This is a genomic window from Phreatobacter aquiterrae (assembly GCF_053471285.1).
This window is the reverse complement of record NZ_JBJPHW010000001.1, coordinates 1-450070: the sequence shown is the minus strand read 5'-3', so window position 1 is coordinate 450070 and position 450070 is coordinate 1. Positions and strand designations below refer to the sequence as shown.

The window sequence follows — 450070 nt, the reverse complement described above, 5'->3', positions numbered from 1 at the left end:
TGCATGCCGCCATCGACGACGAGAAAGCGCTGGCCGCGCGACACCTTGGCCGCCAGCACGGATGACAGATAGACGCCGGCCGGGCCGACCAGATAGCGACCGGGCTCGACGAGGACATGGGCGCCGCGGATCAGCGGATCGGCTCGCTGCGCCGCGATCAGCGGACCGAGACCCGCGCTGACAGCGCCGAGGTCCAGCATCCGGTCGCCGGGGAAATAGGGAATGCCGAGGCCGCCGCCGAGATCGATGGTGCGGAGAGGCTGCCCGAGCCGCGCCGCGACCCGGCTTGCGACGACGAGGCCATGCCGCCACTGGCCGAGGAGCACCTCGGCGTCGAGGATCTGCGTTCCCGCGAAGAGATGAACGCCGGTCAGGTCCAGGTGCGGGGAGGCCGCGATGCGGTCGACGATGGCGTCGATGTCTTCCTCATCGAAGCCGAAGGGCGCGGCCTTGCCGCCCATGCGCATCGCGCCGCCCTGCGCCTCCGCCACCGGATTGACGCGCAGCGCCACCGCGACGCGGTGGGCGAGCGCCGCGCCGATGGCCTCGACATGGCCGATCTCCTCGAGGCTCTCGAGGTGGATCTCGCCGATGCCGCCAGCAATGACCTGCTCGAGTTCGCCCCGGCGCTTGCCGGGACCGGCGAAGAGGATGCGCGCGGGATCGGCGCCGGCGGCGAGTGCCGCGCGAAACTCGCCGAGAGAGGCGATCTCCAGCCCCGCGCCCTCGTCGTGGAGAACACGCACGACAGCCGGGTTGGGATTGGCCTTGATGGAGTAGTGAATGGTCGCGAAGCCCTCGAGCGCGGCCGCGAGGTCCCGGTAGGACCGACGGATGATGGCCGCGTCATAGGCGAAGAGAGGCGTACCGAACCGCTCGGCAAGGCTACGGGCCGTCAGTCCGCCGATCAGCAGGTCGTCCTTCGACTGGCCGAAGTTCTGCATGACGAGGCTCGATGCGAGCGGCGGAGCCGTCTCAGTGACCATCGGAGCGCTCGCGCACCAGGCCGACATAGTCGACCTTGCCATTGGGGGTGACGGGCAGGCGGTCAACGAGTTCGATGGCGCGCGGCACCATGTAGGCGGGCAGCTGGTCGGCGGCCGCCTGCAGCACGACGGCCACGTCCACCTCGCCGGAGGCGACGCCCACCGCATGCACCTTCTGCCCGGCAAAGGCGTCCGGCAGGCCGATGACGGCCACATGCTGGAAGGCGCCGACCGCCATCAGGCATTCCTCCACCTCGGTGGGGCTGATGCGATGGCCGGAGGATTTGATCATCGCATCGTTGCGGGCGACGAAATAGAGGAAGCCGTCCTCGTCCTCCGTGACGAGATCGCCCGAATAGCAGACGATCTCACCGCCCTCGGTCGCCGGGCGGAATGGATGGGGCTTGAGGACTTCCGCCGTCGCGTCAGGGCGGTTCCAGTAGCCGAGCGAGACGGTCGGCCCGCGATGGACGAGGATGCCGGGCTCGCCCGGCCTGGCGCGACGGCCCTCGGCCGTCACCACCAGCATCTCGCATTCGGGAATGGCCTTGCCGATGGAGGTCGGCCGGCGGTCGACCTCCTCCGGTGGCAGAAAGGTAGAGCGGAACGCCTCCGTCAGCCCGTACATCAGGAAGATCTGCGTCGTGGGCAGCTTCTCGCGCAGTTTCGCCACGGTTTCCGACGGCACGGCGCCGCCGGAATTGGTGATGTAGCGCAGGGACGGCAGCGGGGTCCTGGCGAGCAGCGGCGTCGCCCGGGTGAGGATGGCCCAGATGGTCGGGACGCCGGCGAGGCCGGTGATCCCGTGGGCCTCGATGGCCCTCACGATGTCGGCGCCGAACTGGAACGTCAGCAGCACGATGCGGGCGCCCTGCTCGACCGCCGTCAGGAGCTGGTTGAGCCCGTAGTCGAAACTGAACGGCAACAGCGACAGGATGCGGTCCTGCGCCGTGATGTCGAGATAGGTGCGCACGATGCGCGTGCCGGCGAGGAGGTTGCGATGGCTGAGCATCACGCCCTTCGGCCGGCCGGTGGATCCCGAGGTGTAGAGGATGGCGGCGAGATCCTCGCCAATGCCGGCGGACGGCGGAAGCGGTCGCTCCGGCCCACCGGTGGCAAAATCCGGCGCGTCGACCACCACGACACGGATGCCATCCAGGCCAGCGAAGGCCTCCTCCAGCACAGTCGCCAGGGCGCCCGAGGTCAGGACGATGCGGGCGCCGCAGTCCTCGACGATGTGGCGGACCTGTGCCGGCTTCAGCATGGCATTGACCGGCACGAAGACGCCGCCCGCGCGCGCGACACCGAAGATCGACCAGCACTCCTCCAGGCTCTTCGGCAGGAAGATGGCGACGCGGTCGCCGCGCTCCAGCCCCTCCGCCAGGCAGCGCGCGGCGCAGGCGCGCGCCGCCGCGGCCAGTTCGCCATAGGTTGCCGAGCGATCCCCGTCCACGACAGCGATGCGGTCGGCGCGGGAGGCTGCCGCCTGATCGAGGAGATGGTGGAGAAGGAAGGGCGACGGCGTCACGCGCGGGAGCGCTCCACGAAGCTCACCAACTGGCCGAAGGTCTCGAAATTGGCCGGGTCGAAATCCTCGTCCGACAGTTCCACCCCGAAGCGCTCGGAGAGGAAGCTGACGAGGTCGAGAATGCCGAGGGAATCGATCGCCCCGCTGGCGAGCAGGGCCGTACCGGCGGTGATGCTCTTTCCCGCCAGCAGGGGGAACCGGTCCTTCAGGAAGCCTGCGATGTCGTCGGCAACTCCGGTGGTCTCAACCGTCACGTGTCATTCTCCCGCTTGCTTCGGCGACCGGCATTATCAGATGCGAAGAAAAACAAATTCCGAATAGGCGTGATCAACCTCCGCGGTCACGGCATCACCGCGCACGAAAGTCGGTCGGGACCGCTGCGAGAACCATCCACCGAAGACGGCTTCGTCGCGTTTCGCCGGCAGTTCGAGGCAGATGGCGCCATTTCGCAGGAGAAACCGCGCAATGGGACCGAGATTGCGGTGAACTGCCGCAACGTCCGTCGCATAGATCAGCCTCGCTGTCGGCAGGCCCTTGCGACGCGCGGTGGAAAAGACCAGCGGCTGATCGGCCCCCTCGGCCCGCAGAAAACAGACGAGGCAGCCGAAAGTGAGATGGTCGTCCAGCAGCCGGCGCGCGTCGGCCCCGATGTCCGCGGCATCGACGCCGGCGATGGCGCCGCCCGCGCCTGGACGGAGCGCGGCAAGCGGCAGCGGAATGATCAGCCCGCCGTCGTGGCGGCGAACGAAGCCGAAACGCTCCATCATCGCCGTCACCGGCGGGCTCGGCGTCAGGTCGGTGAAGGTGCTGGACGGCTCGGCGAGAACCTGTTGCAGCATGCGGGGGGCGAGAAGGCGGTACCGGTCGTCGACGTACCAGCTGGACAGGTTGACCACCGTCCGCGCGGCGTCGCCACCGCGACGGCTACGCATGGTGAGGATGACCCCGACCGGCTCACCCTTGACCCAAAGTAACTGGCCGACGGGTCCGAGATCCTGGGCGATGTGAAACTGTGACTGGCGCAGCAGCCCCTCTTTCCAGAAGTCGCGCGTGCGCATGGGAAAGCCGCGCGCCAGCAGCGCGTAGGCATCCTCCATCGTGTCATGCGCGATTGGCTGCAACATGAGCGTCAGTCTAGCCAGGTCCGCGCAAGACGGAACAACATTATAAACACATCCTTAATCCGGATGATTAGGACGCTTTAATACACGGCGAGCGCTGTAACGCCTCGCCGATCTACTTGCCGCCACCCGAGCGCGGCCGCAGCCGATTCCGCCTTGTAGAAACCACGCGTTACAGAGTCTTTAGCGGGCGAGGCGGACCGTTGCGACAGATTGCCCCGTCACCGACCGGGATCGCGTCCGGGGCCACAGGAGACTCGCCGGAACATGGCCGTGGGGACGGGGTCGCGCTCGGCGCCGGTCAGGTCCGTAAGGCTGGCGGGATCGTACCAGAGCCTGGAGCCCAGGTCGGGCACGAAGATGAGGTCCGGCGCCGGCCGCCCTATGCGCGGCGGCTCCTCGACCCTGCGCAAGGCGCGGGTGAAGGCGTTGAAGACCAGCAGCGGCGAACCTTCGGGCTAGGGCAGCGGTTGGTAGCGGTAGCCGGGCGTGCGGCCCGGATGGGCGACCGGCTCGAGGCTGATGCGCCCGTAGCCCTGGCTCTGGTGAAAAACGGAAGAGATAGTCGCGCTGCGGCGTGGTCACCTGGAAGACGAGATCGGAGGCGGCGGTCGCCTCATCGACCGCACCGCGGAACAGAGCCGTCACCTGCGGGGTGCCGATCAGGACGTAGCGCGCCCCGTTGGCGCGGCAGGATGCCTGACGCTGCTGCGCCTCGGCGGGGGCCATGCCCTGTAGGGCCGCGATCAGGCCGAGGATGACGGGGAGACGGAACGGGATGCGGCTCATCGGGGGATACACTCTGCTGGAATCGGTCGCATAACGTACAGGAACTACGCACCGGACAAGCAACGGCAGGGGCTGGTCTGGTCAATTCCCAGCGCATGACGACGGTCACATCGGACAGAATGTTGGTCGCCTGTTATCCCCGCCTGATCATGCTGCACCGCAAAGTAAACGCCTGCCGCATTGCGATATAAATCCATTTAAATTTGCAGCGCAGCACGGGCTTTTGCAATTGTCCGGCCGCTGATCTTTCTGACATACTCCTTCCTGGACCCGGGCCACACCGGGCAGCGCCACAGAGCGCATCACTGCTCAAGGGAGGATTTCGAGATGGATGTCACAGGGAAACTGGAGCGCAGGCAGGTCCTTCTCGGCCTCGGCGCAGCGTCGGCGGCCGCTCTCGTCGCCAGCCCGAGCGTGCTCCGCGCCCAGGCGCCGGTCACGCTGAACGGCGCCGTGCAGTTCAACGACGACCATGCCTTCACCAAGGCCCTCGTCCGCTTCGAGGAGCGCGTGAAGGCGCTCTACGGCAAGCCGGTCAACTTCAACCTTCACAAGAATTCCTCTCTCGGCCTCGAGAAGCAGTATTTCGAATACATGGCCCAGGGCCGCGCCGTGGACTACGCCATTGTCTCGCCGGCGCACATGTCGACCTTTGCCCGCTCGGCGCCCTTCATCGACGCCCCCTTCGTCTTCCGCGACGTCGCCCACATGGGCACCGTTGTGAAGGCGAACATGCTGAAGCCCATCGAGGACGAGGTGGAGCGACGCGCCGGCGTGCGCCTGATCGGCCATGCGGGCGGCGGCACGCGCAACATCTTCGCCAACAAGCCGATCAAGAACCTCGCCGAGATGCGCGGCCTCAAGGTGCGCGTGCAGGGTGCGCCGATCTGGTCGCGCACCTTCGCCGCGGTCGGGATGTCACCCACCGTCATCGCCTACAACGAGGTCTACAACGCCATCCAGAACGGCGTGATTCAGGCCGGCGAGAACGAGGCTGCGGGCGTCGAGGCGATGAAGTTCTACGAGGTCGCGCCGAACCTCATCATGACGCAGCACGCGGTCTCGATCCGGCCGATCTGCTTCTCGATGAAGACCATGGCCACCCTGCCGAAGGATCTGCAGGACGCCATCATCAGTGCCGGCGCCGAGGCCGGTGAGTACGGCCGCCAGGTCGAATCCAGCGAGGACGGCGCCAAGCTCGAGACCCTGGAGAAGGCCGGACGCCTGAAGCGCATCACCTTCGAGGAGCGCGACGCCATGAAGAAGCTGACCGACCCGGTCATGGCCGCCTATGCCAAGGAGGTCGGTGCGGAGGCGATCTTCGGTCAGGTCAGCGGCGCCTGATCCAGCCCTGATCGCGGCCCGGGCAGACTGCGCGGGCTGCACTCCCGCATGGTGGCGTCGCCGCCCCCGAATCCATTGCGAAAGCGTGCCATGACCCTGTCCGACAGTCCTGCCGGCGGCGAGGTGCCCAGCCTCTGGCGGCGGTTCACGGCGGCCTATGCGAGCCTGTTGTCGCATCTCGTCGTCGCATCCGTCGCGATCCTCATCATCCCGGTCAGCCTGCAGATTTTCTCGCGCCACACGGCGCTGATCCCCAGCTACATCTGGACCGAGGAGATGGCCCGCTTCCTGTTCATCTGGACGATCTCGATCGGCGCCATGATCGGGGTCAGGGAATCGACCCATTTCGAGGTCGACGTGATGCCGGAACTGCCGCCGCGCGGCGAGGCTGTCGCGCGGCTCACCGGGCGCATCGGCATCCTGGTGATTGCCTTCGTCTTCCTGTTCGCCGGCATCAAGTTCACGGAATTCGCCTGGTTCCGCACCTCGGAACTCGCGGAACTGCCGCTCTGGCTGATCCACCTGCCCTGGCCGCTGATGGGGCTGACCTGGATCATCTTCCTCGGCGAGCAGATGCTCGACGACATCCTGATCATCGCGGGCCGCAAGGCGCCGCCGCAGAAGGCCTCGCTGGCCGATATCGACGCAGGAACGCTCAACCTATGACGGGAGCTACGCTGACCGCCGGCCAGGCGGCCCTCATCCTGTTCGGGTCCTTCTTCGGGCTCCTCGCCCTGCGCGTGCCGGTCGCCTTCGCGCTCGGCCTCGCCTGCCTGCCGATCCTCGCCATCGAGCCGAGGCTCGACACCGTGTCGCTGATGTCGGAGAGCTTCAACGCCTTCAACTCGTTCATCCTGCTGGCGGTGCCGTTCTTCCTGCTCACCGCCAACCTGATGAACATCGGTGGTATCACCGAGCGCCTGCTCAAGCTCTCGCGCACCATGGTCGGCCACTGGCCCGGCGGCCTCGCGCAGATCAACGTGGTGCTGTCGCTGTTCTTCGCCGGCATCTCGGGCTCGTCCACCGCCGACGCGGCCAGCCAGTCGAAGATCTTCATCGAGGCGCAGCGACGCGCGGGCTATGACGACTCGTTCTCCGTCGCCATCACCGCCGTCTCGGCCGTGCTTGCCGTGATCGTCCCGCCATCGATCCTGATGATCGTCTGGGGCGGCATCCTCACCACCTCCATCGGCGCCCTGTTCCTCGCCGGCATCATCCCCGGCATCCTCATCGCCGGTGCGCAGATGGCCACCGTCCACATCTATTCGGTGAGGCGTGGCTACCCGACCTATCCGCGCGAAACGTGGCGCGCCCTCCTGTGCGCCTGCGCCCATTCGATTCTGGCGCTGATGACGCCGGGCATCATCATCGGCGGCAAGATCTTCGGCTGGTTCACCGCGACGGAATCGGCCGCCATCGCCGTGCTCTATGCCGGTGTTCTCTCCTTCATCGTCTATCGCGAGATGGACATGAAGGGGCTCTACGGCGCCCTGCTCGATACCGGCCGGCTGACCGGCGTCATCCTGTTCTGCGTCGGCACGGCGAGTTGCTTCGGCTGGCTCCTCGCCTACTACAAGATCCCCGAGGCGATCCTCACCGGCGTCTCGGCCTGGGAGATGGGCTTCATCGCCACCGGCTTCTTCATCGCCGCCGTCTTCCTGCTCGTCGGCTGCTTCCTCGACGCCATTCCGGCCATCATCATCTGCGGGCCGATCCTGCAACCGCTGGCCAAGGCCGTGGAGATGGATCCGGTCCATTTCGCCATGGTCGGTATCGTCTCGCTCGCCTTCGGGCTGGTCACGCCACCCTACGGGCTCTGTCTCATGATCGCCTGTGCGGTGGCCGGCATCCGCATGCGCGCGGCGATCAAGGACACGCTGATCATGCTGATCCCGCTGTTTATGGTGCTGGCGCTGGTCATCGTCTGGCCGAAGGTGACGCTGTTCCTGCCGAGCCTGGTGTCACCGGAATTTCTGAACTGACGGGCCGTCCCTACGGCCGGCAATCACGGGAGTGCATCATGGATTTCACCGGCAAGGTGGCGCTGGTCACCGGCGGCGCATCGGGCATCGGCGAGGCGGCGACGCGCGCCTTCGCGAAGGCCGGCGCGAAAGTCGCCTTCACCTACATTTCCAGCGGCGCCGAAGCGAACGCGCTGGAGGAGGAGATCAGGAAGGCCGGCGGCCAGGCGCTCGCCATCAAGGCGGACCTGACGAAGCACGACGAGACGGATGCGGCCTTCGCCGCCGTCCTGCGTGCCTTCGGCACGCTGGACGTGGTCTTCACCAATGCCGGCGGCATCCTGAAGCGGGTCGGCACGGCCGAGTCGACGCTCGACCTGTGGCAACGCACCTTCGACCTCAACGTCATGTCGACCTACCTGACCTGCCAGGCGGCGGCGAAGATCATGGGCGAGAAGAAGTCGGGCGCCATCGTCACCATGTCCTCGCTCGCCGCCATGGACGGCGGCGGGCCGGGCGCCCTGCACTACGCCTCGTCGAAGGGCGCCATCGTCACCTATACCCGGGCGCTGGCGAAGGAACTCGGGCCGCTCGGAATCCGTGTCAACGGCGTCGCGCCGGGGCTGATCGCCACGCGCTTCCACGTGCAGTTCAACACGCCGGAGGGCCGCCGGTCGGCCGTCGAGGGAACCCCGCTGAAGCGCGAGGGCACGGCCGAGGACGTCGCCAACCTCGTGCTCTTCCTCGCCTCCGACAAGGCCTCGTTCATCACCGGGGAGACGGTGCAGATCAACGGCGGACGCGGGCTGTATTGAAGGCTGGAATCGACAGCCATCGGGCCGATTCTTCCTGCACCAATGAATTGCGTCCTTCGAGGCTCGCCGAGGCTCGCACCTCAGGATGAGGAGGGGTGTGAATGGCACCTCGGTTGAATGAGGCTCATCGGACGAGCGCGATCCGACTCTGATGCCCGACGCCACCCGCCCTCATCCTGAGGTGCGAGCCGCCGTCAGGATGCAGGCGCATCTTGACGGCGGCTCGCCTCGAAGGACGCACTTGCGATTGTGCAGGGCGGCCGTTGCGGTGTGGGAAGGCGGCCATTCAGATCGTCACGCCGCCGTCGACCACCAGGCACTGTCCCGTCATGTAGGACGACGCCTTCGAGCCGAGATAGACGGCAGCACCGGCGATCTCGTCGGGGTCGCCGATGCGGCGCAGCGGCGTCTCGCGCTCGCGCTCCTCGCGGGCCGCCTTGTCCTCCCACAGCGCCTTGGCGAAATCGGTCTTGATCAGGCCGGGGGCGATGCAGTTCACGCGCACGTTGTGACGCCCGTATTCGTGGGCGAGGTTGCGGGCGAGTTGCATGTCGGCGGCCTTGGAAATGCAGTAGGCGCCGATCACCTCCGAGCCGCGCAGGCCGCCGATGGAGGAGACGATGATGACCGAGCCGTCCTTCCGCCCGATCATCTCCGGCACAACCATCGAGATCAGCCAGTTGTTGGCGACGATGTTGTTGGTGAGGATCTTGCCGAAGGCATCGTCCGAGATGCCCGCCATCGGCCCGTAATAGGGGTTGGAGGCGGCGTTGCAGACCAGCACGTCGATGCGGCCGAGCTGGGCCCGCGTCTCGTCGACGAGGCGCTGGAGATCGTCCTTCGAGGAGATGTTGGCGGGCACGACGATGGCCGTTCCCGCGCCGTGCTTCGCGTTGATGGCGCTCGCCACCTCCTCGCAGGGGCCCGCCTTGCGCGAGGAGATGACGACCTTCGCACCATGCTCGGCCATGCGCTCGGCGATCGCCCGGCCGATGCCGCGCGAGGAGCCGGTGATGACGGCGACCTTGCCCGTCATGTCGAAGAGATTCATGGGGTTTCCTCCGGGACGGGCTTGCGGCACCGGCGGCGGGCGGCCGGAACGTGGCCGCCCGTCACCGATTGCCGATTGCCCTCAGTGGTTCGTGTACTTGCCCATCTCCATCCGCGCGATGGAGCGGTTGTGCACCTCGTCCGGACCGTCGGCGAGGCGCAGCGTGCGGATGTGGGCATAGGACTTGGCGAGACCGAAGTCGGTGGTCACGCCGCCGCCGCCATGGGCCTGGATGGCGTCGTCGATGACCTTGAGGGCGATGCGGGGGGCCGCCACCTTGATCATGGCGATCTCAAGCTTGGCGACCTTGTTGCCGACCTTGTCCATCATGTCCGCCGCCTTGAGGCAGAGGAGGCGCGTCATCTCGATGTCGATGCGGGCCTCGGCGATGCGCTGCTCCCACACCGACTGTTCGGAGACGCGCTTGCCGAAGGCGACGCGCGACTGCAGGCGCTTGATCATCTTCTCCAGCGCCACCTCGGCGACGCCGATGGTGCGCATGCAGTGATGGATGCGGCCAGGTCCCAGGCGCCCCTGGGCGATCTCGAAGCCGCGGCCCTCGCCGAGGATCAGGTTCTCGGCGGGAACGCGGACGTTCTCCAGCAGCACCTCGGAATGGCCGTGCGGCGCATCGTCGAAGCCGAAGACCGGCAGATGGCGCAGCACCTTCACGCCGGGAGCGTCGAGCGGCACGAGGATCTGCGACTGCTGCAGGTGCCGGGCCGCGCCCGTGTCGGTCTTGCCCATGACGATGGCGATCTTGCAGCGCGGATCACCGACGCCGGAGGACCACCACTTGCGGCCGTTGACGACATAGTGGTCGCCGTCGCGGCGGATCGAGGTCTCGATGTTGGTGGCGTCCGAGGAGGCCACAGCCGGCTCGGTCATCAGGAAGGCCGAGCGGATCTGGCCGGCCATGAGCGGACGAAGCCAGGTCTCCTTCTGGTACTTCGAGCCGTAGCGGTGCAGCACCTCCATGTTGCCGGTGTCCGGTGCCGAGCAGTTGAACACCTCGGAACCGAAGCCGACCCGGCCCATCTGCTCGGAGCACATGGCGTATTCAAGGTTGGTCAGGCCGGCGCCGTGGAACTCGTCGTCGTCATGCTCGGCGGAGGGCGGCAGGAAGAGGTTCCACAGGCCCTCCGCCTTCGCCTTGGCCTTCAGTTCCTCCAGGACGGGGACGACCTGCCAGCGGTTGGCGCCGAAGCCCTCCATCTGGGCGTCGTAGGTCGGCATCGCCGGATAGACATGGGCGTTCATGAAGGCGATCACGCGGTCGCGCCAGTGACGCTGGCGTTCGGACATCGAGAAATCCATGGACTTCCTCTCCTTGCTTGGGTGTTTCGATCAGGCTTGGGGTTTGACGAGGCTGCGCTCGACCAGCGCGATGAACTCGGTGCGGATACGGACGAGATCGACGCCCTCGGGGTCGAGCACCCACTGGGCCATGATGCCGCGCAGGGCCGCCGACAGGATCAGGGCCTGCGTGCGCGCATCGATGTCCGGCCGGATGTCCCCGGCCTCGATCGAGCTGCGGATCAGGCGGCCGAAATCGGTGGCCGATTCCCGGTTGAAGGCGGCGACCGCCTCGGCAAGGGCCGGCTTGTGGGCCGCGCCCATCAGCACCGCGATATAGGCGCGCATCTTGACCATGCCGACCGCCGGACGCCCGAACGAGGCGTCGATCGTGGCCATGAGGGTGGCGAGACCGGTCGTGCCGCGCTGACGCTCCCGGCGCAGCAGATTGAACTCGTCGTGGATGGCCTCGGCCATGGCGGCGAGCAACTCGTCCTTGGATCTGAAATAGTGGCCGGCGAGGCCGCGGCTGTAGCCGGCGCGCTCTCCCGCTTCGGCGAGCGTCAGCCCGTCGACGCCCTTCTCCGCGACGATGTCGGCGGCAGCCGCCAGCACCCGGCTCTCCGCCTCGGCGCGGCGCTCCGCCTGGGTCCGTCTGCGGCGGATGGCGACGGGTTCAGCGGAGGCCTGTGCCTCCCCCTCCACCCGCGCGGCCCTCCGCGATACGGCGCCCATCCCTGTCATCCCCATGTCATCTTATTTGCTTGCTAGCAAACAAATAACAAATCCTTGCCCTGGTCAATACGGACGTCACCGGAATGGCCGGATGGGGGATGGAAGGTGATGCGCCTCAGCCGAAGCGGCGCGGCCTCAGGCCGGCATGGAACCAGGTGATCATCGAATAGATGTCATAGACCGGCAGGCCGACGGCCTCGCGCAGCGCCGCCGCATAGGGCGGCATGTTGGTGCATTCCAGCACGATGGCGCCGACCTCCGGGTGGCGGGCGACGAGGTCGCGCCCCGCCGCGACGATGTCCGCCTCGGCAAGCGCAATGTCCATGTCGGTCTTCTCCGCCTTGATCAGCACGCGGAAGAACTCGCGACCATTCTCCGTGCCGACGACCGGCACGTCGCGCGGCACGCCGGCGGCGTCGAGATGGGCGTCGGTGAGCGACCCCCGGCTGACCGTGATCACCCCGACGCGCTGGCCGGGCGGCAGGGTCGCCTGGACCCAGGGCACCTGCATCAGCGATGAGGTTGCGACCGGGACGTTGACGGCCTCGGCCAGTTCGCGCTGGAACAGCGAGAGGAAGCCGCAATTGGTGGTGATGGCTTCGGCGCCAAGATCGACGAGGTCGCGGGCGGCGGCGATAAAGTCCGGCAGCAGGCCGCGCGCGCCCTGCAGCACGACGCGCTCGGGATCGGCGCCGCGCACCACCCGAAACAGCACGGGGAACGGCCAGGTCGTGCCGTTGCCCATGTCGCCGGGGATGCGGGGAAAGCGCGCCTCCAGCATGAGGATGCCGAGCGGCGCGCCATAGATGGCCTTGCCACCGGCTGCGATGCGCGGAGCCGTCACAGCGCGTCGAAGCGAATGGGGTGGGCGCCCTTCAGAAGGACGAGGCGGCCGAGCGGATGGACGTTCTCCATGCCCTCGATGATGGTCAGGAAGTGGTTGCCTGCAAGCTGGCCCGCCTTGGAGGCGAAGCAGACCGGGCCATAGGCCATGAGGATCTCGGTCTCGGACACGCCGCCGGGATAGAGGATGATCTGGCCGGGCGCCGGGTAGCTGGTGGCGTTCTCGTAGTCGACACCGAAGTTCAGGTCGCCCAGCGGCATCCAGACGCCCTCGCCGCTCCAGCGCACATGGATGATCTCCGAGATGAAGGGCAGCGCCTTCTCAAAGGCGGCGCAGGTCTTCGGCGCGACCTCGGTCTCGAGCTTCGCGACGAAGGTGTAGGGGCCGGCGGTGATCTTGATCTTCTTCATGGGACGCTCCGAAAGGAGTTGGGAAAGTGCATGGGAGCCGGCAGCGAGGCAAGCGCCAAAGCGCGCCCCCGCGACTGGTCGGCGCGCCGCAAATCCCGCACACTCCGTCCCGAGCCGCGCGCCAGACGCGGCGCGTGGGCGAAACGGGGAACTGGGCATGGCGCGCATCCGCATCGGCATCATCGGGCTCGGCAATGCGGTGGAGCCGCATGCGAAGAGCCTCCTCGATCTTGCCGACCGGGTCGAGGTGGTCGTCGTCGCCTCGCGCACGGAGGATCGCCTGCGCGCCTTCGCACAGCGCTTCGCCTTCCCGATGACCACCGATGTCGAGGGAGTGCTGGCCACGCGCGACATCGATGCGGTGTGGATCCTGACCCCGCCGAACTCGCATCTCGAACTGGTCCGGCAGGCCGCCGAAGGCCGCAAGCACGTCCTGCTGGAAAAGCCGCTCGACATCACGCTGGAGCGCGCCGGCGCCATCGTCGACACGATGCGTCAGGCCGACCTGACGCTCGCCGTGACGCTGCAGCACCACTTCCGGCCGGCGGCGGTGAGGCTGAAGGCGGCGATGCAGGGCGGCGAACTCGGCGACATCGGCGCCGCCACCTGCACGGTGCCGTGGTGGCGGCCGCAAGCCTATTACGACCAGCCCGGCCGCTGCACGCTCGCCCGCGACGGCGGCGGCGTGCTGATCACCCAGGCCATCCACACGCTCGACCTGTTCCGTTCGCTGGTCGGCGAGATCACGGTGACCGCCGCCACGGCGGCAACGACGGCCGTCCACCGCATGGAGACCGAGGATTTCGCCGCCGCGCTGATCCGCCTCGGCAACGGCGCACCCGGCGTCATCCAGGCCACCACGGCCGCCTATCCGGGCGGCGAGGAGCGCATCGAGATCATGGGGACGCTCGGCACCGCCTGGCTCGCCGGCGGCAACCTCCGGGTGGCCTTTATCGACGGCCGCGAGGAGGCGGTGCGCCACGAGGGCGCCACCGGCGGCGGCGCCAATGTCATGGACTTTCCCCACGACTGGCACCGGGCGCTGATCACCGACTTCCTCGACGCGATCAAGGAAGGGCGGGACCCCGTCGTCTCAGGCGACGAGGCCCTGAAGAGCCAGGAGCTGATCGGCGAGATTCTCGACAAGGCGGGCTGGCGGACGGCGTAAGGCGGCGGCAGGTGCGGTCCGCCGCCCGGCCGGTCCTCACAGGTCCCTGAACCCCTTGCCTTCCGCGACGAGCCTTTCCAGCAGGGCCGAGGGCCTGAAGTCGGCGCCGTGGCGGCCCTCGAACTCCTTCATGACGCGCAGCACTTCGGCAAGGCCCACCGTATCGCCGTAGAACATGGGGCCGCCGCGATAGACCGGCCAGCCGTAACCGTTGATCCAGACGATATCGATGTCGGAGGCGCGGATGGCCTTGCCCTCCTCGAGGATCTTCGCGCCCTCGTTGATCATCGGATAGATGCAGCGCTGCAGGATCTCCTCGTCGGAAATCTCCCGCCTGTTGATGCCCTTCTTCGCGGCGAGATCGAGGATGATCTTCTCGGTGACGGGCGAGGGCTTCGCCACCCGGTTCTCGTCGTAGTCGTAGAAGCCGGCGCCAGTCTTCTGGCCGCGGCGGTCCATCTCGCACAGGATCTCGCGCGGCGTCTCGCCCTTCGAGGTCTCGCGCGACCAGCCGATGTCGAGGCCGGCGAGGTCGCTCATGGCAAAGGGGCCCATGGGCAGGCCGAAGTCGTAGAGGACGCGGTCGACATCCCAGGGCATGGCGCCCTCGAGGATCAGCTTGTTCGCCTCGCGCTGGCGCTGGGCCAGCATGCGGTTGCCGACGAAGCCGTGGCAGACCCCCACGAGGACGCCCACCTTGCCGATCTTCTTGGCGAGCCCCATGGCCGTGGCGATGACGTCCGTCGCGGTCTTGTCGCCGCGCACCACCTCGAGGAGGCGCATGACATTGGCGGGCGAGAAGAAGTGCATGCCGATGACGTCCTCCGGCCGCGTCGTCATCGCGGCGATCTGGTTGACGTCGAGATAGGAGGTGTTGGTGGCGAGGATGGCGCCCTTCTTCGCGATGGCGTCGAGCTTGCCGAAGACCTCCTTCTTGATCTCCATGTTCTCGAACACCGCCTCGATGATGAGGTCGCAGTCGGCGAGCGCCGTGAGGTCGAGCGAGGGCGTGAAGCGGCCCATGCGCGTCTCGACGTCGGCCATCGACAGGCGGCCGCGCTTCGCCGTGTTCTCGTAGTTCTTGCGGATGACGGACAGGCCGCGGTCGAGCGCCTCCTGCTTCGTCTCGACGATGGTGACGGGGATGCCGACATTGACGAAGTTCATGGCGATGCCGCCGCCCATGGTGCCGGCGCCGATGATGCCGACCGTCTCGATCCGGCGCGTCGGCGTGGTCTCGGGCACGTCGGGGATCTTGGCGGCCTGTCGCTCGGCGAAGAAGACGTAGCGCTGGGCGATGGACTGGGTGCCGACCATCAGCCGCATGATGGTGTCGCGCTCGAACTTCAGGCCCTCGTCGAAGGGCATGGTCACGGCCGCCTCGATGCACTGGATGCAGGCCTCCGGCGCCTCGAAGCCGCGGAACCTGCGCGCATTGGCCTTGCGGAAGGCGGCGAAGACGGCCGGATCGGCGGAGAGCTTGTCGGTCCGGTCACGGACCTTCTTCAGCGGGGCTGCCTCGGCGATCAGCTTCCCGGCGAAGGCGATGGCATCAGCCCGGAGCGAGCCGTCGCCCACCACCGCATCGACGAGGCCGTGAGACGCCGCCTCGGACGCCTTCATCGGCTCGCCGAAAGCGATGACCTCCAGCGCGCGCTCGACGCCGACGAGGCGCGGCAGGCGCTGGGTGCCGCCGGCGCCGGGCACGAGGCCGAGCTTGACCTCGGGAAGGCCGAGCCTCGCCGAGGGCACCGCAACGCGATAGTGGCAGGAGAGCGCCAGTTCGAGACCGCCTCCGAGCGCCGTACCGTGGATGGCGGCGACGACGGGCTTCGGCGAGGCTTCGAGGATGGCGTTCACCTCGCCGAGGGGTACGCCCTTCGGCGGCTTGCCGAACTCGGTGATGTCGGCGCCGGCGATGAAGGTGCGGCCGGCGCAATGAATGACGATGGCCTTCACGGCGGAATCGCCCCCCGCCTTCTGCACGGCTTCGGCGATGCCGGTGCGCACGTTGGCGGAGAGCGCGTTGACCGGCGGAGAATTGACGGTGACGACGGCGACGGCGCCCTCGGTTGCGAGATCGACGACTTCGTTGATGGCGGTCACGGGCAACTCCTGGAAAGGCTGAGAGGCTGGACGGTCAGCGCGGGCGCTGGCCGGCGAAGGGCAGGGTGGAGGACAGGCCGCCATCGACCGGGAAGGCCTGGCCGTTGACGTAGCTCGCCTCGTCGCTGGCGAGGAAGGCCGCCATGGCGGCGATCTCCTCGGGCTGGCCGGGGCGATTGAGCGGGTTGAGCTGGCCGAGCTTGCCCTCGCTGCCGCGCTTGCGGGCATGGTCGAAGATCGGAACCGTCATGCCGGTCTCGATGAGGCCGGGGCAGACCGCGTTGACCCGCACGCCGGTGCCGTAGAAGGCGTTGGCGGCCGTCTGCACGAGGCTGATGACGCCGGCCTTGGAGGCCGAGTAGGGTGCGCCGCCGGCATTGGCCTTCAGGCCCGCCACCGAGGCGGTGCAGACGATGGAGCCTCCTCCCTGCGCGATCATCAGCGGGGCGACCTCGCGGATGGCGAGGAAGGGGCCGATCAGGTTGACGCGCAGGATCTCCTGCCAAGTGTCGACCGTCAGGTCGAAGAAGGGCGTCAGGCCGCCTGATATCCCGGCATTGGCGTGGATGGCGTCGATGCCGCCGAACTCGGAGACGGTGCGGGCGACGTAGGCCTTCACGTCGGCCTCGCGGCCGGCATCCGCCGCCATGGCGACGGCGGTCGCGCCGGTCGCCCGGATCTCCTTGGCCACGGCCTCGACTGCCTCGGCGCTGCGATCGACGAGGAATACCGACGCGCCCTCGCGCGCAAAGAGGCGGGCGCTCGCCCGCCCGATACCGCTGGCCGCGCCCGTGACGATGGTGCGCTTGCCGGTGAGCCTGCCCATGCGGTCCTCCCGAGACCTTCTTGTTGGCGGCCCCGTTTACGGGGTCCGGTCCTGAGCCTCCCAGGCCCCCAGCACCGTCCGCATGGCGGTGACGAGAGCGAGCGGCTGGTCGATCAGCACGTGATGCTGCGCCTCGGGGATCTCGAGGAAGATCGTCCCTTTCGGCGCCCGCTGGCGAACGTAGGTCTTCACCTCGTCGGGGAACAGCACCGAATCCGAGCCCCAGGTGATGGCGAGACGGCAGGTCGCGGCGGCGAGGTCCTCGGCCGGCTCGCGCCGTTTCATGCGCGACCACATGAAGGGATCGAAGCGCCAGGTCCAGCCGCTGGCGCCGTCCGCCTTCTTCACCTCGCGCAGCGAATGGCGGGCGATGTTGTCGACGACATAGAGGTTCTCGGCGGTCTGGGCCGGCATCAGCCGGAAGCGGGCCAGCGCCTGCTCGAAGCTGTCGTAGATCACCGTGTCGCGCGGTTCGCGCGATGGCGGGCGGCCGAAGTCGCGCTTCGCCCGCAATTCCTTCGACATGAAGGGTGAGTCGATGGTCATCAGGCCGCCGATGCGCTCGCCATGGGTCGCGGCGAAGGCCATGCCGGGAAAGCTGCCGAAGGAATGCGACACGACGACCGGCTTGACCGGTCCCTCGTCGAGCCCCGTCGCCCCAAGGGTCGAGAGCATCTCCCCCATCAGGTCGTCCATGGTGTAGGCGGGACGCCAGTCCGAGCCGCCCATGCCCGACCACGAGGAGGCCACCACGCGGTGGCTGGCAGCGAAGAACGGCGCGAGGTGGCTCCACCAGTCGGCATGAGCCGAACCGCCATGCAGCAGCAGGAGGCCCGGTTTGCCGCGCTCGCCCCAGGCGAGCGTCTCGATGGTGACGCCGGCACCCTGGTGGGAGGAACGCTCGGGCTCCATCGCCAGCGCATCGACGAACCATTGCGGCGCCGGCGGCTTTGCCCCGGCGAAGGGGACCAGTGGGGCGGGGATCGGCTCACTGGCCATGCATCTGTCCCGGTGATTGACGTTTGCGGCAAGCATTCACCCCGCACCCCGCCGTCGCAATAGGCCGAACGGCAGGCGCGGGGTTCATGTGGCGGACGATGCGTCAGCCCGCCTTCTTCAGGTGGCCGAACATGATGGCGCGGGCCTCCTCGTCCATCTTCGCCTTGAAGGTGAAGCGGTCCTTCAGGGCGACAGCGCGAGCCGCGGCCGGGCGGGCCGCGATGGCGTCGTGGAGACGCCTGACGTTCGGATAGCGCGACCAGGCCTCGTCGCCGAGGACGAAGGGCACCATGCGCACCCATCCCCACAGCGCCATGTCGACGATGGAATAGGCGCCGCCCACCATCCAGTCGCGACCGGCAAGGTGCTGCTCGACCACCTTCAGGTGGCGGTCGGCCTCGTACTGGTAGCGGTCGTGGGCATAGGGGACCGGCTCCGGCACGAAATGCTTGAAGTGGACGGCCTGGCCGAAATAGGGGCCGATGCCGGTCGCCACGAACATGAGCCAGGACAGGAGTTCGCCCCGTGCCTTCGCGTCAGAGGCGGGCGGCAGGAACTGGCCGGTCTTCTCGGCGAGATAGAGCAGGATGGCGTTCGAATCGAAGACCACCGCATCGCCATCGACGATGGCCGGCACCTTGCCGTTGGGGTTGATGGCGAGATAGTCCGGCGCGAACTGCGCGCCGGTGCGGGTGTCGACTGGGACAGGCTCGTAGGCGAGCCCGCTCTCCTCGAGGAAGAGCGCGATCTTGGTCGGATTGGGCGAGCCGTTGAAATAGAAGCGGATCATCGGGGGACCTTTCGGGGGGTGGGGTACGGCTCAGCCGGCGGACATGGTGAGCGGCGGGCCGATGTCGTCCGGGATCGGACAGACATAGGGCGTCGTCTTCGTGCGCCGGGCAAGGTCAGCCTTGGCGGCCTCCATGAGCGCCGGATTGGTGAGAACCGCGGCACCCGTCGCCGCCATGGCCTTGGCGACCTGCACCATGGCCTTGTGGGCGGCGGGCATCTTGCCCTGCGCCACCACCTGCCAGGTGTGGAACGGCGTGCCGACCGCCACCGTCGGCGCATGGGCCTGCACGGTGGGAACGACCCAGCTGACGTCGCCGACATCGGTCGAGCCGATCAGCGGGTTGCGCTTGGCGTCGAGCGGCACGGTGAAATCGGCCAGCGGCCTGTCCTCCGGCTCGAGGCCGATGGTGCGATAGACGCTCGCGATGTCCTGCGGGGTGAGGGTCGCCTGGATCTTGCGCGCAAACTCCTTGTCGGCATCGTCGAAATGCGGCGGGCCGAGCTCCTCCATGATGCCCTGCAGGGCCTGTTCCAAAGGCGTGTTGCCGACGATGTTGGAGACGGCGGAGATGATCTTCATCTCCATCTTCGTCTCGGTCATCAGGGCGGCGCCCTCGGCGATCTTGTTCACGCGCGCGACGAGCTCGAGCATGCCCGGCAGGTCGCGGGCGCGGATCGAGTAGCGCACCCGCGCATGGGCCTGCACGACGTTCGGCGCGATCCCGCCGGTGTCGAGCAGCGCGTAATGGACGCGCGCGTCCGAGGGCATGTGCTCGCGCATGTAGTTGACGCCGACATTCATCAGTTCGACCGCGTCGAGGGCGGAGCGGCCAAGATGCGGCGAGGCGGCGGCGTGCGAGGCCTTGCCGGTGAAGATGAAGTCGGCGCGGGTGTTGGCGAGCGACAGCGGCGGGGAGACCTCCCACCAGCTTCCCGGGTGCCAGGTGATGGCGACGTCGGCGTCCTCGAAGGCGCCGGCGCGCACCATGAAGGCCTTGGCGGCGCCGCCCTCTTCCGCCGGGCAGCCGTAGTAGCGAACGCGGCCGGGCAGGCCGTTCTCGGCGAGCCAGTTCTTCATGGCGGTGGCGGCGAGCAGCGCCGCGGAGCCGAGCAGGTTGTGGCCGCAGCCATGGCCGTGGCCACCGGTCTCGACCGGTCGATGCTCGGCGACGCCGGCCTCCTGGCTGAGGCCGGGGAGCGCGTCATATTCGCCGAGGAAGCAGATGACCGGACCGCCCTCGCCCGCCTCGCCCATGACGGCGGTGGGGATGCCGGCGACGGCCTCCGTGACGCGGAAGCCCTCGGCCTTCAACTGGGCCGTATGCTCGACGCAGGAGCGCGCCTCGGTGTAGCAGACTTCGGGCATGCCCCAGACGCGGTCGGAGAGTTCGATGAGGCGGCCTGATGCCGCGTCCACCTGCCGCCACAGGTCGCTTCGGTTGTCCATGATGCCCTCGGGGTCGAAAAGGAAGGGCGCATATCACTGCCGCGCCGCAGCGAAGTCCAGCGCGCCTGTGCATGGGTGGGGCGTTTCCAGGGGCGGGCTGCGGGCTGGGAGCGGCGCGTCCCTGCACGACCGAAGTGCGTCCTTCGAGGCTGGCCACCGGACGATGCTGACGCATCGCCGGGGCTCGCACCTCAGGATGAGGAGGATTGGAGATCTGCTTCTGCGCCCGTCTGGCACTGCGGGCGGCCTTGTCGCAACCGCGGTGCAAACCCTGCCCTCCTCATCCTGAGGTGCGAGGGCCCCGGCCCGAGCCTCGAAGGACGCACTTGGCTGGTGCAGGGCTCCTCCCTCAATCCGCGAATCGCGGCGGGCGCTTCTCCATGTTGGCGGTCACCGCCTCGATCTGGTTGGCCGAACCGAGGATTGCCTGCTGCTCCACCGATTCCATCATCAGCCCCTCGGCCGGGCTGATGACATTCGCGGCGTTGAGCAGCCGCTTGGCGGCGCGGATGGCGTCCGGGTTCTTCGCGGCGATCTCCCGCGCGACGGCGAGGGCCGCGGCGCGCGGATCGGTCTCGATGCGGGTGACGAGGCCGAGGCCCAGCGCCTCCGTGCCGCTCACGACCCGGCCGGTATAGGTCAGGTCGCGCACGACATCGTCGCGGCAGAGGTGGCGAAGGAGCTGCGTTCCGGCGACATCCGGCACGAGGCCCCATTTGATCTCCATGATGGAGAGTTTCGCATCCGCCTTGGCGAAACGCATGTCGGCGCCGAGCGCCACCTGCAGGCCGCCGCCATAGGCAACGCCGTGGACGGCGCAGATCACCGGCACGGCAAGCTCGCGCCAGCACCAGGCGGAGGCCTGCGGCCGGTTGGCGATGCCGTGGGTGCGGGCGGTGAGGTCGCGGAGGCTTGCGTCGCCGCCCGCCTGCATGGCCTGGAAGGAGGCGAAGTCGAGCCCGGCGCAGAAGGCGCGTCCCTCGCCGGACAGCACGGCGGCGCGCACGCCCTTCGTATCGCGGACGAAGGCCGCAGCCTCGATCAGCGCGTCGAACATGGCATGGTCGAGCGCGTTCATCTTGTCGGGCCGGTCGAGGCGGATGTCGGCGACGCCATCCTCGATGGTCACGGCGATGCGGTCGCGGATGCGGGTGGCGGTCATGGTCTGTCTCCCTCGGGACATTGTGGGAGAGGCCGGTGACGGGTTGAAGCCGGCCGTTCGGGAGGGAAGAGCCTGCCGCGGTTATGCTCTCTGGATGGATGCGATGTCGCCTTGTACCGCCGAGGTGCGTCCTTCGAGGCTTGGGCTCAGGCCCTCGCGCCTCAGGATGAGGAGGATTGTGATTTGCATCCGCGACGATGAACCTCGACCGTCGGGTGACATCGGAAGCTGATGCAGGTCATCCCACCTCCTCATCCTGAGGTGCGAGCCCAGGGCGATGCGTCAGCATCGTCCGTCGGCGAGCCTCGAAGGACGCACTGGCGCAATGCAGGGCTTCAGCCCTTCAGAACGTCGGCCAGAGCCGACGCCAGATCACCTCGCAGCTCGACCCGCACCTGCTCCAGTCCGAGCCAGCGGGCCATGAGCCGGAGCTCGGCGGCCAGTGGCTCGACGACGCGGGACGCCGACGCCCCCTCCTCTAGGTGGGCGGCCTGAACCACCAGCGTCGACCTTGCGCGGTCGGCCTTGAGGTCGACCCGCGCCACCAGCGTGTCGCCGAGCAGGAAGGGCAGCACGTAGTAGCCGTGGGTGCGCTTGTCGGCAGGCGTGTAGGTCTCGAGGCGGATGCGGGCGCCGAACAGGCCCTCGGTGCGTTCGCGCTGCCAGACCAGCGGATCGAAGGGCGCGAGCAGGGCGCGGGCCTCGACCCGGCGGGGGATGCGCGCGTCCTTCGCCAGATAGGCCGGATGGCGGAAGCCCTCGACGGTGACGGGAACGAGATCGCTGCTCTCGACCAGTTCGGCGACAGCCCGCCGCGTCCCGGCGACGCCGAGGCGGTAGTAGTCGCGCAGGCATCGTTCCGTGGCGACGCCGAGCGCCACCGAGGAGAGCCTGACGAGTTCCCGGTGGGCGCTCGCCTCGTCCGGCGTCGGCGCCTCGACGATGGCGCGCGGCAGGATACGCTCGGTCAGGTCATAGACCCGCTCGAAGGCGCTGCGCCGGGTCGCCGTGGTGACGATGCCGGCCCAGAACAGCCACTCGATGGCGCGCTTGCCCTCCGACCAGCCCCACCAGCCCCCCTCGCCCTTGTGGTCGTGGGAGAGTTCTCCCGCCGCCTTGGGCCCCTCGGCCTCGATCTCGCGGCGGACCTCCTCGATGAGGGCGGCCCGCTCGCGGCCGAAGGTGGCCAGGCCGGTGTAGACGCCCTCGCCGCGGCGGGCGCGCTCCATCCGCCAGCGCAGCAGCGGCTGCAGCGCCACCGGCAGGTAGGAAGCCTCGTGCCCCCAGTATTCGAACAGCGACCGCCGCCGGCCGGCATAAGCGAGCGCGTCGATGTCGGCGGTGTCGTAGGGGCCGAGGCGCGAGAAGCCCGGCAGGGTGTGGGCTCTGGCGATGACATTGACCGAATCGATCTGGATGACGCCGAGACTCTCCGCCATGCGCTTCAGGTGCCGCCTCTCCCCGGCATGGCTCTCGCGGCGGTGAAGTCCGGACAGGTCGAAGCCCTGCGCGGCGATGGCGATGCGGCGGGCCTGTTTCAGGGAGAGGCTGTCAGGGCGAGGAGGCATGGCGTGACACTGGGGAAGACTGCTTCCGGCATAGGGAGGGGATAGATTGCCGGCCACCCGAAAACTGGCAGCAATTTCTTTCGCGGGCAAAGCCAGCCTGCGCCTCGTTTCGCCCCCTCGCGTGGCTGCCATGCTGACAGAATCCGGCGGGCAACTTGTCCCGGGATGGCGGGGTGGGGTTAATCTCGCCGCCTCGTGATCCAAATCCGCCGAGGAGGCCGCCATGACCCGGAGCCAGCCCATGACGAAACGCCCCCTCGGCCGCACCGGCCTCACCATCGCCCCGCTCGTCTTCGGCGGCAATGTCTTCGGCTGGACGGCGGACGAGGCCATGTCCTTCGGGCTGCTCGACCGCTTCGTCGATGCCGGCTTCGACGCGGTCGACACCGCCGATGTCTATTCCGCCTGGGCACCGGGCCATTCCGGCGGCGAGAGCGAGACCATCATCGGCAAGTGGATGAAGGCGCGCGGCACGCGCTCGAAGATCACCCTGATCACCAAGGTCGGCTCGCCCATGGGCGAGGGCAAGAAGGGCCTCTCGGCGCGCTATATCCCCGAGGCTGTGGAAGCCTCGCTGAGGCGCCTGCAGACCGACGTGATCGATCTCTACCTGTCGCACTGGCCGGACCCGGAGACGCCCTACGAGGAGACGCTCAGTGCCTACGAGAAGCTGGTGAAGGCGGGCAAGGTGCGCGCCATCGGCTGCTCGAACCTCGACGCCGACCAGCTCAAGGCCTCGCTGGAGGCGGCGGGGGCGCACAAGCTGCCGCGCTACGAGGTGCTGCAGCCGGAATACAACCTGCATGACCGGGCGAAATTCGAGGGGCCGCTGGCCGATCTCTGCCTCGCCGAGGATATCGGCGTCATCACCTACTTCTCGCTGGCCAAGGGCTTCCTCTCGGGCAAGTACCGCTCGGAGGCGGATCTGGGGAAGAGCCCGCGCGGCGAGCGCGGCGTCAGGCCTTACCTGACCGAGCGCGGTTTCCGCATCCTCAAGGTCCTGGACGCGGTGTCGGCAGCGCACGGCGCGAAGCCGGCGGAGGTGGCGGTCGCCTGGCTCATGCACAAGAAGGCCGTCACCGCGCCGATCGCCAGCGCCACGACGCTGGAGCAGATGGAGAGCCTCATCCGCTCCGCCTCGGTCAGCCTCAGCGCCGAGGACATGGCGGCGCTCGACGCCGCAGGCGCCTGAACGAGGGGTCGTGACAGCCGGACGGGCGGAATGACAAAAACGCGGCACCCTGATACCGTGATCAAGTGTAGCTGCACCTGAACTGTTTCCGGATGTTGTCCGCACTATTGTCTTCGCACCAATGACGGTGCAGAAGACTGCCGTTGCATCATCTGGTTGAGAGCGGGTTCGCGGGGCCGGTCTCGATGCCAGGCACATCCCCCCACCGGTCCCCTGTCCGCGGCGAGAGCGTCCATGTTCGCCGATCACTGCAACTGCCCGGCCGCGTCATGATGCGACGTATCATGCAAGGCGCGCTCTGCATCGGCGCCGTCGCGGCAGGGACCGGGACGGCGCATGCCGAATGGCGCGTGCGCGAGTTGCAGGAATCGTCCGGGTCCGGGCCGGCGATCGAGATGTCCTACCGCAGCTCCGGCGAGCGGCTGACCATGCTGTGCAGCGCCGGCGCGGCCTTCGTCTCCTTTGCGCCGGGCTACCGGCTTCCGGAGGTTCCGGGCGGCACGTTCGACGGTCACTACAGCGTCGACAATGGACCGCTGAAACCCATCCGCTGGCGCGTAACGCAGTTCTCGGCCTTCGTGACGGCCCGCTTCGCCGAACTGTTCCTCGCCGATATCGCAGGCGCGGCGCAGGTCTTCATCAAGTTTCCGGCCGTCGAACAGACCTATGACGTGACGCCTCTGTCGCAGCACGCCAGGCAATTGAGGTCCATCTGCCGCCTCGGCGGCTGAGGACGGAGGCGGCCGCGCCCGCGTCCCGGTTCACCGAAACCACTTCCGGATCATTCACCACTTCCAAACGTCGCGGACGCGTCGGGCTTCCCTTAGGGGATTGTTCAACGCGCACGGGGTATCGAGTTGTTTCACGATCCGAAGCCAACCGAGCGACGTTCCCCATGCCCCTCGCCCGCCTTCGCGAAGCCTTCACCGCCTTCTTGTCCCGTGCCCGCCGCGACACGTCCGGCGTCGTCGCCGTGCTCTTCGCCATCAGCGCGGTGCCGCTGCTGATCGGGATCGGCGCGGGCGTCGACTATTCGCGCCTGTCCTCTGCCAGGACCGCGGCCCAGTCGGCGGCCGATGCCGCGGCGCTGGCGGCAGCCTCTTCGCGCATCGAGTCCGAACCGAGCATGAAGCTGGTGGCGGACAGCTATGCCACGGCCAATCTGCGCGGCTCCAACGCCGACGGCTCGCGGATCACGGAATTCGCCTACCAGTCCGGCAAGCGCGAGGTGACGCTCGCCATCACCGGCGCCGTGCCCACCACATTCATGAGCATCGCCGGCATCCACACCCTGCCCTACCGGGCGGAGGCGAGGGCCATTCGCGGCCTCAACGGCACGACCGAACTGGTGCTGGTGCTCGACAACACCTGGTCCATGGTCGGCGACAAGCTGGTCGCGCTGAAGCAGTCGGCGGAAGACCTCGTCGTCGCCCTGCGCCAGGACCCCAACGCCGACGTGAAGATCGGCGTCGTGCCCTATGCCGACTACGTCAATGTCGGCACGGCCAATCGCAACGCCACCTGGCTGTCGGTGCCCGCCGACTACAGCGTCACCAGCCAAAAGACCTGCGTCACCAAGACGACGAAATCCGTCTGCACCAAAGGCGCCGCCAAGACCTGCACCCGTGTCGTCGACGGCCGCTCCGAGACCTATGACTGCACGCCTTCGACCTGCGTGGATCAGACGGTCGCGCCCTACGAATCCTGCTCGGGCGGCGGCACGACCCACTATCGCTGGTATGGCTGCGTCGGCTCGCGCACCTCGGGCTCGCTGCGGCTGAACGACACCCAGCCCTCGACGCCCTATCCGGGCTACCTCGCCACAAGCCAGAACTGCCTCAATCCGATCGTGCCGCTGACCGCGAGCCAGTCGACGGTCGTCTCTGCCATTCGCAACATGATCGTCAATGTCGGCAGCTACAAGCCGTCCACCTACATTCCCAGCGGCCTGATCTGGGGCGTCAACGTCCTGTCGCCGTCCGCGCCCTTCTCGGAGGGCGCCGCCTACGACGCCGGCAACCGCCGCCCGCGCAAGGTCATGGTGCTGATGACGGACGGCGCCAACACGCTGCGCTTCAACACCGCCGACGGTCGCCACCTCGCCCCCAACGGCAATGCGACGAACCAGGCGAACCAGCTTGCCCAGACCTATTCCGACATGAACGCGATCTGCACCTACGCCAAGCAGCAGCAGATCGAGATCTTCACGGTCGCCTTCGACATCACCGACCCCGTCGCCATGTCGGCCATGCGCAACTGCGCCACCTCGCCCGGCCATGCCTTCGACGCCAAGGACCGCCAGTCCTTGGCCGATGCGTTCAAGAACATCGCGTTGTCGCTGACCAACGTGCGCATCACGCGGTAGGCGCCGCGGCACACATCCGCCGGATACGAAAACGGGGCCCGCTTCAAGAAAGCCGGACCCCGTTCTTCGATGTGTCGCCGGCAGACGCCGGCCCCTATCGGCTCAGGCCGCCTTGATCGTCTCGAAGAAGCGGCCGATCTGCTCGCGCAGGTTGCGGGCCTGATCGGAGAGGTTGGTCGCCGCGTCGAGCATGGTCGACGAGGTCGCCCCGGTGTCGGCGGCGGCGTCGCTGACACCGGAGATGTTGCTCGAGACCTCCTGCGTGCCGCGCGCCGCCTCCTGGATGTTGCGGGCGATCTCCTCGATGGCGGCCTGCTGCTGGGCAAGCGAGTCGGAGATGCTGGTGGTGATCGAGTTGATCTCCTCGATGGTCGATCCGATCCCGGTGATGGACACCACCGACTGCTGCGTCGCGGCCTGCACGGCGGCAATCTGCTGGCTGATCTCGTCGGTCGCCTTCGCGGTCTGGCCGGCGAGGCTCTTCACCTCGCTCGCCACCACGGCGAAACCCTTGCCCGCCTCGCCGGCGCGCGCCGCCTCGATGGTGGCGTTGAGCGCCAGGAGGTTGGTCTGGCCGGCGATGTTGGCGATCAGGCTGACCACCTCGCCGATCTTGTGCGCCGTCTCGGCGAGGCCATCCATGGTCACCTTGGACTGACGCGCCTGGTTGACCGCCTGGGTCGCCACCGTGGTCTGCTGATCCACCTGCCGGCCGATCTCGCGGACCGCGGTCGACAGTTCCTCCGAGGCGGCGGCGACGGTCTGGACGTTGGAGGCGGACTGCTCGGAGGCCGCCGCCACGGCCGTCGCCTGCCGGGTGGTCTCCTCGGCATTGGCGGCAAGCCCGTTCGCCGTGGCGCTGAGCGTGTGCGATGAGCCGTCCAGCGCCTTCAGGGCGACGGTGACCTCCCCGTTGAAGTCGGTGATGGCCTCCTGCATCTTGGCCTGGCGGCGCTGGCGGTCGGCCAGAAGCGCATCCTGATAGACCGATATGGCCAGGTCCATGTCGGCCAAGACGGCGGTGTTCAGGGCGACCAGTATCCGCGACAGCTTGCCCGGCTTCCACTTGTAGGCGGCGATGGCGATGTCGGTGAGCTGGCACAGCACGAAGCTGTAGCCGCCGATGTACCAGCGGGGCTCGAGGCCGATCTTGTTGTGAACCAGCCCGATAGTCCTGACGCCGTCCATGTAGGCGGGGTCGAATGTGCCGGCGAACAGCTTGGCCCAGTGGCCGCCCTGTGCCGCCTTCAGCCGCGGGATGTTGCTGCCGACCAGGGCGGCAAGCTTCGGCTCGCTGGTGACGTGGCGATAGAAGCCATCGAGGATCGTCGGCAGCTTCGGCTCGACGATGGCCCAGAGTTCGCGCAGCAATTGCCCGGTCTCTTCATCGATGCGCATGAAACGCATGCGCGTTTCACGGTCACTCGACATGTCAGGCGGAAAGGTTCCCGGAGCGTTGTTCATGCCGTTTCTCCAACTATTCGCATTCAAGCGAACAATTTGACATCGTTTTCGCGATCGGGGGAGGTCGCAATTGCCATTGGGATCGGCTGCTCTTCAGTTGATCCACTGATTCTGTAAAATGCTCCCTGCACAATTAACAAGCAATTAATGGTAATTGGCCTCGCCGTTACACTTTCCGCCAACACGAATACTATGTTCGATAGCGCGCATAAGTTGAAACCGCGTCGGCGCAGGCTTGCCTGTCGAGCGGGCGACCGGCGTTCCGGCGGCGCGGCCCACCGGCTCGAGACAGGCCGCGCGAACCGCGATAGGAACCCAGAGGGTCGGGCGGCCAGCCGGTTGATGCCGATCAAGTGCAATCTGCGCAGCGATTCCCACATTCGCCGGCGTGTCGCGCATGGCAGCCCCGCAGACGGAGGATTTCAATGAGTTGTCGCAGTGCCTCGGTCAGCCAGGGATCTCCCTGTGCCGAAGGCGGGGAGCAGACCGCGCCCGACCGGCCCCGACTGGGGACTACGGCGGACCGGCCGGCGCAGCCGGCTCCCCTGTCGGCCTATGACCTGATCGGCGGCGCGGACGGCATCCGGCGCCTGACGCGCCGCTTCTACGCGCTGATGGACAGCCTGCCGGAGGCGGCGGCCTGCCGTGCCGTGCATCCGCCGAGCCTGGAGCGCGCCGAGCAGCGGCTGTTCGAATATCTGTCCGGCTGGCTCGGCGGGCCGCCGCTGTTCGTCGAGCGTCACGGTGCGCCGATGCTCCGCCGCCGGCACTTCTCCGCCCGCATCAGCACGCCGGAGGTCGAGGGCTGGCTGTTGTGCTTCCTCAGGGCCTGGGACGACACCGTCGAAGATCGCGCGCTCGGCGAGGCCGTTCTGCCGCAGGTCGAGGCCCTCGCGCACCACATGCGCAACGCCTGAGGGTCCGCCTGCTAGTCCACGCGCCCGACCATCGCCTGGATATCATGGCAAGGCTCCATCCGCGCGCGGGCTCGCCGCCGGGCTGGGCCGTGTCAGGCTCAGCGGGATCAGTCCTCCCGATCCCGGTCGAAGAGCCGGCTCGTATCAAGCCGGAGGCCGACCGTGTCGCCCCGCGCGAACCTCTCCGCAAGAGCGACCTCCACGTCAAGGGCGGGCAGCGCGCGGTCGAGCAGGACATCCAGCCTGCGGCTGGCACCGGCGCGGGTGACACCCGTCACGGTGCCCGTGAGGCCGGTGGCGCCGGACCTGTCCACGGCCGCGTCCTGCGGCCGCACGAACAGCCAGGCCGGTCCATCTCTGCGGCCGGCGGGAGCAGGACCGATCACGGCGGAAGCCGCGCGGACGAGACCGCCCTCGACGACCACCGGCAGGCGCGTGGCGTTGCCAACAAAGCCGGCGACAAAGGCCGTAGCGGGCGTATCGAGAATCTCATCCGGAGAGCCGACCTGCTCGATCCGGCCACGGTTGAGGATGGCGACACGGTCGGCGAGTTCGAGCGCCTCGTCCTGGTCGTGGGTGACGAAGATCGTCGTGTGCCCGGTCCTGTCGTGAATCTCGCGCAGCCAGCGTCGGAGGTCCTTGCGCACCTGCGCGTCGAGGGCGCCGAAGGGCTCGTCGAGAAGCAGCACGCGCGGCTCCACGGCCAGAGCACGCGCCAGGGCGACGCGCTGGCGCTGGCCGCCGGAGAGCTGGCCGGGGAAGCGGCGGCCAAAGTCCGGCAACTGAACCAGATCGAGCAGTTCCTGCACCCGCCGGCGGATCTCCTGCCGCGGCGGACGCTGCGCGCGAGGCCGCACGGTCAGGCCATAGGCGATGTTGTCGGCTACCGTCATGTGCCGGAACAGAGCGTATTGCTGGAAGACGAAGCCGACCTGGCGGTCCTGGACGCTGAGGGATGTCGCATCCTCCGCTCCGAACAGGACCTGCCCGGCCGAAATCGGCTCAAGGCCGGCGATCACGCGCAAGAGCGTCGTCTTGCCCGAGCCCGACGGACCGAGCAGGGCGATCAGTTCGCCCGGCCGGATCTCGAGGTCGATGCCGTCGAGGGCGCGCGTGCCGGTGAAGTGCTTCGCGACGCCGCGAACGCCAATCCCGGTCCTGCCCTGTTGTTCAATGCCGGTGATGCCCTGCAAGCGAGTCGCCGTATTGCCATTCAATAAGAGACTTGCCGAGGAGTGTGACGAGAGCAAGGAGGGCGAGGAGGGAGGCGACGGCGAAGGCGCCAACGAAATTGTACTCATTGTAGAGAATCTCCACGTGGAGCGGCATGGTGTTGGTCTGGCCGCGGATATGGCCGGAGACGACGGCGACGGCGCCGAACTCGCCCATGGCCCGGGCGTTGCACAGCAGGACGCCGTAAAGCAGCGCCCAGCGCACATTCGGCAGGGTGACGGTCAGGAAGGCGCGCAGGCCCGAGGCGCCGAGCGTCAGGGCCGCCTCCTCCTCGCTCGTTCCCTGCTCCTGCATCAGCGGAATGAGCTCCCGCGCGATGAAGGGCAGGGTCACGAAGGTGGTCGCCAGGACGATGCCCGGCAGCGCGAAAATGATCTTGATGTCGTTGGTGTCGAGCCAGGGACCGAACAGACCCTGGGCGCCGAAGAGCAGCACGAAGACGAGACCGGAGACCACCGGCGAGACCGAGAAGGGCAGGTCGATGAAGGTGATCAGCAGGCTCTTGCCGGGAAACTCGAATTTGGCGATGGCCCAGGCCGCGGCGACCCCGAAGACGAGATTGAGCGGCACCGTGATGGCGGCGACGGTCAGGGTCAGCCAGATGGCGGAATAGGTCGCCTCGTCGGCGAAGACCTCGTGCAGCGCGCCAAACCCCTTGCGCAGCGCCTCCGTGAAGACCGCGCCGAGCGGCAGCAGCACGATCAGGGCCATGTAGCCGACCGCAACGAGGATGAGGACCCATTGCACCCAGCGCGGCTCGCCGGTGGAGGCAGGGCGACTGCTGCCCGGAACGTCAGACATCACCAAGCCTCCTCCGGCTCCACGCCTGGATCAGGTTGATGACCAGGAGGCTGAGGAAGGAAATGGCGAGCATGATGGTCGCGATGGCGGTTGCCCCCGTGTAGTTGAACTCCTCGAGCTGAACGATGATCAGCAGAGGGGCGATCTCCGAGATGAAGGGCATGTTGCCCGCGATGAAGATGACGGAGCCGTATTCGCCGACAGCGCGGGCGAAGGCGAGCGCGAAGCCGGTGAGGATCGCGGGCACGAGAGTCGGCAGGATCACCCGCACGATGGTCTGGAGCCGGTTGGCGCCGAGTGTCGCGGAGGCCTCCTCCACCTCCTTGTCGAGGTCGAGGAGAACCGGCTGCACGGTGCGCACGACGAAGGGCAGGCCGATGAAGACCAGCGCGACGAAGATGCCGTAGGGGGTGAAGGCGACCTTCAGTCCGAACAGGTGGTCAAGGACCGACCCCACCCAGCCATTGGTCGCGTAGATCGCTGCCAGCGCGATGCCGGCAACCGCCGTCGGCAGGGCGAAGGGCAGATCGACGATGGCATCGAGAACGGCACGGCCAGGGAACCGGTAGCGCGTCAGCACCCAGGCGATGACGACGCCGAAGACGGCGTTCAGCAGCGCCGCCGCGAGCGACAGGTAGAAGCTGGTCTCGAGCGCGGCCCTGACGCGTGGCGTGGTGGCGATGTCCCACAGCCCGGAAAGGCCGACCCCGGACGCGCGCCAGACCAGCACGGCGAGCGGAATCAGGACGATCAGCGAGAGATAGGCCAGAGTGAAACCGAGCGTCAGGCCGAAGCCGGGCAAGGCGCTCGCTTTCGCTCTCGGAAGAGCCCAGGCCGGGAAAGCGAGAGCCGTCATCGGCTCGCAGCCCCGGGGCGGTGGATCTGGTCGAACACGCCGCCGTCGGAGAAGTGGACCGTCTGGGCCTTTGCCCAGCCCCCGAAGACGCCGTCGATGGTGACGAGCTTGATCTGCGGGAAGCGCGCAAGATCCGCTGCGTCGGCGTGTTCCGGCCGGTTCGGGCGATAAAAGTTGCGCGCGATGATCTTCTGGGCCTCGGGAGTGTAGAGGAACTCGAGATAGGCCTGGGCGACGGCGCGCGTGCCGCGCTTGTCGACGACCTGATCGACGATGGTGACCGGCGGCTCCGCCAGGATCGACAACGTTGGAAACACGATCTCGAACTTGTCCTCGCCGAATTCCTTGCGGGCGAGATGAGCCTCGTTCTCCCACGAGATGAACACGTCGCCGACATTGCGCTGGGCAAAGGTGGTCAGCGAGCCGCGGGCCCCGGTGTCGAGCACGGAGACGTTGCGGTAGATCGCCTCGACGAAGCGCTTGGCGGCCTCCTCGTTGTTGTTGGTGCGGGCCAGTTCGTAGGCCCAGGCGGCCAGATAGTTCCAGCGCGCGCCGCCCGACGTCTTCGGGTTCGGCGTCACCACGCCGACGCCGGGTTTGGCTAGGTCCGACCAATCCTTGACGCCCTTCGGGTTGCCCTTGCGGACGATGAACACGATGGTCGAGGTGTAGGGCGAGGAATTGTTCGGCAACCGGGTCTGCCAGTTGGCCGGCAGCTTCCGGGAGTGCTGGGCAATGGCGTCGATGTCGCCGGCCAGGGCCAGTGTCACCACATCCGCGTCGAGGCCGTCGATGACGGAGCGCGCCTGCCGGCCGGAACCGCCATGCGAGGTCCGGATCGTGACCTGCTGGCCCGTCTTCTCGCGCCAATGGCGGACGAAGGCCTCGTTGATGACGCGGTAGAGTTCGCGGGTGGGGTCATAGGACACGTTGACGAGGGTCACGGGCGCCGGAGCCTGCGCCGTGGCAGGACCGCCCGGCAGGGCGGAGGTGCCGATGCCGGCCGCCAGACCGAGGCCCGTTGCAAGGATGGAGCGCCGCGAGGGGGCGTCAAAATGGCTCGACATTGTCGTCTCCCGATGTCGGTGAATGCGCCACAGACGATGCCAACACAGCCCGTCAATCAACCGCAATTCGCATCAAGACGAGAAAAAAGACACTGCTTCCCCGCCAGAGAACCGGGCGCAAACAACAATTCCTTCTCTTGTCGGGCCGAGAGGAGAATTCGCTCCGGCAGCACAGAGACGCAGCGCCCGTCGCCGGCCCGATGAACCTACCACAGTTCAGGCGCTGTCATCGCGTCTCCCGCCGTGCGGCGGATGCCTCCGCCCGCACAGCGGCAATGCGCGATGCGCCGCAGAGAATAGTCACCTCCCGGGCAACCCCGTTCGGAGATGCAAATCCTCTTTCCTGAGCGGACCACCGAAGCTGGTTCTTATTTTCTCGGAAAGTCACTTAACCCGTTGTCATATCGAACTATTCTGACGTAGTTCGACATCCCCCGGCCGCTCGGCGGAGCTTTTCATGGCGCCTGGAAAACAGAAAATTCTCCTCCCCGCGATCCTGCTGGCCAACGACCTGAAGGACGGCGACGTCGTCTTTCGGTCGGGCGCAGGCTGGTCGCGCGATCCCGCGGAGGCGCTGGTGGCAGAGGATGAGCCGGCCGCCCTCGCGCTCGAGGATGTCGCGGCGACGGCTCTCGCGCGCGGCGAGGTCGTCGATGCCTATCTGGTCGATGTCACGCTGCGCGACGACGGCCTGCCGGTGCCGAACCATTTCCGCGAGCGCTTCAAGATCTCGGGCCCGTCCATCCGCCCCGACCTCGGCAAGCAGGCCGACTACCCCCATCTGCGCCGGAGCTAGCCATGTATCGGTATGACGAGTTCGACGAGGCCTTCGTGCGGGAGCGCGTGGCGCAGTTCCGCGCCCAGGTCGAACGCCGCCTCGACGGATCTCTCACGGAAGACGAGTTCAAGCCGCTCAGGCTGAAGAACGGCGTCTATCTGCAGCTCCACGCCTATATGCTGCGCATCGCCATCCCCTATGGCACGCTGTCCTCGAAGCAGTTGCGGCAACTGGCGCTGATCGGCGAGCGCTATGACCGTGGCTATGGCCATTTCACCACGCGCCAGAACCTGCAGTTCAACTGGCCGCGCCTGCGTGACATCCCCGACATCCTCGACCTGCTCGCCGATGTCGGCATGCACTGCATCCAGACCTCCGGCAACTGCATCCGCAACACGACCGCCGACCATTTTGCCGGCGCCGCCGCCGACGAGGTGGAGGACCCGCGGCCGACGGCGGAACTGATCCGCCAGTGGTCGACCATGCATCCCGAGTTCGACTACCTGCCGCGCAAGTTCAAGATCGCGGTGACGGGCGCCGAGCACGACCGCGCGGCGATCCGCGCCCACGACATCGGCCTCCAGGTGCGCCGCCATCCCGAGACCGGGGAGGTCGGCTACCGCGTCATCGTCGGCGGGGGCCTCGGCCGCACGCCGATGATCGGCAAGGTGGTGCGCGACTTCCTGCCGAAGCCGCACCTGCTCGCCTATCTCCAGTCGCTGATGCGCGTCTACAATCTTGAGGGTCGGCGCGACAACAAGTACAAGGCGAGGGTCAAGATTCTCGTCCACGAGATCGGCATCGAGGCGTTCCGAGCCCGCGTCGAGGCCGAGTTCGCCGCCGTCGATCCGGACGCGATCGGCGCCGACCGGCACGAGGTCGAGCGGATCGAGGCCTATTTCGCCCCGCCGGCCTTCGGGACGCTGCCCGCCGTCAGCCGTCGCCACCTTGCCGACCGCGCCCGCAGCCGCGCCTTCGGCCTGTGGGCCGGGACCAATGTCTTCCCGCATCGCCAGCCCGGCCATGCGGCAGTGACGGTGTCGCTGAAGCCCATCGGCGGCGTGCCGGGCGATGCCACCAGCGAGCAGATGCGCGCGGTGGCCGACCTCGCCGACGCCCACTCCTTCGGCGAGATCCGCGTCAGTCATCAGCAGAACCTGATCCTGCCCCATGTCCGGCAGGACGCGCTTTTCACGCTCTGGCAGGGGCTGGCCGAAGCGGGTCTTGCGGAAGCCAATGCCGGCCTGATCACCGACATCATCGCCTGCCCCGGCCTCGACTACTGCGCGCTGGCGACGGCGCGCTCCATCCCCGTCGCGCAGGCGATCTCGAACCGCTTCGCCTCCGCCGAGCGGCAGCGCGACATCGGCGAGCTGAACATCAAGATCTCCGGCTGCATCAATGCCTGCGGCCACCATCACGTCGGCCATATCGGCATTCTCGGCCTCGAGAAGAGCGGGCAGGAGAGCTACCAGATCACGCTGGGGGGCGACGCGACCGAGCACGCCGCGATCGGCCAGCTCCTCGGCCCCGGCATTCCGGCCTCCGAGATTCCCGACGCCATCGAGCGCCTCGTCGCCGTCTATCTCGACCATCGCCGCGACGGTGAGAGCTTCAGCCAGGCAGTGCGACGCCTTGGCATCGAGCCGTTCAAGACCCGCTTCCTCGACGTCCGCCAGAACGAGACCGCCGATGCCGCTGCTTGACGTCAAAGGCCTCCGGCCAGACCCCTATGTCCGCATCGCAGCCGGCGAGCTGTCGGACGCGGAGCATGTTCTCGTCGGCCTCGACGACCTTCCCGCGGCGCTCGCGGCGCGCTCCAGTGCCCAGCAGATCGGCCTGGAGATCGCCAACACGGCGCGGCTTCCCGACATCCGTCTCCACCTCGGCCAGCTCGATCTTGTCGCCATCGCCTTTCCCGCCTTCAATGACGGTCGGGCCTTCAGCCTTGCCAGGCAAGTGCGCGAAGCCGGCTTTTTGGGGGCGGTGCGGGCCGTCGGACCGGTGATCGCCGACCAGTTCACCCATCTGGTCGCCTGCGGTTTCGATGAGGTGGAGGTGCCGGAGGCGCTCGCCGCCCGCCAGCCGGCGGAGCAGTGGCAGGCCATGCTCGCCTCCTACAGCGCCACCTATCAGCGCGGCTACGGCGCGGGCGCCAGCATCCTCGACCGCCGGCGCGGGGCGCGCGGCCCAACGGCGGGACCCTCGTCATGATCGCCGGGGCCGACGACCTGTTCCACGACATCGATCCGGGCGATCCGGGTCGCACGCTCACCGCGCTGCGCCGTCGCGTGGACGGGCGGATCGTGCTCACGACGAGCTTCGGCATCGAGGACCAGGTTCTCACCCACATCATCGCGACCCGGCACCTCGACATCGAGATCGCGACGCTCGACACCGGACGCCTGTTCCCTGAGACCCATGATGTCTGGGCGCGGACCGAGGAGCGCTACGGCCTGCGCATTCGCGCCGTCCATCCGCAGGCCGGGGCGCTTGAGGATCTCGTCGCGCGCCAGGGCGTCAACGGGTTTTATGCCAGCGTCGACAACCGCAAGGCCTGCTGCGACGTGCGCAAGGTGGCGCCGCTCGGCCGCCTGCTCCACGGCGCCGCAGCCTGGGTGACAGGCCTGCGGGCCGATCAGTCGGGCACGCGCGCCGAGGTGGCGCTGAGCGCCTGGGACGGCGGGCAGGGGCTGATCAAGGTCAATCCCCTCGCGCAGTGGACGCGCGCCGATGTCGCCGCCTTCGCCGCGGATCACGACGTGCCGGTCAACGCGCTGCACGCTGACGGTTTCCTGTCCATCGGCTGCGCTCCCTGCACCCGCGCCGTGGCGCCGGGAGAGCCGGAGCGCGCCGGACGCTGGTGGTGGGAGGCGGAGGCGAAGAAGGAATGCGGCCTGCACCTGACGCCGGACGGGCGGCTGGCGCCCGCTGCGGCGTCGGTCAGCGCCACGCCGGCCCATGAGGTTGTCGCATGAGTACACAGTCCCATCTCGACCGCCTCGAAGCCGAGGCGATCGGCATCATCCGCGAGACGGTCGCCACCTGCGAGCGGCCGGTCCTGCTCTACTCGATCGGCAAGGATTCCTCCGTCCTGCTGCATCTGGCGCGCAAGGCCTTCCATCCTGGCCGGTTGCCCTTCCCGCTTCTGCATGTCGACACGTTGTGGGAATTCCAGGAGATGGGCCGTTTCCGCGACGATCTGGCCCGCCGCCTGAACCTCGACCTCATCGTCCATGTCAACCGCGAAGGGGTCGCCGCCGGCGTCAACCCGATCGATTCGGGCTCGCGCATCCATACCGACGTCATGAAGACGGTGGCGCTGAAGCAGGCCCTCGATGCCGGCCGCCACGACGCCGCTTTCGGCGGGGCGCGGCGCGACGAGGAGAAGAGCCGCGCCAAGGAGCGGTTGTTCTCCCTGCGCAGCCGCGACCATCGCTGGGACCCGAAGAGCCAGCGGCCGGAGCCATGGAGCCTGTTCAACACCCTGAAGCGGCAGGGCGAGAGCTTCCGGGTCTTTCCGCTCTCCAACTGGACCGAGTTCGACGTCTGGGCCTACATCGACCGCGAGAACATTCCCGTGGTGCCGCTCTATTTCGCCGCCGAGCGGCCAGTCGTCTGGCGCGATGGCACCTGGATCATGCGCGACGACGAGCGCATGCCGCTGCTGGCCGGCGAGGTCATCCAGAAGCGGATGGTGCGTTTCCGCACCCTCGGCTGCTACCCGCTGACCGGCGCGATGGAGAGCACCGCGACCACCGTCCCCGAGATCATCGCCGAGATGCGCGCGTCGCGGACCTCCGAACGGCAGGGCCGCCTCATCGATTTCGACAGCGCCGGTTCCATGGAACAGAAGAAGCAGGAGGGCTATTTCTGATGTCCGCCCTCCCCCTGCCGGATCAGGCCGCAACCCCCGCCGCCGCCAACGACGCTGCGCCGGCCACCCGCTCGCTGCTCCGCTTCATCACCTGCGGCTCGGTCGATGACGGCAAGTCGACCCTTCTCGGACGCCTGCTCTACGAATCCGGCGTCATCCCCGATGATGTCGTGGCCACGCTCAAGGCGGACAGCGAGCGTATGGGCCGCGCCGACCGCGGCCTCGACTATTCGCTGCTGCTCGACGGCCTGCAGGCCGAGCGCGAGCAGGGCATCACCATCGACGTGGCCTACCGCTACTTCTCCACGCCGCGCCGCGCCTTCATCGTCGCGGACACGCCCGGCCACGAGCAGTACACGCGCAATATGGCGACGGGGGCCTCCACCGCCGACCTCGCGATCATCCTGATCGACGCCTCCAAGGGTGTCCTGCCGCAGACGCGGCGGCACGCCCTGATCGCCTCCTTCGTCGGGGTGACGCACCTCGTCGTGGCGATCAACAAGATCGACCTGATCGGGTTCGACCAGGCACGGATCCGGTCCATCGAGGCGAACTTCCGCACGGCAATCGCCGGACTGGGATTTGCCACCGTGACGGTAATTCCGCTGTCGGCGCGCGATGGCGCCAACGTTGCGGCGCTGTCGCCGCAGACGCCCTGGTACGAGGGGCCGACCCTGCTCGGCTGGCTGGAGGGCGTCACACTCGACACCGAGGCGACCGCGGACAGTTTCGTCATGCCGGTGCAGTGGGTGAACCGGCCCGATGCGACCTTCCGCGGGTTTTCGGGGACGATAGCCGCCGGCGCGGTCGAACCGGGCCTCGAGATCGAGGTTATGCCGTCGCGCCGCCGCGCCCGCGTCGCCTCCATCGTCACGTTCGACGGCGACCTGCCGCAGGCCGGCCCGGGCCAGGCCGTGACCATCGTGGTCGACCGCGAGATCGACGTGTCACGGGGCGACGTGCTGGTGACGCACCGGCCTGACCGGCGCCATGCCGTCGGCGTCCGGCTGCAGACCGTGGCGCAGGTCCTGGTGACGGGATCCGCCGACATCCGCGCCGGCAGCGGCTTCCTCATCCGCGTCGGCACCGCGAGCGCCAATGCCACGGTCGAGGAGGTGGTTCACGGCATCGACATCGACACCTACGCAGAGGAAGAGCGGCCGGTGCTCCGCACCAACGACCTCGCCCTGGTGCGGCTGCGCTTCGACCGGCCGCTGGTGACGGCGCCCTATGACGGCCTGCCGGCACTCGGGGCCTTCATCCTCATCGACAAGGTCACCCATGAAACCGCGGCCATGGGCACCATCGTTCCCGATGACCGGCAGCCCTCCCGCCCGCGCCTCTCGGTCGTCAGCCCGGGGGTGGATGCCATGCTGTCGCGCAGCCTTGGCACGGAGTGGAAGCGGGAGATCGTCCCGGCAACGACCTGGCGGCTGGGCAGCGCCCTGCTGTTCGGGGTCGTGGTTGGCGTTCTGACAGGCAATGCCGGCTATGCAGCGGCGGCCACCGCGGCCGACGCGCTGGCAAGGCCGCTGCTCCGGCTGGCCCATCGCAGCATCTGGGGCCGCTGGCGTCAAAGCGGCCGCGAGGCACCCTTCGTCGAGAATGGAGGCGGCATATGAGCACCGACGACAGGCACTGGGCCGTGCGGCATGCCGACACGATCTTCAAGATCGTCTTGCTGGCCCTGGCCGGGCTGTGGATGGTCATGCCGGCTCCGGCAGAGCCCCGGAAGCCGCGGGCCGACCTCGTCTCGGCGGTCGTCAGGACGGCGCCGTGACCGCCCCGGTCGCACCCCGCCGGACGAAGCCGTCGCGCATCGGCGCCATTGCGACGCTGCCCCTGTTCCACAAGCTGCAGGGCCGGCGCGTGGTGCTGGCGGGCGACAGCGAGGGCGCGACCTGGAAGGCGGAGCTCCTGGCCGCGACCGGCGCAGACCTGCATGTCTTCGCACCCCGTGCCCCCGGCCGGTTCCACGACCTCGTGGCGGCCGAAGGCGGCTCGGTCAGCCTGCATGAGCGGGCCTGGCTTCCCGACGACCTCGCGGGCGCCGCCCTCGCGGTCGCCGACGTCGAGAGCGATGCGGAGGCCGCCGCCTTCGTGGCCGCGGGCCACGCGGCCGGCGCGGTGGTGAATGTGGTCGACCGGCCGGCCTTCTGCGACGCCCAGTTCGGCGCGCTGGTGAACCGCTCGCCGCTGCTCGTCGCCATCTCGACCGATGGCGCCGCCCCCGTCTTCGGCCAGGCGATCCGCGCCCGCATCGAGGCCCTCCTGCCGCGCGGCCTGCAGAGCTGGGCGCGCGCCGCGCGCGACTGGCGCCCGCAGGTGCAGGCGCGCGAGGCGAGCTTCGCGGTGCGGCGCGCCTTCTGGCAGCGCTTCACCGACAGGGCTCTCGCCCAGCCGGAGCGGGCGCCGTCGGAGACCGACCGCGAGGCGCTGATCGCCGAACTCGACAGGCTCGAGGCCGCCCCGCGGCGGGGGCGCGTGCTGCTCGTCGGCGCCGGCCCCGGCGATCCGGACCTCCTGACGCTGAAGGCGCTCCGGGCGCTGCAATCAGCCGACGTCATCCTCTACGACAACCTCGTCGCCCCCGAGGTGCTCGAACTCGCCCGCCGGGAGGCGCGACGCGTCGCCGTCGGCAAGATCGGCCACGGCCCGTCGGTGGGCCAGGAGGACATCACCGACCTCGTGGTGTCGCTCGCGCGGGAGGGACAGACGGTCGTCCGACTGAAGAGCGGCGATCCCGCCATCTTCGGGCGCGCCAACGAGGAGATCGCCGCCTGCAAGGCCGCCGGCATCGCCGTGACCATCGTTCCCGGCATCACCGCCGCCCAGGGCGCCGCAGCCTCCCTCGGCCTGTCGCTCACGGATCGCGATGTCGCCCAGCGCCTGCAGTTCGTCACCGGCCACAGCCGGGACGGACGGCTGCCCGACACCATCTGCTGGAGCGCCGTCGCCGACCCCGCCGTGACGACCGTGATCTACATGCCGCGCGGCACGCTGGCGCAGTTCGTCGCAAGGGCCATCGCGGCCGGCCTCGCCCCGTCGACCGCGGCGCTGGCCATCGCCTCGGCGACGCGGGAGGACGAGGCGCACGTCGCCTCCGCTGTCTCCGACCTTCCCGGCCGCCTCGACGGCCTGCCGGCCGCGGCGCCCGTCCTCGTCCTGATCGGCGAAGCCGTGCGTGGACAGATCCCTTGTGGGGCCAAGGAACTGCTGCGGAAGATGGCGCTCACGGCCTAGTGTGTCGCGTGCCCACGACGACTGGCCACCCGTGCCGCGATCCCCGGAGCATTGCCGACCGATCCTGCCCTTCGAGGCTGGCGGTTGTTCGCCGCGCCCGCGACCTGCTACCGCAATTCCGACATGTCGGCCTGGCAAGCTATCGATGAGCGCCGTTGACGGCGCTGGTGACCGGCGGCGCGCCTGTCAACAGCCGCCCGGTGATGAACTTCGCGGTTGCTTCGGGCGTTACATCACGACGCACACTGCAATTTTTGATTGCGCAAGCGACAGGGTCACACCATTGGCTATTGCCATGCAGAAGTCGCCGCAGATCGCAGAGATCCAGGCTGTTCGCGCGTTTGCGGCAGCGTTGGTCGCATGGGCTCATATCCACCATGAATTCCTGGAGCGGGCGGTCGGATGGCCCTGGCCGCTCGGCGCCTTCGGCGTCGACCTGTTCTTCGTGATCTCCGGCTTCATCATGGTTCACGTGGGGACCCCGCTGTTTCAGGTGCGCGGCGCGTCGGCGAATTTCTTCCTGAAGCGGCTTGCGAGGATCGGGCCGATCTATTGGGCCTGCACGATCATCTTCGTCCTGTACATTCTCGAGTCGCAACCATTCTCGCAGGCCAATGTGTCGTGGCCGAACATCATCGGCTCCCTGCTGTTCCTGCCCATTGCGCGGCCGTCAGGGGATGTGCTGCCGACATTCTCGGTCGGCTGGACGCTCAATTACGAGATGTTCTTCTATCTCCTCTTCTCGCTCGGCCTGCTTGTCCGGCGGCGCGTGGCGCTCATCCTGATTGCTGTCGGGCTCATCGCTCTCGTACACCTCGGCAAGATCTATTCCGGCCAGTGGCACTCGTCGGTCAGGTTCCTGGCCCACCCGATCGTCGTCGAGTTCGCGTTCGGCATGGGCCTGGCGGTGATTTACCAAAGAGGCTGGCGCATCAGCCGGTGGGTGGCGATCGCCCTCGTCCTCCTGGCCCTCGCCTACCTCGTCTCGCTCCATTTCGCGGTCTGGGCTGTCGTCAAGGGGCGAGGCTATACCTTTGGCGTCGCCGCGACGCTCGTCATTGCCGCGGCGGTGCTGCACGACTGGAACCTGCAGGGTCGGGGCAGACGGATCGCCGTCATCCTTGGCGATTCGTCCTATGCCCTCTATCTCATCCATCCCCTGACCATGCTCGCGGTGAGGGAAACGTCCGGCCGGATTTGGGCGCATTACCATATCGTCCTGCCGGTCAATACGTGGCCTCTCGCCCTGGCGCTGTTCGTCGGAACGATCCTTCTCGCGGTTGTCATCCACCGGCGGCTCGAGCGACCCCTGACGGCACGGCTCTACAGGCATATCGACAGGCGGTTTCCGGTCGGCCCGCGGCCGCTTCCGAGGCCTGACGAGCAGATCGTCAAGCCGGGCGATGTACTCCTGCGGCAGGGATGGGAACCGCCCCGGAGCTGAGGTCAGGCCTGAGCCTCACCGGGGCCGCGAGGCGCGCCGCAACACTCCGCCATGGACGCCGCCCGAGTGCTCCTGCCGGACCACAAAAGAACAAAACCCGCCGCACCTCACCGAAAGGCGCGGCGCCGAAGGCGAACACGCCTTCATCTTCAATGCTTTGGAAAAGTGATGGTGCCCGGGGACGAAGCCAAAAAGCCCCGTGGCAATAAGCCTTTGCGTCAGGTGGGACGCAAAGGCGAGCCCTTGTGAAACCAGCATTTTCCGGACGCATCGTCCCACCGAAATTTCGCCTATCTGAATTCGGCTCACCTGTTGGGAACCGCACCACACTCGCATTCGAGGTGCGTTCATGACGGACGAGATTGATCGGCTTAAGGACATCGCAGCGCGGGTTGAGGCTGGCCCCAATCTCGCGGCAGACGCCTTCGATGCGGCGATGGCCGCGCCGCTCCCGGAGCACGACCCGGACGCGTGGCACGGCACTCTGGACGACGCCGCCCTCGCGGAGGTCGAGAGGGCGCGCTTCGCCGCCATGGTCGAGGAGAAGGCCGCCCGCCACAACGGCGTGGCCTTCACTCTCTATCGCGACATAGACCCCGCGCCCCGCAAAATCTGGATGGTCGAGGACATGCTCGGCGCGAACGAGCTGTCGGTCTTCTACGGCGCTCCCGGTTGCGGCAAGTCGGTCTTGGTCGGCGATGCCGCCTGCCACGTCGCGGCCGGCCTGGACTGGCACGGCCGCCGGACGCAACGCGGCGCGGTCCTCTACGTGGCCGCCGAGCGCGGCGGCCTGGTCAAGCGCCGCATGGCGGCATGGCGAAAGCACCACGGCCTTGGCGATCTTCCGCTCGCGGTCGCAACCGGCTTCTTCGACCTCTGCATGGCCGATACCGATACGGAGAAGCTGACCCGGACATGCCGGACATTGGCGGACATTTGTGGCTGTCCGGTTGTCTGGATCATCGTCGACACCGTCGCCCAGGTGCTTGCCGGCGGAGACGAGAATTCCGGTCGCGACATGGGCGCGCTGGTCTCTCATCTCGCCAAGCTGCAGCAGGCCACAGGCGCACATGTCAGCGTCATCCACCACGTCCCACACGCGGAACAGCAGCGAATGCGGGGCCATGGCGCCCTTCTCGGTGCGGCAGACACCGCCATCCGCGTCGAGCACGACCCGGACAAGCCCTGCCGCATTGCCAAGGTCGAGAAGGCGAACGACGGCCCCGATGACGCAGCCGTCGCCTTCACGCTCGGCAGCGTGACACTGACGACCGACCCCGAGAGCGGGAAGGACACCACTGCCCCCATCGTTCTGCCTGCCGAAGTGGCGAACAGTGGGCGAACAAGCCGGCATGTTCGGATGTCTGACAGCGTCGCCCTCGCCTGGCGGTTGCTTCAAGACCTCGCCGCGGAAGGTGGGAGGTCGCATCCCGGCCTCTCCGGTATCCCCTACAACGTCCATCCGATCTTGATCGAAGAATGGCGAACCCTCTGTTATCGCTCACATATCAGCGGCAGCGAGGAGACGGACGCACAGCGCATGGCCTTCCGAAGGGCAATGGAGAAGCTGAAGGCGCAGCGCTTCATCGGCTCCCTTGACGAATGGGTGTGGATCGCATGACCGAACAGCGCCGAACATCCTTTGAACAACAGGACTTGTTTACGGCCGGGCGAACCGAGACGGGCCGAACAAGCCGAACATCGAATAGGGGGTGTCCCCCTTTAGGGGGACCCCCTGGATGTTCGGTTGTTCGCCCGGATGCCCCGAACAGGTTCGACGTGTTGGAACTGGCGAGGCGGGTGGCGCGGCTGACGGTCAGCCACCGCGACCCCGAGAGCTTCTACGTCGAGAGGTCGGAAATCGCGGCCGAACTGCGCAAAATCAGCGGGTCCTTCCCTGAGAAAACTATGCGGGCGGCAAAGGCGCGGGAGTTCACTAGATGACCCCCTTTAAGGACCTAAATTCGGGAGTTGAGGAAGCGAGCGATATGCGGCAACCGCATAGCTTGTTCGGCCTTCTGCCTCCGGGACCGCCGGACGAGACCGCCTCGAAGAAGGGCTTCGCCGAGTTGATCGGCGTGTCGCCCGGCCGGGTCTCGCAGCTCATCGCTTCCGGCCTCCCGGTGCTCCCGAACGGCCGGATCAACATCCGCGCCGGCAAGGACTGGGTCCGGGCGAACATCGACCGCAACCGCCGTCGTTCGCTTCTCGACGAAGATCCGGGCATGCCGCGCTCAGCCCGCCATGATCGCGAGGTGGCGGACGCCGAGCTCGCTCGCCTGAAGGCCGACCGTCTCGCCGGCCGGCTCATCGACCGCGAGGCGACCGTCCGATGGGCCGAGGGCCGCGCCCGGGCCGAGCGGGACGCGTGGATCGGCTGGGTCAACCGCACCGCGCCGGAGATCGCCGCCGCCGGCCAGGACCTCGCGGCTGTCACCGCCGCCCTCGACAAGGCCGTCCGCGAGCACCTGGCGAGCCTCGCCGAGACCCGCATCGGAGACCTCGCCCATGACTGACGCCACCGACCTCCTGGACGCCGCCTGGCGCCGAGGCCTCGCCCCCGAGCCGCAGATCACCGTGTCCGAATGGGCCGACCGTCACCGCCTCCTGCCGCAGACCAATGCCGAGCCCGGCCGCTGGCGAACCGACCGCGTCCCCTACCTCCGCCAGATCATGGACGACCTCTCGACCGCCTCGCCCGTCGAGCGGGTGGTCCTGATGAAGGGCGCCCAGACGGGCGGCACCGAAGCCGGCCTCAACGCCATCGGCTACTGGATCGCCCATGCGCCCGGCATGATCCTCGCCGTCTGGCCGTCAATCGACATGGTCCGCCGCAACAGCCGCACCCGAATCGAGCCGCTGATCGACGGAACGCCGATCCTCCGGGAAAAGATCGCCCCGGCCAGGGCGAAGGACCCCGGCAACACCGTCTCGCTGAAGGAGTTCCCAGGCGGCGCCCTGGTCATGACCGGCGCCAATTCGGCCACGGGCCTCCGCTCGCTCCCGGCCCGTTACCTGGTGCTGGACGAGGTCGACGCCTTCCCGGCCGATGCCGGCGGCGAAGGCGACCCCGTTGCCCTCGCTGTGCAGCGCACCGTGACGTTCCGCGGCCGCCGGAAAATCTTCATGATCTCGACCCCGACCGAGGCCGGAATCTCCCGGATCGAGAAGGCCTATGCCGAGAGCGACCGCCGCCGCTACCACGTCCCCTGCCCCCATTGCGGGACGTTCCAGCCCCTCACCTGGTCCGGCGTCAAATGGCCGGAGGGCGAGCCCGCCGCGGCCTATTACGCCTGCTGCGAGTGCGGCGGGATTGTCGAGGAACAGGACAAGCCGGCCCTTCTCGCGGCCGGCGAGTGGCGCGCATCGGCCGAGGGCGACGGCCGCACCGCCGGCTATCACCTTTCGGCCCTCTACTCGCCCTTCGAGACGTGGGCGGAGATCGCGACGGACTTCCTCGCCGCCCGCCGGGACCCGGTCCGGTTGAAAGCCTGGACGAACCTAAAGCTCGGCGACCCCTACGAGGACCGGGACAGCGAGGCTGTCGACCCGACCGGGATCATGGCCCGCCTCGAGGAGTGGGGCGATCAGCTCCCGGCGGACGTCGCGGTCGTCACGGCCGGCGTCGACGTGCAGGGCGACCGGCTCGAATTGGAGATCGCCGGATGGGGCGGCGGCGAGGAGAGCTGGTCGATCGAATACACGGTCCTGTTCGGCGACCCGGCGAAGCCCGAGGTCTGGGAAGCCCTGGACGCCGAGCTGACCCGAACCTTCGATCATCCCCAGGTCGGCCGCATGCCGATCCGCGCGGTCGCGATCGACACTGGCGGCCATCACACCCAGACGGTCTATCGCTACGCCAGGGACCGCGCGGGGCGCCGTGTGTGGCCCATCAAGGGCATGGGTGGTGCGGGTGTCCCCGTCTGGCCGAAACGGCCGCCACGGGGCGCCGCAGCCGGCAAGATCGGCCGGCCCTATGTCGTGGGGGTGGACGCGGCCAAGGAGATCGTCACCGCCCGCCTGCGGCTCGCCGAGCCCGGCCCCGGCTTCTGCCATTTCCCGGTCGGCCGCGACCTCGACTATTTCCGCCAGCTTGCATCGGAGCGGATCGTCCGCACCTGGCGCCGCGGCGTCGCCATCCGCGAGTGGCGCAAGGACCCGGGCGTCCGGAACGAAGCGCTCGACTGCCGGGTCTACGCCTATGCCGCGCTGCAGGGTCTGGTGGCAGTTGGCTTCCGGATGCAGGTGGAGGCGGAGAAGATTCGCGCCATCCCGCCGCGTGAACCGGAAGAACCGGCGGCGCCGGCCAAGCCGCGCGTCATCCGCTCGGCCTGGATGGATGGGTGATCACCGTAAGCTGGCGAGCTGTTGAACCATGGTCTCGAAAGTCGTGGTGAGGAATAAGAACAGCCCCATCGAAACCAATAGACTGATGATCGTATTGACGACACGCCGCCACTTCGCCGTCTCGGAGAATACTAAAACCCGCAAGAAGAAAGCCGCATTGAAAAAGAACCAAAGTAGAAGAATGTACAGAACCCCACCTATCGCAAGCGCAAGGTAATTCCCCGTTTTCAAATACACATAATAAATGGCTGCGACCGCAATAATCCAGCTAACAACCTTAAATATATGGTCTAATATCTTGAAAATTACCTCAAGACGATCCCCTGAAAGGAGCCCTGACGATCGCTCGAAGTACTTCGCAACTCTCTCGTTGACCTCCCAGCTCATTTCGCCTCCCGCTGGTCAGGGCTTTATGGGTTTGCGGATCCCGGTCGATCGCGTAGCAACGACGCCCAACGCCCGCGGGGCCTGAGACCTCCGGACGGCAGGAACGCCCAGGTGGCCCCGCTCTCGCAGCCATTCGGTAAGAATCTTTTCAACCAAGGACGACACCGAGCGCATGTCTGCCCTCGCCGCCGCTTCGGCTGCCGCCTTGACCTCGGGAGGAAGGCGCACAGAGACAGGCAGTGATTTCGGGTTGCTGGAAGGTGGCCGGCCCATTTTGCACATTAAATGTAGTTGACGAATGTTGTGACTACAAATAATGTCATAACTGCATCGGGCCGGCAAGGTGTTTGCACCACCTCACCAGCCCTGACCTCGACCATGGAGCTTACCCATGCCCAAGGCTGTTTCAGCCCATAGCACGCGTCGTCGCGTGCTGGCGACCGCTGCCGCGCTCGCTATCGCCGCGCCTCCCCAGGTCGCAGTCGCCTGTTCCTTCCGATTCGATCCGGCCCTCTCTCTCCTGGCGGCCTACCGCCAAGGGACGGCGGCCTACAATCGCGCCCCTGAACCTGCAACCGGAGAAGCGTGCGTCGCCCTGATCGAGGAGACATTCGGCCCGGCCTGGCGGCAGATGAACGAGGACTTTCCGACCCCGACGACAGCGGAAGGCGCTGCCGCCGCGCTTCGGCTTCTCGTGGACGAGGCACAAGATTTCGGACTTGAAGCTCTGGAAATCCAGATCGCATCCGCGGTCCTGCGCTGGATCGAGGGAGGCGCCGCATGAGCCACGCTCTCGCCACTGCCGCCGTCCCGTTTCAGGCACAGACCCTTCGCGCCCAGATCGAAGACGCCATCGAAGCGTTGATCGCCCAGCTCGACGCCCTCGACGGCGATCCGGACATGGAACCAGACGATTTTGTCGAGGATGACGACCCGGATAGCGCGGTCGACGACAGCCCCTGCGACGACGATCCCGACCGCGAGCCGGACTTCGGGGCCTTCGAAGGCCGCGACAATCAGGAATCATGGTCGGACAGCGTAAGGCATCCGACGAATTTGGCCGCAAGCCTCTGATTGGGCGTGCAAAAGCGCCGCGCAAAGTTATGTTTGACAAACATAACAGGCCTTGGCATTATTCTGTTTAACAAACGGAACTGATATGCTGCGGCACCTGAAACTCGACAGCACGGTCGAACACCTTGCCACCCGAACATACTCGGCAGGCGAGGTCATTCACGCCTGTGACATCACCGGGGACATGCTGACGAACTACATTTCGAAGTCTGGGATCGAGCTGTGCTCTCCCGCGCCTGGCCGTGGCCGCAGCCGCCAGTTCTGCTTGATCGACGTGTATCTGATCGCGCTCCTGTCGCGGCTCGGTGCGATCACGCGGAACGTCAAGTGGACGGCCCAAGCCCTGAACTGGCTTACGTCGCCCTGCCGGTCCCTCCTTGCAACCGACATTCAGGCCGCCGAGCCGCTGTTCTGGACGAGGGCCTTTCCTGAGAGCGCGGGAACCTACATCGCGCTGGCTGACCAGCTCGACATCGAAATGAACGGGCCGCTTCGGATCATCACCGCCGAGAAGGCCGCCGCACTCGTTCAGGCGTCCTTCGGATCGTATCTCAACCTGACGATTACCTTGGGGCAGGTCGATAAGCGTCTGACCGATTTCATCAATGGAGGCGGTCGGTGATCAGCATCCCTCGGTTCCTTCGCAACCTGATGCCCCGCGGCCGCTCCTACGACGGTGCCGCCGGCGGTCGCCGCGGTCGTGGTGTCGGCGAAATGCCGGTGCCGCGGAGCAGCATGACCGCCGGACGCGACCGCCTCGCCTCCCGCGCCCGCTACCTCGCCGGCAACAATGCCCTTGCGGCCTCCGCCGTCGCGGCATGGGCATCCGCCCTGGTCGGGACCGGCATCAAGCCGCAGAGCGCGCATCCGGACGAGAAGGTCCGCGAGGCCCTGAACCTTCTCTGGGAGGTGTGGGGCAGCAAAGCGGACGCGGACGGCCACCTCGACATCTACGGCCTTCAGCACCTCGCCATCCGCCAGGTCGTCATGAGCGGCGACGTCTTCGCCGTGAAGATCATCACGGATGACCGCCACCCACTCCGCATCAGGCTCATGGAAGCCGAGCAGGTCGACCCGGCCCTGCATCGCGAGCTTGGTGGCGGCGCCCGCATCGTCTCTGGTGTCGAGTTCGACGCCGAAGGCCGCAGGGTGGCCTATCACACGTTCCGCGACCGGCCAGGCGCCCCGCTGGTCACAGCCTTCGACATGATCCGAATTCCCGCCGAGGACATGGTTCACATGTTCCGGCCGCTGATCCCCGGCCAGCCCCGCGGCATTTCGTGGTTCACCCCTGTTCTGATGCGCCTCGCGGACCTCGATCAGGCGCATGATGCCCAGCTCATGAAGCAGAAGATCGCCGCGATGCTCGCCGGCTTCGTCGTCGACCCCAACGGCGATGCCAGCGGTTTCGAGGGCGATCGCAAGGGCGCCGGCGTCCTCGAAGGTGGCCTTGAGCCGGGAACCATGAAGTTCCTCGACCCCGGCCAGGATGTTCGATTCAGCGAGCCGGCAACGGTCGGCGCCGATGGGATCGACTTCCTGAAACTCACCGCCCGCGAGATCGCCGCAGGCCTCGAATTGCCGGAATATGTCCTGACGGGAGACCTCTCGGGCGCCAACTATTCAAGCCTCCGGGCCGGCCTGGTCGAGTTCCGCCGCCGGGTCGAGTTCCTGCAACACACCGTCATCGTCCAGCAGTTTTGCCAGCCGATCTGGGAACGCTTCGTCGAGACTGCGGTGCTCGCCGGGCATGTCCCGGCAACCGGCTATGACGACGATCCTGAGGCCTTCGCGGCCGTGAAGTGGATCACCCCCCGATTCGATTGGGTGGACCCCGAAAAGGACATCAAGGCGGAGACCGCCGCCATCGGCACCGGACTGATGAGCCCCCGCGAGGCCGCCGCTTCCCGCGGCTACGACCTCGAAACGCTCTACCGCGAGATATCCGAGGACCGTGCCCTCGCCGCCCGCTACGGCCTCACCTTCACCACCGAAACCGCGAGGACCACGCCTTGACCATCCTCAGCGTCATTACCCGCCGCGCCCCGACTTCGCCGACGACCTGGAACCCGGAAACCCGCACCTTCGAGGTCGTGTTCTCGACCGGCTCGGGCGTCGAGCGGCGGGACGCCCGCGGCGCTTATGTCGAGCGCCTCGATATCAATCAGGATTGGCCTGAGCAGGTCCCCCTGCTCGACGGCCATAGGCGAGAGAGCCTGGACAATGTCCTCGGGTCAGTTGTTCAACTTAGAACGGTTGGTGTGGAAGCCCGCGCGACCGTCCGGCTCTCTCGCCACTCTCCCCTTGCTGACCGCCTCGCGGCCGAACTGTCAGACGGCGCCAACTTCGGCGTGAGCGTCGGATACACGGTTGAGGCCTGGACCGAGGGCAACGATCCCGACACCGGCCGCCGCATGAAGACGGCAACCCGATGGACCCCCGTTGAGGTCTCCATCGTCCCCATTCCCGCCGACCGCTCTGCCTCAATCAGAGGAAGCACGATGCCCACCACGACCGACCCGGCCGCCGCGCAGGACACCCCTGCCGCCGACCAGACCCGCGCGGCCACCATGACCGTGTCGGGCACCTTCGAGGGCCGTATGGCACCCGCCGAAGAAGCGAATGATCCCCCGGCGGATGAAGCTCCGCCGGCCACCGAAGGCGACCAGCGCGCCGCCCGCCTTGCCGCGTTGCGGACGCGCTCGGCGCCGCTGCGCACCGTGCGATCCACCACCTCTGTGGTGACTGATCACAACGATCCCGAGGTTCGGGTCCGGGCGATGGGCGAAGCCCTCTACACCCGCGTCAACCCCCGGCATCAGCCTTCCGAGCACGCCAGGGGTTTCATCGGACTGACGATCCCCGAGATCGCCCGGGACCTCCTGCGGACCCGGTCGATCTCCACGACCGGCCTTTCGACGGCCGGCGTCATCGAACGCGCGCTGCACTCGACCTCCGATTTCCCGATCATTCTCGGGGACACGGTCGGCCGCACGCTTCGCGAGGCCTATGGCGCCGCGCCCTCCGGCGTCCGCCAGCTCGGCCGGGCGACGACCGCGCGGGACTTCCGGGCCAAGCACCGGATCATGCTCTCGGCCGCGCCGACCCTCGAGAAGGTCAACGAGGCCGGCGAGTTCAAGTCCGGCTCGATGGGCGAGAGCAAGGAGAGCTACAAGATCGACACCTTCGGCCGGATCATTGGGATCACCCGACAGGCCCTGGTGAACGACGATCTCGGCGCCTTCACCGACCTGTCTCGCCGCATGGGCCAGGCCGCCGCCGCCTTCGAGGCTGACTTCCTGGTCAACCTCATTCGCGAGGGCAGCGGAGCCGGTCCCCTGATGGCGGACGCCAAGCGGCTGTTCCACACCGACCACGGGAACCTGGCCGCCAGCGGCGGTGCGATCGGCGAGACGACACTCTCGGCGGCCCGCCTCGCCATGCGTCGCCAGACTGGCCTGAAGGGGGAGCTGATCTCGGTCACGCCCCGCTATCTGGTCGTCAGCCCGGAGAACGAGACCACCGCCGAGAAGATCGTCTCGACGATCCAGGCAGCGACGGTGGACGACGTGAACGTCTTCACCAAGCTGGTCGTCGTCGTCGAGCCGCGCTTCACCGGCAACGCCTGGTACCTGGTCGCCGACCCTTCGGAGATCGACGGCCTGGAATACGCCTATCTCGAAGGCGAGCCCGGCCCCCAGATCACCACCCAGGCCGGCTTCGATGTCGATGGGGTCCGCATCCGCGTCCGACTCGACTTCGGCGCCGGCTTCGTCGAGCACCGCGGCTGGTACCGCAACCCGGGCGCCTGATCATGACGACGCTGGCCACTCTCGAAACCCGCCTCACGAAGCTCCGGGACATCCGGGCATCCGGCGTCCTCTCGGCCGAGGTCGACGGTCAGAAGACCGTCTTCCGGTCGGACGCCGAGCTGGCAGCGGCTATCGCCGATGTCGAGCGGCAGATCGCGGTCGCCGGGAGTGGCCGCGTCACCACCCTCCGCTTCACGACCTCCAAGGGATACTGATCATGAAGAACTTCGTTCAGGCCGGTGACATGATCACCGCCACCGCCCCTGCCGGCGGCATCCTCTCCGGCGCTGGCCTCCTCGCCGGCTCCCTGTTCGGCGTCGCCGCCACCTCCCAAGCCGAAGGCGGCGCGGTCGAGATCGCCACGAATGGCGTCTTCGACCTGCCGAAGGCATCAGCCGATACTTTCGCGTTCGGGGCCAAGGCCTATTGGGACGCGACGGCCAAGAACTGCACCTCCGCCGACGAAGGCAATTCCCTCATCGGCGTCGCGGTCGAGGCCGCCGGCAACGGTGCCACAACGCTCCGTGTTCGCCTGAACGGCGCCGCGATCTAGGCATGCCAGTGGGGCGGCAGCCTCCGCGAGGGCGCCGCGGCCCGTCCAACAACGGAAAGCACTCCTCCCCGCCGCCCCATGGCATGGACCCAGGGGGTCAAGGAGAGCAAGGCCGCAACTTTTTCGCTGGTGACAGGATGCAGAAGACACGCCGCATCGATCTTCTCCCCGCTTCGCTCCCGCCCATCGCCGTGCGGCGCGAACACGCGGCGGCCGTGATCGATGTCTCGCCCAAAAAGTTCGACGAACTGGTCAAGGACGGCCGGATGCCGCCCGCCCGCAAGATCGACGGCCGCCGGGTGTGGATCATCGACGAGATTCGCGCCCGCGCGCTCGACCTTCCCACCGCAGACGATCCCGCCGACGCGAACCCCTTCGACGATCTCTGAGCCATGGCGAAGCGCAATCCCCCACACCTCAGCAGCGACATGGACCGCCACGGCAACCGCCGCTGGTACGTCCGCCGTCCCGGCCGCCGCAAGGTCCGGCTTCGCCATGAGTACGGGACCGATGCGTTCTGGCAGGCCTATCGCGACGCGCTGGCCGGCAAGCTATCACCACGCCCCGAAGAGCCCCAACGCCTTCCGAAGCCCCAGCGCGGATCGCTTCGCTGGCTGATTGCGAGCTATCTGGAGAGCGGCGAGTTCAAGACGCTGAACCCGAGCACGCGCCGCGTCCGACGCCGCATTCTGGAACGCCTGGCGCAGATGAAGGATGGCGCCGGCCGCGAGATTGGCGGCCACCCCTACACCAAGCTCGAAACCCGCCATGTGCGGAAAATCCGCGACCGGAACGCCGACCGCCCCGAGGCCGCGAACGGCTTCGTCAAGGCCGTCCGCCAGCTCTATGCATGGGCTATCGACGCCGACCTCTCGCAGGCCAATCCGGGCCGCGACGTGAAGTATCTCGCCGGCTCACCCGAGGGCATCCGGCCCTGGACGCCAGAGGATGTCGCCAAGTTCGTCGAGACCCATCCGCGCGGCAGTAAGGCCTATCTCGCGCTTGAACTGATGCTCACCCTGACGGTCCGTCGCTCGGACGTAATGCGTCTCGGGCCGAAGCACGTCAGGGACGGCGCAATCCATTTCACCGAAGCGAAGAACGCTGGCCGCAAGCCGAAGCATCACGTGATTCCCGTCCCGCCTCACCTGGTCGAGACGATCGCCGCGACACCCCACGACGACGCGGCATTCTTGACGACCGACTTCGGTAAGCCTTTCGCCAGCGCGGCGGCCTTCGGCAACAAGATGCGCGATTGGTGCGATGCCGCCGGCCTGCCCCAGTGCTCGTCTCATGGCCTCCGCAAGCTCGGCGCGGCTGTTCTGGCGGAGAGCGGCGCGAGCAATCGCGAGATCATGGCGATCACAGGTCACGAGACCTCAAAGGAGGTCGATCGCTACACCAAGAGCGCGCGGAAACGAGTGCTCGCGGCGAGCGCGATCAGCAAGCAGATTGTCCCACTGCCGAGCGATGCTGTTCAAGGTGAGACAAAACAGGGGTCTAAACCCTTGAAATATCTCAAAGATGCAGGGTGCTTGGTGCCCGGGGACGGAGTCGAACCGCCGACACTGCGATTTTCAGTCGCATGCTCTACCAGCTGAGCTACCCGGGCGACCGCTAGGCATGACCATCCGATGACGATCACGCTGCAGTGCGCGGCGGCTTATAGATGCTCGCTCCGGCACTGTCCACCCTCAAGCTGCCGAATGATCCACAGGCGCGGCAGCGCGACGCGGCACGGCGGCGGGGCGCCCGCGCCGGCGCCTCGCCCACCCACGGCAGCGTGGTCGCGGACGAGCCCCGCAACAGCGTGTTCTCACCCCCAAGAAAAAGCCCCGATGGCGGGGCCATCGGGGCAGGTGGAGGTCATGCGGGATGCACGGCGGACAAGATGATCAGCGCAGGACGACGACGCGGGTGCCGACGCGGACGCGGTTGTAGAGGTCGATGACATCGTCGTTCAGCATGCGGATGCAGCCGGAGGACACGGCCTGGCCGATCGTGTGCGGCTCATTGGAGCCGTGGATGCGGTAGAGCGAGGAGCCGAGATAGAGGGCCCGGGCGCCGAGGGGATTGTCCGGGCCGCCGGCCATGTAGCGCGGCAGATCGGGACGGCGCTGGAGCATCTGCACCGGGGGACGCCAGTCCGGCCATTCCTGCTTGCGGGTGATCGTCTGCGCGCCGCCCCACTCGAAGCCGGGGCGGCCGACGCCGATGCCGTAGCGCACCGCCTGGCCGCCGCCGAGCACGTAGTAGAGACGCCGCTCCACTGTGTTCACCACCACGGTGCCGGGCGCATGGGCGCCGCTATAGGCGACGATCTCGCGCGGGATGGCAGGCGCCTGCGCAGACGGGGTGGAATGCGGCCGCGAGATCAGCGGCTGGCGGGTGTCAGGGTCCAGCATCACAGTCTGGAAGAACGGATTGGCGGAGGCCGGGACGAGGGCCGCCATGGACAGGGCGGCGGCGAGGACGAAGCGGCGGTTCATGGCGGGATCTCCGGGGGCGGCTGACTGGTCGGGACGGACGTTCAGCGGGTCTGGTCGAGGGCGACGGTGCGGATCTGGCGCAGGTGCTGGCCGGAAGCCGAGCTCTGGCAGTCGCGCGGAATGTGCGGCCAGGCATGACGGGCGCAGTCGGCACGATCACTCGGGACGGCGGCAGCCTGGCGCGGGGCGCCGTCGAGGCGGTTGCGGAAGGCATCGAAGGCCCGGTGGGCGTGATCGATGTCGGCGCTCGAATAGCTGACCGAGAGCGACGGCGTGGAGACGGCAGCGCGGCCATCGGGTGCCATGACCAGAGCCAGGGCGAGACCGAAGCCCGCCACCGTGCCAAGAGCCAGAAACTTCGACATCCGGTTCATCGCTGCATCCCCCGTTTCAGGCCCGTCGCGGGCCGGTCTCCCCTCTGTGTCGCGGTGTCCAACGAAAAGGTTCAGTCGTTGGTTCCCTCGTCTCATCGGGTTGAAGGCACAGTAGGGGGAGGGATTTTCCTGGCAGTGTCTCGGGAGGGGGTGCCTCGTTTCAATCGCGCCCGGACTGTTTCAAGCCTTGCCCGGCCGTGTCGGCGGTGCCCTTGAATCATTTCACCGCAGCACGGTTTGTTTCCACGCAGCGGTTTACGGCGTCAGCGGCCGTCGCCGTCCGGCATGAACATGTAGCCGGCCCCGCGCACGGTCTTGATGAAGGTCGGGGCATCTGGATCGGGCTCGATCTTGCGGCGGATGCGGGTGATCCTGACGTCGATGGCCCGGTCGAAGGCGTCCGGATCGCGAGCGCCGGCGAGATCGAGCAGCCGGTCGCGCGACAGCACGCGGCGCGGGTTCTCCGCGAAGGCCTTGAGCAGGCTGAACTCGGAAGCCGTCAGCGCATGTTCAGCCCCGCTCTCGTCACGCAGGAGATGGGCGCCGAGGTCGAGCGTCTTGGTGCCGAAGCGGATGGTCTCGCGCTGGCCGCCAGGGCCGGCGGGTCGGCCGGCCGGCACGCTGCGGCGCAGGACCGACCGGATGCGGGCCAGCAGCTCGCGCAATTCGCAGGGCTTGGCGAGATAGTCGTCGGCGCCGAGATCGAGGCCGGTGATGCGGTCGTCGGGGCTGGCCGTCGCCGTCAGCATGATGACGGGAAGCGGCAGGCGCTGCTTCAGGTCGCGGACGACGGAGAGCCCGTCCTCCTCCGGCATGTTGAGATCGAGCACGACGAGGGCCGGCCGCTCGACCTCGAGCGCGCGGCGCAGAGCCGCCGCCCCGTCGCAGAGGGTGACGCGGAAGCCGTGCATGGTCAGGTAGTCGCCGACCATCTCGCGTGCGGCAGCCTCGTCGTCGACCACCATGATGAGCTGGCCGGTGCTCATGACGCGCCGCGCTGCAGGGTCGGCGGCAGGGTGATGGCGAAGGTGGTGCCCTTGCCCGCTCCGTTGCCGCTCGCGGTGATGCGGCCGCCGTGGAGCTCGACGATGCGCCGGCAGATGAAGAGGCCGAGCCCGGTCGAGCTCTCGCCGCCCGTGGGCTTGGCCGACAGCCGCTGGAAGCGCCCGAACAGGCGCTGTTCGTCCTCCGGCGTCAGCCCGGGGCCGGTATCGCTGACGGTGATGCGGTGACCGGCCTCGCTCGATGTCAGCGAGACGATGATCCGACCGCCGGGCGGCGAATATTTGATCGCGTTGGAGACGAGGTTGTCGATCGCCTCGCGCAGCCTGTCCGGGTCGGCGCGGCCAGGCAGCGTGTCGGGGCCGCTATAGACCAGCATCTGCCCCTTGCGCTCGGCCATCGGGGCGTTGGCGTCAATGACGACGCCGACGATGGCGGCGGTGTCGATGTCGGCCGGGCGCAGCACGATGTCCTCGGCGTCCAGCATGGCGTCGTTGATCAGTTCGTCCACCATCGACGTCATCCGCGCGACGGACGAGCGGATCTGCTCGATCTGGCCGCGGGCGCGCTCGATGTTGGGCGGCTGGAGATTGAGAAGCTCGTTCATCATCTCGGAACGGCCGAGGATGACGCCGAGCGGGTTCTTGAGGTCGTGGGCGACCGTGCCGAGCACCTCGGCCTTGTGATCGTTGGTGCGCTTCAGGCGCTGCCATTGCGCCGTGAGGCGGTCGTTGGCCACGGTCAGCTGGCGGGTGCGTTCGGCGACGCGCTGCTCCAGCGTCTCGTTGGCGGCCTGCAACTGCTCGTAGAGGAAGACATTGTCGAAAGCGGTGGACAGGCGGCCGCTGAAGACCGCGACAAGGGTCTGGTCGGTCTCCGACAGCGGACGGTCGGCGGTCAGGGCCACGACGATCTCGCGGCCGCTCGAGGTCTTCAGGTAGAGCGCCGTCTCATGGCCGTCGAAGGCGTGGCGCCGCCGCTCGAAGGCGCGGCGCACCAGGCGGTCCATGGCCGGGTCGATGGCGCCGCCCTCCGCCGCCACAGAGGCATGGACACCCGATCCGGCGAGGACGGAGAAGCCGTCGCCGCGGTTGTCGCGCAGCACGAGGATGCCCTCGCAGGCCGGCTGGACCAGGCCAGCGATCTGCGTCAGCACGCCGGCCGCCAGCTTCCGCATCGATTTCAGGTCGAACAGTTCGGAGGCGGCCTCGACGATCAGCTCGAGGCCGCGGCGCGTCTCGACGAGGCGCATGAGCTGCTGGTGGCTGCGGATGGCGGCGGTGAGCGAGGTGAACAGCTTGTCGCCGGTCAGCTCGGTCTTCGCCTTGTAGTCATTGATGTCGTAGTCGACGATCACCTGCCGCTCCGGCGCCTGGCCGGGCTGGCCGGTGCGCAGGATGATGCGGACGGTGTCGTTCTTCAGCTCCTTGCGGATGTACTCGACGAGATCGAGGCCGGCGTCGTCGCTCTCCATCACCACGTCGAGCAGCACCACGGCCATGTCGGGGTGGGCTGCGAGCAGCGTGCGCCCCTCGGCGGCCGAGAAGGCCGAATAGAGGTCGAGGCGCTGGCCGGCGAGCTCATAGTCCGACAGGGCGTATTTCGTGCCCGAGTGGACGGCCGCGTCATCGTCGATGATGGCCACCTTCCATCGCGCGCCGTCGATCCGGGCGGCGACCGGTTCGTCGTCGAGAATCGGGACCAGGTCGTCGTCGACCCTCTCCCCCTGCATCTCGTTCATCGGTTCGGCCATCACGCTGCTTCCTGCCGCTCGCCGGGATCCCGCGGGGCGGTCAGCGGCAGGACGATGCGAAAGGTGGTGCCGACGCCGGGCGTCGACGACAGCCAGATACGCCCGCCGAGCCGGCGTGTCACGATGTTGAAGACGATGTTCAGCCCGAGCCCCGTTCCACCCTCCCCGCGCTTCGTCGTGAAGAAGGGATCATAGGCCTGGCGCTGCACGTCGGAACTCATGCCGATGCCGTCGTCGCGGAAGGTCATCAGCACCTGGTCGCCCTCCTGCACCGCCTCGATGCCGAAGGTGCCGCTGCGGCCGTCGGGGAAGGCATGGGTCAGGGCGTTGATGAAGAGGTTGGTCACCACCTGGCCGTAGGGGCCGGGATAGCTGTCGAGCACGATGCCGGGCGGAACCGTGACCTCCAGCTTGACGGGCGCGCGGCGCAGCGTCGGCCGGAGGCTGGCGACGATCTGGTCGGTCGCCTCGGCGAGGTCGAAGCTGCGCCGGTCGGCATGGCTGCGGTCGACGGCGACCTGTTTGAAGGCCTGGATCATCTCGCCGGCACGCTGCAGGTTGAGCGAGAGCTGGCTCGCCGCCTCGCGGCTGCCCTGGACGAATTCGGCAAGACGGGAACGCCTGAGCTCGCCCCTTTCGACATCGCCGGCGAACTCGTCGATGCGGCGCGACAGCGTCGAGGCGACCGTCAGCGAGATGCCGATGGGGTTGTTGACCTCGTGGGCGACGCCGGCAACGAGGCCGCCGAGGGCCGCGAGCTTCTCGGCCTCCACCAGGCTCTGCTGTGTCTCGCGCAGGTGGTCGAGCGCCGTCTCGGCCCTGTCCTTCGCCGCCACCAGATCATGCTCGGCCCGCTGTTTCTCGATGGCGTTCTGGCGGAACACCTCGACCGCCCGTGCCATGCGGCCGATGTCGTCGGTCGCCGTCAGGCCTGAGGGCGGACGTTCGAGATCGCCTGCGACGATGGCGTTCATGCTGCCGGCGAGGTCGTCCAGCGGCACGCGGATGGAGCGGGCGATCAGCGTCCAGATAACGGCGACGATGGCGAGGAAGATGCCGGCGATGCCGACCGCCTGGACGAAGACGATCCTGAGCGTCTGGTCGAGCCGCTGCTGGGCCGCGTCCTCCTTGGCGCGGACCCGCTCGGCCACCTCCTGGATGACGGTCGCCATGACGGCCTGGTTGCCGTCGATCTCCACCTGCAGCAGACGGTTCTGCATGCCGAGAACCTGGATCATGCGGCCGAAGCCTGCCCTGAGCGCCGTCGTGCGGTCGGAGAGGGCCTGGAGGGCGGCGCGCTGAAACTCGGTCTGCGCGAGATCGACCATGACGGGCGCCGTCGCCTGGATGACCTCGATGGAGCGCGAGGCCTCGCGCTGCGCCTGCACCGACTGGGTCAGGTAATAGTCGTTGATCGCGACGAGAAAGATGGAGAAGGCCTCGCGCGACTTGCCGAGCGAGGGCGCCACCAGCGCGGAGCGGTCGGCCATGGACGTCTCGACCACGGCATAAAGTTGGGACAGTTCGCTCGCCGGCTTGCGGATCTCGTTCTCGTAGATGGAGGAGATGGTCTCGCGCACGCTGCGCAACTCGTCGAAGCCGAGCATGAAGCGCTCGGTGACGCTGGTGACCGAGCGGGCCGGGTTCTGCAGCGCCAGGTCGATCTCCTGCTCGATGGCGAGCTTGGCGAGGAGCGCCTTGCGGCGCTGCTCGATCTCGCTCAGCACGGCCTCGTTGGGGAGGGCGAAATAGCGATGAATCAGCGTCTGGAGCCGTCCGGCATCGTTCTCGATTGAAGCGAGCAGGCGGTCGATGCGGCGGGCTTCCTGCAGGTCGCCCCAGGCGGAGCGGATGGCGCGCGCCCCCGAGCCGATGAGCAGCATCAGGAGGGTGATGAAGGCGAGGTTGAGGATGACGACGGTGGCGATACGCCAGCGCACCGGGATGCGGCGGAACTGCTCGGACGCCCAGTCGAGCCGGCCCCGGATGGTCCGGATGGCCGGACGCACCACGACCCTGCGTGCGGTCACCACATCCATCAGCGGGCCTGTCGGATGCGCTCGACGAGAGCGGCGAGATCGGGCGCGGAGGCGAAGCGCTCGAAGATCGGCCGCACCGCCGCCTCGAAGGGCTGGCGATCCTCCAGCGTTACGACGGTGACACCGGCCGCCTCTGCGTCGCGCCGCGAGGTCTGCTCAAGCTTCAGCCATTGCTCGCGCATCGCCATGGCGGATTCACGCGCGGCCTGCCGGAAGATCGCCCTGTCCTCGGGGGACAGGTCGTCCCAGCACTTCTTCGAGACCACGAGAACCTCCGGGCTCATCGTGTGCTCCGTCAGCGTGATGTGCTGCGCCGCCTTGAAATGGTCGGTGGTGACGAAGGAGGGCCAGTTGTTCTCGGCGCCGTGAATGAGCCCGGTGACCAGCCCGACATTCACCTGGCCATAGGGCAGAGCCACGGGGTCGGCCCCCAGCGCCCGCATCATCTCGACCATCATGTCCGACTGCTGGACGCGGATGCGCAGCCCCTTGAGGTCCTCGATCCGGCGGATGGGCCGGACCGAGTTGTAGATGGACCGCGCGCCGGAATCATAAAAGGCAAGGCCGACGAGGCCGTAACGCTCGAAGCTGGCGAGGATGTCCTCGCCCACCGGCCCGTCGAGCACCGCATGCAGATGCGTGACCGAACTGAACAGGAACGGCAGGGCGAGGATGTTCGCCTCCGGAATGAAGCTCGCCAGCGGCGCGACATTGGTGCGGTTGATGTCGATGGCGCCGATGCGCGTCTGCTCGATGGTCTCCTTCTCCTCGCCGAGCTGGCGGGAGTGGAAGATGCGGAGACGGTGACGCCCGCCGGACCGTTCCGTAATGAGCCGGCCCATGAACTCCAGCGCCTTGACGGTCGGATAGTCGGCGGGCTGCGTGTCGGCGACGCGGAACTCGCGCGCCACGGCGGGACCGGCAGGCCCGGCGGGTACGAGAGCAAGCGCCAGGACGCAGGCCATCGCACCGCTCCGCCAGGATGACAGGGACCCGTTCATTGCCTGACCTTCGCAACAGCGTGCCGACCCGGCACCCATCATGGACGAACCATGCCACAGGTCGCGCGTCCTTTGCCATGGCCGCGGCCGGTGCGCGTCTGAACAGCCGACAATTGTTTCATTCGCGTGTCGCGCGGTCGACAGACCCCCAAGAGGCGCAGCGCGGCGATGACATCAGCCCGAAACGCCGCCAGCCGATGGTCCGGCACCATCGAGGGCGCTGCCGGCAACGGCAAGCGCCCCAACCGCCGTCAGCAAATGCTGGAGACTTCCGCATGACCTTCCGCCGTGTCGCCGCCACCCTCGCGCTGACCGTCGGCCTTCACGCCCTCGCCGCGGGAGCGGCGCGGGCCCAGGAGGACATCGGCATCCCCGAATGCGACCGCTTCATCACCAGCTACGAGGCCTGCGTCACCACCAAGGTGCCCGCCACGCATCGCGTGACCTTCGCGCAGCAGGTGGCCCAACTCCGCATCACCTGGCGCTCGCTGGCCCAGGACCCGCAGACCCGCCAGCAGCTCGAAACCATCTGCCGCACGCAGGGCGAGCAGATGCGGCGCGGCCTTGAGCCGTTCGGCTGCGCCTTCTAGCGCACGCAGGCCGCCAGAATGCGGCGGCGGATGTCGGCGATGCCGTCGAGCTGGTAGGTGCCCTCGAAGCGCCAGCGCCGCGATCCCTCCAGCCGGACCGACAGGGTTCCGGTGGCCGGCAATTGCTGCAGGAACTCCCTGACATTGCCCGGATAGAGCGCCTGGTGGCGGTCGCGCGTGCCCTCCCAGATGTCGCCCGGCGCAAGCCGGTCGTTGATCCGCACGGTGGCGAAGACGTTGGTCGTGTTCATGACCGGGATCTCGCGGCCGACCCCCAGCACCGCACGGCCCTCGCGGCAGGCGACCTGAAGGATGATGCCCTCCTCGCCCCAGGGCTCGACCGGCCGCTGCTCGGCGATAATCTCGCGGCCGGCCGGCGTCGACGTGGCCTTGACCTCCCAGCGCCCGACGACGGCGGCGCCATCGGCCTCAGGCGTGGCGAGCGAGGCCGCCAGACCGTCGAAACAGGCCAGGCGCTCGGCGACGCCCGTCTCCCCGGCGCAGCGCCGCAGCGCATCCGCCAGCGCCACTTCGCTCGCCGGGGCGGCAAGCGGAGCGGCGATCAGCAGCAGGAGGGTGAGACTGAGGACTGGTGAGGCACGGTTCATCACGGGAAAATGGGGCGTCGGCGCCCCCGCGGCAACCCGCCAGGAGGTCGCAGAGCCGCCGGCCCGGCAAAAAATCGCTGCATTGCGCCGCCCGGAGCAGATCAGGCCTGCGCGACGAGCCTCCCGCCGCGGCCGCAGCACCCCATATTCATGACCGGACCGCCAGACGAGGACAGGCCATGGGCGAGACATTCCGCGACGACGAGGCGGCCGGGCGATTCGTGCTCGACGTCGCCGGCCGGCAGGCCTTCGCGATCTACCGCCGGGAGGGCGATACCCTCGTCATCGACCATGTGGAGGCCGAGCCGGCCCTGCGCGGCACCGGCGCGGCCGGCCGCCTGATGGAGAAGGTCGTGTCCATCGCCGAGGCCGAAACGCGGCGCATCGTGCCACGCTGCGGCTATGCGGCGAGCTGGCTCAGGCGGCACGCCGGCTGATCGGCCGGTTCAGCCCGCCATCTTGCCGGGGTTCATGATGCCCTGCGGGTCCACGGCGCGCTTCAGCGAGGCCATCAGCGCCATGGCGGCGTCGCCGTGCTCGGCGGCGAGATATTTCATCTTGCCCTGCCCGACGCCGTGCTCGCCGGTGCAGGTGCCCTCCATCGCCAGCGCCCGCTCGACGATGCGGCCCATGAAGGCCTTGCACCGCTCGACGCTGTCCGGGTCGCTCTCGTCCATCAGCGGCAGGACGTGGAAATTGCCGTCGCCGACATGGCCGACGATGGGAGCGATGAGCCCGTGCTCCTCGATGTCCTTCTTCGTTGCCTCGATGCACTCGGCGAGGCGCGAGATCGGCACGCAGACGTCGGAGGACTGGCCCTTCCAGCCGGGCCGGAGCGCCAGCGCCGCCCAGTAGGCGTCGTGGCGGGCCTGCCAGAGGCGCGAGCGGTCCTCGGCCTTGGCCGCCCACTGGAAATCGCCGGCGCCGTAGTCGTCGGCAATCGCCCGGAAGCGCTCGACCTGCTCGGCGACGCCCGCATCGGTGCCGTGGAACTCCAGCAGCAGCAGCGGTTTCTCCGGCAGGCCGAGCTTCGAATAGGCATTGACGGCGCCGACCTGCACCTCGTCGAGGAGTTCGATGCGCGCCATGGGAATGCCGCTCTGGATGGCGGCGATGGTGGCGTCGGCGGCGTCCTTCACCGTCGGGAAGGAGCAGGTGGCGGCCGAGATCGCCTCCGGGATGCCGTGCAGCTTCAGGGTGATGCGGGTGATGATGCCGAGGGTTCCCTCGGACCCGACGAAGAGGCGGGTGAGGTCGTAGCCGGCCGAGGTCTTGCGGGCGCGGCGGGCTGTCTCGATGATCTCGCCGTTCGGCAGCACCACCTGCAGCGCCAGGACGTTGTCCTTCATCGTTCCGTAGCGCACCGCATTGGTGCCGGAGGCGCGGGTCGCCGCCATGCCGCCGATCGAGGCGTCCGCGCCGGGATCGATGGGGAAGAACAGCCCCATGTCGCGCAGATACTCGTTGAGCTGCTTGCGGGTGACGCCCGGCTCCACCACCACGTCGAGGTCCTCCGCATGGACGGCGACGATGGACTTCATCAGCGAGGTGTCGACCGAGATGCCGCCGAACGGGGCGTTGACGTGGCCTTCCAGGGAGGAGCCGGTGCCGAAGGGAATGACCGGCACGTCATGGGCCGCGGCGATTTTCATCACCTGAACGCAGTCGTCGGCGCTCTCGGCGAAGACGACGACGTCCGGCGGCTGGTTCTCGATCCAGGTGAGGGTGTGGGCGTGCTGCTGCCGCACGGCCTGCGAGGTCACCGCGCGGTTGCCGAAGCGCGCCTGCAATTCGCCGATGACGGCATCGAGCGTTGCGCGGTCGGGGCGGGTGCGGGTGGCGGGCATGGCAGATCCTGGCATCGCTGTCCGGCGGCGGCGCACCGGAGATGGGACGCGGAGATTAGGCCCGCCGACGCGGAAGGCAATCCGTCCACAGGCGCGATCGGCCGCAGCGCAGCCCCCTCCCCCGCCCGACCCGATTGCCGGCCCCTGAGCCATTCGCTAATCGGAGATCATGACCACGTTCGACCTCTGCCCCGACACGGGCCTTGCGATCACCCCGCCGATGGCCGTCCGGCCGGAGATGATCGACTACAACGGCCATGTGAACGTCGCCTTCTACGTCAAGCTGTTCGACGAGGGGCTGGACGTGCTGTTCGAGAAGATCGGCCTGTCGGAGACCTACATCCGCACGCGCAACATGAGCTTCTTCGCGCTGGAGGCCCATGTGCGCTACCTGCGCGAGGTGCATCTCGGCGATGAGGTGCAGATGCGCCTGCGGGTCCTCGACCTCGACCCCAAGCGCATCCACTACTGGATGGAGCTGGTGCACGCGAAGGAGCGCTGGCTGTCGGCCACCATGGAATCGATCTCGATCCACATGGACATGGCGACGCGCAGGCCGGCGCCGTTCCCCGACGACATCATGGCGCGGCTGGAGGCCTGGTACGCCACGACCGCCGACCGGCCGCGACCGGAGGGCGTCGGTCAGGTCATCGGCATCCGGCGCAAGGCGGGCTGAGGCGGGCGCCTCAGCGGGCGAAGGGCAGGGTGTAGGAGCCGCCGAGAGTCGTCAGGATGCCGGCGCGGCGCAGTTCGTCGGCCGAGACCACGGTGGCGGCCTCGCGCGCCATGCGCTGGGCGCGGCGACGGGTGATTTCGTTGAACAGACGGGCGATGGAAGCGAAGAACATGGCGCCCTCCCTCAGGGCATGGGTGCGGATGGTCGAAGCGACGCCGACGGCCGACCCTGCCTGAGGCAGGACCGGCCCTGTCGGAGGACTTCAGGGATGACGACCCGTCAGATGGTCGACATCATGGAGCGGGTGCGACGAACCATCTGGTCGCGCGTCATGCCGTGACGAGCGAGTTCCTCGTCCGACAGATGGGCCAGATAGCCGTTCACATAGGTGGCGGCGCGCAGTTCCTGGGCCTCGATGATGGCATCGTAGATGGAACGCCAGAAGCCGGGCTTGCCCGAAGCCTGTTCGGCCGGGGCGGCGGATGCGATCTTGTCGAGCGCAATGGTAGCCATGGTGGTCTCTCCTCTGAAAGAGTGGACGACCTCGAGGCTTCCTCCCTTTCGACTTCCCTATTTTGTTGCGTCGCAGCAAAATGAGTAGATTGTGCAATGCACAATCTGCCCTGCATTTTCTGCATGCCTTGTCGAAACTGTCCGTTAACGGGCTGGATTCGCAACGTTATTTCACAAAATCGAACCACTCGTCCTCGGTCATTACCGTGACCCCGAACTCCCGCGCCTTGTCGAGCTTGGAGCCCGCTCCGGGACCGGCCACGACGTAGTCGGTCTTCTTCGAAACGGAGCCCGCGACCTTCGCCCCGAGGCGCTCGGCCATGGCCTTGGCCTCGTCGCGCGTCATCTTCTCAAGCGCGCCGGTGAAGACCACGGTCTTGCCGGCGACGGGCGTATCGGACTTCGGCTTCTCGGCCTCCTGCACGGTCAGTTCGGCCACGAGGCGCTCGACCATGGCGCGGTTGCGTGGCTCGGCGAAATAGGCCGCCAAGGCGTCGATTACGGCGTCGCCGATCTGGTCGAGCGAATCGAGTTCGGCGCGGGTCTCCGCGTCGCCCTCGGCGAGGCGCACCGCGGCGTCGTGGAAGGCCTGCCAGGTGCCATAGGCGCGGGCGAGGACGCGGGCCGTCGTCTCGCCGACATGGCGGATGCCGAGCGCGGCGATGAGGCGGTCCAGCGGCACGGTGCGGCTCGCCTCGATGGCATCGAACAGGTTCTTCGCCGAGAGGGCGCCGAAGCCCTCCTTGTCCTTCAGCTTCTTCAGGTTCGCCGCATCGCGCCGGGCGAGGGTGAAGATGTCGGCCGGCTCGCGGATCGGCAGATCCGGGTCCTCAAAGAAGAAGGGCAGCCGCTCGGCCCCCAGCCCCTCGATGTCGAGGACGCGGCGCGAGACGACGTGGCGCAGCCGCTCCACCGCCTGTGCCGGACAGGCGAAGCCGCCGGTGCAGCGCCTGACAGCCTCGCCCTCCTCCCGCAGCGCCGGGCTGCCGCAGGCCGGGCAGGTCGCCGGGAAGCCATAGGGCTTCGCATCCGCCGGGCGCTTGTCGATGACGACGTCGAGCACCTGCGGGATGACGTCGCCGGCGCGCTGGACGACGACGGTGTCGCCGACGCGGATGTCGTGCTCGCGGAAGCGGGTGCCGTCGGTGCCGATGCCCCTGATGTAGTCCTCGTTGTGCAGCGTGGCGTTGGAGACGACGACGCCCCCGACGGTCACCGGTCGCAGCTTGGCGACGGGGGTCAGCGCGCCGGTACGCCCCACCTGGGTGTCGATGGCGTCGAGGAGGGTGGTCGCCTTCTCCGCCGCGAACTTGTGGGCGATGGCCCAGCGCGGCGAGCGCGAGACGAAGCCGAGGCGGGCCTGCAGGTCGAGGCTGTCGACCTTGTAGACGACACCGTCGATGTCATAACCGAGCGTGGCGCGCCTCTCGCCGATCATCCGGTAATGGGCGAGGAGGTCCTCGGCGCTGTCGCAGACGACGGTGAGCGGGTTGGTGGGGAAGCCGAGGTCGCGGAACCAGTCGACCATGCCAGACTGGGTGTCGCGCGGCCGGGCGGGGGCGATCTCGCCCCAGGAATAGGCGAAGAAGCGCAGGGGCCTCTGGCGGGTGATCTCCGGGTCGAGCTGGCGCAGCGAGCCGGCGGCAGCGTTGCGCGGATTGGCGAAGGGCGGCAGCCCCCTCTCCTCCTGCCGGGCGTTGATGCGGCGGAAGTCCTCGTGGCTGAGATAGACCTCGCCACGCACCTCCAGCACGTCGGGCGCGCCGGTGATGCGGTGCGGGATCTCGCCGATGGTGCGGATGTTGGCGGTGACGTCCTCGCCGACGGCGCCGTCACCGCGTGTCGCGGCCACCGCGAGCCGGCCGTCCACATAGCGCAGCGAGCAGGAGAGGCCATCGATCTTCGGCTCGGCGGTCATGGCCACCGGCGCATCCGCGGGAAGGCCGAGGAAGCGGCGCACGCGGCCGACAAAGTCGATGACCTCCTCGTCGGCGAAAGCGTTCGACAGCGACAGCATGGGCACGGCATGGGTGACCTTGCCGAATTTCGAGGCCGGCGCCGCGCCGACCTTCTCCGACAGGCTGTCGGTGGTCCTCAGCGCAGGGAAGGCCGCCTCCAGCGCCTCGTAGCGACGGCGCAGCGCGTCGTAGTCGGCATCGGTGAGGGTCGGCGCGTCGTCCTGGTAATATTGCCGGTCGGCCTCGGAAATGGCCTCGGCGAGGCGCTCGTGTTCGAGCCGGGCCGCATCGGCGGTCAGGGCCTCGACGGGCGTGTTGTGGGCGGGGGCTTTCGACATTCACTCACTCGGCCGGATCGGAACGCAGGCGGGCGCGGGGTCCCTCATGCCCGACGCGGGGCCGGGCATCCAGACCCGCATGCGGCCATGCGCCGGAACGAACGATAATGGCGTGGATCGCGGCGGCAAGAGCCGCTGCTGACAGGCCGCGGCCGCAGCCGCCTACTCGACCACGCCGAGAATCATGCCGCGGGACGCCGCCTCGCGGATGACCGCCTCCGTCGAGGGCCACCACATGGAGACGATCCCCGTCATGCCGTGGCGGCGCAGCGCAACCGGAGACGCGGTCCATTCCTCGGCGAGAGACCTGACGCCCGAGCGCGGGTCGCGCCGGTAGGGCGGGTCATAGGTGATAGAGCCGTCGACGCCGATCTCGCGGAAGAAAGCGCGGGTCAGCGCGAGCAGTTCGCGCTCCTCGCCATCGCCGAACAGGCCGCCGAAGGCGCCGGGCGCGATGCCGCCGTGAAAGACCACAAGGCCGTTCGGCGCCACGACCTTGGTGCGCGCGGCAGGGAAGAGGAAGTTGGCGCAGGAGGAGATGCAGTGGCTTTTCACCACGAGGAGAAGGCCGCGGGCGCGGACGGCGCGGGCGAGGCGCACCGCCGCCGTCACCTCGCCGCCGTCGGAGGTGACGACCATGGCGCTGAGGCTGCGATCGGCAAGCAGCGCCTCCGCGCGCGCGCCGCTGTCGCGGTCGATGTCGCCGCTGAAGCAGAGGGTGGCGCCGGAGATGCGGATGCCGGGTCCGGAGGGGGCCTCGCAGGCACTGAGAGCCTCCGTGGCGGCAGCCGGCTGGGCGTGCGCGGGGATGGCGGACAAGACGGCGAGAAGCGTGGTGGAGACCGCCGCGGCACGCGTCGCCCTGTGCCAGAGGCCGACGTGATGGGCGGCGAACAGGCGCCGGCAGAACGGGGATGCGGTGCTGATCATGTGCCTGACACCACCCACCAATGCAGGCATTCCGATGACCGAGGCGCCCCTCACCCGACCGTCAGGAGCTTCTCGGCGGCGGCGCGGGCCTCGTCAGTGATGGTCTCGCCGGCCAGCATGCGGGCGAGTTCCTCGCGCCGAAGATCGAAGCCGAGCGGTTTCACGCGCGTGGCGGCGCTCTGGCCGGTCGTCTCCTTGGCGATGAGGTAGTGGCGCGTCGCCTTCGCCGCGACCTGCGGCGCGTGGGTGACCGAGAGCACCTGCACCTTCGCACCGAGCCGTGCCAGGCGCTGGCCGATGGCGTCCGCCACGGCGCCGCCGACACCTGTGTCGATTTCGTCGAAGACGAGGGTCGGCGCCGAGCCCTGGTCGGCCAGCACCACCTTCAGGGCCAGCATGAAGCGCGACAGCTCGCCGCCCGAGGCGACCTTCATCATCGGGCCGGGCCGTGTCCCCGGATTGGTCTGAACCCAGAACTCGGCGCGGTCGATGCCTTCCGCGCCCGAACCGTCGGTGGCCAGTTCCGTCATGAAGCGGGCCCGGTCGAGCTTGAGCGGCCCGAGTTCGGCATTGACGGCGGCATCAAGCCTCGCCGCCGCCGCCTTGCGCTTCGCCGACAGGTTCGCCGCGGCCTTGCCATAGGCGGCCTCGGCCGCGGCCGCGGCCTTCTCCAGCGCCACCAGCCGGTCCTCACCCGCATCGAGCGCCGAGACGTCCGCGAGATAGCGCGCGGCGAGATCGGCGAGACCCTCCACCGGCACGGCATATTTGCGCGAGGCGGCGCGCAGCGCGAAAAGCCGTTCCTCGATGCGCTCCAGCTCGCGCGGATCGAACTCGGAGGCGCGCTGGGCGGTCTCCACCGCAGCGCGGGCGTCCTCGATGCGGTCGAGCGCCTCGCCGAAGGCCTTGACGATGGGCTCGACGAGGGCGGGCGCCTGCGCGGCGCGGCGCTCAAGCCTGCGCCACGCCGCGGCAAGCGAGGGGACGGCGGAGCCAGGTCCTGCCAGCACGTCCATGGCGTCAGCGAGGTCGGAGGCGATCTTTTCCGAGGTCATCATCGCCTGACGACGCGCCGCGAGATCGGTTTCCTCGCCGGCTTCGGGACGGAGCTTCGTCAACTCCTCGACGGCGTGGCGCAGGAAGTCCCCGTCGGCGCGGGCCTTGGCGAGGCGGGCCTGCGCCTCCTCGACCGCCTTGCGCGCATCGCGCCAGCCCTTCCAGGCGGCGTGCACCGCCTCCACATCCGCGCCGAGGCCGCCATAGGCGTCGACGACGGCGCGATGGGTGTCCGGCTCGATCAGCGCCCGGTCGGCATGCTGGCCGTGAATCTCGACGAGCGCGCCGCCGATGGCGCGCAGCACCTGCACGCTCACCGCCTGGTCGTTGACGAAGGCGCGGGTGCGGCCGTCGGCCAGCTGCACGCGCCTGAGAATCATGTCGCCCTCGGTGTCGAGGTCGGCCTCGGCGGCGATACGGCGGGACGGATGGGCAAGCGGCACGTCGAAGACCGCCGTCACCTGTCCCTGGTCCTGGCCGTGGCGGACCAGAGCCGCGTCGCCGCGAGCGCCGAGCGCCAGCGAGGTGGCGTCGAGGAGAATGGACTTGCCGGCGCCGGTCTCACCCGTCAGCACGGACAGACCCTCGGCGAAGGTCAGATCGAGCCGGTCGATCAGGACGATGTCGCGGATCGAAAGCTGGACGAGCATGGACGGTTCGCGTTTTCCCGACAGCGAGGTGGCAGGGACGCCGGGGGATTCGGCAGCGCCCACGCCTGCAACGGCTTATCGCGAACGGACGAGGAACGGAAGGGTCAGCCGGTGACGCGCCGGAAGGCGCGGCTGATCCAGGATCCGGTATCCTCGCGCGGCGTCAGGCCCTGGCCCTGGACCAGCGCGTAGCTATCCTTGTACCACTGGCTGTCCGGGAAGTTGTGGCCGAGGACGGCGGCCGCCGTCTGCGCCTCGTTGACGATGCCGAGCGCCATGTAGCACTCGACGAGACGGGCGAGCGCCTCCTCGACGTGACGGGTCGTCTGGAACTGCGAGATCACGGTCCGGTAGCGGTTGATGGCGCCGGCGAACTGGCGGCGGTCGAGATAGTACTTGGCGACGGTCATCTCGCGGCCGGCGAGTTGGTCGCGGGCGACCTCGATCTTGCGGCGGGCGGCAATGGCATATTCCGACTGCGGCCACTTGCGGGTGACCTCCTCGAGGACGACGAGGGCGCGCTCGGTGCGGGTCTGGTCGCGCTGCACGTCGGGGATCTGGTCGTACTGGGCCGCGCCCATCAGGTACTGGGCATAGGCCGCATCGTTCGAGCCGGGATGCAGTTGGAGATAGCGGCGCGCCTGGTTGATCGTCTCTTCGTAGTCCTGCGACTCGTAATAGGAATAGGCGGCCATGACGAGCGCCCGCTTGGCCCATTCCGTATAGGGATGGGTGCGGTCGATCTCCATGAACTTCAGGGCCGCGCGGCGCCAGTCACGGCGGTTCTGCAGCGCGATGCCCTCGTTGTAGAGCTTCTCGGCCGGCTCGTCGGGAAGGTTGGCGGAATCGGTGTTGCCGCCGAACAGATTGCCGAACGAGGGTGCGTTGGCGCAGGCCCCGAGCGGCAGGGCGGCGGCGACCATCGCCGCCAGCAGCACGGTGCGACGCGGCGGACGACTCGAGAGGGCCTGATCCGAAGGCTGCCCATCCACGGGATGCTTCTGCACGGTCACGAACCTTCCCACTCGACGTTATGACTCTGAACCCCGGGGCCTTAAGCCTTCGGGGACCGGAACGGCTCATAACCGAATTTGCACGGTGGGGCTATCGCCCCGGCGCCACGTTCTGAAGCGGAGTTGAGGCCCAATTGGGGCAAGGGCTCAGTTGGCGTCCGGCCCGTAGGCGGGGACCGCGACGCCGAGATCGGCATGGCCACGCTCGCGGCGATGCGCCTGCTCGACGATCGTATAGGCGGAGGGATCGGAGAAAAGGGCGTCGAGCAGCTTCACGTTCATGCGATGGCCACCGCGATAGGAACGGAAGCGGCCGATGAGTGGTGCGCCGGCGAGGGAGAGGTCACCGACGGCGTCGAGCAGTTTGTGACGCACGAACTCGTCGCGGAAGCGGAGGCCTTCCGGATTGAGGATGCGGTCGTCGCCGACCACGATCGTGTTCTCGAGCGAGGCGCCGAGCGCCTTGTTGACGGCCCACAGCTTCGTCACGTCCTGCATGAAGCCGAAGGTGCGGGCGCGGGCGACGTCGCGGCGGAAGGCGCCGGCATCGAGATCCATGCCATAGACCTGTCGGCCGATCAGGGCATTGTCGAAGTCGATCTCCACCTCGAGGCGCAAGCCGCGATCATGGGGATGGAGTTCGACCACGCCGCGCTCGGTCTCGATCACCACGGGTTTCAGGACCTTCACGACCTTGCGGTTGCAGTCGAGGGCCTCAAGGCCGACCTGATCGATGGCGGCGACGAAAGGAGCGGCCGAACCGTCGAGGATCGGCATTTCGGGACCGTCCACCTCGACGAGGCAGTTATCCACACCGAGACCGGACAGGGCGGCCATCAGGTGCTCGACGGTGGCGACGCCGCCACGCTCGGGACGGCCGAGGACGGTGGACAGGTCGGCGGAGGACACGTTGCGAAAGACGGCCGGAATTTCGGCCTCGTCCTGGTCGGAGCGCAGGAAGGAGATGCCGGAGCCGGCCTCGGCAGGATGGAGCGTCACCGATACGGACGCCCCGGTGTGGACACCGATACCGTCGAGCTGGACCGCGTCGCGAATCGTCGTCTGCCTGGCAGTCTTCATTTCCGACCGTCTCTGTCGCCCGCCGTCGAAGCCGCCAGGACTTCGTGGGATCGGACGACCCCCATTTCATGACCCCACGAGCCGGCGCCGGATTTCAGTGGTTCGATCCGGAAATGCTGCAGTGAAGCGAATCACCACGCATCGACATCCATGCTCGTCGGGCCGGGACCATAGACAGGGCTCGCGAGAGGGCCAAGTCACGGTTTATGTCCGAGTGTTACCAAAATTCGGACGCATTCTGGCAAACGCGTTAAGAGGATAAAAACGTCGGCTTAACAAAAACTTACCCGGGTGGTTCACACCCGGGTAAATTGAACCGCTGCAAGATTTCGTAACAATCTGGCCGGAGGGTTCCGGTGGCCTCAATTCGCCTGGCGGCGGAGGAAGGCCGGGATGTCCAGATGGTCCTCGTCGGCACGCTGCTGTTGCGCTGCGGGACGACCGTGGATGTCGAGACCGGCCGGCTCGCGACGCATCTGCGGCGCCGGAGCGGCGGGCATGCGCGGCGCCTGGGCGACCGGACGGGCCGGCTGCAGCGGCGGGGCGGCACGCGGCGCGGGGGCCGGCGCGTCGGACATCTCCGGCTTGCGGGTGAAGCCGATGGACTGGAGCTTCTCCATCAGCGAGGTGCGCTTCTTCTCGACCGGGTTCTCGGCCGGACGATGGGCGGCCGGCTCGACGCGGAGCTGATCGCGCACCATGCGCGGCAGCTCGTCGGTCGTCGGCATGCGCACCGGACGCATCGGCTTCTCGGCCGCCGGCGGGATGAAGTCGCGGGCGGGAGCGGGTTCGTCGCGCGGCGGCAGCAGCGGCTGGTCGAGTTCGACCGGCGCCTCGCGGAACAGGGCCGGCCGTGCGGCCACCGGCTGCAGGACGACTTCGCTCTCGGTGACGACCGGGGCGGGCGCCTCGGCGGCCGGCAGCTCATAGACCTGCGGCTCGGCCTCGACCGGAGCCTCGGCGACAGGGGCCGGCGCGGCGACCGGCGCTGCCGACGGCTGCAGCTGCGCCATGCGCTGGGCGCTCTGGCGCAGCTTCGCCGTCATCTCGGCGATGGTCTGGGTGTTGGCGGCCTGCGCCGACAGGTCGATGCCGGTGGCGACCACGGAGACGCGGATCGTGCCGTCGAGGGCGTTGTCGAAGGTGGCGCCGAGGATGATGTTGGCTTCCGGATCGACCTCCTCGCGGATGCGGGTTGCAGCCTCGTCCACCTCGAACAGGGTGAGGTCGTTGCCGCCGGTGATCGAGATGAGGAGGCCCTTGGCGCCCTTCATCGAGGTCTCGTCGAGCAGCGGATTGGCGATCGCGGCCTCCGCGGCGGTGATGGCGCGGCGCTCGCCGGTGGCCTCGCCCGTTCCCATCATCGCCTTGCCCATGTCGCGCATGACGGCGCGGACGTCGGCGAAGTCGAGGTTGATCAGGCCTTCCTTGACCATCAGGTCGGTGATGCAGGCGACGCCCGAATAGAGCACCTGGTCCGCCATGGCGAAGGCGTCGGTGAAGGTGGTCTTCTCGTTGGCGACCCTGAACAGGTTCTGGTTCGGGATGACGATGAGCGTGTCCACCGACTTCTGCAGCTCGATGATGCCGGCGTCGGCCGTCTTCATGCGGCGCACGCCCTCGAAGTGGAAGGGCTTGGTGACGACGCCGACGGTGAGGATGCCGAGCTCGCGGGCGATGCGGGCGATGACCGGGGCAGCGCCCGTGCCGGTGCCGCCGCCCATGCCGGCGGTGATGAAGGCCATGTGCGAACCGGCGAGCTGGTCGCGGATCTCGTCGATGACCTCCTCGGCCGCCGCCGCGCCCACTTCCGGATGCGAGCCGGCGCCGAGACCGGAGGTCACGGCGAGGCCCATCTGGATGATGCGCTCGGCCTTGGCCGAGGACAGCGCCTGGGCGTCGGTGTTGGCGACGACGAAGTCACAGCCCTGAAGGCCGCCCTCGATCATGTTGTTGACGGCGTTGCCGCCCGCGCCGCCGACTCCGAACACGGTGATCCGGGGCTTCAACTCCCGGATGTCGGGCATCTTCAGGTTGATGGTCATCATGAGCCTCGTTCGAATCACTCACGCGACTGCCACGTCGCTTATCTTACTCGGGTTGCGTTGCCGATGGCGGCCGGCGCTGCATCTCTCCGTCAGGGCCGAAGGGGCGGCCCGGACGCATGCTCTCAGAAACTGTCCCTGATCCACCGGCCGACCCGGGAGAAGTAGCCGTCCGTTCCGGTAGCGGCGAGAAAGCGCCGCTGCGGCTCGAAATGCTCTGCTCCCGCAATCTGCGGATAGACCGAAAGGCCGACGGCAGCGGCGAAGGGCGGACCCTTGGCGCTGTCGGGAAGTGAGGTGACGCCGACCGGCCGGGCGACCCGGACCTGACGGCCGAAGACCTGGGCGGCGAGATCGGCAAGGCCGGGCAGTTGCGCGCCGCCGCCGGTCAGCACCAGCCGGCGGCCGACCTCGGCCGCCGAGCCGGCGGCGACCAGGCGGTCGCGGACCATCTCGAGGATCTCGTCGACGCGCGGCCGGATGATCCGGATGATCTGGGCGCGCGAGACGGAATTGGGCAGGTCGCGGTCATCCTCGGAGATCGAGGGCACGTTGACGATGTCGCGCTCGTCCGACTTGGCGGCGAAGCAGGCGCCGTTCAGCACCTTGATGCGCTCGGCGTCGGAAAGGCGCGTCGACAGGCCGCGGGCCAGATCCATGGTGACGTGGTGCGAGCCGACGGCCACGGCGTCGGCGTGGACGAAGTGCCCGCCGGCGAAGACCGAGAGCGTCGTGGTGCCGGCGCCCATGTCGAGGCAGACGGTGCCGAGTTCGGCCTCGTCGTCGGTGAGCACGGCGAGGCCCGAGGCGAAGGGGGCGGCGACGAGGGCCTCGATGGTCAGATGGCAGCGCTCGATGCAGAGCATGAGATTGCGGGCGGTCGCGGCGTCGCAGGTGACGACATGCATGTCGACGCCGAGCGATGAGCCGAGCATCCCGCGCGGGTCCCTGATGCCGCGCGTGTCGTCGAGGCGGAAGCCGATCGGCATGGAGTGCAGCACGGCCCTGCCCTGGCGCACCGAATGGTCGGAGGCGGCCTGCAGCACGCGGTGCAGGTCGTGCTCCTCGACGCGCGGCGAGGCGCAGGTGACGCGGGCCTCGTACTGCTCCGAGCCGAGGCGGCCAGCCGAGACCGTGACGATGACGCGGTCGACCTGGACCTCGGCCATGCGCTCGGCGGCGTCCACCGCCTGGCGGATCGCGGCCTCGGCCTTGGCCATGTCGGCGATGGCGCCGGCCTTCATGCCGCGGGCGCGGGTATGGCCGATGCCGAGGATCTCGGCCTTGTGGGTGCGGTTCGGCAGGATGTCCGAGCCCTCGCGGGGGCGCAGCCGGACGATCATGCAGACGATCTTCGACGTGCCGATGTCGAGCACGCACATGATCGCCGACCGCTTCGGCGACAGCGGACGCATCTTCGGGGTCAGGCCGTGACGGAAGGGGGCCGTCATGTGCGCTGTCCCTGCAGGGCGCGGCGACGGGCGCGCTCGCGATCCCGCTCGCGCAGGGCCGCCTCGTGGGCCTTCATGGCGTCGTCGGACAGGCGCACCGTGACGCGGTCCGGCACGCGCATGTCGATCATCGTGACGTCGCGGCTGAGCAGGCGGCGCTCGCCGTCGAGGCGGGCGAGATCGACCATGGCGCGGTCGAGATCGGCGTCCGGCAGGCGTACATCGATGCCGTTCTTCAGCACCAGCGTCCAGCGCCGCTCGGCGACGAGTACGGCCGCGCGCACCGATTTCGACACCTCGGGATGGTCGCTCAGCAGGCCGACGATCTCGCGGGCGCGCTCCTCGGCGCCCTTGCCGACGATCAGCGGCAGGTGCTGGAAGCGCGCATCGATGTGGTCGACGATGACCTTTCCGTCGGCGGCGATGACCTGGATGCGGCCGTCGCGCTGCCACAGGGCGAAGGGCTCGCGCTCGACGACCGAGATCATGATCTGGTCGGGATAGAGCTTCTGCACGGTGGCGTCGGCGATCCAGGAATTGGCCTTCAGGCGCTCGCGGGCCTGATCGGCGTCGAAGAACAGCACCGAGGATTCGGGATGGATGCCGGCGACCTCAAGAACCTGGGCGTGGCTCATCTGGTGGTTTCCGGTCAGGCGGACGCCCCCGACCTGAAGACCGGCCGCATTGGCCCCGTAGTCGCCGACGGCGATCAGCGCGCCGTTGATCGCCGGCCAGTGGTCGCCGCGATGGGCGCCGTAGAGGCCGGTGGCGGCGAAGAGGACGAGGGTCGCGGCCATGCCGGCGCGGCGCGGCAGGCGCAGGTTGGCGATCCGGGTGGACAGGCGGCGCAGCCGCAACCGCGCCGCGCTCGGCCGGGAATAGATCTCGGACGCGGTTTCCCGGCGCGACGGGGCGGCGGAGGACCGCAGCCTGTCGCTGGCCTGGGCGAGCGCATCCGCCCCGGCTCCGGCGAGCCTGGCGGTCAGCGATCGAGAGAAGCGTCCAACACCATCCATTCGACCAGCTCGGCGAACGTAATACCTTCGTGAGCGGCCATGTCGGGGACGAGCGAAGTCCCGGTCATCCCGGGCTGCGTGTTGACTTCCAGGCAGACGAGCGCCCCGGTTCCCCCGGGCGTATCGTCGTAGCGGAAGTCCGCACGGCTGACCCCTTTACAGCCGAGCGCCTGATGCGCTGCGAGGGACAGTCTTTGGACCTCAGAGTAAATATTTGGTTTAAGCGGCGCCGGAATCAGATGCTGCGACCCCCCCGGCGCATATTTCGCCTCGTAGTCGTAGAAGGTTCCGGCAAAGGTGATCTCGATGACGCCGAGGGCGCGGTCGCCCATTACCGCGCAGGTCAGTTCACGCCCGGCGATGAAGGGCTCGACGAGCACCGATTCGCCCAGCGCCCACTCGGTCGAATGCAGCTCCTGCGGCGGATGCTCGTGCTCCTTCGTGACGATGAAGACGCCGAGCGAGGAGCCGTCGGTATTGGGCTTGATGACATAGGGCCGCGGCAGCAGATGCTCGCGCGCCGCCTCGCGCCGCGGCACGATCATCCCCCCCGGCACCGGCACGCCGGCCGCCGCCATGATCGTCTTGGCCATGGCCTTGTCCATGGCGACCGCCGAGGCCATCACGCCGGAATGGGTGTAGGGAATCTGCATCACCTCGAGGATGCCGGCGAGCGTCCCGTCCTCCCCTGGCCGGCCGTGGGTGACATTGAGCGCCACGTCCGGCTTCAGCTCAGCGAGCCTCAGCGCGATGTCGCGGCCGACGTCGATGCGCGTCACCCGGTAGCCACGGCCCTCCAGCGCATCGGCGCAGGCCGTGCCCGATGCCAGCGACACCTCGCGTTCGGCGGACCAGCCCCCATAGAGGACGGCGACGTGGGGTTTGGTCATGGCAAAACCTTCAGGATGGGTCAGAGATTCCTGGCGCCGTCGTCATCAGCGTCAGCGGTTGGATCCGCGAAGGCGGCGTTCGTGTCCTCATCCGCCGGGCGTACGAGATCGTCGAGACCGATGCAAAGCACGCGGGCGATGCGGGCCATGGTCTCCAGCGTGCCCTCGCGGCTGCCCGTCTCGATCTGGCTGAGGTAGGAGGGACTGATGAGCGCCGCCTCGGCGAGGTCCTTGACGGAGAGGCCACGGTGGTCGCGCCAGACCCGCACCGGGTGCTCTTCGCCCAAAAGGCGCCGGGCGATATCCGCGGGAACCATCTCATCCTCGCCGGATGCGAGCCGGCGCTTCGCCTCGTCATAGGCAGCGATGTCGGCTAGGTCCTCGGCGGCCTCGACGAGACGCTCGTACTCGTCCTGCGGCAGGAGAACGAGGTTCTCGCCGCCCGGGGTGGTGATGCGCTTGGCGAGGGTCATGACGCTCTCCTCAGGGCTCGTAGACACTGCCGCGCGGGCCGATGGCGAGAATGTCCAGAACGTCGCCTTCGTCGTCGAAGATGACCCGCCAGTCGCCGACACGCAGCCGGAAGCCCGGACGCCCCTGCAGTCGTTTCACCTGTGGCGCCAACTGCTCGGGGAAGGCGGCCAGCTGGTCGATCTTTTCCATGATCCGTCTCGCCTCGTTGGCCGGCATTCGACGGAGCACGCGAAGCGCGCCCTTTCGATATGCCACTTTTCTCGTCATGACTCCATTGCTTTCTGCAACGGAACCCCCACCCGCTTGATTTCCCACTGCAGCTCGACGCTGCTCGTCTCCTTCACCCGCCGCCGCACCTCCTCGCCCAGCGCCTCGATGTCGGCGGCGGTGGCGGTGCCGGTGTTGATGAGGAAATTGCAGTGCATCTCCGACACCTGCGCGCCGCCGAGCCGGAGGCCGCGACAGCCGGCGGCATCGATCAGCTTCCAGGCGGAGTGTCCCGGCGGGTTCTTGAAGGTGGAGCCGCCGGTCTTCTCGCGGATCGGCTGTACCGTCTCGCGGTGGTGCTGCACGGCCTCCATCCGCTCGCGGATGACGGCCGGGTCGGTGGGCGTGCCCCTGAACAGGGCGCGGGTGAAGATCACCGGGCGGCTGACGTCGGACCTGCGGTAGGTGAAATTCATCTGCGCGTTGGTGAAGGTCAAAATCTCACCCTCCCGGGACACGGCGCGCGCCTCGACCAGCACGTCCTTCGTCTCGCCGCCATTGGCGCCAGCGTTCATGATGAGCGCGCCGCCGATGGTGCCGGGAATGCCGTAGTAGAACTCAAGGCCGCCGAGACCAGCGGCCGCCGCCGCCTCGGCGACGCGCTTGTCGGGGGCCACGGCGCCGGCGGTGATCCGGGTGTCCTCCACCGTCACCTCGCCAAAGCCGCGCGGCTTCAGGCGCACGACGACGCCGGCCACGCCGCCGTCGCGGACGATCAGGTTGGAGCCGACGCCGACCGGCATGACCTGGATGTCAGGCGGGAGCTTCGACAGGACATTAGCGAGGTCGGCCTCGTCCTCGGGCGTGAAAAGCACCTGCGCCGTCCCGCCGACACGGAACCAGGTGAGCGGCGCCATCGGCTCGTTGGCGGAAAGGCGGCCGCGCAGGTCGGGGGCGAGGCTGCGGATGAGCGGCGTGATGTCGTCAAACATGGGCCGCCTCCCTGGGTGGGGTGTGGACGAGCAAGCCGGCAGCCACCCGCCTCACTCCCGCGCCAGCTTGTCCAGCTCGCCCGGCAGGGCATAGGCCCATTGCGTGATGTTGCCGGCGCCGAGGCAGATGACGTAGTCGCCGGGCTTCGCCAGCCCCGCCACGATGCCAGCCAGCTGGTGCGGGCCTTCGAGGGCGATGACCGACTTGTGGCCGCGCATCTTCAGTCCGGTGACGAGGTCGTCGCGCGAGGCTCCGGGGATCGGCTGCTCGCCGGCGGCATAGACATCGGCGACGATCACCGTGTCGGCGTCGTTGAAGCAGGTGCAGAACTCGTTGAACAGCGAGGCGAGCCGCGTGTAGCGGTGCGGCTGGACGATGGCGATCACCTGCTTGTCGGTCGAGGCGCGCGCTGCCTTGAGCACGGCGGCGATCTCGACGGGGTGGTGGCCGTAGTCGTCGAAGATGGTGGCGCCGTTCCATTCGCCGGTCTTGGTGAAGCGCCGCTTGACGCCGCCGAAGCCGGCCAGCGCCTTGCGAATCTGCGGGCCGGCCATGCCGAGCTCGCGCGCCACCGCGATGGCGGCGGTGGCGTTCAGCGCATTGTGGCGGCCGGGCATCGGCAGGACGAGATCGTCGATCTCCTCGAGCAGCGCCCCGGCGCGGTCGCGGAACTGCACCTTGAACCGGCACTGGCCGCCGGTGAGGTCGACATCCATCAGGCGCACGTCGGCCTGCGGGTTCTCGCCATAGGTGATGACGCGACGGTCGGCGATGGAGCCGACCATGTCCTGCACCACCGGATGGTCGATGCACATCACACCGAAGCCGTAGAAGGGCAGGTTCTCGATGAAGGAGCGGAAGGCCGTCTTCACCGCGTCGAAATTGCCGTAGTGGTCGAGGTGCTCGGGGTCGATGTTGGTGACGATGGCGACGTCGGCCGGCAGCTTCAGGAAGGAGCCGTCGCTCTCGTCGGCCTCCACCACCATCCAGTTGCCGGCGCCGAGGCGGGCATTGGTGCCGAGCGCGTTGATGATGCCGCCGTTGACGATGGTCGGGTCGAAGCCGCCGGCGTCGAGCAGCGTCGAGACCATCGAGGTCGTCGTCGTCTTGCCATGGGTGCCGGCGATGGCGACGCAGGACTTCAGCCGCATCAGTTCGGCCAGCATCTCGGCGCGGCGGACGACGGGAATGCGCCGCTCGCGGGCGGCGACGAGCTCGGGATTGTCGCGCTTGATGGCGGTGGAGACCACCACCACCTCCGCCGCACCGAGGTTCTCCGCGGCATGGCCGATGGAAATGGTCGCGCCGCGATCCTTCAGCCGCTTGATCGTGTAGCCCTCGGCCGCATCCGACCCCTGCACCTTGTAGCCGAGGTTGAGCAGCACCTCGGCGATGCCGGACATGCCGATGCCGCCGATGCCGATGAAATGGATGGGTCCGATGTCGCGGGGCAGTTTCATGGGTGTTCTTCTAGCGGATTCGGCGGGACGCGGTCAGAAGCGTGAGAATTGGGGCTGCATGAAGGTCGTGGGGCGCCGTCAGGACAGCCCCGCCGTCTTCATTACGAGATCGGCCAGGCGGTCGGCGGCATCCGCGCGCCCCTGTGCCCGGGCGGCGGCGGCTGCCGCGGCGAGCGGGGCCGGATCAACGAGAAGGCGGGTCAGCTCGCCGGCGAGCCAGTCCGGCGTGAAGTCGGCCTGCTTCACGACCGTCGACGCGCCCGCGGCGGCCAGCGTCGCGGCGTTCATCAGTTGGTCCTGGTCGAGCGCATGCGGCAGCGGCACGAGGATGGAGGGCCGGCCGATGACGGAGAGCTCGGCCACGGTGGAGGCCCCGGAGCGGGCGATGACGAGGTGGGCGCCGGCGAGGCGCGCCGGCAGGTCGACGAAGAAGGGCGCGACCTCGGCGGCGACGCCGAGACGGGCATAGGTGGCCTCGACGGCCGCCTGGTCCTCGGCCCGCGCCTGCTGGACGAGGTGCAGGCGCGCGCGCAGGGCGGCGTCCACCTGTTCGAGGGCGGGCGGGACGATCTCGCTCATCACGCGCGCCCCCTGGCTGCCGCCGAAGACGCAGAGGCGGAACGGGCCGCCCGCCACGGGCGCGTCGTAGGGCGTCGCCGCGGCCTCGATGACCATGGGCCGCACGGGATTGCCGGTGAAGCTCGCCTTCTTCGCCAGCACGGGGTCGCCGTCGCGAACGCCGGGGAAGGAGGTTGCGATGGCGGTGACGCGGGCGGAGAGCTGACGGTTGGCGCGGCCCATCACGGCGTTCTGGTCGTGGATGACGGTGGGCACGCCGAGCTGGGTGGCCGCGAACATCGGCGGCAGCGTCGGGTAGCCGCCGAAGCCGATGACGGCGGCGGGCTTCAGCACGCGGATGATCTTGCGGGCATGCAGGTAGCCGCGCCCCAGCGTGAAGGCCGTCTTCGCCAGCGCCAGCGGGTTCCGCGCGCCGATGGTGGCCGATTCGACGATGTGGGTGGCGCGGGCCGGAAAGGCGCGGCCGTACTTCTCCGCCCGCTCGTCGGTGACGAGATCGACGAGGCAGCCGCGGGCGGCCAGCGCCACCGACAGGGCTTCGGCCGGGAACAGGTGGCCGCCGGTGCCGCCGGCGCAGACGAGGATCAGCGGCTGGCCCATGTCAGACCCGGCTCGCCTGATAGTGGCTGAGTTCGGCCATGGTCTCGGCCCGCGGACGCCGCCGGGTCAGCGCGATGAGCATGCCCATGCCGAAGGCGAGCGCGATGAGCGAGGAGCCGCCATAGGAGACGAAGGGCAGGGTCATGCCCTTGGGCGGAATGAGGTGCAGGTTGACCATCAGGTTGATGCAGCTCTGCAGGCCGAACAACATGGCGAGGCCCGCCACCGCGAAGCGGCAGAACGGGTCCTCGTCCTTGTGTGCGTGGTTCAGCGAGCGCAGCACCACGAAGGCGAAGAGGGCGATGATGACGAGGCAGAGGATGGCGCCGAACTCCTCGGCCGCCACGGCGAAGATGAAGTCGGTGTGGCTGTCCGGGATGATGCGCTTCACCGTGCCCTCGCCCGGGCCCTTGCCGAACCAGCCGCCCTGCTGGAAGGCGTCTATGGCGACATCCACCTGGAAGGTGTCTGAGGTTCCGGGCTCGAGGAACTTGTCGATGCGCCGGCGCACGTGCGGGAAGGTGAAATAGGCGCCGGCGATGCCGGCCGCGCCGACGCCGGCCAGGCCGAAGACCCAGAGCCAGCGCATCCCGGCCATGAAGAACAGCGCCGCCCAGACGGCGGTGACGAGCGAGGTCTGCCCGACGTCGGGCTGCAGGATCAGCGGCGTCACGGTGGCGCCGAGCAGCAGCATGGCAAGGAGGTTGGCCGGCATTTCCGGGCGCTTGGCGCTTTCCGCGAAGAGCCAGGCGGCGAGCACTACGAAGGCGGGCTTGAGGAATTCCGAGGGCTGCAGGCCGATCCCGGCGAAGTTCAGCCAGCGCCGCGCGCCCTTGATCTCCGCGCCGATGAACAGCGTCGCCACGACCAGAACCAGCGAGCCGATGAAGGCGACGAAGGCGAGGCGGCGGATCCAGTAGGGCGACAGGAAGGAGGTGGCGATGAGGACGATGGTCGCCGGGATCAGGAAGAACACCTGCCGGTTGACGAAGTGGAAGGTGTCGAGACCGATGCGGTGCGCGACCGCAGGCGACGCCGCGAGCGACAGCACGATGCCGGCGAGCATCAGCCCAAACAGGGCGGAGAGCAGCAGCCGGTCGACGGTCCACCACCATTCGCCGAAGGCCGTGCGTTCAGCCCTGGAGATCATGCGCCGTCCCCGTCACACGTGAATGCGCCCGCCGATGCGGGCTTTCAGGAAATCTAAAGGGCGCCGCTCAACGTTTCGTTAACCGCGTGGGGGTGGCTGTGCCTTTGCCCGTGACTGGAACCGCTGACAACAATGGCCGCGCCGGCCCGCGGTGCGCGGTGCGCGGTGCGCGGGATGATGCAGGCCGCACCAGTCCCTCACACCCTCTCGACACCCGGCATGGCCAGCACGAGGTCGCGGAAGGCCTTGCCGCGCACCTCGAAGTTCGGGAACTGATCATAGCTGGCGCAGGCGGGCGAGAGCAGGACCACGGGATCAGCCGCGCCGTCCGCCGCCGCATCAGCGGCCGCCATGGCGACCGCCTTGTCGAGGGTGCCGGCGACCACATGAGGATGGCTGCCGAGGGTCACGGCGAAATCCCCGGCCGACTTGCCGACCAGATAGGTCTTGCGGATGCGCGGGAAGAAACGGGCGAGAGGGGCGATGCCACCCTCCTTCGCCGTCCCGCCGGCGATCCAGTAGATGTCGGAAAAGGCGGCGAGCGCCTTCTCGGCAGAATCGGCGTTGGTGGCCTTGGAATCATTGACGAAGAGAACGCTGCCGATGCGCCCCACCTGCTCCATGCGGTGGGCGAGGCCCGGGAAGGTCAGCATGGCGCGGACGATCTCGGCATGGGTGAGGCCGAGGGCCTCGCAGGCGGCATAGGCGGCCATGGCGTTCTGGGCGTTGTGGGTGCCGCGCAGGGCGCCGGCCGAGCCGATGGAGAAGCGCGCGACGACAGCGCCGGCCTTCGTGCGGACGACGTCGGCGCCTTCGAGGCACAGGCCGTCGGCGACCGGATTGCGGATCGAGATGCGCACCACCTGATGTCCCGCCCGCTCGGCGCGGTCGGCCATGGACTGGCTGTGGCGGTCGTCGATGCCGAGGATGGCGGTGCCGCCCGGCTGCACGCCGGCGATGAGGCGCTCCTTGACCCCGGCATAGAGGTCGAGCGTGCCATGCCGGTCGAGATGGTCGGGCGTGATGTTCAGGCAGATGCCGACCAGCGGGTCGATGGACGGCGTCAGGTCGATCTGGAAGGACGAGCACTCGACGACGTGGCAGCGCCCGACCGCGGGGGCCGCGAGCGACAGGATCGCCGTGCCGATATTGCCGCCCATCTGCGGATCGCGGCCGGCGGCGGCAAGGATGTGGGTGATCAGCGCCGTCGTCGTCGACTTGCCGTTTGTGCCGGTGATGGCGACGAAAGGCGAGCGTGGCACGGTCGCCCGCCGCTCGCGGCAGAAGAGCTCGATGTCGCCGAGCACCTCGACGCCGTTGGCGCGGGCGAGGCCGACGCTCCAGTGCGGCGCGGGATGGGTCAACGGCACGCCGGGCGCGAGCACCAGCGCGGCGACGCCCGACCAGTCGATCTGGCGCAGGTCCGCCGTCTCGTGGCCGGCAGCGGCCGCCTTGTCGACGGAGGCGGGATTGTCGTCCCAGGCGATGACGCGGGCGCCGCCAGCCCTCAGCGCCTCGCAGGTGGCAAGGCCCGAACCGCCGAGGCCGAAGACGGCGACGGAGGCGCCGCGGAAGGTGGTGACCGGGGTCATCTCAGCGCAGCTTCAGCGTTGACAGGCCCGCGAGCGCCAGCACGAAGGCGATGATCCAGAAGCGGACGACCACCTGCGGCTCCGACCAGCCCTTCTTCTCGAAATGGTGGTGGATCGGCGCCATGCGGAAGACGCGCTTGCCGGTCAGCTTGAAGGAGACGACCTGGACGATGACCGAGACCGCCTCCAGCACGAAGAGGCCGCCGACCACCAGCAGCACGATCTCGTGCTTCACCGCCACCGCAATGGTGCCGATCAGGCCGCCGAGCGCCAGCGAACCGGTGTCGCCCATGAAGATGTGGGCCGGCGGCGCGTTGAACCACAGGAAGCCGAGGCCGGCGCCGATCAGCGCGCCGATGATGACGATGATCTCGCCCGTGCCCGGCACGTGGGTGATCTGCAGGTAGTTGGCGAAGAAGGCGTTGCCCGACAGGTAGGCGATCACGCCGAAGGTGCCGGCGGCGATCATCACCGGCACGATGGCGAGGCCGTCGAGCCCGTCGGTGAGGTTCACCGCATTGCCGGAGCCGACGATGACGAAGGCGCCGAACAGGATCATCAGGTAGCCGATGTTGATCGACAGGTCCTTGATGAAGGGAAAGAAGATCGAGGTGTTGAGCGGCTCGCGGGTGACCATCATCACCGCGGTGACGGCGAGACCGGCGATGAGGAATTCCAGCGCAAGGCGGGCCTTGCTGGAGAAACCGGCGTGGGTCTGCTTCGTCACTTTGAGGTAGTCGTCGTAGAAGCCGATGGCGCCGAAGCCGAGCAGCACGAACAGCAGAATCCAGACATAGGGGCTGCGCAGGTTCGCCCAGAGCAGCGTCGCCACCAGGAGGCCGGAGAGGATCATCAGGCCGCCCATGGTGGGCGTGCCCTTCTTGGCCATGTGCGATTCGGGGCCGTCGGCGCGGATCGGCTGGCCCTTGCCCTGTTTCAGGCGCAGGAGCTGGATCAGGCCCGGACCGAACAGGAAGACGAAGATCAGCGCCGTGAAGATCGCGCCGCCGGTGCGGAACGTGATGTAGCGGAAGACGTTGAGCGGCGAGAAGACACCGGAAAATTCGGCAAGGAAGGCGAACATCGTTGTTGTCGTCTTTCGGTCCCTGGCAGCCCCGGCGGACCGAATCACCGTCGCCGCGCGCTTTCTTGTCTGTCTCGATATGCCTGCGGCGGCGGCGGGCGCAAAGTCCGCACGTCGGATGAGCGGAACGCCGGCCTCAGGCGACGCCCTGCTGGTCCTCGGCGGGAACCGCCGGGAAACTCGCCTTCAGCGTCTCCACGAGAGGCGCCATGCTGCTGCCGCGCGAGCCCTTGACCATGGCGACGTCGCCCGCCTTCAGCGCGCGGATCACCATCGGCTCAAGCTCGGCCGCGGTGGCGGCATAGGCGCCGCGGCGATGCGGTGGCAAGGCCTTCCAGAGATTGTCCATCAGCGGCCCCGAGCAGAAAACGAGGTCGATGCCGGCCTTGTCGACCGGTTCGGCAACGGCGGCATGCAGCGCCGGCCCCTCGGCGCCGAGTTCCAGCATGTCGCCAAGCACGGCGATGCGGCGGCCCTCGGGCCCCTTCGGCGTCGATCCGAGCACCGCCAGCGCCGCCCGCAGCGACACCGGATTGGCGTTGTAGCTCTCGTCGAGCAGGGTGAACGATCCCGACGGCAACCGCCGCTGCGAGCGCTCGCCGCGGCCGGCCACGGCCTTCGTTTCGCCGAGAGCCAGCGCCGCGACCGCAAGGTCGGCCCCGGCGAGCTTGGCTGCCGCCAGCACGGCCAGCGAGTTGATGGCGAGATGTCGGCCCGGCGAGCCGATCTTGTAGGTCACGTCGATGCCCATGATCCGCGCCGAGACGGTGGAGCAATCGGGCGCCAGAACGACGCGCAGCAGGCGGACGTCCGCCTCCTCGTGCTCGCCGAAGGAGATGATGGTCTCGATCCCCGCGGCGCGGGCGGCGCGCGCGAGGCGCTCGTAGAAGCGGTTGTCGCGGGGCAGCACGGCAGCGCCGCCATGCTCGACGCCGACGAAGATTTCCGCCTTGGCATCGGCGACGGCCTCGATGGAACCGAGGTTCTCGATATGGACGGCCTCGACATTGGTGATGATGGCGATGTCCGGCCTCACCATGCGGCTCAGCGGGGTGATCTCGCCGGCATGGTTCATGCCGATCTCGAAGACGCCGAACTGGCTCGATGCCGGCATGCGGGTGAGCGTCAGCGGCACGCCGATATGGTTGTTGAAGCTCTTCGGCGGCGCGTGCGTGCGGCCCTCGCGCGCCAGCACCTGGGCGAGCGTCTCCTTGGTCGAGGTCTTGCCGATGGAGCCGGTGACGGCGAGGATCTTCGCGGCGGTCCGGGCGCGGGCGACGGCGCCTGCCTTTTCCAGCGCCTTCAGCGGGTCGGCGACGACGATGTAGGCGCCGGCGGGCGCGGCCTGGGCCCAGTCCTGCGAGACGACCGCCACAGCGGCGCCCTTGTCGAGGGCGGCCTGGACGAAGGCGTGGCCGTCATGGGCATGGCCCTTGATGGCGACGTAGGCCTCGCCGGGCTGCAGCGTGCGGGAGTCGATGGAAATATCCGTGACGGTCGGTGCCGGCGTGCCGACGAGGCTGCCGCCCATGGCGCGCGCCAGTGCTTCGGTGGTCCAGAGAGGCGGCTGGCTCATGCGGCAGTCCCTTTCGAGGCAGGTTCGGACGGAAGGGTCGAGAAGGCGCGGATCGCCGCCATGGCGACCTCGTGATCGGAGAAGGGCAGCGTCGTTGCGCCGACGATCTGGCCGGTCTCGTGGCCCTTGCCGGCGATCACCAGCAGATCGCCCGCCTCAAGATCCCGCACGGCGGCGCGGATCGCCTCGGCCCGGTCGCCGATCTCTTCGGCGCCAGGAGCGGCCGCCATGATCTGCGCCCTGATGGCGGTCGGGTCCTCGGAGCGCGGATTGTCGTCGGTGACGATGACCCGGTCGGCCTTCTCCACCGCGATGCGGCCCATCATCGGCCGCTTGCCGGGGTCGCGGTCGCCGCCGCAACCGACGACGACGACAAGCCTTCCGGAAGCGAAGGGCCGGGCAGCGTCGAGCACGGTCTCGAGCGCACCGGGCTTGTGGGCGTAGTCGACGACGACGGGCGCGCCGTCCTTGGCGCCGACGAACTCGAGACGGCCCTTCGCGCCCTCGAGCGTCTCGAGCGCGGCAAAGGCGCGCTCCGGCGCCACCCCGCAGCCGATGGCGAGGCCCGCCGCGACGAGCGCGTTATCGACCTGAAAGCGGCCGAGCAGCGGAATGCGGATGTCGTGCGTGCGACCGAAGGCGGCGAGGCTGACACGCTGGGCCGCGCCGTCGATGGCTTCCGACAGGATGGCGATGGTCTCAGCCCCCGGTGCGATGTCCCGGCCGATGACGATCAGGCGCTGCCCCCGCGCTTTCGCCGCGGCGATGAAGGGCTCCCCCTCCTCGCCCGCCATGACGACGGCCGTCCCGTCGGCGGGCAGCAGATCGGTGAAGAGGCGCAGCTTGGCGGCGCGATAGGCCTCGACCGTGTGGTGATAGTCCAGATGGTCGCGCGACAGGTTGGTGAAGCCGGCCGCCCGGATGCGCACGCCGTCGAGCCGGTGTTGATCGAGCCCGTGGGACGAAGCCTCGAACGCGACGTGGGTGACGCCCTCGCCGGCCAGCGTATCGAGGGTCTGGTGAAGGGTCACGGGATCGGGCGTCGTCAGGCCGCCATAGACCTCGCCGGAGGGCCGGACCACGCCGACCGTGCCGATGGAGGCGGCCTGATGACCCTCGCGCGCGAAGATCTGCCGCACGAAGGCGGCGACCGATGTCTTGCCGGAGGTTCCGGTGACGGCGGCGATGGTGCCGGGCTGGCGGGGATGGAAACGGCTCGCTGCGAGCGCGAGAGATCGCCGCGCGTTGGCGACGATCACGACAGGCACGCCCGCGACATCCGGCGGGGCAGCCGGGCTGTCGGTGACGATGGCGGCGGCACCGGCCTTCGCCGCGGCCCCCGCATAGGCCATGCCGTCGGTCTTCTCGCCCTTCATCGCGAAGAAGACGGTGCCCGGCCCGACCGCGCGACTGTCGGCGGTCAGGCCGGTGACGGCGACGCTGCCAAGGAGGGGCGGCGTCTCGTCGGCGAGGAGAGCTGACAGGTGCATGGCGGCTTTCGCGGGTTTCGGATGGGCGACATCAGCGGCAGGCACTGTGGCGGTCGTGGGGCAGCCGCAGGACCGTCAGCGGCCGGGCATGCGATAGCCGGTCTGGATCGCCTGCATCGCCGGCGGCATGTCGAAGCGCGGCTGCAGGCCCAGAAGCGGCGCGGAGCGGGCGATGACGCGGCTGGCGGTGGGGGCGGCGTTGAAGCCGGCGGTGGCGAGGCCGTGGGTCTCCGGGATGCCGCGCGGCTCGTCCAGCATCACCAAGAGGAGGTAGCGCGGCTGGTCGGCCGGAAAGATGGCCATGAAGGAGTTGAGCTGCTTGTCCTTCGAATAGCGCCCGCCGATGACCTTCTCCGAGGTGCCGGTCTTGCCGCCGACATAGAAGCCGTCGACCTCGGCCCGGCGGCCGGAGCCGCGTTCGGAGTTGAGGCGCATCAGAAAGCGCATGGCGGCGGAGGTCTCCGGGCGGATGACCTGCCGGGTGACGGCCTGGGCCTCCTCCGGCGTGCGGCGCAGAAAGGTTGGCTGGATCAGGCGGCCGCCGTTGATCAGCGCCGCCGTGCCCATGACCGCCTGCAGCGGTGCGACCGACAGGCCGTGGCCGAAGGAGACGGTCGCCGCCGTGATGTCGGGCCAGCGCCGCGGAACGAGCGGCGCGGTCGACGGGCCGATCTCGGTGACGACCCTGTCGAACTGGCCGAGCCGGCGCAGGAAGCCGCGCTGGTGCTCGGCCCCGAGGGTCAGCGCCATGCGGCTGGTGCCGATGTTGGAGGAATAGGTGAAGACCTCGGGCAGGGTCAGCACGCGCCGCTGGGCGTGGAAGTCCTTCACCTGATGGCGGCCGACGGCCATGGGAAAGCGGGCGTCGAGCGTCGAGTTGATGGTGAAGCGGCCCGAATCCAGCGCCATGGCGGTGGTCAGCGACTTCATCACCGAACCCATCTCGTAGACGCCCGTGGTGATGCGGTTGGCGCGGTCGAAGCCGGCGGCGGTCGCGGGCCGGTTGGGGTCGTAGTCGGGGATCGAGGCGAGCGCGAGGACCTCGCCGGTGTTGACGTCAATGATGACGCCGGCCGCCGCCTTGGCGCGGAATTTCTGGTGCGCCTGGACGAGTTCGTCGCGCAGGACATGCTGCACGCGCAGGTCAATCGAGAGCCGCACGGCCGCCTGGTTGCGGTCGGTCACGAGGCCGGCACGGTGCAGTTCGGCAAGGCCCTGATTGTCGATGTAGCGCTCGATGCCGCCGAGGCCCTGGTTGTCGACATTGACCATGCCGAGAACGTGGGAGAGCGTCGACCCGTTCGGATAGGAACGCTTGGCCTCGCGCAAGAAGCCGACGCCGGGAATGCCGAGGCGGTGGATCTGGTCGCGCTGGACCGGCGTGATCTCGCGGCGCAGCCAGACGAAGCCCTTGCCGGAGCGCAGGCGCTCGCGCACCTCGCGGGCGTCGAGATCCGGCAGCACGGCGGTGAGCAGTTCGGTCGCCTCGTCGACGTCGAAGCTGGCCGCCAGCTTCTTCGGCTCGGCATAGAGCGAGATCGTCCTGACGTCGGTCGCCAGCACCTCGCCGTTGCGGTCGAGGATGTCCGGACGGGCGGCGGATACGGCCTCGGCGCTGCGCACGCCGGACTGGGCCGACCGGTCGTAGCGCACCACGTAGAGGACGAGGCTGACGGCGATAATCGAATAGAGGACGCCGAAGCCGAGCATAGCGAGGCGCACGCGGGAGCGCGCCTTGCGCAGGCGCGCCTCCTGCGGACCGGCGAGGATCCAGGCCATGAAATGGCGCGCGCGCATGAAGATGGAGGGGCGGGCGGACATCAGCGGCCTCCCGTGGGGCGACGCGGCGGCAACGGGGCGCCGGGCACCGAACCGGTCGTTGCGGGGTCGCCGCCGCCCGTATCCATGGCTTCCAGCATCGATCCGATGGGATCGGGGTCGACGAAGGGCTTGTCCGGCAGGTTTGCGAGATCGTGGAGCTGGTTGATGGCGAGCGGCCTCAGACGCAGGTGCTTCTCGGCCAGCGCCTGCAGACGGTCGGGGCTGTTGAGCTGCGCCCACTGAGCCTTGAGCTCGGCAATGGATTCGCGCTCGCGGGCGATCTCGAGGCGCAGCTTCGCCGCCTGCTCGGCGTGACGCGTCGCCTCGTACTTGACCTTGTAGACGATGGCCGCCGCGACGATCAGCGCAGCCACGACGACGAGGTTGAGGATGCGCATCATGGGCGGGTCCTCGCAGGCGCATCCGTCCGCTCGGCGGCGCGCAGCTTGGCCGAACGGGCGCGCGGATTGGCGGCGCTTTCGGCACCGGACGCCGCCACCGCCTTGCGATGGACGAGGATGAATGTCGGGTCGGGAGCCCGGCTCGCCGGCGCATGGCGCGAGCCGCCGGCGGTCTTGCCGGAGCGGTCGGCCATGAACTGCTTGACGATGCGGTCCTCCAGCGAATGGAAGGTGACGACGACGAGGCGTCCGCCGGGCCTGAGAATGCGTTCGGCGGCATCGAGCGCGGTCTCGAGTTCGCCGAGCTCGTCGTTCACGGCGATGCGCAGCGCCTGGAAGGTGCGGGTCGCCGGATGGATGTCGCCGGGCTTGGAGCGCACGACGCGGGCGACGATGTCGGCGAGGCGCCGGGTGGTGACGATCGGCTCGACCGCCCGCTCGCGCACGATGGCCTTGGCGATCGGGCGCGACAGGCGCTCCTCGCCATAGGTGTAGATGAGGTTGGCGAGCGCCGTCTCCTCAAGCCACGCCACGAGGTCGGCGGCGCTCTGGCCCTCGCGCGCCATGCGCATGTCGAGTGGGCCGTCGAAGCGGAAGGAGAAGCCGCGCTCGGCCTCGTCGAGTTGCATGGAGGAAACGCCGATGTCGAGGACGACGCCGTCGACGGCCTCGTGCCCGAGGCTGCGGGCGACCGCGTCGAGATTGGCGAAGCGGTCGTGGGCGAGCATCAGACGGCCCTCGGAGGCGGCGACCAGCGCCTCTCCCCCGGCGATGGCGGTGGGGTCGCGGTCGATGCCGATGACGTGCGTGGCAGCGGCATCGAGAATGGCGCGGGTATAGCCGCCGGCGCCGAAGGTGCCGTCGATGATGACCTGTCCGTCGCGGGGCGAGAGGGCGGTCATGACCTCGGCCAGCAGCACGGGAACGTGCCGGGCCGCCTCGCCCGCGCCTCCCCTGCCAACCGGTTCCGTCATGCCAAGTCTCCCGCGTGCCGCTCCGACGAGGCGAGGCCGGCGGGCAAACGCGCAGTTGCCTGACGCACGGCGCGCGCGGTCGGCGCGCGTCGGAGACGTCGGGGTGGGCTGCTCGCTGCGGACCGGCATGGCATCACGGGCGTCGGTGACGATCACGCTCCGCCGGGCCTGTCCGCGGGCCTCGCGTCGTCAACGCCTCATTAACGCGGGCGGCCGTTAAGAAACGGTTTCCGTCAAGGATTTGGTGACCATGCCGGCGCGTCACCTGCGATGGTCAGGCAGCCGGCTTCGGCTGCACGCCGTCGAATGTCGAGCGGATGGCGCGGGCGAGGGCGACATAGGCCCAGCCCTGGAAGATCAGCTCGATGGCGAGGAAGGTGCCAAGCACCCATGTCGCGGCCTGCGGCAACTGCACGAAGATGTAGAGGCCGAGGACCAGCGACAGCACGCCGGAGGCGAGAACCCAGACCCAGACGGAGAGCGGGCGCATCTGGAAGGCCATGACGATTCGCAGCATCCCGACCGCCACCAGCATGGCCGCGGCGAGAAGGGTGAGCGCGATGACCGCCTGCAGCGGGTTGTAGAAGATCAGCGCCCCGGTGAGGGCGTAGAGCACGCCGACGGCGAGCATGGCGACCCGGCTCTTCCAGCCCTCGCGGCGGAAGGCGTCGACCAGCAGCACGCCGCCGCCGATCAGCATCATGGCGCCGAAGGACAGGGCGTTGACCACGGAAAACAGGCTGGCGGCGACGATCCCGAACAGGCCGAGCGCGATGAGGGCGATCCCCGCGCCCATCAGCCAGCCCCAGTTGCGCCGCAGCGGCACGAGGTGGGAGCCGAGGGACTGGCCGTGGCGGCCGGGGTCGGCGGGCGTCTGAGAGGTGTCGCTCATGGTGGGGACCTCCGGTGGAGCAGGGCAACAATGCGCCGCGCAGACGCGAGTTCCAAGGTCTGTCGCAGGAGATGTCGCATGGCAGATCCACGCTACCTGCGCGGCAGGACCGGGAAATCGAAGACGCGCTCCGGAAACGGCTCGCGGATGAGCTGGAAGTGCCACCACTCGCGGGAATAGCCTCGGAAGCCGTGGCGCTGCATGACCTGCGCGAGGAGCGCACGGTTGGCGACCGCCTCCCGGCCGACGCGCGGGTCTCGGACATGGGAGCGGGTGTCAAAGCAGTCATAGGCGGTGCCAAGGTCGACCGCGCCGTCGTCGATGCGCGTGCCGTAGGGGGCGGTGCAGGCGCCCTGCCCGCCGGTGGCGCGGCCCGAGAGTCGCGCAAGGCCGAGATCGACGGTGGAGCCGCGCGAATGGGTGGAGCGCGGCGCGAGATAGCCAAGGCGGGGAAGGTCGCGCTTGTCGAGCGCGGGATAATAGATGGCGCGCATGCGCTGGTCGGAGGTGTCGCGCGTCCAGGCCATGAAGTCGGCGACGGCGCGCTGCGGCCGGTAGCAGTCCCAGACGAGAAGGGTCAGGCCGCGGCGGGCGACATCCGCCTGCACACGCGCCAGCGCCTCGGCGGCAGGTCGCGTCAGGATGCATTCGGCGGCCAGATAGCCTGCCACCGGACGGCCGAGGAAGTTGCGCGATCCGGCATAGCGAATGTCCTGGCGGATGGTCGGGGCGACATCGGCGAGGTGGACGAAGCCGTCCGGCAGGCCGGTCTGCGCACGCGCCGGCAGCGCCAGGAAGGCCAGCAGGGCGAGGCTGAGGATGCGCATGGCGGTCACTCCGGTGCACGGACTGAAGCACCGCGCGGCGGCGGCGTCGAGGCGGCTCAATCCTCCGGCGCTTCCGTGGCGAGCGAGCGGCCGACATCGCCGACGATCAGGCGCAGCGCCTTGATCGCGCCGTTGACGTCCTCGACCCCGCGCAGGTGGTGGAAGGCGGTCGCCTCCCGCGCCGTGATCCCGGCCGCGCCATGGCCGATCTCGATGTCCCCCGCCCCGCCCGGCCGCGTCTCCGGCTCCGCATAGCCGATGGCGTCGGGCGCGATCTCGATGCTGTTGGCCGGATGGGCGAGATCGATGGTGAGCAGTCGCTGGTCGGTGACGACATGGAAGACGCGCCGCGCATCGCGGCTCTCGCGTACAGCGCGGAAGTAGAACAGCACGCCGATGCCGAGGAAGATGCTGCCGAAGCCGACATAGTACCAGGCGACGGCCAGTCCGGAGGCGATGGCCACGGTCAGGGCCCCGGCCTGCCAGAGCCCGGTGATGCCCAGCCAGACATAGGCCAGATTGAAACTGACGCCGCTGTGCGAGGGAGACCGTGACGGGTCGGGAAGACCGATCCAGCGCACCCTCTCGCCCGGCCGCAGAACGGCGGCGAGGGCGGCTCGCCTGTCCTCCTGCAGATCGGCTGGCGACATCGCCACCTAGCGCGCTGCCAGCAGGTCGCGCAGCGTCCTGAGCGTGGACGCGTCGGCGACGCCGTCCACGCGCTGCTGACGCCAGTGGCGCTGGAAGGCGGTGACGACGGCTACGGTCGCCGCGTCATACACGCCGGTGACCTGAAGCCCGTAGCCGACCATCGCCAGCAGCGCCTGCAGCGCCTGGATCGGCGGGCCCTCCTCGCCGGGCCGATAGACCGGCCCGTCCTGGATCGGTGCCGGCGGCACCCACAGGCCGATGCCCTCGGCGGCCAGCCTCACCCAGGGAAAGAGCTCGCCGGGGTCCTGCTTGCGGCCAGGTGCCGTATCCGAATGGGCCAGAACCGCCGCCCATGGGATGGCGTTACGGGCGAGGATGTCGCGCGCGAGATTCACCACCGCGTCGATCTGGGCGTCGGGGAAGGCGCGATAACCGAATTCATGGCCCGGATTGACGATCTCGATGCCAATGGAGCGCGAGTTCACGTCCTCGCGCCCCTGCCAGGACCCCGCCCCGGCATGCCAGGCGCGGCGGCTCTCGGCGACGCACTGGACGATCTCGCCGTCCTCGAAGACGACATAGTGGGTGGAGACGCGGGGAGGGTTGGGGTCGCAGAGCCGGCGGAGGGCCGCCATGCCGTCCTGCATGCCCGTGTAGTGCATCAGAAGGATGTCGACGGGCGCGCGCCGCTCATCGTGGTTGGGCGAGGCCGACAGGCCATGGACCCAGGGCGAATCCGGCCGATCGAGAGGACCGTCGCCGTGGTCATGATCGTGGTTGTGGCAATGGCCGCTCACGCGAACCCCCTCGCCTTGCGCAGGACGTCGTAGGCCTCGTTGATCGCGGCGATCTTGCCCGTGGCGATGGCGACGAACTCGGCCGGCACGCCGCGGCCGATCAGCCGGTCCGGATGATACTGGCGCACCAGCCGGCGCCAGGCCTCCTTGATCTCGCCGTCCGGCGCGTCGGGTGCAATGCCGAGGATGCGGTAGGGATCGCGCGGCCCCGAGACGACGTGGCGCGCCTCGATGCGTGCGAAGGTCTCTTCCGGCAGGCCGAAGATGGCGGCTACCTCTGCGAGATAGGCGAGTTCGGCGGCATGGACCGCGCCGTCGGCGGTGGCGATTCCGAACAGGCCGTCGACGAGATCCTCCAGCGTGTCGGGCTCGTCCTTGAGCAGATTGCGAAGCTGGCGGGCATAGGCCTCGAAGCCGGCGGTGCTCTGCTTGGCGAGGTCGAAGAGCCGGGAGACATGGCCTTCCTCCTCGGGCGGGATGGCGACGAGACGGCGGAAGGCCGCGACCTCGTCGCGCGTCACGACGCCGTCGGCCTTGGCCATCTTGGCGGCGAGCGCGATCAGGCCGACAGTGAAGGCGACCGACTGCAGCGGCGGCGTGTCGTCAGGGGCGAGCAGGCCGTCATCGACGATGAAATGACCGGCGAGCGCGCCCAGCAGCGCGCCGATCGGCCCGCCGAGCATGAAGCCTGCGGCGGCGCCCGCCAGTTTTCCCCAGATCGTCATGGAGGGTGTGTAGGACTTTCGCGCCGTTTCGGCAAAGTGCGTGCTGCAATGCGGTGCTTGCGCCAGAACGCCGCAGCAGGCAAAGCACCTTCGTCCTCTGACCCAAGGGAATCACGGCATGTCCGGTCACGGCCACATGGACCCGTCCAACAAGAAGATCGCCCTGCTCATCGCCGTGATGGCGCTGTGCCTGGCGCTGGCCGAGACGGCCGCCAAGAGCTCGCAGACCGATGCCCTCAACGCCAATGTGGAAGCCTCGAACCTCTGGGCCTTCTTCCAGGCCAAGACGATCCGCATGACGGCCGTCACCACGGCGGCCGAGGATATGGCCGTCACCCGCGACGCCGTGACGGACGAGGCCGCCAAGGCCGCCATGAGCCGGCAGATCGAGACCTGGCGCGGCCGCGCGGCCCGCTGGGACAACGAGCCGGAGACCAATGAGGGCCGGCGCCAGCTCTCGGTGCGCGCCCAGACGGCGGAGAAGAAGCGCGACGTCTCCTACAAGCGCTACCACGACTTCGAGATTTCCTCGGCGGCCTTCCAGATCGCCATCGTGCTGGCCTCCGCCGCCGTCGTGACGGGGGCCATGGCGCTGGCCTGGCTCGCAGGCGGCCTCGGCCTCGTCGGCATTGCCTTCTCGGCGATCGGGCTCCTGAAGCCCGGCCTCATCCATTTCTTCTGAGGACCTCGATCATGAAGATCGCTGACATCCCCTTCAACACAGTGGACTGGAGCACGGTGGAGCCGACCCGCCATGCCGGCGACGTCGGCGAGGCGACATGGCGGACCCGCCAGTTCGGACCGGAGGACAATCGCATCCGCGTGCGGCTGGTCGAGTATCCGGCCGGCTATGTCTCCGATCACTGGTGCTCGAAGGGCCATGTCCTGCTCTGCCTCGAGGGCGAACTGGAGACGACGCTCGCCGACGGGCGCGTCTTCGTGCTGTCTCCGGGCATGAGCTATCAGGTGGCCGACGGCGCCGAGGCGCACCGCTCGCGCGCGCCGAAGGGCGCGAGGCTTTTCATCGTCGACTGACCTCGAAGGTCCTGTCCGATCGCGTTTCCTTCGCGCGAACCGGCATCCACTTCGCCTGAAAATGCCCTAGCCGAGCCGGTCGCCCTGCACGAAGGCGTAGAGCGCGTGGTCCATCCACGTGCCGTTGATGCAGAGATATTGCCGGGCGATGCCCTCGCGGGTGAAGCCGACGCGCTCCAGCAGGCCGACGGAAGCGGCGTTGTGCGGCACGCAGGCCGCCTCGACGCGCCTCAGGCCGAGGGCCCCGAAAGCGTAGGGGATGATCATCCTCACCGCCGCGCTCATGTAGCCCTTTCCGGCGAAACCCTGCCCCATCCAGTAGCCGAGGGAGACCGTCTGGGCGACACCGCGGCGCACGTTGGTCAGCGTCATGCCGCCGACGAGAGCGCCGTCCTCGTTGCGGTGGAGGAAGAAGGCGTAGCCCTGGTCGTCGCGCCAGTCCTGCCGGTAGCGGGCGATGCGGCGGCGGAAGGCTGGGCGGGTCAGGTCGTCCGGCGGCCAGGCCGGCTCCCAGGGAACGAGGAAGCGGCGGCTCGCCTCGCGCAGCCGGGCCCATGAGTCGAAGTCGCCCATGTCCGGCAGGCGCAGCGTCACGCGAGGACCGACGACGGGGGGCGGCGCGCTGAAGGCGAGCCCCACGGCCCGCAGCAGCGAGAGGGGGTTCGAAGCGGGCGACCGTGGAAGCTGGACCTTCGGCGTGGCGTTCATGTCGAGCGGAATTGTTCCGCCAGCTTCCTCACCTTGTCCAGTCCGCGCTTCGGCCCGATGGCTGCAAAGGTCATCGGCGAGGAGCGCACCAGCCTTGCGCCGGCGGCGCGTGCGTCCTCGACCGTCACCGCGTCGATCCTGGCGACGATCTCGTCGAGGTCGAGGGTGCGGCCGAAGACGAGGAGCTGGCGTGCCATCTGGTCGGTGCGCGAGGACGAACTCTCCAGCGCGCCGAGCAGCCCGACCTTCATCTGCGCCTTGGCGCGGCCGACCTCCGCCTCGGTGGCGCCGTCGACGGTGGCGTGCAGCACGTCGAGGGTCAGGCTCATCAGGTCGACGGCATCGCCCGGGTCGGTTCCCGCAGAGATGCCGAAGACACCCGTGTCGCTGTAGGACCAGTGGAAGGAGTGGATCTCGTAGCAGAGGCCGCGATCCTCGCGGACATCCTGGAACAGGCGCGAGGACAGGCCGCCGCCGAGCAGGTTGTTGAAGACGCCGACGGCATAGATATCGGGGTCCCGGTAGCTCATGCCCTCGAAGCCGAAGACGAGGTTGGTCTGCTCGAGCGGCCGGGCGATGGTGGTCGCCCCGCCCTGGTAGCGCGCCGGCTCGCAGGTCGGCGGAGCCTCCTGCGGCAGCCTGCCGAAGGCTGCGGTCACCGCATCGACGACGCGGTCGTGGTCGACGGCGCCGGCAGCGGCCACCACCGCGCGCGGCGCGCTGTAGCTGCGGCCCATATAGGCGCGCAGCTTGTCGGGGGTCGCCGATCGCACCGCCTGCGGCGTTCCGAGGATGGAGCGGCCGAGCGGCTGGCCCGGATAGGCGGCGGCGATGAAATGGTCGGTGACGACATCGTCGGGGTCGTCCTCGGCGGCGCCGATCTCCTGGACGATGACGTTCTTCTCCTTCACCAGTTCCTCCGGATAGAACTGCGGATCGGTGAGGATGTCGGAGAGGATGTCGATGGCGACGGGCAGGTCCTCGCCGAGCACCTTGGCGTAGTAGGAGGTGTTCTCCGAGGCCGTTGCGGCATTGAGATCGCCGCCCACCGCCTCGATCTCCTCGGCAAGGCCGCGCGGCGTCCGCTTCGTGGTCCCCTTGAAGGCCATGTGCTCGAGCAGGTGGCTGATGCCGTGCTCGTCCGGCCGCTCGTCACGGCCGCCGACCCCGAAGGTCACCTGGATCGAGGCGGTCTTGAGATGGGGCATGGCGTCCGTCACGACCGTCAGGCCGGAGGGAAGCGTCGTCGTTCGGGTGGTGCTCATGCGTGCCGGGGTCACTGCCGCCGGGATCATCCCGCGGTCCTTGGGAAGCGAACATAGTGTTGCCGGGTCAGAACCGGAAGCCGCCGGACAGCATGATGCGTCGCGAGACGACCCAGTTCTCCGAGCGCAGCGAGGCGGTGCCGACGGTGGAGGGCACGCCGCCGGTGGTTCCGCCGGTGACGGTGACGAGCGCCTGGCCGGCGAGCGTCCGCATCAGGTTCTGCGACGGCGAGAAGACCGCCTCCACCTCGCCGTCGAGACGGACAAACATTCGCCCGAAGGGCACTTCAAGGCCCGCGCCGAGAATGGCCGAGGGCAGCCAGCGCGAGGTGCGGCTCGCCACCGTGCCGCCGGAGGTGCAGGTGACCGCCGGGGGAGCCCCGCCGACGGTGCAGGAGCGCGAGCCCGTGGCGTCGAAGTCAACCTGTTCGGACAGCCGCGCCATGCCGAGCCCGGCCCGGACGAAGGGCATGAAGCCGGAAAAGGCGTAGCCGTAGCGGGCAGTGAGCGCGAGGCCGCCATCGAGGCTGGCGCGATAGGTGCCCGAAGCGGTGTTGGTATAGGCGGCGATGCCGGGAATCGCGACGAGGGTCGAGCCGCCGAGCCGGCCCGCCCCCTGTTCCCGGCCGATGCGCCCGCGCAGCTCGATGCCGGAGATCAGGCCCTCGGGCCCGCCGAAGTTCCAGCCGGCGATGCCGTGGGCGGTAAGGCCGGATAGTCCCGCCGAGGTGCTGCAGCCGCTGCTACCGCCGAGCGAAACCGGACCGAGATAGGGCACATTGGCGCCCGGGCAGGCGAAGCCGTCGACAATGGTGAAGTCGCGCCGTGCCGGCAGGCCGTAGCCGAAGCCGCCGGCGACATAGAAGCCGCCGACGCCGCGGTTGGCGGCAGCGACCTGGTCAAAGTCGGGAATGGCCGAATGCCGCACGTCCCGCTGGGCAGCAGCGGGCATCGCCATGCCGGTGAGACCGACGATCAAGACGCAAAGCCGCACGACGTGGCGAACCACGACCATCCCCCATCATCCGCGCGACCCGGATCATGTTTAACACCAGGTGGAGGGAATGGGCGCAAAAACCGCCGATTGGGGTGGATGGTCCGTTAACGCGGAGGGCGGCGAACGGCGCCGGGTCGTTCCGTCAACTGCCGAGGCTCCCATGTCTCCCCGGCGGGGAGAGGTGAAGGGCGGCGGCCGGAGAGGCGATAATGGCGCAGGCCGTCAGGGCGAGTCCTGCACAACGGCAAGTGCGTCCTTCGAGGCTCGCTCCGCTCGCACCTCAGGATGAGTAGGGTGGTGACTTGCAAGGTCCCTTGCACGCCGCGCCTGCCAGGCACCAGCGGTCCTCATCCTGAGGTGCGAGTTCCCGGCGATGCGCAAGCATCGTCCGGCGGCGAGCCTCGAAGGACGCACTTGCCGTTGTGCAGCGAGACGTGTCGGGGACGACCTGCGCCGAAGCCGCCTCCTGATGCTCCCTCAGCGCGGATCGACCGGCTTCACCGTCCTGAGATCAAGGATGTCCTCCATGATCTTCGCCCCCGCCAGCACGCGGTCCTCGCCATGCGGCCGGGCGGCGATCTGCAGGCCGATGGGACGGCCGTCCCTGGTATAGCCGCAGGGCAGCGACAGGGCCGGGCAGGACACCGTCGTCAGCGCATAGGCGATGGAGAGCCACTGCACATAGTCGGGGAAGGTGTAGCCGTCGCATTCGGCGACGAAGCGCTGCTCCACCGGATAGGCGGCGACGATGGTGGCCGGCGTCAGCAAGAGGTCGTAGCGATCGAAGAAGGCGAGCGTGCGCTGGAGCATGGCCTGGCGCTGCGCCTCGGCGCGCGTCATCTCGTCCATGGTGAGCTTCAGGCCCTTCTCGATGTTCCAGACGACCTCGGGCTTCAGCTTTTCGCGGTGGGTCTTGAGCAGCTCGAACTTGGTGGTGGCGAAGGCATAGGCGCGCAGCGTGCCGAAGCACTCGTGGATCTCGGAGAAGTCGGGATGAGCCTCCTCGACGATGACGCCGGCCTCCTTGAAGCGCTTCGCCGCGGCCTCGGTGATGGCGCGCACCTCCGGATCGACCGGCGTGATGCCGAGGTCCGGCGACCAGGCGACGCGCTTCGGCTTCCACGGCCCTTTCAGGATCGAGCGATAGCTCTTCCGCGGGGCGGGGAGAGAACGCGGGTCGCGGTGATCGTCGCCGCTCATCGCGTCGAGCAGCAGGGCGAGGTCGGCGACAGTGCGCGCCATTGGCCCATCGACCCCAAGGGTGGAGTCGATCTTGGTGCCGGGGGTCGATGCGACGCGGCCTGGCGAGGGGCGCATGCCGACGATGCCGCAGAAGCTGGCGGGGTTGCGCAAGCTGCCCCCCATGTCCGAACCATGAGCCAGCCAGGCCATGCCGGTGGCGAGCGCCACGGCCGCGCCGCCGGAGGAGCCGGCCGCCGAGAGCTTCGTGTTGTAGGGGTTCACGGTGGCGCCGAAGACCTCGTTGAAGGTGTTGGCGCCGGCGCCGAACTCCGGCGTGTTGGATTTCGCATAGACGATGCCGCCCTGGGCCTCGAGATGCTCGACGAGAATGTTCGAGGCCTCCGGCACGAAGTCCTTGAAGATGGGGGAGCCTTGCGTCGAGAGGACGCCGGCGACGTCGGTCAGGTCCTTGATCGGCACCGGCATGCCCTGCAGCAGGCCCCTCCCCTCCTTCGGCTTCTTCATCAGGGCGCGGGCATGCTTGCGGGCCCGGTCGAAGCAGAGCGTCGGCAGCGCGTTGACCTTGCCGTCCACCGCCTTGATGCGCTTCTCCAGCGTGTCGAGCAGGTCGAGGGGCGTCACCTCGCCGGCCTTCAGCAGTTTCACGATGTCGGTTGCGCTCTTCTCGATCAGCGACAGATCGGCGGCCATGGATGCGTCCCCTCGGGTCTTGATTGCGGGCGCACCGTGGCACTGCCGGCCCGCCGGCGGCAAGCCGTCGGAGCCGCCGCGCGGCATGCGCGGGGCGAATGGCTCGGACGGTCCTTCGCTCTTGCCGCTATGCTCGCAGCGACCCGTTGGGCTAGACAGCAGCGGCGGACTGCAGTGCAAGATCGATCATGACGACCGACACCCACACTCCCGACCACCTCGCCGACGCCGAACCGCAGGTGCGGGTGCGCCATCTCAACAAGCGCGACCTCAACCGCACCTGGGAGTTCCTCAAGGCGGTGTTCCGCGAGGTGAACCGCTCGACGGTGGAGTACCAGCGGCCGAAATCGAAGAAGCGCTTCCTTGAGGTCTTCGACGAGAAGGGCATCGAGCAGTTGCTCTTCGTCATCCGGGCCGGCGGCAAGGAGCGCATCGTCGGCTATGCCGAATGCGCGCTGACCATCATCGGCACCGACAACTGGATGAACGAGCGCTACTTCCGCGCCCGGGACATGCGGCCGCTCTTCGTCGAGGAACTCGCCGTGGACCCGGAGTTCCAGGGGCGCGGCCTCGGCACCTTCGTGCTGGAGCAGCTGGAGCATCTCGCCCGCCTGCGCGGCTGCACCCACCTCGTGCTGGAAGTCGCCGAGAACAACGACAAGGCCCTGAAGTTCTACCGTGGCCGCTCCTTCACCAAGCTGGACGCCGCCGTCTTCCTCGCCAAGACGGTGCTGATCGATCCGGAAATCCTGCCGCCGCGTCGCCTGAAGCGCCGCGAGCCGAGGCCTCAGAAGGCCAGCAGGGCGACAGTCACCGCACCGACCGAGCCGAAGGACAGACCGCCGGAGGGCTAGAGCCGAACCTGCCTCGCGCCACCCTGCCCGCCGCGCCGCCGCCAGGCGCCGGGCTGCCGTGCAAACCGGCTGTCACACCGTCGCCACAACGCCTGCTTCAATTCTGGCGCCGGGGGGGGTAGCCTGTCGCCGCCCGCCAACAACCGATGAGTGCCGATGCGCCGCGAACTCGATCCCTTCAAGGTCTCGTCCCCGCGGATTTTCCTGTTCCGCATGGTGGTGTTCCTGTCGCTCGTGGGCCTCGTCGTGTTCGTGCTCCAGCGCGAGGTGCAGACGGCCTTCATGGCCAATCCGGGCCTCAACGGCGTCATCGTCGCCGTCGGCCTCGTCGGCGTCCTGCTGTCGTTCCGGCAGGTGATCCGCCTGTTCCGCGAGGTGCGCTGGGTCAATTCCTTCCGCCTCGCAGACCCCGGCATCACCGTCGACAGGCCGCCGGTCCTGCTCGCGCCCATGGCCACCATGCTCGGCGACCGCGCCGGCAGCATGGCGATCTCGACCGTCACCATGCGCTCGCTGCTCGATTCGCTCGCCACCCGTCTCGACGAGGGGCGCGAGCTGTCGCGCTATCTCACCAGCCTCCTCGTCTTTCTTGGCCTGCTCGGCACCTTCTGGGGCCTCATCGAGACCGTGACCTCGGTCGGCAAGGTGATCAACGGCCTGTCCAACCAGGGCGAGCTCGGCACCATCTTCGAGGACATGAAGCGGGGCCTCGCCCAGCCGCTCGGCGGCATGGGCATCGCGTTCTCGTCCTCCCTGTTCGGTCTCGCCGGCTCGCTGGTGCTCGGCTTCCTCGACCTGCAGGCGAGCCAGTCGCAGAACCGCTTCTACACCGAGGTGGAGGACTGGCTCTCCTCCACCGTGCAGGATATGGCGGTGATCGGCCCGGCCTCGACCGAAAGCGGCACCCCGCAGGTGAGCGTCGCCGACCTGCAGCGCGCCTTCGACAAGCTGCGCGAGGCGCTCGGCGAGGGCTCGTCGAACCAGCGCGCCAGCGCCGCCATGGCCAATCTCGCCGAAGGCATCCAGGGCCTCGTCACCCACATGCGCTCCGAGCAGCAGATCGTCCGTGACTGGATGCAGGCCCATGCCAGCGACCAGAAGGAGCTGAAGCGCCTCATCGAACAGGTGCTGCGCGAGCGGGGTCCGGTCTGATGGCCCTGTCGCGGTCACGCCGCGGCGAGCGCGGGATCGACTACTGGCCGGGCTTCGTCGATGCCCTGTCGACCTTCCTGCTCGCCATCATCTTCATGCTGTCGGTGTTCATGCTGGCGCAGTATTTCCTGTCGCGCGACATCGCCGGCAAGGACGACGCCATGCTGCGTCTGCAGCGCCAGATCGCCGAACTCGGCGAACTCCTGCAGCTTGAGCGCGGCCAGCGTCAGACGTTGCAGGAGGGCCTCGCCGCCATCACCGCGACGCTCGGCACCTCCGATTCCGAACGGCGGCGGCTGCAGGGCCTGCTCGATGAGGCGCAGGGCCAGGCGGGCACCGCCGCCGGCCGGGCGACGACGCTGGAGGCCCAACTCGCCCAGCAGCGGCAACAGTCGCAGGCGGCGCTAACGCAGATCGAACTCCTCAACCAGCAGATCGCCGCGCTGCGCCGGCAGTTGGCCTCGCTGGAGGAGGCGCTGGGGGCGAGCGAGGCGCGCGACCGCGATGCCCAATCGCGCATCACCGATCTCGGACGGCGGCTCAACCTCGCCCTCGCCCAGAGGGTGCAGGAGCTCTCCCGCTACCGCTCGGAGTTCTTCGGGCGGCTGCGCGAGATCCTCGCCGAACGCTCCGACATCCGCGTCGTCGGCGACCGCTTCGTCTTCGGCTCCGAGGTGTTCTTCGGGTCGAGCCAGGCGGAGCTTGAGCCGGGCGGGCGGGCCGAACTCGACAAGCTGGCGGCGGCGCTGCTGCAGCTGGAGAAGGACATTCCCACCGACATCGCCTGGGTGCTGCGCGTCGACGGCCATACCGACGCAAGGCCGATGCAGGGAGGTCGCTTCCGGTCCAACTGGGAGCTGTCGGCCTCGCGCGCCATCGCCGTGGTGCAGTACCTGATCTCGAAGGGCATCGCACCGCAAAGGCTGGTGGCGGCCGGCTTCGGCGAGTTCCAGCCCATCGACCAGGGCGAGGGACCCGAGGCCCTGGCGCGAAACCGGCGCATCGAGCTGCGCCTGACAGACCGGTGACGGTGCGGATCGCCGCCTTCGACCGGCGCCACCTGCCGGCGATAGCGGATCTGTGGATCGCCGCCTGGGCGGTGACCTATCCCGGCATCGACTTTACCGCCCGGCACTCATGGTTCTGCGATCGGGTCAGGGCCATGGCGGAGAACGGCACGATCGTGCTCCTCGCCTTCCGGGACGATGATCTCGCGGGTTTCGTGACGGTCGATCCCGCGACCGGCTGGATCGACCAGATGCTGGTCGGTCTCGGCCATCAGGGCACGGGTGTCGCCGCCCTGCTGATGGACGAGGCGAAGCGCCTGCGTCCCGACGGCCTCTCCCTCGACGTCAATGCCGACAATGCGCGCGCCATCGCCTTCTACCGGCGGCAGGGCTTTGCGGCGACCGGCCAGCGCCTGAACGAACAGGGCCGCGCCATCGACCTCATGGCGTGGCGGCCGCAACCGGCTCCAGCGGCGCCGCCCCCGACCTGAACTGCAACTCGGCGAGGCGGGCGTAGAGCCCTCCCGCCGCGGCGAGCTCGGCATGGGTGCCCTGCTCGACGATGCGGCCCCTGTCCATGACCACGATGCGGTCGCAGTCGAGGACGGTCGCCAGCCGATGGGCGATGACCAGCGTCGTGCGCCCCTTCATCAGCGTCGACAGCGCCTCCTGCACCAGCGTCTCGCTCTCTGCGTCGAGGGCGGAGGTCGCCTCGTCGAGCAGCAGGAGCGGCGCATCGCGCAGAATGGCGCGGGCAATGGCGATGCGCTGGCGCTGGCCGCCGGAGAGCGTCACCCCGCGCTCGCCGACGAGGCTGCGATAGCCGTCCGGCATGCGCGCGATGAACTCCTCGGCATGGGCCATGCGGGCGGCGGCGATGACCTCCTCGTCGGTGGCTTCCGGCCGCCCGTAGCGGATGTTGTCGGCGACCGAGGCGGCGAAGATGGCGACGTCCTGCGGCACCAGGGCGATGCGCGCCCTCAGGCCGCGCGGATCGACCTCGTTGACCGGCAGGCCGTCGAAGCGGATGACGCCGCCCTGCGGGTCGTAGAACCGCTGGACGAGGGCAAACAGCGTCGACTTGCCGGAACCTGAGGGACCGACGATGGCGACGCGCTCGCCCGCCTTCACGTCAAAGGTCACGTCGTCGAGCACCCGCGTCTCGGGGCGGCCGGGATAGGCGAAGCGGACGGCGACGAAGGCGACCTCGCCGCGCGCCGGTTCGGGCAGCGCCAGCGGCCGCTCGGGCGCCTTGATGTCGGGCGTGACGGTCAGGACCTCCGCGAGACGCTCGGCGGAGCCGGCCGCCTGACTGACCTCGCTCCAGACCTCCGAGAGCTGCGACAGCGAACTGGCGGCGAAGACCGCATAGAGGACGAACTGCGACAGGCGACCGCCCGAGATGGTGCCGGCCAGCACCTGCTGCGCGCCGGCCCAGAGCACCGCGACGACGCTGGCGAAGACGAGGAAGATGATCACGGCGGTGAGCACGGCGCGCGCCTTGTTGGCGTCGCGCGCGCTCTCATAGGCCTCTTCCGCCGCGGCGGAGAAGCGGCGCGTGACCGTCGGCTCGGCGGTGAAGGACTGCATGGTCCGGACCGCCTGGATGTTCTCGCTGGCGAAGGCCGTCGCGTCGGCGAGGCGATCCTGCGCGGCCCGCGAGCGGCGGCGCACATTGCGGCCGAAGGCCACCAGCGGCAGGACCAGCAGCGGAATGGCGCCGAGGACGTAGAGGGAAAGCTGCGGGCTGGTGACGACCATCATCGCCACGGCGCCGAAGAACATGATGACGTTGCGCAGGGCGATGGAGACGGAGACGCCGAGGGCGGACTTGATCTGGGTGGTGTCGGCGGTCAGGCGTGACACCAGTTCGCCGGTGCGCGCGGCGTCGAAAAACGATGGCGACAGGGTCGCGAGATGGTTGAAGACCGTCGTGCGGATGTCAGCCACGACACGCTCGCCGATGCTGGTGACGAGGTAGAAGCGCGCCGCCGAGGCGACGGCGAGCACGGCCGCGATCACCACGAGCATGCCGAAATACTGGGTGATCATGCCGTCGGCCGCGAAGCCGAAATCGATCATGCGGCGGATGGCGAGCGGCACGGCGAGCGTCGCCAGCGAGGCGACCAGCAGGGCAAGGCCGGCGGCGGCCAGCATGCCGGGCTGGCGCAGCATGTAGGGCAGGAAGGTCAGGAGCGGGCGCAGCCGGGGGCGGCGAGGCTTTGCAAGGGCTGCGGTTTCATCCGCGGGGACTGCGGTCGTGGTCATCGACTCTGGACTCTTCTTCTGCCTGCGGTGCTAACGAACCGACGCCCTGTCTTGAAATGGGGGACGAGTTCCTTTATTAGCGCGGCTTCTCATTACAGGACACGGCCCTTCGCGCCGGCCCACGACGAACGGCGCCTCAGAGGACGACCCATGAAGACCGACATCCATCCCGACTACCACACCATCAAGGTCGTCATGACCGATGGCACCGAGTACACGACGCGCTCGACCTACGGCAAGGAGGGCGACGTCCTCCAGCTCGACATCGACCCGAATGTCCATCCGGCCTGGACCGGCGGCTCCCAGCAGCTGATGGACCGCGGCGGTCGCCTGTCGCGCTTCAACCAGAAGTTCGGCGGCATCGGCGCTCTCAAGACCTGAATTCTGCATCGCATCGCGATCCAGCGGAACCCCGGCCCTCGGCCGGGGTTTTCGTTTTCGGCTGCCGTTCATCGACGGTTGGGCCAAAGGCCTCCGTGCCGCCGCCATGACGCCCTCGTCATGTTGCAGTGCAGAAATGTCATTGCATGCGGTCGGGTCCTCGGGTACTGCGCGGTCAGGGAGACAGCGCAGCACGTATGAGGGCCGAGCCATCGGAGGCCGCTTTTTGGCGGTCGAGCGAGGATCAGCGCATGCACGACGAACTCATCGCGGCGGGTGTCATCCGCAAGCTGCTTCCCTGGGAAACGGACCTGCTGGCGACGCATCTCCTGCGCCTCGACCCGGACGCGCGCCATTGCCGCTTCGCCGCCGGCGTCTCCGATGAGACGATCGCGGCCTATGCCGACCAGGCGCTCGGCTCCGACGCCGTGGTCCATGGCTTCCTCGACGAGGGGATCCTGCGCGGCGCGGCCGAGCTGCGATTCCTCGGAACCGGCTCGGCGGAAGTGGCGGTCACGGTCGAGGAGGCTTGGCGGCTCACCGGCGTCGGCTCGGCGCTGTTCGGCCGCCTGCTGCTGACGGCCCGCAACCGCGGCATTTCCGATCTCGTGATGACCTGCCTGCCGTCAAACCGCGGCATGCAGCGCCTCGCTGCACGGTTCGACGGCAAGATCACCTATGCGTCCGGCGACAGCTTCGCGGCGGTGAAGGCGCGACCGGCGACGCCCATCTCGCTCTGGCGCGAGGTCTGGACGGATTCATCTTCGGCCGCCGCAAGCTTCATGGACCGGCAGATGCGGCTGCTGCGCAAGGGACGGGCGATGGCAACGGGGCGCCGTATTGCGGCGCCCGGGGAGGACTGACTCGGTCAGGACCTCAGTTGGTCAGCGCGCCATGCTGACGGGTGCGCCGGTGGCGGTCGCGCCCGAATAGGCGCCTCCCCCCTGGGGCGAGAGGCGGGCGGCGACACGGCCGCCGGGCTGCAGCAGGACGATCTCCGAGCCGCGCTGCTCCCAGGCGTTGATGCGCGCCAGCGACGGCGCGCGGCAGTTCTGCGGGCTTGCCCTGTAGAATTCGAACAGCGGCGTCGACGTCAGGGTGATGCGGCAGCGATCGCCGGCGTCCGTGACCGTCCACGTGCCGGCCACGGTGGTCGCCGTCGGAGCAGCGCGTTCCTGACGCGGCAGGGCCGAGACGACGGGCGGCGGCGAGGCGGGGGCACCGCCGCGCTGCGGCTCGGGCTGCATGATCTGCGGCTGGGCGCCGGGCGCGCTGGGCGCCAGCGCCGGATCGATCGCCGACGGACCGACATCGGATCGTCCCGACACGGAAGGCGGCGCGATCTCCTGGCTCTCGATACCCTCCGCACCCGGCTGCCCGCCCGGGATGACGTCCTGGTCAGCGGCCGAAGGGCGGCGCTCCGGCTCTGGCGGCGGCATGTCGCCCCGGCCGAAGCCGCGGTCGATCCGCTCCGATCCGCTCGGCGGCATCGAAGCTGTGGAAAAATCGCCGAAACGCGACGACGAGGTGCATCCGGCGAGGGCGACGGAGCAGAGGAGGAGTGCGGCGGGGCGCATACCCATGGAGCGGTTCACCCGAGAAATGGTCCGCGCGGAGCCCGGACTTCGCCACGATGCTGCCGTGCAGCGGCAATTCCATGGCGGGTCTGCGACTTCGCGACGATGTCGGCAATCTGGTTAACCGATCATTGAGCCTTCCGCAGCCGGTTTTTCGGCGGGTGACACGCCGATCGCAGACCAGTCCGTCCTCACGGTTGCCAGCATCACCGCGGCTAGCGCCGCGAAGACGACGACCGAGCCGGTAAGAAGCGCGTAGTCCTCGGACCTCAGCACGACGAAAAGCAGGCCATAGGCCGCGGCGAGTTCGGAGGCGACGATCAATCCCTCGCGCAGGCGGCGGAAGACGAGCCCCACATAGAGGGACACGAGGCCGACGATGGCGGCGGACGCCAGGGCATAGGCCGGCACGAAGCCGACCTGCTCGGAGAGCGACAGCAGCAACAGGTAGAAGACCGCGAGCGCCGCGCCGACCATCAGGTACTGGATCGGGTGGAAGGCGCGCCGGCCGAGGACCTCGATGAGGAAGACGACGACGAAGGCGGCGCCGATGACGAGGATGCCGTATTTCAGCGCCCTCTCGACCAGCTGGTAGAGATCGACGGGCTGGTAGAAGGTGACGCCCGAGCGCGCCGCAATGAGCCGCTGCAACTGCGCCGGCTCGGCGATGAAGGCCTGGGCCACCGGCCGGGCATAGTGCGGCACGGACCAGCGCGCGCGGAAGCCGTCGGGACCGATCTCGCGTTCGCCCGGCAGATAGGCGCCGAAGAAGCTCGGATGCGCCCAGTTGCCGGCCAGCGCGACAGTGGAGGTGCGCCCGACGGGCACCACGCCAAAGGTGCGCGAGCCCTTCAGGGCGAAGCCGGCGGACACGGCGAAGGGCTGCGTGCCGTCGATGCCGACGAGCGGCGCGGAGAGTAGCGCCAGTTGCCCGCCGAGCGGGCCCGCGCCGGGCTCGAGGGCTGCACCGGCGCCGTTGATCCTGACGATCACCTCCCGCTCGAGGCCGCGCGGATCGGCGACGTGGAAGGCGATGACGGCGTCCTCCCAGACGGGAGCGACCGCTGCGCCGTCGATCCGGGTGACGTCCACCGGCGCGAAGCGCGCCTCGAGGCCTGCCTCCCCGCGCCAGACCGGCACGTCGAAGATGCCACGGCGACGGTGCTCCACCGTGAGATCGCCGGTCTGCTGCATGGTCTCGGGCAGCACGGCGAGCGTGCGGCGAACGGTGCGGAGATTGCCCTGCTCCTGGACGCGCGCGATGTAAGGCAGCAGCAGGATCGGGCCGACGATGGCCTGGTCGCCCGCCCAGGACGCCGCGACCTCGCGCATGACCTCGGCGGCACGCTGGGACCGCTCGCCCCTGAGGATCGACAGGGCGATGAGCGGCACGACCATGAGCAGGGTCAGGATGCCGATGACGACGAGCTTCAGGAGGGGGGAACGGACGAGCGAGGCACCCGACGCCATGGGACATCTCCGGTTGACGGAGCGTCAGATCAGCGACGGGCGGCGGCGGCCTCGCGTTCCAATGCCGGAGCCGCGAAGGAGTTTTCGCGGCGGAAGCGTGGCGCGCGGAATGCGCGTCACCTCAGGCCGGAAAGCGCGTCAGACCTGACGCGCCACCATCATCTTCTTGATCTCGGCGATCGCCTTGGCCGGGTTCAGGCCCTTCGGGCATGCCTTCGAGCAGTTCATGATCGTGTGGCAGCGATAGAGCCGGAAGGGGTCCTCGAGATTGTCGAGGCGCTCGCCGGTCGATTCGTCGCGCGAATCGATCAGCCAGCGATAGGCCTGGAGCAGGATCGCCGGCCCGAGATAGCGGTCGCCGTTCCACCAGTAGCTCGGGCAGGAAGTGGAGCAGCAGGCGCAGAGGATGCACTCGTAGAGGCCGTCGAGCTTCTCGCGGTCCTCGCGCGACTGGCGCCATTCCTTCTCGGGCTGGGCGGTCGTCGTCTTCAGCCAGGGCTCGATGGAGGCGTGCTGGGCATAGAAGCGGGTCAGGTCGGGGACGAGGTCCTTGACCACCGGCATGTGCGGCAGCGGATAGACCTTCACCTGGCTGCCCTTCACCTCGTCCATGCCCATGGTGCAAGCGAGGGTGTTGGTGCCGTCGATGTTCATGGCGCAGGAGCCGCAGATGCCCTCGCGGCACGAGCGGCGGAAGGTCAGCGTCGGGTCGACCCTGTTCTTGATCCAGATGAGGCCGTCGAGGACCATCGGGCCGCAATCGTCGCGGTCCACGTAATAGGTATCGATGCGCGGATTGGCGCCGTCGTCAGGGTTCCAGCGATAGATGCGGAACTCGCTGAGCCGGTTGGAGCCGGCCGGCTTCGGCCAGGTCTTTCCCTCGGTGATCTGGGAATTCTTCGGAAGCGTGAACTGAGCCATGTGATGTCTACTTGTCGTGCGGGCCGAGCAAGGCTGGGTCTTCCCTTCAGCCCTGAGCCCCGGCTTGTCAATCGGGTCTTTTGTCGACGGGGCCGGATGAGGATCAGATCAGCCGCGCATCCACCAGATGACGCCAACTCCCAGCACCGCAGCCACCAGGCCGACGATCCTGAGCTGCTGGTCGGGCGTGACGCGCATGGTCTCCAGCGCATCCCGTATACGTGAGGGAAAGGCCGCGAGGATCAGTCCCTCGATGACCAGCACGAGACCTAGGGCGACGACGAAATCTCTCATGGCGCTTTGTTATTGCGGCAGGGCCGCCGCGAGGTATCGCGGCGGCCCTGTCGGGGAGCAAGAGTGTTCAGTTACCCGTCGGCGGCGTGGCGGCCGGAGCGGGTGCTGACGGCGCAGCTGGCGCGCGCGCCCCGCTGCGACGGCCCGACGGATCACCGAAGTAGCGGAAGAAGTCCGAATTGGGCGACAGCACCATGCGGGTGTCCCCCTGCTTCAGGCTCTGCTCGTAGGCCTGCATGGTCCGGTAGAAGGAGAAGAAGTCCGGATCACGGTTGAAGGCCTCCGCGAAGATCTTGTTGCGCTCGGCGTCACCGGCACCGCGCAGCTCTTCCGAACGCCTGTCGGCCTCGGCGAGAATGCCGACGACCTCGCGGTCGGCGCGGGCGCGGATGGTGACGGCCGCCTGCTGACCGGTGGCGCGCAGGTCGGCGGCCTCCTGACGGCGCTCCGTCTGCATGCGGTTGAACACCGCCTCCTGGTTGACCTGCGGCAGGTCGACCCGGGTGAGACGCAGATCGACGATCGCGACGCCGAGCGTCGTCGCCTCGCGATTCACCTCTTCCTGGATGCGGTTCATCAGCCGGTCGCGATCCGTGCGGATCAACTGCGCCATTGTGGCGCCGGCGATGATGTTACGCATCGAGGAATTGACGAAGCTCGCCAGGCGCGTGTTGGCGTTGGGAATGGTCCGCACCGTCTGGAAGAAGCGGAGCGGCTGGGTGATGCGGTAGCGGGCGAAGGCGTCGACGTCGAGGTTCTGCCGGTCGGTGGAGAGCACCGCCTGCACCGGCAGGTCGAGGTCGAGGATGCGCTTGTCCACCGTCACCACGTTCTCGATGAACGGGACCTTGAAATAGAGGCCCGGTTCGCTGATCGGCTCGCGCACGACCTGGCCGAAGCGCAGCACGATGGCGTGCTGCGTCATCTGGACGACGAAGAAGGCATTGGCGAGAGCGAAGAGCGCCAGCGCGGCGACGATGCCGACGACGAGTTTGACGGAAGAGTTCATCGCTGGGTCCTCGCGGCGGCCGGAGAGGCAGGTGCTGGCGCCGGCCCGCGCATGAGCTGGTCGAGCGGCAGGAAGGGCTGCACGGCATTGCCGCCGCCCTGGTCGATGATCACCTTGTCGGTGCCGCCCAGGATGCGTTCCATGGTTTCGAGGAACATGCGCTCGCGCGTCACGTCAGGCGCCAGACGATACTGCTCGAAGACCTGGCTGAAGCGGCTCGCCTGACCGCTGGCCTCGGCCACGACGCGATCGCGATAGGCCTCGGCTTCCTGGAGGATCTGGGAGGCGCGACCGCGAGCTTCCGGAACCATCTGGTTGGCGTAGGTGCGGGCCTCGTTCTGCACGCGCGTCTGGTCCTGCTGCGCCGCGTTCACGTCGAGGAAGGAGGCGCGGACCTGCGCTGGCGGCAGGGCCGACAGCAGCTGGACGACGCGGATGTTCACGCCCGACCCGTAGTCGTCCATGATCCGCTGCATGATCTGGCGGATCTCGTTGGCGATCGCCGCCTGGTCGACGGTCAGGATGTTCTGGATGTTGCGCCGGCCAATGGACTCGCGCAGCGCGCTCTCGGCAACCGCCTTCACGGTGCCTTCCGGGTTCTGGAGCTGGAAGACGAAGTTGGCGACCTGCGCCGCGTTCACGTCCCACTGCACCTCAAGGTCGATGTCGACGATGTTCTCGTCGCCGGTGAGCATCAGGCTTTCCTCGAGGACCTCGCGGTTGGCGCCGCGCGGGCCGCCGCCGGAGCGGTAGCCGACCTCGGAGCGCCGGACGTCCGTGACGGCAACCTTGAACACCGCGCCGAAGGGCGACGGCGGGTTCCAGTTGAGGCCCGGCGCCGCATTGCCGATGTGGCGGCCGAAGACGGTGTTCACGCCGACCTCGTTCTGGCTGACCGTGTAGAAGCCGGTCAGGCCATAGATGATGATGCCGAGCACGGCGATGAGGGCGATGCCCTTGGCGCCGATGTTGCCACCGCCGCCGGGCAGCACGCTCTTCAGCCGCTCCTGGCCCTTGCGGATGAGATCCTCGAGATCAGGAGGCTGGCCACCGCCACCGCCGCCCTGGGGACCCTGACCCCAGGGACCGCGAGGTCCGCCGCCGCCGCCACCGCCACCGCTGCTGCCGCCGCCGCCCCATGGGCCGCCGCCGCTTTGATTGTTCCACGGCATGAACTGTTGTCCTCGCTCAGGTGCACGGCAATGGCCGTACTGGCGCCTCGCGACGCCGAAATGCCTGACCGGATATAGAAGACCACCACGCGGCTTTCAACGCGGCATGCAGAAGACGGACCGGCACGATGGCGATTTGGTGAACCTTCCGCACCGCGGCGAACGGCATCCGGGGGCCATTTCGCCCGGAATGCCGGCCCTGCGGCGTTCAGCCGCTGGCGCGGCGATATTCCACGATGCGGAATGCGTGGTCGTTTTCGGGGCCGGCAGGATGGGTGGCGAGTTCCCTGCCCTGCCACGCGGCGGCGTCGATGGCGGGAAAGAAGGCATCGGCCTCGGGCGAGGCCGCCACGTGGGTGATGACGAGGCGATCAGCCAGCGGCAGCGCCTGCGCGTAGATGTCGGCGCCGCCGAGGACCGCGATCTCGGGGGCGCCCGAACGAAGGGCCTCGGCATGGGCGATGGCGAGGGCCTCATCCAGCGAACCCGTCACCACCGCGCCGGGGAGCGACAGGCCGGGCTGGCGCGAAGCGACGATGTTGAGCCGCTTGGGCAGCGCCCGGCCGCCGAAGCTCTCGAAGGTCCTGCGCCCCATGACCAGCGGCAGGCCGGCAGTCGTGGCGCGGAAATGGGCCATGTCGGCCTTCAGCCGCCAGAGCAGCCGGTTGTCGCGGCCGATGGCGCCGTTGGCGGCGACGGCGGCGATGATGAGGATGGGGGTCACACCGCCACCGGCGCCCTGATGGCCGGGTGCGGGTCATACCCCGTCAGCGTGAAATCCTCGTAGGCGAAGGCGAAGAGGTCGGTCACCGCCGGGTTGAGCTGCATGGTCGGCAGGGCGCGCAGCGGCCGGGTGAGCTGCAGTTCGGCCTGCTCGATGTGGTTCGTGTAGAGGTGGGCATCGCCCAGCGTGTGGACGAAGTCGCCGGGCTTCAGGCCGCTCACCTGCGCCAGCATGAGGGTGAGCAGGGCGTAGGAAGCGATATTGAAGGGCACACCGAGGAAGATGTCGGCGGAGCGCTGGTAGAGCTGGCAGGAGAGCCGGCCCTCCGCCACGTAGAACTGGAACAGGCAGTGGCAGGGCGGCAGCGCCATGTCCTCGACATCGGCCGGATTCCAGGCCGAGACGATGAGACGCCGCGAGTCCGGATTCTTCCGCAGCATGGCGATCAGATGGGCCATCTGGTCAATGGTGCGCCCGTCGGGTGCGGCCCAGGAGCGCCACTGCTTGCCATAGACCGGGCCGAGATTGCCGTCGGCATCGGCCCATTCGTCCCAGATGCTGACGCCGTTGGCCTTGAGATAGGCGATGTTGGTATCGCCCTTCAGGAACCAGAGAAGCTCGTGGACGATCGACTTCAGGTGCAGCTTCTTGGTGGTGACCATCGGAAAGCCCTCCGACAGGTCGAAGCGCATCTGGTGACCGAAGACGGAGAGCGTGCCGGTGCCCGTGCGGTCGTCCTTGCGCGCGCCGTGCCTGAGCACGTGCTCCATCAGGTCGTGGTACTGGCGCATCGCGGCCTCCGGCGGGGCGAATCCGTGAATGGAGCTTATAGCGCGGAACGCGGGTCTCTGGCAGCAGCGCGCATGGCGGCGCGGCGTGCTGCCCACATGAAAGCGGGGATCAGCGCAGGAGGCGCGGCCAGTTCCGGTCGGCGGCGGCGACGAAGCCGGGCACGTCGGTCAGCCAGGTGCGGTGGACGCGGGCGTCGTAGTTGAAGAACAGCCGCCTGTCGACGATGCGCCAGTGGCGAGGATCGCCCGAGGCGCGGTAGCCCTGCGAGGCGGCCCAGGAGCAATGGCCGCCATAGGCCGGGGCGTAGCGGACAGGATCGGCGGCGAAGGCGTCGCGCGCGGCGGCGCTGGCGAAGCGCCAGGTGGCATCCTTCCAGCGGTGGCTGAAGCGGGCATCGCCCGGCACGGGGCGCCCCTCGCGGTGGAACGCGACGACGTCGAAGCCCTCAGCCGCGACGTTCGACAGGGTCCCGGTATAGACCTCCGGACCCGCCACCGCGGAGACGGCGGAGAGCGCGACGCAGGCCGCCGCGAGGAGCGGGCCGAAGGCGCGGCGGGTCAGGCTGGGGTGGATCGGCATGGGCGAACCTTTCATCCGGACGAGGGCGCGTCTTGCCCTCCGACAGCACCTACGGTTCGCGACGCCGGGGCGTTACGGCCCCCGAAATGCAACCGGCGGCGCCCATGGGACGCCGCCGGCAACAGAGAGATGGTCCGGGGACCGCCAGGATCACTCGACGAAGACGGTCTCGCGCTTCTTGGTGATCGACGGCAGGAAGGAGATGATCAGCATCAGCACCGCGATGGCGATCAGGAACGCCGAGATTGGCCGGTTGACGAAGTCGACGAAGACCGACCAGTCGCCGCGCGACATCAGGATGGAGCGGCGCAGGTATTCCTCCATCAGCTTGCCGAGCACGAAGCCGAGCAGCAGCGGCGCGACCTCGAAGCCCATCTTGATGAAGGCGTAGCCGACCAGACCGAAGAAGGCCGTGATCATCACGTCGAACGGGTTGTTGTTCACCGAGTAGATGCCGATGCAGCAGAACATCATGATCGAGGGGAACAGCATGCGGTAAGGCACCTTCAGCAGCTTCACCCACAGGCCGATCATCGGCAGGTTGATGATGAGCAGCATGAGGTTGCCGATCCACATCGAGGCGATCATGCCCCAGAAGAGATCGGGCCGCTTCTCCATGACCTGCGGGCCCGGCACGATGCCGTGGATGGTCATGGCGCCGACCATCAGCGCCATGACGGCGTTCGGCGGAATGCCCAGCGTGAGCAGCGGGATGAAGGAGGTCTGAGCGCCGGCATTGTTGGCGCTTTCCGGACCGGCGACGCCCTCGATCGCGCCCTTGCCGAAGCGAGACGGATCCTTGGCGATCTTCTTCTCCATCGTATAGCTGGCGAAGGGACCGAGGACTGCGCCGTTACCGGGCAGGATGCCGAGCGCCGCGCCTATTCCCGTGCCGCGCAGGATCGGCATGAGCGATCGCTTCATCTCCTCCCAGTTGGGCAGCAGGCTACCGATCTTGCTCTTCAGCACGTCGCGGGTCTCGGGCGATTCGAGGTTCCGAAGGATTTCGGCGAAGCCGAACATGCCCATCGCGATGGTGGTGAAGTCGATGCCGTCGGACAGTTCCGGCCACGAGAAGGTCATGCGGTCGGCGCCGGTCTCCAGGTCCTGGCCCACCGTCGACAGCATCAGGCCGGCCAGCACCATGGCCACCGCCTTGATCACGGAGCCGCGGGCGAGGACGACGGCGAAGATCAGGCCCATGACCATCAGGGAGAAGTACTCCGCCGGGCCGAAGAGCAGGGCGACGCGGGTCAGCGGCGCGGCCAGCGCGGCGATGACGATGGTGGCGACGCAGCCGGCGAAGAAGGAACCGATGGCGGAGATGCCGAGGGCCGCGCCGGCGCGGCCGTTGCGGGCCATCTGGTGGCCGTCGAGCACCGTGACGATCGAGGTCGCCTCGCCGGGGATGTTGACGAGGATGGCGGTGGTGGAGCCGCCGTACTGGGCACCGTAGTAGATGCCCGCCAGCATGATGAGAGCGCCGACGGGATCGAGCCCGAAGGTGATCGGCAGCAGCATGGCGATGGTGGCGATCGGCCCGACGCCCGGCAGCACGCCGATCAGCGTGCCGATCATGCAGCCGAGGAAGCAGAGGCCGAGATTCTTGATGGTCAGCGCGACGCCGAAGCCGAGCGCCAGATTGGCGAACATATCCATGAGACTTGCCCTACCAACCGGCCCAGGGAGCAACCGGAATCGGCAGCCGCAGCGCAACCTTGAACAGAAGGATGCAGAAGGCCGTCATCGCGGCGGAGAAGATGATCGTCTGCGTCCAGTTCCGCTCGTTGGCGGCAAGGCTCGCGACGACGAGGGTCAGCGGACCGGCGACGATGAGGCCCAGCGGCGGGATGAGATCGGTGCGGCCGATGCCGGGGATGTTGAGCGTCGTGCCGCGGATGGTCATGGCGAATAGCAGCACGGCGCCGAGCACGAAGACCGGGCCGCGGATCGACCAGGCCTCGAGCCGCGGTCCGACCACGGTCAGCGCCTGGACGACGATGATGCCCCCGATCGCCATCAGCAGGAAGGACAGGCCGCGCGGGAATGAGCCCGGGCCGAGATTGGCGCCGCGGCCGCCGGTCAGGTTCGACGAGGCCCACAGACAGGCGAGGCCGAAGGCGATGATGAAGAGCCCGGCGAACATGTCCTGCGGACTCTTGACCAGACCACGCGTAGCGTCGGCCACACTCTTATCGTTGTCGTCCTGCATCGTCTCCCCGCTCCAGCACACCGTTGTCGTTGGCCATTCCGGCCCCGGTGCTTTTGCGCGCGGATGACATCATGTCAACCGGGCGAACACAAGCACCGCTGGATGGCAGATGCGGAGAAAATGCGGGCAGTCGCCGTCAGTAGAAACACCTGTCAGGCGGCCGGGGCCTTCTGCGCGCGATAGTGGTTCAGCACGAACAGCCGGATGGAGGACGACAGATTGCCGTGGGTCCGATCGCCGTCGATGCGGCCGACGAGTTCCGACAGCGTCTCGCGGCGCTCGGCCGCGATCTCTTTAAGCGCGTTCCAGAATTCGTCCTCGAGACTGACACTGGTCTTGTGGCCCTCGACCACGATTGACCGCTTGACGACATGGCTCTTCATGAAAATTCACTCCGAGCGCTTGTGACCGTCCAGCCGCTTCAACTCCAGCGCTTCGCGCGCCTCTTCGAGTTTCCGGTCGGCGGCGGGACGGCCGAAGCGCAGACGATTGGCATCGGCGAGACGGTCGTCGTCCCGGCGGACCTTGCGCTTGCGCTCGCGCTTCAAATTGACGACATCACCCATGGCAATATTCCAAATGCATCAGGCGCGGCGGGGTTCCCTGGCGGGAGGCACCCGGCGACTGCGAAATCGGACAATCTTTTCGCGTCGTAATTGCGACCGCGAACTTCTTATCGACCGCCCGTGTCGATGGAAACCTTCCCTCGATACCGCCATCGCCGCGCCACCGCGCCGACGCCAACGTTCCGGCCGACCATCGCCGATGGCAGACATCGTTCGGCGAGCGGCCACACCAACCGACGCGGAGGGCACGTGCCGCCCCGATAGCCGATCGCCCGGCGCCGCTGCGCAGCGCTGACAGCCTATTTCTTGCGGAACTTGTCGAGGCTCACGACCTCGGCCCCCGAGGAGCGCCTATCGGCCCCCTCAGCGGTCGCCTCTGCGCCGCCGGGTGCGGGAGCCGCGGCGCCGTCGATCCTCGCCGGTGCAATCGACGCGGCCGGCGGCGTCTCGGCCGTGCTGCCGGCACCGGGGGGAGAGACCTCCCTGACGCCGAGATCGACCTTCTCGCCTTCGGCCCCCGCGACCTCGAACTGCAGCCCGAACTGGACGGAGGGATCGAAGAAGCCCTTGATGGCCTCGAACGGAACGAACAGCCGCTCGGGGATGCCGCCGAAGGACAGGCCCACCTCGAAGGAATAGTCGGTGACGACGAGGTCCCAGTACTGGTGCTGGAGGACGACCGTCATCTCCAGCGGGTACTTCTCGCGCATGCGGCTGGACAGCCTGACGCCGGGAGCCCGCGTATCGAAGGTGATGTAGAAATGATGCTCGCCGGGCAGCCCGTCACGGGCGGCATCGACGAGGACGCGGCGGACGACGCCGCGCAGGGCTTCCTGGGCCAGGAGATCGTATCGGATATGGTCTGTCGGCATGTGCTGGACGATCGCGCAATGCGACCGGACACCCTCTGTCGCGCGGCCCGGTGAAACACCTCCCGCCCGTCGCGCGATGAACAGGGGAAGTGGAGGCTTCTGTTGCCAGGTGCCTCCGAACCCCGCCTTACAGTGCTACCCGCAAGGACTTGATTTCGGTACTATTACCGCATTACGCGGCAACGGCCACCGGAGCATAGTTGTCGTTGGCAACTATTGAGACGGCCCGATAACGGCGGAACCATGCCGAGCAAAAGTCCACCCTTTACACCCTCGTCGATCCTATTTCGCCCCCATCAGAAAAGCCCCGTCAGGGCCCTTGTGGTGGAGGCGCCGGGTACTGCCCCCGGGTCCGAAAGGTTTATTGCGATGGCCGTTTATCGCCATATCCGGGTTGCCCCGGCACGACGAATATAGGGGAGCCTTCGCTCCGGCGAAAGGCCCTCAGCGACGCATGCCCGGAGCCGGCCCCACTTCGACCGGCGGCGGCAGCGGCGGGAGGATGGACAGGGGCGCGCCGGCAGGCGGCGCGGCGGGCCGGGCGCCGTCGAGAGCCCGGCGGACGACGGAGGGAAGATCGGGCGCGGGCGGCGCCGCAGGCCGGGCCACGGGTCGCGGCGCCGGCACGGGAGTGGCCTCGCGCGGCGTCTCCGGAACGGGCGCCTCAGGCGGCAGGAACAGGTCCATCGACAGTGGTCCCGGCATGGGCGGCGGCGGAATGTCGACCTGGCGCGGCGGTGTCATCGTGTAGCGCGAGAAGGCGCGCTGGCGCACCCGCTCCAGACGGTCGCTCTCGGTCATCCGGATGCGCAGCGTCGCGCGATCGACGAGCCTGAGACCGAGCCAGCCTGACACGTCGTCCGTGTCGATCGTCCGCTTCGCCGCCCCCATCGGACCGTCGAAACGCATGGCGATGACCGGCATGGTTTCCGCCTCGGGGATCGGGTCGGGCGCGATCCGGATGGCGGTGCCGATCGTGCCTTCGCCGAGATCGGCGGTTCCCGACCAGGCCAGGCGCCCACCCGGCACGGCGAATGCCGCCGTTCCCGCCCGCAGGATCAGCCCGGACCATGTGAGGGACGCTTTCGCTGGCGGTCGCGGAATCTCGCGGTCCAGCGCCTGGGCCAGGGCCGCGCCGAAGGCCATGTCGGTCATCGGCCGGCCGGTGTCCTGAGCCAGTTCGGCCTGCCGCGTGACGCGCGCCAGCGCGGCGGGATCGGCGCCGGTGACCGCTCCATCCGACCAGGTGACCCTGCCCGTGCCGTTGAGGCTCGCCATCAGCGCGGCAGGGGACGCGCCCTCGGCCGCGAGATCGGCAGAAACCGCGATGTCTCCGCTCGCTCCGGGCCATGCGAGCGCGGCCGGCACCTTGTCCAAGTGCAGTCCCGCGGACAGGAGCGTGCGCAAGGGCGACCGGTCGAGACGCGCCTCGCCGCTCAGCGTCGAGGCGCCCATCCGCGCCCTGAGGTTCCTTAGTGCAACGCCCTGTCCCTGACGGACCAGCCGTCCCGACAGATCCTCCAGTGCCGGATAGCCGCCGAGCCCGACACGCGCGATGCCGAAGCCGATGTCCATGTCGATACGGTCGAAGACCTTGCCGCCGAGAGCGGCCGAGGCGAATTCCCCCGCCCCGGTCTCGACCAGCCAGGCCGGCCCGGACAGGAAGGCCATGGCCGCCTCGCCCGAAAGCGCGCCGAGCGTCACCTCGCCACGGGCCGCCGCCCCCCGGCCGTTCAGAACGGCGGTGACCGCGGTCGCGCCGAGACGGCCCTCGGCGCGCTCGGTCTTCCAGTCGGCGCCCCTGGCGGATGCCCTGAGGTCGAAGGTCGCGGGCAGCGGTCCGGCGAGTTCGGCCGGCACGCCGAGGAGCGGCATCAGCGCCGCGATGTCGGACGACCGCAGCGACGCGGAGAACTGCGTCTGGTCCTGCCCCCTCTGGCCATCGAAGGTCAGGGTGCTGACCGTCGATTGCGCGGAGCCGCTGAGCCGCCAGGACGCCAGATCGGGCCTCTCCAGCAGCACCGTCAGGCGTGTCCTCGCGACCGGGGTCGGGGCTGGTGCCTCGGTACCGGCGACCAACGCGAAGATCTGGTCGGCACGCGCCGCGTCGACCGAGACGGTCACCCGTCCGGTCAGGCCGGAAGGATGGAATGGATCGCCGGCGCCCGCGGCATCGATCTGCAGGTCCGCCTCGCCGACGCGCCCCTCGATCCGCAGGCCGAGCGCCGAGCGCCCGCTGGCGGCGAAGGTGAGCCCGAGATCGGCACCGGCGAGCGCCGCCGAGCGGTCGCGCAGCCAGCCGGCCAGCGTGCGGGTGCTTTCGCTCCGGTTGAGGAGGGCGACCAGTCCGTCGACATTCGCCGCCCGCAGGCGTCCCGAGAGCCGGCCGATCAGCGGACCGCCGAGACCGTCGAGGCGGCCCGTCAGGTCCAGCCCGAAGCCGGCAAGGTCGCCGACACGCAGCCGCTCGGCGTCGAAGGTGCGCCCGTCGGTGGCGATGGCGAGATCGACGTCCCGGGCGACGAGCCCGGCGAGGCTGGCCTGCCGTGCGCGCAGCTGGATGCGGGTGTCGGTTGCCGGATCGAGGCGCGCGCCGGCGCCGCGGGCGATCCGCGTCAGAAGATCGAGGTCGAGGGAGTCGGCGTCGAGCTGCGCCTGCAGGGCGTGACGCCCGAGGGCCGGAACGTCGAGGGCGAGGCGCCCGGTGGCCTGCCCGGCCGCCGTCCGAGCCCGGATGTCGTCGAGCAGCAGGCGGCCGGCATCGACCGTCATCCGCGTCGTCAGTTGGATCGGATCGTCCAGCGTTCCGGCCGGCGCCTGCTGGCCGTCGAGCCAGGCCATGAGAACGGCGGGACGTGCCGCATTCAGGGACAGCGTTCCGGTGAAGGCCTGTTCGCCGGCGAGGGCGAGTTCGCCGGCCGCCTCGACCGCCGAATCGCCGGGAAGCCGCGCCGATAGGCGCTGCACCACCCAGCGGCCCGCGCCGGACTGCACGTCGCCCCTCAGATCGGTGAGTTGGGCGCCCCCCACCACCATGCCGCCGATCTCGAAGCCGAGTGCAATCGGAAAGCCGCCCGAAGCGAGATGGGGAACGTCGGCGAGCAGCGTGTTCAGCACGTCCCGCGGCAGCCGGGTCGGCCCCTCGACCAGCCGGTCGAGGTCGATCTGGCGGGCATTGAGGATGGCCTCGAGGCCGCCGGCCTGTCCGAACATGTAGCGGAACGAACCCGTCGCGCGCACCAGCCTGTCGCCGGCGCCCGCCTGCGCCTCGGCGCGCTGCACGACCAGCGCCTGGGCGGTCAGCGCGGCGGGACCTGCGACGCGCCATGGCAGGCGCCCCGAGCGCCCGGTCATCACGATGTCGCCATCGAAGCGCGGCCGACCGGAGGCGCCGATGGTTCCCTCCGCCTCGATCCCGGGCCCGTCGGGGCGCTCGGCGACCCGCAGCCTCAGGGCAAGCGCGCCGCTCTCGGTCAGGCTCATCAGGAGGTGGAGGGGAAGAGAGGATTCACCGACCTTGGCCGAGCCTTCGAGGCGGACCGGCCCTTGTATACCTCGCGATTCGCCGCTCAGCATCATGCGCTCGGCCACCAGCGTGGTCGGGCCGGTGGCGTCGACCACCGACAGCCGGGCATTCTCGACGGTGAGGTCGTCCACCAGCACGATCCGGCCGGGAAGCGTCGCCAGCGACAGGGTGATGTCGGCGTCGCGCACATGCAGCGTGTTCAGCGAGGCTTCGCCGCGCAGCAGCGGGGCGACCCTGAGTTCGCCGCGGATGCGGCCGATGCGCGCGCCGCCGCGCTCGGTCCCCACGGTCACGTCGCGCGCATCGATGCGGATCGTCGGCAGAAGCCGGATCGTCAGGTCGCCGCCGATGCGCACCGGCGTGCCGAACAGCCGGGAGGCCTCGGCCTCGATGCGCGGCTTTTGGGCGTTCCAGTCGACCAGCCACGGCCCGACGAGCGCTGCGACGAGGGCGGCGATGAGGGCAATGGCGATGGCGAGCAGCATATTCTGCAAAGGCGCGCTCCGCGGCGACGGCCGCCCCGCGAATGTAGGGGATGGGACGATCCTCCGGAAGCCTGCCGCGACGACGCGGGCTCAGCGGATCGCCGTTCCCTGCTGGCCGAAGCCCCACCCGAACCCGCCCGACGGAGCCGCCGGCTGCAACATCTGCACCGTCTCCGGCCGCGGACGGCAGACGCGCCGCGTCCAGCGCGGATCGTGGCGGGCGAGGTCGAGATGGAAGTGATCGTAGTGGAAGGCGTCGGCGCCCGGACCCAGCACCGTGGTGAAATGGTCGCAGGCGCGCACGAGGATCTCGCGCAGGAACCCGGATTCGGCGGTCTCGCCGCGCCAGTGCTGGCGGATCACGACGGTATGGCCGTTCGAGAGCACGAAAGCGAAGACGTCGAGGGCATTGCCGTAGGAGTGCTCGGACATGCGGCCCGACCGGGCGCCCCGGATGCTGCGGCAGGAATAGGATCCGGCCCGCACCTCGACGACGCTGGCGCCGAACCAGCGCTGCGCCGCCTGCTGCACCACGTTGTCGATCCAGCGGTCGACCGTCGGCACCATCTGGCAGGCGAGCGTCTGCGGGCGGCTGTAGGCGACCTGCCCGCGCGCCTGCGCGGCCACGCGCAGCGGATAATCCATGCCGCAGGTGCCCGGACCGTTGATCGTGCTGGCGCGCTGCACGTAGCGCGACATCTGCACGGCGCCCGAGGACATGCAGCGGCTCTCGAGGTCGATGCGCCACTGCTCGCGCCGCTCGTAGGCGTAGCGTCCGCAGGCGGCGAGCGTCAGCCCGGCCACGACGAAGGCCAACCATCTGAAAGCCCGTCGACCCGGGCGGTGTGTGCCGAACGCAACACTCATCGGCAATATCCGAAAATTCGGGGAATGTCCCTAACGCGGCATTCATCATGGCCGAGCCGGGTGAACAGCCTGCCAAGAAAGGCAGTGAAGAATTGGTTGACGGCCTGTCCCCGATACGGACGCTTCCCCCCCGCCGGAAGATGGCCTAGGTAGGCCGCATGACAGTCCGCTTCGACGACCCCCTGCTGCTCGACGCCCTCGGCACCCTGGCCAGCGCGGCCGGGGCGCGCATCATGGCGCATTATGGCGGCGCCGCGACTTTCAAGACCGACGGTTCCCCGGTAACCGCCGCCGACCATGCGGCCGAAGAGGTCATCTTGGCGGGACTCGCGCGGCTGCTGCCGGGCGTTCCCGTTCTCGCGGAGGAGGCCGCCGCGGCCGGCCATTGGCCTGCCTCCACGGAGCTGCTGATCGCCGTCGATCCGCTGGACGGCACCCGCGAGTTCGTCAGCCAGAACGGGGAGTTCACCGTCAATATCGGCCTGATCGCCCATGGTCGTCCAGTCGCCGGCGTCGTCGGCGCGCCGGCCCTGTCGCGGCTGTGGATCGGCGCCGGGGACCGCGCCGAGGCGATGACGCTGGTGCCCGGCGCGCCGATTGCGCAGGCCTCGGAGCGACGGCGGATCGCCACCCGTCCCCTGCCCACCTCCGGTCCGGTTGCCCTCGTCAGCCGCTCCCATCCCGACGCGGCGAGCGAGGCCTACTACGTCGAGCGCGGCATTGCAGAACGGCGCCCGGTGGGCTCGTCGCTCAAATACACGCTGATCGCCCAGGGCGAGGCCGATGTCAGCGTGCGCTTCGCCTCGATCACCGAATGGGACATCGCGGCGGCCCATGCCGTGCTGGCCGCAGCCGGCGGCTTCATGACCCGGCCGGACGGCGAACCCCTCGTCTATGGGCGCGCCGACCGCAAGTTCCGCACCGATCACTTCATTGCCTGCAGCGGCGCGTTTGCCGCCAGCGGACGGCGTTGAATCCGGCAGGCCAGGCGGTCGCGGTCGCAAATTGTTGATCCTCGTCAACGATCGTGCCGAGCGGCGCGGCGCGCAGAGGCGCGGACCAGCAGCCCTTAAGCTGATTGGATGAGACAACAAATCTCCCCATCTAGAGCGATTCCAATCAACTCATTGGACTCGTTCCAATCTTTCTCCACCATCTTGTTGCGAAATCTGCCGCGACTATGATGCGCCCGATTGGTTTCGCGAAGTCCGCGCATCGACTTGAGAGATGTCCCGTAGGCCGGGACGACTGGTGGAGACCCCTATGACTGCCTCGCCCACCCGCCGCGCCCTCCTTGGTGGCGCCGCCCTTCTCCTCGCCTCCCCGGCGCTCCTGAAGGCCCAGACGCGGACCCTGAACCTCTACTCCTCGCGCCACTACGACACCGACGAGGCTCTCTATTCGGACTTCACCCGGCAGACCGGCATTGCCATCAACCGCGTCGAGGCCGGCGAGGATCCGCTGCTGGCGCGCATGCAGAGCGAGGGCGCCAATTCCCCCGCCGACGTGCTGATCACCGTCGATGCCGGCCGCATCGAGAAGGCGCAGGGCCTCGGGCTGCTGCAGCCCTTCGCCTCCGAGGCACTGGCCAGCCGCATCCCGGCGAACCTGCGCGATCCCGATGGCAACTGGTTCGGCTTCTCGACACGCGCGCGTGTGCTGCTGGTCGCCAAGGACAAGGTTGCCGACGGCGCCATCCGCTCCTACGAGGACCTCGCCGACCCGACATGGAAGGGCAAGGTGCTGATCCGTTCCTCCACCAATGTCTACAACCAGTCGCTGACCGGCGCGATGCTGGCGGCCCTCGGCCCGGAGAAGACGGAAGCCTGGGCGCGCGGAGTCGTCGCCAACATGGCCCGCCCGCCGCGCGGCGGCGACACCGACCAGATCAAGGCGGCTGCCTCCGGAGAAGGCGATATCGCGGTCGCCAACACCTACTATTTCGGTCGCCTGTCGAAGTCGTCCAGGCCGGAGGACAAGGCCGTGGTGGAGAAGCTGCGCGTTGTCTTCCCGAACCAGGGCGACCGCGGCACGCATGTGAACATCTCGGCGGCCGGCATTGCCCGCCACGCCAAGAACGTCGATGCGGCGAAGGCCTTCCTCGAGTATCTGTCGACGCCCTCGGCCCAGCGCTACTTCGCCTTCGGCAACTCGGAGTATCCGGTCGTCGCCGGCGTCGAGCCGCCGCCCCATGTCGCGGCCTGGGGACCGTTCAAGGTCGACCCGCTCAATGCCCGTGTCTTCGCGCGCAACAATGCCGAGGCGCTGAAGATCATGGACCGGGCCGGCTGGAAGTGAGCCTTTGACCGACGCCGTCTTCGTCCATCCGCGCGAGGCACGCCAGCGTCCGATGGCGCTGACCGGGCGCGGTGCGTTCCTGGCCGCCGCGCTCGCCCTCGCCGTGCTCATCGCCGTGCCCATCCTCGCGGTGGCGCTCTCCGTGCTGCAGCCGGCGGGCGGGGCGATCGCGCATCTCGCCGAGACCGTTCTCGCCGAGATCGTGCTGAACACCCTCGGCATGATGGTGATGGTCGGCGCGGGAACGGCGATCATCGGCGTCGGCACCGCCTGGCTGGTGACGATGTGCCGCTTTCCGGGATCGCGGGTGCTGGAATGGGCGCTGCTGCTGCCGCTCGCTGTTCCCGCCTACATCATCGGCTATGCCTATACTGACGCGATGGCCTTTGCCGGGCCGATCCAGAGCGGACTGCGCGGACTGTTCGGCTGGTCGCGCGGCGACTACTGGTTTCCCGAGATTCACAACCTCGCCGGCGTGAGCCTCATGCTCACTCTGGTGCTCTACCCCTATGTGTACCTGCTCGCGCGCGCGGCCTTCCTCGACCAGTCCACCTGCGTCCTGGAAGCGGCGCGGACGCTCGGCGCCAGCCCCTGGTCGGCCTGTGTCCGCGTCGGCCTGCCGATGGCGCGGCCGGCGATTGCCGCAGGCGTCGCGCTGGCGCTGATGGAGGCACTCGCCGACTTCGGCACCGTGCAGTATTTCGGCGTCACGACCTTCACCACGACCATCTACCGGACGTGGTTCGGCCTCGGCGACAGGGTCGCGGCCGGGCAACTCGCGACGGGGCTCCTCGGTTTCGTGCTGCTGCTGGTAGCGGTGGAGTTCATCGCCCGCCGCGGCCGCCGCTTCGGCGTCGGCGGACGGCGGCATCGCAGCATCGCGCCGTTGCAGCTCGGGCCGCGCGCCTCCCTGGGCGCGGTGCTCGCCTGCGGGCTTCCCGTATTGCTCGGCTTCGTCCTGCCGGTGGCGGCTCTCATCCGCCTGCATGGCGTCGATGGCGATCCCCTCTTCAGCGCGCGCTTCCTGTCCTTCGCCCGGAACTCATTCGTGCTGGCCGGCGGCGCGGCGCTGATCGTCGTCACGGCCGCAACGCTCGTGGCCTATGCGGGCCGCCTCGCGCCGGGGCCGCTGACCTCCACGGCGATCCGGATCGCCAGCATCGGCTACGCGGTGCCGGGAACGGTCATCGCCGTCGGCATCCTCACCGCGCTCGGCGCCCTCGACAACACGCTCGACGGCTGGATGAGGGCGCGTTTCGGCTGGGGCACCGGGCTTCTGATGTCGGGAACCGCCGTCGCCCTGCTCTATGCCTATCTCGTGCGCTTCCTGGCGGTCGCCGCGGGTCCGGTGGAATCGGGGCTGCACAAGATTCCGTCCTCGCTCGACGCCGCGGCGCGGACGCTCGGCGCCAGCGTCGGCAATGTCGCGCGGACCATCCACGCCCCGATGCTGCGGCGGTCGCTGCTGACGGCGGCGCTGCTGGTCTTTGTCGACGTGCTGAAGGAGCTGCCGGCGACCATCATCGTCCGGCCCTTCAACTTCGATACGCTGGCCATCCGAGTCTATAATCTGGCCTCCGACGAGCGCCTCGCCCAGGCCTCGACCGGCGCGCTGGTGATCGTCGCCATCGGCATCGTGCCGGTCATCATCCTGACGCGGATGATCGCCCACGACACGCGCCTCGGCTCCCGGTCAGGCGGCTGAGGTTCAGCGCCGGTCGCGGAAGAAGTCGCGCAGGAGGTCGGCGGCGGCCGTCTCGCTCAGGCCCCCATAGACCTCCGGCCGATGATGGCAGGTGGGATCCGAATAGAGCCGCACGCCGTTCTCGACCGCACCGCCCTTGATGTCCGCCGCACCGAAATAGAGACGGCGGATGCGGGCGAAGGAGATGGCCGCCGCGCACATCGGACAGGGCTCGAGCGTGACGTAGAGGTCGCAACCCGGCAGCCGCTCCGAGCCGAGAAGGGCGCAGGCGGCGCGGATGGCGAGAATCTCGGCATGGGCGGTGGGATCGCGATCGTGGAGCGTCCGGTTGCCGGCGCGGGAGAGGATGACGCCGTCGCGGGCGACCACCGCGCCGACAGGAACCTCGCCGCGACCGGCCGCGGCGCGCGCCTCCTCGAGGGCGATCTGCATCGGCGCGGAGGCGGTCGCCGACAGCCGCGAATCAGCCTCTCTCGCCATTTCGTCCCGTTCGTGCTAAACGCCCGCATTCCTGCCGGGGTACCCGGCCGCGCACGCCGGACGGCGCCGCGACAACCCGATCTCACGAGAACCCCATGCCCCGCAAGCGCGACGATGAACGTCCGGCCCCCAGCCGGACGCGGAAAACCGATTCAACAGCTTCGCCGAAGACCGCCGAGACCAAGCCGGCCGCCGCGAAGAAGACCTCCAAGGCCGCAGTGAATGCGCCGGAGACCCTGCCGGCTGTGACGGCCGCAGCCGCCAAGCCGAAGGCCGCGAAGACGACGACCGCCAAGGCCGCAGCGACCAAGGTTGCGACGACCAAGGTCGCGAAGCCCGAGACCGCAACCGCCCCCAGGAAAGCCGCAAAGCCCAAGGCGACGAAGGCCGCAGAGGCCGTGACGGTCGCTGCCGCCAAGCCAACGAAGGCTCCGAAAGCCTCCAAGGCGGAGGCGGTTGCGCCGGCAAGGCCGGTCGAGGCCGCTCCCGAGGCGCCGAAGGCCAAGGCAGCGACCAAGGCGTCCACGACCAGGGCGACGGCCACCAAGACGACGAAGGCCAAGGCGCTCAAGGCTGATGCGGTCCCGACCGAGACGGCCGAACTCGCAGCCGCGCCGGCTCCTGTCGTGGCCGAGGCCGTCGCCGAAAAGCCGGCCAAGGCCGGAAAGGCTGCCCGCAAGGGACGTGCCGCGGCAGAAGAGACCTACGACCCGATCGACGTGCCCGGCGACGTTCCCGCCTTCCTCAAGGATATCGACGAGGATCCGGTGGTGAAGGCCCTCGCCCGCGAGGCCGGCATCGAGAAGAAGAAGCCGTCTGCCGGTCGCTCGCGCGACGAGGAGCGGCCGCGCCGCACCGAGCGCGACGAGCGTCCGAAGCGCACCTTCGCCGAGGACCGCGGACAGCGTGACCGCAACACCGTGCCGCGCGAGCGCGACCGTTCGTTCGAGCCGGTCAATCGCGGCGATGAGCGTATCGCACGCGTCCTCGCACGTGCTGGCCTCTGTTCGCGCCGCGAGGCCGAGGAGTGGATCGAGGCGGGGCGCGTCAGCGTCAACGGCACTGTCCTGACCTCGCCCGCCATGAACGTCACCGAACGCGACGTGGTGCTGGTCGACGGCGAGAGGCTGCCCGAGCGCGAGCGCACGCGCCTCTGGCTCTACCACAAGCCGGCCGGCCTGGTGACCACCAACAGCGACCCGGAAGGCCGTCCGACCATCTTCGACCGCCTCACGGAGGACCTGCCGCGGGTCGTCACCGTCGGCCGCCTCGACATCAACACCGAGGGCCTTCTGCTGCTGACAAACGACGGGGGTCTCGCCCGCGTGCTCGCCCTGCCGGCCACCGGCTGGCTGCGCCGCTACCGCGTGCGCGCTCATGGCAGCGTGGATCAGGCCACGCTCGATCGCCTGCGCCAGGGCATCGAGGTGGATGGCATCGAGTACGGGCCGATCGAGGCCGAACTCGACCGCGTCCAGGGCGCCAACAGCTGGCTCACCCTGTCGCTGCGCGAAGGCAAGAACCGCGAGGTGAAGAACGTCCTGGGCGCCATCGGCCTCGACGTGAACCGCCTCATTCGCGTCTCCTTCGGCCCGTTCCAGCTCGGCGAGCTGCCGGAGGGCGAAGTCGACGAGATCCGGACGCGCGTGCTGCGCGACCAGCTCGGCGAGGAACTCTCTGAACTCGCCGGCGTCGAGTTCGACCGGCCGGTCTTCGAGAAGATCGGCGAGCGCGACGATCGTTCCGCCCGTAAGGCTCGTCCCGAGGGACGTCCCGAGCGCGGCGCCCGTCCGGCCCGCTCCGACGACCGCGGCGAGCGTCCCGCTCGGTCAGGCGGTCGTGACGAGCGCCCGAAGCGTTTCGGCGACCGCGACGAGCGTCCGGGCCGCTTCCCGCGCGATGAGGATCGCGGCAGCCGCTTCGGTCGTGACCGCGACGAGGGCGACAGGGGCCCGGGCAAGACCCCGGAGCACCGCTTCGGCAATCGCCCCCGCGTCTGGCGCGATGGCGAAGCCACCGATTTCGGGCCCCGCAACAAGGCGCGCCCCGCCTACAAGGGCACCCGCGAGGCCGAGAGCGGCGAACGCGACTTCAAGCGCGGAGCCCCGGTCACCGATTCCCGCGGACGTCGCGTCCGGGTCGAGAAGATGGGCGGAGACGCGCCTGCCGCCGAGAGGCAGGAGCGTTTCGAGAACCGGCAGGCACGCGAGGCAGAGGATCGCGGCGACCGCCCGTTCCGCAGCCGCGACGGCGATGCCCCCCGTGGCGACTTCAAGCCGCGTGGCGACCGCCCGTTCCGCAGCCGCGACGGCGATGCTCCCCGCAGCGACTTCAAGCCGCGCGGCGACCGCCCGTTCCGCGACCGGGATGGCGATGCTCCGCGCAGCGACTTCAAGCCGCGCGGCGACCGTCCGTTCCGCAGCCGCGACGGCGATGCTCCGCGCAGCGACTTCAAGCCGCGTGGCGACCGTCCCTTCCGCGACCGGGATGGCGATGCTCCGCGCAGCGATTTCAAGCCGCGCGGCGACCGTCCGTTCCGGGATCGGGATGGTGACGCTCCGCGTGGTGACTTCAAGCCGCGCGGCGACCGTCCGTTCCGGGATCGGGATGGTGACGCTCCGCGTGGTGACTTCAAGCCGCGCGGCGACCGTCCGTTCCGTAGCCGTGATGGCGATGCTCCCCGCAGCGACTTCAAGCCGCGCGGCGACCGCCCGTTCCGCGATCGCGACGGGGACGCGCCGCGCCGGGATTTCAAACCCTGGGGCGACCGTGAGGACCGCGGCGGCGGCCGGGACTTCAAGCCGCGCGGCGAGCGCAGCTTTGGCGACCGGCCGGATGGCGACCGCCCGCGCGGCGGCAAGCCCTTTGGCGGCAAGAGCTTCGGCGACCGGCCGTCCGGCGGGCGCTCGTTCGGCGATCGTCCCACGGCGGGCAAGTCGTTCGGCGATCGTCCCACCGGCGAACGCTCCTTCGGCGGCAAGCCTTCGGGCGGCAAGTCGTTCGGCGATCGCCCGTCCGGCGAACGCTCGTTCGGCGGCAAGCCGTCGGGTGGCAAGAGCTTCGGCGGTGGCCGTGGCGACCGTCCGTTCGGCGATCGTCCGTCGGGGGGCAAGAGCTTCGGCGGCAAGCCGGGGGGCAAGCCCTTCGGCAAGCCGGGCGGCCGTCCCGGCGGGGGCAAGCGGGACCGCTAGCCCTTGCGTATCGTCGGCGGCAAGTTTCGCGGGCGCAGCCTGCTCGGACCGAAGTCGGACGCGATTCGTCCGACCTCGGACCGGCTGCGTGAGAGCCTGTTCAACGTGCTCGCCCACGGCTACGGCGACCCGTGCGACGGCGCACGGGTCATCGACCTTTTCGCCGGAACAGGCGCGCTGGGGTTCGAGGCCCTGTCGCGCGGGGCCGTCTATGCCGCTTTCGTCGATCAGAGCGCCGAGGCGCGCGGACTGATCCGCGGCAACATCGACGCGATGGGCCTTTCAGGCATCACTGGCTTGCTGAAGCGCGACGCGACGAAGCTCGGCGCGCTGGCGCCGTTCGAACCGTTCACGCTGATGTTCTGTGATCCGCCCTATCGCAAGGGACTGGCGGAACGCGCGCTGCAGAGCGCGCGCGAGGGCGGCTGGCTCGCGGATGACGCTCTGATCGTCGTTGAGGAGGCGGCGGACATCACGGTCGCGATCCCCGCCGGCTTCGTGCTGGACGAGCGCCGGGAGGCCGGCGAGACGCAGCTTCTGTTCCTGCGTCGCGCCTGATCCCTCGCAGCTATTTCTTGAGCAGATCGCGAATTTCCGTCAGCAGCACGACGTCCGCCGGCGGCGCGGCTGGCGCGACCGCCTCGGCCGCTGCCTGGCGCTTCATCCTGTTCATGCCCTTGACGACCATGAACATCACCGCCGCGATGATCATGAAGTTGATGGCGATGGTGATGAAGCGGCCATAGGCGATCACGGCGCCCTGTTTCTGGGCGTCGACGAGATTGGTCGCGGTGACCGAACTGCTGAGCGCCAGGAAATAATTGGTGAAATCGAAGCCGCCAATGGCGCCGAGGATCGGCATGAAGAGATCGCCGACGATGGATTCGACGATCCGGCCGAAGGCGGCGCCGATAATGACGCCGACCGCGAGATCGACGACGTTGCCCTTGAGGGCGAATTCCCTGAATTCCTTGAGCATGGGGGCCTCCTTGTCTGTCATGCCGGCAGCGGCACCGCATCACCACGATCCGGGATGCTGATCGGGAAGGCAATGGTATCCCCCAAGCAGATGCGATGCGGCGGTGGACAGGCGCGCCCGCCGCGTGATGAAGTCGTTCCCCGATGAAAGGGTCCCGCGGCTCCGCCATGAACACGCACCCATGAGCATGGGCTTGGTCATCATCCTGACGGCTCTCGCCTATCTCGGCGCGCTGTTCGTCGTCGCCTACTGGGGCGACCGGCGGCGCGTGCAGGAAAAGGCGATCCGGCAGAGCCAGACCTGGATCTATCCCCTGTCGCTGGCGGTCTATTGCACCTCCTGGACCTTCTTCGGGTCGGTCGGCCTCGCCTCGCGCAGCGGTTTCGACTTCCTCGCCATCTATGTCGGCCCGATGCTGCTGTTCATGCTGTTCTGGCCGCTGGTGCGGCGCGTCGTCCGCATCGCCAAGGCGCAGAACATCACCTCGATCGCAGACTTCATCGGCGCCCGCTATGGCAAGAGCCAGGCCGTGGCGGCCATGGTCTGCCTCATCGTCACGGTCGGAACGATCCCCTACGTGGCGCTGCAGCTGAAGGCCGTGTCCTCGTCGCTGATGACGACGATCAGGCCGGACGAGATCGTCAATGTCACGCAGGAGCTTCCCTTCTTCGGCGACCTGGCTCTCGTCGTCGCCATGTCCATGGCCATCTTCGCCATGCTGTTCGGCACCCGCCATGCCGATGCCACCGAGCACCAGGACGGCCTGATCCTGGCGGTCGCGACCGAGTCCATCGTCAAGCTCGTCTGCTTTCTCGCCATCGGTCTCTACGCGACCTACGTCATGTTCAACGGCTTCTCGGACCTGTTCGGCCAGGCGCTGGCGCGGCCCGACATCGTGAAATCCGTGCTCCGCTGGCCGGATTTCTCTACCTTCCTGACGATGAGCGTCCTGTCGTTCTGCTGCGGCATTCTCCTGCCGCGCATGTTCCACGTCGGCGTGGTTGAGAACCATTCCGAAGCCGAGATCCGCCGCGCCGCCTGGCTCTTCCCGCTCTATCTCGTGCTCATCAACCTGTTCGTCATACCCATCGCCGTGGCCGGCCTTCTCGTCTTCCCGCCCGGCTCCATGGACAGCGATATGACGGTGGTGGCGCTGCCGATGTCGCGCGGCAACGAAATCCTGACGCTCGCCGCCTTCATCGGCGGCCTGTCCGCAGCTACCGCCATGGTGATCGTCGCCTCCGTCGCGCTGTCGATCATGATCTCCAACGACGTGGTCATTCCCTCCCTGCTCAATTTCCGCGGACGGCTGCTGGCCGGCGAGGGATCGGCCGAGGACCGCGGCGACCTCGGCCCGACCATCCTGATGATCCGCCGCACCATCATCTTCGCGGTGATGATCGCCGCCTACCTCTACTATCGCGTCGCCGGAGAGGCGCAGCTCGCCTCCATCGGCCTTCTGTCCTTCGCCGCCGTCACGCAACTCGCCCCGGCGTTTTTCGGCGGGTTGTTCTGGCGGCGCGCCAATGCCGGCGGCGCCGTGATCGGCATGGGCGCCGGGCTGGTCGTCTGGGCCTATACGCTGCTCGTGCCGATGCTGACGACGACCGGCGCCCTGCCTGCGTCGATCGTCACCGCCGGCCCCTTCGGTATCGAAGCGCTCCGCCCGCAGAACCTGTTCGGCATCGTCGACCTGTCGCCGCTCGCCCACGGCGTGTTCTGGTCGCTGCTCGCCAACGGCCTGCTATTCGTCGGCGTATCGCTATGGCGCCGCCCCTCCGCCATCGAACTCCTGCAGGCGAAGGTTTTCGTGCCCTCCGCCCAGTCGGACTATGCGCCGAGCTTCCGCCTGTGGCGCAGCGCCGTGACGGTGGAGGAGGTCCGTTCGACCGTCGCACGCTATCTCGGCGCCGAGCGCACCCATGCCGCCTTCGCGAGCCATGCGGTGGAACGGGGCGTGCCGCTGGAGGGTCAGGCGGAGGCCGACATCGACCTCCTGCGCTATTCCGAGCGCCTGCTGGCCTCCGCCATCGGCACGGCCTCCTCGCGCCTCGTCCTGTCGCTGCTCTTGAAGAAGCGCTCCGTCTCGACGACGGACGCGCTGAAGCTGCTCGACGACGCCAACGCCGCCATGCAGTACAACCGCGAGGTGCTGCAGACGGCGCTTGAGCACGCGCGGCAGGGCGTCAGCGTCTTTGATCCCGACGGCAAGCTGATGGTGTGGAACAGGCCGTTTGCGGAGGTTCTCGCCCTGCCTCCGGAAACGCTGCATATCGGCGCAGGTTTCGACAAGATCCTTCGCGCGCTGGCGGCACGCGGCGAGTTCGGCCCCGGCGACGTCGACAAGCTCGTCTCCGAACGCGCCGGGCGTCTGCTTCGCGCAGAAGAGCCGCAGATCGAGCGCCTCGCCATGCTCGGCCTGTTCATCGAGGTGCGCGCGGCGCGGCTGCCGGACGGCGGCATCGTCACCACCTATACCGACGTGACGGCCAGCGTCGCCGCCGCCGAGGAACTGGAGCGAGCCAACGAGACGCTGGAGCGGCGCGTGCGCGAGCGCACGGAGGAACTCACCCGGCTCAACGCCGCTCTCGCCCAGGCCAAGCAGGAGGCCGACGAGGCGAACCTCTCCAAAACCCGATTCCTGGCGGCCGCCAGCCACGACATTCTGCAGCCGCTCAACGCCGCCCGCCTCTACACCACCAGCCTGGTCGAACGGCGCGCCGAGGGCGACGAACGCCGGCTCGTCGACAATGTCGATGCATCCCTCGAGGCGGTCGAGGAGATCCTCGGGGCGCTGCTCGACATCTCGCGGCTCGATGCCGGGGCGATGAAGCCGGAGATCGCGAGCTTCCGCATCGACGAGCTCTTCCGCCAGCTCGCGGTCGAGTTCGCGCCGCTGGCGCAGCAGAAGAGACTGAAACTCACCTTCGTGCCGACGACGCTCGCCATCCACTCTGACCGCCGGCTGATGCGGCGGCTCTTGCAGAACCTCGTCTCCAACGCGATCAAGTACACCAGCACGGGCGGCGTTCTCGTCGGCTGCCGTCGCCGGGGCAAGAAGCTGTCGCTCGAGGTCCACGACACCGGGCCCGGCATTCCGCAGGCCAAGCAGCGGATCATCTTCCAGGAGTTCCAGCGCCTCGAACAGGGCGCCAAGATCGCCCGCGGCCTCGGCCTCGGCCTTTCGATCGTCGAGCGCATCGCGCGGGTGCTCGAACACCGGCTCTCCGTGAAGTCGAAGGTCGGCCGGGGCTCGTCCTTCGCCGTCGTCGTGCCGGTCGCCCCGGCCCTGCCGGCCGCCGCTCCCGGCCCGCAGCCGGCGCCCTTCGCGGCCGCGCCGCTCGACGGGCTCACCGTACTCGCCATCGACAACGAGCCGAAGATCATCGAGGGCATGAAGCTGCTGCTGACCGGCTGGGGCTGCCATACGCTGGTGGCGTCGGGCTGGCACGAGGCGCACGAGGCGCTCAACGAGAGCCAGATGGCGCCCGACGTGGTGATCGTCGACTACCACCTCGACGAGGGCAACGGCTTCGATGTCGTGACGCAGCTCCGGTGGCGCTTCGGTCTCGCCCTGCCCGCCATCCTGATCACCGCCGACCGCAGCCAGGAGGTGCGCGAGCTGGCCCTGGCGAAGAGCGTCCACCTCCTGAACAAGCCGGTGAAGCCGGCGGCGCTGCGCGCCCTTCTCGCCCAGTGGCGGGTGCGCAAGCAGGCCGCGGAATGAGGCTCGGTCAGTCCTGGCAGGCCTCGGCCATGAAGGCGCCGATGCGGTCGAGGCAGAGGTCGCTGTTCGAGCCCGGGAAGCCGATGAAGACGTGGCAACCCGCGGGATAGACCTCCATCTCGGCCCGCGCGCCGGCCGCAGCCCAGCGGGGCGCCATGGACAGCGTGTCGTCGACCAGCGGATCGCGCGACCCGACCGTGAAGAGGGCCGGCGGCATGCCGGCGAGGTCCGCATGGATCGGGGAGATGTCGGGGTGCCGGATGTCGCCGCCATGCACAAGGAAGTGGCGGACGAACATCTCGATGTCGCGGGTGTTGAGCACCAGCTTCTCGGCGCCCCAGCGGCGGACGGAGGGCGTCAGGGCGAGGTCGTAGCAGCCGGCATGCAGGTTGGCGGCCCGGAACGGCATGACGCCATGGCGGTCGCGCAGCCTCAGAAGCGTGACGACGGAGAGATGGGCGCCGGCGCTCTCGCCGCCGATTACCATCCGGTCGGTACCGAAAAGGCCCTTGGCCTCGCGCGCGATCCACAGCGCTGCCGCCTCGCAATCGTCCGGCCCCATCGGATAGGGATGTTCGGGGGCGAGGCGGTAGTCGACCGAGACGCAGGCCATACCGGCGCGGTCGGCGAAGCGCTCCAGCCAGGGGTCCTGCTGGTCGACGCTGCCGAGTACCCAGCCGCCGCCGTGGATATGAAAATAGACGCCCTTCGGATTGTCCGGGGCGATGATTCTGAGGTCGATGGGGCCATGCGGCCCCTCGATGGTCATGGTCGTCGCGCGCGGCGACAGGATCGGCGCGGGAAAGGCGCCGCGACCCTCGCGGCGCATCTGGCGGATGATGGCGGGAGGATGAGCCCAGCTGTCCCAGTCCTCGAGGCGCTTCAGGATGGCGGCGTTGACCGCCAGAGCGTCGGCGGGTGCGTTATTCGGATCGAAGGCGTGGGCAATGGCGCTGAAGTCGGTCATGGATCATCTGCCGCAATGGGGTGGCGATGAAAGCCCGGCCACCGCCGCGCCGCAAGTGCGCCGGCGACATCCATGTCTCCCGCTGCGGCGCGGGCTCGGCTAGGATCGCCTCATGACCGACGATCCCCTGCCGAAGCGCGACCTCGCCTCCCCCTCCCTCGGGCTCGTCCTCGGCGGCGGCGGCGCCAAGGGTCTCGCTCACATCCTCGTCATCGAGGCGCTCGACGAACTCGGCCTCAGGCCGGCGGAAGTCGCCGGAACCTCCATCGGCGCCATCATCGGGGCCTGCTACTGCGCCGGGATGAGCGGGCGCGACATGCGCGCCTATGCGCTCGACGCGCTGCGGATGAAGCCGGAGGTGCTGCGCCGCCTGTTCGCGGCGCGCGTCGGCCGCTTCTCCGACCTCCTCCGCAACGGCCTGTCCAATCCTGTGCTGGTCGATCCGGAGCGGCTGCTTGCGGCCTTTCTGCCGCCGACCCTGCCGAAGACCTTCGCCGACCTCGTCATCCCGCTCACCGTGGTCGCCACCGACTATTATGCCCGCGTCGACGTCGGATTCTCGGATGGCCCGCTCATGCCGGCCGTGGCGGCCTCGATGGCGATCCCCGGCGCGCTGCGGCCGGTCCGGCACGAGGGACGCGTGCTCATCGACGGCGGCACCATCAATCCCGTGCCGGTCGACCGCGTGAAGACGCCGGTGATCCTCGCCGTCGACGTGCTCAGCGGCGCCGGGACGTCGCGCGAGATCAACGACGTTATCCCCGACGCCTGGGAGGCGCTGTTCGGCTCGGTGACCCTGATGATGCAGGTGCTGAGCGCCGCGCGCCTCGCCGACTACCGGCCGACGATCCACCTCCGGCCGCCGGTCGACGATTTCCGCGTCCTCGACTTCTTCCGGGTGAGAGAGATCTTCGCCGCCTGCGAACCGATCAAGGACGAGGTGAAGCGGCGTCTCGACATGGTTCTGGGGTCGAGCCCGGCCGTGCTGCTCGACGCTCCGCGCACCGGCGGCTAGCGCCGCCCGAACAGCCTCTCGACGTCTGCGAGCGACAACGACACCGAGGTCGGGCGGCCGTGATTGCACTGGGCCGAGCCGGGGGTGGCCTCCATCTCGCGGAGCAACGCATTCATCTCGGCGGGGCGCAGCAGGCGACCGGCGCGCACCGAGCCATGGCAGGCCATGGTGGCGGCGACATGCAGCAGCCGCTGTTCCAGAGGATCCGCCGTGTCCCACTCGGCGAGATGGTCGGCGATGTCGCGCACGAGCGCCTCGGCATCGGCCTCGCCGAGCAGGGCCGGCGTCTCGCGCACCACCACCGCGCCCGGCCCGAACCCCTCGATGGCGAGACCGAAGCGGTCCAGATCCGCGGCACGCTCGAGCAGGCGAGCAGCATCGTCGGGGTCGAGCTCCACGACGACCGGCATGAGCAGCGCCTGGCGGGCGATGCCCGCCTCCGCCATCTGTCGCTTCAGCCGCTCATAGACGAGCCGCTCGTGCGCCGCATGCTGGTCGACGATGACGACCCCGTCGCGGGTCTGCGACAGGATGTAGGTGCCGTGGATCTGCGCCCGCGCCGCACCCAGGGGGCGATCGAGGTCGTCGGGATTCCCGCTTTCGGCGGGCATGCGGACGTCCGCTGCGGGCGTGAAATCCATGGCGAACGCCGCCTGACCGGCCTCGGCGAAGCCCGGCGTGGTGGGTCTGGCGAAGGATTGCCGCCAGTCATAGATCCGCCCCGGTCCGGAGCGGACACCGCCCTGGCGGAACGCCTCTACGGTGGCGGCCCCAAGCGTCGTCGCCGTTGTCGGCGAGGCCGCCGCGATGGCCTCGCGGATCGCCGTGACGATCAGGCCCCTGACCAACGCCGAATCGCGGAAGCGCACCTCGGTCTTGGCGGGGTGAACGTTGACGTCGACCTCGTGGGGATCGAGTTCGAGAAACAGCGCCACCGCGGGCTGGCGGTCGCGCGGCATCACGTCGGCATAGGCGCCGCGGACGGCGCCGAGAACGAGACGATCGCGAATCGGCCGGCCGTTGACGAAGAGATACTGGCTGCCAGCAGTCGCCTTGCCGAAGGTCGGCAGGCCGGCGAAGCCGAAGAGCCGCACGGCATGCCGCGACACGTCGAGGGCCATGGCGTTCTGCGCGAAATCGCGGCCCGCGACCTCGCCGATCCGCGCCAGCAGGCCGGACTCGCCGAAGGCCTGCGCGGCGAAGTGGCGCGTGCTCCCGCCCTCCTCCGTCAGCGAGAAGGCGACGGTCGGATGGGCGAGGGCGAGGCGCTTCACCACGTCGGCCACGGCCGCGGCCTCGGCGCGGTCGCTCTTCAGGAATTTCAGCCGCGCCGGCGTCGCCGCGAAGAGGTCCTCGATCTCGACGCGGGTGCCGGAGGCGAGCGCTGCCGGCCGGCACTCGCCTTTGACGCCGGCATCGACGGTGAGCGCCCAGCCATGCGGTTCGGATGCGTGACGGGTGGTGATGGTGAGCCGCGCGACGGACCCGATGGACGGCAGCGCCTCGCCGCGAAAGCCGAGCGTGCGGATGTCGAGCAGGTCCTCGTCGTGCAGCTTGGATGTCGCATGACGCTCGACACAGAGTTCAAGGTCGTCCCGGGTCATGCCGCTGCCGTCGTCGGCGACGCGGATCAGCCGGCGGCCGCCCGCGCCCACGAGGATGTCGATGCGCCCCGCACCGGCGTCGAGCGCGTTCTCGACGAGCTCCTTCACGGCCGCAGCCGGCCGCTCGATCACCTCGCCGGCGGCGATGCGGTTGACGACACCTTCTGGAAGCTGGCGGACGGCCATGGTCCGATCCTATCGCCTCGACGCGCGCGCGTCAGGACCGGTCGCGGATGAGCGCCCGCAAGCCCTGGGAAACGCCCGGCTTGCGGGCCTCGCGCCCGACGGCGCCTGCCGCCAGCGCAGCGGCGCCAAGCGTCTGGGGCGGCGCGGGCTGGCGGGATTCGGCGCGCTGGTCGCCGCGCGCGCGCGGCGCGGCCGCCGCAGCAGGAGCAGCGGGCGTGCCGACCGGATCGCTGGCCGACATGATCTCGGCGCGGACCGGACGCGGCGGCGAGAACAGCGCGCCCTGCGCCAGTTTCACGTCGTAGTCGAGCAGGTCGACGACCACCGATTCCGTCTCGACCCCCTCGACGACGAGATCGATTCCATAGCGGGCAAAGAGCCCCGCGAGATCCGCGACGTGGATGGAGGCTCCGGTGTCGCCCGCGCGGGCGATCATCAGCGGGGCGGGAACCTTGATCAGGCGGATGCCCTTGTCGGCGAGGTCGCGCGGCTCGATGCGCAGGTCGCGCACGCCGTCCATGGCGAAGCGGAAACCCTTGTCGGACAGCATCCGCAACGTCTCGATATCGAGTGCCGTCATGTCCCTGAGGGAGGACTGGCTGAATCCGAGGACGAGCGAGCCGGCAACGGCGCGCGAGGCCTCGAGCGAGGCGACCAGTTCGGAGGAGAAGGCCGCGTCGGCGAGCGCCGAGCCGGAGACGTCGCAGACGAGGCTGACGTCGCGGTTGCGCGCGGTCAGCCTGCGGACGATCTGGATGCAACGGCCGATGACCTCCGCGTCGAGCGCCGGCATCAGCCCGGAATCCTCGGCGAGACCGCAGTAATCCTCGGAGAGCAGGTTTTGCCCGTCCGCCGTCCGCAGCCGGACCGAGGCCTGGTAGGAGCGGACCTTGCGCTGCGGCAGGGTGACTATCGGCTGCAGGAAGAGTTCGTAGCGCTTGGCCGAGATGGCCTCGTCGATGATGGCGATGGCGTCGGCGCGCGACAGGCCGGCAAAGACCTCAGGGATGTCCGCGTCCGACATCCGGGCCTGCGACCGGCTGCGCAGGGCGGCGGCCTGACGCTGGAGCACCTGGACGGGCGCTGGCGGCGGGGCCGCCTCGCGCTGTGGGCTCTGCGCCACCGGCGGCGGAGGTGCGGCAGGCGGCAGCGCGGCGACGGGAGCGGGTTCCGGCGGCTGCGACCGGACGGTCGCCTGGACGATCGCGGCCTCATGGACCTGGAGGGTTTCGGCGAACTGCTTCACCAGGGCGCCGAGTTCGCCGATTTCGGCAGCGATCGGCTCGGTTGCCGAACGCGCCTGGTCGAGCGCGACGGTCTCGAACCGTTCGACCCTCTGGGCGAGCGCCTGGAGATCGCGGCTGACGTCGGCCGCCGTGCGCGTCAGATCGGCGAAGCGGAGGTCGGCCGACGCCTTGTCGGCGGTGAGCTGGGCTCCGAAATGGCCGATGACCATGGCGAGCAACAAGGCAAAGCCGATGGCCGTCGACGCGCCGGCCTCCACCGCGCCGAGCGTGAAGGCGAGGACGGATGCCGAAACGGCGATCGCCACCATGCAGAGCGCGACGAAGAAGGAACCCGACCGGGGCATGATGAGCCGAATGTGATCCACTGACACGTTGCGAATGCGGAACAATGCAACGTGCATCGCTGATTCGTCTCGCTTTGCGACATCATTCGGCGGTCGGCGGGCGCTTGCGCACAGATCGATCGCCCCCGGCGGGCCGGATGGGCCTCGCGCCGGCCGCGTCGTCTCCGCCAATGGTCCTATTGCATTGCAATATGAGGAGCCGGATTGTCTCCGCCCCCGAGGAGGCTGACATGGCGATCCGTTCCCTTCGTTCCCTGGCCTATGAAGACCTGTCCGTCGGCCTGTCGGAACTGGTGATGAAGACGGTCACGGACCAGGATGTCGTCGGCTTCGCCGATATTTCCGGCGACCAGAATCCGATCCACCTGTGCGACCTCTACGCGTCGAAGACGCGGTTCGGCCAGCGCATCGCCCATGGCCTGTACACCGCGAGCCTCATCTCGGCGGTGATCGGCACGCGCCTTCCCGGCCCCGGCGCCGTCTATCTGTCGCAGACGCTGAACTTCAAGGCGCCGGTGCGCATCGGCGACGTCGTGCGGGTCCATGTGGAGGTCGCCGAGTTGATCGACGCACGCCAGCGGGCCCGGCTCGTCTGCGAATGCGCGGTCGACGCTACCGTGGTTCTCGAGGGCGAGGCCTGGGTGCGCGTTCCCTCCCGCGCCGAACTCGAGGCGGCGGCCTGAGCCGCACCGCCGCTTGACGGCCCGTGCGGCGGTCGGCAGGGTCCGCGCCGACATCACCGGCCCCTCCCGAGACCCCGATCTGCCATGCCTCTCATTCTGCCGCCGCCAAGGCCGCCGGTCTCTTATCCGGTCATCGGCCGTTCCGGCGACATCCCCGGCGCCTTGCGCGGCTGCGTGGTCGCCATCGGCAATTTCGATGGCGTGCACCGCGGCCACAAGCATGTGCTGGCGACCGCGCGGTCGATCGCGGCAAGCGAGCGGCGAGCGGTGCTGGCGCTGACCTTCGAGCCCCACCCACGGAGCTTCTTCCGGCCGGATGTGCCGCTGTTCCGTCTGGGGGACGCCGAGGCCAAGGTGCGGCTGCTCGCCGCCGAGGGCATCGACGGCGTCGCTCTCCTTGCCTTCGATTCCGCCCTCGCCGCGATGTCGTCCGGTGATTTCGTCGACCGCATCCTCGTCGACTGGCTGGGCGCCGCCCATGTCGTCGTCGGCCGTGACTTCAACTACGGTGCGAAGCGCAGTGGCAATGCCGCGACCCTCGCTGCGGCCGGCCACAGCCGGGGCTTCGGGGTCACGCAGGTCGAGGCCCTCTCCGGCCCGCACGGTCCGATCTCCTCCTCGGCGATCCGGACGGCGCTGGCGGAGGGCCGCGTCGAGGTGGCCAATGACCTTCTCGGCCATGCCTGGTTCGTGAGCGCGCCTGTGATCCACGGCGAGAAGCGCGGCCGCGACCTCGGCTATCCCACGGCGAACCTGCGCCTCGATCCAGCCTGCGGCCTGCGCCATGGCATCTATGCCGTGCGCGCCGGCATCGACGGGCGCTGGCACGACGCGGTGGCGAGCTTCGGCAGGCGCCCGACCTTCGACAACGGCGCGCCGCTGCTTGAGGTCCATGTCTTCGATCTGGCGGAGAACCTCTACGACCGGATCATCGACATCGCCTTCGCCTCCTTTCTGCGACCGGAGGAACGATTCGACTCGCTCGAAGCCCTCATCGCGCAGATGGACGCGGACAGTCGACGCGCCCGCGACATCCTCACAAGGCCATGAATCGGCGGAAATCGCAGTATTCTCGACCAAAATGACAGTCCAGAACGCGCGGTTGGCACATTATTAACCGTCTTGATCTGTAGTTCGGAGGAGCAAACAGAACAGAGGACAGCTCCCCCATGCTTTCCCGCCTGCCCCGCCTCAAGATCGGCGGCAAGTCCGTCGCCCTCGTCATCGCGCTCCTCGCAGCGACCGCCATCATCACGATCGTCGCCGGCTGGTCGCTGATCCAGACGCGCAACAACGACACCGCTCTCCGCGAGGCGCAGACGAACCTGCGGACGCTCGCGGTCCTGTTCGCCATGACCCATCCGGATGCCCGCATCGGCCAATCAGGCGAGCGCCTATCGGAAGCGCGGGCGGCCGCCATGCCGACCTTCTCAGACCATACCATCGTCGATCGCACCGTGCAGGCTGTCGGCGGCGTGGCGACGATCTTCGTGACGGATGACAAGGGAATCTTCGTCCGCCGCACGACCAACGTGAAGAAGGAGAACGGAGACCGCGCGGTGGGTACGGCGCTGGCGCCCGACCACCCCGCCCAGACGCCCCTCAAGGCGGCGCAGCCCTACTACGGACCCGCCATGTTGTTCGGGCGGTCCTTCTACACCGCCTACCACCCGGTCGTGGACGCCACCGGAAAGGTCGTCGGCGTGCTGTTCATCGGCATTCCGACGGAACAGCTTCATGCCCAGGCCCGCCAGACCGTCCTCGCGATGATCGCCGCGCTGGCGCTCATCGTCGTGCTGCTCGGTCTCGTCGCGGCCTTCGTGGTGCGTCGCGCGGTCAGGCCCCTCGTCGCGGCCACCGGCGCGCTGGAACGGGTCGCGGCCGGGGACCTCGACACCGCGATCGCCACCCACGACCGGCAGGACGAAATCGGCGACCTGACGCGTGCCCTCGTCGTGTTGCGCGACAATGCCCGCATGGCGAAGGCGGCGGAAGCCGAAAGGCTGGCCGAGGTGGAGCAGCGCGCAGCGCGCGGCCGCCGGCTCGAGGCCGCCATCGTCGGCTACGAGAAGACCATGGCCGAACGGATCGGCGAGGCCAATGACGCCGTTCGCCACCTGGACAGCAGCGCCGGCACCCTGACCACGACGGCACAGGCGGTGATGCACAAGGTCGGCAATGCCTCGGGGGCGACCGACGAGGCGACCGCCAACATGAACGCCGTGGCGAGCGCCGCCCACCAGCTGGCCGCGTCCATCACCGAGATCGGACGTCAGGTGACGGCATCCTCGGAAGTCGCCGGGCGCGCCGTCCGCGAGGCCGGCGACACCGGCTCGCGTGTCGCCGACCTCGACGACGCGGCGCGCAAGATCGGCGAGGTCATCGGCCTCATCACGGCGGTCGCCGAGCAGACCAACCTCCTGGCGCTGAACGCCACCATCGAGGCGGCGAGGGCCGGCGAGGCCGGCAAGGGCTTCGCCGTCGTCGCCGCGGAGGTGAAACAGCTTGCCGGGCAGACGGCCAAGGCGACGGACGAGATCGCCGCCCAGGTCAGCCGCATGCAGTCGGCGACGACCGCGACGGTGCAGGCCATCGGCACCATCACCGAGACGATCGGCTCGATGGACCACATCACCACGGCCATTGCCGCGGCGGTCGATGAGCAGCAGGCCTCCACGGCCGAGATCTCGCGCGCCATCGCGGAAGCCAACGGCCATGTCGACCTTGCCCGCCACTCCATCCGCGACGTCTCCGAGGCCGCAGAAGGCACCGGCAAGTCGGCGCAGGCGGTGGGCCAGGCCAGCCGCCGGCTGTCCGACTGCTCAAGCCGGATCGACGAGGCGCTGAAGGCCTTTGTCGCCGAGGTGCGCGCGGCCTGATCAACAGGGCGAATGCGCCCGATGACGAGCCGCGATTGGACCGGCCGGAGCGGATGGCCTATCGCTCCGGCCCCGTCTTTCTTGGAGGCTCGCCATGTACGTTCCCTCTCTCTTCGCGATGGGCGAGGAGGCCGAGGCCCTGGCCTTCTGCGCCGCGCACCCCTTTGCGGCGCTGGTCACGCAGGGATCGACGGGGCTCTTTGCCACACACCTTCCGGTCATCCTGAAGCGCGAGCCGTCTGGCGAGACCGCCTTCTTCGGTCATATCGCACGGGCCAATCCGCACTGGCAGAACACCGCGGCCGGCGCAGAGGCGCTGCTGATCTTCACCGGTCCGCAGGCCTATGTGAGCCCGTCCTGGTATGCGACCAAGAAGGAGACGGCCAAGGTGGTGCCGACCTGGAACTATGCGGCGGTCCACGTCCGCGGCCAGGTGACCTGGCCGGCGGATCCCGCCTTCCTGCACCAGAACCTTGCCGACCTGACGGATCGGCACGAAGCGGGACGCGAGCATCCCTGGGCGATGTCGGATGCGCCGGACGACTTCGTCGCCATGCAGATGCGCGCCATCGTCGGCATGCATTTCGCCGTGACCGCCTTCGACGCGAAGCTGAAGATGAGCCAGAACCGCCCGGCGGCCGATGTCGAGGGCGTCATCGCTGGTCTTTCGGCCTCCGAGGAGCCGACCGACAGGGCCGTGGCGCGCTGCGTCGCCGACCTCCGTGACAGGCGCGCCTAGAGGAGGGCGCGGATGGCGGCGGCGGCCATGAGGCCGGCGAGAAAGAGAAGACCCGCGTCGCGGTTGGACTTGAACAGCCTCAGGCACAAGTCCGGATCGGCGATGTCCAGCCTGCGCACCTGCCAGGCGAGATGCGCCGCGAAGGCGAACAGACCGAGATAGGCGAGAGGCGGCGCGCCCAGCGTCCAGAGCGCCGCGGTGAAGACAGCGACAGCGGCGCTATAGAACAGCGACAGGAAGATCGGCGTGCGCTCGCCGAAAAGCAGCGCCGTCGACCTGACGCCGACGATGGCGTCGTCCTCGCGGTCCTGATGGGCGTAGATCGTGTCATAGCCGATCACCCAGAGGATCGAACCGGCATAGAGCAGCAGCGCCGGAGGGTCGAGGCGGCCGAAGGCGGCGGCCCAGCCCATCAGTGCGCCCCATGAAAAGGCGAGCCCGAGCACGGACTGCGGCCAGGACGTGATCCGCTTCATGAACGGATAGATGGCGACGACGCCGAGCGAGGCGAGCCCGACGAGCCAGGCGAAGGGCTCTGCCAGCGCCAGCAGCACGAGCGCGCCGAGCGCCACCTGCGCGATGAGGAAGAGCTTCGCCTGCCGGCTGGTCACCTGGCCCGACGGCAGGGGCCGCGAACGGGTGCGCTCGACGAGTGCATCGATGTCGCGGTCGACGAGGTCGTTGTAGGTGCAGCCGGCGCCGCGCATGGCCACAGCGCCGATGGCGAAGAGCGTCATGTGCCAGAGATTGGGGAGCGGGTGTCCGGCGGCGATCGCGGCGAAGGCGGCAGACCACCAGCAGGGCAGCAGCAGCAGCCATGATCCGATAGGACGGTCGGCGCGGGCGAGCCTCAGATAGGGCCGCCACGCCGCCGGGGCGTGCATATCCACCCAGGAGCCTCGAACGGCATCGGCGACCCGTCCGTCAGCGGCTGTCATGGCGGCTCAGAGCGCGCCGGGGGTGCGGAGGTCGAGCTGCGGCCGGCGGCCGGCGTTGGGCGCGAAGGGGTTGCCGCCGCCCGCCTCGGCCTGGCGACGCTGGCGCTCGAGATTGGCGACGCCGTTGCAGGCCTGGGTCCGGTTGCGGGTGATGTTGGTCACGCCGGTATTGACGTCGTTGATGATCTGCTCGGGCAGCCGGCAGAAGTCGGCGTTGGTCTGCACCCACTGCTGCACGCGGCGGAACGAGGTCTGCGCCGTCGTCAGAAGCTGGCATGCGCGCTGGGCGTTGGCCTTGGCCTGCTCAAAAGTCGTCGGCCGGCCGCGCGGCATGCCGGCCTGCGTCTGCTTCATCACCTCCTGGTGGGCGGTGATGATGGGCTGAAATTCGGCCTGACAGATCTCGTTGGCGCGCGCGGCACCGCTGCCGGCGAGGATGCCGGTCAGTGCCAGCGCGAGAAAGGCGGTCTTGTTCGCGTATCGACGGTACATCGTTCGGCCCCTGAACACGTCCGCAGAGCGAGCGAGGTTGAGTGAATGCGGCAGGTTACATATCAATCTGCCTTCATCGTGGCAATGTGACGGCCGGCAACGGCCCTCACCCGCCCCGCGTCCGGGCGCTCATGCGGCGGCCGGCGATGCGGCAGGCAGACGGGATTGAACCATGGCGGCCTATGACTTCACGGCGATCCGGCTCTTCGTGCGGACGCCGATCTCGGCGGGCGCGACGCTGCCGCTCGACCGCGACCAGGCCAACTATCTCCTGAACGTGATGCGCCTCGACGACGGCGCACGGCTGGCGGTCTTCGACGGGACCAGCGGCGAATGGGCGGCAAGGCTCGCCCGCACGGGCCGGAAGACGGCCAGCCTGATCGTCGAGGACCTGATCCGGCCGCAGCCCGACGCCGGCGACCTCTGGCTGCTCTTCGCGCCCCTCAAACACGCCCGGCTCGACTACATGGTGCAGAAGGCGGTCGAAATGGGGGTGACGCGGCTCGTCCCGGTCGTGACGCGCCACACGCAGGCAGCCCGCGTCAATCTGGAACGTATGAGGGCCAACGCCGTCGAGGCCGCGGAACAATGCGGCATCCTGACGGTTGCCGACTGCGATGACTCACAGCCCCTTGCCAAAGCCCTTGCCGCCCTGCCGGCCGACCGGTTGCTCGTTTTCTGCGACGAGGACGCCGCCCTTGCCAATCCGGTGCAGGCACTCGCGGCCTTTGCCCCGGCGTCCGGGGGCATCGCCGTCGTTATCGGCCCCGAAGGCGGATTTGCCGAGGAGGAGCGCGCCATGCTCGCGCGCCGGCCGAACACGGTCGCCATTTCGCTCGGGCCGCGCATCCTGCGCGCCGATACGGCAGCCGTCGCAGCTCTGGCGGTGGTGCAGGCAAGCCTTGGCGACTGGCGTTGACGCATCGCCACAGACGCGAAGCAGGCAGCAGCGGATGCGGCGCTTCTCGCGCGCCAAGTCAACCGATTTAAGTTCACGCCATCTTTCAAGGCGTTACGGAATCGTGGCGATCGGTGTCCGGATCGGGCCACATTTCTGCCCTCCGCACTGACAGCTTCTCACGCACCGGATGGCGCCCCGCTTGGGGGAGGGGTGATCCGGACCCGGCCGCCATCGGGCAGCCGACGAGGACCAATATTGACGATAAATCATGGAGATAGTCATGTCAGACACCCGCCGCTTCGGGATCGAGGAAGAGTTCTTCGTCGTCGACGCCGAAACCAAGGCCGTGATGCGCCGCATGCCGCAGGGCTTCTTCGACGCGGCCAAGGCCCGGCTCGGCGACCGCATCTCCAGCGAGATGCTGCAATCGCAGGTCGAGCTGACGAGCTCCGTCCACGGGACCCCCACCTCCGCCCGAAACGAACTGCAGGCGATGCGCGGCATGCTGGGGGAGGTCGCCGCCAGCCACGGCCTCGCCATCCTCGCCTCCGGCACCCACCCCACCGCCATGTGGGCGACGCAGCGCGCCAGCGACGCCCCGCGATACGACAGCGTCATGCACGATCTGCAGATGCTCGGGCAGCGCAACATCGTCTGCGGGCTGCATGTCCATGCCGAATTCGACGACCTTTCGCGGCGCATCGACGTGATGGGCCGGCTGATGCCGACCATCCCGCTCATCATCGCCCTGTCGACCTCCTCGCCCTTCTGGCAGTCGCGCTCAACCGGACTGATGGGCTATCGCCTCGCCGCCTATGACGAGTTGCCGCGCACCGGGCTGCCGGAGATGTTCAAGACCCAGGCCGAGTATGACGACTACGTCTCGCTGCTGGTGGAGGCGCGGATCATCGAGGATTCAAGCTACGTCTGGTGGGCGGTGCGGCCATCCCGGCGGTTCCCGACGCTGGAACTGCGGGCGCCCGATTCCTGCACCCATCTCGACGATGCGCTGGCGATCGCGGCGCTGTACCGGTCCATGGTGCGCTACCTGCTGCGCCACCCGGACTTCCGCTCCGACCTGTCGCCGCTGTCGCGGGCCGTGGCGCAGGAGAACAAGTGGCGCGCCCAGCGCTACGGCATCCACGGTTCATTCGTCGACGAGCAGCGTCGCACCACAATCTCGATCACCGACCTCGTGAAGGAGACCGTCGCCATGCTGGAGGAAGACGCCGAGGCCCTCGACTGCGCCGACGATCTCGCCCGCTGCCTCGACATCGCCGCCCGCGGCACCAGCGCCGACGGCCAGCTCATGGTGTGGAAATCGGCCCTCGGCCTTGCCGAGACGCCACATGATGCGCTGCGCGCGGTGAAGACCTGGATCGCCCACCAGACGCTGCAGTGACGGGACGGGCGGGGCCGCTCAGAACAGCGTTCCCTGCCCCTCGCCGCTCTTGCGCGCCTTCGGCTCGGCGCTGCGCGCCGGGCTCTTCGGCGCGGCGGGCGGCACCTCGCCATCCGCCGTGGCGGCGATGCTGCCGTCGGTGAACTGGATGGCGAGCGCCATGCCCGGCGTCACCGCGCCGGCCGTACGCAGGGGGCGGCCCTCGCCGTCGCGCACCAGCGCGAAGCCGCGCGCCAGCACCCCCTGATACGACAGGGCCGTCAGCAGTTTGGCGGCGCCGTCCAGCCGGTCGCGGCGGCGGCGCAGGATGAGGTCGACCGCGCGCGGCGCGCGGGCATAGAGCCCGTCGAGGCGCTCGCGCGCGCGGCCGATGCGGTCCGACTGGGTCCGGGCATAGACGCCGAGCGAGCGGGCCGACCGATCCGACAGGGCGTTGAAGGTCTGGCGGCGCAATTCGGTGCGGCGCGAGAGCGCGGCCGCGGCGCGGCCAGACAGGGCCTCGATCCGATCCCGCGACCGCGCGATCCTCCCGGCCAGCAGCGCCGGGGACAGGCGGGTCGCGGCGCGCACCAGCCGGGTCCGATGGGCGGCGGCATTGGCCGCCAATGCATTGGGCAATCGCTCCGAAGCGGCGTCGAGGCGCTGGCGGGCCGCCTCCAGAAGGCGCTCGGCATCCGGCAAGGCGCGGGTGGCGGCGCGCAATTCGGTGCGCCGGCTCTCCATGCCGCGGGCGACAGCGACGGTCAGGCGGCGGCCGAGGCCCGCCGTCTCGGCGATGAGGTCGGCGCGCACCGGCACGGCCATTTCGGCGGCTGCCGTCGGGGTTGGCGCGCGCCGGTCGGCGGCAAAGTCGATGAGGGTCGTATCCGTTTCGTGGCCGACCGCCGAGATGAGCGGGATGGCGCTCTCGAAGGCGGCGCGGACGACGATCTCCTCGTTGAAGCCCCAGAGGTCCTCCAGCGAGCCGCCTCCGCGGGCCACGATGATGACGTCGGGACGGGGCAGGTCGTCGTCAGGTCCGATGGCGTTGAAGCCACGAATGGCATTGGCGACCTCGGCGGCGCTGCCCTCGCCCTGCACGCGCACGGGCCAGACGAGAACCGTGCGCGGGAAACGATCCTCCAGCCGGTGCAGGATGTCGCGGATGACGGCCCCGGTCGGCGAGGTGACGACGCCGATCACCGTGGGCAGATAGGGCAAGGGCCGCTTGCGGGCGGCGTCGAACAGGCCTTCCGCCGCGAGCTTCTTCCGCCGTTCCTCGAGCAGCGCCATCAACGCGCCGACGCCGGCCGGCTCCAGGCTCTCGATGACGACCTGGTATTTCGACGAGCCGGGGAAGGTGGTGACGCGGCCGGTGGCGATGACCTCGAGGCCCTCCTGCGGCTTGAACTTCAGCCGGCCATAGACGCCCTTCCAGATCACAGCCTCGATGGTGGCGCCCTCGTCCTTCAGGCGGAAATAGACGTGGCCGGAGCCGCTCGGTCCCTTGAAGCCCGAGACCTCGCCGCGCAGGCGCACAAAGCCGAAGGCGTCCTCCACCGTCCGCTTGATGGCGGCGGAAAGCTCCGAAACCGAAATCTCGGGCGTGTTGGACGGGACGACATCGGTCATGCGGGCGAATCCGTTGCCGGACGGGGCACTCTTGTCTAGACGCTGCGGGACGAAGGATGAAGCGCCATCCGGCGCGATTTCCGGAGAGAGCCATGAACGTGCTTCTGATCGGCGGCGGCGGCCGGGAACATGCCCTCGCCTGGGCGCTATCGGCGAGCCCGCTGCTCACTAGGCTCCACTGCGCTCCGGGCAATCCGGGTATCGCGGAGCTGGCGACGCTGGCGGCGCTGGACGTGACCGACCACGCCGCGGTCATCGCCTATTGCCGCCAGCATGCGATCACCTTCGTCGTGGTGGGACCGGAGGCGCCGCTGGTGGCGGGCCTTGCCGACGATCTCGATGCGGCCGGAATCAAGGTCTTCGGCCCGTCGAAGGCCGCGGCGCAACTGGAAGGCTCCAAGGGCTTCACCAAGGATCTCTGCCGCGCGTTCGGCATTCCGACCGCGGCCTATGAGCGGTTCACGGCGGCGGAGCCGGCCAGGGACTATGTGCAGCGCATGGGCGCGCCCATCGTCATCAAGGCCGACGGCCTCGCCGCCGGAAAGGGCGTGGTCGTGGCCATGACGCTCGACGAGGCGCTGGCTGCCGTCGACATGATGTTCGAGGGCGGCATGGGCGAGGCCGGCGCCTCGGTCGTCGTCGAGGAGTTCATGACCGGCGAAGAGGCCTCGTTCTTCGCCCTCTGCGACGGCGAGAATGCCCTCGCCCTCGCCACGGCGCAGGACCACAAGCGCGTCGGCGACGGCGACACCGGCCCCAATACCGGCGGCATGGGCGCCTACTCGCCGGCGCCGGTTATGACGCCCGCCATGGTCGAGCGGACCATGGCCGAGATCATCCGCCCCACCCTCGCGGCCATGGCGGCCAAGGGTCATCCGTTCAAGGGGGTTCTCTTTGCCGGCCTGATGATCACGGCCGAGGGACCGAGGCTGATCGAATACAACTGCCGCTTCGGCGACCCGGAATGCCAGGTGCTGATGATGCGGCTGAAGGACGATCTCCTGACGCTGCTCCTCGCCTCGGCCGACGGCCAGCTGAAGACCATGAGCGCGCGCTGGTACGACGAGGTGGCGCTGACCGTCGTCATGGCGGCGAAGGGCTATCCCGGCACGCCCGAGAAGGGCACCGTCATCCGCGGCATCGACCGGGCGCGTGCGCTGGACGGCGTCGAGGTCTTTCATGCCGGCACGGCGACAAAGGATGGCGAGATCGTCGCCCAGGGCGGGCGGGTCCTTGCCGTCACCGCGACGGGACGGACGGTGACGGAGGCGCAGGAAAAAGCCTATCGTGCCGTCGACCTCATCGACTGGCCGGGCGGCTTCTGCCGCCGCGACATTGGCTGGCAGGCGGTGGCGCGGGAACGGGCGGCCCTCGGGCAGAGTTGAGCGCGATCGGTTCCCTTAGGACCGTTCCGGCGCGACGGAAGGATCTGAAATCTTGGCAAGCCCCGTGCAGAACCTCTGGAATACGTTGCGGACAGGTCTGACGAGCGCGATCTCGTCCCGGCTCTCGCGGCGGGACATCGCCCACGCGCGGGGGCTGGAGCCGCTGCTGAGCTGGGAGTTCGATTTCGCGCTGAAACAGGATGACTCAGGTCCGTATTTCGCGGACTGGCGGAACAGGCGGGTGCCGCTCGACCGCCTGACGGTGGTCGCATCCGACATCGACCGGCTGCTGGCGCATATCCGCAACCCGGACGCCGGCATCGCCGACGATCCCGGCGTGGTCCGCAATCCGTGGGACGGGCAGGCCTTCGAGATGGACGACCCGCAGCTCAGCGGCGCGAGGATCGATATCAATGTGTCGCGGCGATCGGGCACCATCGAAGTCGACATCCCGACCGGGGCGTCCGAGCAGCCGGTGCGCCAGACGATCGAGGATCTGGTGCGCTTCGCCGCCGTGATCCGGCGCATGCTTGTGCTGTGGGAGGTCGAGGCCGGCAAGCGGTCCGCTGCACCGACGTAGGGATCGACCGCCGAGACTGAAGGGAAGCGCGGGACAGCCGCGCAACAGATGCCCGCTGCCCTGATGTCACCATCCGGCGCGCTTCCGCGTTATGCTCAAGCCCGATGTCCAAGGAGCGTCCATGTCCACCTTCGATCTGTTTCCCGGCTTCGAATCGCACTGGATCGACACCTCGGTCGGCCAGATCTTCGCGCGCTCCGGCGGATCGGGGCCGCCGCTGCTCCTCGTCCACGGCTTTCCACAGACCCATGTGGAGTGGCACCGAATCGCCCCGGAACTGGCGAAACACTTCACGCTGGTGATGCCCGACCTGCCCGGCTACGGCTGGTCGACGGCGCCGCGCGGCGGCAAGGATCACTATCCCTATGCCAAGCGCGACATGGCGCAACTGATGATCGAGGTGATGTCGGCGCTCGGCCATGTGCGCTTCATGGCCTGCGGCCACGACCGCGGCGCGCGCGTCACCTATCGCATGGCGCTCGACCATCCCGGCCGGCTGGAGCGCATCGCGCTCCTCGACATCGTGCCGACCATCGTCATGTGGGAGCGCATCCGGGCGGCGCCCTCACCGAAAACCGAGCACTGGATCTTCCTGTCCGGCCCCGAAGGCGTGCCTGAGGCGGAGATCGGCCGCAATCCGACCGCCTATCTGGAGGAGAAGCTGGCGCTGTGGACCAAGACCGGCACGCTCGACGCCTATGACAACCGCGCCCTGCAGCACTACCGGAACTCCTTCAACGACCCCTCCCGCATCCATGCGGCGTGCGAGGACTATCGTGCGGGAGCAACGGTCGATCTTGCCGCCGACGAGGCCGACAAGGCTGCGGGCCGGACCATCGACGTGCCGACCCACGTGGTCTGGGGCGATGCCGGTATTCCCTCCACTGGCGCGAGCCCCCTCGACGCCTGGAGGGTGTTCGCGCCGAAGGCGAGCGGCGAAGCTGTCGATTCCGGCCATTTCATTCCGGAGGAGAACCCGGCCGGATGCCTTGCGGCCCTCCTGCCCTTCCTCAGCGCCACGACGCTCGCATGAGAGTCGCGTGGCTGGCTTGACCCGTTCGGCGCCGCCGCTTAACCCGCTCGCATGACCGACGCCCTCACCGCCGCCCCCGTGGCCCTGCCGCCCGTGATCGACAGCCTCGCCGCCATCGCAGGGGACTATGACCTCGTTTTCTCCGATGTCTGGGGCGTCCTGCACAACGGCATGCGCGCCCATCCCCAGGCCTGCGAGGCGCTGGTCGCCATCCGCAAGCGCGGCGTTCCGGTGATCCTCATCACCAATGCGCCGCGCCAGGCTCCGGTAGTGGTGGGCCAACTCGACCGGCTCGGCGTGCCACGCGCCGCCTATGACGCCATCGTCACCTCCGGCGACGTGTCGCGCGACTACATGCGCACGCGCCCGGGCGCGCCGGTGCACCATGTCGGCCCGCAGCGCGACCTCGTCGTTTTCGAGGGGATGGACACGCGCCTCGTCTCCATCGAGGAGGCGGCCTATGTCGTCTGTACCGGCCTGGTCGATGACCGCGTCGAAACCCCCGACGACTATCAGGAACGACTGGAGCGCATGAAGGCGCGCGACCTGTTCTTCCTGTGCGGCAATCCCGACAAGGTGGTCGAGGTCGGCCACGACCTCATCTTCTGCGCCGGCGCGATCGGCGACCGCTACCAGTCGCTGGGCGGCGAGGTGCTCTATGCCGGCAAGCCCTACGAACCGGCCTACGAGGCCTGCTGGCGCTATGCGGAGCGCATTCTTGGCAGGCGGCCCGATCCCTCACGCGTGCTCGCCATCGGCGACGCGATGCGGACCGACGTGGCCGGCGCCGTCCGTATGGGGTTCGACTGCCTGTTCCTGGCCGAGGGGATCCATGCCGAGATCCTGCTCGGACCGGAGGGCATCAGGCCAGAGGGGCTTGCCGCGCTGATCGCGGACACGGGCCAGCATCCCAGCCACGTGATGCGGAAGCTCGCCTGGTAGCGGGCCTGCGCCGCGTCGCCCTACTTGAACATGGCGTCGATATCGTCCTGACGGCTCGCCTTCTTGGCCGGCTTGTCGAACAGCGCATCGACGTCGTTCTGGTCGACGCCTTCGCCGGACAGCTGGGGCCCGTGCAGGATGTTCTTGAGCTTGCGCTCCTCGCGCCGCTTTTCCTCTTCCGTCAGGTAACCTTCGGCATCGGCGGCATTGATGGCTTCGGCGAAGCGGGAGACTCGCGCCTCGATGTGCTTCAGGGTCTCGATCACCTTGGCGACGCGCTGTCCCGTGATGTCCTGGAACGAGCAGGCCTCGAAGATGAGCAGCATGCGCTCGTCGACCATGGCCTTGTAGGCGGCGGGGTCGGAGGCGTCGGCGGCCATCAGTTCCTCTGCGGCGCCCATGATCGTGTCGGTGGCCTTCTCGGTCGCCTTGACGATGGCGTCGAGTTCCATGCCGGCGGCCGGAATGCGGCTGTGCTTCAGGTCGTTCGGCTGCAGGCGGCCGACCTCGGACTTCATGTTGGTGATGAAGGCGGCGATGTCGGAGAGCTCGCGATAGACCGCCATGTCGATGGAGCGGAAGAAGCTCGACAGCGATTCGACCGTCACTTCGGCAAGGCCCACCACATCGGACAGCGAGACCTCGCCGTTGCCCTTGGTGCGGACGAACTGCACGATGCGGTCGAGGTGGTCGGTGGAGACTTTTTTCATTATCGCCTGTTTCCCAAGGACGTCTGCGGCGGCGTCTGTCCGACGGGCCTGAGGCCCCGAAGCGTCAATCGCAGTGGCAATTCCAGCGATCGACGCTGCGCGAGGGGCGCAGCGGCATCGTCAATCAGCGAAGACGGCGTCGATCTTGGCCTTCAGCGTCTGGGCGTTGAACGGCTTCACGATGTAGTTGTTCACGCCGGCCTTCTTGGCGGCGATGACGTTCTCCGTCTTGGATTCCGCGGTGACCATGATGAAGGGCGTGCGGGTGAGCGAGCTGTCGGCGCGCACTTCCTTCAGGAGCTCGTAGCCGGTCATCGGCTCCATGTTCCAGTCGGAGATGACGAGGCCGTATTTCTTCTCCTTCATCTTGGCGAGCGCGGCCGAGCCATCGGACGCATCGTCGATGTCGTCGAAGCCGAGCTGCTTCAGAAGATTGCGGATGATACGGATCATCGTGTTGTAATCGTCGACCACGAGGATCGGCATCGAGAGGTCAACAGCCATCACACTGCTCCAAGCGCCAGCGGGGCTCCTGCCACGCCGTTCCGGAAAGTTGTTCGAGCCGCACACGTCGCGGCGTCCGGTATGAAAATGCCGTTCAGCATTGAAGAAGCGGTTAACGGGGCGTCTGGCCGGCCGAGAAAATCCATCCCAATCCACCTGCGGGGCGTCTGTGCGTATGCAGGGTTACGAATTGGTTTGCCCAGGACGCGGCTGTAGGGTCGGCTTCCTGAGGAGATTGCGCATGACCTACTATCAGGACCAGGCACCTGTCTCGACGGGCCTGCGTGGCCGTTGCCCGCGCTGCGGCGAGGGTCACCTCTTCGACGGGTTCCTGACGGTGAAGCCGAAGTGCAGCGCCTGCGGCCTCGACTACGGCTTCGCCGACGCCGGCGACGGGCCGGCCGTCTTCGTCATCCTGTTCGCCGGCTTCATCATCTGCGCCCTGGCGCTCGTGGTGGAGGTGAAGTACTCGCCGCCCTACTGGGTTCACGCCATCATCTTCCTGCCGCTCGTGCTGATCGTCTGCCTCGGGCTGCTCCGGCCGATGAAGGGGGTCATGATCGCCGTGCAATATCGCAACAGCGCGCACAGGGAACGGCTCGACATGGAGTGAGAGGGACCCTATCTCCGCGTCATGTCTTCGCATACCGACCTTCCCGCGATCCCCCCCGCCCGCCCTCTGACCGACCGCATGCGGTCGCTCGTCCTGCCAGGGCTCGTCTCGGCCCTGGCCCTCGGAATCCTTCTTTCGCTGGGAACCTGGCAGCTGTCGCGCCTTGCCTGGAAGCAGGGCCTGGTCGCCCAGGTGGAAGAGCGCAGCACGGCTCCGGCCATTCCGCTGCCGGGCCGGGAGGCCTGGGGCCGCATGGCCCCGGAGCGGGACGAATATCGCCGCGTGACAGTGACCGGGCGTTTCCGCCACGACGCCGAGGCCTATCTCTATCACGTCGCCGGCGACACCCGGCAGGCCGATCGTGGCCGGCCGCAGGGCCAGGGCTATTTCGTCATGACGCCGCTGGTGACGTCCGGCGGCGACACGGTCATCGTCAACCGCGGTTTCGTGCCGACGGAGCGACGCGACCCCGCGACCCGCGCCACGGGCCAGGTTGAGGGCGAGGCGACCGTCACCGGTCTCGTCCGCTATCCCGAGACGCGCGGCGCCTTCGCGGCGCCAGACGATCCGGCGCGCCGCCTTTTCTACACCCGGGATCTGGTCGCTATGGCGCGCGTCATGGGGGTCAACGCGCGGATGACGGCCCCCTTCTCGATCGATGCAGACGACACCGCCGTTCCGGGCGGCCTGCCGCGCGGCGGCGAGACCCGGCTGACCTTTGCCAACCGTCACCTCGAATATGCGCTGACATGGTTCGGCCTCGCCCTGACGCTGATCGGCGTCTTCGCCGCCTTCGCAATCCAGCGGCTGCGGGGGCGATAGGCGCCCCCGCCTCACATGCCTTCAGGCTTTCCGACCACCACGACGAGGAGCTTCGGATCGCCGAGGAGCCGTCGGGCGACGCGGCGCACATCCTCGATACCGACCGCCTCGATCAAACCGTTGCGGCGGTCGAGATAGTCCGGACCCTCGCCGTCAAGCTGGATGCGGATGAGGTTGGAGGCGATCTGGGTGGAGGTCTCGAACCTCAGCGCCCAGGAGCCGATGAGGTAACGCTTGGCCTGCTCCAGCTCCAGTGGCGTCGGGCCTTCCGCGCCCATGCGCTTCAGTTCCGCCTCGATGACGGCGAGGCTCTCGGCGGCGCGGTCATTGCGGGTGGACGTCCCCCCGGTGAGAAGACCCGTTGCGTCGAGCGCGGCGAGGCCCGTGGACACGGAATAGGCGAGGCCGCGCTTCTCCCTGACCTCCTGATAGAGGCGGGAGGAGAAGCTGCCGCCACCGAGAACGTGGTTCATCACGAAGGCCGGGAAGAAGTCGGGATCGTCGCGCTTGAGCCCTGCGAGGCCGAAGGAGATGGTCGCCTGCGGAATGTCGAGGGGCACGACGCGGCGCTGGCCGGTGTTGGAGATCATCGCCGCGGGAACCGGGACGAGTTCGGCTCGGGCGGGGAGATCACCGAAGACGCCGTCGAGCAGGGGGCCGAGCTCCGCGGCCGTGATGTCGCCCACGACGGACACTTTCAGGTGCTCACGGGCGATCATCCGCCGGTGCAGGGCGGCAAGGTCGACCGCGGTGAGCGCCGTGACGCTCTCCGTCGTGCCCGCGTTGCGCCGGCCGTAGGGATGGCCTGGGAAGGCCGTCGACCAGAACGTGTCGCTGGCGATGGAGCCGGGGTTGGTCGAGGCGCGCCGGATCGCGGCGAGAACGGACTGGCGCATGCGTTCCATCGGCGCGGCGTCGAGGCGCGGGCGCGTGAGCGCCAGCTTCAGCAGGGCCATGGCCTCGTCGCGATGCTCGCTCAGGCTGCGCACCGATCCGGAGAAGAGGTCGCGGCTCGCGGCAAAGCTCATCTCGATGGCGCGATCCTGCAGGCGGCCGTTGAAGGCCTCCGCATCGAGGTCGCCGGCGCCCTCGTCCATCATGGCAGCAAGGAGATGGGCCGCGCCTTCTCGACCGGCAGGATCCTGCGCCGTGCCGCCGCGCACCGCGAAGGACAGGGCGAGGACGGGAAGATGGGTCTGGCGCACCAGCCAGGCCTCGATGCCACCGGGCGAGATTACCCGCTCGACGCGGCTCGACTGGCTTTCGGGCGGCAGGGCGGGCGCGGCGATGGCCGGCGACAGGGCATGGGCCATCATCAGGGCTCCGGCAGCGAGGACAGAGGGGAGCCTGAACATCAGCCCTGCTCCGCGCGGACCAGTTCGCCCGTCACGGCACGCGAAAAGTCGAAGGCGCGGGGCGCCATCGCATTGATCTCGTCGCGGCTGACGGCCCGGATGCGCGCGACCCATTCCTGCAGGTCCTCCATGCTGGAGCCGCAGGTGAGCGCCGCCCCGTACATGCGGGCCATGGAGGACTGGCTGTCCTGCGAATAAACGGAATCGGCGATCAGCCGCGTCTTGGCGCGGGCGATCTCGTCCTCCGTGACGCCGTCGCCGGCGAGCCGCGCCGCCACTTCGAACATCGCCTTCTCGAGGCTGGCGAGCGGCACGTCGGGACGCGGCGAACCATGGATACCGAAGCGACCGTCGCCGAGCGCCGAGCCGGCATAGAAGCAGCCGGCCGAGACCGCCAGACCCGCATCCGCGACCAGGGTCTTGTACATGCGACCATTCGGCGAAGAACCGGCGATCTGGGAGAGAACCTCCAGCGCCTCGGCCTCGCCCGGCCGAGCCGAGCGATAGGACGGGACGACATGGGCATGCGTCAGGCTCGGCTGGCGGACGCGCCGGTCGGCCAGGCGCACGCGCTCGCGCTCGGTGCGCGAAGCGGCCGCGGGACGGCTGCGCGAGGCGATGCGCGGGTTGGCGTCGATCCGCCCGTAGGTCTCCTCGGCGAGGCGGAGAACGGCATCGGGCGCGACGTCGCCGGCGACGACGAGGATGGCGTTGTTCGGGGCATAGTGGCGCCGGTAGAAGGCCAGCGCGTCCTCGCGGTTGAGCTGCCGGATCTCCCGCTCGAACCCGATGATCGGAATGCCGTAGGGGTGCGTCTCGCCCCAGAGCTGGCTCTGCATCCGCTCGCCGAGCCGGGCGCCGGGATCGTTGTCGATGCGCTGGCGCCGCTCCTCGAGCACGACGTCGCGCTCGGGCAGGACGACCTCGTCGGTGAGCACCAGGCCGGTCATCCGGTCCGCCTCGAACTCCATCATCACGGGGAGTTGGTCGCGGACAATCCGCTGGAAGTAGCCGGTGTAGTCATAGGAGGTGAAGGCGTTCTCCTGGCCGCCGGCAGCCGTCACCGCGCGTGAGAACACGTGGATGGGATTGCGCGCCGTTCCCTTGAACAGGAGATGCTCGAGGAAATGGGCGAGCCCCGACTTGCCCGGCTCCTCGTCCGCCGACCCGACCCTGTACCAGAGCATGTGCGTGACGACGGGGATGCGGTGGTCGGGGATGGCGACGACCTCCAGCCCGTTGGCGAGGACGTGCCGGTAGGCGCGTTCGACCGGCACCGAGCCCAGCGACGCCGACGGCATGAGCGCCGGCGCAGCGAGAGCCGCCAGGCCTGTCGTGAACATGCGTCGGGTCATCGGCATCGTACCACCATCGTCGGGGCGTCCTGCCCCATTGAGACACAGAGGCGGCGCGCCTGGCTCATGACAAGCCCGTGAAGGCGGCTCGCCGCCAAAGAAAAGGGCGGCCGAAGCCGCCCTCTGCATGTCGGGTGGTGACCCGGGTTCGTCAATGGCCGACCGCGCCGGCCAGGGCCCGGCCGGACCAGTCGTAGCCCCAGACGTAGATGGCGGCGAAGAGGAACAGCCAGACCACGTCGACGAAGTGCCAGTACCAGGCGGCGGCCTCGAAGCCGAAGTGCTTCTCCGGCGTCAGATGCGTCTCGCGATAGAGGCGCAGCGTGCAGACCAGCAGGAAGATGGTGCCGACGATGACGTGGAAGCCGTGGAAGCCCGTCGCCATGAAGAAGGTGGCGCCGTAGATGTTGCCCGAGAAACCGAAATGGGCGTGGCTGTACTCGTAGGCCTGCAGGCAGGTAAACAGGAAGCCGAGGACGACCGTGAACCACAGGTACATCTTCGCCTGCTCACGCTCGCCGGTGACGATGTGGTGGTGCGCGGCGGTGACCGTGGTGCCGGAGAGCAACAGGACCATGGTTCCCAGCAGCGGAATCTGCAGCGGGTTAAAGGTCTCGATGCCCTTCGGCGGCCAGTGGCCGCCGGTCAGCTCGGTGCGCTGGTACTGGGCGACCTCGCCGGGAAAGAAGGCGGCGTCGAAATAGGCCCAGAACCAGGCGACGAAGAACATCACCTCGGATGCGATGAACATGATCATGCCGTAGCGCAGGTGCAGGGAGACGACCCGCGTGTGATGACCTTCCTGGCCCTCGCGGATCACGTCCGACCACCAGCCGAACATCGTGTAGAGAACGCCGATGAGGCCGGCGAAGAAAACGACCCAGCCGAGCTGGAGCCCGGCCAGCGGCATGGACTTCATCCACATCACGGCGCCGACGGCCATGACGAAGACCGACATCGAGCCGACGAAGGGCCAGGGGCTGAGCGGCACCAGATGGTAGTCGTGATGTTTGGCGTGGGCCTCGGCCATTGAAGTCTCCGTCTGGCTCTTCGCACCGGTGTCGGCCGGCGCGTCGGTCTGTCAGTTGGTTCGCGATGCCGCGGTGGAACCTGCACCCTGGGCGATGGGCTTCGGGGGCTGGTTCTGGCGGAAGAAGGTGTAGCTGAGCGTGATCGTGTTGGCCGAGCGGGCACCCGGATCATCGACGATCGCCGGATCGACGAAATAGACGACCGTGAACTCGCGGGTCTCGCCGGGCGCCAGGGTCTGCTCCGTGAAGCAGAAGCACTCCAGCTTGTTGAAGAAGCGCCCCGTCTCCGACGGGGCGACATTGTAGGTCGCCATGCCGGTGATCGGTTCGCTCGCGGTGTTGGTGACCTGATAGGTCATGGTGTGGGTCTCGCCCGCCTTGATCGTGTGGCGGGCGGTATCGACCCGGAACCGCCAGGGCAGGCCGGGGCCGATATTGGAATCGAAGCGGATATCGACCGTATGATCGATGATCCGGTCGGCCGGACGCTCGGCACGCATCGTCGTCCCGCCGAAGCCGGTCACGCGGCAAAAGAGATCGTAAAGCGGCACAGCGGCATAGGCAGCGCCGAACATGGTGGCGCCGAACAGAAACGCCGACAGCGCCACCTTCACGTCGCGCTTCCAGGTGCGCGGCGCGGGGGTCTCGGGCGTCATCGGCGTGGCGTCGCTCATCGCGGTCTCACATCGGCCGGTTGAGAATGGCCGGCCCCTTGACCAGGGTGACGACCCAGAACAGCGCGCAGAGCCCGACCAGCGCAAAGGCGATCGCGATGTTGCGCTGGCGCTGGCGCCTCTTTTCCTCGGGGGTGAGGACGATGCCGGTCTTCAGCGGGCGCTCGGTCACGACATCCATCTCCTCAGAACAGCCTCGCCACGACGCCCTGCTCGACAAGGAGCACGGCGAAGAGCGCGAAGAGATAGAGGATGGAGAAGGCGAACATACGGCCGGCGGCCTTGCGGGCGGCGGCGCCCTCGCGGCGTCGGTAGATCTCGCTGGCGAGGACCAGCATGCCGAGACCGCCGACGAGAGCGGTGACGGCATAGGCAGTGCCGGCGAAGCCGAGGAACCACGGCGCCATGCCGACCGGCGCCAGCAGCACGGTGTAGAGCAGGATCTGGCGGCGCGTCTCGTCCTCGCCGCAGACCACCGGCAGCATGGGAATGCCGGCGCGGGCGTAGTCGTCGGATTTCAGCAGCGCCAGCGCCCAGAAGTGCGGCGGCGTCCAGATGAAGATGATGAGGAAGAGAACCACCGGTTCGACCAAGATTCCGCCGGTCACGGCGGCCCAGCCGATCATGGGCGGAAAGGCGCCGGCGGCGCCGCCGATGACGATGTTCTGCGGCGTCCAGCGCTTCAGCCACATGGTGTAGACGACGACGTAGAAGAAGATCGTGAAGGCCAGCAGGCCGGCGGCGAGCCAGTTGGCGACGAGACCGAGAACAAGCACCGAACAGGCGGAGAGGAAGAGGCCGAAGGCGAGTGCCTCGCCCGGCGCCACCCGCCCGGCGGGGATCGGCCGCTTCGCGGTCCGGGCCATCAGCGCGTCGACGTCGGCGTCGTACCACATGTTGAGGGCGCCCGACGCCCCGGCTCCGACGGCGATGCACAGGAGGCTGATCGCCGCGAGCACCGGGTGCAGGGACCCGGGTGCGACAACCAGGCCGGTCAAGGCCGTGAACACGACAAGCGACATGACGCGCGGCTTCAGAAGCGCGATGAAGTCACCCGGTTCAGCCTGGCTGACCAGTGCTCCGCGGTTCATTGCCGTTGTGTCGTCGACCAGGGACAAGGCGAACTCGGATCAGTGTTCGGGGCGAGATCGAAGCCCGGGGCGTCATGCTCCGGGCTTCTGAGTGAGGTGGCCGCAGTTCAGCGGATGCGCGGCAGCTCTTCGAACTGGTGGAAGGGCGGCGGCGAGGAGAGCGTCCACTCGAGCGTGGTGGCGCCTTCGCCCCACGGATTCTCGCCCACCCGCTGCTTCTTCGCGAAGGCATGGACGATGCCGGCGAGGAAGATGACCACGCCCACGGCGGCGATATAGGAGCCGATCGAGGAGACGTAGTTCCAGGTCGCGAAGGCGTCGGGATAGTCGACGTAGCGGCGCGGCATGCCCTGCAGACCGAGGAAGTGCTGCGGGAAGAAGATCAGGTTGACGCCGACGAAGGTGACCCAGAAGTGCAGCTTGCCGATGAACTCGGAGTACATGTAGCCGTACATCTTCGGGAACCAGTAGTACCAGGCCGCGAAGATCGCGAAGACGGCGCCCAGCGACAGCACGTAGTGGAAGTGCGCGACGACATAGTAGGTGTCGTGCAGGGCCCGGTCGACGCCGGCGTTGGCGAGGACGACGCCGGTGACGCCGCCCACGGTGAACAGGAAGATGAAGCCGACCGCCCAGAGCATGGGGGTGGTCAACCGGATGGAGCCGCCCCACATCGTGGCGATCCAGGAGAAGATCTTCACGCCCGTCGGCACCGCGATGACCATCGTGGCGGCGACGAAATAGGCCTGCGTCTTCACCGACAGGCCGGCCGTGTACATGTGGTGGGCCCAGACGATGAAGCCGACGACGCCGATGGCGACCATGGCATAGGCCATGCCGAGATAGCCGAAGACCGGCTTTTTCGAGAAGGTCGAGACGATGTGGCTGATGATGCCGAAGGCCGGCAGGATCAGGATGTAGACCTCGGGGTGACCGAAGAACCAGAACAGGTGCTGGAACAGGATGGGATCACCGCCGCCGGCGGGGTCGAAGAAGGTCGTGCCGAAGTTGCGGTCCGTCAGCAGCATGGTGATGGCGCCCGCCAGAACCGGGAGCGACAGCAGCAGCAGGAAGGCGGTGACCAGCACGGACCAGGCGAACAGCGGCATCTTGTGCAGCGTCATGCCGGGGGCGCGCATGTTGAAGATGGTGGTGATGAAGTTGATCGCGCCGAGGAGCGAGGAGGCGCCCGCGATGTGGAGCGACAGGATCACGAAATCCATGGCCGGGCCGGGGTGGCCGAGCTTGGAGGAGAGCGGCGGGTAGATCGTCCAGCCGCCGCCGAAGCCGTTGGCGCCCGTCGGACCCTCGACGAAGAGCGAGATCAGCAGGAGGGCGAAGGACGGCGGCAGCAGCCAGAACGAGATGTTGTTCATGCGCGGGAAGGCCATGTCCGGCGCGCCGATCATGATCGGCACGAACCAGTTGGCGAAGCCGCCGATGAGGGCCGGCATGACCATGAAGAAGATCATGATGACGCCGTGGCCGGTGGTGAACACGTTGAACGTGTGCGGATTGGAGAAGATCTGCATTCCCGGTTCCATCAGCTCCATGCGGATGCCGATGGACAGGGTGAACCCGATGAGCCCCGCGAAGATCGCGAAGATCAGGTACATCGTGCCGATGTCTTTGTGGTTCGTCGAATAGATGTAGCGTCGCCACCCGGTGGGAATGGCGTGGTCGTCGTGATGGTCGTGACCGGCGGTCGCGTGAGCCTCAGCCATGATGGGTTCGATCCTCGACAGGTATCGTCTCGGGAGGCGGCGCGTCAGCGCGCCACAGGGATTTCGGTAGCCGCGACGGTGGTCGCGCGGTCGGCGGAGGCGAATTTCTTCTTCGCCTCCTCAACCCAGGCGGCGAAGGCCTGTTCGGAAACGACACGCACCGCGATCGGCATGAAGGCGTGATCCTTGCCGCAGAGCTCGGAGCACTGGCCGAAATAGATGCCCTCGCGGGTGGCGCGGAACCAGGTCTCGTTGAGGCGGCCCGGCACGGCGTCGATCTTGATGCCGAAGGAGGGCACCGCGAAGGCGTGCATGACGTCCGAGGAGGTCACCTGGACGCGGATGACCTTGTTCACGGGAACGACGACCTCGTTGTCCACGGCGAGAAGTCGCGGCACCTCGCCGGCCGGCGTACCGGCCTGAATACGCTGCTGGCGTTCCGCATCCGACTGCATGCTGGAGACGAAGTTGAAGTTGCCGTGATCGGGATAGTCGTAGGACCAGCGCCAGCTTGCACCGGTCGCCTTGATCGTCATGTCGGCGCGCGGGATCACCTGCTGCTGGTAGAGCAGGCGGAAGGACGGAATGGCGATGATGATCAGGATGAGGACGGGAATCACCGTCCATGCCACTTCCAGGCCGACGTGATGCGTCGTGGTGGACGGCGTCGGGTTGCGCTTCTCGGAGAAGCGGACCAGGCAATAGCCCAGAAGTCCCGCCACGAAGATGCAGATCACCGTGATGATCGGCAGCAGGAAGCCGTCATGGAAGAAATGGATGAAATCCATGATCGGCGAGGCGGATTGCTGCAGACCCAGGCCACCAGGAGCCGGTTGGCCGAGCCCGGGTTGTTGAGCCAGCGCAAAGCCCGGAGCCGCCGTCATCGCCATAAGGAGTGCCAAGATACCCGGCATGCGCGTTCCGGAGGCGATCCCGCCCCGTTCCGCCGACGTGCCGTTCAGCATCGCCAAACCCATGTTCATCCGCTCCATACCGCGGACCGAAGATTGCTGGACTTCGATCCTATCTCGTTCGCCGCTTGCGGTTCCGGCGGATCGGGGGATCACGCGCCGTAACCTTGGTGACACTCTCTCTACGACCGGGGACGCATTCTTGATCAATGCATCGCTCAAGCGATCAGGCCGAGGGTTCACTGGCCCCTTGAAACACAAAAACTCCAGGCTCGCAATGTCGCCCTTAGAGCCATTCAAGTCGGCGCCGCAGGGTCCGGATGCCCGTCTGATGCTGCCTGCCGCCGGGAGGGCGAATTCGGGGCAAAGGCGGCGCTGCCGCGTCAAACCTGCATGAGACCCCGGCCGCGGACGCATAATCTTGACACCATTGCAGGGGAATGGTCCCTCGCACCGTCGCCGGCCGGTCTCCGGCGGCGCGGCGATTCGCTTGCGGGCCCCGCGCCCTGAGCCCCGGACAGCCATCACCCTGGAGCCCCACGGATGACCATGCGGACGTCTCAGCCGAAATCGGGACATGCGGACGGACCGGTGCATCGGCGGCGCCTGCGCGGCGCCCTTCAGGCGGCGGTTCTTGCCCTGACCGCAGCGCTGTCCTTCGCCGGAACCGGCGGCGCCCATGCGCAGGGCGCCATCCGCGCGACCCACGGCGACTGGCAGGTGCGCTGCGACACGCCGCCCGGCGCCCGCGCCGAGCAATGCGCCCTGTGGCAGCATGTCACTGCCGAGGACCGTCCGAATGTCGGGCTGGTGGTGGTGGTGCTGAAGACCGCCGACCGCCGGAGCCGGCTGATGCGGGTGCTGGCGCCGCTCGGCGTCCTCTTGCCCTCCGGGCTCGGCCTCACCATCGACGGCAACAATGTCGGCCGCGTCCAGTTCGAGCGCTGCCTGCCCTCGGGCTGCGAGGCCCTTGTGGTGATGGACGACAACCTGCTCAACCAGATGAGCAGCGGCCAGTCCGCCACCTTCATCATCTTCCAGACCCCGGAAGAGGGGATCGGCGTTCCGGTGTCGCTGAACGGCTTCAAGCCGGGCTTCGAGGCCCTGCCCTGACGGCGCGGCCACCCTGCGGGCTCGCGAAGCACCGCGGGGAGCACTAGATAGACCTCAGATATCCGCCCCAACGTGCCGGAGCCGTCATGGCCGATCTGTCCCTGCTTGCCCGCGCCGATCTCGATCCGGCGGCCGCCCGCGCCATTCTCGGCAATGCCCTGGCCGGCGCCGACGACGGCGAGCTCTTCCTCGAATACAAGCAGTCGGAATCCCTGCTGTTCGACAACGGCCGGCTGAAGCAGGCCGGAACCGACAATGGCCAGGGCTTCGGCCTGCGCGCCGTGAAGGGCGAGGCCGTCGGCTATGCCCATTCCTCCGACGTTTCCGAAGCCGCGCTGAAGCGGGCCGCCGAGACCGTCAAGGCGGTTGCCGGCGGTTATGCGGGAACGCTGGCGGCCGGCCCCGTACGCTCGAACATCCGTCTCTATGCCGACGACAATCCGCTCGACGCGCCGGCCTTCGCCGACAAGGTGAAGCTCATGGAGGTCATCGACGCCTACGCCCGGGCGAAAGACCCCAAGGTGCGGCAGGTCACCGTGTCGCTGGCCGGCTCCTGGCAGGTGGTGGAGATCCTGCGCCCCGACGGCGAGCTTTTCCGTGATGTCCGGCCGCTGGTGCGTCTCAACGTCTCGGTGGTGGCGGGCTCCGGCGACCGGCAGGAATCCGGCTCGCACGGCTTCGGCGGACGCGCCGGCTATGCGGAGTTCATCACCGAGGGCCGCTGGAAGCATGCGGCGGACGAGGCGATCCGTCAGGCCCTCGTCAATCTGGAGAGCATCCCCTCCCCGGCCGGCGAGATGGATGTGGTGCTCGGTCCGGGCTGGCCCGGCGTCATGCTGCACGAGGCGGTGGGCCATGGTCTCGAGGGCGACTTCAACCGCAAGGGCCAGTCGGCCTTTGCCGGCCTGATGGGCGAGATGGTGGCGGCGAAGGGCGTGACCGTCGTCGACGACGGCACCATCGCCGACCGGCGCGGCTCGATCTCCATCGACGACGAGGGCACGGCCTCGCACCGCACCGTGCTGATCGAGGACGGCCGACTCGTCGGCTACATGCAGGACCGCCAGAACGCCCGCCTGATGGGCGTCGCCGCCACCGGCAACGGCCGGCGCGAGAGCTATGCCCACGCGCCCATGCCGCGCATGACCAACACCTATATGCTTGGGGGGAGCCATACGAGGGACGAGATCCTCGCCAGCGTGAAGAACGGGCTTTATGCGGTCAGCTTCGGCGGCGGACAGGTGGACATCACCTCGGGCAAGTATGTGTTCGAGTGCACCGAGGCCTACCGCATCGAGAACGGCCGGGTCGGGGCGCCGGTGAAGGGCGCGATGCTGATCGGCTCCGGCCCCGCCGACATGAAGCGCGTCACCATGGTCGGCAACGACATGAGTCTCGACACCGGCATCGGCACCTGCGGCAAGGCCGGCCAGTGGGTTCCGGTCGGCGTCGGCCAGCCGACGCTGAAGATGGAGAGGATCACCGTCGGCGGCACGGGCTGAGAGTCTCGCGCGCCCGATGCGTGAAACTCCAAGGGTGCAGCCCCTGTGAGTTCCGCCTAGATTGAACGCTCTTCCCGCAAAGCCCCCGCGAGCGCATGGCCGTCGAACACTCCCCCACCGCCTTCGTCGTTCCCGCCGTCACTCTGCTGGCGGCTGCTGTCATCGCCGTGCCGCTGTTCCGCAGGGCGCGCCTCGGCTCGATCCTCGGCTATCTCGCCGCGGGCCTCGCCATCGGCCCCTTCGGCCTGAGGCTCATCTCGGACCCTGCCGCCATTCTCCACATCGCCGAACTCGGCGTCGTGATGTTCCTCTTCATCATCGGCCTGGAGATGCGCCCGGCGCGGCTGTGGAGCCTGCGCAAGCAGATCTTCGGGCTCGGACTGCTGCAGGTCGGCGTCTGCGCCGGGCTGCTGACGCTGATGGGGCTCGCCGGCGGCTTCCCGCCCGCCGTGTCCTTCGTCGCCGGCGTGGGCTTCGTCATGACCTCGACGGCCATCGTCATGCAGACGCTCGAGGAGCGCGGCGAGCTTAATACCCCGCCCGGACAGAAGATGGTCTCGATCCTGCTGCTCGAGGATCTCGCCATCGTGCCGCTGCTGGCGCTCGTCGCTTTCCTCGCCCCGGCCGTGACCGGCGCGCAGGACGGCAACCTCGTCTCGCGGCTGACGGCGGTCGCCATCGGCATCGGCTCGGTTACCGCCCTGATCGTCGCCGGCCGCTATTTGCTCAATCCGCTGTTCCGGTTCCTCGCCTCCTATGGCGCGCGCGAGGTGATGACGGCCGCGGCCCTGCTGGTGGTGCTGGGATCGGCCCTGGCGCTGCAGACCGGCGGCCTCTCCATGGCCATGGGCGCGTTCCTTGCCGGCGTGCTGCTGTCGGAATCGACCTTCCGCCACCAGCTCGAGGCAGATGTGGAGCCGTTCCGCGGCATCCTGCTGGGTCTCTTCTTCATGGCAGTCGGCATGTCGCTCGACGTGTCGGTGGTGATCGCCGGCTGGAAGCTCGTCGCCGCCTATGTCGCCGCCTACATGATCGCCAAGGGCATCGGGATCTACGCCGTCGCAAGGCTTCTGCGCTCCAGCCACGGCGAGGCGATGGAGCGCACCATCATGATGGCGCAGGGCGGTGAATTCGCCTTCGTGCTCTATGCGGCGGCGACCAGCACGGGCCTCATCGACGGCCAGGCCAATGCCACGCTCACCGCCATCGTCATCATCTCCATGGTGCTGACGCCGCTGGCGCTGATGGGCATGCGCTTCCTCGTTCCCGCGCCTGCCGGGCAATCGCTGGACGGCGTGGAGGTCGCGGAAGGCCTCACCGGCGAGGTACTGATGATCGGCTTCGGCCGGTTCGGACAGATCGTCTCGCAGGCGCTGCTGGCGGAACGCGCCGAGGTGACGATCATCGACAACGACGTGGAGATGATCCAGGCGGCGGGCAATTTCGGCTTCCGCATCTACTACGGCGACGGCACCCGCCTCGACGTCCTGCGGGCGGCGGGAGCAGGCAGCGCGCGCCTCATCTGCGTCTGCGTCGACAAACAGGACGCCGCCGACAAGGTCGTCGAGCTCGTGAAGGCAGAATTCCCGCTGGCCAAGCTCTTCGTCCGCTCGTTCGACCGCCAGCATGCGCTGGCGCTGCGCAAGGAAGGCGTGGATTACGAAATGCGCGAGGTCCTGGAGAGCGCCCTCACCTTCGGCAAGGAGGCTCTCGTCGCGCTCGGCATCGACCGGGAGATCGCCCGTCAGACCGTTTCGGACGTCCGCAAGCGCGACGCCGCCCGCCTCGAACTTCAGATGCACGAAGGCCTGCAGGCCGGCGCCCATCTCATGCACCAGCAGCGGATGACGCCCGAGCCGCTGACCGAACCGGCCCGCAAGGCCCAGGCGCTGAACCCCGAGGCCGAGGACGTGCTGGCGGACGAGACGAGGTTCTCAGGATGACCGCCGCCGCCCCGGTCCGCGTGCCGGGCAAGTTCACGCACGGGCCGACGATGCGCCACGTCATCGTCATGACCCTGACCGGGTCTGTCGGGCTGATGGCGGTGTTCCTGGTCGACCTGCTCAACCTCTTCTACATCGCCCAGCTCGGCGAGCAGGAGCTGGCGGCCGCCATCGGCTATGCCGGCACTGTGTTGTTCTTCACGACATCCTTCGCCATCGGCGTTTCCATCGCCGGGACCGCCCTCGTGTCACGGGCGCTGGGAGCCGGGGACCGCGAGAAGGCACGCCGGCTCGCCACATCGAGCCTTTTCGTCATGGCCATCGCCATGGTCCTGCTCGCGGCGGCCATGCTGCCCTTCTCCGGTCGGATCCTCTCCTCCATCGGCGCGACCGGGCGCACCCTCGCCATCGCCGACCGCTTCCTCTGGATGGTGGTGCCGTCGACCGTCTTCCTCGGTCTCGGCATGATGTACTCGGCGATCCTCCGGGCGGTGGGCGATGCCCGGCGGGCCATGTGGGTCACGCTGATGGGCGGCATCGTCACGGCGGTCCTCGACCCCTTCTTCATCTTCTTCCTGGGCCTCGGCGTCGACGGCGCGGCCGTCACCTCCATCATTTCCCGCATCGCCATGGCGCTGATCGGCATGCGCGGGGTGACGCTCGTTCACCGGCTGACGGCGCCGCCCCAGCTCGCCGCCGTTCTGGGAGACGTCAGGCCGATCGCCGCGATCGCAATTCCCGCAGTTCTCACCAACGTCGCGACGCCCTTCGGCAACGGCATCGTGACGGCGATGATCGCGCGCTATGGCGACAGCGCGGTGGCCGGCTGGGCGGTTCTCGGCCGGCTCGTGCCGGTCGCCTTCGGCGCCTTCTTCGCGCTATCCGGATCGATCGGCCCGATCATGGGGCAGAATGTCGGGGCGCGGCTCTATCCGCGGGTGAGGCAGGCGCTGGTGGATGCACTGGTCTTCCTCAGCCTCTACGGCATTGCCGTCTGGCTGATCCTGCTGCTGCTCTCCGATCACATCATCCGCCTGTTCGACGCCACCGGCATGGCCGCCGCGGTAATTGCCTTCTTCTGCGTCTATGCCTCGCTCGCCTGGGCCTTCAACGGCGCCGTCTTCGTCGGCAATGCGGCTTTCAACAATCTCGGCTTTCCGACCTATTCCACCGCGCTGAACTGGGGCCGTGCCACGCTCGGCACCATCCCCTTCGCCTGGGCCGGCGCCTGGATCGCCGGTCCCGACCATGGCGCCGAGGGCATCATCGCCGGTCAGGCCGCCGGTGGCATCCTGTTCGGCATCCTCTCCATCGCCATCTGCTTCCGCGTCATCGACGGCATGGCGACCCGTCCGCCATCGGAGCCACCGTCTCCCGGCGGGCCGGTCAGCGGGCTGTCGCCCTTCACCTCCGGCAAGGGGGCAACGGCCGGCTCGTGACGCTGAACCGGCAGCGTGGTTAGATGGCTTCCGAAGGGCGTCGGGGAATCGGCTCCCGCGGGAGCCGTGATCATGTTCAACCTCGCCGATATCCTCGCCCAGGCCACGGGGAAGCAGGGCTTCGACACGTTCGCCACCCAGTTCGGCATGGCGCCCCAGCAGGCCAAGACCGCGATGGAGGCGCTGTTGCCAGCCTTTTCGCTCGGCCTCAACCGCGCCACCCAGTCGCCGGCCGACATGGCCAATCTGCTCGGGCTGTTCACCGCAGGGCCGAACTACGCCCAGATGTTCGAGACGCCGACGAGCGCGGGCCAGTCCATGATGACGGCCGGCCAGCAGGCGCTGACCCGCATCTTCGGGACGCCGGAACTAACCCAGGCCATCGCCCAGCAGACAGCGGCGGCGACCGGCATGGGCCAGGAAATGATGAAGCAGGTCATGCCGCTCATGGCCTCGCTCATCATGGGCGGGCTCATGAAGGGCGCTATGAGCGGTCAGAACCCACTCGGCGACATGATCACCGCCATGATCACGCAGATGATGCCGCCGCAGGCGACGGCAGCGGCCGATCCGGTCGGCGGCATGATGGGCATGTTCACCAACTTCTTCGGAGCGGGAACGGCGCAGAAGCCGGGCCAGACCGCCGGCTTTCCCGGGCTCGACCAGCTGATGGAGCTCAGCCGGCAGATGCAGGCGGCCAATCCCCTGCTCGCCGCCTCGATGAATCCGCAGCCGTCCTCCGGCGAGGCTTCCGGCGCGCGGACACTCGGCCAGCAGGCGGCCGACACCTGGACCGCCACCATGGGCCGCATGTTCGAGACCGGCCGCGAAATGCAGGACCAGCAGTTGGCGCAACTCGAGACGCTCTTCGCCCAGTTCGGCAAGAAGCCGGCTTCCTGATCGCCGGCCCGCACATGAACGAAGTTTAACTCGGTCCCTGCGCTGCCATGGCGTAGATTCTCCTCATCGGATCGGGGCGACCCCACGAGGAGATTCCACTATGAAGAAGTTGATCATTGCCGCCGGCGTCGTGGCCACCATGGCCATTGCTGCCGTAGCCGTCGCGCAGCCGGGTCCCGGCGGCCCGCGCGGCCCCGGAGCGGAAGGCGGCCAGCGTGGCCCCGGCCGCATGATGCAGATGACGCCGGAGGATCGCGCCGCCATGACGGATGCGCGCATCGCCGGCCTGAAGGCCATGCTGCGCCTCACCCCGGACCAGGAAAGGCACTGGCCGGCCATGGAGACTGCCCTGCGCGAGGCTTCCGCCCAGCGCATGCAGCGCATGACCGAGCGGATGCAACGCCGGAGCGAGATGCGCCAGAATAGCGACGCCGCCCGTCCCGACCCGGTGCAGCGCCTGCGCACGGCCGCTGACCGCATGGCCGAGAACGCCGCCAGCATGCGCAAGCTCGCCGATGCGGCGGGTCCACTCTACGCCTCCCTCGACGACGCCCAGAAGCGCCGGCTGGACCGCATGTGGCGCGGACGCGGCATGATGATGGGCGGCGGCATGGGCGGCGAAGGCATGGGCGGCCACGGCCGCGGCGGCTGGGGCGGTCATGGCGGCGGCTGGGAGCGTCACCAGGACGGCCCGCGTCGCGGCCCCGGCGGCGAGGGCGGCCGTCTCTGACGCCCCTGCTCTTTCGCAGCACACGATTTCGACGGGCCCGCTCACGCGGGCCCGTTCCGTTTCGGGACGTTGACAGCGCAGTTTGGAAAGAGAGCGGAAACTCCGCGTTTACCCTGATCGTCGACAGTGTGGCCGTTGCATTTCGGTCCGCGTGAGGGGTCGCCCGGCCATGAAGCCTTTCCTGGGCCCAGAAGAGCCCGCGACTATGCCTGCCTCGCGTCGCATCCTCGTCATCGATGGCGATCCGGCAGCGCGACGCATGGTCGGCCAGGCGCTTGCTGCGATCGCCGCCTGCATCGAGGCCGGCGACATGGACAGCGCCTTCGCCGTCCTCGATCGCGGCGATCCGGACCTCGTCGTTCTGTGCCTCGACGACGGCGCGGCGACGACGCCCGACATCATCGAGACCATCCGCTTCGCCGGCTACGAGGGCCCCATCCTCGCCACCAGCGCCCGCATTTCCCTGGCGACCGCCGTGGAGGCCATGCGCTGCGGCGCGAGCGATGTCGCCGGCAAGCCGGTTTCTGCGGCCGACCTGTCGCGTCGCGTGACCAAGCTTCTCGACAGGGAGCGCCCGGCTGTCCGCGCTCTGCCAGCCTCGCGGCGCGAGGCCACCGACTTCGAGGGCTTCGTCGGCGCGTCTCCGGTCATGCGCGACATCTACGAGCAGATCCGCCGCATCGCGCCCTCGAAGGCTCCCGTCTTCGTCACCGGCGAGAGCGGGACCGGCAAGGAGGTCACCGCCCAGGCGATCCACACGCGATCCGGCCGGCCGGCCGAGCGGTTCCTGGCGCTGAACTGCGGCGCGATCCCGAAGGACCTCATCGAGAGCGAGATTTTCGGCCATGTGAAGGGCGCCTTCACCGGGGCGACCGACGATCGCACCGGCGCCGCCGAACTCGCCGATGGCGGCACGCTGTTCCTCGACGAGATCTGCGAGATGGACCTCGCGCTGCAGACCAAGCTGCTGCGTTTCATCCAGACCGGCGAGGTGCGCCGCGTCGGCGACACCCGCATCCGCCGCGTTGACGTCCGCTTCATCTGCGCGACCAACCGCGACCCGCTGGCCGACGTCGCAGCCGGCCGCTTCCGCGAGGATCTCTATTACCGCCTCTGCGTGCTGCCTGTTCATCTGCCGCCGTTGCGGCGGCGCGGCGACGACGTGCTGGCGCTGGCAGAGGCCTTCCTCGCCCGCTTCTCTGCCGAGGAGGGGCGTCACTTCCGCGGCTTCGACGAGGCGGCGGCCCGCATCGTCTCCCAGTTCCAGTGGCCGGGAAACGTCCGGCAATTGCAGAACGTCATCCGCCGGCTGGTCGTCATGCATGACGGCGACCGGGTGACCGCGCCCATGCTGCCGCTGGCGCTGGCGCACGGGTCCTACGAGGTCGGCGGCACGGCCGGGAATCCGCCGGCGCCTGCCGTACGACCGCTCACGACGCGGGCCGTCGTCGAGCCGTACTGGCAGCAGGAGAGGCGGATCATCGAGGAGGCTCTCGCCGCCTTCGACGGCAATCTGTCGCGCGCTGCGGCGGCGCTGGAGATCAGCCCCTCGACCATCTACCGCAAGCGCGAGGCGTGGGCGCGCGAAGGGCTGCTGCAGGCGGGTTGAGACTCGCTCACGGCTTGAAGCCACAGCCGCTCCTGCCTAAACGGGGGCGATGAACAGGATCCTTCAGCCCAGGGCGGCGGCTCTGGCCATCGCCATTCTGCTCACCGGGACGACCCTCGCCGAGGCCCAGCGCCGACGCGAGCCGCCGCGTCCGCGCCCGCCGTCGCGCGCCGATGTGATGCTCTATCACAGCTTCCCAACCGGCGTGCGGCTTGCGGTCGTCTCGATCAACGGGCGTCGGCCGGTCGCGAGCGACCGCCCGGCCTTCACCTTCACGCCGGGCCTGAGGATGACCGGCTTCGGCGGATGCAATCCGGTCAGCGCCGACTATCGCCGCAACACGGGGCCGAGCGACATCCGCTTCGGGCCGCTGAGCTTCATCGAACGCCGCTGCGGCGGCGAGGTCGACCGGCAGGAGCGTGCCATCTTCTGGGCGATCCAGGGAGCCACCCGCTGGCGTCCCCACGGCGCGCGCGGGATGACCTTCACCGGCGTCCGCGGCACGGTGACCTTCGAACCGGCGTTCTGACCGAGGGGCGGATCACGCCCGGAGCATCGGCCAGAGGGACGCGGCGAGCAGCAGACCCATCGCGATATTGAACCATCTGAGGCGTGCAGGGTCGGCGAGGAAGCCGCGCATCGCCGTACCGAAGGCCGCCCAGACCGAAATTGACGGCAGGTTCACGAGGGCGAAGACGGCAGCGATCAGCACCGCCGAGACCAGGGGCGAGACGGGATCGGCATGCACCGCCATGACCGTCAGGGCCACGACCCAGGCCTTGGGGTTGATCCACTGGAAGGCCGCCGATTCGAGGAAGGTCAGCGGCCGGGCACCGCCGACGGCTTCCGGTCCCATCGACCGGGCCGAGGCGATCCGCCAGGCGAGATAGAGCAGGTAGCCGCCGCCCACGACCTTCAGGGCGAATTCGAGCGCCGGAACGGCGCGAAGGACAGCGCCGAGCCCCAGCCCCGCCGCCACCAGCAGCGTGCTGAAGCCGATGGTGATGCCGAGGATCTGCGGAATGGTGCGCCGGAAGCCGGAGTTCACCCCCGAGGCGAGCAGCATGACGTTGCTCGGACCGGGGCTGATCGAGGTGACGAGGGCAAGGGCCGGGATGGCCAGAAGCGTGGTGCTGGACATGGTGACGGGCTCGACAGGTTGGAGCATCGACCCGTTGATGCTCCGGCCGGCCGGCCGCGTCAGGTCCGAAATCCGGACCCGATCAGGAGGCGGCCGCCGCCACGTCGGCGAAGAGATAGCGATCGAACCAGCCGGGGAAGTCCGCGGCGAATGCCTTGTTCCCGGTGAGGGTGAGGCCATGGCGCCGCGCCTCGTTGAAAGTGGTGTCGCCGCGCCACCAGCCGGCGAGAGCCGCGACCGGACCGCCGACGCACAGGGGCTCGGGAAAGCCGGGATTATGCCCGCAGAGCGCCATGTCCCCATCCTTCAGCAGGAGGAAGCGTCCCGGCAGCTCCTTCAGATCGAAGCGGATGACGAAGGGCTCGGCGGGCAGTGCAGCCGGACGGACCCGGCGCTGCATGTCGAGGAGGAGCGGATCGAGGTCGATCTCCTCGCGGTCGGCATGGCGCGGCAGCCAGCGCTGGCCCCAGACCCCCAGCGCCTGCACGATCCCGACCAACTCGCGGCCGGCTTCGGTGAGGTCATATTCGGGACCGTGCGGACCCTCACCGCGGCGCACGACGCCGGCCGCGGCGAGCGCCTGCAGCCGCTCCGAAAGGATGGTGCGGGAGATGCGGGGAATGCCGCGCCGGACTTCATTGAAGCGGCGCGCGCCACACAGCAGTTCGCGCACCACGAGCAGCGTCCACCGCCCGCCGAGGAGATCCTGGGTTCGCGCCACCGAGCAGAACTGACCATGCGTCGACATGACCCGATGCTAACACGGCCCGGCGACAAATGCGGTCCGAAAAGCGGACCACCTCGTCCTGTCCCGCGTCAGACCTTTGCCAGGGGCATCAGGGGTGCGTCGGCAGCCACATGGAGACCCGTCTCGTCCTTGACCAGATGGATGCGGCGGTCGTGGAAGTTCACCAGGGTCGAGCGGTGGCCGATGGAGACGATCGTCGCGTTCGGCAGAAGGTCGCAGATGGCCTTGTAGAGATTGGCCTCGCCCGCCTCGTCGATGGCCGCGGTCGCCTCGTCGAGGAACAGCCAGTCCGGTTTCGAGAGCAGGGCGCGGGCGAGTGCGAGGCGCTGCTGCTCGCCGCCGGAGAGGATCTGGTGCCAGGCCGCTTCCTCGTCGAGGCGCGTCGTCAGCGCGGCAAGATTGACCGCCTCCAGCGCGGCGACGATCTCGGCATCGGAATAGGCGCCGCGCTCGGACGGGTAGGTGACGGCATCGCGCAGGCTGGCGACCGGGAAGTAGGGCCGCTGCGGCAACAGCATGATCTCGGCGCCGCTCGGTGAGGACACCGTGCCCGACCCGTGCGGCCAGATGCCGGCAATGGCTCGGAAAAGCGTCGACTTGCCCGAGCCGGACGGGCCGGTCACCAGCACCCGATCGCCCTGATTGACGGTGAGATCCGGTGCTGAAACCAGCACCTTGCCATCGGGAAGTGCCACCGAGAGGTTGGCGAGCTGCAGGTGGTTTCCGTTGCGCTCGCTGACGATGGACGACGCCGGCTTCTTGCGCGCACCGTCCGCGGACCGATCGAAGCCGGTGAGGCGGTCGACGACGGACTTGTAGTCGGCCAGGTAGGAATAGAGGTTGGTGAAGATCAGCAGGGCGGATTCCACCCGGCCGAAGGCCCCGGCGGTCTGGGTCAGCGCACCGAGCTGCACGGCGCCCGAGAAATAGGCCGGCGCCAGCAGGACGAAGGGAAAGATCACCGAGCCCTGATTGACGAAGCTCGTAAACCAGGTGAGGCGCTTGGTATATTTCATGTAGTCGAACCAGTTGGTGACCACATTGGCGAAGCGGCGGGCGAGGCCCTGTCCCTCGGCCTGCTCGCCCTTCAGAAGCGCGATCTGCTCGTCGTTCTCGCGCACCCGCACCAGGCTGTAGCGGAAATCGGCCTCGTAGCGCTGGCGCAGGAAGTTGATGCCGATCAGCTTGCGGCCGATGAGATGGGCGCAGACCGTGCCGAAAATGGCGACGAAGAGCGCCGCATAGACGAGGTAGCCGGGAATGGATTCCAGGTCGATGCCGAGCACATTGTACTTGAAGCTCGCCGACAGGCCCCAGAGGATCAGCACGAAGGCGTAGAGCGACAGGATCGCCGAGAAGAAGCGAAGAATGTATTCGAGCGACTTCTCGGTGAACAAGCGGATGTCTTCCGCGATGCGCTGGTCGGGGTTGTCGGCCTGGTTGCCGGCGAGGCGCATGCGGTAGTGGCCGCCATCGTCCAGCCAGTGGCCGGTCATCTGGCTGGTCATCCAGTGCCGCCAGCGCATCTGCGTCCACTGGGTGAGGTAGAGCTCGTAGACGGCGAGGATCACCCAAAGAAAGGCGACGATGGTGAAATACTGGAGCTCCACCCAGAAGGTCGCCTCGGCGCGCTGCTGCAGCGCCGTGTAGAAGCGGTTGTTCCACTGGTTGAGGAGCACTGTCGCCAGCACCTGCGCGATGTTGATGGCGAGCAGGACGTAGAGCAGCGCATGGGCGACATAGCGCTCCTGCATCCGCAGGCTGAGACCGAAGGGCAGCTGGACCACGCCCATGTCACGCGCCTCGAAGAAGGGATCGGCGAGTTTCGTGATCTGGCGGATGGTGCCGACGAAACTCAGGGCATAGACGGCGACCGCGAAGATCACCGAGAGCAGGATGCTGGCGCGCGTCGGCAGGTAGGGACCGAGCGCGGAAGAGATCAAGCCGGCCTCGTTCATGAGCAGGATGGCCAGCGCCGCCAGGTGCCAGACGACGAGGAAGCCGATGATGGCGCGGATGAGCGTCGAGGTGGGCCGCGAGAGCCACGCAACGCCCGCCGCAACGAGCGTCAGGGCGAAGACATAGGGCGGCAGGTCGATCCAGCCGGCGACCCTGGCGCCGGCCAGCACCGTGGCGGCCAGTGCTGCTGCGATGGCGATGGGAAACATGAGGGAACCCCGGGGCTGGACTTGGGCAGGCTGGACTTGGGCAGGCTGGTCTGACGGCAGCGGCGCGATCAATCACGCGCCCTGACGGAAGGGAAGAGGGGCATCAGGACGGCACGTCGGAGGGAATGCCGGCGAGGGCCTCGCGCAGTTCCTCCTCGCTGACGAGGCGCATGGCCTTCGCGACCTTGACCGCCTCGGTCGGGCGGCCGAGCCGCATCACCAGCACGATGGTTTCGGCGTCGCCGCATTCGGGATGCGAGCAGGCGATCTCGCTCACCGTGACGCCGTCGTCGTCCGACAGCGAGAGAATTGCGCGCACCATCGCGGTGAGCCGGCGCGAGGCGTCGGCCGTCTCGGGATCCTGTCCCCTGCGATTGAAGAAGAAGCGTGCCATCGGCGAGCCTTGTCGTGGCCAGTTATGGCCGATCCATGGCGGCCCGCAACAGCGAATGCGCTAGAAGGCGCCGCCCAGCTTCACGCGCACCTGATGGCGCTCGAAATTGACGAGATCGAGCGAGCCGGTGGCGCCGCCGGCGGCGCGGCCCCAGACCTGGGCGTTCCAGGCGAGGGAGACGAAGGTGTCCTTGAACGGGCCGACATCGCCGATCTTGTGGAACAGGGTCGGGCCGACGAGCACGGCATGGCCGCCCCACTGGTTGAGGAAGGCGCCGGCATAGGCCGCGACATAGCGCAGATTGCCGCCGACGAAGGTCGAGGAGCCCTCGCCGACCCGCCAGGCGAGCGCGCCGCCCAGTTCGAGGCCGGAATCGTTGGCATAGCCGGGTGCGCCACGTGGACGCTCGGTGCCCGGTCCGAGATTGAGGTTCACGGAACCGTAGAGCCGGTCACCGATGAGGGCGGCGTCCATCGCCACCTTGAAGGTCGCGGCGAAGCGCTCGGCCGAGATGCCGAGCCCCTCCGAGTAACGGCCCCAGCGCAGTTCGACGCCGACCGTCAGGCCGGGGTCGAGAACCCCCGCTCCGCGCTCGCGCAACTGATAGCGCACCTGACCGGCGAGGCCGTCGAAGGCGAAGCGGTTCTGGTTCGGGTAGCCGGGAACGGTGTTGTTGCGGATGTCGTGATAGGCGGCCCACACCGCGAGCGAGACCTGCAGGCGCTGGATCGGCGTCCAGCCGGCCTCGAGCTTGGTGTTGATGCCGGCATAGCTGCCGTCGAACTTGCCGAAGCGGGCGGTGGTCTCGGAGGTCAGGCCGCGGTCACCGGGGCTGCCGACACCGGTGCCGTCGAGGAAGCCGTAGGCATCGTCCGGGCTGGCGGCCTCCGTGGCCGCAGGGGCTGGAAGCCGAGAGACATCGGCGGCGAAGGCGAGAGAGCCCCACAGGACGGCGGCCACGGCTGCGAGAACGATGCGATTCATGGGTAGCCCCCGATATGTCCCGTCCCGAGTATGCGGGAGGCCCGGTCGGCGGCAAGCAGATACCGACAACAAAGCGCGAGTGATGATTCTGCGCATCACCCTAGCTTGTTGCGAATAATTCGCAAGTAAGACATTGCGATCCTGGTGATTCGCGTCAGGCGAGGCTGAAGCCGGCGCGGGTCAGGTCGGCGGGAAAGCGATCCCCCGCGAGATAGGCATTCTCGTGCTCGCGCGGCGCGTGGACGGGATCAGCCCGCCTCAGCGGGTCATCGACATAGCCGGGATGGACCATGACCAGCGAACCGTCGGGGAGACCATCGAGAAAGCGCGGGAAGATGGTCGCGAAATCGGTCGCGCGGCGGAAGTCGTAGGCGCCGGAGAAGGCCGGGTTGGTGGGGATGTGATGGCGGGCGAGGGTTCGTCTGAGGCCGCGCGACAGGGCGGCGATGACGCGTCCCTTGACACCCTCCCCCGCGCCGCGGGGGCCACCGCACTGGCGGATCCAGGCGCCGGACGCGTGGCGCTCGGTCGCCGCGACGACGATGTCGCGGATCGCCGGCAGCAGGTGCGCGTGCTGGTGCCCGTCGACGAAGGCGGGCGGGCGGCCGAAGGCGGCGATGAAAGCCCGCATCTGCGCCTCGACCTCCGCGGTGATCGCAGGCCGGTCGAGACGGCGCAGATGGGCTCGCAACAGCAGGGGCGAGATGCCCTCGGCCATGGCGAAGCGCGGTGCGGTCAAGGGGCTGAGGCCGCCGGTCAGCGTCACATGCAGGCCGATCTGGAAGCCGGCCGGGGCGACGGCCAGCAGCCTCCCGGCTTCGGCCGCGAGATCGGGGCCCGGCGTCATAACCGAGGTGGCGTTGAGACGCCCGGCCGCAGCGAGTTCGCGGATCGCACGCGAGACCCCCGGCGCCAGGGCATAGTCGTCGGCGCAGAGGATCAGGCGCTTCATTCCCGGGACTTCCGATCGGGCCGGACGATCAGTCGCCCTGCGCCAGCGGACCGGTCGCCTCGGTCAGTGCAGGCTGATCCGCCGCGCGCTTCAGCACCTGTTCGGCGACGAGATAGACCGGACGTCCCTTCAGCTCGGAGAGGATCTTGCCGATGTATTCGCCGAGCACGCCGATCATGAGCAGTTGCACGCCGCCGATGAAGGTGACGGCGACGAGGACGGAAGGGTAGCCCGGCACGCCGCGGCCGAGCACGACCGTCTCGGCGACGATGTAGAGACCGTAGCAGAAGGCGGCCGCCGCCAGCAGCGCGCCGAGCAGGCTCGCCATCCGCAGCGGGACGATGGAGAACGAGGTCAGCCCCTCGATGGAGAAGGCCAGCAGGCCCCAGAAGCTCCACTTGGCTTCGCCTTGCTGGCGATCGTCCGGCTCGTAGGGAATGCCGATCTGGCGGAAGCCGACCCAGCTCGACAGGCCCTTGAAGAAGCGGCCGCGCTCGGGCAGGCGGCGAAGCGCCGCCGCGGCGCGGGGCGACAGCAGACGGAAGTCGCCGGCATCGGCCGGGATCTTGTGGCGGACGCCGGCATTGACCACGCCATAGAAGGTATTGACGAAGAGCGTGCGCAGGCGCGGCTCGTCGCGGCGGTGCGCCTTGTAGGTGAAGACCACGTCGTAGCCGTCGTCGAGCCAGCGCGACACCAGCGTCTCGGCCACCCGGGTCGGATGCTGGCCGTCGGCATCCATGAAGATGACGGCGCCGTAGCGGGCATGGTCGAGGCCGGCGAGGAGGGCCGCCTCCTTGCCGAAATTGCGCGAGAAGCCGATGACCTGGACGTCGGCGCCCTCGGCCTTCAGCCCCTGCGCCACGGCGAAGGTGCCGTCGCGCGAGCCGTCGTCGACATACAGAATCTCGACCGCGAGGCCCCGCTCGTCCTTCAGCTTGCGGGCGAAAGCCGTCAGCTTGGCATGGGTGTGGGGCAGAGCCTCCGCCTCGTTGTAGGCCGGCACCACGATGGTGAGGCCGAAGGGTGGGGTTTCCGTGCCGGGAAAGGCAATGACGCGCCTGTCGCTGATACTCATGAGGTCCACGGCCCGCAGCCGCTCCTGAAACAGAGGGTCATGATACCGCAGTTCACGTCGCCGTGAAGAGTGATCCTGCATCATGGTCACCACGCGCCGGCTGTTTCATGACGCAAAAGCGTGTAGACGACGGCCCCAGGATGAATGACGGACAACAGAGACCTGCCGGCACGCTGCGCGCGATGCTGCTTCGCGAGGGACGCAAGATGCTGTCCTTCGGGCTGATCGGCGCCATCAACGGGGTGGTGAACTACGTCATCACCGTCGGCGTGACCCTGTTCGCGCTGACGCCGATGGGCCTTGCCACCAACGACGTCGCCCTCGGCCTCGCCAAGGCGCTGGGCTGGGCCGTCGCGGTGTCGAACTCCTACCTGTTCAACACGCTCTTCACGTTTTCCCGCGAGAGCGGCGGCCGCCTGTCCTGGTCGACCTACCTGCGCTTCGTCGCCTCGGGAACGGTGGGTCTCGCCGTCGAGGTGCTGAGCTTCCTCTTCGCAGTGCGCTACCTGCCGCTGGCGCTCGCCGCCATCGTGCCGATCGGCCTCGCCTTCGTCGCCAACTTCACCATGGCACGGATCTTCGTGTTTTCCTCGGGTGGCCGATAGACGCCATTCGGGTGGCCGACAGACGCCCTTGGGCAGCAAAGGCGGCCCACCCGTTCGCGGGGCTTTTCAAGGCACCGCGGATCGGCTGTTCTCGCCACGACCGATCCACCAGCGAGACCGCCGATGTCGTCGATCCCTTCCCGCCCCGTGCCGCGCCCGCGCAGCGACTTCCGCTGGTTCCTGCCGATCCAGACGCGCTGGTCCGACAACGACCAGTACGGTCACCTGAACAACGTCATCTACTATTCCTATTTCGACACGGCAGTGAACGTGTTCCTGATCGAAGAGGCCGGCATGCAGCCCCTCGTCAGCCCCTGGATGGGGCTCGTCGTCGACACGCGCTGCTCATACTTCGCGCCGGCGGGCTATCCCGACGCGCTGGAGGCCGGCCTCACCTTCGGCGAGCGCGGCCGGTCGAGCCTGCGCTACGAGATCGGCATCTTCCTCAAGGGCGGCGAGGCGACCATCGCCCACGGCCATTTCGTCCATGTCTATGTGGATGCGCAGAACCGCCGGCCGATTCCGCTGCCTGAAAGCCTCGCCGCCGCCATCGCGCGCCTCGGCTGAGCTCTCCTTGCGACAGCCTGCCTTATTTGCGCTATGGATCGCCTCTACCGTTCCCCCAAATCGCTGATTCATGACACTTCGCACCTTCCCCCGGCTGTTCAGTGCCGCGCTCCTCGGCGCCGCGATGTCGCTCGTCTCCGGCCAGGCCGGGGCGCAGGCTCCCGTCATGGAGGCTCCTGCGGCAGCGCAACCGGCACCGGCAGCCCCTGTCCCCGCTCCCGCTGAGCCCGCGCCCGCGAGCCCGACGGCTCAGGCCCCGGCCGATGGCGCCCAGCCCGCCCGCGCGGCTCCGCCCGCCCGCCCCCGGCCGCCGCGCCCGCCTCCGCCGCCGCGGGTCACGGCCATCTCCTCCGACCCGCAGCCGACCTACGGTCCGCAGACCGTGGCGGCGACGCAGGCTGCGCTCGCGACCTATCGCCAGATCGCCCAGCGCGGCGGCTGGGGCACGCTGCCGACGAACCTGAGACTGAACAAGGGCGCGCGCGGCGCAGCGGTCGTCCTGCTGAAGCAGCGCCTGGCCGCCGAGGGCGACCTCTCCCCCGCGCTCGTGACGGGCGATCTCTTCGACGACGCCACGATGCAGGCGGTGCAACGCTTCCAGCGCCGTGTCGGCCTGGTCGCCTCCGGGCTCGTCGCGGGTGCAACGATACGCCAGCTCAACATTCCGGCCGAAGTGCGGGTCAGGGCGCTGGAGAAGTCGCTCGAGCGGCTGGCCGACAGCCGCTTCGCCTTCGGCCAGCGCTACGTCATCGTCAACATTCCGGCCGCCGCGGCGGAAGCGATCGAGGGCGGCGTCGTCCGCCGCCGCCACGTCGTCATCGTGGGCAAGCAGGCGCACGCCTCGCCCATGGTCGAGACGCGGCTGACGGTGGTGAATTTCAACCCGACCTGGACAATCCCCACGTCGATCATCAAGCGCGATATCATTCCGCGCATGCGCCGCAATCCGGCAACCCTCGCCAACATGCGCGTGCGCATGCTCGACCGCTCGGGCAACGAGGTGAACCCTGCGACCATCGACTGGTCGACGGAACGCGCCGTGAACTACACGCTGCGGCAGGATGCGGGTGCCGGCAATTCGCTCGGACGCGTGCGCATCGACATGCCGAACACGGAAGCGGTGTTCATGCACGACACACCGTCGCGCGGCCTGTTCCAGTCCGACAGCCGCTCGTTGTCGTCCGGCTGCGTGCGCGTCGCCGACGTCTCCGACTTCGTCACATGGCTGCTCGCCCCGCAGGGCTTCACCAAGGAGCAGGTCGTTCAGGGCATGACGCAGACGCAGCGCCGCGACGTACGTCTCACCCAGGCCGTTCCGGTCGCCTGGGTCTATCTCACGGGTTGGTCGGCGCCGGATGGCACCGTGCAGTTCCGCGACGACATCTATGGCTGGGATGCCCCGGGTGCGCCGCCGCAGCGCGTCGTCAGGCCGGCCGAGCGCCCGCCGCAGGCACCGGCGCAGATCGCACCGCAGGTGCAACAGGCTCCGCCGCCGCAGCCGAACTTCTTCGAGAGCATCTTCGGCGGACCGCGGGGCACGCCGTCGGCCGACGCCCGCTACTGAGCCGGCCATGCCGCTGGCGAACCGCGTCGATGCGTTCGGGGCGATCGCGGCGGTGCCGGAGCGCGGACTGTTCCTCGGCAACCGTGGCGGACGATTCCATCGTGACGACAAGACGATCGGGGTGAGGCAATGGGCCTCGCGGCAATGGATCTGCTGCGTGTTGTCGTTCAAGGGCCGGCGGCGGTTCCCCCTGATGGGCCGGGGTTACACCGAGCTCTTCTTCCTCGACGAGGTGACGGCGCTGGCCGCCGGCCATCGCCCCTGCTTCGAATGCCGGCGCGCCGATGCGACCCGCTTTGCCGCCGCCTGGGGACGGGCGCAAGGGCTGGCGAGACCACCAAGCGCTCCGGAGATGGATGCGGTGCTGCATGGCGAGCGGCTGGCGGGGCGGGAGAAGCGCATGTGGCGCACCGAGGCCGCCGGATTGCCGGACGGCACCATGATCGCGATCGGAGGCGAGGCTTTCGCCTTGCGCGGCGACGCCATGCTGCCCTGGTCCTTCGCCGGCTATTCCCCTGCCCTGCCACGGCCTGTGCGCGAGGTCGATGTGCTCGCGCCGCCATCGACCATCGCCGTGCTGCGCGAGGGTTTCGCACCGGTCTGGCATCCGACCGCTGACTGAAGAAGGCACTGCAGATCGCAAGTGCGTCCTTCGAGGCTCGCCACCGGACGATGCTGAAGCATCGCCCCGGGGCTCGCACCTCAGGATGAGGAGGTTAGTTTCCTGCGGGAAGGCGAACGCGCGAGGCATGTTCACGCACAATGCCAACCTCACCCTCCTCATCCTGAGGTGCGAGCAAAGCGAGCCTCGAAGGACGCACTTGGGTCGTGCAGGTGGCCTGGCCCAACCAACCACTCTCAGAACAGCCCCTCGATCAGCCCGTCGGCATTGACGTGGATCGCCTCTGCCGCAGGGAGTTTCGGCAAGCCCGGCATGGTCATGATCTCCCCGCAGATGGCGACGACGAAGCCGGCGCCGGCTGCGAGCCGCACCTCGCGCACCGGCACCGTATGGCCGATCGGCGCGCCGAGCAGGGTCGGGTCGGCAGAGAAGGAATATTGCGTCTTCGCCATGCAGACCGGCAGGTGGCCGAAGCCCGCGGCCTCGAAGGCCCTGAGGTCAGCCGCGGCCTTCGGCGCGATGGCGATGTCGTCGGCGCGGTAGATGCGGGTGGCGATGGAGAGGATCTTGCCTTCGAGCGACAGGCTGTCCGGGTAGATCGGCTGGAAATGGACAGTGCCCCCCTCGCAGAGCGCGACGACCTTGCGGGCGAGGTCTTCGGCCCCGACCGCACCCTCGGCCCAGTGGCGGCACTGGACCGCCTCGACGCCGAACTCCTCGTGGCAGATGTCGGCAATGAGCCGGTGCTCCGCCTCGGTGTCGGACGTGAAATGGTTGATGGCGACGACGACGGGCACGCCGAAGGCGCGGACGTTTTCCACGTGCCGGCCGAGGTTGACGATGCCGGCCCGCAGGGCCTCGAGGTTCTCACGCGCCAGATCCGCCTTGGCGACGCCACCGTTCATCTTCAGCGCGCGGACGGTGGCGACGATCACCGCGGCGTCCGGCTTCAGACCCGCCTTGCGGCACTTGATGTCGAAGAACTTCTCCGCCCCGAGATCTGCGCCGAAGCCGGCTTCCGTCACCACGTAGTCGCCGAGCTTCAGCGCCGCGCGGGTCGCGATGACCGAGTTGCAGCCATGGGCGATGTTGGCGAAGGGGCCGCCGTGGATGAGGGCCGGCGAGCCCTCGATGGTCTGCACGAGGTTCGGCTTGATGGCGTCCTTGAGCAGCGCCGCCATGGCGCCAGCGGCGTTGAGCTGGCCTGCGGTGACCGGTTTCCTGTCGCGCGTGTAGGCGACGACGATGCGCGCCAGCCGCTCCTCGAGATCGGCGAGATCGCTGGCGAGGCAGAAGCAGGCCATGACCTCGGAGGCCACCGTGATGTCGAAGCCGTCCTCGCGCGCGAAGCCGTTGCCGCCGCCGCCGAGACCGTTGACGATGGAGCGCAGCGCCCGGTCGTTCATGTCGAGCACGCGGCGCCAGACGATGCGGCGCGTGTCGATTCCGAGGGAGTTGCCCCAGTAGACGTGGTTGTCGACGAGGGCGGCGAGAAGGTTGTGCGCCGAGGTGATGGCGTGGAAATCGCCGGTGAAGTGGAGGTTGATCGCCTCCATGGGCAGCACCTGCGCCTTGCCGCCGCCGGTGGCGCCGCCCTTGGTGCCGAAGACCGGGCCGAGGGAGGGCTCGCGCAGGGCGATGACGGCGCGCTTGCCGATGCGGTTGAGGCCATCGCCGAGGCCGACGGTGGTCGTGGTCTTGCCCTCGCCGGCCGGGGTCGGGTTGATCGCCGTGACGAGGACCAGCTTGCCGTCTGGCTTGTTCTTCAGGCTGTTCAGGTAATCCGCATCGAGCTTGGCGATGTACTTGCCGTAGGGCTCCAGCGCATCGGCCGGAATGCCGGCCGCGGCGGCGACCTCGGCGATCGGGCGGAGGGTCGCGGCGCGGGCGACGGCGAGGTCATGGGACATGAGCGATGAACTGCGCTGGAGAATGACAGGGTTCGTGCTAGGTGCGGGGCGCGATTAAAGCGACCACGGCCGTGCTGGCAAGGGGACAGGTCTTGTGCGCGGCCGCAGGATCACAGGAAGACGCTTCCGGGAGGCGACGACATGGCCGAAGGCAGTCTGATCGGGGTGGACTGGGGCACCACGTCCTTTCGCGCCGCGCTGATGGATGGCGGCGGCGCCATCCTCGACCGCATGGCGAACCAGGACGGCCTTCTCTCCGTGCCCGGCCGCGACTTCGAGGCTGTCCTGGAACGGTCCATCGGCGGGTGGGACCCGGCCTGCGGCCTGCCGGTGATCGCTTCCGGCATGGTGACGAGCCGCACGGGATGGGTCGAGACGCCCTATCTCCGCTGCCCGGCCGGCGCGGACGACCTCGCCGGGGCGCTGGCGCGGCTGACCACGGCGAAGGGCCGCCGCATCGTCTTCGTGACCGGACTGTCGTTCCGCCATGGTGACGGCGCACCGGACGTCATGCGCGGCGAAGAGACGCAGATCGCCGGGCTCGATCTCAAGGGCACGCGCCTCGCCGTCATGCCCGGCACGCATTCAAAGTGGGTGCGGGTCACGGATGGCCGCATCACGGCCTTCCGTTCCGCCATGACGGGCGACGCCTTCGCGGCCCTGAAGGACCATACCGTGCTGAAACTGACGACGGCGGACTGGGCGCCGTCGCCCGAGGCCTTCGCTGCGGGCGCGGCCATCGGCGCGGCGGACGGCGGGGCGGGCCTCCTCGGCAAGCTGTTCCGGCAGCGGGCGGGAAGCCTGATGGGCGACTTCCCGGCGAACGAGACCGCCGAGCGGCTGTCTGGTCTGCTGATCGGGGCCGAGATCGCCGAGGCGCAGAGCTTCGCGCCGGATGTCGGCGGACCTGTCGTCATTGTCGGCGGCGAGGCTCTGGCAGCGCGCTATGCGGAGGCGCTTGACGTGCTCGGCATCGCCCACGAGACGGCCCCGGCCGATGCGGCCTTTGCCGGGCAGTACCGGATCGCAAAGGCGGCGGGGCTGGTGTGAGAGACCATGCCGACCGATCGGGTTTTAGGATTATTGTCCTTGACAGCGTGACGCTGATCCGTTAGATTTCGGCCATGTTCGACGATTGCGCCCGGTGGCACCCAGGGTCCTGCATCGTCACGCTCATTCCATCCCCGGCTTGCCCTGCCGCATCTTCTTGACGCCGGAGCGCTTCTGCTTGCCCTCCAGCCGCCGCTCCTTCGAGGCGCGGGTGGGTTTTGTCGCGATGCGCCGCTTCGGGCGCACGGCCGCCTTGGCCACGATCTCGACGAGGCGTGCCAGCGCATCCTCGCGGTTCATGTCCTGCGAGCGGAAGCGGTCGGCCTGGATGATGATGACGCCGTCCTTGGTCAGGCGCGAGCCGGCGAGCGGCACGAGGCGCGCCTTGATGTCGGGGGGCATCGCGGCGGACGCGAGATTGAACCTCAGTTCGCAGGCCGTCGACACCTTGTTGACGTTCTGGCCGCCCGGGCCCGAGGCGCGCACGAACGTGTAGGTGATGTCGTCCGGGTTCAGGTCGAGGAAGGGCGTGACGGGGATCGGATCGGCCATGATGCACGCATTGTCGCAGTGCCCGCCGTGCGCAACAAGCCGAAGCCGGTGGCGCCTTGCACAACCGAAGTGCGTCCTTCGAGGCTCGGCCGTTCGGCCTCGCACCTCAGGATGAGGGAGGTGGTGATTTGCACCCCGGGTGAATGACGATGGAGCGCATACCGTCACCTGACGCCGATGCCACTCACGACCCTCCTCATCCTGAGGTGCGCGCCTCCGGCGATGCGACAGCATCGTCCGGTGGCGAGCCTCGAAGGACGCACTTGCGATGTGCAGCACGGCTCAAAAGCAAAAGACCGCCGGTCTCCCGGCGGCCCTTCAACACGAAGAGTTCAGTCCGTCTGCCGCCTCACGCCGCCTTGGCGCGGGCGTCGAGCTTCGCCAGGCGGTCGAACAGGTAGTCGACTTCGGCCCGCGCCTTGGCCGAAAGCGGGGCGCTCGGCTTGCGCTGGGCGTCGGAGGCGATGACGCCGCGCTTCTTCAGGAGATACTTGCGCACGGCGAGACCTGCGCCCGGCTGTTGCTCGTAGCGGATGAGCGGCAGGTGAGCGTCGAAGAGGTCGTGGGCGGCATCGCGCTTGCCGGCCTTCTGCAGTCTCACCACGTCGACCAGCATGTCGGGGAAGGCATAGCCGGTCATGGCGCCGTCGGCGCCGCGCTCGCATTCGAAGTCAAGGAAGAGGCCGCCGTTGCCGCAGAGGATCGAGACGTGGCGCAGCGAGCCGTCGGCCTCGAAGCCGCGCAGCGTCGAAATCTTCTCAAGGCCCGGCCAGTCCTCGTGCTTCAGCATGACGCAGGAGGGCAGCTCCTGGATGATCGAGCGGATGACCTTGGGGCTCATCACCACCGAGAAGGTCAGCGGGAAATCCTGGATGCAGAAGGGGATGTCGTCGCCGATCGCGTCCACCGCCTGCTTGTAGTAGCCGAGGATCTGGTCGTCGGTGCGCAGCGTGTTGGGCGGCGCGATCATGACGCCGGCGGCGCCCGCATCCATCACCGTGCGCGCGAGCGCCCGCATGGCGGCAAATCCCGGCGCCGAGACGCCGACGATGACCGGCATGGAGGGCCCGGCGCGCTGGATGATCTGCTTCGAGATCGCGACTGACTCCTCGGCGGCGAGCTTCGGCGCCTCGCCCATGACCCCCAGGATGGTCAGGCCGTCGGCGCCGCAGGCGCGATAGAAATCGACCATGGAATCCGTCGACTTCTCGTCGATCCGGCCGTCGTCCTGGAAGGGCGTCGCCGCGATGACATAGACGCCGCTGGCGGTGGAAAGGTCGATGCCGTTCGCCTTCATGGCTTTTGTCCTCGTCAGGGGAGAGCGTTTCAACGCTGCCGATGGCACAGAACGAGGGTGCCGGTCAAAGCCGGCCGCCGCAAGGCTTCCATGCCGCGCCTCGCGGCCCCTGGAGCGACAATCCGCCGAGCGCGAACTTGAGAAGCCCCCGACAGGCATGATTAGGTCTGGCACGCCGTTCCGCATACGCCCGCCTCGCCGCCAGGCCCCAAGCGCCCGCGGCGAGAGACCCGCGTACCGCCGCCCTGCATCAGGAGACCGTCATGGCCCGCATCGTCACCGTCGCCGCCGCCCAGCTCGGCCCGATCCAGAAGGCCGACAGCCGCGACAGCGTCGTCGCGCGGATGATCGCCCTGATGGAAGAGGCGAAGGCGAAGGGCGCGACCTTCATCGTCTATCCGGAGCTGGCCCTGACCACCTTCTTCCCGCGCTGGTACGAGGAAGACCGCGCGAAGATGGACCACTGGTTCGAGGCCTCCATGCCGAACGCGGCGACGCAGCCGCTGTTCGACAGGGCGAAGGCGCTCGGCATGGCGATGAGCTTCGGCTATGCCGAGCTCACCCCCGACGGCCACCACTTCAACACCTCGATCCTCGTCGACAAGGCGGGCACCATCGTCGGCAAGTACCGCAAGACCCATCTGCCGGGCCATGTCGAGTTCGACACCGAACGCACCCACCAGCATCTCGAGAAGCGCTATTTCGAGCCGGGAGACACCGGCTTCCCGGTGTGGAACTTCGAGGGTGGTCTCGTCGGCATGGCCATCTGCAACGATCGGCGCTGGCCCGAGACCTACCGCGTCATGGGACTGCAGGGCGTCGAGATGGTGGTGCTCGGCTTCAACACGCCGTCGGTCAATTCGCAGCGCGGCAACGAGAAGATCGAGGACCGCCTGTTCCATCATCGCCTGTCCTGTCAGGCCGGCGCCTACCAGAACGCCACCTGGGTGGTGGCGGTGGCGAAGGCCGGCACCGAGGACGGCCATCACTGCATGGGCGGCACGCTCATCGTCGATCCCAACGGCAAGATCGTCGGCGAGATCGACCATGAGGACGACGGCGTGCTGGTGATCCCCTGCGACCTCGACGAGACGACCTTCGGCAAGGACACGATCTTCGACTTCAAGCGCCACCGGCGCGTCGAGCATTACGGCCTCATCACCGAGCGGGTCGGGGTGGGGGAGCCGCTGGGGCGCTGAGGGTCAGACCCTCAGCTTCTTCAGGTGCTGGATGAGGCCGGCGGTCGAGGAATCGAGCCCGCGCATGTCCGCGCTGCGGCCGGCGACCAGCGGCTCGAGCTGCGTCGCCAGTTCCTTGCCGAGTTCGACGCCCCACTGGTCAAAGGCGTTGATCCCCATGATCGCCGCCATGACGAAGACCTTGTGCTCGTAGAGCGCCACGATCATGCCGAGCGTCGCGGGGTCGAGCTTGCGATAGAGGAACGTCGTCGACGGCCGGTCGCCGGTGAAGACGCGATGCGGCGCCAGCGCCTCCGCCTCGGCCCGCGACAGGCCGCGGGCGACGAGCTGGTCGCGCGCTTCCTCGAAGGTCCGCCCCCTCATCAGGGCCTGGCTCTGCGCCAGGCAGTTGGCGATGAGGAGGTCATGATGCTTGCGGCCGCGCTCGTGCGGCGAGGCGGCGATGAGGAAATCCGCCGGCACGACCTCGGTGCCCTGGTGGAGAAGCTGGAAAAAGGCGTGCTGGCCGTTGGTGCCGGGTTCGCCCCAGATGACCGGGCCGGTGGGCCGCGTCACCGCCTTGCCGGACAGCGCGACGCTCTTGCCGAGACTCTCCATGTCGAGTTGCTGGAGATGCGCCGGCAGGCGTGCGAGCCGCTGGTCGTAGGGCAGCACCGCGTGACTGGCATAGCCCCACACATTGCGGTGCCAGATGCCGAGCAGGCCCATGATGACCGGCATGTTGCGGCTGAGAGGCGCGGTGCGGAAATGCTGGTCGACACGCTCGGCGCCTGCGAGGAACGCGGTAAAATGGCGTGGGCCGACGGCGATCATCAGGGAGAGGCCGACCGCCGACCAGACCGAGTAGCGCCCTCCGACCCAGTCCCAGAAGCGGAACATGCTGGCTTCGGGAATGCCGAAGGCGTTGACGGCGGCAAGATTGGTCGAGACCGCCGCGAAATGATGGCCGACCGCGCCATCACCGAGCGTCTGCGTGACCCAGTTCCGCGCCGTCTCCGCGTTGGTCATGGTCTCGACGGTGGTGAAGGTCTTGGAGACGACGACGACCAGCGTACGGGCGGGATCGAGCCCCTTGAGCGTGTCGGCGATATGGGCGCCGTCCACGTTGGAGACGAAGCGCACAGCAAGGCCGCGCTTCGCATAGGGCGAGAGCGCCTGCGCCGCCATGGCAGGGCCGAGGTCCGATCCGCCGATGCCGATATTGACCACCGTGGTGAAGCGCTTGCCGGTCGCCCCGCGCAGCGCTCCGGAGCGGACGGCCTCGGCGAAGGCGAAGCAGCGCTCACGCTCGGCGGCGACCTCGGGCATGACGTCGCGGCCGTCGGTGAGGATCGGCGCGCCGGACAGGTTGCGCAGCGCCACGTGCAGCACGGCGCGGTCCTCGGTCGTGTTGATGCGCGCGCCGGCGAACATGGCGTCGCGCTTCTCCTCGACGCCGGACGCCTTGGCCAGATCGACGAGCAGCTTAATGGTAGCCGGCACGACGCGGGTCTTCGACCAGTCCATCAGCATCGGACCGAGCTTCAGGGAGAGGCGCGAGAACCGTCGGGGGTCCTCCTCGAAGGTCTCCCTCAGCGACATCATCATCAGCGCGCGGCGATGGGTCTCGAGGGCCTCGAAGGCGCGGGCGACGGCGTCGGTCATGGCAGGAGGGGTCCCGTGGGGCATGCGGCAGAGGGCGCGACCATCGTCGGCCATCATGACCAGATCATGATCGAGGCGCCGGCGCCGCGAAAGCCGCAAAGGCGGTGACGATCCGCTCATAGACATGGCGCTTGTAGGGAACGACGAGGGCGGGGATCCGTTCCAGCCGCTCCCAGCGCCAGGCGTCGAATTCGACGGGCTCGCCCGGCGCCGCGCCTGTCACGTCGATCTCCGAATCGCTGCCGGCAAAGCGGAAGGCGAGCCATGTCTGGCTCTGCCCGCGCCAGCGGCCGAGGCGGTGCGGCGGGCCATGGTAGGGCGGCCAGTCATAGGTGACCTCGCCTTCCATCCGGCCGAGGATGACGGCGCTGCTGACGCCGGTTTCCTCGAACAGTTCGCGGAGCGCCGCAGCCTCGATGTCCTCGCCAGGATCGATGCCGCCCTGGGGCAGCTGCCATTCATGGCCGGGCGCGATCACCTCGGGTCCGTCGTCGCCGATGCGGCGGGCGATCAGCACCCGGCCGCGGGCGTCGAACAGCGCGACACCGACATTGCGACGATAGGGGCGTTCATCGTCAGCCATGGTCCTAAACACGTCAGCGCGTGGAAAGCGCCGGCAACTCGGCGGAGGCAAGCTCGGCAGTCGCATAGAGCACGACCAGGGCGAAGAGGAACTGCCGACCGCTGGAGCGATGCAGCGCATCGCCGGCCAGTACGTCGCCGCGCTCCATCAGCCGCACATGCTTGAACCGGCAGGCGAGCGCGCCGAGCAGCATGGCCGCGACGAAGACGGACTTGGCGATCATCGTCCCGCCATAGCCCGATCGAATCCAGGCGGTGGGCGCCCCGGCGAAGAGGAGGGCCAGGACCGACCCGGCCGCCACGGTGAGAACCGCGAAGACCAGGGCGTGACGGGACCAGGCGAGGATCGCCTCCGCCGCCGAGCGCGGATCGCGGCGCAATGCGACGTTGCGCAGGGGCAGCAGGCTGCCGACCCAGAAGGCCGCGGCAAAGACGTGGACGACACCGAGCGCCAGCACCTCTTGCCGCATGCGATGCCCCTCGCCATGGCCAGACAGCGCCAGCCCGATGGCGATCAGCAGCGCGCCGGCCGTTGCGATACCCGCGCCCCAAGTGGCGCGCACGCGGGAGAACAGTACGAGGCCGAGCCCGGCCGCCACGATGAGCGAGGCTTCGCCGAAGGCCGACCGGGCGATCTGGGAATAGAGTTGCCAGCGCGCCATGCCCTCGCGGGCGCCGGAGAGCTCGATGGCGCGGAACGGCCAGAGGGCCGCGCCGCCGATCAGCGCGAGAAAAACGAAGACCACGGTCCAGCGCCGCGCCGCCCGCGCCTCGTCTGCAGTCAGCCGCTCGCTCAGAAAGACGAGGAACAGCGCGGAGCCTGCGGCCCCCAGGGCGCCGATCGTGGCGACGGCGCGCACGACCACCGCCAGTCCCCGCACCGGATCGCCCGCACCTTGCCAGAATTCGAGAATCATCGTCCGCGCCCCGCCTTCAGCTTTGGCGACGGCGGAACCTCCATGCAAGGGCCGCCGTCGCGCCGAAGGAGGCGATGGAGATGACGAAGAGCAGCCAGAAGCCGGCAACGGGTCCCGCAACGTCCAGCACCGCAGCATAGGCGGTCGGGGCCGCCGCCGTGACGATGAGGCCGGGTGTCGCGATGGACGCGAGGACGGAGGCGTAGCCGTGCTTGCCGAACAGGACGAGCGGCACCGCCCCCTTCACGATGGTGGCAAGGCCGACCGAGATGCCGAACAGGACGTTGAAGGCGAAGAAGAAGGGGGTCGCGACGCCTCCGACGGCGAGCGGCAGGAAGGCGATGACCATCACTCCCGTGGAGATGTTGGCGAACAGGAACGGGTCGAGGTTCTTGCCCCAGAGAATCTCGGCAAGCCGCCCGAGGGTCTGGAACACGCCGCGCAGCGAGGAGATCCACACCGCCATGGCAGCGCCCATGCCCATGGCGACCACCGCCGGGATGAGGTGAACCGACAGGGCCGTGGTGATGAAGGAGTTGCAGGCCATGGCGATGGTCAGCATCAGGATCGCGAAGGACTTCTGGTCCAGGGGCACCAGCGGTTCCGGATCGGGCTCCGCGGCCCCGTTGCCTTCGGAGCCGCCGATGGGGGCGCCGAAGCGCGGCAGCAGCAGATGGAGCGGGGTGCAGACGAGCAGCACCGAGAGGGCGCAGACCATCCAGGCGCCGCGCCAGCCGATCGCCTCGTTGGCGTAGTGGCAAATCGGCCAGAAGATCGAGGAGGCGAGGCCACCAAACAGGGTCAGCACCGAGATGGGACGGCGCGCCCGCATGCCGTAGATTTCGACCAGCGTGGCGAAGGCCGCATCGTAGAGCGTGAGCCGCGAGGCGAAGCCGAGGACAATCCATGCGGCGATATAGACAACCGGATCATTGACCTGCGACAGCATCCCGAGGCCGATGGCACCGACCACCGAGCCGAGCGTCAGCGTGAAGCGTCCGCCGCGGCGCTGGATCAATCGCGCCACCGGCTTGGACACGATGCCTCCCACCAGCAGCGACAGCGAGAAGCCGGCAAAGATGAAGGTGAAGCTCCAGCCGAGCTCGGCCATCATCGGCTTCGCCAGCACCGAGATACCGTAAAAAATGGTCCCCCAGGAAATGATCTGGGTGAGGCCGAGGGCGGTGATGATGAAGGGGAAGGATGCGCGCATGATGAAGTCGGGATGCTGAACGCGGAAAATGGCCCCGGTCAATCCGGGGCCTTCGCGCTTCAGTCCTGCATTTCCGCAACGCGGACGGCTGGAGGCGCCTTGCCGCAGCAGCCGCCGACGACGGTCCGTCCGTCGTCGGTGCGCCGGTCGGTCGAGCAGACGCCGGTCTCCGGCAGGACGAGACGCACATCGTCCGCCGCCGCCCTGTCGCCGGCCAGATGCGCCACGATGGAGCGCACCTGCTCGTAGCCGGTGGCCATCAGGAAGGTCGGCGCGCGCCCGTAGCTCTTCATGCCGGCGATGAAATAGCCGGCGTCCGGATGGGCGAGAACGGCGTGGCCGTGCGGCCGCACCGTGCCGCAGGAATGCTGGTTCGGATCGATCAGCGGCGCCAGGACCGCGGGGCATTCCAGCGACGGATCGAGCGACAGGCGCAGTTCCGAAGCGATGCCGTGGTCCGGCCGAAAGCCCGTGGCGACCACCAGTTCGTCGACGGGGATGGTCTCGCCGCGATCGGTAACGATGTCGAGCGAGCCCGCCTCCTCGCGCAGACGATCGATGCGGACACCTGTGCGAATGTCGACCCGACCGGATGCCGCGAGCGCGGCGGCCTCTGTCGTCAGCGCACCGCGGGCGGCCAACTGGTCCTTCTCTCCGCCCTGGAAGGCGGTTGCGGCATGATCGGAGCGCAGGAGCCAGGTGACCTCGGTGCCGGGCACCTCGGCGGCGAGGCGGTCGAGATCGACGAGCGTCCCGATCGCCGAATGCCCGGCGCCGAGCACGGCGACGCGCCGTCCGGCGAAACGGCTCCTGTCGCTGCCCCGCACGTCGGGCATGGCGTAGGAGATATGACGCGCCACGGCCGGCACGGTCTCGCCGATCGCGCCGAGCGCGCCGGACCGCGACCGGTTCGGGTTCGTCCAGGTGCCCGAGGCGTCGATGACCGCGCGCGCCAGAACCTCGTCCTCGCCAGTCGCACCCCGGAAGCGCACGACGAAGGGCAGGGCCTGCCTCCCCTCGTCACGCACCCGGTCCGTGCCGACGCGGGCCACCGCGATCACCTCGGCTCCGGTCCGCAGGGACGGCGCGATCGCCGAGTGCGCCGCCAGCGGCGCGAGGTAGCGGGAGACGAGTTCGCCGCCGGTCGGATGGCCATTGCCGGGCGGGCGACGCCATCCGGTCGGCGCAAGCAGCCGCTCGGCTGCTGCCGAGACGTTGAAGAACCAGGGCGAGAACAGGCGCACATGCGCCCACTCGGTCATGGCGCTCGCCGCGGACGGGCCCTTCTCGAGAACGATGAACGGCAGGCCGCGTTCGGCGAGTTCGGCGGCGGCGGCAAGACCGACCGGCCCCGCTCCGAGGACGACAACAGGCAGGTTCGGGGTCATGTCAGTCTCCTTTGATATTTCTGGTTTATTCGAATTATAGGGCAAGCGTTCCAACCGAAGAGGCGGGCTCACGCACAGGCCTCCGTGCGGCAGGCCGGTGCGATGGCGTCGGCGCAGCATTCGTTGACGAGAAAACCGACGAGTTGGTCCATGACGTCGAAATGAGCGCGACAGCGCAGCACCGTCCCCTCGCGCGTCTGTCCGACGAGGCCGCAGGCGCAGAGCTTGGCGAGATGGTGCGAGAGCGTCGAGGCCGGGATGCCGATCGCCTCCTGCAGCTTGCCGACGGGGGCGCCCGCATGACCCGCCCGGACCAGCGCGCGATAGATCGCGAGGCGTGTCGGGTTGCCGAGAGCTTCGAGCCGGCTGGCCTGTGTCAGGATGTCCATGATGCGATGATGCCGGGAGCGCGCATCGCCGTCAATCGATATTTCGAGAATTATCGAACTTATAACCCCCGTCAGCAGCCGTGAAAGCCCGCGCCGGGGATCGGCGCCAGCATGAGGATACCGAGGATGCGGGGCGCGCGCGCCGGTTCCATGACGATGGCGGCGCCCTCCGGAAAGGCCCTGCCCCCGACCGGCCCGCCGAACAGCATGATCGCCGGGGTGCGGTGGCCGACGAGGATGCGGTTGGACCCCGAGGGCACCGGCTCCGCCATCAGGCGGCGATGTTCATCGAGCACCCAGGCAAGGCGCGCGCCGGCAAAGTCATCCGCCGTCAGCCCGTCGACGACCGCGACATCCGCCACACCGAAGGCCTCCTCGGCCGTGTCCCGGGCGCGATAGACAGGGCCGGCGAGGACGGGCCGCTGGACAGGAATGGCCAGCCTGACGAAGGCTTCACCGATGCGCCGCGACTGCTCGCGCCCGCGGGCCGAGATGTTGCGCTGGCCGGCGCGATCTCCGAGACGGAACGAGACATCGCAGGGCATTCCGGCGGTGTCGGCATGGCGGAAGAAGAGGACCAAACCACCACGGCGGAGGCGCTCGACCAGCCGTTGTCCATCCGGATCCTCGACGGTGACCGGCGACAGTTCCTGCGCCCCGGCCGGGATGCCGGCGGACAGCAGGACGAGCAGGGCCGCGACCACTCCCGGGCTGGACCGGCGGCGGACGAAACAGCACTTTGCGAGGGCGCGCGCCGGCGAGGTCATGACCTTCCATAGACCGCCCGTCAGACGCAGGCGACGCGATGCAGGGTCGCACAGGCGCTTGCCTTCGCTCCCGAAGGCGATAGACAGATCGCCTCGACCAACGGGCGCAAACGACGCCCGGATATCCGATGACGGGAGACGCCCATGTTCCGCCTCAAGTCCCTTGCCCTGTGCCTTGCCGGCCTCGGCCTTGCCGCCGCAGCCGGTCTCGCGCTCGTTCCGCAGGCCGCGGAAGCGCAGACCTATCCGAACCGCCCCATCCGGGCGATCGTGCCCTTCGCCGCCGGCAGCGCCACCGACATCGTCGCCCGTACCTTCGCCGACCAGATGTCGAAGACGCTCGGCCAGAGCATCGTCATCGAGAACCGCCCCGGCGCCAACGGCCTGATCGGCGCCGACGCCGTCGCCAAGGCGGCGAATGACGGCTACACCATCCTCGTCGGCACGAACTCGACCAATGCCGCCGCGCCGGCGCTGTTCAACAACGTGCCCTTCGACATGCACAAGGACTTCCAGCCGGTGTCCTTCCTGTGCTCGGTGCCGCTCATCGTGGCGGTCGCGAATTCCGTGCCGGCCCGCACCCTGCGCGAACTGATCGACCTCGCCAAATCGCGCACCGATCTCACCTTCGCCTCGGCCTCCTCGTCGCAGCGCGTCTCCACCGAGATGCTGCTGACCATGACCGGCATGAAGATGACCCATGTCTTCTACCGCAGCGGGCCCAATGCGATGCAGGACCTGATCGCCGGGCGCGTCACGCTGTTCACCGCCGATCTCGGCGTCATGCTGCCGCAGATCCGCGGCGGCACCGTGCGGGCGCTGGCCGTCACCTCGATGCAGCGCACGCCGCAGATGCCGGACCTGCCGACCGTGGACGAGGCCGCCGGCACGAAGGGTTACGAACTCATCGCCTGGTTCGGCCTGTTCACGCCCGCCGGCGTCCCCAACGAGGTCGTCGACAAGCTCAATGAGGCCGTGCGCAATGCCGCCGCCAGCGCCGAGGTGAAGGCGACCCTCACCGACCGTCTCGGCATGCTGATCGCCCCCTCCTCGCCGGAGGAACTCGCGGCCCGCGTCAATGCCGAGGCTCTGAAGTGGGCCGAGGCGGCGCGCGTCGCCGGGATCGAGAAGCAGTGATCCGCACCGCCACCCGCGCCGACCTGCCGCGCATCACCGAAATCCGCATGGGGGTGCGTGAGAACGTCTTGTCGCGGCCGGAGAAGATCACCGAAGCGGTGGCCTATCTCATCGACCGCGACGCCTTCTGGGTCTTCGAGGACGAGGCCGGGATCCACGGCTTCTCCTCGGCGGATCCGCGCAATGGATCGATCTTCGCGCTGTTCATGGACCCGGCCAGCGAGGGGCGCGGTATGGCGCGCCACCTGCTCGACGCCGCCTGCCGGCACCTTGTGGCGGCCGGGCATACCAGGGCATGGCTCTCGACGGACCCCGGCACACGGGCCGAGCGGTTCTACAGTCTTCAGGGCTGGTCGCAGACCGGGCGCACCGATGACGGCGAGGTCCGCTTCGAGAAGGCGATCGGATAGGCCGCTTCGTCGGGGAAGGGTGAGGGGCACAGCCCGCTCCTGACGCTGGCCTCCCCACCCGCCCATCGCTACACTCGCCGCAATGACCCGTCACGGTGACGACATCGACCAGACCATCACCCCGCAGGTGCTGCTGAAGGCCTATGCCTGCGGCATTTTCCCGATGGCCGAGAGCGCGGACGACCCCGGCCTCTACTGGGTGGAGCCGGAGCGGCGCGGCATCATCCCTCTGGACGGGCTGATGGTGTCGTCGCGGCTCGCACGCACCGTGAAGGGCGGCCGCTTCGAGATCCGCATCGACAGCGATTTCGACGCCGTCATCGACGCCTGCGCCGCGCCCGCGGACGGACGCGAGAGTACCTGGATCAACGCCCGCATCCGCTCCCTCTACGGCGCGCTGTTCCGCATGGGCCACTGCCACACGGTGGAGGCCTGGCGGGAGGGCCGGCTCGTCGGCGGGCTCTATGGCGTCAGTCTCGGCGGCGCCTTCTTCGGCGAGAGCATGTTCCACCGCGAGACCGACGCCTCAAAGGTGGCGCTCGTCCACCTCGTGGCGCGCCTCAAGGCCGACGGATTCCGCCTGCTCGACACCCAGTTCGTGACCCCGCACCTCGCGACCCTCGGTGCCGTCGAGGTGCCCCGTTCGCGCTACCAGCGCATGGTCGAAGCCGCACTCGCGGTGGAAGCCCGCTGGACCGCGGCGCCTCTCGAACCCGCCGCCGCCCTCGCCCTCGTCAGAAGCGCATCCGCATGACCATCCGCCCTGCCACCGATGCCGACGGCGCCCCGCTCGCCGCGCTGATCGCTACAACCTTCGCCGAATATCCCGGCTGCCTCTTCATCGAGTCGGAATTCCCCGAACTGAAGGCTCCCGCCAGCCACTATGAGCGGGTGGGAGGCCGGCTCTTCGTCGCCGAGGACGACGGGCGCCTTGTCGGATCGCTGGCGGCGGTGATGACCCCGGTGCCCGGAACCGCAGAGCTGTTCAAGGTCTATGCGGCCGCCGAGACACGGGGCACAGGCCTCGCGCAGAGGCTCTATGCCGAAGGCGAGGCGCTGGCGCGGTCGGGCGGGGCCCGCGAGATCGTCCTGTGGAGCGATACGCGCTTTGAGCGCGGCCATCGCTTCTACGAGAAGCTCGGCTTCGTCCGCGAACCGGTGGAGCGCTATCTTGCCGATGCCAGCGCCAGCTGGGAATTCCACTTCCGCAAGCGGCTGGGCTGAGTTCCCCTGAAGCGACCTCTGCGCATCGGGCGCGACCGCCCTGCGCCGGGCGCTCTGGACCGGCGCGCCGCGGAACGGGACAAAGGACCCAGAACCCGAAGGCATGATGCAGGCGCCCGCTCCCACCCCTCCCCGCCCCGTTCCCTGCACCGTCGCCGGCATGGTCGAGGGGGCGCGGCTAAGCGTGCCGATGCTGCCCGCCGTACTGGTTTTCGCGGCGGCCGTGGGGGCCGCCTCCGCCGAGAAGGGCCTGACCCTCGGCCAGGCCGTGCTGATGAGCTTCTCGGTCTATGCGGGAGCCTCGCAGCTTCTCGCCCTGCAGCTCTGGCCGGAGACCTTCACGCTGTCCTCCATCGTTGCCATCGTGGTGGTGACGATGGCGGTGAACCTGCGCTTCCTCCTGATGGGGGCATCCCTCCAGCCCTGGCTCTCACGCGGACCGGTGGGCCCTGTGCATCTCGGGCTCGCGGCCCTGACCGACGCCAATTTCGTCATCGGCTCGCGCTACCACGGCCAGGGCGGCCAGGACGCCGGCGTCTTCGTCGGCGCCGGCCTGTTCATGTGGGTGATCTGGACGCTCGCGACCATTCCCGGACACGCCCTCGGCCACCTGCTGACCGATCCCAAGCGCCTCGCCATCGACATGGTGATGCCGCTGACCTTCACGGCCATGTCGGTCGGGCTGTTCAGGCTGCGGCGCGATCGCCTCGCCTGGCCGGTGGCGGCCGGCGTTGCCGTCATCACCGCCCAGTTCGTGCCGGGCTACTGGTTCATCATCTCCGGCGCCATTGCCGGGTCTCTCACAGCGGGGATGCTGCGTGCCCGCGGCTGACTGGGCAGGCCCCGTCACGGCCATCCTCGCCATGGCGGCGGCGACCTATGTCGTCCGCTTCGCGGGCTACTGGATCATGAGCCGCGTGCCGCTGACGCCCTTCCTGCGCGCCGCGCTGGAGGCGCTGCCCGGCGCCATCATCATCGCCACCGTCGTGCCGCTGGCGGTGCGCGGCGGCCTCTCGGCCTGGATCGGGGTCGCCAGCGCCGCGGCCGCGATGATCTTCATCCGCAAGGACATCGCCGCGCTTGCGGCTGGGATGGGCGCAGTCATCGCCGTGCGGGCGCTCGGCTTTCCGTGACGGGTGGCCGACTTGACCCCGATCAAGGCGCAGCTACCGTCGCGGCCCCATGAAGAGACGGTTCCATTCAGAGGTATCGCGACATGACGACTCTCCCCCGGGGCTTCCACCGCATCCGTCTCAACATGGCGCGCTCGCCGGGCTATCCGGAGGGGTCGAAGCTGCACGGCTACGAGTTCGTCGCGCCACTCGACGCGGCCGGGCGCATCGACCTTTCCGCCTGGAAGGAGCACCGGGCGCTGTGCAAGGTGCGGCGCTTCTGGCAGGGCGAGGACGACCAGCACGGCCTGCTCGTCCACAAGCCGGGTGGCGCCAAGGGCGCGACCTGGACCTTCGACTATGACCCGACGGCGGATGATGACGACGAGGCGGGCTTCCGCTTCGGCGATCACGCCTTCCAGATCGGCGAGTATGTCTCGATCCGCGACGAGGACGGCGAGATGCAGACCTTCGTCGTCACCTCGACCGATGCGGTCTGAGCCTCACCCCAGCGCGGCGACCAGCGTCTCGTAGAGCGGGTTGTCGCGCGAGAAGACGTAGTCGAGTTCGGTGACGGAGACGGTATCCGCGCCGCGTTCCCTGAGGAAGCGGGCAAGCCCGAACAGCGATTGCGGCGGGCAGTGCAACGTCAGCATGCCCGACGAGGTCGGCCCGCCGAAGGGCGCCTCGACACCGAAATGCGCACGCGCCTCATCCAGCAGCGCCGCATCGGCGGCGGCGAAGCGGGTGCGCACTTCCCTGACCTTGCGGGCGCGGGCCTGCGAGGCGATGCGGTCCAGCATGTCGCGGGCGCAGGCCAGCGCACCCGCGCCCCAAGCGGCCGTGCGCGAGGCGACGAGATGCGCCTCCGACTTCATGATCACGCCATCGTCCAGCACCTTTAGCGCATTGGCGGCGAGCGTCGCCCCCGTGGTGGTGATGTCGACGATGAGCTCGGCCGCCCCGGCGGCCGGCGCGCCTTCAGTGGCGCCGGCGGATTCGACGATGCGGTAGTCGGCGATGCCGTGGCGGTCGAAGAAGGCGCGGGTGAGGTTCAGGTATTTGGTGGCGACGCGCATGCGCGAGCGGTGGCGCGCGCGATACTGGCTCGCCACGTCGTCGAGATCCGCCATGGTCGTCACGTCGATCCAGGCCTGCGGCACCGCCACCACGACGTCGGCGCGCGAGAAGCCGAGCGGCGTCAGCGAAACGAGACGATCCTCCGGCTCGGGCGTCGCCTCGTGCATCAGATCGAGCCCGGTGAGGCCGAGATGGACGGTGCCGGCCGCCAGTTCGCGCGCGATGTCGGAGGCCGAAAGGAAGGCGACCTCGACCTGGTCGAGGCCCGGGATGGTGCCGCGATAGTCGCGGGCGCCGCGGCCCTGCACCGGCTTCAGCCCGGCGCGGTCGAGGAACCCTTGCGCCGATTCCAGGATGCGGCCCTTGGAGGGAATGGCGAAGACGAGCGGGGCGTCGGTCATGCGCGGCCTCCCGCCACGGCGAGGCGCTCCACCCAGAAGGCGCAGCCGACCGCCGGCACCTTGAGGTCGAGCCCGAGCTTGGCGGTCATCATGTCGGTGAGCCGGTCATAGCGCCCGCCGCCGACCAGCGGCCGGCTCTCGCGCCCCGAGCCGTCGTGGATCTCGAAGACAAGGCCCGTGTAGTAGTCGACGTCGCGGCCGAAGCGCGTGGAGAACCGCGCGGCGGCAAGATCGATCCCGGCACTGGCGAGGAGCCGGTTGCGCCGCGCCAGGCGATCGATGGCCTCGCCCATGTCCAGCCCGGCTCCAGCCGCGAGGTCCCTGATCTGCGCCTCGGCGGAAGCGGCGTCGGTGTCGATGGCGAGCAGTTGCTCCACCACGGCGACCTTGCCGGGACTGAGCCCGCCGGTGCCGAGAGCCGCCTGCTCCAGGAAGCGCTCGGCGACATCGGCGGCGGAGCGCCCGCCGACCGTGGTGATGCCGGCAATCGACAGGAGATCGGCGACGAGGGCGCGCGCCGCCTGCGGGTCCGATCCCTCGAGTGCGGCGAGGAGACCGGAATGGGTCGGCCCGGTGCGGGCCGGCTCGGCCAGGCGCTTCAGGTCTCCCTCCAGCATGCCGGAGCGGCGGAAGTCCTTGGCGAGGCGGCGTCGCCATGCCGGCGGAAGCCCGAGGGCGGCGACGAGCGCCATGAAGATCGAGACGTCGCCTATGGCGAGGCTGAGCGGCCCATCGGTGTAGAGCCGGGCTCCCTTGAGGGCGAGCGCCACGACCTCGGCCTCGGCCGCCTCGCGATCGGTACGGCCGAGCAGTTCGATCCCGGCCTGGTTGAACTCGCCGGCCATTCCGGGGCGATGGCGGAACACGGGGCCGAGGTAGGAATAGGCGGCGGCCTCGCCGGCCCGCGAGCCTTCCAGATGGGCCTGGACGACGGGGATCGTATAGTCGGGCCTTAGGCACAGTTCGTTGCCATCAGCGTCACTGGTCAGGAACAGGCGGCGGGCGAGCGCCTCGCCGACGAGGTCGCGCACGAGGTCGGCGGCGATCAGTAGCGACGGCTCGGAGCGCGCAAAGCCGGCCTCGGCCAAAAGGCCCGCGAGGCGGAGGTCGAGATCGGACGAGGCGCGCGTCATGCGGAGTTCCGGGTGGATGGCATCGATCGGGCTGGGTCCTGCAGCCCGGACACTGCGTCCTTCGAGGCTCGCCTACGGACGATGCTGATGCATCGCCGGGGGCTCGCACCTCAGGATGAGGATGGTTGAGACTGGCATGTGGGAAGGCTGCGAACAGTCGCAGCGATCACACCAATGCAGTCCTCCCCGGTCCTCATCCTGAGGTGCGAGCCATGGCTTGATGCCATGGCGAGCCTCGAAGGACGCACTGCCAAGATGCAGGGCATCCGTCGAACCCTTGTTGCCAAGCCTCTAGCCTTCCCGCGGCGCAAGGTCGAGCCCCCGGTCCCAATAGGGAACCGGCCCGTAGAGGCCGGCGAGCCAGTCGACGAAGACCCGGACCTTCTGCGGCAGGAAGCGGCGGGTGGGATAGACGGCATGCACAGCGACGCGTCGCGAGGCGCGCCATTGCGGCAGCACCACCTCGAGCCGGCCGTCCTGAAGTTCCGGTCCAACGTCCCAGGTGGAGCGCAGCGCGATGCCGATGCCGGCCAGCACCGCCTCGCGGATGACCTCGGAGGAGTTGGTGCGCAGGGGTCCGTGCAGACGCACGACCTGCAGGCCGTCCGGCCCCTCGAGCCGCCAGATGTCGGCGTTGTGGGAGAGCAGCGCGTGCCCGGCGAGATCGCCGAGGGTCGCAGGCCGGCCATGGGCCGCGAGATAGCCGGGCGTTGCGACAAGAAGCCGATGATTGGGAGCGAGGCGGCGGGCGACGAAGGAGGAATCGTCGAGTTCGCCGATGCGGATCGCGACGTCATAGCCCTCGGCGACGATGTCGACGAAGCTGTCGGACAGTTCGAGATGGACGACGAGGTCGGGATTGGCGGCGAGGAAGGGGCGCAGGTGCGGGGCAATGTGCAGCCGGCCGAAGGAGGTGGGCGCCGAGACACGCAGCGTGCCGCGGGCGAGGTTCGAACGGCGGGTGACGAAGGTCTCCGCCTCGTCGATGGAGGCGAGGATGGCGACGACGCGCTCGTAGTAGCCCTGTCCGGCTTCGGTGAGGGACAGTTGCCGCGTCGTGCGCTGGAGCAGACGGGTGCCGAGCCGCTCCTCCAGCCGCTTGATACGCTTGGAGATGACGGCAGGCGACAGGCCCATCTCGCGGCCTGCCGCTGACATGCCGCCTGCGGTGACGACGCGGGCGAAGACCTCAAGATCGGCGAGCGGCGTCAAAAACTCATCCCCATTCTTTCCAGACGGGAAACAATCTTGACCGCAAGCGCACCATTCCGCCAGTGGGGAACCGGCGTATAGTCGTTTGAAATCATTCCAGCCGGGAGGGGCTCTTCATCCGGGAATTGCGTCCTTCGAGGCTCGGGCCTGGCCCTCGCACCTCAGGATGAGGAGGGTTGATTTCGGCATCCGGGCCGGGGGGCCCGCGCCAGTCCAGCCTCATCCAGCGCTGATGCCGATCTTCGACCTCCTCATCCTGAGGTGCGAGCGGCAGCGAGCCTCGAAGGACGCACTTGCCCGATGCAGGGCCGACCCCACCATAAGGAGGACGTCATGGCCATAGCCTTTCCCGCGCCGCGGCCAGACGTGCTGGCGAAGCGCGGCCGCGTCATCGCCGCGCTGCAGGCGATCGTTCCCGGCGAAGGAGTGATCACCGAGGAGAACGAGCGGCGCGCCTTCGAGACCGACGCGCTGACCTCCTACCGGCGACTTCCCATGGTGGTCGTGCTGCCGGAGACGACCGAGCAGGTCGCGGCGATCATGGCCTTCTGCCACGCCGAGGGCGTGCCGGTGGTGGCGCGCGGCGCCGGAACCTCGCTCTGCGGCGGCTCCATCCCGCAGGAGGACGCCGTGGTGCTCGGAGTCGCCAAGATGAACCGGGTGATCGAGACGAACTTCGCCGACCGCACCATGCGGGTCCAGGCCGGCATCACCAACCTCGCCATCTCCGGCGAGGTCGCCCATGCCGGCTTCTTCTACGCGCCCGACCCGTCGAGCCAGCTTGCCTGCACCATCGCCGGCAATGTCGCGATGAACTCGGGCGGCGCCCACTGCCTGAAATATGGCGTCACCGCCAACAACATCCTCGGCCTGAAGCTGGTGACAGTGGAGGGCGAGATCGTCGAGATCGGCGGCGGTGCTCTCGACTCGCCCGGCTACGATCTGATCGGCCTGCTCGTCGGCTCGGAAGGCCAGCTCGGCGTCGTCACCGAGGTGACCGTCCGCATCCTTCGGCAGGCGGAGGGCGCGCGGCCCGTGCTGTTCGGCTTCCACCAGATTTCCCAGGCCGGCCAGACCGTCTCCGACATCATCGGCGCCGGCATCATCCCGGTCGCCATCGAGTACATGGACCGCGAGGCGATCCACATCTGCGAGGCCTTCGCCAAGGCGGGCTATCCGCTCGACGTCGAGGCGATGCTGATCATCGAGGTCGAGGGATCGGAGGCCGAGATGGAGGCCATGCTGGCGCGCATCGTCGAGATCGCGCGGCGACACGACGTGGCGGTGGTGAAGGAATCGAAATCCGCCATGGAGACGGCCGCCATCTGGAAAGGACGCAAGTCGGCCTTCGGAGCCACCGGCCGCGTCGCCGACTATATCTGCATGGACGGCACCATTCCGACGGGCCGCCTACCGGACGTGCTGGAGGGCATCGACCGCATCGTGAAGGGATACGGCCTGCGCGTCGCGAATGTCTTCCACGCCGGCGACGGCAACCTGCACCCGCTCGTGATGTTCAACGTCAACGACCCCGCCGAGCAGGTGAAGGCGGAGCATGCCGGCGAGGACATCCTGAGACTGTGCGTCCAGCTCGGCGGCTGCCTGACCGGCGAGCACGGCGTCGGCATCGAGAAGCGCGACCTGATGCGCGAACAGTTCACCGAGGTGGACCTGCTGCAGCAGACCCGCATCAAGACCGCGCTCGACCCGAAATGGATTCTCAACCCGGCCAAGGTGTTCCCACTGGACGCGCCGCGCGACGAGAAGCGCGAGGCCGCATGACCCTCCACGCTCCCTCTTCCCCCGCCGAACTCGCCGAGGTCGTTGCCGAGGCGCGGCGCGCCGGCACGCCGCTCGCCGTCACCGGCGGCGGGACGCGTTCGGGGCTCGGCCGGCCGGTGCAGGCCGCGGCGACCGTCTCGACGGCGAAACTCTCCGGCATCACGCTCTACGAGCCGGCGGAACTCGTCGTCGCCGCGATGGCGGGGACACCGCTGCGGGAGGTGACGGAGACGCTCGCAGCCAGGGGTCAGCGCCTGCCCTTCGAGCCGATGGACCATCGCCGGCTCTACGGGACAACCGGCGAGCCGACCATCGGCGGCGTCGCGGCCGCTAACGTCTCGGGACCGGCGCGGATCAATCTCGGCGCTGCCCGCGACTCGATGATCGGGCTGAAATTCGTCAACGGTCTGGCTGAGGACGTGAAGTCCGGCGGCCGCGTGATGAAAAACGTCACCGGCCTCGACCTCGTGAAGGCGCTGGCCGGCTCCTTCGGCACCCTCGCCGTGTTCCACGAGGTCTGCTTCAAGGTGCTGCCGAAGGCGGAGGGCGAGCGCACGCTGGTGCTGTCCGGCCTGTCCATTCCGCGCGCCGTGGAGGCGCTGTCGGCGGCCCTCGGCTCACCCTTCGAGCCAACCGGCGCGGCGCATGTGCCTGCTGCGGGGACTGACGCGGCCCGCACGCTGATCCGCATCGAGGGCTTTGCCGCATCGCTCGCCTATCGCACAGACGCGCTGTCGCGCCTTCTCGCGCCGTTCGGCGCGGTCGAGGTGATGGAGGCCGGCGGCTCGGAAAGCCAGTGGGCCGACATCCGCGACGCCGCTCTGTTCGACGGGACGGACGAGGCAGTGTGGCGCATCTCGGTGCCGCCGAGCGGCGCGCCTGCCCTTGTCGCAGCGCTGTCGGCTCTCGCCCCGCGCCTGCTGCTCGACTGGGGTGGCGGCCTCGTGTGGGCGGGTGTCTCTGCCGCGGGTGATGCGGCCGCGGCAAAGGTCCATGCGGCAGCGGAGGCGGCGGGCGGCCATGCGACGCTGGTGCGGGCACCCGAGGCCGTGCGCGGCGCGGTCGACGTCTTTTCACCGCCTGCCGGACCGCTCATGGCGATCCAGCGCAAGTTGAAATCGAGCTTCGATCCGGCGGGTGTGCTCAATCCCGGCCGCATGTATCCGGGGGTCTGAGGCCTGAATAGAGGGGGATAGGATGTGGGATTTTCTTGCAACGCTTGTTTGGCCCGCATTGATCGTCGGCACTTTTTACCATTTTCGGGAGAGCTGGCCCAAGATCGGCGAATACATAAAGTCTGTTGTCGATGCCATCCTCAAGCGTGAGGACGTGGATATTGAGTTTTCGGGCTTCAAGATGAAAACATCTAAAGTTACAGTCGATATCGGAAAGCAGGTTACGGAAATTCAATCACGAATCGCATCAATTGAGTCGAGATTTGAAAATAACTTTCTCGAATTGCCGACCAACCCGACGCATGGAAATGCGAGGAAAATACTGTGGGTGGATGATTTCCCGTCGAACAATGCATTTCTTATTGACAGATTTCGATCTCAAGACATAGAAACTGTAATTGCTATATCAACTGAACACGCAATGAAATTAATCTTATCTGAGGATTTCTCCCTAGTAATATCAGACTTAGGTCGAATAGAAAACGGAAACGAAAACCCATTTGCAGGGTTAGATTTGATAAAAAGCATAAGGGAAAATGATATAGACTGCCCAATAGCGATATTTTCTGGACACCGAGGCATCGAGCACCGCAGAATGCTTATGGATGCAGGCGCAGATGGCGTGTTCGACTCGGGCGTAGACGTGATAAAATTCGTAACAGAAAAGACTGGGCGAGCTAGCTGAGCGATGCAGACAAACTTCAGCCTCGCGCAGCTTGCCGATCCGGCCATGGCGGCCTCGGAGAAGATCCTGCGGACCTGCGTGCATTGCGGCTTCTGCACAGCGACCTGCCCGACCTACCAGCTGCTCGGCGACGAGCTCGATTCGCCGCGCGGCCGCATCTACCTGATGAAGGAGATGTTCGAGACGGGGCAGCCGGCGACGCCCGAGGTGGTGAAGCATGTCGACCGCTGCCTCTCCTGTCTCTCCTGCATGACCACATGCCCGTCGGGTGTGCATTACATGCACCTTGTCGACCATGCCCGCGCCCATATCGAGGCGACCTACAAGCGGCCGTGGCAGGACAGGCTGATGCGGGCGGTGCTTGCCAACATCCTGCCCTATCCGAACCGGTTCCGGCTGGCGCTGGCCGGAGGCTTCCTCGCCAAGAAGGCGCTCTCGGTCGTCTCGGTGCTGCGCTGGAAGGGACGGGCGGCGGTCGCCGTGTCGCGCAAGGCGGCGGGGCCGATGGCCGGGAGGATCGGCATTCTCCGGCGCACGCGGGCGATGATCGGCCTGTCGCCCGACCGGCTGCCGGGCCGCTCGCATCTCGACCGTGGCGGCGTGCATGCCGCGGAAGGGACACGGCGCGGCCGCGTGGTGCTCTTGCAGGGCTGCGCCCAGCCGGTGCTGCAGCCCTCGATCAACGAGGCGACGGTGCGCCTTCTCGCCCGCCTCGGTGTCGAGGTCGCCTTCGCCAAGGGAGAGGGCTGCTGCGGCGCGCTCGTCCATCACATGGGACGCGAGGGCCAGAGCCACGCCCAGGCGAAGCGCACCATCGACGCGTGGATCGCCGAGATGGACGGTCCTGGCCTCGACGCCATCGTCATCACGGCGTCCGGCTGCGGCACGACGATCAAGGACTACGGCTTCATGTTCCGCGACGACCCCGCCTATGCGGAGAAGGCGGCGCGGGTGTCGGCGATCGCGAAGGACGTGACCGAATATCTGACGACGCTCGGCCCGCCGGAGGCGGCGCCGAACGGCATCGTCGTTACCTACCACTCCGCCTGCTCGATGCAGCATGGGCAAGGGATCAAGGACGAGCCGAAACTGCTGCTGAAAGCTGCCGGCTTCACCGTGAAGGAGCCGCCAGAGGGGCACCTGTGCTGCGGCTCGGCGGGTGTCTACAACATCATGCAGCCGGAGATCGCCGAAGCCTTGCGCGACCGCAAGATCGGCAATCTCGACAAGACCCGGCCCGACATCATCGCCGCCGGCAACATCGGCTGCATCACCCAGATCGCCAAGGGCTATGAGGTGCGCGAGCGTCCGGTGCCCATCGTCCACACGGTCGAGCTTCTGGACTGGGCGACCGGCGGGCCGGTGCCGGAGGCGCTGTCAGGTCGCGGTCTTGCCCTCGAAGCGGTTGCGATCCCTCTTCAGGCCGCGGAATAGAGGCAGATGCCTGCGGCCAGACCGAGAACGGTCAACGTGCCTGCGAGGCCGGCAACGCGCCAGGCGAAGGTTTCCGGCTGCCGGGACACGCCATAGGCGTGACTAAGGCGCGCCGCGAGGAGAAGGCCTCCGAGCCCGTGTAGGAGGATGGGCGGCGCGCGCAGGCTCTCGGCCAGTCCAATGAGGATGAGGCAAAGCGGCACGTATTCGGCAAAGTTCGCGTGGACACGCACGCGGCGCAGCAAGGCGGTGTTCCCGCCATCGCCGAGGCCGATGCGGACGACGCGCCTGAGACCGATGACGCGAACCGAGAGGACCATGAACACCAGGGCGAGCAGAGATGCATAGAGGGCGGTGATCGGCATGGGCGCCTCCGGCAGTTGCTGCAGCGTTTACGGCTGCGTCGCAGGCTGGATCACCGTTGCGCGCCCTCCGCTCCCTCCACCGGGCCGGAGTCAGTTCCTCAGGCGGCGGAGGCCCCGGCCACCGCCTCGACCATCTCGCCAAGACCGTAGCGGCCGAGGAAGGCAGCGAGATCGTCCTCGGTCACTGCGCCGGCCGCCATGGCCAGCGCGCGGTTGCCGATCAGGGCCCATTTGTCGAAGGGAATGTGGCGCATGACGCTCGCCCAGAGGCGCGGCATGGAGGCCCGCAGTTCGGCGACGGTGACGACCTCGCGACTGCGGTGAAAGGCGCGTTCCTTCTTCTCGAAGCGCCGGTTGCGACCGCTCTCGATCTCGTAGTTGGCGAAGCCGAGGCCGGTCTTCAGATATTTCATGTGCCAGTAGGCGAAGCCGGCGAAGACGCGGCGGAAGTGATACTTGCGGAAATCCTCGAACCGCCGGTCGTGGACGAAATAGGCGTCGGGCGTCATGGCGAAGAAGCCGATGTCGCCATTGCCGGAGAAGGGCGTGCCGGCGTGGATGCCGACGGCACCGTCCTCGTCGCGCACCAGATTGAGGCCGGAGAAGCAGTTCATCCGGCCCGGCGCGAGACCGTCGCGCCGCAGCGCCTCCACCATCGGCGCGAGCCCCCGCTCGAAGGCGATGTGATCGTCGTCGAGCTTCACCACGATGCTGCGTGTGGTGCGCGACAGGGCGAAGTTCGAGTAGTTCACCACGCTGTGCGGCGAATGGCCCGGCTCCACGGCGTGCTCCCTGGAGCCCGGCGGATGCACGCGCGGCAGATAGTGGAAGAGCTTGAGCTTGTCGGGGCCGAGTTCGTCCTGAAGCGCCGCCAGCACCGCCTCGGTGCCGTCGGTGCACTGGTTGTAGACAGCGACGATCTCATCGACATAGGGCGCGTGGCTGCGAATGGTCGGCGCGAGGAAATCCGCCCCATTCTTCGTGCGGACGAAGGCGGAGATACCGGGACGGCGGTCCGCCACGCGCAGGTCGTCGGGCGTAAAGCAATAGGTGTCGATCGCGCTGATATGGGCCATGGTTCGGTCGTGAGGGCGGGCGGACAGCCCATAGACGGCTGCACGCGTTAAATCCAGCCGCGCGCCGCTCAGCCCGCAAGCCTCCCGCTATTATGTGTTCAATTGGAATAAGTCCTCATCATCTTCGTCCATTCTGTCAAAGGCCGAACTCCGCTACGATTGCTCCATCAAGAGAAGCGCCTTCAGCGAGGAGACCGCCCATGACCATGCCAGGTGTCGAGATCAAGGGACCCATGGGCCCGCGCTATGATGAAATCCTGACGCCGGAGGCCATCGCCTTCGTCGTGGAGTTGCAGCGCACGTTCAACGAGACGCGCAAGCGCCTGCTGAAGGTCCGCACCGAGCGGCAGAAGCAGTTCGACGCCGGCGTGCTGCCGGACTTCCTGCCCGAGACGAAGCACATCCGCGACGGCGCCTGGACGGTGGCGCCGATCCCGGCCGACCTTCAGGACCGCCGCGTCGAGATCACCGGACCGGTCGACCGCAAGATGGTCATCAATGCGCTGAACTGTGGCGCCAAGTGCTTCATGGCCGATTTCGAGGATGCCAACTCGCCGACCTGGGCCAACCAGATCGAGGGCCAGATCAACCTCAAGGATCGATGGGCCGGCACGCTGGCCTTCACCGATCCGACCTCCGGCAAGTCCTATGCGATGAAGGACAAGGTCGCGGTGATCATCCCGCGTCCGCGCGGCTGGCACCTGCCCGAGGTCCACGTTCAGGTCGACGGCGAAGACATGTCCGGCTCGTTGTTCGACTTCGGCCTCTACGTCTTCCACAATGCGAAGGCGGCGCTCGCCAAGGGTTCGGGCCCCTATTTTTACCTGCCGAAGATGGAGAGCCATCTGGAGGCGAGGCTGTGGAACGACGTCTTTGTTCATGCGCAGGATCGGCTGGGCATCCCGAAGGGCACGATCAAGGCGACCGTGCTGATCGAGACGCTGCCCGCGGCCTTCGAGATGGACGAGATCCTGTTCGAACTGAAGGACCACATGGCGGGCCTCAATGCCGGCCGATGGGACTACATCTTCTCCTTCATCAAGAAGCTCGCCCGCAATCAGGCCTATGTCCTGCCGGACCGCGGCCAGGTGGTGATGAGCAAGGCCTTCCTGAAGGCCTATGCCGAGCTTCTGGTAAAGACCTGCCACAAGCGCGGCGCCTTCGCGATGGGCGGCATGGCGGCGCAGATTCCGATCAAGAACAACCCGGAGGCCAATGCCGCCGCATTCGCCAAGGTGAAGGCCGACAAGGAGCGCGAGGCCACCATCGGCCATGACGGGACCTGGGTCGCCCATCCCGACCTCGTGGCGGTGGCGATGGAGGCCTTCGACCGGCTGATGCCGACGCCGAACCAGGTGGCGCGCCAGCGCGACGACGTGACGGTCGGCCAGAAGGACCTGCTGGAGGTTCACGACGGCACGAAGACCGAGGCCGGCTATCGCGAGAACATCCGCGTCGGCGTCCAGTACATCGAGGCCTGGCTGCGCGGCCGCGGCGCCGTACCGATCTACAACCTGATGGAGGATGCGGCGACCGCCGAGATCTCCCGCGCCCAGATCTGGCAGTGGACGACCTATGGCGTCGCGCTCGAGGGCGGCATCACCTGCACGCCCGCCTTCTTCGACAGGGCGCTGAAGGAAGAGATGGACGTGGTGAAAGGCGAAGTCGGCACGGAGGCCTTCGAGAAGGGGCGATTCGCCGAGGCCATCTCCCTCTTCGCGACGCTCTCGCTGGCGCCGGACTTCGAGGAATTCCTGACCCTGCCGGCCTATCGCATGTTGACCTGACCATCCGGACTACGACAAAGGTCTGAAGTGTTAACGAAACCCCTGTTGCAGCAACGCAACAGGGGTTTTTCATTGGAATTTTTTGCATTTTCTTTGGGCAGTTTGGCGGTCCTTGCCCGGTTTTTTGCCTTGTCCTGCCCACCTGCCCCGTGACGTCATTGTGACGAACATGTGGTGATTTGGGGTCGCGCAAGGTTGCAACCCTACCTAGGCAGGAGACGCAGATGCTTCGCAAGACCATCCTGACGGGCCTTCTGGCCGCAACGCTCGGAGCCCCGGCTTTCGCGGCCGACGTTGCTGCCCCGGCTCCTATCGCGGCTCCCGCGCCCTGGGCGTTCGACTTCGCCTTCGGCGGCAAGCTGATGTCGGACTACAATTTCCGCGGCATCTCGCAGTCGGCCCGCGGCCCGGCGATCAACGTCTACGGCGAGGCGCGCTACGGATGGCTCTATGCCGGCGCCGCCTTCTGGACCACCAAGCTGCCGAACCGCCCCGTCGGCGAGGTCGACCTCTACGCCGGTATCCGCCCTGTGGTGGGTGACGCGACCTTCGATCTCGGCGTGATGTACTATCTCTATCCGAACGAGAGGCAGTTCATCACGACTGGCGCCGAGAATGGCGGCCTCGCGCTGCCAGGCGTCTGGGCGCCCGCCCGGACCAATTTCGTCGAGTTCTACGGCAAGGTCGGCTACGATGTGACCCCGCAGCTGAACGTCGGCGCGGCCGTCTACTTCGCTCCGAACTGGCTGGGCACCGGCGCCGCCGGCACCTATGTCGAGGCCAACGCCAAGTACAAGCTGCCGAACGACTTCGCGATCTCGGGCGCCATCGGCCACTACTTCCTGGGAACCACCACCGTCTTCGGGCTCGGCAACTTCAACATCCAGGACTACGCCTACTGGAACGCCGGTGTGTCGTGGACCTACAAGGACTGGCTGACGCTCGACCTGCGCTATCACGGAACCAACCTGTCCTCGACGAACTGCTTCAACACCACGGGCGACTATCGCGGGGTCCTGACGGGCTCGGGCCGATCCAACTGGTGCGGCCACAGCGTGGTCGCCACCCTCTCGGTCGACCTGCAGTGGTCGAAGCTGCCCTACCGCTGACCTGATCGAAACACCCAGAGTTGCGCAAGGCCGGGGTTCGCCCCGGCCTTTTCGTTTTCCCCTGCGACTTCCCGCCACGCCCCCTGCCCCCCTCTGGCGTAACGCTGCGGCATATCCCATGTTTTCGTGGCCTTGAGGTTCGAACTCGCATCGCGACATCAGATCGCAACGAGACGGTGCCAGAAGGGCGCGATGCGGGGGCGACCCGCTACGAACGTTCTTCCGGAGGATCTTTCCCCATGAACCAGCAGGAACGCGATATCATCGCCGGCCTGTTCGACCGCCTGAAGTCGGCCGAGAGCCAGCAGCGCGACCCTGCGGTCGATGCCTTCATCAAGGAGCGCATCGCCCAGCAGCCCGGCGCGATCTATGCGCTGCTCCAGTCGATGTATGTCTCCGACCAGGCGCTGAACGACCTGTCGAAGCAGAATGAGGCGATGCAGGGCCAGATGCGCGCCCTGCAGGGCCAGGTCGAGCAGCTTCAGCAACAGTTGCAGCGCCAGCCGGAGCCCCAGCAGGGCGGTTTCCTGTCCAGCATCTTCGGTTCCAAGCCGGCAGCCCCGCCGCCGATGCCGCCGCGCCCCCTCAATCCGGCCGCGGCTGCGCCGCCGCCCGGCTTCGGCCAGCCGCAGGGGGGTTACGGCGCTCCTCCGCAGGGGGGCTACGGTGCCCCGTCGCAGGGTGGTTACGGCGCTCCTCCGCAGGGCGGTTACGGCGCTCCTCCGCAGGGGGGTTACGGTGCCCCTCCGGGTGGCTACGGCGCTCCGCCGCAGCGCGGGCCCTGGAGCGGCCAGCCGATGGGCGGGCCGCAGGGAGGTCCGATGGGCGGCCCCCAGGGTGGTCCGTGGAGCCAGCAGGCCGCTCCCGCCCAGCAGGGCGGCGGCGGTGGCGGCTTCCTCGCGACCGCAGCCTCCGCAGCCGTGGGCGTTGCCGGCGGCATGCTTGCCGCCAATGCCATCTCCAGCATGATGGGCGGGTCTCGAACGGCTTCGGCGGCTCCGGCCTCGACAACAGCCGCCGGCGGCCAGCAGTCGGCCGAGAAGTCCGGCGGACAGGACAGCTTCACCGGCGGTGACGGCGGGGCGGGCGAGCGCAGCGGCGAAAAGGGCGGCTACGACCAGGGCTATGACAAGTCCGCGGCCGACCAGGGCTACGACAAGCCGTCCCATGATCAGGGCTACGGCAACGAGGGCTCCTACCACGAGGCGAACTACGACAACGGCGGCTTCGACGACTTCGGCGGCGACGACATCTGATCATCGCCGGGTCCTTATCCGCCAAGACGCCATGACGAACGGCCGCCCCACGGGCGGCCGTTTCTGCTTGCGCACCGCGCTGCTGGACATTCCCGGGAGCCGGTGGCATGAACCGGGAAACCGCAAGCGCGCAGGCAGGCGATGAAGGCCTTCTTCCTCAAGTTCTTCACCTGGTGGAACAGCCAGACCTTCGGCACCCAGCTCACGATCTGGCGCCACGGCGTCTTCGTGGGCGAGGACGAGTTCGGCAACAAGTACTACCGTTCCAGCTTCGCGAAGGATCCCGCACTCGGTCACGAACGCCGCTGGGTCGTCTATGCCGGCGTTGCCGAGGCGTCCGCCATCCCGCCGGGCTGGTGGGGCTGGATGCACCATCGCACCGCCGAGCCGCCGACAGCCGCCGCCTATCAGCCCCATGCGTGGCAATTGCCGCATCGCCCGAACGGCACCGGCACCGCCGACGCCTACCGGCCGCCCGGCTCCACCCTCAACGCCGGCCGGCGCCCGCAGGCGACCGGTGACTATCAGGCCTGGACGCCCGGCCGCTAGAGCCCGCAAGACACCGCCGGAACGGCACGGTTCTGCCATTTTCGCCGGGATATTGGTCGCGTCGCGGAATGGCTCCGCGGCGGTCCAGGGGCAGAGCGACCGGCTCCCGGCAAGAGGGACGATAAGAGCAACCTTGGCCCAGAAGCTTCCGATCCTCACCCTGCTCGTCGGCCTCGGACTTGCCGGTCCCGCCCTTCTGCCGAATGTCGGGCTCGCCGCGCTGGCGCAGCTCCAGCTCGGGCCGCCGCCTTCCCAGCCGAGAGCACCGGGCGCTCCGCAGGCATCGCCCCCGCAGACATCTCCGGCGCCGCGGCCGCCGCGCGCGGCTCGACCCGCCGCGCCGGCCGACACCGGCCCCTCGCCTCAGGACGCCCCGCGCGACCGGCGGCGCGCCCTTCCCGGCGAGACCGTGGCGCCCGCGCCGGACGAGACCGTGATCGCGCCTCCGCGCCAGAGAATCACCAATCCGACGGCCGTGTTCTCAGGGCTCGACAAGATCACGGGACGGATCATTTCCTTCGACGTGGCGATCGACGAGACGGTGCAGTTCGGCGCCCTGCAGGTGACGCCGCGCGTCTGCTACACGCGCCCGCCCACTGAAACACCGCAGACGACCTCCTTCGTCGAGGTGGACGAGGTGACGCTCGGCGGCGAGGTTCGCCGGATCTATGGCGGCTGGATGTTCGCGGCCAGCCCCGGCCTTTCTGGCGTCGAGCACGCCGTCTATGACGTCTGGCTGACGGACTGCAAGCAGTCGGCACCCGTGATCCAGGGCCAGACCCAGCAGAGCCCCGCGGCGCCGCAGCGCTGACGACCGCATCGCGCGGCGGTCAGCCGCGACCGATCCGGCATTGATCCGGCGGGTCCGTCGACCTAGAACCCACCCATGCGCCAGCTGCGCCTCGTCATCACTCTGCTGTTCGCCCTGACGCTGTTGGCGCAGGGCCTGATCGGGCACGCCGCGCGGGCGCATCTCGTCGCCGCGGCCTCCGCGGCCGCCGATCTCTGCGTCCCTGCCCCCGGCGAGGGTGACAAGCATCAAGGCCGTGACTGCCTCAGCCATTGCCTGACCGTTGCGATCCCCGAGACCGCGCCGCCACCGGCCATCGCAAGCTTGTTGCCTCCGTTCCGCCAGTTCGCCGAAACTTCACGGACCGTCGCGACCGCACCCCGCCTCACGCACATCTTGCATCTCGATCATGCGCCACGGGCTCCGCCGGCCGTCGCCTGACGCCGTCGCACCTCCCTATGGACATCATCGAGACATCACCATGAACCGACGTAGTTTTCTCGCGGCCGCAGCCGCACTCGTTCCTGCCTCGGGCGCGATTGCCCAGCACCACGGCACCCCTCAACAGCACCGCGCCGGCAGCCAGGTGGCGACCTTCCGGGTCGGCGCCATTGTCATCGAAGCCCCCTGGACCCGGGCAACGCCCGGCGGTGCGAAGGTTGCCGGCGGCTTCATGACCGTCCGCAACACCGGCACCGAAGCCGATCGCCTGGTGGGCGGCACCTTCCCGCACGCCCCGCGCGTCGAGGTCCACGAGATGGCGGTGATCGACGGCACGATGCGCATGCGCGAAATGCGTGGCGGTATCGAGATTCCGGCCGGCGGATCGGTGCAACTGCGGCCCGGCGGATACCACATGATGTTCATGGACCTGAGCCAGCCTGTCCGCACCGGCGCGCCGGCGCGCGGCACGCTCGTCTTCCAGAAGGCCGGCACCGTGGAGATCAGCTACGACGTCGCCCCCGTCGGCGCGCCCGGTCCGTCCGGAACCGGCGGCCACGGCGCCCCGAGGCACTGAGCTCGATGCTCACGCGCCGCACCTTCATCGCCCTGCCCGCGGCATGCGCCGCGGGTCCGGTCCTCGCCCATTCCTATCGCCACCGCGACATCATGATCGGCCACGCCTGGTGCCTGCCCGCTGAAGCCAGCAGCACGCGGGCCTTCATGCCGCTGGCCGTGGTGCAGGATCGCCCCGACGCGCTCGTCGGCGCGACGACACCCGTGGCCGATGCGGTGGAGTTCCGGCCCGTCGCAGCCGGCCCCGCGGTCGCGCGCTGGGATCTCGTGCCGCGCAGGCCCATCGGCATGCGCACCGACGGCCCGCACCTGCTGCTCACCGGCCTGCGTCGACCGCTGCGCATCCGCGACAGATTCCCGCTGACCCTCGTCTTCGAGCGCAACGGCGCGAAGGAGGTCGAGGTCTGGGTCGAACGCGCGCCCTATTCAAGCTGAAGCCCCAAGGACCCCCATGCGCTCCATCAGCCTCGCGGACCTGCCTGACGACCGCGTCTACAAGATCCTCTGCTCGCTGGTCATTCCGCGGCCCATCGCGCTCGTCTCCAGCCTCGGGCCGGGCGGCGCGGTCAATGCCGCGCCCTTCTCGTTCTTCAATGTTTTCTCGGAAGCGCCGCCGCTGATCGTCCTCGGCCTTCAGCACAAGGCCGATCACGGGCCCAAGGACACGACGCGCAACATCGCGGCGCATGGCGAGTTCGTGGTCAACATGGTCGACGAGGCCCTCGCCGACGCCATGAATCTCTGCGCCACGGACTTCCCCGCGGAGATCTCCGAGGTTGCCTCCGCGGGCCTCACGACCGCCCCCTCGACCACCATCCGGACGCCGCGCATCGCCGAGGCCCCGGCGGCGCTGGAATGCGTTCGCGAACTTTCCCTCGCCTTCGGCCCGCAGCGCGAGTTGCTGATCGGAAAGGTCACGCATGTCCATGTCCGCGAGGACGTGATGGATGAGCGCTTCAACGTCGATATTGCCCGCTACCAGCCCGTCGGCAGGCTGTTCGGCAATTCCTATTCCCGCCAGCGCGACGTCTTCTCCCTCGACCGGCTCGACTACGCGACCTGGGCCGCAAGCCAGACCGAGGGGTGACAGGCTCCGGCGCCGCGGGGCTTCAGACCAGGGACTCGCCGGCCCGCAGACGGGTGATGAGCTCGGCGACGTCATCCTCCTGGCGCGGCGGACTGACGAGATAGCCCTGCACCTGTGTGCAGCCGCAATTGCGGGCCACGGCCAGTTGCTCGGCCGTCTCGATACCTTCGGCAGTCGTCTCGATGCGAAGGCTGGCGCCGAGATCCGCCATGGCGCGGACGATGGCGGCATTGTCGCGATTGGTGTCGATATCGGCGATGAACGACCGGTCGATCTTGATCTTGTCGAACGGGAAGCTGCGCAGGTAGCTCAGCGACGAGTAGCCGATGCCGAAATCGTCCATGGCGATGCGCACGCCCATGCTCCGCAGTTCATGCAGCATGGTGATCGTCAGGTCGTCGTTCTGCAGCAGTACAGCCTCGGTGATCTCGAGTTCAAGGCGGTTGGCGGACAGGCCTGTCTCCCTCAGCGCACGGCGGACGACGGCGACCAGGGAGCGGTCCTTGAACTGGACCGGCGAGAGATTGACGGCAACCTGAACGGATTCCGGCCAGTGCGTCGCCGCGGCGCAAGCCCTGGCGAGAACCCATTCCCCGAGCGCGATGATGAGGCCGGTTTCCTCCGCCAGCGGAATGAACTCGCATGGCGACACCAGACCATGGCCAGGGCGGTTCCAGCGCAGCAGGGTCTCGAAGCCGAGCAGCCGCAGGTCGCGGCTGCCGACCTGCGGCTGGAAGACGAGGTGGAACTCGTCCGCCTGCAGCGCCGTGCGCAGATCCAGCTCCAGCGCGCGGCGGGCCTCGAGCTTGAGGCTCATGTCGGGTTCGAAGAAGCGGAACATGGCGCGCCCCTCGAACTTTGCCCGGTAGAGCGCGAGGTCGGCGCATTTCATCAAATGATCGCCGCCCTTCGCGTCTTGTGGTGCGAGAGCGATGCCGATGCTGATGCCGGAGTTGATCAGGTGCCCCTCCACGACGAAGGGATCGGACATCAGGCGGACAAGGCGCCGGGCCAGTTCCTCCGCGCGGGCTGAGCCGGCGCCGTGCAGCAGGATGGCGAACTCGTCGCCGCCGAGCCGCGCCACGGTTCCGTGTCCCTCGACCGCCGCCTGCAGGCGTCGGGCGACGATCCCGAGCAGCGCGTCACCGACCGGATGGCCGAGCGTGTCGTTGATGCTCTTGAAGTGATCGAGATCGAGGCACAGCAGCGCCATCGGCTCGCCGGAGCGCGCGACCTCATCCAGCCCCTCGGTCATGCGCTGGTGGAACAGGGCGCGGTTGGGCAGTCCGGTCAGGGAATCGTGATGCGCCAGATGGGCGATATGCTGCTCGGCCTTGCGGCGCTCGGTGACGTCCTCATGCACCGCAACCCACCCGCCGTGCGGCATCGGGTGATAGAGAACCTTGAAGATGCGCCCGTCCGAAAGCTGCCGGTGCGACAGGAATTCGCCCTTACGCAGCCTGTCGAGATAGCTCTCGACCAGTTCGGCGGGCGTCGCCTTGGCGTAGTTGCCGACCTCGATGCTGTGCTCGACAATTGTTCGCATCGACACGCCGGGCCTCACCACCTCGGGTGACAGGCCGTACATGTCGAGATAGCGGCGGTTGCAGACGATGAGGTTGAGGTCCTCGTCGAGCATGCAGAGGCCGTGCGCCATGTTATTGAGCGCGGCGTCGAAGCGGCGGTGCTGCTCGCGCAACTCGGCCGCCGCCTTTTCGCGGTCGGTGATGTCGTCATAGGTGACGACCCAGGCGCCATTGGCCATGGGCCGCGAGCGCATGGCGAGGATGCGGCCGTTGCCGAGGTGGCGGTGTAGGACCATGTCCTGAGCGCTCGACAGGCCGTTCCTGAATTCCTCGAATACGGCCTCGGCGTCCTTGCCGGGAATATGGACACCATCGCCGACGCTCTTGGCGATGACGTCGAGCGCGCGCATGCCCGGTCTGGCATCGTCCTCACCGAGTCCGAAATGCTCCAGATAGCGCCGGTTCCGGACGACGATGCGCAGGTCGGAATCGAAGACGCAGAGCCCCTGCGCCATGCTTTCCAGCGTCGCGTCCAGCAGCATGTTCTGCTCCTGGATCGCCATGATCGCCTCGGCACGCTCCCGGTCGGCGCGGCGCAGATCGGTGACGTCCTCGAACATGCCGAGCCAGCCGCCGCCCTCCATGGTCTCGATGGAGACGGAAATCGTGCGGCCGTCGGCCATCGGCTGATCGTAGGTGCGGCCGCAGGATTCGGCGACGGCCTTCATCCGGCGATCGGTCAGTTCCTGCGCCGTCATTCCGGGATAGTTTCCGATCCGGACGCCGTGTTCGAAGATGCCGAGCAGCGTGATGCCTGGCTTCACCACATTAGGGTCGGCGCGAAAAAGGGTGAGGTAGTTGTCGTTGCGGACGATCAGCCTCTGGTCGGCGTCGAACATGCACAGCGCCTGCGGCATGGCGTTGAGCGCCGCATCGAAGCGCTGATGCTGCTCGTTCAAGGCCTGAACCGCCCGCTCGCGATCGGTGACATCCTCGGAGGTGAAGACCCAGCCGCCTTCCGGGGTTGGACGGGAGCGCGTCCGGATCCAGCGTCCGTCGAGCAGGCGGCGCCTGCGCACCACTTCCTTGCCCGCGGCAACGGTCCGGCGCGATTCCTCGATGAGCTGTTCCAGCGTGACGCCGGTGTAAACTCCGCGTTCCAGGCCACACGCAAGGATCTGATGGAGATGGGCGCCCGGTCGCACCACCGCCGGGTCGTAGTTGTACATCGTGATGTAGCGGTTGTTGAAAACCACGAGCCGCTGCGATGCGTCGAAGACGGCGAGGGCGTGGGACATGTTCTCCAGTGCCTGCCTGAAGACGGTCGCCTGCGCCCGCAATTCGTCCTCGAGGCGCTGCTGCGCCGTGATGTCCTGATGGATCGCCACCCAGCCGCCGTCCGGTGCCGGCTGGTAGGCGATGGACACCACGCGGCCGTCGGAGAAGCGCTCGACGCGGGAGAACGGCTTGCCGGCGGCAAGGCGCAGGAGCCGCTCCTGCCAGGCGTCCTCGAGGCTCATGCCGTCGAGCCTGCCCTGTTCGAAGCTGTACTTGAGGAGACCGTACATCGAGGCGCCGACGTGCGTGACGCTCTCCGGCATACCGAACAGGTCGCGCATGCGGCGGTTGGACAGACGGATGGTCAGATCGGCGTCGAAGACGCAGAAGCCGTGTGGAACAGAATCCAGCACGATGTCCCTGAAATCGACACTCGCGTCGCGCCGGTCGCCCGGCACGTCGCTCTGCGCGATCACGGCATCGCTGCGCGCCACCCTCACCCGAAGCTCTCCATGGCTCTTCGCCCACAGATTGCCCGGATGACAAGAATAACTCGTTAATTGCCGGGAGAGACACCGCGCGGCAGCGCCAAATCAGGCCGGAATAACCGCGGCAAGGCTCCCGCCATCCGTCCGGGCCGCCCGTTGGGCCGCCCGGACATCCTCGCACGGGACCGACGCCGTCAGGCCGCGACCACGGCCGCCAGCGATTGCTCGATGATGTCGAGACCCTTCTTCACCTGCTCCTCGGGGATGGTGAGCGGGGCGAGCAGGCGGATGACGTTGGCGTCGGGGCCGCAGGACAGCAGGATCAGGCCGTTTTCCTCGGCCTTGGCGATGAGGGCGCTGGTGAGGGCCGCGTCCGGCTCGCGCGTCTCGCGATCCTTGACCAGTTCGAAGGCCACCATCATGCCGAGGCCGCGCACGTCGCCGATGCAGGTGAAGGTATTGCGCTTGGCCATGTCCTTCAGGCGCGACTGCATCATGTCGCCGATCTTCGCGGCGCGGGCGCAGAGGTCCTCCTTCTCGATCACGTCGAGAACGGCATGGGCCGCCGCCACCGCGACCGGCGAGCCGGCATAGGTGCCGCCGAGGCCGCCGATCTGGGCCGAATCCATCACGTCGGCGCGGCCGGTCACCGCCGAGAGCGGGAAACCGCCGCCAAGACCCTTAGCCATGGTGACGAGGTCCGGAACGACTCCGGCGTGCTCCATCGCGAACATGCGGCCCGTGCGGGCGATGCCGGTCTGGATCTCGTCGACGATGAGCAGGATGCCGTGCCGGTCGCAGATGGTGCGCAGTTCGCGCAGGAAGTCGAAGGGCGCGACGTAGAAGCCGCCCTCGCCCTGGACCGGCTCGACGATGATGGCGGCGACGCGCTCGGGCTCGACGTCGGAGGCAAAGAGCTGCTTGAGGTTGGCCATGGCGGCCGCCGTGTCCAGGCCGTGATAGGTCTTCGGGAAGGTGACGTGGAACACGTCGTTCGGCATCGGGCCGAAGCCCTTCTTGTAAGGGTTCACCTTGCCGGTCAGCGCCATGCCCATCATCGTGCGGCCATGGAAGGCGCCGGAGAAGGCGACGATGGCGGAACGGCCGGTGAAGTGGCGCGCCGCCTTGACCGCGTTCTCGACCGCTTCGACGCCGGTGGTGACCAGCATCGTCTTCTTGGCATGCTCGCCGGGGGTCAGCGTGTTCAGGCGCTCGGCGAGCGCGATGTAGCTCTCGTAGGGCGCGACGTTGAAGCTGGTATGGGTGAAGGAGTCGAGCTGATCCTTCACAGCCTGGATGATCGCCGGGTGGCGGTGGCCGGTATTGACCACGGCGATGCCGGCCGCGAAGTCGATGTACTCCTTGCCGTCTGCATCCCACAGCGTCGCGTTCTCAGCGCGGGTGGCATAGATGCCCTTGGTGGCGACGCCGCGCGGAACGGCCGCGTGCTGACGGGTCGCAAGGACTGTGTTCTTCGACATGGCGGGTCTCCTCGGGTCGCATCCGACGAATGGATGGGCGATGAGTATCGTCTGCTCAAAATTTTGAGCAGACGGGAAAATGCAAGGCAACTATGTTGGGCGTGACAGGGATCGCCCGGACAGGACGACATGGACTTCGACGTTGGCGGCCGCTTGAGGGAAATCCGGCAGAAGGCCGGTCTGTCGCAGCGCGAGCTTGCCACACGCGCCGGCGTTCCGCACGGGCTCATCGCGACCATCGAGCAGAACAAGTCCAGCCCCTCGGTGGCATCGCTGCGCAAGGTCCTCGAGGGTCTGGGGATCAGCTTCGTCGATTTCTTCACACCGGCGAGGCCGGCGGAGGACAAGGTCTTCTTCGAGGCCGGCGAACTCGTCGACCTGACGTCGATCCTTCCCGGCGCGATGATGCGCGGCGAAGGGCGGATCGTGTTCCGCCAGGTGGGCGATGCCCGCGCGAACAACCTCCAGATCCTGCATGAACGCTACGAGCCCGGCGCCGACACCGGCGAGGCCATGCTGTCCCACGCCTCCCGCGAGGGCGGCGTCGTGCTGTCCGGGCGGCTGGAGGTGACGGTGGGAGCGGAGGTCCGCGTCCTGACGGCCGGCGAGGCCTATCTGTTCGACAGCCGCATTCCCCACCGCTTCCGCAATGTCGGCGACGAGGTCTGCGAGGTGGTGAGCGCCTGCGCGCCACCCTACCTGTAGCGGCAGCCGCCTACCTCCTGGCTTCCCGACGCAACATTTCAGGCCTCAATGCGGCGCGCCTTGGAAACACGCGCGCCCTACGGCAGGCTGCCGCAACGCAACAACGGGTTTCCCATGGCCGCCAGCCGAAGCCTTGCCAGCCGCTCTCTCGCCGGAATTCTCGCCGTGATCCTGGCGGGTGGCACGCTGTCGATCCTCGATGTCCGTCCGGCCTTGGCGCAGTTCGACATCGGCGCAGGTCTGCGCGCCCTCGGTGGCGGCCAGGGTGCGGGCGCCCGCGGCGGCGAGGCCCGCCGGCCGGGAGCGGCCACGCCGCGGCGTGGACAGCCGACATCGAGCGCACCGCGGGCGACCCGCCGCGGCCAGCAGGGGGCGCCGGAAGCCCAGCAGGGCGGTCTGCCGGGCGCGCTTGGCGGCCTTGGCGTCCTCGCCCCGCTGATCGGCGGCGGCATTCCGGCCCAGGCCGCGCCGCAGCAGCAGCCATCCCGCGCCAATGCGCGGCGCGGCAATCCGCGCGACCGGCGCCAGCAGCAGGCCCAGCCCGACCAGGGCAATGCAGCCGGCGCAGCCGCCGCGCTCGGCGTCATTGCTCCGATGATCGGCGCCGCTGTCGGCGGCGGTGGCATTCCCGGCATTCCGGGCGGCGGCGGTATCCTCCCCCCCGGCCTTCCCGGCGGCGGAGGTTTCGGCGGTGGCGGCGGCGGCCGCAACGCGCTCATCGGCGCCGCCGTCGCAGCGGTCGCCGTGCCAGCCATCCTCTCCATCATCGAGCAGGCGCGCGCCAATGACCGCACCGCCGCTGCCAGTGAGCCGCCGGGCCTTCCCCCTGCCGAGGAGCGCCGCTTCGTCGCCGGCGAAGTGCTGTTCATCATGGCGCCGGACGCGCCGCAGGCCGCCATCCGCCAGGTGGAGCGCCGCTTCCAGCTCCGCCTCCTCCAGCGCGAGACGGCCGAGGTCGTCGGCGCGGTGATGCACCGCTACCGCGTGCCGAACCGCCAGACCGTGCCGGCCGCCATCCGTGCGATGCAGCAGGCGGTGGGCTTTGCCTATATCCAGCCGAACTACGTGTTCGAGCGGCCGGAATTCCGGGTGAAGCTGCAGTCGGCGAACGCCATGCGGGCGCAGGGCGACCAGCGGCTGCAATATGTCGTGGATGCGCTGCGCCTGTCGGAAGCGCACCAGATCGCGCGCGGCCAGCGCATTTCCATCGCGGTGATCGATTCCGGCGTCGATGCCAACCATCCGGAACTCGCGGGCCGCGTCACCCAGAGCTTCGACGCGGTCGGCGGCCAGTTCCGCGCCCATGAGCACGGCACCGGCATGGTCGGCGCCATCGCCTCCCAGCGGCAGTTGCTCGGCGTCTCGCCGGGCGCGGAGATCCTCGCGGTGCGCGCCTTCGCTCCGGGTCAGACCCAGGGGTCCACCGGCACCAGCTTCCATATCGTCAAGGCGATGGACTGGGCCATCCGCAACGGTGCCCGGGTCATCAACATGAGCTTTGCCGGCCCGCGCGATCCGATGATCGCCCGCGCCATCCAGGTGGCGGCCGACCGTCGCATCGCCATGGTCGCGGCCATGGGCAATGGCGGTCCAAATGCCCCCATCTCCTTCCCGGCGGCCGATCCCAACGTCATCGCCGTGACCGCGACCGACAAGGAGGGACGCCTGTTCGATGCGGCAACCCAGGGCGACCATGTCGCCGTGGCCGCACCGGGCGTCGAGATCATCCTGCCAGCCCCGCGCGGCGGCTACCAGATCTCCTCGGGCACCTCCGTGGCGGCGGCCCATGTCAGCGGCATCGTCGCCCTGATCCTCGAGCGCCACCCGGACGCCGATCCTGCCGCGCTGCGCCGGCTGTTGCAGGCAACGGCGCGCCAGGGCGGCATTCCCGACCCGCGCCTCGGCGCCGGTGTCGCTGACCCTGTCCGCGCGCTGACCGCCGAACTGCCGCGCCACGAAGCCCCGCCCGCCATGGCCACCGCGCCGGGCAGCGAGGCGCCGCGCGCCGATGCGCAGCCACAGCCTGCCGCTCCGGCCGTTCCCGCACCGGCCAGCGTCACGCCGCGCTGAGGTCTGAATGGCGCAAAGCGCGGTTCCCTCGGCACCCGGGGCACGCTAGGAGCAGGTCGCGCCGCCGTATCGCGGCGCGGCCGCCGTTCCTCGCGTCAGGGCGGCGTGACGGGACCGATCGGCCATGCAGGACTACATCCGGAACATCCTCTCCGCGCGCGTCTATGACGTCGCCATCGAGAGCCCGCTGGACGCCATGCCACGGCTGGCACAGCGGCTTGGCGCGGCGGTCCGCCTGAAGCGCGAGGACCTGCAGCCGGTCTTCTCGTTCAAGCTGCGCGGCGCCTACAACAAGATGGTGAGCCTGCCGAAAGAGGCCCTGGACCGCGGTGTCATCTGCGCCTCGGCCGGCAACCATGCGCAGGGGGTCGCGCTCGCCGCGCAGAAACTCGGCGTCAAGGCCACCATCGTGATGCCGAAGACGACACCCGACATCAAGGTGCAGGCGGTGAAAAGCCGCGGCGGCAAAGTGGTGCTGCACGGAGAGAACTTCGACGAGGCTTATGCCCATGCCCGGCAGATCGAGGCCGAGAAGGGCCAGACCTTCATCCACCCCTATGACGACCCGGACGTGATCGCCGGCCAGGGCACGGTGGGCATGGAGATCCTGCGCCAGCACCCGGACCCCATCGACGCCATCTTCGTGCCCATCGGCGGCGGCGGGCTCGCCGCCGGGGTCGCGGTCTTCGTCAAGTTCCTGCGGCCCGACGTGAAGGTGTTCGGCGTCGAGCCGGACGATGCCGCCTCCATGGCGGATGCGATCGCCGCGGGCTCTCGCGTGATCCTGAACCAGGTCGGGCTCTTCGCCGACGGCGTCGCGGTCAGGCAGGCGGGAGAAGAGACCTTCCGTCTGTGCAAGGACCTGCTCGACGGGGTCATCACGGTCAGCACCGACGAGATCTGCGCCGCGGTGAAGGACATCTTCGAGGATACCCGCGCCATCGCCGAACCCTCCGGCGCGGTGAGCCTTGCCGGGCTCAAGGCCTATGTCGAGCGCGGCGAGGGCAATGGCGGGGCGCTGATCGCGATCAACAGCGGCGCCAACATGAACTTCGACCGGCTGCGCCACATCGCCGAGCGGGCGGAACTGGGTGAGAAGCGCGAGGCGCTGCTGTCGGTGACGATCCCCGAAGAGCCCGGCAGCTACCGCCGCTTCATCCAGCTTCTCGGCAAGCGCGCCATCACCGAATTCAACTACCGCTACGCCGATCCCGAGCGCGCCGAGATTTTCGTCGGCGTCCATCTCGATTCAGGCGGCGAGGAGAAGCGGCAGATCCTCGCCCTGCTCGGCCAACACGGCTATCCCGTGCTCGACATGAGCGACAACGAACTCGCCAAGCTGCACGTGCGCTACATGGTCGGCGGCAAGACGCACGGCATGGAGGGCGAGCGCATCTTCCGCTTCCAGTTCCCTGAGCGGCCGGGCGCGCTGCTGAAGTTTCTCACTTCCCTGTCGGAGGGCTGGAACATCTCGTTGTTCCACTACCGCAACCACGGCGCCGACTATGGTCGCGTGCTGGCCGGCATCCAGGTTCCGCCCGCCGACCACTGCCAGTTGAAAAAGCGGCTCGACGATCTCGGCTATCCCTACTGGGAGGAGACCGAGAACCCCGCCTACAGGGCCTTTCTCGGGTGATCCATCCGGGTCCTCAGCGCACCACGGGCATGCCGGCCCTCTGCCAGGCCGAAATCCCGCCGGCGACACGGCTCTCGATCGGCAGCCGGCCTTGCGCATTCGCCGAGCGCGCGGCGGCGATCGCTTCCGCCGATATGTCCGAAGGCTGATACAAGACTATGTCCCGCTGCACTGTCCTTCGCGCATCAGGCCGTCTATTCGTCGTCCCCTCCAAGAACTTCGCACAAAATCTTAGACTTTCGTTCGCCAATCGCGCGTTGTTTACGAAGTCACCACGAATTCTGCACTAGGCTGCTGCCCCGGTCCGCATCCGGATCCTGGCAGTTGCAGAGTAGGACAGCGTTCGGTGCAGGAAGGCGATTCACTCGTCTCCGAGGTCGGGGTCTTCGGCCCGATCATCGCCCAGGCCATCGACGGGGTCGTGATCATCGATCACGAAGACCGGATCGTGCTGTTCAATGCCGCCGCCGAGCGCCTGTGGGGCATGACCGAGGCCGAGGTCATGGGCCGGAATGTCGGCATTCTGGTCCCTGAGAGCCACCGCTCGCAGCATGTCGCGCAGATTGCGCGCAACCGGGCGGGCGGTGAAGACCGCCTGGTGGGCCGCACCGTGGAAGTCGCCATCACGCGGCCCGACGGCTCGCAGGTCTGGGGCGCCCTCTCCCTCTCCCGCACCGCGATCGGCGACCGCGTCTTTTATGCCGCCTTCGTCAAGGACGTGACGGAGGATGTGAAGCGGCGCGAGGAGCTCTACCTCCTCTCCCTCGTCGCCAACGAGACGGATCGTGCCGTCCTCATCACCGACCGGCAGCAGAAGATCGTCTACTGCAACCGATCCTTCATGGAGATGTTCGGCTATTCCCGCGACGAACTGATCGGTCGCATTCCCTCCGTCCTGCTCGCCGGTCAGCATACCGACCCCAAGACCCTCCGGGCCCTGGCGCGCCTGTCGCAGGGCGATCGCAGCGTCACCATCGAACTCATCGGCTACGACAAGGGCGGACGCGAGATCTGGATCTCGGCGACGGTCAACCCCGTCTTCGACGAGCACGGCAAGCTGCGCAACGCGGTCTGCGTCATTTCCAACATCACCGAAACGCGCCAGACGCAGGTCCTGCAGCAACGCATCCTCGAGGCGGTCGCGCGGGACGACGACCTTCCCGATGTGGCGCGGCTGATCTGCCAGGAGGTGGAGGCGATCGCCCCGGGGGTGATCTGCACCATCATCAGGGTCGACCACGAAGGGCGGTTGAGGCCGCTCGCAGGCCCGAGCGTGCCGGAAGCCTATGGCGAGGCGATCGACGGCATTCCCATCGGCCCCGATGTCGGCTCCTGTGGTACCGCCGCATGGCGTGGCGAACCGGTGCTGGTGGAGGACATCGAGACCGACCCGCTCTGGGCCTCCTACAGGGACCTACCGCTGCCGCTCGGGCTGAAGGCGTGCTGGTCCAGCCCCATCAAGCTGAAGGATGGCCGCGTCGCAGGCACCTTCGCCTTCTATTTCCGGGAGAAGCGCGGACCGAGCACCTGGCATGAGCGGCTGGTCGAGGCCTGTGTGCATCTCTGCGCACTCGCCATCGAGCGGCATGAAGCCAAGGCGCATATCGCCCGCCTCGCCTATTTCGACACGCTGACGGGCCTGCCGAACCGCACCCGCCTGACCGAACATGTCGAGGAGGCCATCGCGCGCGTGGGCGCGGGCGAGGCCTCCAGCCTCGCCTTGCTCTTCCTCGACGTCGACAGCTTCAAGGACGTCAACGATTCGCTCGGCCATTCCGCCGGCGATGCCCTGCTGATCGAGATCGCCCGGCGTCTGAAGGAGCAAGCCGGGCCGCATGACGTCGTCAGCCGTCTCGGCGGCGACGAGTTCGTGATGGTGCTGGAGGATCTCGACGCCGACCAGGCGGCGGGCGTCGCCGAGCGGGTTGTGCGCAGCCTGGCGGCACCCATGGAACTGGAGCACATGACGCTGTCCGCCTCGGCGAGTATCGGCATCAGCCTGTTCCCCGGCGACAGCGCCAATCGCGAGGAATTGCTCAAGCACGCCGACACGGCCATGTACGAGGCCAAGAACGCGGGGCGCGGCTCCTATCGCTTCTTCAGCCCGGAGATGAACCGTCAGGTCCAGGAGCGGCTGGTCATGGGGGCCGCGCTGAAGGAATCCCTCGGCCTCGGCCATCTGGCGCTGCGCTACCAGCCGCAGATCCGGGGCGAGGACGGCGGCCTGCACGGGGTGGAGGCGCTCGCCCGCTGGACGCATCCGCGCTTCGGCGAGGTACCGCCGGGCAAGTTCATCGCTCTCGCCGAGGAAACCGGTCTGATCGAGGCGGTCGGCGAATGGGCGATCAGCGAGGCCTGCCGCCAGATGGCCGACTGGCAGGCGCGCGGCGTCGCCATTCCGACGGTTTCGGTCAATCTTTCGCCGCTCCACTTCCGCAACCCGCGGCTGCCCGAGCTCGTTACCGTGGCCCTTGAGTGCTCCGGGTTGTCCGCCGATGCCCTGACCCTCGAGATCACCGAGGGCGTTATGATGGACAGTTGCCCCGGAACAAGGGCGACGGTGGAGGCTGTCGCCCATCTCGGGGTGCGCCTCTCGCTGGACGATTTCGGCACGGGCTATTCGAGCCTGTCCTCGATCTCGACGCTGCCCATCGAGGAAATCAAACTCGACCGGAGCTTCGTGCGCGATCTCCAGAACGACAAGAACGCGCGAGCGGTCGCCTCGGCGGTCATCCGCATCGGCCAGAGCCTCGGTCTGACCGTGGTTGCCGAAGGCGTCGAGACGGAGCCGCAGCATCGCTTCCTGCAGGCGCTCGACTGTCACGTCATGCAGGGCTTTCTGTTCGCACCGGCCCTGACCGCGCCGGAACTCGAACGATGGCTGACCGAACGTGACGTGACGCTCTCTCCCATCGCCCATGTTGCGTGACGGGCGAGCCTAGAGTTCGACGACATCCTTCATCGACGGACTGATATAGGCCCGGCAAAGGCAACTGACGCCGAGCGGACAGGCCACGTCGTTGGCGTCGGCATGATGGACGCCGCAGATCATGCTGGCGAGCGAACCATCGCCGACCCTGCCCAGCACCTCCTGCCGGATGGTCTTGGCCCGCGGCACAGGGCCGAAATAGACGCGCGTCCTGACGAACGGACGCGGGGCGGTCACCACCGCCTCGACGCGCGAGCGCACCGTTTTCATGCTGAAGGGACGGGCGATGTACTCATGGACGCCGGCCGTCAATGCTCCGACCACGGATGTGCGCGTCGGCTGGCCGGCGATCATGATGATCGGCGTGTACTGTAGCCCGCCGCCGGCGCGGCGCAGGAACTGCGTGACCTCGACGCCGTCGAGCCCGGTCAGGTTGAGGTCGAGGATGATGAGGCTTGGCCGCTGCTGCTCGGCCGCCTCGATGGCATCGAAACCGGTCCGGCACTCCAGGACACGCCCCATCCCCGCCACGGCCGAGCGGATGAGGCTGCGCGAGAACGCCTGTTCGTCCGCGACGAGAATGGTCGTGCGGGCGGGCCGGTGAAGATCGACGGGATTACGCTTCAACACGCGACATGACCTTACGTCATACAACCCGCCCCAGATGCCACGCACCTCCTTAACGAAGGGCTAAGTGCGCGGGGAAGAGGCGTGCGCCGCGCGTCAGGCGCGCTCGAGCAGTCCGAGGGCGACGAACCGCCGACAGAAGGCCAGAGCCGCTTCGCCGCCGAGGGAGCCGGGCGTCGCCCCTTCGCTCAGCCGCTCGAGCCAGCCGAGTTCGACCGACGTCAGCGGCTCGGACGGGCCGGCCCAGCGCAGTTCCGCCCCCTCGCCCACCGGCACGACATGATGATGTACCGCGTCGGTCAGGATCAGCCTGTCGTCCGGTCCGGGCGGCGGCGTCACCAGACCGCGACCCGACATGGTCATGCGGTCGGTGGAGAGCTGCTGCAGGAACTGCAGCGCAACCATGTCCAGCGCCTCCTCGTTGGCCAGCGACTCGAGCCTTTCGCGGGCGGCCGCGACCAGCCCCTCACGGACGGCCGGATCGCCGATGCGCCAGGTGCGGAAGGACTGGCGCAGGCTCGGCAGGCGCGGTTCCATCTGGTCGATGGCGGCCTTCAGTGCATCGGCCCAGCTCGGCTCCAGGAGGCCGACGGTGATGTGCAGGGACGGCTCGCCGCCCTCCTGCACCGAGGCGTCATGGGCGACGCCGCGCGGCACGTAGAGCACGTCGCCGGCCTGAAGCGTGAGGTCGCGCGCGCCGGCGGGGTCGGCCCGGTGAAGCGCCCCGTCCCACGGTGTGTTGCGGGTGGCGTGGGGCAGCAGCATGTCGCCCCAGACGCGCCATTTCTTCGACCCCGAGACCTGCAGGACCAGCACGTCGTGGGTGTCGAAATGCGTACGGAAGCCCTGGGCGCCGGGCGGCGTCAGATAGATGTTCGCCTGCACCGCGTGCAGGAACGCCTTCTCCAGCCCGCGGCAGAAGTCGGCCAGCGGCGGATGGAACTCGTGGAACTGCGAGACGACGAGCGTCGCGCCGCCATCGAAGAGGCGGAAGAGGCGGACCGGATCGACGCGGCCATCCTCCGTCGTGAAGAGATCGTCCGGGACCGCCGCACTGCCGTTGCGGGAACTGTCCGCCATGGCGATGCGCGGCGTCTGCGCGCCGTCGGTCCGCAGGAAGGCGTCGAGATGGGCCACCGACAGTACCTTCGAGAAGCGCGTCGCGTCACCGACCTCGAAATGGCGCGCCTTGCAGCCCTCGCGCAGATCGAAAACCTCCGGCACGGTCATGTTGCCGAAGGCGAGCGAAAAGGCGTTTGCGGCCAGCGTCATGACGGCGGAACCCGTGAACCCGGTTTACCAGCCGCGCCCCCGCCCCCGCGGATCGCGCGGATCGTTGTCGGTGATCCGGACCGGGCGTCGGTACACGCGCACGCGGCCGCGACCCGGATCGTCGTAGGGATCGTTGTCGGTTCCACGACGGCGCACGAAGCGGCCGCGCCCGCGGCCCTCACGGTCATAGGGATCACTGTCGGTGACGCGCAGGCGCTGGGCCTCCGCCGGCTGCGAGGTCGCCATCACCGCGGGAACCGCCAGGGTAGCGGCGCCGGCCAGGGTCCGGAAGAAGAACAGGCGCCGGTCGAGCGGCTTCGACTCGGTGTCGGCCTTCGGATCGTCAACGGCGGGCACGTCGCGCGGTGCGTCGGTCATTGATCTGTCCTCCCCTCGTCCGGACATGAACGGTCCAGCTTCGAATGGTTCCAAGGACGTAATCATGCACAAGACGACAGCGTCGCCAATAGTGTTTTGACGTAGAGGGAGGTCATCGCCCGCTGGCGATCGGCAGCTTCGCAATCGTGGGAAGCGCGGGGAGGCCCGGAGTGGAGGGGAGGGGACCACGTTCAAGGGGTCGCAGATTGCGGTCCCCTCCCGTCCGAGCCAGTGAACCGGCGACGCAAAACCTGATGCCGGGTCATCATCCCTGTTGCACAGGCGATGCCAGCGGGCCGAGAGCCCCCACGACACAAGATGTTGGGGGTCGATGCGCGCGACGGCGCGACATATCGACAACCCGGTACGGAGGCGCGGAGGCCCCCCGCCAAATGGCCCGTGCAATCCGCGAGGGTCTCGCAGTTTGCGAGACTTGCCGGCGTCGACCCCGGTGCCGACCGCCGCCGTCGGTTTTCGTTGCGCCGGGAGCCCCGCTCCTATAATGCACCGCAACAGAGTTCACGCGGGCCGCCTTACGACGGAGCCCGCTTTTTCGTATTGGCCTGACCGGACGCCCGCCCCCATGTCTATGCGCAATATCGCCATCATCGCCCACGTCGACCATGGCAAGACCACTCTCGTCGACAAGCTGCTCCAGCAGTCGGGTTCGTTCCGCGATAACCAGCGCGTCGCCGAACGCGTCATGGACTCCAATGATCTCGAAAAGGAGCGCGGCATCACCATCCTCGCCAAGGCGACCTCGGTCGTCTGGAAGGACACGCGCATCAACATCGTCGACACGCCCGGCCACGCCGACTTCGGCGGCGAGGTGGAGCGCATCCTGTCCATGGTGGACGGCGCCATCGTGCTGGTCGACGCCGCCGAGGGCCCCATGCCGCAGACCAAGTTCGTGGTCGGCAAGGCGCTGAAGATCGGCCTGAAGCCGATCGTCGCCATCAACAAGATCGACCGTCCGGACGCCCGGCATATCGAGGTCATCAACGAGGTCTTCGACCTCTTCGCCGCTCTCGACGCCAGCGACGAGCAGCTCGACTTCCCGATCCTCTACGGCTCGGGACGCGAGGGCTGGATGGCCGAAAAGCCGGAAGGCCCGATCGATCAGGGCCTCGCGCCCCTGTTCGACCTCGTCCTGCGCCATGTTCCCGAGCCCGATGTCGGCGACGGCCCGTTCCGCATGCTCGGCACGCTGCTCGAGGCCAACCCCTTCCTCGGCCGCATGATCACCGGGCGCATCTCGTCCGGCACGGTGAAGCCGAACCAGTCGATCAAGGTTCTCTCCCGCGACGGCACGGTGGTCGAGACCGGCCGCGTGTCGAAGATCCTCGCCTTCCGCGGTATCGAGCGCCAGCCGATCGACGAGGGCATCGCTGGCGACATCGTCGCCATTGCCGGCCTGTCGAAGGGCTCCGTCGCCGACACCTTCTGCGACCCGTCCGTCGAGACCCCGATCCAGGCCCAGCCGATCGACCCGCCGACCGTCATGATGGGCTTCATCGTCAATGACAGCCCGCTCGCCGGCACCGAGGGCGACAAGGTCACGAGCCGCATGATCCGGGACCGCCTGTTCAAGGAGGCCGAGGGCAACGTCACGCTGAAGATCGAGGAGAGTGCGGACAAGGACACGTTCTTCGTTTCCGGCCGCGGCGAGTTGCAGCTCGCCATCCTCATCGAGACCATGCGCCGCGAGGGCTTCGAGCTCGCCGTGTCGCGTCCGCGCGTCGTGTTCCAGAAGGGCGAGAATGGCGAGATTCTGGAGCCGGTCGAGGAGGTCCTCATCGACGTCGACGAGGAGCATTCGGGCGTCGTCGTGCAGAAGATGAGCGAGCGCCGCGCCGAGATGGTCGAGATGAAGCCATCCGGCGGCAACCGCCTGCGCCTCGTCTTCCACGCCCCCACCCGCGGCCTCATCGGCTATCAGTCGGAGCTCCTCACCGACACGCGCGGCACGGCGATCATGAACCGCCTGTTCAAGGCCTATGAGCCCCACAAGGGCGAAATCCCGAGCCGCATCAACGGCGTGCTGATCTCCAACGACATCGGCGAGAGCGTCGCCTACGCCATGTGGAACCTCGAGGACCGCGGCCCGATGATCATCGACCCGGGCGTGAAGGTCTATCGCGGCATGATCATCGGCATCCACAACCGCGACAACGACCTCGAAGTGAACGTGCTGAAGGGCAAGAAGCTCACCAACATCCGCACGACCTCGAAGGACGAGGCGGTGCGCCTCACCCCGCCGATCCGCATGACGCTGGAGAAGGCGCTGGCCTGGATCCAGGACGACGAACTGGTCGAGGTTACGCCGAAGTCCATCCGCGTCCGCAAGACGCATCTCGACCCGAACGAGCGCAAGCGCGCCGAGAAGTCGAAGGAAGCGGTGGCCTGAGGGCCATCGACCCCTGATCCGCTATCCTCGTGCCCGGCACTGTGCCGGGCATGATTGTTTCGGGGGCTGATCGAAGTGCGGGGGGTGCTGCAGGTTTCGTTATTTCGCCCTGCGACAGCCGAATGCCTCCTTCGAAATTGCAGGGCTACCCCCTCGCCTCCACCGTCGCCTCCTTCAGCGCCGCCTCATCGACGAAGATGCCGAGGCCCGATCCCTCCGGCAGCCAGGACGCGCCCGCCTCCAGCCGGACGGGCTCCTTGAGGATTTCCGTGCCCAGAACGAAGGCCGAGGTGTAGTACTCGGCGCCGAGCGTCATGGCAGGCGTCGAGGCGGCGAAGTGGATGCCGGCGGTGAGCGCGATGCCGGCCTCGTACATGGTGCCGCCGTAGCAGGGCATGCCCGCCGCCGACGCGATGGCGGCGATCGCCTTGCCCTTGGCGAAGGATCCCGCCTTCATCAGCTTGATCGAGATGGCGTCGGCGAAGCGGGCGCGGGCGCAGTCCACCGCCTCCTCCGGCGAGAAGACGCTCTCGTCCGCAAGGATCGGCGTGTCGATGGCTCGCGGGATCTCGGCCATGGCATCGCGCCGATCACGCGCCACCGGCTGCTCGATGAAGGCGGGGCGGAAGGCCTCGACGTCGCGCAGGGTCCGGATGGCGTCGACGGCTGCAAGGCCCTGGTTGTAGTCGATGCGCAGCGAGGCGTCGGCGGGCAGGATAGCGGCGAGACGCTCCAGCCGGCGCATGTCCTCGGCATGGGTGGAGAAGCCGGTCTTCACCTTGAACAGGCGGATGCCCTCGGCGAGACGGGAGCGGGCGAAGTCGAGGTCGGCATCGAAGTCCGGATTGGCGATGGAGACCGAGAGCGGGATGCTCTCCCGGAACACGCCGCCGAGGAGTTCGGCGACGCTGATGCCCGCCGCCTGCCCGACGAGATCGTGCAGCGCCATGTCGAGCGCCATCTTCGCCTCGGGATGTCCGACGAGGGTGCGGTCGGCCTCGGCCATGATAGGCGCGAGATCCTTTGCCGAGCGGCCGATGACGAGGGGGCGCAGATAGACGTTGAGGGCGGAAACCGCCGCCTCCGCCGTGCCGGAAAAGACCGACCACGGCGCCGCCTCGCCCCAGCCGGTGAGGCCGTCCCTGGTGTGGAGCGAGATGACGACGCCCGGCAGCGCGTCGGCGACGTCGCCGACGCCATGCTTGCGGGTCATCTTCAGCGGCCAGCGGGTGAGCCGGACCTGCATGCGGTCGATGATCATGGCGTCGATGCTTCCCTGGCGACCCGCGCCTCGGCGCGCACTGCGGCCTGATCGGCGAGGATGACGTCTTCCCGCCCGGCGGCGGCCTTCTGGACGAGGTAGAGGGCGAGGCAGACGAGGATGGCGAGGGCGAGCCGCCACCAGGCACTGACCGCATCGACCAGCACCAGAGCGATGCCGATCGCGACGAGCGGAACCCGGGCCACCATGGGCAGAGGCGCCCGGAAGAAGCCGAAGAAGCCGGCGGCGACGATGGTCAGGCCGATGGCGTTGACCACGAACTCGCTGACGAACTCGTGCCACGTGTCCTGCATCAGCAGCGAGTTGGAGTGCAGGTAGGAAAAGCCGATCAGGAAGCCGGCGCTCGCCAGCCGGAAGGCGACGACGCCGGCCGCCATCGGACTGCAGCGCGCAATGGAGGCCGCCGCATAGGACGCGACCGAGACGGGCGGCGTCGCATCCGCGAGGATCGAGAAATAGAAGACGAACATGTGCGAGGCGAGCGCCGGCACGCCGAACTGCTGGAGGATCGGTGCGCCGATGGCCGCGCCGATGATGTAGGCGGCGGTCGTCGGCACGCCCATGCCGAGGATCAGCACCGTGATCGCCACCAGGAAACCAGCCATGTAGAGGCTCGATCCCGCGAGGCTGGTGACGACGGTCGAGAACGATATGACCATGCCGGTCACCGTCAGGCAGGCGACGAACATGCCGGCGCCGGCGCAGGCGAGCGCCACCACCACCATGTTGCGGCCACCCGCCGCCAGCATGCGCAGGATGTCGACCGGCCCGAGCCAGGTGTGGCGCCTGAGGAGCGAGGCGGGCCAGACGGCGACCACGCCCCAGAAGGCGGCGAAGGACGGGGAATAGCCGCCGATCATCGCGCCGATCATGACGAAGACGGGAATCAGCAGATGGACGTCGCGCAGCACCTCGCCCCAGGTCGGGATCTCGGAAGGGTCGCAGCCGGCGAGCCGCAGTTTCCGCGCCTCCAGATGCACGCTCACCATGATCATGAAGAAGTAGAGGATCGAGCCGGCGAGCGCCGCCAGCGCGATCGTCTGGTAGGGAATGTTGGTGATCTCGGCCATCACGAAGGCGCCCGCCCCCATCACCGGCGGCATGATCTGGCCGCCGACGGAGGATGCCGCCTCCGTTCCCGCGGCGAAGGCGGGGCGATAACCGTTGCGGATCATGGCGGGAATGGTGAAGGAGCCGGTGGTGAAGACATTGGCCACCGACGAGCCCGAGATCGTGCCGAAGAGACCGGAGGAGAAGACCGCGACCTTGGCGGGGCCGCCTGCCTGCCGGCCGGCCGTCGCCATGCCGAGATTGTGGAACAGTCGCCCGACACCGGAGCCCTCGATGAAGGCGCCGAAGATGATGAACATGGCCACCATCGTCGCCGAGATGCCGGTGATCGAGCCATAGACCCCGATGGAGTTGAACAGATACATCGTCTCGATGATCTGGCTCGCGGGAATGTCGCGGAAATGCAGGATCCCCGGCATGTATTCGGTGACGAAGAGATAGACCATGCCGATCGAGACGAGGCCCGCGAGGGCCGGGGCCACGGCGCGCCGCAGCGCCTCGATGACGAGGACGATGGCGAGCACGCCGCCGGCCAGTTCGACCGGGAAAACGGGGTCCACCGTCTCGAAGCGCAGGTTGATGATGGAGGCGCAGTAGGGCCCACCATTGGCGCAGGCGAAGGAGTAGAGGCTCGGGAGGACCGCAAGCGCCGAGAGAACCCCGTCAAGGAGGCTCGGCCTGTGCTTGGGCGAGGCCCCTGTCGCCGGGTAGAGGATGAAGGCCAGCGGCAGGAGCAGCAGCAGGTGAACGGAGCGCTGCTCGCGCGGCTCCAGAAAGCCGAAGCCGCCGGTCCACAGGTGGAAGACCGAAGCGGTCACGGCAACAGCCGCCGCCAGCCAGAAGACTGGACCTCTCAGCTCGCGCATCGGCTCAACCCGCAGTCAGACAAGGAGAGAGGTCCGGGCGGGTGGCCCGGACCTCGTCGTCGATCGCAGGCCGCTCAGCCCTGGACCCAGCCGCGCTCGCGGTAATAGCGCAGCGCGCCGGGATGGACCGGCACCGGGCGGTTGGCGACGGCCGTCTCGCAGCGGTAGTCCTTCAGCGAGCCGTGGATGCGCGGCAGATCGGGAATGCTCTCGCAGATCGCCTTGGTGATCTTGTAGACGATGTCCTCCGACACGTCGGACGAGGTGACGAGGGTGGTCGCCATGACGAGGGTCTTCACCTCGCGCGTGCCGTGGAAGCGCGGATAGGTGCCAGCGGGAATGACGCCGGAGCCCATGCCGTGGCGCTGCTTGAAGGCGTCCAGCACGTCCTGCGGGATGTCGAGCAGTTCGCCATCGCGGCCGGTCGCCATGTCGACCACCGCCGAGCCGGGCAGGCCGAGGGCGAAGAAGGCATAGTCGAGCTGGTTGTCGCGATAGGCGGAGGCGAGGTCGGCATAGGCGGCGAGCTGGAAGCGCCACCCGCGGGCGCGCAGGCTGTCATAGGTCTGGCCATAGACGGCGAGCAGCCAGCGCAGGGCGATCTCGTCGGTCGCGCCGTTGTTGGCGCCGCCGAAGCGGATGTTGCGCCCCTCCTTGAACAGGGTCGCGACGTCCATGGTCTGGCCCGGCGCGCGGATGAAGTGATAGGGCGTGTCGCCGAAGGACTGGCCGATCATGCGTAGCTTGTCGGCGGCCGGCCGGCCCTGGTACGTGCCGGTGCCGGCGGCCGCCATGGCGGCGAAGATGTCGATGGACATGGCGAGCTGGGCCTGTCCCTGCTGCACCGCGACCGGGTTGGCCGCACCGCCGCCCGGAACGGCCTTGATCGTCATGCCCGGGATCTTGTCCTCGAGGAGTTTCGCCGCTCCCGAGACGATCGTATACCAGCCGCCGCCGATGGAACCGCCGCGCCACTCGACAGTCTGGGCCGAGGCTGGCGCCAGTGCGCCCGCGACGACGGCAGCGGCCATGCCGGCCGCCAGAATGAAACGATTGAACATGTCACTGACACCTCTGGTACGCGGGTCATGACGCCCGCCTGTCACAAACTCTATCCCGCCCGAACGCCAAGGCAACGACGAATTGGCGCATGCCAGACCGACGCGGTCCCGACGATCGGGCAGAGCGACCGCAGAGGGGGTCAGAAGCGCGCGGGCGTGAACGGCGTGATCGGGATCGAGGTGGGAGCGCCAGCGACGATCTCGGCCACCACCTTGCCGGTGATCGGACCGGTGGACAGTCCGATATGGCCATGGCCGAAGGCGAAGACGACGTGCGGGTGGCGCGGCGCGCGGCCGATGACCGGCATGCCGTCCGGCGTCGAGGGCCTGGAGCCGCGCCATGGCGCAGGCTCGACGCTCTCGCCCAGGGCCACAGTCTGCCGCGCATCGGTCTCGACGGCGGTGATCTGGGTGAGGTTCGCGGGCGCGTCGCGGCGGGCGAGTTCGACGCCGGACAGAAGCCTCAGGCCCGCATTCATCGGCGCGACCACATAGCCGCCGCCGGTGTCGTGGATCGGTCGCGACAGCTTGTGCTCGCCGCCATCGGCGAAATGGCGGTGATAGCCACGCTCGGCGGCGAGCGGCAGTCGGTAGCCCATCGTGCCGGTGAGATCGTGCGCGGCAGCGCCCGCGGCGATCACCACGGTCTTCGCCGCGATCTCGCCGCCACCGTCCAGCAGCACCCTGGCGCCGTCGCCGTCCTCGACGACGGTGCGCGCCCGCGCAGCGACGATGGTCGCACCGCGTCCGCGCGCCGCGGCCTCATAGGCCTGCACCAGCGCGCCCGGATCGCGCACCGAACCCGTCTCGCTGTGCCAGACGGCTTTGGCGTAGCGCCGCTTCAGGGCCGGCTCGAACTGGGGAAGCTCCGCGCCCTCGATGACCTCGAAGCCGACCTTGTGCTGGCTCAGGAGTTCGCGCTCCAAAGCCGCGCCGGCAAAGGCCTCCTCGCTGCGGTAGAGCTTCACCCAGCCGCGCCGCATGATGAGGTCCTGCACGCCGATCTCGCCGGCGATGCGCCAGTGCTCGTCATAGGCCGCCGCGCAGAGAGGATCGAGGGCCGCCGCCGCTTCCCGCCACGACGCCTCGTTGCAGCGGCGCATGAAGGCCAGCGCCCAGGGCATCACCGCGAGCAGCGACCCATAGTCGACACGGATGGCGATGTCGCGGTTCAACGCGTAGCGCGGCAGCTTGGCGAGCAAGCCGGGTCCCGCCACCGGGAACAGCGAGCCGCGCGAGATGACGCCGGCATTGCCGTAGCTCGCCGCGTCGCGGATGCTGCCGGGGTCGACGAGCGTGACGGTGAGGCCGCGCGCAAGGCAGGCCAGCGCAGTGGCCGTTCCCACCATGCCGCCGCCGACGATGGCGACATCGCTCGTGTTGGCCGTGCTCATCGGGGCCCCCTGCCCTGCCGGCGCGCTCAGCGCGCCACCTTCGGATGCGTGCCCTCGCCGAGGTCCCAGTAGAGCCCGGCCATCAGGCCGATGGCCTCGCGCACCAGCGCCGATGGAACATGCTCATTGGGGGCGTGCTGCGAGCAGCCCGGATAGGAGTGCGGCACCCAGATGGTTGGCATGCCGATGATCTCGGCGAAGACGTCGTTGGGCAGCGAACCGCCGGCATTGGGAATGACCGCCGGCTTCTTGCCGGTGGTTTCGGCGATGGAAGCCGCCGCCCACTTCACCCAGGGGTGGTCGGGATCGGTGCGGGTCGCCTTGAAAGCGGCGTCGCGGCCGCTGGAGACCTCGACATCGGGAAAGCCATGGCGGACGAGATGGCGCTTGATGGCCGGGATGAAGCCGTCGGGCTCGGAACCGACCACGGTGCGGATCTGGCAGGTGGCCCTCGCCGAAGGCGGCACGGCGTTCTGCGGATTGCCGATGTCGCCAGCGCCGATGGCGAGCACCTCGAAAGTGTTCCAGCCATAGACCTTTTCGGCCGGCGTGAAGCCCGGCTCGCCCCACCAGGCGTCGATCTGCGGGCCGCCGGGAATGCTGGCGGGCTCGATGTCGGAGAGCGCCCGCTTCACCGATTCCGGCATCTCCTTCGGCAGCAGTTCATGGACGCGGATCTGGCCGGTCGGGCCGATGATTGTGGCGATGGCATGGGCGAGGCGGATCGCCGGGTTCGACAGGAGGCCGCCCCAGTTGCCGGAATGGTGGCCGCCCTCGCGGGCGTTGATCTCCAGGTCGATGCGATAGCCGCCTCGGGCGCCTAGGCACATGGTCGGGCGTTCGGCGGTCATGCGCGGGCCGTCGGAGCCGATCAGGATGTCGGCAAGGAAGAGCTCGCGGTTGTCGCGGGCGAGATCATGCAGGCCGGCCGAACCGACCTCCTCGCCCATCTCGATGAGATAGCGCACGTTGAAGCCGAGCTTGCCGCGCGTCTTCAGCACGCAGCGCAGCGCCTCGATGTTGATGGCGTGCTGGCCCTTGTTGTCGACAACGCCGCGGCCGTACCAGCGCTCGCCGGTGTCATCGAGCGTCCAGGGATCGCGACCGTCCTTCCACTGGCCCTCGAGGCCTGCGATGACGTCGCCGTGGCCATAGCCGAGGACTGTGACGAGGGCGGGATCCTCGATCCGCTCGGCGAGGAGGAAGGGACCCTTGGCGTTGGGGTGGGTGAGGATGCGGCAGGTGAAGCCCATGGACTCCAGCGAGGGCTGCATCTCGTCGGTCAGGTAGCGGGCAAGGTCCGGGGCGCGTGCCGGGTTCTGGCTCTCGGTCGGGATGGCGATGCGGCGGGCGAAGATCGCCTTCAGGCTGCCGTCGTCGAACATCTGGTGGGCGGCGGCGATGGCGGAGGCGCGGGTCATGTCGGACTCTGCAGAAGGGGTGAGGAGCAGGAGATTATCGCGATGGGCGGCTTCCGCCATGGGCGAAAGCCGGCAGGTGTCATGCGGAGACGGATGTCTCCGACCAACCGTCAGGACCGGCTGTCGGGTGCCGTCACGTCGCGCAGGCCGTCGCCCATCATGTTGATGGCGAGCACCAGCAGGGCCAGCGCCGCGCCGGGGATGGCGATGAGCCAGAAGGAGAAGAACATGAAGTTCTTGGCTTCCGAGATCATCAGCCCCCAGGAGGGCAGCGGCGGCTGTACACCGAGGCCGAGGAAGGACAGCGCCGCCTCGAGCAGGATGGCGCTGGCGGCCTCCACCGTGCCGACGACGATGAGGTGCGGCATGACGTTGGGCAGGACCTCGCGCAGGATGATGCGCAACTGGCTGGCGCCGCTGGCGCGCGCCGCCTCGACGAAATCGAGCGAGCGCACCTGCTGCGTCGCCGAGCGCATGACGACGGCGAAGCGGTCCCATTTGAGCAGGCCGAGCACGGCGATGACGATGCCGAGCGTGCCGCCGACCATGGCCACCACGGCGAGCGCCACCAGCACCACGGGAAGCGCCAGGCGCGTGGTGATGATGAAGGTGACGATCAGGTCGATCCGGCCGCCGAAATAGCCGGCGGCGAGGCCGAGCGCCGTGCCGATCGTGCCGGAAATCAGCATGACCGAAATGCCGATCAGCAGCGAGATCTGCGCGCCGTAGAGCGTGCGCGAGAGATAGTCGCGGCCGAGATTGTCGGTGCCGAACGGATGGAGCCAGCTGCCGCGCTCGTACCAGACCGGCGGCACGAGGCGATTGTTGAGGTCCTGGGAATAGGGGTCATGCGGCGAGATGAAGGGCGCCAGCAGGGCGATCAGCGCGATGATCGCGAAGATGCCGGTGCCGATCATCAGGCCCTTGTGCTTGAGCACGCGCCGCTTGAACCGCGAGGGCGGAACGACGGCGACGGCAATGGTCGGTGTCTGGACGATGTCGCTCATGTCAGCCCACCCTGATCCTGGGATCGAGCCAGGCATTGACGAGGTCGGCGGCCAGCGTCAGCCCGACATAGCCGACCGACAGCAGCATGAGCACCGCCTGGATGACCGGGAAATCCTTCTGGGCGATGGCCTGGTAGGCGAGGTAGCCGAGCCCGTCGAGCGCGAAGACCGTCTCGATGACGATGGAGCCGCCGAGGAGGAAGCCGAGCTGCACCGCGGTCAGCGCCACCACCGGCACCAGCGCGTTGCGCAGGGCGTGGCGCAGGATCACGGTCACGGGCGGCAGCCCCTTGGCGCGGGCCGTGCGGATGTAGTCGGCGTTCAAGACCTCGATCATGCCGGCGCGCACCAGCCGCATGAAGGGCGGCGTCACGTAGTAGCCGAGCGCCACCGTGGGCATGATGAAATGCTCCCACGAGTCGGCGCCGGACACGGGTAGCCAGCCGAGGCCGATCGAGAAGACCATCACGAGGCACAGCGCGAAGAAGAAGTTCGGCAGGGCCTGGCCAGCCACCGCGATCCACAGGCAGAGCCGGTCGATCCAGGAATTCTGCCAGACCGCCGCCATGATGCCGAGCGGCAGCGATAGGCCGAGCGCGAACAGGATCGACAGCACCGCGAGGACGATCGTGGTCTGGATCTTGGTGATGATGAGATCGAAGACCGGGGTGCGGAAATAGAGCGACTGGCCGAAATCGCCGGACAGCGTCTTCCCCAGCCAGTCGAAATACTGGACGACCAGCGGGCGGTCGAGACCGTATTGCTGACGTACGGCGGCGATGTCCTCGGCGCGGGCGCCTTCACCGGCGATCGCGATGGCGACGTCGCCGGACAGGCGCAGCAGCACGAAGGCCAGGGCCGACACCGCCAATGCGACGAGAGCGGCCAGTCCCAGCCGCTTGAGCGTGTAATTGAACATGCAGATGGGCGCCTTGGGCTAGCCAGTCCGGCCGCGACGGCAGTCGCCGCGGCCGGATCATAGCATCACTTCCAGCGCATCTCCCAGAAGCGCGGCAGTTCGTCGGGATAGGCCGCGAACTCGAGATCCTTCGCCGCCGCATAGAAGGTGACGAGGTTGTAGAGCGGCACCGAATAGACCTGCTCGGAGATGATCTTGTGCGCCTCGCGATAGGCGACGAGGCGGGCCTGCGGGTCGGTCGTGGTGTCGCCGCGCTGCAGGAGCTCGATCACCTTGGGATCGCGCGAAATGTCGTCGTCGAGACCCTTGTAATAGACGGGGGTCGAGGCCGACACGTCGTTGATCGAGAACGAGCCCCAGGTCTGGTGCGCCATGGATGCGCGATGCGAGCGGACCTGGTCGCGCATCGCGGCGTACTGGCCGAAGCGCAGCGTGGCGCGGATGCCGACGGCGCGCAGGTAGTTGATCATCGCCTCGGACTGGTTGCGCTCGCGATAGGCGTGCAGTTCCAGCTCAAATCCGTTCGGGAAGCCAGCCTCGGCCAGCAGTTCCTTCGCCTTGGCGGGGTTGTAGTCATAGACCTGAGCCTGCGAGGCATCGCAGCCGAACTGCGTGGGGAAGCAGATCGCATTGATGATCTGCGAGCCCTCGCCTACCAACTGGCGAGCCATCGTCTCGCGGTCGATGGCATGGGCGATGGCGCGGCGCACGCGCAGGTCACGCAGCTGCGGGGCCGGCGAACGCTCGGTGGTGGCGAGGTTCAGGAAGACGATGCGCATGGTGCCGCCGGAGACGATCTGCAGCGTCGGCACGGCCCGCATCTGCTGGGCCTGGTCGGGGGCGATATTCATGACGAAGTCGAGGCCGCCCGACAGCATCTCGGCGACCTGCGTCTGCCGGTCCGGGATGAAGCGGATGACGATGCGCTCGATCTGCGGCTGCGGCTTCGGGCCATCGCGGAAATAGTCGGGGTTGCGCTGCAGCGTGAGGGAGCGGCCGATCTGGTGCTCGACGACGCGGTAGGGGCCGGAGCCGACCGGCTTCTCGTTCATGCCCTTCGGACCCACCTGCTCGTAATAGGCGGCCGGATGGATGACGATGGGGCCGGCGAGGTATTCGATCGCCGCCGGGAAGGGGCGCTTGGTGATGATGCGCACCTTGTGGGCGTCGACCTTCTCGACCCGGTCGATCCAGTTGACGTTGGACTGCGTGGTGGAGCGGTTGGCCGGGTTGGCGACGAAGTTCAGCGTGTAGACGACGTCGTCGGCGTTGAACTCGGCGCCGTTGTGGAACTTCACGCCACGGCGCAGGTCGAGCTCGAGGGTCGTGTCGTTGACCCAACGCCAAGCAGTGGCGAGCTGGCCCTTGTACTCGTTGGTCTTGGGGTCGCGGTAGATCAGCGTGTCCCAGACCTGATGGGCGATGATCACGCCGATACGGACGTTGTTGAAGAACGGGTCGACGTTCTCCGGCACCTGGTCATAGGCGAAGCGGATGGTGTTCTGCCGCTTCTGCGCCTCGGCCGGCGCGGCCAGACCAGCGGCGAGCGCCACGCCCAAAATCATCCCAAAGAAACGTCGCGTGGACGAAAAACGCATCGCCACCTCCCCCAAAACAGAAAAACGATCTGTGATGCTGGCTTGCCGGCAAGGAGGGAGTCAAGGCGAGCCGGAGAGAAGCTGCCGCGCCGTCAGGCCTGCCGGAACGCGATGAAGCGTGCCGCCGCCATCAAAGTGGCGGCCCCGGACCCGAAGGGCGACAGATGCCGCTCTGCATCGCCAATCAGGCGCGTCAGTTCGTCGCGCGCCCAGGTCGCACCGCGCAGCGATACGAGTGTGCCCTTGCCGCGCGCGGCATCCTTGCCCGTCGCCTTGCCAGCGAGGCTGGCGTCGCCCTCGTGGTCGATGAGGTCGTCGGCGATCTGGAAGGCGAGCCCGATGATCTCGCCATAGGTCGCGAGAGCCTGACGCTCGGTCTCCCCGGCCCCGCCGAGAACCGCACCCGCCAGACAGGCGAACCGGATCAGCGCGCCGGTCTTCATCGCCTGAAGCTGGCGGATTTCCGGTTCCGGCAGCGCCAGCGGCGCGCCGCCGTCGAAGCGACCCTCGGCTGCGAGATCGAGCATCTGGCCGCCGGCCATGCCGCCGAGCCCTGCGGCGCGGGCGAGCAGCAGCGTGAGCTCCGCGCGGATCGCAGGATCGGCATGGGTCGGCGCCGCGGCCATGGTCTCGAAGGCGAGGGTGAGGAGGCTGTCGCCGGCAAGGATCGCCGTCGCCTCGTCATAGGCCTTGTGAACGGTCGGCCGGCCGCGACGCAGGTCGTCGTCGTCCATGGCCGGCAGGTCGTCGTGAACCAGTGAGTAGCAGTGGACGAGTTCGAGGGCCGTGGCAGCCGGAACCGCGGCGGCCGGCTCGACGCCGAATAGCGCCGCACTCTCGATCACGAGGAAGGGTCGCAGCCGCTTGCCGCCGGCAAGTACGGCGTGGCGCATGGCCGCCATCAGGCGCGGCGGGCGCGGCGTCTCGCCCGCGCGCACCTCGTCCGACAGCAGGCGTTCGAGTTCCCCCTCGACGAGACGCGCGGACACGGCGAGGCGTCTGTCGAAGGAGGAAGGGTCGGACAGGGCGGGGCGGGACTTGGCGCGGTCGGACATGGCGGTTCCGGCGGTCAGGGTTCATCCGGTCCGACCGGTGGCCGAGGCCAGGGCGCGCGTCAAGCGCCAGGGTGAGCCCGCGAGCATCCGGATTGCGGGAGACAACCCCCAGACCGATTGAAACCCGGGGCGACCTTGCTAGGATCGTCCCGTCCGCCACCCCAGCATCGATCCCGCCATGCGCCCGTCTCGCTTCCGCCTGCCCATGGCCCCTGCTCTCGCGCTGGCCTGTCTGCTGATGGCGACGACGGCGCCCCACCCGGCCGCGGCGCAGGCGACCCAGATGCACGGCGCCTTCAGCCTCAACCTGCTCTCGCCCGCGCAGCGCGCAGACGTGATGAAGCGCGTCGACAGCTACGCGCTGGTGGAGGTTTTCCTGCGCGCCTGCGGGCGGCCGCCGGCGCTGGAGAGCCGCTTCCGCCGGGCCGCGGCGGGCTGCATCCAGCCGCAGACCATCACCACGCTCACCGGCCAGTACCGGCGGGCGCTATCGGCGCGCGGCGGGCTGCGCTGGGACTGCCGCAGCGCCAACGGCAGGCGGATGATCGCGCGCTCGGAGCATGCGATCCGCCTGACGTTCACCGATCTCAATCGGCTGTGCCGGCGCGGCTGATCAATCGTCACGTTCGCGCTTCAGAATCGAGAAATCGACCCGGGACAGTTCGAGATCGTACTTGCGGCCATCGGCGGCGATGGCGTCGTCCACTTCGAAGCGGCCGTCGTCGAGTTCGATCTCGCCCCAGCGGACGAAGCCCTCGCGGCGCAGCGTCGCCTCGATCTGACGCCGCTCCTCGGGCGTGACGGGACGGTCGTCGGCGCGGGCGGGCGCCAGCGATGCGGCGGCGGTCAATCCGAGGGTGGCGGCAAGAACGGCACGGCGGTCGAGAATCGGCACGGAGACACTCCTATGGTCGTGGCAACACACGGGAGAAAACGCGCGACGGTCCGGTCAGGTCCCCATGGGTGACAGAGGGTCGCGATTCCGCCGCCTGCGCGCCGAGCCAGTCCGGGCCAATCACCGCTCGGGATGAGCCGGCAGATGGTCCTTCCAGGTGGCCAGTGCCGCATGCCCGGCCACCGAGAGCACATAGATGCCGCGCCCCTGCCGCTCGAACCAGCCATAGACGTTGCGGGTGAGGATCGCCGGCGCGTCGGCGGCGAGAGCGGTCAGATCGCGCGGGCGCAGGGGGCCGGCTGCCAGTGCCTGCGCCATGGCGAGCGTGCGCTGGCGGTAGGCGGTCATGATGGGCCGGCGCGTCGAACCGCCGAGCGCAGGGTCGCCGCGCCGGCGGCGATGTTCGGCGACGATGCGGGATCGGCGTTTGCCGTCGTGCCGCGGCTTCCACGGCACCGGCTCGACCACCACCTCGACGCCGCCCATGGGCAGCACCGACAGCAGCCCGAAGCCGCAGAGCCGGCAGAGCTTCCTGACGCGGCTGTCATGCTCGCGGCCGCGCCCTCGGGCCGAGGCCTTCACCGCCAGCCAGACCTCGTCGGCGGCGGCGGAACGGTCGACCGCCTGCAGGACGAGTTCCAGGGTGAAGGACTGCTTCAACTCGCCGACAACGACGGCGGCCGACGCGCCGTCGGACAGGGCGACGAGGTCGCAGCCCATGATCTCGCCCTTCACCTCAAAGCCGAGGCCTTCGAGGAAGGTTTTGACGGGGAGATAGAGCGAGGTTTCCAAGGGCGGGTTCCACGGACTGAAAACCCGCGCGTAAAGTCGATTCGGTTCTGTGTCGAGGCGGCAGAGGCGGCCCGATGGCGGGCTTTCCTTGACATTCCGCCCCGTCCCCTCTATCCGCACCCCACTCTCGCTCATCCGAGACCTGCCTTCGCCGACCGGGACCCGATCCCGGAGGTTCCCGCCCGACAGCGCAGCATGCGCCCTCGGGCGCGAAACGCGTTGCGGTTCCGGGGGACCGGGACCACCTTGGGGGCATCCCCAGGGTGAACTCCGGAGTGACCATGTTCGAAGGCCTGTCGACACGACTGTCCGGCATCCTCGACCGCCTCAAGGGCCGCGGCGCGCTGAGCGAAGCCGACGTGCAGGAGGCGATGCGCGAGGTGCGCCGCGCCCTGCTCGAGGCGGACGTGGCGCTCGAGGTCGTGCGCTCCTTCACCGACAAGGTGCGCGACCGCGCGGTCGGCGCCGAGGTCATCCGCTCGGTGACCCCCGGCCAGATGGTCGTCAAGATCGTCCACGACACGCTGGTCGAGACGCTCGGCACCGAGGGCGTCGCCATCGACCTCCAGGCCGTGCCGCCGGTGCCGATCATGATGGTCGGCCTGCAGGGCTCGGGCAAGACGACCACCACCGCCAAGCTCGCCAAGCGCCTCTTCGAGAAGCAGAAGAAGAAGGTGCTGATGGCCTCGCTCGACACGCGGCGTCCCGCCGCGATGGAGCAGCTCGCCATCCTCGGCAAGCAGATCGGCGTCGACACCCTGCCGATCGTCGCCGGCCAGACGCCGGTGCAGATCGCCCGCCGCGCCATCGAGGCCGGCCGCCTCGGCGGCTACGACGTGGTGATGCTGGACACTGCCGGCCGCACCCATGTCGACGAGGCCCTCATGATCGAGGTGGCCGAGGTCGAGAAGGCCGCAGGTCCGCACGAGACGCTGCTCGTCGTCGACAGCCTCACCGGCCAGGACGCCGTCAACGTCGCCCGCTCCTTCACCGGGCGGGTCAACGTCACCGGCGTGGTGCTGACCCGCGTCGACGGCGACGGCCGTGGCGGCGCGGCCCTCTCCATGCGCGCGGTCACCGGCAAGCCGATCAAGCTTCTCGGCACGTCGGAGAAGATGGACGGGCTGGAGGACTTCCACCCCTCGCGCATCGCCAACCGCATCCTCGGCATGGGCGACATCGTCTCGCTGGTCGAGAAGGCTGCGGAATCGATCGATGCCGAGAAAGGCATGGCGATCGCCAAGCGCATGCAGGCGGGCCAGTTCAACCTGGACGATATGGGCGACCAGCTCGACCAGATGATGAAGCTCGGCGGCATGCAGGGCCTGATGGGCATGCTGCCCGGCGTGAAGAACATGCAGAAGCAGCTTGCCGGCGCAATGGACGACAAGGCCATCAAGCGCCAGCGCGCCATCATCCGCTCCATGACCCCCTGGGAACGGCGCAACCCGAAGGAAATCGACGGCAAGCGCCGCCGCCGCATCGCCCGTGGCTCCGGCACCCAGCCGGAGGACGTCAACAAGGTGCTGAAGATGCACCGCGGCATGGCCGACATGATGAAGGCCATGGGCGGCGGCGGCGCCAAGCGCGGCCCCATGGCGGGCCTCGCCAACATGTTCGGGCTCGGCGGTGGCATGCCGCAGCCGACGCCTGAAATGCTCGCCGAGTTGCAGAAGAAGATGCCCGGCGGGCTTCCCGGCGCTTTGCCGGACAAGATGCCGGCGCTGCCGCCCGGCGGCCTGCCCCCCGGCTTCCCGGGCCTTGGTGGACTCGGGGGCGGCAAGCCTCCCGGCCTTCCCGGTTTTCCCTTCGGCAAGAAGAAATAGCCGGCTCAGTTCACCGCATTCCCACCCATCACGAACGACCCAACGGAGTATCCCATGTCGCTCAAGATCCGCCTCGCCCGCCGCGGCACGAAGAAGCGCCCCTTTTACCAGATCGTCGTCGCCGACTCGCGCTCGCCGCGCGACGGCCGCTTCATCGAGAAGATCGGCACCTACAACCCGATGCTGTCCAAGGACCAGAAGCGCTATGACCTCGACGTCGAGGCCGCCAAGGCCTGGCTCGCCAAGGGCGCGCTGCCGACCGACCGCGTCGCCCGCTTCTTCGATGCCGAGGGCCTGGTGAAGCGCACCGCCTCGAACAACCCGGAGAAGGCCGTTCCCGGCAAGAAGGCCGAGGAGCGCGCCGCGTCCAAGGCCGCCAAGGCCGCGAAGGGTGCCGAAGCCGCCGCCGAGTGATGTGCTGAACGCCTCCGTGCCGGGCGACCTGCACGGAGGCCAGTGCGTCCTTCGAGGCTCGCTGCCGCTCGCACCTCAGGATGAGGGGAGTTTGTGATTTGCATCGAGCTTTGTCGGAAGCGGCCCGGTCGTCGCGTCCCCCTGGTGCCCGCCACCCACCGTCCTCATCCTGAGGTGCGAGCGGCAGCGAGCCTCGAAGGACACGCTCCCCTCGTGCCAGGCTCATTATCCATGTCCACCGATCTCGTCCTCGTCGCCAAGTTTGGCGCCCCGCACGGGGTGCGCGGAGAGGTGCGCGTGAAGTCCTACACGCAGGACCCGGCGGCCATCCTCGACTACTCGCCGCTCCAGTCACGCGACGGCCGCCTCTTCACGGTGACAAGCGTGCGCCCGGCCGGCGAGGTGCTGGTTGCCCGCATCGCCGAGCTGACCGACCGCAATGCGGCGGAAGCCGTCACCAACATGCAGCTCTTTGTGCCGCGCGAGCGCATTCCGCCCGCCGAGGACGAGGACGAGTTCCTCCATGCCGACCTGATCGGCCTGAAGGTCGAGACCCTCGCGGGCGAGCCGGTCGGCACGGTCACCGCCGTCTATGATTTCGGCGCCGGCGACGTCATCGACGTGGCGCGCAAGGGCCAGAAGGCGGTGATGATCCCCTTCATTAGGGCCGTGGTGCCGACCGTCGACATCGCCGGTGGCCGCGTCGTCATCGACCCGCCGCCGGGGTTGCTGGAAGATACGCCCCGCGACCCGCAAGACCGCGACTGACGGGCCCGCCGATGTTCCGCGCCTCGGTCCTCACCCTCTATCCCGAGATGTTTCCCGGCCCCCTCGGCCTGTCGCTCGCCGGCCGGGCGATGGGCGAGGCCTGGAGCCTCGACACGCATTTCATCCGCGACTTCGCCACCGACCGTCACCGCACCGTGGACGACACGCCGGCCGGCGGGGGCCCCGGCATGGTGATGAAGGCCGACGTGGTAGCGCGCGCCATCGACCACGTCTCGCCGGAGGGTGACGCGCGGCCGCGCCTCTACATGTCGCCGCGCGGCAGGCCGCTGACGCAGGACCATGTGCGGGAGCTCGCCGCCGGCCCCGGGGCGGTCATCCTCTGCGGCCGGTTCGAAGGCGTCGACGAACGGCTCATCGCCGCGCGCGGCCTCACCGAGGTCTCCATCGGCGACTACGTGCTGTCCGGCGGGGAACTGGCCGCCATGGTGCTGATCGACGCGGTGGTGCGGCTGCTGCCGGGCGTCATGGGCCATGCCGAGAGCGGCACCGAGGAGAGCTTCGAGACGGGCCTCCTCGAATATCCGCACTACACGCGGCCGCAGGTCTTCGAGGGCCTGACGATCCCGGATATCCTCGTCTCCGGCGACCACGCGAAGATCGCGAAGTGGCGACGTGCCGAGGCCGAGCGCCTGACGCGCGAGCGGCGGCCGGATCTCTGGGCGAAGAAGCAGGGCTGATCCGGCGAGGACATGCCCTGCACGGCGCCAAGTGCGTCCTTCGAGGCTCGCTCCTTCGGAGCTCGCACCTCAGGATGAGGACCGTTGAGACCGGCATCACGGGTGGTTGCGGCACGGCCGTTCAGCTTTCCACCCGAGGTGCCATTCACCCACCTCCTCATCCTGAGGTGCGAGGCCGGAACGGCCGAGCCTCGAAGGACGCACTCTCCCTGGTGCAAAGCCGCCCGCAGCCGGCAGAATCCACGTGACAATCCCTGCCTTTTCGACTATCGAGCCCCCTTCCGGCGGGCAGGTCTCGTGAGACTCCCAAGCCCATCCTCGGAACCAAGACCAACAAGATGCCGGCAAAGCCCGGCCACAAGGATTGAACCGATGAACCTGATCCAGACCCTCGAGGCCGAAGAGGCCGCCCGCGTCCTCGGCGACAAGAAACTGCCGAACTTCGCTCCCGGTGACACCGTCATCGTCAACGTGAAAGTCCGCGAAGGCGACCGCTCCCGCGTCCAGGCCTATGAGGGCGTCTGCATCGCCCGCTCCGGCGGCGGCCTGATGGAGAGCTTCACCGTCCGCAAGATCTCCTATGGCGAGGGCGTCGAGCGCGTCTTCCCGGTGCATTCCCCGGTGATCGATTCCATCAAGCTGGTGCGCCGCGGCAAGGTCCGTCGCGCGAAGCTCTATTACCTGCGCGATCGTCGCGGCAAGTCGGCCCGCATCGCCGAGCGCGTGGAGCGCAACGACAAGGCCTGAGCCTTCCTCCTCCGAGCCAATCGCGGCGGGGCCTTCGGGCCCCGTTTGCTTTTCTGCGGCTCGCAATAGCGCCGCGTCCAAGCGTCTGCATTTGCCTCGTCGAAATCGATCGTGTACGGCGGAACGACGTGCTCTGCCAGTGGATCCCGATGCCAGATCGTTCACATGCCGACGCCGTCGTCATCGGCGCGGGACCAGCAGGTCTGACGGCCGCCTATCTCCTGACGAAGCAAGGTCGCAACGCCGCCGTCATCGAGGCAGACCCGACCTATGTCGGCGGCATCAGCCGGACGGTCGCGTACAAGGGCTTTCTCTTCGACATCGGCGGGCACCGCTTCTTTTCGCGATCGAAAGAGATCGTCGAGCTGTGGCGGGAGATCTTGCCGGACGATTTCATCGAACGGCCCCGGCTGAGCCGCATCTACTACGGTGGTCGATATTACTCCTATCCGCTGAAGGCGTTCGAGGCGCTGCGCAATCTCGGCCTCATCCAGTCCTCGCTCTGCATGCTGTCCTATCTGAAGAGCCGCATGTTGCCGAAGAAGGACGTGCGCTCGTTCCACGACTGGGTGGCCAACCAGTTTGGCGAACAGCTCTTCGCGATCTTTTTCAAGACCTATACGGAGAAGGTCTGGGGGATGTCCTGCGACGAGATCTCCGCCGACTGGGCCGCCCAGCGGATCAAGGGGCTCGACCTCATGGAGGCGGTGGGCGCCGCGCTGCGCAAGTCCCTGCAGCCGGGCGGCAGCGCCATCGGCCGCGACGGCCGTCCCATCAAGACCCTCATCGAACAATTCGACTATCCGCGCCGCGGCCCGGGCATGATGTGGGAGGCTGCCGCGGACCGCATTCGCGAAAAGGGCGGCACGATCCACATGGGCCACACGTTGTCGCGTATCACGCGCAAGGACGCGGGCGTCTACCGTGTCGAAGCCCGCACCGCCGATGGCGCCACGGTCAGCTTCTCCGCTCCCCATGTCATTTCCTCGGCGCCCCTCGCGGAACTGGTCCAGGCCCTCGACCGCCCGCTGGCGGCCGCACCGGCAGCGGCAAAGCTCCGCTACCGCGACTTCATCACCGTCGCTCTCATCGTCGACCGGCAGGACTTGTTCGAGGACAACTGGATCTACATCCATGATCCGTCGGTGCAGGTCGGCCGCATCCAGAACTTCCGGTCCTGGTCGCCGGAGATGGTGCCCGACCCGCGCCTCGCCTGCCTCGGGCTGGAGTATTTCTGCTTCGAGGGCGACGGCCTGTGGGAGAGTAGCGATGCCGAGCTGATCGCCCTTGCGAAGCGCGAACTGGCCAAGATCGGCCTTGCCAGCGAGGCGGAATGCATCGACGGCTGTGTCGTGCGGCAGAAAAAGGCCTATCCGGTCTATGACGGCGAGTACCGGCAACATGTGGAGGCCGTGCGCGCCGAGCTTGCCGAACACCATCCCGGCCTGCATCCGGTGGGGCGCAACGGCATGCACAAGTACAACAACCAGGACCACGCCATGATGACCGCCATGCTAACGGTCAGGAACATCCTGGCCGGCGAGGCGCGTTACGACGTCTGGCAGGTCAACGAGGACGCCGAATATCACGAGGCGGGCGCAAGGCCGTCCGCCGCCCCTGCAGGAGGACTGCGCGCCGTTCCGGCACGGTTCAGCGAGACGTCATGACGTCTCGCTCGTCCCTGGCTGCGGATCGCAGCGGTGACCGCGGCGACCGTTGGTGGGGACAGATGCTGCGCTATGGCTCCGTCAGTGCCGTTGCGCTCGCGGTGGACATGGCGCTCTTCCTTGCGCTCACGGGCTCCGATCTGGGGGCGTTGTCGGCGGCGGTTGCGGGCTATGCGGTGGGACTTCTGGTGCACTTCCTGCTATCGTCCCGGTTCGTCTTCGATGCAGCCCGCACCGGCAAGGGCCGGTCCCGACTGTTCGGCGAGTATGCGCTGAGCGGGATCGCCGGCATCCTCGTCACGGCGGCTACCGTCGCGATGTTGGTGGAGGGCGCGGGCCTTGCGCCCGTCCCGGCCAAGGCTGTGGCGGTGGTCCTGAGCTTCGTCGCCGTTTTCGTGATCCGCCGGTCCATCGTCTTTGCGGCGAGGCCCGCATGACGTCAGGCGGGATGGCGCATCAGAGGCCCAGGGCTGGCCCCCAGTCCCCCCCGACATTCTCCGGCCGTCGGGCGCTTGCGGCCGCACTCCTGCTTTTTTACGCAGGACTTGTCGCGTGGGGCGCCGCCCACCACGCAATGTGGCGCGACGAGATTCAGGCCTGGTTGATCGCGCGCGACAGCGCCGACCTCCCGGCACTTCTCGACAACCTGCGTTACGAGGGGCACCCGGCCCTCTGGCATCTCGTCATCTGGCCCTTCGCCAGGCTCGGCCGCGATCCCGCGCTGATGCAGATTCCGAACATCGCCTTCTCCATCGCCGCCGTGGCTCTGGTGCTCTGGCGAGCCCCCTTCAACCGGTGGGAGCTCGCTCTTTTTCCGTTCGGCTATTTCATCCTCTTCGACTACGGCGTGAAGAGCCGGAGCTACGCGCTCGGCACGCTGTTGACGATCGGGGCCTGCGTGCTCTGGCCTTACCGGCGCAGCCATCCCATCCGCCTTGCGGGGGTTCTGGCCTGTCTCGCCAATGTCCACCTGCTCTTCGCCATCCTCTCCGGGGCCCTGGCGACAGCGGTGGCGGTCGACCGGCTGCGCACCAAGGGGTGGACGCCCCCGGAGAGAGGCGAGGTGCTCGCCCTTGTGCTTCTGGCCGTCGGCTGGACAGGGGCCGTGGCGACCGCCTGGCCAGCGGCCGACGCGTTCAGCGGCCGCGCCCTCCTCGCACCCGACACCAGCCAGTTGATCTGGCAGGTGATGGCGCTCGGCGGCCTCATCGGTCCCTACGACTCGTTTCCGGCCACCGCCCTCGGTACCGCCGCCCTCGTCGCAGCGTTCGTCATGATCCGCCGCGAGCCCGCTGCGGTGATCCTTCTGGGGCTTACGACCGGGCTGATGCTGGCGATGTTCATGCTCGTCTACGGCAACAGTATCTGGCACCGGGGGCCGCTCCTGCTCGCCTTCATCGCAGCCTTGTGGATCGCGCGGCTCTCCCCAGACGCGGCTCGGGACGCGACCGCAGGGGCAGGGCGGATGCTGCTCTTGACGGTCCTCGCATGTCAGGCCGTCGCGGGCCTGATCGCCCTGTTGAAGGATGTTCGCCAGCCACTCTCGGCCGGCCCTGCCGTTGCCCGCCACATCCTCACGGAAGGCTGGCAGAACGATCCGCTGATCGGCACGCCGGATTATGCCGTCAGCACCATCGTCGGGCATCTCGGAATCGCCCGCGCCTATTACGGCAATGTCGGTCGCTGGGGCTCCTTCGTGCTGTGGGATCGGGCGAGGGTGACGCCGCGCGATGCCGCCACCATGCTCGACGACTCGGACGCCCTGCCCCGCCCCACAACCCTGGTCACGACGGCGCCTCTCGACCCTGGCCTTGCGGCCCTCCACGGATTCCGGGAGGTCGCCCGTTTCGACAATGCCGTCGAGCGCACCGAGCGGTTCGTTCTCTACCGGCGCGAATGAAGGGCCGGACCGCCGTTGGGTCATCCTGGCGGGCCGGATCGGCGGTTTCGTTCGGATCGACGCGCGCCCTTGCGTTCAGGGACGATGGATCGTTCCGGCCGAGCATTCGCCCTGCCGGGCCTCGCTTCCGCCGACCGGGCCATTGGCGCCATGGACGATGCGGCGAGGCAATCCCGCATACCCCCATGATACGCACGATACCGTTCATAGCAACCTATGATTGAATAATCATTAGGCATATTGCGTATTTATTGTGCAGCTTAAGACTTGGCTAACCATAAGGCCGGGATGCTTTCTCCCAGGGGGAAACAACCATGTCCAAACTCAAGATCGGCCTTCGTCTCGCTCTCGGTTTCGCCGCCGTCCTGCTTCTTTGCGGAAGCGCCATCGGCTTCGTCATCCTGAAGATCCATTCGGCCAGCGAAACCGCCGCGCGGGTGCGCGACCTGCGCGCCCCCGTCGCCTCGACGAGCCTCAAGCTCGCCGGCGCGACGACCGGGACCGCCAACCTCCTGCGCGGTTTCATCATCACCAGGGATTCGAGCCTCACTGACCAATGGGTCGCGCAGTGGCGGCAGGTCGACCAGCTCGTCGCCACGATGGACAGCCTCTCGGCCAGCTTCACCGATCCCGCCAACCGCGCCGCTTGGACCACTGTACGCACCGCCCTGCCGCGCTTCCGAGAGGCGCAGGGGCGCACCTTCGCCGTGGTCGAGCGCGGCACCATCGATGACGCCGCCAGGGAGTTGCAGGCCAACGTCCTGCCGCTGTTCCGCGCCCTGCAGACGGAACTGGTCGGCGCCGACGGTAATGGCGGCCTTTCGGGGGCCCAGTCGGGCCTGCTCCAGAGCGATATCGACGCCACCACCGGCGGCATATCGACCGCCAGCATGGCCGCTGTCGCCGCGCTGGTCGCGGCCATTCTCATCGGCGCGCTGATCGCGCTCCTGTCGGCGCGGTCGATCACCGTGCCGCTCGGACGCGTCCGCGGCGTTCTCGATACGATGGCCGCCGGCGACTACCACGTCGAGGTTCCGGCGATCGACCGCTCCGACGAGGTCGGCGACATCGCCCGTGCGGCGCTGGTGTTCAAGGAGAACGGGCTGGAGGCGCAGAGGCTGCGCGACGAGCAGGCGGCCGCCCGGGCGCGCGCCGAGGCCGAACACAAGGCGATGATGAACCGCATGGCCGACGACTTCGAGGGCGCCGTGGGCGCCATCGTGACGTCGGTTTCGGACTCGGCCGGGCACCTGAAGGCGGCGGCCTCCACCATGACCGGCGCAGCGACGGAAGCCTCGGCGCAGTCGAACGCGGTCGCGGCCGCCTCGGAGGAAAGCTCCACCAACATCCAGACGGTCGCCGCAGCGACGGAGGAGATGGTCTCGTCGGTGCGCGAGATCGCCGGACAGGTGGAGAACTCGGCCCGCATGGCGACCGATGCTGTCCGCAACGCCGATCACACGGCGTCCCAGGTCCAGGACCTTGCCGACAAGGTGCAGAAGATCGGCGAGATCGTCGAACTGATCAGCGGCGTGGCGGCACAGACTAACCTGCTGGCGCTGAATGCGACCATCGAGGCGGCGCGGGCGGGCGAGGCCGGCCGCGGCTTCGCGGTGGTTGCCTCGGAGGTAAAGGGCCTCGCCGACCAGACGGCCAAGGCGACGACGGAAATCGCCACCCAGATCAACGCGATCCAGGAGGCGACGCAGTCCTCGTCGCAGTCGATCGGCAGCATCACCCGCGCCATCCGCGACATGAGCCAGGTGTCGACCGACATCGCGGCGGCGGTCGAGGAGCAGACCGCGGCGACGTCGGAAATCTCCCGCAACGTACAGCAGGCCTCCACCGGAGCCCATGAAGTGGCGACCAACATCGTCGGCGTGTCGCAGGCCGTGGCCGAAACCGGGGCCGCTGCGGCGCAGGTGCTGTCGTCGGCCGATGGCCTCGCCGAGCAGGCGACGCGGCTGCGGCGGGAACTCGACCAGTTCCTCGGCACAGTCCGCGCGGCCTGAGGCCAAACCCGGCCTGTGGGGTGCGGGGCGGGTCCGGCGCGCCCCGCCCGCGACCGCCTGACAACGGCACCGACTGATACCCACCACCGACGCGCGACGGCATTGGCCGATCGACCCGCGCTGTCCAGACAGGGCCGGCCGCCTTCGTCGCGGCAACGAAGATATGAGAGCGGCTTGGCGGCGTGTCGCCGGCCACGATCCGGCCGATTCCTCTGCGTCATCTGGCGCAGCGTTTCATCCCTGACCTCCACGTTAACACAACGTTAACCATATCGTGTGAACGATATCGTACTTAACGTTTGGTCTCTTGCGTTCATTCAGCTTCGACCCCCCGCCCTGGAGTCTCCGAATGCGCGAATCCAGCATTGCCGCACGCCTCGCCTTCCATGCCATCGACGCCGTGCTCGCCACGTCGCTCCGGGACGGGAAGCCCTTCATCCTGTCGGTCATGCCCGGCGTCCTCGATACGTTCTACACGCACATCAAGGGGTTTCCCGACACCGCCGGGCTGTTCAGAAGCGAGCAGCACATGGCGCATGCCAAGGCCATGCAGCTGAAGCACTGGGACATCATCCTGGATGCCCGTTTCGACGAGGCCTACGAGACCTCGGTGACCCGGATCGGCGAGGTCCACAACACGCTCGGCCTCGAGCCGCGCTGGTATATCGGCGGCTACAGCGCCCTGGTCGCCGGGGTTGTCGCAGCCATTGGCGCCACGTCGAGACCCCTGCAGGGCCGTCGTCGCCGCGAGGAACAGGACCTCCTGCGCAAGGCGGTCATCAAGGCCGCGCTCCTCGACATGGATATCGCGCTCGGGGTCTATATCGAGGCCGGCAAGCGGGATCGCCACGAGACGCTCGGGCGCATCGCGCAGGAGTTCGACACGGCCATCGGCGGCATCGTCGGCGAGGTTACCCTGACCGCCGGGGAACTGAACACCGCCGCCACGTCGCTGACGCAGAGCGCCGAGCGCACGTCGACCCGTGCGAGGGCCGTCTATGCGGCCGCGGGAGAAGCGAGCGGCAACGTCCAGACCGTCGCCGCAGCGACCGAGGAACTCTCCTCGTCGGTCTCGGAGATCGGCGGGCAGGTGCATGACTCCGCCCGCATCGCCCGCGAGGCGGTCGGGCAGGCCAGCCAGACGGCCGAGACCATCCGCAGGCTTGCGGCGGGCGCCAAGAAGATCGGTGACGTCGTGAGCCTCATCAACACGATCGCCGGCCAGACCAATCTCCTCGCGCTCAACGCGACGATCGAGGCGGCCCGCGCCGGCGAGGCCGGCAAGGGCTTCGCCGTCGTCGCCCACGAGGTGAAGTCGCTGGCCGAGCAGACGGCGCGGGCGACGACGGAAATCTCCCAGCAGGTCGGAGAGATCCAGGCCGCGACCGACGCGTCGGTCACCTCGATCGACAGCATCTCCGCCATCATCAGGACGATGGACGAGATTGCCGCCTCCATCGCCGCAGCGGTAGAGGAACAGGGGGCGGCAACCGGCGAGATTTCCCGAAACGTCCAGCAGGCCGCGACCGGCACATCCTCCGTCACCGCCACCATCGAGACGGTGACGACGGACGCCGCCGAAACCAGTGCCGCCGCGACGCAGGTCCTCAATTCCGCCGGGGCGCTGGCACGGCAGTCGGAACAGCTGCGCAGCGATGTCGACCGCTTCCTCGCGACAGTCCGGGCGGCATAGAACAAACCGCATAGAACAAACCGCATGGAACAAGGATCGATTTCCCCGATCCTGACGGGGCTCTCAATAGTTGGGCTCCGGCCAAGATCATTCGCGCCGGTTGCAGGACGAACGCCATGCAATCAATCTCAAAATTGGAATATGATCTTACTGCAGGCAGCTAAGATCGATATCGTACATTTAAAGATTTCACAGCCAGTTTTCACGTAACCATTGCAACCGGCTACATCAATTGCTCTAGATGGTCGAATAGCGACCCGGCTGGCAACGGTCCGGGCCCCTGTCAACCGACCATGCCAAGCAGGCCTTGATGAGCCAGAGTGCAGCAGTCGTCACCGCTTCCGCCCCCGAACTGACGCAGAATGCCCTTTTTCGTCTTCTGAGACCCGAAGCTCTCGCCTTCGTGGCCCGGGAGATCGAGGTCAGGCCGGTCGAAGCCGGCGATTGCATCTATGAGGACAACGAGTCCGTCACCGATGCCGTGTTCCCCCTTTCCGGCATGATCTCGTTCATGGCCCGGATGACGGATGGCCGGACGATCGAAAAGGGCAATGTCGGCCCGGAGGGCTTCGTCGGTATCGCCACCATGATGGAGCGAGATGTCATGCGCGGCCGCTGCGTCGTGCAGATCGGCGGCCATGCCGCCTGGTTGCCGGCGTCGGTGTTCGACGAGGCGATCGAGCGGTTCATCTGCGTCCGCCGCATGCTGCTGCGCTACGGCAAGGCGCGCATCGAGCAATTGCACGAACTGGTCGTCTGTACGAGCCTGCATTCGGCCGACCACCGCGTCGCCCGATGGATTCTGGACGCCTCCGACAAGGCCGGCAGCCCCACCTTCGAGCTGAAGCAGGAGGTGCTGGCAGAGTTGCTCGGCCTCAGGCGCGCAACCGTCAGCGGCGCCTGCCACCACCTTCTCGGTGAGGGAATCATCCGCTACAGCCGTGGACGTCTTGAGATCGTCGATCGGGCGCGGATGGAGGCGGCCGCCTGCGAGTGCTATGCCCACATCCGCAGTCGCTTCGCCTATCGGCCCCTTCCCCTCCGCTGAACGGCCACCCATGGATCAGCGCTCCCGGAGATAGGCCTCCGCCTGGTCGGGCGGCATGGGGCGGGCGAACAGATAGCCCTGGCCGATGTCGCAGCCGTAGGACTTCAGGATGTCGAGCTGTCGCTCGTTCTCGATGCCCTCGGCGACGACATCCATGCCGAGGCTGTGGGCGAGCGAGACAATGGTGCGCGGGATGACGCCGCGGTGGTCGTCCATGCCGATATCTGCGACGAAGGAGCGGTCGATCTTCAGTCGGTCAACCTGGAACCGCTTCAGATGGGCGAGCGAGGCATAGCCGGTGCCGAAATCGTCCAGCGAGATGGCCACCCCCAACTCATGCAGTCGGCCGAGCGTGCGGCCGATCTGCTGCGCCGAGCGGTCGAGCAGAACCGTCTCGGTCACCTCGACCTCGATCTCCGTCGCCGTCAGGCCATAGGCCCCGAGCTGGACGGCCAGCCCTTCGGCGAAATCATCGAGCTTGAGCTGCGCCGCCGCGACGTTGATGGCGATGCGGCCGGGGGAGAGGCCGCGGTCCTTCATCGCCCTGACGAAGCCGAGCGCCTTGTCGATCACCCGGTTGCCGAGCGGCACGATCAGCCCGCTCTCCTCGGCGATATGGATGAACTCGGACGGTGGCACCAGCCGGTCGTCGCGACGCCAACGCACCAGCGCCTCGAAGCCGACATGGCGGCCCGTCCTCAAATGCAGTTGCGGCTGCAGTTCGATGTGCAGGCGATCCTGCTCGATGGCCTCGCGCAGGATGTCCTCGATCTGGCGGCGCTGCTCGGCGGCGCGCAGCATGTGATGGTCGAAGAAGGAGTAGCGCGCCCGCCCGGCGGACTTGGCGTGATAGAGCGCGATGTCGGCGCGCTGGAACACGTCGCGGCGCGACATTTCGCCCGGCGCGAACAGGGCGACGCCCATGCTGAGCTGCGGGGTGACGGTGCGGCCGGTCAGCGCGACCGGCTGCTGCACCGCGGCCATGACCCGGTCGAGGCGGCGGGCCAGCGTCTTCTCGCCGGACGGGCAGCTCATCACGAGGGCGAATTCGTCGCCGCCCATGCGGCCGACCACTGTGCCGCGGCCGACCGCGCCGGCGAGCCGCCGGCCGATGACCACCAGCAGTTCGTCGCCGGCATCGTGGCCGAGAGAGTCGTTGATCGCCTTGAAGCCGTCGAGGTCGATGAGCACGAGAGCGGCCGTGCGGCTCGCCCGCTGCGCCAGCATGGCGTCGACCCGCGCCACCACCACGGCGCGGTTGGCGAGCCCGGTCAGCGGGTCTTCCTCGGCCTGCCGGCGGATGGTCTGCTCGGCTTCCTTCAGCTCGGTGATGTCGGTGCGGGCGGTGACGGTGAGGCCGGTCGCGGTGCGGAACTCGCGCAGCTGCATCCAGCGGCCGTCGGCCAGTTCCAGCACCACTGGGCGGGTGGAGTGGCGATGCTCGTCCATGCGCTGCTCGACCCAGGCCTCCACGTCGTCCTCGCCCACTCCGGCGAAATGGCCCGAGCGCGCCATGCGGCGGACGATGGTCTCGTAGCGGATACCCTCGCGGATGACGTTCCGCAGCTCCGGATAGAAGCGCCGGAACTCCTCGTTGCAGGTGACGAGGCGGTCCTCGGCGTCGAAGGCGGTGATGCCCACGGGCACCGTCTCCAGCACGTCGCGCAGTAGTTGCTCGGCGCGCAGGCGGCGGGCGTTCTCGGCGGCGAGCGCCATCTCCGCCTGCTTGCGCTCGGTGATGTCGAAGCGCACCGACAGGTAGCGCTGGATGCGCCCGTCGCGCGACAGCAACGGCACGATGGTGGTGTCGACCCAGTAGAGCTCGCCGGACCTGGCGCGGTTGCAGATCTCGCCGTGCCACTTGCGCCCCGATGCGATGGTCGACCACAGATCGGCGAAGAACGCCCTGTCGTGATGGCCGGAATTGAGGATGCTGTGCTTCTGGCCGACCAGCTCGCGCTCGCTGTAGCCGCTGATGCGGCAGAAGCAGGCATTGGCGTGGAGGATGGTGCCGTTGCGGTCGGTGGCCGCCACGATGGCGTTGTCGTCGAGCGCCGCGTGCAGCGCCCTCAGCTCCTCGCCGATCCGCGACGTCCCCAGCACGTTCCCCCCCGCCATGGACCGCAGCGCCGTATCGACGGCGGCGGTGTCGTCCCGCCCGGTCTCCCGGGGCGGATCGCGCCAGTCGGCGGAGGGCTGCAGGGGGGCGAGAGGTTTCGGGAGCAGCGACATTCCACCATCCTGGTGTCTTTTATGAACTAAACCGTACATTACGGACGGTAAAGCAAGAATGAACGACGCGCCGACCTGGCGGCTGGCCGGGTATCCCACCGGGGGGGCCTCCCGACCCGCCCGCGTCAAGTCGCTCCGGAGGGGACCGCGATTATTCGTTAGGAGAACGCGCCGCCGGGGCGCATACTGTCCGGAACGAGGACTGGGCTTCCGCCCGCTCGTTCCTCGCCTGCCGCTCACCCGCGCACTCCCCTGCGTGCGTCAGGCCTCCATCGCACAGACGTGCCGCGCAAGACGCAACCTCCGCGCCCCAGGGCCGGAGCAAGGCCGGAGCCTTAAGCTTCGGCTGCAGGATTGCGCGCGGCCCGCCCGCCTTCGCCCTCGTCCTGTCGGTCCCCCGCCTTCCCGGCGCCGGAGCGGCCGATCCCTCTCCTGCGCCACCCGGCGCGAAAGGTTCCCGCCTCATGTTCACCTCCACCCTCCGCCGCCCCGCCTCCAGCCAGCGCCAGGCCCTCTACGCCGCCGAGGCGCTGTTCCGGCCGATGCCGGTCTCCGCCGGACCGCGCCTGCGCTCCGTGCCCTCGGCCGAGGGCGACCGCACCGACGGCTGCCCGGCCTGCGGCACGCGCCACCCCATCGCCCCGGTGCGCTCGCGCCATCTCTCGGCGCGCGCCATCGAGCACGACTGGCAGTGCGCGGCCTGCGACCACGCCTGGACCACGACCACGACGCTCGGCGCCCCGTCGCTGGTGCCGGGCCACAGCCCGCGCTTCGCCATCGGCTCCTCGGTGCGGCTGATCGCCGGGCAGGGCTCGCGGCCGATCCCGAGCGCGCCCTTCGTCGTCGTGGCGCTGCGCCCCTCCGACAGCGGCGGCGTGCAGTACCGCATCAGCTGCCCGGTGGAGAGCTTCGAGCGCGTGGTGCGCGAGAACGAGCTGGCGCCCGCCCTGCGCCGCGACGGCGTCTGACCATGCGCGCCTACACTCTCGCCGCCTGGATGATGCTCGCCGCGGCCGGCGCGTCTCACGCCGACGAACCCTTCAACCGCCCCCCGACCGGGGAGGAGCAGCGGATGATCGAACTGGTGCTGAAGGCCGAGGGCTTTTCGCCGTGCAGCACCATCACGCTGGTCGCCAGCCAGTGGTCCTGCCGGACGAAGAACGCCGAGGGGCAGGATTTTCAGGTGTCGCTCAGCAATGTCGACTTCGCGGTGCTCGGACGCCGGCGGGTGCAATAGACCGTCGCGGCAGCCGCTCCCAATGGGCGCCGAGCTCGAGGAGATAGGCGAGGCGCAGGGCCATCAGCTCCCCGTCCACCGGGCCGGAGCCGGGAACGCCGTAGAGGCGGCTGGCGCAGGTCTCGGCGAGCCGGCAGCAGCGGGCGCGGCGGCAGGCCTTGCGCCGGCAAAACAGATGCGCGCCCTCGGCGCTGTGGAGATGGCGGCGGATGCCGCGCGTCTCGTCGGGGGTCGGCGGTTGTGACGGCGCGGTCCGGGTCATCAGGGTTTCCTGTCGATCGGTGACATCAACGATGGCCATGCGGGACGCCTCTCCACCCTCCCCTCGAGGGGGTGGGACGGCGACCGGCAGGTCGACGGGGTGTGGGTGCCTTCACCGTGTCGGCTCGCCCGCGAAACCGGCATTGCCGATCCACCCCGCCGGCGCTGCGCGCCAGCGACCCTCCCCCTGCAGGGAAGGGTGAACGGCGGCGGCCTTCCCGCGCCCGGCCTTCCATCCACCCACGCCTCCCCGTTCCCGCGCCTGAACAGGCCGGGTCTTGCTCCGTCGGTCCCCGCGCCTCCCTTGGGAAGGCACGAGGGGTGAAGCGCCGTCAGGCGCGGAGGCGATGAGGCCTCCTGGCCCCGCAGGCTGCCCCACGGGACCGGACTTCGGATCGCCGAAGCCCGCCGGCTCGCGTGCGGGCCGCACCTCCCGCGTTCAGCGCTGCCCCGGATCAGGCATCCGGGATTCACGCTTGCCCGGATCAGGCATCCGGGCGGGAGACACGGCCCGCACGCGAGCCGGCGCGCCTCACGGCGCTTCACCGCGGCATTTGTCGTCCTCCGGGACCGCGCGTCCGGGGCGGCGGATGCGGGAGGAAAGGCCCGCGTGGGGCCTCGCCACCTCCCGGGCCTCGGCATCGTCGCGGGCCCCGCGACGGCTCTGGCCAGGCTGTGAGGAGACGCGGTCGCCCGCCTCTCCCCTTGCCCCCGACGGACAGGGTTGCCCCCGCCCGCCGGTCCCGCGCGCCCCCCTAGCGAAGCTCCTCGCGCAACGGTCACCCCCGGCGCAAAAGCGCCTCAAGGGCCCGAAGGGGCGGTGTTCCCGGCGACGCCCCTGGCGCCTCGGCTGGTGAGGCCGCGTGCGCCAGGGGAACCGCCCCTCCGCCCCACCGCCCGCACCACCGGACGATGCCTCGATGAGGGCAGAAGGTCGGACGAGGATGAAGGAGGTTCGGCGGATGGGGAGAAAGGGGGGTGCGGATTTCTGTCAGCAGGCGGGAAAGGCGTCGGGGATCAGGGGGTTGGGCGGAGGGGAGGACGCGAGGGAGCCGGAGTTGTCCCCGGTGCGGGGCGGGTTTCGGCTTGGCTCCTCTTTCCCCTCCCCCCGCGCGGCGCAGCCGCGTGGCGGGGAGGGTCAGGGTGGGGGGCCGTGCGGTTCACGGCGGGCTCCCGGAATGATCACGCCATCCTCCGGCCATCACTCAGCCTTGCCGCCCCCCACCCCTGACCCCTCCCCTCCGCTAGCGGGGGGAGGGGAACAGCGCCGCGCTTCGACATGCCCGGCTTGGCCCGCACATGGCACGACGTCTCCACGAACCCTCTCCGCTCGTGGGAGAAGGATCGCGTCACGCGCCCGCCCGACGCCTCAGCGCGCGGCGCGGCGGAAGCTGCGCGGGTTGATGTCGGGGCAGGTCAGGCTCATCCGGTCGGGGCCGGTGAGGCGCATGGAGCAGGCCGCGGCGCCGGAGCCGTTGGCGCCGTTCTCGCATTTGTTGCGCTCGTCGAGCGTGACGGTGCGGCTGGCGGCAGCGACCGCGCCGGAGAGCACCTGCGCGCAGACCGTGCCGTCGGTGCGGTACCGCCGGACGGCGGCGATGCGCGGGCCTTCGCTGCGGATCTCCAGGCTGATCTCGTCGCGGTTGGTGGAGGTCCAGCGCCCCACGAAATCGGCGGTGGTGGTCGGCGTCTGGGCGGAGGCGGGGGCGATGGCGGCGAAAGCGAGGGCGGCGGCGAGGGAAGCGAGCAGCGGGCGGGTCATGATGGGGTTCCGTTGGGTCAGGGACCCCTGTGTGGCGGCGGGAGGAGGAAAGGTTCAGGGGGTGGGGCCGGTGTGGCCGATTTCAAGCGCTTTGCCCCATGGGTCCGAAGGGGCGGGCCCGCCTACGCCACCACGTGCTGGCCGGTGAGGCCGCTGTGCGAGCTGGATGAAGTTCTTGGCCCAAGATCTGTCACCTTTGAAGTGGCTGGAGACGTGTTGGCGGCAGACTACTTGACTTACATGCAGTTGCGGGAGCGATAGAAACTGGCTTATGGTTGCATAGGAAGCAAATAAGGAACCAACCATGGGGCGATTCGCTGAAATCCAGTTCGGCTACAGCAGTGCCGAAACGGAAAGCATGGAGGAACCTGGACTTCTTTTGGATGGCTTTGTGGATATGCAAGGCGCCTTCAACCAAGCAAGGACTGGCCCTAAATTTCTGTTTCTTGGTTACAAGGGAGCGGGCAAATCAGCAATCGGCGAGAGGATTCGCTTATCTGCGATCGACTCGCCCCTCGATTTTGTTACTCAGTTTTATCTTCAAGATTTTCCCTTTACCCCCTTTTCTAAGATGATACGCGGGGATGCGGAACCTGAGTCAAAATATCCGGATGCTTGGTCTTGGATACTTTTGATATATACAATCGCGTCGCTTGCGAAGGATGAGGGAATGAGGCACCCGGATCATGGCGCCATTCGAAGTGCCCTTGATGCCTTCGGAGAAATGGGATTGTCTCCCAATGCTAACGTAGCAGAACTGGTCCGCAAGACAGCAAAAACGAGCTTCAAACTTTCTGTTCCTAAGATCTACGAACAATCTTGGAGTAGCCGCGAGGTCCGCCCCGCCTCCGAGATTCCTGACTTCGTAAGCGCCCTCAAAGACCTTGCATCAAAGGCACGAACAGACAGTCGCCACTATATCATAATCGACGGCCTTGACGATATTCTGACGTCTCGTGATGTACAATACAAATCTCTTGGCGCGTTGATATTCGAATGTTCTCGCCTGAACCAATTTTTTAAGCAAAATCACGTTCCAATGAAGATAATAATACTATGTCGTACAGACCTTTTTGAAAGGATAAGCGGCGCCAATAAAAATAAGATCCGCCAAGACTTCGCAATCGAACTCGACTGGTATCACGACCCCCACAAGCCTGGAGAATCTCAGCTTTTTCAGATTGCCGACATGCGCATTAAGCGCAGTCTTGGCGCTGGCTATAAACTAACTGATTTCATTCCCGACCATGTAAACGGCTCCAACTCATTGACATACCTTCTCGACATGACGCGCCACACTCCACGTGACTTTATACAGCTGCTGTCTCAAATTCAAAAACTTTCCCACGGCGACAAACTCTCAAACGCCGAAATAACCAGTGGTATGCGGCAATATTCGATAAAGTATTTTCTACCGGAAATTAAAGATGAACTCAGCGGTTACGCCGCACCTGATGAGATTGATAATATATTTTCCATTTTCTCCAGGGTAAAGAAAAGAGATTTAAGTCTCAAAGACATCTATGTTGCTGCCGGCATGTTTGGGATTAAACTAGATCAGAAGAGGATCGAGGCTCTTCTGACGCATCTTTTTGAGTGCAGCGCCATTGGAAATATCAAAAAGAAACCTGGCGGAACAACCTTCTATACGTTCAACTATCGAAATCGCCACTCAAGTTTTGATCCTATGGAAGGAATCATGCTGCACAAAGGACTTTGGAAAGCGCTGAACCTTATGTGAGCAACTCCTCACCCCCTCCACCCCTTCCCCGGCTTGCCCCCGCCCTTCTTCCGCACCTCCGCGCCCATCGGCACTTCCCGATCCGTCCCCGGCCCCATGCTGTCCAGCCCGGGCTTGGCGGCGCGTGACGGGGGCAGGTTGGCCGAGCGGCCATATTTCTTCGGGCCCCTGAAGCCGCCGGTGCGGTCGTCCACCGCCTCCTGCCGCGCGAGGGGATCGTCGGAAATCGCCAGTTCCGTCTCGCGCAGGCGCTTCAACTCGTCGCGCAGGCGCGCGGCCTCCTCAAAGCGCAGGTCGGCGGCGGCCTCGCGCATGCGCTTCTCGAGGTCGGCGATGACCGCCTGGAGGTTGTGGCCGACGGCGGCGCCCTGCCTGGCGAGGCCCGCATCGACGGTGACGTGGTCCTTCTCGTAAACACTGTCGAGGATCTGGGCGATCTCGCGCTTGATGGTCTGCGGCGTGATGCCGTGCGCCTCGTTCCAGGCCGTCTGCTTCTCGCGGCGGCGGTTGGTCTCGGCGATGGCGCGCTCCATGGAGCCGGTGATCCGGTCGGCATAGAGCAGCACGCGGCCGTCGACGTTGCGGGCGGCCCGGCCGATGGTCTGGATGAGCGAGGTCTCCGAGCGCAGGAAGCCCTCCTTGTCGGCGTCGAGGATGGCGACGAGGGCGCATTCGGGAATGTCGAGGCCCTCGCGCAAGAGGTTGATGCCGACGAGGCAGTCGAAGGCTCCGAGGCGCAGGTCGCGCAGGATCTCGATGCGCTCGATGGTGTCGATGTCGGAGTGCATGTAGCGGACGCGGACGCCCTGCTCGTGCAGGTACTCGGTGAGGTCCTCGGCCATGCGCTTGGTGAGCACGGTGACGAGGGAGCGGTAGCCGGCGGCGGAGGTGGCCTTCACCTCGCCGATGAGGTCGTCGACCTGCGTGCGCGCGGGGCGGATGATGCAGGGCGGGTCGATGAGGCCGGTGGGGCGGATGACCTGCTCGGAGAAGGTGCCGCCGGTCTGGTTCAGCTCCCAGGGACCGGGGGTGGCCGAGACGTGCACCGTCTGCGGCCGCATGGCCTCCCATTCCTCGAAGCGCAGCGGGCGGTTGTCCATGCAGGAGGGCAGGCGGAATCCATATTCCGCGAGGGTGGCTTTCCGCCGGAAGTCGCCGCGGTACATGGCGCCGATCTGCGGGATGGTGACGTGGCTCTCGTCGACGAAGACCAGGGCGTCGTCGGGAACATATTCGAACAGGGTCGGCGGCGGCTCGCCGGGGCGGCGGCCGGTGAGCCAGCGCGAATAGTTCTCGATGCCGGCGCAGGAGCCGGTGGCCTCCATCATCTCGAGGTCGAAGCGGGTGCGCTGCTCCAGCCGCTGCGCCTCCAGCAGGCGGCCGGCCTTGTTGAGCTCGTCCAGCCGCCAGTTCAGCTCCTCCTTGATGCCGGAGATGGCCTGCACCAGCGTCGGCCGCGGCGTGACGTAGTGGGAGTTGGCATAGACCTTGACGAAGGCGAGGTCGGCGTTCTTCTGGCCGGTGAGCGGGTCGAACTCGGCGATGCTCTCGACCTCGTCGCCGAAGAGGTTGATGCGCCAGGCGCGGTCCTCGAGGTGGGCGGGGAAGAGCTCGATGGTGTCGCCCCTGACACGGAAGGTGCCGCGCGAGAAGTCCATCTGGGTGCGCTTGTACTGGAGCGCGATGAGGTCGGCGATGAGCTGGCGCTGGTCCAGCCGCTCGCCGACCTTCACGCCGAAGGTCATGGCCGTGTAGGTCTCGACCGAGCCGATGCCGTAGATGCAGGAGACGGAGGCGACGATGATGACGTCGTCGCGTTCGAGCAGGGCGCGCGTCGCCGAGTGGCGCATGCGGTCGATCTGCTCGTTGATGGAGGATTCCTTCTCGATATAGGTGTCCGAGCGCGGGACATAGGCCTCCGGCTGGTAATAGTCGTAGTAGGAGACGAAATACTCCACCGCGTTGTTGGGGAAGAAGCTCTTGAACTCGCCGTAGAGCTGGGCGGCGAGCGTCTTGTTCGGCGCCAGCACGATGGCCGGGCGCTGCGTCTCGTGGATGATCTGCGCGGCGGTGAAGGTCTTACCGGAACCGGTGACGCCGAGCAGCACCTGGTCGCGCTCGCCGGCCTCAATGCCGGCGACGAGTTCGGCGATGGCCTGCGGCTGGTCGCCGGCGGGCTGGAACTCCGAGACGATCTCGAAGCGCTTGCCGCCCTCCCACTTCTCCGGACGCGGCGGCTTGTGCGGCACCCAGAGCTGGCCGTTGACCTCCGGCCGGCCCTCCTGGATCAGCCGCTCCAGCGCCTTCACCGTGGCGGTGACGCCGGAGGCGCCGATCTCGCTCTCGATGTCCAGCGCCTGGGCCTGCTCGACGCCGATGCCGAGGCGGTGGGCGAGCGCCTTGTCGGCCAGCGTCGCCTCTCCGGCGAGGGCGGCCTGCGGTGCCTCGGAAAAGCCGCCGGAGGGCCCGGTGCCGGAGCCGAGGCCGGCCGTGCCGCGGTTGATGGCGGGGTTGAGCAGGTCGGCCAGCGCCGGCCCGAGCGGCTGCAGCTCCGGCCGTGTGGCCTTCGACTTCGGGGCACGGGCGGGCTTCGCGCCAGACGTCTTGGGGGCGGGTGATTTCGGCGCTTTGGGCATGGCGGCAATATGGGCGCGCCGGGATCGATGGGGAAGGGTTCTGCTGCCGCTCTGCTGACAGGGGCTGGCGGCAGTTTGACTATCTCACCGGCATCGATTGAATAATCCCGCGGAACATTTCCAGAGCCTCACGGGCGCTTTCGCCCTCTCTTTGGCGCTGCGCGGCTTCTGCCTGCGCCTGCTGCATCGCCAATGATGCGCCAGAATGTCCAAGTTGGGCTGCCCGCCCCAGCAACTGCCATTTGGTTTCGGACGCTGATTGCGGTTGGGCGAAGTTCCTTTCTATCAGCTCCGCCAAGCTGACCATGCTATCGGCATCATTCAGTCGCACCCCACGACGGAAGAGTCGGGCCGCTTCAGCATAGTTGCGATTGAGTCGAACCTCCAAGGAGCCAAGATTGTCGAAGGCGGCAGGGTAGCCCGCATCTGTCAGCCGACGGAACGCAACCATGGCGTCCCGCGGCGCATTGATCTGTTGCGCCCGGGCAAGCTGGTACTGGAAACGAAGCTCTGCGGGATAGGTCTGGACAGCTATTCGACACGCCGCGATAGCGGCAGCGGTGTTCGCAGCGAGAGTGCCATAGGGAACGCCGGGAACGCTGGATGGTCTGCGTTGGTCGGTCGGATTGGCGGCAAGCAAGTCGCAGTCGATGCCCGCCCGCTCGCGGCGCTCCGCTTCGGCGCGGGCCTGAGCCTCCTGTTGCTGACGCTCGCGCTCAACGCGTTCGGTCCGCTCTCGCTCCTGCTGCTGAAGCTGCAGCGCAGCCTGCCGGTCTCGCTCAGCGCGCTCATTCTTCTCCTGTTCCTCACGTGCGCGCTGTTGTTGGATAGCAAACTGTCGGGCTTGTTCCTCGCGCTGGCGCTGCTGCTCCAACTCCGTCCGTCGGCGACGCTTCTCTTCAAGGTCTTTCCGCCACTGGGTCACCACGTCTGCCGTGACCGGCGTTAGTTTGGTGCCCGTCTGGCTATGAAAGCCGTCTGAATCGAAGAACTGATACTCGCCTGTATCACCCTTCCAGTACCAGAGGCGCGGTGCACCCGTAAGCGCATCGAAGAAGCCGAATTTTTCAGGATCGTCGACGCGCTGCGGCACCCGTCGCTCGCGGACCGCCCGCATCTCATCGACTTGTCTGTGCCACTGACCGACTACCTCCCGATTGACAGGCTGCAACTCTTCGCCAGTGCGGGGGTGATACCCCATAAGATCAAACAACTCGATCTGGCCAGACTGTGATCGAGCAAACCAGATGACGGGCGAACCCGTGCGCGGATCGAAGAAGGTGGGTTGACCGGCGACGACGGCGGTCGGGCGGCGGCCGCCCTCATATTCGCGGATCCGTTCTGCGATATCCGGCGTGATAGGCCTGCACTCCAACCCACTGACAGGATCGAACCCAACCCTCTCCCGATAGAGAATCGCGGTTCGCGTCATGACGTAACACTTGGCGGCTTGCCCGGATGGATCGAACGGCTGGTCACGCGTGATGCGCCACAGGACCATGGAGTGTCCGACCAAGGCGACCGCCAGCACAGCCCAAGCGGCATAACGCCGTCTCCGCGAGAACGAAAAGACAAAGCGCGCCACTATTGCCAGGAAGGCAAAGGCGACGATCGTCAGCGCGGTCGCCAGATGCCTGTTCATGTCGTAAGTCTGGGCAATCTGGTCGATATAGCCCGATGAAAGCCGGTAGATGACGACCTTGTCGACAATCCAGAAAGCGATGAAAGCCAATACCAAGAAGGCTGCCACCTGCAGGGCCATCTTCGGATAGCCGCTGAATTGCGGCGGAGAAAACTGCGGCGACCTGTGAGGCTGGGCAGCGTCGGGCGGTGCGCTCGGTCCTCCAGAGCCAGGAGCGGACTGTTGCGGGTCGGCGGTTTCCCGGGTTTGGCCGTCCGCCTCTGACGACGTCGCTTGGTCGGCTGAGCCTTGAGTGTCCTTCGGTGGCAATTCCGCTGGTTGCTCGATCTGGCGGCGGGACGCACTCCGCTTGGCTTTCTTGTTCTCCTTTGGGGATTCTTCGGACATAGATCGACTACCACCTTGCCTATGCGGCCACTCAACCAACTATAAAACGCAGGCCTCGTCGCATTGCAAGACGAGCGAAATACTCTTCAAAGTTGATGATTCGGATATGCCGGAGGTGCACCCGCGCTTCGACCACTGGATTGCGTGGCTGGAACGTGCCAGCCAAGGACAGGCTACATGGCCGATCCGGTCGGCCGCTGGCGTTCCAGAGGCGGCCTGATTGGCGGCGTTGCGCAGCAGCGCCGGCTTCCCTTCCGCAACGCGCAGGATAGTGTGCGACGTCGCAACGGGGGAAACCGCATGGCGTCGGATACGAGCGCAATCCTGCAGGCGGCTGCGGAGTGCTTCACCGAGCAGGGCTATCACGCCACCAGCATCGACGACGTGGCGCGGCGGCTGAAGGCGACGAAGGGGCGCATCTACTACCACTACGCCTCGAAGATCGACCTGTTCTTCGACGTGCACCGCGAGGGCATGCGACGGCTGTTCGCCGCCGTCGAGCCGGCGATGCAGACGCCCGGAGACGGGCTGGCGGCGCTCTCGGCCATGCTGCGCGCGCACGCGCTGGCGATGATGGACAATCTCGTCTTCGAGACCGTGGTGGCGCAGGGCGTGCAGATCCACCGCTTCGGCGCGACGACGCCGGCGCAGCGCGAGGTGCTGGACGAGCTCATCGCCAGCCGCCACCGCTTCGAGGGCCTGTTCAAGACGGCGACGGCGCGCGGGGTGGCGGACGGCTCGCTCGGCCCCCTCGACGTGTCGGTGGCGGTGAAGTGCATGCTCGGCGCGCTGCAGTGGACCGTCATCTGGTACCGACCGGAGGCCGACCGCGGCCCCGGCGGACGGGTGGCACTGGCGGGCGAGATGGCGCGCACCCTGCTCGAGGGCCTGCGCGCGCGCTGAGCGAAAGCCGCTTGCGCGACAGAAATGATACTCAGTAGTATGTGACTGGCGATGAGGCTGGCGGAAGCCGGCGCGACGAGGAGAATCGGCGGGGATGCGGGTGCTGGTGACGGGCGCAGGCGGGTTTCTCGGGCGGCGGCTCGTGGGCGCGCTGCTGCGGCAGGGGTCGCTGCCGGTCGACGGCGAGGCGCGGCCGATCGGTGAACTGGTGCTGGCCGATCGCGGCGCGATGCCGTCCGCCAGCCATGCGACTATCCGGGTGCGGACGGAGACGGGAGACCTCGCCGATCCCGACTTCTGCGCTCGGCTCGCCGCGGAGAGGTTCGACGCGATCTTCCACCTCGCGGCCCTGCTGACGCTGGACGCGGAGCGCGATCCCGCCGCGGCCCATGCCACCCACATCGCGCCGGTGCGCCGGCTCGCCGCGGGGCCGGGCCGGCCGCGCCTCGTCTTCGCCAGTTCCATCGCGGTGTTCGGGGGCGCGCTGCCGGACGCGGTGACGGAGGCGGTCCCGCCCTGCCCGCAGACGACCTACGGCACGCACAAGGCGATGATCGAGTTCCTGCTGGCCGATGCGAGCCGGCACGGCGCGGTGGATGCGCGGACCCTGCGGCTGCCGATCGTGCTCGTGCGCCCGACCGCATCGACGCCCACCATCTCCGACGCCGTCGCCGCCCTCGTGCGCGAGCCCCTGGCCGGGCGCGAGACGACCTGCCCCCTGCTGCCGGAGACGCTGCTGCCGGTGATCTCGGCCGGCGCAGTCGTGCGGTCCCTGCTCGCCCTGCACGACGTTCCCGAAGCCGCCCTGCCGCCAGGGCGGGCGGTGAACCTGCCGGCGCTCGGCGTCACGCCGGCCGAGATGGTTGCGGCCGTCGGTCGGCGGGCGGGAGCGGCGGCGGCCGCCCGGGTGCGTTTCGCCCCGGACCCGGCGATCCAGGCCGTCGTCGATGGCTGGCCGAAGCGTTTCCTCTCATTGCATGCCGCCCGGCTCGGCCTTGAACCCGATGCCGACTTCGACGCCATCGTCGCCGACCATATCGACCATTCCGCGGAGGACCGCGATGCGCGCGCCTGAGTCTGCACCCGCCGACATCTGCATCATCGGCGCGGGATCGTCGGGCATGACGGTCGCCAAGGCGCTGAAGGCGCGGGGCCTTGCCTATGACTGCTTCGAGAAGGGCTCCGACATCGGCGGGATGTGGCGCTACCAGAACGACAACGGCCTGTCCTCGGCCTATGCCAGCCTGCATATCGACACCAGCCGCGACAATCTCGGCTACACCGACTTTCCCATTCCCAGCGACAAGCCGGACTTCCTGTCGCATGCGGAATTCCTGCGGCATCTGGAGGCCTATGCCGACCGCTTCGGACTGCGCGAGGGCGTGCAGTTCCGGACGAGCGTCACGGCGGTCGAGCCTGCCGCGGACGGCCGATGGACGGTCAGGACCGACACGGGCTTGGAGCGCACCTACCGCACGGTGATCGTCGCCAACGGCCATCTCTGGGATCCGCGGCTGCCCGACTTTCCAGGCTCATTTGCCGGCACACAGATCCATTCGCATCACTACCGCACGGCCACCCCCTTCGAGGACAAGGACGTGCTGGTCGTCGGCCTCGGCAATTCGGCGGTGGACATCGCGGTGGACCTCTGCCGGCGGGCGCGCTCGGTGACGATCTCGACCCGCCGCGGCGCCTGGATCATGCCGAAATACCTGATGGGCATTCCGGTCGACCGCTGGTCGGGCTTCCTGTCACGCAAGCTCCGCCTGCCGACACGGGTCACCCGCATGATCATGTCGCGGCTGATCCGCCTCGCGGTCGGGGATCAGCGACGCTTCGGCCTGAAGCGGCCCGACCATCCCATGTGGCGCGAGCACGCCACACTCAGCCAGGAACTGCTGCCCTATATCGGCCACGGCTGGATCGCCGTGAAGCCGAACATCGCCCGGCTGGACGGCGAGGAGGTGGTCTTCGACGACGGGTCGCGCCAGCGTTTCGACGCGATCATCCACGCGACGGGATACCGCACCAGCTTCCCGTTCCTGTCGACGGAGATCTTCGACGGCGAGCGCCGGCCGGTGCGGCTCTATCGCCGCATCCTGCCACCGGATCGTCCGGGACTGTTCTTCGCCGGCCTCGTCCAGCCGATCGGGCCGACCATCCCCCTCGTGGAGACCCAGGCGGTGTGGATCGCCGGTGTATTGGCCGGCGCGGTGGCGCTGCCGGACACGGTGGCGATGCAGCGGGAGATCGAGGCCCATGTTGCCCGCCAGCGGACAACCTATGTCGATTCCGAGCGCTACGCCCTCGAGGTCGACTACCGGGGTTATTCCGGGGAGCTCAAGGCCGACATCGCCGCTGAAACGGCCGGCGTGTGACGCCCGTTCGCCTGCGCCAGATGCCGCAGCGATAGAAAAAGGGGCGGAGCCGACGGCTCCGCCCCAGGTCGTGGGAGGCACTGCACTGCGGGCAGGTGTCAGGCGCGCCTGGCGGAGGCACGCTCGACAGCGACGAACAGGGCCAAGGCGACCGCCGCGAGAACCGCGAAGATCACCCAGGGGCTGACCCCGAGCAGGGTGTGGAGCTGCACCCGCCCCATGGCGCCGACGGGCAGGATGTTGTCCTTCACCCAGTCGAAGGTGAGCGCATAGACGATGCCGCCGACCAGCATGCCGCCGGCGCCGACGAGGGCGTGCAGGCTGCCGCCGCCGATGGCGGCCAGCGCCGTGCCGGGGCAGTAGCCGTAGAGCACCATGCCGACGCCGAACAGCGCGGCGCCAAGCGACACGGCCAGCAGGTCGGCCGGCTTGATGTGGAACTTCGCATAGCCGAACTGGACCATGAGGAAGACGCCGACGCCGCCGACGATGATGGCGGTCATCATAATCTTCAGGACGGTGAAGTCCTTGAACAGGAACTGCCGGACGATGGTGTTGTAGTCGGCGACGCGGCCGCGATGCAGCAGGAAGCCGAAGGCGAAGCCGAAGACGACGGAGAGGACGAGAGCGGCCGTGCCGGTGATGGGAAGGGTCATGACAGGGTCCTCGATCAGCGGGCGGTGCGGAACATGGCGAAGGCGGTGGCCGTGCCGGTGGCGAACATGACGGCGAGGAAGACCCAGCCGCTCAGCGCCAGTTGCAAGCCGCCGGAGATGCCGTTGCCGCTGGTGCAGCCATTGGCGAGACGGGCGCCATACATGGCGACGATGCCGCCAAGGAGGGCGACCGCGTAGCGCTTCATCGGCGAGGGGCCGAAGCGCTCGCTCCAGACGGTGGGCACCTGTTCGATGCGGAAGGAACCGGCCATCACGGCCGAGCCGAAGCCGCCGAGCAGCGTGCCGACGAGGAACAGCGTGCCGTAGTCGAGCTTGAAGAGGTTCTTCGCCCAGTAGCTGTTCTTCGCCACGGCCTCGGCGCCGAGGAACGGCGTCGCGACGGCACCGGAAACCTGGCCGATGGCCGTGGTGATGCCGAGCGGATTGTTGACGACGAGAAAGACGACCCAGCTCAGCACACCGATGCCGATGCCGACGAGATAGGGCGTCCACTGGATGTTCAGGCCTTCGCGGGCGACCCCGTGGCGATAGTCGAGGGTGTTCTGTAGGGACATGGCGACCTCTGCGTGTCCTCGCGGGGGCCGGACCCTTGCGGGGCGTTCCGGCGTCGCGCTGCGGAAAGCCTATACATATACGTATCTTTGAATACGTCAACCGTCCGTTCGGCTGCACATCGCTCCGGAGGATGGCGTCACAGCCCGATCAGGCCCATGGGCCGCCGGTCAGAGGCCGTGCGCCCGTTCACAGGGGGCGGTTCGCCGAGGCGGCCAAGCCGTGGGGCCGGCGCTGAGGCCACCTTTCCAAACTGTCACGTGAAGCCACCCGGCGCCCGTGATAAACAGGCACCATGAAGCCGGAATCCGTCTGACCATGCGCCGTTGGCCCCTCATCGTCCTCGTTCTCGCCGCACTCGGCGGCGGCGCCTGGTGGTTCGCCGGGCCGGGAACGCTCGCCGTCGCCGACCAGCCGGCCTGGCGCCTGGCCAAGGTCGACCGCGGCGATGTCGTGGCCGCCGTGAACGCCACCGGATCGATCAACCCCATCTCGACGGTGGTGGTCGGCTCACAGGTCTCGGGACAGGTGCTCGAGATCACCGCCGACCACAATTCGCAGGTCGAGGCCGGGCAGGTTCTCGCCCGGCTGGACCCGACGCAGGTCAAGGCCCGCCTCGACGGCGCCCGCGCCGATCTCGCCAATGTGCGTGCCGCCCGCGTGGTCCAGCTCGCCCAGATCGAACAGGCGCGCTCGGAGATCAACCGGGCCGAGGCCGTGCGCCTCGATGCCATCGCCAAGCTGGCGCAGGTCGAGGCGCAACTCGCCGAGGCCGAGCGCAACCTTGCCCGCCAGCGCGAACTCGGCTCGCGCGGCACCGTCGCCCAGGCGGTGATCGATACGGCCCGGGCCAATGCCGAGAGCCAGCGCGCCGGACGGGATTCAGCCCGCGCGCAGATCGCCTCGGCGGACGCCTCCAAGCGGTCCATCGAGGCGGCGCTCAGGGTCGCCGAGGCGCAGATCGGCACGATCGAGGCGCAGATCGCCCAGCGCGAGGCAGTCGTGCGGCAGATCGAGGTCGACCTGTCGAATACCGAGATCCGCTCGCCGGTGAAGGGCACCGTGGTGCAGCGTTCCGTCGAACTGGGCCAGACGGTGGCCGCCTCGCTGCAGGCGCCGACGCTGTTCCTCGTGGCGCAGGACCTGCGCTCGATGGAGATCTACGCCAATGTCGACGAGGCCGATGTCGGCCGCGTGCGCACCGGGCAGCCCGTCACCTTCACCGTCAACGCCTATCCCGGACGCGACTTCCGCGGCGAGGTGAAGCTCGTCCGCCTCGGCTCGCAGACGGTGCAGAACGTCGTGATCTACACGGCGGTCATCTCGTTCCAGAACCCGCGCATGGAACTCCTCCCCGGCATGACCGCGACGCTGCGGATCATCACCGACCGCCGCGAGGGCGTGGTGCGCGTGCCGAATGCGGCGCTGCGCTGGCGTCCGGCCGGCACCGCGGCCGAGCGCCCGCAGGCGCAGGGGCCGGCGGCCAATCCGTTCGGCCCGCCCGCCATGGGACGCGGCATGCGCGGGCCGGGAGGCGACGGGCAGCAGCAGGGCGGCCGCCAGATCGGCGAATTCGTCGAGACCCTGAAGACCGAGCTCGCCCTCGAGCCGGCGCAGCGCGAGCAGATCGACGCCATCGTCGCCGACGCACGGCCGCAGTTCCGCGCGCTTATGGACCCCTCCATCGACCGCAGCCAGCGCGTCGAGCGCATCCGCACCATCCGCGCCGAGATGGGCCGCAGGATCGAGGCCCTGCTGACCGAGGACCAGCGCAAGGCCTTCGCCGACATCCGCGCCCGCTTCGACGGCTCGCGCGGCGCCGACGGCGGCATGCCCGGCCGCGTCTTCGTCGTCGGGGCCGACGGCAAGCCGCAGGCAGTGCCGGTCCGGATCGGGGTGTCGGACGGCGCGATGACGGAAGTGATGTCCGGCGAACTCGAACCGGGCCGCGAGCTGATCATCGGCACCGGCCAGCCGCCGGGCGCCGCGCGCGCAGCGCCGCGCGGCTTCCGGATGTTCTGATGCCGCTCATCGCAACGACCGATCTCGCGCGCCACTACACGCTCGGCGATCAGGTGGTGACGGCACTGGCGGGCGTCTCGGTCGCGGTCGAGGAGGGCGAGTTCGTCGCGGTCATGGGACCCTCGGGCTCGGGCAAGTCGACGTTCATGAACCTCGTCGGCTGCCTCGATAAGCCGACCGCCGGCCGCTACGTGCTCGACGGCGAGGAGGTCTCCGCCATGTCGGCCGACGCGCTCGCCGACGTGCGCAACCGCAAGATCGGCTTCGTCTTCCAGCAGTTCAACCTGCTCGACCGGCAGGATGCCCTGGCCAATGTCGCGCTCCCCATGGTCTATGCCGGCGTCGCGCGCCGCGAGCGGCGAAAGCGCGCCGAGGAATCGCTGGCCAAGGTCGGCCTCGCGGGCCGCGTCCACCACCTGCCGACCCAGCTGTCGGGCGGCCAGCAGCAGCGCGTCGCCATCGCTCGCGCCCTCGTCAACAACCCGAAGGTCCTGCTGGCGGACGAGCCGACCGGCGCCCTCGACAGCCGGACGTCGCTGGAGATCATGGCGCTGTTCCAGGACCTCAACCGGCAGGGCATGACCGTGCTGGTCGTCACCCACGAGCCGGACGTCGCCACCTTCGCCGGCCGCGTGGTGCGCTTCCGCGACGGCAAGGTGCTGTCCGACACGCGGCAGGCACCGCTGGATGCGGCGAAGGCGCTGGCGGAACTGGTCGACGAGGTGGCGTGAGGGAGTTGTCTATTGCCAACCAAAGTGACGGCATTGCAGATCTCGCGCGCAATTCATTACCCTCAAATAAAAATATATACTACAGGACTTCTTTCCAGTATTTGTCATAGGCGTCAAATGCTGGCTCTGTGTAAACGTCAGAATTTAGCTCACTTCTTCCCTCGTACTCCATCAAAAATTTTAACCAGAGGGCAATGGCTCTCTTCTTCTCTTGACTCATGGATGTAAACCCATCCCAGCCGTCGGGATAGGAAAATCGACGCCCTGGCGTTACGAAAAAAATCGCTGATTCGAATGCTGTGTCGGCAATTTCAGGCCCCAAAAGGCTCACCTTCATAAAAAACGGCAAGTAATAAAAGGCGATTTTTTCGGGCATAAACGCCAGGGCGGCATCGATAGGCGAGCTTAGATTGTTTCGCGCATCGTTGAACTCCAAAGATTGCCAACTCCTTCCCATAAAGTACCGACGTACTGTAATGCCTTCGTAGTCGTCATATCGGGACTCGTATCCGGTAAGTGGATATTCTTTTGGTAGGGGATCGTCTCCGAAAGCCGCATCGATAAGGCCTGATATTTCACCCCGAAGCTGGCGGGCGGACATCGTGGAAATCCTCGTTGGAGAACTGATCAGATTAGGTCCCGAGTATTCTGGCCGAATGACCGGCCTTTGCCACTACCTCAGAATCGCTGTCACACCCGACTGACTGCCAGATATTCCTAACTTCCCCTTCAACCGCTCTGGTCAGGTCGTGGATGGCCGGGACAGCCCGGCCATGACGGAGAGGGCGGCGCCTTCCCTCTCCCCGGCGGGAGAGGGAGAGAGACCTTTCGGGCGGCAGCCTGCAACCTGGCGGTTCCCACGTGCGTCCCACGCGCCACCACCGCATCTGCCCGGCGGGGCATCGGCCCCAACTCTTCCTTCACCACCCCACCCCCACACATAAAGAAATCTTTATGTCTTTATTGCCTCCCGCCCGTGGTCATGCTAGAGCCCGCGCCGACAAGCCGGACATTCCGCCGGCCCGCTTCCGCCTGCGCGCACTATTGAGGACATCATGGCTCTCGACCAAGGCAAGGACTTCATCGTCAAGGACATCTCGCTCGCTCCCTTCGGCCGCAAGGAGATCGATCTCGCCGAGACCGAAATGCCGGGCCTCATGGCCATCCGCGCCGAATACGGCCCGTCGCAGCCGCTGAAGGGCGCGCGCATCGCCGGCTCGCTGCACATGACCATCCAGACGGCGGTGCTGATCGAGACGCTGAAGGCTCTCGGCGCCGACATCCGCTGGGTGTCCTGCAACATCTTCTCGACCCAGGACCACGCCGCCGCCGCCATCGCCGCCGCCGGCATCCCGGTCTTCGCCTACAAGGGCGAGAGCCTGGAGGAGTACTGGGACTACACCGCCCGCCTGTTCGACTGGCACGGCGGCGGCGTTCCCAACATGATCCTCGACGACGGCGGCGACGCCACCATGCTTGTCCACTACGGCCTGAAGGCCGAGCAGGGCGACACCGGCTTCCTCGACAAGCCGGGCTCGGACGAGGAGGTCATCTTCTTCGCCCTCATCCGCAAGCTGCTCGCCGAGAAGCCGAAGGGCTGGTTCGCCGAGGTCGCCAAGGCGATCAAGGGCGTCTCGGAAGAGACCACCACGGGCGTCCACCGCCTCTACAAGCTGGCCGAGGAAGGCAAGCTGCTGTTCCCGGCGATCAACGTCAACGACAGCGTCACCAAGTCGAAGTTCGACAACCTCTACGGCTGCCGTGAATCGCTGGTCGACGCCATCCGCCGCGGCACCGACGTGATGCTGGCCGGCAAGGTCGCCTTCGTCGCCGGCTTCGGCGATGTCGGCAAGGGCTCGGCCGCCTCGCTGCGCCAGGCCGGCGCCCGCGTCATCGTCTCCGAGATCGACCCGATCTGCGCCCTGCAGGCGTCGATGGAGGGCTACGAGGTCGCGACCATCGAAGACGCCTTCTCCCGCGCCGACATCTACGTCACCGCCACCGGCAACAAGGACATCATCACCGTCGACCACATGCGGCAGATGAAGGACCGGGCCATCGTCTGCAACATCGGCCACTTCGACAACGAGATCCAGGTCGCGGGTCTCAAGAACTTCAAGTGGGTCAACATCAAGCCGCAGGTCGACGAGATCGAGTTCCCGTCGGGCAACCGCATCATCCTCCTGTCGGAGGGTCGCCTCGTGAACCTCGGCAACGCCATGGGCCATCCGAGCTTCGTCATGTCGTCGTCGTTCTCGAACCAGACGCTGGCGCAGATCGAGCTGTGGGCGAACCCCGGCAAGTACGAGAAGAAGGTCTATACGCTGCCGAAGCTGCTCGACGAGAAGGTGGCGGCCCTCCATCTTGAGAAGCTCGGCGTCAAGCTGACCAAGATGAGCAAGGAGCAGGCCGACTACATCGGCGTGCCCGAGAAGGGTCCCTTCAAGCCCGACCACTACCGCTATTGATCAGGGGCCTTCGGGCACCTACAGGAAGGGCCCGGCATCGCCGGGCCCTTTTTCGTTTCAGGGCGACCTGCACGGGGCAAGTGCGTCCTTCGAGGCTCGTTCGCTTCGCTCGCTCGCACCTCAGGATGAGGGAGGTGGTGCATTTCATCGAGGTGGGACAAAGCGTGACCGTTCCGGTTGCCCTGACCGACATGCCATTCATCACGGTCCTCATCCTGAGGCGCGAGCACCCGGCGATGCGCAGCATCGTCCGGAAGCGAGCCTCGAAGGACGCACTGCCCTGATGCCAGACGCCCGCATCCACAGACCGCACCCACCATGCCCCTGACGCTTTCCACCTTCACCGCCGGCATCATCGCCCCACTGGTCGGCTTTGCCGGCACGGTGGCGCTCGTCATCGCCGCGGCGCAGGCGGTCGGCGCGACGCCGGCGCAGACCATCTCCTGGCTCGCCGCCATCTCGCTCGCCAAGGCGCTGGGCGGCATGGCGCTGACCTGGCGCTACCGCATGCCGGTGATCATGGCCTGGTCGACGCCCGGCGCGGCGCTGATCGCCGCCTCCTCCGGCATCGCCTTTCCGGCCGCCGAGGGCGCCTTCGTCGCGGCGGCGGTGCTCATCATCCTCACCGGCCTCGTGAAGCCGCTCGGCGAGATCGTCGCGCGCATCCCGACCGGCATCGCCTCGGCCATGCTGGCGGGCGTGCTGTTCAAGTTCGTCGTCGACGTGGCGCTGGCCGCGCCGCAGGTGCCGGCGCTGGTGCTACCACTGGTGGCGGTGTTCCTCGTCGCGCGCCTCGCCCATCCCGCCAGCGCCATGCTGGTGGTGGTCGCGGCCGGCGTGGCGCTGACCTACGCCCTCGGTCTCGCCGGACCGCTGCCGACCGATCTCGGTCTGTCGCAGCTCGTCTGGACGACGCCCGAGTTCTCGCTCGCCGCCATCATCGGCCTCGGCGTGCCGCTCTATCTCGTCACCATGGCGGCGCAGAACCTGCCCGGCCTCGCCGTGCTGCGTGCCAACGGCTACACGCCGCAGGTCGGCCCGATCCTCACCGTCACCGGCATCGTGTCGCTCGTCTCGGCGCCCTTCGGCGCGCATACCTCGAACCTCGCGGCCATCACCGCGGCGATCGCGGCCGGTCCGGATTCGCATCCCGATCCGGCAAAGCGCTGGCCGGCGGGGATCGTCTACGGGCTCGCCTTCATCCTGCTCGCCGCCTTCGCCGGCCCCTTCGTCGCCCTCTTCGCCGCCATGCCGAAGGCGCTGATCACAACCGTCGCGGGGCTCGCCCTGACCGGCGCGCTGATGGGGTCCATGTCTCTCGCCATGGCCGACGACCGCACGCGCTTTGCCTCCCTCCTCACCTTCGCGGTGGCGGCCTCGGGCGTCACCATCGCCGGGGTCGGCGCCGCCTTCTGGGGCCTCGCCATCGGGCTGGTCGCCCTCGCGGTGGAGCGCGCATGGCAGGGCGTCTCCAGGGGCTGAACGCGTCACGAGGCGGTGAACATCCTCGGACCTCGCCTTGAACCCGGCCCCCGCCGCGCCTACCTTGATCCCAACGAACCGATTCCTCCGGACCTCTGGGAGACGTGCCATGGGCGCAGTTGCCGCCACCACCGATGCCACCTTCGACGCCGACGTCATCAAGTCCGAGACGCCCGTCGTGGTCGATTTCTGGGCCCCCTGGTGCGGGCCCTGCCGCATGATCGCGCCGGCCCTCGACGCCATCTCGACGGAGATGGGCGACAAGGTGAAGATCGTGAAGGTCAATGTCGATGAGAACCCGAAGATCGCCTCGAACTACGGCATCATGTCGATCCCCACGCTGATGATCTTCAAGGGCGGCCAGATGGTCGACCGCAAGACCGGCGCCTCCCCGCAGGCGGCGCTGAAGCAGTGGATTTCCGGCCACGCCTGACCGGCACTGCCGTCCACCGCTGGGGAAAGCCGCCGTTTCACGGCGGCTTTTCTTTTGCCCCCACCGGGTTTGTCCGACTGATCGGGTCCGCCGCGCAGCGGTAGGCTCTGGAGATGGATGGTGAGGACGACGCGCTGGCGCCCGCGATACCGGTCCGCCGGCGGCTGGCGGCTGGCGCCTCGCGCGCCCTCGACTGGCTGCTGCCGCCGCTGTGCCTTGCCTGCCGCAACCCCGTCGGCAGTCATCACGCGCTCTGCCCTCATTGCTGGAAGGGCGTCGCCTTCATCACCGCGCCGGTCTGCGAGCGGCTCGGCACGCCGCTCGCCTTCGACCTCGGCCCCGGCGCGCTGTCGCCGGAGGCCATCGCCAACCCGCCGGCCTTCGACCGCGCCCGCGCCGTCTTCCGCTTCGACGAGGTCGGGCGCGCCCTCATCCACGGCCTGAAATATGGCGACAGGCTGGAAGTCGCGGTAGCGCTGTCGGGGTGGATGGCGGTCGCCGGGCGCGAGATGCTCGCCGACGCGGACGCCCTCGTGCCGGTGCCGCTGCACTGGACGCGGCTTGTCGCCCGGCGGTTCAACCAGGCGGCGGAACTGACGCGGCACCTCTCGCAGCGCACCGGCATCGCCAACGAGGCGATGCTGCTGAAGCGCGTGCGCCGCACCCGCCACCAGGTGGGCCTGACGCGGGCGCAGCGGCTGGACAATGTCACCGGCGCCTTTCGCATCGCCGAGGACCGCAAGGGCTGGGTGCGCGGCAAGCGGGTGGTGCTGGTCGACGACGTCCTGACCACCGGCGCCACCATCGAGGCCTGCTGCCGGGTGTTCAGGCGGGCGGGGGCCGCGCGCATCGACGTGCTGACGGCGGCGAGGGTTGTGGAGGGTCCCTTCGCGGTCCATATCTGAGGGCCTGTGACACATCCACGGAAGCCGTGATGCCCGAGATCATCGTCTACACGAAGGACTACTGTCCCTACTGCCATGCGGCGAAGGACCTTTTGCGCAAGAAGGGCGCGGCCTTCACCGAAATCGACATCCAGAAGCATCCCGAGCGCCGCGCCGAGATGATCCAGAAGGCCGGCGGCAGCACCACCGTGCCGCAGATCTTCATCGGCGGTCGCCATGTCGGCGGCTGCGACGACATCCATGCGCTGGATAGCGCCGGCAAGCTCGACCCGATGCTTGGCGCCTGACCCATGGCGGAGGCGACGAGCGGACCCTTCACGGCGGCCTGCGTTCAGATGCGGGCGGATGTCACGGTGAAGCCGAGCGTCGATCAGGCCATCGCCCTGATCCGCGAGGCGGCGCGGTCCGGCGCGCATTATGTGCAGACGCCGGAGATGACCAACATCCTGCAGCCGGAGCGGCCGAAATTCTTCGAGGAAATCCGCTCGGAGGACGAGGATCCGTCCATCCCGCTGTTCCAGGCCGAGGCCATGACGCTCGGCATCTGGCTGCATGTCGGCTCGCTGGCGATCAGGGTCGGCGAGCGGCAGGCGGCGAACCGCGCCTATGTCATCTCCCCCGACGGCGAGGTGGTGGCGGCCTATGACAAGATTCACATGTTCGACGTGGACCTGCCCAACGGCCAGACCTATCGCGAGTCCGCGGCCTATGCGCCGGGCGACGTCGCCGTGATGGCCGACCTGCCGTGGACGCGGCTCGGCGTCACCATCTGCTACGACCTGCGTTTCCCCAACCTCTACCGGACGCTCGCCGAGCAGGGCGCCGGCGTGATGGCGATCCCCTCCTCCTTCACCGTGCCGACCGGCGAGGCGCACTGGCATGTGCTGATGCGCGCCCGCGCCATCGAGAACGGGGCCTTCGTCGTCGCGGCGGCGCAGGGCGGCATGCACGCCTGCGGCCGCGCGACCTATGGCCACAGCCTCATCGTCGACCCCTGGGGCCGCATCCTCGCGGAGGCCGATCACGACGAGCCGGGCGTAATCCTCGCCGAGATCGACCCGGCCAGGGTGGACGAGACCCGCGGGCGCATTCCCTCGCTGGCCAATGGCCGGGTGTTCAGCGTCGCCGACATCCCATGATCAAATACGCCCTCCACTGCGAGAAAGCGCACGAATTCGAGAGCTGGTTCCCCTCATCCGAGAGCTACGAGGCCCAGAGGAAGCAGGGCTTCGTCGCCTGCCCGGCCTGCGGATCGACGCGGATCGACAAGGCGCTGATGGCGCCGCAGGTGGCGCGCCGCGACCGCCGTCCCAAGCCCGTGCCTGTCGCCGGCCCGCCGGTTCCAGCCGCCGCCGCCGAGCCGGTCGCCATGGTCTCGCCGGTCGAACAGGAACTGCGCGCCAAGATCCGCGAACTGCGCGAGCACCTCGTGAAGAACGCCGACCCCGTCGGCGACCGCTTTGCCGAGGAAGCGCGCAAGATCCACTACGGCGAGACGAAGCACCGCTCGATCTTCGGCCAGGCGACGCCGGACGAGGCGCGGGAACTCGCCGATGAGGGCATCGAGTTCCACGCCCTGCCGGTGCTTCCCGACGATCGCAACTGACCGCGCGCCGGACGGGCTTTGCGGGAGCGGCGCAGCCTGCTAGGCGATGGGCGAGGAGCCCCTGCATGACCCGTCTGATCCTTCTCGCCGGCCTGATCGCATGCGCGTCGCCAGCACTCGGCCCGCCAGCCCTTGCCGCACCCGCCAGTGTCCGCATCGCCAATGAGAGCGTGCCGACGCTCTGCGCCGAGGAGGACAATGTCGACCTGAGGCTGCATGGGGCGACGGTGCGCCGCTTTCGCGTCGAGGCGCTGCATCCGGCTGCCGTCGGCACCATCGTGCAGGACATCACCGCGCCGGATTTCACCGACTGCACCATCACCGACAAGGAGGACTTCCGCTTCACCCCGCGCGACGTCGTCATGTACGAGGACGCGCGCATCAAGGTGCTCGGCATCACCTTCGACAAGTTCTGGCGGCCGGACCGGGTGCCGTTCAGGGTGGGCAACCGCACCGAGGACGACTTCCACCTGGTGCAGCTCTACCACAAGGAGCCCGGCAAGGAGCCTTACGAGTTCCTCGTCATCTATCCGGTCGACGGCTACTGGCGCCTGAAGCCGCAGCCGCCGGCCAACCTCACCGATATCGTCTATGGCACCTCCATGCTGGTCGGGCCGATCGAGGTGATGCAGCGGCCGATCGTCAACATGCGCGCCATCCGCTTCGATCCGGCGACGCTGACCTTCCACCTCGATTTCAGGCTCGGCGGCTCCGCCGAGGTGAAGGTCGCCGGCCTCGACCGCAGCCGCGTGTCGCTCGACGTCGCCCTGTCGCAGCCGATCTCCGGCCGCCCCTTCGCAGCCCTCCGATCCATGTATGTCACCGAGACCAATGCCGACGGCGCGCGGGTGGAATGGCGGGCGGCGGGCGCCAACCGCTGGCAGGAGAGCCCGGTCATGGACTTCCGCGGCGGCGAGGGCATCGAGATGAAGCTGACCCGCGCCGTGCCGAGCCGGCACAACACCTCGGCGCCGGACTATCGCTTCGTCGGCTTCGCCGACTGATCACATCGCATCGGCGGGACAGCCGAGCCGCACCGGAGGACGCAGCATGAAGGCCATCGTCATCGAGGGGTTCGGCGATCCCGCCACCACCATCCACCTCAAAGACCTGCCCGAGCCGGCAGCGCCCGGGCCGGGCGAGGTGACGGTGGAGATGCTCGTCCTCAACATCAACCCCTCGGACCTGCTGCAGATCCAGGGGCTCTACGGCACCTCGCGGCCGCCGCTGCCCTTCATTCCCGGCGGCGAGGCGGTGGGCCGCATCACCGCGCTCGGCGAGGGCGTGAGCGGTCTTGCCGTCGGCGACATCGTCTCGCCGATGATCCTCAACTGCTGGGTGGAGCGGGTGACGATGAAGGCCTCGCTCGTCATGAAGCTGCCGGCCGACATCGACCTGAAGCAGGCGGCCATGCTGAAGGGCAACCCCGCCACCGCCGAGGCGCTACTCTCCGACCAGGTGGCGCTTGAGCCCGGCGACTGGCTGATGCAGAACGCCGCCAACTCCGCCGTCGGCACCTTCCTCGTGAAGCTCGCCAGGCAGCGCGGCATCCACACGCTGAACATCGTGCGACGCGAGAGCGCGGTGGCCGGCGTGCAGGAGGCCGGCGGCACCGTCGTCCTCGCCGATGCGCTGGAGGACGCCCGCGCCTTCCGCAAACGCGTGCAGGAGGCGACCGGCGGCGCGCCGGTGAAGCTCGCCATCGACGCCATCGGCGGCGCGGCGACCGGCGTCATGGCGGGTGGCCTCGCCGAGGGCGGCACGGTGGTGAACTACGGGCTTCTTTCCGGCGAGCAGTGCCGGATCGATGCCCAGCACCTGATCTTCCGCAAGATCACGCTGAAGGGCTTCTGGCTGATCCACTGGTTCCAGGACGCCGGGCGCACCGGCATCGCAGAGACCTACGGGCGGGTCGCGAAGGGCATGGCCGACGGCACGCTGACCACGCCGGTGGCCGCCGTGGTCCCGATGGCCGAGGCGGTCCGCGCCATGACCCTCGCCGGCGAGGGCGGGCGCGACGGCAAGGTGCTGATGGTGACGGAGGCGGGGCGGGGACTGGGAGTTTGACGACGCTCATTTGAGCAAGCTCGGTTGCCGGATACGCACCGGCCAGGCGGGCAGCGCCTTGCACCAACGAAGTGCGTCCTTCGAGGCTCGCTCACGCTCGCACCTCAGGATGAGGACCATTGTGACCTGCGTGGCGGCCTGGATGCGCGACCGGCTTCGCCTCACTGGCGCCGATGCCAGACACACCCTTCCTCATCCTGAGGTGCGAGGCGCCGGCGATGCGTCAGCATCGTCCGGAGGCGAGCCTCGAAGGACGCACTCCGGTGATGCAAGGCGCAGGTCCCGCCGAGGGGGCCTCGCGGCGCTCCCCTCACGCGTAGAGGCGCCTGATCGCGTCGGCGTATTTCGCCTCGATCGCCTTGCGGCGCACCTTCATCGTCGCCGTGACCTCGCCGTCGTCGTGGTCGAGTTCCTTGTCGAGGATCTCGAAGCGGCGGATGTTGGCCACCTGCGCCAGCGTCTCGTTGGCCTTGTCGACGGCCTGCTGGACAAGCTCCACCACCTGCGGCGCCTGCGACAGGTTCTTGTAGTTGGTGAAGGCGATGCCCTTCATCTCGGCCCACTTGCCGACCGTCTCCATGTCGATCTGGATCAGGGCCGCGACATATTTCTGCCGGTCGCCGAAGACGATGCACTCCTTGATGAAGGGGCTCATCTTCACCGCGTGTTCGATCTCGGTCGGCGACAGGTTCTTGCCGCCGGCGGTGATCATGATGTCCTTCTTGCGGTCGACGACCTTGAAGTGGCCGGACTGCATCTCGGCGACGTCGCCGGTGCGCAGCCAGCCGTCGACGATGGTCTGCGCCGTCGCCTCCTCGTTCTTGTAGTAGCCCTCGAAGATGGCGGCGCCGCGGGCCATGATCTCGCCGTCCTCGGCGAGCTGGACCTGCGTGCCCTTCATCGGCTTGCCGACCGTGCCGATGATGACGTCGTCGGGCGTCTGGCCGAGGATGCCGCCCGAGGTTTCGGTCATGCCGTAGATCTCCACCAGCGGCACGCCGATGACGCGGAAGAAGCGGATCACCTCCGGCGAAATGGGGGCAGCGCCGGTGAAGGCGACGCGGCAGCGGGTGAGGCCGATGGCGTTCTTCAGGGCGCGGAACACCGCGACATAGGCGAGCGCATATTTCGCCTTGTCGGCGAGCGACCACTGTCCGCGCGGCTTGTCGGCGAAGGGCGAGCAGAGGTCGAAGGCCGTCCTGTAGAGCCATTTCTGAACGGGGCGCGCCTCGTACATCTTCACGCGGATGCCGGAGTGCATCTTCTCCCAGATGCGCGGCACGCCGAGGAAGGTCATCGGCGCCACCTCGCGCAGGTCCTCCTGCACCGTGCGCAGGCTCTCGCCGAAGTTCACCTGGCTGCCGGAATAGAGCGGGCCGAAGATGGTGGTGGCCTGCTCGGCGACGTGGCAGAGCGGCAGATAGGACAGCGTCGTCCAGCCATGCCCGATGCCGTAGCGGTCGAGCAGGCCGTTGGCGCCGGCGCGGATGTTGCGGAAGGAGAGCATGGCCCCCTTCGGCTTGCCGGTTGATCCGGATGTATAGATGAGCAGAGCAATGTCGGAGAGCGAATGCCCCTGCATCAGCTCGTCAATGATGCCGGGGTTCTTCTCGTACTCGGCCCGGCCGAGCGCCTCGACCTCGTCGAAGGTCATGACGAGACCGGGCTCGTAGCCGGAAAGGCCGCGGTTCTCCAGCGCGATGATCTTCCTGACCTTCGGCAGGTCGGCGCGCGCCTCGACCACCTTGTCGATCTGCTCCTGGTCCTCGCAGACGACGATGGCGCAGTCGGCGTGGTCGAGGACATAGGCGACCTCGTTGGACGGGCTGGTCGGATAGACGCCGACCGTCACGGCGCCGAGAACCCCTGCCCCCATCTGCGAGAGCACCCATTCGATGCGGTTCTCGGAGATGATGCCGACATGGCCCTTCGGCGCGAGGCCGAGCGCCCGGAAGCCGAGCGCGACGTGGCAGGAGCGCAGCCAGTATTCGGCGAAGGTCGTCGGCTGCCAGATGCCGAAGCGCTTCTGCCGGATGGCGATTTCGCTGCCGCGCTCCATCGCGTGCTTCTTCAGCATCTGAACGACCGAGAGCGGCGGCAGGGCCGCGGCCGGATCGGTGGCGGCGGGGTTCGCGGCCTCGCGGGCCATGTCGAGCGGAAGGACGGTTGCGGTCATGACAGCCACCTCTTGCGCCGCTTGTAGTGCTTGATGTCGCGATAGCTCTTGTGGGCGAGGCCGAGATAGAACTCCTGAACGTCGCGGTCGGCGGTGAGCTTCTCGGTCGGCCCGTCGATGACGATGCGCCCGGTCTCCATGATGTAGCCGTAGTGCGCGATGGAGAGGGCGACGGAGGCGTTCTGCTCGACGAGCAGCATGGAGACGCCCTCTTCCCGGTTGATCCGCGCGATGATGGAGAAGATCTCCTCGACCAGCAGCGGGGCGAGGCCGAGCGAGGGCTCGTCCAGCAGGATGACGCGGGGCTTCGCCACCAGCGCGCGGCCGATGGCCAGCATCTGCTGCTCGCCGCCCGACAGATAGCCGGCAATGGACTTGCGGCGCTCGGCGAGGCGCGGAAAGTAGCGATAGACGATATCGAAATCCGCGGTCACGTCCGGACGCCCGGTCAGCGCATAGGTCGCGGCGGTCAGGTTCTCCTCCACCGTCAGGTCGCCGAAGATGCGGCGGCCCTCCATGACGTGGAACAGGCCGCGGCGGACGAGTTTGTGCGGCGCGCTCTGCTCGACCGGCTCGCCGTCGAAGCTGATGCGGCCCTCGGTCACCAGCCCGTTCTCCATCGGCAGCAAAGCGGAGACGGCTTTCAGCACCGTCGACTTGCCGGCGCCGTTGGAGCCGAGCAGGGCGACGATCTTGCCCTTGGGAACGGCCAGCGACAGGCCGCGCAGGGCCTGGATGGCCTTGTTGTAGACCACCTCGATGTTGTTCACCTCGAGGATCAGGTCGCCGGTCGTCGCCATGGTGTTCTCAAGGCTCTGCGGGAGAGGAAGGTCGGGGCGGCAGGGACCTGCCCGCCGCCCCGATCCGGGATCAGGCGGCGGGCGCGATGGTGATCCAGTCGGACGCCGGCTTCAGCATCTTGTCGGCGGCGCTGAACTGATAGACGCGGCCGTGCGGGAAGGAGTTACCGACCATGGAGATCGGCACGCCGAAGACGCCGCCGGTGTCGTAGTTCTTCAGCGCGCGCGCATGCTTCATCATGTTGACCGCGTTCAGCTCCTCGTTGGCGGCGAGAGTGCGGCGCAGCACCTCGATGGCCAGCATGGCGTTGGTCCAGCCCTGGTAATAGGCGTGGGTGCGGGTCTTGCCGACATTGGCGGCGCGAATCGCCTCGATCTGGACGCCCTTGGCGTTCGCATCGAAGTTGTAGCAGGAAACGCCCATGTAGCCGTCGGCGGCGGCGCCGGCGCGGTTCATGAGAACCGTGTCGGTGGAGTAGAAGGTGCCCATGAACTTCGAGGTCATGCCGGCCTGGCGGGCCTGCGCCATGAACTCCGGGATCGGCTGCAGCACGTAGCCGTGGAAGATGACGAAGTCGGGGTTGCGGCGGCGGATCTTCAGCACGTCGCCCGACACGTCGACCGAACCCGGCTGGGTCACGATCTTCTCGACAAGGTTGAGTTCGAGGCGCTTGGCCTCGGCCTCGCCGGCGGCGATCGGGTCACGGCCGAACTCGGTGTCCGAGTGGACGAAGACGACGGAGGCGCCCTTCTTCTGGCTGGCGATGTAGCGCAGCAGCACGCGCATCTGGTCGGAGTAGTTCGGGCCGGGGATCCACTGGTTCGGGAAGGCCTGCGGATTGTCGATCTCGGAGGCGAAGGAGGCGCCGGCCATGACGGTGGTGCCGCGGCGGTTCAGCTCGGGGTTGATGGCCTTCTGGAAGCCGGTGGAGTCGCCGAAGAACACCGGCGTCTGATGCTGCGAGGTGATGCGGGTGAAGATCGCCACGGCGTTGTCGACGCGGTAGCCGGAATCCTCGTTGACGTAGCGGATGCGACGGCCGGCGACGCCGCCGTTCTTGTTGACGAACTCGAAGTGGTCGCGGCCACCCTCGAAGCCCTCGACGCCGGCGAAGGCGAAGACGCCGGACATCGGATTGGCGGCGCCGATGACGAGTTCGGGAGCCTGGGCGAAGGCGCGGCCGCTGGCCGTCGAGACGAGGGCGGCGCCGAGGCCGAGCTGGTGGAATGCACGGCGGGACAGTCGGGTCATGGGTGTCTCCTTGAGGGTGCTGGGCCCGCCTTGGCGGCGGTTATGTCTCTTGGGCTCACGTCCTGAACGGCCAGAGGGCGAAGTAGCGGCGCGTCCTGCGCCACATCTCCGCGAGCCCCATGGGTTCGAAGATGAGGAAGCCGATGATGAGCAGTCCGAAGATGATGTTGCGGATGGGGGCGAGGTAGATCGGCGCATCCGGGAACCAGGGCACGACGCCGGTGGCGGCGAGCTTCAGGAACTCCGGGATGAGGGTCATGAACACGGCGCCGAAGATGCCGCCGATGATGGTTCCGGCACCGCCGACGATGACGGCGGCGAGAAAGAAGATGGAGGCGAGCGCCGGGAAGCTCTCCGGCGTCACGACGCGGAAGAGATAGGCCCACAAGCCGCCCGCGACACCCGCATAGAAGGAGGAGATGGCAAAGCTCATCAGCTTGTACTTGAAGAGCGAGATGCCGATGATCTCCGCGGAGATGTCGCGGTCGCGGATGGCGATGAAGGCGCGCCCGACGCGGGTGCGGAACAGGTTCTTCGCCGCCAGCACCATCACCACGCAGATCGGCATGACCAGCCAGTAGAGACGGTCCGGCGTCGCCAGCTCGATCCCGGCAATGCGGGCGGTCGGGACGTTCAAGCCCCTGAGGCCCCCGGTCACCGGCGTCCAGTTGAGGAAGACGAAGCCGAGGATGACCGAGGCCGCCAGCGTCGCGATGGCGAGATAGAGGCCCTTGATGCGCAGCGAGGGCAGGCCGACGAAATAGCCGATGCCGGCCGCCACCGCGCCGGCCAGGACGAGATTGAGCAGCACCGGCGTGCCGAAGCGGCCGTCGAAGAAGGCGACCGTGTAGGCCCCGACCGCCATGAAGGCGGCGTGGCCGAGGCTGACCTGGCCGGTATAGCCGGTGAGGACGTTGAGGCCGGTGGTGGAGATGACATTGATCATCACCAGCACGGCGAGGAACATCCAGTAGTTGGAGCCGTGCAGCGGATAGAGGACGAGGGCGGCCAGCAGCAGGGCGAACCAGACCGTCTGCGTGTCGGTCTTGAACAGGCCCTGGTCGGCCGCATAGCTCTCCTTGGCGGTGCCGACGCGCATCAGAAGGCCCCCCGCATGCCGTTGCCGGAAAACCGGTTCCCACTTTTCCGCGGCATGCTCAGAGCCTCTCGATCTCGTGGGTGCCGAACAGCCCGTAGGGCCTGACGACCAGCACGACCAGCAGGATGGAGAAGGTGGCGAGGAGCTTGAACTCGCCGCCGAGGAAGCGCCCGACCATCGCCTCGAGCCAGCCGATGAAGAGGCCGGCGATGAGCGCCCCGAGGATCGAATCGAGCCCGCCGACGATCACCACGACGAAGACCGACAGACCGAACAGGCCCATGGCCGAGGAGATGCCGCCGACCGAGCCGACGAGGATGCCGGCGAGCGCGGCGACGACGGCGGCGAGCATCCAGGAGAAGGAGAAGACGCCGGGCACGTCGATGCCGACGGATGAGGCCGCAGCGCGGTCGGTCGCCGTGGCGCGCAGGGCGATGCCGCCGCGCCAGAAGGAGAAGACCGTGATCAGCACCGCCATGGCGGCCGCGGCGATCAGGAAGGAATAGGCCGTCTTCGAGGCGATGAAGGCATCGGCGATGATGATCGGCTGCGAGGGCAGGAACTCCGGCAGGCGGCGCGGCTCGGCCGACCAGATCAGCTCGACGACGCCGATCAGCACCGAGGTGAGGCCGATCGTCACCATGAAGACCGAGACCGGATTGTCCTTCAGCAGGGGACGTATCATGGTCCGCTCGATGAGCCCGCCGATGACCGCGGCCACCGCCAGCGTCAGCGGCACCGAGGCCCAGATCGGCAGGGAAAGCCCCGCCGAAAAGCCGTAGAAGACGAAGGCGCCGATCATCAGCATCTCGCCGATGGCGAGATTGATGACCTTGGTGGCCTTGTAGATGATGACGAAGGCGACCCCGGTGAGCGCCATCAGCGATCCCGTGCCGAGGCCGGCGAGGCTCGTTTCGACGATGTCGACGAATTCCACGGCCATCATGCCACCTCGCCGATCGGCGCGCGCGGCGGTTCCGCTCCGGCGCCGAGATAGGCCTTGATCACATCGGGATTGGCGCGCACTTCCGCAGGCGTGCCGGCGGCGATGCGGCGGCCAAAATTGAGCACGCAGATATGGTCGGAGATGTCCATGACCATGCCCATGTCGTGCTCGACGAGAAGCACCGTCACGCCCCATTCGTCGCGCACGTCGAGGATGGCGCGGGCCATGTCCTCGGTCTCCTCGCGGTTCATGCCGGCGACCGGTTCGTCGAGCATGAGGATGCGCGGCCTCATGGCGAGCGCGCGGGCGAGTTCGACCTTCTTCTGCAAGCCGTAGGGCAGGATCGCCACCGGCACGTTGCGGATATGGTCGAGTTCGAGGAAGTCGATGACGTCGCGCTCGATCTCGGCGCGCAGCTCCATCTCCTCGCGACGCGCCTTGCCCCAGTAGAGGAAGGCGTCGAGCACGCCGGTGGTCAGGTGCGCGTGCCGGCCGAGCTTGATGTTGTCGAGCACGGTCATGCCGCGGAACAGGGCGATGTTCTGGAAGGTGCGGGCAAGGCCGAGCTTGGCGCGGTCGCGCGCGGGCACATTGGTGATGTCCTCGCCGTCCAGCTTCACCGTGCCGGTCTTCGGCCTGTAGAAGCCGGAAATGGAGTTGAAGGCGGAGGTCTTGCCTGCACCGTTAGGGCCGATCAGCGCGGTGATGGAGCCGGGCGCGACGGAGAGATCGATACCGTCGAGCGCCTTCACGCCGCCGAACTGCAGCGACAGATTCTCGACATCGAGACGGGCGGCGGGCGGCCGCACGGGCGCGACCGGATGCAATGGCGACAACGCCAGTTCCTCCCTGGGAGGCGCCGCGCGGCTTCAGCCGTCTTCGACGCCCATGCGTTCCTTGCGGCCGGCCGCAACGGGGCCGGACACGAGCGCAACCTACTCATGAGTACGGCCGGGTCAATGCGGTTTCGCGCGAAACGGGGCCGATTCAGCCCTTCGGCGGATGGCAGGTCGTCGCACCTGCCCGAAAACCGGTCAAATCAGGTGTCGATCCGCGTCAGGCCCGCACCGGCAAAGCCACCATCGGCGGCAATCGCCTGCCCGGTGATGTAGGAGGACTGGCTGTCGTCGAGCAGGAAGGCGACGAGCGAGGCGATCTCGTCCACCGAACCGTAGCGGCGCATCGGCACGTGCTTGACCCAGTGCTCGCGTGTCGCCGGATCATGGATCGCGGCGACCATCGGCGTCTCCACCGGGCCGGGGCAGACGGCGTTGGCGCGGATGCCGAGATGGGCGAGATCGGTGGCCAGCCCCTGCGTCATGTTGATGACGGCGGCCTTCGACGAGCCATAGGCGACGCGCCCCTTGGACCCGCGCACGCCGGAGACCGAGGCGATGGTGACGATCGACCCGCCGCCGGCATCGGCCATGATGCGGGCGGCCGCGCGCGCCGTGATGAAGGTGCCGAGCACGTTGACCGCATGGACCCGCTGGAACAGCTCGACGCTGGTCTCCAGCGCCGGCACGTCGGCGCCGAGGCCGGCCGAGGTGACGACGCCGATGAGCCGCCCGCGGCCCGCCGCCTCGCCGATCCAGGCGTCGACGGCGGCTTCGTCGGTGACGTCGACAGCCGCATAGGTCGCCTTGGCGCCGAGCGTCGTCTCAGCATTGGCGAGCGCCCGGATGTCGCGGTCGCAGACGGCGACATGCCAGCCCCTGGCGACAGCCGCACGCGCCGAGGCGAGGCCTATGCCCGACGCCCCGCCGGTGATCGCGACGATCTTCTTCTCCATGACGTTCCTCCGATGCGCTGTTGTTGCTTGGCCGGCATGGAAGCATCGCGGCAGCGCCGAGTCACCTGCCGCGCCGGGACCGGGCGGACATGGCTGGTCGGCAATACCGAGAGGCGTCGCATGGCCCCCTTGCCAGCCCTGCCGCGCTCGTCCCATGATCCGGCCCCGAACCGGGCCGGAAGACGCCTGGGCGCATGTCGAGAGAAACGCTGTCAGTGGAAGGAGGCGCACCATGTCGGAGCGCAAGATTGAACTCGCCGTCACGCGGCGCATCGCGGTGGCCGGCATCGGCGCCGCCGTCATGGCTCCCTGGGTGTCGAAGGCCCAGACGCTCAAATCGGAATACAAGCTCTCCGTCGTCGGCAATCGCCCGATCGCGCTCTCCGAAGGCGCGTTCCAGTGGGCCGAGATGGTGACGCAGCGCACCAACGGCCGCATCAACGTGAAGGTCTATCCGGGCTCGCAGCTCGTCGGCGGCGACCAGACGCGCGAGCTCGTGGCCATGCGCCAGGGCATCATCGACTTCACGGTGTCGTCGACCATCAATATCTCGCCGCAGGTGCGCGAGATGAACCTGTTCTCGCTGCCCTTCCTGATGCCCAACCACAAGGCCTTCGACGCCATCATCAACGGCGAGGTCGGGCAGGCCCTGTTCAAGGTCATGGAGACGCGCGACGTGGTGCCGCTGGCCTGGGGCGAGAACGGCTTCCGCGAGCTGTCGAACTCCAAGCGCCCGATCCAGAAGCCGGAAGACCTGCGCGGCCTGAAGATCCGCTTCGCGGCCGGCGCCATCTTCGCCGACATCTACAACGGCCTCGGCGCCAATCCGGTGCAGATGTCCTTCGCCGACCTGCAGCCGGCCCTGTCCACCGGCGCCGTCGACGGGCAGGAGAACCCCGTCAACCTGTTCCTCGGCCTGAAGATGGATGCGCTGGCGCAGAAGCACATGACCATCTGGAACTACTGCGTCGACGCCGGCCTCTTCCATGTCGCCAAGCCGGTCTGGGAGAGCTTCTCGGCCGCCGACAAGGAGATCGTCCGCGAGAGCGCCCGCGATGCGGCCAAGGTGCAGATCGGCGCGACGCGCAAGGGCCTCGGCATCCTCGACCCCAACGACAAGTCGTCGCTCGAGGAACTCGCCAAGCGCGGCGTCGCGACCGTCACGCTGACGGCCGAGGAGAAGCGCGCCTTCGCCCGCGCCACCCGCCCGGTCTTCGACAAGTGGGCGGCGCAGGTCGGCGCCGACCTCGTGAAGAAGGCGGAAGCGGCGGCCAACGCCGCGAGCTGATCCCGTCCGGCACACCTTCGACGCAGCCGGCTTTGCGCCGGCTGCGTTCTTCCGTCTGAAAGCCTGAACCTTGCCCGCGAACCTAGATCCCACGGCCAGCCAGCCAGCCCCGAAGACGCGCGTCCCGCTGAAGATCGAGGAGGTGCTGATTGCCGCGGCGATGGCGGCGATGGCGCTGATCACCTTCGGCAACGTCGTGGTGCGCTATCTCACCAATGTCTCCTTCGCCTTCACGGAAGAATATTCCGTGGTGCTGATGGTGGTGGTGACGATGATCGGCTCGTCGCTGGCGGTGGCGGCGGGACGCCATATCCGCATCGGCGTCCTGATCGACGGCATGACGCCGGCCTTGCGACGCCGCTTCGAGATGATCGCGATGATGGCGGTCATCATCTGCTTCGGCATCCTTCTGATCTATGGCGGCAGCCTCGCCTGGGACGAGTATCGCTACGAGGTTCTCTCGCCCGGCCTCGGCAACCCGCAGTGGCTCTACACCGGGGTCATGCCGCTCTTGTCCATCGCCGTCATCGCGCGGGCGATCGGCCGGATCATCCGCCTCTCTCGGGGAGAGGACGCATGACCGGCTTCGTCCTCTTCGCCGCCTTCATCGTCATGCTGGTGGCCGCCGTGCCGGTCGGGATCTCGCTCGGCCTTGCCGGGGCGCTCGCCATCTGGCTCGCCGGGCAGAGCATTCTCGCCATGCCGACCAACGTCTATGCCGGCATTGCGAAATACCCGCTCATCGCCATCCCGATGTTCGTCCTCGTCGGCTCGGTCTTCGACCGTACCGGCGTGGCGCTCAGGCTGGTGCGCTTCGCCACGGCGCTGGTGGGCGCGGGGCGCGGCGCGCTCGCCACCGTCTCCGTGCTCGTCGCCATGGTGATCGGCGGCATCTCGGGGTCTGGACCGGCGACCTCGGCCGCCGTCGGCCAGGTCGTCACCGATTCCATGGTGAAGGACGGCTATCCGCGCGCCTTCATCGCCTCGACGGTCGGCGCGGCGGCCGCCACCGACATCCTCATCCCGCCCTCCATCGCCTTCATCATCTACGCGGTGATGGTGCCGGGCGTCTCCGTGCCGGCGATCTTCGCCGCCGGCATGATTCCCGGCATCCTCGCCGGCGTCGCGATCATCGTGCCGATCCTCATCATCTCCTGGATCAAGGACTTCGGCGGCAAGACCCGCAACAGCGGCGATGCGCTGACCGTCTGGGGCACCTTCAAGGAGGCGATCTGGGGCCTGATGGCGCCCGTGGTCATCCTCGGCGGCATGCGCTCGGGGGCCTTCACGCCGACGGAGGCGGCCGTCATCGCGGTCGCCTATGGCCTGTTCGTCGGTTTCTTCGTCTATCGCACGCTCACCCTGCGCGACCTCTACGAGATGCTGGTGGAGGCGGGCGAACTCTCCGCCGTCATCCTCATCGTCGTGGCACTCGCCTCGGTCTTCGCCTGGTCGATCTCGACGCTGGGCATCGTCCAGCCGATCGCCGACGCCATCGTCGGGCTCGGGCTCGGCGCGACCGGGACCCTGGCGCTGCTGGTGATCCTGCTGGTGGTGGTCGGCATGTTCCTCGACGGCATCTCGATCTACCTGATCCTGCTGCCGATCCTCATCCCCATCGCCAATTCCTTCTCGTGGGACCTCGTCTGGTTCGGCGTCATCCTCACCATGATGATCGCCATCGGCCAGTTCACCCCGCCGGTGGCGGTCAATCTGATGGTCTCCTGCAAGATCGCCCGGGTGCCGATGGAGGCGACCATCCCCTGGGTGATCTGGATGGTGCTGGCGATGACCGTCGCCCTCGCCATGGTCGTGGCGATCCCGGACCTGGCCTTGTGGCTGCCGCGGGTTCTCGGCTACTGACCGGGGGCGCAAGCCAAACCTGACGAGCGGTTCATCCTTGATGCACCGCGGAAAATCCACCATTGTCCGCCGGTCAGTTCCAACCGAATGCGGCAGGCATTCACCCGAGGCCGGTCCGGCCGCAACGAGGCGATTTGCGATGAGTTCGAAGGTCTATTCCTCCGCGACGGAGGCATTGGCGGGTCAGATCAAGGACGGCATGACCATCATGTCCGGCGGCTTCGGCCTCTGCGGCATCCCGGACGTGCTGATCGAGGCGGTGCGCGAGTCGGGCGCGAAGAACCTCACCGTCATCTCCAACAATGCGGGCATCGACGGCGCCGGCCTCGGCATCCTGCTGGAGACCAAGCAGATCGCCAAGATGATCTCCTCCTATGTCGGCGAGAACAAGCTCTTCGCCCAGCAGTTCCTCTCCGGCGAGCTGCAGCTCGAGTTCAATCCACAGGGGACGCTGGCCGAGCGCATCCGCGCCGGCGGCGCCGGAATCCCGGCCTTCTTCACCAAGACCGGCGTCGGCACGGTGATCGCCGAGGGCAAGGAAATCCGCGAGTTCGACGGCGAGACCTATGTGATGGAGCGCGGCCTGTTCGCCGACATCTCGCTGGTCCACGCCTGGAAGGCTGACAAGGAGGGCAATCTCGTCTTCCGCAAGACCGCCCGCAATTTCAACCCGATGATGGCCACCGCCTCGCGCATGACCATCGTCCAGTGCGAGCATCTGGTCGAGGCCGGCGAGATCGACGGCGATGCGATCCACACCCCCGGAATCTACGTGAAGCGCATCGTCCACCTTCCGAATGTGGTCAAGCGCATCGAGCAGCGCACCACCCGCCCGAAAGCGACCTGAGAGGAGACGAGACCATGGCCTGGACCCGTGACCAGATGGCCGCCCGCGCCGCCAAGGAACTGCGCGACGGCTTCTACGTGAACCTCGGCATCGGCATTCCGACGCTCGTCTCCAACCACATTCCCGCCGGCATGAGCGTGCAGCTCCAGTCGGAGAACGGCATGCTGGGCATGGGCCCCTTCCCCTTCGAGGGCGAGGAGGATCCGGACCTCATCAATGCCGGCAAGCAGACCATCACCGAACTGCCGACGACGAGCTATTTCTCCTCGTCGGACAGTTTCGCGATGATCCGCGGCGGCCACATCAACCTGTCCATCCTCGGCGCCATGCAGGTGGCCGAGAACGGCGACCTCGCCAACTGGATGATCCCCGGCAAGATGGTGAAGGGCATGGGCGGCGCGATGGACCTCGTCGCCGGCGTGCAGAAGGTTGTCGTCGTCATGGAGCATTCGGCCAAGGACGGCCCGAAGCTGCTGCACCGCTGCAACCTGCCGCTGACCGGCGCCGGCGTCGTCGATCTCGTCATCACCGATCTCGGCGTCTTCGCCATCGACAAGAAGGGCGGCACGGGCATGACGCTGATCGAGATCGCCGACGGCGTCACCCTCGACGAGATCAGGGCCAATACCGAGGCGAGCTTCAAGGTGACGACGGCGCTCGCCGCCTGATCCGCGCCTCGCGCGTCGATGTGACCGATGGGAGGCCGGCGGCCTCCCATTGTCATTTCCGCACCGCGTCAGGCATGATGTTTCGCCGGTAAGCGGCCATCGAAATGCCACGTCGCACCGTCATGGTCCGGCCTGCTTCTCGATCGTGACCATCATGACCCGCCCGTTCGGGTGCGGGTCCAGCCGGGACCGGAACCCCCCTCACGTGAGCCTCGCTTCATCGATCAAGCGTGTGATGATCATCGCCGGCGCAGCCGCTGTCGCGCTCGGGGGTGTGCTGGCGCTCGTGCCGAAGCTGCTGCCGACCGAAAGCGTGCGGCGCACCGTGGTCGCCGAACTCAGCCAGCGCCTCGGCACCCCGGTCACCATCCGCGGCGACATCGCCATCTCGGTCCTGCCCCAGCTCTCCGTCCGACTCGAAGACGTGCGCTTCGGCGAGGACGAGGCCGGAACCGGCGAGCCGCCGGCCCGGGCCGAGGCGGTCGTCGGCGCACTCCGGCTGTTTCCGCTGCTCGCGGGCACCGTCTCCATCTCCGACTACACCCTTCACCGGCCGCGGATCAGCGTCCGTGTTGCGGCGGACGGCGCCTCCAACTGGGACACGGCCTTCGAGCGCCTGCGCGAGGCGACACGGCAGCGCCAGGCCGGCCTGACGGATTTCCGCGTCACGGAGGGCACCGCGGTCATCGACGACGCCAAGAGCGGCCAGCTCATCGACGTCACCGGGATCGACTTTGCAGTGTCCTGGCCGGGCCGCGACCGGCAGGCCAACGTCTCGGGCAAGCTGGTCGCCAATGGCGAGCAGGTCGAGATCAATGCGATCATAGCCCGGCCCCATGCGCTGTTCGTCGCGGAGCCGACCGGCATCAAGATGCGCTTCGTCTCGACCCCGTTGCGCGGCGGCTTCGAGGGCACGCTGACGAACGGCGACACCCTGACCGGGGCTGGCGCCCTGACCATGGAGGGCCCGTCGCTGCGCAACCTGCTGCGCTGGCTCGGCCAGAACCCCGGCATCGGCCCCTCCTTCGGTCCCTATGCGCTCAAGGGACAGGTGGAGGTGCTGCCCAATTCGCTGGCCTTCACCAAGGTCAACGCCGAGCTCGACGGCAACGTGGCCGACGGCGCACTGACCATCAGCTTCGAGGGCTCGCGGCCACAGATGCGCGGCACCCTCGACGCGGGCCGGGTCGTCGCCACCACCTATTTCCGCGACCTGCACCTTGCGCCCGAGGGCGGGCAGGGCTGGAGCCGGCGGCCCATCGACCTGTCGGCAATCGCCTCGACCGATCTCGACCTGCGTGTCTCCGCCCGCGAACTGGTGATCGGCAGCGCGCAGTTCGGGCGCTCCGCCGCGGCCGTCACGGCGCGCAACGGCCGTCTCACCGTGACGCTCGGCGAGGCCCAGGCCTATGGCGGCGTCCTCAGCGGCGCTCTCGTCGTCTCGCCATCCGGGCCGGACATGGAGGTGAAGGCCTCGCTTACCGTGCAGCGGGCGCAACTCGGCCTCGGTCTCGGCGAGTGGTTCGGCTTCCGCCGGCTCGACGGCACGGCCAACGTCCAGATCGGCATCGAGGCGCGCGGCGACAGCATGGCCTCGCTGGCGCGCACGGCCAACGGCCAGATCTCCCTCACCGCCATCGAGGGGGCCGTCCACGGGTTCAATGCCGAGGGGATCCTGCGCCGCCTGGAACGGCGGCCGCTGTCGATCGCCGGCGCCGACGCCCGATCGGGCCGCACCCCCTACGACCGGATCGCCGCGACGGTGCGAATCGTCGGCGGCGTCGCCACCACGACCGACATGGTGCTCGACGGCCAGGTCGTGCGCGTCAGCATCGAAGGCAGCGCGCAACTGCCCTCGCGCGAACTCGACATGCGCGGCACCGCCACGCTGAAGCGCACGGCCGGGGCCGCGCCGCGGCCGGGCGAGGGCAATTTCGAACTGCCCTTCGTCGTCCAGGGCTCGTGGGACGACCCCTTCATCCTGCCCGATCCGCAGATCCTCATCCGCCGCTCCGGCGCGGCGGCGCCGCTGCGCGACATCACCCGCGACCGCGACGCGCTCAGGGCGGTGCTCGACGCGATCAACCGCCAGGCCGGTTTCGACCCCGAGGCCGTGCCGCCGCCCGTCACCTCCTACGGTCCCTATCCCACCATCCGGCCGCAGCCCTAAGCTGCCCGCGGTCTCGGCGGCCATGCCGTGTCGTGGCATGGTGCAGGGGACGATTCGCCCGCAGAGCACGCCATGTTCCTGAGCCTCCTTCCCGCCCGGACGACCCCGCGACGCGTCCTCTCGCTGGCAGACCGCCTGCGGCCGGTCGTGCTCGCCTTCGCCGCCGCGCTCGCGCTGGCGGTCGCCGGCGCCACGGCGATGGCGCAGACCCCCGAGCCGGCCGCGCCGTCGTCGCAGATAAACGCCGCGGTCGCAGCGCTCGACGCCGCCAGGACGACCCTCGACCAGGCGGAGGCCATGCTGGAGCGGCAGCTCTCCGGCGCCGACCTGACAAACGTCCGCAACCGCCTCGACCCGGTGCGCGAGGCGCTGGTGGCGGCCATCGCCCAGGTCGAGCCGCGCCTTGCCGAAGCCCGCGACCGGCTGAACCAGCTCGGACCCAAGCCGGCGGAGGGCGCACCGGCCGAAACGCCGGAAGCCCGGCAGAGCCGCGAGGAGCAGACCCGCACCGTCGCCGACCTCGACGCCCGCGTGAAGGCCCTGAAGGTGCAGCAGGTGCGGGTCGACCAGCTGGTGGAGCGCATCACCGAGCGCCGCCGGCAACTCTTCGCGGCCCAGCTCTTCGAGCGCTCGGTCCCGGTCGTCGACCCCCGTTTCTGGCTGCAGCTCTCGGACGCCCTGCCGCGGCTGGGGCGCTCGGCGCAGTTTCTCGCTGAGGACTGGTGGCACCACCTCACCGAGGTGGCGGGCCTCAGCCGCATCGCCGTTGCCTTCGGCCTCGGCCTGGTCGCCGCCATCGTACTCTACGTCCTGTACCGGCAGCTGCGACGCTACGGTCTCTACGGAAGCCCCGCCGATGTCCCGGCCTCGCGCCTCGCGCGGGTGAAGGCTGCCATCCGCACGACGTTCGAGCGCGCGCTGGTGCTGCCGGTGCTCGTCGGCATCCCGCTGCTCATCATCCAGAACTTCGATCTGGTTCTGCCACGCGCCCAGCCCATTCCGGTGGCCATCTTCTTCGCCGTGCTGATCATCTCCGTGACGCGCGGGGTGATGCAGGGCGTCATGGCGCCGGGCGCCCCCGCCTACCGGCTCATCGAGCTGCCGGACGCCTTTGCCGAAGCCGTCTTCGCCTCGGTTCGCTGGGCGGCCTGGATCATCGCCGTCGGCCTCGTCGCCCTCGCCTTCGCCCAGGTGATGATCGCACCCCTCGCCGTGACGGTCTTCATCACGAGCCTCACGGCCATCGGCATCGCGGTCGTCATCTTCCTGTTCCTGCGCAACACCACCGAGCGGCAGCAGGACAGCGAGGACGGCGGCGTTCCCGAGACGCAGCCGGCCGCGACGAAGCAGCCCTGGGCCTGGACGCGGCCTGCCCTCTGGGTGGCGCTGACGGCCATCGCCATCGCTCTGGTGGCAGGCTTCACCCCGCTCGCGGCGTTCTTGGCGAGCCGGATCGCGGCGGCGGTCGTCATCGCGGCGGTGACGGTGATGATCCTCGTCTTCCTCGACGCCATCATCGCCGAATGGTTCGGTCCGACCACCGTGCGCGGCCGGTCGCTGTCGGCCGCCATCGGCATCCGCCCGGACCGCCTCGACCTGATCGGGACGTTGTTCGGCGGCTTCCTGCACATCGTCGTGCTGATCGCCTCGGCCCTCGTCGTGTTCGGCCCCTGGGGCTTCGGCGGCGGCAGCGCCTCGCTGGAGGACGCCTTCTTCGGCGTGCGCTTCCGCGAGATCCAGTCGCTGGCCGTCACCCTTGCCGGAGCCGGCCTCGTCCTCGTCATCGGCGCGCTGGCGCTGCGCGCGGTCATGACCTGGTTCCGCGAGAAGGTGCTGCCGCGCACCGGCATGGATTCCGGCCTGCAGAATTCCGTCTCCACCATCGTCGGCTATGCCGGCTTCGCGCTGGTGGCGAGCCTCGGGCTGCGCCAGCTCGGCCTCGACCTCTCCAACATCACCATCATCGCCGGCGCCCTGTCGGTCGGCATCGGCTTCGGCCTGCAGTCCATCGTCCAGAACTTCGTCTCGGGCCTGATCCTGCTCGCCGAACGCCCGATCCGGGTCGGCGATTCCATCGTGGTGAAGGGCGAGGAAGGCCATGTGCGCAAGATCTCGGTGCGCTCCACCGAGATCGAGACCTTCGACCGCGCCACGGTCATCCTGCCGAATGCCGAGCTGATCACCGGCGTCGTGAAGAACTGGACGCTGTCGAACACCCTGAGCCGCATCACCATTCCGGTGCGCGTCGCCTATGATTCCGATCCCGACATGGTGCGCGACCAGATGATGGCGGCGGCCTGCGACAACCGCTTCATCGTGCAGGAACCGCCGCCGCGCGTCCTCCTGATGCGCTTCGGCGATCTCGGTCTGGAATTCGAGCTGCGCGGCGTGGTGACCAACGTGGAATATGCGTTGACGACGCGCAGCGAGCTGCAGCTCGGCATCCTCAGCCGCTTCCGCCAGCACGGCATCATCATCGCGCCGCCGGTGCAGAAGGTGCAGTCGGTGCTGGAGCCGCCCGCTGCCGCGAAGGCCGATCCCGGACCCGCCCCTGCCGCCCCGGCGGAAGCCCCGGCCAGGCCGAAGCCGAAGGCCTGACGCGCCCTAGAACAGGCTGCGGACGGCGTCGCGGGCGCGCACCAGCGTGCCGACCACCCGGTCTTCGTAGGGGAGCCTCGGCAGCGTCACGCCGAGAACCGTCCGGGCCGGCGCGGCGACGGCGGCCGGCGCGATCATCGAGGAGAGTTGCAGCGGTTCGCCGGGCGGCGTCACGGCTTGCGCCGCCGCCGGGCGGGACGTCGCGCAACGCGCTCCGCAGGGCCGCGCCGCGGGCTGGGAGCCGCGGGCCGTCCGCACGGGAGCGCGCGAAGCCACGGGTGTCGCCTCCGGTGTGGGAACCGCGGGGCGGACGAGATCGCGGGGCACGCCGGGGGGCGTCGCCACAGGCCAGACGAAGGCCGCGTCGAAATCGACCGGCGGGGCGACATGCGGCAGGAGTGCTGTGGTAGCGGGCGCCTTCGCGCCCTGGCCGATGGCCGACAGCAGCGGTGGCACGGCGATGGCCGCGCAGGTCGCCGCAACGACCGAGATCGCGATCTGCGCCGCGAGCTTGCGGCCGCCTGCCGCCACCATTCCGATCATGCCACCGCTCACGGCCCGCTCCGCTGTCCGTTCAAACCGGGGGCGATAGTGGCCGCCGGTTTGTGGCGGCAATCCGGACCGAATTGTTGCGATTTCAGCCCCGTACGTAGCCGATTGTTTCCGGCGGGAACTGCGCCGCCGCCTCGCCGAGCCAGCCCCGGAAGGCCTGCTGGCCCGGCGGGGTGACGGCCAGCACCCGGCCGGCCGTCGCCCGCCGCACCCAGCCGCGGGCGATCGCCAGATCGAGCACCGCCTTGCCGAGCGCGCCGCCGAGATGGGCGCGCCTCTCGCTCCAGTCGAGGCAGCGCCGGCACAGCGGACGGCGGGACGTCGCAAGCGCCGTGACGTCGATGCCCTCGGCGACGAAGAAGGCGCGCCCCCTGTCAGTCAGGGCGACGGCATCGCCCTCCACCGCCAGACGGCCGTCGGCGAGACAGGCATCGAACAGCCGCACCGCCCACTCGCCAGCCATATGATCGTAGCAGACGCGGGAGAGGCGCATGGCGGGGTCGCGCGGACCGGTGCGCGTGCGCAGGCGGCCAGTGCGGGCGGCGAGCCCCATCAGCCCCTCCAGAACCTGCGCGACATCCGCTCCGGAGAGGCGGAAGTAGCGATGGCGGCCCTGCGCCTCGCCGATCAGCAGGCCGGCCTCGCGCAGTCTGGCGAGATGACCGCTCGCCGTCTGGGCGGTGACGCCGGCCTCGCGCGCCAGTTCGCCGGCTGTCAGCGCGCGCCCCGACATCAGCGCCGCCAGCATGTTGGCGCGGGCGGGATCGCCGATCAGGGCCGCAATGTCGGCGATCGATGGACCTTCCCTCATGGCGGGGCTCCCCGGTTCATCGCATCAGGCTACAACGGTTGCCGCGACGATGCTTCGGCCTGAACCGAAACATCCGCGCGGCCGCTTCGCCCAGAGTGCGGCCGTCGCATCAAGCCCGTGGTTCCCCGATGTTCATCCTCGCAACCGCCGTTGTCGTCTTCATCCTCGCCGGCCTCGTCAAGGGCGTCATCGGCCTCGGCCTGCCGACCATCGCGGTGGGCCTTCTCAGCCTCTTCGTCAGCCCGGCGCAGGCCGCCTCGTGGATGCTGGTGCCCTCCCTGCTGACCAATGTCTGGCAGGTCGCCGCCGGTCCGAACCTCTGGGTGCTGACGCGCCGGCTGGCGACGCTGCTCGCCGGCATCGCCCTCGGCACATGGCTGGGGGCCGGCATCATCACAGGCGCCTCGGCCGGCCATGCGTCGGTGGCACTGGGCGTCGTGCTCATGCTCTATGCCGGGCTCGGCCTTTCGCCCTTCCGCCCGAAGGTGCCGGCCGGCATGGAGCCGTGGCTGTCGCCGGTCGTCGGGCTGATGACCGGCGTCGTCTCGGCAGGGACCGGCATCTTCGTCATGCCCTCGGTGCCCTATCTGCAGGCGCTGGGACTTGAGAAGGACGACCTCGTCCAGGCGCTCGGCATCACCTTCCTCGTGGCGACGGTGGCGCTGGGGATCGGCCTGTTCCGCGAGGGCGTGCTGGCCGCCGGCACCGCCATGATGTCGGTCTGGATGCTCATCCCGGCGCTCCTCGGCATGGCGCTCGGCCAGGCGATCCGCTCGCGCATCAGCCCGGCGGCGTTCCGCACCTGGTTCATGATCGGGCTCCTGCTGCTCGGCGCGCATCTGGCGGTGCGGCCGCTGCTGTGAGGGCGGCGCGCTTGCCGTGGAACCTCACGCTCCCGGCGCGCTGCACGGCCCAAGTGCGTCCTTCGAGGCTCGCCATAGCATCGAGCGCACGCGAGATGCGTTCGCCTCTCGCTATGGCTCGCACCTCAGGATGAGGAGGGGGGAGACCTGCGGCACGGATGTATCGGAGCGCGCATCGTGTCGCCGGGTGCCACACGACACCCTCCTCATCCTGAGGTGCGAGCCGAGAGACGATGCGTCAGCATCGTCCGCTGGCGAGCCTCGAAGGACGCACTCGGCCGATGCAGGGGAGCAACCTCCAGCCCCTACCCTTCCAGCCATTCCCTGAGCTTGGTGATGCGCGGCTTCATGCGCCCGCCATCCACGGCAATCCGCAGGGCGCGCGTCTCGCCGACCATGACGACGAGGGACCGCCCGCGCGTCACCGCCGTGTAGATGAGGTTGCGCGCCAGCATGGCGTAGTGCTGCGTCGTCACCGGGATCACCACCGCCGGATATTCCGAACCCTGGCTCTTGTGGATGGTGGTGGCATAGGCCGGCATCAGGTTTTCCAGATCCCCGAAGGAATAGGAGACCTGGCGCCCGTCGAACAGGGCGACGAGTTCGCCCTCTTCCTGGTCGATGCGCAGCACCTGGCCGAGGTCGCCGTTGAAGACGTCGCGGTCATAGTCGTTGGCGGTCTGCATGACGCGGTCGCCGGCCGCATAGGTCCAGCCGTAGCGTTCGACGACCGGCCGGCCCTCGGGCGGGTTGAGCACCTTCTGCAGTTCGATGTTGAGGTTGCGGGCGCCGAGCACGCCCTTGTTCATGGGGCTAAGCACCTGCACGTCGCGCATCGGGTCGAGGCCGAAGCGGCGCGGGATGCGCTCCTTGACCATCTCGATGATCTTGGCGAGGCCGTTCTCGGGCGAGGAGGCCTCCACCCAGTAGAAGTCGCTCTCGGCGCCGGCCGGCACGGGCTCGGGCATCTCGCCGCGATTGATGCGGTGGGCGGTGGCGATGATGCGGCTCGCCTCGGCCTGCCGGAAGACCTCGGTCAGCCGCGCCACCGGCACGAGCCCCGAGGCGATGATGTCGGCGAGCGCCTGTCCCGGCCCCACCGGGGGCAACTGGTCGACGTCGCCGACCAGCAGCAGGCCGGCATCGACGGGGAGCGACTCGACGAGGGCGAGCATCAGCGGGATATCGACCATCGAGGTCTCGTCGACGACAAGAAGGTCGCAATCGATGAGGTTCTCGCGGCCGCGCGAGAAGGCGCCGAACTCCGGGTCGATCTCCAGCAGGCGGTGGATCGTCTTCGCCTCGATGCCGGTCTGCTCGGTCATGCGCTTGGCGGCGCGGCCGGTGGGAGCCGCGAGCGTCACGGAGACGTCGTGCCGGGTCAGCAGCTTGAGGATGGTATCCAGCAGCGTCGTCTTGCCGACGCCGGGGCCGCCGGTGATGACCGAGACCTTGGCCGAGAGGATGGTCCCCAGCGCCTCGCGCTGCGACGGCGCGAGGGCCTTGCCGGTGCGGACCTCGACGCGCGGCACCTCGCTGGCGAGATCGATCCTGCCCCAGGGCGGGGCACCCCTGGCGAGGTCTCGCAGCCGCTCGCCGATGATCTTCTCGGCGCGGTGCAGGTCCTTCAGGAACAGGTGCGGATCGCCGCCGATCGTGTCGGCGATGAGGTTGCCGGAGGCCACCTCGGCGGCGGCGGCCTGTTCGATCGGCCCGACATCCCCGTCAAGGAGCCGGGCGGCGAGCGCCACGGCCTCCTCGCGCGGCAGGCCCGTATGGCCGTCGTCGCGCGCCTCCTGGAGGGCGTAGGTGATGCCGGCGCGCAGGCGCTCGGGCGCGTCGCGCGCAAGTCCGAGCGACATCGCCACCTGGTCGGCAGTGAGAAAGCCGATGCCCTTGACGTCGCGGGCGAGGCGGTAGGGGTCCTGGCGGATGAGACCGATGGCCTCGGTGCCGAGCGCGCGAAACACCCGCGCCGCCTGGCCGAGACCGAGACCGTGCTCCTGCAGGAAGACGCCGAGGTCGCGGACGATGCGGTCCTCGGTCCAGCTCTCGACGATGCGCCGGATGCGTGCGTCGGTCAGGCCGACGATCTCCTTCAGCCGGTGCGGCTCGCTGTCCAGCACCTCGAAGGTGCGCTTGCCGAAGGCCTGGACGATCTTGTGGGCGGTGGCGATGCCGATGCCCTTGATGGCGCCGGAGGCGAGATAGCGCTCGATGCCGTCCTCCGAGGCGGGCGGCGCGGTGACGAGGCGCGTCGCCTTGAATTGCAGGCCGTGGGCGCGGTCGTTCACCCAGGAGCCCTCGGCCGTCATCATCTCGCCGGCCGCCACCGCCGCCGTGGTGCCGACGATGGCGACGGGCTGCGGCTTGCCGCGCACGCGCACCTTCAGCACCGCGAAGCCCGTCGCGGGCGAATGGAACGTCACGCGCTCAATGGTGCCGGTCAGGGTCTCCATCGGGCTGTCGGAGGGCGAAGGATTGGCGCTCGCGCGCATGAAGGCGAATCGTTCTAGCACTGGTTGGACGGGATCGCTGGAAGGCTAGAACGCCCCACCGCCCGCGTCCACGCCGAACCGGCCAAGCCCGCAAGCCCGCCCCATGGCCTTCGCCCTCGCCGACGTCTCACTTCTGCAAGCGGTCCTGGTGGCCGGAACAGCCTTCGGTGCAGCCATCATCGGGGGCATGGCGGGCTATGGCACCGGCCTTCTGCTGCCGCTTGTGCTGGTGCCCGTGATCGGCGCGGAGAACGTCGTGCCGGTCATCGCGGTCTCCTCCATGTTCACCAATGTCGGCCGCTTCGTCGCCATGCGCGAGGCGGTGGACTGGCGGAAGGTGGCGATCATGCTGCCGCTCGCCGTGCCCCTGGTCGTGCTGTCCGCCTACGGCTTCACCCGGCTCGACAACCGGGGAGCCTCGCTCGTCATCGGCGCGATGCTGGTCGTTCTGGTGCCGCTGAGGCGCCGGCTGGCCCGTGCCGGCTTCCGCCTTCAGAGCTGGCAGCTTGCCCCGGCCGGCGGCGTCTACGGCTTCGTGACGGGTGCCTCCAGCGGGGCCGGGGTCATCCTCATCTCGTTCCTTATGGCAGCGGGTCTCACAGGCAAGGCGGTGATCGCCACCGATGCCGCCATCTCCGTCGTCATCGGCATCGCCAAGGCCAGCACGTTCGGATGGAACGACGCGCTGCCGACACCGCTGCTCGTCTTCGCCCTGCTGGTGGGCCTTGCCACCCTGCCTGGCGGCTTCGTCGCCAGCGCCCTTCTCGACAGGTTGCCGGTCCGGCTGCACACGCTGATGCTGGAGTCTGTCATCGTCATCGGCGGGCTCGCCATCATCGCCCGCGGACTGTTCGGGCCGTCATAGGGCCGCCTCGTCACGACAATGTGAGCCCCAGGCTGTAACCCGCCGCCCCCGGACGCCGAAGCATCCTCATGACCGATGCTGCGACCGAGGAGACGCCGATGCACGCCGCCACTGGCCCGACCGCCGCCCGTCCCGCACCCCTGCCGTCGGCCTGGGACAGCCTGGTGGAGGCCGTGCTCGCCCATGACGGGCGGGTGCCCGAGCTGATCGGCGGCATCCTCGCCAGGCACCCCGACGACAGCCGCGCCCAGGCGGTGAAGGGCCTGATGCTGGTGCTGCTGGCGCGCGCGGAACTCGTGGGGGAGGCCCGCCGTTGCCTTGCCGACGCCGACAGGCTCGCCACATCCGGCGATGGCGCCGGGGGCTATCGTGCCGCCCTGCGCAGCTGGCTCGCGGGCGAGCCGCTCGTCGCGGCCCGGCATCTCGAGGCGCAGCTCGACGCCGATCCCGGCGACGCCCTGGCCTTCAAGATGGCGCACCAGACGCGCTTCATGGCGGGCGACGTGGCGGGCATGCTGGCGAGCGCCAACCGCTACGGACAGGCGCTGGCGGGCCAGCCCTACGAGGGCTATGTGCTTGGCTGCCTCGCCTTCGCGCTGGAGGAGAGCGGGGACACCCGGCGGGCCGAAGCGACCGGCCGCAAGGCCATCGCGCTGGCGCCGCGCGACGCCTGGGGACGCCATGCCGTCGCCCACTGCCTGGAGATGACCGGTCGCGCCGACGAGGGCGCCACCTGGCTCTCGGCGACGACCGAGACATGGCGCCACTGCACCAGCTTCGCCTTCCACATTTCCTGGCACCTCGCCCTGTTCCTGCTCGACCAGGGCCGCATCGGCGAGGTTCTCGACCTCTATGACACCGAGATCCGCGCGACCCGCGCCGACGACTACCGCGACCTCGCCAACGGCGCCTCGATGCTCGCCCGGCTGGAGTTCGAAGGCGTCGACGTCGGCGACCGCTGGGAGGAACTGGCGGAGCTTTCGGCCCGTCGCGTCCAGGATCGCCGGCTGGTCTTTGCCGACCTGCATTATGCGACGGCGCTGCTGGGAGCGGGGGCTACCGCCGACGCCGAAGCCCTGGCGGCCAACATGCTGGCCGACGCTTCGCGCGGCGCGACCCATGACGGCCGGGTCGCGGCGGCGGCAGGCGTCGCCGCCATGGAGGGGCTGTTCGCCTTCCACGCCGGGCGTTACGGAGAGGCCGCGCGCCATCTCCTCCGCGCCCGCCCGCAGATGCCGCGGATCGGCGGCAGCATCGCCCAGCGCGACCTGTTCGAGCAGATGCTGATCGAGAGCCTGATCAGGTCCGGGGACATGGACCGGGCCGAGACGATGCTCCGTGAGCGGCTGGTCGCGCGTGGCGGGCGCAATACCTTCGCCACACGGCGGCTGGCGCGCATTGGCGGCAGCACGCGACGGGAGGCGCGGACGGGAGCGCTGGCGCTGTCGATGGTTGCAGCGGCTGCGTCCCACTGACGTCCTGCCGCCTTGCAATCCGCCGATCAGCCCCCATCTCAGGGTCACTGGCTGACGAGGCCTGCCCATCCGACGGGCGCGCAGCGGGATTTTTCCGGAAAACCGGAACCTTCCGTTGTCTGTGACGTTGAGACGGCGTGGCGATTCTCGTGAGGCCCCATGCGCTGCCGACCGGCGGCGCGGAGCCACGCGAAGCATTTCAGCCTGACGCGAGATCACCTCATCCAGCCGACCGCGGATGTAACGGCGGCAAGAGGGTGGTCCCGCGTCGACAAATTCTGTATGAGGCGAACCCTGGCATCGAGCGGCACACCCGCTTCGCCGGGGTTTTCTGCGCCGCAACGCCGGCGCATCGACGGAGAAGCCAAGCTGATGGCGAAGGAAGACGTCCTCAATTTCGAAGGCAAGGTGACGGAGGTCATGCCCGACGCCCGGTTCCGCGTGGAGCTGGACAACGGTCACATGGTCGTCGTGTACACCGCCGGAAAGATGAAGAAGAACCGCATCAAGACGCTGGTCGGCGACCGCGTGACGGTGGAGATGACGCCCTACGATCTCGACAAGGGCCGCCTCGTCTTCCGTCACAAGGGCGACGCTCCGCCTCCCGGCGCGCGCCCCGGCGGCGCCCGCCCCGGCGGACCGCAGCGCCGCCGCTGATCCCTTTGCCGGCGCGGATACCGTCCGCGCCGCAGGTGCCCGCCATGGCGACCTGACGGTCGCCGCTTGCCGTCACGGGCCTTCCACGTCCTCCGGATCATCATGTCCTCCGGATCCCTCTCCTCCCGCTCGGCGACCCTCCTCGGCTTCGGGGCCATCGGCCTTTGGGGCCTGCTGGCGCTGTTGACCGCCGCCTCGGGCACCGTTCCGCCGTTCCAGCTCACCGCCATGACCTTCGCGGTGGGCGGCGGCATCGGCCTCGCCGTCGTCGCCATGCGGCCGGGCGGACTTGGTCTCCTCGCCCAGCCGCCGCTGGTCTGGCTGCACGGCATTGCCGGGCTGTTCGGCTACCATGCGCTCTACTTCACCGCCCTGCGTTTCGCGCCTGCCGCGGAGGCGAACCTCCTCAACTATCTCTGGCCGCTTCTCATCGTCGTCTTCTCGGCGCTGCTGCCGGGCCAGCGCCTGAAGGCGCATCACATCGCCGGCGCCCTGCTCGGCCTTGCCGGCACAGTGTTGCTGATCGCCGGGCGCGGCGGGCTCGGCGAGGGTTTTGCCGCGGGCCATCTCCTCGGCTATGCGGCGGCCATCGGCTGCGCCCTGTTCTGGTCAGTCTACTCGGTGACGGCGCGGCTCTTGCCCCATGCGCCGACGGAATCGGTCGCCGGCTTCTGCCTCGCCACGGCGGCCCTGGCCCTCATCTGCCACCTCGCCATCGAGACAACGATCTGGCCGACCCGTCCGACCGAGTGGCTGGCGATCCTCGGCATGGGCCTCGGCCCGGTGGGGGCTGCCTTCTACCTCTGGGACCGGGGCATGAAGCGTGGCGACATCCAGGTGCTGGGGGCGGCAAGCTATGCAGCCCCGGTGATCTCGACGCTGGCGCTGGTCGCCTTCGGCTTTGCGCAGCCGAGTCTGGTGCTCGCCGTCTCGGTGGCGCTGATCGTGACGGGATCGCTGGTGGCGGCGAAGGACATGCTCAGGCGGTAGCGAAGCGCCCTGCATCGGCCGAATGCGTCCTTCGAGGCTCGCCTCCGGACGATGCCGTCGCATCGCCGGGGGCGAGCCTCGAAGGACGCACTTGCGGTGGTGCAGGACTGCCTGTTCTCGACGTCCTAACCCGCCTGCTGCATCCTGCGGCAGTGATAGGAATAGGCGACGGTGAAGCCGAGCCGCTGATAGAGGGCGTGGGCCTTCACATTGGTCCTGCGCACCTGCAGGTAAGCCGCCTGTGCGCCGTGCGAGCGGCCCCAGTGCAGGAGCGAGCCGATCATGCGCTGGCCGGCGCCGGAGCCGCGCGCGTCCGGGTGAACGGCGAGATCGTAGAGCCCGACATAGCCGCGATCGGCGACGCCGAGGCCGAAGCCGAGCGGCTTGCGGTCGATGTAAACGGTGGCGAAAGCCGTCTCGACGCGGATGGCGCCGACGATGCGGCCGAGCATGTCGCGCTGCCAGTCGGCCAGTTCATAGGCCTCCGCCGCGCCGTCGATCCAGCCCTGCGAGGGCTCCTCCGACAGCACGACGGCGGCATCCGGCGCCCCCGCGATCTTCACCCGCGCGGTCAGCGGCGCGACCATGACGTCCGTCTCGTCGTAGATGGTCCAGCCGGCTGCTGCGAAGGCGGCGTCGATGCCCTCGCCGGCCAGCGGCGTGATGCGCACCATCGGCTCGATGCCGGCCCTGCGGTAGAGCTGTTTCACCGTGGCGATCAGCTCCTCGCCCGAGATGGTCGAGGGATAGAAGGGGCTGGCCGCATTGGACCGCTTGGTGTGGCCGCCAGCCATGCGCAGCATCCAGCCGTCGACATAGACGGTCTGCATGGCCGGCCAGGCGTTGAAGAGGCGTTCCTCCAGCGAACGGACGAGGGCGATGTCGGTCATGGGACGGTCCGTCAGGTGCCCGGAGCCCAGCCGGGAGGCGCCAGCGTGAAGCCGGCGAAATCGAAGCCGGGCGCCACCGTGCAGCCGACCAGCGTCCAGTCGCCGAGGCTCTCGGCGGCTTGCCAGTGGTGCGGTTGCACGATGCCTTGCGGGCGCTCGTCGCCAGCGAGATCGGCGCCGAGGACGAGATGCGTGACCGGACCTGCGTCGGAGGCGGCGAGCGACAGTTTCAGGGGCGCGCCGGCGTGCCAGTGCCAGACCTCGGTCGCATCCACCGTGTGCCAGTGGGAACGCTCGCCGCGCTTCAACAGAAAGTAGATGGCGGTCGAGGCGGAGCGGCCGCCGGGACCCGGTGCGTCGCGGAAGGTCTCGCGGAAATGCCCGCCCTCGGGGTGGGGCTGAAGACCGAGCAGGGCGATGATCTGGTCGGCGGTCATCGGCGTCACTTGCGGTTGCGTCCGAAGTCCGGATCGGCCGTGTCCTGGCGCTGGTCGATGATCGAGCGGCGGATGGCGCGGGTGCGGGTGAAGAGGTCGAAGAGCTGGTCGCCCTGCCCCCAGCGGATGTTGCGCTGGAGCGCGATGAGATCTTCCGTGAAGCGTCCGAGCACCTCCAGCACCGCCTCCTTGTTGTGGAGGAAGACGTCGCGCCACATGGTCGGATCGGAGGCGGCGATGCGGGTGAAGTCGCGGAAGCCGCCGGCCGAGAACTTGATCACCTCGCTCTCGGTGACCGTCTCCAGGTCCGAGGCGGTGCCGACGATGTTGTAGGCGATGAGATGCGGCACGTGGCTGGTGATGGCGAGGACGAGGTCGTGATGGTCGGGCGCCATCACCTCGGTCTTCGAGCCGAGCCCCTGCCAGAAGGCGGAGAGACGCTCGATCGCGGCAGGGTCCGTGTCCGGCACGGGGGTGAGGATGCACCAGCGGCCGTGGAAGAGCTCGGGGAAGCCGGAGTCGGGGCCCGAATGCTCGGTGCCCGCCACGGGATGGGCCGGAATGAGATGGACGCCGGCCGGCATGTGCGGCGCCATCTGCGCGACGATGGAGCCCTTGGTGGAACCGACGTCGGAGACGATGGCGCCGGCTTTGAGGTGCGGGCCGATGGCCTCGGCCACCGCCCCCATGGCGCCGACGGGCACACAGGCGATGACGAGGTCGGCGTCCTTCACGGCAGCGGCCATGTCGGTGGTCGCCTCATCGGCGATGCCGAGTTCGCGCACGCGGTCGACGACGGCCTCGGAGCGGTCGGCGGCCACCACCGTTCCAGCCAGCGGAACGTCGCGCAGGGCGCGCGCAATTGACGAGCCGATCAGGCCGATGCCGATCAGCGTGACCTTGCCGAAGAGCGGCTCGCCGCTCACCGCTTCATGAACTCGGCGAGGGTCGCGACGAGATGGCGGTTGGCCTCCTCGGTCCCGACGGTGAGACGCAGCGCGTCGGGGAGGCCATAGGCGCCGACGCGGCGCAGCACGAGGCCCTTGGAGACGAGGTAGCCGTCGGCATCGGCGGCCGTCCTGCCGGCCTCCTTCGGGAAGTGGACCAGCAGGAAGTTGCCGACCGAGGGCGTCATCTCGAGGCCAAGCTTCCCGATCTCGGCGGTCAGCCAGGGCAGCCAGGTCTCGTTGTGCTCGACAGCCTTCTGGACGAAGGCCTGATCCTGAATGGCAGCGGCGCCGGCGGCGATCGCCGCGGCGTTGACGTTGAAGGGGCCGCGGATGCGGTTCACCGCATCGATCAGGTGCGCCGGGCCGACCATCCAGCCGATGCGCAGCGCCGCAAGGCCGTAGATCTTCGAGAAGGTGCGCGTCATCACGACATTCTCGTTGGAGGCCACCAGTTCCAGCCCGCTCTCGTAGTCGTTGCGGCGGACATATTCGGCGTAGGCGGCGTCGAGGATCAGCAGCACGGACTTCGGCAGGCCGGCATGCAGGCGCTTCACCTCGTCGAAGGGGATGTAGGTGCCGGTCGGATTGTTGGGGTTGGCGAGATAGACGATCTTCGTCTTCGGCGTCACCGCGGCAAGGATGGCGTCGACATCCGTCGTCAGGTTCTTCTCCTTGACGACGACCGGCGTGCCGCCGGCGGCGAGGATGGCGATCTTGTAGACGAGGAAGCCGTGCTCGGTGAACACGCCCTCGTCGCCGGGGCCGATATAGGCGTTGGTCAAGAGCGACAGGAGTTCGTCGGAGCCCGAGCCGCAGAGGATACGGTCGGCATCGAGGCCGTAGAGGCCGGCGATGGCCTCCCGCAGCTCGGCGGAGGAGCCCTCCGGATAGAGCTCCAGCTTGCCCGCGAGCTTCTGAAAGGCCTCGATGGCCTTCGGGCTGGCGCCGAGCGGCGTCTCGTTGGAGGAGAGCTTGTAGACCTTGGCGGCGCCCGGCGCGCCGGACTTTCCGGGCACATAGGCGTCGATCGCCATCACTCCGGGACGGGGAACGGGACGCGAGGCTTGGTTGGTCATGGCGATACCGGAGCGAGGAGCGGCACGGGCCGCAAGCTGTCAGAAATATCAGGCCGCGATGGGCTTTGCGGTGTAGCCGACCGTGCGGGCGGCTTCAACCGCCATGCCGGAGGCGACGTCGCGCGCGATCTCCTCGTCGGAGGCCTCGCGCGGCCCCCAGGCAAGGACATGGTGATGGCCGCCCTCGTCGGCGCTGGCGAGCACCGCGTCGACATGCACCGGGGGATGTCCCGTCAGCGTCACCGCGACGACGCGGGTGTCGAGGCCGGCCGTGTCGATGGAGGGATGGCCGATGACGAGCGCCTGCGGCGGCCGCGGGCTGGCGGCGCGGGCGATGGCCGGGGCGGTCGCCATGGCGATCGGCTGGTCGGGAAGGCCGAGCTTGTCCCACCAGGCCTCGCGCGCGGGGCCGAGACCGATGAGGCCGAGATCGCCGCGGTCGCGGGCGATGGCGGCGATCACCGAGCCGGGGCTCGAGTGCTTCACCAGCGGCACGCCGAAGCCGAAGTGGAAGCGGGCGAGTTCGCGGGCGTTCTCCTGCTCCGGCCCCATGACGACATGGACGGAGTGCGGCGACTGCACATAGGTAAAGGTGGAGATGATCTGCCGCCAGATCTGCACCACGAGTTCGACCGGCAGCAGGCCCTTGTGGTTTTCGACGAGGCGGCGGACGACCTCGACCTCGCGCGCCGGCCGGAAGGCGGAGCCGGTCTCGGCGGTCTTCTTCACCTCGATCAGCTTCTCGATGATCTGGCCGCGCTCCATCAGCAGCGCATGCATGGCGCCGTCGATGCGGTCGATCTCGCCGCGCAGGTCGGCGAGGCTCGGCGTCTTGGTCTCGGTCATGATCGGTCCGCCGGGCTGCGGGGTCAGGAGAAGATGGCGTCGGGCGCGGCCGTCGCCGGCATGGCGGCGGTGACCTCGATCTCGATCTTCATCTCGGGCTTCAGCAGGCCGGCGACGACGAGCAGCGTCGCGGCCGGGCGGATGTCGCCGAACATCTCGCCGAAGATCGGGAAGACCTTGTCGGCGTCGGCGGCGTCGGTGATGTAGTAGGTGGCGCGCACCACCTCGGCCATGGACGTGCCGGCCTCGCGCAGCGTCGCGGCGATGGTCTTCAAGCAGTTGCGGGCCTGGTCCTCGACGGAAACGGGAAGCTGCATGGTGGAATAGTCGTAGCCGGTCGTCCCGGCGACGAAGACGAAGCCGCCCTGCACCACGGCGCGCGAATAGCCCGCAGTCTTCTCGAAGGGAGAGCCCGTGGAGATGAGACGGCGATCCATGGCGGGCTCCTTCGGTGTCGGGGCTCTCAGAGCCAGGGACGGGCGGCCGAGACGGTGGTCTCGAACTGGCCGATGGCCTTTTCCTTGACCATGGTCAGGCCGATGTCGTCGAGGCCGTTGAGCAGGCAGTGCTTGCGGAAGGCGTCGACGTCGAACTTGATGACGCCGCCGTCGGGGCCGCGGATTTCCTGCGCCTCTAGGTCGACCGTCAGGGTGGCGTTGGAGCCGCGGTCGGCGTCCTCGAACAGCTTCTCCAGCTCCTCCGGCGAGACCTTGATCGGCAGCACGCCGTTCTTGAAGCAGTTGTTGTAGAAAATGTCGGCGAAGCTGGTGGAGATCACGCAGCGGATGCCGAAGTCGAGCAGCGCCCAGGGGGCGTGCTCGCGCGACGAGCCGCAGCCGAAATTGTCGCCGGCGACCAGGATCTGGGCGTTGCGGTAGGCCGGCTTGTTGAGGATGAAGTCCGGGTTCTCCGAGCCGTCGTCCTTGTAGCGCGCCTCGGAGAACAGGCCCTTGCCGAGGCCGGTGCGCTTGATGGTCTTCAGGTACTGCTTGGGGATGATCATGTCGGTATCGACATTGATCGTGCGCATCGGCGCCGCGACGCCGGTGAGGACCGTGAACTTCTGCATGGGTTTCCCCCTGTGGGCTCGTTGCCGGCGGTGTATCAGAGGGGCGCGGCCTCCGGCAAGGCGGCCGGAGGCGCGGCGGGGTTGCGGATGCGGCCCGGCTGGCCGATATGCCGCCGGACAGGGAGAGAGCGATGAGCGTGCGCGACACCATGACGGACAAGCTGACGGCGGCCTTCGCCCCGCAGACGCTGGAGGTCCTCGACGAGAGCGAGAACCATCGGGGCCACGGCGGCTGGCGCGAGGGCGGCGAGACGCATTTCCGCGTCAGGCTGGTCTCGGCGGCCTTTGCCGGCAAGTCGCGGGTGGAGCGTCATCGCATGGTCAACCAGGTGCTCGACGCCGAGTTGAAGGGCCGCGTCCATGCCCTCGCGATGGAGACGAAGGCGCCGGGGGAGTAGCGCCTAGAACGATGCGATGAGCCGGTCGGCGGTCGCAAGGTTGCAGGCCATGGGCACGTCGTAAACGACGGCGAGCCGCGTCAGCGCCTTGACGTCGACGTCGTGCGGGTGCGGCGACAGCGGATCGACAAGGAAGACGAGAAGGCCGATGCGGCCCTCGACGATGAGCGCGCCGATCTGCTGGTCACCGCCGAGCGGACCGCTCTTCATGAGGCGGATATCGAGATCGGGCAGGTCGCGTTTCAGGAGCGATCCGGTCGTGCCGGTGGCGACAAGCGGATGGCGGACGAGGCGGGCGTGATGGCGCCGGGCCCAGGCCAGCATGCCCGGCTTCTTCTGGTCGTGGGCGATGAGGGCGATCAGCGGTCCGGTGTCCTCGGCCATCATGTCCTCGGTGGCGCGGCAGCGCGCCCGTTTCAGCGCGCGAACAGCCGCCCGAGACGACGTCTTACCCGGAACAGCACTTCCTGCGCGAGGGCCCCCGCCGGAATATCCCTCAGGACCGGGCGCGTTTCGATGACGGTCCTCGCCAGTTCGCGGGGGGGCACATCGGGGAGGTCGAGCCCCTGGCGAAGCTCGGTCAGGGCCGCCCGCATCAGTCTGTTCTGCTCGAGGATCGATGGATTGCCCGGATTGGAATCGGCGATCTCGGGACGCGTCGCGCACAGGAGCGCCAGATCCATGGCGCTCCACATGACGCGGTCGAGGGCATCGGGCACGTCTCCGGTCGTGTAGCGCAGGGGTCCTCCCAGCGATCGGACCAGGTCCGCCACCACCTCGTCGTCACCGAAATCGTGCTCGCACAGATAGTGGACGGCGGCGCGCCTGAGGTCATCGGCCGTCATCTTCGGCACGAGCGGGACCAGCGCCTCCAGCCAGTCGTAGCAAAGATAGTCGGCCTTGCCCGTGCGCACGGCATTGCCGAGCCGGGAGATCGCCACCTTGCCCCGCAACTGCTCCACCGAGCGGACGGGAAAATGGGCCAACGAGAGTTCGGGCACCTGTGGCGCGGGCTCGAGATCCTGCAGTCCCCGCGCCGCGCGGTGCATGCCGTGGCTCCACAGGAAGTCCGGGTCGGCGGCAAGATCCCGGCCGACGGCGAGCTTGAGGGTCCGCGACACCTCGCGCGCCCGCCGGTGGGTGATGCGGGCCAGCACGTCGATCTCGCCCGCGGGATCGTCGGGCATGGGCACGTAGCTCATCCACTCGATGGCCGAGACGCCGTTCCGCGCAACAGTTTTGAGCAGGGCGCGCATCGCGCTCCTGTCCGAGCCGGTCAGAAACTCGTCCGCATCGAGAGGCACCACCGGATGGGCGCCGAGGCGCGTGGCGGCGGCGCGCGCCATGCGGGTCATCCAGTCGCCCTGGTGCTTGCCGGGCAGCGTCACGCGGCACAGCGCGAGCGGCAGTCCTTCCGCGACGAGGGCGGCGAGGATCTCCGGCGTGCGATCCCGGCTGCGGTGATCGAGGACGATCAGCCCGTCGACGACGGCGAGGTTGTGACGCACGAACCGTTCGACGACGTCCTGTTCGTCACGGATGCAGGCGACCGCGATGATCGGCTCGGCGTCCGCGGCGAACCTGGCGCGCAGGATGTCGCAGGCGGTCCCGATCTCTCCGTCGAGATCAGTCATGCCCGAGGGGTCGGCCGAGGATGGTTTCATAGAGACCGAGTGTCGACTGGGCGGCATCGGTCCAGCTCGGCGCGCGCAGGGCGGCGGTCCGCAGATGCAAACGCCGCTCCGGCGACAGCGGCTCGTCGGCGAGGCGGCCGAGCGCCTCCGCCCAGGCGTCGATGTCGAGGGCCGGCAGTTCGATGGCCTCGCCCTGCCCCGCCTCGACGCAGGCCGTGCCGCACGAGATCAGCGCGTCGGTGCCGCAGGCCAGCGCCTCCAGCACCGGCAGGCCGAACCCCTCATAGGTCGAGGGATAGGCGACCGCGCGGGCATGGCGGGTGAGGTCGATGAGTATCGGGCGATCCAGATAGCCGGCGAGGACGATGCGCCCGTCGGCCAGCGCGGAGTCGAGGCCGGAGGGCCATTGCAGGTCGCCCCAGCCACGTGCCCCGGCAATGACCACAGGCTGGCGGCGGGCGCGGGCCGGCGGCAGCGCCAGTTGGGCGGCGACCAGCGTGCGCAGGTTCTTGCGCGGTTCGAGCGTCGCCACGGCCGCGACATAGCGGCCGCTCGTCAGGCCGAGCGGCGCGACGTCGCCCGGTATCGTGCCGTCGGCGAGCGGCGCTGCGAGACATTGCCGGTCTGCTCCCGGCGGAATGACGTGGATGCGGGCGGGCGCGATGCCGAGCAGCCTGACGATCTCGTCGCGCGAGAAGCGCGACACCGTATGGATGGCGGGCGCCGACCGGACCTTGTCGAGTTCGGCCTCGAAGAAGCGGACGCGCTCGGCCGGATGGTCGTCCGGATTGGTCATGCAGGACATATCATGCACGACGGGCAGCAGCGGCGCCCTGACCGAGGTCACCGGCACATAGTTCAGCGAGTGGAAGAGATCGCAATTCAGGCGCGACAAAGGGATGCGGTGAAGCAGCGCGCGCGTGCGGCGCGCCACCCCGCGCAGCAGCGGGACGCGATGAACGAGACGGTGCAGGCGCGGCGACACGGAATCACCCGTCGGAGCCGCCCGCCGGGTTTGGGTGTCGCTGACCCACTGGCTCAGGAGATGCGACCGGGTCCCCTCGAGCAGGGTCAGCCGGCTCGCCCGCTCGTCTTCCGCCAGCGCCGAGTACAACCCGTACGCATAGTAGGCGACGCCGGTCCAGGGGGTCCGGAAGAAATGACCATCGAGAACAACTCTCGTCATGCGGGGGGCTCAAACACGGTAAAAACAGCAGCCTGACGCTACGTCATTATTCCTAAAGATTGAACAATGACAGCGCCGGCAACCGCGTCAGATTGACCATCCCGTGTTTCGATCAGACGACGCGGTCGAGCGGCGTGATCTTGAGCGACGTAATCCGGTTGCGCTGGCGCCTCAGCACCTGGAAGCGGAAGCCGTGGAAGGTGAAGGTCTGGCCGGTCTCGGGGATCGAGCGGGCCTCATGGATGACGAGGCCGGCGATGGTGGTGGCCTCCTCATCGGGCAGGCGCCAGTCCATGGCCCGGTTGAGGTCGCGCACCGGCACCGAGCCGTCGACATTGACCGAACCATCCGCCTGGGGTCGGACGCCGGTGACCTGCACGTCGTGCTCGTCCTTGATGTCGCCGACGATCTCCTCGATGATGTCTTCAAGCGTGATGAGGCCCATCACCTCGCCATATTCGTCGACGACGAAGGCGAAATGCGTCTTGCGCCTGAGAAACCCCTTCAACTGGTCCTGGAGACTGGTGGAATCGGGCACGAACCAGGCCGGCAGGACCAGGCTCGAGGGGTCGATCTTGCCGACGTCGCCGCCAGCGGCCGCCAGCGCCCGCAGCAGGTCCTTGCCGTGCAGCACGCCGATGATGTTCTCCGGCGTATCGCGCCACAGCGGGATGCGCGTGTAGGGGGCCGCCAGGACGTCGCGCACGACCTTTTCCGGCGCATCGCCGGCATCGATGCTGACCATCTTGGTGCGGTGGACCATGACGTCCTCGACGGTCAGGTCCTTCAGGTCGAGGATGCCGCCGAGCATGTCGCGGTCGAGCTTCCCGAACGAGCCCTCCTTGTGCATGAGGTCGACCGTGCCGCGCAGTTCCTCGGCACCGGTGAGCACGTTCTGGTTCTCGTTGATGCGCATGCCGAACAGGCGCAGCACGCCGCGCACGATGCCCTCGACGGCGATGAGGACGGGTCCGAACAGGGCGACGACCCAGGAGACCGGGCGGGCATAGATCAGGGCCATCCACTCGGGCCGCGCGATCGCCACCGTCTTGGGCAGCACCTCGGCGAAGACGATCAGCAGCACCGACATGACGGCGGTCGCATAGATCACGCCCTCGGCGCCGAGCACCGCGACGAACAGGCTGGTGGCGAAGGCCGAGACGCCGACATTGACGATGTTGTTGCCGACCAGCATGGCGCCGATCAGCCGCTCGCGGGTGTCGAGCAGGCGGCTGACGATGCCGGCACGGCTGTCGCCGCCGCTCTCCAGCGCGAGCATGCGCGCCTTGGAGGCAGCCGACATGGCCGTCTCCGCGCTGGAGAAGAAGGCGGACAGCAACAGGCAGAAGACTATGAGTCCCAGCGCCAGCCAGGGATTGATCGCAAGTTCGTCCATGGCGTCCTCGGCCGCGTGCGGCGGCAATGAAGTCAGGGTCGGTCCGCCCGCGCCATCGCGCGGACGACATGAAGCGACCTAGCCTCTCGCCAGCTCCCCGGCAAGGAAGTCGCGCACCGCGGCGGGGTCGACGTCCCTGGCGATGAAGCTCTCGCCGATGTCGCGCGCCAGGATGAAGGTGAGCTTCCCGCGCGCGACCTTCTTGTCCTGCCCGATGGCCGCCATCAGCCGGTCGACGTCGCCGACGCCGCCGGGCACCTCGTGGAGTTCCGTCGGGAGCCCGACGGTCTTCAGGTGACTGGCCATGCGAACCGCCTCGACGGGGGCGCAGAGGCCGAGCTTTGCCGAGAAACGGAAGGCCTGGCACATGCCGATGGCCACCGCCTCGCCGTGGACGAGGCGGCTGCCGTCATAGCCGGTGGCGGCCTCCAGGGCATGGCCGAAGGTGTGGCCGAGGTTGAGCAGCGCCCGGTCGCCGGTTTCCGTCTCGTCGCGGGCGACGACGGCCGCCTTGGCGCGGCAGGAGGTGGCGATGGCGCGGACGCGGTCGCGGCCGCCCTGGAAGACGCCGCGCCAGTGAGCCTCGAGCCAGGAGAAGAAGCCGGGGTCGTCGATGAGGCCGTATTTCGCCACCTCGGCGTAACCGGCGCGGAACTCGCGGGTGGAGAGCGTGTCGAGCACGTCGGTATCGGCGAGGACGAGGCCCGGCTGGTAGAAGGCGCCGATGAGGTTCTTGCCGTGGCGGGAATTGATGCCGGTCTTGCCGCCCACCGAGGAATCGACCTGCGCCAGCAGCGAGGTCGGCATCTGCACGAAGCCCATGCCGCGGCGGACGATGGCCGCGGCGAAGCCGGCGAGGTCGCCGACCACGCCACCGCCGAGCGCCAGCACGATGTCGCCGCGCTCCAGCCGGTGGTTGAGAATCTGGTCGACCACCTCCTCCAGCATGCCGAAGCGCTTGGTCGCTTCGCCCGGCGGCACGGTGATGCGGTGATGGCGGATGCCGGCGGCGGAGAGGCTCGCCTCCAGCGCCGGGCCGTGCAGGTCGCCGACGGTGGCGTCGGTGACGATAGCGACGGCGCGGCCGGGAAAGCGGGCGGCGAGCGTCGCACCGGCCGCCGCGATGAGGCCCGAGCCGATCAGGATGTCGTAGGAGCGCTCACCCAGCGCCACGGGCACGTGCACCGGACCGTCGGTCCCGGCCGCGGGAATGGGATCGGTCATGGGGCGCCTCGTTCCGCCGTCAGTTGCACGTGCTCGGCCAGTGCCGCCAGGACGTCGTCGACCACCTCCTCGTGGGAGGCCTCGCGGGACACGACGGTCACATCCGCCTGCGCATAGACGGGATAGCGCTCGTCCAGCAGGCGCTTCAGCACGGCCCTGGGGTCGTCGGCCTTGAGCAGCGGCCGGTCGCCGCGCCGCTTGACGCGCTTCATCAGCACGTCGAGCTCGGCCTTGAGCCAGACGGCGACGCCGCGCTCGCGGATGCGCGCCCGCGTCTCCGGGTTCATGTAGGCGCCGCCGCCGGTCGCCAGCACCTGCGGCCCGGAATCGAGGATGCGGGCGACGACCCGCACCTCGCCGGCGCGGAAATAGGCCTCGCCGTGCTTCTCGAAGATTTCGGGGATGGTGAGGTCGGCGGCCTTCTCGATCTCGGTGTCGGCATCAACGAAGGGCAGGCCGAGCCGATGGGCCAGCCGCCGCCCGATGGACGACTTGCCAGCCCCCATCAGCCCGACGAGCACGATCGAGCGGGACCCGAGAGCCTCCCGAACCCGCTTCACGTCGATCCCGGCCACCGCCGCACTCATGGACACACCGTCATGCTCCCGTCTCTCACGAAAGCGGGAGGCAGGGCAACCGGCCGGATCGGCAGAGGATCAGGCCGACGCCTCGCGCGCGGCGATGGCGTCGGCGATGGCGACGAGCTTGCGCGCCATGTCGGCATGCAGGCGCTCCACCATCCGCCCCTCCACCTGGATCGCTCCCTTCGCCGCATTCTCCGGCAGGTCGAAGGCGGCGATGATGGTGCGGGCCCAGGCGACCTCCTTTTCGGCGGGCGAGAAGGCCGCGTTGCAGGGTGCGATCTGGCTGGGGTGGATCAGCGTCTTGCCGTCGAAGCCCATGTCGCGCGCCTCGGCGCATTCGCGGGCGAAGCCGGCCTCGTCGGCGATCTCGTTCCAGACCCCGTCGAGAATGGCGAGGCCGTGGGCGCGGGCGGCGGCGAGCGACATCATCAGCCAGGCGTTCATCGGCGCACGTCCGGGAACGATGCGCGCGCCGGTCTCCTTGGCGAGGTCGTTGGTGCCCATGACGAAGCCGGTGAGCCGCGTCGTGCGGTCCTTCGCGGCGGCGGCGATGCCGGCGGCGTTCAGCATGGCGAGCGGCGTCTCCATCATGGCCCAGACGGCGGTCCTGTCCGGCGCGCCGGCGGTGGCAATGGCCTTGCCGGCGGCGACGAGGTCGGCGCCCGCGTTGACCTTCGGGATGAGGATGACGTCGGCGCCGGTCGGCGCGAGTGCCTTCAGGTCGGCATCGCCCCAGGCCGTGTCGAGGCCGTTGATGCGGACCACCACCTCACGATGGCCGAAGCCGCCCTGCATCACCGCGGCGGCGACCTGCGCCCGCGCCGTCTCCTTGGCGTCGGGCGCCACCGCGTCCTCGAGATCGAGGATCACGACGTCGGCCGGCAGGGTGCGGGCCTTCACCAGCGCGCGGGCGTTGGAGCCGGGCATGTAGAGGACGGAGCGGCGGGGACGGATCGACATGGTCGGGCTCGACGGCTGGCTATGGCTTGAGGAGGATGGGCTATGTGCGGGCGAGGCTAGCTGCATCGCAGCATGCATGCCATCGTCCTTCCGAACGAGACCGGCTTTTCCAAGACAAGAGACAGAGCGTGACACACGCGGACGTGCTGATCGTCGGCGGCGGGATCATGGGGTCCTGCACAGCCTATTTCCTCAAGAAAGAACTCGGCTATGCCGGCACGGTGCGCGTCATCGAGCGCGACCCGACCTATGCGGAGGCCTCGACGACGCTGTCGGCGGCCTCCATCCGCCAGCAGTTCTCGACCCCTGAAAACATCCGCATGAGCCGCTTCGGCATCGAGGTGATCCGCTCGCTGAAGGAGCGCTTCGGCCCGGACGCCGATATCGGCTTCCGCGAGGGCGGCTATCTGATCCTCGCCTCCGAGGGCGGACGTTCCGTGCTGGAGGCCAACTGGCAGACGCAATCGGCCGAGGGCTCGGACATCGTGCTGCTCGGGCCGTCAGAACTGAAGGCGCGTTTCCCGTGGATCTCGACCGAGGACATCGCGCTCGGCGCCTTCGGCCAGAGCGGCGAGGGCTGGTTCGACGCCGCCATGCTGCTCGACCTCTTCCGCAAAGCCGCCCGCGAGGCCGGCGCGACCTACGAGAAGGGCGAGGTCGCCTCCCTCGTCCGCGTCGGCGACCGCGTCACCGGTGCAGTGATGACCGACGGTTCGGCGCGCTCCTGCGGCACGCTGGTGCTGGCGGCGGGCGCCTGGGCCGGACGGCTGGCGCAGGGCATCGACGTGCCGCTGCCGGTGGAGCCGCGCAAGCGCACCATCTTCGTCGTGAAGTGCCCGGAGACCTTCCCGGACATGCCCCTTATCGTCGATCCGTCGGGGGTGTGGATGCGCCCCGAGCGCGACCTCGTCATCGGCGGCTGGGGGCCGGGCGAGAATGACCCCGATCCCGCCGCCCATGGCGACTTCGAGCCTGGCCACGACGAGTTCGAGAACCACGTCTGGCCGGCCTGGGCGACGCGCATCCCGGCCATGGAGCAACTGCGCCAGATGCGCGCCTGGGCCGGGCACTACGATTTCAACACGCTCGACCACAACGCCATTCTCGGCCCCCATCCGGATATCGCCGGCCTGATGTTCATCAACGGCTTTTCCGGCCACGGCCTGCAGCAGGCCCCCGCCGCCGGGCGGGCGCTGGCCGAGCTCATCGTCCACGGCGGCTACCGCAGCCTCGACCTCTCTGTCTTCGGCTTCGACCGCATCCTCAGGAACGAGCCGGTGCTCGAACTCAACGTCATCTGATCCCCCGGAGCTCCCCCATGAAGGTCTGTATCTTTGGCGCCGGCGCCGTGGGCGGCAATGCCGCGGCGCGTCTGATCGCGGCGGGCGAGGCGCAGGTGTCCGTCGTGGCGCGCGGCGCCCATCTCGCCGCCATCCGCGAGAAGGGCCTCACCCTCCACAGCGAGGGCCAGACGCTCGGCGGCAAGCCGCATGCGGCGACCGACGACCCCGCCACCCTGCCGCCGCAGGATCTGGTCGTCGTGACCCTGAAGGCGCATTCGCTGCCCGCCATCGCAGCGCCGTTGAAGGCGCTGCTGGCGCCGGGCGCGGCTGCCCTGTTCTTCACCAACGGCGTGCCGTGGTGGTGGAACCATGGCCTCAGCGAGGACGGCTCGCTGCCGCTGCTCGACCCCGAGGGCAAGCTCTGGCGCGACCTCGGCCCCGAAAGCGTTCTGGGCGGCGTCGTCTATTCCGCCAACGCCGTCACCGAACCCGGCGTCATCGCCCACTCGGCCGGCAATCGCTGGATCATCGGCGAGCCGACGGGCGATGCTTCGCCGCGCGCCGATGCGGCGGCGGAGGTGTTCCGCCGCGCCGGTCTCAACGGCGAGGTGACCGCCGATATCCGCAGGGCGATGTGGGAGAAACTGGTGCTGAACATCGCCGCCAATCCGCTCTGCGCCCTCTCGCGCCTGCCGCTCGGCCGCTGGCACGAGGTGCCGGGCATCGGCGAACTCGGCATCGCCATGATCCGCGAAATGCTCGAGGTGGCGAAGGCGCTCGGGTGGGACCTGACCGAGACTGTCGACCCGGCGGCGGCCGTGCCGGCCAGACCCGGTCGCCCCGGCGGCAAGCCGTCCATGCTGCAGGATGCCGAGGCCGGCCGTCCCATGGAGGTGGAAGCCATCGTCGGCCAGCTGCAGGCCTTCGGACGGGAGCACGGGGTCGGCACGCCGGCGATGGACGTGGTGCTGCCGCTGCTGCGCGCGCTGAATGCGGCGGTGAGCGGCGTGCCCGTCAAGATGTGATGTGGTGCGCGGATAGCGCTGCCCGCCGCCCTGCCCAGCCGAAGTGCGTCCTTCGAGGCTCGGCTATCGCCTCGCACCTCAGGATGAGGAGGTTGGTGGCCTGCACTGAGCACGGAGGCGCCTTCCGTCGTGTGGCCCTCACTCCTCGATGCCATGCGCTCGCCTCCTCATCCTGAGGTGCGAGGCGATAGCCGAGCCTCGAAGGACGCACTTCCGCAATGCAGGGCGCCTTTCCGCAATGCAGGGCGCCTTGCTCTCCCCTACTGGTTCGACATGGGCCGCCGCCTGACGTCGGGCCTGAGGTGCTTGAACGGGATGACGCCGGTGTCGTCGAGCGCCGCGCCGGGCGAGGCGCCGACCACCACCGAATCCGCATAGGGCTGCCAGCCGCCGCGGAAATGTACCGAACTCTTCAGCACCACGACCTTGTAGCCGGTGATGTCCACGCCGAGATGGGTGCAGACCGCGACGCAGTGCGGCTGCTGGCGCACCGTGCCGACGACGAGGTCGATGCCGCCGATGCGGAGCCAGGCCGAGGGGCCCATGTTGATCGGCTGGCCGCCGACCATCGGGCCGGTGCCGGTAAAGCGCCCGTCGGAGACGGCCACGACCTCCGCCTTCGTCGTCAGGGGCAATTCGCCCGGCCCCTTGCCGTTGGCTGAGAAGGTGACCTCGATGGTTGCGCCCCTGCCGGCGGCATGGGCAGCCTTCGCGATCTCCGGCTCGTGGAAGAGCGCCATCAGCGTGTCCTTCGCGCCGCGGTTGATCATCGCCCTGAGGAAGCCGGTGGTGATGGAGGAACCGCCGGCGCCAGGATTGTCCTGCGTATCGGCGATGATCACCGGCTTCGAGGCGAGCGCGGCGCGCTGGAACGCCAGCGTCACCGCCTCGTCCTGCGGCTTGGCGAGATGCTCGAGGAAGGCGGCTTCCGAGCGCAGCACGGCGCGGTAGAGCCGGTCCACGGCCGCATCGACGGTCGGCTGGTCGGCGCCGTAGCCGATGACGGTGGCGCCCATGTCGAAGATGTCGGCGGAGGGGAAGCCGGGGCAGAGCGAGAGATGCACGCCCGTCTCCGCCTCGATCTCGCCGAGCAGGGCGTAGAGCCCCTTCATCGGCTCGATCATGGAGCAGCCCGAGGCGATGGGGATGAGGAAGGGCATCTGCCGGAAGGCGCGGGCCGGACGCGGCCCCCACGAGACGACGCGGTCGAACCATTCGGCGACGCGCTGGCCGGTCTGCAGCCAGTCGATATGCGGATAGGTGCGGTAGGCCGACATGAAGCTGGCATTGTCGACCATCTGCCGCGTCACGTTGGCGTGGAGGTCGAGGGAGGCGACGACGGGCACGTTCGGCCCGACGAGGCGGCGGACGCGGGCGAGCAGTTCGCCCTCGGCATCCTCGATGGTCTCGGTGGTCATGGCGCCATGCAGCTCGAGGAACACCGCGTCGGGGGCGGCATCGGCGATGTCGGCGAGGAGGTAGGCCGCGGCGCGCTCGAACACGGCATCCTCGACCCGGCCGGAGGGCTGGGCGAAGGACCAGGACAGCGGCACCATGGTGTGGCCCGCCTTCTCGGCGACGCCCATGAAGCCCGCGACCGCAATGTTGAAGGGGCGGAACTTCGTCAGGATCTCCGCGCCACGGGTGAAGCCCGGCCAGGCGCCTTCCTGGTTGAACATAGCCCAGGGCGTCGGCTCGGGGACGAAGGTGTTGGTTTCGTGCATGAAACCACCGACGGCAATGCGCATGGCAAGTCTTCCTGTTGGGATGCTCTGATTGAGTCTAGCCGGTCAGGCAAGGCCGCGACACGTCCACGCGGCGATAGCGGCTCTGCGCGAGCGGCCTCAAGCGGCGAGCATCATCAGGCACCGGCGCAGTATCCCTCTTCCGGGCCGTCTCGCAGGCAAGCCCCGGGCCTCAGCGGAGCCGCTATGGACGCCGGTCCCTGGCTCCGCCAAGCTGGTACCTCCTGAAGTGCAGTGCAGCCGATCCACGCGAGTCATGGAGACGCGACATGCAGGCCTTCAACGTCGTCAAGTTTCAGGTGAAGCCGGGCCAGGAACAGGCCTTCCTCGATGCCCACCGGGACGGCAAGGCCCGCTGGCCGGGGCTGCTGGAGGGCACGATCATCCGGACCGGCGACCAGCGCTATTGCCTCATCGGCAAATGGGAGAGCGAGGCCGCGCTCGTCGCAGCGCGGCCTGCCATGATCGCGACGCTCGACACCTTCCGCCCCACGCTGGACGAGATGGGACCCGGCAAGGGCATTACCGACGCCGTTTCCGGCGCCGGTGTCCTGTCGCTGGTCTGACGCCCCGTCCCTCACCCCATGGTCGGGATGACGAAGCTGGCGCCGTCCTTGACGCCCGAGGGCCAGCGGGACGTGACGGTCTTCGTCTTCGTGTAGAAGCGGAAGGCGTCCGGACCGTGCTGGTTGAGGTCGCCGAAGGACGAGCGCTTCCAGCCGCCGAAGGTGTAGTAGGCCAGCGGCACCGGGATCGGCACGTTGATGCCGACCATGCCGACCTGCACCTTGGCGGCGAAGTCGCGGGCCGCATCGCCGTCGCGGGTGAAGATGGCGACGCCGTTGCCGTACTCGTGGTCGTTGGCAAGCCCGAGGGCCTCGCCATAGGTCTTGGCGCGGACGACGGAGAGGACCGGTCCGAAGATCTCCTCCTTGTAGATACGCATGTCCTTGGTGACGTTGTCGAACAGGCAGCCGCCCATGTAGTAGCCGTTCTCGTAGCCCTGCATGGTGAAGCCGCGGCCGTCGACCACCAGCTTGGCGCCTTCCTTGACGCCGATGTCGACATAGCCCTTCACCCGCTCCAGCGCCTGGGCGGTGACGAGCGGGCCGAAGTCGGCGTCGGCCGAGGTCGAGGGGCCGATCTTGAGGCTCTCCACCCGCGGCACCAGCTTCTCCATGAGACGGTTGGCGGCGTCCTCGCCGACGGGAACGGCGACCGAGATCGCCATGCAGCGCTCGCCGGCCGAGCCGTAGCCGGCGCCGATGAGGGCGTCGACCGCCTGGTCCATGTCCGCGTCGGGCATGACGATCATGTGGTTCTTGGCGCCGCCGAAGCACTGGACGCGCTTGCCGGCCGCGCAGCCGCGGGCATAGACATATTCGGCGATGGCGGTGGAGCCGACGAAGCCGACGGCCTTGATGTCCTCGTCGTCGAGAACGGCGTCGACCGCTTCCTTGTCGCCGTTGACGACGTTGAAGATGCCCGGCGGCAGGCCGGCCTCGATGAAGAGTTCCGCCAGCATCATCGGCACGCCCGGATCGCGCTCGGAGGGCTTCAGGATGAAGGCGTTGCCGGCGGCGATCGCCGGGCCGGCCTTCCACAGCGGGATCATCGCCGGGAAGTTGAAGGGGGTGATACCGGCGACGACGCCGAGCGGCTGGCGCATCGAGTAGATGTCGATGCCGGGGCCGGCGCCATCGGTGTACTCGCCCTTCATCATCTGCGGCGCGCCGATGGAAAACTCGACGACCTCGAGGCCGCGCTGGATATCGCCCTTGGCGTCGGGAATGGTCTTGCCGTGCTCGCGGGCCAGCAGCTCGGCCATCTTGTCGTTGTCGCGGGCGCAGAGCTCGAGGAACTTCATCAGCACGCGGGCGCGGCGCTGCGGGTTTGTCGCGGCCCAGGCGGGCTGGGCGGCCTTGGCGTTCTCCACCGCCTCGCGCACTTCCGACTTGGTGGCCAGCGCCACCTTGCCGAAGACCGAGCCGTCGAGCGGCTGGAACACGTCGGCGGTACGGCCCGACTTGCCGGCGACATGCTTGCCGCCGATGAAATGACCATAGTTGCGCATGGGTTCGTCTCCTCTGAGGCTGCCACAACTAGAGCGAAGCGGTGCGGCAACCAAGCACCAAGTTGGCGCATACGTTGTGCGAAATCTGGCGTAAGGTGCAGGCATGACGCCAAACTGGGATCATGTCCGGGTCTTCCTCGCGGTGGCGCGCTCGGGCCAGTTCCTCGCGGCGGCACGGGCGCTGTCGCTCGACCATGCGACGGTGGCGCGGCGCATCACCCTCCTGGAGGAGCAGCTCGGCACGCATCTGGTATCGCGCTCGACGGCCGGGGTGACGCTGACGGTGGCCGGGGAGACGTTCGTCGCCGCGGCGGAGGCCATGGAGACCGCCTGGCTGGACGCGCAGGCCGACGTGTCGCAGGTCGACCGCGTCATCTCCGGCACCATCCGCATCGGCGCGCCGGAAGGCTTCGGCGCGCTGTTCCTGTCGCCGCGGCTCGGCCGGCTCGCCGGTCGCCATCCGGACCTCACCATCCAGCTGGTGCCGCTTCAGCGGACCATGTCGCTGTCGAAGCGCGACGCCGACCTTGCCGTGGTCATCGACCCGCCGACGGACGGACGCCTGACCGTGCGCAAGCTCACCGACTACGGGCTCGGCATGTACGCGACTGCCGGCTATCTCGACCGCCACGGCACGCCGGAGACGGCCGAGGCGCTGCGCCGGCATCTGCTGGTGACCTCGGTGCAGGAACTGCACTATTCGGAATCGCTCACCTATTACCCGCCGGCCTTCGATGCCGGGCAGCGCCGCTTCGAATGCGCCAGCGTGCTCGCCCAGATGGAGGCGGTGAAGGCGGGCGCCGGCATCGGCGTGCTGCACGACTACGCGGCGCGCGATGCGGGCGGGCTGACGCGGGTGCTGCCGCAGCTCGCCATCCGCCGCACCTATCACCTCGTCGCCCATGTCGATACGCGGCGCATCGCCCGCATCGACGAGGCCTACCGCTTTCTGGTTGAGGAGGTGGAGGCAGCGGAGGGGCTGTTTCTCTGAAAGGTCGGTCAGGCGGAAGGCCCGGCCTCTGCGTCGAGGTCGAGCGCCTCGGCGACCCTTGCACTGGCGGGACGGGCGACGACCTCGCGCGGCACGCCCACCTGGAGGATCTCGCCCCGGTCGATGACCGCGAGCCGGTCGGCAAGGCCGGTGGCCTCCGCAAGGTCATGCGTCACCAGCACGATGGGCACGCGGATGGCCGCACGGATCGCGGCGAGTTCGGCATGCAGCTCGCGGCGCACACGGCGGTCGACGGCGGAGAAGGGTTCGTCGAGCAGCAGCACCTGCGGCTCGCGGGCGAGCGCCCGGGCGAGCGCGACCCGCTGCTGCTGGCCGCCGGAGAGCTCGGCGGGATAGCGCTGTTCCAGCCCGTCGAGATGGACGAGGGTGAGGAGCCGCCGCGCCTCGTCCGGCCGCTCCCTAGCCGGCCGGTGCCCCATGGCGGCCGCGACATTGGCGAGGGCGGTCATGTGCGGAAAGAGGGCGTAGTGCTGGAAGACGAGGCCGGCGCGCCGGCGATGCGGCGGCAGGGCGATGCCCTTGGCCGTGTCGAGCCAGGTCCCGCCACCGCACAGGACCCTGCCCGCCTCGGGGTGATAAAGCCCGGCGATGGCGCGCAGCACGGTGGTCTTGCCGCTGCCCGAGGGGCCGACCAGGGCCAGCATTTCGCCGGCGGCACAGGACAGCGACACGCTCAGCGGAATGGGCGCCACCTGTCGCAGCGCGACGATCAGGTCGTCTTCAGCCATGCCGGCGGACCATGCGGCCGGAGAGCAGCGAGGTGGTGGCGAGCGCCGCCACCGAGACCACCACGAGCACCGCCGACATCACATGGGCCGCCGCATCGTCGAAGGCCTGCACGCGGTCGTAGATGGCGATGGAGAGCGTGCGCGTCTCGCCCGGCAGCGAACCGCCGACCATCAGCACCACGCCGAACTCGCCCAGCGTATGGGCGAAGGTGAGGACGAGGCCCGTCACGATGCCCGGCCAGGCGAGCGGCAGGTCGATGCGCCGCATCACCGTCCATGGCGTCATGCCCGACACCGCCGCAGCCTCGCGCACCTCGACGGGGATCGCCCGGAAGGCCTGCACCATCGGCTGGATGGCGAAGGGCAGGTTGGCGATGACCGAGGCGACGAGCAGGGCCTCGAAATGGAAGACGAGTTGCCGGCCGACCAGCGCCTGCCAGAGCTGGCCGACGGGGGAGGCCGCGCCCAGCCCGACCAGCAGGTAGTAGCCGAGGACGGTGGGCGGCAGCACCAGCGGCAGAGCGATGAGCGCCTCGACCACCCCCTGTCCGCGAAACGGATGGAAGGCGAGGCGCCGCGCCAGGATGAAGCCGATCGGCAGCAGGATGAGGACCGTCGCCACGCCGAGCTTCAGCGACAGGGTGAGGGCGACCCAGTCCATCGGGTGTCAGGACTGTTCGCCGGCGATGAGGAAGCCGTGCCGGCGGAAGATCACCCGCGCCTCCGGACTGCGGAGATAGTCGAAGAACTCCCGCGCGACAGGCCCGGCCGTCTTCATCAGGGCCATGCGCTGGCGGAGCGGCAGATGCCATTCGGCCGGAACGAGAGCGAAGCTGCCGAGCGCCCGGACCTGCGGCGCCAGCACCAGCGAATAGGCCACGAGCCCGCCCTGCGCCGAGCCGCTGGTGGCGAAGCGCACGGCCTGGGCGATGTCCTCGCCGATGGCAAGCCGCCCCTGCAACGGCTCCCACAGGCCCTGCCCTTTCAGCACCTGTTCGGCGGCCCGGCCATAGGGAGCGTGTTCCGGACTGGCGATGGCGAAACGCTTGACGCGGCCGTCAAGGAGCCCCGCCCGCAGGTCGGCCAGCGCCGCGTCGGCCTTCAGCGGCGAGCCATTCGGGACGAAGAGAGCGAGCCGGCCCTCGGCATAGACGTCGCCGCGGTCGGCGGCGAGACCGGCATCGGCGAGCTGGAAGACGAAGCCCTCATCGGCGGAAAGGAAGAGCTGGAACGGGGCGCCCTGCCGGATCTGACGGGTGAAGTTGCCGGAGGCGCCATAGACCACCGACACGTCCTTGCCGGTCGCCAGCCGGAAGGCGGCGACCAGTTCGTCCATCGCCGTCTTGACGCTGGCGGCAACCGCGATCTGCGGCGTCTGCGCCATGGCGGGGGCGGCGAGACCGAGGGCGAGGCCTGCCATGAGCAGGGCGCGGCGGGCGTAGTGCAGGACAACCATCGCGAGCTTCCTCGATATTTCCGACAGGCTATATCGCTGGCGTCGCTCGCCCTGTCAATCGCCGGACGGACGGAACAGGCGCGCAAGCGTTGCGGCCTCTTCGGCGCCATGGGTCCTGAGCTTGTTCTCCATCGCGCGGAAGGCCGCGAGAACTTCGATCCCGGTCCCGGTCAACTCCGCGCCGCCGCCGGCGCGCCCGCCCTTGGTCGATGTCACCAGCGGAGCGACGAACATGGCGTTCATCGTCTCGACCAGCATCCAGGCGCGCTTGTAGCTCATGCCCATGCGCCGGCCGGCGGCGGCGATGGAGCCGGTGTCGCGGATGCCCTCGAGCAGGTCGGCCTTGCCGGGACCGAGCCTGACGCCCGGGGCGAAATCGACGCGCAGGGTGATGAGGGGCGTGGTGGCCAAGGCGGTCTCGTTGCGTGACGTGGAGCGGGCCGACCCTAGCGAGGGCGAAGCCGTCTGTCAGCCAGCCGGACAAAGGAAGAGCCCGGCGCCCACGGGGGCGGACCCGAGGGCACCGGGCTCCCGCGCCGTCCCGGGGCTTTGGGACCCCGGGAGGCGTGTCGGGTCTATTCGGCCGCGACGCGGATGGGCCGCGGCGCCTCGCCGGCCGGCGCGGCGTCCGCCGGCAGCAGCAGCGGCGGTGCGCCGTGACCCGCATGTGCGGCCTCAGCGTCGTCGGGTTCGTCGGCAGGACCGACGAAGCGGCCGAAGATCCATCCGAAGACGCGACCGACATCGTCCATCACCGTGTAGAACGACGGCACGAAGACGAGGCTGAGCATGGTCGAGACGATCAGGCCGCCGATCACCGCGATGGCCATCGGGGCGCGGAACTCGCCGCCGTCGCCAGAGCCGAGCGCCGGCGGAATCATGCCGGCGCCCATGGCGAGGGTCGTCATGATGATCGGACGGGCCCGCTTGCGGCCGGCATCGAGAATGGCCTCGCGGCGCGGCATGCCCTCGCGCGACTTCTCGACGGCGAAGTCGACCAGCATGATGGCGTTCTTCGTGACGATGCCCATCAGCATGAGGATGCCGATGACCACCGGCATGGAGATGGCGTTGTTGGTCAGCAGCAGCGCGATGATGACGCCGCCCAGCGACAGCGGCAGCGACATCAGGATGGTCAGCGGCTGGAACACGGAGTGGAACAGCAGCACAAGAACGCCGAGCACCATGAGCAGGCCCGTGCCCATCGCCATGGCGAAGCCCTGGAAGACCTCCTGCATCACCTCGGCGTCGCCGCCGCGCTGGAAGGAGACGCCTGCGGGGAGATTGCGCGCCGACGGCAGCGCGAAGACCTTCTCCAGCGCCGGGCCGATCTCCATCCCGCCGCCAAGGTCGGTGCCGATATTGACGCGGCGAACCCGGTTATAGCGCTCGATGGACGATGGGCCCTGGCCGAAGGTGATGTCCGCCACCGCGGTCAGCGGCACCTGCTGGTTGGTCGCCGTGGTCACCGTCAGCGCCGAGAGCAGGTCGAGTTCGGCGCGCGCATCCGTGTCCAGCTGGACGCGGATGGGCACGAGCCGGTCACCGGCGTTGAACTTGGCGAGGTTGGCGGCCACGTCGCCGATGGTCGCGACACGCACCGTCTCCGAGATCTGGTCGGTGGTGACGCCGTAGCGGGCAGCCTCGTCCGCCTTCGGCACGACGCGGATTTCCGGGCGCTCGAGGCCGGCGGTCGCCGCGACGTTCACGAAGCCGGGGATCTGCCGCATCTCGGCCTCCAGCCGGGAGACGGCGAGCGACAGGTTCCGCTCGTCATGGCCGCGCACGATGATCGACAGTTCCCGCTCGCCGCGGTCGTTGACGTACCAGGCGCGGATGTCGGGGATCTGGGTGAACAGCGGCGAGGTCACCTGCTGGATCTGGCGCTGGCTGCGATCGCGCTTCGTCTTGTGGATGAGGCGGACGATGACGGTGGCGCGCCTGACCTCGAGCGTGCCGACCGGGTTGGAGCCGCCGATGACGAGGACCGATTCCACTTCCGGAATGGTCTTGCGGATCAGCTTGGCGAGGCGGTCGGAACGCTCGCGCGTGTCGTCCAGGTTGGAGCCCGGCGGCAGTTCCATCGAGATGACGAAGCGCGCCTCGTCGGGGAAGGGAATGAAGCCGGTGGGAAGGAACTTCACCGCCCAGATGGACAGGGCGAAGACACCGATGCCGGCGAGCAGCGTGAGATAGCGGAAGCGGATCGTGCCCGAGAGGAAGCGCAGGTAGGAGCGCATCAAGAGGCCGTCCTTCGGCTCCTTGTGGGCGTGCGGCCTGAGGAAATAGGCCGCCAGCATGGGCGTGACGAGGCGCGCCACAAGCAGCGAGAACAGGACGGCGATGGCCACCACGAGGCCGAACTGCTTGAAGTACTGCCCGGCGATGCCGCCCATGAAGGAGACCGGCGCGAAGACCGCGACGATGGTCAGCGAGATGGCGATGACCGCGAGGCCGATCTCGTCGGCCGCCTCCATGGAGGCGCGGTAGGGCGATTTGCCCATCTTCATGTGCCGGACGATGTTCTCGATCTCGACGATGGCGTCATCCACGAGGATGCCCGTCACCAGGATCACCGCCAGCAGCGAGACGAGGTTCATCGAGAAGCCGAGCATGTCCATCACCCAGAAGGTCGGGATGATGGACAGCGGCAACGCCACCGCCGAGATGACCGTGGCGCGGAAGTCGCGCAGGAACAGGAAGACGACAATGACGGTGAGGAGCGCGCCCTCCATCAGCATCGTCATGGCCGAGGTGTGGTTGCCGGCCGTGTAGTTCACCGAATTGTCGATCTCGGCGAAGGCGATCGCCGGATGGGCGGCGCGCAGCTCGTCGATCTTGGCGCGCGCCAGCGCCGCGACGCGCACGTCCGAGGCGCCCTTGGAGCGGAACACCTGGAAGGCGACCGTCGGCGTCTCGCCGTTCAGCCGGGTGAAGCTCTTCGGCTCCTCGTAGAGGTCGGTGACGGTGCCGAGATCGGACAGCCGCACCTCGCGGCCGCCGGGAAGCACGATCTTCGTGGCGGCGAGTTCCTCGACGGTCTGCGCGCCGGCCAGCGTCCGGATGGACTGCTGCTGGCCGCCGACATCGCCGCGGCCGCCGGCAAGGTCCACGTTGGTGGCGCGCAGCTGGCGATTGACGTCACCGGCGGTGAGGCCGAGGGCCATCAGGCGGTTCGGGTCGAGGGCGACGCGGATCTCGCGCAGCACGCCGCCGTTGCGGCTGATGCGGCCGATGCCGCGCAGGCCCTGGAGTTCGCGCTTCACCGTGTCGTCGACGAACCAGGACAGTTGCTCCATCGTCATCGACGAGGCGGCGACCGCCACCGTCATGATCGGCTGGTTCTCGACGTCCAGCCTCTCGATGATCGGCTCGTCGATGCCGCGCGGCAGGTCGGCTCGGATCTTGGCGATGGCGTCCTTGACGTCGTTCAGCGCGCGGTCGGTGTTCACCTCGAGGCGGAACTCGACGACGGTCGACGACTGGCCGTCGGTGAGGTTCGAGATGACGTTCTTGACGCCGGTGATGTTGGCGACCGCGTCCTCGACCTTCTTGGCGATCTGGCTCTCGAGTTCGGCGGGCGCAGCGCCCCCCTGCGTCACCCGGATCTGGATGAGCGGCACGTCGATGTTGGGAAAGCGCGTGATCGGCAGGTTGTTGTAGCTCATCCAGCCGAGGAAGCAGAGCACGATGAACAGCACGATCGAGGGGACCGGCTGGCGGATCGAATAGGCGGAGACGTTGAAGGACGACATGGCGATCCCCCGTCAGCGGGCCTGGGCCAGGACCGGGGCCACCCGGTCGCCATGGCGGACGAAACTTCCAGAGACGGCGACGACCTGCTCGCCCTCGACGAGACCCTCGCGGATCTCGACGCGCCCCTGCACGCGCAGGCCGACGACGACCTTGCGCGTCTCCACGATGCCGTCCTTGACCACCTGCACCACGGGCGTGTCGCTGAACATGACGGCGGAGAGCGGCACGGTAAGGCCGGTGGCGCGGGCGACCTCGACGCTGGCGCGGCCGAAGGCGCCGAGCGGCGGACGCTCGGCTCCGGTCAGCGTGACGCGGACGCGGCCGAGACGGTTGGTGCGGTTCACCTCCGGAGCGACGAGGCGGACCGTGCCGGCGAGAGGCGCGGTGAAGCCGGCGGCCTCGACGGCGGCCGGCTGGCCCGGCCGCATCTGGGCGAGCGTCGCCTCGGGCACGTCGGCTTCCAGCTCCACCTCGGATTCGGCGATGATGCGGAACAGCGGATCGCCGGCTGCTGCGGCCACGGCGCCGAGGCGGGCGCTGCGGCGCGAGATGGTGCCGCCGACCCTCGCCCGGATCTCGGTGCGCGAGATCCGCAGTTCGATGTCGCTGCGCTGGGCGCGGGCGAGCGCCAGATCCGCCTCGGCGAGCGCGAGGGCGTTGGTCGCCGAGTCCAGCCGCGCCGCACTCGCGCGGGCGGCGTTGGTGCGCTGGTCGAGGGCATCGGCGGTGGCGGCGCCGCTCTGCTGCAGCTGGCGGGTGCGCTGCAACTGCTGGTCGGCGAGGGTGCGGGCGGAGGTCGCCTCCGCGATGGAGGCCCTGGCCTGCGCGATGGCGGCCTCGGCGCGGTTGATCTGCGCGCCGTTCTGAACGAGCTGGACGTCGAGCTGTTCGCGGTTGAGGCGGGCGAGCACCTGGCCGGCAGTGACCTTGTCGCCCTCCTCCGCAAGGATCGCGACAATCGTCAGGCCGTCGATCTCGGGAGAGACCATGACCTCGTCGCGCGCCACGAAGGAGCCGGTGGCGATCCTCGTCTCGCGCAGCTCGGAGCGCGTCACGGGAGCCACGGTGACCGAGGGCGCCGCGGTCTGGGCGGCGAGAGGCCCGACGGACAGCGCGCCCAGGACGAGCGTTGCGGCGAGCAGAAGACGGGGGGGAACGGGGGCGATCATGGCGTCGTCACGCTAGCAGGAGACGGTGAGCGGGGTGGCAGCAGCATGCCGCGGAGGATGTCGAACATCATCGCGACGTGGGGAGTCGGATCGAAGGCGGTGTCGCGGGCCCGGCGCAGCATGAGCCCGTCGGCGAAGGTGATGAGGAACTGCACGGCACGGTCGATATCGGCGGCGGGAGCGGTCTGGCCGCGGTCCCGCGCCAGCTCGAGCGCGAACCGCAGCTTCTGCTCGATGAACCCGTCGATCTTTGTACGCAGGGCGGCGATCTGTGGATTGCGCGCCACTTCCGACATCGTCTCGACCCAGAGCTGGCAGCTCTCGCGCGGCTCCTCGACCATGTGGAAGCGGGCGAGTGCCTCGAAGGCGGCCCAGATGTCGGGCGCTTCGGCGAGCATGGCGAAGCCATCACCAACCTCGGCGAAATCCCTCTCGCACAGTCCCTCGATCATCGCTTCCTTGGACGGGAAGTAGCGGTAGAGATTGCCGGGGCTCATGCCCGCCTCGGCGCAGATCTCGCTCATCGAGGCGCCATGGAAGCCGGAACGCACGAAGCAGCGCTCGGCGGCATCGAGGATGGCCGACTGCTTGTCGGTGCGCTGTACGGTGTCGATCCGCGGCATGGGATGCGTGGTCCTCGGGGCCGGATCGCATTAGGGGCTTTTGTTGCAACGCGCAACAGGAAAGAGAACGAACGTTCATTTTTATATAACATTCATTGAAACATATGCGCCGGTGGCCGGACGGAAAACAGCGGTGGCCGGGAGAGGCGGGGGACCCAGTCCCGCCTTCCCGGCCGCCGTCGCGTCAGTCCGGCCGAACCCGTCGGGGGCGATGCGGGGGGCCTTTCTGCGAGACACCCGGATCATGCCCCCGATGAGGGCCGGACGATGTGACGGCCGTCACGAAATGGACGATCGCCGCCACGCCACGGGAGGCTACCGGGTTCGCGGCAGCATCCGCATGAGGACATTGTCGCGCAGCAGGACATGGTGGGCGATGGCGGCGGCGGCGTGAGCACCGGCGAGGACGACCAGAAGGTGAGCACCGGCCTCATGCAGCTTGTCGAGGCTCTTGCCCAGGGCACGGTCGGCGGCCCAGGGCGAGGCGAGTTCGGTCAGGCCGAAGACCGGGATGCCACGGCCCTTCGCCCACATGGCGGCGACACCCAGCACCGGCACGGCGAGGACGGCGACGTAGAGGGCGATATGCGTCAGCTTTGCCGCGAGGGCCAAGCCGGCCGGTCCGGGAGCCTCCGGAATGGGCTTGCGAAAGCCGCGCCAGATCATGCGCAGCACCGTGCCGGCGATGACCGTCAGCCCGATGGACGTGTGCAGCATCAGCGCGAGGGTGCGGGGTTCGCCGCGCGGCAGTTCCTCGCGCAGGAGCCCCAGCGCGTAGGTCGCGATGACGAGGATCGCCATCAGCCAGTGCAAAGCGATCGTGATGCCGTCATAGCGTTCGTCGGTCATGGTGCAGTTCCGTTGGTCGAGGATGGTCCGATGTCAGATGGCCCGGCCGATCACCGCGCCGATGGCGGCCGTGGTCGCCATGGCGAGGGCGCCCCAGAAGGCGACGCGCAGCGTCGGCCGGACGATGGCCGCGCCGCCGAGCCGGGCGCCGAGAGCCCCGAGAACCGCGAGGCAGACGAGCGTGACCAGCGGGATGCCGATCGCCGTGAGGCGGGACGGGAGGATCAGGGCCGTCGCCACGGGCAGCATCGCTCCCACCGCGAAGGTCGCCGCCGACGTGAGGGCGGCCTCAACCGGGCGGGCGGCAGCCGTCGCGGTGATGCCCAGCTCGTCGCGGGCATGCGCGCCCAGCGCATCCTTTTGCATCAACTGCTCGGCGACCTGGCGCGCCAGCCCCTCCTCGACGCCGCGGTCGACATAGATCCGGGTCAGCTCATCGCGTTCGAACTCGGGCTGGTGCGCGAGTTCGTGTCGCTCCCGCGCGATGTCCGCCTGCTCCGTATCGGCCTGCGAACTGACCGAGACATATTCGCCCGCGGCCATGGACATCGCGCCGGCGACGAGGCCCGCAACGCCGGCCACGATCACCTCGTTCGGCGACGTCGCGGCACTGGCGATACCGACCATCAGGCTGGCGGTGGAGATGAGCCCGTCGTTCGCCCCGAGGACGGCGGCCCTCAGCCAGCCGATCCTGTCGACGACATGCGTTTCGCCATGCAAGCGGCTCATGGTGGCCTCCTTCGATTGCTTTGTTTAGAATTATTCTAAGATATGTCCAGCATCTTTGGTGGGCGGCGGGTAGAACTTTCTGCCCATGCCTGCCGTCCGGGGCCTTGAGACCGCCACAGCAAGGTGATCGCCTGACGCCTCGTCAGGCTCCCGGCGGGCGATTCGCCGCCGCAACGGCCGGACGCAACGGAGGACGATGCCCATGTTCAAGACCCTGCTCCTCGCCGCCGCCCTCGGCCTCGCCGGGACGGCCGCCATGGCCCAGACCGCGACGCAGCCCGCCACCCGCCCGGCGCCACCTGCCGCAACCGCGCCGGCTCCCGCGGCAACACCGGCGGCGGCTCTCATCGACATCAATTCGGCGACCGAGGCCGAGCTTCGCGTGCTGACGGGCATCGGCGAGGCAAGGGCCCGCGCGATCATCGCCGGCCGCCCCTATCGCGGCAAGGACGAGCTTGTCCGCAAGAACATCATCCCGCAGGGTGTCTATGACGGCATCCAGGCCCGCATCATCGCCCGCCAGCGCTGATTGCCGGGCATCGCGCCGTCCGCGCCGAAAGGCGCGGACGGTGCCGCCGTGGTCGACTGTTTCCTGCACAAGCCCGAGTGCGTCCTTCGAGGCTCGCCATCGCTATGGCTCGCGCCTCAGGATGAGGATGTATGAGATTGGCATCTGGCTTAGTCGGCACGCGTCGGGCAAGTCCCATTGGGGCGCGGCGCAGGACACACCCCTGCTCATCCTGAGGCGCGAGCCATAGCGCGATGCGAACGCATTTCGCGTTCGCTCGATGCTATGGCGAGCCTCGAAGGACGCAATTGCTGCTTGCAGGGCGCCTGGTGCCCGATAGGGCCCCTAAGGCCGAACACTCGCGGATGATCCCGGCGAGGAAGGCATCGCATTTGGCGAGTTCGGAGACCTCGACCCACTCGTCCGGCTGGTGCGCCTGGGCGATGTCGCCCGGACCGCAGATGACCGTGGAAATGCCGGCCGCCTGGAACAGTCCGGCCTCGGCGCCATAGGGCACCACCTGGATGCCGTTGTCGCCGGTCAGGCGGCGCGCGATGCGCTCGGCCTCGCCGTCCTCCTCGCGCACCAGCGGCTCGCCGCCGACGCGATACGTGATCTTCACGCCGGCATCGGGATGAACCGCCTTCATCGCCGGCTCGATCTCGCGACGGACATAGTCCTCGTACTCGCGCACATAGCGCATGCCGTCGTCGCCGGGCACGACTCGGATGCCCGTGACGAAATGGGCGTCGAGGGCGGTGATGTTGTGCGCCGTTCCGCCGTGGATCGTGCCGACATGCAACATGGTCCAGCCCGGATCGAAATAGGGCGCGCCGCCGGTCGCCTCGGCCTCGGCCCTGTTCCTGAGGTCGCGCTCCTCGATCCAGGTCACCAGACGCGCCGCGACGAAGACCGCGGAGACCCCGTGATAGCGGTTGGAGGAATGGACCTCGTGGCCGCGCACATGGGTGTCGATGCGCATGTAGCCCTTGTGGCCGGTGACGACCTTCATCCGGCTCGGCTCGCCGACGATGCAGACGGAGGGCCGCGTCCACTCCTTGCCGAGACGCGCGATGAGGGCGCGGGCGCCGTCCATGCGGATTTCCTCATCCGCGGTCAGGCAGATGTGGATAGGACGCTTCAGGTCGGCGGCGACCATGGCCGGCACGGCGGCGAGCACGCAGGCGTCGAAACCCTTCATGTCGCAGGAGCCGCGGCCGTAGAGGCGGTCGCCCTTCGCCGTCAGGGTGAAGGGGTCGGTCGTCCAGGGCTGGCCCTCCACCGGCACCACATCGAGGTGGCCCGAGAGAACGATGCCGCCGTCGACCCGCGGACCGATCGTCGCCCAGATGTTGGCGTTGCGCCCGTCCGGCTGGGGGACGACCTCATAGGCGACGCCATGCGCCGTCAGATACTCGCCGATGAAGGCGACGAGATCGAGGTTCGTGGCGTCGGAGACGGAGGGGAAAGCGACGAGGCGCTCGAGCAGTTCGATGCTGGTCAGGTTCATCCCACGCAGGGAGCCGATGGGAGCCATGCGCGTCAAGAGGACAAGATGGCATGGCAGACCGGTTGACCGGCGCGCGCGCGTCCGGTTGTCTGCACCTCTTCCTCCTACTGGACGCATCCATGCCCATCGTGAACCGGATTGCCGGGCTGCATGACGAAGCCACCGCGTGGCGCCGCGATTTCCACCAACATCCCGAACTGCAGTTCGACCTGCCGCGCACCTCGGCCATCGTCGCCGAGCGGCTGAGGGAGTTCGGCTGCGACGAGGTCGTCACCGGCATCGGCCGCACCGGCGTGGTTGGCATCATCCGTGGGACGAGAAACACCTCCGGCAGGGTGATCGGCCTCAGGTCCGACATGGACGCACTGCCGCTGACCGAGATCACCGGCCTGCCGCACGCCTCCATCGTGCCCGGCAAGATGCACGCCTGCGGCCATGACGGCCACATGGCCATGCTGCTCGGCGCCGGGAAATATCTCGCCGAGACGCGCAACTTCGACGGCACGGTGGCGCTGATCTTCCAGCCGGCGGAAGAGGGCGGCGGCGGCGCCCGCGAGATGGTGGCCGACGGCCTGATGGAGCGCTTCAGCATCCAGGAGGTCTATGGCATGCACAACGGCATCGATCCGGCCGGCACCTTCTCGGTCAGGACGGGGGCGACCAGCGCTGCGGCCGACAAGATCCACATCCTCGTCGAGGGCAAGGGCGGCCATGCCGCCAAGCCCCATCTGGCCGTCGACACGATCCTCGTCGCGGCGCAGATCGTCATCGCCGTGCAGTCGGTCGTCGCGCGCAACGTCGACCCGCTCGGTTCGGCCGTGGTCTCCATCTGCGCCTTCAACGCCGGCCACGCCAACAACGTCATCCCGCAGACGGCGGAACTGCTCGGCACGGTGCGGACCCTGTCGAAGGACATCCAGGCGCTGGTCGAGACGCGGCTGCGCGAAGTCGTCGAGAAGACCGCCGAGGCCTATGGCGCGAAGGCGACCTTCACCTATATCCACGGCTGCCCGATGGTGGTGAACCATGCGGCCGAGTCCGACCATGCCGCGGCGGTGGCCGCCTCGATCGTCGGCGCGGAGCACGTGCGCCGCGACAAGCCGCCCTCCATGGGCTCGGAGGACTTCTCCTTCATGCTGGAGGAGCGGCCGGGCTGCATGATCGGCATCGGCCAGGGCGGCGAATACGGCGTCCATCACCCGGCCTACGACTTCAACGACGAGATCCTGCCCCTCGGCATGAGCTACTGGGCGCGCCTCGTCGAAACCCGCATGCCGGCCTGACCGCCGCGCCCTGGAGGCCCCCGCGTGCCGATCGTCAACCGCATCGCCGCACTGCATGAGGAGGTTGCCGGCTGGCGGCAGGATTTCCATCGCCATCCGGAGCTCAACTTCGACCTGCCGCGGACCTCGGCCATCGTCGCGGACAGGCTGCGCGAGTTCGGCTGCGACGAGGTGGTGACGGGCATCGGCCAGACCGGGGTTGTCGGCATCATCCGCGGGTCGAAGACCGGTTCGGGCCGCGTCATCGGCCTCAGGTCCGACATGGACGCCCTGCCCATCCACGAGACCAGCGGCGCGCCGCATGCCTCCACCGTGCCCGGCAAGATGCACGCCTGCGGCCATGACGGGCACATGGCCATGCTGCTCGGCGCGGCGAAGTATCTCGCCGAGACGCGCAACTTCGACGGCACCGTCGTGCTGATCTTCCAGCCCGACGAGGAGGGCGGCCACGGCGCCCGCGCCATGATCGCCGACGACCTGATGGACCGCTTCGGCATCCAGGAGGTCTATGGGATGCACAACAGCCAGGACCCGGTCGGCACAATCTCGGTGATCTCCGGCGCGGCCAGCGCGGCGGTCGACTGGATCCACATCGCCATCGAGGGCAAGGGGGGACACGCGGCACGGCCGCACATGTCGGTCGACGCCCTGCTGGTGGCCGCGCATGTCATCGCCGCCACGCAATCGGTCGTGGCGCGGAGCGCCGACCCGCTGCAGAGCGCGGTCGTCTCGCTCTGCGCCGTGGAAGCCGGCTCGGTGTTCAACGTCATCCCGCAGACGGCGGAGCTGCGCGGCACGGTGCGCACCCTGTCGAAGGCGACGCAGGACCTCGTCGAGGCGCGGCTGAGGCAGGTTGTCGAAGGCGTCGCCGCAACCTTCGGCGCGACCGCCACCCTCACCTACAACCGGGCCTGCCCGAGCGTGATGAACACGGCGGCCGAATGCGGTCGTGCCGCGCTCGCTGCAAGCTCCGTGCTCGGCGAGGCGGGCGTGTGGCGCGACGTGGAGCCGGCCATGGGCGGCGAGGACTTCGCCTTCATGCTGGAGGAGCGGCCGGGCTGCATGATCGGCATCGGCCAGGGCGGCGCGTACGGCCTCCACCACCCCTCCTACGACTTCAACGACGCGATCCTGCCCGTCGGCATGAGCTATTGGGCGAGGCTCGTCGAAACCCGGCTGCCAAGCTGATACAAGGCCCACACGGCCCTGCCCTTTCCGGAGACACCCCATGCCGATCGTCAACCGCATTTCCGCCCTGCACGAGGAGGTCACCGCCTGGCGCCGCGACCTGCACGAGAACCCCGAACTGATGTTCGACGTGCACCGCACCGCCGGCATCGTCGCGGAGAAGCTGAAGGAGTTCGGCTGCGACGAGGTCGTCACCGGCATCGGCAAGACCGGCGTCGTCGGCATCATCAAGGGCCGCAACACCGGCTCGGGCAAGGTGGTGGGCCTGCGCGCCGACATGGACGCGCTGCCACTGACCGAGATCACCGGCCTGCCGCATGCCTCGAAGGTGCCGGGCAAGATGCACGCCTGCGGCCATGACGGTCACACCGCCATGCTGCTCGGCGCCGCCAAGTACCTCGCCGAGACGCGCAACTTCGACGGTACGGTGGCGGTGATCTTCCAGCCGGCCGAGGAGGGCGGCGGCGGCGGCCGCGAGATGGTCAATGACGGCATGATGGACCGCTTCGGCATCCAGGAGGTCTATGGCATGCACAACGCGCCGGGCCTGCCGGTGGGCAAGTTCGCCCTGCGCCCGGGGCCGCTGATGGCGGCTGCCGACCGCATCCAGATCGACGTCGAGGGCAAGGGCGGCCATGCCGCGAAGCCGCACCTCGCGGTCGACACGATCCTGATCGCCACGCAAATCGTCAACAACGTCCAGTCGATCGTCTCGCGCAACGTCGACCCGCTCGGCAATGCGGTGGTCTCCATCTGCGCCTTCAATGCCGGCTTCACCGACAACGTCATTCCGCAGACGGCGACGCTGCTCGGCACGGTGCGCACCCTCACCCCGGAGATGCGCGACCTCGTCGAGAAGCGCCTGCACCAGATCGTCGAGGGCACCGCCGCCATGTATGGCGGCACGGCAAAGCTCACCTACTATCGCGACTATCCGGTGACGAGGAACCACGCCGAGAATGCCATCTTCGCCGGCGATGCGGCGGCGGCCGTGGTCGGCGACGACGGCGTCAACCGCGACACCGTCCCGGTGATGGGCGGCGAGGACTTCTCCTTCATGCTGGAGGCGCGCCCCGGCGCCTTCATCTTCATCGGCCAGGGCGACACCGCCTCCGTCCACCATCCGGCCTATGACTTCAACGACGAGATCATCCCGATCGGCATGAGCTACTGGGCGAAGATCGTCGAAAGCCGCATGCCGGCCTGACGCCGCCTGCCCCCGTGGGGCGTGGCCCGCGCGGCCGCGCCCCGACCTTCCCCCATCCCGCCAGGACCTTCCCCATGCCCATCGTCAACCGCATCTCCGCGCTCCATGAGGAGGTCACGGCCTGGCGTCGCGACATCCACGAATATCCGGAGCTGCAGTTCGACGTGCACCGCACGGCGGGGATCGTCGCCGAGAAGCTGCGCGCCTTCGGCTGCGACGAGGTGGCGCCGGGCATCGGCCGCACCGGCGTCGTCGGCATCATCCGTGGCAGGACCAATAGCTCGGGCAAGGTTGTCGGCCTGCGCGCCGACATGGACGCACTGCCGCTGACCGAGATCACCGGCCTGCCGCATGCGTCCAAGGTGCCGGGGAAGATGCATGCCTGCGGCCATGACGGCCACACCGCCATGCTGCTCGGTGCCGCCAAGTATCTCGCCGAGACGCGCAACTTCGACGGCACGGTCGCCGTCATCTTCCAGCCGGCCGAGGAGGGCGAGAAGGGCGGCGAGGCCATGGTGCTCGACGGCATGATGGAGCGCTTCGGCATCCAGGAGGTCTATGGCATGCACAATGCGCCGGGCCTGCCGGTCGGGCAGTTCGCCATCCGCCCCGGCCCGATGCTGGCGGCGGTGGACAATTTCCGCATCCATGTCGAGGGCAAGGGCGGCCATGCGGCGCGCCCGCACCAGTCGATCGACACCATCCTCGTCGCCTCGCACATCGTCGCGGCGGTGCAGTCCATCGTGGCGCGCAATATCGACCCGCTGAAGAGCGCCGTCATCTCCATCTGCGCCTTCAACGCGGGCTTCACCAACAACGTCATTCCGCAGACGGCGGAGCTGCGCGGCACGGTGCGCACCCATGACGGCGAGGTGCGCGACTTCATCGAGACCCGGCTGAAGGAGGTCGCCGAGACGACCGCTGCCGTCTTCGGCGCCACGGCGACGGTGGAGCACGAGCGCGTGGTGCCGGCGACGGTCAACGACCCGGCCTACACGCCGCACGCCGTGGCGGCGGCCGCCGCCGTCGTCGGCGACAAGGCGGTCAACGACGACGCGCCGCAGATCATGGGCGGCGAGGACTTCTCCTACATGCTGCAAGCCCGGCCCGGCGCCTTCATCATGATCGGCCAGGGTGACACGGCCTCGGTCCACCATCCCGCCTACGACTTCAACGACGAGATCATCCCGATCGGCATGAGCTACTGGGCCAAGCTCGTGGAGAGCCGCATGCCGGCGTGAGGATACTTGCGTTTGGGCTGCAGAGCCCAAGTGCGTCCTTCGAGGCTCGCCCATTCGGGCTCGCACCTCAGGATGAGGAGGGTTGTGGCTTGCAGGCCGCAAGTCTCATCATCATCACGTCGTGCCGTACACAACCTACCTCATCCTGAGGCGCGAGCCTTGGGCGATGCGTCAGCGTCGCCCGGTGGCGAGCCTCGAAGGACGACTTCCCTGGTGCAGGTCGATGACCATTGGCGCCCGTCCGAACGGGCGACTCGCCGCCTCCATCCCGCCACGCCTAGCATCCGCCTCAGGCTGACGAGTGACTGCGAGGATGCCATGGCGAAGGTGCTCTACGAGAAGGACGGCCGGGTCGGCCGCATCACCCTCAACCGCCCCGAGGTGATGAACGCCATCGACGACGAGGTGCCACAGCAGCTCGCCGACTGCGTCGCCCGCGCCAATGCCGATCCCGGCGTCCACGTCATCGTGCTCTCGGGCAAGGGCGAGGCCTTCTGCGCCGGTTACGACCTGACCTACTACGCCGAGGGTAACGGCAACGGCCAGGCGACGCAGGACATGCCCTGGGACCCCATGAAGGACTACGCCTTCATGATGCGGAACACCGAGCTGTTCATGTCGCTGTGGCGGTCCTACCGGCCTGTCATCTGCAAGGTGCACGGCTTCGCGGTGGCCGGCGGCTCCGACATCGCCATGTGCTCGGACCTGATCGTCATGGCCGAGGAGGCCCGCATCGGCTACATGCCGGTGCGCGTCTGGGGCTGCCCGACGACCGCCATGTGGGTCTACCGGCTGGGCCCCGAGAAAGCCAAGCGCATGCTCTTCACCGGCGACAAGATCGACGGCCGCGAGGCGGAGAAGCTCGGCCTCGTGCTGAAGGCGGTTCCCGCTGCCGACCTCGACGCGGAAGTGGAGGCTCTGGCCGAACGCATGGCGACCGTGCCGGTCAACCAGCTCATGATGCAGAAGCTTGTCGTCAACCAGGCGATCGAGGCCATGGGCCTGAAGCAGACGCAGATGTTCGCCACCATCTTCGACGGAATCACCCGCCACTCGCCGGAGGGCATCAACTTCAAGACCCGCGCCGAACAGGTCGGCTGGAAGCAGGCGGTGCGCGAGCGCGACGCCGGCACCTTCGATTGGACGCTCAACCGGCCGATCAATCCGGGCGGCTAGTGCGGCGCTTGCCGGCCTCGAAGGTGGTGACCCTGTAGGCGTTGCCGGCCGCGTCGTAGGTCGTCCATTCGCCGACCTGCACGCCCTTGTCGAAATGTCCCGACCGCAGCCGCGTGCCGTCCTTGCGGAACCATTCCCAATAGCCCGTCGGCTCTCCATCCAATGTCTGACCTCGCGCCCAGAGGCTGCCGTCGCGATGGCGCTTCTCGAACGGTTCGATCCTGTCCGACATGGCTCCGGACCTCCCAGCTTATGCACGGCGCCGGGCGGAGATGCCCCGGCGAGGAGATTGTACCCCGCGCCCGCGGCATGGAAAGGTCCCACGGCGGCTCTCGCTTCGCGCCCGCGCCCGCGCTAGCTTCGCCCTTTCGCCTGCCCTTCCGGAGATTTCCATGCCCGTCATCAACCGCGTTGCCGACCTTGCCGACGAGATCACCGCCTGGCGCCACGATTTTCACGAGAATCCGGAGCTTCTCTACGACGTGCATCGCACTGCCGGCATCGTCGCGCAGAAGCTGAGGGAGTTCGGCTGCGACGAGGTCGTCCCGGGCATCGGCCAGACCGGCGTCGTCGCGGTGATCAGGGGGCGCAAGTCCGGCTCGGGCAAGGTCATCGGCCTGCGCGCCGACATGGACGCGCTGCCGATCGAGGAGGCGACCGACGTTCCCTACAAGTCGAAGGTGCCGGGCAAGATGCACGCCTGCGGCCATGACGGCCACACCGCCATGCTGCTCGGTGCGGCGAAATACCTCGCCGAAACGCGCAACTTCGACGGCACGGCGATCATGATCTTCCAGCCGGCGGAAGAGGGCGGCGGCGGCGGCGATGCCATGGTCAAGGACGGCCTGATGACCCGCTGGGGCATCCAGGAGGTCTATGGCCTGCACAACATGCCGGGCATCCCGGTCGGTCATTTCGCCATCCGCAAGGGCCCGGCCATGGCGGCCGCCGACCGCTTCATCATCGACATCGAAGGCAAGGGCGGCCACGGCGCCATGCCGCACCTTTGCGTCGACCCCGTGCAGGCGGGCTTTGCCATCGGGCTCGCCATGCAGACCATCGTCTCGCGCAATGTCGATCCGATCGAGAGCGCGGTGATCTCCATCACCTCGGTCAAGGCGGGCGAGGCCTTCAACGTCATCCCGCAGACGCTGCGCATGCTCGGCACGGTGCGCACCTTCAAGCCGGAAATCCAGGATCTCGTGGAAGCCCGGATGAAGGAACTCGTCGAGAGCGTGGCCAAAGGCATGGGCTGCGTCGGCACGATCGACTACCAGCGCGGCTATCCCGTGACCTTCAACCATGCCGACCAGACCGACTTCGCCGTGAAGGTGGCGGCATCGGTCGTCGGCGCCGACAAGGTCGATCCCGAGACCCCGCCGCTGATGGGCGCCGAGGACTTCTCCTACATGCTGAACGAGCGGCCCGGCAGCTACATCTTCCTCGGCAACGGCGACACCGCCGCCTGCCACCACCCGGCCTACAACTTCGACGACAACGCCATTCCGGTGGGGACGAGCTATCTCGCCAAGATCGTCGAAACGGCGATGCCGGCGTGACGGCGGCCATGACCGACACCCGCATCGCGCTCGGCATCGTCGGCGCCGGCATCATGGGCGAGCGCCTGCTCGGGGCCGCCCTCGCGCAGGCGGGCGACATCGTCCGCGTCGCCGGCATCTGGGACCCTTCGGCGGAGGCCATGGCGCGCATCGCCGCGGCCTTCCCCGACGTGCCGCGGCTCGCCGACGCAGCGGCCGTGGTCGCGGCGAGCGACTGCCTCTACGTCGCATCGCCCCCCGCCTCGCATCTCGGCTACGCGCGGATGGCTCTGGCGAGCGCCAAGGCCGTGTTCTGCGAGAAGCCGCTGGCGGTGGACGTCACCGACGCCCGCGCCTTCGTGACTGAGGCGGGCAACAAAGGGGCGGTCAATTTCCCCTTCGCATCGTCCTTTGCCGTCGCGGCCCTGCAGCGGTGGATCGCTGAGGGCGCCATCGGCACGCCGCAGCGCATCAGCATCGAGGTCGCCTTCGCCGCCTGGCCGCGCTCCTGGCAGAGGGACGCGGCGGGCTGGCTCGACGCCACCGCTCAGGGCGGCTTCACCCGCGAGGTGGTGTCGCACTTCCTCTTCCTGTCGCGCCGCCTCGGCGGGCCGCTCGGCTCGCTGAAGGCGACGGCGGAGTATCCCGAGGCCGGCCGGTCGGAGCGCCGCATCGCCGCGACGCTCAACGCCGGTGACCTGCCCGTGACGCTGACCGGCAGCGTCGGCACCACGGCAAAGGATGACCACAACGTCTGGATGATCGAGGGCCCGGCAGGCGCCGTCAGGCTGCGCGACTGGTCGATCGCCGAGCGCCGCATGGCGGACGGCTCGTGGCAGCCCGACCCGGAGGCCATGCCGAACGAGAAGGTCCGCCCGCTGGTGCTGCGCCGGCAGCTCGAGGGCGTCAAGGCGCTGGTGCGCGGCGAGCCCTTCCACCTCGCGACGCTGACGGAGGCGCTGGAGGTGCAGGAGGTGGTGGAGGCGATCCTGAAAGGGTGAGGTTGGGGCGCACCATTCAGTCCGATCACCTGCCGCCCTGCATCGGGCAAGTGCGTCCTTCGAGGCTCGCTGCCGCTCGCACCTCAGGATGAGGAGGTTTGAGAATGGCACTGCGGAATGAAGCCGCCGCTCCTGGCCGGTGAGCCAGACACAACGGTCCTCATCCTGAGGTGCGAGCGGCAGCGAGCCTCGAAGGACGCACTTGCGTCGTGCAGGGCACCCGCTCTCACCCCCGCGCGTCCTCGAGGATCATCCGCGCGCCCTTTTCGGCGATCATCAGCGTCGGCGTGTTGGTGTTGCCGGAGGTGATGGTCGGCATGACGGACGCATCGGCGACGCGCAGGCCGTCGAGGCCGATGACCCGCAGGCGCTCGTCCACCACCGCCATCGGGTCGGAGGCGAGGCCCATCTTCGCCGTTCCGACCGGGTGGAAGATGGTGGTGCCGATGTCGCCGGCGGCCTTGGACAGGCTCTCCGCATCGTCGCCGATGACCGGCCCGGGCAGATATTCCTCCGGGCGGTAGGGCGCGAGCGCCGCCTGGCCCATGAGCCGCCGGGTGACGCGCAGCGAATCGGCCGCCACCTGCCGGTCCTCGTCGGTCGCCAGATAGTTCGGCGCGATGACCGGCTTGTCCGCCGGATCGGCCGAGCGGACGTGGATGGAGCCGCGCGAGGTCGGCCGGAGATTGCAGGGCGCCACCGTCACCGCAGGGAAGCGGTGCAGCGGATCGCCGAACTTGTCGAGCGACAGCGGCTGGATGTGGAACTGGATGTTGGCCCGCTCCTGACCCGGATCGGAGCGGGTGAAGATGCCGAGCTGGCTCGGCGCCATGGTCAGCGGGCCGGTGCGGCGGATGAGATATTCGAGGCCCATCAGGCCGCGCTTGACCAGGTTGTGATAGGTCTCGTTCAGCGTCTTGATGCCGTGGACCTTATAGATGGCGCGGATCTGCAGGTGGTCCTGCAGGTTGCCGCCGACGCCGGGCTTCTCCTTCACCACGGGAATGCCGTGGCGCTGTAAGACATCGCCGTGGCCGATGCCGGAGAGCTCAAGGATCTGCGTCGAGCCGATGGAGCCGGCGGTGAGCACCACCTCGCCGCGGCAGCGGGCGATGACGCTGTCGCCACCCTGGCGGAACTGCACGCCGGTGGCGCGGCCATTTTCCACGACGACCTTCTCCACCAGCACGCCGGAGGTCAGCGTGAGATTGGGGCGGCTGCCGAGAACCGGCTTGATGAAGCCGCGTGCCGAGGACCAGCGCAGGCCCTTCTTCTGGTTGACGTGGAAATAGGCGGTGCCCTCGTTGTCGCCGGTGTTGAAGTCGTCGAGCGGCCTGACGCCCATCTGCACGGCCGCCTCGCGCACCCGGTCGAGCAGGTCCCAGCGGACGCGCGGCGCCTCGACGCGCCATTCGCCACCGGCGCCGTGGTGCTCGCTGTCGCCGAGAAAGTGGTCCTCCAGCTTGCGGAAGACAGGCTTCACGTCGTCCCAGCCCCAGCCGGTGAGGCCCAATTGCCGCCAGTGGTCGTAGTCGGCGCTCTGGCCGCGCATGGTGATCATGGCGTTGATGGCGGAGGAGCCGCCGATCACCTTGCCGCGCGGATAGATCAGGGACCGGCCGTTGAGGCCGGGCTCGGCCTCGGTCCTGAACATCCAGTCCGAGCGCGGATTGTTGATGGCGAAGAGATAGCCGACGGGGATGTGGAACCAGATCCAGTCGTCCTTGCCGCCGGCCTCCAGCAGCAGTACCCGGTTCTTCGGATTGGCCGAGAGCCGGTTCGCCATGAGGCAGCCGGCGGTGCCGGCGCCGCAGACGATGTAGTCCCACTCCCCCTCGATGATGCGGGCCATGGCGCCCCTCCGGCACTGACGCGGGCTCTCGGCTGCGGCCCTTCGCCCGATCCATCGCGCGGGCGGGTGCGAAGGTCAATTGGACGGAAGGGGGGAGCGGGTTGGCCGCGGGAACTGCATCAATTGCAGTGCGTCCTTCGAGGCTCGCTATCGCTCGCACCTCAGGATGAGGAGGGACTTGGATTGCACAACGCCAGGTCAGGCGCGACCGTGGAGCCGATACTGACGCTGATGCAGTTCACAATCCTCCTCATCCTGAGGTGCGAGCTCCCGGCGATGCGTCAGCATCGTCCGGAAGCGAGCCTCGAAGGACGCATTTTGCGCGATGCAACACGCCCCCTGCCAAGGCGGGACCGTATGACTGCATCCACGCCGTGCAACCCGCCCCTTCGCTCGCACCCCATTCCCCGCCGGCGCGCATCGCGCTAGCCTCCGTCCAAATCGTTTGAAAAACGGAAGAGGACACGTCCCATGCATATCCTGATCATCGGCGCCGCCGGCATGGTCGGCCGCAAGCTGACCGAGAAGCTGGTGAAAGACGGCACGCTCGGCGGCAAGGCCATCACCGCATTCTCGCTGGTCGATGTGGTGGCGCCCGAGAAGCCCGCCGGCTTTGCCGGCAAGGTGACGAGCTGGGCGGTCGACATCTCCTTCCCCAACACCGCCGGGCCGATGGTCGCGGGACGGCCGGATGTCATCTTCCACCTCGCCGCCATCGTCTCCGGCGAGGCCGAGGTCGATTTCGACAAGGGCTATCGCATCAACCTCGACGGCACCCGCCAGATCTACGAGGCGATCCGCCAGGAGGGCGTCAAGGCGCCCTACCATCCGCGGGTGGTCTTCACCTCCTCCATCGCCGTCTATGGCGCGCCGTTCCACGAGTTCATCGAGGACGAGTTCTTCCACACGCCGCTGACCAGCTACGGCACGCAGAAATCGATCGGCGAGCTCCTGCTCACCGACTATTCGCGCAAGGGCTTCTTCGACGGCGTCGGCATCCGCCTGCCGACCATCTGCGTGCGCCCCGGCAAGCCGAACAAGGCGGCCTCCGGCTTCTTCTCCAACATCATCCGCGAGCCGCTGGTCGGCCAGGAGGCGGTGCTGCCGGTGGGCGACGACGTGGTGCATACCCATGCGAGCCCGCGCTCGGCGGTCGGCTTCCTCATCCATGCCGCGACCATGGACACCGCCCAGCTCGGCTGGCGGCGCAACCTGTCCATGCCTGGCGTGGTGGCGACGGTGGGCGAGCAGCTCGAGGCTCTCCGCAAGATCGGCGGCGAGAAGGCGCTGAAGCTGGTGCGCCGCGAGCCGGACGAGCTCATCATCCGCATCGTCTCCGGCTGGTCGCAGCGCTTCAACGCCAAGCGCGCCGCCGAACTCGGCTTCAAGGCCGAGACGAGCTTCGAGGAGATCGTCCGCGCCCATGTGGAGGACGAACTCGGCGGCAAGGTCGCCTGAGGCCGATGCGCTTCGCCTCGCCGCTCATCCCCGGCCGCCTCGTGCAGCGCTACAAGCGCTTCCTGGCCGACGTGATCCTCGACAGCGGCGAGGCCATCACCGCCCATTGCGCCAATCCCGGCTCGATGCTGGGGCTGAACGCGCCCGGCAACCGCGTCTGGCTGTCGCGCTCGGAGAATGCGGCGCGCAAGCTGCCCTGGTCATGGGAGCTGGCGGAGGTCAATTTCGGCCGCGGGCCGGAGACCGTCGGCATCAATACGGCCCATCCGAACGCCCTCGTCGAAGAGGCGATCCGCGACGGCACGATCGCGCCGCTCGCCGGCTATGACGCGCTGCGCCGCGAGGTCGCCTATGGCAAGGCAAGCCGCGTCGACATGATGCTGACCGGGGCGGGCCGTCCGCCCTGCTATGTCGAGGTGAAGAACGTCCACCTGATGCGGCAGCCGGGGCTCGCCGAATTTCCCGACTCGGTGACGGCGCGCGGAGCGAAGCACCTCGACGAGCTCGGCGACATGGTCGAGGCCGGCCACCGCGCGGTGATGGTCTTCCTCATCCAGTATGGCGGCGCCGACCGCTTCTCCCTCGCCCGCGACATCGACCCCGCCTATGCCAAAGCCTTCGACAGGGCACGGGCGCGCGGGGTGGAGATGATCGCCTGGCGCTGCCGGCTCAGCCCGGAGGAGATCGTCGTGGAGCGCGCGGTGGAGATCGCGGAGTAGGCGGGACCGGCATTGCTCCCTGCCGCTTCGGCGGACTTGTCCGGCGCGGCGGCGTCGCCCATGAAGGATGGAATGCGTGCCCCGCAGGCGCCGGGACGAGGAGAGCTGCGACATGAGCGTGAAACCGGGCTGGCAGGGCCGCTTCTTCGAGGATTTCGAGATTGGCGACGTCTATCGCCACCCCATGGGCCGCACCATCACCCAGGCCGACAACATCTGGTTCACGCTGCTGACCCAGAACACGGCGCATCCGCATTTCGACGCGAACTACGCGGCCCATACCGGTTTCGGCAAGCCGCTGGTCAACTCGTGCTTCACCATCGCGCTGGTGACCGGACAGTCGGTCACCGACATCAGCCAGAACGTCTTCGCCAATCTCGGCTGGGACGAGGTGCGCCTGCCGAGCCCGGTCTACGAGGGCGACACGATCTATTCCGAGAGCGAGGTGCTGGAGAAGCGCGATTCGGGGTCGCGGCCGGAGGTCGGCATCCTCACCGTGCGCACCAAGGGCTACACCCAGGCCGGCGACGTGGTGATCACCTTCCGCCGCACGGTCATGGTCTATCGCCGTGGCCAGGGCCCGGGCGGCAGGCACCGGCCTGAGCCGAAGGGCTGAGGGGCGACGGGACCCGCCTTGCCGGGCGGAAGACGCGTTGCACATCGCAACTGCGTCCTTCGAGGCTCGTCCGTTCCGGCCTCGCACCTCAGGATGAGGAGGCTGGTGACCGGCATCAGCGTTTGGGACGGCCCGACCGCTTCCGCGTCATCCCACCGAGGTGCAAGTCTCAACCCACCTCATCCTGAGGTGCGAGCGCCCGGCGATGCGTCAGCATCGTCCGGCGGCGAGCCTCGAAGGACGCACCTGCGACCTGCAGAGCGCCAGGGCCGATGCCCTCACGCCTTCTTCAGGAACTCGGTGCGCAGCACCAGGCCCTTCACCTTGTCGACGCTGCACTCGACCTCGTCGGGATCGTCGGTGAGGCGGATGGACTTCACCCGCGTGCCGCGCTTCAGCGTCACCGAGGTGCCCTTCACCTTGAGGTCCTTGATGATGGTGACGCTGTCGCCGTCCTTCAGGATGGCGCCGTTGGAATCCTTCACGTCCATGGTTCAGTCCTTCGCAGGTGTCGGGGGATAGGGGTGGCGGGCGCCGCGCCAGTCGCTGACGGCGTCCTCGCCGAGATAGCCGGGGCCGACGGGGACCTTGCCCTCGCCGCCGGGAATGTCGAGCACGTAGGTCGGCTGGGCGAGGCCGGAGAGGCGGCCGCGCAGGGCCCGCATGAGCGCCTGTCCTTCGGCGATCGACAGGCGGAAATGGGCGGTGCCGGGCGCCATGTCGGGATGGTGGAGGTAGTAGGGCTTCACCCGGTTGGCGAGGAAGGCGCGCATCAGGTTGGCGAGGGTGTCCGGATCGTCGTTGACGCCCCTCAGCAGCACCGACTGGCTGACGAGGGCGATTCCGGCATCGGCGAGGCGCGCGAGCGCCTCTTCGGCCCCCGGCGTGAACTCACTGATATGGTTGGCGTGGACGGCGACATAGACCGCCTTGCCGGGCGCCCGCAGCGCACGGACGAAATCGGCGGTCACGCGGTCCGGGGCGACGATCGGCACGCGCGTGTGCCAGCGGATGACCTTCAAATGCGGGATGGCGGCAAGCGCCCGGGTGACCGCCCGCGCTCGCCGGGCCGAGAGCACGAAGGGATCGCCGCCGGTGAGGATCACCTCGAAGATGTCCGGCCTCGCGGCGATGTAGGCGAGGGCGGCCGCCAGCGCCGCCTCGTCGAGCCCACCCCTCCCCTGAGGCCCGACCATCTCGCGGCGGAAGCAGAAGCGGCAGTAGACCGGGCAGACATGGACGATCTTGAGCAGGACCCGGTCGGGATAGCGGTGGACGATGCCCGGGACCGGCGAATGGGCGTCGTCGCCGATGGGGTCGGCGCGTTCCCCGGGGCGGGTGTCGAGCTCCCGGATGTCGGGCAGGAACTGGAGGGCGATCGGATCGGTCGGCCGGTCCCTTCCGGCGGGCTTTTCCATCAGGTCGGCCATCACCGGCGTCACCGCAATGGCATAGCGCTCACCCACTTTCGTCGCATCGGGACCGGCCGCGGGCGCGATGAGACCGGCCGAGACGAGCTCGGCCGCCGTGCGCAGGGTGCGGTCGCGGGGTGCCATGGCGGCCTCATGGTCGCTTCCGGCGGCGAAGGCAAGCCGAAACAGGCGGTCATCGACGAGGGACGAATGAACCCGGTCGTCTTCACCGCGTTGAAAGAAAGAGCCCGGCCGGTGCCGATCCCCCCACAGGCGGGCTTGCCGGCAAAGAGCCTTTGGATTACGGGGATCGCCTCCGCCGCGGCCTCCGTCCCGGCGCCGAGGACATGGCATCCACAGACGCCCAACGCGTCGTGACGAGGACCCGAAGGGGAGGAATTCCTTGGCCGAGACCGGAACCTGGAACAAGGCGCATGGGGCCGACTCGTTCGGCTTTTCGGGGCTGAAGGCCCTGCACTGGAATTATCTGGAGCCGCAACTGGTCGAGGAATCGATCGCCCGCGGCGAGGCGCAGCTCTCCGCCGGCGGTCCGCTCGTCGCCGAGACCGGCCAGCACACCGGCCGCTCGCCGAAGGACAAGTTCGTCGTCCGCGACGCCACGACCGAATCCACGGTCTGGTGGGAGAACAACGGCGCCATCACGCCGCAGGCGTTCGACCTCCTGATGGCCGACATGCTGGAGCATGCGAAGGGCCGCGAGCTCTTTGCCCAGGATCTCCACGGCGGCGCCGACCCGGCGACGCGCCTGAAAACCCGCGTCTTCACCGAATACGCCTGGCACAGCCTGTTCATCCGCAACCTGCTGATCCGCCCGGCTCGCGAAGACCTCGCCTCCTTCGTGCCGGACATGACCATCGTCGACCTGCCGTCCTTCCGCGCCGATCCACAGAGATACGGCGTGCGCTCGGAGACGGTGATCGCCTGCGACTTCACCCGCAAGATCGTGCTGATCGGCGGCACCTCCTATGCCGGCGAGATGAAGAAGAGCGTCTTCACCATGCTCAACTTCCTGCTGCCGCCGCAGAAGGTCATGCCGATGCACTGCTCGGCCAATGTCGGCCCCAACGGCGACGTGGCGGTGTTCTTCGGCCTCTCCGGCACCGGCAAGACGACGCTGTCGGCGGATGCCTCGCGCACGCTGATCGGCGACGACGAACATGGCTGGGGCAAGGACGGCGTGTTCAACTTCGAGGGCGGCTGCTACGCCAAGGCGATCAAGCTCTCCCGCGAGGCCGAACCGGAGATCTTCGCCACCTCCGAGCGCTTCGGCTCGGTGATGGAGAACGTCGTCATCGATCCGGTGACCCGCATTCCCGACTTCGACGACGGTTCGAGGACCGAGAACACGCGCATCGCCTATCCGCTGCACTTCATCCCGAACGCCTCGGAGACCGGCCGCGCCGGCCATCCGAAGAACATCGTGATGCTGACCGCCGATGCCTTCGGCGTCATGCCGCCCATCGCCAAGCTGACCCCCGCGGAGGCCATGTACCACTTCCTCTCCGGCTTCACGGCGAAGGTTGCCGGCACGGAGAAGGGCGTCACCGAGCCGCAGCCGACCTTCTCGACCTGCTTCGGCGCGCCGTTCATGCCGCGCCACCCGTCTGAGTACGGCAACCTGCTGCGCGAGCTGATCGCCCGCCACCACGTCGACTGCTGGCTGGTCAACACCGGCTGGACCGGCGGCATGCACGGCGTCGGCCGGCGCATGCCGATCTCGATCACCCGCCTCCTGCTGCGCTCGGCCCTCGACGGATCGCTGAACCGCGCCAACTTCCGCCGCGACCCCTATTTCGGCTTCTCCGTGCCGACGTCGGTGCCCGGCGTGCCGCCGCACATGCTCTATCCGATCAAGACCTGGCGCGACAAAGCCGAGTTCGACGCCACGGCGCGCAAGCTCGTCCGGATGTTCCAGGACAATTTCGCGAAGTTCGAGCCCTATGTGGACGCCGACGTGAAGGCGGCCGCGCCGGCGGTGCAGCTCGCGGCGGAGTGAGTTTCGCCACCGCTGAAATCGAAGAAGCCCGGCCATCGCGCCGGGCTTTTTCGTTGGCGGGCGCTCTGCACGACGAAGTGCGTCCTTCGAGGCTCGCTCGCTTGCGCTTACTCGCACCTCGGGATGAGGAGGGCGTGGATTGCAGAACAGGTGACGTGGCGGCGCAGCCCGTCTGGTCGCGACAGCCGGAATGCCATCCGCAACGTCCCTCATCCTGAGGTGCGAGGCGATGGCCGAGCCTCGAAGGACGCACTTGGCTGGTGCAAGGAAGGCAAGTCCGAGCAGGCTGAGGAGCGGGCTTGAACGCCGCCCCGACGCCTTACCCCCGCGGCTGGGCCGGCGCCGATGCCGCCGGCCGCCGCGGCGCCGCGGGACGCCGCTCGGTCTGGCGGATAGCCGCCCAGGAGTTCTGCTGCGTCACCATCGAGCGCAGATAGGCGACGTTCTGCTCGGCCTCGGCCGGCGGCAGGTCCTTGCGGGCGATCTCCTCGGCCTCGGCGAAGCGGCCCTGAAGGCCGACGACGAGCGCGAGGTTCTGCCTGACACGCCGGTCGGCGCGCGGGTGGGCGGCGGCCTGGCGCAGCGCCTGTTCCGCCTGCGGCAACTGGCGCGACAGCGCGAAGGACAGCCCGAGATTGGCGAGAACGGAAGGCTCGCCCGGGGCGATCTTCAGGGCGTCGTTGTAGAGGCTCTGGGCCTCCTGCGGGCGGCCCATCTGGTCGTAGATGGAGGCCTGCACGTTGATGATGCGCCAGTCCGGCTGGTCGGGGCGATGGGCGCGGCCGAGCACCTGAAGCGCCTGGTCGTGACGGCCGGCATCGGCGAGGGCGCGGCCGAACTCGCCCATCAGGGCGAGGTTGCGGGGGTCGCGGATGGCGACGCGCTCGAGCACCGCCACGGCCTGCACCGCCTGCCCCGTGGCGCGCAGGGCACGGCCATAGCGCATGGCGTTGGCGGCATCCTCCGGGCTGGAGCGATAACGCGCGGCGAGGGTCTCGATCTCGGCGCGGGCGCTCTGCTCCGTATAGGCGCCGCCGGGGATCGACCCCGTGATGTCGCCGCCGCCGCGGCGGGCCGTGAGCGAACAGCCGCCGGAGACAAGGGCGGCGCAGGCGACGAGAAGGATGAGCGGACGGGGACGGGCAATAGCTGACATGACGAACTCCGCGGTCGGGCCGGGCGGTGCTCAGGTCATAATCCGTTAACGTTAACGAGCCGCTAAGAACCGGTCAGCGCCGCCGGCCGGGCTGCGCCCGCGGGCTGAGCCAGCGCAGGGCCTGATCGGCGGCCCGCTCGCCCGAAGCCCAGGCGCCGCCGACTGTGCCCCACAGGCCCTCGTCGGTCGCCTCCCCGGCGAGGAGCACCCTCTGGCCGACGGGCTCGGCGAGGCGCAGGCGCTGGGCCGTCGCGCCGGGGCCTGCCACCGACCAGGCGCCGCGGATAAAGGGATCGGTCGTCCAGGAGGTGACGTGGACGTCGCCCATGACGCGGCGCGCCTGCGGGCCGAACTCGTTGGTGACGAATTCGGCGGCGAAGGCCTTCATGGCGGCGGCTCCGGCCGCGGCGAGGTCGCGCGCGAAGCGGCCGCCGATGTCGAGATACCACCAGTCGGAGCCGCCGATGCGGGCCAGGGGCTTGGCCGTCGCAGCGGTGTCGGCCTTCACCACGAAGGGCTCGTCGGGCTTCGCGTCCATCGGATTGCCGGGCAGGTGCACGATGAGATGCTCATAGGCGCCGCAGGACAGAGCGGCAATGGCATCCGCCTGGCGCTTCGGCAGCGCCGGCGTGAAGCGGATCGCGCCCGAGGCCAGCACCGAGGTCGAGGCGGTGACGATGGCGGCGCGGGCCCTGACGGTGCCCGCCGGCGTCTCGACGGCGACGCCGCGGCCGGACCAGTCGACCCGGGTCACCGCCGTCGACAGGCGGATGGGAAGGCCCTCGGCAAGCTTCGCCAGGATCGCGCCGTAGCTCTGGCGGCAGAACAGGTCGCGCGTCTCGATGGCGTTGTAGAAATCGACGCAGGAGATTTCGGCGGTGTCCTTGCCGGAATCCCAGGCGCCCTTGAGGAAGTCGATGGTCGGCTGCCAGTCCCTCAGATTGGTCGGCATGGCCGCTGCCAGCGAAATTTCCCGGCCGGCCTCGCCGGCGTCGAGGATGGCCCTCTGCGCGCGCGTGAGCGCGGCCGCGAAAGCCTCCCACTCGCCCTCGCGCGGGCTGCGTCCCTTGATCAGCAGGCGCGGGCGCTCGGGGTCGTCGTAGAGTTCGAAGCCCGCCGCGCGGGCGAGATCGACGAGCGGATTGTCGGACGGTGCGTGGATCCAGTGGGCGCCGAGGTCCATCGGCATGCCGAAACCGACGGTGTCGGCGACGCAGCGGCCGCCGCTGCGGTCCTTCGCCTCCAGCACGATCACCGACCGGCCGGCGGCCTGCATCCTGCGCGCGGCGGCGATGCCGGCGGCGCCCGCGCCGATCACCACGACATCGACCTCCGCCGGGACGGGCCTCGCCGTCTGCGCAAGAGCCGGGGCCGCGGGCAGGGCGAGAGAAGCGGCGAGCACGTGGCGCCGGGTCATCAAGGGTCCGTTCATCGTAACTGGCGAATCCCGCTCATCCGTGACGCCTATCACAGGCAAACGGCGTCGTCTTGACCAGTATCCCCCCGGATCGTGAACCGCTTGGCAAGGGTTTGCGACAAACAATTGACTTCCAAGAAACGGAAGTCCCTGGGGAGGGACCATCATGGGAGACCGCGTTCTCGACGCACTGGGACGGCGCATCGCCGCGATCCTGGACAAACGCTCGCCCGGCTACGAGCCGACGACGCCGAGCGACCCCCACGCCCTGCGCGCCTCGCTGCGCCAGGGTGACATCCTGCTGGTGGAAGGTGACACCCGCATCTCGGCCGTCATCAAGTATCTGACCCAGTCGACCTGGTCCCATGCGGCCATGTATGTCGGCCCCATCGAGGGCGCCTGCGAGCCCGACGGCGAGCCGCATGTCCTCGTCGAGGCCTATCTCGGCGACGGCGTCATCTCGGCCCCGCTGTCCAAGTACCGCGATTTCCATACGCGCATCTGCCGGCCGGTCGGCCTGACGGAACAGGACCAGCAGCAGGCCTGCCGCTACATGGTCGAGCGCATCGGCCTCGACTACGACCTGAAGAACATCCTCGACATGCTGCGCTTCCTCATTCCGGTGCCGGTGCCGGTGCGCTGGCGGCGGCGGATGATCGCCTTCGGCTCGGGCGACCCGACACGGGCCATCTGTTCGACGCTGATCGCCCAGGCCTTCGAGGCGGTGCGCTATCCCATCCTGCCCAAGGTCGAGCGCAGCGCCAAGGACGGCGAGCAACGCGTCAGGGGCGATGCCGCCCGCCGCGAGGTGCTTCACATCCGTCACCACTCGCTCTATGCGCCGCGCGACTTCGACATCTCGCCCTATTTCGCCATCGTCAAGCCGACGATCCAGCGCGGCTTCAACTACAAGAAGCTGCAGTGGAGCGACGCGCTGCCCGACGGCGAGCCGGCGACCGGCCACACCGAATCGCCGAGCCTCAGCCCGGTGTCCTGATCAGAGCAGGCCGTGCTTGCGGAAGGCCTCCGCCAGCGACATCCCCGCCTCGAGATCGGCGCGCATGCGCCGCTCGCCGTTGATCTTGGTCATGGCGGTGGACAGCACGGCGAGGGCGCTCGCCCGCGGCACCACGACGACGCCGTCGACGTCACCGACGACGATGTCGCCCGGTGCGATCGTGACCTCGCCGATGCGGACCGGCACGTCCTTCTCGACCATCATGCCGCGATACTGCGTGTCGGCCGGCGACAGGGCTGCCGTGAAGACGGGGAAGCCCATGGCGCGGATGGCGACGACGTCGCGCGCCGCGCCGTCGGTCAGGAAGCCCGCCGCCTCGAGGTGCCGGGCACGGGTGGAGAGAAGCTCGCCCCAGGGGCCGATGTCGGTGTTGGCGCCGGTCGCCATGACACAGACCTCGCCGGGCTTGAGATCGTCGACGAGCGCGATCTCGAGATCGTAGATGCCCTCGACGAACTCGGAAATGACCTTGTAGCCGCCGGTCCGGGCGGGGCCGAACAGCACGGTGCCGTCATCGACGGGACGGATGGAGGGCGGCAGGATCTGGCGGTGGAAACCGTGCTCGTCCAATGCGTCCGACACCGGCGCGGAGGCGATCAGCGGCCGGGCGGCGGCGATGATGTCGTCGAAGCTGTCGGTCATAGGGGCCTTCCTCTTGATCGTTGGGGCGAGGATAGAGCCTCGCTCCGCGATGTCAGCCCTTATCGTCGCCGGCCAGCCCTGTGGGCCGTCGGTCACCGGCCGGGGACGGCCTCATCCCGCCTTCTTGGCGAGGAAGTTCCTGACGCCTTCCATGAAGGTGGGCTTGACGATGAGACCGACCTGCGTCTCGCGCTCGGCGTCGAGCTGATGTGCGAGGTCGCTGGTCTCGGCGCGATCCATGAGGCGGCGGATCTCGAAGAAGGCCTCCGCCGAGCCGCGGCCGAGGCGGACCGCAAGGGCCCGCGCGGTCGGCAGGCAGGCCTCGTCGTCGACGCAGGACCAGACGAGGCCCCACTCCGCGGCCCGCTCCGCGGGGAGCTTGTCGCCGAGGAGGGCGAGCGCGCGGGCGCGGGCGCGGCCGATGGCGCGCGGCAGGAACCAGGTCACACCGAGGTCCGGCACGAGGCCGAGCTGCGGGCCGAAGGTGAGGACGAAGGAGGCCGAGCGGGCGGCGACCGCGATGTCGCAGGCGAGCGCCAGGCCGACGCCTGCGCCGGCTGCGACGCCGTTGATGGCGGCGATGGTCGGTTTCGGGAAATCGTCGATGGCGAGGATCAGCGGATTGTAGAGATCGCGCATGGAGGCGTTGACGCCCTCCCCCGTCGGGGCGAGGCCGCCGGCAAGGTCGGCGCCGGCGCAGAAGCCGCGGCCGTTGCCGGTCAGCACCAGCGCCTTCACGGCAGGATCGATGCGTGCCTCGTCGATCGCCTTCAGGCAGCCGCGGACAAGCTCGTCGTTGAAGGCATTCAGCCGTTCCGGCCGGTTCAGGGTCAGGGTGGCGATCCCCTCGCTCACCTCGTAGGTGGTGGCCATGGTTCAGGTCCTTCCCGTGACGAGCCCGGAGGCGAAGGCCGCTTCGATGTCGGCAGACGACAACCCTGCGGCGCGCAGGATGTCGCCGGTCTCGGCACCCGGCCCCTGCGAGGGCGGCGCGAGATCGGTGGCGGTGACCGAGAAGCGCGGCGCCGGCTTCGGCATCGGCCCGTCCGGGGTGGCGACGAAGGTGCCGCGCGCGACGTTGTGCGGATGGGCCGGCGCCTCGCGCATGTCGAGCACCGGCGCGTAGCAGATTTCCCTACCGTCGAGCAGCGCCGTCCATTCGTCGCGCGTCTTCGACCGGAAGGCGTCGGCAATTGCCTGCCTGAGGCCCGGCCACATGGCCTTGTCCCACTGTTTGGCGAAGCGCGGGTCGGCGAGGCCGAGTCCCTTCAGCAGCTCGGCGTAGAACTGCGGCTCCAGCGAGCCGATGGAGACATATTTGCCGTCGCCGGTCTCGTACACGCCGTAGAAGGGGGCATGGCCGTCGAGCATGTTGGCCTCGCGCTCGACCTTCCACGTCCCTGCGTTGATCATGCCGAAGAACATGGTGCCGAGGACCGCCGACCCGTCGACCATGGCGGCATCCACCACCTGGCCCCTGCCCGTCGATGTCACATGGTAGAGGGCGGCGACCATGCCGAGCGCCAGCATCATGCCGCCGCCGCCGAAGTCGGCGGCAAGGTTCAGCGGCGGCACCGGCGGACGGTCGGCGGGACCGAGCGGCCAGAGCATGCCGGAGAGCGCGAGGTAGTTGACGTCGTGGCCGGGTGCCGGGCCATAGGGACCCTCCTGCCCCCAGCCGGTCATGCGGCCATAGACCAGCTTCGGATTGGCCTTCAGGCAGACATCGGGGCCGAGGCCGAGGCGCTCCATGACGCCCGGACGGAAGCCCTCGATAAGGCCATCGGCCTTCGCCAGGATCCTGAGGACCAGCTTCACCGCATCCGGGTTCTTCAGGTCGACCGCAATGGACTTACGGCCGCGGCCGAGCGCATCGCCCGCATTCCACGGAGCCTTGCCGGCGCGGTCGATGCGGATGATGTCGGCGCCGAGATCGGCCAGCATCATGGCGCAGAAGGGACCCGGCCCCAGCCCCTGGAACTCGACGATGGTCAGCCCGGCGAGGGGCCCGCTCCTGGTCACATTGTCCTCCCGACCGTTCTGCCGCGGTCCGCATGGCTTTCGCGCAAAACGCTAAAGCCGGCGGGTGCGTAGTCAAGGCGAGGGCGACCGGCCGTCCGGGGGATGCCGAAGGGCGGAGATGTCGGGCTGCGGCCATTTCACCGTTGCATTTTGAGCCCGAGCGGCCATCTATGCCTCGACCAAATCCAAGCGTGCGCGGTCGGCTTCGCGGATCACTGCGCCAGGGGGACTTTCATGAGCGGCAACGGCAGCGCGAAATTCGGCGCATCCTTCGGTGGGTCCTATGGCGGCAGCTTCGGCGGCACGGCGCCGCAGCCCGCAGCAGCACCCGAGCAGGCGGCTCCGGCGGCCGTCGCAGGCGACCTCATCAAGGACACCACGACGCGCGACTTCGTGAAGGACGTGCTGGAGGAATCGAAGAAGCAGCCGGTGCTGGTCGACTTCTGGGCGACCTGGTGCGGCCCGTGCAAGCAGCTGACCCCGGTTCTGGAGAAGGTCGTCCAGTCCTTCAAGGGCAAGGTGAAGCTCGTAAAGATGGACATCGACAAGCACCCGGAGATCCCGGGCCAGCTCGGTATCCAGTCGATCCCCGCGGTTATCGCCTTCGACAAGGGTCAGGGCATCGACGGCTTCATGGGCGCCCTGCCCGAGGGCCAGGTGAAGGCCTTCATCGACAAGCTGGTGGGCGGCAAGGTGAGCCCGGACATCGCCGAAATCCTCGCGACCGCCGATGCGGCGCTGGTCGAGGGCGACGCGGCCGGCGCAGCGCAGGTCTATGCGCAGGTTCTCGGCGCCGAGCCGGAGAACCTGCACGCCCTCGCGGGCCTTGCCCGTTGCGCGGTGGAGACGGGCGACCTCGTGCAGGCCAAGGCCATCCTCGAGCAGGTACCGGCCAACAAGGCGAGCGACAAGTCGGTCGTCGCGGCGCGCGCCGCACTGGAGCTCGCCGAGCAGGCCGCCGACCTCGGCCCGATCCACGAGTTCGAGCACAGGCTGGCGCAGGACCCGGGCGACCATCAGGCGCGCTTCGACCTCGCGGTGGCGCTGAACGCCAAGGGCCTGCGCGAGGAAGCCGCCGATCACCTGCTGGAGATCTTCAAGCGCGACCGCAACTGGAACGAGGATGGCGCCCGCAAGCAGCTCGTCCAGTTCTTCGAGGCCTGGGGTCCGATGGACGAGGCGACGCTCGCCGGCCGCCGCAAGCTGTCGTCGCTGCTGTTCCGGTAGGGCCTGAAAACAGCTTTGACCTTGTCGCGGCAATCTGCATCGGGGCAGTGCGTCCTTCGAGGCTCGTCACCGGACGATGCTGGCGCATCGCCGGGGCCTCGCGCCTCAGGATGAGGAGGCTGGAGGATTGCATCCAGGCTGCATGAAGCGGATCGGCCGACCTTGTCTCGACCCATGCCGTTCGCCGCCCTCCTCATCCTGAGGCGCGAGCTCCCGGCGATGCGCCAGCATCGTCCGGAAGCGAGCCTCGAAGGACGCACTTCCGCGATGCAGGTCACCAAGCTGGCGTCTACCCCCTCCGCGTCAGCCCCAGGCGCTTCGCCGCGATGCGGTCGAGCCAGCGCGCCGGTAGCATCAGCGGCAGGAACCAGTTCATCAGCGGCGCGGGCGTGATCGTGTAGCGCACCTTCGGATTGGGGGCCGACAGCGCCGTGTGGACCACGTCGGCAACCGCCTGTGCCGGCAGGGCGTGCTTCGCCCGGCCCAGCACCTCCTGCTCGAAGCGGTCGATCAGCGGACCGTAGAAGGTCGCCTGATAGCGTGACTTCTCGACAGCGCCGGCCGCCTTCTCCCAGATCGGCGTCGCGATGGGCCCGGGCGCGACGATCACCACGTCGACGCCGAAGGGCATGAGTTCGCGGCGCAGCGCATTGCTGATCGCCTCCAGTGCGTGCTTGGAGGCCGAATAACCGCCAACGAAGGGCCAGGAGAGCTTGCCCGAGACCGAGGACATCATGACGATGCGGCCGGGCCTGCCGGCAAATCCCTCCTGCGCCCCGAGCAGCGAGCCGAAGGCCTGGACCGTGGCGACCTGGCCGAGAACATTGACCTTCCACTGGCGGTCGAGTTCGTCGAGCGGCTGGTGCAGGAGCGGGCCCGGCAGGGAGATGCCGGCATTGCAGACGAGCCCGTCGAGGGGCTCACCGTCGAGAAGCTCCGCAACCCGCGCCGCTGCCTGCGACAGGCCCTCGACATCGGTCACGTCGCAGACGAGCGGCGTGAAGGAGGGGCCGAGGTCGTTGTCGAGGCGCTCGGCATCGTCCATGCGGCGCACCGTGCCGAAGACGCGCCAGCCGCGCTTCACCAGATCGGCGGCAATGGCCTCGCCGATGCCGGTGGACACACCCGTGACGACGCAGTTGCGCATGGCCTACTCCGCCGCCTGCCGCGAGCCGACGCCGTAGCGCTTCTCGATATAGGTCATGACCATCGCCTTGAAGTCGCCCGCGATCGTCGGGCCCCGCAGGGTCGTCACCTTCTCGCCGTCGACGAAGACCGGGGCGGCCGGATTCTCGCCGGTGCCGGGCAGGGAGATGCCGATGTCGGCGTGCTTGGATTCGCCCGGTCCGTTGACGATGCAGCCCATGACCGCGACGTTCAGCGCCTCGACGCCGGGATAGCGCGTCTTCCACTCCGGCATGGAGGCGTGGATGAAGCCCTGGATGTCCTGGGCGAGTTCCTGGAACAGGGTGGAGGTGGTGCGGCCGCAGCCCGGGCAGGCCGCCACCAGCGGCACGAAGGTGCGGATGCCCATGGTCTGCAGGATCTCCTGCGCGACCTTGACCTCCAGCGTGCGGTCGCCGTTGGGCTCGGGGGTCAGGGAGACGCGGATCGTGTCGCCGATGCCGTCCTGCAGGACGACGCCGAGGGCCGCGGCCGAGGCGACGATACCCTTGGAGCCCATCCCCGCCTCGGTGAGCCCGAGATGCAGGGCATAGTCGGAGCGCTGGCTCAGCTTGCGATAGACGGCGATGAGGTCCTGCACCGCCGAGACCTTGGCGGAAAGGATGATCCGGTCTTTCGGCAGGCCGATCTCGACGGCCCGGTCGGCCGAGAGGACGCAGGACTGCACCATGGCCTCGTGCATGACGGCGCGGGCGTCGAGCGGCTCAGGCGCCTTCGCGTTCTCGTCCATCAGGTGGGTGAGCAGTTCCTGGTCGAGCGAGCCCCAGTTGGCGCCGATGCGCACCGCCTTGCCGTGGGTGATCGCCTGCTCGACGATCATCGCGAACTGCCGGTCCTTCTTGTCCTTGAAGCCGACATTGCCGGGATTGATGCGGTACTTGTCGAGCGCCTCGGCGCAGGCGGGATGATCGGCCAGCAGCTTGTGACCGATATAGTGGAAGTCGCCGACCAGCGGCACGGTGACCCCCATGCGGGCGAGCTTCTCGCGGATGTGGGGGACCGCCGCGGCGCTCTCGTCGCGGTCGACGGTGATGCGGACGAGTTCGGAACCGGCGCGGGCGAGCGCCGCCACCTGGCGCACCGTGCCGTCGATGTCGGCGGTGTCCGTGTTGGTCATCGACTGGACGACGATCGGCGCGCCGCCGCCCACGGTGACCGCCGCGGCGCCCTCGCCGATGGTCACGCCGACCGTCCGGTGACGGGGCTTCACCCCAAATCCCTGGATCATCGCTTCTCGTCTCCGCTCAGCCCCCGTCACATAGCGGGCGCGCCGCCGACATGCCAGTCACCAAACGCCGCGCGGAGGTCCCGACCGGCGCATCGCCCCGCCGAAGGCCTCCGCAGAACTGCGTACGGAGGGTGAATTTACGATGACTGCCCTAACGTCAAGTTGCAATAAATTGTCTCCGCAACCGCTCGCTTAACCTCTTGTTCAGGCCGCGGCCGTCACCTTCCTGCGACGCCCGGAACATGGATCGCATGATGCTCGCCCTCAATCTTCGTGGAAAATTGATCGCGGGCTTCGCCGCGCTGATCGCCATCGCAACCGCCAGCGCCGGCGTCTCGGTCTGGCAGGCGGGCATCATCTCGCGCAGCATCGAGCAGGTGGCGACCGTCCGCTCGCCGACGGCCCTCCTCGGCATGCGCATGGCGGACGAACTGTCGCAGACCGGCATCGCGCTGCGCGACCAGATGATCTCCCCCGACGACGTCATCCTGTCGCGCTGGGACTATGCCTGGGCCAGCCTGAAGGAGAGCCGCGACAAGATGGACGAACTGGCGTCGTCCTTCCCGACCGACGCGCAGCGCGAGTCCTGGAAGGCCGTGCGGCCGCTCTTCGGTGAACTGGAGGACGCGCACAAGGCGCTCCTCGCCCTGATCAACACGCCGGCCCAGTATCCGGCGCTGACCACCTACGAGAAGATGGTGACACCGCAGCTCCAGCCGCTGGAGACGGCCCTCACCGAACTCGTCACCCGCGAGATCCAGAACCCGCAGGTCAATGAACGGCTGCTCGCTTCGGCCGTCGGCCTGCAGTCGAGCATCCTGTCGGCGGTGCGTGACCTGCGCGGCTATGTCCACCGCGGCCAGGACGAGGAAAAGGCACATTTCGAACAGTCCTGGAACAGGGTCAACGAGCGGCTCAAGGCCATCACCGACATGACGGGCAGCATGTCGCCCGACCAGATGCGCGTGCTGAACCGCGTCAGGGTCGGCATCATTTCCATCCGGCGCGGCGCCACCCTCGTCATCAACGAGCGCATCGGCCCGACCTGGAACGCGCCGATGAGCCACCTCACCAATCGCGTCACCCCCATCAGCGAGAAGATCCTGACCGCCCTCCAGGGGCCGCTGACCCCCGGCGGCGAGCGCAAGGGCGGCCTGATCGACGGCCAGACGGCCCAGCTGACGGCCGACACGACCGCCGCCGCGGAGATGGCACAGTCGCAGTCGACGATCCTGATGATCGCCGCCGCCCTGTCGGCGCTGGCCGGGCTCGCCATCGCCTTCCTTCTCGCCCGCATGATCGCCACCCCGATCGCCGGCATGACGGTGGCGATGCGGCGCCTGTCGGAGGGCGCCCTCGATACCGAGATTCCCGGGCGGGCGCGCCGCGACGAGATCGGCGCCATGGCCGGCGCCATGGAGGTCTTCCGCGACACCATGGCGGCAGCCGAGGAGGCCCGCGCGGCGCAGGACGCGGCGCGGGAAGCCGAGGCCGAGCGCCTCGCCCGGCGCAATGCCGTGGCCGAGGACTTCGTCGCCCGGATGAGCGGGCTCGCCGACACCTTCACCGCCTCGTCGGGCCGGGTCGAGGATGCAGCGCGCAACCTCGCCGTCACCGCCGAGGAGACCACGCGCCAGGCCGGCGAGGTCGCAGGCGCCGCCGAGATGGCCTCGATGAACGTGCAGACGGTGGCGGCCTCCACGGAGGAACTCGCCGCCTCGGTCCGCGAGATCAACGTGCAGGTGGTGCGCTCGTCCGACAGCGCCGAGAAGGCAGTGGGCGACGCCCGCCTCACCGAAGGCCAGATCCGCAACCTCGCCGGCGCCGCCGACCGGATCGGCGACGTCATCAACCTCATCAAGGCGATCGCCGACCAGACGAACCTGCTGGCGCTCAATGCCACCATCGAGGCGGCGCGCGCGGGCGAAGCCGGCCGCGGCTTCGCCATCGTCGCCTCGGAGGTGAAGAACCTCGCCGCCCAGACCGGCAAGGCCACCGAGGACATCGCCGCCAAGGTCGCCGAGATCCAGAACGCGACGGCCGAGACGGTCAGTTCGATCGGCGCCATCGCCGCCACCATCGACACGATCAAGGAAATCACGGCGGCGGTCGCCAGCGCGGTGGAGGAGCAGGGTTCGGCGACGGCCGAGATCGCCGACAACTGCCAGCGCGCCGCCAGCGCGGCCACGGGCGTGACCGGGACGATCGGCACCGTCGGCGAAGCAGCCGAGGCGACCGGCCGCTCGGCCGGCGAACTGATGACGCTGGCGACCGACCTGTCGGCCAATGCCGGCACGCTGCAGAGCGAGGTCCAGTCCTTCGTCGAGGCGCTGAAGGCGGCCTGATCAGGCCTTGTCGGGGTCGCCGCAATGGGCGCAGCGGCCGAACATCTCGACGACCTGCGTCGCCGGCGTGAATCCGGCGGCGCGGGCGATGGCGGACAGATCGCGCTCCACCGGCGCGCCCGATGCCTCCGACACGCAGCCGCAGGCGTCGCAGATCATGAACACCACGAGATCGGCGCTGCCGTGCCGGTGGGCGCAGGCGACGAAGGCATTGCGGCTCTCGATGCGGTGGGCGAGCCCGGCCTCAAGAAGAAAATCGAGCACGCGATAGACGCTGATCGGCGCCGGACGGCGGCCGCTCTCCCGGTGCATTCGCTCGATGAGGTCATAGGCCCCCAGCGGCGAGGGCGAGGCGGCCAGATGCTGCAACACCTCGCGCCGGATCGGGGTCAGCTTCAGCTTCTTCTCGGCGCAGCGCGCCTCGGCCACCTTCAGCACGTCCACCGGCGGGTGGGCGTGCTCGCAGGCGTGATCGTGCGCGTGGCGGGACTTCAGCATCAACCGTTGGCCCTCGGTTTTCCTCGATTCCCGTTCCTAGCATGCTGGACCGGACCGCCAAAGCCGGGCGGCGGATGTTGCATTGCAGAACAAGGCGCGGCAGTGATGGGCCGCAGCGTGAACGTCTGCTGGAGGAGATGGGTATCATGAACCTTGCGGGAAAGAGCGCGATCGTCACGGGATCGACCAGCGGCATCGGCCTTGCGATCGCCACCGCCCTCGCGCAGGCGGGAGCCGACGTCATGCTCAACGGCCTCGGCGACCCGGCCGAGTTGGAGGCCATCCGCGCGAAGCTCGCCGCCGAGACCGGCCGCCGCATCCTGTTCTCGCCCGCCAACATGATGAAGCCGGACGAGATCGCGACCCTGGTGAAGACCGCCGAGAGCGAATTCGGCAAGGTCGACATCCTCGTCTCCAATGCCGGAATCCAGTTCGTCTCGCCGGTGGAGGATTTCCCCGCAGACAAGTGGGACGCCATCATCGCCATCAACCTGACGGCCTCGTTCCATCTGGCGAAGGCGGTGGTGCCGGGCATGAAGGCCCGCAAGTTCGGGCGGATCGTCAACATCGCCTCGGCGCACTCGCTCGTCGCCTCGCCGTTCAAGTCGGCCTATGTCGCCGCCAAGCACGGCCTCCTCGGCTTCACCAAGACCATCGCGCTGGAACTCGCCACCTTCGGCATCACGGCGAACTGCATCTCCCCGGGTTACGTCTGGACACCGCTGGTCGAGAAGCAGATCCCCGACACGATGAAGGCCCGCAACATGACCAAGGAGCAGGTCATGAACGACGTGCTGCTCACCGCCCAGCCGACCAAGCAGTTCGTGCGGGTCGAGGAGGTGGCGGCCCTGGCGCTGCATCTGTGCTCGGACGCGGCGAAGAACATCACCGGCGCCAACAACGTCATCGACGGCGGCTGGACCGCCGCATGACGAAGCGGGCGACGAAGCGCATCAACCTGGCGCTTCAGGGCGGCGGCGCGCACGGCGCCTTCACCTGGGGCGTGCTCGACGAGGTGCTGCGCGACGGCCGCCTGATCATCGACGGGATCACCGGCGCCTCGGCGGGGGCGGTCAATGCCGTTCTGCTCGCCGACGGCCTTGCCGAAGGCGGGGCCGAGGCGGCGCGCGAGCGGCTGTCGCGCTTCTGGCGGGCGGCCTCGCTCGACGGCAGCATGACTGCCGTGCAGCGCCGCGCGCTGGATCATCTGTTTTCCGTCATGCCCTACGAGGGTTCGCTGATGGAGACCTGGGTCAGTTCGGTCCAGCGCTACTTCTCGCCCTATGACCTCAACCCGTTCGATATCAATCCGCTTGAGGATCTCATCAATCGCTTCGTCGATTTCGAGCGGCTCGCCGCCTTCGAGGGGGTCAAGGTCTTCATCTCCGCCACCAATGTGCGGACCGGCAAGCTGACGGTGTTCCGGCGCGAGCATATCACCTGCCGCGCGGTGATGGCGTCAGCCTGCCTGCCGACGCTGTTCAAGGCGGTTGAGATCGACGGCACGCCGTTCTGGGACGGCGGCTACATGGGCAACCCGCCGCTGTTTCCCCTCTACCGCACCACCGAATCCGAGGACGTGCTGCTGGTGCAGATCAACCCGCTCGTCCGCAACGAGACGCCGACATCGTCGCGGGCGATCATGAATCGCCTCAACGAGATCACCTTCAACTCGTCGCTCCAGGCCGAGCTCCGCACGGCGGCCTTCGTCGCGCGGCTGGTCGACGAGGGGCGCCTGCCGCATGGCCGGGGGCCGGGCGAGTACAAGCGCGTCAACCTGCACCGCATCGCCCTCTCGGACGCCCTCAAGGGACTCACGGCCGGCTCCAAGGTGGTGACGGACTATGATTTCCTGCTGGAGCTCCAGGCCGCCGGCAGGAAGGCGGCGCGGCGCTTCCTGAAGGTTCATTTCGACGATATCGGCGAGCGCTCGACGCTCGACCTCGAGGCCGAGATCGCCGCCGAGTGGGCCTGAGGGCTCAGCGGGCAGGGAGATCGACGCCCATCAGCGCCGCAGCCCGCTCGACCACGGCCTCCTCGAGTTCCGCCGCCGCGCCATCCGACAGCACCACGCTCCACATCATCTCGACGATGCGGCGCCGGCCGTCGAGATCGAGGCGCTCGGCGAGAAGATCGGCGAAGGACGTCCAGCTCTCCCCGGACGTCCCGGCCTCCATCGCCTTCTCGATCAGCCGCTCGGTGTCCGGACGTGTCAGGTCGAAGCCAGCGGCCAGAACGGCCCGGATGCGGTCATGCTCGGCATCGGAGACCGAGCCGTCGACGGCCATGACGTGGACGAGGAGGCCGGCGGCGGCGAGGCGGTAGTCGTCATCGCCGAAATGCTCGCGCGGCTCGGCCGAGAAATCGGACAGCAGGGAGAGGAAGCGTTCGAGCATGGTGCGATCCGGACGTTCGGGGACGAAATCATCGCGTCGCGCGGGGGAGGCTGGCAAGCATCCATGCGGACGCATGGCGCCGCGGCGACAGGACGGGTTGGCCTTGCGGCTGCCCCGCGCTAGGAGACGCGCTCTGCGATCAGGCAGTTCCAAGGAGAAACGATCATGGCCATCGAGCGCAAGCAGGTCGGTCCGCGCATGAGCGGCGCCGTCGTCCACGGCAACACCGTCTATCTGGCCGGACAGGTGGCCCACAAGGCCGCCGGCAAGTCGGTCACCGAGCAGACCCAGGAGATTCTGGCCACCATCGATGCGCTGCTGGCAGAGTGCGGCACGTCGAAGCAGAACATCCTGTCGGCCAACATCTGGCTCTCGGACATGTCGACCTTCGCCGAGATGAACGCGGTGTGGGACAGCTGGGTCCTTGCCGGCCACACCCCGGCCCGCGCCACGGTCGAGGCCAAGCTCGCCGCCCCGCAGTACACCGTCGAGATCATGGTCGTCGCCGCGAAGTGACGCCCGACTGAACCGGGCGACGGGCGGCCTCAGGCCGCCCGGACGCCGTCGAGGAAGGTGCGGATCTCGCGATCGAGCGCCTGGGCCTCCTCGCCGAGACGACCCGACAGGGCGCGGACATCCTCCGCGGTCGCCTGCGCCGACTGTGCGGTTCCGCCGACGCGGCCCATGGCCTCGGCGCCGCCGCGCGTCTCGTCGGAAGCGCGGTTGACGGCCTCGGCGATGGTCGAGACAGCGGCGTTCTGCTCCTCGACCGCCGCGGCGACCGAAGCGGCGATGCCGCGCATCTCGCTGATCACCTGATTGACCTTGTCGATGGCGTCGACGGCATCGCCGGACGCCTCCTGGATGGAGCCGATCTGCGAGGCGATCTCCTCGGTGGCGCGGGCGGTCTGGGCCGCGAGGCTCTTCACCTCGGAGGCGACGACCGCGAAGCCGCGGCCGGCCTCGCCGGCGCGGGCGGCCTCGATGGTGGCGTTGAGCGCCAGCAGGTTGGTCTGACCGGCGATCGCCTGGATGAGGTTGACGACCTCGCCGATGCGCGAGGCGGCCTGGGCGAGCGAGCCCATGGTCTGGGCGGTGCGCTCGGCCTCCGTCACGGCGGTTCCCGCGACCTCGGTGGACTTGCTCGCCTGCGAGGCGATCTCGGCGATGGAGGCGGCGAGCTCTTCGGCGGCCGCGGCGGCGGAGGAGACCGAGGTGGCGGCCTGCTCCATGGCGCCGGAGGCGTTGACCGCCTCCTGCGTCACGGCGCCGGAGGTGGTGTCGAGCTGGTCGGAGGCGCCGTCCAGTTCGCCCGAGGCGTTGCGCAGGGCGCCCAGCGACTTGCCGGAGGCGTCCTCGAAGCTGCGGATCAGCGCATCCACGGCGGAGGCGCGGCGGTTGCGCGCCTCGACCTCGGCGATCTGCTCGGCCGCCAGGCGCTCGCGCTCGATGGCATTGTCGCGGAAGACCAGAACCGCCCGGGCCATTTCGCCGAGTTCGTCCTTCGCTTCCGTCGAGGGGACGGCGACCGAGGTGTCGCCGGCGGCGAGTTCCCGCATGGCGGCGGTGATGCCGCCGATCTGCCGAGTCATGGAACGGCCGAGGACCATGGCGATGGCGCCGCAGAGCAGGACGACCGCCGCAATGATGCCGATCATCAGCATCAGGGTCTTGGACTGCGCCTCGAGGCGGGCCTCGTTGGCGCGCGTCTTGCCGTCATTGGCGGCGGCGACGAGGACGTTGGTGGTCTGGTCGAGGTTGGTCAGCAGGGTGTCGAGCTGGGCGACGGTCTGCTGCACGGTGCGGCTGCCCTCGACGTAGGAATCGAGAGCCGGCCAGTAGATCTCGCCGGCCTTGAGGAGCTCGGTCTTGGTGGCCGGCGCGACGACAGAGCGGGTGACCTCGTTGATGAACTTGGTGCGGGCCTGGCGGAACGCCTCCAGATCGGAATCGAGGCCGCGCAGCATGAAGTCCTTCTCGTGCCGGCGCATCTGCAGCACCTGCTCAAGGATGCCGGCACCGTCGTCGAAATTGGCGGCGACGCGGCGGGCCTGGTCTTCCAGGGTCTTGACCGATTCGTTCATCCGGCCGGTCAGGCCGGACGCGTCGTCCGTGCCGAGGGTCTCGATGGTGACGCGCACGAGATCGAAGGCGGTGGCCGCCTCGCCGAGCTGCTTCAGCGACTGCTCGATCTCGCCCTGCAGGGCGGCAGCCTCGGGTTTGCGCCGGGCCTCGCCCAGCGCCATCATCGCCTCCATGCGGGCGCGGGCAAAATGGGTCGGAGCGGTTTCCGTGTAGCGTTCCGCATAGTCGACCGCGGCGAAGCGCAGGTCGCGGACGCTGGCCCGCACGCGGGCGGCGTCGGTCGCAAGGCCGGCGTAGCCGTCATAGGCCTCGAAGGCGCTGGCCGCCGATCGCTGGCCGTACCAGGCGGAACCGCCGGCGGCGAAGACGCCGACCAGAGGCACGATGGCGAGAAGAGCGATCCTCATGCGGACCGACAGTGCGGGCATACGGACAGACATTTTCAGACGTTTCCCCAGCTTGTAGCGCGGCAAGGATGCCGGCCAGTGGTTAAGGAACAGCTAGCGGGAAGCGATACGGCGCGAGTTTGTCGTTATTTTACAGAGCGTTGCAGCTCATTTTCCCTTCCCTAACGTGAGGTGATTGAGTTTTCATCGGTCGCCTTCTACGGTCCGCGCCCCTCTTGCCGAGATCATCATGTCGCTTGCGGTGCGGGCCGTTCCCCTTCTCTTCGTCCTCGCCTGGTCGACAGGCTGGATCGTGGCCGGTTTCTCCGCGCGGTATGCTGACCCGCTGTGGTTCCTGTTCCTGCGCTTCTCGCTCGCCGCCGCGGTCATCGCAGTCATCGCCTTCGCAATGCGCGCGCCATGGCCGCGCTCGGGACGCGAGATCGGCCATGCCATGGTGTCGGGCGTGCTGCTGCACGCCCTCTATCTCGGCGGCGTCTGGTGGGCGGTGAGGAACGGCGTGCCGTCGGGCGTGTCGGGGATCATGGCGGGGCTGCAGCCGGTGATGACGGCGCTGCTCGCTCCCGCCATTCTCGGCGAAAGGATCACGTGGCGGCAGGGCGTCGGCGTCGCCCTGGGCTTTGCCGGCATCGTTCTGGTGCTGATGCCGAAGCTCGTCGGCGTCTCGCCGGATGTCTTCAACGCCATCGTGACGCCGCTGACGGTCAACTTCTTCGCCATGGTGGCGGTCACCGCCGGCACCTTCTACCAGAAGCGTTTCGTCTCCGGCGGCGACATGCGCACGACGACGACGCTGCAGTATGTGGCCGCGGCCGCGGCCATGCTGCCGCTGCTTCTGCTGTTCGGAAAGGTGGAAGCCGACTGGAACCAGACGCTTGTCCTCACCATGGCCTGGTCGGTCCTCGCCCTGTCGGTCGGCGGCATCGGCCTCTTCCTCTACCTGATCCGGCGCGGCGAGGTGTCGAGGGCGGCCGCCTACATCTATCTCGTCCCGGCCGTGTCGGCGCTCATGGCCTTCCTCTTCTTCGGCGAGACGCTGACCCCGACGCAGTTCGTCGGCATGGCGGTCACGGCCATCGGCGTGTGGCTGGCGACCCGGCAGGGGTGACGCGCGAAGGGCGGATCACTGGTCATTTGTTGGATTGCAACGCGCTCCCGCTGCGTTATTTTGCGTTGCAGCAACGATAAGTCCGACCCGAGGGAACCGCCATGAGCCCCGCTCTTGCCGAGAAGCACGCACCGGCGAACCTGATCGACCTGGCGCAGGGCGCCGTGGTCGCGGTCGATGCCGTGCTGGCCGAGGCCACCACGACGGTGCGCGCCCTCGTGACCGAAAGCGGACGGATCTCCGGCGCCGCGATCGAACGCGAGCAGCGCGCCACCCACGGCCTCGCCTGGCTTGCGACCTACGTGGAGAGCGTCCGGCAATTGACCTCCTATGCCGAGCGCCTGAGCGCGACGGGCGCCTTCGGCGAGATGGAGGAGCTCATCGTCCGCATCGGGCTCGGCGAATATCTGGCGCAGATTCCGGGCGGCATTCCGATGAACCAGGGCGAGGTCGTCCGGCCCGCCGATCTCGGGCTGTCGGTCGCGGACATCGCCCGCCGCTTCGCCGGCGCCGCCGACACCCTGATCGCCACCGGCAACACGGCGGCCAACCGCGCCCGCCTCGCCGCCCTCGTCCAGGCGCAGGAATCCTCCGGCCATTTCGGCGATCCCGCCATCGACGAGACGCTGCTCGCCATCCGCGACGAGATGCGCAAGTTCTCGCTCGCCGAGGTCATTCCCTACGCCCACGACTGGCACCTGAAGAACGCCTACATCCCGCTGGACGTCATCGCCAAGCTGTCCGAACTCGGCGTCTTCGGCCTGACCCTGCCCGAGGCCTTCGGAGGCATGGGCCTCGGCAAGGAATCGATGTGCGTCGTCTCCGAGGAGCTGTCGCGCGGCTATATCGGCGTTGGCTCGCTCGGCACCCGCTCTGAGATCGCCTGCGAACTGATCCTCGCCGGCGGCACCGATGCCCAGAAGGACCACTGGCTGCCGAAGATCGCCTCGGGCGAGATCCTGCCCACCGCCGTCTTCACCGAGCCGAACACCGGTTCCGACCTCGCCTCGCTGAAGACCCGCGCCGTGCGCGAGGGCGACGTCTACAAGATCCATGGCAACAAGACCTGGATCACCCATCCGGTGCGCGCCGACGTGATGACGCTGCTGGTGCGCACCAATCCGGGCGAGCCCGGCTACAAGGGCCTGTCGATGTTCCTCGCCGAGAAGCCGCGCGGCACGGACGAGACCCCCTTCCCGGCGCCCGGCATGTCCGGCGGCGAGATCGAGGTGCTCGGCTATCGCGGCATGAAGGAGTACGAGATCTCCTTCGACGGCTTCGAGGTGAAGTCGGAGAACCTCCTCGGCGGCGTCGAGGGGCAGGGCTTCAAGCAGCTCATGCAGACTTTCGAGGCGGCGCGCATCCAGACCGCCGCCCGCGCCGTCGGCGTCGCCCAGGCCGCCATGGACCTCGGGCTGCGCTATGCGCAGGAGCGCATCCAGTTCGGCAAGCCGCTGATCGCCTTCCCGCGCGTCTCCGACAAGATCGCGATGATGGCGGTGGAGGTGATGATCGCCCGCCAGCTCACCTATTTCTCGGCCCGGCAGAAGGACCTCGACCGGCGCTGCGACCTCGAGGCCGGCATGGCCAAGCTCCTCGGCGCCCGCGTCGCCTGGGCAGCCGCCGACAACGCCCTGCAGATCCACGGCGGCAACGGCTTCGCGCTGGAATATCCGGTCAGCCGCATCCTCTGCGACGCCCGTATCCTCAACATCTTCGAGGGAGCCGCCGAGATCCAGGCGCAGGTCATCGCGCGCCGCCTGCTCGACGGCGGCAACTGACGCCGGTCAGGTGTTGGCGCCCCTCAGCGCCCGGTCGATGTCAGCATAAAGGTCGTCGACCGCCTCCAGGCCGACCGACAGTCGCAACAGGTCTGTCGGGCAGGGCGAGCCGGCGCCCTCGATGGAGGCGCGGTGCTCGATGAGGCTCTCGACACCGCCCAGCGACGTCGCGCGCTTCCACAGTTCGACACGGGCGGCGGTGGAGACGGCGGCCTGCTCGCCGGCCCTGACGCGGATCGACATCATGCCGCCGAAGCCGCCCGTCATCTGCCGGGCCGCGAGCGCGTGCTGCGGATGGGAGGAGAGACCGGGATAGAGGACATCGGCGACCAGGGGATGGGCCTTCAGCTTCTCGGCGAGAGCGAGGGCCGCCTTCGCCTGCGCCTCGACGCGCACATGCAGCGTGCGCATGCCGCGCATCAGGAGGAAAGCCTCGAAGGGCCCGAGGATCTGCCCGTGCATGGAGCGCACGCGGCGCACCTTCGCCCAGAACTCGTTGACCTCGCGGGTCACCAGCGCACCGGCCACCACATCGGAATGGCCGTTCAGATACTTGGTGGCGGCATGCATGACGATGTCGGCGCCGAGCGTCAGCGGGCGGGTGAAGACCGGGGTTGCGACAGTCGAATCGACGGCGCAGATGGCGCCCGCCGCGTGGGCGATCTCGGAGATGGCCGCGATGTCGGACACGGTCCATAGCGGGTTGGACGGTGTCTCCAGCCAGACAAGCTTCGTCTTACCCGGCTGGATCGCGGCCTTCACGGCGGCGAGGTCGGTCGTGTCGACGAAGGTCGTCGTATAGCCGTAGGTCACGGCATCGTTCATCAGCCAGTTGCGCAGCGCCCAGTACATGACCGTCGGCGCGACGATATGCGCGCCGGCCGGCAGGGCCATGACCACGGCGGTCGCCGCCGACATGCCCGAGCCGAGCACCAGGGCCTCGGGACCTTCCTCGAGCGCCGCCAGCACGGCTTCGCACTGGCGCACCGTCTGGTTGTCCGGGCGGCCGTAGATGAAGCCGTTGCGATACTGGTTGTCGGGATCGCGGATGAAGGTGGTCGCGACATGGATCGGTGTCACCACGGCGTGGGTTTCCGCCTCCTCCCAGCCGAGGGCCTGGGCGGCGAGCGTGCGCGGCTGGAGGCCGGGGGACTTGGAGGCGGTCATGGGCGATATCCTGACGAGAGGGCGACACCGTCGGCGCTTGCCGGGCCTGCGGTCAAGCGTCGTCGTTCCATCATCCGCAACTACAATTCTTATATGGTGGAAATCAAGCGCCGCGAGAGCGCCCGTGCTTCCCGCCGGTGACAGGCCTCGCCGCGCCGGGCTAGTCTCGGCCTCATGTTCCTCCCCCTCTCCGATCACAATCCGCACCGGCACATCACCGCGCCCTATGTGACCTTCGCGCTCATCGGCATCAACGTCGCGGTGTTCCTGCTCACCACCGGGCTGGTTCCCGCGCAGACAGCCAATGCCAATGCGCTGGGGCTCGGGCTCATTCCCGCTGTCATCACCGATCGCGCGAGCCTCGCCCCGCAGCTCGTCGTCGTGCCGGCCTCGGCGACATGGCTCACCCACATGTTCATGCATGCCGGCTGGATGCACCTGATCGGCAACATGCTGTTCCTGTGGGTCTTCGCCGACAATGTCGAGGATGCCATGGGCCATGTGCGGTTCCTCGTCTTCTACATCCTGTGCGGGCTGGTCGGAGGGGGCGCCCATCTCCTGTTCAACGTGGCGTCGCAGGCCCCGCTCGTCGGCGCGTCGGGCGCCATTTCCGGCGTGCTGGCCGCCTATCTGCTGCTCTATCCGCGCGTCAGGGTCTTCGGCCTCGCCTTCAACATCCTGCCGATCTCCATTCCGGTCTGGCTTGCGCTCGGTGCATGGGTGACGCTGCAGATCTGGCACCTCCTGACCGCTCAGGGCGGGGCGACGGCCTGGTGGGCGCATGTCGGCGGGCTGGCGGCCGGCGCGGCGCTGGTCGGCGTCATGAAGAACCGGGACGTCGTGTTCTTCAGCCGCCAGCGGCAGCTTCCCGTCAGCGTCCCGCACTTCCCGCTCCGGCGCAGGTGAAAACCGCCCTATGGCGCTTTTGCGTCGCGGGAGCCTTTCGCCTACACAACCCTGACGCGGAGTGCCGCATCTGTTTCGTGGGCGATTCGAGGAGAGCGGATGACCATCGATGGTGGCACGTCGGCGGAGTTCGGCGGCAACGGCAATATCGGGGTCGCGCCCGCGCTCCTTTTCGACACGCTTTTGCCCGAAGCCCGCCCATCACTGAAAGCACAGGTGCCATTCGCCTCGCGGGTCGGTGAGCCGGGAGAATATGCGATGATGATTGAATCCCGCGTCGCCAGCCGCCCGCTGGACGGCGCTGTCCTCCGTCGCGACGGCGCCGCCTGTACCGGCGCCGCGATGACGGCCTGAACCCCCGGATCGGATCTCGTGGACGTCGCCCCGCTCGTCTCCGCCTACCGCTACCGCTTCCACGTGCTCGACACCTACGGTGTGAGGATGGGAGGGCTGTCGCGCCCGTCCGGGACCATCGAGGAGGCGCTCAGGCAGGCCGCCGCCGAACTGAAGGTGGTGGCGGACCCGCCGGGCCAGCTCAAGCGGCTGGCGCACCGGATCAATGCCGAGACCCGCGCCGCCCTGCGCGACGTCATCGCCCGCGCCGAGAACGACCTTGCCATCGCCATCACGCGCTTCGGCACGGATATCGGCGCGCCGCCGACCGGTCCGCATATCGACCTGAGGGCGAGCCTCGACGGCCTCGACCGCAGCTATCGCGCCCACGACCCCGCTCCGGACGATTTCGACGGCTGGTACGATCAGCTCGACGCACAGATTTCGCACCTGTCGGCACTGATCCGGCTTGAGAAGGACCTCGATGCCGCGCGCGGCGGTGACGCCTCGGTCCGCGTGCCGGGGGGATCGCCGGGCCGGCTGAAATGGCTGCTCGCCGTGCTGGTCGTCGCCGCCCTCGCGGCTCTCGGCTTCGCAGCCCTGACGACCCTGAACCTGACGGGCGGCGGCTCCGCTCCACCCCCGCCCCAGCAAGCGACGGGACCGGAGGCGCCGCGCGTCGTGCGCACCGTCCCCATCACCGTGCCGGCGATCCCCGCCGCCGATGCGCCACCGGCCGCAACAGCCCCGACCGCCGCCTGCCGGACCTTCGAGATCGAGATCGCAGCCGAAGGCGCCAGCCTTCTCGATGCGCCGCTCGGCGGACAGCCGGTCGTGCGTCTCGAACCGGGCGAGAAGGTGCGACTGCGTCAGGTCGTCGAACTCGGGCCGGACCGGCTGATCGAGGTCGAAGTGCCGGCGCGGTCGGCGCGCGGCTTCATCGCCGAGCGGGAGGCGCGCCTGCCGGTGATGACCTGGTCCTGCGACCGGTAGGGACGGCTCAGATGCCGGCGATGTCGTTCATCGCCCGTGCGAGCTTCACGTCCTTCTCCGTCAATCCGCCCGCATCGTGGGTGGAGAGCGTCACCTCGACCGTCCGGTAGACGTTGAACCATTCGGGGTGATGGTCCATGGCCTCGGCCGCCAGAGCGACGCGGCTCATGAACCCCCAGGCCTCGGAGAAATTCCGGAAGGCGAAGCGGCGCGTGATGGCGTCGCGACCCTCCGTCTCGATCCAGCCGGACAGGGAGGCGAGCGCCTCGCGGCGCTGCGTATCGGTCAGTCTCGTCGCCATGCCGTCCTCCGCCTGCTCCCCCTGCGAGATAGGCCCCTTGCGACCATCGACAAGCTGGACGGGTGCCAGGAAAAGAAACGGGCCGGCGCATGAGCGCCGGCCCGCACGTTCGCGTCGGAGGGGATGACCGAACGTTTGGCCATCGGCAGAGCCGATGGCACCCGGCCTGATCGGACGTCACCCCGGGGGGCTGGGGGGCTGAAGAGTCCGGAGCAGCGTCGATCAGGCAACGGGGCAACAGGGTCAGGCTCGCCCTGCGTCTTGACCCCACCGGGGCCGAAATGGGGCGGTATGGTGGCATGTCTCACCGCCGCGTGATCGCGGCATCCGCCGATTGGCGGCGCTCAGGCCGGCTGGCTGCAGGGGAGAATGCGCGGCTCGTGGCCGGTGGCGCGCAGGAAGGCCACCAGATCCGCCCGGGAAATGCTGGTGGTCGCGGTGTTCTCCAGCGGATGGTAGTTGAGAATCTCGTGCTCCATCATCGCCGCATCGAGCACGACCGCGACACGCCGGTCCGCATCGCAGATGGCGCCGAACGGCGTCACCGATCCCGGCTTCACGCCCCAGACCTCCTCCAGCAGTTCGCCCGAGCCGAAGGAGAGGCGGCCGGAGGCCCCGATGACCTCGTGCAGGCGTTTCAGGTCGATGACCGCCGAGCCGAGGGCGACGACGAGGAACAGCCGACCCTTCTTGTCCTTGAGGAAGAGGTTCTTGGTGTGTCCGCCGGGGATGCTGTCCTTGACGTGCTGGCTTTCGGCCACCGTGAACACGGCTTCGTGCTCATGGGTGGTGGTGACGATGCCGAGGCGGTCGAACAGGGTGAAGAGGGCGGCGCGGCGCGCGGCGATGTCTGTCATGTCGGGTCTGGGTCGCGTCAGGTGCCAAGCGCGGTGCGGATGAGTGTCATGGCGTCGTCGCTCGCCCACTCGGCGGGACCGGCGAGGAATCCGAGTTCGCAGCCATTGGCGTCGATGAGCAGCGTCGTCGGCATGCCGAAGGCGCGGCCGGCGGTCTTCAGGTCCTGGAAGATGCGGGCGCTGGTGTCGGAATAGTTCGCCATGTGGCGGATGCCGTTCTCGGTGAGCCATGTGGCGGCACGGTCGGGGTTGCGCGTGTCGATGTTGACAGCGACCACCTCGAACCTGTCTCCGCCCAGCGTCTGCTGCAGCCGGTCGAGGGCGGGCATCTCGTGCCGGCAGGGCGCGCACCAGGTGGCCCAGAGGTTCAGCAGCACCATGCGGCCGCGGAAATCGGCGAGCGTCAGGGAGCGGCCATCGGGCGCCTTGAAGGTGACGTTGGGCGCGATCATCGGGGATTCGGTCACGCGGAAAGCCGCAAGCTCGCCGCGCGCCAGCGGCATCAGGCTGCCTGCGACGGTTCGCGCCGCCGTGCAGGCCTGCGCCGACGCATTGCGCCCGGGGCCGCCTGTCCAGTAGAAGGCCACAGCGCCGGCGCACAGTCCGATCAGTCCTGCCGCGAGGATGGTCATTCTGGCGCGAGACACTTCAGCGAACTCCTTCTTCATCAGGGACGCGACGATGACCAAAGCCGACCAATCCGGCAACACCATGTGGGGCGGCCGCTACGCCTCGGGCCCGGCCGCCGTGATGGAGGACATCAACGTCTCGATCGACTTCGACAAGCGTCTGTATAGGCAGGACATCGCCGGCTCGAAAGCCCACGTCGCCATGCTGGCCGAACAAGGCATCGTGAGCCGCGATGACGAAGCCGCGATCACCAGGGGCCTCGACCAGGTTCTGGCCGAGATCGACGGCGGCAGCTTCGTCTTCAGGCGCAGCCTCGAGGACATCCACATGAACGTGGAGGCCCGGCTCGCCGAGATCATCGGCGCGCCGGCCGGACGGCTGCACACGGCCCGCTCGCGCAACGACCAGGTGGCGACCGACTTCCGCCTCTGGGTGCGCGACGCCGCCGACGGGCTCGACGCGCAGCTGAAGGACCTGCAGAAGGCGCTGGCCGAGAAGGCGCTCGCGGAAGCAGCAACCGTCATGCCCGGCTTCACCCATCTTCAGGTGGCGCAGCCGACGACCTTCGGCCACCACCTGATGGCCTATGTCGAGATGGCCGGTCGCGACCGCGGGCGGTTTGCAGACGCCCGCCGCCGCCTCAACGAGAGCCCTCTGGGGGCCGCCGCCCTGTGCGGCACGTCCTTCCCCATCGACCGGCACATGACCGCCAAGGCCCTCGGCTTCGACCGGCCGACGGCTAACTCGCTCGACTCGGTCGCCGACCGCGATTTCGTCATGGAGGTGCTGTCCGCGGCGACGATCACGGCGGTTCACCTGTCGCGCCTCGCCGAGGAAATCGTCATCTGGTGCTCCTCGCCCTTCTCCTTCGTGAAGCTGTCGGACGCGTTCTCGACCGGCTCCTCGATCATGCCGCAGAAGCGCAATCCGGACGCGGCCGAGCTGGTGCGTGCCAAGGTCGGCCGCATCCTCGGCGCCTTCAACGCCATCGTCGTGGTGCTGAAGGGCCTGCCGCTGACCTACCAGAAGGACATGCAGGAGGACAAAGAGCCGACCATGGACGCGCTCGCCTCGCTGTCGCTGGCGATCGCCGCCACCGCCGGCATGGTGCGCGACATGACGGCCGAAGCCGCGACCATGAAGAAGGCGGCGGGACAGGGCTATTCGACGGCGACCGACCTCGCCGACTGGTGCGTCAGGGCGCTCGGCATCCCCTTCCGAGAAAGCCACCACATCGCAGCGAAGGCGGTGGGCCTCGCCTCGGACAAGGGCGTGCCGCTGCACAAGCTGACGCTTGCCGACATGCAGTCCGTTGACAAGAGGATCACAGCGGACGTGTTCTCGGTGCTGTCAGTGGCGAAGTCGGTGGCGAGCCGGGTGAGCTATGGCGGTACGGCGCCGAAGAATGTGCGGGCGCAGGCGAAGCGCTGGCTGAAGCGGCTGGGCTGAGCGGAACCCCACCCCTCGTCGAGCAAGTATGCCCTGCACGACCGCACTGCGTCCTTCGAGGCTCGGCCTTGCGAGATGCTGGCGCATCGCGCGGCCTCGCGCCTCAGGATGAGGAAGGAGGCGGGCTGCAACACGGTCAGGAAGGGGCTTGACCATCGCGGGCGTTGCCTCTGATGCCATGCACCATCGTTCCTCATCCTGAGGTGCGAGAGAAGCGAGCCTCGATGGACCCACGTCGGTGGTGCAGACCGCCATGTCGCGGGGTGATCCCTCGCGTCCGCAAGAATCTGAAGACCGCCTCGAACCTTTTCGCATGCCGCCGCGACCCATGGTCACTCCGCAGCACGATGCCGCGGGGAATGAACCGGGGAGGCGACCATGTTTGCGAAGTTCGACATTCGAAAGTCGGCTCTCACGCTCCTTGCTGCCGCAGCTTTGTCGACAGTCGCAGGGGTCGCCTCCTCCGCTCATGCCTCCGCCCTCGCCGCCAGCGCCCGCCTCGCCGTCCCGACCATGGCCGCGTCAAGCGAGTACGGCGCCGACCATGACGCCGGCCGCAGCGGCCATCGCCTGACCCGGCCGGCCAACCGCTTCAACGGCTTCGTCGGCACGCCGGGCCCGACCACGGGCACGCGCCAGGGGCCGTGACCTTCCTCTTCCAGGCATGAAAAAGGCCGGGTCGCCCCGGCCTTCGTTCGTCTCAACGGCTAAGGCTCTCAGAGCCCCATCTTCTTCTTGCGCTGGGCAAGGGTGCGCAGGCGCAGGGCATTCAGCTTGATAAAGCCCTGGGCGTCGCGGTGGTCGTAGGCGACGGCGCCTTCCTCGAAGGTCACCAGCTCCTTGTCATAGAGCGAATAGGGGCTCTCGCGGCCGACCACGATGACGTTGCCCTTGTAGAGCTTCAGGCGGACCGTGCCGGTGACGTACTGCTGCGACTTGTCGATGAGGCCCTGCAGCAACTCGCGCTCGGGGGAGAACCAGAAGCCGTTGTAGATGAGCTCGGCATATTTCGGCATGAGCTCGTCCTTCAGATGCGCCGCGCCGCGGTCGAGCGTGATGCTCTCGATGGCGCGGTGGGCCATGTAGAGGATCGTGCCGCCGGGCGTCTCGTACATGCCGCGCGACTTCATGCCGACGAAGCGGTTCTCGACGAGATCGAGGCGGCCGATGCCGTTGACCTTGCCGAGCTCGTTGAGCTGCGTGAGGATCGTCGCCGGGGACAGGGCCTTGCCGTCGATGCCGACCGCATCGCCTTCCTTGAAGTCGATGGTGATATAGGTCGCCTTGTCGGGCGCGCTCTCCGGGCCGTCGGTGCGCGAATAGACGTAGTCCGGCACCTCAACATTGGGGTCTTCGAGCACCATGCCCTCGGACGAGGCGTGCAGCAGATTGGCGTCGACCGAGAACGGTGCCTCGCCGCGCTTGTTCTTGGCGATCGGGATCTGGTGCTGCTCGGCAAACTCGATGAGCCTGGTGCGGCTCGACAGGTCCCACTCGCGCCAGGGGGCGATGACGGTGACGTCGGGCTTCAGCGCATAGTAGCTGAGCTCGAAGCGCACCTGGTCGTTGCCCTTGCCGGTGGCGCCATGGGAGACGGCGTCGGCGCCGACCTGTTCGGCGATCTCGATCTGGCGCTTGGCGATGAGCGGGCGGGCGATGGAGGTGCCGAGGAGGTAGAGGCCCTCATACATCGCGTTGGCGCGGAACATCGGGAAGACGTAGTCCTTCACGAAGGTCTCGCGCAGGTCGTCCATAAAGATGTTCTCGGGCTTGATGCCGAGCAGCAGCGCCTTGTCGCGCGCCGGTCCCAGTTCCTCGCCCTGGCCGAGATCCGCGGTGAAGGTCACGACCTCGCAGCCATAGGTGGTCTGCAGCCACTTCAGGATGATCGAGGTGTCGAGGCCGCCGGAATAGGCGAGGACGACTTTCTTGACGGACTTCTGCGCGGCCATTTTGACGGTTTCCAGAGCAGTCGGAAGGGGGCTCGCGCCGACTTAAAGAAGCGGCGCGCGGCTGGCAAGCGCGCCTCTGTCAGCCCGCCTTGCCGAACAGGCGCCGGAGCGGCGCGCCGAGGCGGCCGAGGCGGGCGGCGAGATCAGGTTCGGCCGGAGCGCCGGGTGCCCGGTAGAGCCAGTGGTAGGCCGCCGCGACGATCAGCAGGGTCAGGAGCGTGGCGATGAGCGTGTCGGAGAGGAAGTGCCCGCCGAAGGCGATGCGCAGGCCGGACACCACCGCGGTATAGGCCGCCACCCCGATGAGCGCGAAGGACCTGACCGCCGGCGGCGCCAGCAGCGCCGGCGCGGCGAGCCAGGCGGCGCCCGAGGACTCACCCGAGATGAACGAGCAGTTGGTGCGGCACTCGGTGCCGTCACCCGGTCGCCACCACGGCGTGAAGCGCCAGTTGCCGCCGAGTTCGGTCACATGCACGGGGCGGGCGCGGTCCCAGACCTCCTTGAAGACGCCGTTCACGAGGAGAACCGGCGCGGCGGTGACCGTCAGGAACAGGAACAGCGCCGCACGCGCGGTCATGAACTGGCGGGTGGCCGGCGCGACGATGTGCTGGACGAGCGAGACGAGGGCCGCGACGCCCAGCGCAATGGTCGGCCACATGCTGACCCGGCGCAGGACGGCCGCCCAGCCGTGCGACGACAGCCAGAAGCCGTCCGCCGGGGTCCAGAACCAGCGCGCGACCACAAGGTCGTCGCCGGGGAAGATGGCGATGACGGCGATAGCCACCACCAGCACGAACAGGACGGCGATGAACAGGGCGCGGACCACGAGGCTTATCCGGACGGGTGGCGGGACAACGCTTCTAGCGGGGCATGGCGCCGGGGCAAAGCGAAACGGCGATGAGCATCAGGGCGTCTTGCCGGCCTCGTCGCTGGCGTCATGGCGCAAGATCAGCGGCATCTGCGCCATGGCGAAGATCATCGTCAGCGGCATGATGCCCCAGACCTTGAACGCCACCCAGAAATCCGTCGTCTGCGTCCGCCAGACCACCTCGTTGAGAATGGCGAGCAGGAAGAAGAAGAAGGCCCAGCGCCATGTGAGGAGCCGCCAGCCCTCATCCGTGAGGGTGAAGACGGAATCGAGGACGAGCTTGAGGACGCTGCGGCCAGTGAGACCGGCCCAGACGAGGACGGCGCCGAACAGCGTGTTGACGATGGTCGGCTTGAGCTTGATGAACAGCTCGTCGTCGAGGAGCAGCGTCAGCCCGCCGAACACCGTGATGACCACCGCCGAGACCAGCGGCATGACGGGCAGCTTGCGGATCAGCGACCAGGTGACCACCAGCGAGGCGAGGACGGCGACGACGAAGATTCCCGTGGCGAGGAAAAGGCGCCTGTCCGGCGCCACGCCGAACCAGCGGTCGCCGTAGGAGTTGACCAGGAAGAAGATGACCAGCGGCCCCATCTCGAGAGCGAGCTTGGCGAGCGGCGGGAGTTCGCGCTTTTCGGTATGCGACATGAGCCTTGGAGCCATGGACAATCTGACGGGTGAGTTTAGCTTGCGCGCATCGTCGAGACCACCGTCAGACGTCAAGATCGTTCTGGAGCGCCCCCTTTGTCCTACGTGTTCGAACCCGCCGCCCGCCCTGCCCTGCCGATCGTCGGCACCGACAAGCTGTTTCCGGTCCGCCGGGTCTATTGCGTCGGCCGCAACTACGCCGCCCATGCGCGCGAGATGGGCGGTGACCCGACCCGCGAGCCGCCATTCTTCTTCAACAAGGCCGCCGACGCGCTGCAGCCGGTGCCGCATGGGGTGACCGTCGACCATCCCTATCCGCCGAAGACCGCCAACTACCATTTCGAGCTGGAAATGGTCGTGGCGCTGTCGAAGGGCGGCAAGGACATTCCGGTCGACAAGGCGCTCGACTGCGTCTTCGGCTATGCGGTCGGCCTCGACATGACCCGCCGCGACCTTCAGGACGACGCCAAGACGCTGAAGCGCCCGTGGGAGCTCGGCAAGTCCTCCGACCTCTCCGGTCCGGTCGGCCCGCTCTATCCGGTGGCCCAGGTCGGCCAGAAGCTGAAGGGGCCGATCTCGCTCACCGTCGACGGCGTGGTGAAGCAGAAGGCGGACCTTGCCGACATGATCTGGTCGGTGGCCGAGCAGATCTCCTTCCTGTCGACCTATTTCGAGGTCTGCCCGGGCGACGTCATCTTCACCGGCACGCCGGACGGCGTCGGCGCGGTGACCCGCGGCCAGACCATGGTGGCGGCGGTCGACGGGCTCGGCGAGATCAGCCTGAAGGTGGTGTGACATCTGCTCTCACGAGCATGCCGAAGACATCAGGACGCGGTTGCCCCGGCAGCCGCGTTTTTTTCAGCCCCGCACGGGCGGCTGCGGCAGCCGCTCCGTGGCGAAGGCGAGGAAGCCGTCCCAGTCCCCGTCGGCCAGACCACGGCGGGACAAGGAGATGGCTTCCAGCTTGCCGATGAACAGGAACAGGTGGTCGGCCGTGACCACGGCGGTCTTCACCCCGCTCCAGGCGACACGGCCGCTCCAGGCATCGACTGCCCATGAAATGCCGTCCGCGTCGACCGAGGCGGTGAGCGGCCGGTTCGCTACGGCATAGCGGGAATAGACCCAGCGGCCGATCACCTGGTCGAAGAAGAGATCGACCAGCAGAATGAAGATGACGAGCCCGACGATCCATTTCGCAACATCCCAGCGCAGATAGACGCTCCACGGGGCCGACAGCCCGTCGAGCCACCAGAGCGTCGCCAGGAACAGGATGGCGACGAAGGGATAGCGCAGCCAACGGCCATGACCGCGCAGCGGACCCAGCCTCTGCCGCGCGCGGAGCAGCGCGCGATAGTCGGCGAAGGTCGTGTCGATTGCGAAGCGGTAGGCGGAGTCCATGGCACTGATGCACTCGCTGTTGGAGCGCGACCGCCTGTTCCACGGCCGACTTGTTGGATCACTTGCCCATGGGTCGCAGCAAGGACCGCCAGGGGTTCAAACGGTGGACAAAGAAAAGGCGACCAGATGGCCGCCTTTTCACATGTCCGATGAAGCGCCTGCCGGTCACAGCGAGCGCTTGATCTCCTCGACGCGGTAGCACTCGATGATGTCGCCCGCGCGCATGTCCTGGTAGCCCTCGAAGGCCATGCCGCATTCCTGGCTGACCTGGACCTCCTTGACCTCGTCCTTGAAGCGCTTGAGCGTCGACAGCTTGCCCTCGTGGACGACGACGCTGTCGCGGATGAGGCGCACATTGGCGCCGCGCTCGACCCGGCCTTCGGTGACCCGGCAGCCCGCCACCTTGCCGACCTTGGTGATGTTGAACACCTCCAGGATCTCGGCATTGCCCAGCATGGTCTCGCGCAGTTCGGGCGGGAGCAGGCCGGACATGGCGGCTTTGATGTCGTCCACCAGGTCGTAGATGATGTTGTAGTAGCGGATCTCGATACCAGCCTGCTCGGCGGCCGCACGCGCTTCCTTGTGGGCGCGCGTGTTGAAGCCGATGATGACCGATCCTGCCGTCTGGGCGAGGCCGACATCGCTCTCGGTGATGCCGCCGACACCCGACAGGATGACGCGGGCCGCCACCTCGTCGTTGCCGAGCTTGGCCAGGGCACCGACGATGGCCTCGACCGAACCCTGCACGTCGCCCTTGATGATCAGCGGGAATTCCTTCTTGCCCGCGCCGGCCTTGAGCTGGCTCATCATGTCGGCGAGCGAGGACCGTCCGGCGCCGAGGCGCGCGGCGGCCTTCTCCCGCTTCAGGTTCGAGCGGTAGTCGGTGATCTCGCGGGCGCGGGCTTCGTTGACGACGACCGCAACGCGGTCACCCGCCTCCGGCGTGCCGTTGAAGCCGAGCACCTCGACCGGGACGGAGGGACCGGCACCGTCGGTCGATTCGCCCTTGTCGTTGATCAACGCACGAACACGGCCCCACTCGGCGCCGGCGACAACGATGTCGCCCGGGTGCATGGTGCCGCGCTGGATCAGCACGGTCGCCACCGGACCACGACCGCGGTCGAGCTTGGCCTCGATCACCGTGCCTTCGGCGAGGCGGAACGGATTGGCCTTCAGTTCGAGAACCTCGGCCTGGAGCTGGATGAGTTCCAGCAGTTTGTCGAGGTTCTGGCCGGTCTTGGCGGAGAGTTCGACCTCGAGCACGTCGCCGCCGAGGCTTTCAAGCTGCACCTCGTACTGGAGAAGGTCGGTCTTGACCTTCTCGGGGCGGGCGTCGGGCAGGTCGATCTTGTTGATCGCCACGATCAGCGGAACCTTGGCGGCCTTGGCGTGATTGATCGCCTCGACCGTCTGCGGCATCACCGAATCATTGGCGGCGACCACCAGCACGACGATGTCCGTCACCTTGGCGCCGCGGGCGCGCATGGCGGTGAACGCGGCGTGGCCCGGCGTGTCGATGAAGGTCACGAGCCCGCCGAGCGGGGTCTGGACCTGATAGGCGCCGATGTGCTGGGTGATGCCGCCGGCCTCGCCCGAGACCACGTTGGTCTTGCGCAGGGCGTCGAGCAGCGAGGTCTTGCCGTGGTCGACGTGGCCCATGATGGTGACGACCGGGGCGCGGCCCTCCAGCATCTCCTCCGGATCGGGCGAATCGAACAGGCCTTCCTCGACGTCGGCCTCGGCGACACGGCGAACCGTGTGGCCGAGTTCCTCGGCGATGAGCTGGGCGGTGTCGGCATCGATCACGTCGGTGATCTTGTGCATCGCGCCCTGCTTCATCAGCATGCGGATGATGTCGACGGCCCGCTCCGACATGCGGTTGGCGAGATCGGCGATGGTGATCGTCTCGGGGATCGTCACCTCGCGCAGGATCTTCTCCTTCTGCTCGGTCGGGCGACGCCCGGTCATGCGCTGCACGCGGCGGCGGAAGGAGGCCTCCGACCGCATGCGGTCGGACGAATCCTCAAGCGCATTGGTGAGCGTCAGGCGGGTGCGGCTCGGCGCATCGGCAACCGGGCGCTCGGGGCGGGTCGCGGGGGCCACGACCTTGCCGCCGGGGCCACGGCGAACACCGCGCGGACCCTCATCGTCGTCTCCAGCGCCGCGCGGGCGGCCGGCAGACGGCGGGCCGGAGCGCATCGGACCGGCACCCTCGGGACGGGTGGGAATGGCACTGTTGGCCGGCGCGCCGAACTGGCGCGGCGGGCGCGGGCTGTCGAGGCGCGGCGGGCGACCGTCGACGCGGGGCGGGCGATCCCCGAAGGGACGGTCTCCCTGCGGACGATCACCATAGGGGCGGTCGCCTGCGGGACGCGGCGCATAGCCGCCCTCGCGCGGGGGACGATCACCGAAAGGACGGTCGCCCGGCGGGCGCGGCGGACGGTCGCCATAGGGGCGGTCGCCCTGCGGACGGGGGGCATAGCCCTCGCGCGGGGGACGATCGCCGAAGGGACGGTCGCCCGGCGGGCGCGGCGGACGGTCGCCGAAGGGCCTGTCGCCCTGCGGACGGGGGGCATAGCCATCGCGCGGCGGACGGTCGCCGAAGCCGCGGCTGTCGCGGGTCGGCGCGGCGGGACGCTGTTCGGGCGCGGCAGCGCGCGCCTCGGGAGCCGGCGCGGCTTCGGCAGCCGGCGCACGCGGGGCGCGGCCGATGTCGTCGAGGCTGCGGGGCCGATTGTCGTCGCCCAGGCGGCGGCGCGATTCCCACTCTGAACGGCGGCGGGTTTCGTCCTCGGCGCGGCGGCGGTCGTCTTCCTCGCGCTGGCGGCGGTCCTGCTCGGCGCGCTCGGCGGCGCGACGGGCGTCCTCCTCGGTGCGGCGGCCCTGTTCCTCGACGGAGAGCTTGCGCTCTTCCGCCTCGCGCACCCGGGCTTCGGCCAGCACGCGGTCACGCGCCTCGCGCTCCTCGTCGGAGAGCGTGCGCAGGATCATGCCGGGGGCGGGTTGCCGGGCCGGCGCCGGAGCGGCAGGGGCCGGGGCGGGGGCGCGCGGCTTCTCGGCCGTCGGGGCGGGAGCCGGCGCGGCCGGACGCGGCGGCGCGAACGAGCGCGGCTTCGCCGACACTTTCTCCACCACCACCGTCTTCGTGCGGCCGTGGCTGAAGCTCTGGCGAACCATGCTCTGTTCATTCCCGGCGGGCTTCTTCAGGCTGAGGGTCTTGCCCGTCAGGCTGAGGGTCTTGTCGCCGGAGGTCTTCTCATCGGTCATTCGGTTCTGGTCCTGCGCCGGGCGGCTGCGTCCGGGAAATCAGTGTTTCGGCTCGTTGACGGAAGCCGGAGGCCGACCTCCGGTCACGTCACCGGTGCGGTAAACCTCGAGGGCCGTGCAGCGCGCGAGAGCATTTTCGCTCGGCCCGCCGGCGAGCAGCGCTGCATGTATCACATTCATGCGCCCCAATGCCAAATCCAATTGCAGCGAGGTGAACGCCGTCACCCGCGGCATGGTGTCGGGGTCGTCGCCGAAGATGCGGCGGAGGACCTGGCCGAGCTTGCGAACGCCATCATCGCTCGCGTCCGAGGCGTGAATAAGGCCTGCCGCCGTCCCGCCCATCAGGGCCGCCTCGACCTTGGAGAACCCGGCGACCACGGCTCCGGCCTTGTTGGCGAGGGACAGCGAGGCGATGGCCTGCGCCTCGATGAGCCGTTCCACGAGTTCGGGCAGGTCGGCGGGGGCGGTCACCTCACGCCGGAAGGCGCGGGCGAAGAGCTTGCGCCTGACCGCCTCGGCGACGGCGGCCCGGGTCGCCGTGACCCAGGCGCCGCGGCCCGGAAGCCGGGCCTTGAGGTCGGGGACGATAACGCCGTCCGGCCCGACGACGAAGCGGACGAGCCCGTCCGGCGACGACGCGCGGCGGTTGACGATGCACGTGCGTTCGCTTCCCGACCGCCCCGCCAGGGGGCCGCCGTCGAGCGTCAGCTCATCTGCATCGGTCTCTGTCACGATCACCACCGGCCGTCATCGCTCCGACTCAGGCTTCAGCTTCAGCATCGCCTTCGGCCAATTCCGGTTCGGCTTCCGCCACCGGGGCCTCGATCCAGCCGGCCTTGACGCGGGCCTGCATGATCATCGCCTCGGCCTCGTCCTTGGTCAGCTCGAAACCGTCGAGGAAGCCGGCATGCTTCGTCGACTGGCCCTCCTTGCGCTCGGTCCAGCCGACCAGATCGTCGGGAACGCAGCCGGCGAAGTCCTCGAGCGACTTCACGTCGTTCTCGCCGAGCTTGACCATCATGGCGGTGGTCAGGCCATCGACCTCGCGCAGGTCGTCGGCAACGCCGAGTTCCTTGCGCCTGGCGTCATGCTCGGCCTCGATGCGGGCGATGGTGTCGAGCGCGCGGCGCTGCAGCTCCTGCGCCGTCTCCTCGTCGAAGCCTTCGATGGAGGCGAGGTCGGAGAGCTCGACATAGGCGACCTCCTCGACCGAACGGAAACCTTCGGACGTCAGCAGCTGGCCGACGACCTCGTCGACGTCGAGGGCACCCATGAACAGCTTGGTGCGGACCTCGAACTCGGCCTGGCGGCGTTCGCTCTCCTCCTGCTCGGTGAGGATGTCGATGTCCCAGCCGGTCAGCTGCGAGGCGAGGCGCACGTTCTGGCCGCGACGGCCGATGGCGAGCGAGAGCTGCGGATCGGGCACCACGACCTCGATGCGCTCGCGATCCTCATCGAGCACCACCTTGGCGACCTCGGCGGGAGCGAGAGCATTGACGACGAAGGTGGCGATGTCCGGGTTCCACGGAATGATGTCGACCTTCTCGCCCTGCAGCTCGGCGACCACCGCCTGCACGCGCGAGCCGCGCATGCCGACGCAGGCGCCGACCGGGTCGATGGAGCTGTCGCGCGAGACGACGGCGATTTTGGCGCGCGACCCGGGATCACGGGCGACGGCCTTGATCTCGACGATGCCGTCGTAGATTTCCGGCACTTCCTGGCCGAAGAGTTTGGCCATGAACTGCGGGTGGGTACGTGACAGGAAGATCTGCGGCCCGCGCTGCTCGCGGCGGACGTCGAAAAGATAGGCGCGGACGCGGTCGCCGTTGCGGAACATCTCGCGCGGGATCAGTTCGTCGCGGCGGACGATCGCCTCGCCGCGGCCGAGATCGACGACCACATTGCCGTATTCGACGCGCTTGACGGTGCCGGAGACGATCTCCCCGATGCGGTCCTTGTACTCGTCGAACTGGCGGTCGCGCTCGGCCTCGCGCACCTTCTGCACGATGACCTGCTTGGCCGACTGGGCCGCGATGCGGCCGAAATCGAAGGGCGGAAGCGTCTCGGCGATCCAGTCGCCGGGCTGGGCGGCGGGGTTCTTCCGACGCGCCTCCTCGGTGGCGATCTGGATGGCGACGTTGTCGATCTCGTCGACGACCTGGAGGAGGCGCGACAGACGGATCTCGCCCGACTTCGGATTGATCTCGGCGCGCACCTCGGTCTCCTGACCGTAGCGCGAGCGCGCCGCCTTCTGGATGGCGTCTTCCATCGCTTCGAGCACGATCTGGCGGTCGATCTGCTTCTCGCGCGCCACCGCGTCCGCGATCTGCAGCAATTCCAGTCGGTTTGCCGAGACGGCCATGGTTATTCCCCTCTAGCGGGATGGTTTGGGTTTGGCGTAGCGGCCCGGCCCCTTGGGCTTGGGACCGCGCGGCCCGTCGCCGGAGCGGACGGGGCCGGGAGTGGCTTTCTTCTTCGGCGCCTGGTCGGCGCGGACGGGACGCGGCGTGCCGGGACGGACGATGACGAGTTCGGCGTCGTCCGGGGCCTCTCCGGCGCCGTCCTCATCCATATCGTCCTCGTCATCCTCGTCCATGGCGCGGCCGGCGGCTTTCGCCCGGCGCAGCGCCTCGCGGATGAGGTCGTCGGAAAGGACGAGGCGCGCATCGCCGATCTCCTCGATCGGCAGCAGGATCTCGGCGGGCTCGTCGCCCTTGATGTCGGTGCGCTTCAGCCGCGCAGAGGTCCCCTCGGCGCCAAGCACGAAGCCGCGGAAGCGCTTGCGGCCAGCCTGGGCCACCGCCATCTCGACGCGGGCCTCGTAGCCGGCCCAGCGGTCGAAGTCGCCGGCACGCACCAGGGGGCGATCGATGCCGGGCGAGGAAATCTCGAGATTATAGGCTGCGGCGATCGGGTCCTCGACGTCGAGGACGGGCGACAGCGCCCGGCTGGTCGCCTCGCAATCGTCGATGGTGAAGGTGCCGTCGGACCGCTCGGCCATGATCTGCAGCGTCGAGCCGCCGGCCTGCGAGCCGGAGACACGCACCCGCACCAGGCGGAAGCCGAGGCCCTCGAGCACTGGTTCGACGATGGACGCGACGCGCGCGGCCACACCCGTCTCGACGATGAGACGGGGATCCTCGTTCAGGCGCGGCTCTTCCGCGGACAATCGCAGCTCCGAAAGTGGTCTCGCCGGCGGCTGAAACAAAAAGAGCGGGTCCCCGCAGGAACCCACTCTCACGATAGCCATCGATGAGGGTGTATGAATGACCGAAGTCGGCCTCTCAATACGCTTCACCGGGCGATTGCGCAAGGGGCCGCACGCCGTCCGGCGGGCGGCCTGCGCGCCTTACTGATCGTCGTCGTCGTCGGCGGCGTCGCCGATGAGGTCGCTGACGTCCCCGTCATCCTCGTCCTCGTCCGGCGCGAGGAAGGTATCGTCCTCGTCGCCGGCATCCTCGACCTCGACGTCCACGTCGTCGTCGATGGCCGCGACCTTGGCCGGAGACGCCTCTTCCTCGTCCGCCTCTTCGAGGCTGACCAGTTCGGCGTCCGGCACTTCGAGCTCGGCATCCACCTCGTCGACCTGCGGGACCGCCTTGGCGGCCGCCGACGAACCCCGGCGGGCCGGCTCGAACAGCACGCGCTGCAGCACCTCGCCCGTATAGGGAGAGACGATGGGATCGCGGTTCAGATCATAGAATTTCTTGCCGGTCGTGGGGCAGATGCGCTTCACGCCGAGTTCGGGTCTCGCCACTGCGGACTCCCTGAATAAAGATCGGACTTCTCTTGAAGGGGGGTCAGTTGGACGCAGAGCCCCTGCTTGTCAAGAGGCTTGCGGCGCGGGATAGAGCGCGGGACAGACTTTTCGAACCGAGCGGGACCCCCTGACCTTGAGCGCATCACAAGCCCAAACCCCGATGTCCGCGCGGCGCGGCGCCGCCCTGACGGGAACGCTGACCGTCCCCGGCGACAAGTCGATTTCGCACCGCGCGCTGATGTTCGGTCTCCTCACCGTGGGCGAGACGCGCATTTCCGGCCTGCTGGAAGGCGAGGACGTCCTGAACACCGCGAAGGTGTGCCGCCAGCTGGGTGCGACGGTCGAGCGCACCGGACCGGGGGCATGGGTGGTGCGCGGCGTCGGCGTCGGCGGCCTGGTGCAGCCGACAGAGCCGCTCGATTTCGGCAATGCGGGCACGGGCTGCCGGCTGATGATGGGCGTCGTCGGCTGCCACCCGATCCGCGCCACCTTCGATGGCGACGCCTCGCTGCGCAAGCGCCCCATGCGCCGCGCCCTCGATCCGCTGGAGCTCTTCGGGGTCCGGGTGGTGGAGCAGGCCGAGGGCGGGCGCCTGCCGATCACCATCGAGGGTCCAAAGGACGCCGTTCCGGTCGTCTATGAATCCCCGGTCGCCTCCGCCCAGGTCAAATCCGCCGTGCTGCTGGCCGGTCTCAACGCGCCCGGGGTGACGACGGTCATCGAGAACGAGGCGACGCGCGACCATACCGAGCGGATGCTGACCCATTTCGGCGCGCAGGTGACGACGACCCCGCATGGCGAGCATGGCCGGCGGATCGACCTCGTGGGACAGCCGGAGCTGAAGCCCGCTCCCGTCGTGGTTCCCGCCGATCCGTCCTCCGCCGCCTTCCCGATCGTCGCCGCCGCCATCGTGCCCGGTTCGGACGTCACGGTGACCGGCGTGATGATGAACCCGCTGCGCACCGGCCTCGTCACCACGCTGATCGAGATGGGTGCGGAGATCGAGATCCTGAACCCTCGTGTGGAATCGGGTGAGGACATCGCCGACCTGCGCGTCCACGGCTCGAAGCTCCGGGGCGTCGACGTTCCGGCACACCGCGCCCCCTCCATGATCGACGAGTATCCCGTCCTCGCCGTCGCCGCGGCCTTCGCCGAGGGGCCGACGCGGATGCGCGGCCTGCACGAACTCCGGGTGAAGGAATCCGACCGCCTCGCGGCGGTGGCGGCCGGTCTCGCCGCAGCCGGTGTCGATCACACCATCGAAGGCGACGACCTGATCGTCGCCGGCAACGGCAGGACGCCGGGCGGCGGCACGGTCGCTACCCACATGGACCACCGCATCGCCATGAGCTTCCTCGTCATGGGCCTCGCCACCGCCCGGCCCATGACCGTCGACGACACCGCCTTCATCGCCACCAGCTTTCCGGATTTCGTCGGCCTGATGCGGGGCCTGGGAGCGGATATCGCATGATCGTCGCCATCGACGGCCCGGCGGCCTCCGGCAAGGGCACGCTCGCCCGACGGATCGCCGCCCACTACGGCCTGCCGCATCTCGACACCGGCCTGCTCTATCGCGGGGTGGCGAAGATCATGCTCGACCGCGGCTTTCCGCTCGACAATCTCGCCATCGCCGAGGCCATCGCTCAGAACCTAGACCTCGACGACCTCGACGCCGAGAAGCTGCGCACCGGCGACGTGGGGGAGGCTGCCTCGGTGGTGGCGGCGCATGGCCCGGTGCGCAAGGCCCTGCTCGACCTGCAGCGCGCCTTCGCCGGGCAGGCCGGCGGAGCCGTTCTGGACGGGCGCGACATCGGCACCGTCATAGCGCCCGAAGCCGCCGCCAAACTGTTCGTCACCGCGAGCCCCGACGAGCGGGCACGGCGGCGCTTCCGCGAACTTGTCGGCCGGGGCGAGGTGGCGGACGACAGCGCCGGCTACGATGCCGTTCTCGCCGACATCCAGCGCCGCGACGCCCGCGATTCGGGCCGCGCCGACGCGCCCCTTCTCGTCGCCGCCGATGCGGTCGTGCTCGACACCACGGCGCTCGACATCGAGGCCGCCTTCGCGGCGGCCCTCGCCGCCGTCGAGGCCCGCCGGGCATGACGCCCTTCGGCGCACGCGTCCGGAGCTTGCGCGAAGAGAAGGGCGCCACCCTCACCGCCATGGCCGAGGCGGTCGGCGTCTCCGCGGCCTATCTGTCGGCCCTCGAGCACGGCAAGCGCGGCCGGCCGAGCTGGTACCTGATCCAGCGCATCATCGCCTATTTCGGCATCATCTGGGACGAGGCGGAGGAACTGGCGAAGCTCGCCGAGATCTCGCACCCGCGCATCGTCATCGACACGTCCGGCCTCTCGCCGCAGGCCACGGAACTTGCCAATCTCCTCGCCCGCAAGATCGCCCTGCTCTCCGACGAGGAGATCGCCGAACTGCTCTTCGTGCTGAAATCGAAGCTGCCGGGGCGGTGATCAGCCGGCTTCGGTTCCTCCGTGACGCTCGACGGCGGCCCGCGCCGCCGGCGTCGGGTTGAGCACCGGCCTGAAGATCTCGATGGCCCGCTCGCGTCGCAGCGACGCCGGCCGATAGACCTGCTTCGTCGCCTCGACGAGATGGACGCCTGCGAAGGGCAGCGTCAGGGCGGACCCCATCCGCTCCCAGGCCATGGCCGATCGGAGAATGAGGGACTTGCTGACGGGCGGCACCCACAGCGCCTGGCTCCAGGCGATCGGGGTGAAGGACGATTGCCGCATCAGCTCGGTGAGCTGGCGGGACGAATAGGGCCGGCCCTGGCCGAAGGGCGTGGTGTCGCGCTGCGCCCACAGGCCGCGCCGGTTGGGCACCACCGCGAGGACCTTGCCGCCGGCGGCCAGCACCCGCCAGGCCTCGCGCAGCAGGGCCTGGACGTCGTTGGAGACCTCCAGCGCATGGACGATGAGCAGCCGGTCGACGGCGGCGTCCGCCAGCGGCAGCATGTCGTCCTCGACGAGCGCCGAGCGCCCGGGACGGGCGGTCGGCCAGCTGATGACGCCCTGGCGTGCCGGCATGAAGGCGAGCGAGCGGTCGGCCTCCTCGCGGAAAATGCCGAGATAGGGCGTGCAGTAGCCGAGGCCGACGGTGAGCATGCCGCGGGCGGAGGACCAGTGCGTGCGCACGGCGCGCGTCACCATACGCCGCGCGACCATGCCGAGCGGCGAGGAATAGAAGGCGCGCAGGTCGATGACGTCGGACACGGGGCTCCTTCCTTGCAGGCCGGCCGCTCGCCGGGCCGCGGGGAGAATGGAATGGCCATCGGCGGCAGGCAATGACATATAGCAGCCAGGATGAACGGGATGGGTCGCCGCGCGATCCGGTCCCCTCGCTCAACGCTCACAGCCGCTCGAACCCCTGGAGACCCGCATGGCTGCCGACGTCCACATGTTCCCCTGCCTGAGCGACAATTTCGGCGCGCTCATCCATGATCCGGCCACCGGCGCCACGGCCGCCATCGACGTGCCCGACGCCGAAGCCACCCTCGCCGCCGCGAAGGCGAAAGGCTGGACGATCAGCCACATCCTCGTCACCCACCACCATCCCGACCACGTGCAGGGCATCGAGGCGGTGAAGGCGGCGACATCGGCCCGCGTCATCGCCAACGCGGCCGATGCGCACCGCATTCCGCTCGTGGACGAGACCGTCGCTCCCGGTGGCAAGGCGCGGTTCGGATCGCTCGAGGCCGACGTCATCGACACGCCCGGCCACACCGTCGGCCACATCGCCTACCACTTCGCCGCCGAGAGGATCCTATTCTCCGGCGACACGCTGTTCTCGCTCGGCTGCGGCCGCCTGTTCGAGGGCACCCCGCAGCAGATGTGGGATGCGCTGAAGCTGCTGCGCACGCTTCCCGACGACACGGTCGTCTATTGCGGCCATGAATACACGGGCTCGAACGCGACGTTCGCGCTCACCGTCGATCCGGACAATCAGGCGCTGAAGGCGCGGGCCGCGGAGGTCTTCCGCCTGCGCGAAGGCGGCCAGCCGACGCTGCCGACCACGATCGGCCAGGAGAAGGCGACGAACCCGTTCCTGCGCGCCGACGACGCCGCAATCGCGGCCGTGCTCGACATGAAGGGCCGCCTGGCGGCGGAGGTTTTTGCGGAACTGCGCGATCGCAAGAACAAGGCCTGACGGCCGCGCCCGGCCTTCAGAAGTCGACGGCGATGCCGCCGACCTCCCAGTCGTCGTAGCGGACCGGATCGGCGCCGCCGCGGCCGTGCAGTTCGGGGTTGGCGGCGAGTTCGGCCGCCCTGGCGTCGAGGGCGGCGCGGCGCTCGGCGGCCTCGGCCAGCGCGCGCCGGGCGGCGTCGGACAGGACTTTCGCCGGAGCCTCCACGCGTGCGGAGGGCTGGTCGACGGCCACGGCCGTGGTGAAGACGGGGTTCTCGCTCATGCCCCGGGAAATCGGTCCCGGGGGCGCCGAAGTCAAGGCCTGCGCGTTGACCCGCACCCGTGCATGGCTATAGTCCCGCCCGCGTTGCCCCTATGGCGGAATTGGTAGACGCGCTCGACTCAAAATCGAGTTCCGCAAGGAGTGCTGGTTCGATCCCGGCTAGGGGCACCACGGCTTTTTCCGACGTCGCTTCGACATGACAAAGGCCCCCCGCCGACGGCGGAGGGCCTCTTCAGTCTTCAGACGCTGTGTCAGGCGGCGCGACCGGTCCAGCCGTCATTGCGCCAGTCGCCGGCGCGATCCCGCGGGTTGTACGAGCCGGTTTCCAGCAGGCTCTGGATGCGGCTCGCCTGAGCGCTCTCCACCCGCGCCGACACCATGGTGCCGCCGCGACGGATGCCCTCCGCATAGGTGTGCGCATCATCATCCGACAGGCCGGCGCCGGTCAGCGCCCCGACCAGTCCGCCCGCGGCGGCACCGGCACCGGCACCGACCAGCGTGGCGGCGAGCCAGCCGGCCGCAACCACCGGGCCGAGACCCGGAATGGCGAGGATGCCGAGACCGGCGAGGATGCCGGCGGTGCCGCCGGCGACAGCGCCGAGGCCGGCGCCGGTTCCCGCGCCCGCCGAGCTGTCGTCGGTGACCGTCGGGGCGTAATCGCGATAGGCGCTGCGGTCGATCGTCCGGTCGTTGGAGAGGACCGAGATGTCATCCCGGGGGATGCCGGCGGACACGGCCCGCTCGACGGCGGCGAGGGCGTCCGAGTAGCTGTCGAAGATGGCGGAAACGGTGGTCTTCATGATGAATGTCCTTTCCTGGATTGATGGATCACTGGGCGGAGATGTTGCCGCGGAAATCGAGGCCGACGGTCACGGCCCGGCCGTTCCACTGGCCACGCCCGCGCCAGATGCCGTTGTCGTCCTTGGTGAGATCCGTGACGCCGGTGATGCCTGCCTCCTCGAAACGACCGCGTGCCTGGCCCTCGGTGAAGCTGTTGGCGCCGTTCTCGAGGGGGGCTGCGTTCACAGCGCGTCGCTCAGTGGCGGCGGGGGGCGTGGCGGGGGAGGTCGCCGCAGGAGGAGCCGCCGCGGGCGGGGTGGCCGGGGGGGTCGTCTGCGCCATGGCGAGGCCGGCGGTGAAGACGGCCGAGGAGGTCAGAAGAAGAAGTCGTTTCATGATATGAGCCCCTGTTTTGGACAGTGAGACTCATGCAACTCGGATCATGACATTGGCGTTCCCGTGTTGTTTTTTTTATTTCGCAGGGTACACAAGCCAATTTCATGAATAATATCAGGTTAACATCATGTAGATGTGAATCACTATGCAAAAATATATCATCGATGTGCCCATACCATTGTCGATGACATAGGGCGACATCGATGAATTGAGAAATTCGACCGTCCCGTTCTCACAGGACCTTCACTGATGATCGTGTTGTTCCGCCAACCGATCCCCGGCCCGCCGTACGTGGCAGCGGCCGGAGATCCAGTCCCCGCCGCTGCGAGCAGGTGTACGGTCCGTCAGGACCCGCGCTTCACGAAGGGCGCCGCCACACCGGGCTTTGCCGGCCTGGAAAGCCAGTAGCCGAGCGCCACCGCCGCCCCGACAACGAACAGCGGCGCGAGAAGCGAGGGATTGCGTCCCACATGTCTCATGGCGAGACGGCCGGTGCTGACGGCCGCAACCGGCCCGATTCCGAGCCGGTCGAGATGCCCGACGGCCGAGCGCAGATGGTCCGGTGCGGCAGCCAGACGCGTCTGGGCCTCGCTTCCCTGACGCCCGATTTCGCGGGCGAGTGCGAACAACTGCTCGACGGCGCCATCGGCGACGTCGCGTGCGGACGAACGGGTCCTGTTCGAGAACGAGAACATGGGCGTTCCTTTCAATGGGTCATGGACAATCGCGTACCCTGATCAACACCCGCCGGCGGCGCAGGTTCCCTGAAACCGCGGCTCCGCGGGGCGCCGTCCGAGGCCCGCCGTCTGGCGGCCGAGGGCGTAGTCACGGGCCGGCGCCTGGGCGGATCGCTCCCGGTGACGTCCGAGGGGGAGGCCGCGCCGGCCGTGCACCGATCTGCGGAGGCCCTCCGGGCCGGGACTATGCGCCCCCGCCACCCCGGCTGGCCCCATGGCTGCAGCTCCGGAGGCGGGCCGCCGGTGGGTGTCAGGTGACCGACAGGGACGATGACGTGGACGCCGCGAGAAGCTCGCTCCTGCGCTCTGCAATGGCCGCACTCAGGCGCTCGCTCATAATATCGAAGGCCGGCTTCATCTCGATGTCGACCTTGCCCTGCAGCATGTTCTGGGAGAGTTCGCCGAGCAGGCGGTCCATTGCCTGGACGATCTCGTCGAGATCGCCGGTCGAGCCGGCGACGCGGGTCCGCGCGATCAGTTCCTCGAAGACGTGATGCTCGTGGAAGACGAGGTTCCGGCGGCGTGGGAACAGGTAGCGCCACAGCCAGACGATGGCCGACAGGATGCCGCTGAAGCCGAAAAGGACGACATAGATCAGCGTCTCGTAGCGTTCGAAGAAGTTCTTCTCCTCCGCATCGTAGTAGTTGCTGGCTCCCGGATGCAGGGTGAAGGCCGAGCCGCGGTCCGTCGGCAGGGCCTCGATCCGCCCGGCTGCCGGAAACTGCGACATGAGCCCGTGTCGCTGGGTGAAGAGCTGCCGTGTGAACTCCTCGACCACGTCGTTCGCAAGCCCGCGTCGCGCCACGAGCAGCGAAGGGAAGCCGAGCGTGGAGACGGCTTCGGCCGGCAGCAGCGGATTGGTGCCGAATTCGCCGGGTACGAGTTCGACGGCACTGAAGACCTTGTTGCGGGCCTGAAAGACATTGCCCTCGACCAGCGGGACCAGGAGCGGTCTGCGCTCGCCGCTGCACCCGAGGGCCCGGATGGTCTCCCCGATGACCGCTTCGCCGCGCGGAAAGGCCATGAACAGCGCATCGACGGGCTTGGCCGCGACGGCCGCCGTCACCTCGGTTGCGGATCTCGCCTGGACGACGTCGATGTCGTTCAGGGCGAGCCCGTGATAGGCGGCGAGCTTCTCGAACAGGGCCTTGTTGCCGGGGCCTCGTCCGACGACCACGACGCGCCGTCCCTTGAGGTCGGCGAAGCCTTGCATCGGCTCCGGCTGGCCAATGGCGGGCGGCGGCGGCCGTACCCGCGATCCTGCACGAGACGCTGCCGGCGCCGGCGCTGCGGGCGGGGCCGCGCAGCCGACGAGGAGGGCCACATTCTGGTGCAGAATGGCCACTGCGAGCCCGGTTGCCGGAATACGGTAGTCCGCCCGCGCGATGGCAAGATCGACGTCACCGGCGTCGATCGCGGCAGAGGTCTCCGCCACATTGGTCAAAGGCGCCAATGCCAGCCGGACCCGATATCTTTCCCGTTCGGCCGTCTGCGCAAGTGCGGCGAAGAACTGGGACGTCTCGCTGCCGGCGGGCGCAACGGCCATGCGCAGCGGAATCGGCGCGAGATAGAGAAACCAGTAGGTTCCGATCGCGAGCCCGACCGTCGCGACGATGACCGCGAGACCCGCCAGGTCGCGACGGCTCATCGGGCCACTCCCGCAACGGCGACAGCCGGCTTGCCACAGCTAGTCATGGCGAACCCACAGCATTCCGACCACGCGCCCGTCATGGGTGAGTTCAAGGCGCAAACCGTCGCCGGACTGCCAATGGTCGCCGAAGCCGAGAGACTGCAGATCGACATTCTCCCACAGGGAGCCGCGCTGTTCGTCGTTGATGAAAATGGGCCAGCGCGTGACGCCGCGCGGCGTGACCCAGGAACGCCCCTTCCGCGCCGACATCAGCAGCTCCTTCGCCCGTTGCTCGATGCTCCGGCGGACCTCGCTCACCCCTGCGGCACGTCGCACCTCCGCCTCGCTCGACGCACGGACCGTCGGTCCCGCGAACCCGACGGACAGGATCGCCATCGCCCACGCGGCAGACAAGACGAGGACCTTCCTGTAGCGCCTGAATGTCATGGCGGCCGTTCCCTGATGATCCGGTGCCCCTGACGGGGCCCTCATATTCATAATGGACTATTCATAGGGCTGCGTCCTTGACGTGCGTCATCCGCGCCACACCGCAGGGTGCGAGCTTGCGGGCCTCTCGTCCAGAGAAGCCCGTTCAGCCGGACCTCGCGCGCGACAGCCGTGCCGATGCCGGAGTGGCGAAAGGTCCAACAATCTGTTGAATGGTGGCACATCCGCCCCGACCGCGACGCGGGGGGGACATCCCCGGGAGCCCCCGATGACCGAGACGCTCGACCGCCCCGATCCCGGCCTCGACCTGACCGACGGCTTTCGTCCCCACACCTCGCACTGGGGCGTGTTCTCCGCCCGCATGCGCGATGGCCGCCTCGACATACGCCCCTATGGCGGGGATCCCGACCCGAACGGCATCATCGACAACTTCCCCGGCGCGCTGCGCCATCGCGCCCGCATCGCCCAGCCGATGATCCGCCGCGGCTGGCTGGAGCGCGGTCCCGGCCCCGACGACCGGCGCGGACGCGATGAATTCGTGCCGGTGAGCTGGGACAAGGCGCTCGACCTGCTGGCGGGCGAACTGAAGCGGGTGCGCGACACAAGCGGGCCGGGCGCCGTCTTCGGCGGCTCCTATGGCTGGGCCAGCGCCGGCCGCTTCCACCACGCGCAGAGCCAGATCCACCGCTTCCTCAACATGGCGCTCGGCGGCTATGTGAAGTCGGTCAAGAGCTATTCCTCCGGCGCGTCCTCGGTGCTGCTGCCGCAGATCCTCTGCGGCTACGAGGACATCACCAAGCGCAACGTCACCTGGGAGCAGATCGCCACGGATACCGACGTCGTGCTGTCGTTCGGTGGCATGGCGCTGAAGAACTCGATGGTCGCCGGCGGCTCCATCAGCCAGCACGTCGAGCGCGGCGCCATGGCGGCGGCCAGGGCGCGCGGCTGCGAGTTCATCCTCATCAGCCCGCTCCGCGAGGACCTGCCCGAAGAGGCCGGTGCCGAATGGCTGACGGTCACCCCCGGCACCGATACGGCGTTGATGCTCGGCATCGTCCACACGCTGGTGAGCGAGGGCCTGCACGACCAGGCCTTCCTCGACCGCTACACCGAGGGCTGGCCGGTCTTCGCCCGCTATCTGACGGGCGAGAGCGACGGGGTCCGGAAGGACGCCGACTGGGCCTCGCGCATCTGCGGGATGAGCGCCGACACCATCCGCGCGCTGGCGCGGCGGCTTGCCGGACGCCGGTCGCTCATCGTGGTGTCGCACTCGCTGCAGCGCGCCGAGCATGGCGAGCAGCCGGTGTGGATGGCCATGGTGCTGGCGGCGGCTCTCGGCCAGATCGGTCTGCCGGGTGGCGGCTACGCCTATTCCCTCGGCGCCATCGGCTACTACGGCCGCCGCGCCAACGCGGTGCCGGGACCGACCCTGTCGCAGGGGCGCAACGGCGTCTCCGACTTCATTCCCGTGGCACGCATCGCCGACATGCTGCTGAACCCCGGAACGACCTATCGCTACAATGGCGAGACGCGGACCTACCCCGACATCCGGCTCGTCTACTGGGCCGGCGGCAATCCCTTCCACCATCACCAGGACCTCAACCGCCTGCGCAAGGCGTTCTCGAAGGTCGATACGCTGGTGGTGCACGAACTGGCCTGGACCGCCACGGCCCGCCATGCCGACATCGTGCTGCCCTGCACGATGTCGCTGGAGCGCGAGGACATCGGCTATTCCTCCAACGACCCGCTGATGGTGGCCATGCACCCGGTGGCGGAGCCCTATGGCCTTGCCCGCGACGATTACGCGATCTTCTCCGATCTCGCCGAAAGACTGGGGGCGGGCGAGACCTTCACCGAGGGACGGACGACGCGGCAATGGCTGGAACATCTCTACGAGCCCACCCGCACGGCGCTGGCCGCTCAGGGGCTGCCGGCACCGAGCTTCGAGGAGTTCTGGCAGCGCGGCAGCCTGACCGTGCCGCAGCATCCGGACGATGGCGGCCAGCTCCGCCGCTACCGCGAGGACCCCGAGGCGCACCCCGTACCGACACCGACCGGCCGGATCGAGATTCATTCGGCGAAGATCGCCGCTCACGGCGATGCGGACTGTCCCGGCCATCCGGTCTGGCTGGCCAAGAGCGACGTGCCGACGGCCGCGGCGCCGCTGTTCCTCGTCGCCAACCAGCCGGCGACGCGGCTGCACAGCCAGCTCGACTTCGGCGGCCACTCGACCGAGGCCAAGCACCGCGGCCGCGAGGTCGCGCGGATGAACCCCAGGGATGCCGAGGCGCGCGGCATCGCCGACGGCGATATCGTCAGGCTCTTCAATGCGCGCGGCGCCTGCCTCGCCGGAGTGCGCGTGACGGACGCCATCGCGGCGGGCATCGTCCAGCTCCCGACGGGTGCCTGGTATGACCCGGTCGACCCCGAGGAGGAGATGCCGCTGTGCGTTCACGGCAATCCGAACGTGCTGACGCGCGACGTCGGAACCTCGTCCTTCGCGCAGGGCTGCACCGGCCAGCTCACCACGGTCGAGGTGGAGAAATTCACCGCCAACCTGCCGCCGATCCAGGCCTTCGACCCGCCGGCCGCACCTCAGGCATGAGGCGAGGGCTCGCCTGCGGCAATCTTAGGGTTTGAATTGCCCGCCCGACCTGCCCACAATCTGGGCATGTCGGATCGGGATTCATCCAGGGAAGACGCGCAGGCATCGCAGGCAGGGCCGGCCGCCGCCTGGGCAGGCCGCGGCAAGGCCGCGACGCATACCCGCGGCCGCCCGCTCGACCTTGACGCGCTGGCGGAGGTCGAGACGCTGATCGGCAGCGCACCGCGGCGCGACCTGCTGATCGAGTATCTGCATCGGCTGCAGGATGCCCACGGACACCTCTCGGCGCGCCACATGCGCGCGCTCGCAGAGCAACTGCGGGTCGGACAGGCCGAGGTTTTCGAGGTGGCGAGCTTCTACCACCACTTCGACATCGTGAAGGAGGGCGAGACACCACCGCCTCCGGTCACCATCCGTGTCTGCAATTCCCTCCCCTGCATGATGGTCGGCGCGGAGGGGCTGCTGGCCGACCTCATCCGCCGCACCGACGCTCACGCCGTCCGTATCCAGGCCGTGCCCTGTGTTGGGCGCTGCGCCGATGCGCCGGTGGCGGTGGTGGCGCGCCATCCGGTCGGCACCGCCACGGCGGAGACCGTCGTCGCGGCGCTGCGGGCCGGACGTCGGGAAGATCGGCCCTCGCCTCTCGCCATCGGGCTTGCCGCCTATCGTGCGGCAGGCGGGTATCGGCTCCTCGGGTCCGTGCGGACGGATGCGGCGCGTCTCGACGAGGTCATCGCAACGATCTCCGATGCCGGCCTCAAGGGCCTCGGCGGCGCCGGCTTCCCCGCGGGTCGCAAGTGGCAGATCGTCAGGGGTTTTCCGGCGCCGCGCTTCATGACGGTCAATGCCGACGAGGGCGAGCCCGGCACCTTCAAGGATCGCCATCACCTCGAGCGCGACCCGCATCGCTTTCTCGAGGGCTGTCTCATCGCCGCCGAGGCAGTGGAGGCCGAGCGGATCGTCATTTACCTGCGCGACGAATATGCCGGCGTGCGGTTGCTTCTCGCGCGCGAGATCGGAGCGCTGGAGGAGGCGGGGCTGGCGAGGCCGGGACTGATCGATCTGCGCCGCGGGGCCGGCGCCTACATCTGCGGCGAGGAGAGCGCCATGCTCGAATCGATCGAGGGCAAGCGCGGCCTTCCGCGGCTGCGGCCGCCCTATATCGCCGAGCACGGGCTGTTTGGCGGCCCGACCCTCAACCACAATGTCGAGACGCTGGTCTGGGTCCGCGACATCGTTGAGCGGGGAGCCGCCTGGTTCGCCGGGCAGGGCATGAACGGCGCGACGGGCCTGCGCTCGTGGTCGATTTCCGGCCGGGTGCAATATCCCGGCGTCGTCGTGGCGCCGGCTGGAATCACGGCGGCAGAGTTGATCGCGAAGGCCGGCGGCATGGCCGAGGGCCACCGCCTGAAGGCCTACCTGCCGGGCGGTGCGTCGGGCGGCATCCTGCCGGCGTCACTCGCCCATCTGCCGCTCGATTTCGGCACGCTCGCAGAACACGGCTGCTTCGTCGGCAGCCATGCGCTCATCGTGCTGTCGGACCAGGACGACATCGGCAAGGTGGCGCTCAACCTCATGCAGTTCTTCCGGCACGAGAGCTGCGGCCAGTGCACGCCCTGCCGGGCCGGCACGGAGAAGGCCGCGACGCTCATGCAGGAGCCCGCCTGGGACCTCGACCTGCTCGCCGACCTCGCGACGGTGATGCAGGACGCGTCGATCTGCGGCCTCGGCCAGGCCGCGCCCAACCCGATGCTGTCGGCCATCCGTTTCTTCCGCTCCGAGGTGGTGCGGGAGCGACAGCCATGACCGGCAGCGCCGCGACCATCGCTCTCACCCTCGACGGGCAACCCGTATCGGCCCGCCCCGGCGAAACGCTCTGGGAGGTGGCGCGGCGGCACGGCACCGCGCTGCCCCACCTCTGCCACAGACCCGAAGCCGGCTATGTTCCGAATGGCAACTGCCGCGTCTGCGTCGTGGAGATCGACGGCGAGCGCACCTTGTCAGCGTCCTGCTGCCGCCGGGCGACAGAGGGCATGAACGTCAACACCTCCTCGCCGCGGGCGGAGAAGGCGCGGCGGCTGGTGATGGAGTTGCTGGTCGCGGATCAGCCAGCACAGGCCATCGCCCATGACCGGGCATCACCGCTCTGGCGTTTTGCCGACGAACTCGGGGTCCCGACCAGCCGGTTTCCTGCGCGCGCCGACAACGGTTCTCACCAGGCGCCGGATCTCAGCCATCCCGCCATGGCCGTCAATCTTGACGCCTGCATAGCCTGCGGCCTCTGCGCCCGCGCCTGCCGCGACGTCCAGGTCAACGACGTGATCGGCATGGGCTGGCGCGGCAGCCACCATGCACCCGTCTTCGATCTCGCCGACCCGATGGCGGCCTCCACCTGCGTCGCCTGTGGCGAGTGCGTGCAGGCCTGCCCCACCGGCGCGCTGATGCCGAAATCCATCGTCGATGAGGAGACGCAGGCGGGAGGCCGTGGCGCGGACCGCAGCGTGACATCCGTCTGCCCGTTCTGCGGCGTCGGCTGCCTCGTCTCCTTCGAGGTCCGCGACGGCCTGATAGCCTATGTGGAGGGCGTCGATGGTCCGGCCAACGAGGGTCGTCTCTGCGTCAAGGGGCGCTTCGGCTTCGACTATGTGGCGAGCCCGCAGCGCCTGACCGTGCCGCTGATCAGGCGTCCGGACGCTCCGAAAGGGCTGAATGTCGACCCGCGCAACCCCTTCACCCATTTCCGCGAGGCGACGTGGGAGGAGGCGCTGGACGCCGCCGCCGGTGGGATGCGGCGGGCGGCGGACGCCTACGGCAACAGGGCGGTGGCCGGCTTCGGCTCGGCGAAGTGCTCCAACGAGGAGGCCTATCTCTTCCAGAAGCTGATCCGCACCCGCTTCCATCACAACAATGTCGATCACTGCACGCGGCTCTGCCACGCCTCTTCGGTCGCGGCCCTCATGGAAGGAATCGGCTCGGGCTCGGTGACCGCACCCTTCACCGACGCGCTGAAGGCGGACGCGATCATCATCATCGGGTCCAACCCGACGGAGAACCACCCGGTCGCCGCGACCTATTTCAAGCAGGCGGCGCGGCGCGGTACGAAGCTGATCGTCATGGACCCGCGCGGCACGGCGATGAGGCGCTTCGCCAGCCACATGCTGCAGTTCCGTCCGGGGACCGATGTCGCCCTGCTCAACGCCATGATGCACGTCATCGTGACTGAAGGGTTGCACCACCGCGACTTCATCGCCGCCCGCGCCGAAGGCTTCGAGGACCTTACGGAGCATCTCGCGATCTGCTCGCCGGAGGCCATGGCGCCGATCTGCGGTATCGCGCCGGAGGCGATCCGCGCCGCGGCGAGTGCCTTCGCGAGGGCCGAGCGCGGCATGATCTTCTGGGGCATGGGGGTGAGCCAGCACACCCACGGCACCGACAATGCGCGCTGCCTCATCGCGCTGGCCATGCTCACCGGCAATGTCGGCCGCGAGGGCACCGGGCTTCACCCCCTGCGCGGGCAGAACAACGTGCAGGGCGCCTCCGATGCCGGCCTGATCCCCATGGTCTTCCCCGACTATGCGCGGGTCGGCATTGCGGAGCATCACGACCGCTTCGAGGCCCTGTGGGGCACGTCGCTCGATCGGGAGCCCGGCCTGACGGTCACCGAGATCATCGACGCCGTGGCGCGCGGGCAGATCCGAAGCATGTACATCATGGGCGAGAACCCGGCCATGTCGGACCCTGACCTCGCCCATGTCCGCGAGGCGCTGGCCGGCCTCGACCATCTGGTCGTCCAGGACATTTTCCTGACCGAGACGGCGATGCTCGCCGATGTCGTCCTGCCGGCGGCGGCCTGGCCGGAGAAGACCGGCACGGTGACCAACACCAACCGGCAGGTGCAGATGGGCCGCAAGGCGGTCGAGCCGCCGGGTCTCGCGCAGGAGGACTGGCGCATCATCCAGGGGCTGGCGCAACGGCTCGGCCTCGACTGGCGCTACGCCCATCCGCGCGAGGTCTTCGCCGAAATGCACCTCGCCATGCCCTCGCTCGCCAATATTTCCTGGGAGCGGCTGGAAGCGGAGAACAGCGTCACCTATCCGGTCGACGGGCCGGACCTGGCCGGTCACGCGATCGTTTTCGCGGAGACCTTCCCGACCGCCTCGCACCGGGCGCGGCTGGTGCCCGCGGATTACCGGCCCTCGGCCGAGACGACGGATGCCGACTATCCTTTCACGCTCACCACCGGGCGGCAGCTCGAGCACTGGCACACCGGCGCCATGACCCGGCGCGCGTCCGTGTTGTCGCGGCTGGAGCCCGAGGCGACGGCGAGCCTGCACCCCCTGGCGCTACGGGCGCTCGGCGTGGCGGCCGGCGACCGCGTCACCGTCACCACACGGCGCGGGACGATCACGCTGAAGACGCGGGCCGACGAGGCCTGCCAGCAGGACATGGTCTTCATCCCCTTCGCCTATGTGGAGGCGGCCGCCAACCTCCTGACCAATTCGGCGGTCGATCCCGACGGAAAAATTCCGGAATTCAAGGTGGCCGCAGCGCGGGTCGAGCGCGTTGTGACAGAGGCGGCCGGGCGCGAGGGGGACATTCCGACGCACTGAACCAGCCGAACAGCCAAGGCGTAGGACTGCCACGGAGGAACGGATGACCTATCTCGTCGGCTATGTGGCGTCGCTTGCGATGTTCGGGATCATCGATGCGATCTGGTTGTCGGTCATGGCCGGCATCCTCTACCGGCCGACACTCGGCGCCATCCTGCTGGACCGGCTACGCTGGGCCCCGGCGCTGATCTTCTACTTCGGCTTTCCGCTCGGCATCGTCCATTTCGCGGTGATGCCTGCACTGTCCACCGGCCAGCTCTTGCACGCCGTGGCCAACGGGGCGCTCTTTGGCCTCTTTGCCTATGCGACCTACGACCTCACCAACCATGCCACGCTGCGCGTCTGGACGCTGAAGCTCACCCTCGCCGACATGGCCTACGGAACCGTCGCCACGGGCCTCGCCGGCGCGGCCGGCTTCCTGGCGCTGCGCCAGCTCGGATGGACCTAGTTCTGGACGGGTGAAAGGCGGTAGTGGCTGACGCCCCATCGCGAACCGCCACGATGGCCGAACAGGCCTGACGTGGCGAGGAAGAAGAGCCTCCATCGCCGACGCCAAAGATCGGCATCGGCGCCATAGACGGATGCGAGGATCGGGTCGATCCGGGCCAGGTTGGCGTCGAAATTATTGAGCCAGTGCTCGGCGGTCAGCCGGTAGTGCTCGCCGCTCCAGCGCCAGTCTTCCTCGACCGTGAAGAGGTCGCTGAACTGCCTGACAAGGCCGTGGCTCGGCATCAGCCCGCCGGTGAAGAAGTGCTGGGCGATCCAGTCGGACCGGTCCCCGGTGTCGAAGCGGTAGCAGCCGTCGACATGGGTGAAGACGTGCAGGAAGAGACGCCCATCCGGCTCCAGCCAGCCCCGGATGCGGGCGAGCAGCGCGCGCCAGTTCGCCATGTGCTCGAACATCTCGACGGACACGACGCGGTCGAACCGGTCCGGCGACGAGAAGTCGTTCATGTCGGCGGTGACCACTGTGAGATTGGCGAGCCCCTCGCGCGCCGCCACGCCCTCGATATGGACCCGCTGCGACCGGGAGTTCGAGACGGCCATGATCGTGGAAGAGGGAAAGCGCCGGGCCATGGCGAGCGACAGCGAGCCCCAGCCGCAGCCGAGCTCGAGGACGCGCTGGCCGTCCCGCAGGTCAGCGTGGTCCATGGTCAGGGCGAGAGCCCGCTCCTCGGCCTCGGCGAGCGTGGCGTCCGGGCGATCGAAATAGCAGCTGGAATACTTGCGGTTCGGACCCAGAGCCTCGGCGAAGAACTCCGGCGGCAGCTCGTAGTGCTGGGCGTTTGCGGCATCGGCATGGATGGCGATGGGGAACCGCTCCATCCCGGCGGCGAAGGCGGCGTCGGTGCCCGATGGCACGTCTCGCAAGGCCCGGTCCGTCCGCCAGACCAGGCCGGCGATCGCGGCGCGGGTGACTACGTCGGGCAAGGAGGTTCTTTCACCCCACGCGGTCAGGCGCTCGACAAGAGACATGGCCTCAGGCCTCGGTACGGGGCGGCAGGGGCAGGAAGGCGCTGGTCCGCGCCTGATAGGCCCTGTACGCCTCGCCATACTTGCGGACCATGTGCTCCTCGAGCGGCGGGATGCCCGAGATGCGGGTCAGCAGAACGGTCATCGTCAGCGGCGCGAGGAGCGCCAGGAGACCGGCCGGATAGACCGCCGGCGCGAAGGCGATGACCGCAAAGGACGCCCACAGCACGCATTCGAAGAAGTAATTGGGGTGGCGGGAGTAGCGCCAGAGCCCCACGTCGCAGATGCGCCCGCGATTGGCAGGATCGGCCGCGAAGTCCCGGAGCTGGCGATCAGCGAGGCCCCCTCCGGCGATGCCAGCGGCGAAGACGAGCACGCCGAGGACATCCGATATGCCGAGCGGACCGGGGCGGTGCGCGGCGAGAACGATGGCGAGGCCGAGCGGCATGGCCGCCACGGCCTGGATCTGGAGGAGGCGGAACATGCCGGCGGCCACGTTGTCCCCATAGCTGCGCCGCATCGCGGCGTAGCGCGGGTCATCGGTGATGCCGCGGGTCCGCGAGGCGATGTGGAGACCGAGACGCAGCGCCCAGGCCGCGGCCAGGGCCGCCACCAGCAGGCGCCGCGCCATCGGCGCTTCGGCGAAGGGCAGAAGCGCTCCGATGGCGCCAACCGCCCCGAGGCCGAAGGTCCAGGTCACGTCGATCCAGCCGGAGTTGCCGGTGCGGCGCTCGACGAAGAAGGCGCCGGTCATGACCAGCGACATGGCGAGCAGGACGTAGACGGCCGCAAGCGCGGCACCGCTGGCTGTCACAGGCGGACCAGCGGCTGCAGCATGCGGCCGAGCCAGCCCTCGAAGACGACCTTTCCGGTCAGGGCGACAATGCAGGTGCAGCCGAGCTCCGGATCGACATGCGGGGTATGGGCGTGTTCCTCGTCGGCCTCGTCGAAGTCGCCGGCTGCGTAGCGGCCATGCTGGTGCTCGTAGGCCCCGTCGAGGATGGTGGTCCACTCGCAGCCGGTGTGACGATGCGCCGGCAGCCAGATGCCGGGCCTGGCGCGCAGCATGAAGACCCGCGCCTCCGCACCCGGTACCTCGACGCGCCTCAGCGCCACGCCCCGGCCGATCGGCATCCAGCGGCCGAGACGGTAAGGGGCGAGCACCGCAGGAAGCCCGAGCTCCGGCGATGTCGCCGCAGTCGGCGCGAGCGGGGCCGGCGTGGTATCGATCCGGGAGAGAACATCATCGCGAGACGAAGACGCCATCTCCACCGGCTCGATATCTTCCAGCATTGCTCCGCCGATAGCGACAAGGTCGCGATACTCGGCGGCAGAGCGTGGATTGACCGCGACATGGGCCGCCACGACGAGGGAGAGCCCTTCGTCGAGGGTACCGGCGGCAAAGGCGGCGAGGGTTTCCTGCGAGGGGCGACGGGTCATCGCAGATCCTCCAGAACGCCGCGAAGCTTGCCGAGAGCAAGGCGCAGGCGCGATTTCACGGTTCCAAGGGGAATGGACAGGCGCTGGGCCACGTCCTGATGGCTGAGCCCTTCGAGGAAGGCGAGTTGCACGACAGTCAACTGATCACCGCTGAGGTTTGTCAAAGCTGCGCGCACGCGCGCCTCCCGCTCGCGCCCCGACAACACCTGATCCGGCTGCTCGGGCGCCTCGTCGTCGACGATGTCGAGGACGTCTGGCAGCCGCGAGCGCTTCTCCCGTCGCGCGGCATCGATCCTGAGGTTGCGGGCGATGGCCGCGATCCAGGTCGAGGCGCCAGCCCGCTGCGGATCGAAAAGGCGCGCCTTGCGCCAGACCATCAGCAGCGTTTCCTGCGCCAGTTCCTCGGCGAGGTCGGCAGGCGTCCCCTGCCGCATCAGGAGGCCTTTCACGCGCGGCGCGAAATGATCGAACAGCGTCGCGAAGGCGCGGCGATCAGCCGATTCGGCGATCGCCTTGATCAGGGCATTGGCATCCATCAGAACGACACCGCCGCTGCGCCGCACCGGACGGCTCCGGGGCGGCGGGATGGGCACAGAGATGGCAAGTGCAGCGGACATGCCTCCTTTACGCGGACCCCGGGCGATCGGATCAGGTCATGCATGCGGTCCTGTCGCCCTCTGCTGACACCGATGAACCACGTGGCTCTCGGACCCGTATGAATTGGTCAGTTGGGCAACAAAGACAAGCGGCAGCAGATGAGCAGAGTGAGGCGACGGTCGGTCGCGGTGGTCGGTGGCGGCATTTCCGGGCTTTCGGCAGCGTGGCTGCTGGCCCGCTCGCACGAGGTCACCCTGTTCGAGCGTGACGCAAGGCTCGGCGGGCATGCCAACACGATAGACGTGCCGGGTTCCGACGGGGCGACGCTGGCCGTGGACACCGGCTTCATCGTCTTCAACGAAGCCACCTATCCGAACTTCTGCGCGCTGCTGGCGCATCTGGACGTACCTTCGCTGCGCACCGAGATGTCGTTCTCCGTATCCCTCGATGGCGGCCAGCTCGAATACAGCGGAACGAACCTCGCCGGCCTGTTCGCCCAGCGCCGCAACATTCTGAGGCCCCGCTTCTGGTCGATGCTGCAGGACCTGCTGCGCTTCTATCGGCAGGCACCACGGGACGCGGCCGGGCTTGACGACGGCTCGGTCTCGCTCGGCGACTACCTGCGCGCCGGTCGCTACGGCCAGGCCTTCCTCGACGACCACCTCCTGCCGATGGCCAGCGCCATCTGGTCGGCGCCCTGCGCCGAGATCCTGTCCTATCCCGCGTCGGCCTTCATCCGCTTCCACGACAATCACGGCCTCTTGAAGCTCGCCGGCCGTCCCGCATGGCGCACCGTGGTCGGCGGCAGCCGCGCCTATGTCGAGAAGCTGCGTGAGGACTTCGACGGAACCGCGTGGACCGGCGCGGAAGTCACATTGGTGCGACGCACTGGAGACGGGGCGGTCATTCGCCTGGCGGACGGGCACTTGCAGCGCTTCGACCACGTCGTCATGGCAACCCATGCCGACCACACGCTGCGCCTGCTCGATGACGCCAGCGACCTCGAACGTTCCGTCCTGGCGTCGTTCCGCTACAGCGAGAACGTCGCGGTCCTGCACAGCGACGCCGGCCTGATGCCCCAGCGGCGGGCCGCCTGGTCAAGCTGGAACCATATCGGCGACCGCCGCCGCCCCGACGACCCCTGCGCTGTCACCTACTGGATGAACCGTCTCCAGGGCCTTGGCGGCGACCGCGACCTGTTCGTCACGCTCAATCCGCCGGTCAGCCCCAAGCCCGAAACGATCATCCGGACCGAGTCCTACCGGCATCCCCTGTTCGATGCCGCGGCGATCGGTGCCCAGTCGCGGCTGTGGTCGCTGCAGGGGTTGCGCAATACATGGTTCTGCGGCGCGTATTTCGGCGCCGGCTTCCACGAGGACGGGCTCCAGGCCGGGCTTGCGGTCGCGGAGGACCTCGGCGGCGTCAGGCGTCCCTGGGAGGTCGCGGACGATTCGGGGCGCATCGCGCGTCACGTCCTGCCCCCCGCGCTGGTGGCGGCCGAGTGACGGCCCCGGCCTCATCCCTCTATGTCGGCTCGGTGTCCCACCGGCGCCTGCGGCCGCGGCCGCATGCGCTCTCCTACCGTGTCTTCTGGCTGCTGCTCGATCTCGACGAAATCGACGCGCTGGCGTCCCGTCTGCGCCTGTTTTCCCGCAATCGGTTCAACGTTTTCTCGTTTTACGACGCGGACTATGGCGACCGCAGCGGCAGCGACCTGCGGCAACAGGTCGAGGCGCGCCTGGCCGAGGCCGGTCTCGCCGTCCCCGGCGGTCCGATCCGGCTGTTCACCATGCCACGGATCCTCGGCTATGCCTTCAATCCCCTGAGCGTGTTCTTCTGCCATCGCCCGGACGGCGCGCTCGCCGCGACGGTCTATGAGGTTCATAACACCTTCGGAGAGACCCACTTCTATGTGATGGCGGCGGACGGGGACGGGCAGCCGATCGTGCAGGAGAGCCGCAAGGCCTTCCATGTCTCGCCGTTCCTCGACCGCTCGATGGATTACCGGTTCAGGCTCGTCCCCCCGGGCGACGCCGTGTCCGTCGTGATCCGGGCCACCGACGCATCGGGACCGATGCTGATGGCGTCGCTCGCCGGCAAGCGCCGGCCCCTCAGCGACCGCATTCTCCTGCGGCTTCTCGCCAGCCATCCGATGCTGACCCTGAAGGTGACAGCGGCCATCCACTGGCACGCCCTTCGGCTCGTCCTGAAACGCATCGCGGTCGTCCGCCACCCGGGGCCTGCGGAGGCGCCCGTCACCACCGGCCGCCAGATAGCGTCAGGACGCACGCTCGGACAGCCCGGATCCTAAATTAGAGTTCCTAGACCGTCACAGCTTTGTAGCCGGCAATAATTCGGCGTCCCGTTGCCATTACTCGGGCACACGCAGACCGGATGGCGAGCGAGGGACCGGAGCCCCGCGAGACACGCATGGGACCTTTGCCGGCGTGGTCCTGTCATCGCCCTGTCGTGGCGCCGGGACATGAGGACGCGTTGCTCCCGGCGGCGCGGCCGCCCCATACCGGATCGCTCCCATGTCACTTCCCGTACTCGGCGTCGCCCTTCCGCTCGAAGGCCTGCGCCAGCATCGCTCCTGGATTCTCGACAGCCAACGTGACCTCGAGGTCCAGGACTTCTTCTGGGCCGAGGTCCTCAACGGCGACTGGAAGCCGCTGGCCGAAGCCATCAAGGCCGAACTCGACGGCTATCGCGGCCGGCTCGGCATCCATGGCCCCTTCTGGGGCTTCACTGTCGCCAGCCTCGATCCCGACATCCGCGCCGTCGTCAGGAAGCGCATGGCGCAGGGCCTCGACGTCTGCGCGGCGCTGGGCGCCACCCAGATGGTCATCCACTCGCCCTACACGACCTGGGACTACAACAACCTCGACTACAATCCCGGTTCCCGCGACAAGGTGATCGAGCGCGCCCACGACACGCTGGCCGAGGCCGTCCGCCGCGCTGAGGACATGGGCGTCGTGCTCGTCATCGAGAACATCGAGGATCGCAATCCCGCCGAACGCGTCGCCCTGGCGAAGTCCTTCGACAGCCCGGCGGTGCGCGTGTCTATCGACACCGGCCACGCCAACTACGCCTACACCTCCACCGGCGCGCCGCCGGTCGACTACTACGTCACCGCCGCCGGCGACATGCTGCATCACGTCCACCTGCAGGACTCCGACGGCTATGCCGACCGGCACTGGAACCCCGGCGAGGGCACGATCGCCTGGCCCCAGTTGTTCCGCGCCCTCGCGACGGTGACCAGCCAGCCGCGCCTCATCCTCGAGGTTCGCAACAAGGAAACGGTGCGCGCCGGCGCTGAATACCTGATCGGCCTCGGGCTGGTCCAGTAGCCGGCAAAGTGTCGTGACCCCGCCGTCATCAACATGACATGGCGGGGTCACAGCGCCGTTATGCCGGGAGGCTAGAGCACCGGCGAAGGATGGCCGCGGCCGCGCCCGAGCGCCGCCACACAGACGCCATTCCCAGCACCAGGACAAGGCGACCATGACGCACTCAACCTCCCGGCGTTCCGTTCTCTGGATGGGCGGCGCAACGATTGCCGCCCCCTTCGTGCCGCGCTTCGCGCTGGCGCAGTCCGACAATCGCCCGGCGATCACCATCGCCGTCCAGAAGATTGTCAATTCCAACGTTCTCGACGTGCTGCGCGAGCAGTCGAATGTCGGCGAACGCGTCTTCTTCACCTCCCTCTGGGAAGCCCTCATCAGCCGTGACTGGCTCGGCAACCTGATGCCGCAGCCGGGACTTGCCACCGAGTGGCGCCGCGTCGACGACCAGACCGTCGAGCTGAAGCTGCGCCAGGGCGTGAAGTTCCACAACGGCGACGAGATGACCTCGGAGGATGTGGTCTTCACCTTCTCGCGCGAGCGAATGTTCGGCAACACCCAGGCGAAGAACCGTTCGACGCTGAAGGCCTTCGAGAACATTCCGGCGCCGCGTCCCGGCAAGGAACTGCCCGGCGAGATTCCCGCCGTCGCCCGCCGCGCCTGGCCGGACCTGCTGCGCGTCGACGCCGTGGACCGATACACGGTGCGTTTCGTCAACGCGACGCCGGACGTGACCCTGGAGGGACGCCTTTCCCGCTACGGTTCCGACATCATGAGCCGGCGCGGCTGGGAAGAGGCTGCGAGCTATCTCGACTGGGCCCGCAAGCCCATCACCACCGGCCCCTACAAGGTGGCCGAGTTCCGCCCCGACACCTCGCTGCTGCTGGTCGCCCATGACGAATACTGGGGCGGGCGTCCGCCGCTGAAATCGATCCGCTTCGTCGAGGTTCCGGAAGTGGCGAGCCGCGTCGCGGGCCTTCTGTCCGGACAGTACCAGTTCGCCTGCGACATCCCGCCGGACCAGATCGGCGAGATCGAGAAGAACGCGGCCTTCGAGGTGCAGGGCGGCACGATCCAGAACCACCGTCTCACCTGCTTCGACAAGAACAACGCCCAGCTCGCCAATCCGCTGGTCCGCCGCGCCTTCACCCATGCCATCGACCGCCAGGCCATCGTCGATTCCCTGTGGGCCGGCCGCACCAAGGTGCCGGCGGGACTGCAGTGGGACTTCTACGGCGACATGTTCCACGCCGACTGGAAGGTTCCCGAGTACGACCCGAAGATCGCCCGCGATCTCCTCCGTCAGGCCGGCTACAAGGGCGACCCGATCACTTACCGGGTCCTAAACAACTACTACACCAACCAGAACCCGACCTCGCAGATCCTGACCGAGATGTGGCGGTCCGTCGGCCTCAACGTGCAGATGCAGACGGTGGAGAACTGGAGCCAGATCATGGTGCGCGGACCGGAGCGCGCGGTGCGCGACTGGTCGAATTCGGCCCCCTTCAACGATCCGGTGTCGTCGCTGGTGAACCAGCACGGCCCCAACGGCCAGCAGCAGCAGATCGGCGAGTGGACCAATGCCGAGATGAACACGCTCTGCGAGGTTCTGGAGACCTCGACCGACCGGGCGCTCCGCCGCAAGTCCTTCCGCCGCATGCTGGAGATCTGCGAGCGCGAGGACCCCGCCTACACGGTGCTGCACCAGAATGCGACCTTCACCGCCAAGGCGAAGTCGATCCGCTGGAAGACCGCTCCGGCCTTCGCCATGGACTTCCGTCCCGGCAATTTCGCGGCCTGATCACCGCACAAGGGGCCGACCGGCGACGCCGGCCGGCCCCTGCGTTTTTCCGCCTGGAGCAAGACATCCGATGACCGAGGCCCGTTCCACAACCTCCCGCCGAACCCTTCTCAAGGCATCCGGCGCGGCCCTCGCCACGGCGTCCCTGGGGCTACCCGGAACCGCCCTGGCGCAGGGCGCCGGTCGCCGCGTCACGGTTGCGATGCCGGTCAGCCCGCGCTCGCTCGAGCCGGTGCGCGAGGTCTCTAACGTCCTGTTCCGCACCGCCTACAACATCTTCGACACGCTGATCGCCGTTGACTATCGCGACAATGCGAAGCTGAAGCCGGGGCTCGCCACCGCCTGGCGCCGCACCGAGCCGCGCGTGCTGGAACTCGACCTGCGCGAAGGCGTCCGATTCCACAACGGCGACATCCTCACCGCAGAGGACGTCGCCTTCACCTTCGGCCCCGAGCGCGTCGCAGACCCCAAGGCGCCCGGTCACGCGCTGAGCCGGCCCTTCCTCGGCACGATCGAGCGAGTCGAGGCTATCGGACCGCTCAAGGTGCGCGTCGTCACCCGCGCGCCCGACCCGCTCATCGAGCAGCGGCTCGCCGGCTGGGGCTCGCAGATCATCTCCAGGCGCGCCTTCCTCGCCGCGGGCTCCTTCGATGCCTGGGAGAAGGCGCCGGTCGGAACGGGACCCTTCGCGGTGGCGGAGTTCAAGATCGACCAGCACCTGACGCTCAAGGCCCACGACGCCTATTTCGGCGGCGCACCGACCGTGCGCGAACTCGTTTTCCGGATCGTTCCGGAGCTGTCGAGCCGGCTCAACGCCCTGTCCACCGGCGAGGCCGACATCATCACCGAGCTGTCCCCGGACCATTTCCGCACGGTGGAGGCGATGGCCGGCCGGGAGATCGCCGGAGGCCCGATCCAGAACATCCGCGTCCTTGTCTTCGACAAGAACCATCCGGTTCTGGCGGATGTCCGCATCCGCCGCGCCCTTGGCCTCGCCATCGACCGCAAGGCGATCGTCGATGCGCTCTACGGCGGCCGCACGACCGTTCCTCCCGGACACCAGAACCCGGCCTATGGCGACCTCTACATGCCCGACTATCCGGCCCCCGGCTTCGACCCCGACAAGGCCCGCGCCCTGGTCAAGGCGGCCGGCTATGCCGGCCAGCCGATCCCCTACCGCATCTTGCCCAACTACTACACGCTGCAGCTCCAGACGGCGCAGATCCTGGTCGAGATGTGGCGTCAGGTCGGTCTCAACATCGATCTCCAGGTGCGCGAGAACGTCGGCGCCGTGGTCAACCCGCCGGAAGGCCGCGGCATCCGGGACTGGTCCAACACCATCTTCTGGAACGACCCGGCGGGCGTGCTGGTCCGCCTTTTCGGCCCCAACGGCCCGACGCAGCGGGTCTACAAGGAATGGACGAACGCCGAGTTCAACGAGAAGGCAGCGGTCCTCACCTCCAGCCTCGACACGGCGGAGCGCAAGGCCGCGTTCCGCCGCATGCTGGAAATCTTCGATACAGAGGACCCGGCCGGAACGGTGCTGCATGACCTGACCATGTTCTACGGCAAGCGGAAGGACGTGCCCTGGCATCCCTATCCGATTGAGCACATGGACTTCCGCCCGGCGAACATGGGCTGACGGCCGATGGCGTCCGACACACCCCACGCCTCCGACACGCCTCTCGTGCGTATCGAGAACCTGAACGTCGCGTTCTCCGGCGTGCCGGCCCTGCGCGGCATCGACCTGCACGTCGGGCGCGGCGAGGCCCTCGGCCTCGTCGGCGAATCCGGGTCCGGCAAATCGGTCACCTGGCTCGCAGCGCTCAGCCTGCTGCCGGTCAAGGCGCGGATCACCGGCAGCGTGACGCTCGACGGCATGGAACTGATCGGCGCCCCGCCCACCTCCCTCGACGAGGTGCGCGGCGGCCGCATCGCCATGATCTTCCAGGACCCGGCGAGCGCCCTGAACCCGGTGCTGACCGTCGGCCGACAGATCGGAGAGGCGCTCGCCCTGCACACCAACCTCTCCGGCGCGGGCCTGAGGGCCGAAGCGAAGCGTCTCGTCGAACTCGTCGGCATTCCCGACGCCGCCCGCCGGCTCGATGCCTATCCGCACGAGTTCTCCGGCGGCCAGAACCAACGCGTCATGATCGCCATGGCGCTCGCCGGCCGCCCCGACCTGCTGGTGGCCGACGAGCCGACAACGGCCCTCGACGTCACGATCCAGGCGCAGATCCTCGAGCTTTTGCGCACCGTGCGGCGCGAGTTCAACATGGCGCTGGTGCTCATCAGCCATGATCTCGGGGTGATCGCCGAGACCTGCGACCGCGTCGCCGTCATGTATGCCGGACGCATCGTCGAGGAGGCCGGCGCGGCCGCCCTCTTCGACGAGGCCCGCCACCCCTATGCGCAGGGCCTGATCGGCTCGCTGCCGCCGCTTGCCGGGCCGCGACGCCGCCTGACCTCGATCCCCGGCGTGGTGCCCGATCCGCGCCATCTGCCGTCCGGCTGCGCTTTCGCGCCGCGCTGCGCCATCGCCCGACCGGCCTGCGGCGAGAGCGACCCGCGCCTGACCGCGATGGGCCAGGGGCACCGCGCCGCCTGCCTGCGCGCGGGCGAAGCGACGACGCCTGACGCTCGCGAACCGCTGCAGGCCGCCATGCCTAAGACGCCCGCCGCGCTCCGTCCGGAGGCCATGTCGGCATGATCCCCTCTCTCGTGACGGCGAAGAACCTCGCCCGCACCTATCACCTGCGTCGCGGCCTGTTCGGCTCTTCGGTCGCCGTGCGCGCGGTCGACGGGGTCAGCCTGCGCGTCGCCGCGGGCGAGACGCTCGGGATTGTCGGTGAATCGGGATCGGGCAAGTCGACCCTCGGCCGCATGGTCCTCGGCCTCGAGCGGCCGGACGAAGGCACCGTCCACTTCGACGGCGCCCCAATGCCGGAACCCTTCACGGCGGAATGGCGCCGCTCGCGCGCCCGCATGCAGATGATCTACCAGGATCCGCTCGGCGCGCTCGACCGCCGGCTCACCATTCTCGACCAGGTGCGCGAGCCGGCCGATATTCATCAGCGCGGGGCCGCGGCGGAGCGGGGCGAGGCGGCCCTTGCCATGCTCGGCCGGGTCGGGCTGTCACGCCATCTCGCCGGCCGCTATCCGCACGAACTGTCCGGGGGCCAGCGCCAGCGCGTGGTGCTGGCGCGCGCCCTGATGACCGAGCCGGCCTTCCTCGTCTGCGACGAGCCGGTTTCGGCCCTCGACGTCTCGATCCAGGCGCAGGTGGTCAATCTTCTGATCGACCTGCAGGAGGAATTCCGCCTCGCCATGCTGTTCATCAGCCACGACCTCAGGGTCGTGCGGCAGGTCAGCCGGCGCGTCGCGGTCATGTATCTCGGCCGCTTCGTCGAGGAGGGCGATGCCGACGACCTCTTCGCCGAGCCCCGGCACCCCTACACCCGCGCCCTCGTCTCCGCCGCGCCGGCGCCAGGCGCCAAGGACGAACGCATCGTGCTCACCGGCGAACCGCCCAATCCGGCCAACCGGCCGTCGGGCTGCGCCTTCCACCCCCGCTGCCCGCTCGCCGTTGCACGCTGCCGCGCCGAGAGCCCGGCGCTGCGCACCATGGCAGGCGGACGGCGCGTCGCCTGCCACCTTGCGGGCGATGCCGCCGACCAGTCCCGCGAGGCCGCCTGATGCTGCGCTTCTTCGCCCTGCGCCTCCTGCGCGCCTTCATCACCATCGCGCTGGTGGTGACCTTCGCCTTCATCGTGCTGCGGCTGTCCGGCGACCCGGCCCTCATCATCCTCGGACCCGAATCGGCGCCGGAGGCCATCGCCGCCTTCCGCAAGGCCTGGGGTCTCGATGAACCGCTCTGGCGCCAGTACTTCAGCTATTTCGGCGCCATCGCCCAGGGCGAACTCGGCCGGTCCATGCGCGACGGCCGTGCGGCGATCGACCTCGTCGCCGAGCGCATTCCCGCAACCCTGACGCTGACCCTGCCCGCCCTCGCCCTCAAGCTGGGCATCGGCATTCCCGCCGGAATCTTCGCGGCCCTGAACCGCGGCAGCCTCGCCGACCGGCTCGTCATGCTGTTGTCGGTGGCAGGCTTCACCGTGCCGAGCTTCGTTCTCGGTCTCGTGCTGGTCCTGATCTTTGCGGTGCAACTCGGCTGGCTGCCCTCGGGCGGGCAGGACAGCTGGCGTCACGCCATCCTTCCCGTCATCACGCTCGGCATCGGCGGCGCGGCCGTGCTGGCCCGCTTCACCCGCAGCGCCATGCTGGAAGTGCTTGGCCAGCCCTATGTGCGCACCGCCAGCGCCAAGGGCGTGCCGTGGCGGCGCGTCGTTATCGGCCACGCGCTTCCCAACGCCACCATCCCGACCGTCACCATCATCGGCTTCATGGTCGGCTCGCTGATCGCCGGGGCCGTGGTGGTGGAGAGCGTCTTCTCCTGGCCCGGCGTCGGCCGGCTTCTCGTGGTCGCCGTCGCCAACCGCGACCTCGCCGTCGTCCAGTGCATCCTGCTGCTGGTGGCCGCGACGATGGTCACGTCCAACCTGATCGTCGATTTTCTCTACGGCTTCCTCGACCCCCGCCTCAGGCATTCCGGCGCAAGGAGCGGATCATGACCGACCAGACGCTGCAGGACGGCGCCGAACAGCGCGCCGGCTGGCTGTCGGGGTTTGCCGGCATTCCGCCGCTGGTCTGGCTGGCCCTCGTCTGGCTCGTCGGCATGATCGTGGTGGCGCTCGCCGCCGACCTGATCACGCCCTATTCCTACACCGCGCCGAACCTGCGCAACCGGCTCGCCGCCCCCGGCCACCCGCTGCACTGGCTCGGCACCGACGAACTCGGACGCGACGTGCTGTCGCGCCTCATCGTCTCCATCCGCATCTCGCTGCTGATCGCCTTCGGCGCCAGCCTGATGTCGGCGGTGCTGGGGACGACGCTCGGTTTCCTCGCGGCCTATTTCCGCGGTTTTGTCGAGCAGGTCGTGCTGATGCTCGCCGATTTCCAGGCGAGCATGCCCTTCCTCATCATGGCGCTTGCCGTGCTCGCCTTCTTCGGCAGTTCGCTGCCGCTGCTGATCGGCCTCATGGGCTTCTTCGGCTGGGAGCGCTATGCGCGCATCTCGCGCGGGCTTGCGATCTCCGCCAGCGCGCAGGGCTATGCCTCGGCGGTCACCCAGCTCGGCGCCTCGCCGACGCGGGTCTATCTCAAGCACATCCTGCCGAACATCGCCTCGACGCTGATCGTCTCGATGACGCTGGTCTTTCCCGAGGTCATCCTGCTGGAGAGCGGCCTGTCCTTCCTCGGCCTCGGCGTCCAGCCGCCCATGACCAGCCTCGGCAACATGGTCGGCTACGGGCGCGAGTACATCACCCGTGCGCCGTGGATCATGCTGGCCCCGGCCGCGACCATCGTGGTGACGACGCTGGCCGTCTCGATCCTCGGCGACTGGCTGCGCGACCGGCTGGACCCGACGCTGCGCTAGGGCCACGCGGCGACGCATCGCCGCCATGCGGAAGGCGCGGTAGTCTTGACGCGCCGAAGCGCCGATCCATGGCCTTCGAACAGAGCCGCGGAAAGGCAGAATGACATGACACTGGCGATGAGCTGGAGCGAATGGGCCGCCCACGACGCGACCGCACTGGCCGACCGGGTGCGGTCAGGCGACGTGACCGCCGCCGAGATCGCCGCACAGTCCGCCGCCGCCATCGCCCGCCTCAACCCGACCCTCGACGCGGTGGTGGAGGTCTTCGACGACGTCGTCGCCGATCCCCTGAAGGACGGCATGAACCCCGACGGCGTCTTCGCCGGCGTTCCCTATCTGATGAAGGACCTCGGCCCCAGCCTGAAGGGACGCCTGCAGGAGATGGGTTCGCTGCTGATGCAGGGGAATGTCGCGATCGCCGACAGCCATCTGACGGGCAAGATCCGCCAGGCCGGTCTCAACATCATCGGCCGCTCGACCACGCCGGAATTCGGCCTCTGCAGCTCGGCCGAGAACACCCTTTGCGTCACCCGCAATCCGTGGAACCTCGACTATACGACCTGCGGCTCGTCCGCCGGCTCGGCCGCCATGGTGGCCGCGGGGGCGACACCGATCTCGCACGGGACCGACGGCGGCGGCTCCATCCGCATTCCGGCCGGCGTCAACGGCCTCGTCGGCCTGAAACCGTCGCGAGGCGTCTTCTCCATCGCACCCGGCGGATCGGACTTCACCAGTGTCGTGTCCTCGCAGGGCTGCCTCAGCCGCACCGTCCGCGACACCGCCGCCTTCGTCGACCATTGCCGCGGCGGGGCTGCCGGCGAGTTCATGCCCTACTGGAAGGCCGAGGAGCCCTACAGCGACCTGATCCGCCGCGACCCCGGACGCCTGCGCATCGCGATCTCGCACGCGTGGGGGCCTTACAAGGCGACCCCGGAGATCGTCGCGGAGCTCGAGAGGGCGGGCCGGTTCCTCGAAGGCCTCGGCCATCACGTCGACTGGGCGCTGCCGGCCATCGACTTCGCCGCGGCCTTCCAAGCGCAGACCACCTGCTACATTACCAATTTCGCGCAGACCATCGCGCTGCTGCTGGAGCCGCGCGGCATGACGCGGCCGCCGGAGGACAGGGTCGAGCCGATGAACGTCCGCGTCTGGGCCGCCGGCATCGACGCAACCTATTCGGAGCGCACCCGCATGCAACTCGCCTTCAACACGGCCTCTCGCGGCTTCGGCGCCTTCTTCGAGGACTGGGACATCATCCTCACGCCGACCATCGCGAAGCCGACGCCGCGGATCGGGACGCGCGAGTACCTGACGGTCAGCGACAATCCCTCGGTCCAGGACTGGTTCGCCAATCTCTGGGCCATCTTCGCCTATACGCCGCTCTCCAATCTGTGCGGCATTCCCGGGCTCTCCATCCCGCTCGGCCGGCTGTCGAACGGCCTGCCCATGGGCATCCAGATGCAGACGCGCCAGGCCGGTGACGGGCTGCTGCTGCAACTGGCGGCGCAGGTGGAGCGGGCGCTCGACGGCCAGTGGAACGGCGGCGCCGTGCCGGCCAACCACGTCACCGCCAGCTGAACCGGCGACGGCCATCCGGGAACGATCGTGGCCTCCGAACGTTGCCCCGCCAGTGCAACATCAGGAGGCCACCATGGCTGAAGCCCAGACCACCCATTCCGGCGCGAGCGTCTCGGATTTCGCCAGCGCCGCCCAGACCCAACTTAAGGCGGCCGGCGTTGATACCGAGGTGATGGCCACCCGCGCAGGCGAACTGCAGAGGATGCTGCGCGACGAGATCGCGTCCCGGCCCTTCCAGGCGCTCGCCGTCGCCGCCGCCATCGGCTTCCTCTACGGCCTGCGGCGCTGAACCCGCCGTGATGACGCGCCCGCCTTGTCACTGAGTGCGCGCGCGGAAGCCGGGTCTTGCCGGGTACGTCCGTCGAATGACCGGCACTCGTCAGTCTGCGGCTGGAAGCGGACCTGAGGCCCGCTTCCCATCGCGCCCGATCTTGGCTTCCCAAGCGGAAGCCATTGAACGGATTGCGTTCAATTGCTTGCGCGACCACCGGAGCCACCGGTCAGATCATGTGACAATCTGGAGATTGCATCGGAATATCAAGCTGTTAACGATGTATTATAGGACCTGTCATATCGTTTTCATGCCGTTTGACAGATCCGAGGCTGCCCGATGCTTCTCGACCGCGTTCGCATGAGCATCAAGATTCCCGCGCTCGTCGTCGGGGCCGCCATGACAACGGCGGCGGTTCTCGGGATTTCGTCCTTTATTGCGGCGCGCACCAATGCGCTCTCGATGATCCAGCAGTCGCTGACGGCGGTCGCGACCGAGCGCCAGAAGGCGCTCGAAAGCTATTTCAACGCCATTCGCGAGGACACCCTCCTGGTGGCTGGCAGCGCCATGGCGCGCGATGCCGTTCAGAGCTTCTCGGCGGCCTGGCGCGACCTCGGCGGGACGGCCGAAGGCACGCTCCAGCAACTCTACATCGACAATAATCCGCACCCGACCGGCAAGAAGGACGAACTCGGCGATGCCGGCGACGGCTCGGCCTATTCACGACATCACGCCCGCCTTCACCCCTGGTTTCACCGTCTTCAGCGCGAGCGCGGCTACTACGACGTCTTCGTCTTCGATACGGCCGGCAACCTGATCTATACGGTGTTCAAGGAGCGGGACTACGCGACCAACCTCGTCTCCGGGCAATGGCGCGACAGCGACCTCGGTGTCGTCTTCCGCAAGGGTCTTGCCGCGGCTCGCGGTACGGTCAGCCTGACCGATTTCCGAGCCTATGCACCCTCCGAGAACGCTCCTGCGGCCTTCATCTCGACGCCGATCACCGACGAGGCCGGCAAGACCATCGGCGTCTTCGCCTTCCAGATGCCGGTCGACCGCATCAACGCCGTGATGAACGCACCTCATGGCCTCGGGGCCACCGGCGACGCCGTCATTGTCGGCCAGGACGGCATGATGCGTTCGAACTCCCGCTTCACGGCGACGGGCGCCACCGACATCCTGAAGACCGGCCTCGATGGTCCGGTGATCGCGGCGGCCCTGCGCGGGCAGGCCGAGATCGGCGCGTTCAGCTACCGTGATGCCCCGAGCCTGGTTTCGGCCATTCCCTTCACCTTCGGTGACCTACGCTGGGCCGTCACAGCCACCCAGGCCGAGAGCGAGGCGCTCGCGCCGGTCTATGCGATACGGCGAAATCTCATCATCATCTCCCTCCTCGTTCTGCTGGCCGTCGGCGTGCTCGGCTATCTCGTCGCCCAGACCCTCACCCGCCCGATCGTGGCACTGGTCTCGGACATGGGCGAACTGGCCCGCGGCAAGCACGACATCCCGCTGAGCGGGCTCGAGCGCGGCGACGAAATCGGCCTGATGTCGCGCGCTGTCGGCGTGTTCCGTGACAATGCCATCAAGCGGGAGCGTCTCGAAGCGCAGGCGCGTCGCCAGCGCGAACGGGACGTCGCCCGGCGGACCAGCATGGAGATGCTGGTCGCGCAGTTCAAAGGCGAGGTTTCCGAGGTCATCGAGAATCTGACGAACGGCACCTCGTCGATGCGATCGGCAGCATCGGTTCTGTCGCGCGTTGCATCGACCACCCTCGACCAGGCGACACTGGCCCGCTCCGCATCGACGGAGTCCAACAGCAACACCCAGACCATCGCCTCGGCGTCCGAGGAGCTCGGTGCCTCGATCCGGGCGATCGCCGGTCAGGCGCATCAGGCGAGCGCCATCGTCAGCGAGGTCCGCGAGCAGGCCCTGGCCACCAACGACGATGTCACCGCACTGGCGGAAGGGGCCAAGAGCATCGGCCGCGTCGTCGAGCTCATTCGCAGCATCGCCGACCAGACAAACCTGCTGGCGCTCAACGCCACCATCGAGGCAGCGCGGGCGGGTGACGCGGGCCGCGGCTTCGCGGTGGTGGCCAGCGAGGTCAAGAACCTCGCCACCCAGACGGCGCGGGCGACCGACGAGATTGCGGCGCAGATTTTTGCCATCCAGTCGTCGACGGATACCGCCGTCAGCTCCATCGGGGCCATCGCCAGGCGCATCACCGACATCTCGTCGCTGAATGCCGCCATCGCCGCCGCCGTGGAGCAGCAGGATGCCGCGACCCGCGAGATCGCGGAGAACGTGTCGCGCGCCGCCGATGGCAGCCAGATCGTCTCGGCGAATGTCGAAGGGGTGGCGGCGTCGGCGTCCGACACCACCGGAGAAGCCTCGCGTGTCATGGACACGGCCCAGATGCTGGGTGATGCCTCCCAGGCCCTGACGAGTTCCGTCGCGGGCTTCCTCGACAGCATCAGCGCCGATCTCGATGAGCGCCGCAGGACCAACCGGGTCAACCTCGCCGCATCCGGGACGATCGAGGTCGAGGGGCGGAACATTCCGGTCGAGGTGGTCGACATCAGCGCCGAGGGCGCGCGCATCGTCAACCCGCTGGGTGCGGCGCTCGGATCCCGCGTCGTGCTGACGATGGATGGAGCCAGGAGCCCCGGGCGAGTGGTCTGGGTCAACGAGGCGGGAACCGGGCTTGAGTTCGACACGCCTTTGAAGGCTCTTCCGCCGGGCATCGAAAACGCGTTTGCACAGGCCGCCTGACGGCCTGGATTCCGCCCTTGAGGAGCAGTTTCACCGTGTCGAGCCGGGCGACGGTGGACTGGGCTGGCGGCCCTCGTCGATAAGCTGCGTCCGGCAGCTTCCCCGCTCACCCCTTGAGGGTGCTCAGGAGCGCCGAGATGTCGATGGTCGCCAGCTTCGAGAAGGTGTCCGAGACCGCGTAGGGCAGGATGATCCGGTCCGCGTGCCGCATGGCGCCGCACGTATAGACGACATTCGGAACATAACCTTCCCGCTCCGACAGGTCCGGGCGAACCAGCGGTTCGGCCGACCGGGCAAGCACGCGGGACGGGTCCTGCTTGTCGAGGAGGACGGCGCCGATCGAATATTTCCGCACGGGGCCGACGCCGTGGGTCAGCAGCAGCCAGCCCTCGTCCAGTTCGATCGGCGATCCGCAGTTGCCGATCTGGACGAACTCCCAGGGCTGCTTCGGCTTCACGATGGCCTGCCCGCCGCCCCATGCGTAGAGGTCGTCCGAATAGATCAGATAGAGGTTCTCGTTGTCCTGCCGCCCGATCATCGCGTAGCGGCCGTCGATCCTGCGCGGAAACAGGGCCATGCCCTTGTTGCGCGCGGCGGGGCCCGTGAGCGGGCTCATGCGGAAGGTGACAAAGTCATTGGTTTCGATCAGTTCGGAGCGGATCGCCCGGCCGCTATAGGCCGTGAATGTCGCGTAGTAGGTGCGCTTGCCTTCATCGGTGAACTCGACGAAGCGGGCGTCCTCGATGCCGTTCGACTGGAACTCGGTGATCGGGAAGATCACCCGTTCGCTGAGGTCTTCGTCAGGGCGAAACGCAATGTCGATCCGCTCGCCCTCCGCGACCGCGACCCGGCCGGTGATCCTGGGGAGGGAGGCGAGCCGCACGGTCGGGTCGATGGTGACGCCGCCGTCGGCCGCGATGGTGCCGGACCGGAATGTCAGGGAGGAGACATGTCCCTCGCCGATGGCGCGCAGGGACAGAATGAAGCGATTGCCGCCGGGCGGAGCCGTGGACTGGTCCGGATGGGCGACGATGCTCGGATTGAACAGCGCCGCCGCCTCGAACGAGTACTCGTTCATGAAATAGGCCCCCACGAGTTGGCGCTGTAGGGGCGAGAAGGTGGCGTGGGACGCGAGGGCGTCCTCCATGCTGTCGGCCCGCGCCTCGAAGGTCGCCAGCAGGTTGCGGTGCCGGCCCTGGAAATTCTCGAGCACGTCGGCGAGCAGGCCCTCGGCGGTCTCCGGATCGAGGGCCAGCACCCGCTCCACGATGTGGTTGGCGCGGCTCTTGTCGGTCGGATTGAGGTCCCTCGGCTCGGTGGCGGGCTTGAACGACCTGACCACGACGCGGGAGGGATCCGGACGCAGGTGAAGCGCGTGCCGGTTGAGGAATGTGGATTGAGACAAGGGGCTCTCGGTTCAGTTGGGGCGGTCGGAAGGGGGCTTGCCGTCAGGCGAGACGCGGGGCAAAGGGCCGGCGCCCCTCGCTCCGCCGAGCGAGCTCACGGACCTCGGACAGGCCGAGGAGATAGGAGACGACGGATTCGCCGCCGCGGTTCTCGTTCGCCCTGTCCGGATGCAGGCCGTCGCGGCAGCTGCCGGTGTCGAGGTCGACCAGGGGGACATTCAGATCATTGGCTCCAAGGAACCAGGCGAAGGCGCGCGCGGCATCGGCACGCCACTCGGGACTGCCGTCCGAGCGGCTTGCCGCCAGACAGGCGGAGATCGTCGCCGCCGCTTCGAGGGGCTGCTGGTCAAAGGCGGCCGGAGCCTGCCGCACGTTCCAGAAGCTGTCCGACCCCACCGGCCTGAACCGGCCGCCGGCCGTCGTCTGCCGGGCCATGAGCCAGCGCAGCGACCTGAGACCGGCCCGTACATAGGCCGGAGTCCCGGTCGCCTTGCCGGTGAGGATCAGGGCCTGGGGCAGGCGCGCGTTGTCGTAGGACAGGGCCTCCTCGAACCAGGTCCAGTCGTCGGTCTCGACGGCGGCGAGGATGGCCAGGAGGCGATCCGCCAGAACCCGCCGGATGCGCGACGCATCCTGATCCCTGGGGGCGATGTCACAATAACCATCGAGGCCGAGGAGCGTGAAAGCCCAGGCACGCGGCGAGGTGAAGCGTTCCACGGCCGGCAGGGCGGCTGCGAAGAGCGCCGTCGCCCAGCGTCGGCGCGGAGCGCTCGCATCGCTGCGCGCGGCCTCTCCCAGAGACCAGAGGGTGCGGCCGTGACTGTCCTCGGATCCGCAATCCTCGAGCCATCGGCGATCGAAGCCCATGAAGTTGCGAAAGCGCCCGGCGTCCGGGTTCCACGCATGTTGGATAAAGGCGGCGAAGCGCGAGGTCAGCACATCCGGCAGCGGCGTCTCGCCCGGCGCGTTGAGCGCACAGGCGACGAGCAGCGCCCGCGCGTTGTCGTCGACGCAATAGCCGTGGGCGCGATCCGGCACGGAATGGATGGCGTGCTGGAACAGGCCGGTGTCGTCGCACATGGCGAGGAGATGATCGGTCCGCATGGCGGGAGGAGCGCCGCTGTCGCGGCTCGCGAGGCCGACGGGACCGGAGATGACGCGCAGCGGCACAGCCAGCCTCGCGGCCTCGAAGGTCGCGCGATAACGACCGGCGGTTCGTGCCCAGGTCATCGACCGGCTGCTCGCATAGGCGCGCCGGCGCATGGACTGACGCCGGTCATCGTCGGTGAGCAGTTCGGCGATCTCGGCTCCGATCGCCCCGGCGTCGCCGAAGGACACGAGGATCCCCTTGCCGTCGGCGAGGAGTTCCCGGGCGTGCCAGTAGGGCGTCGAGACGACCGCCTTGCCGAGCCCGAAGCTGTAGGCGAGCGTGCCCGACGTCATCTGGGCCTCGTTGAGATAGGGCGTGACGTAAACGTCGCTCATCGCAATGAAATCGAGCAGAGTCGGCATGTCCACGAACTGGTCGAGAAAGACCACGTGGTCCTCGATGCCGAGCTCGCGGACGCGATCGACGAGGGAGGTGCGGTAGGCCTCACCGTGGTCGCGGACGAGGTGCGGATGGGTCGCGCCGAGCACCACATAGACCGCATCCGGCCGGCGCTTCAGGATCGACGGCATGGCATCGATCATGATCTCGATGCCCTTGTTGGGGGACAGAAGGCCGAAGGTCAGGATGACGGACCGGCCGCCGAAGCCGAGCCTGGCCTTGGCGGCATCGGGCTCGACGAAGGCAACATCGGGAATGCCGTGCGGGATCATCTCGATCTTGTCCGCGGGAACCCGGTAGACGGTGCGCAGGAGTTCCACGCCCTTCTCGGCCATGACCACGACCTTCGCGGAGGCCGCGACGATCGCCGAGAGCACATCGCGCTGGGCTGCCGTCGGCTCGGCCAGCACGGTGTGTAGGGTGGTGACGACTGGCATGGTGAGCCGGGACAGGAGCGGCAGGATATCGGCGCCCGCCTCGCCACCGAAGATGCCGAACTCGTGCTGGAGGGAGACGACGTGGACCTGCGATTTGTTGAGCATTTCGGCCGCCCGTTCATAGTCGACCGGGCAATCGTCGCGAACCTCGGCGCGGACCGTCGCGGGGTAGTCATAGGACTGGCCACGGTCGGTCATGGCGATGATCGACGTCTCGATCGCCGGAGCCGAGGTGGCGACCGCCTGCTGGAGATCGGTCGTGAAGGTGGCGATCCCGCAGCGGCGCGGGAGTGAATTGCCGATGAAGGCAAGGCGGAACGGCTCGGTCATCGGCCTGCGTCCGCGACGGCCTCAAGCACGCCCCCGGCCGGGAGCGAAGCCGTCAGAGGACAGTCGTGGTCCGCGGGCGAGGCAGGCCGCTTGCGGCCATCGAGGTTGTAGAGAAGGCTCGATGCAGGGTCGGGGCCCGGATAGGCGACCAGCAGCACCAGCGGATCGGCGCCGACGCCGATCACTGTCTGCTCGGCCTGGGTAAAGAAGGCCTGCCCCCGGCAGCCCTCCAGCTCTCCGAAACGCGCCGTGCCGTCGAGAACGAGAAGCCATGTCTCGCCGTCCGCATCGAACTGCCAGTTGGAATGGGCCGGCAGGTCGATCCGCTCGAGGACAAAATGGGGGCTGGCGACGAGAAGCAGCCGCGCGTCGGTGAGCCGGCTCGGCGCAGGCTGCAAGCTGCTCGGCCCGGTCTCGGCCACCGCGATGGCCTGCCGGGCATGGAGCTCGCGCGGCCGGCCATGGTCGAAGAGCCTGTAGGTCGTATCGCTTCGCTGCTGGATCTCGGCGATGACGAAACCGGCGCCGATGGCGTGGATGGTCCTGGCGGGCACATAGATCGTCTCACCGGAGACGGCATGGCGCCAGTTCAGCAGGTCGGCGATGCTGCCGTCCTCGATCGCCGCGGCGAGGTGCTCGCCGGTGAGGCGGCGTTTGAGCCCGACGGCGACGCGGGCGTCGGGCTCCGATCCGATCACGTACCAGGCTTCGGACTTGCCGTTCGGCTCTCCCGCCGACTGTGCCTGGGCGTCGTCCGGATGAACCTGGACGGACAGGCTCTCCGCCGTGAAGAGCAGCTTCAGCAACAGGGACGGAAGATGCGGGGGCGTCCCCTGGCGTCCGAACCAGATCTCGCCGATCGGCGCGCCGTCGCCGTTGGGCGCGGTCCACGGAGAGGGATCGACCTGGCCCCACGGCTTGTTGACGATGGTGCGGGACGCCAGCTCGATCGTCATGATGGACACTCCGGGTTGATGAGGCGGTCGCGGTGCGGCCACCGGCCGTTCAGCGAAGGCGCCGGTCGGTCGCCAGCGCGGCGTCAAGTTCGCCCGGATCAACGGGAATGACTTCGCTCCCCTGACCGCGGACGGAGAGAGCCGGCAGGTGCAGCACGGTCGCGCTGCGCCGGAACGCGACAAAGGACAGGCCGGGGATCTCCTCTTCGTCCATGACGCAGCGATAGCGCCCCGGCGGGAGGGGGCGTTCGACAGCCGACAGCGAGAAAGGATGATGGAACGTGACCGTCGTTTCGGTGCTGCGACCAGCCATGACTTTCAGTTCCCCATGTCGTCCTTCGGCGGGCGCGCCGTGGCGTCGATCGGCCGAGGGCGTGACGCTGCGCCTCGACGCGCATGTGGGAAGGCCTGTTCCCCCGGGGGCGGCCGCTTTCGGGACCGTGGCGCGGCGTCCCCAAAGGGGATGCTGGCCGGGGAACGGAGGAGCCGGCACGATCAGCGCCACTCCGATCAGGAGGCGGTCATCGCCACATGCTTTTCATTCGCATGACAGCAAAAAAGTGACCCCGCCCATCATGAATGGATATGGGTGCAGACACCGCGATATCAATAGCGGCTGCCGACGAAATAAAACCAACGTATTTAGGCTATTAAACCCCGCGAATACCGAGGTTCCGTCAGAAATTGATCTGAAATTCGGCTCGAATCCTCACGGAGACGGGGCGACATCGATCTGGGTGATATCGTAGGCCCAGACGCGGAACGACTTCAGCACATGCGGACCGAAGGAATTGATGAGCGGCACGTCGGCCGCATCCCGGCCTCGCGCCACCACGATCCGGCCGATGCGGGGCGTGTTGTTGCGAGGGTCGAAGGTCATCCAGCCGCCATCGAGATAGACCTCGATCCAGGCGCTGAAATCCATGGGGTCGACGATCGGCACGCCGATATCGCCGAGATAGCCGTTCACGTAGCGCGCGGGAATGTTCATGCATCGGCAGAAGGCCACGGCGAGATGCGCGTAGTCGCGGCAGACGCCGATCCGCTCCTCATGGGCCTCGGCAGCGGTCCGTGTTGCCCGGGCATCGAGATACCCAAACCGGATATGGTTGTGCACGAAGTCGCAGATGGTCTGGACGCGCCCCCAGCCGGGCGCGACATGGCCGAACAGGTCCCAGGCGACCTGGCTGAGCCGGTCGGTTTCGCAATAGCGGCTCCCGAGCAGGTAGATCAGGCAATCGTCCGGCAGGGCCGCGACGGGCACTTCGGCGGCCCCAGGCAGGACCGGATCGAGGGCGCCGCTGTCCTCGATGGTCCCGTCGGCCCACAGGGACAGGTCGCCTGCCGGGGCCACGAAGCGGCGGCAGAGGTTGCCGTAGAGATCGAGATAGGTACGGCTGGGAACCGGCGGCGTCGCGACCCATTGCTCGGTCTGGCGGATGTCCTGACCGCGCTCGCCATGGGCCGACAGCAGACTGACCATAGGGGTCGGAGCGGTGCACGTGACCGTGATGTCGTAGCCGTATCGGATCAGCATGCCGACGGCTCTCCGCTTGTCGACACAGTCGCAACGGCAGGTCTGGACCGGGTCAGGACACGCTCTCCTTGGCTGGCAGCTTGCCGGACTTCCGGGTCGACGCCGGAGCGGCGGCAGGGGCTGGGGCAGCCTTTGCCTCGGCCTCCTCCTTCGCCAGACGCAGCGCCCGCAGCCGCATCATGTTGCTGATGACGGAATCGCGGCCCTTCCTCTGCGTCTCGAGGAACTGCGCGGTTTCGCGCTTGCGCCTTTCGGGGGTGTCGAAACCTCCGCCGCTCTGGCGGCGGTTGGGGTCGACCGGGGATTTGCGATAAGCCATCGTCGGATGCTTCCGTCTGTCGGGCCGGGTCGCGCCTGCGTCCCGGCCTGTGAATGGGTGGTTGGCGACCCCCGCCCGCGAGGCGTTAGGCCGCCGGGACGTCGGCTTCCACAGTCCGAAGAGACACTTCGAAAACATGGAAGCAGGCCAGTCACTTCTTGCGGGTGGCGGCCGCGTCGAGGATCTTCTTCTGGACCGCGGCGAAGCTGGTCGTGGCCGGAGCCGCGGCGGCGGCCTTGGGCTGCTTCGGTTTCTTGACTTCGCGGTTGCCGCGCTTGTCGCTTCTGGCCATGACAGCCTCCTTTACGATCGATCAGAATGCCGATGCCGGCAGGTGATAGAAACTCTGCCGGCCCCGGGAATGAGCATGGCCCGCCGCGGTCTCGATGCGGCTGCGGTTGGCATCGAAGGCCCGCAGCAGCGAGGCCTCGTCGTTGGTGCTCTGCGGGCTGAGACGATGGAGCGCGTCGACATCAATGTAGAAGGTGAACTCGAACTGCGACTCGTGCCCCCAGAAGCGGACCGCGCGCCGCTCCGCATCAAAGCTCCTGCTGGCATTGGGAAAGGCGAGGGCCATCCGGCCTCCTCAGGGTTGGAGTGCGCAGCGGGTCTGTCGTGCCTCTGCGAGCGTCTTGCACGGCCAGGCGAACCATCATAGCCCGCCGAAGATGACGCCGGGCCAATGTTGCCAATTTTCAATGAGATGCCGGTATCGGACCTGAAGCCCGACAATATTCCGGCAATCTTGAGCCGCGCGTCCTGTTTCGAATATAGCGCGATAATTCGAAATAGCCAGAAAATACGCTGGGTTGCCGGCCAAATGCGTGGCAGGCACGCAGGCCCTTGAGGCACCGCGGATCGAATTCCGAATATGGTTGCGCCTCTGAATGGCTCGGCCGCCGGCACGGGGCGCATGTGCTTCGGCGGGGCCGCCCCACCTCCGCCTCAACGGGACAATTGTCATTGGCGAGACGAGTTCGATGGACTGATCACCTTTCACGGCTGTCAACGCCGATCCTTCACAGGCGCGCCACCCGAGCCCGTTCGTCGCCGGCCTGGGGCGAGAGACGTCTCCCGTCCGATTGTGTACATGGGGCTCCCCGCCCTGTTGCCATCGTTCGTGGCAACACGGCGCAAACGATACCCCGTAGCCGGCCCGAGGACTGAGGAGGCTCCCCCTTGCTCATGGTTGCCCTGACAGTCCTCGGAGGCATCGGCCTCTTCCTGCTCGGCATGTCGCTGATGACCGAAGGCCTGAAGGTCGCGGCGGGCACGGCCCTCAGGGACATTCTGGCTGCCGGCACGAGAACCCGCCTGCGGGGACTGGCATCCGGCATCGTGCTGACCGGCATCGTCCAGTCGTCCAGCGCCGTCACTGTCGCGGCCATCGGCTTCGTCAATGCCGGCCTGATGACGCTCGCCCAGGCGGCGTGGGTGATCTTTGGAACCAATGTCGGCACCACCATGACCGGGTGGCTGGTGGCCGTCATCGGCATCAAGTTCGACGTCGGCGCGCTGTCCCTGCCGTTCATCGGGCTCGGCATGCTGGTATCGCTGTTTGGGCGCGCCAGACCGCGCCTTGCCGGAACGGGCCAGGCCCTGGCGGGCTTCGGCGCCTTTTTCCTGGGTGTCGGCGTGCTTCGCGATGCATTCGCCGGGCTGGTGCCGGCCATCGCCGGACTTCAGCTTGGAGAGGCCGGGTTCCTTGGAACGGTCGCCTTTCTGGGGATGGGCATGCTGCTGACCATCCTGACCCAATCGTCGAGCGCCGCCCTGGCCGTGGCCCTGACGGCGAGCGCCGGCGGCGGACTGCCGCTGCATCTGGCCGCCGTCTTCATCGTCGGCGCCAATGTCGGCACCACATCGACCGCCCTGATTGTCGCGTCGGGGGCGACGCCGGCGGCGAAGAGGGTGGCGGCGGCCCACATCGCCTTCAACCTTGTCACCGGGGTCGTCGCCCTCCTGCTGCTGTTCCTTCTCGTGCCGCTGGCGACCATCCTCGCGCGCATGCTCGATCCGGCGGCCGGCGACGTGATGACGCTCGCCATCTTCCACACCCTGTTCAACGTTCTCGGCGTGGTCCTCATGTGGCCGCTGGCGCCCTCGCTGATGCCCCGCCTCGAGCGGATGTTCGTGAGTATCGAGGAAGAGATCGGCCGCCCCCGTCACCTCGACATGACCCTCGTCGAGACGCCAGTGCTGGCGGTGCGCGCCCTGGTCCTGGAACTCGAACGCATGACGGCCATGAGCTTCGATCTTGCCCGCCAGTCCATCCTCGCCGGGGCCGGCCACCGCCCCGACAGGGCGCGGGAACATGGCGTGCTGCGCCTTGGCCGCGCCATCCGGAGCTTCATCACCCGGCTGCAGCGCACGCCACTGGGCGGTGACGCCATCGCCACCCTGATCGACGTGATCCGCGCGATCCAGCATCTGGAGGAGATGGCGGTGGAGGCCAGTCGCGTGGCCGAGGACGACGTTCCGGTCCGGCCTCCGGAATGGCACCGCCTGCATCAGGCCGCGGCGGCTGCCCTGACGATGCCCGCCGCGGACGACCCCGACAAGGCTTCGCGTCTCGGCACCCTCGGACAGGAGGTCGAAGAGGCCTATGAGGAGTTGAAGAGCCACCTGCTGACCGCGGCGGCCGCGGGGCGGGACAGCCTTGAGGCCACGGAGGCGGCGCTTCAACGGGCGCGCCGGGTGCGCCGCATCGCCCAGTCGGCGCTGAAGGCGGACCGTCGCATCGGACGATGGCGCCCGGTCCCGGCGACGCCCTTCGTGCAGGCGGGTGAGCCGTAACTCCGCGGAGCGGCCTCTCAGAAGCTACCGAAGAGCGTCCCGAGGGCGATCACGGCGACCAGCGCGATGGCAGGGATGAGCACCGCAACCACGGCGATGTCCCCGTAGGCCTCACGATGCGTCAGGCCACAGATGGTCAGCAGGGTGACAACCGCACCATTGTGCGGAAGCGCGTCGAGACTGCCGGTGGCAAGACTGGTGACCCGGTGCATGAGGTCCGGCGATACGCCTGCCGCCAGTCCCATCTCCCGGTACGTGTCACCGAGGCTCGCCAGTGCGATGCTCATGCCACCCGATGCCGAGCCGGTCAGGCCGGCCAGCAGGCTGGTGCCGAGCGCCAGCGAGATCAGGGGGTTGCCGCCGCCCATGGCCAGCACCCCATCGCGGACCCATGAAAACGCCTCCAGGGACGCGATGACCGCGCCGAACCCGACGAGGCTCGCCGTGTTGAAGATCGGCTTCAGGGAATCGACCGCACCGGCATCGAGTGTCTCGCCGAGTGTCTCTCCCAGACTCTGCCGATGGAGGACGACGAGCACCAGACACGACAGGACGAGCGCCGCGATGATCGACCAGAGCCCGCGGACCGCCGCGATGTCGGTGGAGCCGTATTTGGGCATGGCGAGATAGGAGGCATCCAGCATCGGGATCAGCCAGAAGGCGAAGGCGACATTCAGCGCGAGGACGCTCGCGAGGGGGAGGGCC

The 450070-nt window shown here is 68.4% G+C and carries 420 protein-coding genes, 2 tRNA genes, 1 other RNA gene and 2 pseudogenes (1 of these 425 cut by a window edge); 194 read left to right on the top strand and 231 right to left on the bottom strand.

What is annotated here, in order from left to right:
* The 4 genes in view from ACJ4V0_RS02130 to ACJ4V0_RS02115 are tightly spaced (at most 36 nt apart) and all read right to left on the bottom strand, a layout consistent with a single transcriptional unit that may run on beyond the window.
* A protein-coding gene (locus ACJ4V0_RS02130) for a type III PLP-dependent enzyme (protein ID WP_448297889.1) crosses the window boundary here: on the bottom strand, positions 1-986 show its 5' portion. The gene continues 304 nt to the left of window position 1, outside the view; only the first 986 of its 1290 coding nucleotides appear in the window; the start codon lies at positions 984-986; the stop codon falls past the left edge of the window.
* Positions 976-2514, bottom strand: a complete 1539-nt coding sequence (locus ACJ4V0_RS02125; RefSeq protein WP_448297888.1) for an AMP-binding protein — start codon at positions 2512-2514, stop codon at positions 976-978. The genes ACJ4V0_RS02130 and ACJ4V0_RS02125 overlap by 11 nt, the downstream gene beginning before the upstream one ends.
* On the bottom strand, positions 2511-2768 hold the full coding sequence (locus tag ACJ4V0_RS02120) for an acyl carrier protein (protein ID WP_448297887.1): 258 nt from the start codon (positions 2766-2768) through the stop codon (positions 2511-2513). The genes ACJ4V0_RS02125 and ACJ4V0_RS02120 overlap by 4 nt, the downstream gene beginning before the upstream one ends.
* A 36-nt stretch (positions 2769-2804) precedes the next feature.
* Positions 2805-3572, bottom strand: coding sequence for a hypothetical protein (locus ACJ4V0_RS02115; protein WP_448297886.1), 768 nt, complete (start codon positions 3570-3572; stop codon positions 2805-2807).
* A gap of 1197 nt (positions 3573-4769) precedes the next feature.
* Here ACJ4V0_RS02115 and ACJ4V0_RS02110 point away from each other — a divergent pair.
* From ACJ4V0_RS02110 to ACJ4V0_RS02095, 4 genes are all read left to right on the top strand, one after another.
* Positions 4770-5768: a TRAP transporter substrate-binding protein gene (locus tag ACJ4V0_RS02110; RefSeq protein ID WP_448297972.1), complete on the top strand. Its 999-nt coding sequence runs from the start codon at positions 4770-4772 to the stop codon at positions 5766-5768.
* Positions 5769-5858: 90 nt separating this feature from the next.
* Entirely contained in the window at positions 5859-6434 is a 576-nt protein-coding gene (locus tag ACJ4V0_RS02105; protein WP_448297885.1) for a TRAP transporter small permease, read from the top strand.
* A complete protein-coding gene (locus ACJ4V0_RS02100) occupies positions 6431-7750 on the top strand; it encodes a TRAP transporter large permease (RefSeq protein WP_448297884.1) in 1320 nt (439 codons plus the stop codon). Before ACJ4V0_RS02105 ends, ACJ4V0_RS02100 begins: the two co-directional genes overlap by 4 nt.
* A gap of 38 nt (positions 7751-7788) precedes the next feature.
* Positions 7789-8544 (top strand): SDR family NAD(P)-dependent oxidoreductase, encoded by a 756-nt coding sequence (locus tag ACJ4V0_RS02095; protein ID WP_448297883.1) that lies wholly within the window; start codon positions 7789-7791, stop codon positions 8542-8544.
* A gap of 286 nt (positions 8545-8830) precedes the next feature.
* Here the strand turns inward: ACJ4V0_RS02095 and ACJ4V0_RS02090 are convergent, their stop codons facing one another.
* The 5 genes from ACJ4V0_RS02090 to ACJ4V0_RS02070 all read right to left on the bottom strand — a co-directional run bounded on the left by ACJ4V0_RS02090 (position 8831) and on the right by ACJ4V0_RS02070 (position 12880).
* On the bottom strand, positions 8831-9595 hold the full coding sequence (locus ACJ4V0_RS02090; protein WP_448297882.1) for an SDR family oxidoreductase: 765 nt from the start codon (positions 9593-9595) through the stop codon (positions 8831-8833).
* 81 nt (positions 9596-9676) lie between these two features.
* A complete protein-coding gene (locus ACJ4V0_RS02085) occupies positions 9677-10912 on the bottom strand; it encodes an acyl-CoA dehydrogenase family protein (protein ID WP_448297881.1) in 1236 nt (411 codons plus the stop codon).
* 30 nt (positions 10913-10942) lie between these two features.
* Positions 10943-11626 (bottom strand): TetR/AcrR family transcriptional regulator, encoded by a 684-nt coding sequence (locus ACJ4V0_RS02080; protein ID WP_448297880.1) that lies wholly within the window; start codon positions 11624-11626, stop codon positions 10943-10945.
* Positions 11627-11741: 115 nt separating this feature from the next.
* Positions 11742-12470 carry an aspartate/glutamate racemase family protein gene (locus ACJ4V0_RS02075; protein WP_448297879.1) on the bottom strand — a complete coding sequence of 243 codons (729 nt, stop codon included), beginning with the start codon at positions 12468-12470 and terminating at the stop codon, positions 11742-11744.
* Positions 12467-12880: a DUF3830 family protein gene (locus ACJ4V0_RS02070; RefSeq protein WP_448297878.1), complete on the bottom strand. Its 414-nt coding sequence runs from the start codon at positions 12878-12880 to the stop codon at positions 12467-12469. The genes ACJ4V0_RS02075 and ACJ4V0_RS02070 overlap by 4 nt, the downstream gene beginning before the upstream one ends.
* 157 nt (positions 12881-13037) lie before the next feature.
* Between ACJ4V0_RS02070 and ACJ4V0_RS02065 the strand changes: the two genes are divergently transcribed.
* Complete coding sequence (locus ACJ4V0_RS02065) at positions 13038-14048, top strand: Gfo/Idh/MocA family protein (RefSeq protein WP_448297877.1); 1011 nt, start codon at positions 13038-13040, stop codon at positions 14046-14048.
* 36 nt (positions 14049-14084) lie between these two features.
* On the opposite strand, the gene ACJ4V0_RS02060 is transcribed toward ACJ4V0_RS02065, so the two are convergent.
* From ACJ4V0_RS02060 to ACJ4V0_RS02030, 7 genes are all read right to left on the bottom strand, one after another.
* A complete protein-coding gene (locus tag ACJ4V0_RS02060; protein ID WP_448297971.1) occupies positions 14085-16145 on the bottom strand; it encodes a 3-hydroxyacyl-CoA dehydrogenase NAD-binding domain-containing protein in 2061 nt (686 codons plus the stop codon).
* Between the two features lie 43 nt (positions 16146-16188).
* The gene (locus tag ACJ4V0_RS02055; RefSeq protein WP_448297876.1) at positions 16189-16980 is read right to left on the bottom strand and encodes an SDR family NAD(P)-dependent oxidoreductase; all 792 of its coding nucleotides are present in this window, start codon (positions 16978-16980) and stop codon (positions 16189-16191) included.
* A 36-nt stretch (positions 16981-17016) separates the two neighbouring features.
* The gene (locus ACJ4V0_RS02050) at positions 17017-17979 is read right to left on the bottom strand and encodes an alpha/beta fold hydrolase (protein WP_448297875.1); all 963 of its coding nucleotides are present in this window, start codon (positions 17977-17979) and stop codon (positions 17017-17019) included.
* A gap of 103 nt (positions 17980-18082) precedes the next feature.
* Positions 18083-18769, bottom strand: coding sequence for a glutathione S-transferase family protein (locus ACJ4V0_RS02045; RefSeq protein WP_448297874.1), 687 nt, complete (start codon positions 18767-18769; stop codon positions 18083-18085).
* 30 nt (positions 18770-18799) lie between these two features.
* The gene (locus tag ACJ4V0_RS02040; protein WP_448297873.1) at positions 18800-20218 is read right to left on the bottom strand and encodes a M20 family metallopeptidase; all 1419 of its coding nucleotides are present in this window, start codon (positions 20216-20218) and stop codon (positions 18800-18802) included.
* A 349-nt stretch (positions 20219-20567) separates the two neighbouring features.
* Positions 20568-21365, bottom strand: coding sequence for a crotonase/enoyl-CoA hydratase family protein (locus ACJ4V0_RS02035; RefSeq protein ID WP_448297970.1), 798 nt, complete (start codon positions 21363-21365; stop codon positions 20568-20570).
* A 350-nt stretch (positions 21366-21715) separates the two neighbouring features.
* Positions 21716-22948 carry a winged helix-turn-helix domain-containing protein gene (locus tag ACJ4V0_RS02030; protein WP_448297872.1) on the bottom strand — a complete coding sequence of 411 codons (1233 nt, stop codon included), beginning with the start codon at positions 22946-22948 and terminating at the stop codon, positions 21716-21718.
* A gap of 241 nt (positions 22949-23189) precedes the next feature.
* Between ACJ4V0_RS02030 and ACJ4V0_RS02025 the strand changes: the two genes are divergently transcribed.
* The 3 genes from ACJ4V0_RS02025 (at position 23190) to ACJ4V0_RS02015 (ending at position 26505) form a co-directional block, all read left to right on the top strand.
* Entirely contained in the window at positions 23190-24140 is a 951-nt protein-coding gene (locus tag ACJ4V0_RS02025; RefSeq protein ID WP_448297871.1) for an aldo/keto reductase, read from the top strand.
* A gap of 284 nt (positions 24141-24424) precedes the next feature.
* Complete coding sequence (locus ACJ4V0_RS02020) at positions 24425-24871, top strand: hypothetical protein (protein WP_448297870.1); 447 nt, start codon at positions 24425-24427, stop codon at positions 24869-24871.
* Between the two features lie 164 nt (positions 24872-25035).
* Positions 25036-26505 (top strand): TadE/TadG family type IV pilus assembly protein, encoded by a 1470-nt coding sequence (locus ACJ4V0_RS02015; RefSeq protein ID WP_448297869.1) that lies wholly within the window; start codon positions 25036-25038, stop codon positions 26503-26505.
* A 102-nt stretch (positions 26506-26607) separates the two neighbouring features.
* Here ACJ4V0_RS02015 and ACJ4V0_RS21545 read toward each other — a convergent pair whose 3' ends face one another.
* A complete protein-coding gene (locus ACJ4V0_RS21545) occupies positions 26608-27912 on the bottom strand; it encodes a methyl-accepting chemotaxis protein (RefSeq protein ID WP_527248922.1) in 1305 nt (434 codons plus the stop codon).
* 563 nt (positions 27913-28475) lie between these two features.
* On the opposite strand from ACJ4V0_RS21545, the gene ACJ4V0_RS02000 reads away from it, so the two are divergent.
* Complete coding sequence (locus tag ACJ4V0_RS02000) at positions 28476-28886, top strand: group II truncated hemoglobin (protein WP_448297968.1); 411 nt, start codon at positions 28476-28478, stop codon at positions 28884-28886.
* A 107-nt stretch (positions 28887-28993) separates the two neighbouring features.
* Here the strand turns inward: ACJ4V0_RS02000 and ACJ4V0_RS01995 are convergent, their stop codons facing one another.
* The 4 genes from ACJ4V0_RS01995 to ACJ4V0_RS01980 are packed head-to-tail and all read right to left on the bottom strand — an operon-like array spanning position 28994 to position 32843.
* Positions 28994-30061, bottom strand: coding sequence for a sulfate/molybdate ABC transporter ATP-binding protein (locus tag ACJ4V0_RS01995; protein ID WP_448297967.1), 1068 nt, complete (start codon positions 30059-30061; stop codon positions 28994-28996).
* Entirely contained in the window at positions 30057-30920 is an 864-nt protein-coding gene (gene cysW / locus ACJ4V0_RS01990) for a sulfate ABC transporter permease subunit CysW (RefSeq protein ID WP_448297868.1), read from the bottom strand. The genes ACJ4V0_RS01995 and cysW overlap by 5 nt, the downstream gene beginning before the upstream one ends.
* Positions 30913-31776, bottom strand: coding sequence for a sulfate ABC transporter permease subunit CysT (gene cysT, locus ACJ4V0_RS01985; RefSeq protein WP_448297867.1), 864 nt, complete (start codon positions 31774-31776; stop codon positions 30913-30915). Before cysT ends, cysW begins: the two co-directional genes overlap by 8 nt.
* Positions 31773-32843 carry a sulfate ABC transporter substrate-binding protein gene (locus ACJ4V0_RS01980; RefSeq protein ID WP_448297866.1) on the bottom strand — a complete coding sequence of 357 codons (1071 nt, stop codon included), beginning with the start codon at positions 32841-32843 and terminating at the stop codon, positions 31773-31775. Before ACJ4V0_RS01980 ends, cysT begins: the two co-directional genes overlap by 4 nt.
* Positions 32844-33300: 457 nt before the next feature.
* On the opposite strand from ACJ4V0_RS01980, the gene ACJ4V0_RS01975 reads away from it, so the two are divergent.
* The 12 genes from ACJ4V0_RS01975 to ACJ4V0_RS01920 all read left to right on the top strand — a co-directional run bounded on the left by ACJ4V0_RS01975 (position 33301) and on the right by ACJ4V0_RS01920 (position 46532).
* Positions 33301-33639, top strand: a complete 339-nt coding sequence (locus ACJ4V0_RS01975; RefSeq protein ID WP_448297865.1) for a DUF2849 domain-containing protein — start codon at positions 33301-33303, stop codon at positions 33637-33639.
* A gap of 2 nt (positions 33640-33641) precedes the next feature.
* The gene (locus ACJ4V0_RS01970; protein WP_448297864.1) at positions 33642-35327 is read left to right on the top strand and encodes a nitrite/sulfite reductase; all 1686 of its coding nucleotides are present in this window, start codon (positions 33642-33644) and stop codon (positions 35325-35327) included.
* Positions 35314-35835: a DUF934 domain-containing protein gene (locus tag ACJ4V0_RS01965; RefSeq protein ID WP_448297863.1), complete on the top strand. Its 522-nt coding sequence runs from the start codon at positions 35314-35316 to the stop codon at positions 35833-35835. The genes ACJ4V0_RS01970 and ACJ4V0_RS01965 overlap by 14 nt, the downstream gene beginning before the upstream one ends.
* Positions 35832-36599, top strand: coding sequence for a phosphoadenylyl-sulfate reductase (locus ACJ4V0_RS01960; protein WP_448297862.1), 768 nt, complete (start codon positions 35832-35834; stop codon positions 36597-36599). Before ACJ4V0_RS01965 ends, ACJ4V0_RS01960 begins: the two co-directional genes overlap by 4 nt.
* A complete protein-coding gene (gene cysD / locus ACJ4V0_RS01955; RefSeq protein WP_448297861.1) occupies positions 36596-37498 on the top strand; it encodes a sulfate adenylyltransferase subunit CysD in 903 nt (300 codons plus the stop codon). Before ACJ4V0_RS01960 ends, cysD begins: the two co-directional genes overlap by 4 nt.
* Positions 37498-39120, top strand: a complete 1623-nt coding sequence (cysN, locus tag ACJ4V0_RS01950) for a sulfate adenylyltransferase subunit CysN (RefSeq protein ID WP_448297860.1) — start codon at positions 37498-37500, stop codon at positions 39118-39120. Before cysD ends, cysN begins: the two co-directional genes overlap by 1 nt.
* Positions 39117-39278, top strand: a complete 162-nt coding sequence (locus ACJ4V0_RS01945) for a hypothetical protein (protein WP_448297859.1) — start codon at positions 39117-39119, stop codon at positions 39276-39278. The genes cysN and ACJ4V0_RS01945 overlap by 4 nt, the downstream gene beginning before the upstream one ends.
* Positions 39275-40741: a siroheme synthase CysG gene (gene cysG / locus ACJ4V0_RS01940; RefSeq protein ID WP_448297858.1), complete on the top strand. Its 1467-nt coding sequence runs from the start codon at positions 39275-39277 to the stop codon at positions 40739-40741. Before ACJ4V0_RS01945 ends, cysG begins: the two co-directional genes overlap by 4 nt.
* Positions 40742-40886: 145 nt before the next feature.
* On the top strand, positions 40887-42185 hold the full coding sequence (locus tag ACJ4V0_RS01935; RefSeq protein WP_448297857.1) for an acyltransferase family protein: 1299 nt from the start codon (positions 40887-40889) through the stop codon (positions 42183-42185).
* A gap of 349 nt (positions 42186-42534) precedes the next feature.
* Positions 42535-43806, top strand: a complete 1272-nt coding sequence (locus tag ACJ4V0_RS01930; protein WP_448297856.1) for an AAA family ATPase — start codon at positions 42535-42537, stop codon at positions 43804-43806.
* 367 nt (positions 43807-44173) lie between these two features.
* Entirely contained in the window at positions 44174-44701 is a 528-nt protein-coding gene (locus tag ACJ4V0_RS01925) for a hypothetical protein (RefSeq protein ID WP_448297855.1), read from the top strand.
* Positions 44694-46532, top strand: a complete 1839-nt coding sequence (locus ACJ4V0_RS01920; RefSeq protein ID WP_448297854.1) for a phage terminase large subunit family protein — start codon at positions 44694-44696, stop codon at positions 46530-46532. Before ACJ4V0_RS01925 ends, ACJ4V0_RS01920 begins: the two co-directional genes overlap by 8 nt.
* Here the strand turns inward: ACJ4V0_RS01920 and ACJ4V0_RS01915 are convergent, their stop codons facing one another.
* The gene (locus ACJ4V0_RS01915; protein ID WP_448297853.1) at positions 46533-46919 is read right to left on the bottom strand and encodes a hypothetical protein; all 387 of its coding nucleotides are present in this window, start codon (positions 46917-46919) and stop codon (positions 46533-46535) included.
* Positions 46920-47310: 391 nt separating this feature from the next.
* Between ACJ4V0_RS01915 and ACJ4V0_RS01910 the strand changes: the two genes are divergently transcribed.
* From ACJ4V0_RS01910 to ACJ4V0_RS01875, 8 genes are all read left to right on the top strand, one after another.
* The gene (locus tag ACJ4V0_RS01910) at positions 47311-47703 is read left to right on the top strand and encodes a hypothetical protein (protein ID WP_448297852.1); all 393 of its coding nucleotides are present in this window, start codon (positions 47311-47313) and stop codon (positions 47701-47703) included.
* Positions 47700-47993, top strand: coding sequence for a hypothetical protein (locus ACJ4V0_RS01905; RefSeq protein WP_448297851.1), 294 nt, complete (start codon positions 47700-47702; stop codon positions 47991-47993). The genes ACJ4V0_RS01910 and ACJ4V0_RS01905 overlap by 4 nt, the downstream gene beginning before the upstream one ends.
* Before the next feature lie 85 nt (positions 47994-48078).
* Positions 48079-48615, top strand: a complete 537-nt coding sequence (locus ACJ4V0_RS01900; RefSeq protein ID WP_448297850.1) for a hypothetical protein — start codon at positions 48079-48081, stop codon at positions 48613-48615.
* Positions 48616-48728: 113 nt separating this feature from the next.
* Positions 48729-50009, top strand: a complete 1281-nt coding sequence (locus ACJ4V0_RS01895) for a phage portal protein (protein WP_448297849.1) — start codon at positions 48729-48731, stop codon at positions 50007-50009.
* Positions 50006-51805 carry a prohead protease/major capsid protein fusion protein gene (locus ACJ4V0_RS01890; RefSeq protein WP_448297848.1) on the top strand — a complete coding sequence of 600 codons (1800 nt, stop codon included), beginning with the start codon at positions 50006-50008 and terminating at the stop codon, positions 51803-51805. Before ACJ4V0_RS01895 ends, ACJ4V0_RS01890 begins: the two co-directional genes overlap by 4 nt.
* 2 nt (positions 51806-51807) lie before the next feature.
* Complete coding sequence (locus tag ACJ4V0_RS01885) at positions 51808-52020, top strand: phage head-tail joining protein (RefSeq protein ID WP_448297847.1); 213 nt, start codon at positions 51808-51810, stop codon at positions 52018-52020.
* 2 nt (positions 52021-52022) lie between these two features.
* A complete protein-coding gene (locus tag ACJ4V0_RS01880; RefSeq protein WP_448297846.1) occupies positions 52023-52358 on the top strand; it encodes a DUF2190 family protein in 336 nt (111 codons plus the stop codon).
* Positions 52359-52495: 137 nt separating this feature from the next.
* Positions 52496-52747: a helix-turn-helix transcriptional regulator gene (locus ACJ4V0_RS01875; protein WP_448297845.1), complete on the top strand. Its 252-nt coding sequence runs from the start codon at positions 52496-52498 to the stop codon at positions 52745-52747.
* Positions 52748-52912: 165 nt separating this feature from the next.
* Here the strand turns inward: ACJ4V0_RS01875 and ACJ4V0_RS01870 are convergent, their stop codons facing one another.
* Complete coding sequence (locus tag ACJ4V0_RS01870) at positions 52913-53128, bottom strand: hypothetical protein (protein WP_448297844.1); 216 nt, start codon at positions 53126-53128, stop codon at positions 52913-52915.
* Between ACJ4V0_RS01870 and ACJ4V0_RS01865 the strand changes: the two are divergent.
* A pseudogene (locus tag ACJ4V0_RS01865) lies at positions 53066-53713 on the top strand (site-specific integrase); the annotation flags it as partial. The gene ACJ4V0_RS01870 and the pseudogene ACJ4V0_RS01865 sit on opposite strands and share 63 nt — an antisense overlap.
* 181 nt (positions 53714-53894) lie before the next feature.
* Here ACJ4V0_RS01865 and ACJ4V0_RS01860 read toward each other — a convergent pair.
* From ACJ4V0_RS01860 to ACJ4V0_RS01830, 7 genes are all read right to left on the bottom strand, one after another.
* A tRNA-Phe gene (locus tag ACJ4V0_RS01860) sits at positions 53895-53970 on the bottom strand.
* Between the two features lie 283 nt (positions 53971-54253).
* The gene (locus tag ACJ4V0_RS01855) at positions 54254-54847 is read right to left on the bottom strand and encodes a L,D-transpeptidase (RefSeq protein ID WP_448297843.1); all 594 of its coding nucleotides are present in this window, start codon (positions 54845-54847) and stop codon (positions 54254-54256) included.
* Between the two features lie 41 nt (positions 54848-54888).
* Positions 54889-55212, bottom strand: coding sequence for a hypothetical protein (locus ACJ4V0_RS01850; RefSeq protein WP_448297842.1), 324 nt, complete (start codon positions 55210-55212; stop codon positions 54889-54891).
* 272 nt (positions 55213-55484) lie between these two features.
* Positions 55485-56207: a response regulator gene (locus ACJ4V0_RS01845; protein WP_448297841.1), complete on the bottom strand. Its 723-nt coding sequence runs from the start codon at positions 56205-56207 to the stop codon at positions 55485-55487.
* Positions 56204-57976 carry an ATP-binding response regulator gene (locus tag ACJ4V0_RS01840; protein ID WP_448297840.1) on the bottom strand — a complete coding sequence of 591 codons (1773 nt, stop codon included), beginning with the start codon at positions 57974-57976 and terminating at the stop codon, positions 56204-56206. The genes ACJ4V0_RS01845 and ACJ4V0_RS01840 overlap by 4 nt, the downstream gene beginning before the upstream one ends.
* Positions 57976-60006, bottom strand: a complete 2031-nt coding sequence (locus tag ACJ4V0_RS01835) for a sensor histidine kinase (protein WP_448297839.1) — start codon at positions 60004-60006, stop codon at positions 57976-57978. Before ACJ4V0_RS01835 ends, ACJ4V0_RS01840 begins: the two co-directional genes overlap by 1 nt.
* Positions 60007-60014: 8 nt before the next feature.
* Entirely contained in the window at positions 60015-60980 is a 966-nt protein-coding gene (locus ACJ4V0_RS01830) for a TRAP transporter substrate-binding protein (protein ID WP_448297838.1), read from the bottom strand.
* Positions 60981-61291: 311 nt separating this feature from the next.
* On the opposite strand from ACJ4V0_RS01830, the gene ACJ4V0_RS01825 reads away from it, so the two are divergent.
* The gene (locus ACJ4V0_RS01825; protein WP_448297837.1) at positions 61292-61606 is read left to right on the top strand and encodes a hypothetical protein; all 315 of its coding nucleotides are present in this window, start codon (positions 61292-61294) and stop codon (positions 61604-61606) included.
* Here the strand turns inward: ACJ4V0_RS01825 and ACJ4V0_RS01820 are convergent.
* Positions 61603-62217 carry a hypothetical protein gene (locus tag ACJ4V0_RS01820; protein ID WP_448297836.1) on the bottom strand — a complete coding sequence of 205 codons (615 nt, stop codon included), beginning with the start codon at positions 62215-62217 and terminating at the stop codon, positions 61603-61605. The genes ACJ4V0_RS01825 and ACJ4V0_RS01820 overlap by 4 nt on opposite strands.
* A gap of 176 nt (positions 62218-62393) precedes the next feature.
* Here ACJ4V0_RS01820 and ACJ4V0_RS01815 point away from each other — a divergent pair, with 176 nt between their 5' ends.
* Positions 62394-62651: a GNAT family N-acetyltransferase gene (locus ACJ4V0_RS01815; RefSeq protein WP_448297835.1), complete on the top strand. Its 258-nt coding sequence runs from the start codon at positions 62394-62396 to the stop codon at positions 62649-62651.
* 9 nt (positions 62652-62660) lie between these two features.
* Here the strand turns inward: ACJ4V0_RS01815 and ACJ4V0_RS01810 are convergent, their stop codons facing one another.
* Complete coding sequence (locus ACJ4V0_RS01810) at positions 62661-64061, bottom strand: FAD-binding oxidoreductase (protein ID WP_448297834.1); 1401 nt, start codon at positions 64059-64061, stop codon at positions 62661-62663.
* A 169-nt stretch (positions 64062-64230) separates the two neighbouring features.
* Between ACJ4V0_RS01810 and ACJ4V0_RS01805 the strand changes: the two genes are divergently transcribed.
* Complete coding sequence (locus tag ACJ4V0_RS01805; RefSeq protein WP_448297833.1) at positions 64231-64737, top strand: acyl-CoA thioesterase; 507 nt, start codon at positions 64231-64233, stop codon at positions 64735-64737.
* 10 nt (positions 64738-64747) lie between these two features.
* Here the strand turns inward: ACJ4V0_RS01805 and ACJ4V0_RS01800 are convergent, their stop codons facing one another.
* From ACJ4V0_RS01800 to ACJ4V0_RS01660, 29 genes are all read right to left on the bottom strand, one after another.
* Entirely contained in the window at positions 64748-64909 is a 162-nt protein-coding gene (locus tag ACJ4V0_RS01800) for a hypothetical protein (protein WP_448297832.1), read from the bottom strand.
* Positions 64910-65016: 107 nt separating this feature from the next.
* Complete coding sequence (locus tag ACJ4V0_RS01795; protein WP_448297831.1) at positions 65017-65250, bottom strand: hypothetical protein; 234 nt, start codon at positions 65248-65250, stop codon at positions 65017-65019.
* A 166-nt stretch (positions 65251-65416) separates the two neighbouring features.
* Complete coding sequence (gene ligA / locus ACJ4V0_RS01790) at positions 65417-67546, bottom strand: NAD-dependent DNA ligase LigA (protein ID WP_448297830.1); 2130 nt, start codon at positions 67544-67546, stop codon at positions 65417-65419.
* A 162-nt stretch (positions 67547-67708) separates the two neighbouring features.
* Positions 67709-68476 carry a hypothetical protein gene (locus ACJ4V0_RS01785; RefSeq protein ID WP_448297829.1) on the bottom strand — a complete coding sequence of 256 codons (768 nt, stop codon included), beginning with the start codon at positions 68474-68476 and terminating at the stop codon, positions 67709-67711.
* 50 nt (positions 68477-68526) lie between these two features.
* Positions 68527-70182: a DNA repair protein RecN gene (gene recN, locus ACJ4V0_RS01780; protein WP_448297828.1), complete on the bottom strand. Its 1656-nt coding sequence runs from the start codon at positions 70180-70182 to the stop codon at positions 68527-68529.
* A 104-nt stretch (positions 70183-70286) separates the two neighbouring features.
* Entirely contained in the window at positions 70287-71105 is an 819-nt protein-coding gene (gene bamD / locus ACJ4V0_RS01775; protein WP_527248923.1) for an outer membrane protein assembly factor BamD, read from the bottom strand.
* Positions 71106-71342: 237 nt separating this feature from the next.
* Positions 71343-72275, bottom strand: coding sequence for a UDP-3-O-acyl-N-acetylglucosamine deacetylase (lpxC, locus tag ACJ4V0_RS01770; protein ID WP_448297826.1), 933 nt, complete (start codon positions 72273-72275; stop codon positions 71343-71345).
* A 362-nt stretch (positions 72276-72637) separates the two neighbouring features.
* Positions 72638-74320: a cell division protein FtsZ gene (gene ftsZ, locus ACJ4V0_RS01765; protein WP_448297825.1), complete on the bottom strand. Its 1683-nt coding sequence runs from the start codon at positions 74318-74320 to the stop codon at positions 72638-72640.
* Positions 74321-74445: 125 nt separating this feature from the next.
* Positions 74446-75771 (bottom strand): cell division protein FtsA, encoded by a 1326-nt coding sequence (gene ftsA, locus ACJ4V0_RS01760; RefSeq protein WP_448297824.1) that lies wholly within the window; start codon positions 75769-75771, stop codon positions 74446-74448.
* On the bottom strand, positions 75768-76787 hold the full coding sequence (locus ACJ4V0_RS01755) for a cell division protein FtsQ/DivIB (RefSeq protein WP_448297823.1): 1020 nt from the start codon (positions 76785-76787) through the stop codon (positions 75768-75770). The genes ftsA and ACJ4V0_RS01755 overlap by 4 nt, the downstream gene beginning before the upstream one ends.
* Positions 76754-77677: a D-alanine--D-alanine ligase gene (locus ACJ4V0_RS01750; RefSeq protein ID WP_448297822.1), complete on the bottom strand. Its 924-nt coding sequence runs from the start codon at positions 77675-77677 to the stop codon at positions 76754-76756. Before ACJ4V0_RS01750 ends, ACJ4V0_RS01755 begins: the two co-directional genes overlap by 34 nt.
* 20 nt (positions 77678-77697) lie before the next feature.
* The gene (locus ACJ4V0_RS01745) at positions 77698-78150 is read right to left on the bottom strand and encodes a helix-turn-helix domain-containing protein (RefSeq protein WP_448297821.1); all 453 of its coding nucleotides are present in this window, start codon (positions 78148-78150) and stop codon (positions 77698-77700) included.
* Positions 78151-78160: 10 nt separating this feature from the next.
* Positions 78161-78340 carry a type II toxin-antitoxin system RelE family toxin gene (locus ACJ4V0_RS01740; RefSeq protein WP_448297820.1) on the bottom strand — a complete coding sequence of 60 codons (180 nt, stop codon included), beginning with the start codon at positions 78338-78340 and terminating at the stop codon, positions 78161-78163.
* A gap of 74 nt (positions 78341-78414) precedes the next feature.
* Positions 78415-79350: a UDP-N-acetylmuramate dehydrogenase gene (murB, locus tag ACJ4V0_RS01735; RefSeq protein ID WP_448297819.1), complete on the bottom strand. Its 936-nt coding sequence runs from the start codon at positions 79348-79350 to the stop codon at positions 78415-78417.
* 51 nt (positions 79351-79401) lie between these two features.
* Entirely contained in the window at positions 79402-80811 is a 1410-nt protein-coding gene (murC, locus tag ACJ4V0_RS01730; RefSeq protein ID WP_448297818.1) for a UDP-N-acetylmuramate--L-alanine ligase, read from the bottom strand.
* A gap of 78 nt (positions 80812-80889) precedes the next feature.
* Positions 80890-81990: an undecaprenyldiphospho-muramoylpentapeptide beta-N-acetylglucosaminyltransferase gene (gene murG, locus ACJ4V0_RS01725; RefSeq protein WP_448297817.1), complete on the bottom strand. Its 1101-nt coding sequence runs from the start codon at positions 81988-81990 to the stop codon at positions 80890-80892.
* A gap of 1 nt (position 81991) precedes the next feature.
* Positions 81992-83140 carry a putative lipid II flippase FtsW gene (gene ftsW / locus ACJ4V0_RS01720; RefSeq protein ID WP_448297816.1) on the bottom strand — a complete coding sequence of 383 codons (1149 nt, stop codon included), beginning with the start codon at positions 83138-83140 and terminating at the stop codon, positions 81992-81994.
* A 197-nt stretch (positions 83141-83337) separates the two neighbouring features.
* Positions 83338-84732: a UDP-N-acetylmuramoyl-L-alanine--D-glutamate ligase gene (murD, locus tag ACJ4V0_RS01715; protein ID WP_448297815.1), complete on the bottom strand. Its 1395-nt coding sequence runs from the start codon at positions 84730-84732 to the stop codon at positions 83338-83340.
* A 1-nt stretch (position 84733) separates the two neighbouring features.
* Positions 84734-85816, bottom strand: a complete 1083-nt coding sequence (gene mraY / locus ACJ4V0_RS01710) for a phospho-N-acetylmuramoyl-pentapeptide-transferase (RefSeq protein ID WP_448297814.1) — start codon at positions 85814-85816, stop codon at positions 84734-84736.
* Positions 85817-85952: 136 nt separating this feature from the next.
* Positions 85953-87392 carry a UDP-N-acetylmuramoylalanyl-D-glutamyl-2,6-diaminopimelate--D-alanyl-D-alanine ligase gene (locus ACJ4V0_RS01705; protein WP_448297813.1) on the bottom strand — a complete coding sequence of 480 codons (1440 nt, stop codon included), beginning with the start codon at positions 87390-87392 and terminating at the stop codon, positions 85953-85955.
* On the bottom strand, positions 87389-88882 hold the full coding sequence (locus ACJ4V0_RS01700; protein ID WP_448297812.1) for a UDP-N-acetylmuramoyl-L-alanyl-D-glutamate--2,6-diaminopimelate ligase: 1494 nt from the start codon (positions 88880-88882) through the stop codon (positions 87389-87391). Before ACJ4V0_RS01700 ends, ACJ4V0_RS01705 begins: the two co-directional genes overlap by 4 nt.
* Before the next feature lie 75 nt (positions 88883-88957).
* Positions 88958-90703, bottom strand: coding sequence for a peptidoglycan D,D-transpeptidase FtsI family protein (locus ACJ4V0_RS01695; RefSeq protein ID WP_448297811.1), 1746 nt, complete (start codon positions 90701-90703; stop codon positions 88958-88960).
* On the bottom strand, positions 90703-91104 hold the full coding sequence (ftsL, locus tag ACJ4V0_RS01690; RefSeq protein WP_448297810.1) for a cell division protein FtsL: 402 nt from the start codon (positions 91102-91104) through the stop codon (positions 90703-90705). Before ftsL ends, ACJ4V0_RS01695 begins: the two co-directional genes overlap by 1 nt.
* Entirely contained in the window at positions 91101-92078 is a 978-nt protein-coding gene (rsmH, locus tag ACJ4V0_RS01685) for a 16S rRNA (cytosine(1402)-N(4))-methyltransferase RsmH (protein ID WP_448297809.1), read from the bottom strand. Before rsmH ends, ftsL begins: the two co-directional genes overlap by 4 nt.
* Positions 92079-92352: 274 nt before the next feature.
* Positions 92353-92970 (bottom strand): HdeD family acid-resistance protein, encoded by a 618-nt coding sequence (locus ACJ4V0_RS01680; protein ID WP_448297808.1) that lies wholly within the window; start codon positions 92968-92970, stop codon positions 92353-92355.
* Positions 92971-93062: 92 nt separating this feature from the next.
* Positions 93063-93797, bottom strand: a complete 735-nt coding sequence (locus ACJ4V0_RS01675) for a M15 family metallopeptidase (RefSeq protein ID WP_448297807.1) — start codon at positions 93795-93797, stop codon at positions 93063-93065.
* Positions 93798-93853: 56 nt separating this feature from the next.
* Positions 93854-94447, bottom strand: coding sequence for a hypothetical protein (locus ACJ4V0_RS01670; RefSeq protein ID WP_448297806.1), 594 nt, complete (start codon positions 94445-94447; stop codon positions 93854-93856).
* Between the two features lie 6 nt (positions 94448-94453).
* Positions 94454-95245, bottom strand: a complete 792-nt coding sequence (locus tag ACJ4V0_RS01665) for a peptidoglycan recognition protein family protein (protein WP_448297805.1) — start codon at positions 95243-95245, stop codon at positions 94454-94456.
* A complete protein-coding gene (locus ACJ4V0_RS01660) occupies positions 95242-95970 on the bottom strand; it encodes a TerB family tellurite resistance protein (RefSeq protein ID WP_448297804.1) in 729 nt (242 codons plus the stop codon). The genes ACJ4V0_RS01665 and ACJ4V0_RS01660 overlap by 4 nt, the downstream gene beginning before the upstream one ends.
* A 118-nt stretch (positions 95971-96088) precedes the next feature.
* On the opposite strand from ACJ4V0_RS01660, the gene ACJ4V0_RS01655 reads away from it, so the two are divergent.
* Together ACJ4V0_RS01655 and ACJ4V0_RS01650 are read left to right on the top strand one after the other, a co-directional pair.
* Positions 96089-96652, top strand: a complete 564-nt coding sequence (locus ACJ4V0_RS01655) for a DUF4337 domain-containing protein (protein WP_448297803.1) — start codon at positions 96089-96091, stop codon at positions 96650-96652.
* Positions 96653-96663: 11 nt separating this feature from the next.
* Positions 96664-97005 carry a DHCW motif cupin fold protein gene (locus ACJ4V0_RS01650; RefSeq protein WP_448297802.1) on the top strand — a complete coding sequence of 114 codons (342 nt, stop codon included), beginning with the start codon at positions 96664-96666 and terminating at the stop codon, positions 97003-97005.
* Positions 97006-97071: 66 nt separating this feature from the next.
* Here the strand turns inward: ACJ4V0_RS01650 and ACJ4V0_RS01645 are convergent, their stop codons facing one another.
* The 4 genes from ACJ4V0_RS01645 to ACJ4V0_RS01630 all read right to left on the bottom strand — a co-directional run bounded on the left by ACJ4V0_RS01645 (position 97072) and on the right by ACJ4V0_RS01630 (position 101868).
* A complete protein-coding gene (locus ACJ4V0_RS01645; RefSeq protein ID WP_448297801.1) occupies positions 97072-97713 on the bottom strand; it encodes a GNAT family N-acetyltransferase in 642 nt (213 codons plus the stop codon).
* Positions 97710-98978, bottom strand: a complete 1269-nt coding sequence (locus tag ACJ4V0_RS01640) for a M16 family metallopeptidase (protein ID WP_448297800.1) — start codon at positions 98976-98978, stop codon at positions 97710-97712. The genes ACJ4V0_RS01645 and ACJ4V0_RS01640 overlap by 4 nt, the downstream gene beginning before the upstream one ends.
* A gap of 67 nt (positions 98979-99045) precedes the next feature.
* A complete protein-coding gene (locus ACJ4V0_RS01635; RefSeq protein WP_448297799.1) occupies positions 99046-99993 on the bottom strand; it encodes a hypothetical protein in 948 nt (315 codons plus the stop codon).
* 459 nt (positions 99994-100452) lie between these two features.
* Positions 100453-101868, bottom strand: a complete 1416-nt coding sequence (locus ACJ4V0_RS01630) for an amidase (protein WP_448297798.1) — start codon at positions 101866-101868, stop codon at positions 100453-100455.
* Between the two features lie 188 nt (positions 101869-102056).
* On the opposite strand from ACJ4V0_RS01630, the gene ACJ4V0_RS01625 reads away from it, so the two are divergent.
* The 4 genes from ACJ4V0_RS01625 (at position 102057) to ACJ4V0_RS01610 (ending at position 105372) form a co-directional block, all read left to right on the top strand.
* A complete protein-coding gene (locus tag ACJ4V0_RS01625; protein ID WP_448297797.1) occupies positions 102057-102722 on the top strand; it encodes a GNAT family N-acetyltransferase in 666 nt (221 codons plus the stop codon).
* 156 nt (positions 102723-102878) lie between these two features.
* A complete protein-coding gene (locus ACJ4V0_RS01620) occupies positions 102879-103874 on the top strand; it encodes a flagellar motor protein MotA (protein WP_448297796.1) in 996 nt (331 codons plus the stop codon).
* A complete protein-coding gene (locus tag ACJ4V0_RS01615) occupies positions 103874-104902 on the top strand; it encodes a peptidoglycan -binding protein (protein ID WP_448297795.1) in 1029 nt (342 codons plus the stop codon). The genes ACJ4V0_RS01620 and ACJ4V0_RS01615 overlap by 1 nt, the downstream gene beginning before the upstream one ends.
* Positions 104899-105372, top strand: coding sequence for a GNAT family N-acetyltransferase (locus tag ACJ4V0_RS01610; RefSeq protein ID WP_448297794.1), 474 nt, complete (start codon positions 104899-104901; stop codon positions 105370-105372). The genes ACJ4V0_RS01615 and ACJ4V0_RS01610 overlap by 4 nt, the downstream gene beginning before the upstream one ends.
* On the opposite strand, the gene ACJ4V0_RS01605 is transcribed toward ACJ4V0_RS01610, so the two are convergent.
* Positions 105323-107149, bottom strand: coding sequence for an ABC transporter transmembrane domain-containing protein (locus ACJ4V0_RS01605; RefSeq protein ID WP_448297793.1), 1827 nt, complete (start codon positions 107147-107149; stop codon positions 105323-105325). The two genes, ACJ4V0_RS01610 and ACJ4V0_RS01605, sit on opposite strands and share 50 nt — an antisense overlap.
* A 150-nt stretch (positions 107150-107299) precedes the next feature.
* On the opposite strand from ACJ4V0_RS01605, the gene rpmE reads away from it, so the two are divergent.
* Both rpmE and ACJ4V0_RS01595 read left to right on the top strand, forming a co-directional pair.
* Positions 107300-107530, top strand: coding sequence for a 50S ribosomal protein L31 (gene rpmE / locus ACJ4V0_RS01600; protein WP_448297792.1), 231 nt, complete (start codon positions 107300-107302; stop codon positions 107528-107530).
* 251 nt (positions 107531-107781) lie between these two features.
* The gene (locus ACJ4V0_RS01595; RefSeq protein ID WP_448297791.1) at positions 107782-108393 is read left to right on the top strand and encodes a GNAT family N-acetyltransferase; all 612 of its coding nucleotides are present in this window, start codon (positions 107782-107784) and stop codon (positions 108391-108393) included.
* A 21-nt stretch (positions 108394-108414) separates the two neighbouring features.
* Here ACJ4V0_RS01595 and ACJ4V0_RS01590 read toward each other — a convergent pair whose 3' ends face one another.
* The 17 genes from ACJ4V0_RS01590 to ACJ4V0_RS01510 all read right to left on the bottom strand — a co-directional run bounded on the left by ACJ4V0_RS01590 (position 108415) and on the right by ACJ4V0_RS01510 (position 124545).
* Positions 108415-109113 carry a protease inhibitor Inh/omp19 family protein gene (locus ACJ4V0_RS01590; RefSeq protein WP_448297790.1) on the bottom strand — a complete coding sequence of 233 codons (699 nt, stop codon included), beginning with the start codon at positions 109111-109113 and terminating at the stop codon, positions 108415-108417.
* A gap of 114 nt (positions 109114-109227) precedes the next feature.
* On the bottom strand, positions 109228-110577 hold the full coding sequence (creD, locus tag ACJ4V0_RS01585; RefSeq protein ID WP_448297789.1) for a cell envelope integrity protein CreD: 1350 nt from the start codon (positions 110575-110577) through the stop codon (positions 109228-109230).
* A gap of 138 nt (positions 110578-110715) precedes the next feature.
* Entirely contained in the window at positions 110716-111498 is a 783-nt protein-coding gene (gene sdhB / locus ACJ4V0_RS01580; protein WP_448297788.1) for a succinate dehydrogenase iron-sulfur subunit, read from the bottom strand.
* Positions 111499-111606: 108 nt separating this feature from the next.
* Complete coding sequence (locus ACJ4V0_RS01575; protein ID WP_448297787.1) at positions 111607-111792, bottom strand: DUF2065 domain-containing protein; 186 nt, start codon at positions 111790-111792, stop codon at positions 111607-111609.
* 67 nt (positions 111793-111859) lie between these two features.
* A complete protein-coding gene (gene hflC / locus ACJ4V0_RS01570) occupies positions 111860-112801 on the bottom strand; it encodes a protease modulator HflC (protein WP_448297786.1) in 942 nt (313 codons plus the stop codon).
* Complete coding sequence (hflK, locus tag ACJ4V0_RS01565) at positions 112798-113973, bottom strand: FtsH protease activity modulator HflK (protein ID WP_448297785.1); 1176 nt, start codon at positions 113971-113973, stop codon at positions 112798-112800. Before hflK ends, hflC begins: the two co-directional genes overlap by 4 nt.
* Positions 113974-114181: 208 nt before the next feature.
* Positions 114182-114697: a dihydrofolate reductase gene (locus ACJ4V0_RS01560; protein WP_448297784.1), complete on the bottom strand. Its 516-nt coding sequence runs from the start codon at positions 114695-114697 to the stop codon at positions 114182-114184.
* A complete protein-coding gene (locus ACJ4V0_RS01555; RefSeq protein ID WP_448297783.1) occupies positions 114694-115488 on the bottom strand; it encodes a thymidylate synthase in 795 nt (264 codons plus the stop codon). The genes ACJ4V0_RS01560 and ACJ4V0_RS01555 overlap by 4 nt, the downstream gene beginning before the upstream one ends.
* A 109-nt stretch (positions 115489-115597) precedes the next feature.
* Positions 115598-116068 (bottom strand): YHS domain-containing (seleno)protein, encoded by a 471-nt coding sequence (locus ACJ4V0_RS01550; protein WP_448297782.1) that lies wholly within the window; start codon positions 116066-116068, stop codon positions 115598-115600.
* 150 nt (positions 116069-116218) lie between these two features.
* Complete coding sequence (locus tag ACJ4V0_RS01545) at positions 116219-117727, bottom strand: tripartite tricarboxylate transporter permease (protein ID WP_448297781.1); 1509 nt, start codon at positions 117725-117727, stop codon at positions 116219-116221.
* A gap of 10 nt (positions 117728-117737) precedes the next feature.
* Positions 117738-118256: a tripartite tricarboxylate transporter TctB family protein gene (locus tag ACJ4V0_RS01540; RefSeq protein WP_448297780.1), complete on the bottom strand. Its 519-nt coding sequence runs from the start codon at positions 118254-118256 to the stop codon at positions 117738-117740.
* Between the two features lie 176 nt (positions 118257-118432).
* The gene (locus ACJ4V0_RS01535; RefSeq protein ID WP_448297779.1) at positions 118433-118663 is read right to left on the bottom strand and encodes a ribbon-helix-helix domain-containing protein; all 231 of its coding nucleotides are present in this window, start codon (positions 118661-118663) and stop codon (positions 118433-118435) included.
* Positions 118664-118669: 6 nt separating this feature from the next.
* A complete protein-coding gene (locus ACJ4V0_RS01530; protein WP_448297778.1) occupies positions 118670-118846 on the bottom strand; it encodes a DUF4169 family protein in 177 nt (58 codons plus the stop codon).
* Between the two features lie 299 nt (positions 118847-119145).
* Positions 119146-119718: an SspB family protein gene (locus tag ACJ4V0_RS01525; RefSeq protein WP_448297777.1), complete on the bottom strand. Its 573-nt coding sequence runs from the start codon at positions 119716-119718 to the stop codon at positions 119146-119148.
* An 88-nt stretch (positions 119719-119806) separates the two neighbouring features.
* Positions 119807-120161: a transfer-messenger RNA gene (gene ssrA, locus ACJ4V0_RS01520) on the bottom strand.
* Position 120162: 1 nt separating this feature from the next.
* Complete coding sequence (locus ACJ4V0_RS01515; protein WP_448297966.1) at positions 120163-123729, bottom strand: AsmA family protein; 3567 nt, start codon at positions 123727-123729, stop codon at positions 120163-120165.
* Between the two features lie 90 nt (positions 123730-123819).
* Entirely contained in the window at positions 123820-124545 is a 726-nt protein-coding gene (locus ACJ4V0_RS01510) for an extensin-like domain-containing protein (protein ID WP_448297776.1), read from the bottom strand.
* Positions 124546-124754: 209 nt separating this feature from the next.
* On the opposite strand from ACJ4V0_RS01510, the gene ACJ4V0_RS01505 reads away from it, so the two are divergent.
* The 3 genes from ACJ4V0_RS01505 to ACJ4V0_RS01495 all read left to right on the top strand — a co-directional run bounded on the left by ACJ4V0_RS01505 (position 124755) and on the right by ACJ4V0_RS01495 (position 128599).
* Positions 124755-125570, top strand: coding sequence for a 3'(2'),5'-bisphosphate nucleotidase CysQ family protein (locus ACJ4V0_RS01505; RefSeq protein WP_448297775.1), 816 nt, complete (start codon positions 124755-124757; stop codon positions 125568-125570).
* Between the two features lie 289 nt (positions 125571-125859).
* Positions 125860-126894: a Fe(3+) ABC transporter substrate-binding protein gene (locus ACJ4V0_RS01500; RefSeq protein WP_448297774.1), complete on the top strand. Its 1035-nt coding sequence runs from the start codon at positions 125860-125862 to the stop codon at positions 126892-126894.
* A 4-nt stretch (positions 126895-126898) separates the two neighbouring features.
* Entirely contained in the window at positions 126899-128599 is a 1701-nt protein-coding gene (locus tag ACJ4V0_RS01495) for an ABC transporter permease (RefSeq protein ID WP_448297773.1), read from the top strand.
* A 3-nt stretch (positions 128600-128602) separates the two neighbouring features.
* On the opposite strand, the gene ACJ4V0_RS01490 is transcribed toward ACJ4V0_RS01495, so the two are convergent.
* Positions 128603-129079, bottom strand: coding sequence for a nucleoside deaminase (locus ACJ4V0_RS01490; RefSeq protein ID WP_448297772.1), 477 nt, complete (start codon positions 129077-129079; stop codon positions 128603-128605).
* A 95-nt stretch (positions 129080-129174) separates the two neighbouring features.
* On the opposite strand from ACJ4V0_RS01490, the gene ACJ4V0_RS01485 reads away from it, so the two are divergent.
* Positions 129175-132270 (top strand): pseudouridine synthase, encoded by a 3096-nt coding sequence (locus tag ACJ4V0_RS01485; protein WP_448297771.1) that lies wholly within the window; start codon positions 129175-129177, stop codon positions 132268-132270.
* A 3-nt stretch (positions 132271-132273) separates the two neighbouring features.
* A complete protein-coding gene (gene rsmD, locus ACJ4V0_RS01480) occupies positions 132274-132828 on the top strand; it encodes a 16S rRNA (guanine(966)-N(2))-methyltransferase RsmD (RefSeq protein ID WP_448297770.1) in 555 nt (184 codons plus the stop codon).
* Between the two features lie 10 nt (positions 132829-132838).
* Here the strand turns inward: rsmD and mscL are convergent, their stop codons facing one another.
* Entirely contained in the window at positions 132839-133249 is a 411-nt protein-coding gene (gene mscL, locus ACJ4V0_RS01475; RefSeq protein WP_448297769.1) for a large conductance mechanosensitive channel protein MscL, read from the bottom strand.
* Between the two features lie 181 nt (positions 133250-133430).
* Between mscL and ACJ4V0_RS01470 the strand changes: the two genes are divergently transcribed.
* The gene (locus tag ACJ4V0_RS01470) at positions 133431-136976 is read left to right on the top strand and encodes a hybrid sensor histidine kinase/response regulator (protein ID WP_448297768.1); all 3546 of its coding nucleotides are present in this window, start codon (positions 133431-133433) and stop codon (positions 136974-136976) included.
* A 7-nt stretch (positions 136977-136983) separates the two neighbouring features.
* Here the strand turns inward: ACJ4V0_RS01470 and ACJ4V0_RS01465 are convergent, their stop codons facing one another.
* Complete coding sequence (locus tag ACJ4V0_RS01465; RefSeq protein ID WP_448297767.1) at positions 136984-137943, bottom strand: alpha/beta hydrolase; 960 nt, start codon at positions 137941-137943, stop codon at positions 136984-136986.
* Between the two features lie 112 nt (positions 137944-138055).
* On the opposite strand from ACJ4V0_RS01465, the gene ACJ4V0_RS01460 reads away from it, so the two are divergent.
* Positions 138056-138958 carry a patatin-like phospholipase family protein gene (locus ACJ4V0_RS01460; RefSeq protein ID WP_448297766.1) on the top strand — a complete coding sequence of 301 codons (903 nt, stop codon included), beginning with the start codon at positions 138056-138058 and terminating at the stop codon, positions 138956-138958.
* Here ACJ4V0_RS01460 and mutL read toward each other — a convergent pair.
* Positions 138955-140748, bottom strand: coding sequence for a DNA mismatch repair endonuclease MutL (mutL, locus tag ACJ4V0_RS01455; RefSeq protein WP_448297765.1), 1794 nt, complete (start codon positions 140746-140748; stop codon positions 138955-138957). The two genes, ACJ4V0_RS01460 and mutL, sit on opposite strands and share 4 nt — an antisense overlap.
* Before the next feature lie 31 nt (positions 140749-140779).
* Complete coding sequence (locus ACJ4V0_RS01450) at positions 140780-142339, bottom strand: EAL domain-containing protein (RefSeq protein WP_448297764.1); 1560 nt, start codon at positions 142337-142339, stop codon at positions 140780-140782.
* Between the two features lie 230 nt (positions 142340-142569).
* Here ACJ4V0_RS01450 and ACJ4V0_RS01445 point away from each other — a divergent pair, with 230 nt between their 5' ends.
* From ACJ4V0_RS01445 to ACJ4V0_RS01430, 4 genes are all read left to right on the top strand, one after another.
* Positions 142570-143022, top strand: coding sequence for a MaoC family dehydratase (locus tag ACJ4V0_RS01445; protein WP_448297763.1), 453 nt, complete (start codon positions 142570-142572; stop codon positions 143020-143022).
* Between the two features lie 84 nt (positions 143023-143106).
* Complete coding sequence (locus ACJ4V0_RS01440) at positions 143107-144072, top strand: bifunctional riboflavin kinase/FAD synthetase (protein WP_448297762.1); 966 nt, start codon at positions 143107-143109, stop codon at positions 144070-144072.
* A gap of 119 nt (positions 144073-144191) precedes the next feature.
* On the top strand, positions 144192-145901 hold the full coding sequence (locus ACJ4V0_RS01435) for a methyl-accepting chemotaxis protein (protein ID WP_448297761.1): 1710 nt from the start codon (positions 144192-144194) through the stop codon (positions 145899-145901).
* Positions 145902-145995: 94 nt separating this feature from the next.
* Positions 145996-146640 carry an FMN-binding negative transcriptional regulator gene (locus ACJ4V0_RS01430; protein ID WP_448297760.1) on the top strand — a complete coding sequence of 215 codons (645 nt, stop codon included), beginning with the start codon at positions 145996-145998 and terminating at the stop codon, positions 146638-146640.
* Here ACJ4V0_RS01430 and ubiA read toward each other — a convergent pair.
* Positions 146637-147578 carry a 4-hydroxybenzoate octaprenyltransferase gene (gene ubiA / locus ACJ4V0_RS01425; protein WP_448297759.1) on the bottom strand — a complete coding sequence of 314 codons (942 nt, stop codon included), beginning with the start codon at positions 147576-147578 and terminating at the stop codon, positions 146637-146639. The two genes, ACJ4V0_RS01430 and ubiA, sit on opposite strands and share 4 nt — an antisense overlap.
* A gap of 6 nt (positions 147579-147584) precedes the next feature.
* Positions 147585-148070, bottom strand: coding sequence for a hypothetical protein (locus ACJ4V0_RS01420; RefSeq protein ID WP_448297758.1), 486 nt, complete (start codon positions 148068-148070; stop codon positions 147585-147587).
* 172 nt (positions 148071-148242) lie between these two features.
* Between ACJ4V0_RS01420 and ACJ4V0_RS01415 the strand changes: the two genes are divergently transcribed.
* Positions 148243-148989, top strand: coding sequence for a 16S rRNA (uracil(1498)-N(3))-methyltransferase (locus tag ACJ4V0_RS01415; protein WP_448297757.1), 747 nt, complete (start codon positions 148243-148245; stop codon positions 148987-148989).
* Between the two features lie 262 nt (positions 148990-149251).
* Positions 149252-150373, top strand: a complete 1122-nt coding sequence (locus tag ACJ4V0_RS01410; protein ID WP_448297756.1) for a carboxylate-amine ligase — start codon at positions 149252-149254, stop codon at positions 150371-150373.
* 18 nt (positions 150374-150391) lie between these two features.
* Here the strand turns inward: ACJ4V0_RS01410 and xseA are convergent, their stop codons facing one another.
* Complete coding sequence (gene xseA / locus ACJ4V0_RS01405) at positions 150392-151984, bottom strand: exodeoxyribonuclease VII large subunit (RefSeq protein WP_448297755.1); 1593 nt, start codon at positions 151982-151984, stop codon at positions 150392-150394.
* Positions 151985-152076: 92 nt separating this feature from the next.
* Here xseA and purD point away from each other — a divergent pair, with 92 nt between their 5' ends.
* The 4 genes from purD to ACJ4V0_RS01385 all read left to right on the top strand — a co-directional run bounded on the left by purD (position 152077) and on the right by ACJ4V0_RS01385 (position 155924).
* On the top strand, positions 152077-153369 hold the full coding sequence (gene purD / locus ACJ4V0_RS01400) for a phosphoribosylamine--glycine ligase (RefSeq protein WP_448297754.1): 1293 nt from the start codon (positions 152077-152079) through the stop codon (positions 153367-153369).
* 52 nt (positions 153370-153421) lie between these two features.
* Positions 153422-153949, top strand: coding sequence for a hypothetical protein (locus tag ACJ4V0_RS01395; RefSeq protein ID WP_448297753.1), 528 nt, complete (start codon positions 153422-153424; stop codon positions 153947-153949).
* Positions 153950-154070: 121 nt separating this feature from the next.
* A complete protein-coding gene (locus tag ACJ4V0_RS01390; RefSeq protein ID WP_448297752.1) occupies positions 154071-154982 on the top strand; it encodes an alpha/beta fold hydrolase in 912 nt (303 codons plus the stop codon).
* Between the two features lie 51 nt (positions 154983-155033).
* A complete protein-coding gene (locus ACJ4V0_RS01385; protein ID WP_448297751.1) occupies positions 155034-155924 on the top strand; it encodes a TIGR01459 family HAD-type hydrolase in 891 nt (296 codons plus the stop codon).
* Positions 155925-155944: 20 nt separating this feature from the next.
* Here the strand turns inward: ACJ4V0_RS01385 and ACJ4V0_RS01380 are convergent, their stop codons facing one another.
* Both ACJ4V0_RS01380 and ACJ4V0_RS01375 read right to left on the bottom strand, forming a co-directional pair.
* Complete coding sequence (locus ACJ4V0_RS01380) at positions 155945-156634, bottom strand: protein phosphatase CheZ (RefSeq protein WP_448297750.1); 690 nt, start codon at positions 156632-156634, stop codon at positions 155945-155947.
* Between the two features lie 120 nt (positions 156635-156754).
* The gene (locus ACJ4V0_RS01375) at positions 156755-157138 is read right to left on the bottom strand and encodes a response regulator (RefSeq protein WP_448297749.1); all 384 of its coding nucleotides are present in this window, start codon (positions 157136-157138) and stop codon (positions 156755-156757) included.
* Between the two features lie 241 nt (positions 157139-157379).
* On the opposite strand from ACJ4V0_RS01375, the gene ACJ4V0_RS01370 reads away from it, so the two are divergent.
* Positions 157380-157751: a DUF983 domain-containing protein gene (locus tag ACJ4V0_RS01370; protein ID WP_448297748.1), complete on the top strand. Its 372-nt coding sequence runs from the start codon at positions 157380-157382 to the stop codon at positions 157749-157751.
* 78 nt (positions 157752-157829) lie between these two features.
* Positions 157830-158573, top strand: a complete 744-nt coding sequence (locus ACJ4V0_RS01365) for an SURF1 family protein (protein WP_448297747.1) — start codon at positions 157830-157832, stop codon at positions 158571-158573.
* Positions 158574-158584: 11 nt separating this feature from the next.
* On the opposite strand, the gene ACJ4V0_RS01360 is transcribed toward ACJ4V0_RS01365, so the two are convergent.
* From ACJ4V0_RS01360 to coxB, 8 genes are all read right to left on the bottom strand, one after another.
* Positions 158585-159928, bottom strand: a complete 1344-nt coding sequence (locus tag ACJ4V0_RS01360; RefSeq protein WP_448297746.1) for a M16 family metallopeptidase — start codon at positions 159926-159928, stop codon at positions 158585-158587.
* Positions 159928-161271 carry a M16 family metallopeptidase gene (locus ACJ4V0_RS01355; protein WP_448297745.1) on the bottom strand — a complete coding sequence of 448 codons (1344 nt, stop codon included), beginning with the start codon at positions 161269-161271 and terminating at the stop codon, positions 159928-159930. Before ACJ4V0_RS01355 ends, ACJ4V0_RS01360 begins: the two co-directional genes overlap by 1 nt.
* Positions 161272-161434: 163 nt before the next feature.
* Positions 161435-162313 carry a cytochrome c oxidase subunit 3 gene (locus ACJ4V0_RS01350; RefSeq protein WP_448297744.1) on the bottom strand — a complete coding sequence of 293 codons (879 nt, stop codon included), beginning with the start codon at positions 162311-162313 and terminating at the stop codon, positions 161435-161437.
* 51 nt (positions 162314-162364) lie between these two features.
* Positions 162365-162988: a cytochrome c oxidase assembly protein gene (locus ACJ4V0_RS01345; RefSeq protein ID WP_448297743.1), complete on the bottom strand. Its 624-nt coding sequence runs from the start codon at positions 162986-162988 to the stop codon at positions 162365-162367.
* 7 nt (positions 162989-162995) lie between these two features.
* Positions 162996-163169 carry a cytochrome c oxidase system small membrane protein gene (locus ACJ4V0_RS01340; protein ID WP_448297742.1) on the bottom strand — a complete coding sequence of 58 codons (174 nt, stop codon included), beginning with the start codon at positions 163167-163169 and terminating at the stop codon, positions 162996-162998.
* 4 nt (positions 163170-163173) lie between these two features.
* On the bottom strand, positions 163174-164079 hold the full coding sequence (locus tag ACJ4V0_RS01335) for a heme o synthase (RefSeq protein ID WP_448297741.1): 906 nt from the start codon (positions 164077-164079) through the stop codon (positions 163174-163176).
* Positions 164080-164186: 107 nt separating this feature from the next.
* Positions 164187-165803, bottom strand: a complete 1617-nt coding sequence (gene ctaD / locus ACJ4V0_RS01330; protein ID WP_448297740.1) for a cytochrome c oxidase subunit I — start codon at positions 165801-165803, stop codon at positions 164187-164189.
* Between the two features lie 44 nt (positions 165804-165847).
* Positions 165848-166693, bottom strand: a complete 846-nt coding sequence (gene coxB / locus ACJ4V0_RS01325) for a cytochrome c oxidase subunit II (protein ID WP_448297965.1) — start codon at positions 166691-166693, stop codon at positions 165848-165850.
* Positions 166694-167263: 570 nt separating this feature from the next.
* Between coxB and ACJ4V0_RS01320 the strand changes: the two genes are divergently transcribed.
* The 8 genes from ACJ4V0_RS01320 to ACJ4V0_RS01285 all read left to right on the top strand — a co-directional run bounded on the left by ACJ4V0_RS01320 (position 167264) and on the right by ACJ4V0_RS01285 (position 176479).
* On the top strand, positions 167264-167827 hold the full coding sequence (locus tag ACJ4V0_RS01320; RefSeq protein WP_448297964.1) for an invasion associated locus B family protein: 564 nt from the start codon (positions 167264-167266) through the stop codon (positions 167825-167827).
* An 86-nt stretch (positions 167828-167913) separates the two neighbouring features.
* Complete coding sequence (gene tldD, locus ACJ4V0_RS01315) at positions 167914-169329, top strand: metalloprotease TldD (protein ID WP_448297739.1); 1416 nt, start codon at positions 167914-167916, stop codon at positions 169327-169329.
* A gap of 95 nt (positions 169330-169424) precedes the next feature.
* Positions 169425-171272: a monovalent cation:proton antiporter-2 (CPA2) family protein gene (locus ACJ4V0_RS01310; protein WP_448297738.1), complete on the top strand. Its 1848-nt coding sequence runs from the start codon at positions 169425-169427 to the stop codon at positions 171270-171272.
* Positions 171269-172711, top strand: a complete 1443-nt coding sequence (locus ACJ4V0_RS01305; protein WP_448297737.1) for an MATE family efflux transporter — start codon at positions 171269-171271, stop codon at positions 172709-172711. Before ACJ4V0_RS01310 ends, ACJ4V0_RS01305 begins: the two co-directional genes overlap by 4 nt.
* Before the next feature lie 72 nt (positions 172712-172783).
* A complete protein-coding gene (locus tag ACJ4V0_RS01300) occupies positions 172784-173611 on the top strand; it encodes a DUF937 domain-containing protein (protein ID WP_448297736.1) in 828 nt (275 codons plus the stop codon).
* A gap of 100 nt (positions 173612-173711) precedes the next feature.
* Positions 173712-174341 (top strand): Spy/CpxP family protein refolding chaperone, encoded by a 630-nt coding sequence (locus ACJ4V0_RS01295; RefSeq protein ID WP_448297735.1) that lies wholly within the window; start codon positions 173712-173714, stop codon positions 174339-174341.
* A 205-nt stretch (positions 174342-174546) separates the two neighbouring features.
* Entirely contained in the window at positions 174547-175950 is a 1404-nt protein-coding gene (locus ACJ4V0_RS01290; RefSeq protein WP_448297734.1) for a sigma-54-dependent transcriptional regulator, read from the top strand.
* A gap of 49 nt (positions 175951-175999) precedes the next feature.
* Positions 176000-176479 carry an META domain-containing protein gene (locus ACJ4V0_RS01285; protein WP_448297733.1) on the top strand — a complete coding sequence of 160 codons (480 nt, stop codon included), beginning with the start codon at positions 176000-176002 and terminating at the stop codon, positions 176477-176479.
* A 12-nt stretch (positions 176480-176491) separates the two neighbouring features.
* Here the strand turns inward: ACJ4V0_RS01285 and ACJ4V0_RS01280 are convergent, their stop codons facing one another.
* From ACJ4V0_RS01280 to ACJ4V0_RS01250, 7 genes are all read right to left on the bottom strand, one after another.
* Positions 176492-177091, bottom strand: coding sequence for a LysE family translocator (locus ACJ4V0_RS01280; RefSeq protein WP_448297732.1), 600 nt, complete (start codon positions 177089-177091; stop codon positions 176492-176494).
* 82 nt (positions 177092-177173) lie between these two features.
* Positions 177174-177839, bottom strand: coding sequence for a winged helix-turn-helix transcriptional regulator (locus ACJ4V0_RS01275; protein WP_448297731.1), 666 nt, complete (start codon positions 177837-177839; stop codon positions 177174-177176).
* Positions 177840-177907: 68 nt separating this feature from the next.
* Entirely contained in the window at positions 177908-180007 is a 2100-nt protein-coding gene (locus tag ACJ4V0_RS01270) for an ABC transporter ATP-binding protein/permease (RefSeq protein ID WP_448297730.1), read from the bottom strand.
* Positions 180008-180110: 103 nt separating this feature from the next.
* Positions 180111-180401: a hypothetical protein gene (locus ACJ4V0_RS01265; RefSeq protein WP_448297729.1), complete on the bottom strand. Its 291-nt coding sequence runs from the start codon at positions 180399-180401 to the stop codon at positions 180111-180113.
* A gap of 60 nt (positions 180402-180461) precedes the next feature.
* On the bottom strand, positions 180462-181385 hold the full coding sequence (locus ACJ4V0_RS01260; RefSeq protein ID WP_448297728.1) for a DUF6662 family protein: 924 nt from the start codon (positions 181383-181385) through the stop codon (positions 180462-180464).
* A gap of 154 nt (positions 181386-181539) precedes the next feature.
* On the bottom strand, positions 181540-182337 hold the full coding sequence (locus ACJ4V0_RS01255) for a ChbG/HpnK family deacetylase (RefSeq protein ID WP_448297727.1): 798 nt from the start codon (positions 182335-182337) through the stop codon (positions 181540-181542).
* 28 nt (positions 182338-182365) lie between these two features.
* Positions 182366-183415, bottom strand: coding sequence for a glycosyltransferase family 2 protein (locus ACJ4V0_RS01250; RefSeq protein WP_448297963.1), 1050 nt, complete (start codon positions 183413-183415; stop codon positions 182366-182368).
* A gap of 140 nt (positions 183416-183555) precedes the next feature.
* Between ACJ4V0_RS01250 and ACJ4V0_RS01245 the strand changes: the two genes are divergently transcribed.
* The 4 genes from ACJ4V0_RS01245 to ACJ4V0_RS01230 all read left to right on the top strand — a co-directional run bounded on the left by ACJ4V0_RS01245 (position 183556) and on the right by ACJ4V0_RS01230 (position 186773).
* Positions 183556-184020 carry a GtrA family protein gene (locus ACJ4V0_RS01245; protein WP_448297726.1) on the top strand — a complete coding sequence of 155 codons (465 nt, stop codon included), beginning with the start codon at positions 183556-183558 and terminating at the stop codon, positions 184018-184020.
* 123 nt (positions 184021-184143) lie between these two features.
* Positions 184144-184587, top strand: coding sequence for an acyl-CoA thioesterase (locus ACJ4V0_RS01240; protein WP_448297725.1), 444 nt, complete (start codon positions 184144-184146; stop codon positions 184585-184587).
* A gap of 70 nt (positions 184588-184657) precedes the next feature.
* Positions 184658-186151 carry a L,D-transpeptidase family protein gene (locus ACJ4V0_RS01235; protein ID WP_448297724.1) on the top strand — a complete coding sequence of 498 codons (1494 nt, stop codon included), beginning with the start codon at positions 184658-184660 and terminating at the stop codon, positions 186149-186151.
* A 7-nt stretch (positions 186152-186158) separates the two neighbouring features.
* Positions 186159-186773, top strand: a complete 615-nt coding sequence (locus tag ACJ4V0_RS01230) for a hypothetical protein (protein ID WP_448297723.1) — start codon at positions 186159-186161, stop codon at positions 186771-186773.
* A gap of 236 nt (positions 186774-187009) precedes the next feature.
* Here the strand turns inward: ACJ4V0_RS01230 and ACJ4V0_RS01225 are convergent, their stop codons facing one another.
* On the bottom strand, positions 187010-188683 hold the full coding sequence (locus ACJ4V0_RS01225; protein ID WP_448297722.1) for a formate--tetrahydrofolate ligase: 1674 nt from the start codon (positions 188681-188683) through the stop codon (positions 187010-187012).
* 141 nt (positions 188684-188824) lie between these two features.
* Between ACJ4V0_RS01225 and ACJ4V0_RS01220 the strand changes: the two genes are divergently transcribed.
* Positions 188825-189733 carry a 2-dehydro-3-deoxygalactonokinase gene (locus tag ACJ4V0_RS01220; protein ID WP_448297721.1) on the top strand — a complete coding sequence of 303 codons (909 nt, stop codon included), beginning with the start codon at positions 188825-188827 and terminating at the stop codon, positions 189731-189733.
* A gap of 123 nt (positions 189734-189856) precedes the next feature.
* Here ACJ4V0_RS01220 and arfB read toward each other — a convergent pair whose 3' ends face one another.
* Both arfB and ACJ4V0_RS01210 read right to left on the bottom strand, forming a co-directional pair.
* Positions 189857-190285, bottom strand: coding sequence for an alternative ribosome rescue aminoacyl-tRNA hydrolase ArfB (gene arfB / locus ACJ4V0_RS01215; RefSeq protein ID WP_448297720.1), 429 nt, complete (start codon positions 190283-190285; stop codon positions 189857-189859).
* Between the two features lie 349 nt (positions 190286-190634).
* The gene (locus ACJ4V0_RS01210) at positions 190635-191582 is read right to left on the bottom strand and encodes a dihydrodipicolinate synthase family protein (protein WP_448297719.1); all 948 of its coding nucleotides are present in this window, start codon (positions 191580-191582) and stop codon (positions 190635-190637) included.
* Between the two features lie 263 nt (positions 191583-191845).
* Between ACJ4V0_RS01210 and ACJ4V0_RS01205 the strand changes: the two genes are divergently transcribed.
* Positions 191846-192781, top strand: a complete 936-nt coding sequence (locus ACJ4V0_RS01205; RefSeq protein WP_448297718.1) for an N-carbamoyl-D-amino-acid hydrolase — start codon at positions 191846-191848, stop codon at positions 192779-192781.
* A 3-nt stretch (positions 192782-192784) separates the two neighbouring features.
* Here ACJ4V0_RS01205 and pgi read toward each other — a convergent pair whose 3' ends face one another.
* From pgi to ACJ4V0_RS01170, 7 genes are all read right to left on the bottom strand, one after another.
* Positions 192785-194425, bottom strand: a complete 1641-nt coding sequence (gene pgi / locus ACJ4V0_RS01200) for a glucose-6-phosphate isomerase (RefSeq protein WP_448297717.1) — start codon at positions 194423-194425, stop codon at positions 192785-192787.
* Between the two features lie 64 nt (positions 194426-194489).
* A complete protein-coding gene (locus ACJ4V0_RS01195) occupies positions 194490-195008 on the bottom strand; it encodes an RNA pyrophosphohydrolase (protein WP_448297716.1) in 519 nt (172 codons plus the stop codon).
* 13 nt (positions 195009-195021) lie between these two features.
* A complete protein-coding gene (locus tag ACJ4V0_RS01190) occupies positions 195022-195924 on the bottom strand; it encodes a CopD family protein (protein WP_448297715.1) in 903 nt (300 codons plus the stop codon).
* A 16-nt stretch (positions 195925-195940) separates the two neighbouring features.
* Complete coding sequence (locus tag ACJ4V0_RS01185; RefSeq protein WP_448297714.1) at positions 195941-197137, bottom strand: MFS transporter; 1197 nt, start codon at positions 197135-197137, stop codon at positions 195941-195943.
* Positions 197138-197196: 59 nt separating this feature from the next.
* Positions 197197-198525 carry an FAD-dependent oxidoreductase gene (locus ACJ4V0_RS01180; protein ID WP_448297713.1) on the bottom strand — a complete coding sequence of 443 codons (1329 nt, stop codon included), beginning with the start codon at positions 198523-198525 and terminating at the stop codon, positions 197197-197199.
* A 68-nt stretch (positions 198526-198593) separates the two neighbouring features.
* Positions 198594-198914, bottom strand: a complete 321-nt coding sequence (locus ACJ4V0_RS01175) for an ArsR/SmtB family transcription factor (RefSeq protein WP_448297712.1) — start codon at positions 198912-198914, stop codon at positions 198594-198596.
* A gap of 71 nt (positions 198915-198985) precedes the next feature.
* Positions 198986-199681 carry a histidine phosphatase family protein gene (locus tag ACJ4V0_RS01170; RefSeq protein WP_448297711.1) on the bottom strand — a complete coding sequence of 232 codons (696 nt, stop codon included), beginning with the start codon at positions 199679-199681 and terminating at the stop codon, positions 198986-198988.
* Between the two features lie 144 nt (positions 199682-199825).
* Between ACJ4V0_RS01170 and ACJ4V0_RS01165 the strand changes: the two genes are divergently transcribed.
* The 7 genes from ACJ4V0_RS01165 (at position 199826) to ACJ4V0_RS01135 (ending at position 204064) form a co-directional block, all read left to right on the top strand.
* On the top strand, positions 199826-200818 hold the full coding sequence (locus ACJ4V0_RS01165) for a Bug family tripartite tricarboxylate transporter substrate binding protein (RefSeq protein WP_448297710.1): 993 nt from the start codon (positions 199826-199828) through the stop codon (positions 200816-200818).
* Positions 200815-201228 (top strand): GNAT family N-acetyltransferase, encoded by a 414-nt coding sequence (locus ACJ4V0_RS01160; protein WP_448297709.1) that lies wholly within the window; start codon positions 200815-200817, stop codon positions 201226-201228. Before ACJ4V0_RS01165 ends, ACJ4V0_RS01160 begins: the two co-directional genes overlap by 4 nt.
* Positions 201229-201310: 82 nt before the next feature.
* Complete coding sequence (gene aat, locus ACJ4V0_RS01155; protein ID WP_448297708.1) at positions 201311-201982, top strand: leucyl/phenylalanyl-tRNA--protein transferase; 672 nt, start codon at positions 201311-201313, stop codon at positions 201980-201982.
* Entirely contained in the window at positions 201979-202452 is a 474-nt protein-coding gene (locus ACJ4V0_RS01150; RefSeq protein WP_448297707.1) for a GNAT family N-acetyltransferase, read from the top strand. Before aat ends, ACJ4V0_RS01150 begins: the two co-directional genes overlap by 4 nt.
* Before the next feature lie 103 nt (positions 202453-202555).
* Positions 202556-203284: an AzlC family ABC transporter permease gene (locus ACJ4V0_RS01145; protein ID WP_448297706.1), complete on the top strand. Its 729-nt coding sequence runs from the start codon at positions 202556-202558 to the stop codon at positions 203282-203284.
* The gene (locus ACJ4V0_RS01140) at positions 203271-203585 is read left to right on the top strand and encodes a branched-chain amino acid transport AzlD family protein (protein ID WP_448297705.1); all 315 of its coding nucleotides are present in this window, start codon (positions 203271-203273) and stop codon (positions 203583-203585) included. The genes ACJ4V0_RS01145 and ACJ4V0_RS01140 overlap by 14 nt, the downstream gene beginning before the upstream one ends.
* An 83-nt stretch (positions 203586-203668) precedes the next feature.
* Positions 203669-204064 carry a hypothetical protein gene (locus ACJ4V0_RS01135; RefSeq protein WP_448297704.1) on the top strand — a complete coding sequence of 132 codons (396 nt, stop codon included), beginning with the start codon at positions 203669-203671 and terminating at the stop codon, positions 204062-204064.
* Positions 204065-204067: 3 nt separating this feature from the next.
* On the opposite strand, the gene hisG is transcribed toward ACJ4V0_RS01135, so the two are convergent.
* The 3 genes from hisG to ACJ4V0_RS01120 all read right to left on the bottom strand — a co-directional run bounded on the left by hisG (position 204068) and on the right by ACJ4V0_RS01120 (position 207390).
* A complete protein-coding gene (hisG, locus tag ACJ4V0_RS01130; protein WP_448297703.1) occupies positions 204068-205045 on the bottom strand; it encodes an ATP phosphoribosyltransferase in 978 nt (325 codons plus the stop codon).
* Positions 205042-206178: an ATP phosphoribosyltransferase regulatory subunit gene (locus ACJ4V0_RS01125; RefSeq protein ID WP_448297702.1), complete on the bottom strand. Its 1137-nt coding sequence runs from the start codon at positions 206176-206178 to the stop codon at positions 205042-205044. Before ACJ4V0_RS01125 ends, hisG begins: the two co-directional genes overlap by 4 nt.
* Positions 206179-206469: 291 nt before the next feature.
* Entirely contained in the window at positions 206470-207390 is a 921-nt protein-coding gene (locus ACJ4V0_RS01120) for a LysR family transcriptional regulator (protein WP_448297701.1), read from the bottom strand.
* A 333-nt stretch (positions 207391-207723) separates the two neighbouring features.
* Here ACJ4V0_RS01120 and ACJ4V0_RS01115 point away from each other — a divergent pair, with 333 nt between their 5' ends.
* From ACJ4V0_RS01115 to ACJ4V0_RS01100, 4 genes are read left to right on the top strand one after another with little or no spacing between them, the layout of a single operon-like run.
* Complete coding sequence (locus tag ACJ4V0_RS01115) at positions 207724-209172, top strand: FAD-linked oxidase C-terminal domain-containing protein (protein ID WP_448297700.1); 1449 nt, start codon at positions 207724-207726, stop codon at positions 209170-209172.
* Positions 209169-210347, top strand: a complete 1179-nt coding sequence (locus tag ACJ4V0_RS01110; RefSeq protein ID WP_448297699.1) for an FAD-binding protein — start codon at positions 209169-209171, stop codon at positions 210345-210347. Before ACJ4V0_RS01115 ends, ACJ4V0_RS01110 begins: the two co-directional genes overlap by 4 nt.
* Before the next feature lie 22 nt (positions 210348-210369).
* Positions 210370-211032 carry a response regulator gene (locus ACJ4V0_RS01105; protein WP_448297698.1) on the top strand — a complete coding sequence of 221 codons (663 nt, stop codon included), beginning with the start codon at positions 210370-210372 and terminating at the stop codon, positions 211030-211032.
* Between the two features lie 3 nt (positions 211033-211035).
* Positions 211036-212466 carry a heterodisulfide reductase-related iron-sulfur binding cluster gene (locus ACJ4V0_RS01100; protein WP_448297697.1) on the top strand — a complete coding sequence of 477 codons (1431 nt, stop codon included), beginning with the start codon at positions 211036-211038 and terminating at the stop codon, positions 212464-212466.
* Here the strand turns inward: ACJ4V0_RS01100 and ACJ4V0_RS01095 are convergent.
* Together ACJ4V0_RS01095 and ACJ4V0_RS01090 are read right to left on the bottom strand one after the other, a co-directional pair.
* Complete coding sequence (locus ACJ4V0_RS01095; protein ID WP_448297696.1) at positions 212451-212831, bottom strand: MAPEG family protein; 381 nt, start codon at positions 212829-212831, stop codon at positions 212451-212453. The genes ACJ4V0_RS01100 and ACJ4V0_RS01095 overlap by 16 nt on opposite strands.
* A 98-nt stretch (positions 212832-212929) precedes the next feature.
* Positions 212930-213907: a glycosyltransferase family 2 protein gene (locus ACJ4V0_RS01090; RefSeq protein ID WP_448297695.1), complete on the bottom strand. Its 978-nt coding sequence runs from the start codon at positions 213905-213907 to the stop codon at positions 212930-212932.
* Positions 213908-214107: 200 nt separating this feature from the next.
* On the opposite strand from ACJ4V0_RS01090, the gene aceB reads away from it, so the two are divergent.
* From aceB to ACJ4V0_RS01045, 9 genes are all read left to right on the top strand, one after another.
* Positions 214108-215694 carry a malate synthase A gene (aceB, locus tag ACJ4V0_RS01085; protein ID WP_448297694.1) on the top strand — a complete coding sequence of 529 codons (1587 nt, stop codon included), beginning with the start codon at positions 214108-214110 and terminating at the stop codon, positions 215692-215694.
* Between the two features lie 224 nt (positions 215695-215918).
* A complete protein-coding gene (locus ACJ4V0_RS01080) occupies positions 215919-216803 on the top strand; it encodes a TorF family putative porin (protein WP_448297693.1) in 885 nt (294 codons plus the stop codon).
* Positions 216804-217042: 239 nt separating this feature from the next.
* Entirely contained in the window at positions 217043-218059 is a 1017-nt protein-coding gene (locus ACJ4V0_RS01075; RefSeq protein ID WP_448297692.1) for a DUF2076 domain-containing protein, read from the top strand.
* Positions 218060-218200: 141 nt separating this feature from the next.
* Positions 218201-218608, top strand: coding sequence for an NADH:ubiquinone oxidoreductase subunit NDUFA12 (locus tag ACJ4V0_RS01070; RefSeq protein WP_448297691.1), 408 nt, complete (start codon positions 218201-218203; stop codon positions 218606-218608).
* 133 nt (positions 218609-218741) lie between these two features.
* The gene (locus tag ACJ4V0_RS01065) at positions 218742-219419 is read left to right on the top strand and encodes a DUF2155 domain-containing protein (RefSeq protein WP_448297690.1); all 678 of its coding nucleotides are present in this window, start codon (positions 218742-218744) and stop codon (positions 219417-219419) included.
* A 75-nt stretch (positions 219420-219494) separates the two neighbouring features.
* Positions 219495-219839, top strand: a complete 345-nt coding sequence (locus tag ACJ4V0_RS01060) for a hypothetical protein (RefSeq protein WP_448297689.1) — start codon at positions 219495-219497, stop codon at positions 219837-219839.
* 40 nt (positions 219840-219879) lie between these two features.
* A complete protein-coding gene (locus tag ACJ4V0_RS01055; protein ID WP_448297688.1) occupies positions 219880-220416 on the top strand; it encodes a copper chaperone PCu(A)C in 537 nt (178 codons plus the stop codon).
* A 5-nt stretch (positions 220417-220421) separates the two neighbouring features.
* On the top strand, positions 220422-220850 hold the full coding sequence (locus tag ACJ4V0_RS01050) for a copper chaperone PCu(A)C (protein ID WP_448297687.1): 429 nt from the start codon (positions 220422-220424) through the stop codon (positions 220848-220850).
* 16 nt (positions 220851-220866) lie between these two features.
* Positions 220867-221502: a flavin reductase family protein gene (locus ACJ4V0_RS01045; RefSeq protein ID WP_448297686.1), complete on the top strand. Its 636-nt coding sequence runs from the start codon at positions 220867-220869 to the stop codon at positions 221500-221502.
* 22 nt (positions 221503-221524) lie between these two features.
* On the opposite strand, the gene ACJ4V0_RS01040 is transcribed toward ACJ4V0_RS01045, so the two are convergent.
* Positions 221525-224806, bottom strand: a complete 3282-nt coding sequence (locus ACJ4V0_RS01040; RefSeq protein WP_448297685.1) for a PAS-domain containing protein — start codon at positions 224804-224806, stop codon at positions 221525-221527.
* Between the two features lie 182 nt (positions 224807-224988).
* Positions 224989-226275, bottom strand: coding sequence for a 4-aminobutyrate--2-oxoglutarate transaminase (gene gabT, locus ACJ4V0_RS01035; RefSeq protein WP_448297684.1), 1287 nt, complete (start codon positions 226273-226275; stop codon positions 224989-224991).
* A 129-nt stretch (positions 226276-226404) separates the two neighbouring features.
* On the opposite strand from gabT, the gene relB reads away from it, so the two are divergent.
* From relB to ilvA, 3 genes are all read left to right on the top strand, one after another.
* Positions 226405-226980: a type II toxin-antitoxin system RelB family anti-toxin gene (relB, locus tag ACJ4V0_RS01030; RefSeq protein WP_448297683.1), complete on the top strand. Its 576-nt coding sequence runs from the start codon at positions 226405-226407 to the stop codon at positions 226978-226980.
* A 114-nt stretch (positions 226981-227094) separates the two neighbouring features.
* Entirely contained in the window at positions 227095-229050 is a 1956-nt protein-coding gene (locus ACJ4V0_RS01025; protein ID WP_448297682.1) for a S8 family peptidase, read from the top strand.
* A gap of 124 nt (positions 229051-229174) precedes the next feature.
* The gene (ilvA, locus tag ACJ4V0_RS01020) at positions 229175-230686 is read left to right on the top strand and encodes a threonine ammonia-lyase, biosynthetic (protein ID WP_448297681.1); all 1512 of its coding nucleotides are present in this window, start codon (positions 229175-229177) and stop codon (positions 230684-230686) included.
* A gap of 13 nt (positions 230687-230699) precedes the next feature.
* Here ilvA and ACJ4V0_RS01015 read toward each other — a convergent pair whose 3' ends face one another.
* Positions 230700-230840 carry a hypothetical protein gene (locus ACJ4V0_RS01015; RefSeq protein WP_448297680.1) on the bottom strand — a complete coding sequence of 47 codons (141 nt, stop codon included), beginning with the start codon at positions 230838-230840 and terminating at the stop codon, positions 230700-230702.
* Between the two features lie 192 nt (positions 230841-231032).
* Between ACJ4V0_RS01015 and ACJ4V0_RS01010 the strand changes: the two genes are divergently transcribed.
* Entirely contained in the window at positions 231033-233615 is a 2583-nt protein-coding gene (locus tag ACJ4V0_RS01010; RefSeq protein WP_448297679.1) for an EAL domain-containing protein, read from the top strand.
* 9 nt (positions 233616-233624) lie between these two features.
* On the opposite strand, the gene ACJ4V0_RS01005 is transcribed toward ACJ4V0_RS01010, so the two are convergent.
* From ACJ4V0_RS01005 to ACJ4V0_RS00995, 3 genes are all read right to left on the bottom strand, one after another.
* Entirely contained in the window at positions 233625-234245 is a 621-nt protein-coding gene (locus ACJ4V0_RS01005) for a response regulator (protein WP_448297678.1), read from the bottom strand.
* Positions 234246-234338: 93 nt separating this feature from the next.
* Positions 234339-235514, bottom strand: a complete 1176-nt coding sequence (locus ACJ4V0_RS01000; protein ID WP_448297677.1) for a cupin domain-containing protein — start codon at positions 235512-235514, stop codon at positions 234339-234341.
* Positions 235515-235538: 24 nt separating this feature from the next.
* Positions 235539-235892 carry a hypothetical protein gene (locus ACJ4V0_RS00995; RefSeq protein WP_448297676.1) on the bottom strand — a complete coding sequence of 118 codons (354 nt, stop codon included), beginning with the start codon at positions 235890-235892 and terminating at the stop codon, positions 235539-235541.
* A 583-nt stretch (positions 235893-236475) separates the two neighbouring features.
* Between ACJ4V0_RS00995 and typA the strand changes: the two genes are divergently transcribed.
* Positions 236476-238299, top strand: a complete 1824-nt coding sequence (gene typA / locus ACJ4V0_RS00990) for a translational GTPase TypA (protein ID WP_448297675.1) — start codon at positions 236476-236478, stop codon at positions 238297-238299.
* 145 nt (positions 238300-238444) lie between these two features.
* Here the strand turns inward: typA and ACJ4V0_RS00985 are convergent, their stop codons facing one another.
* The 9 genes from ACJ4V0_RS00985 to ACJ4V0_RS00945 all read right to left on the bottom strand — a co-directional run bounded on the left by ACJ4V0_RS00985 (position 238445) and on the right by ACJ4V0_RS00945 (position 249973).
* Positions 238445-239560 carry an enolase C-terminal domain-like protein gene (locus tag ACJ4V0_RS00985; RefSeq protein ID WP_448297674.1) on the bottom strand — a complete coding sequence of 372 codons (1116 nt, stop codon included), beginning with the start codon at positions 239558-239560 and terminating at the stop codon, positions 238445-238447.
* Positions 239557-241518 carry a TRAP transporter permease gene (locus ACJ4V0_RS00980; protein ID WP_448297673.1) on the bottom strand — a complete coding sequence of 654 codons (1962 nt, stop codon included), beginning with the start codon at positions 241516-241518 and terminating at the stop codon, positions 239557-239559. Before ACJ4V0_RS00980 ends, ACJ4V0_RS00985 begins: the two co-directional genes overlap by 4 nt.
* A gap of 74 nt (positions 241519-241592) precedes the next feature.
* A complete protein-coding gene (locus ACJ4V0_RS00975) occupies positions 241593-242579 on the bottom strand; it encodes a TAXI family TRAP transporter solute-binding subunit (RefSeq protein WP_448297672.1) in 987 nt (328 codons plus the stop codon).
* 140 nt (positions 242580-242719) lie between these two features.
* On the bottom strand, positions 242720-243973 hold the full coding sequence (locus ACJ4V0_RS00970) for an NAD(P)/FAD-dependent oxidoreductase (RefSeq protein WP_448297671.1): 1254 nt from the start codon (positions 243971-243973) through the stop codon (positions 242720-242722).
* A 26-nt stretch (positions 243974-243999) separates the two neighbouring features.
* Positions 244000-245394, bottom strand: coding sequence for a M20 family metallopeptidase (locus tag ACJ4V0_RS00965; protein WP_448297670.1), 1395 nt, complete (start codon positions 245392-245394; stop codon positions 244000-244002).
* Between the two features lie 110 nt (positions 245395-245504).
* Entirely contained in the window at positions 245505-246401 is an 897-nt protein-coding gene (locus ACJ4V0_RS00960; RefSeq protein ID WP_448297669.1) for an ABC transporter permease, read from the bottom strand.
* Between the two features lies 1 nt (position 246402).
* The gene (locus ACJ4V0_RS00955) at positions 246403-247320 is read right to left on the bottom strand and encodes an ABC transporter permease (RefSeq protein WP_448297668.1); all 918 of its coding nucleotides are present in this window, start codon (positions 247318-247320) and stop codon (positions 246403-246405) included.
* Positions 247321-247385: 65 nt separating this feature from the next.
* Entirely contained in the window at positions 247386-248873 is a 1488-nt protein-coding gene (locus ACJ4V0_RS00950; RefSeq protein WP_448297667.1) for an ABC transporter substrate-binding protein, read from the bottom strand.
* A gap of 137 nt (positions 248874-249010) precedes the next feature.
* A complete protein-coding gene (locus ACJ4V0_RS00945) occupies positions 249011-249973 on the bottom strand; it encodes a polyprenyl synthetase family protein (RefSeq protein WP_448297666.1) in 963 nt (320 codons plus the stop codon).
* Between the two features lie 178 nt (positions 249974-250151).
* Between ACJ4V0_RS00945 and ACJ4V0_RS00940 the strand changes: the two genes are divergently transcribed.
* The gene (locus ACJ4V0_RS00940; protein WP_448297665.1) at positions 250152-250586 is read left to right on the top strand and encodes a hypothetical protein; all 435 of its coding nucleotides are present in this window, start codon (positions 250152-250154) and stop codon (positions 250584-250586) included.
* On the opposite strand, the gene ACJ4V0_RS00935 is transcribed toward ACJ4V0_RS00940, so the two are convergent.
* Entirely contained in the window at positions 250587-250868 is a 282-nt protein-coding gene (locus ACJ4V0_RS00935) for a PepSY domain-containing protein (protein WP_448297664.1), read from the bottom strand.
* A gap of 120 nt (positions 250869-250988) precedes the next feature.
* Positions 250989-251660: a DUF2161 domain-containing phosphodiesterase gene (locus tag ACJ4V0_RS00930; protein WP_448297663.1), complete on the bottom strand. Its 672-nt coding sequence runs from the start codon at positions 251658-251660 to the stop codon at positions 250989-250991.
* 281 nt (positions 251661-251941) lie between these two features.
* On the opposite strand from ACJ4V0_RS00930, the gene ffh reads away from it, so the two are divergent.
* The 11 genes from ffh to ACJ4V0_RS00875 all read left to right on the top strand — a co-directional run bounded on the left by ffh (position 251942) and on the right by ACJ4V0_RS00875 (position 264433).
* Complete coding sequence (gene ffh, locus ACJ4V0_RS00925) at positions 251942-253486, top strand: signal recognition particle protein (protein ID WP_448297962.1); 1545 nt, start codon at positions 251942-251944, stop codon at positions 253484-253486.
* 54 nt (positions 253487-253540) lie between these two features.
* Positions 253541-253900: a 30S ribosomal protein S16 gene (gene rpsP / locus ACJ4V0_RS00920; protein ID WP_448297662.1), complete on the top strand. Its 360-nt coding sequence runs from the start codon at positions 253541-253543 to the stop codon at positions 253898-253900.
* A gap of 231 nt (positions 253901-254131) precedes the next feature.
* Positions 254132-254668, top strand: coding sequence for a ribosome maturation factor RimM (gene rimM / locus ACJ4V0_RS00915; RefSeq protein WP_448297661.1), 537 nt, complete (start codon positions 254132-254134; stop codon positions 254666-254668).
* Between the two features lie 11 nt (positions 254669-254679).
* Complete coding sequence (gene trmD, locus ACJ4V0_RS00910) at positions 254680-255366, top strand: tRNA (guanosine(37)-N1)-methyltransferase TrmD (RefSeq protein WP_448297660.1); 687 nt, start codon at positions 254680-254682, stop codon at positions 255364-255366.
* Positions 255367-255738: 372 nt separating this feature from the next.
* A complete protein-coding gene (rplS, locus tag ACJ4V0_RS00905; RefSeq protein WP_448297659.1) occupies positions 255739-256113 on the top strand; it encodes a 50S ribosomal protein L19 in 375 nt (124 codons plus the stop codon).
* 149 nt (positions 256114-256262) lie between these two features.
* A complete protein-coding gene (locus tag ACJ4V0_RS00900) occupies positions 256263-257780 on the top strand; it encodes an NAD(P)/FAD-dependent oxidoreductase (protein ID WP_448297658.1) in 1518 nt (505 codons plus the stop codon).
* Entirely contained in the window at positions 257777-258217 is a 441-nt protein-coding gene (locus tag ACJ4V0_RS00895) for a GtrA family protein (RefSeq protein WP_448297657.1), read from the top strand. The genes ACJ4V0_RS00900 and ACJ4V0_RS00895 overlap by 4 nt, the downstream gene beginning before the upstream one ends.
* Before the next feature lie 164 nt (positions 258218-258381).
* Positions 258382-259680, top strand: coding sequence for a hypothetical protein (locus ACJ4V0_RS00890; protein ID WP_448297656.1), 1299 nt, complete (start codon positions 258382-258384; stop codon positions 259678-259680).
* A gap of 314 nt (positions 259681-259994) precedes the next feature.
* A complete protein-coding gene (locus ACJ4V0_RS00885) occupies positions 259995-261692 on the top strand; it encodes a methyl-accepting chemotaxis protein (protein WP_448297655.1) in 1698 nt (565 codons plus the stop codon).
* Between the two features lie 349 nt (positions 261693-262041).
* Complete coding sequence (locus tag ACJ4V0_RS00880; RefSeq protein ID WP_448297654.1) at positions 262042-263385, top strand: protoglobin domain-containing protein; 1344 nt, start codon at positions 262042-262044, stop codon at positions 263383-263385.
* 310 nt (positions 263386-263695) lie between these two features.
* Positions 263696-264433 carry a Crp/Fnr family transcriptional regulator gene (locus tag ACJ4V0_RS00875; protein WP_448297653.1) on the top strand — a complete coding sequence of 246 codons (738 nt, stop codon included), beginning with the start codon at positions 263696-263698 and terminating at the stop codon, positions 264431-264433.
* A 15-nt stretch (positions 264434-264448) separates the two neighbouring features.
* Here the strand turns inward: ACJ4V0_RS00875 and ACJ4V0_RS00870 are convergent, their stop codons facing one another.
* Positions 264449-266665 carry a putative bifunctional diguanylate cyclase/phosphodiesterase gene (locus ACJ4V0_RS00870; protein ID WP_448297652.1) on the bottom strand — a complete coding sequence of 739 codons (2217 nt, stop codon included), beginning with the start codon at positions 266663-266665 and terminating at the stop codon, positions 264449-264451.
* Positions 266666-267129: 464 nt separating this feature from the next.
* Between ACJ4V0_RS00870 and ACJ4V0_RS00865 the strand changes: the two genes are divergently transcribed.
* Positions 267130-267633, top strand: coding sequence for a hypothetical protein (locus tag ACJ4V0_RS00865; protein WP_448297651.1), 504 nt, complete (start codon positions 267130-267132; stop codon positions 267631-267633).
* Between the two features lie 2 nt (positions 267634-267635).
* Positions 267636-267902, top strand: coding sequence for a hypothetical protein (locus ACJ4V0_RS00860; protein WP_448297650.1), 267 nt, complete (start codon positions 267636-267638; stop codon positions 267900-267902).
* Here ACJ4V0_RS00860 and ACJ4V0_RS00855 read toward each other — a convergent pair.
* Together ACJ4V0_RS00855 and ACJ4V0_RS00850 are read right to left on the bottom strand one after the other, a co-directional pair.
* Positions 267856-268203 (bottom strand): hypothetical protein, encoded by a 348-nt coding sequence (locus tag ACJ4V0_RS00855; RefSeq protein ID WP_448297649.1) that lies wholly within the window; start codon positions 268201-268203, stop codon positions 267856-267858. The two genes, ACJ4V0_RS00860 and ACJ4V0_RS00855, sit on opposite strands and share 47 nt — an antisense overlap.
* 1329 nt (positions 268204-269532) lie before the next feature.
* Entirely contained in the window at positions 269533-269925 is a 393-nt protein-coding gene (locus ACJ4V0_RS00850) for a hypothetical protein (RefSeq protein WP_448297648.1), read from the bottom strand.
* A gap of 304 nt (positions 269926-270229) precedes the next feature.
* On the opposite strand from ACJ4V0_RS00850, the gene ACJ4V0_RS00845 reads away from it, so the two are divergent.
* Positions 270230-271666 carry a P-loop ATPase, Sll1717 family gene (locus ACJ4V0_RS00845; protein ID WP_448297647.1) on the top strand — a complete coding sequence of 479 codons (1437 nt, stop codon included), beginning with the start codon at positions 270230-270232 and terminating at the stop codon, positions 271664-271666.
* An 8-nt stretch (positions 271667-271674) separates the two neighbouring features.
* Here the strand turns inward: ACJ4V0_RS00845 and uvrB are convergent, their stop codons facing one another.
* Together uvrB and ACJ4V0_RS00835 are read right to left on the bottom strand one after the other, a co-directional pair.
* Positions 271675-274302 (bottom strand): excinuclease ABC subunit UvrB, encoded by a 2628-nt coding sequence (gene uvrB / locus ACJ4V0_RS00840; RefSeq protein WP_448297646.1) that lies wholly within the window; start codon positions 274300-274302, stop codon positions 271675-271677.
* Between the two features lie 79 nt (positions 274303-274381).
* Positions 274382-276331 (bottom strand): SEL1-like repeat protein, encoded by a 1950-nt coding sequence (locus ACJ4V0_RS00835; protein WP_448297645.1) that lies wholly within the window; start codon positions 276329-276331, stop codon positions 274382-274384.
* A 300-nt stretch (positions 276332-276631) separates the two neighbouring features.
* On the opposite strand from ACJ4V0_RS00835, the gene ACJ4V0_RS00830 reads away from it, so the two are divergent.
* The 3 genes from ACJ4V0_RS00830 to ACJ4V0_RS00820 all read left to right on the top strand — a co-directional run bounded on the left by ACJ4V0_RS00830 (position 276632) and on the right by ACJ4V0_RS00820 (position 279612).
* On the top strand, positions 276632-277234 hold the full coding sequence (locus tag ACJ4V0_RS00830) for a TetR/AcrR family transcriptional regulator (protein WP_448297644.1): 603 nt from the start codon (positions 276632-276634) through the stop codon (positions 277232-277234).
* A 94-nt stretch (positions 277235-277328) separates the two neighbouring features.
* Entirely contained in the window at positions 277329-278309 is a 981-nt protein-coding gene (locus ACJ4V0_RS00825) for an NAD-dependent epimerase/dehydratase family protein (RefSeq protein ID WP_448297643.1), read from the top strand.
* On the top strand, positions 278296-279612 hold the full coding sequence (locus tag ACJ4V0_RS00820; protein ID WP_448297642.1) for a flavin-containing monooxygenase: 1317 nt from the start codon (positions 278296-278298) through the stop codon (positions 279610-279612). The genes ACJ4V0_RS00825 and ACJ4V0_RS00820 overlap by 14 nt, the downstream gene beginning before the upstream one ends.
* A 98-nt stretch (positions 279613-279710) precedes the next feature.
* Here the strand turns inward: ACJ4V0_RS00820 and ACJ4V0_RS00815 are convergent, their stop codons facing one another.
* On the bottom strand, positions 279711-280268 hold the full coding sequence (locus ACJ4V0_RS00815; RefSeq protein WP_448297641.1) for a YeeE/YedE thiosulfate transporter family protein: 558 nt from the start codon (positions 280266-280268) through the stop codon (positions 279711-279713).
* Positions 280269-280282: 14 nt separating this feature from the next.
* Positions 280283-280843 (bottom strand): YeeE/YedE thiosulfate transporter family protein, encoded by a 561-nt coding sequence (locus ACJ4V0_RS00810; RefSeq protein WP_448297640.1) that lies wholly within the window; start codon positions 280841-280843, stop codon positions 280283-280285.
* Positions 280844-281159: 316 nt separating this feature from the next.
* Here ACJ4V0_RS00810 and ACJ4V0_RS00805 point away from each other — a divergent pair, with 316 nt between their 5' ends.
* Positions 281160-282863 (top strand): efflux RND transporter periplasmic adaptor subunit, encoded by a 1704-nt coding sequence (locus ACJ4V0_RS00805; protein ID WP_448297639.1) that lies wholly within the window; start codon positions 281160-281162, stop codon positions 282861-282863.
* A complete protein-coding gene (locus ACJ4V0_RS00800) occupies positions 282863-283594 on the top strand; it encodes an ABC transporter ATP-binding protein (RefSeq protein WP_448297638.1) in 732 nt (243 codons plus the stop codon). The genes ACJ4V0_RS00805 and ACJ4V0_RS00800 overlap by 1 nt, the downstream gene beginning before the upstream one ends.
* A gap of 79 nt (positions 283595-283673) precedes the next feature.
* Here the strand turns inward: ACJ4V0_RS00800 and ACJ4V0_RS00795 are convergent, their stop codons facing one another.
* Positions 283674-284195 (bottom strand): DUF6714 family protein, encoded by a 522-nt coding sequence (locus ACJ4V0_RS00795; RefSeq protein WP_448297637.1) that lies wholly within the window; start codon positions 284193-284195, stop codon positions 283674-283676.
* A gap of 454 nt (positions 284196-284649) precedes the next feature.
* Between ACJ4V0_RS00795 and ahcY the strand changes: the two genes are divergently transcribed.
* The 10 genes from ahcY to ACJ4V0_RS00745 all read left to right on the top strand — a co-directional run bounded on the left by ahcY (position 284650) and on the right by ACJ4V0_RS00745 (position 292555).
* On the top strand, positions 284650-286062 hold the full coding sequence (gene ahcY, locus ACJ4V0_RS00790; RefSeq protein WP_448297636.1) for an adenosylhomocysteinase: 1413 nt from the start codon (positions 284650-284652) through the stop codon (positions 286060-286062).
* A gap of 134 nt (positions 286063-286196) precedes the next feature.
* Positions 286197-286346, top strand: coding sequence for a hypothetical protein (locus tag ACJ4V0_RS00785; RefSeq protein ID WP_448297635.1), 150 nt, complete (start codon positions 286197-286199; stop codon positions 286344-286346).
* A gap of 34 nt (positions 286347-286380) precedes the next feature.
* Positions 286381-287544 (top strand): benzoate/H(+) symporter BenE family transporter, encoded by a 1164-nt coding sequence (locus tag ACJ4V0_RS00780; protein ID WP_448297634.1) that lies wholly within the window; start codon positions 286381-286383, stop codon positions 287542-287544.
* A gap of 109 nt (positions 287545-287653) precedes the next feature.
* Positions 287654-287977: a thioredoxin gene (gene trxA / locus ACJ4V0_RS00775; protein WP_448297633.1), complete on the top strand. Its 324-nt coding sequence runs from the start codon at positions 287654-287656 to the stop codon at positions 287975-287977.
* Between the two features lie 113 nt (positions 287978-288090).
* Entirely contained in the window at positions 288091-288882 is a 792-nt protein-coding gene (locus ACJ4V0_RS00770; protein ID WP_448297632.1) for a ComF family protein, read from the top strand.
* 29 nt (positions 288883-288911) lie between these two features.
* Positions 288912-289169: a glutaredoxin 3 gene (grxC, locus tag ACJ4V0_RS00765; RefSeq protein ID WP_448297631.1), complete on the top strand. Its 258-nt coding sequence runs from the start codon at positions 288912-288914 to the stop codon at positions 289167-289169.
* Between the two features lie 3 nt (positions 289170-289172).
* A complete protein-coding gene (locus ACJ4V0_RS00760) occupies positions 289173-290021 on the top strand; it encodes a carbon-nitrogen hydrolase family protein (RefSeq protein ID WP_448297630.1) in 849 nt (282 codons plus the stop codon).
* Entirely contained in the window at positions 290018-290488 is a 471-nt protein-coding gene (locus ACJ4V0_RS00755; protein ID WP_448297629.1) for a DUF1178 family protein, read from the top strand. Before ACJ4V0_RS00760 ends, ACJ4V0_RS00755 begins: the two co-directional genes overlap by 4 nt.
* A 65-nt stretch (positions 290489-290553) precedes the next feature.
* Positions 290554-291492, top strand: a complete 939-nt coding sequence (locus ACJ4V0_RS00750) for a hypothetical protein (protein ID WP_448297628.1) — start codon at positions 290554-290556, stop codon at positions 291490-291492.
* A gap of 46 nt (positions 291493-291538) precedes the next feature.
* Complete coding sequence (locus ACJ4V0_RS00745) at positions 291539-292555, top strand: zinc-dependent alcohol dehydrogenase family protein (RefSeq protein WP_448297627.1); 1017 nt, start codon at positions 291539-291541, stop codon at positions 292553-292555.
* A gap of 310 nt (positions 292556-292865) precedes the next feature.
* Here ACJ4V0_RS00745 and ACJ4V0_RS00740 read toward each other — a convergent pair whose 3' ends face one another.
* The 7 genes from ACJ4V0_RS00740 to ACJ4V0_RS00710 form a co-directional block, all read right to left on the bottom strand.
* On the bottom strand, positions 292866-294731 hold the full coding sequence (locus ACJ4V0_RS00740; RefSeq protein WP_448297626.1) for an AMP-dependent synthetase/ligase: 1866 nt from the start codon (positions 294729-294731) through the stop codon (positions 292866-292868).
* Positions 294728-295531: an ABC transporter ATP-binding protein gene (locus ACJ4V0_RS00735; RefSeq protein ID WP_448297625.1), complete on the bottom strand. Its 804-nt coding sequence runs from the start codon at positions 295529-295531 to the stop codon at positions 294728-294730. Before ACJ4V0_RS00735 ends, ACJ4V0_RS00740 begins: the two co-directional genes overlap by 4 nt.
* Before the next feature lie 70 nt (positions 295532-295601).
* A complete protein-coding gene (locus ACJ4V0_RS00730) occupies positions 295602-296783 on the bottom strand; it encodes an ABC transporter substrate-binding protein (RefSeq protein ID WP_448297624.1) in 1182 nt (393 codons plus the stop codon).
* A 55-nt stretch (positions 296784-296838) separates the two neighbouring features.
* Positions 296839-297882 carry a branched-chain amino acid ABC transporter permease gene (locus ACJ4V0_RS00725; protein ID WP_448297623.1) on the bottom strand — a complete coding sequence of 348 codons (1044 nt, stop codon included), beginning with the start codon at positions 297880-297882 and terminating at the stop codon, positions 296839-296841.
* 58 nt (positions 297883-297940) lie between these two features.
* A complete protein-coding gene (locus ACJ4V0_RS00720; protein ID WP_448297622.1) occupies positions 297941-298825 on the bottom strand; it encodes a branched-chain amino acid ABC transporter permease in 885 nt (294 codons plus the stop codon).
* Entirely contained in the window at positions 298825-299637 is an 813-nt protein-coding gene (locus tag ACJ4V0_RS00715) for an ABC transporter ATP-binding protein (protein WP_448297621.1), read from the bottom strand. Before ACJ4V0_RS00715 ends, ACJ4V0_RS00720 begins: the two co-directional genes overlap by 1 nt.
* A gap of 230 nt (positions 299638-299867) precedes the next feature.
* Complete coding sequence (locus tag ACJ4V0_RS00710) at positions 299868-300620, bottom strand: SDR family NAD(P)-dependent oxidoreductase (RefSeq protein WP_448297620.1); 753 nt, start codon at positions 300618-300620, stop codon at positions 299868-299870.
* A 232-nt stretch (positions 300621-300852) separates the two neighbouring features.
* Between ACJ4V0_RS00710 and ACJ4V0_RS00705 the strand changes: the two genes are divergently transcribed.
* From ACJ4V0_RS00705 to ACJ4V0_RS00675, 7 genes are all read left to right on the top strand, one after another.
* Positions 300853-301908, top strand: a complete 1056-nt coding sequence (locus ACJ4V0_RS00705; protein WP_448297619.1) for a DctP family TRAP transporter solute-binding subunit — start codon at positions 300853-300855, stop codon at positions 301906-301908.
* Positions 301909-301978: 70 nt separating this feature from the next.
* Positions 301979-302488, top strand: a complete 510-nt coding sequence (locus ACJ4V0_RS00700) for a TRAP transporter small permease (RefSeq protein WP_448297618.1) — start codon at positions 301979-301981, stop codon at positions 302486-302488.
* Positions 302485-303771, top strand: a complete 1287-nt coding sequence (locus ACJ4V0_RS00695; RefSeq protein WP_448297617.1) for a TRAP transporter large permease — start codon at positions 302485-302487, stop codon at positions 303769-303771. Before ACJ4V0_RS00700 ends, ACJ4V0_RS00695 begins: the two co-directional genes overlap by 4 nt.
* Positions 303772-303910: 139 nt before the next feature.
* Positions 303911-304618 (top strand): CoA transferase subunit A, encoded by a 708-nt coding sequence (locus ACJ4V0_RS00690; RefSeq protein WP_448297616.1) that lies wholly within the window; start codon positions 303911-303913, stop codon positions 304616-304618.
* Positions 304619-304632: 14 nt separating this feature from the next.
* Positions 304633-305286, top strand: coding sequence for a 3-oxoacid CoA-transferase subunit B (locus tag ACJ4V0_RS00685; protein WP_448297615.1), 654 nt, complete (start codon positions 304633-304635; stop codon positions 305284-305286).
* Positions 305287-305491: 205 nt separating this feature from the next.
* Entirely contained in the window at positions 305492-307456 is a 1965-nt protein-coding gene (locus tag ACJ4V0_RS00680; RefSeq protein WP_448297614.1) for an AsmA family protein, read from the top strand.
* Positions 307457-307528: 72 nt separating this feature from the next.
* A complete protein-coding gene (locus ACJ4V0_RS00675) occupies positions 307529-310054 on the top strand; it encodes a DUF3772 domain-containing protein (protein WP_448297613.1) in 2526 nt (841 codons plus the stop codon).
* Between the two features lie 6 nt (positions 310055-310060).
* Here the strand turns inward: ACJ4V0_RS00675 and ACJ4V0_RS00670 are convergent, their stop codons facing one another.
* Both ACJ4V0_RS00670 and ACJ4V0_RS00665 read right to left on the bottom strand, forming a co-directional pair.
* A complete protein-coding gene (locus ACJ4V0_RS00670; protein WP_448297612.1) occupies positions 310061-310609 on the bottom strand; it encodes a hypothetical protein in 549 nt (182 codons plus the stop codon).
* Positions 310610-310691: 82 nt separating this feature from the next.
* Entirely contained in the window at positions 310692-311417 is a 726-nt protein-coding gene (locus ACJ4V0_RS00665; RefSeq protein ID WP_448297611.1) for an ArsR/SmtB family transcription factor, read from the bottom strand.
* A 128-nt stretch (positions 311418-311545) separates the two neighbouring features.
* On the opposite strand from ACJ4V0_RS00665, the gene ACJ4V0_RS00660 reads away from it, so the two are divergent.
* The gene (locus ACJ4V0_RS00660) at positions 311546-312280 is read left to right on the top strand and encodes a sulfite exporter TauE/SafE family protein (protein WP_448297610.1); all 735 of its coding nucleotides are present in this window, start codon (positions 311546-311548) and stop codon (positions 312278-312280) included.
* Positions 312281-312585: 305 nt separating this feature from the next.
* Here the strand turns inward: ACJ4V0_RS00660 and recD2 are convergent, their stop codons facing one another.
* Positions 312586-314778, bottom strand: coding sequence for an SF1B family DNA helicase RecD2 (gene recD2, locus ACJ4V0_RS00655; protein ID WP_448297609.1), 2193 nt, complete (start codon positions 314776-314778; stop codon positions 312586-312588).
* Positions 314779-314881: 103 nt separating this feature from the next.
* Between recD2 and ACJ4V0_RS00650 the strand changes: the two genes are divergently transcribed.
* The 4 genes from ACJ4V0_RS00650 to yddG all read left to right on the top strand — a co-directional run bounded on the left by ACJ4V0_RS00650 (position 314882) and on the right by yddG (position 318765).
* The gene (locus ACJ4V0_RS00650; RefSeq protein ID WP_448297608.1) at positions 314882-315643 is read left to right on the top strand and encodes a TSUP family transporter; all 762 of its coding nucleotides are present in this window, start codon (positions 314882-314884) and stop codon (positions 315641-315643) included.
* A gap of 68 nt (positions 315644-315711) precedes the next feature.
* Positions 315712-317118, top strand: coding sequence for a tetratricopeptide repeat protein (locus ACJ4V0_RS00645; protein WP_448297607.1), 1407 nt, complete (start codon positions 315712-315714; stop codon positions 317116-317118).
* A gap of 372 nt (positions 317119-317490) precedes the next feature.
* A complete protein-coding gene (gene infA / locus ACJ4V0_RS00640; RefSeq protein WP_448297606.1) occupies positions 317491-317775 on the top strand; it encodes a translation initiation factor IF-1 in 285 nt (94 codons plus the stop codon).
* A 102-nt stretch (positions 317776-317877) separates the two neighbouring features.
* Positions 317878-318765, top strand: coding sequence for an aromatic amino acid exporter YddG (gene yddG / locus ACJ4V0_RS00635; RefSeq protein WP_448297605.1), 888 nt, complete (start codon positions 317878-317880; stop codon positions 318763-318765).
* A 125-nt stretch (positions 318766-318890) separates the two neighbouring features.
* Here yddG and ACJ4V0_RS00630 read toward each other — a convergent pair whose 3' ends face one another.
* Genes ACJ4V0_RS00630 through leuD form a run of 7 tightly spaced genes read right to left on the bottom strand, consistent with a single transcriptional unit; the run spans position 318891 to position 324033 of the window.
* The gene (locus tag ACJ4V0_RS00630; protein ID WP_448297604.1) at positions 318891-319655 is read right to left on the bottom strand and encodes a GNAT family N-acetyltransferase; all 765 of its coding nucleotides are present in this window, start codon (positions 319653-319655) and stop codon (positions 318891-318893) included.
* Between the two features lie 11 nt (positions 319656-319666).
* A complete protein-coding gene (locus tag ACJ4V0_RS00625) occupies positions 319667-320092 on the bottom strand; it encodes a cupin domain-containing protein (protein WP_448297603.1) in 426 nt (141 codons plus the stop codon).
* Between the two features lie 5 nt (positions 320093-320097).
* Positions 320098-321018, bottom strand: a complete 921-nt coding sequence (locus tag ACJ4V0_RS00620) for a prephenate/arogenate dehydrogenase family protein (protein WP_448297602.1) — start codon at positions 321016-321018, stop codon at positions 320098-320100.
* Positions 321015-322118: a histidinol-phosphate transaminase gene (hisC, locus tag ACJ4V0_RS00615; protein WP_448297601.1), complete on the bottom strand. Its 1104-nt coding sequence runs from the start codon at positions 322116-322118 to the stop codon at positions 321015-321017. The genes ACJ4V0_RS00620 and hisC overlap by 4 nt, the downstream gene beginning before the upstream one ends.
* Before the next feature lie 48 nt (positions 322119-322166).
* The gene (locus ACJ4V0_RS00610) at positions 322167-322964 is read right to left on the bottom strand and encodes a chorismate mutase (RefSeq protein WP_448297600.1); all 798 of its coding nucleotides are present in this window, start codon (positions 322962-322964) and stop codon (positions 322167-322169) included.
* 23 nt (positions 322965-322987) lie between these two features.
* Entirely contained in the window at positions 322988-323401 is a 414-nt protein-coding gene (locus ACJ4V0_RS00605) for a RidA family protein (RefSeq protein WP_448297599.1), read from the bottom strand.
* A 26-nt stretch (positions 323402-323427) separates the two neighbouring features.
* Complete coding sequence (gene leuD, locus ACJ4V0_RS00600; RefSeq protein ID WP_448297598.1) at positions 323428-324033, bottom strand: 3-isopropylmalate dehydratase small subunit; 606 nt, start codon at positions 324031-324033, stop codon at positions 323428-323430.
* A 131-nt stretch (positions 324034-324164) separates the two neighbouring features.
* Here leuD and ACJ4V0_RS00595 point away from each other — a divergent pair, with 131 nt between their 5' ends.
* Positions 324165-324431, top strand: coding sequence for a BolA family protein (locus tag ACJ4V0_RS00595; protein ID WP_448297597.1), 267 nt, complete (start codon positions 324165-324167; stop codon positions 324429-324431).
* Between the two features lie 3 nt (positions 324432-324434).
* Here ACJ4V0_RS00595 and ACJ4V0_RS00590 read toward each other — a convergent pair whose 3' ends face one another.
* The 7 genes from ACJ4V0_RS00590 to ACJ4V0_RS00560 all read right to left on the bottom strand — a co-directional run bounded on the left by ACJ4V0_RS00590 (position 324435) and on the right by ACJ4V0_RS00560 (position 331415).
* Complete coding sequence (locus tag ACJ4V0_RS00590; protein ID WP_448297596.1) at positions 324435-324815, bottom strand: methylglyoxal synthase; 381 nt, start codon at positions 324813-324815, stop codon at positions 324435-324437.
* 32 nt (positions 324816-324847) lie between these two features.
* The gene (locus ACJ4V0_RS00585) at positions 324848-326065 is read right to left on the bottom strand and encodes a glycosyltransferase family 2 protein (protein WP_448297595.1); all 1218 of its coding nucleotides are present in this window, start codon (positions 326063-326065) and stop codon (positions 324848-324850) included.
* Complete coding sequence (locus ACJ4V0_RS00580) at positions 326058-327251, bottom strand: glycosyltransferase family 4 protein (RefSeq protein WP_448297594.1); 1194 nt, start codon at positions 327249-327251, stop codon at positions 326058-326060. Before ACJ4V0_RS00580 ends, ACJ4V0_RS00585 begins: the two co-directional genes overlap by 8 nt.
* Before the next feature lie 112 nt (positions 327252-327363).
* Positions 327364-328647 (bottom strand): HlyC/CorC family transporter, encoded by a 1284-nt coding sequence (locus ACJ4V0_RS00575; RefSeq protein WP_448297593.1) that lies wholly within the window; start codon positions 328645-328647, stop codon positions 327364-327366.
* 78 nt (positions 328648-328725) lie between these two features.
* Positions 328726-329871 (bottom strand): 3-dehydroquinate synthase, encoded by a 1146-nt coding sequence (gene aroB / locus ACJ4V0_RS00570; RefSeq protein WP_448297592.1) that lies wholly within the window; start codon positions 329869-329871, stop codon positions 328726-328728.
* Positions 329868-330458: a shikimate kinase gene (locus ACJ4V0_RS00565; RefSeq protein WP_448297961.1), complete on the bottom strand. Its 591-nt coding sequence runs from the start codon at positions 330456-330458 to the stop codon at positions 329868-329870. The genes aroB and ACJ4V0_RS00565 overlap by 4 nt, the downstream gene beginning before the upstream one ends.
* Positions 330459-330527: 69 nt before the next feature.
* Positions 330528-331415: an HpcH/HpaI aldolase/citrate lyase family protein gene (locus tag ACJ4V0_RS00560; protein WP_448297591.1), complete on the bottom strand. Its 888-nt coding sequence runs from the start codon at positions 331413-331415 to the stop codon at positions 330528-330530.
* A 128-nt stretch (positions 331416-331543) separates the two neighbouring features.
* Here ACJ4V0_RS00560 and ACJ4V0_RS00555 point away from each other — a divergent pair, with 128 nt between their 5' ends.
* Both ACJ4V0_RS00555 and ACJ4V0_RS00550 read left to right on the top strand, forming a co-directional pair.
* Positions 331544-332716 carry an NAD(P)/FAD-dependent oxidoreductase gene (locus tag ACJ4V0_RS00555; RefSeq protein WP_448297590.1) on the top strand — a complete coding sequence of 391 codons (1173 nt, stop codon included), beginning with the start codon at positions 331544-331546 and terminating at the stop codon, positions 332714-332716.
* Positions 332717-332733: 17 nt separating this feature from the next.
* On the top strand, positions 332734-333723 hold the full coding sequence (locus ACJ4V0_RS00550) for a ketopantoate reductase family protein (protein ID WP_448297589.1): 990 nt from the start codon (positions 332734-332736) through the stop codon (positions 333721-333723).
* Positions 333724-333983: 260 nt separating this feature from the next.
* Here ACJ4V0_RS00550 and ACJ4V0_RS00545 read toward each other — a convergent pair whose 3' ends face one another.
* Entirely contained in the window at positions 333984-335471 is a 1488-nt protein-coding gene (locus ACJ4V0_RS00545) for a M81 family metallopeptidase (RefSeq protein WP_448297588.1), read from the bottom strand.
* 266 nt (positions 335472-335737) lie between these two features.
* Here ACJ4V0_RS00545 and ACJ4V0_RS00540 point away from each other — a divergent pair, with 266 nt between their 5' ends.
* Entirely contained in the window at positions 335738-336034 is a 297-nt protein-coding gene (locus ACJ4V0_RS00540) for a putative quinol monooxygenase (RefSeq protein WP_448297587.1), read from the top strand.
* A gap of 11 nt (positions 336035-336045) precedes the next feature.
* Here the strand turns inward: ACJ4V0_RS00540 and ACJ4V0_RS00535 are convergent, their stop codons facing one another.
* Entirely contained in the window at positions 336046-337542 is a 1497-nt protein-coding gene (locus ACJ4V0_RS00535; protein WP_448297586.1) for a CoA-acylating methylmalonate-semialdehyde dehydrogenase, read from the bottom strand.
* Positions 337543-337645: 103 nt separating this feature from the next.
* On the opposite strand from ACJ4V0_RS00535, the gene ACJ4V0_RS00530 reads away from it, so the two are divergent.
* Positions 337646-338533: a LysR family transcriptional regulator gene (locus ACJ4V0_RS00530; RefSeq protein WP_448297585.1), complete on the top strand. Its 888-nt coding sequence runs from the start codon at positions 337646-337648 to the stop codon at positions 338531-338533.
* A gap of 8 nt (positions 338534-338541) precedes the next feature.
* On the opposite strand, the gene ACJ4V0_RS00525 is transcribed toward ACJ4V0_RS00530, so the two are convergent.
* The 9 genes from ACJ4V0_RS00525 to ACJ4V0_RS00485 form a co-directional block, all read right to left on the bottom strand.
* Positions 338542-339282, bottom strand: a complete 741-nt coding sequence (locus ACJ4V0_RS00525) for an ABC transporter ATP-binding protein (protein ID WP_448297584.1) — start codon at positions 339280-339282, stop codon at positions 338542-338544.
* A complete protein-coding gene (gene modB, locus ACJ4V0_RS00520; protein WP_448297583.1) occupies positions 339275-339943 on the bottom strand; it encodes a molybdate ABC transporter permease subunit in 669 nt (222 codons plus the stop codon). The genes ACJ4V0_RS00525 and modB overlap by 8 nt, the downstream gene beginning before the upstream one ends.
* A 6-nt stretch (positions 339944-339949) precedes the next feature.
* Complete coding sequence (gene modA / locus ACJ4V0_RS00515; protein WP_448297582.1) at positions 339950-340738, bottom strand: molybdate ABC transporter substrate-binding protein; 789 nt, start codon at positions 340736-340738, stop codon at positions 339950-339952.
* A gap of 54 nt (positions 340739-340792) precedes the next feature.
* A complete protein-coding gene (locus tag ACJ4V0_RS00510; protein WP_448297581.1) occupies positions 340793-341149 on the bottom strand; it encodes a winged helix-turn-helix domain-containing protein in 357 nt (118 codons plus the stop codon).
* Between the two features lie 164 nt (positions 341150-341313).
* Positions 341314-344493 (bottom strand): efflux RND transporter permease subunit, encoded by a 3180-nt coding sequence (locus ACJ4V0_RS00505; protein ID WP_448297580.1) that lies wholly within the window; start codon positions 344491-344493, stop codon positions 341314-341316.
* Positions 344494-344505: 12 nt separating this feature from the next.
* Complete coding sequence (locus ACJ4V0_RS00500) at positions 344506-345663, bottom strand: efflux RND transporter periplasmic adaptor subunit (RefSeq protein WP_448297579.1); 1158 nt, start codon at positions 345661-345663, stop codon at positions 344506-344508.
* Positions 345660-346286: a TetR/AcrR family transcriptional regulator gene (locus tag ACJ4V0_RS00495; protein ID WP_448297578.1), complete on the bottom strand. Its 627-nt coding sequence runs from the start codon at positions 346284-346286 to the stop codon at positions 345660-345662. Before ACJ4V0_RS00495 ends, ACJ4V0_RS00500 begins: the two co-directional genes overlap by 4 nt.
* 315 nt (positions 346287-346601) lie before the next feature.
* Positions 346602-347135, bottom strand: a complete 534-nt coding sequence (locus tag ACJ4V0_RS00490) for a cytochrome b (protein ID WP_448297577.1) — start codon at positions 347133-347135, stop codon at positions 346602-346604.
* Between the two features lie 33 nt (positions 347136-347168).
* Complete coding sequence (locus ACJ4V0_RS00485) at positions 347169-347864, bottom strand: VIT1/CCC1 transporter family protein (protein ID WP_448297576.1); 696 nt, start codon at positions 347862-347864, stop codon at positions 347169-347171.
* 202 nt (positions 347865-348066) lie between these two features.
* Between ACJ4V0_RS00485 and ACJ4V0_RS00480 the strand changes: the two genes are divergently transcribed.
* A complete protein-coding gene (locus ACJ4V0_RS00480; protein ID WP_448297575.1) occupies positions 348067-348393 on the top strand; it encodes a ComEA family DNA-binding protein in 327 nt (108 codons plus the stop codon).
* A 262-nt stretch (positions 348394-348655) separates the two neighbouring features.
* Here the strand turns inward: ACJ4V0_RS00480 and argE are convergent, their stop codons facing one another.
* Positions 348656-349882 (bottom strand): acetylornithine deacetylase, encoded by a 1227-nt coding sequence (argE, locus tag ACJ4V0_RS00475; protein WP_448297574.1) that lies wholly within the window; start codon positions 349880-349882, stop codon positions 348656-348658.
* Between the two features lie 119 nt (positions 349883-350001).
* Here argE and ACJ4V0_RS00470 point away from each other — a divergent pair, with 119 nt between their 5' ends.
* The 5 genes from ACJ4V0_RS00470 (at position 350002) to ACJ4V0_RS00450 (ending at position 355977) form a co-directional block, all read left to right on the top strand.
* Entirely contained in the window at positions 350002-351165 is a 1164-nt protein-coding gene (locus ACJ4V0_RS00470; RefSeq protein WP_448297573.1) for a M20 aminoacylase family protein, read from the top strand.
* Between the two features lie 24 nt (positions 351166-351189).
* Positions 351190-352353, top strand: a complete 1164-nt coding sequence (locus ACJ4V0_RS00465) for a M20 aminoacylase family protein (protein WP_448297572.1) — start codon at positions 351190-351192, stop codon at positions 352351-352353.
* Between the two features lie 40 nt (positions 352354-352393).
* A complete protein-coding gene (locus ACJ4V0_RS00460; protein ID WP_448297571.1) occupies positions 352394-353560 on the top strand; it encodes a M20 aminoacylase family protein in 1167 nt (388 codons plus the stop codon).
* A gap of 74 nt (positions 353561-353634) precedes the next feature.
* Positions 353635-354801, top strand: coding sequence for a M20 aminoacylase family protein (locus ACJ4V0_RS00455; RefSeq protein ID WP_448297570.1), 1167 nt, complete (start codon positions 353635-353637; stop codon positions 354799-354801).
* A 318-nt stretch (positions 354802-355119) separates the two neighbouring features.
* The gene (locus ACJ4V0_RS00450) at positions 355120-355977 is read left to right on the top strand and encodes a crotonase/enoyl-CoA hydratase family protein (RefSeq protein WP_448297569.1); all 858 of its coding nucleotides are present in this window, start codon (positions 355120-355122) and stop codon (positions 355975-355977) included.
* Here ACJ4V0_RS00450 and ACJ4V0_RS00445 read toward each other — a convergent pair.
* A complete protein-coding gene (locus ACJ4V0_RS00445; RefSeq protein ID WP_448297568.1) occupies positions 355961-356209 on the bottom strand; it encodes a toxin-antitoxin system YwqK family antitoxin in 249 nt (82 codons plus the stop codon). The two genes, ACJ4V0_RS00450 and ACJ4V0_RS00445, sit on opposite strands and share 17 nt — an antisense overlap.
* Positions 356210-356369: 160 nt before the next feature.
* On the opposite strand from ACJ4V0_RS00445, the gene ACJ4V0_RS00440 reads away from it, so the two are divergent.
* Positions 356370-357536, top strand: a complete 1167-nt coding sequence (locus ACJ4V0_RS00440) for a M20 aminoacylase family protein (RefSeq protein WP_448297567.1) — start codon at positions 356370-356372, stop codon at positions 357534-357536.
* Between the two features lie 8 nt (positions 357537-357544).
* The gene (locus ACJ4V0_RS00435) at positions 357545-358516 is read left to right on the top strand and encodes a Gfo/Idh/MocA family protein (RefSeq protein ID WP_448297566.1); all 972 of its coding nucleotides are present in this window, start codon (positions 357545-357547) and stop codon (positions 358514-358516) included.
* A gap of 226 nt (positions 358517-358742) precedes the next feature.
* Here the strand turns inward: ACJ4V0_RS00435 and ACJ4V0_RS00430 are convergent, their stop codons facing one another.
* On the bottom strand, positions 358743-360368 hold the full coding sequence (locus ACJ4V0_RS00430) for a GMC family oxidoreductase (protein WP_448297565.1): 1626 nt from the start codon (positions 360366-360368) through the stop codon (positions 358743-358745).
* Positions 360369-360839: 471 nt separating this feature from the next.
* Here ACJ4V0_RS00430 and denD point away from each other — a divergent pair, with 471 nt between their 5' ends.
* From denD to ACJ4V0_RS00415, 3 genes are all read left to right on the top strand, one after another.
* The gene (gene denD, locus ACJ4V0_RS00425; protein WP_448297564.1) at positions 360840-361826 is read left to right on the top strand and encodes a D-erythronate dehydrogenase; all 987 of its coding nucleotides are present in this window, start codon (positions 360840-360842) and stop codon (positions 361824-361826) included.
* A gap of 5 nt (positions 361827-361831) precedes the next feature.
* Positions 361832-362545, top strand: a complete 714-nt coding sequence (gene sfsA / locus ACJ4V0_RS00420; RefSeq protein ID WP_448297563.1) for a DNA/RNA nuclease SfsA — start codon at positions 361832-361834, stop codon at positions 362543-362545.
* A 112-nt stretch (positions 362546-362657) separates the two neighbouring features.
* Positions 362658-363161, top strand: a complete 504-nt coding sequence (locus ACJ4V0_RS00415; protein ID WP_448297562.1) for a MaoC family dehydratase — start codon at positions 362658-362660, stop codon at positions 363159-363161.
* Positions 363162-363439: 278 nt separating this feature from the next.
* Here ACJ4V0_RS00415 and ACJ4V0_RS00410 read toward each other — a convergent pair whose 3' ends face one another.
* Entirely contained in the window at positions 363440-363652 is a 213-nt protein-coding gene (locus ACJ4V0_RS00410) for an alkylphosphonate utilization protein (protein ID WP_106750662.1), read from the bottom strand.
* A 3-nt stretch (positions 363653-363655) separates the two neighbouring features.
* Positions 363656-364717, bottom strand: coding sequence for a lysine-2,3-aminomutase-like protein (locus ACJ4V0_RS00405; protein ID WP_448297561.1), 1062 nt, complete (start codon positions 364715-364717; stop codon positions 363656-363658).
* Positions 364718-364976: 259 nt separating this feature from the next.
* Between ACJ4V0_RS00405 and ACJ4V0_RS00400 the strand changes: the two genes are divergently transcribed.
* Entirely contained in the window at positions 364977-366590 is a 1614-nt protein-coding gene (locus ACJ4V0_RS00400) for a phosphoenolpyruvate carboxykinase (RefSeq protein WP_448297560.1), read from the top strand.
* A gap of 319 nt (positions 366591-366909) precedes the next feature.
* Here the strand turns inward: ACJ4V0_RS00400 and ACJ4V0_RS00395 are convergent, their stop codons facing one another.
* Complete coding sequence (locus tag ACJ4V0_RS00395) at positions 366910-367746, bottom strand: tetratricopeptide repeat protein (protein ID WP_448297559.1); 837 nt, start codon at positions 367744-367746, stop codon at positions 366910-366912.
* A 73-nt stretch (positions 367747-367819) separates the two neighbouring features.
* On the bottom strand, positions 367820-369163 hold the full coding sequence (locus tag ACJ4V0_RS00390) for a flavin monoamine oxidase family protein (RefSeq protein WP_448297558.1): 1344 nt from the start codon (positions 369161-369163) through the stop codon (positions 367820-367822).
* A 166-nt stretch (positions 369164-369329) separates the two neighbouring features.
* Between ACJ4V0_RS00390 and ACJ4V0_RS00385 the strand changes: the two genes are divergently transcribed.
* Positions 369330-370160, top strand: coding sequence for a YiiX/YebB-like N1pC/P60 family cysteine hydrolase (locus ACJ4V0_RS00385; protein WP_448297557.1), 831 nt, complete (start codon positions 369330-369332; stop codon positions 370158-370160).
* Here the strand turns inward: ACJ4V0_RS00385 and ACJ4V0_RS00380 are convergent, their stop codons facing one another.
* The 3 genes from ACJ4V0_RS00380 to ACJ4V0_RS00370 form a co-directional block, all read right to left on the bottom strand.
* Entirely contained in the window at positions 370161-370823 is a 663-nt protein-coding gene (locus ACJ4V0_RS00380) for an RraA family protein (RefSeq protein WP_448297556.1), read from the bottom strand.
* Positions 370824-370934: 111 nt separating this feature from the next.
* Positions 370935-371696, bottom strand: coding sequence for an enoyl-CoA hydratase-related protein (locus ACJ4V0_RS00375; RefSeq protein WP_448297555.1), 762 nt, complete (start codon positions 371694-371696; stop codon positions 370935-370937).
* Between the two features lie 3 nt (positions 371697-371699).
* Complete coding sequence (locus tag ACJ4V0_RS00370) at positions 371700-372845, bottom strand: CaiB/BaiF CoA transferase family protein (protein WP_448297554.1); 1146 nt, start codon at positions 372843-372845, stop codon at positions 371700-371702.
* A 234-nt stretch (positions 372846-373079) separates the two neighbouring features.
* Between ACJ4V0_RS00370 and trxA (ACJ4V0_RS00365) the strand changes: the two genes are divergently transcribed.
* A complete protein-coding gene (gene trxA / locus ACJ4V0_RS00365) occupies positions 373080-374072 on the top strand; it encodes a thioredoxin (RefSeq protein ID WP_448297553.1) in 993 nt (330 codons plus the stop codon).
* Positions 374073-374361: 289 nt separating this feature from the next.
* Here trxA (ACJ4V0_RS00365) and ACJ4V0_RS00360 read toward each other — a convergent pair whose 3' ends face one another.
* Both ACJ4V0_RS00360 and ispG read right to left on the bottom strand, forming a co-directional pair.
* A complete protein-coding gene (locus ACJ4V0_RS00360) occupies positions 374362-375219 on the bottom strand; it encodes an SDR family NAD(P)-dependent oxidoreductase (protein WP_448297552.1) in 858 nt (285 codons plus the stop codon).
* A gap of 3 nt (positions 375220-375222) precedes the next feature.
* The gene (gene ispG / locus ACJ4V0_RS00355) at positions 375223-376485 is read right to left on the bottom strand and encodes a flavodoxin-dependent (E)-4-hydroxy-3-methylbut-2-enyl-diphosphate synthase (RefSeq protein WP_448297551.1); all 1263 of its coding nucleotides are present in this window, start codon (positions 376483-376485) and stop codon (positions 375223-375225) included.
* Between the two features lie 242 nt (positions 376486-376727).
* Between ispG and ACJ4V0_RS00350 the strand changes: the two genes are divergently transcribed.
* Positions 376728-378830 carry a HAMP domain-containing methyl-accepting chemotaxis protein gene (locus tag ACJ4V0_RS00350; RefSeq protein ID WP_448297550.1) on the top strand — a complete coding sequence of 701 codons (2103 nt, stop codon included), beginning with the start codon at positions 376728-376730 and terminating at the stop codon, positions 378828-378830.
* Here ACJ4V0_RS00350 and ACJ4V0_RS00345 read toward each other — a convergent pair whose 3' ends face one another.
* Positions 378831-379328, bottom strand: a complete 498-nt coding sequence (locus tag ACJ4V0_RS00345) for a Fur family transcriptional regulator (RefSeq protein WP_448297549.1) — start codon at positions 379326-379328, stop codon at positions 378831-378833. It lies immediately after the preceding gene.
* Positions 379329-379471: 143 nt separating this feature from the next.
* On the opposite strand from ACJ4V0_RS00345, the gene ACJ4V0_RS00340 reads away from it, so the two are divergent.
* Positions 379472-380260 (top strand): 3-hydroxybutyrate dehydrogenase, encoded by a 789-nt coding sequence (locus ACJ4V0_RS00340; protein ID WP_448297960.1) that lies wholly within the window; start codon positions 379472-379474, stop codon positions 380258-380260.
* A complete protein-coding gene (locus tag ACJ4V0_RS00335) occupies positions 380257-381303 on the top strand; it encodes a patatin-like phospholipase family protein (RefSeq protein ID WP_448297548.1) in 1047 nt (348 codons plus the stop codon). Before ACJ4V0_RS00340 ends, ACJ4V0_RS00335 begins: the two co-directional genes overlap by 4 nt.
* 4 nt (positions 381304-381307) lie before the next feature.
* Here the strand turns inward: ACJ4V0_RS00335 and ACJ4V0_RS00330 are convergent, their stop codons facing one another.
* Positions 381308-381724 (bottom strand): tellurite resistance TerB family protein, encoded by a 417-nt coding sequence (locus ACJ4V0_RS00330; protein WP_448297547.1) that lies wholly within the window; start codon positions 381722-381724, stop codon positions 381308-381310.
* A gap of 165 nt (positions 381725-381889) precedes the next feature.
* On the opposite strand from ACJ4V0_RS00330, the gene ACJ4V0_RS00325 reads away from it, so the two are divergent.
* Positions 381890-382240, top strand: coding sequence for a RidA family protein (locus tag ACJ4V0_RS00325; RefSeq protein WP_448297546.1), 351 nt, complete (start codon positions 381890-381892; stop codon positions 382238-382240).
* Positions 382241-382269: 29 nt separating this feature from the next.
* On the opposite strand, the gene ACJ4V0_RS00320 is transcribed toward ACJ4V0_RS00325, so the two are convergent.
* Positions 382270-384249, bottom strand: a complete 1980-nt coding sequence (locus tag ACJ4V0_RS00320; RefSeq protein ID WP_448297545.1) for a methyl-accepting chemotaxis protein — start codon at positions 384247-384249, stop codon at positions 382270-382272.
* A gap of 196 nt (positions 384250-384445) precedes the next feature.
* On the opposite strand from ACJ4V0_RS00320, the gene ACJ4V0_RS00315 reads away from it, so the two are divergent.
* Both ACJ4V0_RS00315 and ACJ4V0_RS00310 read left to right on the top strand, forming a co-directional pair.
* A complete protein-coding gene (locus tag ACJ4V0_RS00315; RefSeq protein ID WP_448297544.1) occupies positions 384446-385324 on the top strand; it encodes a DMT family transporter in 879 nt (292 codons plus the stop codon).
* 101 nt (positions 385325-385425) lie between these two features.
* On the top strand, positions 385426-387105 hold the full coding sequence (locus ACJ4V0_RS00310) for an acyl-CoA dehydrogenase family protein (protein ID WP_448297543.1): 1680 nt from the start codon (positions 385426-385428) through the stop codon (positions 387103-387105).
* Between the two features lie 6 nt (positions 387106-387111).
* Here ACJ4V0_RS00310 and ACJ4V0_RS00305 read toward each other — a convergent pair whose 3' ends face one another.
* Entirely contained in the window at positions 387112-388272 is a 1161-nt protein-coding gene (locus tag ACJ4V0_RS00305; protein WP_448297542.1) for a trans-sulfuration enzyme family protein, read from the bottom strand.
* A gap of 174 nt (positions 388273-388446) precedes the next feature.
* On the opposite strand from ACJ4V0_RS00305, the gene ACJ4V0_RS00300 reads away from it, so the two are divergent.
* The 3 genes from ACJ4V0_RS00300 to ACJ4V0_RS00290 all read left to right on the top strand — a co-directional run bounded on the left by ACJ4V0_RS00300 (position 388447) and on the right by ACJ4V0_RS00290 (position 390504).
* Entirely contained in the window at positions 388447-389178 is a 732-nt protein-coding gene (locus tag ACJ4V0_RS00300; RefSeq protein WP_448297541.1) for a rhomboid family intramembrane serine protease, read from the top strand.
* Between the two features lie 99 nt (positions 389179-389277).
* Entirely contained in the window at positions 389278-389532 is a 255-nt protein-coding gene (locus tag ACJ4V0_RS00295) for a Rossmann-fold NAD(P)-binding domain-containing protein (protein WP_448297540.1), read from the top strand.
* An 18-nt stretch (positions 389533-389550) separates the two neighbouring features.
* Complete coding sequence (locus ACJ4V0_RS00290; RefSeq protein ID WP_448297539.1) at positions 389551-390504, top strand: hypothetical protein; 954 nt, start codon at positions 389551-389553, stop codon at positions 390502-390504.
* Positions 390505-390511: 7 nt separating this feature from the next.
* On the opposite strand, the gene ACJ4V0_RS00285 is transcribed toward ACJ4V0_RS00290, so the two are convergent.
* The 3 genes from ACJ4V0_RS00285 to tlpA form a co-directional block, all read right to left on the bottom strand.
* Positions 390512-390805: a 4a-hydroxytetrahydrobiopterin dehydratase gene (locus ACJ4V0_RS00285; RefSeq protein ID WP_448297538.1), complete on the bottom strand. Its 294-nt coding sequence runs from the start codon at positions 390803-390805 to the stop codon at positions 390512-390514.
* 344 nt (positions 390806-391149) lie between these two features.
* Entirely contained in the window at positions 391150-391653 is a 504-nt protein-coding gene (locus ACJ4V0_RS00280; protein ID WP_448297959.1) for a prolyl-tRNA synthetase associated domain-containing protein, read from the bottom strand.
* A gap of 26 nt (positions 391654-391679) precedes the next feature.
* A complete protein-coding gene (gene tlpA / locus ACJ4V0_RS00275) occupies positions 391680-392309 on the bottom strand; it encodes a thiol:disulfide interchange protein TlpA (RefSeq protein ID WP_448297537.1) in 630 nt (209 codons plus the stop codon).
* Between the two features lie 34 nt (positions 392310-392343).
* On the opposite strand from tlpA, the gene argH reads away from it, so the two are divergent.
* Both argH and ACJ4V0_RS00265 read left to right on the top strand, forming a co-directional pair.
* Positions 392344-393741 (top strand): argininosuccinate lyase, encoded by a 1398-nt coding sequence (gene argH / locus ACJ4V0_RS00270; protein ID WP_448297536.1) that lies wholly within the window; start codon positions 392344-392346, stop codon positions 393739-393741.
* Positions 393742-394119: 378 nt separating this feature from the next.
* Entirely contained in the window at positions 394120-394389 is a 270-nt protein-coding gene (locus ACJ4V0_RS00265; RefSeq protein WP_448297535.1) for a hypothetical protein, read from the top strand.
* 68 nt (positions 394390-394457) lie between these two features.
* On the opposite strand, the gene ACJ4V0_RS00260 is transcribed toward ACJ4V0_RS00265, so the two are convergent.
* From ACJ4V0_RS00260 to ACJ4V0_RS00250, 3 genes are all read right to left on the bottom strand, one after another.
* On the bottom strand, positions 394458-395693 hold the full coding sequence (locus ACJ4V0_RS00260) for an argininosuccinate synthase (RefSeq protein WP_448297534.1): 1236 nt from the start codon (positions 395691-395693) through the stop codon (positions 394458-394460).
* Positions 395694-395772: 79 nt separating this feature from the next.
* Positions 395773-396519 carry a phosphatase PAP2 family protein gene (locus tag ACJ4V0_RS00255; protein ID WP_448297533.1) on the bottom strand — a complete coding sequence of 249 codons (747 nt, stop codon included), beginning with the start codon at positions 396517-396519 and terminating at the stop codon, positions 395773-395775.
* Positions 396520-396597: 78 nt separating this feature from the next.
* On the bottom strand, positions 396598-397209 hold the full coding sequence (locus tag ACJ4V0_RS00250; protein ID WP_448297532.1) for a septation protein A: 612 nt from the start codon (positions 397207-397209) through the stop codon (positions 396598-396600).
* 96 nt (positions 397210-397305) lie between these two features.
* On the opposite strand from ACJ4V0_RS00250, the gene ACJ4V0_RS00245 reads away from it, so the two are divergent.
* Positions 397306-398004, top strand: coding sequence for a fumarylacetoacetate hydrolase family protein (locus ACJ4V0_RS00245; RefSeq protein WP_448297531.1), 699 nt, complete (start codon positions 397306-397308; stop codon positions 398002-398004).
* 63 nt (positions 398005-398067) lie between these two features.
* Here the strand turns inward: ACJ4V0_RS00245 and ACJ4V0_RS00240 are convergent, their stop codons facing one another.
* The 6 genes from ACJ4V0_RS00240 to ACJ4V0_RS00215 all read right to left on the bottom strand — a co-directional run bounded on the left by ACJ4V0_RS00240 (position 398068) and on the right by ACJ4V0_RS00215 (position 405631).
* The gene (locus ACJ4V0_RS00240) at positions 398068-398607 is read right to left on the bottom strand and encodes a YcxB family protein (protein WP_448297530.1); all 540 of its coding nucleotides are present in this window, start codon (positions 398605-398607) and stop codon (positions 398068-398070) included.
* Positions 398608-398772: 165 nt separating this feature from the next.
* Positions 398773-401874: a translation initiation factor IF-2 gene (gene infB, locus ACJ4V0_RS00235; RefSeq protein ID WP_448297529.1), complete on the bottom strand. Its 3102-nt coding sequence runs from the start codon at positions 401872-401874 to the stop codon at positions 398773-398775.
* A 39-nt stretch (positions 401875-401913) separates the two neighbouring features.
* Positions 401914-402606 (bottom strand): RNA-binding protein, encoded by a 693-nt coding sequence (locus ACJ4V0_RS00230; RefSeq protein ID WP_448297528.1) that lies wholly within the window; start codon positions 402604-402606, stop codon positions 401914-401916.
* Positions 402607-402634: 28 nt separating this feature from the next.
* The gene (gene nusA / locus ACJ4V0_RS00225) at positions 402635-404236 is read right to left on the bottom strand and encodes a transcription termination factor NusA (RefSeq protein ID WP_448297527.1); all 1602 of its coding nucleotides are present in this window, start codon (positions 404234-404236) and stop codon (positions 402635-402637) included.
* Positions 404237-404248: 12 nt separating this feature from the next.
* The gene (gene rimP, locus ACJ4V0_RS00220) at positions 404249-405043 is read right to left on the bottom strand and encodes a ribosome maturation factor RimP (RefSeq protein ID WP_448297526.1); all 795 of its coding nucleotides are present in this window, start codon (positions 405041-405043) and stop codon (positions 404249-404251) included.
* Between the two features lie 180 nt (positions 405044-405223).
* Positions 405224-405631 (bottom strand): TIGR02300 family protein, encoded by a 408-nt coding sequence (locus tag ACJ4V0_RS00215; RefSeq protein WP_448297525.1) that lies wholly within the window; start codon positions 405629-405631, stop codon positions 405224-405226.
* 163 nt (positions 405632-405794) lie between these two features.
* Between ACJ4V0_RS00215 and aroA the strand changes: the two genes are divergently transcribed.
* The 3 genes from aroA to ACJ4V0_RS00200 are packed head-to-tail and all read left to right on the top strand — an operon-like array spanning position 405795 to position 408099.
* Positions 405795-407105 carry a 3-phosphoshikimate 1-carboxyvinyltransferase gene (aroA, locus tag ACJ4V0_RS00210; protein WP_448297524.1) on the top strand — a complete coding sequence of 437 codons (1311 nt, stop codon included), beginning with the start codon at positions 405795-405797 and terminating at the stop codon, positions 407103-407105.
* Positions 407102-407737: a (d)CMP kinase gene (cmk, locus tag ACJ4V0_RS00205; RefSeq protein WP_448297523.1), complete on the top strand. Its 636-nt coding sequence runs from the start codon at positions 407102-407104 to the stop codon at positions 407735-407737. The genes aroA and cmk overlap by 4 nt, the downstream gene beginning before the upstream one ends.
* A complete protein-coding gene (locus ACJ4V0_RS00200) occupies positions 407734-408099 on the top strand; it encodes a helix-turn-helix domain-containing protein (protein ID WP_448297522.1) in 366 nt (121 codons plus the stop codon). The genes cmk and ACJ4V0_RS00200 overlap by 4 nt, the downstream gene beginning before the upstream one ends.
* Here ACJ4V0_RS00200 and ACJ4V0_RS00195 read toward each other — a convergent pair whose 3' ends face one another.
* Entirely contained in the window at positions 408100-408813 is a 714-nt protein-coding gene (locus ACJ4V0_RS00195) for a methyltransferase domain-containing protein (protein ID WP_448297958.1), read from the bottom strand. It abuts the gene before it with no gap.
* Positions 408814-409027: 214 nt separating this feature from the next.
* Between ACJ4V0_RS00195 and gloB the strand changes: the two genes are divergently transcribed.
* On the top strand, positions 409028-409795 hold the full coding sequence (gloB, locus tag ACJ4V0_RS00190; protein ID WP_448297521.1) for a hydroxyacylglutathione hydrolase: 768 nt from the start codon (positions 409028-409030) through the stop codon (positions 409793-409795).
* Positions 409796-409811: 16 nt separating this feature from the next.
* Here gloB and ACJ4V0_RS00185 read toward each other — a convergent pair whose 3' ends face one another.
* Positions 409812-410057, bottom strand: a complete 246-nt coding sequence (locus ACJ4V0_RS00185; protein ID WP_448297520.1) for a DUF1674 domain-containing protein — start codon at positions 410055-410057, stop codon at positions 409812-409814.
* 86 nt (positions 410058-410143) lie between these two features.
* Here ACJ4V0_RS00185 and ACJ4V0_RS00180 point away from each other — a divergent pair.
* Positions 410144-410228: transfer RNA gene (locus ACJ4V0_RS00180), tRNA-Leu, on the top strand.
* A gap of 80 nt (positions 410229-410308) precedes the next feature.
* Here ACJ4V0_RS00180 and ACJ4V0_RS00175 read toward each other — a convergent pair.
* The 5 genes from ACJ4V0_RS00175 to ACJ4V0_RS00155 all read right to left on the bottom strand — a co-directional run bounded on the left by ACJ4V0_RS00175 (position 410309) and on the right by ACJ4V0_RS00155 (position 414047).
* Positions 410309-410857, bottom strand: a complete 549-nt coding sequence (locus tag ACJ4V0_RS00175) for a general stress protein (protein WP_448297519.1) — start codon at positions 410855-410857, stop codon at positions 410309-410311.
* A 28-nt stretch (positions 410858-410885) separates the two neighbouring features.
* The gene (locus tag ACJ4V0_RS00170; protein WP_448297518.1) at positions 410886-411233 is read right to left on the bottom strand and encodes a PepSY domain-containing protein; all 348 of its coding nucleotides are present in this window, start codon (positions 411231-411233) and stop codon (positions 410886-410888) included.
* Between the two features lie 344 nt (positions 411234-411577).
* The gene (locus ACJ4V0_RS00165; RefSeq protein ID WP_448297517.1) at positions 411578-411928 is read right to left on the bottom strand and encodes a hypothetical protein; all 351 of its coding nucleotides are present in this window, start codon (positions 411926-411928) and stop codon (positions 411578-411580) included.
* A gap of 292 nt (positions 411929-412220) precedes the next feature.
* Positions 412221-413618, bottom strand: coding sequence for a TAXI family TRAP transporter solute-binding subunit (locus tag ACJ4V0_RS00160; protein WP_448297516.1), 1398 nt, complete (start codon positions 413616-413618; stop codon positions 412221-412223).
* 39 nt (positions 413619-413657) lie between these two features.
* On the bottom strand, positions 413658-414047 hold the full coding sequence (locus tag ACJ4V0_RS00155; RefSeq protein ID WP_448297515.1) for a hypothetical protein: 390 nt from the start codon (positions 414045-414047) through the stop codon (positions 413658-413660).
* 268 nt (positions 414048-414315) lie between these two features.
* Between ACJ4V0_RS00155 and ACJ4V0_RS00150 the strand changes: the two genes are divergently transcribed.
* The 4 genes from ACJ4V0_RS00150 (at position 414316) to ACJ4V0_RS00135 (ending at position 421710) form a co-directional block, all read left to right on the top strand.
* Complete coding sequence (locus ACJ4V0_RS00150; RefSeq protein ID WP_448297514.1) at positions 414316-416652, top strand: molybdopterin guanine dinucleotide-containing S/N-oxide reductase; 2337 nt, start codon at positions 414316-414318, stop codon at positions 416650-416652.
* Between the two features lie 66 nt (positions 416653-416718).
* Positions 416719-418458, top strand: coding sequence for an NADH-ubiquinone oxidoreductase-F iron-sulfur binding region domain-containing protein (locus ACJ4V0_RS00145; RefSeq protein ID WP_448297513.1), 1740 nt, complete (start codon positions 416719-416721; stop codon positions 418456-418458).
* Positions 418455-421262: a formate dehydrogenase subunit alpha gene (gene fdhF, locus ACJ4V0_RS00140; protein ID WP_448297512.1), complete on the top strand. Its 2808-nt coding sequence runs from the start codon at positions 418455-418457 to the stop codon at positions 421260-421262. The genes ACJ4V0_RS00145 and fdhF overlap by 4 nt, the downstream gene beginning before the upstream one ends.
* A 43-nt stretch (positions 421263-421305) precedes the next feature.
* A complete protein-coding gene (locus ACJ4V0_RS00135) occupies positions 421306-421710 on the top strand; it encodes a DUF2177 family protein (RefSeq protein ID WP_448297511.1) in 405 nt (134 codons plus the stop codon).
* Here the strand turns inward: ACJ4V0_RS00135 and ACJ4V0_RS00130 are convergent.
* Genes ACJ4V0_RS00130 through ACJ4V0_RS00115 form a run of 4 tightly spaced genes read right to left on the bottom strand, consistent with a single transcriptional unit; the run spans position 421707 to position 424738 of the window.
* Positions 421707-422738 carry an SAM-dependent methyltransferase gene (locus ACJ4V0_RS00130; RefSeq protein ID WP_448297510.1) on the bottom strand — a complete coding sequence of 344 codons (1032 nt, stop codon included), beginning with the start codon at positions 422736-422738 and terminating at the stop codon, positions 421707-421709. The genes ACJ4V0_RS00135 and ACJ4V0_RS00130 overlap by 4 nt on opposite strands.
* Before the next feature lie 4 nt (positions 422739-422742).
* Positions 422743-423549 (bottom strand): DUF1295 domain-containing protein, encoded by an 807-nt coding sequence (locus tag ACJ4V0_RS00125; RefSeq protein ID WP_448297509.1) that lies wholly within the window; start codon positions 423547-423549, stop codon positions 422743-422745.
* Positions 423546-424175 (bottom strand): ChrR family anti-sigma-E factor, encoded by a 630-nt coding sequence (locus tag ACJ4V0_RS00120; RefSeq protein ID WP_448297508.1) that lies wholly within the window; start codon positions 424173-424175, stop codon positions 423546-423548. The genes ACJ4V0_RS00125 and ACJ4V0_RS00120 overlap by 4 nt, the downstream gene beginning before the upstream one ends.
* Positions 424172-424738, bottom strand: a complete 567-nt coding sequence (locus tag ACJ4V0_RS00115) for a sigma-70 family RNA polymerase sigma factor (protein ID WP_448297507.1) — start codon at positions 424736-424738, stop codon at positions 424172-424174. Before ACJ4V0_RS00115 ends, ACJ4V0_RS00120 begins: the two co-directional genes overlap by 4 nt.
* A gap of 192 nt (positions 424739-424930) precedes the next feature.
* Here ACJ4V0_RS00115 and ACJ4V0_RS00110 point away from each other — a divergent pair, with 192 nt between their 5' ends.
* From ACJ4V0_RS00110 to ACJ4V0_RS00055, 12 genes are all read left to right on the top strand, one after another.
* Positions 424931-426277, top strand: a complete 1347-nt coding sequence (locus tag ACJ4V0_RS00110) for an NAD(P)/FAD-dependent oxidoreductase (protein WP_448297506.1) — start codon at positions 424931-424933, stop codon at positions 426275-426277.
* Positions 426274-427083 carry a DUF1365 domain-containing protein gene (locus ACJ4V0_RS00105; protein WP_448297505.1) on the top strand — a complete coding sequence of 270 codons (810 nt, stop codon included), beginning with the start codon at positions 426274-426276 and terminating at the stop codon, positions 427081-427083. Before ACJ4V0_RS00110 ends, ACJ4V0_RS00105 begins: the two co-directional genes overlap by 4 nt.
* 223 nt (positions 427084-427306) lie before the next feature.
* Positions 427307-428122: a sugar phosphate isomerase/epimerase family protein gene (locus ACJ4V0_RS00100; protein WP_448297504.1), complete on the top strand. Its 816-nt coding sequence runs from the start codon at positions 427307-427309 to the stop codon at positions 428120-428122.
* 154 nt (positions 428123-428276) lie between these two features.
* Positions 428277-429917: an ABC transporter substrate-binding protein gene (locus ACJ4V0_RS00095; protein ID WP_448297503.1), complete on the top strand. Its 1641-nt coding sequence runs from the start codon at positions 428277-428279 to the stop codon at positions 429915-429917.
* A gap of 70 nt (positions 429918-429987) precedes the next feature.
* Positions 429988-431559 carry an ABC transporter substrate-binding protein gene (locus ACJ4V0_RS00090; RefSeq protein WP_448297502.1) on the top strand — a complete coding sequence of 524 codons (1572 nt, stop codon included), beginning with the start codon at positions 429988-429990 and terminating at the stop codon, positions 431557-431559.
* Positions 431560-431565: 6 nt separating this feature from the next.
* Positions 431566-432627 (top strand): ABC transporter ATP-binding protein, encoded by a 1062-nt coding sequence (locus ACJ4V0_RS00085; RefSeq protein ID WP_448297501.1) that lies wholly within the window; start codon positions 431566-431568, stop codon positions 432625-432627.
* Positions 432624-433613: an ABC transporter ATP-binding protein gene (locus ACJ4V0_RS00080; protein WP_448297500.1), complete on the top strand. Its 990-nt coding sequence runs from the start codon at positions 432624-432626 to the stop codon at positions 433611-433613. Before ACJ4V0_RS00085 ends, ACJ4V0_RS00080 begins: the two co-directional genes overlap by 4 nt.
* Complete coding sequence (locus tag ACJ4V0_RS00075; protein ID WP_448297499.1) at positions 433613-434548, top strand: ABC transporter permease; 936 nt, start codon at positions 433613-433615, stop codon at positions 434546-434548. The genes ACJ4V0_RS00080 and ACJ4V0_RS00075 overlap by 1 nt, the downstream gene beginning before the upstream one ends.
* Complete coding sequence (locus tag ACJ4V0_RS00070; protein WP_448297498.1) at positions 434545-435414, top strand: ABC transporter permease; 870 nt, start codon at positions 434545-434547, stop codon at positions 435412-435414. The genes ACJ4V0_RS00075 and ACJ4V0_RS00070 overlap by 4 nt, the downstream gene beginning before the upstream one ends.
* Before the next feature lie 105 nt (positions 435415-435519).
* Positions 435520-436992 carry an amidase gene (locus tag ACJ4V0_RS00065; RefSeq protein ID WP_448297497.1) on the top strand — a complete coding sequence of 491 codons (1473 nt, stop codon included), beginning with the start codon at positions 435520-435522 and terminating at the stop codon, positions 436990-436992.
* 73 nt (positions 436993-437065) lie between these two features.
* Positions 437066-437281 (top strand): hypothetical protein, encoded by a 216-nt coding sequence (locus ACJ4V0_RS00060; protein WP_448297496.1) that lies wholly within the window; start codon positions 437066-437068, stop codon positions 437279-437281.
* 342 nt (positions 437282-437623) lie between these two features.
* Positions 437624-440035 (top strand): methyl-accepting chemotaxis protein, encoded by a 2412-nt coding sequence (locus ACJ4V0_RS00055; RefSeq protein WP_448297495.1) that lies wholly within the window; start codon positions 437624-437626, stop codon positions 440033-440035.
* 106 nt (positions 440036-440141) lie between these two features.
* Here the strand turns inward: ACJ4V0_RS00055 and ACJ4V0_RS00050 are convergent, their stop codons facing one another.
* The 8 genes from ACJ4V0_RS00050 to ACJ4V0_RS00015 all read right to left on the bottom strand — a co-directional run bounded on the left by ACJ4V0_RS00050 (position 440142) and on the right by ACJ4V0_RS00015 (position 447146).
* On the bottom strand, positions 440142-441440 hold the full coding sequence (locus tag ACJ4V0_RS00050; RefSeq protein WP_448297494.1) for a glycoside hydrolase family 130 protein: 1299 nt from the start codon (positions 441438-441440) through the stop codon (positions 440142-440144).
* 43 nt (positions 441441-441483) lie between these two features.
* Positions 441484-443757 carry a glycosyltransferase family 4 protein gene (locus ACJ4V0_RS00045; protein WP_448297493.1) on the bottom strand — a complete coding sequence of 758 codons (2274 nt, stop codon included), beginning with the start codon at positions 443755-443757 and terminating at the stop codon, positions 441484-441486.
* Complete coding sequence (locus ACJ4V0_RS00040; RefSeq protein WP_448297492.1) at positions 443754-444713, bottom strand: class I mannose-6-phosphate isomerase; 960 nt, start codon at positions 444711-444713, stop codon at positions 443754-443756. The genes ACJ4V0_RS00045 and ACJ4V0_RS00040 overlap by 4 nt, the downstream gene beginning before the upstream one ends.
* Positions 444714-444762: 49 nt before the next feature.
* Positions 444763-445026 carry a hypothetical protein gene (locus ACJ4V0_RS00035; protein WP_448297491.1) on the bottom strand — a complete coding sequence of 88 codons (264 nt, stop codon included), beginning with the start codon at positions 445024-445026 and terminating at the stop codon, positions 444763-444765.
* A 396-nt stretch (positions 445027-445422) separates the two neighbouring features.
* Positions 445423-446250: a transglutaminase-like domain-containing protein gene (locus ACJ4V0_RS00030; RefSeq protein WP_448297490.1), complete on the bottom strand. Its 828-nt coding sequence runs from the start codon at positions 446248-446250 to the stop codon at positions 445423-445425.
* 52 nt (positions 446251-446302) lie between these two features.
* Positions 446303-446569 carry a hypothetical protein gene (locus ACJ4V0_RS00025; RefSeq protein WP_448297489.1) on the bottom strand — a complete coding sequence of 89 codons (267 nt, stop codon included), beginning with the start codon at positions 446567-446569 and terminating at the stop codon, positions 446303-446305.
* 151 nt (positions 446570-446720) lie between these two features.
* A complete protein-coding gene (locus ACJ4V0_RS00020; RefSeq protein ID WP_448297488.1) occupies positions 446721-446861 on the bottom strand; it encodes a hypothetical protein in 141 nt (46 codons plus the stop codon).
* 21 nt (positions 446862-446882) lie between these two features.
* Complete coding sequence (locus ACJ4V0_RS00015; RefSeq protein ID WP_448297487.1) at positions 446883-447146, bottom strand: DUF1488 family protein; 264 nt, start codon at positions 447144-447146, stop codon at positions 446883-446885.
* Positions 447147-447754: 608 nt separating this feature from the next.
* Between ACJ4V0_RS00015 and ACJ4V0_RS00010 the strand changes: the two genes are divergently transcribed.
* Positions 447755-449365 carry a Na/Pi cotransporter family protein gene (locus ACJ4V0_RS00010; protein WP_448297957.1) on the top strand — a complete coding sequence of 537 codons (1611 nt, stop codon included), beginning with the start codon at positions 447755-447757 and terminating at the stop codon, positions 449363-449365.
* Positions 449366-449382: 17 nt separating this feature from the next.
* Here the strand turns inward: ACJ4V0_RS00010 and ACJ4V0_RS00005 are convergent.
* Positions 449383-450070 (bottom strand): annotated as a pseudogene (locus tag ACJ4V0_RS00005) (GntP family permease); the annotation flags it as partial.

Bases quoted from the DNA above. Each gene is read 5' to 3' on its own strand.
- ACJ4V0_RS01970 (WP_448297864.1), top strand. From the start codon at position 33,642: ATGTATCGGTATGACGAGTTCGACGAGGCCTTCGTGCGGGAGCGCGTG.
- ACJ4V0_RS00320 (WP_448297545.1), bottom strand. From the start codon at position 384,249: ATGTCTGTCCGTATGCCCGCACTGTCGGTCCGCATGAGGATCGCTCTT.
- ACJ4V0_RS00450 (WP_448297569.1), top strand. From the start codon at position 355,120: ATGGCGAAGGTGCTCTACGAGAAGGACGGCCGGGTCGGCCGCATCACC.
- ACJ4V0_RS01590 (WP_448297790.1), bottom strand. From the start codon at position 109,113: ATGGGTATGCGCCCCGCCGCACTCCTCCTCTGCTCCGTCGCCCTCGCC.
- argE (WP_448297574.1), bottom strand. From the start codon at position 349,882: ATGAACCTGACCAGCATCGAACTGCTCGAGCGCCTCGTCGCTTTCCCC.
- ACJ4V0_RS00830 (WP_448297644.1), top strand. From the start codon at position 276,632: ATGGCGTCGGATACGAGCGCAATCCTGCAGGCGGCTGCGGAGTGCTTC.
- ACJ4V0_RS00880 (WP_448297654.1), top strand. From the start codon at position 262,042: ATGCGCGAATCCAGCATTGCCGCACGCCTCGCCTTCCATGCCATCGAC.
- ACJ4V0_RS01290 (WP_448297734.1), top strand. From the start codon at position 174,547: ATGCCTGCCTCGCGTCGCATCCTCGTCATCGATGGCGATCCGGCAGCG.
- bamD (WP_527248923.1), bottom strand. From the start codon at position 71,105: ATGGTCGCCGCCGCCCTGCCGCTCGGGGCCTGCGCCAACGCACCCTCG.
- typA (WP_448297675.1), top strand. From the start codon at position 236,476: ATGTCTATGCGCAATATCGCCATCATCGCCCACGTCGACCATGGCAAG.
- ACJ4V0_RS01285 (WP_448297733.1), top strand. From the start codon at position 176,000: ATGAACAGGATCCTTCAGCCCAGGGCGGCGGCTCTGGCCATCGCCATT.
- ACJ4V0_RS00505 (WP_448297580.1), bottom strand. From the start codon at position 344,493: ATGTCGTCCTTCAACGTCTCCGCCTATTCGATCCGCCAGCCGGTCCCC.
- ACJ4V0_RS02095 (WP_448297883.1), top strand. From the start codon at position 7,789: ATGGATTTCACCGGCAAGGTGGCGCTGGTCACCGGCGGCGCATCGGGC.
- ACJ4V0_RS01295 (WP_448297735.1), top strand. From the start codon at position 173,712: ATGAAGAAGTTGATCATTGCCGCCGGCGTCGTGGCCACCATGGCCATT.
- ACJ4V0_RS00695 (WP_448297617.1), top strand. From the start codon at position 302,485: ATGACCGGCTTCGTCCTCTTCGCCGCCTTCATCGTCATGCTGGTGGCC.
- arfB (WP_448297720.1), bottom strand. From the start codon at position 190,285: ATGGCCGATCCGATCCCCGTCACGCCCTTCCTCGACCTGAACCCGGAC.
- ffh (WP_448297962.1), top strand. From the start codon at position 251,942: ATGTTCGAAGGCCTGTCGACACGACTGTCCGGCATCCTCGACCGCCTC.
- ACJ4V0_RS01930 (WP_448297856.1), top strand. From the start codon at position 42,535: ATGACGGACGAGATTGATCGGCTTAAGGACATCGCAGCGCGGGTTGAG.
- ACJ4V0_RS01505 (WP_448297775.1), top strand. From the start codon at position 124,755: ATGACAGTCCGCTTCGACGACCCCCTGCTGCTCGACGCCCTCGGCACC.
- murB (WP_448297819.1), bottom strand. From the start codon at position 79,350: ATGTTTGACGACATCACGCCGCTCATCCGCAGCCTCGCCCCCGACCTG.
- ACJ4V0_RS00145 (WP_448297513.1), top strand. From the start codon at position 416,719: ATGTCGGATCGGGATTCATCCAGGGAAGACGCGCAGGCATCGCAGGCA.
- ACJ4V0_RS01270 (WP_448297730.1), bottom strand. From the start codon at position 180,007: ATGTTTCCCATCGCCATCGCAGCAGCACTGGCCGCCACGGTGCTGGCC.
- ACJ4V0_RS00095 (WP_448297503.1), top strand. From the start codon at position 428,277: ATGACGCACTCAACCTCCCGGCGTTCCGTTCTCTGGATGGGCGGCGCA.
- trxA (WP_448297633.1), top strand. From the start codon at position 287,654: ATGGGCGCAGTTGCCGCCACCACCGATGCCACCTTCGACGCCGACGTC.
- ACJ4V0_RS00720 (WP_448297622.1), bottom strand. From the start codon at position 298,825: ATGGCCGTGGAATTCGTCGACATCGTCGAAACGAGCCTCGCCGGCCTC.
- rpmE (WP_448297792.1), top strand. From the start codon at position 107,300: ATGAAGACCGACATCCATCCCGACTACCACACCATCAAGGTCGTCATG.
- ACJ4V0_RS00010 (WP_448297957.1), top strand. From the start codon at position 447,755: ATGGTTGCCCTGACAGTCCTCGGAGGCATCGGCCTCTTCCTGCTCGGC.
- ACJ4V0_RS01660 (WP_448297804.1), bottom strand. From the start codon at position 95,970: ATGACGATCTGGGGAAAACTGGCGGGCGCCGCCGCAGGCTTCATGCTC.
- ACJ4V0_RS00470 (WP_448297573.1), top strand. From the start codon at position 350,002: ATGCCCATCGTGAACCGGATTGCCGGGCTGCATGACGAAGCCACCGCG.
- gabT (WP_448297684.1), bottom strand. From the start codon at position 226,275: ATGTCGAAGAACACAGTCCTTGCGACCCGTCAGCACGCGGCCGTTCCG.
- ACJ4V0_RS01490 (WP_448297772.1), bottom strand. From the start codon at position 129,079: ATGGCGAGAGAGGCTGATTCGCGGCTGTCGGCGACCGCCTCCGCGCCG.
- murC (WP_448297818.1), bottom strand. From the start codon at position 80,811: ATGAAACTGCCCCGCGACATCGGACCCATCCATTTCATCGGCATCGGC.
- ctaD (WP_448297740.1), bottom strand. From the start codon at position 165,803: ATGGCTGAGGCTCACGCGACCGCCGGTCACGACCATCACGACGACCAC.
- ilvA (WP_448297681.1), top strand. From the start codon at position 229,175: ATGCAGGACTACATCCGGAACATCCTCTCCGCGCGCGTCTATGACGTC.
- ACJ4V0_RS01080 (WP_448297693.1), top strand. From the start codon at position 215,919: ATGCTTCGCAAGACCATCCTGACGGGCCTTCTGGCCGCAACGCTCGGA.
- ACJ4V0_RS01060 (WP_448297689.1), top strand. From the start codon at position 219,495: ATGCGCCAGCTGCGCCTCGTCATCACTCTGCTGTTCGCCCTGACGCTG.
- ACJ4V0_RS01975 (WP_448297865.1), top strand. From the start codon at position 33,301: ATGGCGCCTGGAAAACAGAAAATTCTCCTCCCCGCGATCCTGCTGGCC.
- ACJ4V0_RS00865 (WP_448297651.1), top strand. From the start codon at position 267,130: ATGTTCACCTCCACCCTCCGCCGCCCCGCCTCCAGCCAGCGCCAGGCC.
- ACJ4V0_RS01875 (WP_448297845.1), top strand. From the start codon at position 52,496: ATGCAGAAGACACGCCGCATCGATCTTCTCCCCGCTTCGCTCCCGCCC.
- ACJ4V0_RS01050 (WP_448297687.1), top strand. From the start codon at position 220,422: ATGCTCACGCGCCGCACCTTCATCGCCCTGCCCGCGGCATGCGCCGCG.
- ACJ4V0_RS00980 (WP_448297673.1), bottom strand. From the start codon at position 241,518: ATGCGCGAGCTGAGAGGTCCAGTCTTCTGGCTGGCGGCGGCTGTTGCC.
- ACJ4V0_RS00390 (WP_448297558.1), bottom strand. From the start codon at position 369,163: ATGACCCGGCGCCACGTGCTCGCCGCTTCTCTCGCCCTGCCCGCGGCC.
- trxA (WP_448297553.1), top strand. From the start codon at position 373,080: ATGAGCGGCAACGGCAGCGCGAAATTCGGCGCATCCTTCGGTGGGTCC.
- ACJ4V0_RS01555 (WP_448297783.1), bottom strand. From the start codon at position 115,488: ATGCGCCAGTACCACGACCTGATGGAGCACGTGCTCAGGCACGGCGCG.
- ACJ4V0_RS00870 (WP_448297652.1), bottom strand. From the start codon at position 266,665: ATGTCGCTGCTCCCGAAACCTCTCGCCCCCCTGCAGCCCTCCGCCGAC.
- ACJ4V0_RS01195 (WP_448297716.1), bottom strand. From the start codon at position 195,008: ATGGCTGACGATGAACGCCCCTATCGTCGCAATGTCGGTGTCGCGCTG.
- ACJ4V0_RS01350 (WP_448297744.1), bottom strand. From the start codon at position 162,313: ATGGCCGAGGCCCACGCCAAACATCACGACTACCATCTGGTGCCGCTC.
- ACJ4V0_RS01320 (WP_448297964.1), top strand. From the start codon at position 167,264: ATGCGGACGTCTCAGCCGAAATCGGGACATGCGGACGGACCGGTGCAT.
- ACJ4V0_RS01880 (WP_448297846.1), top strand. From the start codon at position 52,023: ATGAAGAACTTCGTTCAGGCCGGTGACATGATCACCGCCACCGCCCCT.
- ACJ4V0_RS01980 (WP_448297866.1), bottom strand. From the start codon at position 32,843: ATGTCGAGCCATTTTGACGCCCCCTCGCGGCGCTCCATCCTTGCAACG.
- ACJ4V0_RS00815 (WP_448297641.1), bottom strand. From the start codon at position 280,268: ATGACCCTTCCCATCACCGGCACGGCCGCTCTCGTCCTCTCCGTCGTC.
- ACJ4V0_RS01380 (WP_448297750.1), bottom strand. From the start codon at position 156,634: ATGAAAAAAGTCTCCACCGACCACCTCGACCGCATCGTGCAGTTCGTC.
- ACJ4V0_RS01920 (WP_448297854.1), top strand. From the start codon at position 44,694: ATGACTGACGCCACCGACCTCCTGGACGCCGCCTGGCGCCGAGGCCTC.
- ACJ4V0_RS01440 (WP_448297762.1), top strand. From the start codon at position 143,107: ATGCCTCTCATTCTGCCGCCGCCAAGGCCGCCGGTCTCTTATCCGGTC.
- ACJ4V0_RS00845 (WP_448297647.1), top strand. From the start codon at position 270,230: ATGGGGCGATTCGCTGAAATCCAGTTCGGCTACAGCAGTGCCGAAACG.
- ACJ4V0_RS00380 (WP_448297556.1), bottom strand. From the start codon at position 370,823: ATGACCGACAGCTTCGACGACATCATCGCCGCCGCCCGGCCGCTGATC.
- ACJ4V0_RS01795 (WP_448297831.1), bottom strand. From the start codon at position 65,250: ATGGCTACCATTGCGCTCGACAAGATCGCATCCGCCGCCCCGGCCGAA.
- ACJ4V0_RS00135 (WP_448297511.1), top strand. From the start codon at position 421,306: ATGACCTATCTCGTCGGCTATGTGGCGTCGCTTGCGATGTTCGGGATC.
- argH (WP_448297536.1), top strand. From the start codon at position 392,344: ATGACCAAAGCCGACCAATCCGGCAACACCATGTGGGGCGGCCGCTAC.
- ACJ4V0_RS00580 (WP_448297594.1), bottom strand. From the start codon at position 327,251: ATGACGAGAGTTGTTCTCGATGGTCATTTCTTCCGGACCCCCTGGACC.
- ACJ4V0_RS00645 (WP_448297607.1), top strand. From the start codon at position 315,712: ATGACCGATGCTGCGACCGAGGAGACGCCGATGCACGCCGCCACTGGC.
- ACJ4V0_RS00155 (WP_448297515.1), bottom strand. From the start codon at position 414,047: ATGACATTCAGGCGCTACAGGAAGGTCCTCGTCTTGTCTGCCGCGTGG.
- ACJ4V0_RS00945 (WP_448297666.1), bottom strand. From the start codon at position 249,973: ATGTCCGACCGCGCCAAGTCCCGCCCCGCCCTGTCCGACCCTTCCTCC.
- ACJ4V0_RS00070 (WP_448297498.1), top strand. From the start codon at position 434,545: ATGACCGACCAGACGCTGCAGGACGGCGCCGAACAGCGCGCCGGCTGG.
- ACJ4V0_RS01110 (WP_448297699.1), top strand. From the start codon at position 209,169: ATGACCCTCCACGCTCCCTCTTCCCCCGCCGAACTCGCCGAGGTCGTT.
- ACJ4V0_RS00780 (WP_448297634.1), top strand. From the start codon at position 286,381: ATGCCCCTGACGCTTTCCACCTTCACCGCCGGCATCATCGCCCCACTG.
- ACJ4V0_RS01135 (WP_448297704.1), top strand. From the start codon at position 203,669: ATGACGACTCTCCCCCGGGGCTTCCACCGCATCCGTCTCAACATGGCG.
- ACJ4V0_RS01125 (WP_448297702.1), bottom strand. From the start codon at position 206,178: ATGACGCGCGCCTCGTCCGATCTCGACCTCCGCCTCGCGGGCCTTTTG.
- ACJ4V0_RS01840 (WP_448297840.1), bottom strand. From the start codon at position 57,976: ATGGCCGAACCGATGAACGAGATGCAGGGGGAGAGGGTCGACGACGAC.
- ACJ4V0_RS01910 (WP_448297852.1), top strand. From the start codon at position 47,311: ATGCCCAAGGCTGTTTCAGCCCATAGCACGCGTCGTCGCGTGCTGGCG.
- ACJ4V0_RS01265 (WP_448297729.1), bottom strand. From the start codon at position 180,401: ATGGCACGCTTCTTCTTCAATCGCAGGGGACAGGATCCCGAGACGGCC.
- ACJ4V0_RS00590 (WP_448297596.1), bottom strand. From the start codon at position 324,815: ATGGCCGAGGACACCGGACCGCTGATCGCCCTCATCGCCCACGACCAG.
- ACJ4V0_RS01485 (WP_448297771.1), top strand. From the start codon at position 129,175: ATGCCCCGCAAGCGCGACGATGAACGTCCGGCCCCCAGCCGGACGCGG.
- ispG (WP_448297551.1), bottom strand. From the start codon at position 376,485: ATGATCCAGGGATTTGGGGTGAAGCCCCGTCACCGGACGGTCGGCGTG.
- gloB (WP_448297521.1), top strand. From the start codon at position 409,028: ATGGCTGCCGACGTCCACATGTTCCCCTGCCTGAGCGACAATTTCGGC.
- ACJ4V0_RS01850 (WP_448297842.1), bottom strand. From the start codon at position 55,212: ATGTCGAAGTTTCTGGCTCTTGGCACGGTGGCGGGCTTCGGTCTCGCC.
- ACJ4V0_RS01550 (WP_448297782.1), bottom strand. From the start codon at position 116,068: ATGCCGATCCACCCCAGCCTGACCCGCCGCGCCTTCGGCCCGCTCCTC.
- ACJ4V0_RS00315 (WP_448297544.1), top strand. From the start codon at position 384,446: ATGTCGCTTGCGGTGCGGGCCGTTCCCCTTCTCTTCGTCCTCGCCTGG.
- ACJ4V0_RS01000 (WP_448297677.1), bottom strand. From the start codon at position 235,514: ATGACGCTGGCCGCAAACGCCTTTTCGCTCGCCTTCGGCAACATGACC.
- ACJ4V0_RS02020 (WP_448297870.1), top strand. From the start codon at position 24,425: ATGCAAGGCGCGCTCTGCATCGGCGCCGTCGCGGCAGGGACCGGGACG.
- ACJ4V0_RS00820 (WP_448297642.1), top strand. From the start codon at position 278,296: ATGCGCGCGCCTGAGTCTGCACCCGCCGACATCTGCATCATCGGCGCG.
- ACJ4V0_RS01620 (WP_448297796.1), top strand. From the start codon at position 102,879: ATGCGCCGCGAACTCGATCCCTTCAAGGTCTCGTCCCCGCGGATTTTC.
- ACJ4V0_RS01045 (WP_448297686.1), top strand. From the start codon at position 220,867: ATGCGCTCCATCAGCCTCGCGGACCTGCCTGACGACCGCGTCTACAAG.
- ubiA (WP_448297759.1), bottom strand. From the start codon at position 147,578: ATGACAGCCGCTGACGGACGGGTCGCCGATGCCGTTCGAGGCTCCTGG.
- ACJ4V0_RS00285 (WP_448297538.1), bottom strand. From the start codon at position 390,805: ATGGCGACGAGACTGACCGATACGCAGCGCCGCGAGGCGCTCGCCTCC.
- infB (WP_448297529.1), bottom strand. From the start codon at position 401,874: ATGACCGATGAGAAGACCTCCGGCGACAAGACCCTCAGCCTGACGGGC.
- ACJ4V0_RS01165 (WP_448297710.1), top strand. From the start codon at position 199,826: ATGTTCCGCCTCAAGTCCCTTGCCCTGTGCCTTGCCGGCCTCGGCCTT.
- ACJ4V0_RS00020 (WP_448297488.1), bottom strand. From the start codon at position 446,861: ATGGCCAGAAGCGACAAGCGCGGCAACCGCGAAGTCAAGAAACCGAAG.
- ACJ4V0_RS01675 (WP_448297807.1), bottom strand. From the start codon at position 93,797: ATGCGCATCCTCAGCCTCGCCCTGCTGGCCTTCCTGGCGCTGCCGGCG.
- ACJ4V0_RS01695 (WP_448297811.1), bottom strand. From the start codon at position 90,703: ATGTCCGCCCGCCCCTCCATCTTCATGCGCGCGCGCCATTTCATGGCC.
- ACJ4V0_RS01905 (WP_448297851.1), top strand. From the start codon at position 47,700: ATGAGCCACGCTCTCGCCACTGCCGCCGTCCCGTTTCAGGCACAGACC.
- ACJ4V0_RS01630 (WP_448297798.1), bottom strand. From the start codon at position 101,868: ATGGCCGCCGATCTGTCGCTGATCGAGAAGAGCGCAACCGACATCGTG.
- ACJ4V0_RS01935 (WP_448297857.1), top strand. From the start codon at position 40,887: ATGAGCGCCGTTGACGGCGCTGGTGACCGGCGGCGCGCCTGTCAACAG.
- ACJ4V0_RS01925 (WP_448297855.1), top strand. From the start codon at position 44,174: ATGCGGCAACCGCATAGCTTGTTCGGCCTTCTGCCTCCGGGACCGCCG.
- ACJ4V0_RS00895 (WP_448297657.1), top strand. From the start codon at position 257,777: ATGACGTCTCGCTCGTCCCTGGCTGCGGATCGCAGCGGTGACCGCGGC.
- ACJ4V0_RS01170 (WP_448297711.1), bottom strand. From the start codon at position 199,681: ATGACCTCGCCGGCGCGCGCCCTCGCAAAGTGCTGTTTCGTCCGCCGC.
- hisG (WP_448297703.1), bottom strand. From the start codon at position 205,045: ATGACCGACGCCCCGCTCGTCTTCGCCATTCCCTCCAAGGGCCGCATC.
- ACJ4V0_RS01370 (WP_448297748.1), top strand. From the start codon at position 157,380: ATGACCTACTATCAGGACCAGGCACCTGTCTCGACGGGCCTGCGTGGC.
- ACJ4V0_RS00065 (WP_448297497.1), top strand. From the start codon at position 435,520: ATGACACTGGCGATGAGCTGGAGCGAATGGGCCGCCCACGACGCGACC.
- cysD (WP_448297861.1), top strand. From the start codon at position 36,596: ATGAGTACACAGTCCCATCTCGACCGCCTCGAAGCCGAGGCGATCGGC.
- ACJ4V0_RS00100 (WP_448297504.1), top strand. From the start codon at position 427,307: ATGTCACTTCCCGTACTCGGCGTCGCCCTTCCGCTCGAAGGCCTGCGC.
- ACJ4V0_RS01445 (WP_448297763.1), top strand. From the start codon at position 142,570: ATGGCGATCCGTTCCCTTCGTTCCCTGGCCTATGAAGACCTGTCCGTC.
- ahcY (WP_448297636.1), top strand. From the start codon at position 284,650: ATGGCTCTCGACCAAGGCAAGGACTTCATCGTCAAGGACATCTCGCTC.
- rpsP (WP_448297662.1), top strand. From the start codon at position 253,541: ATGTCGCTCAAGATCCGCCTCGCCCGCCGCGGCACGAAGAAGCGCCCC.
- ACJ4V0_RS00875 (WP_448297653.1), top strand. From the start codon at position 263,696: ATGAGCCAGAGTGCAGCAGTCGTCACCGCTTCCGCCCCCGAACTGACG.
- ACJ4V0_RS01635 (WP_448297799.1), bottom strand. From the start codon at position 99,993: ATGGTCGTGGTTCGCCACGTCGTGCGGCTTTGCGTCTTGATCGTCGGT.
- ACJ4V0_RS00345 (WP_448297549.1), bottom strand. From the start codon at position 379,328: ATGCTGAAGTCCCGCCACGCGCACGATCACGCCTGCGAGCACGCCCAC.
- ACJ4V0_RS01450 (WP_448297764.1), bottom strand. From the start codon at position 142,339: ATGCCCCGGTCGGGTTCCTTCTTCGTCGCGCTCTGCATGGTGGCGATC.
- ACJ4V0_RS00330 (WP_448297547.1), bottom strand. From the start codon at position 381,724: ATGCTCGAACGCTTCCTCTCCCTGCTGTCCGATTTCTCGGCCGAGCCG.
- ACJ4V0_RS02105 (WP_448297885.1), top strand. From the start codon at position 5,859: ATGACCCTGTCCGACAGTCCTGCCGGCGGCGAGGTGCCCAGCCTCTGG.
- ACJ4V0_RS00015 (WP_448297487.1), bottom strand. From the start codon at position 447,146: ATGGCCCTCGCCTTTCCCAATGCCAGCAGGAGCTTTGATGCGGAGCGG.
- ACJ4V0_RS00435 (WP_448297566.1), top strand. From the start codon at position 357,545: ATGACCGACACCCGCATCGCGCTCGGCATCGTCGGCGCCGGCATCATG.
- ACJ4V0_RS01250 (WP_448297963.1), bottom strand. From the start codon at position 183,415: ATGAGTATCAGCGACAGGCGCGTCATTGCCTTTCCCGGCACGGAAACC.
- ACJ4V0_RS00900 (WP_448297658.1), top strand. From the start codon at position 256,263: ATGCCAGATCGTTCACATGCCGACGCCGTCGTCATCGGCGCGGGACCA.
- fdhF (WP_448297512.1), top strand. From the start codon at position 418,455: ATGACCGGCAGCGCCGCGACCATCGCTCTCACCCTCGACGGGCAACCC.
- xseA (WP_448297755.1), bottom strand. From the start codon at position 151,984: ATGACCGATGTCGTCCCGTCCAACACGCCCGAGATTTCGGTTTCGGAG.
- ACJ4V0_RS00250 (WP_448297532.1), bottom strand. From the start codon at position 397,209: ATGTCGCATACCGAAAAGCGCGAACTCCCGCCGCTCGCCAAGCTCGCT.
- ACJ4V0_RS01830 (WP_448297838.1), bottom strand. From the start codon at position 60,980: ATGGCCTGCGTCCTGGCGCTTGCTCTCGTACCCGCCGGGCCTGCCGGT.
- ACJ4V0_RS01545 (WP_448297781.1), bottom strand. From the start codon at position 117,727: ATGGATATGTTCGCCAATCTGGCGCTCGGCTTCGGCGTCGCGCTGACC.
- aroA (WP_448297524.1), top strand. From the start codon at position 405,795: ATGTCCGCGCGGCGCGGCGCCGCCCTGACGGGAACGCTGACCGTCCCC.
- ACJ4V0_RS00575 (WP_448297593.1), bottom strand. From the start codon at position 328,647: ATGGACGAACTTGCGATCAATCCCTGGCTGGCGCTGGGACTCATAGTC.
- relB (WP_448297683.1), top strand. From the start codon at position 226,405: ATGGACTTCGACGTTGGCGGCCGCTTGAGGGAAATCCGGCAGAAGGCC.
- ACJ4V0_RS01300 (WP_448297736.1), top strand. From the start codon at position 172,784: ATGTTCAACCTCGCCGATATCCTCGCCCAGGCCACGGGGAAGCAGGGC.
- ACJ4V0_RS00325 (WP_448297546.1), top strand. From the start codon at position 381,890: ATGGCCATCGAGCGCAAGCAGGTCGGTCCGCGCATGAGCGGCGCCGTC.
- ACJ4V0_RS01575 (WP_448297787.1), bottom strand. From the start codon at position 111,792: ATGAGAGATTTCGTCGTCGCCCTAGGTCTCGTGCTGGTCATCGAGGGA.
- ACJ4V0_RS01260 (WP_448297728.1), bottom strand. From the start codon at position 181,385: ATGAATCGCATCGTTCTCGCAGCCGTGGCCGCCGTCCTGTGGGGCTCT.
- ACJ4V0_RS01515 (WP_448297966.1), bottom strand. From the start codon at position 123,729: ATGCTGCTCGCCATCGCCATTGCCCTCATCGCCGCCCTCGTCGCAGCG.
- ACJ4V0_RS01870 (WP_448297844.1), bottom strand. From the start codon at position 53,128: ATGGCGGGTTTCGAGCTTGGTGTAGGGGTGGCCGCCAATCTCGCGGCC.
- ACJ4V0_RS01100 (WP_448297697.1), top strand. From the start codon at position 211,036: ATGCAGACAAACTTCAGCCTCGCGCAGCTTGCCGATCCGGCCATGGCG.
- ACJ4V0_RS02050 (WP_448297875.1), bottom strand. From the start codon at position 17,979: ATGGCCAGTGAGCCGATCCCCGCCCCACTGGTCCCCTTCGCCGGGGCA.
- ftsL (WP_448297810.1), bottom strand. From the start codon at position 91,104: ATGATGCGCATCCTCAACCTCGTCGTCGTGGCTGCGCTGATCGTCGCG.
- ACJ4V0_RS01965 (WP_448297863.1), top strand. From the start codon at position 35,314: ATGCCGCTGCTTGACGTCAAAGGCCTCCGGCCAGACCCCTATGTCCGC.
- ACJ4V0_RS00460 (WP_448297571.1), top strand. From the start codon at position 352,394: ATGCCGATCGTCAACCGCATTTCCGCCCTGCACGAGGAGGTCACCGCC.
- ACJ4V0_RS00835 (WP_448297645.1), bottom strand. From the start codon at position 276,331: ATGTCCGAAGAATCCCCAAAGGAGAACAAGAAAGCCAAGCGGAGTGCG.
- cysN (WP_448297860.1), top strand. From the start codon at position 37,498: ATGTCCGCCCTCCCCCTGCCGGATCAGGCCGCAACCCCCGCCGCCGCC.
- ACJ4V0_RS01670 (WP_448297806.1), bottom strand. From the start codon at position 94,447: ATGTCGCCAGCCGATCTGCAGGAGGACAGGCGAGCCGCCCTCGCCGCC.
- ACJ4V0_RS01345 (WP_448297743.1), bottom strand. From the start codon at position 162,988: ATGAGCGACGCCACGCCGATGACGCCCGAGACCCCCGCGCCGCGCACC.
- ACJ4V0_RS01075 (WP_448297692.1), top strand. From the start codon at position 217,043: ATGAACCAGCAGGAACGCGATATCATCGCCGGCCTGTTCGACCGCCTG.
- ACJ4V0_RS01625 (WP_448297797.1), top strand. From the start codon at position 102,057: ATGACGACCGACACCCACACTCCCGACCACCTCGCCGACGCCGAACCG.
- ACJ4V0_RS00660 (WP_448297610.1), top strand. From the start codon at position 311,546: ATGTTCATCCTCGCAACCGCCGTTGTCGTCTTCATCCTCGCCGGCCTC.
- ACJ4V0_RS01145 (WP_448297706.1), top strand. From the start codon at position 202,556: ATGATGCAGGCGCCCGCTCCCACCCCTCCCCGCCCCGTTCCCTGCACC.
- ACJ4V0_RS00025 (WP_448297489.1), bottom strand. From the start codon at position 446,569: ATGGCTTATCGCAAATCCCCGGTCGACCCCAACCGCCGCCAGAGCGGC.
- ACJ4V0_RS00525 (WP_448297584.1), bottom strand. From the start codon at position 339,282: ATGGCTGAAGACGACCTGATCGTCGCGCTGCGACAGGTGGCGCCCATT.
- ACJ4V0_RS00745 (WP_448297627.1), top strand. From the start codon at position 291,539: ATGAAGGCCATCGTCATCGAGGGGTTCGGCGATCCCGCCACCACCATC.
- tldD (WP_448297739.1), top strand. From the start codon at position 167,914: ATGGCCGATCTGTCCCTGCTTGCCCGCGCCGATCTCGATCCGGCGGCC.
- ACJ4V0_RS00360 (WP_448297552.1), bottom strand. From the start codon at position 375,219: ATGCGCAACTGCGTCGTCACGGGTGTGTCCACCGGCATCGGCGAGGCC.
- ACJ4V0_RS00415 (WP_448297562.1), top strand. From the start codon at position 362,658: ATGAGCGTGAAACCGGGCTGGCAGGGCCGCTTCTTCGAGGATTTCGAG.
- infA (WP_448297606.1), top strand. From the start codon at position 317,491: ATGGCGAAGGAAGACGTCCTCAATTTCGAAGGCAAGGTGACGGAGGTC.
- nusA (WP_448297527.1), bottom strand. From the start codon at position 404,236: ATGGCCGTCTCGGCAAACCGACTGGAATTGCTGCAGATCGCGGACGCG.
- ACJ4V0_RS01470 (WP_448297768.1), top strand. From the start codon at position 133,431: ATGAGCATGGGCTTGGTCATCATCCTGACGGCTCTCGCCTATCTCGGC.
- ACJ4V0_RS00260 (WP_448297534.1), bottom strand. From the start codon at position 395,693: ATGGCCGCGCAGAAGTCCGTCAAGAAAGTCGTCCTCGCCTATTCCGGC.
- ACJ4V0_RS00630 (WP_448297604.1), bottom strand. From the start codon at position 319,655: ATGACCGACATCGCCCTCGTCCGTTCGCTGGAGGAACGCCTCTTCAAC.
- ACJ4V0_RS01645 (WP_448297801.1), bottom strand. From the start codon at position 97,713: ATGAACGCCACGCCGAAGGTCCAGCTTCCACGGTCGCCCGCTTCGAAC.
- ACJ4V0_RS00800 (WP_448297638.1), top strand. From the start codon at position 282,863: ATGCCGCTCATCGCAACGACCGATCTCGCGCGCCACTACACGCTCGGC.
- grxC (WP_448297631.1), top strand. From the start codon at position 288,912: ATGCCCGAGATCATCGTCTACACGAAGGACTACTGTCCCTACTGCCAT.
- ACJ4V0_RS01915 (WP_448297853.1), bottom strand. From the start codon at position 46,919: ATGAGCTGGGAGGTCAACGAGAGAGTTGCGAAGTACTTCGAGCGATCG.
- ACJ4V0_RS00300 (WP_448297541.1), top strand. From the start codon at position 388,447: ATGTTCCTCCCCCTCTCCGATCACAATCCGCACCGGCACATCACCGCG.
- ACJ4V0_RS01895 (WP_448297849.1), top strand. From the start codon at position 48,729: ATGACCGCCGGACGCGACCGCCTCGCCTCCCGCGCCCGCTACCTCGCC.
- rplS (WP_448297659.1), top strand. From the start codon at position 255,739: ATGAACCTGATCCAGACCCTCGAGGCCGAAGAGGCCGCCCGCGTCCTC.
- aroB (WP_448297592.1), bottom strand. From the start codon at position 329,871: ATGACCGATCCCATTCCCGCGGCCGGGACCGACGGTCCGGTGCACGTG.
- ACJ4V0_RS01175 (WP_448297712.1), bottom strand. From the start codon at position 198,914: ATGGACATCCTGACACAGGCCAGCCGGCTCGAAGCTCTCGGCAACCCG.
- ACJ4V0_RS01245 (WP_448297726.1), top strand. From the start codon at position 183,556: ATGAATGACGGACAACAGAGACCTGCCGGCACGCTGCGCGCGATGCTG.
- ACJ4V0_RS00185 (WP_448297520.1), bottom strand. From the start codon at position 410,057: ATGAGCGAGAACCCCGTCTTCACCACGGCCGTGGCCGTCGACCAGCCC.
- ACJ4V0_RS01900 (WP_448297850.1), top strand. From the start codon at position 48,079: ATGCTGCGGCACCTGAAACTCGACAGCACGGTCGAACACCTTGCCACC.
- ACJ4V0_RS00305 (WP_448297542.1), bottom strand. From the start codon at position 388,272: ATGACCGCCTCCAAGTCCCCCGGCCTCCAGCCGCGCACGCTCGCCGCC.
- ACJ4V0_RS01190 (WP_448297715.1), bottom strand. From the start codon at position 195,924: ATGATTCTCGAATTCTGGCAAGGTGCGGGCGATCCGGTGCGGGGACTG.
- ACJ4V0_RS01430 (WP_448297760.1), top strand. From the start codon at position 145,996: ATGTACGTTCCCTCTCTCTTCGCGATGGGCGAGGAGGCCGAGGCCCTG.
- ACJ4V0_RS01070 (WP_448297691.1), top strand. From the start codon at position 218,201: ATGAAGGCCTTCTTCCTCAAGTTCTTCACCTGGTGGAACAGCCAGACC.
- ACJ4V0_RS00490 (WP_448297577.1), bottom strand. From the start codon at position 347,135: ATGACCGACGAACGCTATGACGGCATCACGATCGCTTTGCACTGGCTG.
- ACJ4V0_RS02115 (WP_448297886.1), bottom strand. From the start codon at position 3,572: ATGCGCACGCGCGACTTCTGGAAAGAGGGGCTGCTGCGCCAGTCACAG.
- ACJ4V0_RS00970 (WP_448297671.1), bottom strand. From the start codon at position 243,973: ATGAGCACGGCCAACACGAGCGATGTCGCCATCGTCGGCGGCGGCATG.
- ACJ4V0_RS00825 (WP_448297643.1), top strand. From the start codon at position 277,329: ATGCGGGTGCTGGTGACGGGCGCAGGCGGGTTTCTCGGGCGGCGGCTC.
- ACJ4V0_RS01855 (WP_448297843.1), bottom strand. From the start codon at position 54,847: ATGAACCGCCGCTTCGTCCTCGCCGCCGCCCTGTCCATGGCGGCCCTC.
- ACJ4V0_RS02040 (WP_448297873.1), bottom strand. From the start codon at position 20,218: ATGGACAACCGAAGCGACCTGTGGCGGCAGGTGGACGCGGCATCAGGC.
- ACJ4V0_RS00445 (WP_448297568.1), bottom strand. From the start codon at position 356,209: ATGTCGGACAGGATCGAACCGTTCGAGAAGCGCCATCGCGACGGCAGC.
- cysW (WP_448297868.1), bottom strand. From the start codon at position 30,920: ATGTCTGACGTTCCGGGCAGCAGTCGCCCTGCCTCCACCGGCGAGCCG.
- ACJ4V0_RS01205 (WP_448297718.1), top strand. From the start codon at position 191,846: ATGGCCCGCATCGTCACCGTCGCCGCCGCCCAGCTCGGCCCGATCCAG.
- ACJ4V0_RS00940 (WP_448297665.1), top strand. From the start codon at position 250,152: ATGCGCCCGTCTCGCTTCCGCCTGCCCATGGCCCCTGCTCTCGCGCTG.
- ACJ4V0_RS00665 (WP_448297611.1), bottom strand. From the start codon at position 311,417: ATGAGGGAAGGTCCATCGATCGCCGACATTGCGGCCCTGATCGGCGAT.
- ACJ4V0_RS01410 (WP_448297756.1), top strand. From the start codon at position 149,252: ATGTCAGACACCCGCCGCTTCGGGATCGAGGAAGAGTTCTTCGTCGTC.
- ACJ4V0_RS00395 (WP_448297559.1), bottom strand. From the start codon at position 367,746: ATGTCAGCTATTGCCCGTCCCCGTCCGCTCATCCTTCTCGTCGCCTGC.
- ACJ4V0_RS00740 (WP_448297626.1), bottom strand. From the start codon at position 294,731: ATGACCGCAACCGTCCTTCCGCTCGACATGGCCCGCGAGGCCGCGAAC.
- ACJ4V0_RS00685 (WP_448297615.1), top strand. From the start codon at position 304,633: ATGGCCTGGACCCGTGACCAGATGGCCGCCCGCGCCGCCAAGGAACTG.
- ACJ4V0_RS00755 (WP_448297629.1), top strand. From the start codon at position 290,018: ATGATCAAATACGCCCTCCACTGCGAGAAAGCGCACGAATTCGAGAGC.
- ACJ4V0_RS00710 (WP_448297620.1), bottom strand. From the start codon at position 300,620: ATGGAGAAGAAGATCGTCGCGATCACCGGCGGGGCGTCGGGCATAGGC.
- ACJ4V0_RS02030 (WP_448297872.1), bottom strand. From the start codon at position 22,948: ATGCCTCCTCGCCCTGACAGCCTCTCCCTGAAACAGGCCCGCCGCATC.
- ACJ4V0_RS01525 (WP_448297777.1), bottom strand. From the start codon at position 119,718: ATGCCGACAGACCATATCCGATACGATCTCCTGGCCCAGGAAGCCCTG.
- ACJ4V0_RS00610 (WP_448297600.1), bottom strand. From the start codon at position 322,964: ATGACCGAGACCAAGACGCCGAGCCTCGCCGACCTGCGCGGCGAGATC.
- lpxC (WP_448297826.1), bottom strand. From the start codon at position 72,275: ATGAAGACTGCCAGGCAGACGACGATTCGCGACGCGGTCCAGCTCGAC.
- ACJ4V0_RS00175 (WP_448297519.1), bottom strand. From the start codon at position 410,857: ATGAAGACCACCGTTTCCGCCATCTTCGACAGCTACTCGGACGCCCTC.
- ACJ4V0_RS00350 (WP_448297550.1), top strand. From the start codon at position 376,728: ATGGATCGCATGATGCTCGCCCTCAATCTTCGTGGAAAATTGATCGCG.
- ACJ4V0_RS00605 (WP_448297599.1), bottom strand. From the start codon at position 323,401: ATGGATCGCCGTCTCATCTCCACGGGCTCTCCCTTCGAGAAGACTGCG.
- ACJ4V0_RS00545 (WP_448297588.1), bottom strand. From the start codon at position 335,471: ATGCGCATTGCCGTCGGTGGTTTCATGCACGAAACCAACACCTTCGTC.
- ACJ4V0_RS01680 (WP_448297808.1), bottom strand. From the start codon at position 92,970: ATGAGCGACACCTCTCAGACGCCCGCCGACCCCGGCCGCCACGGCCAG.
- ACJ4V0_RS01595 (WP_448297791.1), top strand. From the start codon at position 107,782: ATGCACGACGAACTCATCGCGGCGGGTGTCATCCGCAAGCTGCTTCCC.
- leuD (WP_448297598.1), bottom strand. From the start codon at position 324,033: ATGCAGAAGTTCACGGTCCTCACCGGCGTCGCGGCGCCGATGCGCACG.
- ACJ4V0_RS00760 (WP_448297630.1), top strand. From the start codon at position 289,173: ATGGCGGAGGCGACGAGCGGACCCTTCACGGCGGCCTGCGTTCAGATG.
- ACJ4V0_RS00040 (WP_448297492.1), bottom strand. From the start codon at position 444,713: ATGACGATCGAGCTGGCGTCCCGCACCATCGTCAACAAGCCGTGGGGC.
- ACJ4V0_RS00405 (WP_448297561.1), bottom strand. From the start codon at position 364,717: ATGGCACCCCGCGACCGCACCCTGCGCACGGCGGCCGAGCTCGTCTCG.
- ACJ4V0_RS01605 (WP_448297793.1), bottom strand. From the start codon at position 107,149: ATGACCACGACCGCAGTCCCCGCGGATGAAACCGCAGCCCTTGCAAAG.
- ACJ4V0_RS01815 (WP_448297835.1), top strand. From the start codon at position 62,394: ATGGGCGAGACATTCCGCGACGACGAGGCGGCCGGGCGATTCGTGCTC.
- mraY (WP_448297814.1), bottom strand. From the start codon at position 85,816: ATGTTCGCCTTCCTTGCCGAATTTTCCGGTGTCTTCTCGCCGCTCAAC.
- ACJ4V0_RS00045 (WP_448297493.1), bottom strand. From the start codon at position 443,757: ATGACCGAGCCGTTCCGCCTTGCCTTCATCGGCAATTCACTCCCGCGC.
- rsmH (WP_448297809.1), bottom strand. From the start codon at position 92,078: ATGACGGAACCGGTTGGCAGGGGAGGCGCGGGCGAGGCGGCCCGGCAC.
- ACJ4V0_RS00055 (WP_448297495.1), top strand. From the start codon at position 437,624: ATGAGCATCAAGATTCCCGCGCTCGTCGTCGGGGCCGCCATGACAACG.
- ACJ4V0_RS00960 (WP_448297669.1), bottom strand. From the start codon at position 246,401: ATGAGCGACATCGTCCAGACACCGACCATTGCCGTCGCCGTCGTTCCG.
- ACJ4V0_RS02045 (WP_448297874.1), bottom strand. From the start codon at position 18,769: ATGATCCGCTTCTATTTCAACGGCTCGCCCAATCCGACCAAGATCGCG.
- ACJ4V0_RS00195 (WP_448297958.1), bottom strand. From the start codon at position 408,813: ATGGTCGCGCGGCGTATGGTGACGCGCGCCGTGCGCACGCACTGGTCC.
- ACJ4V0_RS01230 (WP_448297723.1), top strand. From the start codon at position 186,159: ATGCCGCTGGCGAACCGCGTCGATGCGTTCGGGGCGATCGCGGCGGTG.
- ACJ4V0_RS01025 (WP_448297682.1), top strand. From the start codon at position 227,095: ATGGCCGCCAGCCGAAGCCTTGCCAGCCGCTCTCTCGCCGGAATTCTC.
- ftsZ (WP_448297825.1), bottom strand. From the start codon at position 74,320: ATGACCATCAACCTGAAGATGCCCGACATCCGGGAGTTGAAGCCCCGG.
- trmD (WP_448297660.1), top strand. From the start codon at position 254,680: ATGTTCCGCGCCTCGGTCCTCACCCTCTATCCCGAGATGTTTCCCGGC.
- ACJ4V0_RS01225 (WP_448297722.1), bottom strand. From the start codon at position 188,683: ATGTCCCATGACCTCGCCGTCGCCCGCGCCGCGACCCTCCGCCCGATC.
- ACJ4V0_RS00730 (WP_448297624.1), bottom strand. From the start codon at position 296,783: ATGACCCGACTGTCCCGCCGTGCATTCCACCAGCTCGGCCTCGGCGCC.
- ACJ4V0_RS00735 (WP_448297625.1), bottom strand. From the start codon at position 295,531: ATGGCGACGACCGGCGACCTGATCCTCGAGGTGAACAACATCGAGGTG.
- ACJ4V0_RS00725 (WP_448297623.1), bottom strand. From the start codon at position 297,882: ATGCGCGTCGGCACCGCCAAGGAGAGCTATGCGGCCGACCAGGGCCTG.
- ACJ4V0_RS01335 (WP_448297741.1), bottom strand. From the start codon at position 164,079: ATGAACCGCGGAGCACTGGTCAGCCAGGCTGAACCGGGTGACTTCATC.
- modA (WP_448297582.1), bottom strand. From the start codon at position 340,738: ATGGTTGTCCTGCACTACGCCCGCCGCGCCCTGCTCATGGCAGGCCTC.
- ACJ4V0_RS01210 (WP_448297719.1), bottom strand. From the start codon at position 191,582: ATGAAGGCGAACGGCATCGACCTTTCCACCGCCAGCGGCGTCTATGTC.
- murG (WP_448297817.1), bottom strand. From the start codon at position 81,990: ATGGGCCAGCCGCTGATCCTCGTCTGCGCCGGCGGCACCGGCGGCCAC.
- ACJ4V0_RS01535 (WP_448297779.1), bottom strand. From the start codon at position 118,663: ATGAAGAGCCATGTCGTCAAGCGGTCAATCGTGGTCGAGGGCCACAAG.
- ACJ4V0_RS02090 (WP_448297882.1), bottom strand. From the start codon at position 9,595: ATGAATCTCTTCGACATGACGGGCAAGGTCGCCGTCATCACCGGCTCC.
- ACJ4V0_RS01240 (WP_448297725.1), top strand. From the start codon at position 184,144: ATGTCGTCGATCCCTTCCCGCCCCGTGCCGCGCCCGCGCAGCGACTTC.
- ACJ4V0_RS02055 (WP_448297876.1), bottom strand. From the start codon at position 16,980: ATGGGCAGGCTCACCGGCAAGCGCACCATCGTCACGGGCGCGGCCAGC.
- ACJ4V0_RS01255 (WP_448297727.1), bottom strand. From the start codon at position 182,337: ATGAAGCGCCTGATCCTCTGCGCCGACGACTATGCCCTGGCGCCGGGG.
- ACJ4V0_RS00860 (WP_448297650.1), top strand. From the start codon at position 267,636: ATGCGCGCCTACACTCTCGCCGCCTGGATGATGCTCGCCGCGGCCGGC.
- ACJ4V0_RS01055 (WP_448297688.1), top strand. From the start codon at position 219,880: ATGAACCGACGTAGTTTTCTCGCGGCCGCAGCCGCACTCGTTCCTGCC.
- ACJ4V0_RS00240 (WP_448297530.1), bottom strand. From the start codon at position 398,607: ATGGACTCCGCCTACCGCTTCGCAATCGACACGACCTTCGCCGACTAT.
- aat (WP_448297708.1), top strand. From the start codon at position 201,311: ATGACCCGTCACGGTGACGACATCGACCAGACCATCACCCCGCAGGTG.
- rimM (WP_448297661.1), top strand. From the start codon at position 254,132: ATGTCCACCGATCTCGTCCTCGTCGCCAAGTTTGGCGCCCCGCACGGG.
- ACJ4V0_RS01220 (WP_448297721.1), top strand. From the start codon at position 188,825: ATGGCCGAAGGCAGTCTGATCGGGGTGGACTGGGGCACCACGTCCTTT.
- ACJ4V0_RS01825 (WP_448297837.1), top strand. From the start codon at position 61,292: ATGACCTTCCGCCGTGTCGCCGCCACCCTCGCGCTGACCGTCGGCCTT.
- ACJ4V0_RS01305 (WP_448297737.1), top strand. From the start codon at position 171,269: ATGACCGCCGCCGCCCCGGTCCGCGTGCCGGGCAAGTTCACGCACGGG.
- ACJ4V0_RS00385 (WP_448297557.1), top strand. From the start codon at position 369,330: ATGGGAGACCGCGTTCTCGACGCACTGGGACGGCGCATCGCCGCGATC.
- ACJ4V0_RS00985 (WP_448297674.1), bottom strand. From the start codon at position 239,560: ATGATCATCGACCGCATGCAGGTCCGGCTCACCCGCTGGCCGCTGAAG.
- ACJ4V0_RS00035 (WP_448297491.1), bottom strand. From the start codon at position 445,026: ATGGCTGGTCGCAGCACCGAAACGACGGTCACGTTCCATCATCCTTTC.
- ACJ4V0_RS01090 (WP_448297695.1), bottom strand. From the start codon at position 213,907: ATGGCCCATATCAGCGCGATCGACACCTATTGCTTTACGCCCGACGAC.
- ACJ4V0_RS00030 (WP_448297490.1), bottom strand. From the start codon at position 446,250: ATGCTGATCCGATACGGCTACGACATCACGGTCACGTGCACCGCTCCG.
- ACJ4V0_RS00675 (WP_448297613.1), top strand. From the start codon at position 307,529: ATGTTCCTGAGCCTCCTTCCCGCCCGGACGACCCCGCGACGCGTCCTC.
- mscL (WP_448297769.1), bottom strand. From the start codon at position 133,249: ATGCTCAAGGAATTCAGGGAATTCGCCCTCAAGGGCAACGTCGTCGAT.
- ACJ4V0_RS00480 (WP_448297575.1), top strand. From the start codon at position 348,067: ATGTTCAAGACCCTGCTCCTCGCCGCCGCCCTCGGCCTCGCCGGGACG.
- ACJ4V0_RS01385 (WP_448297751.1), top strand. From the start codon at position 155,034: ATGACCGACGCCCTCACCGCCGCCCCCGTGGCCCTGCCGCCCGTGATC.
- uvrB (WP_448297646.1), bottom strand. From the start codon at position 274,302: ATGCCCAAAGCGCCGAAATCACCCGCCCCCAAGACGTCTGGCGCGAAG.
- ACJ4V0_RS02080 (WP_448297880.1), bottom strand. From the start codon at position 11,626: ATGGGCGCCGTATCGCGGAGGGCCGCGCGGGTGGAGGGGGAGGCACAG.
- ACJ4V0_RS00975 (WP_448297672.1), bottom strand. From the start codon at position 242,579: ATGTTCAATCGTTTCATTCTGGCGGCCGGCATGGCCGCTGCCGTCGTC.
- ACJ4V0_RS01785 (WP_448297829.1), bottom strand. From the start codon at position 68,476: ATGATCAGCACCGCATCCCCGTTCTGCCGGCGCCTGTTCGCCGCCCAT.
- ACJ4V0_RS00795 (WP_448297637.1), bottom strand. From the start codon at position 284,195: ATGTCCGCCCGCCAGCTTCGGGGTGAAATATCAGGCCTTATCGATGCG.
- ACJ4V0_RS02015 (WP_448297869.1), top strand. From the start codon at position 25,036: ATGCCCCTCGCCCGCCTTCGCGAAGCCTTCACCGCCTTCTTGTCCCGT.
- ACJ4V0_RS01185 (WP_448297714.1), bottom strand. From the start codon at position 197,137: ATGCGCGCATCCTTCCCCTTCATCATCACCGCCCTCGGCCTCACCCAG.
- coxB (WP_448297965.1), bottom strand. From the start codon at position 166,693: ATGGCGATGACGGCGGCTCCGGGCTTTGCGCTGGCTCAACAACCCGGG.
- ACJ4V0_RS01235 (WP_448297724.1), top strand. From the start codon at position 184,658: ATGACACTTCGCACCTTCCCCCGGCTGTTCAGTGCCGCGCTCCTCGGC.
- sdhB (WP_448297788.1), bottom strand. From the start codon at position 111,498: ATGGCTCAGTTCACGCTTCCGAAGAATTCCCAGATCACCGAGGGAAAG.
- ACJ4V0_RS00560 (WP_448297591.1), bottom strand. From the start codon at position 331,415: ATGTCGATCCGTCCCCGCCGCTCCGTCCTCTACATGCCCGGCTCCAAC.
- ACJ4V0_RS00530 (WP_448297585.1), top strand. From the start codon at position 337,646: ATGACGCCAAACTGGGATCATGTCCGGGTCTTCCTCGCGGTGGCGCGC.
- ACJ4V0_RS01465 (WP_448297767.1), bottom strand. From the start codon at position 137,943: ATGACCGACTTCAGCGCCATTGCCCACGCCTTCGATCCGAATAACGCA.
- modB (WP_448297583.1), bottom strand. From the start codon at position 339,943: ATGGACTGGGTCGCCCTCACCCTGTCGCTGAAGCTCGGCGTGGCGACG.
- yddG (WP_448297605.1), top strand. From the start codon at position 317,878: ATGTCCTCCGGATCCCTCTCCTCCCGCTCGGCGACCCTCCTCGGCTTC.
- ACJ4V0_RS00120 (WP_448297508.1), bottom strand. From the start codon at position 424,175: ATGACCCGTCGCCCCTCGCAGGAAACCCTCGCCGCCTTTGCCGCCGGT.
- ACJ4V0_RS00995 (WP_448297676.1), bottom strand. From the start codon at position 235,892: ATGACCGACGCACCGCGCGACGTGCCCGCCGTTGACGATCCGAAGGCC.
- ACJ4V0_RS00955 (WP_448297668.1), bottom strand. From the start codon at position 247,320: ATGTTCAATTACACGCTCAAGCGGCTGGGACTGGCCGCTCTCGTCGCA.
- pgi (WP_448297717.1), bottom strand. From the start codon at position 194,425: ATGACCGACGCCGTCGCCCGCGCCTTCGAGGCCCTCGAGACCCATCGC.
- ACJ4V0_RS02025 (WP_448297871.1), top strand. From the start codon at position 23,190: ATGACGAAACGCCCCCTCGGCCGCACCGGCCTCACCATCGCCCCGCTC.
- ACJ4V0_RS01415 (WP_448297757.1), top strand. From the start codon at position 148,243: ATGGCGGCCTATGACTTCACGGCGATCCGGCTCTTCGTGCGGACGCCG.
- ACJ4V0_RS00855 (WP_448297649.1), bottom strand. From the start codon at position 268,203: ATGGCCATCGTTGATGTCACCGATCGACAGGAAACCCTGATGACCCGG.
- ACJ4V0_RS01105 (WP_448297698.1), top strand. From the start codon at position 210,370: ATGTGGGATTTTCTTGCAACGCTTGTTTGGCCCGCATTGATCGTCGGC.
- ACJ4V0_RS01340 (WP_448297742.1), bottom strand. From the start codon at position 163,169: ATGGATGTCGTGACCGAGCGCCCGCTGAAGACCGGCATCGTCCTCACC.
- ftsW (WP_448297816.1), bottom strand. From the start codon at position 83,140: ATGATCTCCAGGGCTGAACGCACGGCCTTCGGCGAATGGTGGTGGACC.
- ACJ4V0_RS00075 (WP_448297499.1), top strand. From the start codon at position 433,613: ATGCTGCGCTTCTTCGCCCTGCGCCTCCTGCGCGCCTTCATCACCATC.
- ACJ4V0_RS00335 (WP_448297548.1), top strand. From the start codon at position 380,257: ATGACGAAGCGGGCGACGAAGCGCATCAACCTGGCGCTTCAGGGCGGC.
- ACJ4V0_RS01640 (WP_448297800.1), bottom strand. From the start codon at position 98,978: ATGAGCACCACCCGAACGACGACGCTTCCCTCCGGCCTGACGGTCGTG.
- ACJ4V0_RS01945 (WP_448297859.1), top strand. From the start codon at position 39,117: ATGAGCACCGACGACAGGCACTGGGCCGTGCGGCATGCCGACACGATC.
- ACJ4V0_RS00165 (WP_448297517.1), bottom strand. From the start codon at position 411,928: ATGTTCTCGTTCTCGAACAGGACCCGTTCGTCCGCACGCGACGTCGCC.
- ftsA (WP_448297824.1), bottom strand. From the start codon at position 75,771: ATGACGGCCCCCTTCCGTCACGGCCTGACCCCGAAGATGCGTCCGCTG.
- ACJ4V0_RS00430 (WP_448297565.1), bottom strand. From the start codon at position 360,368: ATGGCCCGCATCATCGAGGGGGAGTGGGACTACATCGTCTGCGGCGCC.
- ACJ4V0_RS00295 (WP_448297540.1), top strand. From the start codon at position 389,278: ATGACCATCGATGGTGGCACGTCGGCGGAGTTCGGCGGCAACGGCAAT.
- purD (WP_448297754.1), top strand. From the start codon at position 152,077: ATGAACGTGCTTCTGATCGGCGGCGGCGGCCGGGAACATGCCCTCGCC.
- ACJ4V0_RS02085 (WP_448297881.1), bottom strand. From the start codon at position 10,912: ATGGATTTCTCGATGTCCGAACGCCAGCGTCACTGGCGCGACCGCGTG.
- hflC (WP_448297786.1), bottom strand. From the start codon at position 112,801: ATGAACTCTTCCGTCAAACTCGTCGTCGGCATCGTCGCCGCGCTGGCG.
- ACJ4V0_RS00595 (WP_448297597.1), top strand. From the start codon at position 324,165: ATGAGCGTGCGCGACACCATGACGGACAAGCTGACGGCGGCCTTCGCC.
- sfsA (WP_448297563.1), top strand. From the start codon at position 361,832: ATGCGCTTCGCCTCGCCGCTCATCCCCGGCCGCCTCGTGCAGCGCTAC.
- mutL (WP_448297765.1), bottom strand. From the start codon at position 140,748: ATGGCCGTCCGCCAGCTTCCAGAAGGTGTCGTCAACCGCATCGCCGCC.
- ACJ4V0_RS00110 (WP_448297506.1), top strand. From the start codon at position 424,931: ATGAGCAGAGTGAGGCGACGGTCGGTCGCGGTGGTCGGTGGCGGCATT.
- ACJ4V0_RS00170 (WP_448297518.1), bottom strand. From the start codon at position 411,233: ATGAAACGACTTCTTCTTCTGACCTCCTCGGCCGTCTTCACCGCCGGC.
- ACJ4V0_RS00885 (WP_448297655.1), top strand. From the start codon at position 259,995: ATGTCCAAACTCAAGATCGGCCTTCGTCTCGCTCTCGGTTTCGCCGCC.
- ACJ4V0_RS00060 (WP_448297496.1), top strand. From the start codon at position 437,066: ATGGCTGAAGCCCAGACCACCCATTCCGGCGCGAGCGTCTCGGATTTC.
- ACJ4V0_RS00130 (WP_448297510.1), bottom strand. From the start codon at position 422,738: ATGTCTCTTGTCGAGCGCCTGACCGCGTGGGGTGAAAGAACCTCCTTG.
- ACJ4V0_RS01805 (WP_448297833.1), top strand. From the start codon at position 64,231: ATGACCACGTTCGACCTCTGCCCCGACACGGGCCTTGCGATCACCCCG.
- ACJ4V0_RS00375 (WP_448297555.1), bottom strand. From the start codon at position 371,696: ATGGCCACCACCTACGAGGTGAGCGAGGGGATCGCCACCCTGACCCTG.
- ACJ4V0_RS01390 (WP_448297752.1), top strand. From the start codon at position 154,071: ATGTCCACCTTCGATCTGTTTCCCGGCTTCGAATCGCACTGGATCGAC.
- ACJ4V0_RS00085 (WP_448297501.1), top strand. From the start codon at position 431,566: ATGGCGTCCGACACACCCCACGCCTCCGACACGCCTCTCGTGCGTATC.
- ACJ4V0_RS00690 (WP_448297616.1), top strand. From the start codon at position 303,911: ATGAGTTCGAAGGTCTATTCCTCCGCGACGGAGGCATTGGCGGGTCAG.
- ACJ4V0_RS00805 (WP_448297639.1), top strand. From the start codon at position 281,160: ATGCGCCGTTGGCCCCTCATCGTCCTCGTTCTCGCCGCACTCGGCGGC.
- recD2 (WP_448297609.1), bottom strand. From the start codon at position 314,778: ATGCGCGCGAGCGCCAATCCTTCGCCCTCCGACAGCCCGATGGAGACC.
- ACJ4V0_RS01650 (WP_448297802.1), top strand. From the start codon at position 96,664: ATGAAGATCGCTGACATCCCCTTCAACACAGTGGACTGGAGCACGGTG.
- ACJ4V0_RS01500 (WP_448297774.1), top strand. From the start codon at position 125,860: ATGACTGCCTCGCCCACCCGCCGCGCCCTCCTTGGTGGCGCCGCCCTT.
- ACJ4V0_RS01750 (WP_448297822.1), bottom strand. From the start codon at position 77,677: ATGACCAAACCCCACGTCGCCGTCCTCTATGGGGGCTGGTCCGCCGAA.
- hflK (WP_448297785.1), bottom strand. From the start codon at position 113,973: ATGCCGTGGAACAATCAAAGCGGCGGCGGCCCATGGGGCGGCGGCGGC.
- ACJ4V0_RS01365 (WP_448297747.1), top strand. From the start codon at position 157,830: ATGCGGTCGCTCGTCCTGCCAGGGCTCGTCTCGGCCCTGGCCCTCGGA.
- ACJ4V0_RS00200 (WP_448297522.1), top strand. From the start codon at position 407,734: ATGACGCCCTTCGGCGCACGCGTCCGGAGCTTGCGCGAAGAGAAGGGC.
- ACJ4V0_RS00495 (WP_448297578.1), bottom strand. From the start codon at position 346,286: ATGCCGCGGATCGACACCGTACAGCGCACCGACAAGCAGTCGGCCATC.
- cmk (WP_448297523.1), top strand. From the start codon at position 407,102: ATGATCGTCGCCATCGACGGCCCGGCGGCCTCCGGCAAGGGCACGCTC.
- ACJ4V0_RS01845 (WP_448297841.1), bottom strand. From the start codon at position 56,207: ATGAGCACCGGCCAGCTCATCATGGTGGTCGACGACGAGGCTGCCGCA.
- ACJ4V0_RS00770 (WP_448297632.1), top strand. From the start codon at position 288,091: ATGGATGGTGAGGACGACGCGCTGGCGCCCGCGATACCGGTCCGCCGG.
- ACJ4V0_RS01435 (WP_448297761.1), top strand. From the start codon at position 144,192: ATGCTTTCCCGCCTGCCCCGCCTCAAGATCGGCGGCAAGTCCGTCGCC.
- ACJ4V0_RS21545 (WP_527248922.1), bottom strand. From the start codon at position 27,912: ATGCGTTTCATGCGCATCGATGAAGAGACCGGGCAATTGCTGCGCGAA.
- ACJ4V0_RS02070 (WP_448297878.1), bottom strand. From the start codon at position 12,880: ATGAAGAAGATCAAGATCACCGCCGGCCCCTACACCTTCGTCGCGAAG.
- ACJ4V0_RS01705 (WP_448297813.1), bottom strand. From the start codon at position 87,392: ATGAGCCAGCCGCCTCTCTGGACCACCGAAGCACTGGCGCGCGCCATG.
- ligA (WP_448297830.1), bottom strand. From the start codon at position 67,546: ATGTCGAAAGCCCCCGCCCACAACACGCCCGTCGAGGCCCTGACCGCC.
- ACJ4V0_RS00850 (WP_448297648.1), bottom strand. From the start codon at position 269,925: ATGACCCGCCCGCTGCTCGCTTCCCTCGCCGCCGCCCTCGCTTTCGCC.
- ACJ4V0_RS01275 (WP_448297731.1), bottom strand. From the start codon at position 177,839: ATGTCGACGCATGGTCAGTTCTGCTCGGTGGCGCGAACCCAGGATCTC.
- ACJ4V0_RS00090 (WP_448297502.1), top strand. From the start codon at position 429,988: ATGACCGAGGCCCGTTCCACAACCTCCCGCCGAACCCTTCTCAAGGCA.
- ACJ4V0_RS01310 (WP_448297738.1), top strand. From the start codon at position 169,425: ATGGCCGTCGAACACTCCCCCACCGCCTTCGTCGTTCCCGCCGTCACT.
- ACJ4V0_RS01420 (WP_448297758.1), bottom strand. From the start codon at position 148,070: ATGTACCGTCGATACGCGAACAAGACCGCCTTTCTCGCGCTGGCACTG.
- ACJ4V0_RS01355 (WP_448297745.1), bottom strand. From the start codon at position 161,271: ATGTTCACGACAGGCCTGGCGGCTCTCGCTGCGCCGGCGCTCATGCCG.
- ACJ4V0_RS01740 (WP_448297820.1), bottom strand. From the start codon at position 78,340: ATGGAAAAGATCGACCAGCTGGCCGCCTTCCCCGAGCAGTTGGCGCCA.
- ACJ4V0_RS01095 (WP_448297696.1), bottom strand. From the start codon at position 212,831: ATGCCGATCACCGCCCTCTATGCATCTCTGCTCGCCCTGGTGTTCATG.
- ACJ4V0_RS01655 (WP_448297803.1), top strand. From the start codon at position 96,089: ATGTCCGGTCACGGCCACATGGACCCGTCCAACAAGAAGATCGCCCTG.
- ACJ4V0_RS01360 (WP_448297746.1), bottom strand. From the start codon at position 159,928: ATGTTCAGGCTCCCCTCTGTCCTCGCTGCCGGAGCCCTGATGATGGCC.
- cysT (WP_448297867.1), bottom strand. From the start codon at position 31,776: ATGACGGCTCTCGCTTTCCCGGCCTGGGCTCTTCCGAGAGCGAAAGCG.
- hisC (WP_448297601.1), bottom strand. From the start codon at position 322,118: ATGACCAACCAAGCCTCGCGTCCCGTTCCCCGTCCCGGAGTGATGGCG.
- ACJ4V0_RS00540 (WP_448297587.1), top strand. From the start codon at position 335,738: ATGCAGGCCTTCAACGTCGTCAAGTTTCAGGTGAAGCCGGGCCAGGAA.
- ACJ4V0_RS00535 (WP_448297586.1), bottom strand. From the start codon at position 337,542: ATGCGCAACTATGGTCATTTCATCGGCGGCAAGCATGTCGCCGGCAAG.
- ACJ4V0_RS01180 (WP_448297713.1), bottom strand. From the start codon at position 198,525: ATGACCCCGAACCTGCCTGTTGTCGTCCTCGGAGCGGGGCCGGTCGGT.
- ACJ4V0_RS00455 (WP_448297570.1), top strand. From the start codon at position 353,635: ATGCCCATCGTCAACCGCATCTCCGCGCTCCATGAGGAGGTCACGGCC.
- ACJ4V0_RS00410 (WP_106750662.1), bottom strand. From the start codon at position 363,652: ATGGACGTGAAGGATTCCAACGGCGCCATCCTGAAGGACGGCGACAGC.
- ACJ4V0_RS00265 (WP_448297535.1), top strand. From the start codon at position 394,120: ATGTTTGCGAAGTTCGACATTCGAAAGTCGGCTCTCACGCTCCTTGCT.
- ACJ4V0_RS01755 (WP_448297823.1), bottom strand. From the start codon at position 76,787: ATGGATGGTGTTGGACGCTTCTCTCGATCGCTGACCGCCAGGCTCGCC.
- murD (WP_448297815.1), bottom strand. From the start codon at position 84,732: ATGACCCCGGTCACCACCTTCCGCGGCGCCTCCGTCGCCGTCTTCGGC.
- ACJ4V0_RS01150 (WP_448297707.1), top strand. From the start codon at position 201,979: ATGACCATCCGCCCTGCCACCGATGCCGACGGCGCCCCGCTCGCCGCG.
- ACJ4V0_RS00550 (WP_448297589.1), top strand. From the start codon at position 332,734: ATGAAGGTCTGTATCTTTGGCGCCGGCGCCGTGGGCGGCAATGCCGCG.
- ACJ4V0_RS01745 (WP_448297821.1), bottom strand. From the start codon at position 78,150: ATGACCCTCGCCAAGCGCATCACCACCCCGGGCGGCGAGAACCTCGTT.
- ACJ4V0_RS00965 (WP_448297670.1), bottom strand. From the start codon at position 245,394: ATGACCCGCGCCTCCGCCATCGCCGCCGCCCACCAGATGTTCGACGAC.
- ACJ4V0_RS00500 (WP_448297579.1), bottom strand. From the start codon at position 345,663: ATGATCGCCCCCGTTCCCCCCCGTCTTCTGCTCGCCGCAACGCTCGTC.
- ACJ4V0_RS01800 (WP_448297832.1), bottom strand. From the start codon at position 64,909: ATGTTCTTCGCTTCCATCGCCCGTCTGTTCAACGAAATCACCCGTCGC.
- creD (WP_448297789.1), bottom strand. From the start codon at position 110,577: ATGGCGTCGGGTGCCTCGCTCGTCCGTTCCCCCCTCCTGAAGCTCGTC.
- ACJ4V0_RS02100 (WP_448297884.1), top strand. From the start codon at position 6,431: ATGACGGGAGCTACGCTGACCGCCGGCCAGGCGGCCCTCATCCTGTTC.
- ACJ4V0_RS01280 (WP_448297732.1), bottom strand. From the start codon at position 177,091: ATGTCCAGCACCACGCTTCTGGCCATCCCGGCCCTTGCCCTCGTCACC.
- ACJ4V0_RS00150 (WP_448297514.1), top strand. From the start codon at position 414,316: ATGACCGAGACGCTCGACCGCCCCGATCCCGGCCTCGACCTGACCGAC.
- ACJ4V0_RS01615 (WP_448297795.1), top strand. From the start codon at position 103,874: ATGGCCCTGTCGCGGTCACGCCGCGGCGAGCGCGGGATCGACTACTGG.
- ACJ4V0_RS01530 (WP_448297778.1), bottom strand. From the start codon at position 118,846: ATGGGTGATGTCGTCAATTTGAAGCGCGAGCGCAAGCGCAAGGTCCGC.
- ACJ4V0_RS01460 (WP_448297766.1), top strand. From the start codon at position 138,056: ATGACCGACGATCCCCTGCCGAAGCGCGACCTCGCCTCCCCCTCCCTC.
- ACJ4V0_RS00310 (WP_448297543.1), top strand. From the start codon at position 385,426: ATGAGCCCCGCTCTTGCCGAGAAGCACGCACCGGCGAACCTGATCGAC.
- ACJ4V0_RS01115 (WP_448297700.1), top strand. From the start codon at position 207,724: ATGGCCATAGCCTTTCCCGCGCCGCGGCCAGACGTGCTGGCGAAGCGC.
- ACJ4V0_RS00485 (WP_448297576.1), bottom strand. From the start codon at position 347,864: ATGAGCCGCTTGCATGGCGAAACGCATGTCGTCGACAGGATCGGCTGG.
- ACJ4V0_RS01700 (WP_448297812.1), bottom strand. From the start codon at position 88,882: ATGCACCTGTCAGCTCTCCTCGCCGACGAGACGCCGCCCCTCCTTGGC.
- ACJ4V0_RS01885 (WP_448297847.1), top strand. From the start codon at position 51,808: ATGACGACGCTGGCCACTCTCGAAACCCGCCTCACGAAGCTCCGGGAC.
- ACJ4V0_RS00750 (WP_448297628.1), top strand. From the start codon at position 290,554: ATGACCCGTCTGATCCTTCTCGCCGGCCTGATCGCATGCGCGTCGCCA.
- ACJ4V0_RS00565 (WP_448297961.1), bottom strand. From the start codon at position 330,458: ATGAGTGCGGCGGTGGCCGGGATCGACGTGAAGCGGGTTCGGGAGGCT.
- ACJ4V0_RS00585 (WP_448297595.1), bottom strand. From the start codon at position 326,065: ATGACTGATCTCGACGGAGAGATCGGGACCGCCTGCGACATCCTGCGC.
- ACJ4V0_RS00625 (WP_448297603.1), bottom strand. From the start codon at position 320,092: ATGACCGCCGACCAGATCATCGCCCTGCTCGGTCTTCAGCCCCACCCC.
- ACJ4V0_RS01375 (WP_448297749.1), bottom strand. From the start codon at position 157,138: ATGGCTGTTGACCTCTCGATGCCGATCCTCGTGGTCGACGATTACAAC.
- ACJ4V0_RS02065 (WP_448297877.1), top strand. From the start codon at position 13,038: ATGGCGCGCATCCGCATCGGCATCATCGGGCTCGGCAATGCGGTGGAG.
- denD (WP_448297564.1), top strand. From the start codon at position 360,840: ATGCATATCCTGATCATCGGCGCCGCCGGCATGGTCGGCCGCAAGCTG.
- ACJ4V0_RS00810 (WP_448297640.1), bottom strand. From the start codon at position 280,843: ATGTCCCTACAGAACACCCTCGACTATCGCCACGGGGTCGCCCGCGAA.
- aceB (WP_448297694.1), top strand. From the start codon at position 214,108: ATGACCATGCCAGGTGTCGAGATCAAGGGACCCATGGGCCCGCGCTAT.
- recN (WP_448297828.1), bottom strand. From the start codon at position 70,182: ATGCTCGTCCAGCTTTCGATCCGCGACATCGTCCTGATCGACCGGCTC.
- ACJ4V0_RS01960 (WP_448297862.1), top strand. From the start codon at position 35,832: ATGATCGCCGGGGCCGACGACCTGTTCCACGACATCGATCCGGGCGAT.
- ACJ4V0_RS00705 (WP_448297619.1), top strand. From the start codon at position 300,853: ATGTCGGAGCGCAAGATTGAACTCGCCGTCACGCGGCGCATCGCGGTG.
- ACJ4V0_RS01810 (WP_448297834.1), bottom strand. From the start codon at position 64,061: ATGCCCGCCACCCGCACCCGCCCCGACCGCGCAACGCTCGATGCCGTC.
- ACJ4V0_RS00650 (WP_448297608.1), top strand. From the start codon at position 314,882: ATGGCCTTCGCCCTCGCCGACGTCTCACTTCTGCAAGCGGTCCTGGTG.
- ACJ4V0_RS00160 (WP_448297516.1), bottom strand. From the start codon at position 413,618: ATGAGCCGTCGCGACCTGGCGGGTCTCGCGGTCATCGTCGCGACGGTC.
- ACJ4V0_RS00080 (WP_448297500.1), top strand. From the start codon at position 432,624: ATGATCCCCTCTCTCGTGACGGCGAAGAACCTCGCCCGCACCTATCAC.
- ACJ4V0_RS00440 (WP_448297567.1), top strand. From the start codon at position 356,370: ATGCCCGTCATCAACCGCGTTGCCGACCTTGCCGACGAGATCACCGCC.